We start from the raw sequence: 448,491 nt of genomic DNA, 5'->3' as shown, positions 1-448,491 counted from the left end.
GATCTTGCCGAACGTGCGGTTGGTTTCATCGACGAGGCGCTGCAGGTCGTCCTTCGAGGAGATATTGGCCGGGATGGCGATCGCGGTGCCGGCGCCGTGGCGCGCATTGATCGCGTCGGCCACTTCCTGGCACGCCTCGAGCTTGCGCGACGATATGACCACCTTGGCGCCCTGGACCGCCATCTGCTCCGCAATGGCGCGGCCGATGCCGCGCGATGAGCCCGTCACGATCGCGACCTTGCCCGACAAATCGAACAATGACATGGAGTCTCCTGATATCGGTGCGGCCCGTTCGGGGCCTGCCTGTGTTCTGTTGGACAGCGCCCCTTGGGGCCTGCCGGCACATTATGGTTGGGGCCTCTGGCCCAGTCCACAGGCAAGCGGCCGCCTGCGGGCCCATATCAGTATTCTTTCTGCGGGCAATGCGCGGCATGCATGAGCGCGTCCGCACAGCGCCGGGGTTCAGCCGTGCAGCAGCGTGGGCAGCACACGTTCGAGCCGGTCGCGCGAGTCGGCGTCGAGTTCCACCTGGAAGCGATTGACGAGCGCATCGATGACCTCGTCGGCCGAAGTCATCGTCTGTCGCCGCAGGTTGCCCCTGGCTCCGCGTTCGGCCAGTTCGCCATTGGCTAGGGTCAGGCGCAAGTCGCCGGCGGTGCGCGCCAGCATCAGCCGCTGTGTAAAGATGCTGTCCGGATGCGTGCTGATGTACCAGTTTCGCGGAATGAAATCGATCCACGGCTGCGGCGACAAGTCGAAGCGATAGACCTTGAGCCAGCCGTCCGTGCCGCGCACTTCCAGATCCTGGCAGTGGAACGCGCCGGGCATGGCGTCTTCCGGCGCCGCGACCAGGCGGTACGGGAACGACCTGAGGGCCGGCGCGGACAGGGGAAGCGCCTGGTAAGGCGTGGGGCCGCCAAAGCCTACATCGGCGAGATAGCTGCGATGCGCCACTTCCACGCGCAGCAGCATGTGCGAGGCCGGGGTTTGCACCGTGTCGGCCACGCCCCAGCGCACGCGTGCGGCCAGCGGCGTCACGGCGTAGCCCAGGGAAGTCAGTGCGGCGGCGAGCAGCGTGTTGAGCTCGAAGCAATAGCCGCCGCGCCGGCGCGTCACGAGCTTGTCGAATACGGCGTCGATATCGATTCGCACCGGGCTGCCCAGCAGCGGGTCGATGTTCTCGAACGGGATGTGCGCGAGCTGCGCGGCAATCAGCGCGTTGAGTCCTTCCAGTGTGGGCGAGGGCGGGGCGCCGATGCCCAGGCGGTCAAGGTAGGCATCGAGGCGGGTGGGGTCGAGCATGATCATTTCGCGTACCGGTTTCAGTTGAGCGCTTCGAGTGCCGCAAGGTCCAGCAAGTCGACGCTGCCGTACCGCAGGCGCAGCAGGCCGCGCGATTCCAGCTCGCGCAGCGCCTGGTTGACCGTCTGCCGCGACAGGCCGAGCATCTGCGCCAGCTGTTCTTGCGGAATCTTCACGGTCTGGGTGGCGGGTAGCGTAGTGGAGGCTGCGCCGTCCGCAGGGTGAGGCGGGTTGCCATAGCCGCGCGCAATGGCGGCCAGCCGGCGGGCGATGCGCGCGGCTGGCGGCAGCAACTGCATTTCCTCGACATAGTCGAACACCATGCGCGTCTTGGCGGCCAGCAACAAGCCGAACTCGCGCCACCAGGCTGGATGCTGCGCGAGCCGGCGCTCCAGGCTCGCGCGTGGGACATGCCACAGCAGCGCGGCGTGTACGGCGCGCGCGTCGTGGGTGCGCGGCAGACCGTCGAACAGGCAGATCTCGCCGAACCAGGCGCCCGATTCCAGCAGGCCAAGCAGCGCTGCCTTGCCGGATTCTCCGGCGGCATCGACCTGCATGGTGCCGCCGGCCACGCAATAGAGCCCGTCGAACGCGTCGCCGCGCGCAAACAGGGCTTCGCCCGCGGCCAGCCGGCGCCAGCTGCCATCGTCAAGAAGCGCTTGCCGCAACGCCTCCGGCAACTGGGCAAACCACGGGCTGGCGTGCAGCGCGGCAGCGGCGTCCGGGCGCGAAAGTGCCGCACTGCCTCCAGGTGTGGCGCGAGGGAGGCCTGACGGGCCGCGCGTGTCGCCGGGGGGCTGAGCCATGCCCATGTTGTCTCCTGTCTTGTTCTGTTCGGGTTGTCACGTACCGCGCGGCGCGTCCGACTGTCAAAAATCGGACAGACGCAGCCGGACCCGCCCACTACTATAAATCCGAACCCGCAACACAGCCGGGGCGCCGGGGTTGCCGCAGCCACCGGACCGGAGCAAAGGAGACCCTTCATGAAAACCCTGGTCGAACACCTGGCCAACTACGCCGCTTATCACCGCGACGCGCGCAACGTCGCCACGCATTTCATCGGTATCCCGATGATCGTGCTTGCCGTCACCACGTTGCTCGGGCGGCCCGCCATGCCGCTGGGGGAAGGTTCGGCCTATTTGACGCCCGCCATGGTTGTGTACGCGCTGTCATGCCTGTTTTACCTGCGCCTGTCGGCGGGCTTCGGCATCGCCATGACGATCGTTCTGGCGCTGTTCGTGTACGCCGGCGCGCATCTGGCGGCGCTGCCCACGGGGCCATGGCTTGCCGCCGGCGTGGGGTTGTTCGTCGCCGGCTGGATCATCCAGTTCATTGGTCACTACTATGAAGGCCGCAAGCCTGCCTTTGTCGATGACCTGGTCGGGCTGCTGGTCGGCCCATTGTTTCTGGTGGCGGAAACCGCGTTCGCGTGCGGTCTCGCGGCGGATACGCGCGATGCCATGCTGGCGCGCGCGTCCTGACGCGGCGGCTTGCAGCGGCGCCGGTCAGGCCATGCCGGCCGGCAGCCGCAGGCGCGCGGCCAGCCCGCCCAGTGTGCTGGTGCCGAGCTCCAGCGATCCTTCATACATGGCCGCTATCTCGGTGACGATGGCCAGGCCAAGCCCGCTGCCGGCGGCGCTTTCGTCCAGGCGCCCGAAGCGGGCCGCGGCCAATCCGCGCGCGTCGGGCGGCATGCCGGGGCCATCGTCCTCTACCAGGATTTCGAGGGCCGCCGCGCCGGTATCCTCACGCAGGCGGATGCGCACCTGCGAACGCGCCCACTGGCAGGCGTTGTCGAGCAGGTTCCCCAGCATCTCCACCAGATCCTGACGGTCGCCGGCGAAGTGTCCTTCGCCCTGCACGTCCATGTCGAGCTGGCGCGCATCATGCAGGCGCATCAGCGCGCGTGTCAGTTCGCGCACGGCGGGGCCTGCCTCGATGCGCTCGCCGCGTGCGGCCGCGGCGCCCGCCGCGCGCGCGCGGGCCAGGTGGTGATCGACTTGCCGACGCATGGCATCCACCTGGCGCGATATGGCCGCGGCGGCAGGGTCCGGCAGGCTGATGGCTTCGTTGGCAAGCACCGCCAGTGGCGTCTTGACGGCATGGGCCAGGTCTGCCGCCTGCCGCCGCGACCGTTCCAGCGCCTGCGTGTTGTCATCGAGCAGCGTGTTGATCTCGCTGACCAGCGGTTGCACCTCGGTTGGCCATTTGCCGCCCAGGCGGCGCTCGCGCCGCGCCTGCATGGCCGCGAGCGCTTGCCGCAGGCGCTTGAGCGGCGCCAGCCCGAAGCGCACCTGGGCAGCCACCGCCAGCATCAGCCCCATGCCGAGCGCGCCCAGCGACCAGGCCAGCATGGTGTTGAAGGCGCGCCGTGCCGCGCGCAACTCGGTGCGGTCCAGCGCAACGGATACGTCGACAGGCGTGTCGGACGAGGCCAGCACGATGCGGCGCGACACGACCAGCAGGGACTGCCGGTTTGGCCCGGCACGCACTTCCGCAGGGGTTCCGGCGACTTGGTGCGCGGCCTTTTCCGGCATCTCGGTATCCCACAGCGAGCGCGAACGCAGCAGCGCGCCGGATGCGCGTGCCTGCCAGTAGGCGCCGGAATAGGGGAGTTCATAGCGGGGATCGGCAGGCGCGCGCGTCAGTTGCAGCCGGCCATCGGGGCTCCAGTCGAGAGCGGCCGTCAGGCTGGTGAGCTGGTGCTCGAGCTGCCGGACATAGGTGTCGTTGACATGCCGCTCGAACAGCGTCGACAGCATCCACCAGCTGGCCCCGAGCGCTGCGGCCAGCCAGACGGCGGCCACGGCGAGCAGGCGTAGCGCCAGCGAGTTGCGCATCCTGTCCCTTACACGCCGCCGGCAGCGGGCGGGCGCAGCCGGTAGCCTTGCCCGCGCACGGTTTCGATCACGTCGACGCCGAGCTTGCGGCGCAGCCGGCCGATGAAGACTTCGATGGTGTTGCTGTCGCGGTCGAAGTCCTGCGCGTAGATGTGCTCGGTCAGCGTGGTCTTGCTGACGATCGAGCCCGGATGGTGCATCAGGTAGTCCAGCACCTTGAACTCGTGCGCGGTCAGCACCACGGCGGCGCCGTCCACGGTCACGGTGCCGGCGCGCGGATTGAGCAGGACAGGTCCGCAGCTGAGCTCCGGAGCCGGCATGCCGTGCGCGCGCCGGATCAGCGCGCGGATGCGGGCCTGCAGTTCTTCCATGCGGAAGGGCTTGGCCAGGTAGTCGTCGGCGCCGGCATCGATGCCCTCGACCCTCTCCGTCCAGCTGTCGCGCGCGGTGAGGATCAGCACGGGAACGTTGACCTGTTCCGCGCGCCAGCGGCGCAGCACGCTCAGGCCGTCCAGGCGCGGCAGGCCCAGGTCAAGGACCACCGCGTCGTAGGGCTCGTTCGCGCCCAGGTGCCAGGCGTCGACGCCGTCGGCCGCCATGTCGACGGCATAGCCGGCTGCGGCCAGGCTCGCCTGGACCTGGCCGGCGAGCGTCGGTTCGTCTTCCACCAGCAGGATGCGCATGATGTGGGGCTCCGGATGCGTCAGGGCTGCTTGCGCGCCTGCTCGAGGTTGCGGCCTTTCGCCTTGAGCAGCGCGCCGGTGCGCGCATCGTATTCCAGCTTGGCCACCGAGCCGCCCGGCAGCAGCAGCTTGACCTCGTACTGCCAGACGCCGTCGTCGCGATCGAGTTCGACGCCGATGACATCCCCGGCGTACTGCTGCGATACCGCCTCCAGAATGCGCGACAGCGGCAGGATTTCGCCGGACTGCACCGCTGCGCGGGCGCGGTCGGCATCCTTGTCGGCATGCGCGGGGCCGGCGATCCCGAGCACCAGCGCAACGGTGGCCGCGGCCAGCACGAACACAGGGCGGCGCGCGTGGCGGGAGCGGGCAGGGCGGGACGCGCGAATGCTGTTCATGGCCTGAAGTTTGCCTCAAAACGGCTGAACGCCGGCTGAACGGATGCCTCAGCCGGCGTTCAGGTGCCGCTCGCGACAATGCTCGCCAACCGTTCGAGGAGTCCACCCCATGTCGCGCCAACCGTTTTTCGCATCCCTGTCACCGTCGACACCAAAGCGCTCCGCGGACCGGCGCGTGGCACTTCTGGCGGCCGGCGCGCTGTTCTCGCTGCTCTGCGTTTCGAGCCTGTTCTGGATGCACGCCGACTTCGTGGCGATGCTGCGCGAGTGGTCGCGCGCCGATGCATGCTTGTCGCTGATCGCCCTCGGCACCATGGTTGCCGGCCCGCTGATTGCAGCGTGGCTTGGCGAATAGTCCCTGAAAAACAGGGGTAACGGGCGTTGCCGGGGATTGCTGACGCCGCAAATTTCTTGCCGCCGAAGACGCCTGACCGCGCGAAAGTGGGGGACGTAGTGCTCCGGCGCGTTCGCGCTGAGGTTAAGCCGCGACAAAACACCGGGTTTTCACGGGGTTTTTGGCGTTGCGCGCATGAAAACCCTTTGACACACGGATGTTTCCGCTATGATTCAGTGGCGCCGGCATGGGGTATTGGCAACGCGATGCGAAGCCGTCGAATGTCCGGCTCTGATCTGTTCAACTCTCGTAAATCGACATGGCGACCAAAGCGAAACCGACCGCGAAGACGACTGCAACCAAGCCCGCTGCCAAGAAGGCCGCGGCAACGAAGGCACCCGTGAAGGCTGCCGCCAAGAAGGCCGCGCCGGCCAAGAAGGCTGCTCCGGCTGCCGCGGTGACCCCGCGCCCGCTGAAGGACACCTTCAACAAGTCGAGCCTGGTCGCTCACCTGGTAGCCCAGACCGAGTTGGAACCCAAGACCGTGAAGACGGTGCTGGCCCATCTGGAAAACACCATCGTCAGCGCGCTGAACAAGAAGGGCGCAGGCGAATTCACGCTGCCGGGCCTGCTGAAGGTGACCGCGCAGCAAGTGCCGGCCAAGAAGAAGCGCTTCGGCAAGGATCCGTTCACCGGTGAAGAGCGTTGGTTCCCGGCCAAGCCGGCCAGCGTCAAGGTGAAGGTTCGCCCGCTGAAGAAGCTGAAGGACGCTGCCGCCTGATCGGCCAGTTGATCCGCATGAAAAAGGAGCCGCTCGCCGGCTCCTTTTTTTATTTTGCCGGATAGGCATCGCCCGGCACGGCCGGTCCGCCAGACTCGCTTCGACTTAACCCAGGTCAAACTGGCGGCGGGAGTGATTGACTAGAATCCAAAGCGTCATGGGTGCGGGGGCGCTCCCCATGGCAACTGGCTCCCGGTGTCTTCCCGGAAGCCCTGCCCGCTGCCAGCGATGGCCGCGGGCTTTCTTTTTTCTGCGCCGAGATCTGACCACGGCACGCGTCAGCCGCCCACGATCTGCTTGGCATAGCTGGCGCGTTCCATCTCGCAGACTTCGACGCTGATCTGCACGCTCTGTACTTCGGCGTTGGCGGGGCGCACCGCTTCGGCGATGACGTCGCAGACGGCCTGGCCCAGTGCGCGCCTGACCGCCAGTTCGCGGCCATCCAGGATGGACAGCCGTGCGTGCACGAATGCGCGCTCGGCGGCCTGCACGCCCTGGCGGAACGTGGACAGCGTGATGCAGCGTGACTTGATATCGGCCTCGCCGAATTCGCCGGACGCCAGCAGCGCGGCGTTGGCCTCGTCGAGCAGTTCTTCGGGCGAACAGTTGAGGCGCGTGTTTTCGGTGATTTCGATGACGAGATGAGGCATGGCAAGGTAGGGTAGGCGGTACAGGCCGGGCCGCTGGAGAACCCGGGGCGAGTTGCCATGATAAGGGCATTCGGCCGACATGCACGGTTGCCTGAGGTAAGCTTGCATCAGCGCCTGCGGCGTCGGATCGGACACAAGTACACCTATGGAAACCATCAGCTTCGAAATCTTTCTGCGCCTGTTCTTGGGGTTGCTCGCTGGCGCCGTGATCGGCCTGGACCGCAACCTGCGCGGCAAGGCCGCCGGCATGCGCACGCTGGGGCTGGTATCGCTGGGCGCGGCAACGGCGGTATGCCTGGTAACGCAGTCCGGACACCCGATGGACGCCGTCTCGCGTGTGCTGCAGGGCCTGCTGACCGGCATCGGCTTCCTGGGCGTGGGCGTGATTGCACGGCATGGCACGCACCAGCGCCCGCAGGGGCTGACCACTGCGGCGGCAATCTGGTTGTCTGCCATCCTTGGCGCGGCGTCGGGTGCGGGTTACTACGTGGTCGGTGGCCTGTCGCTCGTGCTCGGCATGGCGCTGCTATGGATGGGCGGACGCCTGGAAACGCGGCTGCATCGCGTGCTGGATCCGATCAATGGCGACCAGCATGGTGTTCGCGACAACGACGCGGGCAAGCAGCGCAGTACCGACGACCGCGGCGATCACGAAGACGATCTCTTTCCTTGAAGCATTGAGCGATCGGGAACCTTGCGCCGCGGCAAGTTGCCAGACCCGACAGGGACGGCGCTCTTCCCGGGGCACCGTTTCCGGTCAAACGACCACAGGAGCCCCATGAAGCCGATTACGCTGTTTGGCGCGCCGACGGATGTCGGCGCGAGCACCCGAGGCTGCACCATGGGTCCGGAGGCACTGCGCATCGCCGACATCGTCCCGGCCCTGGCCCGGATGGGGTTGGATGTGCGCGATGACGGCAATATTGCCGGTCCGGTCAATCCGCTGGCAGCGCCGGTGCAAGGCTTGCGCCACCTCGATGAAGTGGTGGCATGGAACCGCGGCGTCTTTGAAGCCAGCACGCGCGTACTCGAAACGGGCAGGGTGCCGGTGCTGCTGGGCGGGGACCACTGCCTGGCGGTGGGGTCGGTGAGCGCCGTGGCGCGCCACTGTCGCCAGGCGGGCCGCAAGCTCGTGGTGCTCTGGCTCGACGCGCACGCGGATGCCAACATCGGATCCAGCACGCCGACCGGCAATATGCACGGCATGCCGGTGGCCTGCCTGTGCGGCGACGGCCCTGCGCCGTTGACCATGCTTGGCGGCCACGCGCCGGCGGTCTTGCCGCAGGAAATCCGGCAAGTAGGCATCCGCAGCGTCGACGCGCAGGAAAAGCTGCGGCTGCATGGGCTCGGCCTGAAGGTGTTCGACATGCGCTATATCGACGAGTACGGCATGCGCCAGACCATGGAGCAGGCGCTGGCCGGCGTGGACGACGACACGCACCTCCATGTGAGTTTCGACGTGGATTTCATCGACTCCGCCATTGCGCCGGGCGTCGGCACGATGGTGCTGGGCGGGCCGACCTATCGCGAGACGCAGCTGTGCATGGAGATGATCGCCGATACGGGACGGTTGTCCTCGCTGGACGTGATGGAGCTCAACCCTGCCTGCGATGTGCGCAACGAGACGGCAAGGCTGGTGGTGGACTTCCTGGAAAGCCTGTTCGGCAAGTCAACGCTGCTGCGGGCACGCTGACGGCGCCTCGCGGCGATGCAACAAAAAGGGTGCCGCGGCACCCTTTTTTCATCAGGCGGTTGTTGCGCTCAGGCGTGCAGTGCCGCGGCGGCGGCCGGCTGCACAGGGGGATCGAAGCGGGCTGGTTCTTCGCGCGCCAGCCGCTGCAGCTGGGCCAGCTTGGCCCGCAGGCCTGCGTCGAGCCGCGGCGGCGGCATCAGCGTGGACGGGCAGGCCACGCCAAGAATATCCAGCGCCTGCCGGAAGTTCGCGACCGTGAGGCCCTGGGCCGGGTCGACGCTGACCAGATGCTCGCGCTGCGCTTCGGTCATCGATTCGGCCGGTGCGCAGGACACGATCGCATACGAAGACGGCAGCGCGCGGCGAGCAAAGTAGGCGTCGATCTCCGCGCCGTGACCGCCCGCCACCGGCGGCGTCATGCCTTCTACCTGCAGGTCCAGCTGTTGAAAGATGGCGGCCGGCGTGCCGCGTCGCCAGGCGTCCGACACCACCACGCGGGCCCCGGCCAGGCCGAAGAGCCGACGGATATAGCCCAGCGCGATGGGATCGAAGAAGTGGACATCGCGCAAGGTGCCCGAGTCGGGAACCCCGCCGAGCCGGGCCTGGGACCGGTCGGAATACAGTACGCCAGGTACGTCCAGCATGATGAGTCGTTCGGACATGATTTCCTTGGGGGGTTACCCATCGGGTTGGTGTGAGCAAAGATTACTCGGCAACCCGCGGCCTGCGCGTAACTCGGCCGGCCCCAAATGAAACATATCTGTAACTTCGTCGCGGAAGTCGTAAATGCCGGTTACCTCTCAATGTCAAATGTTTCCGGCTGACACATCTTTAGGTCTGCGGCGTCCACCCGGCTAAAAGCGGAAGCGCGCCACGTCCTGTTCCAACCCGGCTGCGAGGGCGTCCAGGCGTTCCGCCTGCGCGGCAACGGTATCTACCAGCTCTGCGTTCCGTTGCGCGGTTTGTTCGAGCTGGCTGACCGAGTGTCCGGCCGTGCGTACGCCGATTGCCTGTTCGTCGGCCAGTCCGCACAGTTGGCTGGCCAGTTCGTGGCTATGGCTCACGGCGGCGTCGATGCGCCCCATGGCGTTGACCACTTCCGCGGTCAGCTGCGTACCGCGCTCGATCTCGCGCGTGGCGTTGCCGACGATGCCGCCGATTTCGCGGGCCGAGCTGGCGCTGCGCTGCGCCAATGCCCGGACTTCCTGTGCCACCACCGCGAAGCCGCGCCCGGCCGGGCCGGCGCGGGCAGCTTCGACGGCAGCATTCAGCGCAAGGATGTTGGTCTGGAACGCAATGCTCTCGATCAGCGTGACAACCTCGGCGATTTGCCGTGAATGCACGTGCACGGCTTCCATGGCGCCGCTCATCTCGCGCACGACAGCCGAGCCGGAGTTCGCTGCTTCACGCGCTTGCTGCGCGACGCCGCTGGATTCAGTGGCCTGCGCATGGGCCTGTTCGACCAGTCCGGCCAGGCGGCGCACGCTCCCGGCCGCCTCAGCCAGCGCGGTGGCCTGCTGGTTGGTGCGTGCCGCGAGGTCGTGGTTGCCGGCGGCAATGCCGGCGCTCGCTGCGGTGATGTCCGCGGCGGAATCGCGGATGCGCGCCAGCACGCCGGCCAATTGGTCGCGCATGCGCGACAGCAGGCCCAGCACGCTGTGCGCGTCACCGTTGCGCAGACGGATGTCGCCGGTCAGGTCGCCGGCCGCAATGCGCGTGGCGGCCCCCGCCGCGTCCGCGGGTTCGCCGCCAAGCTCGGTGGTGAGGCTGCGCGCGGCAAACCATGCCAGACCGGCGGCAGCGAAGAGGCTCGCGGCCAGCAGGCCGATCATCAGCGCCTGCGCCGCGGCCTGGCGCGAGCCCACGCTGGCCATGGTGTCGGCAGCCTGCCGCTCCTGGCGCGCGCGCGCATCTTCCATCATGCCGCTGAGCTTTGTGAGTTGTTCGCCAACAAAATGGCCATCTACGGAAACCGCGCTGTCGAACTGCAACGGGTCCAGCGGTTGCTGCCGTACCAGTGCAACGTAGGCCTGCAGCAGCTTGCCCGCCTGAACGCGTTCGGGCTGCAAGCGCTCGGCCTGTGCCGGTGCGGCGTGCCGGATGCCGTCGAGCGCCGCATCGAGCCGGCCCAGCGCGGCATCGATGTCGGCGGCGGCTTCATCGCGCTCTGTGCCACTGGTCGCCATGGTTATCGACAACTGGGCGCGGCCGAGCCGGGCCAGTGCCGATTGCGCGCGCTCGGCGGAGATCGCGCCGTGCATGTCCTGTCGATACAGGGCGTCACTGCGCTGGCGCAAGTCAATGAGATTCACAATGCCGGTCACGCCGACCGCGGCGCCGAACAAGTACACCAGCGCGAACGCTGCGCACAGTCGCGCCAGCAATGGCAGGCGCGCAAATCGCGATGCCCGGTGGACACGGCCCGTCGGACGGAACAACTTGAGTGATTGCAACACGAATACGACTCCGGCGGGCATGGTGCCCGCATGACCTGTCCGTCGGATCGCGCAGGTGCTGCTGGCACTGCCGCTGACACCGGAATCCCGGACATTGCTGACCCAGGCCGGGCAATCGCGCTTATGGGAGGCGTGGAGTGCGCGAGCCTCGGCCGGCACGGATAGTCGGACAGGAATGTGACGCTGGCGTGACAGTCTGGCGGTGTGCCCCGATGTCATATTGCGGTCACATTACTGTCATGAAATACGCGCCGGGCGCTTGCCCAGTAATTTTTCCGGTCACTTTATGCCAGGCTCGCCTGCCGCCATGCCTTCCGATAGCCGCCCCGAGGCGGGCTGTTCCATGCCATTGCAGTGGCCGTCGCTGCCACCCTTGCACGCCGTATTTCAGCCCATCGTGCAGACTGAATCGGCGGAAATACTGGGCTACGAAGCACTGATCCGCGGGCCGGCCGGCTCCTCCTATGCCAGTCCGGAGGCACTGTTCAGGCTGGCGCAAAGCCCGGCGGGCACCATTGCGCTGGAGACGCAGGCCGCGCGGACAGCGCTGGCGGCCTGGAGCGTGCTCGATCTGCCGGGCAAGCTCTTTCTCAACTTCAGCCCGCTTACCCTGCGCCATTTGCTCGCGGGACGCGGCAGCGGCTTTTCCATGCTGATCGGTGCCGGTATCGCGCCGGCACGCATCGTGATCGAGGTCACGGAACAGACGCCGATCGGCGATGCGGCCAGCTTCGGGCAGGCCATGGCCGTGCTGCGCGAACTTGGCATGCAATACGCGCTGGATGACTTCGGCACCGGCCATGCAAACCTGGACCTGCTGGCCCACCTGTCTCCGCAGTTCGTGAAGATCGACAAGTCGCTGGTCCGCGGCGTCGCCTCCTGTTCGCGGCGGCTGGAGATCCTGCGCGGCGTATTGCGGATGATGGGGGCGTTTGGCGGCCGCGTGATCGCTGAAGGCATCGAGGACGAAGACGAACTGGCCGTGGTCCGCGACCTGGGCGTGGCGGGTGCGCAGGGCTACTACCTTGGCCGGCCGGAGGCCGAACCGCCCATCCACGTCGGCACGCAAGTCAGACGGGTGCTGACGTCGCGTCAGATCGCGGTGTTTCCCCAGATGGTCCGTTCCGGCTGGTCGGGCATCACGGCAGGTCGTCTGTTGCGCGCGGCCCCCGCGGTCTTGCCCGGGACGGCCAATGATGACGTGCTGCGCGTGTTCCAGTCGCAGCCGGAACTGCCGGCCGTGGCGATCGTCAGTGAAGACCAGAAGCCGCTGGCCATTATCAACCGGCAGAATTTCATGGATCGCTACGCGGCGCCATTCCATCGCGAGCTGTACGGTAAGAAGGCCTGCATTACGCTGGCGAATTGCGAGCCAGCCTGTTTCGACCTGCATGCGGGGCTGGAAACCATGACGCAGATACTGGCCGGCGAGAACCCGCGCTCGCTGGCCGACGGCTTTGTCATCACCAGCCAGGGACGCTATATGGGCCTGGGCACCGGGGCGGACCTGGTCCGTGCCATCACCGAGATCCGCATGGAGGCGGCGCGCTACGCCAACCCACTGACCTTCCTGCCAGGCAATATTCCGCTGAACCAGCATATCGATCGGCTGATCGAAGCCGGCAATGCGTTCTACGCTTGCTATGTCGACCTGAACCACTTCAAGTCCTACAACGACAAGTACGGTTACTGGGAAGGCGACGAGATGCTCAAGGGCGCCGCAGCCATCCTCACCGAGGCTTGCGACCCGGCACGCGATTTTCTGGGGCATGTCGGCGGCGACGATTTCCTGGTGCTTTACCAGAGTGCGGACTGGGCGGTGCGCGTGGGTGCGGCCATTCGCCGCTTCAATGATGCGGCGCGAGACATGTACACGCCGGCAGACCGCGCCGCCGGCGGGATCCACGCCCAGGATCGCAACGGTCAGCCGGTTTTCTTCCCGCCCGTATCGATGGCGGCCGGTGTTGTGCGCGTGCAAGCAGAGGCGGTGAGTGGATGCCAGCGCGTGGGCAGCCAGCAGATAGGCGCTGCTGCGGCGGCGGCCAAGCATGAGGCCAAGCGGGCGGCCAACGGCATTGCCGTACTCGACTTCAGGACGCTGGCAGACCGCCTGCCAGCATAGTCGTCAGGTCAGGGCCAGTTCGAGGGGCGGGTTGCCCGATTGCGGATTGGGGAGCCGCATGGAGCCGCCATCGTCATGGACGTCCAGGCGATAGCCATGCGCGTAGACCACCGTGATCGAAATGCCAGTCTCGGGACTGAGCCGCAAGGTCTTGCGCAGGCGCGACATCAGGCCGGCCAGTGCGCGCGACAAAGGCGGCAGTTCATGGTGCCAGATGGCCTGTTCGATGCGGCGGTTGGCCAGCACGCGCCCGGCGTTGGAGAACAGCAGCATGGCCAGGTCGAATTCCTTGGGCGTGAGGGTGATGCGTTCGCCGTTCAGCGTCGCGAAGCGGCCTACGCTGTTGAGCTGGTACGGGCCCGCGCGCACCACCAGACCCTGTCTCTGGCGGTCGCCTGTCGCGCGCCGGCGCAGCGCGGCCATGCGCGCCAGCAGCACGCGCGTGCTCAGCGGCCCACAAAGGTAGTCATCGGCGCCGGCGTCCAGGGCCTCGACCAGTGCCTCCTCGCTGCCGCTGCCGCCGCCACCCAGCATCATGATCGGCAGATCCCGCGAGCGTGCGCAGCGCACGGTGCGGATGACATCGATGGCAACGGTGTCCGGCAGTTCGTCGTGGATCAGCAGCATGTCGTAAGAAGCCAGGCTGACGCCCTGGATGAGCGCGCGCGGCGAGGCAAAAACATTGCATCGGAAGCCTGAGCGGGCCAGCAGGTCCGGCACGGATTTCAGCTGCGCTGACTGGCCGCTCAGCAGCGCGATGTTCATAAGGTCAGGCATACGGTGGAGGCAGGTGTCTGGAGGTCGGGATTGCCGAAAGGCACTGATTCGAAAGCGTATAAAGGCAAACGGCGCATAACAATCGGACAAATCCGATTCCAGCCGGAAAATTGAGGTAGCGCAGAAGCGGCGCCGGATTGCGTTGCGCGCTTTTCACGTGGGGGCGGGCACTCGGTGGGGGCGTCGGCGCCGCAGCCGGCACTTTGCTGTGCCAAAATAGGGCTTATCGTGATCCGGTTCCGCATGGTGAGAACCTGGGAAGCCTGCAGATGCTAAGCGCGAGCGTTGTCGCGACGGTCATCCTGATATTCCACATCATCGGCGTACTGGCCGCCTTGCACGCCGTCATGACGGTGCGTACGGCGCCGGGCGCGATCGCCTGGGCAGGGTCGCTGGTGATGATGCCGTATTTCGCGCTGGTGCCCTACCTGATCTTCGGCAGGAGCCGGTTCGCCGGCTACGTCAACGCGCGCCGGTTCAACGACGACCGGCTGCGGGAGATCCGCCATGGCATGACGCCCGCGGACCGCGAGGCGCGCAGCGCCTGCGTGGTGCATGCGCCGGAGCAGGTCTGCATGCGCGCGCTGCCGCGGCTGACCGGCATGCCTTGCCTGGCCAATAACGATGTGCGGCTGCTGGTCAATGGCACGGCTACGTTCGAAGCCATTTTCAAGGCGGTGGCGGCCGCCACGCAGGTGGTGATTGTCCAGTTCTTCATCGTCCACGACGACGTGCTTGGCCGGCGCCTCCAGGCGCTGCTGTGCGAGCGCGCGCAGGCGGGCGTCAAGGTCTACTTTCTCTATGACAGCATCGGATGCCACGCCCTGCCGCGCGGCTACGTGAAAACGTTGCTGGCCGCCGGCGTCGAGGCGCGTGCGTTCTCCACTCACCGTGGCTTTGTCAACCGCTTCCAGCTCAATTTCCGCAACCACCGCAAGCTTGTCATCGTCGATGGCGCGCAGGCGTTCGTCGGCGGGCACAACGTGGGCGTGGAATATCTTGGACTGCGCCCGCCGCTGGCGCCGTGGCGCGACACCCATATCAGCGTGCGTGGCAGTGCCGTGCTGGACCTGCAGATGGCGTTCGCCGAAGACTGGTACTGGGCCGCGCGCGAAGTGCCGTACCTGCTGATGCCGCCGCCGGACGAGGTCGGCCGCATGACCTGCCAGGTGGTGCCGACCGGTCCCGCCGATGCGCAGGAAACGTGCTCGCTGTTCTTTGTCGAGGCGATCCAGGCGGCGAAGCACAGGGTCTGGATCACGTCGCCGTACTTCGTCCCGGACGAGGCGGTCTTCGCCGTGCTGCGGCTGGCGGTTCTGCGCGGAGTGGATGTCCGCATCCTGATCCCGGCGCGGCCGGATCATCTCGTAGTCTTTGCCGCGTCCACACTTTACGCGCACCAGGCGGTGACCGCCGGCATCAAGCTGTACCGCTACCAGCCGGGCTTTCTCCACCAGAAAGTCATCCTGATCGACGACGAAGCCGCAGCAATTGGCACGGCGAACCTGGACAACCGCTCATTCCGGCTGAACTTCGAGCTGATGGTCATGACCGCCGATCGGTCGTTTGCCGGCCAGGTCGCCGAGATGCTGGAGGCAGATTTCGCCCAGGCGCGGCGGATCGGCGTCGAAGAGTTTCTCAGGGCCCCGGCGCCATTGCGCGTCGCGATGCATGTGGCGAAGCTGTTTGCGCCGATCCTCTAGCCACACCACCGGAACCGCGCCGTTGCACCTATTGTGTACACTGTTCACTATTGGCAGGGCAAGATAAGAACAGCATGTACTGGGGGAAATCATGAGCCGGATTGCTTCACCTACGCCGGCCCGCGCGACGTATCGCCACGGCGACCTGCGCCGCGCGCTGCTGGAGGCCGGCATCGCCCTGGCGCGCGAAGGGGGACCAGACGCCATCGTCCTGCGCGAAGCCACGCGTCGCGTCGGCGTGGTGCCCAACGCGGCCTACCGGCATTTTTCCAGCCGGCAGGATTTGTTGCAGGCCGTGCGCGCGGCGGCGCTATCCGCACTGGCCGTGGCCATGGAAGCCGAAATGGGCGATATCCGCCCCGGCAGCGGCTCGGCGGCGCTGGCTCGCGCCAAGCTGCGAGCGGTCGGCACCGGCTATCTGCGTTTTGCCCTTGCCGAACCCGGGTTGTTCCGAACAGCGTTTTCCGTACCGGACGATGTCGAGACCGATGCCGACCCGGCGAAAGCGGGCGACAGCGGGCTAAATCCCTTTGAATTGTTGTCGGCTGCGCTGGATCAGATGGTCGATGCCGGAGTCCTGCCTGCCCGGCGCCGTCCCGGCGCCGAATACCTGGCCTGGTCAGCGGTGCACGGCCTGTCCATGTTGTTGCTCGATGGGCCCTTGCGCGGGAGGGAGCCGGCGCAAGCCGAGGTGCTAGGGCAGCGTTTGATCGATATGGTGGAGCAGGGACTCCAGACGCCGGGCTGAGACCAACTGGCTCAAAAAAACTGCCACGACGGCGGGAACCATCGTGGCAGGGCAAGGAACCAGGAAGGGGGGCCCTGGCTCGTCGGGGCACCCGCGGGATGGGTGCCAGGCAAATCTATTCCGTTAGTTCTCATTCGAAAATCGGATAAGTCCTAAATTGGTTCAGGAATTGTGTCTTTGGACACCATGTCGGGGAATTCGCGGGCGGGAAGGAAGCTTGGGGGAATCGACCCGGGGCGCAGCCTGTCTAACAGGGACAAGCGGACAATCCGGCCCGCAAGCAGGCTTTGGATGGATCATGCGATACATGGTCAACAGGATTTTTACAGCAGCAACCGTGGCCGCGCTATTGGCGGGATGCGCGGTGTATCCGGACTATTACGACAGCACCTATCCCGCTTATCCGGCTTATGCGGCTGGCCCGGCGTACTACAGCGGATATCCCGTGACGCCTGGCTACCCTTATTACGGTCCGGGCTACGGTGGCTACTATGGCAGCTTTGCGTACATCTACGGCGGGGGGCGATGCTGCTGGTATGGCGGCCACGGCGGCGGCTGGCACGGTCACGGTGGAGGCTGGAATGGCGGCGGTGGCGGCGGCTGGCATGGCGGTGGCCGTGGGGGCGGCCGAGGCGGCGGCTCACACGGCGGACACGGGCGCTGAGCCCAACGCGGACCGCCGAAAAGTATGCTTACCCCGCCAGAAAAGGAGTGTTGCCATGAGCACACGTGTACCGGACAATGCGCCGAAGCCCGGCCGCGCGCATGGCAAGCGCGCGCCCGCGACGCCTGACGACCAGATCGAGCGTGACCTGGACGAGGCCCTCAAAGAAACCTTTCCGGCCAGTGATCCGGTTGCAGTGGATCCCGAGGTGTTGCGACAGCAGAAGAAGCCGTCGCGGAGCAAGGCCTAAGGCAACTGCCGCAACTGTCCGATGACGGACATCAAACGGCCATGCGCCACGATGACGCCGGATTCATCCTGCAGCGCCTCCTGATATCGCTTGCGGAACGCGCCATCCCCTTTTTCACTGAACAGCCTTTCGGCGGCACGCGCGACGGCGCGGCAGGTTTCATCGTGGTGTTCGGCTGACTCCAGTTCTTCGTCGATCTCGATGATCAGGCGCGACAGCGGGTCAAGCCAGCGAAAGAAACTGTCTTCTGTCACCCGCTGCACGAACAAGCCTGCGGGGATGGGGCCGTTCAGGCGCTCGTACTGGCCGCGGTCGTAGCCGATGACTTCCTTGTGGACCTGCAGCAGCGCCGCGCGCAGGGCCTGCAAGCCCGAGCGGCGTGTTTCCTGGGTCGCTAAAAATTGTTCGTTGGGCATGCCCTTCTCCATGTTCATGGCCCGTGGGCAGGCAAGCGGAGTGCATCCGAAGCGAAAGCCGCCGATGCCTGCAGAGAATTCAGAGCGCAGCGCGGACAGTTCCCTGTCGGTGCCCGGTTTGCCTGCCAGTATAGGCAGGCCGGTCAGCCCGCCGCGCTAGCGATATACCCGGATTGCAGTGCAAACAAAGCGGCCATCGCACGACCGCCGGCCTTGATCGCCGGCCGCCTTTGTACCTATTGCAGTGCGGATTCCGCCCCCCCGCCGGCGTTGTCAGCCAACAGCCGCCAGGCCAGGCGTGCGGCCACGCGGGCGCTCTGTTGGTCGCGGTCATACTGCGGGTTGTATTCCGCCAGGTCGGCCACGCGCAGCTTGCCGCTGCGGCGAGCGAGCAAGGCCACTTCCTCCACCACGGATAGCGGCACGCCATAGGGGGCCGGTGCCGACACGCCCGGCATCACGGCCGCCGGCAATGCGTCGAGGTCGATGGTCAGGTACACGTGGTCCGTGGCAAAGATGCGCGCTTCCAGCTGCGCCAGGCGCGATGGCAGGTGACGCTCCTGCATGTCGACGTCTTCCACATAGCAGACGCCCAATGCATCGGCGCGGCCGAAAAGCGCCGGCGTGTTGCTGAGGCGGCTGACGCCCAGGCAGACGTAGTCGAACGGCTGTGCGCGTTCTGCGCACGCGTTGGCGATCTGGTCGAACGGCGTGCCGGAGCTTGCAGGCCGGCTGGTGCGCAGGTCGAAGTGGGCGTCGATATTGATGATGAGCACACGCCCGTCGTCGTCCTGTGCGTCCAGATGCGCGCGCAGCCCTTGCCACGTGCCCCAGGCCACTTCGTGGCCACCGCCCAGCACCAGCGGAAGGCCGCCGCGCGCCAGCACGGCGCGCACGGTTTGCGCCAGCGCGAGCTGGGCCGATTCCAGGTCGCCGTCTTCACATCCGACATTGCCGGCGTCGTACAAGGCCGGCAGTCCGTGTGCCGGGACGTTGGCCAGCGCACGGCGGATGGCGTCCGGGCCTTGCGCGGCACCGGGGCGGCCCTGGTTGCGCAGCACGCCGGCGTCGCAACTGAAGCCCAGCAGCACCGGCGCGCCGCCCAGCGGTGTCGGGTCTGCCGTTTGCAATGCCTGCACGATGCGGAACAGGCGCGTGGTGTCGCCACGCTCGCCGCTATCGACGCGGCCCTGCCAGAGGTTCGGGGACAAAGCCATCCTCACGCCCGCGTCAGCACGGCCTGCAGGAAGCCGCGTGTGCGTTCCTGCGTCGGCGCCGAGAAGATGACCGATGGCGGGCCGGCCTCGATGATGCCGCCGCCATCCATGACCACCACCACATCGGCCACTTCGCGGGCAAAGCCCATTTCATGCGTGACCACCACCATGGTCATGCCTTCGGCGGCCAGCACCTTCATCACCTGCAGCACTTCGCCGACCAGTTCCGGGTCCAATGCCGAGGTCGGCTCGTCGAACAGCATCACGCGCGGTTCCATCGCCAGTGCGCGGGCAATGGCCACGCGCTGCTTCTGGCCGCCCGACAGGCTGGCTGGCATGGCGTGGGCCTTGTGCGCAAGGCCGACCTTCTCAAGCAGGCTCATGGCCTTGCGCTCGGATTCATCGCGCGAGACGCCGCGCAGCATGCGCGGCCCCACCGTGACGTTGTGCAGCACCGACAGGTGCGGGAACAAGTTGAACGACTGGAACACCATGCCCACTTCCGTGCGCAGCTGGTTCAGCTCGTGCTCGCCAATCAGCTGGCCTTCGGTCACGAGACGCTTGCCGACGATGTCGATGGTGCCGGCCTCGGGTTGTTCCAGGCCGTTGCAGCAACGCAGGAACGTGCTCTTGCCCGAGCCGCTGGGACCGATCACGACCACGACTTGCGATGGCTCCACATCGAAGTCGATGCCGCGCAAGACCGTATGGCCGCCGAACGATTTACCCAGGTTGCGGATCCGGATGATTGCGGAATCGCTCATTGCACCATGCCTCCCATGCGCAGCCGTTGTTCTGCGCGTTGCAGGATCAGCCCGGCCGCGCTTGTCAGGATCAGATAAACCAGTGCGATCGCAAGATAAACTTCCAGCGACCGGTACGACACGCTGATGATCTTCTGGCCTTCGTGCATCAGGTCGGCAATGGTCAGCAGCGACACCAGCGCCGAGTTCTTGATGAGCGCGATGAACTCGTTGCCCAGCGGCGGAATCATCCGCACGATGGCCTGCGGCAGGATCACCGCGCGCATGGCCTGGCCGGAAGACATGCCAATCGAGCGGGCCGCTTCCATCTGGCCCTTGTCCACGGACTGGATCGCGCCGCGCACGATTTCCGACACATAGGCGCCGGAATAGATGCCCAGCCCGATCACGCCGCACACAAAGGCCGGCAGCAGGATGTTGAACTGCGGCAGCCCGAAGAACAGCAGGAACAGCTGCACCAGCAGCGGCGTGCCGCGGATGAACGTCACATAGGCCGTACAGATGCCATAGATGAAGCGACGCTTCGGGTCGAGCCGGCCGATGCCGACCAGCAGGCCCATGATGCAGCCGAGCACGAGCGCGCACGCGGTCACCTCCACGGTGACGATGGCGCCGTGGAGGATGTCAGGCCAACCGGCGAAGACAGGAGAAAAATCCAGTTCCATGATGATGTTCCGCGCGGCTTACTTGGCGGCTGGGTTGGCGGTGTTGCCGAACCACTTCTGGGTCAGCTTCGCGTAGGTGCCATCGGCCTTCACCTTGGCCAGCGCGGCATTCAGGGCGCGGGTCAGTTCCGGGGTGTCCTTGCGCACGGCCATGCCGTATTCCTCGGTGGTCAGCGGCTGCTCGACCATGCGCAGGCCGCCGCGGGTCTTGACGTACTGCATCGCGGCCGGCTTGCCGGTCACGGCGGCGTCGGCACGGCCGATCTCGACCAGGTTGAACATTTCCTGGTTCTTCTCCACTTCCACGCGCTCCACCTTCGGATACGTGTCGCGCAGGAAGCTGACCGACTTGGTGCCCACCTGCACGCTGACTTTCTTGCCGTTCAGGTCGGCCGGGGTATGGATGGAGGTGTTGCTGCTCTTGACCAGCGCCACCAGGCCGCCGGTGTAGTAGGGCTCGGTAAAGTCCACCACCTTGCGGCGCTCGGGGGTGATGTAGATGCCGGACACGGCCATGTCGAAGCGGCGCGAGACCAGCCCCGGGACCAGGCCCTTGAAGTCGATGTCGGTCCACTCCACCTTCTTGCCCATGACCTTGGCCATGGCCTCGACGAGTTCCACGTCAAAGCCGGTGCGCTTGCCGTTCTCCACGAATTCCATCGGGGGGAAGGTGGCGTCGGTGGCAACGCGCAGCACGGCGCTGTCCTCGGCGTGGGCGGCGGTGCCGAACGTCAGGCTGATCAGGGCCGTCAGGCCGGCCATCAGGCATTTGCGACGAAGGTTCATGGAGGTCTCCTTTTTCTCGGGAACGAGGGGTCAGCCGTCGCAGGGGGGGTGTCGACGGCGGCGGTAATGGTCTGCTTGGTGTTCAGTAGGACTGCAGCCGGGCGGAAATCCGCATCGCTGCTGCCACGGTCATTTCGATCAGCTCTGTTTCGCGCCCTTGCCGGCGTGTCGCCGGCACCATTAGGGTGATGGAGCCTAGCGCATCGGCCTTGCCGCGCCGCGAGAAAAGCGGCGCGCTCACGCCCCACACGCCGGGGTCCACCGCGCCTTCGCTGACGGCGTAGCCGGTCTCGCGAATCGCGCTCAGTTCGGTCAACAGCCGTTGGGCTTCGTCCGGCTCGCACAGGGCGTGGACGAGCCGCTCGCGCGCCTCGTCGCGCATGAATGCCAGCAGCGACTTGGCTGATGCACCGGCGCGCAGCGGCACGCCGCGGCCCTTTTCGAACGAGCAGCGCAACGACTGGCGGCTTTCCACCATCTCCAGGCACACGGCGTGATCCTTGACGGCGACGATCAGCCCCACGCTTTCATCGGACTGCTGGGCCAGCAGCCGCATATCGGGCAGGGCTTCGCGGGCCAGGTGCGAGGCCATGTCGAAGCCGAGCGCAAGTTGCAGGCTGATCGGCCCCGGCGCGTATTCCCCGTCGGACTCCAGCACAAAGCCCCAGCGCTTGAGCATCAGCAACTGGCGGTAGAGCGTGCTCTTGGGCAGTCCGGTCTTGGCAACGAGCTCGCGCACCGAGATCGGCGCGCCATGTTGGGCCAGCGCCGCCAGCACGAACAGCACGCGATCGGCGCCGCCCGCGGGCTGGCCGGATTCGCCAGGGATGGAGGTCGGGGGCGTCGCGGCGCCCGGGTTGTCGACAGCATTCAGCATAGGGCCGAAGAATAGGACTTCATTCCCAAAAATCAAAACCATGAATCCCAAGGAATGGGAATGATGGGCTAGGGATAACCCTTAAATTCGCACATTGAATGCGCCAGGTGCGCGTGGCGCCATGCGGCGGCGCCAGCCAACGGAAGCGCTAGTCGACTCACTTGGGTGATGACAGTTCGGTCCGCCCGGCGGCATAGTTTTATCATTTCGCGGTTCCCCCTCAAGACGGTCGCCGGAACGGCGCAAGGGCAGGGGGCGAGCTACTACCACGCAGCATGCATGATGACAAGAGACGTTCGCCTGCGGGCTGCTTTGGCCAATGACCTGGCGATCATTGCGCATGTACTGACCCAATGCGGTCTGACGCTCGCCGAGGCAAGTGACATGCCCCGGCTGTTCCATGTGGCGGAACTCAATGGCCAGGTCATCGGCTGCGCGTACGGCGAACAATACGGCCGCACGCTGGCCGTGCATACCGTTGCGGTCCTGCCCGAATTTCGCGGACGACGGCTGGCCACGTATATCGTCAGCGCATTGCTGATGCGAGCGAGAGCCGGTGGCTGCCTCAATGCCGCCGTGCTGACGAACCAGCACCCGGGCTTCTTCGCGCGCCACGGCTTCACCCTGACCGCGGTCGACAGCCTGGTACGGGAAACGCAATTGCCGCTGGCCGTGCTGCGCAGCTTCGGAGAGCGAACCCATTACATGGCGCGGCAGCTGACCTGAGCCGGGTCGACGATGGCGGGTGGCTGGGCCGGTCGCCTGCTAGACTTGCCCCATCACCCCCGCCCCTGTATCCCACCGTGAACCCGTCCAATCTGGTACGCCAGCTGTCCTTTCTCCGCGAGATCGACAAGCTGAAGAGCGTCGTACGGTTGTCGCCGCTGATTGACCAGTCGCGCCGCGAGAACAGCGCCGAGCATTCCTGGCATCTCGCCATGTACGCCCTGGTCCTGTCGGAGCATGCGGCAGCGCCCGTCGATGTGTCTCGCGTCGTGAAGATGCTGCTTATCCACGACATCGTCGAGATCGATGCCGGCGATGTGCCGTTCCACGTCCCCTCGACCCATGCGGGCCAGGCCGAACGCGAGCAAGTGGCGGCCGAGCGTATCTTTGCCTTGTTGCCGCAAGCGCAGGCGGCGGAGTTTCGCGATCTCTGGTTCGAGTTCGAAGCCGGCGAAAGCGACGACGCAAAGTTCGCCAAGGCCTTGGACAGGTTTCAGCCGATGCTCCACAACGCGGCGACGGAAGGCGGTACCTGGGTCGAGTGCGAAGTCACCGAAGAACAGGTCATTGCGCGCTGCCAGCCGCCGATCGAACGCGGTGCGCCGGCGCTCTGGGAAGCCGCTGCCAGGCTTGTTCAGGAACACTTCCGCAAGCCCGACGCCGAAGGAGCCACCGACAGGCGGTAACGCGCGTTCCCCAGCCTTACCCGTTGAGCAGCCGAAGGATTTCCTCATGCACGCGGGCGTCGCCACAAGCGACCACGGCTCCGCCATGTTGCGGGTCGCCGCCGGTCCAGCTCGTCATGATCCCGCCGGCGCCTTCGATGATCGGGATCAGGGCCTGCACGTCATAAGGCTGCAGTCCCGCCTCGACCACGGCGTCGACCTGGCCCGCGGCAACCATGCAGTATCCGTAGCAATCCCCGCCGTATCGCTGCATCCTGGCTGCCCGCGCCACGCGCTGGAAAGCATCCCATTGCTCGCCGGCCTCGAACATGTCGGGCGTGGTGCAGAGCAGCTTGGCCTCCGACAACGACTGGCAGGGCCGCACCCGCAATGGCTTGCCATTCAGCCAGGCCTGGTTGCCGTTGCCCGAGAAGCGCTCGCGCGTGAACGGCTGGTCCATGATGCCAAGTACCGGATGCTGGCCATCATTGAGTGCGATCAGCGTTCCCCAGAGTGGCAGGCCGGTAATGAATGCGCGGGTCCCGTCGATCGGATCGAGTACCCACGTGAACGGCTCGGTCCCGGCGACTCGCTGTTCCTCTTCGCCAAGGATGCCGTGGTTGGGATAGGTACTTCGGATCAGGTCGCGCATGGCGCGCTCGGCTTCCCGGTCCGCGACGGTAACGGGATCGAAGCGTGCGGCGCCCTTGTCCACCACTTCCAGGGCTGCACGAAAATGGGCGAGCGTGACAGTGCTTGCTGCATCGGCCAGGCGGCCGGCGAAGGCGAGAAATTCGGCGTGCTGATTTGCGTGCATGGGGCGTGGCGAATTAAAGGTGCGGCATAGGGAAAACGTGCCTGCGATTGTAGTCGCTGGTGTCGTTTCGCTCTCTTCCGTTCCTGCCCTAACCTGGAGGATTAGAAGCCTTCTCTTCGTTGGTGGTAATGGCCGACTCGTGCCGGTTATGTCACACGAACGCCGTCGACCAGTCGTTTCATCGGAGTTCATAGTTGAAATTATGAAATCCGATGGTGAAATCGTCATCGCGCGTCGGCACCCCAATCCCAAATAAAAACAACGGTTTAGACATGCCGCACGGCGTTGGTGCGCTTCTTGCGATGTCGGCGTACAACTGGGGCGAAGGAAATCGCGCCCGCAATCTCGTATTGAAATCGCCATTGCAACGGCGACAAGCGTTTGAGGAGGAGTGCACGGTGACGTATTACGGAAAGATCGAAGCAGGCGGGGAGCGCGAGGCCGCCGCCGAGGGAAGCACGCTGCAAGGTCAGTCACGCGGCGAAGGCGGACATCGCGCCGAGGCGCTTCCGCGGCGTTCCCATTGGGCGTGGGCCGTCGCCAAGGGACACCACGACTGGATGGATTCGCACACGCCCTTTGCCCGTCACGAATAAAGCTCCCTTCGCCTTGGCGCGCCGACAGGTGGAGGCTGCGTCTTCCTAACCGCTTTCTATTCGCCCCATGAACTACACCCCAATCAAATCCCTGCTGATTGCCAACCGTTCCGAGATCGCGATCCGCGTGATGCGCGCCGCGGCCGAGATGAATATCCGCACCGTGGCGATCTATTCGAAGGAAGACCGCCTCGCGCTCCATCGCTTCAAGGCGGACGAAAGCTATCTGGTTGGCGAGGGCAAGAAGCCGCTGGCGGCCTACCTCGACATCGATGACATCCTGCGCATCGCCCGGCAGGCGAAGGTGGACGCCATCCACCCGGGCTATGGCTTCCTCTCGGAGAACCCGGATTTCGCGCAAGCGGTGATGGACGCCGGGATCCGCTGGATCGGCCCGTCGCCGGACGTCATGCGCAAGCTGGGGAACAAGGTGGCGGCCCGCAACGCGGCGATCGAGGCGGGCGTGCCGGTGATGCCGGCGACCGATCCGTTGCCGCATGACCTGGACGCGTGCAAGCGCCTGGCGGCCGGCATCGGCTACCCGCTGATGCTCAAGGCGAGCTGGGGCGGTGGCGGGCGCGGCATGCGCATGCTGGAAAACGAGCAGGACCTCGAAACCGCGCTGCCGGCCGCGCGGCGCGAGGCCTTGTCGGCGTTCGGCAATGACGAGGTCTATGTCGAGAAGCTGGTGCGCAACGCGCGCCACGTCGAAGTGCAGGCGCTGGGCGATACGCACGGCAACCTGGTGCACCTGTACGAGCGCGACTGCACCGTGCAGCGCCGCAACCAGAAGGTGGTGGAGCGCGCGCCGGCGCCGTACCTCGACGACGCCGGCCGGGCCGAACTGTGCGACGCGGCCATGCGGCTGATGCGCGCGGTTGGCTACACGCACGCGGGCACGATCGAATTCCTGATGGATGCCGACTCCGGCCAGTTCTATTTCATCGAAGTCAACCCGCGCATCCAGGTCGAGCACACGGTCACCGAGATGGTCACGGGGGTCGATATCGTCAAGGCGCAGATCCGCATTACCGAGGGCGGCCATATCGGCATGACCGAGAACACGCGCGATGCCGACGGCAAGATCGTCGTGCGCGCTGCCGGCGTGCCGGAACAGGCGGGCATCTCGCTGAACGGGCATGCCCTGCAATGCCGGATCACGACCGAAGACCCCGAAAACGGCTTCCTGCCGGACTATGGCCGGCTCTCCGCCTACCGCAGCGCGGCGGGCTTCGGCGTGCGCCTGGACGCCGGAACGGCCTATGGCGGTGCCGTGATCACGCCGTACTACGATTCGCTGCTGGTCAAGGTCACCACCTGGGCGCCGACGGCGCCCGAGTCGATCCGGCGCATGGACCGCGCGTTGCGCGAATTCCGTATCCGCGGCGTCGCGTGCAACCTGCAGTTCCTCGAGAACGTCATCAACCATCAGGCTTTCCGCTCGGGCGAGGTCACGACGCGCTTTATCGACAAGACGCCGGAACTGCTGGCCTTCGCCAAGCGGCAGGACCGTGCGACCAAGTTGCTGCGCTATCTGGGCGATGTGTGCGTCAACGGGCATCCGGAAATCAATGGCCGCACGCTACCTTCGCTGCCATTGCCCAGCCCGGTGCTGCCCAAGCTGGATACCGCTGGCGCCCTTCCGACCGGCACGCGCGACCTGCTGCGCGAGCTTGGCGCGGAGAAGTTCTCGCGCTGGATGCTTGAGCAAAAGCGTGTGCTGCTGACGGACACGACCATGCGCGACGCGCACCAGTCGCTGTTCGCCACGCGCATGCGCACCGCGGACATGCTCCCGATCGCGCCCTTCTACGCGCGAGAACTGCCGCAGCTGTTCTCGATGGAGTGCTGGGGCGGGGCCACCTTCGACGTGGCGCTGCGCTTCCTGAAGGAAGACCCGTGGCAGCGCCTCGAGCAACTGCGCGAGCGCGTGCCCAACATCCTGTTCCAGATGCTGCTGCGCGGCTCGAACGCCGTCGGCTACACCAACTACGCGGACAACGTGGTGAAGTTCTTCGTCCGCCAGGCCGCCAGCGCCGGCGTGGACGTGTTCCGCGTGTTCGACTCGTTGAACTGGGTGCGAAACATGCGCGTGGCCATCGACGCCGTGGGCGAGAGCGGGGCGCTGTGCGAAGGCGCAATCTGCTACACCGGTGACATTTTCGACGGCTCGCGCCCCAAGTACGACCTGAAGTACTACGTCGGCATCGCGCGCGAACTACAGGCGGCCGGCGTGCACGTGCTGGGCATCAAGGACATGGCAGGCATCTGCCGTCCGCAGGCTGCGGCAGCGCTGGTGAAGGCGCTCAAGGAAGAGACGGGCCTTCCCGTGCATTTCCACACGCACGATACGAGCGGTATTTCGGCTGCCTCGGCGCTTGCGGCCATCGACGCCGGCTGTGATGCAGTCGATGGCGCGCTCGATGCCATGAGCGGGCTCACCTCGCAACCGAACCTGTCGAGCATCGCCGCGGCGCTGGCCGGCAGCGAGCGCGACCCCGGACTCGACCTCGAGCGCCTGCACGAGGCATCGATGTACTGGGAGGGCGTGCGTCGTTACTACGCACCGTTCGAATCGGAGATCCGGGCCGGCACGGCTGATGTCTACCGCCACGAAATGCCAGGTGGCCAGTACACCAACCTGCGCGAGCAGGCCCGCTCGCTCGGCATCGAGCATCGCTGGACCGAGGTGTCGCGCGCGTATGCCGAGGTCAACCAGATGTTCGGCGACATCGTGAAGGTGACGCCGACGTCCAAGGTCGTGGGCGACATGGCGCTGATGATGGTGGCCAACGACATGAGCGCCGCCGATGTCTGCGATCCGGCCAAGGAGATTGCGTTCCCCGAGTCGGTGGTGTCGCTGTTCAAGGGCGAGCTGGGCTTCCCGCCCGACGGCTTCCCCGCGGAACTCTCGCGCAAAGTCCTGCGCGGCGAGCCGCCCGCGCCCTACCGGCCAGGCGACCAGATCCCGGCAGTGGACCTCGATGCCGCACGCGCCGAGGCGGAAGCGGCGTGCGAACAATCGATTGACGACCGGCAGCTTGCGTCTTACCTGATGTACCCCAAGCAGGCGGTCGCCTACCACGCGCACGTGCGGACCTTCAGCGATACGTCGGTCGTGCCGACACCGGCTTTCCTGTATGGACTGCAGCCCCAGGAAGAGGTCGCCATCGATATCGCGGCGGGCAAGACCTTGCTGGTCTCGCTGCAGGGAACGCATCCCGATGCCGAAGAGGGCAACATCAAGGTCCAGTTCGAGCTGAACGGACAGTCGCGCACGGCGCTGATCGAACAGCGCAGCGCCGCGCAAGCCGGTCCGGCGCGCCACAGCAAGAACGTTGCGGACCCCGACAATCCACTGCATATCGCCGCGCCGATGCCGGGCTCGATCGTGACGGTGGCGGTTCAGCCGGGGCAGAAGGTCGCGGCTGGCACGACGCTGCTGGCGCTGGAAGCGATGAAGATGGAAACCCACATTGCGGCCGATCGCGACTGCGAGATTGCCGCCGTGCACGTGAAGCAAGGCGATCGTGTGGCGGCGAAGGAGTTGCTGATCGAACTGAAAGGCACGGATTGAGGTTCGGTGATTGGCCGGCGTTCGCGCCGGTCGATCGTCATTGGCGTTGAGTGGAATGGGGCAATCTCGCGATTGCCCCATTTTCTTTTCCGGCCTGGCGTGCCCGGCCGCGAAGCGCACCACATGGACGTCTGCCGTCCGGCGCCGCCCCAATCAAGCAGCTCCTCCTGGCCTGCATTGCACTGGTGGAAACCCGGTATGTCGCTTTTTTCAGACGATATTTGGCATCGCTGGCTTCTGGGTTTGCCGGATAAGGACACCGACTTGCCAATTCGCGACTTCCGGGCCGCGGCCGCATCAAGCGGCGAGGGTGTTCCGTAGGATTGCCCCGTCGTAGCGAGGACTGCTGGACAAATCAAACAGATAAGGGCAGAGGAGACAAGGTAATGAGGAAGACGATTATTGGCCTGGCGGCGGCATGCACCTGCGGAGCGGTGCAGGCGCAATCCAGCGTGACGTTGTATGGCGTGGTCGACGTGAACGTCGAGTACGTCAACCACGTCGGAGCGATCCCGTCGGCGAGTAATAACTTTAACCCGGGCCAGGGCGGCAAGGTGATTCGCGAGGACGCCGGTGGCTACTCGGGTTCTCGCTGGGGCCTGCGTGGCACGGAAGACCTGGGGGGCGGGTTGAAGTCGATCTTCGTCCTGGAGAGTGGCTTCAATTCCGATACCGGCACCCTGCAGCAGGGCGGACGGCTGTTTGGTCGCCAGGCCTTCGTTGGCCTGACTGCCCCATATGGCCAGTTCACCTTTGGCCGGCAGTACCATTCCATGTTCTCCACGCTGGCCAACTTTGTGCCGGCGCGCTACGCCACGCAGTATGAGCCCGTTGGCGTGATCGCCGGCGGCAACTTCCGCGAGGACAACACCGCGAAGTACACGGGCACGTTCGGCGGTCTGACCGTCATGGCAAACTGGTCGTTCGGCGTCGGCACGGCACTGCCGCAAGTCATCGGGACGGTTCCAGGTGCGGGCGGCAATGGCGAGGTGCCGGGCCAGTTCCGTCGCGACTCGGCCTATGGCGCCGGGGTGAGCTACCTTTCGGGCCCCTTCGGCGTAGGTGTCGGCTATGACCAGTGGAATCCGACGATGGCGACCGGCAACGGTGCTTTCAAGAAGGCGGCGGTCATGGGCAGCTTTGCCTTCAATGACACGGCCAAGATCATGGGTGGCTACCGCTGGGGCCAGAACAAGAATCAAAACGGTACGCTGATTCTGCGCGACGACTTCTACTGGATCGGCGGTCAGTACCGCTTGTCTTCCACGCTGGACTTCACGCTCGAGTACGACTACCAGAACGTAAAGAACATCGGCGGCAACACCGGGATGGCCAATCCGTGGCAGATCGCCCTGATCGCCGACTATTCGTTCTCGAAGCGTACGGATGTCTACCTGACCACGGCCTACTCCAGGAACGGTGGCCTGGCCATGGAATCGGCCGCGAGCAACTATGCCACCAGCCTCACGCTGAACAGCTACGCCCTGCCGAATGGCAAGACGTCGATGTTCGGCGCTGCCGTGGGTATCCGCCACATCTTCTGAGCCTGCAGGGAGCCAAGCAGGGCTCCCGCATCACATACGAGCGCCAGCGCGCACTGCCGGGGTTATGAGGGCAGGGCGCGCTGGCGTTTTTTTCTTGGGCGTCCGCAAAAGCCAGGGGGTCGACATTTCCGTCCGGGGCGATGCCCAGCGCACGCGCCGGCGTGTCACAAAAGGAAAAGCTCGAGACGTCATCGGCAAAGCGAAAAGTCGCGCCAGGCCAGAAGATTGGTTGTCGCTTTGGCGCGCCTGAACGGCAAGCCGCGGGTGAACGATCAGATCAGATAAAGAACAGGAGACGACATGGCGAAAGCCGTGAAATTCTACGAAACAGGCGGCCCCGATGTCCTTCGCTTCGAGGACGTCAGCGTGGGCGAGCCGGGGCCGGGGGAAGTCCGCGTCCGTCATGTGGCCGTAGGGCTGAACTTTGCCGACACGTACTTTCGCAGCGGCACTTACCAGGTTCCGCTGCCCAGTGGGCTTGGCAACGAGGCCTCCGGCGTGATCGAAGCCGTTGGCGCCGGTGTCACGCACCTGGCGGTCGGCGACCGCGTGACCTATACGGGCTTTACCAACACGCTCGGTGCCTACAGCACGGAGCGGATTATCGCTGCGGCGCCGCTGATCAAGCTGCCGCAATCCATCAGCTGCGAAGTCGCGGCGGCCATGACCATGCGGGGCTTGTCGGCGGCGTACCTGATGCGCCGGATCTACCCGTTCAAGGCGGGCGACGCCATCCTGCTGCATGCCGCGGCAGGCGGCGCCGGGCTGATCATTTCGCAATGGGCCAAGCTCCAGGGACTGACGGTGATCGGCACGGTTTCCACCGACGCCAAGGCCGAAGTGGCGCGCGCCCATGGCTGCGACCACACCATCAACTACAGCCATGAGGACGTGGCGAAGCGCGTGCGCGAACTGACGGACGGCGTGGGCGTGAACGTGGTCTTCGACAGCGTGGGCAAGGACACCTTCATGTCCTCGCTGGACTCGCTCAAGCGCCGCGGCCTGCTGGTGTGCGTGGGGTTTGCCTCGGGCCCGGTCACGGGGTTCGATCCGGCCATCCTGGCCCGCAAGGGCTCGGCATTCCTGACGCGCCCGGGCCTGGCCGACTATATCGCCGACCCTGCCGAAAAGGCGGAACTGGTCGACGAGCTGTTCGGACATGTGGCGGCAGGCCGCATCCGCATCGGGATCAACCAGCGCTATGCGCTGGAGGACGCCGCGCAGGCACATCGCGATCTCGAGGCCCGCAAGACCACGGGCTCCTCCATCTTCGTCATCTGACAGCACGCTGTTGTCTGTCTCGACTTTTTTCGCCTTTGCATAGCAACCTGGATATCCATCACCATGAACTTCCTTGACGGCCACCTGTATCCCGAGAACCAGCAGCCCCTGATCATCACCGCCGCGCCCTATGCGCCGGGCTGGATTCCTTCCGACTTTCCGGAAGATATTCCCGTCACGATGGAAGACCAGATCCAGAAGGCGGTGGATTGCTACGAAGCCGGTGCGCGCGTGCTGCACCTGCATGTGCGCGAACCCGATGGCAAGGGCAGCAAGCGCCTGTCCACGTTCAACGAGCTGATCGCCGGCGTGCGCAAGGCCTGTCCGGAAATGGTCATCCAGGTGGGCGGCTCGATCAGCTTCGCTCCCGAAGAGGGCCAGGCCGCCAAGTGGCTGGACGATGACACGCGCCATATGCTGGCCGAACTCGATCCGAAACCCGACCAGGTGACGGTGACCGTCAACACGGCGCAGATGAACGTGACCGAGCACGCCGGCGTCGACGACTTCAAGGGGGTATCGCGTGGCTTCCCGCACCTCTACGACACCTACAAGGATATGGTCGTGCCCTCGAACCCCAGCTGGGCCGAGGAGCATATCCGGCGCCTGACCGCCGCCGGAATCCAGAGCGAATTCCAGTGCTACAACATCAACAGCTTTGAAACGATCGAGCGGATGATTCGCCGCGGCGTCTACAAGGGGCCGCTGGTGATGAACTGGGTAGCGATCAGCGGTGGCATGGACCAGGCGAACATCTACAACCTGGCCAACATGCTGCGTGCCGTGCCGGACGGCGCCGTGCTGACGGTGGAGAGTTCGGTGCTGAACGTGCTGCCCATCAATATGATCGGCATGGCCCTGGGCCTGCATGTACGGTGCGGCATCGAAGACGTGCTGTGGAACCAGACGCGCACGGGAAAGATGAGCACGGTCGAGCAGATCAAGCAACTGGTGCGCATCGCCGGCGAATTCGGCCGGCCCATCGCGACCGCGCAGCAGACGCGGGAAATCCTGAAGCTGGGGGTGTTCTACGACACCGTGGAAGAAACGCTTCAGGCCAACGGCTTCGCGCCCAATCGTAATGGTGGCCACCAGGGTTTCCTGCGCAAGCAGGAAAACATGGCGGCCTGAGGTTGGCCACGCCAGCCAAGCCGCGAGACTGACTTGCCCGCGTTTCATGCCATGCATGGCTAGTTCACGTCGCCCGATGCGCTGCGTCTTGCGCATCGGGCCGCGTGGCCGTTGTCGTCGGCTCTGCCGATTTGCCAGGCGACGAGCAGGGAACGCGCGCGGGCCAGGTCGATTGGCAACAGACCAGGTATATGGAGGATGACAATGGCATTTCGATTGAAGAAGCTGGTTGCGGCCACGCTGGGCACGGGTGTGTTGCTGGCGGTGTGCGCTTGCGCGCAGGCGCAGGGCGGCGCCTGGCCCTCGCGCCCGATTCAGATGATCGTCGCGTCGTCGGCAGGATCGGGGACCGATGCCCTCGCACGCGTGATGGCGCAACGCCTGTCGGTAGCACTGAAGCAGCCGGTCGTGGTGGACAACCGGCCTGGCGCCGGTGGCGTGATCGGCACCAGCGCGGTGATCAAGGCGCCGGCCGACGGATACACGATCCTCTACACCACGGCAACGAACATGGTCATCGCCCCGGCGGTACTGAAGACCATTCCTTATGATCCGAAGAAGAGCCTGGTACCCATTGCCGAGACGGCCGAGGGTGGCGTAATGCTGCTCGTCAACAGTGACCTGCCGGTCCACAGCCTGCCGGAACTCGTCAAGCTGCTGAAGGCGAATCCGGACAAGTACAGCTACGGTACCTGGTCGGCGGGATCTTCGGGACAGCTGATGATGGAGTGGCTCAAGAAGCAGACCGGCATGGAAACCGCACACGTTGCGTACCGGACTTCGAATCAGCTGTTGACCGACCTTTCCGCGGGCGTATTGACGATCGGCTGGACCGACCCCGGCGCGCCCGTCCCCTTCCTTCGCTCGGGGAAGGTCCGCGCCATCGCCATTGCAGGCAACTCGCGCGCACCGCAGTTCCCCGACGTCAAGACCATGACGGAACAGGGCTATAAATTCGATGCCGTGGGCTGGTTCGGCATGTTCGCGCCAGCGGGAACCGACCCGGCGATCGTGAAGAGGCTGGCCGATGAAGTCAACAAGGTTCAGAAATCCCCTGAGCTCGCCACCATGATGCACACCATGAACTTTGCGCCGCCGCCTGTGAAGACCACGGTGCAGTTCGGCGAGATCGTCGGCCGCGACCTGCAGGTCTGGTCGAAAATCGCGGCGGATACCGGAATCAGGCTCGATTGATCCGCCGTGCCGGGCCCGTGTGGACTCACCGGGCTGCAGGACGAGATGGGCGGACAAGTGTCCGCCCATGTTTGCGCTTGTCGCCCGCGTTGCCGTACCGCTATTCCGTATCGCACCGGACCACGACCGTGCCCAGCTTGGTGCCGGCTTCGACAGCCAGATGCGCTTTTGCGGTGTCGCGCAAGTCGAAGACGCTGTCGACAGCATGAACGGCATCGGGGACGTCTTTCATCCAGCGCCCTAATCCTTCCTGGGCAATCCGGCGCAACTCGTAGGGCAAGCCCGGCAGGTACAGGCCCTGCAGGCAGAGATTCTTGCGAATCAGCGTGACCAATGGAAGTTCGGGGAGCTGCGCGCCGCTGGCATACGAGATCCACTGCGCCTGATTGGCGGCGACCTCCAGGCAAAGCCTTGCATTGTCGACCGCATCGACATCGACGATGTGATCGACACCGTGTCCCTGTGTGGCTTCCAGAATCCGCTGCGCGGCGCCTGGCGCCGTGTAGTCGACCACGACATCGGCGCCACCGCGTGTGGCATGGGCCGCCTTGGGCCCGGAGCTGGTGGTGGCAATGACATGGGCACCGCCCCACCTGGCGAGCTGCACCGCATAGTGCCCGACAGCCCCGGCACCGCCAGTCACGAGGACGAACTTGCCCCGGATCGTGCCGCGCTGGAACAGGCTGATGTAGGCGGTCATTGCCGGAATGCCCAGGCAGGCACCCTGGATAAAGTCCAGATGCGCGGGCAGCGGTGACGTCAAGGCGTGCGGCACGCAGATGAATTCGGCAGCCGTGCCAAAGGCGCGCCCGCGCTGTCCGAAATGCAGCCAGACACGCGAGCCCAGCAGCTTGGGGTCGACACCATCTCCAACCGCGTCGATCACGCCCGCGCCATCGCTGTTCGGAATAATGAGCGGGAATTCCATGCCGCCATGCATGCGGCCGGCCCGCCGGTTCGCGTCGGCCGGGTTGACGCCCGACGCGTGGAGTTGCACGCGGACTTCGCCCGGCGCCGGTTGCGGCGTGGGCAGGTCGCCGTAGGTCAGTACCTCGGCCGCCGGCCCCTGTTTCTCATACCAGATCGCCTTCACGATGCGCCTGTCGCATGACGCAAGACGGCCGCCAGGCCGCGGCCCGCTTGCGAATCAGTAGGGAATATCGCCGATGATGCCGGCGCGCTCCAGCTTGCGCGGTGCCGGGAAGTAATCGTTGAGGGCATAGTGCTGCGTGCAGCGGTTGTCCCAGATCGCAACGTCGCCTTCCTGCCAGGACCAGCGCACCTGGTACTCGGGGATGGTGGCGCGGCTGTTCAGGTATTGCAGCAGCAGCGGGCCGCCGGGCGACTTGTCGATGCCGTAGCGCACGTTTTCCGGGGTGCTGTAGTTGGTGAAGTGCGTCGTGAACGAAGCGCCGACGAAGAGGATCTTCTCCCCGGTTTCCGGATGGGTGCGTACCACCGGATGCTCCACCGGCGGGTGATCCTTGGCCAGCTTGGCGCGGTTCTCCGGCGTCATGACGGCACCGAAGCTGTGCTCGATGCTGGCCCTGGCGCGCAGGCCGTCGATCTTCTTCTTGATGTCTTCCGGCAGTTCCTCGTACGCCTTCACCATGTTGACCCAGATGGTGTCGCCGCCGATCTCGGGGCATTCGATGCAGCGCAGCACGGCTCCCATGGCGGGGTTGGGACGCCACAGGCCGTCGCAGTGATAGCTGTTCTCGTAGCTGTGCGGGTTGTCGCTGCGGTAGACCTTCACCAGACCCGGGTGCTCGGGAACACTGCCGGCGACAGGGTGGTCTTCCAGTTCGCCGAAGCAGCGCGCGAACGCCACGTGTTCAGCGCGCGTGATTTCCTGCTTGCGTAAGAACAGGACCCGGTGTTTGAGCAGCGCCGCCTTGATCTCGGCGAAGAGCGCCGGATCGCGCGCCGCGTCGCCGAGGTTAACGCCAGAAATCTCGGCCCCGATGGCGGGGGTGATTTGCCTGATCTTCATTTCCAAGTCTCCTACGGTGCCGATGCATGCAAGGGAGGTTGCATCGCGCTCGACCGGTTCTTGATTTGCACTCCCGGATCATCCGTCGCGGCGACATTTTCCGCTTGGCCTTGCACGCCGCGAACTTGGCTTTCTACGACAGGGATGACGCCTGAAGCGCACGGGTTATTGTCAGTTGACAATACGTGACAGCCATTTATCATGAGCCGTCAACTTTCTGCGTGGTCCCCGATGTCGTTACTTGTCCGCGCCGCGGCCCTCACCAACTACAGCGAGGTGGCTCGTGCCGCCGGGTTGAATCCGGAGCGGATGATGATGGATGCAGGAATCAGTCCGAGCGTGCTGCACGAGCCGGACCTGATGATTCCGGTCGAGCGCTTCGGGCGGCTGCTCCAGGCGTCCGCGACCCTGTCGGGCAATGAGAGTTTCGGGCTGTGCATGGCCGAATCCCGCCTGTTGTCCAATCTCGGCGCAGTCGGCATGCTGGTCCGCGATCAGGCCACGCTGCGCGACGCGCTTGGCATGCTGATGCGCTACCAGCCGATGCTCAATGGGGCGCAGTCGCTCGGGGTCGAGGAATGTGGCGAACTGGTCATCATTCGCGAGGCGCTGATCGCCGGCAACCCTAATCAGCCGACCCGCCAGCGGGTGGAGCTGGCGCTTGGTGTCATGGTGCGGTTGATACGCCAGCTCATCCGTCCGGACTGGCAGCCGCAACGCGTGTGTTTCGAGCACGCCGCGCCGGCCGATCTCAGTGCCCATCAGCGGTTTTTCGGCCCTTACGTCCAGTTCGATTGTGACTTCAACGGCATCGTCTGCGCCAAGGCCGATCTGGACGCGCGCAACCCCTGGGCCGATCCGGCCATGGTGCGCTACGCGCAGCGGCTGATCGACGATTCCGGCGTGCCGCAACAGTCGACCATGCTGGAAGACGTACGCCGCACGATCCCGCTGCTATTGCCGAGCGGGCGCTGCAGCATCGAGCAGGTGGCCGAACACATGGGCGTGGTATGCCGCACGGTCCAGCGCCGGCTGGCGGAACAGGGCCAGAGTTTCTCGTCGATCGTCAACGACATCCGCATAGAGCTTGCGACGCGCCATGTTGTCGAGAGCGATCGACCGCTGACCGAGGTGGCGACGTTGCTCGGTTTTTCCGCACCTAGTGGGTTCTCGCGCTGGTATCACACGCAGTTCGGATGCAGCCCGAAGGAAAGCCGGGCCGCAAGCGGCGCGGCGCGCCGGCAGGCCGGGGTTTCGGGGGAGAGCGGGGCATAACCCCGGGTGGTACACCAACAATGCAAAGCCCCGGAAAGACATGGTCTTCCGGGGCTTTGCACGTCGGCGCTTCCGTTCAGCCGGCCGCCATTACTCGTTCACCGCCAGCCCGGCATCCGGCACCTCGACCACCGGCGCCTTCTTGCCACCGCGCGCGCGCCATGCGGACCACGTGACCGCGATCACCAGCAGCGCGGAGATCACCACGAACACGCAGCTGATCGGCCGTTCCACGAACACCGCCAGGTCGCCGCGCGACAGCAGCAACGCGCGGCGGAAATTCTCCTCGACCATCGGCCCGAGCACGAAGCCCAGCAGGATCGGCGCCACCGAGAAGTTCAGGACCATCAGCAACGCCCCAATCAGGCCGAAGGCCAGGACTTCCCAGATCTGGAACAGGCTGCTTTGCGTGCTGAACACGCCCACGGCGATAAAGAACATGGCCGACGGGAACAGATAGCGGTAGGGCACCTGCAGCAGCTTCACCCACACGCCGATCATCGGCACGTTGAGGATCATCAGGATGACGTTGCCGATCCAGAAGCTGGCAATCAGACCCCAGAAGATGTCCGGGTGGTCGCTGATCAGCTGCGGACCCGGTGCGATCCCCTGGATCATCAGCGCGCCCAGGATCAGCGCCATCACCGCATCGCCTGGAATGCCGAGGCTCATCGTCGGGATGAAGTCCACCTGCGTCTTCGAGTGCGACGATGCCTCCGGCGCAGCCACGCCGGCGATCATGCCGGTGCCGAATTTCTCGGGCGACTTCGAGATCTTGCGCTCCAGCGCATAGGCCACGAAGGTCGTGATCGTCGGGCCGGTGCCGGGCATGGCGCCGAACAGCGTACCCACGCCGGTGCCGCGCACCATCGGCCAGAACGCCTGCTTCAGCTCGGCCAGGCTCGGACGCATGTCGCGGATGCGCAGCTTGGCGTTGCTGGTCACCGTCTTCATGCGGTTGACGTTTAGGATGAAGTCCGCCACGCCGAACAGGCCCATGGCGATGGCCACCAGTTCGAGTCCGTCGCTCAGTTCAGGAATGCCCATCGCAAAGCGGAACGTGCCGGTATTGACGTCCGTCCCCACCACGCCGCAGAGCAAGCCAAACAGTGTCATCGCCACGCCCTTGAGCGGCGACCCGCGCGACATCGTCGATCCCGCCAGCAGCCCGAGCAGCATGATCGAGAAGATCTCCGCGGGGCCGAACTTGAATGCGATGGCGGTCAGCAATGGCGATGCGAAGATCATCACCAGGATGCCCACCGACGCGGCAAAAAACGAGCAGATCATGGTGATGCCCAGCGCCGTGCCGCCCTTGCCGGCACGCGTCATCGGATACCCGTCGAGGCACGTCACGGCGTGCGGTGGATGCGAGGGCAGGTTGAGCAGGATGGCGCCAATGGCGCCCCCATATTGCGAACCATAGAAGATGCCGGCCAGCATCAGGATGGCGGGCACGGGATGCATCGCGTAGGTCAGCGGCAACAGGATCGAAATGGCGGAGAGCGCGCCCATGCCGGGCAGCACGCCGATCAGGTTGCCGACCAGCACGCCAAAGAACGACCACATCAGGTTGCTGCCCTGGAACGCCACGCCGAAGCCGAACCAGAGGTCATGCAGTGCATTCGATACCATGGCTTCACCTTCCCCAGATAAACAGCGGCAGCTGGATCTGCAGCAGCCAAGAGAACACCACGGCCGCGATCACGCACATCGCCACCGCCAGGCCGGCAGCCTGCTTGATGTTGTTGGTGCGGTCGCCGAGCGCCGAGATGAAGACGATGGCAAACGTCGCCGGAATCATGCCGCCATAAACGCCGAACAGCAGGAACGCGAGCGTGCCCAGCACGATGCAGACCGTGCCGCGCAGGTCGGGCGCCGCATGGCTGTGCCCATGTCCCGACGCCTGTTCGGCTTGCGCCGATGGCGCCGGCTCATTGCGGGCGGACATGGCGATCAGCACGCCAACCAATGTCAGCAGCGTGCCAATGGCCACGGGGAAGAAGCCCGGACCCATATGGCTGAGCGTGCCCGTGCGGTACTGCAGACCGGCAAATACCGCTGCCAGCCCTGTCAGCACCATCAGGGCGCCGCCGTAATAGTCCTTCTTGAAGCTTGGGGCCCGGTTCATTGGTCGGCCCCCCGGCAGCCCTGCGGTGGGCGCTGCATAGTGTGATCGAACATCGTCTGTCTCCTTCGGTGCCCGCGCATGCGGGTCAGGCAAATCTACAAGCGATGTCTTGCAACGGGCTTTCAGGCGGCTTGCGGGAACCTTACGAAATACATCATGACGTGATGTATCTGGCGCGGGAGAGGGTGGCCTCGGTGTAATCCCCTGTATTGAATGTAAGGCGGCGATAGTTGTATTAAGGAGGGGACAGGCATGTCGCCTGATAGGGAGGCAGCACGTCTTTTGGGGATACCGTTGGCGCGCAAGTAGATGGGAAAAATGTGCTTCCGGAGGGGGCCGCCGATCGGAATGCTTAACCGTACCGTAATGATCGGGCGTTGCTCGTTGATTGATGCTGGCCCGCGCGGTTCCTAGAGTTGTCTGCAAATGACCGGCTCCGCGACATGCGGTGCCTAGAACGCCAACTGGAGACAACCATGATCATCTACGGCACCGCATTACTGGCCATCTGCCATCTCGTGGGCCTGTATCTCGGCGACCTGCTGGGCGCCGCCATCGGCGTCAAGTCCAACGTCGGCGGCGTGGGCATCGCCATGCTGCTGCTGATATTCCTGCGGCTCTACCTGCATGACCGGGGCCTGATGCCGAAAGAGACGGAGGCCGGTGTGGGCTTCTGGGGCGCGATGTATATCCCCGTGGTCGTGGCGATGGCCGCACAGCAGAATGTGGTGGCGGCGCTGCGTGGCGGTCCGGTCGCATTGCTGGCGGCCATCCTGTCGGTGGCGGCCTGCGCCTGCCTGATTGCGCTGCTCAGCCGCTCCGGCGACCACGAGCCGCTGCCGCCGCTGCCGGTCGAAGCCGTTTCCCGATAAGCCAGGAGATCGCCATGACTATCGCTTCCCCGGCCACGATGTTCGACAACGTCCTGCTTCACAACGGCCTGGTAACGGCATTCGCCACCGTAGGCATCGTGATGTGGGTGTCTTCCCAGATATCGAAGCGGCTGACGAAAGGGCGCCTGCATGCCTCGGCCATCGCCATCATGATCGGCCTGGCGCTGGCGTACTACGGCGGCGTGGTGACCGGCAAGGAAAAAGGGCTGGCCGATTTCGCGCTGTTCTCGGGCATCGGCCTGATGGGCGGTGCCATGCTGCGTGACTTTGCCATTGTCGCCACAGCCTTCGAGGTGCAGGTGCGCGAGGCCCGCAAGGCGGGCATGGTGGGTGCCGTGTCGCTGTTGCTGGGGACCGTGGTGCCGTTCATCGTCGGCGCGCTGGTGGCACGGGCATTCGGCTACAGCGATGCCGTCAGCATGACGACCATCGGCGCCGGCGCGGTGACCTATATCGTCGGCCCCGTGACCGGCGCGGCGCTGGGCGCCAGTTCCGACGTGATTGCGCTGTCGATTGCCACCGGGCTCATCAAGGCCATTATCGTGATGGTCGGCACGCCGTTTGCGGCCGGCTTCCTCGGACTGAACAACCCGCGCGCCGCGATGGTGTTCGGCGGGCTGGCCGGTACGGTCAGCGGCGTATCAGCCGGCCTGGCGGCCACCGATCGCCGGCTGGTGCCCTATGGCGCGCTGGTGGCCACGTTCCACACGGGGCTCGGGTGCCTGCTCGGGCCGTCGGTGCTGTACCTGGCCACCAAGGCGCTGGTGGGCGGTTGATCAGAAGTTTCACATCGTGCACTGCCTGCAGCCGTGGGTATGGTACTGGCCGCGAGCCTGAGGTGCCGGTCGCGGCCAGCGGACCTCATCCGGTGCACATCTCGCTCTGCCCTGGCCGCACTGGTCTGGTAGACAGGACCACCCGGTTCCATTGAACGGCCTGGCGGCCGGGCATACAGTCGGACTGCCCCTGAAGCAGACAAGACAGGGGTGGAGACTGATATGCCCCTGAGCAGAAGACAATTACTGGCCGGCGCTGCGCTGGCAACCCTCGCCACGATCGCACCCGCCGCGCAGGCCGCCGCGGACAAGCCGATCACGATCGTGGTCGGCAGCCCGGCGGGTGGTACCACCGATGCGCTGGCGCGTTTGATTGCCCGGTCGATGGGCGACACGCTGCATCGCAGCGTGGTGGTCGACAACAAGCCCGGCGCCGGTGGCAATATCGCCGCGCAGTACGTGGCGCGCAGTGCCCCGGACGGTTTCACGCTGCTGATGAGTTTCACCGGCCATACCATCAACGCGTCGCTGTACAAGAACCTGCCGTTCGACGCGGTCAGGGACTTCACGCCGATCTCGATGGTCGCGCGCGTGCCCAGCGTGCTGGTGGCGCGCAAGAGCGCGCCGTTCGACAATACCGCGGGCCTGATCGATTACGCGAAGCGCAATCCAGGTAAGCTCAGCTTTGCCATCGGCGCGCAAGGTTCGTCGCTGCATTTGGCCAGCGAGCAGTTCAAGCAGCAGACCGGCACGGATATTCTCAATATCCCGTACAAGGGCACCAATCCCGCGCTGACCGACCTGCTGGCCGGCACCGTGGACCTGATGTTCGCCAGCACCGTCAATGTGCTGCCGCACGTCAAATCCGGCACGCTAAAGATCCTGGGCGTCAGCAGCAAGCAGCCGCTGGCGCAGTTCCCGGGCGTGCCGGCAATTGGCGGCACCGTGAAGGGCTTCGAGTCATCGGCGTGGTTCGGACTGTTCGGGCCCGCCAAGCTGCCGCAGGCCACTACCGACCAGCTTTATCGCGCGGTCAAGATCGCGGTGGAAGATCCTGCCTACAAGCAGCGCATGGAGGCCGAGGCGGCCAGCGCCGTCAGCATGACGCCCCAGGCGTTCGCGCAGTTTGTGCGCAGCGATATCCAGCATTGGGCCAAGGTGATCCAGGCGTCGGGCACGCGGGTGGAATGATGGCGCAGGATTCAGTACAGGGCGCGCCGCAGACCCTGGCGCAGAAGCTGCTGGCGCGCGCGGCCGGCCGCACGCACGTCACGCCGGGAGAGATTGCCACCTGCCGCGTGGATCTGGCGATGATGCACGACTCGGGCGGTCCGCGCCGGGTGCAGCCGCTGCTGGAGAAGATCGGCGCCCGCGTCTGGGACCCGTCCAGGGTGGTGGTCGTCACCGATCACTACGTGCCGGCCCATGACCTCGACAGCCAGAGGATCGTGCAGATCGCGCGCGACTGGGTCAGGGAAACGGGCGTGGCGCGCTTCCATGACATGGAAGGCATCTGCCACGTGGTGGTGCCGCAGAAAGGCTATCTTCGCCCCGGCATGTTCGCGGTGGGCGGCGACAGCCATTCGTCGACTGGCGGCGCGTTCGGGGCCTATATGTTCGGCATCGGCGCCACCGAGATGCTTGGCGTGCTGGTGACCGGGGAGATCTGGGTGCGCGTGCCCGAGACCCTCCGCATGCAGTGGCACGGCAGGCTGGCCGCGGGCGTGTCGGCCAAGGACATGATGCTGCGCATGTGCACGCAGTTCGGCATGGACGGCGGCCAGTACCAGGCCGTGGAATACACGGGCGCTGCCGTGGCGGCGCTGTCCATGCAGGAGCGCATGACACTGTCCAACATGACCGCCGAGCTTGGCGGCCAGGTCGGCCTGGTCGCGCCGGACGCGGTCACGCGCGACTGGCTGTGCGCCGCCGGGGTCGAGGCCGAAGCCATCGACCTGGCGCGATGGACTTCCGATGCCGGCGCCGAATACCTGGCCACGCATGACTTCGACGCCGCCGCGCTCGCGCCGCAGGTGTCGCGGCCGCATACGCCGGCCGACGCCGGGGACGTCGACACCCTGGGCAATGTGGCCATCGACATCGCCTATATCGGCGCTTGCACCGGTGCCAAGCTCGACGACCTGCGCATGGCCGCGCAGGTGCTGCGGGGCCAGCGCGTGGCACGCGATACGCGGCTGCTGGTGGCGCCCGCCAGCGCCGCCGACCAGGCCCAGGCGGCGCGCGAAGGTACGCTTGCCGCGCTGGTCGGCGCAGGCGCCGAATTGCTGCCGAACGCCTGTGGCGCGTGCGCCGGCTACGGCGAGCACCGCTTTGGCGCAGACACCGTGGTGATCAGCGCCACGGCGCGTAATTTCAAGGGACGCATGGGGGCAGCCTCGTCGCAGGTCTATCTTGGTTCGCCTTACACGGTCGCCGCCTCGGCGATCGCCGGGCGCATTGCCGATCCACGGGAGATGCTGGCGTGAACCTGGCTACATCGCATGAAACGGGTCGCGCCTGGGTCTTCGGCGACGATATCAATACTGACCTGCTGGCACCTGGCGCCTACATGAAGTTCGGCATCGGGGAACTGGCACGCCATTGCATGGAGCATGTCGACCCGGCGTTCGCCGCCACGGTTCGCCCGGGCGACATCGTGTTCGGCGGGCGCAATTTCGGTGCGGGGTCCTCGCGCGAGCAGGCGGTCGAAGTGCTGCGCCACCTGGGCGTGGTCGCGGTGGTGGCGCAGTCGTTCGCGGGCCTGTTCTACCGCAACGGCTTCAACCTTGGGCTGCCCTTGTTCACTTGCCCGACGCTGCCGCGGATCGAGCCAGGACGGCGAGTGGCCTGCGATATCGACAACGCCCGGGTCGTCATCGAAGGGGCGCCGCCGGTGCAATGCGAGGCGATTCCGCCCCACCTGGTTGCCATGATCCGCGATGGCGGGCTGGTGCCGCACCTGGCGCGCAAGATCGCGGCGGGCCAACTTTCCCTGACCAGAACCACACCATGACCTTCAAGCAGCGCCTGCAACAGCCCCGCATCGTCACAGCCCCGGGCGTCTACGATGCCTTTTCCGCCTTGCTGGTGGAACAGGCCGGCTTCGAGGCGGCCTACCTGTCGGGCGCCAGCATCGCCTATACGCGCTTCGGCCGGCCGGACATCGGCTTGCTGTCGCTTGACGACGTTGCCTCGGTCACGCGCAATATCCGCGAACGCGTGGCGTTGCCGCTGATCGTCGATGCCGACACCGGCTTCGGCAACGCGCTCAATGTCGTGCAGACCGTGCGCACGCTGGAGCGTGCCGGGGCTTCTGCGATCCAGCTCGAGGACCAGGCGAGCCCCAAGCGCTGCGGCCACCTCGACGGCAAGACGGTGATTCCCGCAGCGGAGATGGCGGGCAAGATCCGCGCCGCCTGCGACGCACGCCGCGACGCCAATACGCTCATCATCGCGCGTACCGATGCGGTGGCGGTGGAGGGCATGGCAGCGGCGCTGGAACGCGCCGAGCGCTATGCCGAGGCCGGCGCGGACCTGTTGTTCGTGGAAGCGCTACGCGGCCGCGACGACATGTCGGCGGCGATCGCGCGGCTGGGGCCGCGCGCGCCGCTGCTTGCCAATATGGTCGAAGGCGGCAAGACGCCGGTGCTGCCCGCGCCGGAGCTGGAAGAGATCGGCTTCCGGGTCGTGATCTTTCCCGGCGGCACCGTGCGCGCGCTTGCCTTTGCGCTGCGCGACTACCTTCAGAGCCTGGGAGCGCACCATACCACCACGCCTTACCTGGACCGGATGCTGTCGTTCCAGGCGCTCAACGAACTGATCGGCACGCCCGAGATGCTGGCGCTGGGCAAGCGGTACGAGTAGGGCGCGGGGTCGGCTTGCCCTGGCGGTGCCACGGGCGTACCGTGGCGCCATGTTTTGCCACCGCAGTCTTCCATGCCGCTGATGACCTTCGACGCCAGTCCCGACCTGCCGCGCTTCCAGCAAGTCCGCCTGATCCTGCGCGACCGCATACGCGGCGGCTATTACGAGACCGGCATGCCGCTGCCAGGCGAGCGCCAGCTGGCCGAGGAATTCGGCGTGGCGCGCGTGACCGTGCGCTCCGCGCTGGCGCGGCTGCAGGAAGAGGGCATGGTCGCCCGGCTGCGCGGCAAGGGTACGGTGCCGACTTTCCGGCATGAGGCGCCGGCCGCCGCGGTGCAGGGCGGCCTGCTCGACAACATCGTCAGCGTCAGCATGCGCACGCGCGTGACCGTGTTGCAATGGAAGCGCATGCCGGCGCCGCCGGCGGTCAGCGCCGCGCTGGGCCTGCCGCCAGGCGCGCCCGTGCTGAAGGTCGTGCGTGTGCGCAAATTCAAGGCGCAGCCGATCGCCTACACCGAGGTCTTCGTTCCTGACGACCTTGCCGGTGCGCTCGATCGCCATACGCTGCAGGACACGCCGATGCTGGTGGCACTGGAACAGCATGGCGTGCATGTCGTGTCCGCCGACCAGACCCTGGGCGCCGCCGTGGCCGACCTGGATGTCGCGCGCATCCTGCGCATCACGCCCGGGGTGCCGCTGCTGCGCGTGGCGCGCATCGCCACGGACCGGCACGGCCGCCGCGTTCAGTACCTGGTCGGCCTATATCACCCGGAGCGGTACACCTACCAGATGCGGCTGTCGCGCGTGGGCGGCTCCACGCGCGTCTGGATCGACGCGGATGCATCCACGGCGGCGGAACAGGGCGGAGCGACGCCGGCGTTGCCATTGGAGTGAGAGGGCGTGACGCCGATGCCCCAAGATCGCGGCAGAGGATGCGGCAGATGAGGAGGTCCGCACGCGGACGGAATCAGCTCTCGCTTACGCCCGTATCGAGAATGCGCTTGTAGAAGCCGATTTCATTGATGATCGCCACGCCGGTGTTGGCCCTGAGCAAAGCCATCTGCTGTTGCGCCCGCGCTTTGTCTCCCCGCTTCGCCGCCACATAACCCAGCAGCATCCACGGATAATTCGCGCTCGGTTCGATCTGCGTGGACCAGGTTGGCGCATGCGCGTTCAAATAGGCATAACCAATGTCATACCGGCTTTGCGTTGCCGTGGAATCCGCGGATAGCGGAACGTCGTACAACTGCGGAAAGACCTGGGTGACTGTGCCGGGATAGAAGGCCGGACTGACGGTTTGTTCGACATCGGCGGCATAGAAGTTGGTTCCATTGGACAACTGTTGCATGCCAGCCGAGACCGACGCGGCCACTTGCCTGTAGTAACCGGCATCCGTTTCGCCAATCGAGTCGAGGGCGCCGGCAAAGTCGACCAGGCCACGGTAGTTCTCGGTATTGTCTTCGGTGTACGCAATATCCGATTGCCTGAAGACCGGACAATAGCTGGGATCCGTGGGCGGTGCGTAGTCTCGCCGAAATACCGGAATCAACCCGTTCGGCTTTTGCGTCGCGGCGAGGTTTGAGTAAGCAATGGATTTGAGGATTGGCAGGTTATCGCGGAACCATGCGACATCACCAGTGACCTTCAGGTATTCGGACGCCAGCGAAAGGAAGCTCGAGGCATACGAATCATTTGAGTCTGCCGGACATGCAACGGGTAAATTGGTGTCGCCGGCAAATTTTACGTCATTGATGGTGTAATTCGATTTGTCTACGTTCCGGATGTAGACGTTCATGTAATTCCGGACTTCACTGGGCCGTTCCCTGATGAACGGGAGTAATCCGAGATTTGCGAAATACCAGTTCAAGTAATTGCTGCCGATGCCGACCTGATAAGTGCCGGCGAATGGTCCGGTGGTAATCCTCAGTGCATCCAGGTGATCGAGGATTTTGAATCCTGTCGTCGAATTACTTTGCGGAGAAGTGATTTGAGAATTTTCAGTGCGCGCTGCCGGGGTCGAGCTTTCTCCGCCACCGCCACAAGCAGCCAATGCCAATGGAACGGCTGCCATCAATACCATATTTTTTAAATAAAACTGCTCACCGAAAAACTTTGTTTCTTTCACATCCATGCCAGATTTAATTTAATGATTTAAATTTAGAGCGATAATATCCCTTTCCGTCTGGAAGACAGATTATCAAATGCTGGGATTGACCAGATTGACGAACGGACGGACCACGGAAACGCGCGTTGCGCGTAGATAACAGGCGAGCGAAAGTCCGAAAACGCTATTTCGAGGCGAATTCGCCACAAAGTGCCCGATTCACCTCTAAACGACTCGACTGGTCGTAATTCGCGGAAGCGGAATGATAACCGATTGCGTCAGGGCGGCGGTCAAACGCAGATTACCGAGGCATGTCCATCTGGTTGACATCGAGACCATCGCGCCCGGCAGGATCTGCGCCTGAAAGGCCTCACCGCTATCGCCTATGCCAATATCGTGGAGGGCACGGTGGCGGCGTACTATCCGGAAGCGAACGTCCTGGTTCCGCTCGACTTCATCGACCAGGAAAGTGGCACGCCGTCGTACAAGTCGATCCTCGTGCGCGTGGTGCGTTCGGAGGTGATATGACTCGCTTCTTGCCACAAGGAGCGGCGCCCGGATAGGGCCCCCCTGGCTCGCGGGCAAGGCGCCGAGCCGCGGCAAGCGAGCCTCTGTGATTGGACCTTCGGCGGGCAAAGGTCCAAACCTGTATGCAGGTGGCTGGAGAACAATCATGATTGTGCGACCAAAGAAGAACTGGTTCAGCATGTTGTTCGTGTGGAACGGTTCAGTCCTGCAGGCGATCATTCCACAGCTTGTCTTCCTGGCACTTGTCAGTAGCTTCGCCGTGCTGACGCACGGGCGTATTCTGGGCGAGAAGATACCGCTCAATACCGCCCCGTTCACACTCTTTGGCATCGCGCTGACCATTTTCCTGGTCTTCCGGAACAACGCGAGCTATGAGCGCTTCAAGGAAGCGCGGCTGATGTGGGGCAACATGCTGATCTCCGCACGGTCGCTGACTTCGCAGTTGCTGAGTTACATCCCTGAAAACGGTAGCGTCGATCGTATCCAGCTGATCCGTAGCCTGATTGCCTTTGTGTATGCCTTGAAGCATGAGTTGCGAAAGACCGATCCGGGTTCGGATTTCACCAGACTCCTTGGGAAGGATGCCGCCGAGCGCTTGCGGCTGAAGCATTATCGACCGGTCGCGCTCCTCAATGACATCAGGTCGGAGATCGGCCGGCTCCGGTTTGCCGGAGTCGCTTCCGATGCAAGCCTGTGGCTGTTCGATACGCAGATCAATGAGCTCGAGAAGGCCGTGGGCGGTTGCGAACGGATCGCGTCGACGCCGATTCCTTTCGCGTACGGTGTCCTCTTGCACCGTACGGTATATGCATACTGCATCATGCTGCCGTTCGGGCTTGTCGATTCCACGGAATTGTTTACGCCAATCGTGTGTGTCTTTGTTGCCTATACATTGATTGCGCTGGAGGCCATCGCGGATGAAGTCTCCGAGCCATTCAGCACGGCTCCCAATGCGCTGGCGCTGGATGCCATCGCCTGCAACATCGAGCGCTCCGTGCTCGAGCTTTGTGGTGGCGAGGTTCCCGCGCCGAGGGCTCCGGATCGCCATTACCACCTGACCTGAGCGATGCTGCGCTGCCTGGCCGCACGCAGGAGCGCATCCGCTTCGCACATGGGAGCGAGAGCCTCTGCATCCCCTGACCGGCGTCTTATTTCATGTGCGCATCGCCGACCAGGTCGAGCAGCGCCCGGATTGCGCCACGGCTGTAGAGCGGGTCATCGCAATAAAGGCCGCGCGCGGCGTCGGCAGGCGCAACCTCGATGGCATCGCGCAAGGCCTGCTGCTTTTCCCCCGCAAACCGGGCAACCGGCTGTTCGCCTAGCCGCCCGTCGGTGGCGCATAGGCTGGCATCCGTTCGCTCATGGCCTTCAGTGGGACGAGCAGCGCGGCGTGCAGGTACCTGACCGCGGGCGAGAACTGGCGGCGATGCGGGCAGACCAGGTTCAGGGGTGCCAGCTCGCCTGGCTGGCCAGGCAGCAGCAGTTCCAGCCGGCCTTCTTCGACGTCATCGCAGACATCGAGCCAGGACTTGTAAGCGATGCCGCGTCCATCGAGCGCCCAGCGCCGCGCGATTTCCGCGTCGTCGCACATCAGCGCGCCCTTGATGGTGATCTGCCGCCGGGCGCCGGCGACGGGAAAGCTCCAACGGTCATGGACCCGGCCGCCCAGCACATATGGCAAGCACTGGTGCGCGAGCAAGTCATCGAGCGTCGCGGGCCGGCCGTGGCGCCGAAGATAGTCCGGAGACGCCACCAGCACGCGGCGATTGTCGGGCGCGAGGGGCAGGGCGACATAGGTAGCGCCTTCGTTCATGCCATACCGGAAGGCGACGTCCACCGGATCGCGGAAAACGTCGGAGACCTGGTCGGACAGCGACAGCCTGAGCACAAGCTTGGGGTGGGATTCCCGGAACGCGGTCAGCAGCGGCAGCAGGATATTGCGACCAAGGTCTGACGGAGCGGCGATCTTCAGCGCGCCTTGCAATGCGCGCTGCTCGCCGTGCAGGCGGTCCCGGCCTTCCTTAAGCTTGGCCAGCACCTCGTCCGCATACGGCAGGTACTGCTCGCCCTCGGCAGTGAGCCGCAGGCTGCGCGTGGACCGTGCAAACAGGCGGATGTCGAGTTCCTTCTCCAGGCGCTGGATGGCAGCGCTGACCTGTCCGGGCAGCAGGTCGGCCTCGCGCGCGGCGTTCGAGAAGCTGCCCAGCGCTGCGGTTCGCACAAAAAGCTGGAGATCGTCGAGTCTGATCATTTTCACTCTGATCGTGAAAGTCTTGGCGCATTTTCCCAGTTTTTCGACAATGCCGCAGCGACGAAAATGCCAAACATGTCGGGGCCACCCTGGCCAGACACGCAGTCGCAACGATTTCCCCGTATTTCCCGAACCACGAACTGGAGCAGAACATGAACTTCACTGACGCCGTCCTTTCCCGCCATACCGTCAAGGCTTACGAAGGCGGTCGGACCTTGCCCCAGGAACAGGTCGACATGCTGCTGGCGTGGCTGCACAACAGTCCGTCGTCGGTGAACTCGCAGCCGTGGCACTTTGTGGTGGCGTCGACGCCCGAGGGGCGCGAGACGATCGCCAGGGCGGCCACGGGGACGTTTTCCTACAACCACCCGAAGATCGTCGATGCCTCGCACGTGATCGCCCTGTGCATGCGTGCCGACCTGGACGAGGCGCATCTGCGCGCCATCCTGGCGCAGGAGGAAAGCGATGGCCGGTTCAAGACCGAAGGCGCTCGCGAAGGCCAGGACAGGAGCCGGCGTTCGTATGTGGACCTGCATCGCTACGCGCTGCGCGATGTGCCGCAATGGATGGAGAAGCAGGTCTACCTTGCCCTTGGCGGTCTGCTGCTGGGCGCTGGCATGCTGGGGATCGATGCGACGCCGATGGAGGGCTTCGACGCGTCGGCGCTGGATGCGGCACTGAACCTGCGCGAGCGTGGCCTGACCAGCGTCGTACTGGTGTCGCTGGGCCGCCGCAGCGAACAGGACTTCAATGCCGGACTGCCGAAGTCGCGCCTGCCGAAAGAGGCAGTGTTCACGAATATCTGAAGCGGATTCATCCATCGCTGCCGGGTTGGGACATGTGCCCGCGCCCGGTATCAAACTTCAGGTGTCAGGGTCCAATCACTCGCCATTGCCTTCTCAGCAAGTTCGCGAAGCGACGGCGACGGTGGTGGGTGACTCGGCAAGGGGCACAAAGCGCCGTGTCGCGCCGTCGAGTGCGTCGATGCTACCCGTCTCAATGTCGTAGACCCAGCCGTGCAAATTCATGCGTCCCTGTTCGAGCGCAAGTGCCACGGACGGATGTGTGCGCAGATTCGCCAGTTGTGCAATGACGTTCTCACGTACCAGGCCGTCAAGCTTGGCGCGAGGCGTATCGAATTGATGCGCGGAATTGATGGCTTTGGCCGCATCGGAATGACGCAACCAGTTTGCGACCGCCGGCATATGGTCAAGGCAAGTGCAACGCGAGATCGCGCCCATGGCGCCGCAGTCGGAGTGCCCGCAGATCACGATGTCATGCACGCCGAGGACTGCAACCGCATATTCGACGGTTGCCGATACGCCACCGGGTTCCGGCCCGTACGATGGGACGATGTTTCCCGCGTTTCGAATGACGAACAGTTCGCCGGGCTCACGCTGGGTGAGCAACTCGGGCACGACGCGGCTGTCCGAGCAGGTAACGAACAGGGCCTTGGGGTTTTGGCTGGTTGCAAGCTGTTTGAAGAGCTCGACACGTTGCGGATAGACCTCGCGCTGAAAGCGCAGGAAGCCGTCGATGATGTCACGCATGTGGTTCTCCGGATTCGAGTATCGGATGCTGGCATGTGATTCGAATGCCCGCGTCCGGTGCGGCAGTGATTATCGCTGAATATTGCGGCCGGGTACGCGGATGTTGCGGTGCTCAGGAATCCGAGGCACCAATAAGCATGCCGCGTGCTCTTATCGGCGTTCGTGAAGTGTAGTAAGAGTAGCACGGCGCAAGATTAATAAAATCAAGGGATTAGTCCCACGCGTACTAACATTGCGACGATTCTGCGAGTAGTAATGTTGATACTCCCGGTGGGCAAGTAGTAATGTTGGAACGATCGCTGGTCAGTCACATCGTTTCATCTTTAGTACTTTTCGCTCTGACTACGCGGCTTCGCTCTGGTTGATCAAAAGGAGGTGTTCGCGCGAAACACGCCTAAAATAGGGCTGCAATCACCGCCGAGAACCGAATACAAGGTGGCCTTGCCGCAGAGTGAGAGTAGTCGAGCAGGGGACACGATTTCTCCGAATCGCAGTAGTAAAGATGATACTTTCCGCGTGATTAAGCGCGCGGAGGAACATTTCTACGAATTGGTACCGGGATTACTACAGTTCACGTGAATTCAGATTTGCGTGCCCGACTGGTTGAGCAGGGCTACCTGCTGTCGCCCGGTACTCCAGAAGATTTCTCGCGTTTCGAGAACGAGGATATGGCGCGCTCCGCCAGGATCGTCTCGGACGCCAAGATTCACGTCGAATAGTTGTATCTAGCCAAAGAGTTTCCCGAACATTCCTGACCATGCTGCTTGCGGTCAGCCCGCCAGGCCTTCCAGTTCTTGCCGCGAGGGGGCGTATGCACCGGCATGGCCTGCAGCCACTGCCGCGGCGGCAGCGGCCATCCGCGCCTGGGCCGCAAGGTCCGCCCGGGGCTCGGCCAGCACCGCTGCTATCCACCCACCCATGGCGGCATCCCCGCAACCTACGGTGTCGGCAACGTTCACCCGGAACGCCGGTTGTTCCACCACGCTGTCGGACCAGAGCAGGGTCAGGCCCTCGGCCCCGCGCGTGAGCATGATGGTGGCGTCCGGTGCCATGGCCCGCACCTGCGCGAGCGCTGCGTCCAGGGCCAGCGCCGGAAACAGGCCCGTCAGGTCTTCATCCGAGATCTTGACGTAGGACGCCAGCCGAAGCATGTGTGCAAGCGCTTCGCCATAGCCCGGCGCGTTCATCAGCTTGCGGTAGTTCGGGTCGAAGGCAATGCGCTTGCCGGCGCCGGCTGCCTGCGTGGCTTCCTCGCACAGGCCTGCGGCAAGCGGCTGACGCGCCAGGCTGATAGAGCCAAAGTGAATGACTTCCGCCGCCTGACGCCAGCCATGCGGCAGCCGGGACGGATCGAAATGCAGGTCAGCACTGTCGTCCCCCACGAAGAAATACTGCGGAGGATGGCGCGAAGCAACAAAGGCCAGGAAGGGCGAGCGATCGACCCGTTGCAGGAAGCGCATGTCCAGGCCGGCCTGCTCGCTGGCCTGGGCCAGCTCGTCGCCGAACAGGTCCTGGCTGACGGCACCGGCAAAGGCCGTGTCGATGCCAAGGCGCGCGCCGACGCGAGCCACGTTCCAGCAGGAACCGCCTGGCAGGCCGAGCCAGCTTCCGTCGGCCTGTCGAACCATGTCGGTGAGGGCTTCGCCGAAGACGACATAGCGGGGCAAGGGCTTGGACATCGATGACTCCTGGATCTGTGCTTGCGCGAACTGTGCGGCTGGGTTGATATGGGGAAGGCTGAAGGCCGGGCTACGGCGTCCAGTAGACATCCACAGGAGTCCTTTGCTGATGCAGCAGGTAGCTGACCGGCAGCATTGGCGTGGGCTTGCGCGTTGCCGCATCGAATACCTGCTTCTTCCACGGCCCACTGAAGCCCAGCAAGACCCGGTCCGCGCCCAGCAGGGCACTCAGGTTGAGGCTGACGCGGCGATGTGGCGCGGCCCTGGGGCTCAGCCCCAGGTAGCCCGGCGGCTCGTTCAGGGACAGGCCCTCGGGCAGCTCTGGCGCATCGGGGAACAGCGACGCAGTATGGCCGTCGTCGCCCATGCCGAGGATGACGAGATCGGGCTGGCGATAGTTGCGGTTCAGTCCGGCTACGACCGCCGAGGTGTCGATCTCGTCGATCGCCGTGCAGAACGGCGGGACCGGCGGCTGGAACGATGCGCGCGACGCGGCTTGGCGCAGCAACCGGTCGCACACCAGGCGCGCATTGCTGTCGGTGTGGTCGAGGGGCACCATGCGCTCGTCGACGAGCACCACGCTCACGCGCTCCCAGGGCAGGGGGCGCTGCCGGAGGGCCTCGAACAGCGGCAGCGGCGAACGACCGCCGGAGACCGCCAGGCAAGCCTGGCCCTTTTCGGCCAAGGTACGCACCAGTTCGCCGGCCACGGCTCGTGCCATGGCTTCGACATGGGTGGTGGCATCATTGAGTTCGATCTGCCGCATGGCTCCCCCTGCAGGTCCCTGTCATCGCGCGATTCAGTGTTGCGCCGAGGTTCTGGCGTCGCACGCGCGGCGGATCAGCGCGGCTGTCGACGCGTCATGCGGCTGCGCCGGCGCACCTTCCAGTTCGCGCTCGATGGGGCCGGCCAGCTTCTTGCCAAGTTCCACGCCCCATTGATCGAAGGAGTTTATGTTCCAAAGTGCGCCCTGCACGAATGTGCGGTGCTCGCACATGGCGAGCAGGGCGCCCAGGTGGAAGGCATCCAGCTGCTGCAGCAGCAGGGTATTGCTGGGACGGTTCCCTTCGAACACCAGATGCGACACCAGCCTCTCGTCATGCTGCCCGTCGGCGCGTACCTCGTCGGCGGTGCGTCCCCGCAACAGTGCTTCGCCCTGTGCAAAGCAGTTGGCCAGCAGCTTGGTATGGTGGCCGGGGAGGTCGCTGTGAGGTCGCAGGCAGGCGATGAAGTCCACCGGTACCAGTTGCGAGCCCTGGTGCACCATCTGGAAATAGGCATGCTGGCCGTTGGTACCGGTGGTGCCCCATACCACCGCGGCCGAGCCGGTCTCCAGCGCCGCGCCGTCGTGCTGCACCGACTTGCCGTTGCTCTCCATCTCCAGTTGCTGGAGGAAGGCCGGGAGCAGTTCCATGGATTCGCAATAGGGTGCTACGCAGCGGCTGCCCGCGCCCAGGAAGCTGCGGTACCAGACATCGAGCAGGCCGAGAATCATCGGCAGGTTCTGTTCGGGCGGCGCACTGGCGAAATGCCGGTCCATGGCCCTTGCTCCGTCCAGCAGCAGACGGAACCTGTCGAAGCCGATTGCCACGGCGATCGACAGGCCGACGGCCGACCACAATGAGAAGCGCCCGCCGACCCAGTCCCAGAACGGGAACATGTTGACCGGGTCGATGCCGAATGCTTCCACGGCGTCGCGGTTGGTCGACACGGCCACGAAGTGGCGCGCCAGGTCCGCCTGCGTGGCCCCGTGGCACAGGAACCAGTCGCGCGCGGTGCGGGCGTTGGCCATGGTTTCCAGCGTGCTGAAAGTCTTGGAGCAGACGATCACCAGCGTGGTGGCGGCATCCAGGCGAGCCAGCTTGCGGGCCAGGTCACAGCCGTCCACGTTGGCGACAAAGTGCATGCGCGGCGCGGGTTCGGCATCTTGCACCAGGGCGCGGCATACCATGCGCGGCCCGAGGTCGGAACCGCCGATGCCGATGTTGACCACGTCCGTCATGGCACGGCCGTCAAAGCCTGTCCATGCGCCGCTGCGCACTTCATGCGCGAAGCGTTCCATCTGTGCGAGTACTGCCGACACATCGGGTTCTACCGGCACGCCGAGTGCCCGGTAGCCATCGCCGGGGCGGGCACGCAGCGCCATGTGGAGTGCGGCACGGCGCTCGGTGGTGTTGACCGGCTCGCCGGCAAACATGGCATCGCGATGCTCGCACACGCGCGCGTCGCGGGCCAGCTGGAAAAGCAGGGTCAGGGTTTCCTCGGTGACGCGGTTCTTCGCGTAGTCAAGGGTCAGGCCGCAGGCCTCGGCCGCCATGCGCTCGGAGCGGGCCTGGCCGTGCGGGCCCGCGAACCAGTCGCGCATATGGGCAGGACGAATCCTGGCAGCATGTTCACGCAAGGCCTGCCAGGCGGGGAGGGACGTCGACATGGGGCTGCTCCAATGGGGGATAGGCAAATGCGGGGCTCGGGAATTCCAACTACATCTCTTCATGCCAGGCCATGCCGTCGCGCGACAGCAGGGCGCTGGATGCGGCCGGCCCCCATGTGCCGGCGGTGTACAGCTTGGGCGCGGAGTTGGTGTTCTCCCAGGTCTTGAGAATGGGCGCGACCCAGCGCCAGGCCTGGGCCTGTTCATCTCTGCGCACGAACAAGCCCAGCCTGCCGCGGATGACATCCAGCAGCAGGCGCTCGTATGCGCCCATGCGGCGTACGCGCGGACCTGCCCCCGGGCGCTGCAGGTCCAGCGAAGCCGGCACCAGCGCTTGCGTGTCACCGGGCTGCTTGGCCAGGAAATAGAGCCGGATGCTCTCTTCCGGCTGCAGCGTGATGACCAGCCGGTTTCCCGCTGGCGTGCCCAGCGGGCGCGCGAACAGGGCGCAGGGCACGTCATGGAAGTGGATGACGATCTCCGCCACGCGCGATTGCATGCGCTTGCCCGTGCGCAGGTAGAAGGGCACGCCGGCCCAGCGCCAGTTGGCGATCTCCGCCTTGATGGCAACGAAGGTTTCGGTCCGGCTCTCGGACGGGATACCCGGCTCGCTGACATAGCCAGGCACCGGGTTGCCCCCGGCAGCACCGCGGCAGTACTGGCCACGCACGACCTTCTCGGCGACGTCCTCGGGCCGGATCGGCTTGAGCGCCTTGAGGATCTTCAGCTTCTCGTCGCGGATAGCGTCTTCGGACAGGCTGGCAGGCGGCTCCATGGCTACCATGCACAGCAACTGGAGCAGATGGTTCTGCACCATGTCACGCATCGCACCGATGCCGTCGTAGAAGTTGCCGCGCCGCTCCACGCCCAGTTCCTCGGCGATGGTGATCTGCACTTCCTTCACCCACTCGCGCCGCCATAGCGGCTCGAACAGGACGTTACCGAAGCGCACCGCCATCAGGTTCTGCACGGATTCCTTGCCCAGGTAGTGGTCGATGCGATAGATCTGGTCCTCGGCAAAGAACTTTGCCACCGCCGAATTGATCGCCTCGGACGACTCCAGGTCATGGCCCAGCGGTTTTTCCAGCACGATACGGCTGCGTTGGCCGGTGAGCCCGACCCGCGCCAGCTGCTCGCAGATCCTGACGAAGAGGTGTGGCGCGGTGGCCAGGTAGCACACCACCACCGGCGCGGCACGGGCATTCACCAGTTCGGCCAATGCATCGAAGCCTGGCTCCGTGTTGGCGTCGACCTGCAGGTAGACGATGCGTTCCAGGAAGCCCGGCCAGGATGAGGCCACGGTATTGCCCGCCAGTGCGGGCAATACCTCGTCGTTGAGCATGGCAAGGTAGGCCTCGTGGGCCAGCGGCTGGCTGCCCAGCGCGAGTATGCGCCCCTCCGGGTGCAGTGCACCTGCCGCATGCGCGTCGAACAGGGCCGGCAAGAGCTTGCGGCGGGCCAGGTCGCCGGTGGCGCCGAACAGTACGAAATCGAAATCCGGGGCCTGTGTGCCGGTCTTGGTGCTATCCATCATCAAGTCACCTGGAAAGGTCTGAAAGGTGTTCGGGTTTGGCCGGGCGCTATCTCGGCGCCGCCCAGCCCTTGTAGTCGCGGACATTGGCGCGCGTGACCAACGTGGATGGGAGCAGCACCACCGGCTTGGCGGGACGCTGGCCGTTCATCATGCCGACGCCCAGCCGCACCGCGGTGCGGGCAATGGCCCACGGGTCCTGGCTGGCCGAGGCCTGCACCAGCGTGTCGGCCTTCAGCGCCGCCTCGATGTCGGGCGCGCCGTCGACCGATGCGATCAGGATGCCGCGCCGGTTGAGTTGCCGGGCGGCCAGGTCGGCCCCGACCGCCTGCGGGTCATTGATGGCGAAGACTGCGTCCACCTTGGGAAAGCGCGTCAGGTAGAGCTGCATCACGTTGAGCCCGCCTTCGCGCGATCCCTTGGCGTCCTGGTCGTCGGACAGGATGCGGATGTCGGGGTGTTTCGCCAGCACCGCCTTGCAGCCCCTGACGCGGTCCAGCACGGCTGACACCGGCGGCCCGTTCTGGATGATGAGGTTGCCGCGGCCCTTGAGCCGTTCGGCAAGGAAGCCGCAGGCCAGCTCGCCGGCCTGGAGGTTGTCGGTCTGCACGGTGGCGTCGGCACCGGCTGCGGCCACATCCACCGCCACCACCACGATGCCCGCCTTCTTCGCCTTGCGCACGGCCGGCTCGATCGCACGCGCGTCGGCGGCGTTGATCAGGATCAGGTCCACGCCGGCGACGATGAAGCTGTCGATGTGCGAGAACTGCTTGTTGAGGTCATAGTCGGCCGACAGCACGGTGACCTTGGCCTGCGGGTTCACCTGCTTCGCCGCGGCTTCGGCGCCGCGGGCCAGCGCCACGAAGTAGGGGTTGCCGAGCGAGCCCAGCGTGACGCCCACCTTCTTCAACTGCCGTGGCGCGGCCGCCGTGGTGGGCTCAGAGGCCGGCGCTTGTGCCATGGCGCCGGCGATGCCGCATGCGCCAAGCGCGACTGCCATCAGGAATTGCTTGATCACTTCCGTCTCCTGCGCGTGTTCAGGTGCGTGCCGAGCCTTTCTGGCGATAGCGGTCCAGCGCGACCGCGCCGATGATCACCAGGCCCTTGATGATGTACTGCCAGATGTCCGACACCCCCAGCAACACCAGGCCGTTTGACAGCGCGGCAATGATCAGCGCGCCGATCAGCGTGCCGCCGATGGAGCCGACGCCGCCGACAAAGCTGGTGCCGCCGAGGATCACCGCGGCGATCGCATCCAGCTCATAGGATTGCCCGAGCTGCAGGCCGTTGGCCGCGTACAGGCGCGAGGCAGACATCACGCCGCCAAGCCCCGCCAGCAGGCCGGACACGGCATAGACGAACAGCAGCACCCCCCACACCTTGATGCCCGACAACCGGGCCGCCTCGGCGTTGCCGCCCACGGCATAGATCTGCAGCCCCAGCACGGTCCGGCGCAGCACGACCCAGGACACCGCGATCACGGCACAGGCGATGATCACCAGCCAGGGCACACCCAGCACGTCACCATTGCCGATGAAGGCAAAGCCGATGTCGGGGTTGTAGATGGTGCTGTCATGTCCGACCAGCCGCGCCAGCCCGCGCACCGCGGTCAGGCTGCCCAGCGTGACGATGAAGGGCGGCAGCTTCATGAAGGCGATCAGCGCGCCGTTCACCAGACCGAACAGCAGGCCGCACAGCAGGGCGGCGGGCACGCTGAGCGCGGACAGTTCCGGCGTCAGCGAGGTCAGCATCGCCGCCACGGCCGAGATCGAGAGGATGGAGCCGACCGACAGGTCGATCCCTCCCGTCAGGATGACGAAGGTCATGCCGGCCGCCAGCACCAGGTTGATCGACGCCTGCTGCGCGATGATCGACAGGTTCTGCAGGCTGGCGAAGTTGTCGGTCAGCAGCGTGAAGCCGGCGCACAGCAGCACCAGCACAGGCAGCATGCCCAGCGCACGCAGGCGCTCTTGCGTGGTGGCGCCGCGGCGGCTGGCAAGCGTGCGCGCCGCGCCGTGTGAAGAAACGGCGTGTGCTGTCGGTTGGATCGAATTACGCATGGTGTCTCCAGAATCTGTGTGGTGTGCTTGCCGCCGACCGTCTGCGCGGTCTCGGGGGGAGTTGTCGGTTCAGTGCAGCACGGTGGCCGGTGCCGGGTCGTCCGCACCGGTGGCGAGGGCGATGATGCGCTCCTGCGTGGCGGCGGCATCCGGGCAGGCGTGCACCTCGCCGACCAGCCGGCTTTCGCGCATCACCAGCACGCGGTCGCACAGACCTACCACCTCTGGCAGTTCGCTGGAGATCAGCAGGACCGCCACGCCGGAGCGGGCCAGCTCGTCGATAAGGCGGTAGATCTCGGCCTTGGCGCCGATATCCACGCCACGTGTGGGCTCGTCAAGGATCAGCACGCGCGGCTTCGTTTCCAGCAGGCGCGACAGCATCACCTTCTGCTGGTTGCCGCCCGACAGCGAGCCGACATTGACGCGCGGATGCGCCACGCGTATGCCCAGGGAGCTGACGGCGTCGGCCGTGCGCCGACGCGCGCTCGCACGATTGAGCCGACCGCCGCGCAGCGCATCGCGTGCGGCGACGATCAGGTTGATGTTCTCGTGCACGCTCTGGTCAAGGAACAGGCCCTGCAGCTTGCGGTCTTCGGTCAGGTAGGCAATGCCAGCGTCAATGGCCTGGCGGGGATGATTGACGGCCAGAGGCGAGCCGGCGAGGTACACCGCGCCGCTGGTGGGCGTATCGGCACCAAAGACCAGCCGCGCCAGTTCCGTGCGGCCTGCCCCGACCAGGCCGGCAAGGCCAAGGACCTCTCCGGCATGCAGGTCGAAGCTGCAATCCCGCACGCGCCGTCCGTCGGACATATTGCGCACCGACAGCACGATGTCGCCCCCGTGCGTCTCGCCGTGCGTCTTGGTGTAGAAGCCCGACAGGTCGCGGCCGACCATCATCTTGACCAGTGCCGCCTGGGTCAGCTCGGCCTTTTCCAGCGTGCCGACGTAGCAGCCGTCGCGCAGCACGGTAACGCGATCGGCCAGTTCGTCGATCTCGGCCATGCGGTGGCTGATGTAGATGATGGCCATGCCGTCGGCGCGCAGCTGCCGGATCAGCGCAAACAGGCGGTCGGTCTCGCGGGTAGACAGCGGTGTGGTGGGTTCATCCATCACCAGGATGCGGGTCTCGAAATGTACGGCGCGGGCAATTTCCACCAACTGGCGCTGGGCGATCGACAGGCGGTCGACCAGGGTCTGCGGCGTGAAGTCGGCACCGAGCCGGGCCAGCGTGGCCTCGCAAGCCCGCGCCATCGCGGCGCGATCCACCATGCCGTGGCGGTGCAGGTGGCGTCCCAGGTAGATGTTCTCGGCGACGCTCAGGTTGGGCGCCAGGCTCAGTTCCTGGTAGATCACCGCGACGCCGTGGGCGCGGGCGGCGAGCGGCCCGTCGATGACCACCGGATGGCTGGCGATGCGGCACTCGGCACCGTCATCGGCGATATAGGCGCCCGAGAGGATTTTCATCAGCGTCGACTTGCCTGCGCCGTTCTCGCCCATCAGCGCATGGACTTCGCCGGGATAGATCGTAAGCTGGACGTTGCTGAGCGCCTTGACGCCGGGGAAGGTCTTGGAGATGTTGCGCATCTCCAGCAGCGGCGCCGCAGCGGCGTGCCGGGGGGCGGTGATTGCGTCAGACGGTTGCATAGCTGGCCTCCGGAACGATGGCGGACGCGCCCTTGAGCAGTTCTGCGCGCGGCGAGAAGTTCATGAACATCGGCAGGGACGCAGCCCCGACCGCTCCGGCATTGGCGCCAAAGCAGCCGCGCACGATGCGCGCGGCGGGGCGTGCCTCTGGGGCGCTGTCGTCCAGCGCCTGCTGCAGGCGCTCGATCAGCGTGGCCACCAGGCCGCCGTCGATATCGGCATCAAAAATCACCAGCGGCACGTCCAGCACGGCCAGTGCCGATTGCAGCGCAGGCGCCAGCGCATCGACACAGTCATCCACCCATTCCGCCACGGCCGGGTGCTTCAGTTCCACCTGCTGCTGCAGGTCGGCATGGCCGTGCACGGTCACGCCGTGGTGGCGCAGGTGGCGCGTCAGCGCGTTGAGCGAGGCGCGCGAGATCAGGATGTCCCGCTGCCGGCCCGGCATTGCCGGGGCGGAGGCCAGCGTGCTGGGCGGCACCGGCATCATCGCGATGTCTCCGGCATTGCCGGAGACCCCGCGCACGCAGTCGCCGTTGAGCACCACGCCGCCGCCGATCGCCGGGCCAAGGAAGACATAGAGGAAATGCTGGGCGTGGTGCCGGCCGTAGAAGAGTTCGGCCACCGAGGCTGCGGTGCCGTCGTTCTCGCCGAACACCGGCAGTCCGGTGGCCGCCGCCAGCATGGCGGGGAAATCCGCCTGGTCCCAGGCGCGGAAGGTAGCCTGGAAGGCTTTGCCCTGCATGTCCAGTTCACGCAGCCACGCGCCCAGGTTGTAGGGTTGCGCGACACCGATGCCAAGCAGGCGCTTCTGCTCGGCCGGGGTGAGCAGGGCGCGCATGTCGTCGATGTCGCGGCGCACCAGCTCAAGCGCCTGGTCGGGGTGGGGCAGCACCATCTGGTGGGCGCGGCTGGCCAGGATATGCCCGGCAAAGTCGACCATGACGGCCTCGATGCTGCCGCGGTCAAGCCGCACGCCTATGCCAAAGGCCCCCTTGGGCTGCAGGCGGATCAGGCTGGCAGGCTGTCCGCGCTGGCCTTCCACGCGCCGCCCGGAAAGCTGGATCAGGCCTTCGTCGGTCAGGCTCTGCACGATGCTGCCGACCGCTGTATTGGTGAGTTGCGCCATGCGAGCCAGGTCTGCCTTGGATGCTTCCCCGGCCCGGCGCAGGGCCAGCAGCAAGGCACGCTCGTTGTAAAGGCGCAGGCTGGCAGAGTTCACGCCACGGCCTGCCTTGGATGCGGTCATCTTGTCTCCGTCCGATCGGCTCCAGCTGGGGAGCGCTATTAATTAATTCATGTTGAATTAAAGAACAGGGGCGGGAAGAACTCAAGCACGGGAAAACCCGCAAGGCAATTTGGCGACCGTGCTAAAACGGGGGGATTCTCGGAGTCCCTTGTGAGGCCGTGAGCTGCCTGGAATGCGCAATGGCAGCTGTATCGAGGTGTGGGCCTGTCGAGTGGGTGCAGCCAACACTTTCTGGATGTGTGTGTAGTGACTGTCTATGCACTCGCAACGCCCAATTACGCAGGTTGGTGCGCGAGCATGACCCCTTTGGGCTTGCCGGTCGTGCCGCTGGTATAGAACAGCCAGTCAAGGGTGTCTTCGGCGACATCGGTGATCGGCATGCCCGGCGCTGCGAAGAGGGCATGATAGTCAGTGGAGCCGACGACGATGGTCCGTATGCCAGGCTCTGCGTCGACGTCAGTGACGAGCAAAGGCAGGCTCCACTGTCCTGCAGAATCCCACAAGCGCTGAGGGGTGCTTGCTTGCTGGCAATTCCCGGTGCGGAGCAGGGAGTGCCTGCCCCGCCCCCACAGGATCGACGTACTCTTGCCTTGGCCGTTCGCTCCAGAACTGCCGTCCGATGACACTACGTTCGCCCAACTGCGGAAGAGCCCACAGAAAATAAAAGTCTGTCATTGGGGATACTCGGCGCACCGTTGCCAGCGACACACGGTCGACAAATGGCGCACGCCGGTTGCAGGTGCCTCACGCGGCGTCCGGCGCCCCCACCAAGGTCATCAGCGGCGCCATGCATGGACTGGCCGCCGCCAGCGCGCGCTGTTCGTCGAGGATGTCCTGCAGGATGGCATGGGTCGTATCCGGGTTGGCCAGCACCACGCGGAAAACGGCAATCGGGCGCCCACCCCACTGGGTCGACGTCAACTGCGTGCGCGATACGAACGAGCGGCCGGCGTCACGTTGCATTTCCTGGATGCTGATGGTCAGCGCATCCAGCGCGTCCAGGATCTTCTCGCGCCTGTCGGCCGAAGCCGTTGCCAGGGCGCGACCCACGGCCTCGGGCACATGGCGATAGGTCAGGATGCAAAGCTGCGGGTTGCTGTCGAGCTCGAAATCCGGCTGCTGCGCAATCAGCGACGCAAAGTAACGGGCGTTATCGATGCTGCGATCGATCAACTGCGCCAACCCCTTGCGACCCAGCAGATGAAGGTTCGCATAGAGCATGACTACCGCCGCGCCGCGCGATCCTTCGAGCGTATGGCGCCCCAGGTCCACCGAGCCCTTGCGCACGATGTAGTTCGCATGCTGGATGATTTCCTGCGTCCAAGCCGGGCTCCGGAACAGCACCATGCCGGCCCCGATGGGCACGTAGAACTGCTTGTGCGCATCGATGACGACGGAATCGGCACGCCCGATGCCCTTGAAGCGCCAGCGCTCGCGCTCCGACAGCAGCGTTGCGCCACCCCACGCGGCATCCACGTGGAAATGGCAGCCGGCCTCCTGAGCAACATCGGCAATCGCGTCGAGCGGATCGACCGCGCCCGTCTCCGTCGTCCCCGCTATGCCGACGATCGCCATCGGCCGGATGTTGCGCTGCTGCAGGTCACGCAGGGTGTCGCGCAGCAGGTCGATGCGCATGCGACCGTCTGCATCGACCCCGACCGGCACCAGATTGTCGCGTCCGATGCCAAGGACGTCGGCTGCCTTTCCCAACGAGTAGTGCCCGCGCTCCGAGACCACGATGGCAAGCCCGTCATAGCCGTAATGGCGTAGCGCGGCGCCCAGTCCGGCACGATGGATGCCGGAGAAGCCATCACGCGCGCGCAGCAGGTTGTTGCGGCTCGCCCATAGCGCGGTGAGGTTGGCAATCGTGCCGCCAGAGCAGATCGCGCCGAGCGCATGGTCGGCATCGTGCAGCCATGTCGCATAGAACGCGCTGTCCTGCGCAAACACCAGCTTGTGCAGCATACCGATGACCTGGCGCTCGAGCCCCGTCAGCGCGCCGGATGTCTCGATCTTCACGACGTTCTGGTTCAGCGCTGCCACCACCTTGGCCAGCGAGGGCATGAACGACGGCAGCGACGACGTCATGTGTCCGACGAAAGTGGGCGCCGCCACGGGCGTCACGTGCCGAAAAACGTCGTTGAGCAGGTGATCGGCATGCGCTTGCGGCGATGTCGGCGTCTCGGGCAGCTCAACCGACGCGAATACAGCCTCGCGTGTGGCGCACGCGCCAACGGGATCAAAACGCTCGCCCGCGAAGTAGTCCGCCGGATGCTCGGCGATCCATCGCTCCAGCGATTCGAAAGCGCCGCGATCGGCGTCGAACCAGCGCAAAGGGCAGTCGTCGCCCCCGTCCGTGCTTGGTGAGGTCTCTTCGCAAGAGATGTCCGGCTTCGTTTGCATTAGGAAGTTCAATTCCGGGGCACAATGGTTCACCGGGCATTATGCCGGATCGGACGGATACGGAGACAGGGTACCTCCCGGCGCGAACAGCTACTTTCCCAGTGCGGCAGCCGCATGCCAGTACATCGGTTCGGTATACTGAGAACTAAAGACCGCTCCCCCTCATACCCAATGGCACAGTCAGAGAAGAAGAGCATGGCCGGCGAAATCAAGGCCACGATTCAGCGAGAAATTGAGAATGGCGACATGCCGCCCGGCACGCCGCTGGACGAACGCATGCTGGCCGAGCGCTTCGGTGTCTCGCGCACGCCGGTGCGGGAGGCGCTGCAGCAGTTGTCGGTGCAGAATATGGTCCGCATCGTGCCGCGGGTGGGCGTGTTTGTGTCGCGCCTGTCGATCACGCAGTTGCGTGAAACCCTGGAGCTGCTTGGCGAGCTGGAGGCCGTAGCGGCGAAGCTTGCCGCGCGCCGCATGGACGACGATCAGCGCGTCAGCCTGAAGGCGGCCCGCGCCGAATGCGAGCAGGCGCATGCCGAAGACGATGGCAAGCGCTTTGCCAGGGCCAATGCGGAGTTCCATGACACGGTCTATGCGGGTAGCCACAACGAATACCTGGTGGCACAGATCCAGGGTATCCGCCGGCTGATGCAGCGCTACCGCCCGCGCATCTTCCAGACCCCGGCGCGCCGGCAGCGTGTGCTGGAAGACCACCAGCGGCTGGCCGAGGCCATCCTCAGCGGCGATGAAACCGCCGCGCACGAGGCCATGCTCGAACACGCGCCCGTGGGCACGACCGGATTCTCCGAATTCCTTTCCACCTTGCCGGCCAGCTACCTCGAGGGCGAGAGCGGCGGCGAGCCGACGGCCACCAGGAGCGCCGCACCCCGCGGCGGCGCCAGGCGTGGCCGCAAGCCCGCCGCCCCGCGGGCAGCCTGATCCGGCAGGCGGGCGGCCCGAATGCTCCCCCTTTCTCATGGGTTCTCATGGGAGGGGTGAGCCCTTCGCGGCGCCCGTTCAGGCGAAAACTCAGAACTTGTGCCGCATGCCCATCGCGATGCCAAACTGGCTCTTCTCGTTCGGCGCGATCTGGTAAGCGGCCGTAGCGCCATTCAGGCTTTCAAAGTTCAGCGATGCATTCTTGGTGTACGCCGTGCTGAGGTAGACATCAGTGCGCTTGGACAATGAGTAATCGGCGATGAAGGTGACCTGCCACGGGTTGCTCGGATTGGTCTGGCTGGTTGCGGTGTACTGCGCCTTGACATTGTCGTAGTAGAACGCACCTATGAGCTGCAATGCCCCGGTTGCCTGGTAGTTCAGCGCAAACCACCACAGGTCGTCGCGCGCAGCGGTGTTGGCCGCGCGCGTGCCGTTGTTGTTGTACCGGTACGCCGCCTGGGCCAGCAGCTCCGGCGTGATCTGGAAGCGCAGGCCCAGCGCTGCCTTCTGCGTGCGGGTGTAATCGGCGGTCTTGGCGCTGTTGATGCTGTCATAGGCACCGGCGACGCCGAACGAGCCGAAGCGGTAATCGAAACCGCCACCGAAGGCCGACGAACCCGTGACGGTTCCGGCCTGCTCGCCAAAGGCCCAGTGTGCTTCGGCCGTCAGCGGGCCCAGGTCGACATGGTATTTCACCATGTTGTCTTCGCGCAGGTTCGAGCCGGCAATGCCAACCACGGGTTCATACGTGGTCGCATACGCCGTGGGCGAGTAGTTGGCCATCATCAGGAACAGCGAAGTATATTGCCGGCCCAGCGTCACTTGCTGCGCGCCGCTGCGCAGGCCGACCCATGCCTGGCGGCCGAACAGGCGGCCGCCTTGCGTGGAAACGCCGTTATCCAGGGTGAAGCCGCTTTCCAGCGCGAAGAGTGCCTGCTTGCCGCCTCCCAGGTCTTCCGTGCCTCGCAGGCCCCAGCGGCTCGGGGACAGGCCGCCCGAATTCACGCCGACCCTGGAATGCCCGTCCGGGCCCGTTCCCAGATTGTTGTTGGTGTATTCGATGTTGGCATCGGCCACACCGTACAGCGTGACGCCCGATGTCTGCGCGGCCGCGGTGGCGCTGGCGACGACGCAGGCAAGGCCGACCAGGTTTCTTTTCATGCTGTTCTCCTCCAATGTCTTGGCTGTCATTTCCGGGATTCGGAAAGTGCCGGAACTATCGCTTATTGGTATGTGTATAACAAATAGTGGTATACGTTAGTGCGTATCAGGAATGCAACGAGAGTGGGGGGCACGTCGTGAAAATGAGGCTCGCGGCCTCACGCGCGGCCGCGCTGGTAGTCGGCGAAGGTCTTTCCTTCGCGCGCCAGCCGGGCCAGCAGCGGTGCCGGTTCCCACCAGAAGCCGTGCTGCGCGTGGAAGCGCTCGATGTCGGCGTACACCTCGCGCAGCCCGATGCGGTCGGCGTAGTACATCGGGCCGCCATGGCGCGCGGGAAAGCCGTAGCCGGTCAGGTAGACGGTGTCGATGTCGCTGGGCCGCAGCGCCACACCGGCTTCGAGCAGCTTCGCGCCCTCATTGACCATGCCGTAGACGCAGCGCCTGATGATTTCCTCGGCGCCGATGGGGCGCCGTGCGATGCCGAGTCGTGCGGATTCCTGTTCGATGAAGGCTTCGACCTCCGGATCGCGCAGCGGCTGGCGGCTCCCGGGTTCATAGCGGTACCAGCCTTTGCCGCTTTTCTGTCCCAGGCGCCCAAGTTCGGTCAGCTTGAGGATCAGGTCGTTCCAGCGCCGGTCCTGCGGCCGCGTCGCCATCTGCGCCTTGCGGGTCTGGTAGCCCACGTCATTGCCGGCCATGTCGTGCACGGCGAAGATGCCCATGGCATAGCCGAAGCCCGTGAGGGCCTGGTCGACCTCATGAGGGAGCGCGCCTTCCTCGACCAGGAAATGCGCTTCGCGCGTGTAGTTGCGGAACAGTGCATTGCCGATGAAGCCGGGGTAGACGCGTGCGAGCACCGCTGTCTTTCCCATGCGCCGTCCCAGATCCATCAGCGTGGCGATCACGTCCGGCGCGGTGTCGCGGGCTCGCACCACTTCGAGCAGGCGCATCACGTGCGCCGGGCTGAAGAAGTGGGCGCCGACAACGTCTTGGGGGCGGCGCGTGACCGCCGCGATGGCATCGACGTCCAGCCCGGAGGTATTGGTCGCCAGGATGGCGCCGGGCTTGCACCGCGCATCGAGTTCGCGGAACACCTGCTGCTTCAGCGACATGTCCTCGAAGACGGCTTCGATCACCATGTCGGCGGACCCGACGTCAGCCAGGCTCACGGAGCCTTTGATGAGCGACAGCCTCGCTTCCATCGCTGACGGTTCCAGCTTGCCGCGCGAGACACTGCCGGCGTAATTGTCGCGCACGCGGCGCAGGCCGGTATCCAGCCCTTGCTGGCTGCTGTCGATCAGCGTGACCGGAGTGCCGATATTGGCCAGCGCCATCGCAATGCCGCCGCCCATGGTGCCTGCGCCAATCACGGCAACATGGTTGACCGGGCGCAGCGGCAGGTCCTGCGGGAAGTCCGGGATATGGGCCGCTTCCGCCTGGGCGAAGCGGACGTAGTCTGCCGTGGCCTGTGCCGCGGCATCGGCGCTCGATGGAATCGTGGTGGTGGTCGTCATGGCGTTGCTCGGCTCATTCTGATTTCGCGCCGGGGGCGGCGAGGGGTTTGGCACGGCCTTCGACGAAATCGCGCAGGCGTTCGGCGGCCTCGGGAGGGCGCGGGATGTTCGAGGTCAGGTACTCGACGAACAGGCCATCGTCATGCGACAGGTCATTGATGCGTGGCAGTACATTGGTGATGCGCCAGTTCGTATCCGCGGTGTTACGGGCGATCAGCGCAGCGAGCTCGCGCGCCTTGCTCAGCGCCTGGCCTTGCGGCACCACATAGCGCACGATGTGTTCGCGCTCTCCTTCCTGGGCAGTAAGCAGGCGTCCGGTCAGCATCATGTCGGCCATCACGGTGTAGCCGACCACGCGCTGGATGCGCACCGTGCCGCCGCCACCGACAAAGATGCCGCGCTGTCCTTCGGGCAGGCCGAACAGCGCCGATTCATCTGCCACGCGGATGTGAGCGGCTGTGGCCAGTTCCAGCCCGCCGCCAACCACCGCGCCGTGCAGCGCCGCGACGAACGGAATGGGCCCGCGCGCGATGCCGTCGAACACCGTGTGCCACGAGTGGCGCGTACGCTTGCGTGGCCGCGGCTGCTCGCCGGAGGCGCGAGCCAGCGCTTCCTTCAGGTCCAGCCCCGCGCAGAAATTGCTGCCGTGGCCAAATAGCACGCCGACATCGGCTTCCTCGCCGGCACGCACGACGGCGTCGTGCAGGGCCCAGACCACCTCTTCGTTGATGGCATTACGCTTATCGGGCCGGTTCAGGCCGATCAGTGCTACGTTGCCGTCGAGTTCATACGTCACCAGTTCAGTGCTCATTTCATGCTCCTTGTTCATTGCGTGGTTCGACGGTGTGGCGGCTACAGGTCCAGCACCAGCTTGCGGGTCTTCGCGCCTGAGCAGCACACCATCATCCGGTTGTTGGCGGCACGTTCGGCGGCGTTTAGCACGAGGTCGCGGTGATCCGGTTCGCCGTCCAGCACGCGCACCTCGCACGTTCCGCACACGCCTTCCTGGCACGAGTACATGGGCTCCACGCCTTCGGCGATCAGGCATTCCAGGATGGTCTGGCCAGGCTGGATCTCGAGGCTGCGGCCGCTGCGCGCGAGCTCCACGGTGAAACCGCCATCGGTGGCGGCGGCCTCGCGCGCGGCAAAGTACTCGCGATGCACGCGCTCGGGCGGCAGCGATGCGGTGGCCTGCTCGAAGGCCTCCAGCATCGGCACCGGGCCGCAGCAATAGATATGCGCGCCTGCCGGCAGGCTCGCGGCAATGGCCGCGACATCGAGGCGATCGGCGCCGGCTTCGCGGTCGAACGTCAGCCGGACTTCGCCACCGGGCTCCGCGCCCATGGCCTCCAGCGTCTCGATGAACGCCGCCTGCTTGCGTGTGCGTGCGGCATAGTGCAGCCGCCACGGACGGCCCAGCTCGCGCAGCCGATGGATCATGCCTAGGATCGGCGTGATGCCGATGCCGCCGGCCACCAACACTGCGATCGATGCCGAATCGTCGAGCGGAAAATTGTTGCGCGGCGCGCCGATGGTCAGCACGTCGCCGGGCCGCAGCGTTTCGTGCAGGTAGCGCGAGCCGCCGCGGCTCTGCGTATCACGGTTGACGCCAATCACATAGCGATGCGGCTCGGACTGGGGGTTCAGCAGCGAGTAGCTGCGGATCAGGCCATTCGGCAGATGCAGGTCGATATGTGCGCCGGCGGTGAACGCGGGCAGGGTGCGCAGGGGCGGCTCCGGCCTCAGGTCGAACGCCAGGATGCCGTCGGCCTCCCAGCTGATGGATTTGACCCGGACTTGCAGGGTGTCGGTGATGCTCATGGATGTCTCCGGTCGAAGTGGGGGCGGACGCGCCAGAGCGGCCTAGGTGGACGCCAGGGCCGCAAAGGATCTGCCGTTCCCGCTTCTACAGTTCTGCGCGGAAGCCCGAGGCGCGGATGATGGGGTCCCAGGTTTCCAGTTCGGCGCGCTGGCGGCGCGCCATCTGTTCGCCGTCGAGGTAGTCGGGCACCACCGCGAGCTGGCTCATCAGCGTCCGGCGTGCCTGCGGTGCGGCCAGGATGGTCTTTAGCGCCGCCTGCACGCGGGCGATCTCGGTCTTCGGGGTTTGCACCGGTGCCCACATGGCCGTCCACGCGTCGCCGAGGCGCACCGGAATGCCCTGCTCTGCCATGGTCGGGATGTCCGGCGCCAGCGCCGAGCGCTTGTCGGCGAAGATGCCCAGCAGGCGTACCTTGCCGGCACGGTGGTGGCGCAGCAGGTCCTGCAGCAGCGTGACCGCCGACGGGATATGGCCGCCCAGCAGGTCGTTGATCATCGGCGGCGTGCCCTTGTAGGGCGTGACAGCCAGCGAAATGCCCGCCGCCTTGGCGAACTGCAGGCCCAGGAAGTGGTTCTGGCCGCCAAGCCCCGGCGTGCCAAAGCTGGCCTGCTGCGGATTGGCGCGTGCCCATCGCACGAACGATTCCGCGCTGGTGGCGCCGCTTGCCATGCCCGCGGCCATGCCGGTCGGGTAGGACACCAGTCCGGCCACGGGCGCGAAATCGCGCCACAGGTCCCACTTGAGCTGCTTGCCGAACACCAGCGTCTGGAACGTGGGCGTGGCATTGGGCGCAATCATGTAGGTCAGGCCATCCGGATCCGCGGACTTGAGCACGTCGGCGGCAAGGCGGCCACCGGCGCCCACGTGGTTCTCCACGATCACCGGCTGGCCCAGCAGCGCAGGCAGGGAATCGGAAAAGTACCGCGCGATGGCGTCGGTGCCGCCGCCGGGCGGCAGTCCCACCAGAATGCGGATGGCGGGTTTGCCGCGCAGCTGCGCGAACGAAACCGCTGGCGCGGCGAGGCCGGCGCACGCCGCCAGCATCAGCCGGCGGCGCGAGCGGAAGCGGGGGCTGGTCATCGTTGTCTCCGTCATCTTGTCAGTCGTGTGACGGTTGCCTCAGGCAGCCGTGGTCAGCGACCGCCAGTCTTCGCCGGCGGGCAGCACGCCGCCGACCGAGACGATCCGGCTGTAGTCGAGCTCGGGGTTGTCGGCAAGCGTCGGGGTCTTGCCGGCCTGGAACTCGCGCACCGACTTCAGCAGCGCCTGCCGCACGCGCAGCACCGCGCCATCGGCCGAGCACAACTGCTCGGTGGTGCGGTCTGCAATCGGGCCCTGGCCGATGAACATGGCGAAGTCTTCGGTGCCAAGGTGTTGCGGAAATCCGGTGGCATGGCCGCGGCGCATCAGGTCGCGGTTCTGGCCCCAGTTGTTGGCGGGCGTGCCCGGCGGCAGCGGCGGGAAGTCCCAGACGTCGGGCGTGGCCGACATGATGGTCATGCCGAGCGGGCGGTGCGGGTTGAAATGCACGAACCAGGCGCGGTGCGTGACGTCGTCCACCGGCGTGGAGAAGAACACCGTGCTCGGGCCCTTTTCATCGGGCGCGCAGATGATCCCGTACCACGGCATGACGAAGTTGTTCACGCGCGCATAGAGCTTGTCGTCCGGCAGCGGGCGCAGAGCCGCGTAGCGGTAGCCGTAAGGACGGTCCTCGAATTCCAGGCGCGGTGCCAGCGCCTGCGTCATGTGCATGCGCTGGTTGCCCGAGCCCGCGGTGATCTGCGTAGTCGATTCATGCAGCACGCCAACGTGCGACGAATCCATCGACGCTTCCACGCCCTGCACCCAGTTGGTCGGCACTTCCTGGCTGGTGACCGAGCGCTGGTCTTCGGGCAGCGACGTGAACGGCAGGTCGGGGAACTTCGGTGCCTGTTCGCCCTTGCCGAGCCACACCCACACAATGCCGCCACGTTCCTGCACGCCGTAGCGGTTCACGCGCACATGCTTGCAGAACTGGGCCTGGTCGCCGACATGGTTCGGGGCTTCGAGGACTTCGCCAGTAGTCCCGAGCTTCCAGCCGTGGAAGATGCAGCGCAGGCCGTTGTCCTCGTTGCGTGCCATCAGCAGCGAGGTCTTGCGGTGCGGGCACAGCTCGTCGAGCACGCCGACCTGGCCGTCGGTGCGGCGGAACGCCACGTAGTTGCTGCCAAGCAGCCGCACGCGCACGGGCGCGCCATCGGCCACCAGCTTCGCCGACGGCACCGCCGGGAGCCAGTAATGCTGGCGGATCATCTCCCCCATCGGCGCGCCGTTCTCGACGCGTGTGAGCAGGTCATTGTCTTCGCGGGTCAGCGGCATCTCAGCACTCCTCGTCGGTGCGGAAGGCGCGCGAGTACAGGCGCCTGCAGTTGCATTCGAAGATGTTCCTGCGCTGCTCGTCCGTCAGCCACGAGATGCCTTCGATGACCGGCTTCATGTCGTCGTAGTCGCGGTCGGTCAGCGGGTCGCGCGCGCTGCCGGTGCCGGGCTTCTCGGTGCCGAACAGCACGTTGTCGGTGCCAGCCACTTTCAGCAACAGGTCGATCGCCTCGGTCGAGTAGTTGCAGGTATCGAAGTAGAGCTTGCGCAGTTGCTCGTCGAATGTGACGGTCTCGCCCTTGCGCACCGACCACGAGCGGAAGCGGCCCATCTGGTAAGGAATTGCGCCGCCACCGTGCGCCACGACGATCTTCAGGTTCGGGAAGTCCTGGAACACCTTCGAGTTCAGCAGCGAGATCACGGCGATGCTTTCCTCATTGATGAACTTGAGCGTGTACGACTCGCGCGCGCTGCAGCTGCCGGCGGAGTGGATCAGGCCCGGCACGTCCAGGCGTGTCATGGCTTCGTACAGCGGATACCAGAACGCATCGCCCAGGCCCGGCGGCGTCGGGCCTTCGCTCTCGGTCGGGTCCGGGTTGATCAGGCATCCGACAAAGCCGAGTTCATTGACGCAGCGCTCCAGCTCGGGCACGGCGCGCTCGGCCGGGGATTCCAGCATGTGCTGCGGCAGGCCGGCCACGCCGCGGAAGCGGTCCGGGAACATGGTGACGAAGCGCGCGATGATGTCATTGCAGTGGCGCGACCACAGCTCGGTCACGCGGCCCGGCTTGACCGAATGCATCTGCAGGTAAGGGCGCGGCGAGATGAACTGCACGTCGGTGCCGACGGCGTCCATGCTGCGCACCAGCTCTTCCGCTGCCTTGCGCACCGAAGCGTCCGGAATCTTCGGCGTGGTGGACGGATTGGCGCGGCCGCCGATCAGTTCCGCCATGTAGCGGAAGCTCTCCGGGGGCATGACGACGTGGGCGTGGGAATCGATGATCATGGTTCAGCCTTGGTTGGCGCCGGCCAGGACGGCCAGGCATTCGAGTTGCAGGAGCATGCCGTGCTGCAGGTCATGCACGACGATGTGCCGCGCGGGGCGGTCTTCAGGGTTCGGGAAGCACTGCAGCCACTCGGCATTGATGGCGTCGCGCACGCTGTTGTCTTTCACATAGATGGTCAGCTTCACCACATCCGCTACGCTGGCGCCGCCAGCCCCGAGTACGCTCGCCAGATTGCGGAACGCGTGAGCAGCCTGTGCGTCGGCACCGGCCGGCAGTGCGCCGGTGGCTGCGTCCTTGCCCGAGATGGCGGAGGTGCAGATGACATTGCCTACGCGTGCGCCGGCGGGAATGGGGGCGTTGTGCGCAAGGCCGGGCACGTCGATCGAACGGAGAGGTCTGGTCATGGGATGCCTGAGGTAATGGGTTGCGGGGAGCGGGGTCAGGAGACGGCGGCATGGCCGCTGTCGAAGAAATGGGCCGGCACCGTCGCGAGAAATTCGGCGAAGCCCGTGGTGCCCGCGGGCACATGGAGCGTCATGGCCGCGGCGGCCAGCTGTTCGTCGCCGGCGCGGATGGCGTCGGCAATGCGCTGGTGTTCTGCCAGCGACTTCGCGATCTGCACGGCAGTCGCGAAGTCGCGCATGCGGTAGCGCTGCAGGCACCGCCGCGCGGCGCGGATATGGCCGGCGAGAATCTCGTTGCGGCAGCCCTGGTAGATCGCTTCGTGAAAGGCCGCGTTCGCGGCGGCGTAGCCTACGGCGCCCGGTGTCGCCGCGACCCGGCGGCCCAGAGACAGGCCTGCGTCGAGTGCGGCGTGCAACGCTTCGTCGCCGCGGCGTGCCGCCAGGCGCGCAGCCAGTGATTCCAGTTCCCCCACGTATTCGAGCATCGCCCGCACCTTGCCCACTGACAGGCGCGCGACCGCTGCGCCCTGGCGCGGGGCGATGCTGACCAGCCCATGCGCGGCCAGTTGCTGCAAGGCTTCCCGCACCGGTGTGCGCGATACGCCAAAGCGCTGCGCCAGCTCGCGCTCGTCGAGCGGTGCTCCGGGGCACAGTACGCCAGCCTCGATTTCGGCCTCCAGCGTGGCGCGAATGTCTTCGGCCCGGCTGTGGCGCCCGGCGGGACGTGGTGGGTTCAGGGTATGGTCGGTCGTTTGCATACGGTTCGACGCCAGCAAGCATCGCTTTGTTGATCGAAAATATACAACAAAAAAATAGTGGTATGCAAAGACGGCATTCTAAGATCGCGTTGGGCACGCTCGGGAATCCTGAGCGTTCGTCTTCTATTCTGAGAGAAAAGACGGCCCGGATTGACGAGGGAGTTTGCCCGCAAGCCCTTCATGCATATGGATTTCTGCCCTTCCAGGAGTCGCGCTCCGAAGTCCGGAGAATGCGGCGTTTCAGTGACCTGTTAGCCGCTTGCATGCCTTGCAGTCCAACGGGCAGCGCCGCGCAGCTAGGGAAATTCCCTACGAATTTTTCAATTATCCGTTTTCTGGTGTATTGAAACGATGGTTGTGGTATGCCAGAATTCGTCAAACACGAGACAACCACCGTTTCCTGGAAGAGACCCCCAACCCATGAAGACCTCTGACTTTCCCGGCGCGCAGGCCGGACAGCCCGAACCGGCGGCGGCAGCCGCGGTGGCTGACGTGACCTGCGTCCTCCGTCCGGCTTCCGTGGCGATCGTCGGCGCTTCGGCGGACCCGCGCTCGTTCGGCGGCTTCGTGCTGGCGAACCTGGAGCGCTTCGGCTACGCCGGTGCGATTCACCTGGTCAGCCGCAGCAGCACCGAGATCAATGGCCGCGCCTGTGTGAAGGCGGTGGACGAGCTGCCCGCCGGCATCGACCTGGCCGTGCTGGCGATTCCCGAGGCAGGCGTGCTCGATGCGGTGCGCAGCCTGGCCGCGAAGGGCACCCGTGCGGCGGTCCTGTTCGCATCCGGCTATGCAGAGACCGGCGAGGCCGGCCGCAAACGGCAGGACCAGCTCGCCGCAGCCGCGCGCGAGGCCGGCATGCTGCTGCTCGGACCGAACTGCATGGGTTTCACGAATTTCGAGGGCAACGTGCCCGTGACCTTCGAAGCGGTGCAGCCCTATCCGTGCGGTGGCCGCCCCGGTATCGGCGTGGTCGCGCAAAGCGGTGCGATGGCGGCGAACATGCGCGATGCCTTCGTCGGCCGTGGCCTGCCGCTGACGGCGGTCGTCTCCACGGGAAATGAGGCATCGCTCGGCGCGGAGGATTTCGTTGCCCACTACATCGACGACCCGCAGACCCGCGTGCTGGCCGTGTACGCCGAACAGGTGCGCCGTCCGCGCACGTTCCTGGCGCTGGCGCGCAAGGCGCGCGAGGCCGGCAAGCCGGTCGTGATGCTGATGCCGGGCCGCAGCGAGCGCGCCCGCGAAGCGGCCCAGTCCCACACCGGCGCACTGGCCGGCGATCACGCCACGGCCTGCGTGGCGCTGGCGCGCGAGGCCGTGGTGCTGGTCGATACCCCTGACGAGCTTGTCGACGCTGCAGCAATCCTGCTGCGTTTCCCGGTGCCGCCTGCTGGCGGCCCGGCTTTTATGACGGGGTCCGGCGCGATGAAGAACGTCGCGCTGGACTTCTGCGACGGGCTCGGGCTGGAACTGCCCCCGCTCGGCGCGCAGACAACGGCAAGTCTCAAAGCCATGCTGCCCGACTACGCCGTCGCCGAAAATCCACTCGACTACACCACGATCGGCGTACGGCAGCCGGGGCTGGTCGGCGAGGTTCTGCTGACCATGCTGTCCGATCCCGCCGTAGGAAGCATCGTCCTCAGCATTCCGGCGGGCCCCGAAGTGGCACAGCGCGACAAGGCCGAGCACATCGTCCCCGCGCTCGCCCGCGCCGGCAAGCCGGCGGTCCTCGTCGTGACCGGCGACAGCGGTCCGATCGAGCCGTTCTTCGTCGATGCGATCCGCGCGAGCGGTGTGCCGTTCTTCCGCTCGCCCGATCGTGCCCTGCGCGCGCTTGCCCGGGTTTCAGCCTACGGCGAGGCGCTGCAGCGCGCCGGCCGCGCGAGCCAGTCCGTACCGGCGGCGGTGCCGCTGCCGGGTGCAGTTCCGCCTTCAGGTGTGTTCGCGGAGTACCAGGGCAAGGCGTGGCTGGCGGCTGCCGGACTGGTCGTGCCGGAGGGCGCGTTGGCAGCCAGCGCGGATGAGGCGGCCGCCATTGCGGCGCGCATCGGCTACCCGGTAGTGATCAAGGCGCAGGCCAGCGAATTGCCGCACAAAAGCGATGTTGGTGGTGTGATGGTCGGCCTCGCCGATGAAGCCGCGTTGCGTGCCGGCTGGCATCGCCTGCAACAGAATATCGCTACGCATCGTCCAGGCCTCACGCTCGACGGCGTGCTGGTCGAGGCCATGGGGCCGCGCGGTCTGGAACTCGTGGTTGGCGCGAAGCGCGACGCCGGCTGGGGACCGGTTGTGCTGGTTGGCCTCGGTGGCGTGTGGATCGAGGCGCTCAAGGATGTGCGGCTGATCCCGGCGGATCTTTCCGAAGCCGATGTCGTGCAGGAACTGAGCCGGCTCAAGGCGGCATCGCTGCTGCGCGGCATCCGCGGTGCGGCTGCAGTCGACGTGGCGGCGATTGCGCGGGCCGTGACCCTGATCGGCGGCCAGATGCGCGCCAACCCTGCCATCACCGAGATCGACGTCAATCCGCTGGTGGCCTATCCCGACCGCGTGCTCGCGCTTGACGCACTGGTCGTCTGTGCACCGCAAGCCTGATCCCACGGCATACCAATCATGAAGCTGACTTTCTCTCCCGCCGACGAGGCGTTCCGCCAGGAGGTGCGCGCGTTCGTCAAGGCGAACCTCCCCGCCGATATCCGGCGCAAGGTCGAACTCGGCCTGCGCCTGGAGCATGCCGATTACGTGACGTGGTTCCGCATCCTTGAAGCGCGCGGCTGGCTCACGCCGGGCTGGCCCGTCGAACACGGCGGTCCGGGCTGGAACCACGTGCAGCGCTATATCTTCGACGAGGAAACCATGCTTGGCGGCGCGCCGCGCATCATCGCCAGCGGCATCCAGATGCTGGGGCCGGTGCTGATCGCGTTCGGCACGCCCGAGCAGAAGGCGAAGTACCTGCCCGACATCCGCCAGAGCAATACGTGGTGGGCGCAGGGCTTCTCCGAGCCGGGTGCTGGTTCGGACCTGGCCGCAGTGCGGACCACCGCGGTGCTGGAACCCGATGGCAAGCACTTCGTCGTCAATGGCCACAAGGTGTGGACTTCCTATGCGCACTGGTGCTCGATGATGTTCGCGCTGGTGCGCACCGACCCGGACGCGGCCAAGCCGCAGGAGGGTATCTCGTTCCTGCTCATCGACATGAACACGCCGGGCGTGCAGGTGCGGCCCATCCGTATGCTCGAAGGCGGCACCGACCTGAACGAGTGCTATCTCGACAACGTGCGGGTGCCGGTGGAAAACCTGGTCGGCGAGCTGCACAAGGGCTGGTCCTACGGCAAGTACCTGCTCGGCCATGAACGGACCGGCATCGCGGGCATCGGCTCATGCAAGCAGCAATTGCAGCGGGCCCGCGAACTGGCAGCCAGCCAGGGGCTGGACGGCGATCCGGTGCTGCAGTCGCGCCTGGCGCAGTTCGAAATCGAACTGCTGGCGCTCGAATTCACCGCGCTGCGCCTGCTCAGCGCCAACCAGCAGAGCCGGGTGCCGGCGGTGGAAGCGTCGATGCTCAAGGTGCGCGGCACCGAATTGCGCCAGGCCATCTACGAGTTGCTGGTGGAAATCGCGGGCCCGCATGCGGTGCCGTTCGAAGAAGCCGCGCTGCGCGGCGAACTGGGCGACCCTGCCAGCCCGCCGGAACTGTCGGCGCTGGCCGCCAACTACCTCGACGCGCGCAAGCTGTCGATCTACGGCGGCGTCAACGAAGTGCAGCGCAACCTGATCAGCAAGGCCTTCCTCGCGGCCTGACACCGTACCGAGACCATGGATTTTTCACTCAACGACGAACATATCGCGCTGCGCGATGCGGTGCGCCGCTTCTGCGATGGCGAATACCCTGCGCATCGCCGCGGCGATGCCGAGACCGACGACGAGGCCAGCGCGCGCTGGGCCGCCATGGCGAACCTCGGGCTGCTCGGCCTGCCGCTTGCGGCGGATGTGGGCGGCAGCGAGCAGGGCCCGACAGAAATGATGCTGGTGGCGCAGGAACTGGGCCGTGCGCTTGGCGGCGGTGCCTGGCTGTCGAGCGTCGTGCTGGCGGGGCAACTGCTCGATCAGGCCGGCACGCCCGCGCAACGGCAGCAGTGGCTGCCGGCATTGGCAGCGGGGCAGGCGCGGCTGGCGCTTGCCATCAACGAGGCCGACGCACGCTATGACCTGGCACGCGTGAGCACGCTGGCACGCGCCGAGGGCGACGGCTGGCTGCTCCACGGCGAAAAGACACTGGTACTCGATGGCGCCCGGGCCGATGCCTTTATCGTGGCTGCGCGTACCGCGGGAGACACCGTCGACGCGCAAGGCGTGACGCTGTTCGTGATTCCCGCCGGTGCGCCCGGGCTGTCCGTGCGTGAGTTCCGCACGCTGGATGGCCGCAGCGCCGCGCATCTCACGTTGCGTGAAGTCAGCGCGGATGCGGACGCGGTGCTGGGGGAGCCCGGCGCCGCATTGCCAGCGATCGTCGCCGCGACCGACCGGGCCAACGCGGCGCTGTGCGCGGAAGCCGTCGGCGCGCTGGAAGCACTGCTCGACCTGACCGCGGAACAACTGAAGACGCGCAAGCAGTTCGGCACGCCGCTGGCGAAGTTCCAGGTGCTGCAGCACCGCGTGGCGGACATGCTGATCGCGCTCGAGCAGTGCAAGTCGATGGCCTGCGTGGCCGCCATGGCGGTGGCCGACGGCGACCCGGTGCAGCGTCGCCGGCTGGTGTCCGCAGCCAAGACGGTGATCGGGCAGGCGGGGCGGCAGGTTGGCCAGTGGGCCATCCAGATGCACGGCGCCATGGGCATGACCGACGAATGCCGTGTCGGCCATTACGCCAAGCGCCTGATGGTCATCAACCAGTTGTTCGGCGATGCCGGACACCACCTGGCTTGTTTTGCCCGGCAGGCCTGAGCAACGGCTGGCTGGTTCACGCAAGAAATACACAGGAGACAAAAGACATGGCCCTCATCCGTATCCTCAGATCCGCTTGCGGCGTGCTGGCGCTGGGACTGGCATTTGCCTGCGGCGCGCAGGCGCAGGAAAAGCAGCCGATCAGGTTCCTGGTCGGCTTCCCGCCCGGCGGCTCGACCGACACTGTCGCGCGCGTGCTGGCCGAGAAGCTGCAAGGCGAACTCGGGCAGACCGTGATCGTCGACAACCGCCCCGGCGCGGGTGGCCGCTTGGCGACCGGCATGCTCAAGCACAGCGCGCCCGACGGACTGACCTACATGGTCGCGCCGAATGCCACCGCGATCTTCCCGACGCTGCTGTATCCGCCGGCCACGCTCAAGTACGACTTGCTGACGGACCTGACGCCGGTCGCGGTGGTGATCTCGTATCCGCTGGCGCTGGTGGTGAGTACCCAGACCGGCGTCACCGATGTAAAGGGCTTCGTGGAATGGGTGAAGGCGCATCCCGGCAAGGCCATGTTCGGCACGGCCGGGCTCGGCGGCCAGACCCACTTCACCGGCCTGCAGTTCGGCAAGTCTATCGGCGTACCGATGAGCGTCGTGCCATACAAGGGCAACGGCCCGCTTGTCACCGATCTGCTCGGCGGGCAGCTCGCTGCCGCCGTGATGACCGCCGGCGACATCCTGCCGCATGCCAGGAGCGGCAAGGTCCGCATCATCGCCGTGTTCGGCGCGGCGCGCTCGCCGCTGCTGCCGGGCGTGCCGACCGCGACCGAGCAGGGCGTGGCAGTTGACAGCGGCGAAGCGTGGGCCGGCATCTGGGCACCCGCGCGCACGCCGAAGGCGGAGCTCGATCGCATGCAGGCGGCACTGGGCAAGGTACTCGCCATGCCCGAGGTGCGCACCACGCTGCAGCAACGGGCCACGCTGAACCCCGACTTCCGGCCGGCCGCAGATTTGGATCGTTTGCAGCGCAAGGAACTTGCCTACTGGGGCCCCGTCATCAAGGCCAGCGGTTTTACGCCGGACCAGTGATGCCGCGCGTGACACCAGCCATCTCCACCTAGTCCCTGCTTTTCATCATGACCCTGAACGGATCCGCCTACATCGTGGGGGCCTACGAGCATCCCACACGCAAAGCCGATGACCTGTCGGTAGCGCGCCTGCATGCCGATGTGGCGCGCGGCGCGCTGGCCGACGCCGGCCTCACCGCCGCCGATGTCGACGGCTACTTCTGCGCCGGCGATGCGCCAGGCCTTGGCACTACCACGATCGTGGAATACCTTGGCCTGAAGCCGCGCCACGTGGATTCGACCGAGTGCGGCGGCTCCGCGCCGATCCTGCACGTGGCCCACGCCGCCGAGGCCATTGCCGCGGGGCGCTGCAACGTCGCGCTGATCACGCTGGCGGGGCGCCCCCGCGCGGCCGGTGCCGCGCTGGCGCTGCGGGCCCCGGACCCGGACGCGCCCGACGTTGCCTTCGAACTGCCGTTCGGCCCGGCCACGCAGAACCTCTACGGCATGGTGGCGAAGCGTCATATGTACGAGTTCGGCACCACCAGCGAGCAGCTCGCATGGATCAAGGTGGCCGCGTCGCATCACGCCCAGCACAACCCGCACGCCATGCTGCGCAACGTGGTGACGGTGGAGGACGTGGTCAATTCGCCGATGGTGGCCGATCCGCTGCACCGCCTGGACTGCTGCGTGATGAGCGACGGTGGCGGCGCGCTGATCGTGGCGCGCCCCGAGATCGCCCGCCAGCTCAAGCGTCCGCTGGTGAAAGTACGCGGCACCGGCGAAGCACCCAAGCACGCCATGGGCGGCAACATCGATCTGACGTGGTCGGCCGCCGCGTGGTCGGGCCCGGCGGCGTTTGCGGAAGCCGGTGTCACGCCCGCCGACATCAAGTACGCATCGCTGTACGACAGCTTCACCATCACCGTGCTGATGCAGCTCGAAGACCTGGGCTTCTGCAAGAAGGGCGAGGGCGGCAAGTTCGTCGCCGACGGCGGCCTGATTTCCGGCGTGGGACGCCTGCCGTTCAATACCGACGGCGGCGGCCTGTGCAACAACCATCCGGCCAACCGCGGCGGCGTCACCAAGGTGATCGAGGCCGTGCGCCAGCTGCGCGGCGAGGCGCATCCCGCGGTGCAGGTCCCCAACTGCGACCTGGCGCTGGCCAGCGGCATCGGCGGCGCGCTCGCTTCGCGCCATACCGCGGCGACGCTGATTCTTGAAAGGGAATGAACACCATGAGCATACCTGCTACTCCGGCTACCGCTGCCAACGCGGCCGCCAAGGCGCCGCCCGCCGGCCCGCGCAAGATTCCCGCGCCGCGCACGCTGCCGGAAAGCCAGCCGTTCTGGGAAGCCGCCAACGCCGGACGCCTGGTGATCAAGGCCTGTCTGGACTGCCGCGCACTGCACTACTACCCGCGCGACATCTGCCCGCATTGCCAGTCCGACCGCACCGAATGGCGCGATGCCAGCGGCTTCGGCACGGTCTACTCGTTCAGCACCATGGGCAAGGGCGAGGCCGCGTGGACGCTTGCCTACGTCCGGCTGGACGAAGGCGTGACGATGATGACCAACCTGGTGGACTGCGACCCGCGCGGGATCGAGATCGGCCAGCGCGTGAAGGTCGTGTTCAAGCCGAGCGATGGCGGCTACGCCGTGCCGATGTTCACCCCGGCGTAAAGACCTGAGGCAACGACCATGGCTGATACCCGACACAACCCACACGGCACCGGCGAGCGCAAGGGCCCGCTGTCCCGCTTCACCATTCTCGACGCCTCGCGCGTGCGCGCCGGTCCTACCGCGGTGCGGCTGTTCGCCGACATGGGCGCGCGCGTGATCAAGCTGGAGATCCCGCCGGGCGCACCGGGCGGCGACGACATGATCGGCGGACGCGACCACAACCGCGCGGACTACGAGAACCTGCACCGCAACAAGGAAAGCCTCACGCTCAACATGAAGGCGCCGGAAGGCGTGAAGATCCTGCATGAACTGGTCCGCCGCGCCGACGTCTTCATCGAGAACTACCGCCCCGATGTGAAGCACCGCCTCGGCATCGGGCCGGACGCGCTACGCGCTATCAATCCGCGGCTAATCTACGCGAGCATTTCCGGCTTCGGCCAGGACGGCCCCTACGCGGGCTGGCCCGGGTTCGATTCGATTGCGCAGGGCATGGGCGGGCTGATGAGCGTGACCGGCAAGCCGGGCGAAGGCCCGATGCGCGTCGGCATCCCGCTCGCGGACCTGTGCGCCGGCCACTTCTGCGCGATGGGCATCCTCACGGCGCTGCTGGAGCGCGAGGCGTCGGGCGAAGGGCAGTGGGTGCAGACCTCGCTGCTTGAAGCGCAGATCGCCATGCTGGACTTCCAGGCCGCGCAGTGGCTGGTCGACCGCAAGATTCCCGAACAGACCGGCAACGAACATCCGCTGACCGTGCCCACGGGCGTGTTCGCCACCAGCGACGGCTACCTGAACATCGCCGCGATCGGCCAAACCATGTGGAAGCGCCTGTGCGAGGCGCTGGAAGTGCCGCACCTCGTCGACGAGCCCGGCCTGGGTTCGGACCCGGAGCGCGTGCGCAACCGCGACAAGGTCAATGCCGCGATCGAGGCGGCGCTGCGCACGCGCACCACCGCCGAATGGACCGAGCGGCTGCTGAAGGCCGGCGTGCCGTGCGGACCGATCCACCGCGTGGATCAGGTATTCGCCGATCCGCAGGTGAAGCACCTTGGCGTGGCCTGGCCGATGCAGCACACCGAGCTTGGCGATGTGGCGCTGGTCGGTCAGCCGATGCGACTGTCGCGTTATCCGCGCGACCTGCCGCCGCAGCCCGCGCCGGAGCAGGGCGCCAATACCGACGACATCCTGCGCGAGCTTGGCTACAACGCGGCACAGGTCGGCGAGCTGCGCGCCGCCTACATCGTTTGAACGAAGGACACTTCCATGGCAAGACTCGTCGCCGCTTTCGGCTCCTCCCACAGCATCATGCTGGTTTGCCAGCGTGAAGACTGGCAACACGGCTTCCGCCAGGTCGATCCGAAGAACCCGCACTACTTCGACCGCGCCGGCAACCCGACAACCTATGAAGCGCTGCTCGCGATCGCCCCGGACGATGCCGAGTCCATGGTGACGCCCGAGCGCATGGGCGAGCGCTACGACCAGGCCGAAGCGGCCATGGACGAGTTGCGCGACCGCATCCGCGCCGCACGGCTCGACGTGCTGCTGGTGGTTGGCGATGACCAGACCGAGCTGTTCCGCACGACCAATAACCCTGCATTCGCGATCTACTACGGCGACACCATCCGCAATGCGAAGCGCGAGGAAAGCGCCTCCGACGGCTGGTACAAGAAGGCCCGCATGGCACGTCAGGAGCCCGACGCCGACCGCGACTATCCGGTCAACGCCGACATGGGCCGATGGATGATCCGCGAACTGTGCGACCGCGATTTCGACATCACTGCGATGGACGGCCTCGAACGCGGCCAGTTCGAAGGCCATGCATTCTCGTTCATCCACCGCCGCTACCTGCAGGGACTGGATCTGCCAGTGGTGCCGGTCATCGTCAATACTTTTGACCCGCCCAACCAGCCCACGCCGCGCCGCTGCATCCAGCTTGGCGCCGCGCTGCGCGAGCTGATTGCAGCCTATCCCGAAGACCTGCGCGTAGGCGTGCTGGCCTCGGGCGGCCTGAGCCACTTCGTGGTCGATGCCGAGCTCGACAACGCGATCATCGACGCCATCCGCCAGAAGGACACCGGCTTCCTCGCCTCGCTGGATCCGCGCCAGCTCCAGGCAGGCAGCTCCGAAATCCGCAACTGGCTGATCGCCGTCGAGGCCGTGCGCGACCTCGATCTTGAATGGGTTTCCTATGTCCCGGGTTACCGCACGCCTGCGCTGACCGGCACGGGCCTGTGCTTCGCCGCCTGGCAGACGCTGGATTGAATAACCGAACAAAAGCCATACCAATGACCATGAGTGAAACCGAATCCAACGTACAACGCCTGCGCCGACTCGATTGCTGCGCGGTATCCGACGCGCTCGACAAGCTGCAGCTGCCGGGCACCGTGACGGGCCTGCCGCAGCGCTCCGGCGCCGGGCGCATTGCCGGCCGGGCCATCACCGTCAAGCTCGGCACCGGCGCGCCGCCGCCCGGACCGACGCGCCATCTCGGCTGCACGGCGATCGAGCAGGCCGGCCCGGACAACATCATCGTCGTCGAGCAGCGCACCGGCGTGGAGGCCGGCAGCTGGGGCGGGCTGCTGTCGCTCGGAGCCAAGGTGCGCGGCGTCGCGGGCGTCGTGGCGGACGGCCCGGTGCGCGATATCGATGAAGCGCTCGATTTCGACTTCCCCGTGTTCAGCCGCGCACTGACCGCGTTCACCGCGCGCAGCCGCGTGGTGGAGCAGGGCACCAATGTCACGGTGCAGATCGGCACTGTGACGGTAGAAGCGGGCGACTACGTGGTCGCGGACCGCAGCGCCGTGATTTTCATCGCCGCGCGCGACATCGCCCGCGTGCTCGAGACGGCCGAAGCGATCGTGCGCAAGGAGTCCGTGATGGCGAAGGCCATCCTGGGTGGCACGCCCATCGGGGAAGTCATGGGCGGCAACTACGAACACATGCTGAAGGGTTGAGAGAGATGAGCGAACAACAGGACATCAACGTCGCGCGCGCCGCGAAGCTGGACACGGCCACGCTGAGCGACGCGCTGGACAAGCTCGGCATCGCGGGCCAGTGCTACCGCATCAAGGCCCGTGGCGAAGGCTTTTCCACGGCAGGGCGCGCCTACACGCTGCTGTACGGCCCGGCATCGAATCCGCCCGGCACCGTCGGCGACTACATCGACGACGTGCCGCCGGGCAGCATCCTCGTGCTCGACAACGGCGGCCGTGACAATGCCACGGTCTGGGGCGACATCCTGACCGAGATCGCGCACCGCCGCGGCATTGCCGGCACCGTGATCGACGGCGTGTGCCGTGACGTCGCGCTGTGCCGCCAGCTCGGCTACCCGGTGTTCAGCAAGGACCACTGGATGCGAACGGGCAAGGACCGAGTCCAGGTGGAAGCGACCAACGTGGTCGTCAATATCGGCGATGCGCGCGTGCAGCCCGGCGACATCCTGCGCGGTGACGCCGACGGCGTGTTGGTCATCCCGCGCGAGCACGAAGCGGCGGTGCTCGACACAGCCGAGCAGATCGAGCACGCCGAGAACGCCATCCGCGAAGCCGTGCGCGGCGGCATGCGCCTGGACGAGGCGCGCCGCCAGTTCCGTTACCACCAGCTGCAGACCAAGGGAGCCTGACCATGGCGGAACACGACGCAACGAGCACAACGATCCGCGAATTCGAGCGGGTCGGCGCCGATATCGTCAACGACGCGCGCGCTTTACCTACCGCCACGCTGCATGAAGCGGGCGGCAAGATCGGCGTGGTCTCGCCGGCCATCAAGCCTGTGGCACCGGAGTTCCGCATCTGCGGCCCGGCGCTGACGGTCCATTCGCCCGGCGGGGACAACCTGTGGCTGCATCGCGCCCTCGACATCGCGCAACCGGGCGACGTGCTCGTGGTGCATGTGAGCGGTGCCTACGAGCACGGCTACTGGGGCGAGATCATGACCACTGCCGCAAAGGCGAAGCATCTGGGCGGGCTGGTCATCGACGGCTACGTGCGCGATGGCGTGCTCCTCGAGGAGATCGGCTTCCCGGTGTTCGCGCGCGGGCTGTGCATCCGCGGTACCGGCAAGGACTACGGCGCGATCGGCTGGCTCAACGCGCCGGTGCTGATCGGCGGCACCCGTGTCGAAGCCGGTGACCTGGTCGCGGGCGACCGTGACGGCGTGGTGGTGGTGCCGCGCGGCCGCGCGGCGGAGGTCGTGGGCAAGGCACGGGACCGCGAGGCCACCGAAGCCGCCATTCTCAAGCGGGTGGAGGCAGGCGAGACCACCATGCGAATCTACGGCTTTCACTGAGCGAGGTCCGACGCCATGAGCGAGACCCCGCAAGGACGGTCACCACAACTGGCCATCGATGGCCATATCGCGGTCATCACGCTGTGCCGCCCCGACGTGGCGAACCGGCTGGAGCCGGAGGACCTCGACCTGTTGCGCGAGTACCTGGAGACCGTGAATGCGGACGGCCGGGTACGCGTGCTGCGCATTGAAGCACAGGGCCCCTACTTCTGCAGCGGGTTCAATATCGGCCGCCTCGGCGGTGCTGACGCCGGAGCGCGCTTCGAGGCGCTTGCCAATGCGCTGGAACAGGCGCGGCCAGTCACCGTTGCTGTGTTGCACGGCGGCGTGTACGGCGGCGCGACCGACCTGGCGCTTGCGTGCGACTTCCGCTTCGGCGCAACCGCTGCCGAGATGTCGGTACCGGCGGCGCGCCTCGGGCTGCTGTTCTACCGCGGCGGCATGGAGCGCTACGTCACGCGGCTGGGGCTGGCCACGGCCAAGCGCATCCTGCTGATGGCGGACAAGTTCGACGCGGCGGGGATGCTGGCGTGCGGCTACCTGGACCAGCTGGAAGACAGCCCGGAGGCGCTGCGCTCGCTGGCGGCACGATGGAGCGAAGAACTGGCCGGCATGGCGCCGCTGGCACTGCTTGGCATGAAGAAGCACCTGAACCGCATTGCCCGCGGCGAACTCGATATCACCGCGCTCGTACACGATATTGCCGTGGCCGATGCTTCCGACGATCTGCGCGAAGGCGCGCTTGCCTGGCGGGAAAAGCGCACGCCGCGCTTTGCCGGCCATTGACCGGGGACGTACACACGATGGCCGAAGCCAATCTTTTCACGCGTATGCTGAACGGCCAGGCCCCGTTGCCGGCTGTCGCCAGCCTGCTGGGCGGTGTCGTCCGCGGGGTCGACCTGGAGGCCGGTTCGCTGGAGTCCGACTACATGGCTACCGAAGCATTCCTCAATCCAGCGGGCCAGGTACAGGGTGGCATGCTGGGCGCCATGCTGGACGACGTGACCGCAATGCTCGTCACCGCGACGCTTGTCGATGGCGAGTTCTGTTCGACGCTGAACCTGAATCTCTCGTTCCTGCGTCCCGCGCAGGCCGGCCCGCTGCAAGGGCACGCGCGGCTGGAGCGGCGCGGCCGCAACGTCTGCAACGTGGCCGGCGAACTGCGCCAGGGCGGACAGGTAGTCGCCACCGCGACAGCCACCTGCATGCTGGTCCGGCCGGAGCATACGGCAAGGTCGTCTTGATGTCCCCCCCACGGCTTCCTCGGCGGCGGGGCGGCTTGTCGAGGCGCGGCCATGAAATCACGCGGTCGGGCGCCTGCGTCGTCGCTTCGGCCACGGCGTGCCATCTCGCCTAACTGAAACAGCCAGAATTGGGATACACCCTATGCGATTCATCAGCTTCACCCACCAAGGCCGAAACAGCTTCGGCGCCATCGCCGCTGACGGCGTGATCGACCTCGGCGCCAGGCTCGGGCAGAGCGACCTGGGCCAGGCGTTGCGACAGCGGCCAGTCGAGGCACTGATTGACGAGGCCGGCAGGCATGCCGCCGACTTGCCGGTTGCTGAAGCGCTCGATGCTTGCCGGCCGGTGGTGGCCGACCCGGAGAAGATTCTCTGCGCCGGCCTCAACTATGCCGAGCATGTCCGCGAAACGCAGAAGGAGCGCACCGAGCGGCCCACCATCTTCCTGCGCGTGGCCGAGTCGCAGGTGGGACACGGGCAGCCGATCCTGCTGCCGCCGGAATCGGCGCGGCTGGACTACGAGGGAGAGATTGCCGTGATCATCGGCAAGCGCGGCCGCCGCATTCCCGAAGACCGGGCCTTCTCCCATATCGCCGGCTTCGCCTGCTACAACGACGGCAGCATCCGCGACTGGCAGACGCATACCTCTCAATGGGGGCCGGGCAAGAACTTCCAGCATACGGGGGGCTTCGGTCCGGCACTGGTGACAAGCGACGAGATTGGCGAGAGCGAGATCCTCACGCTGGAAACGCGCCTGAACGGACAGGTCATGCAGCGAGCCACGACCGACATGCTGATCTTCTCCATCCCGGAGTTGATCGCATATTGCTCAAGCTTCGTCACGCTGTCTCCAGGCGATGTCATCGTCACCGGCACCCCCGGGGGAGTGGGCGCGCGGCGCCAGCCGCCCGTGTTCATGAAGGACGGCGACGTGGTGGAAATCGAGGTCAGCAAGCTAGGCGTGCTGCGTAACCCGGTGCGTTCCGAAAGCGGGGCAAACCGCTAATGCAGCATGCCTGTTCGCCATCGCAGGGGAATGATCTCGTGCGGCGAGGGCGACTGCAGGGCTCGCCCAGGTTCGTCAACAGGCGGAAGAATGTTGGTGATGGTGGTGGAGACGAAGGCCTTCCACGCTCGAAGCTTCTCGCGCCCTGTTCGTCGTCCTCACACAAATTGCGGAAGACCCATCTTTACTTATATGGTCGCCTCCCTTTTGCAAGGGATATTTGTCGATAGCCATTAGGGTGGTTGCGGACTTATATTCGGACTCGATCGCGGAACTAAGTCCGCCGGCCCCGATGGATTTTGCCGCAGAGGTCCTCATCTACGGTACGGACTCAAGGTCCAAGTAAAGTTGCAGGCTTGTCTCTGCGTACGATCTCAGGACTCAACCCCTCCTCGATGCTGACGCTGACGTCCCGGTCCGCCGGATCTGCAGGAAGGCAGCACTGCGCCTGCGTGACTCGGTTGCCTGCGCTGACGCTCGCACGCCGGGCACCTCCTGCTCGCAGCCTGCGGCGGCACGGCGTTAAGCCAACCTCCGTCCAACGCCAGCTTACAACCTAACTGACGCCGGAGTTCGAGCCAGCCAAGGTAAAGAATGAATTCATTCAGCCCGGATTTGGCTAGTTCCCAGGCGGGCGTTGCCGATGCGGGCGTGGATGCGTTGGATTCTGACCTTGCTCTTCTTCCAGTTATTGCTGAGCTTCATTTTTACGGCTCATCTCATCGCACGCGGCGCTAGCCGGGCTTCGTGCCGCTTGAAGTGTTGAGTAGGACGAGAAGGCCGCCGTCGCTCATTGTGGCGAAGCGGGGGAAGCCCATGTCGACCGGAACGCGTCCTTTGACTGGTTCTACGATGTCACGCCTGAGGCGGATTGCAGCGGGGGCATCGATCCAACATTCGCGGTGATTCTGTCATGCACCTCGGGAAAGCGAACTCCATTTCGAGCTGGTTCATTGTTCGGCAAGGTGAACAATGTTTCTATGAATCAAGGCATTGCTTACTCAAGCTGTCACACAAGCGCCTTAATATCCCCGATGCGTCAGGAGGGGCCGCTTGGTTCGGCGGCCGGCCTCAATGTGGACTGACGGTAGGAAACCAACTCGTCCAAACAAAATTCGAATTGACAATGAAGAAAGCTCTCCTTGCAGTGACAGCCGCAGCCAGCGCCATGTCCGGCGCGGCCTTTGCCCAGTCGTCCAACGTGACGCTCTATGGCATCGCCGATGCCGGCATCAGTTTCCAAAGCCACGTCAATGGTGGCACCAACGGCAGTGGCTCAGTCACTGGTGTGACATCGGGTGGCCTGTCCGGCTCGCGCTGGGGCCTGCGTGGGATCGAGGACCTCGGCAACAACCTGAAGGGCATCTTCGTACTGGAAAGCGGCTTCGACATCGACACCGGCAAGTCCGCCCAGGGCGGCCGGCTGTTTGGTCGCCAGGCCTATGTTGGCCTGCAGGGCGATTTCGGCGCCGTGACTCTGGGCCGACAGCAGAACTCGCTGTACGACCTGTTCGGGGCCTATGACCCGATGGCGCTTGGACCGAGCTACTCCCTGAATTCGGTCGACAACCAGTTCAACGGCCGCGCGGATAACGCTGTCAAGTACACCGGCAAGTTCGGTGGCCTGACGGCAACCGGCTTCTACAGCTTTGGCCGTGACGTGAACACTGGCCTTGGCGGTGAAGTGCCGGGCCACTTCAAGGTCGGCACCAACTTTGGCGGTGGTCTGGCCTACGCGAACGGTCCATTCTCGGTGGGCGCTGCCTATGACCAGTTTCAGGGCAGCACCCTGGCTTCAGCGGACCTGACTGCGAAGCGCGCCGCGATTGGCAGTTCGTATGCCTTCGGCGCTGCCAAGGTGTTCGCTGGTTACCGTTGGATGCGCGACGAGGTCACCACGGGTACGGCCCGTCACGATAACCTGTACTGGCTTGGCGCGAACTACAGGTTCACCCCGGCTTTCACGCTGACCGGCGCTGCCTACTATACGGACGCCCGCACTGACAGCAAGGATTCGTGGATGTTCGTGTTGAATGCCGACTACGCATTCTCCAAGCGCACCGACGCATACCTGCTGCTTGGCTATGTGAACAACAAAGGCAATGCAACCTACGGCGTAACCGGCACGGCCAATACGCTGCCGGGTCAAAACCAGACTGGCGCGATGGTTGGCGTTCGCCATCGTTTCTGATACAGCTTGAGCACGCGCATTATCGCGTGCCGATGATAGTTCATATCGACCTTGGCTTGTCACTGGGTTCAAGGACGTTGGCCGGCAGTAATGTCGGCTTTTTTTTATGCGCCAGGTAGGGCGCACGACTTCTTGCTTCTCTGGTCAGTGAGACATTACCCCCGCTTTTAGGGCGATTGTGAGGTGGAATCCGAAGGGCGAGGAGAAGTACCGGTTCGCAGTCTATGCGGGCTGTCCCGATGACGAATCGGTCTGCCAAAGGTGGGGGCACGGTCGAGCCTGCGTTATGGGGGCGAAGGTCTTCTCATTTACCCACCCCACCAAAGGGGATTACGGACGGCACGGTACCGAAGAACAGTTGGTGACCTTGGAATAGCGGAGCTATCACATGCCTACCTAAATATTTATCGCGCATCGCCACGCCGCCGTACCGCTGGAAGGCTCCATGAGCAAGCGATAGCTGCCCTAGTTATGGCAGTGCTCGTCGGTGCGAAGCGCGTTGGTGCACGATGCCATCAAATCAGTGAGACGGTGAAGGTGTTGGGCAAACTGGCGTTCAGTAGGTGACTCGTTGCTGGGCGAAATCGTGCATTCGACTGCGGCACAAAGCGCCGCCCCATTCTGCGTGATCGAGAGCCTTACACTGCGGCGGTCCGTGCTCGGTCGCTCCGCCTTGACTAAGCCTCGCTGACACAGTGCATGCAAGACCCGAGACATTGCACCGGTGTCATGGCCGATCTGCTCGGCGACACCAGTCAGCGTGTCGGAACCGTGCCGACGCAAATAACAAAGCATTAGCCACTGGGACGCGGTGAGATTCGCATCGCGCAACGGTGGAATTAGCCGGTTGTGCAAGGCGCGCTTGAGTTGAGCGGTCGCTGCAAGCAGTTCGGGCAACGACGCTTTACGCGATGGCAAGGTACCCGTACTCATTTGGACAGCTTCTGGAGAGGGCTAGGGGAAGCGGATCGACCTCAAAGGTAATCGGCTATTGAGCAGGCAATATGAGCTGATGGTTCCAGCCCAGATAGGTGACACGTGACTACGTTTCCTTGTATGCCGGCTACTTTCATTGGAACGGCGCTTGCTGATAAGACGTATCGATATGGATACTAACGATTCTTGCATGTGTATGGAACACTGAATCGTAGATGGATTGTCCGATGGGGTGGACAATACAAAACGAAAAACGTGGGCGTCAGAAATGTGTCAGGTTGGGTCCTTCCCCAGGAACAGTGCACTCTTGTGGCAATCTTCCCCAAGGCATTGTCTGGCAATCCGAACAGTCTGTCGGTCTCAAGAAGTTTTTCCTTTGCTCATACTCAGATAGACTGCGCCATCGTTACCAGGGTCCCCCGCCTTGTCCATTCGCTTCTCTCGCCAAGCGGCTTTTACCAATGACGCTTGCGCTGTCCAAGACATCAAAGTGCACGCACGGCTGTGTCATCGCCACACAGCCTGCCGCCAATGCAACGAATTTCCCTTGCAGAAGAGTCGAAGATCGACAAATTTGGGATCCATGTTTTCGTCACGAAACGACCACGCGAGAGCGACGGGCCGAGGGAGTCTGGTCGTGATCAAACAAGGTATATCGGTCGCAGTGGCGGTGGCTGTCTTATTACTGGGGAATCGGGGGGTGTGAGTAACATGGGTAGTTGGCCATCCGCACGAGACTGGATTTTTTCCTTCAAGGCCTTCGTCGCCGCAATGCTGGCATTGTGGATTGCGATGTACCTTGGCTTGCCGCGCCCGTACTGGGCGATGGGGTCCGTTTACATCGTGGCGCATCCGCTCACCGGTGCCACGCGCTCGAAGGCGCTGTACCGCGTGCTCGGCACGCTGCTGGGCGCGGCGGCTGGCGTGGCGATGGTGCCGCCGCTGGTCAGTTCCCCGCCGTTACTGATCGCGGCCGTAGCGATCTGGGTGGCCTGCCTGCTCTATGTGGCCTTGCTGCACCGTACGCCGCGCAGCTATTTGTTCATGCTGGCAGCCTACACCTTGCCGCTGGTGGCGTTGCCGTCTGTCGATAATCCTGTTGGCATCTTTGACCTCGCCGTGGCGCGTGCCGAAGAGATTTGTCTCGGAATTCTCTGCGCAAGCGTGGTGGGTGCAGTGATCATGCCGGCCAGCGTGGCTGGAGTGTTGCACAGCAAATCGCGGCAGTGGATGGCAGATGCCGCGCTGTGGGCCAGCGACATGCTCTCGCCAAGCCCCAGTGCACAGGTGACCCGTCATCACAGCCGACATCGCCTGGCCGCAGACATCCTGGCATTGGACCAGTTGATCAGCCAGCTGAGCTATGACTCCGAGAGCGCCGCGCACGTGCATGCCGCTCGTGAATTGCGCGGGCGGATGACGATGCTGCTTCCAGTGCTGTCGTCGCTTGCGTCGATCGTCGAAGCGATGCGGGTTGCCGGCGGTGTCCCAGCGCCGCTAGCCTTGCGGATGCGCGCGTTGAAGGACTGGATTGAGGGTGGCGGGGCCGATGCACTGCCTCTTGCTCACAGTCCGATGCTGCCTGAACCTGGCCGTGATGCCACGCTCGCCGCGGCCGCGGAAGACCGGCTGCAACAGCTGGCGGCGCTCTGGGATGACTGCGGGACGCTGTGCCGTCGCCTGGGCGCGAAGCATATCGCCATCCAATGGACGCCCAGGTTCGTGCGCTGGGAGGTGGGCCGTGCACGCCATTATGACCACGGCATGCTGCTGTTCTCGACCGTCACGGTGGCGCTTGCGATCTTCGCGATGGGCATGTTGTGGGTCCAGATGGGTTGGGCCGACGGGGCAGGCGCGGTGGCGCTTGGTGCGATCTCGTGCTGCTTCTTCGCTGCGCTCGATGAGCCAGCGCCGATGATCAGATCGTTCTTTCACTGGAACGTGGTTTGCCTCTTGATCTCGCTCGTGATGCTGTTCGCGGTGCTGCCGGTTGCGCATGACTTCGAGATGCTCGTGCTGATGTTCGCGGTGCCATACCTGATTATCGGGCTCCTCGTGGCCCAGCCGCGCCTGGCCATGATCGGCATGCCGCTGGCCGTTGTCACGGCCAACGACATCGGCATCCAGGGCGCCTACAGTGCCAACTTCCAGTCGTTCTTCAACAGCAACGTGGCTGGCATCGCGGGCATTGCGTTTGCGCTGGCATGGACGCTTGTCGTGCGTCCGTTCGGTACGCGTGCTGCCACGCGGCGCCTCGTGCGCGCCGGCTGGGGCGATATCGCCGAGAACGCCATGGGCACGCGGGGCGACTCCCATGCCAGATTGCGCGCGCGCATGCTGGACCGCCTGGCGCAACTGGTGCCACGACTAGCCGCAACGGAGAGCGAGGTATCGAACGACGGCTTCAGCGAAGTGCGTGTGGAACTGACCACGCTGGCGCTGCAGCGGGAGTTGGCAGACATGCGGCCAGACGAGCAGCATGCGGTAAGACGTGTGCTGCGCAGCATCTCCGCCTACTACAAGGCACGCCTTGACGGCACGCTGGATGCACCACCGCTGGCGTTGCGCAAGCGCCTGGCCAATGCGCAACAGAAGGTGCGCTCGCGCATCGCACTGGCCGCGCTTGTCGAAATGCAGGTGGCCCTGTTTCCTCCGGCGCTGCCGGAATCCGTTTCCGGAGAAGCTTGATGCCCGGTGAAATCAGCATCTATGGCGTATTCATTCCCAGCCTGCTGGTGTGGATGCTCGCCGCCTTCATCATCACGAGCGCCGCGCGTGCCGTACTGGCCCGGGTGGGCTTCTACAGGCACGTCTGGCATCGTTCCCTCTTCAATCTGGCGCTCTACGCAATCGTCCTCGGTGGGGTGGTTGGCATCGTGCCTTGGCTGCAGTCATGAAATTCAAACTCTCTTCTCTTTGGCCGGTCCTGCTTACACTGACCGTCACTGCCGTGGGCGTGGTCGTCGTCAAGCACCTTTGGGACTATTACACGGTGGCGCCATGGACCCGCGATGGGCATATCCGTGCCGACGTGGTGCAGGTGGCACCGGATGTTTCGGGGCTCGTCACCCGCATTGCGGTCAAGGACAACGAGCATGTGAAGGCGGGCGATGTTCTGTTCGAGATTGATCGCGAACGCTATGCACTGGCGCTGCGCCAGGCAGAGGCCACCGCGGCGGCGGTACGTGCAAATCTTGCGCAGGCACGGCGTGAGGCCTCGCGCAGCCAGACGCTCTCCGAGGTGGTGTCGAAGGAGATCGTCGAAGAAGGCCACGCCAAGGTGCAGCAGGGCGAAGCCCAGCTTGCGCAGGCAGAAGCCGCCGTCGACGTGGCAAAGCTCAACCTGTCGCGCACGCGCGTACTGAGTCCGGTGGAAGGCTACGTCAATGACCGGCTGCCCCGGCTGGGCGACTATGTCGTGACCGGCAAGCCGGTGCTGTCGATGGTCGATTCGAAATCCTTCCACGTGGAAGGCTATTTCGAGGAGACCAAGCTGCCAGGCATCCATGTCGGGAGCCCGGTCGATATCCGGATCATGGGCGAGCAGCGTGTGCTGCACGGCCATGTGCAGAGCATCGCGGCCGGCATTGAAGACCGGGACCGCACCAATGGGTCGAACCTGCTGCCAAATGTGAATCCGACGTTCAACTGGGTCCGCCTGGCCCAGCGCATCCCGGTACGGATCCAGTTTGACGAGACGCCCGAGGCTGTGCGGCTGGTGGCGGGACGAACTGCCACGGTGTCGGTGAAGGGCGACATCGGCAAGGCGGACGGCCGATCTGGCGCGGCCGCGGAGGCTGGCAAGGATCTCCCGCATGACCAGGTCGCGCGGGCCGGCAAGGAGACGTCGATCACCGGAGCCGTGCAGTGAACCGCTTTTCCCGCGCCACGCTGGTGGCGATGTTGCCGCTGGCGCTGGCTGCCTGCATGACTGTCGGCCCCGATCACAAGGTGCCCGACGATGCAGTCATAAAATCATCGGCTGCGAATGGCCCCTTCGCAGGCACGGACAATGCCGCGGTCTCGATCGGCGAGGTTCCGGCTAACTGGTGGCGTCTGTACGACGATCCGCAAATCGACGCGCTGGTGAAACAGGCGCTGGTCGCCAACACCGACCTGCGCGTGGCGGCGGCCAACCTGAAGCGTGCCATCGCCGTCTATCACGAGGTCGAAGCGGAAAACCTGCCGGAAGCCAGGTTCAAGGCGGGCGTGCAACGCGGGCAGATCGCCGGGGAGCCGCTGCTCCATGAAGAGAAGATTCCTGCGATGAACTTCGGCGACATCGGATTCGAGGTCTCGTACCTGCTCGATTTCTGGGGCAAGCTTGCGCGCGCCGACGAAGCCGCACTTGCCGCCGCACAGGCCAGCCACGCGGCGTTGGACCAGGCCCGCGTGGGCGTCGTGGCGGAAACGGTTCGAGCTTATGTGCAGGGTTGCACGGCCACGCATGAATTGCACGTCGCGGAACACCAGCTTGAGCTGCAGGAGCGCGGCGTCCAGCTGGCGCAGAAACTCGTGGATGCCGGCCGCGGCCAGCCGACAGACTTGCTTCGTGCACAGGCACAGGCCGATACGTTGCGATCGGCACTCCCGCGATATCGCGCCGAGCGCGAAGCTGCCGCATACAGGCTTGCCGTGATGCTGGGCAAGCCGCCTGGGGCGCTTGATCTCAGTAGCATGGCCTGCGAACGCGTGCCGGCGTTGCAGCAACCATTGCCCGTTGGCGATGGTGCCGCATTGCTCAAGCGCCGGCCCGATGTCCGCCAGGCTGAGCGAGAGCTGGCGTCGGCGACAGGGAAGATCGGCGTGGCTACGGCCGACCTGTATCCGCAGATTCGTATCGGCGCTTCGGCAGGCTTCACCGGTATCCTCGATCACCTCGGGCAGGCGCCCACTGCGCACTGGGGGTGGGGACCGCTGATATCGTGGACCATCCCGACCAGCGGCACGCGCGCGCGCATCCACGGCATGGAGGCTGGCGCCGAAGGCGCGCTCGCGCACTTCGACGGGGTGGTGCTGAAGGCGCTGCGCGAAACGCAGAGCGCGCTGTCGGCCTACACGCACGAGCTTGAACGCAATCAGTCCCTGCATGCGGCGCGTGACAAGGCCAACGAGGCAGCACGGCAGAACCGGCTGCTGTGGCAGGCGGGACGTTCGCCCTATCTGCAAAGCCTGGACGCGGATCGTACCCTGGCCAATACCGATGCCGCGCTGGCCGCATCGGATGCGCAGGTGGCGATGGACCAGATCAACCTGTTCCTCGCGCTCGGCGGCGGGTGGCAGGGTGCGCCAGCTATTGCAAGCCATCCTGTCGGAGACGAGGCGCATTGACGGGGGTGGAAAGCGGGACAGACCGACACGAATTCGTCAAAAATTTGTCACTCAGTCAGAGAAGTATCGGCGTGTCCCACTGATATGAGTTTATCCAATAAACATTTCGACTGCTGTGCGAACTTTAGTTCGTAATTTTGAAATTATTGTGCATGAATGATTATAAATTCTGACTTACTCCTGTCACATGACAGTAGCGCAAATAGCGGCAGTGTCGGTGGATGGTTTAGAGCAGGCCGCTGAAGTACCTCCAGCGGAAGTCAGCGCGACGACTGGCCGAAGCGTTGATTTTGGGCACTTCGCTGTCCGGGCGTCGGCGCCATCTTATGTGCACGTCAGTCGCGGGCGAGCTCGGCAATGACCGAGTCCATCACAGGCACCAGGGCCTTGGCTTGTCGCCTGCGACCGACGATTTCCAGCCAGCAGCACTGTCCCCCTGCGCGTCGCTGGCAGTGGGTCTCAGCGCTTTCAGTCCAGCCTCCCAACCAGCCAGACGATGGCAAGATAGGTCAGCACGTGCGCGTACTGGTCCAGGCCAAATGCCCACCAGAACTGCGGCAGATTCGGTGTCAACTTGGCGCGTCGGCCGAGGCGCACCTTCCAGCGATCGATCATGTAGTGAACGACAGCGTCGATGATCCCTAGCCAGAGCCAGTAGCTCATACCGAAGCCGACGAGCAGCACCGCGGTACACAGGCCATGCAAGCCCGCGTGGGCATAACCACCTGGGCTCCGGAAATCGCCCTTGCCGGCCAGCATCCAGCTCGGCTGCCACAGGTAGTCGCAGAGGAGATGCTTGGTGAACAGCGCGAACAGCAGCGGCAACGCCATGGCGAGCCCTCCACCCAAAGTCATGCCGGACCGTTCGCAGAACGACTGCACCCAACGCATAGGGTGGCGACGGACGCCCAGCTTGCCCATACTCAGCCGCAATGGCTAACGGGCTGTCAAGCGAGTTTTGTGCGCACATGGTGGGGGAGCCACCTGGCGGTCGCTTGTGTGCGAACCGATCAAGAGGCGGGGCTTGTCGCGCTTGCCGATGACTTCAGCTGCGCCGATCAAATCCCCCAGGGATTGGCCAGCATCACGCCGGTCCCTTCGAAGTCCTTGCCGTTGCACGTGGCCAAAGTGGCGGCGTGGTGCCGGAAAATGGCGGCAATTTGCGCATCGGCCATGCTGATCGGACGACCTGCTCGTTCACGCTGCACACGAGGGCGGCGTAGTGCACGGTGGCGTTCTCGTCGAATGGCAGCACCCGGTCAGCGAATTCCTCGTCGAGCGATTGGCTCGATCAACAGACCTCAGAGTCCCTGACCATTACTGCCGTGACCGTTGCTGAGTTGCTGTACGGCATTGCTCGTCTGCCTGACGGACGCCGAAAGTCCGGGCTACGGGACGCCGCGGTGCAGATGCGATGACGGCCGGCTGCTAGCACGCTTCGGGCGGAGGGCCAGATTGTCGTTCGCGGCGGAGGGCTGTGTATTTACTAGACATAAGCGCAGTTATGTCTAAAAAATGACATGGAAATTATGAAACACTACGTATTACGTAGTTATACATGTAACGGTTCGCCACTTGATAAAGGTGGCGCTTCACGAAGAGGCGCGGGCAGGTCGTCGGGAAAACAGGCAAAAAATGTTCCTGCGCAAAAGTATTGTTCGGCGTGTGGGTTGCCTGGCAAGAACCCCAGGCGCGTCTCGTTTGGCGCGTCCGGTCAACGAACGCGCTTCGGTGTGCTGGCTCACGGCTTGCCCGCAAACGGCTGCGGCTTGAGCGTCCCCAGGTAGGCGACCAACGCGTCCATGTCGGCATCGTTGATGTTCTTGTACCAGTCGAACGCCATTGGCGGCTTGTAGTGCACGCCGTCCTTGCCGGTCCCGCGGATGGCCCGCGCGATCTGCGCCTTGGTCCAGCCCTTGAGCCCGCTTTCATGCGGCGTCAGGTTGCGAGAGACGCTTTCTCCCCAGGGGCCCTTGAATACCTGGCCGCCGGCACCGAGGCGCGCGTGCACCAGCATGCCTTTTTCGTCGCGAGGCGTATGACAATCCATGCAGTGACCGATGTCGGCGAGGTATTGCCCGTACCTGATCGTCTGCTTGGGAGAGGGCGCCTGAAGGCTCTGTACGGCGGGGCCGTAATTCGGCGGTAACGGGATGTTGTAGCTGGACTTGGCAACGGCGTTCTTCACCGGCGGTTGGGCTCGCAGGTAGGCGATGATTGCGGCGAGGTCCGCATCCGACATGCGCCGGTAGAACTCGATGGGCATGGGCGGCCCGATGACGCTCCCGTCCGGCCGGATGCCTTCGCGGATCGCCTTGGCGAGTTGTGCATCGGTCCATTTGCCGATGCCGGTCTCAGGGTCGGGCGTGATATTGGCCGCGTAGGCCTTGAATGGCGGTTCGTCGAAGACCATGCCTCCGGACAGGCCTCGGGCGGCCAGCGGTTCGCCTTTCTCACCTCTGGCAGCGTGGCAATTGCCGCACGCCACCACACCCTCCATCAGGTACTTGCCGCGCGCGAAGAGTTGATCGTCCCGCGCGTCGGCCGCGCCGATGCGCACCGCGAGCAGCAGGCCCGCGGCCAACCGCAAATACGTCCCCATGACGCCTCCCTGTTATTGTCAAGTGGGCCATGTGCCCACGCATGTTTTGTTGGCCGGAGTATAGGTAGCTTCCGTCCGAACACAATCATCCGATCGGTTGATCCGGAAGACCGGGTGTCGGGTGTGGCAAGGGAGGCCGGAGTTGCCAGTGGACGAACTGGGAGGCTAATCGGCGGGAATGACAGCGGAGGGTTCCACTGATAATGCCTGCGGCTTTGGTGCGTGGAGCCGCATTATTACGCCCAGAACACCTGATGTGGGGAAGGGCGCCTTCAAGAAGCATTCAATGCCCCGGATTCGCCAGCACAGGCCGCCAACAGCATCTCGCAGAATTCCCCGACAATGGAGAAATCGACATCGTCTTGTGCCGGATGAGCCCGATGCGCCGGCGGATCTCGGGCTCGACGATCGGCATGGCCCGCACATGGGCGCCCGGCAGCGCGGAGAGCGCCAGCGATGGCACGATCGCACAGCCAGGCCAGCCTCGACCAGCGCCATCAGGCACGACACGTGCTCCACCTCTTAGGCGTGGGCATCCTTGGCGGCTACTTCGCGGCCTATGCCGACGCGCAGGCGCAGCGCTCGGTACAGCTGGCGGCAGCCGCGTTCCGTGACGTGCGCGACATTTCCTTCGACATTGCCACCGTCGACGCGGTGCGCCAGGCGCCTTATGCCGCGCCGCGCTTCGACACCCTTTCGATCCACGTGAACGGCCATGCGCTTGACCCGGCGAAGACGCTCGGCATGCTCACGCAGCCGATCTCGTTCGCGGGATAGCCGGTGGTCACGATGCCGGTGGCCGATGCGGCATCGCCGCTGCCGCGCGGCGTGAAGGTGATCGCCGCGCCGTGGCACGAGGACCACTGCTTCGCCGCCGCGCGACGCATCGTCGAACATCTCGCCCCACGCTGATTTGCCCTTCGCACAGGCCTGTGGCCAGGCCGGATCGTGCGGCCTTGGCGCCTTTGCCCTGGAACAGAGCGGGCGGGGGTATCGACTCGGGGGGAAGGCATTTCTCCCCGCTTCTTGAGCCGTGGCCGCCGGGGTGTCCCGGTTAGTTAAATCGATGTCCCTATATGTCAAATGACATGGCTCGTCTTCGCAAATAATGAGTGCGTGGGAGCCGGGTCGGTCCGGTTCCGAAATCTCCCTTCCCGGACTTGCCATGAACTTCCTTGACGGACACCTGTTCCCCGAAAACCAGCAACCCCTGATCATCACGGCCGCGCCCTATGCTCCGTCGTGGATGCCGTCGGACTTCCCCGGCGAGATCCCCGTCACCATGGAAGAGCAAATCCAGAAGGCGGTGGATTGCTACAACGCTGGCGCCACCGTGCTGCACCTGCATGTGCGCGAACTGGATGGCAAGGGCTCCAAGCGCCTGTCCAAGTTCAACGAGCTCATCGCCGGCGTTCGTGCGCGCGTTCCCGAGATGATCATCCAGGTCGGCGGTTCCATCAGCTTCGCTCCGGAAACCGAAGGCGCGGCTGCAAAGTGGCTCTCGGACGACACCCGCCACATGCTGGCCGAACTCGATCCGAAGCCGGACCAGGTGACGGTAACGGTCAATACGTCGCAGATGAACGTCCTTGAGCAGTTCGACCACCGCGACATCGCAGGCAGCTCGATGGAAGATCCCGCGGTCTTCAATGCCTACAAGGAAATGACGGTGCCGGCGCAGCCGGGCTGGGTCGAGGAACACGTCCGCCGCCTCACCGCCGCGGGGATCCAGAGCGCGTTCCAGTGCTACAACGTCAACAGCTTCGAGTCCGTGGAACGGCTGATGCGCCGCGGCATCTACAAGGGCCCGCTGGTCATGAACTGGGTGGCGATCGGCGGCGGCATGGACTCGCCGACGGTCTACAGCCTGGCCAACTTCATGCGCGGCGTGCCGGACGGGGCCGTGGTGACGGTGGAAAGCTCGGTGCTCAACGTGCTGCCGGTCAATACCATGGGCATTGCGATGGGGCTGCACGTTCGCTGTGGCACGGAAGACAATCTCTGGAACCAGACGCGTACGCAAAAGATTGGCACGGCGGCACAGGTCGAGCAACTGGTGCGCATCTCGCGTGAACTGAGCCGCCCGATCGCGACCGCCAAGGAAGCGCGCGAAATGTCCAAGATCGGCGTGTTCTATGACACGGTCGAGGAATCGCTGCAGGCCAACGGCTTCGCGCCCAACCGGAACGGTGGCCGTCAGGGCTATCTGCAGAAGGCCGCCTGATCGGGCGCGCATTCCCGCATGCCAGGGCTTGTCCGGGCCGGATCCCTTCTCCGGCCCGGACGGGCTTTAGCGGCCACACAACCGGGTAATGGAAACAATGAATAACGCTGAGCGTCTGCACCACGTCATGGCTGCCGAGCAAACCGTGACGCGCTTGTACTACACCCTCGACCGCAGTGACTATGCTGGTGCCTCCCGTTGCTTCGTGCGCGACGGCATCTGGGAGCGCAGTGGTAATGCGCTCCATGGACACGAGCAGATCCTCGCTTCCCTGAACAAGCGGCCCGCGACGCTGCTGACGCGACACTATGTCAGCAATTTCCTGGTCCTTGAACATAGCGGATCCCGCGCCAAGGTTGCCTTCAACCTGGCTGTCTATCGCTCCGACAAGGGCGAAGCGCCAGCGCTGCCCGTAGCCGGCACGGTACCGGCCATGCTGGCCGAGGTGGAATGCGAGTTGACCTGCAGCGAACAGGGCGACTGGCTGATCCAGCGCCTCGATCCCTTGATCACGTTCACGGCCTGAGGCCGCTTCGTCGCCGATACAGATGCTACGGGTTCCCGTAGCATCTGTCTTTGCATCGGGCCTGGGGCCCAGCCCCGCTGGTCATGTCACGTGCCGCGTTGTTCCACTGTCGTGCGCGAAGCCCGGATCATCGTACTCGCGCGAGATGTCCTTCCTGGTGTAGTCACGCAATTGCGAGGCGGCAAACACGCTGAGTCCCGCACACACCAGCACGTAGACGGCAATCGCATACCCGGTGTGGTAGCGCGCGAACAGGGCCGTCGCGATCAACGGGGCGGGGCCGCCTGCGATGACTGAAGCGAGCTGGTAGCCCATCGATGCACCGCTGTAACGCAATCGTCCGGTGAACGTCTCGGCGATCAATGCCGCCTGCGGGCCGTACATCATCGCGTGCGGGACCAGCGAGAGCACGATCGCGGCGAATACCCACATCGGATTGCGGGTGTCGACCATCGCGAAGAACACGAAGCCGAACACGCCCACCGCCAACGCGCCCGCAATATACATGCGGCGCCGTCCCCACACGTCCGACAGGTGCCCGAAGAACGGTATCGTGAAGAACTCCAGTACGGCCGCGGCCAGCACGGCGGTCAACAGCAGGTTGCGCGACATGCCCAGTGTCATGACGCCATAGGTGAACACAAAAGCGGTGAAAATATAGAAGGGCGCTTGCTCGGCCATGCGGACCAGGGCCGACAGGATGATGTCCTTCGGCTGGCGGCGAATCACTTCCAGCATCGGCGTCTTCTCGATCCGGTGCTCGGCCAGCAGGCGCGCGAAGACTGGTGTTTCGAGCACGGTGAGCCGGATATAGAGCCCGATCGCGACCAGCACGATGCTGAGCAGGAATGGTACGCGCCAGCCCCAGCTCAGGAACTGGTCACCGGCCAGCCAGCTCATCGCCAGCACCGCCAGGTTGGCCAGGAACAATCCCGCCGGCACGCCGAATTGCGGCCAGGAGGCGATCAGGCCGCGATGCGCATCGGAACGCGCCCATTCCATCGACATCAGGACCGAGCCACCCCATTCGCCGCCCACGCCTACGCCCTGGATAAAGCGCAACACCGTCAGCGCCACCGCGCCCCAGATACCGATCCGTGCATAGGAAGGCACGAACGCGACGGCAAACGTCGCCACCCCCATCAGCAGCAGCGTGGCCACCAGCGTGGCCTTGCGACCGATGCGGTCGCCGTAGTGGCCGAAGATGGCAGCGCCGATTGGCCGCGCGATAAAGCCGACGGCATAGATCAGGAACGCCTGCAGCGTCCCGACGAGCGGATCGGATTCTGGAAAGTACAGCTTGGCGAACACCAGGCCGGTGACTGTGCTGTACAGGAAGAAGTCATACCACTCGATCGTGGTGCCGACTGTGCTGGCGATCACGGCGCGACGCAACTGGCGCCGTGCCTCCGATTCAGTGAGGGGCATCGCCCCGGCTTGCGCGGGATCCATTTGCATATCCCCAATAGGCGATATACCGGTATGGACAGCCGGCGCCTGAAGGCGTTCCCGCCGGAGCTTTCTTGTCGAAAATGCCTTCAGCTTCGTACTCGCGAGCCAGATGCAGGGAACGCGTCACTGCATTTGTAACAGTAGACAGGACGGATTCCGCGCAGGCATCATGCGGCTCCTGATCGTCGGAGGACACGACGTTCTCCCGGGCAGCCTTCGCACCCAAGGCTGAGCGGCACCGCCGCGGCCATGGTCACGCTCTTGCGCCACACGAGCCAATCGATGCATCCGGTGGCCAATGCACCTGCCTGCTCCAGGTCCTATCTCACCCGCGGTCGCAGCGTCGGGTGCAACGCCGGTTCTTTACCTGGGCGTGGCATGCCGGAGCGTCCAGCACGATGCACGGCGTGTCCGGAATGACGCCATTCGGGCAGTGAAGCGCTGCCGAGCCCGCCCTATCCTAGAGGCAGATCTCAGCCCCATGACATGCAGGATGGCGGCCTGGCCGACGGCAGGCAGCTGGTGGACGCGATTGACCCCGTCGACACCATGACGGGGCCGAACGTCGAGGATCAGGGCGCCGGCTGGACCAACCAGTACGGCTCGCGCTCATAGTAGCGATGCACATCGATGGCCCATTGTTCATCGACCATGCTGGGCCAGTTGTCCTTGTGAAAGCCCGGTCCGTACTTGATGCGGTTGGCGCTAAGGCCCACGCGCAAGCATTTGGCGTCCGTGTCCATGACCAGCGCGCTCCACGGAATGGCATGCAGCGTCTCGCCCATGCCGAGGAAGCCGCCGGTCGCCAGGACCACATAGGCGACGCTGCCGTGTGGGACGTCGATCATGATCTCCTTGATATCGCCAACGTATTCGTTGTCGGTCGAGTAGACCCGGGTCGCGTCGAAGCTTGATGCCGCCATGACTTCCGGTCCGGGACCCTTGCCAACGCCGCTGCCCACGATCGCGGCGCCCAGGTCCGAGGTGAGATAGCGATTCATGACAGGTCTCCAAGCTGTTGCAGGTGCACTGGCGCAGCAATCTGCATGCCTGCTGGCCAACGACCCTGGCCCGCCCCGCGTCATGCGTGCCGGTCTACCCGCATGACCGCGCTGGCGGCGTCGACCACAGCCGCCAGCGCAAGCATGGCGATGATCACCGTGCAAGCCTGGGGCAGGCGGAACAGCGACAGCTCGAAATACAGCATCTGCCCGAGCCCGCCGGCGCCGACAAAGCCAAGGATCGCCGCCATGCGGATATTCGTTTCCCAGCGGTACAGGATGTAGGCCAGGAACTGGGGCCATACGCCGGGCAGCGTCCCATACACGAACACCAGCGCGGCCGGGGTGCCGCCTTCCTTCAGCGCACGCGCGGGCGCCGGCGGCGCATTCTCGAGCGCCTCGGCGAACAGGCGGCCGAGCACGCCCGCCGTGTGCATGGCGAGGGCGAGGGTGCCGGCAAACGGTCCAAGGCCGACTGCCAGCACGGCCAAGGCGGCCCATACCAGTTCCGGAATCGAGCGCAACAGGTTCAGCAGCAAGCGCGACAACGCGCGCAGCGCATCGCCGTAAAGGCCGCAAGCCGGCAGTGCCAGGCCAAAGCCCAGCACCGCCGCGCACAGCGTGCCTACGGCGGACACGGCGAGCGTTTCGAGCATGCTGACCGCGGTCTTTGCGAGGTAGGCGGACGACACGTCCGGCGGGAAGAACGTCAGGAGGAAGTGCGCCATCTCGGCCGCGGCGTCCGCCGAAAGGAGCTGGCCCAGATCGAGCGACAGGTACGCGAAGCTGCCCGACACCGCGGCGGCCACCGCGATCAGGGTGAGCAGGCAGCGCATGCAGAATTGGGCGGCCCGGGCCTTGTTCGCCATGATTCAGTCGAGCAGCTTGCGCAGCCGCGCGCTGAGCGCGTCCGCCAGCAGCACCAGCAGCAGGAACACCAGCAGGATGGTCGCGGCTTCGCCGCCGTTAAGCAGCTTCATGGCCTGGTCCATCAACTGCCCCAGCCCGCCGGCACCCACGAAGCCCATGACCACGGAAGCGCGGATGGCACATTCCCAGCGGTAGACGGTGTACGAGACCAGTTCTTGCGCGGCATGGGGAATCAGGCCGTAGAACAGGGCCGGCAGGCGCCCGCTCCCGCTGGCAAGCAAGGCATGCACGGCGTGCTTGTCGCTGGATTCCAGGATCTCGGCATAGACCTTTGCCAGCATGCCGCCATAGGTGATGGCCAGGGCGAGGACGCCCGCCGCCGCGCCCAGGCCGAGGGCGCGCACGAAGACCAACGCCCATACCAGTTCCGGCACGCCGCGCAGCAGCAGCACCAGGGCGCGCACGCCGGCGCGCACAGCCATGCGCGGTTTGTGTCCGGTTCCAGGGCCGATGCGCGACACGGAAAGGCTGCTCGTCAGTGCCACGGCAAGCGGTGTTGCCACGACAAAGGCGAGTGCAATCCCCGCGGTGGCAATCGCCAGTGTTTCCAGCGTGGCCCTGACCAAAAGACCGAGAAATTCGCCCGACACCTCGGGCGGCAGGAAATTGCGCACGAAAGCGCCTGCCACCTTGAGGTTGCCGGCGTCGAACAAGGTGGAAGGGCTGAACTGGGACAGCCGCAGCAATGGCCACAGCAGGAGCAGCGCGAGGACGAGTCCGCTGGCGCGCCGCAGCGCATGGGGATCGCGCGGGTGGGCGGTCATCGGCACGCCGGCCTGGATGGGGCGCCGTCGCCGCGCGCGCCTGTGGCGACGCTGAGCGGCGGCTGGCCGCCTTGCACCGGCGGCGTCGTGCTTTCGGAGGCATAGAGTTCGCGCAGCAGTGCATCGGTCACGCGTGCGGCCGGCAGGTCGAAGGCGATCTCGCCCGCCTTCAGGCCGACGATGCGGGGAAACCAGCGCAGCGCCAGGTCCACGGCATGCAGGCTGGCCACCAGCGCCACGGCGCGCGTATCCGCTTCCTTGCGCAGTTCGCCCAGCGTGAGGTTGGCCAGCACCGGGTCCATGGCCGAGACCGGCTCGTCCGCCAGGATCAGTTCGGGCCGCTGGTAAAGCACGCGGGCCACCCCCACGCGCTGCAACTGGCCACCCGAGAGCTGGTCGCACCGGTCGAACAGGCGATCAGCCAGCTCAAGGCGGGCCAGCTGTTCGGCGGCGCCATCGATGTCGGCCGGATAGACCAGCGACAACAACGATTTCCAGGCGGGCCAAAGGCCCAGGCGACCGGCCAGGATGGCGGTGATCACGCGCTGGCGCGGGGGCATCGGCGGGGCCTGGTGCACCATGCCGATGCGGCAGCGCAGTTGCCGCAGGCGCGCGGCGGACAGCGCCCAGGGGCTTTGCTCCAGCACCTCGACCCGGCCCTCGCCGGGTCGCAGCGACGTGGCCAGCAAGCGCAGCAAGGAAGTCTTGCCGGCGCCGGACGGACCGATGACCGCGATCGGCTCGCCGCGGCTGGCCGCCAGCGTAATCTGGCTCAGCGCACGTTGTCCGTTGGCGTAGCGGATGCTGGCGGCATCCAGGCGGAAACTCATCAGGGCCGCATTACTGGATGAGGCCGGCGGCGCGGGCTGCGGTCTCGATGCCGGCGTAGTTTTCCGCGCGGGTGGGGATGTACTTGACGGTCCGCTGCAAGGCCATGATCTCGCGCTGCTCGGGATTGGCGGGGTCAAGCCGCAGGAACGCGTCGGTCAGCTTCTTGCGCAGGGCCGGATCGAGCCCGCCGCGCACGGTCCAGTTGTAGTCGAAGTAGGGCGGCGTCACGGCAAAGACCCGGACCTTGGCCGGGTCCACCTTGTGCTGCTCCACCAGCTTGTCCCATACCGAGGCGTTGAGCACGCCCGCGTCGGCCTTGCCGGCCTGCACGAACGCCACCGTCGCGTCGTGGGCGCCCGAATAGGCGACGGTCTTGAAGTCCTTGTCCGGATTGATGCCGGCCTCCAGCAGGAAGTGCCGCGGCATCAGGTGGCCGGATGTCGAGGACGGCGCGCCGAAGGCGAAGGTGTGCCCCTTGAGGTCGGCCAGCGACTTGATCGCGCTGTTGGCGGTGATGAACTTGCTGGTGAACGCGGCATCTTCCTGGCGCTGGACGATGGGGATGGTGGCCCCCTTCGTCCGGATCTTGCTCTGGACGTAGGTGAAGCCACCCAGCCAGGCCATGTCGATCTTCCCGGTGGCCAGCGATTCGACCACCGCGGCGTAGTCCGTGACGGGCACGAACTGCACCTTCATGCCGGTTTCCTTCTCCAGGTAGTGGCCGAGCGGCGCGAACTTGCGCTGCAGTTCGGTCGGGGATTCGTCGGGGATGGCCGAGACCCGCAGAACCGACTGGGCACTGGCGAGACCGGCAAAGCCCAGCAGGGCGAGCGCGGCAAGGCGCTTAAGCAACGGCAACACGGGCATCTCCATGAGTCATCTCTCCGATCACTGCAGCGTCCGCGAAGCCTTCGCGGCGAAAGATTTCCAGGACCTCGTCCACGGCATCCGGTGCGCACGACACCAGCAAGCCGCCGCTGGTCTGGGGATCGGTCAGCAGCGCCTGATGGCTGGGCGTGACAGACGTGGACAAGTCCACCTCGCCGCCGTAGCTGGCCCAGTTGCGCCCCGAGGCGCCGGTCACCAGCCCCTCGGCGGCCATGCGTTCCACGCGCGGCAGCAAGGGAATGCGCGCCATGTCGAGCCGGGCGCCGATACCAGCGCCACGGCATAGCTCGAGCAAGTGGCCGAGCAGGCCGAAGCCCGTCACGTCGGTCAGCGCGTGGACGCCCCGGACTTCGGCCAGCAACCGGCCGGGCGTGTTGAGCCGGGTGGTGCAGGCAATCAGTTCCTGATAGCCGTCGGCATCGAGCTTGTCCTTCTTCACCGCGGCGGACAGCACGCCCACGCCCAATGGCTTGCCAAGGATCAGCTTGTCGCCCGAGCGGGCGCCGCTGTTCTTCTTGACCCGATCCGGATGCACCAGTCCCAGTACCACCAGCCCGTAGATCGGCTCAAGGGAATCGATGGTGTGGCCGCCCGCGACCGGGATGCCCGCCTGGGCGCAGACCGATTCGCCCCCTTCGAGGATCTTGCCAATGACCTCGGGCGGCAGTTTCTCGATGGGCATGCCGACCAGCGCCAGCGCCATGATCGGCGTCCCGCCCATGGCGTAGACGTCGGAGATGGCGTTGGTGGCGGCGATGCGCCCGAAGTCGTAAGGATCGTCCACCACCGGCATGAAGAAATCGGTGGTGGCGATCAGGGCCTGGCTGTCATTGAGCTTGTAGACCGCGGCGTCGTCGCTGGTTTCCTTGCCGACCAGCAGGGCTGCCGGCGCCGGGAAGCCAACCGAATTCCTGAGGATTTCAGAAAGCACGCCGGGCGCGATCTTGCATCCGCATCCGCCGCCGTGGGAGAAGGCGGTGAGCTTGATCTTGGTGTTGTCTGGCTGGGTCACTGCAGGGCTCCGGGTGATTCTGGTTTCAAGGCGTCGGCGACAAGTTTACTCACTTCCGCGCGTTCGCGGGCCGGCGCGAACAGCGGCGCCCGCTGTGCGCATTGCTGGCGCAGGCGGGTCAGGAACCCGGCATCGCGGCTGGCGCGCTCCAGCACCCGCGCCAGTTGCGCGGCGTCACCGACCGGAAAATAGCCTTCGTAGTCACGGCCGAGCATGCCGATATTGCCCGGAATACGGCTGGCCACCACCGGCACGCCGCTGGCGACGGCCTCGATGATCACGTTTGCGCCGCCTTCCATGACACTGGAGACCACCATGACGCGGGCTTGCCGGATGTGCTGGCGGGTTTGGTCATGGGGCAGGTTCCCGAGCCAGGCATAGCGACGCGGGCCGGGCCAGGCTCGGGTCTGCAGCGCCAGGGCGGCCTGCTCATACGCCTGGTCCAGCGCGCCACCGATCTGGACCAGGCGCACGCGCGAATCGTCGGGGAGCAGCGCCAGGGCGCGCATGGGCGTCAGGGGATCCTTTTCCGCCCGCATATGGCCGACCACCACGACATCGAAGTGATCCTCGCTGGGCGCGGTGGGTGTGCATGCCGGCGCGGATTGGTAGATCACCCGGCACTTGGTGCGCTGCGCGTCCGTTAACTCGGCCAACCCTTCTTGCTGCAGCACCACCAGGTGCGTGGCGAGTTCAAGCGAGCGCCGGGCACAGGCATCGGTGCGGATATCGCGGTACAGATCGGTGCCGGTCAGCACGACGATCCGCGGACGGTCGGGACAGGCCCCGGCGAAGCTGGCGATGGACTCGGCCGAGCGGCGCGCGTGCAGGGCGATCAGGCAGTCGGGCAAGGCGCCGCCGGAGCTGGCCGCCAACCATTCCGCGGCCAGTGTGACCGCATAGTCTTCCTGCAGGAACCGTGACCAGCGATGGGCGGTTTGCCAGTTGCCGTTGTTGGCTTTGCGCAGCGCCGGACTGATAATCGCGACGTTGGCCTTGGGAGGACGCATGACGACAGGTTCCGAGGGGGCGGTAGCAAGAAGGATAAACAAGTTCGGGCTCGATGCGGCGTTTGCCGGGGCGCACCGGCGCACCTGGGCCGTGCTTCAGGGCCTGTCGCCGTCGCAGTGGCAGGTTCCCTACGATGCGGGAATCAATCCGCCCTTGTGGGAATATGCCCATATCGCCTGGTTCACGGAGCGATGGGTGCTGCGCGAGCCGCGTGCAGGGCAGGACGGCCGCTGGATCGCCAGCCTCCCGTCCATGCTGCCGGACGCCGACCGCCTGTTCGATTCCATGCGGGTCGCCCACCAGGATCGATGGCATCTGGCGCTGCCCCCGCTCCCCGAGATTCGCGACTACGCTGCCGCCGTGCTGGCGCACGTTCGCGCCAGGCTGGCCGCATCGGACGATACCGACGCGGCGCTCTATTTTTACCGCCTCGCCTTGTTCCACGAAGACATGCATGCGGAGGCGCTGACCTATATGCGCCAGACGCTGGACTATCCGGTGCATGCCCCGCTGGCCATGCCTGCCATGGCGCCGGACTCGGGGCCGGTCGCCGCAGGCGGCGACGCGTTCCTGATGGGGACGCCCGATGGCGACGGCTTTGCCTTCGACAACGAGAAGTGGGCCCACCCGGTCCGCATTGCGCCTTTCCGTATCGATCGACATTGTGTGAGCAATGCCGCCTTTGCGGAATTCGTGGCCGCTGGCGGCTACCGCGACCCTCGGTGGTGGTCCGACGACGGACGCGCATGGCTGCGGCAGAGCGGCCTGACGCATCCGGTGCGCTGGCGCGAGACGGACGGCGGCACCCCGCGGCAATGGGCGCTGCGCTGGTTCGGGCAATGGGTGCCGCTGCCGCCGGAACAGCCGGTGTGTCACGTCAATGCCCACGAGGCGGAAGCCTATTGCCGCTGGGCCGGCAAGCGCTTGCCTACGGAGTCCGAATGGGAATATGCGGCCACGCATGACCTGATCCAGTGGGGCGGCGCCGTGTGGGAATGGATGGCGGATCCGTTCGCGCCCTATGCAGACTTCTCGCCCGACCCCTACCAGGAGTATTCCGCCCCCTGGTTCCACACGCATCGCTGCGTTCGTGGAGGATCGTTCGCCACGGATGCCCGCATGCAGCATCCTCGCTACCGGAATTTCTACCTGCCGCGCCGCAGCGATCTCTTTGTCGGATTCCGCTGCTGCGGTTGAGGGCGCAGGGCGGTAAGATCGTCTGAAACACGCGCCAAGGAGCATCGGATGCGGTTTCTCTGGCCACACATGCTCTGGCTGCTGGTCTCGCTTCCCCTACTGTCGGCGGCCTACCTGTACCTTATTTCGCGACGCAAGAAGTACGCGCTGGTGTACGCCAGCCTTGCGCTGCCGCGTGCCGCGCTGGGCCGCAGGCAACGGCTGCGGCGCCACATCCCGCCGCTGCTCCTGCTGGTCTCGCTGGGCGCAGCCCTGCTGGCTTGCGCCCGGCCCATGGCGGCCCTCACGCTGCCGTCCGACACCATCACGCTGGTACTGGCCATGGACGTCTCGCGCAGCATGGCGGCGACGGATGTCCCGCCCACGCGGATCGGCGCCGCCCAGCAAGCTGCCCGGGAGTTGATCGTCGGGCTGCCGGCCAGCGTGCGCCTGGGTATTGTCTCGTTTGCCGCGACGGCGATCGTCATCCTGCCGCCCACCGAGAACCGGCAGGACATGGTCGACGCGGTCGATCGCTTTCAACTGCAGCAGGGCACGGCCACAGGCAGCGGACTGATCCAGGCGCTGGCCGTGTTGTTACCCGACGATGGCATCGATCTGGAAGCGATTCTGTTCAGTGGCGAGTCGCTCGCGCCCGGCGCCGCGGGAAGATCGCTGACGGAGGCCGCCGCCGCGGATGCCGTCCGCAAGCGCGAACAGGAAGGGCGGACCACCCGGCCGGGCGCTTACCGGCACGGTGCGGTGATCCTGCTCAGCGATGGCCGCCGTACTACCGGCCCCGACCCGCTGGACGCCGCGCGCATGGCCGCCCAGCGCGGCGTGCGCGTCTTTACCGTGGGCTTCGGTGCGCCGCCGGATAGCCGTGAGGCGGCATCGGGCATGGACTTCACCATGCAGCCGGACGAAACCACCTTGCGCTCCGTCGCGATGCTCACGGAGGGCGAATACTTCGCGGCGGGGTCTGCCGCGGACCTGAAGCAGGTGTATCGCCAGTTGAGCGCGCGCTTTGTGCTGGAGCGCAAGGAAATCGAGATCAGTGCCTTGCTGGCGGCAGCTTCCGCCTTGCTGCTGGTGGTAGCGTGCGGTTTGTCGCTGCTGTGGTTCCGGCGGTGAACGGGCGGCCAGGCGCCGGGCTGCGAAAGGGGGCGGTCAATCGGCATTTACCCAATCCCGATAAATTATCGCTGCCAAATAAATGGCGATAAATGCTCCGGCCGCTATCGGTGTCGAAGACCACGCCGAGGCAAGTGACGCCCGGCAAACGCAACTGGCGGGCCGGAACGAAGGGCGCCTGAGGGAAAGGCGCAGGTAAATGTCCGGTGCCCGGCGCGCCTGCTCAGGGAACGGTTGTTGCTTGAGCATGGCCATTGCCCATTGTCAGTTTCGTCCGTTTGGCGAATGCCCGCGTGATTTTCCCTGGACACCTTTCACTTCGAGCCGCCGCGGAACTGATCCGTGACAGCGTCAATTCATGGATCGATGACTACGCGCCGAGCATGGGCGCAGCCCTCGCTTACTACACGGTGTTTTCGATTGCGCCCTTGCTGGTGATTGTCATCACCGTCGCCGGCGTCATATTTGGCGCGGATGCGGCACGTAATCAGGTGGTCGGTGAATTGACCGGCCTGATCGGCGATCAAGGGGCAGAGGCGATACAAGAGATGCTGGTGGCGGTCAGCAAGCCAGCCGCCAGTACGCTGACGGCCGTCCTCGGCGTACTGGCCCTGTTGGTTGGCGCGACGACCGTCTTTGCCGAGCTGCAGTCAGCGCTCGACCGCATCTGGCGGGTCCCGCAGCGACAGAAGACATCGGGACTGTTCTCGCTGATCCGCACGCGACTGCTTTCCTTCGGCATGATCCTGGGCATCGGGTTCCTGCTGGTGGTGTCGTTGCTGTTCAGCGCTGCCCTTTCTGCCCTGGGGAGGGAATGGGGGCCGCTGCTCGGCATCAACGAAGCGGTCGGACATGTCCTGGACAGCATCGTCAGCCTGGTTCTGCTCACCGTGGTGTTCGCGATGATCTACAAGATCATGCCGCGCACGAAGATACGATGGTTCGACGTGTGGCTCGGTGCGGCGGTGACCGCCGTGTTGTTTACGCTGGGAAAGTTTCTGATCGGCTTGTATATCGGGAAAACCGCCGTAGCCAGCGGTTATGGCGCGGCGGGGTCACTGGTGGTCCTGCTGGTGTGGGTGTATTACGCTGCGCAGATATTTCTTCTTGGGGCGGAATTTACATGGCACTTCGCGCGCCGATTCGGCTCTTTAAAGCACAGTGACCCGCGGTCGCAGGTGCCTGATCAGGATTCGGCACAGGAGGCGGGGCATGGCCTTCCCCATTAACCGGGCTGTCCGGAATGGAGCTGTTCTGGCCGTGATCCCTCGATATGCCGGATCTATGCTTATTACGACCATCGTTGGGAGGTCGCGGAAAGCAGTTCGGGCGCACATAAGAACCTGCTGCAGGGGCTCTTTTTTCCTCTTTCGCGGGCAGAGTCAGCCGACGCGGGTGACGGAACATAGCTTTTTTTAAGGCGAATACCGCTTCTCGACATAAAGAGGACGTCGTCACGGCAGAATCGCTGCTCGCCTTATGCAGACTCCACTACAGGCGCCTGAAACACCGCAAGGGCACTCGTTTGGGCATTCCAAGAGACGCATCCACGACCCCGCGGTCCACGGAAATCCCTGATCGCAATCCACTCATGCGTAATTTAATAAGGGACTATTTCTGAATACCTTTACATTCTTTTCCAGTCATTCATTAGTGGTTCTGCGAGAACATTGAAGTTTTAGTTTTGAAAAAAACACTAATATTTTTTACGTGTTTGTATATGTGGATAAGAGGTTGGTGAAGTATTTACATGCAGGATAGTCGGGTCGAATATGCGCGCACATGAAAGGCCGTATCAACTGTGATACGGAATCGACCGTCAAGCCATTCTTGACGAAAATGATTGGGACCCCGATGTTTGCACTCCGGCTGGAGACGGTTCATGGAACAAGCTCTTGCTCTTACATCAGAATCAAGAGCAAGTTGTCCTCTTTTCGTGTCGATCGGGGAACGCCTTCGCCAGTCCCGTCGTTTCATGGTCAATGTGGTGGTATTGGCCAGGAACATTTTGATGTTCCACGCGTGATACGGAACGAACCGGAAGTCGCCTATGAGCCAGGCATTCGAGAACTGGAATCGCCCGGTGGCACCCAGATTTCTGTGCATGGCACAAGCTTCGCTAACTGCCTCGGCATGCTGCCCTCCATTCTGGATATCCGCGGTTATGTAGGCGGCGCGAGTGCGGTGCATCGAAGGGCATTAAATGCATCCCATGCTCACGAACCGAAGATCAACATACCTCGGCGTAGTCGATGGAGGAGGAATCTTGTCATGCAGAAGGTTCTCGCAGTGTTTGGGACGCGTCCCGAAGCCATCAAGATGGCACCGCTCATTCACCGGCTGCAGCGTTCGCCTGACTTCGACTTGCGGGTATGCGTGACTGGCCAGCATCGGCAGCTGCTGGACCAGGTGCTTCAGCTCTTCAAGATCGTGCCGGACTTTGACCTCAACGTGATCTGCAAAAGCCAAAGCCTTTCCGACATCACCACACGCGTGCTGGCTGGCGTCCAAACGGTTCTTGAGGAATTCACGCCTGACACGATGCTGGTTCACGGAGATACCACCACGACATTGGCGGCGACGCTGGCGGCGTTCTATCGGAGCGTCCCGGTCGGCCATGTCGAGGCCGGATTGCGAACCGGCGACCTGACCGCGCCCTGGCCCGAGGAAATGAACCGGCGCGTGACGGACATCATCGCATCGTGGCATTTCGCGCCGACGCAGCAGGCGCATGACACGCTGTTGCGCGAGGGGGTCAACCCGATCCGCGTCCGGTTGACGGGCAATACAGGCATTGACGCCCTGCTCGAGGTCAAGCAGCAGATCGACGCCGATTCGCAAACGCGCGCGCGCCTGGCCGACAGCTTTCCGTTCCTGGATGAATCGCTACGGCTGGTGCTGGTGACAGGGCATCGGCGCGAAAACTTTGGCGCGCCGTTCGAGCGCTTCTGTACCGCGCTGCGCATGCTCGCCGATCGGAACAAGGACATCCAGGTCGTCTATCCGGTCCATCTGAATCCCCGGGTACGCGAGCCGGTCAATGCCATCCTGAGCCAGCATCCGCGGATTCACCTGATCGATCCGCAGGACTATCAGCCGTTCGTGTTCCTGATGTCGGCCGCTTACCTGATCGTGACGGACTCGGGCGGGATCCAGGAAGAGGCGCCGGCGCTGGGCAAGCCGGTTGTCGTGACGCGTGAGACCACGGAGCGCCCCGAAGCGGTGGTGGCCGGTACGGCGCGCCTGGTGGGAACGGATACCGACCGGATCGTCCTGGCTGTCGAATTGCTGCTGCGCGATCACGAGGTGTATTCCCGCATGTCGCGTGCCCACAATCCATTTGGAGACGGGCGTGCCAGCGAGCGAATTATCAGTGCCCTGCAACAACCCGTTAAGGCGATGTGTACCGCCGCCTTCTCTCGCTCGATGCACGCGGAGCCGGTAACGGACCCGCGCGTCATCCAGCTGGACGGCAACACCGCAACCTGGAGGAAAACATCATGAAATCTGCAGCGACCTTGGCGGCCATCCTTGTTGCTGGCGTGTGGGCCGCGGGGCCGGCGCACGCCCAATTGTCGCCGGAGGCGGCCGCGGTGATGTCCGGGCCGATTCTCTATCTTCCCGCAAGCCCGTCCGATCCGGGCGGGGTGAATGGCTACGACCACGACCGGCAGTTCGTCGGTGTCGAAGCAGACGACCATGGCACGAACCGGGCAAAGCGCGCCAGCCTGATCAAGAAGCCGCAGAAGGCGGTGGCGGGCCCGAAAGTCAACGCCGGCAATTACGCGCTGTCGATTGCCCCGGGGCAGTCCAAACGGTAATGGGCCTGTGGCGCCCGGCTTGGCACAGATGTTCGAGGACGTCCGCCGTGGCTGGATTCCGCCCTGGCATGTCCGGCCTCGGTTTCCCCTTCGCGCTTTGGAGACGAATCGTGTTCCATAAACTGCGTTTGATGTTGCTGCGACTCAGCACCGTGGTGTTCATGGTGCTGCTGGTGGCCGCCACGGGACCCGCCCGAGCCGCCACCAACCTGATTGCCATGGTGGTACCCGATAACTATTCGCCGACCGATCCGCGCATCACCGCGTGGCTCGACGCCGCACTGGAGGAGGGACTGCAGATCAAGCTGATCACCGACACGCAGGTGCTTCAGGGCGTCACGCCCGCCCAGTACCCGGGCATGATCCTGCCGGACCAGGTGCATCCCAATGCCAGCGATGCCATGGTGACGGCGATCGAGACGTATGCGAATCAAGGCGGCAATGTGATGCTCGTCTACGATTTCGGCGCGCTGACCACGACCGGCTTCTATGCGTCGCAACGCAGCCGCTTCAGCAACCTGGCTGGCGTGAACTACGTTCTCTACGACCAGTACGGCGGCAACATGATCGGTCTCGGCCCGATTACCGGGCTGAGCAGCACCTTGCGCGCCATCCAGGTTCCCCCCGGCAAGTCCATGGCCTGGACGACCACATCGTCCAGTGACCCGGTGGAAGGTGTCTCGGGCTATGTCTATGGCTTCCTGACCTATCCAAGCTACGTCACGCAGGGGGCTTACACGGGCAAGGCTTTCCTGACTTCGCCAAACTTCGGACTGGTTGCCGGGCTGCGTTCGTTCGGTTCCGGCCAGGTGCTTTTCGTCAATCTGCCGCTCACGTACCTGAAGGGACAGACCGACGGCATGCTGATGCACGGGTTCGTGCGCTACTTCGGCGAAACCATGATGGACATGCCACGGCTCTCGGCACAGCCAAAAGGCCTGGCCGGTCTGGTGCTGAACTGGCACTTCTGCGCGGGCGACCAGATCGCGCCAGCCTACCAGCTCAAGAACTGGGGCATCTTCAACAATGGCCCGTTCTCCATCGTGATCACCGCCGGACCGGACCAGATCAACTTCGGCGACGGCAAGGGGGTGAACCTTTCCAACAACACCTCGGCGAAACAACTGGTCGCTTACCTGATGAGCAAGGGGCACCATATTGGCGACCATGGCGGCTGGATCCACGACTATTACGGAGACAACGCCAGCGAGACCAACCAGTCGACGTTCCAGCAGTACCTGGTGCTAAACAAGCAGAGCGTTTCTGCCGTGACAGGGATGAATACCGTCGAGTATGCGGCGCCACAAGGCAACACGCCGCAGTGGTCGCTCAACTGGCTGGAACAGAACGGTGACACCGGCTACTACTTCGTCGGCCATACCGGTATGGCGCCCACGCGCAGCTACCGCAATGGCGCCTTGCTGAACCAGACCATTCGCGCGTTCCCGGTCGTGCCGTTCGGATCGAACGCGACGTTCGAGGAGTTCGAGGACTTCAACGTTCCGGCCTCCAGCATCAGCGCCTGGTACAGCCAGTTGACAGACTTCGTGGTGAAGAACCGCACCAGCCGGCTGATCTACATGCATCCACTCGGCGCGGTGGACTACCGGAGCGTGCTCAATGGCATCTTCTCCTATGCCAGCACCCTCAAGGGGCAGGGCGTGTTCAAGTGGTACACCATCAACGAACTCGCCGTCTTCGGGCAGCGGCGCCAGCAAACCACCTGGCAATCGACCGATATGGGCAATAGCTGGAACTTCCAGGCAAGCAACCCGGCCGGGTTGACCGACATCACCTGGGTGCTGCCGAAGATTGCCTACACGCAGCCGGTCGTGACCCAGGGTGCCGCGACCGTGACGTGGGACTCGACCAACTGGCTGGTTACGGCAGGTGCCGGCAATGCCGTGGCGTTCACCAGCGGCAAGCAATGACAGCTGGCCACGTCGCACCATCCGTTTGCCGGACGGCAATGTAACGCCGTCCGGCGATGACCCCGCACACAGTGGATCACTCATGCTTCGATCACTTGGCACTATCCTGCTGCTGGGCGCGGTGTTCTCCGCGATGGCCCATGCTTCGCCGAGCGCCGCCGAGCCGCGCGTTGCGCACGCGGTCGTCGCGAGAAGGGTGGCACCAGCCGACCTCTCGCAAAGCGACAGGGCCGAGGCAGGCCAGGTGAAGGACACAGCAGCGATGGTCGCTGTGCGACAGCCTGCGGGCAGCTACAAGGACGAGCCCGACGATACCCTCGAGCGGCCGCCTGCCCCGGTCTTTGAAGCGCCGGCGACCGGTACGAAAGCGGGTCACATCGCTGTCTCGACCATGACGGGGCTGCTGACCCTGATCATGACCCTCATCGTGCTTTACGCAGTCAGGCACTACATCTTCACGCTGAACCGGCTGTTCGGCAGGCAGCGGCATCCCTATCTCGATATCGATGTCGCGGAATGGCCGTCGTTGACCGTCATGATCGCCGCGCACAACGAGGAAGCGGTGATCGCCGGCTCCTTGCAGTGCCTGCTGCGGACGGACTATCCGGCGGACCGGCTGACGATCATGCCCGTCAATGACCGCTCGAACGACCGCACGCGCGAGATCATCGAAGAATTCGCGGCGCGGCATCCCGGCCGCATCCACCCGTTTCACCGGATCGCCGGGAAACCCGGCAAGGCTGCCGCGCTCAAGGATGCGAGCGAGACCGTCAAGACCGACATCATCGTCGTCTTCGATGCCGACTACCTGCCCCCGGTCGGCTTGCTCAAGCAACTGGTGGCCCCGTTCTTCGATCCCGAGGTCGGCGCTACCATGGGCCGGGTCGTGCCACTGAATCTCGGCAGCAACCTGCTGACGAGGTTGCTCGACATGGAGCGCTCCGGTGGTTACCAGGTGGACCAGCAGGCGCGCATGAACCTCTGGCTCGTGCCCCAGTACGGCGGTACGGTCGGCGGTGTCCGCGTGCGCGCGCTGCGCAGCGTGGGTGGCTGGCACGATGACGTGCTGGCCGAAGACACCGACCTGACGTACCGGCTGCTGCTGGGAAACTGGAAGACGATCTACCAGAACTGGGCCGAGTGCTACGAAGAAGTCCCCGAGGCGTGGCCGGTCCGCATCCGGCAGATCATGCGCTGGACCAAGGGCCATAACCAGTCGTTCTACCGTCACGTCCGCCGGGTGGCTGCATGTCCGGGGCACGGACTGCTGGAACGCCTGGATGGCGTGGCGCTGCTCGCCATCTACACCATGGCACCGGTCATGCTGCTGGGCTGGGCGCTGACGATCTTCCTGTTCTACACGAGCGGGTTCGCGCTGCATAGCACGCTCATCCTGCTCGCGCTGATGTCTTACGGCACGCTGGGCAACTTCGCGGCATTCTTCGAGATTGCAGCGGCCGTTCACCTCGACGGCGGCCGCGAACGCATCCGCTTGCTGCCATTCAACTATTTCGGATTCATCGTGAGTGCCTTCACGATCGCGAGAGCCATGTTCGACCAGGTGATCGTCGATGTCCTGTTTCAACGCAAGCTGTATTGGGACAAGACGAAACGCTACCGCCAGGGCGGCTGAAACGGAGCTGAAAAAATGTGGCCAATCCTGCTGGTCGTCCTGACCTTCCTGGCTTTCGGTCTGCCCCTGGCGCCGGCCTACGTGGAATGGCGGCGGCGCCGCGACATCTCGCCGCTGGCGATCGATGGTGAGCTGACGCTGGACGTGCGCGCCGTAGCGACCGAGTTCCGCGCCATGCTGGATGCCAATCCGGGCGATATGGCCAGGGCAGGGGCGTTGCGCGACGACGTGCTGGAAGTCGGCGTCGACTGGGTACCGACATCCTCGGAGATGGCGCGCAAGCGCTGCGATCGCGTGCTGCTGGCCCAGGGCGACCTGGAGTTGCCGGACAACTTCACCTTTACGCGCGACCTCTATGCGAAGCGCAATGTCCACAGCGGGGAATGGAACCGCCTGCGCGTGGTCGTGGCCGAAGGCGGCCTGGTCCTTCGCGAGGGCAGCGTGCTGGACCATTGGGCGCATGCGCGCTCGGCGCACGTCGCGGCGAACTGCAGCTTGATTGGTCCGTTGGCGGCCTTGCAGGGCGTTGTCGTGGAAGAGGGGTGCAAGTTCACCTCGCTGGCGGGAAGCACGATCCGTTTCGGCAATCCGGATCATCGCAAGGATGCCACCGTCAATGGCCAGCGCCGGCCTGTGCTGGAGCCCCGGGAGCGAACGGGCGCGGGACCATCCCCGCATCTCGGCCGCCGCATCATGGAGCATGACTATTATCTTCCGCCCGGCATCCGCTACGACGGAGACCTGATCGTCCACGGCAACCTGAAGATCGGAAGCGGGACGCGGATTGCGGGGAGTGTCAAGGCAACCGGTTCCATCCGGGTTGGGACGCGTGTCCGCATCGACGGCACGCTGGTGTGCGGTACCGCGCTTTATGTCGCGCCTTGCTGTGCCATCATGGGCCCCGTTGCCGCGGAAGAGTCGGCCAGCATTGCCGAGAACTGCCTGATAGGTCTCTTGTCCAGGCCCACCTCGCTGGCCGCCCCCGAGGTCTATGTCTGGAGTGGGACGACGGTGCATGGCGCGGTGAGCGCGATTGTCGGAGGAAGGGTAATGCCGGCCACCACGGCTTCGCCGAGCGACGAGCATGAATAGATTCTGCGGGCTCCTTCTCCTCTGCGCTTCCATGCTCTGCCTGGATGGCTCCGCTGCGGAACTGCGCCTGACCGGATACCAGCGGCCCGACGGCGCGATCACGACCTACTACGGTGGCGACTCGGTCGATCCGTACTTTGCCATGAAAGCGCTGCTGGTCGCGTCGGACATCGGCCTGGACGCCAACGCCGCCGCGCGCCGGTGGATCAACTGGCTGATGCCGCGACAGCTGAAGAGCGGACAGTTCGAGCGCTACTGCCTGACCCGCGGCCGCTTTGCGTCGTGCCGCCGGGCGGACGCGGACGATGCCCTGCTTGCCACCTGGATGGAGCTGCTGGTCCGGTTTTCACCGCCCGAGGGCATGCCTCCGGCGTGGAAACGGAGCTTTGACAAGGCGAGCCGCCATCTCGACAGTTTGCGAGATCCGCAACTCGGCGTTTTCCATATCGCCGCGGACCTGCCTGTTTCCCTCATGATGGACAACGTCGAGATCTACAGCGCATTCAGGGCCGTGGGCAAATACTGGGAAGACGCCGAGGACACCGAAGCTGCGCAGAAGTGGACGGTGAGGGCCGACCAGCTCGAGCAGAACATCCTGAAGGTGTTCTGGCGGCCGGGCTTTGGCTATCAGGTCAGCACCCAGGAGCGCGACAAGGTCGAATTCTATCCAGACACAGTTGCCCAGATATTTCCTATCCTTGCTGGGGTAGCGCCCGCTGACCAGCCGGCCAAGGTGCGCTACGCGGCCTGGATGGCGCAACACCGCTTTGCCTGGCTGCAGTTGCCGGAGACCGATTATCCCTGGGGCCTGGTGGCCCAGGTGGCCGACAAGATGGGGGACCAGGATGCCATCACCTGCTGGCGCGTACGCGCGACCCAGTTCCGGCACGGGACGCACTGGAACGTCCTGGAGGAGGCGCTATTCCAGGCTTTCGTAGCGCGATTGACCCCGGAGCAGGCCATCGCGCCGGTACCGGCCGGCTTGCGATGTCGGTAGCCCTCCCTTAAGACGGGCGGATTCGTAACGATCAAGCAGGGCTCCCCAGAGTTGCGCCGTAGGCATTGGGGCCATGACCACTGGAGGGTGATGACAATATGCGCCACGGAAAGCTGCGGGGAATCCATGCCGCCCACGGAAGCCGAAACTGGCTTCCCCTGCTGGGCATGCTGATGGCAGTGACTTCGACCAATGCCTTTGCCCAGGTGGAAGGCACCGGGCCGCGCACCTTCGCGCCGCTGCTGACCGGTTTTATCGAGGGGGGCCTCGGGCACGCCAATCTGACCGGCGATAACCCGAACTGGAACGACCAGTACCTCCGGGGCGGTGTAAACCTGACGCCCAACGATTACGTGACCGGCGAGATCAGCCATCAGAGTCACTTCGGCGATCAGGGTACGTTCTTTGGCCTGGGCTACACGCGGACGTTCAATGAGGACTGGTACGCCTTCCTCAGCGGCGGCACCAGTGCGGGTGGCTTCTTCCTGCCGGATTACCGGTTTGACGGGATGCTGTTTCGCAAGCTTCTGCCCAAGAAGAACCTGGTGGCGGGCCTGGGCTTTACTTACTACAAGGCCAAGGAAATCTATGACGACAAGACCTTGCTGGTGGGCCTGACCTACTACTTCGACCAGCCCTTCATCGTCCAGGTCCTCGGGCGGTTCAACCGCAGTGACCCTGGCAATGTCCGGTCCAATCGCGGTGTCATTGCGCTGACTTATGGCCGCGACAAGGATCAGTTCCTCACCTTCAAGTACGAAGGTGGCAATGAAGCGTATCAATTGACTGGCCAGCAAACCTTGCTGAATGATTTCAACAGCCAGGAGTTCACGTTAACGTGGCGCAAATGGATCACCAAGACGTGGGGGTTCAATTTGCGCGCGATCTACTATGAAAACCCGTCTTACAAGCGCAAGCAAGCGGAGGCGGGGATCTTCGTGGAGTTCTAGCCATGATGCATGCATCCACGCCACTTTCCGCCGCGCCCGACAAGGGGGAGTCCCTGGGCCGTACGGTGATCAGTGTCGCACGGCACCGATCGCTGGATCGCCTGAGTCTTTCGGCGCCGACTATAGCGGGTATCGTGCTGGTTCCATTGCTGTTCAACGCGATCGAATGGAGCCTGCACAACGATCTCAGTGCCATCTGGGCCGGCGTCTTCGCCTTCTGGCTCGATAAGCTCGAGATCCAGGGTGCCGTCACGGAGCGCCTGACCAGCGTGGCAGGGCTCGACTTGTCGCTGCCACACCTCGACGTGGTGGCCGGGCTGCCTGACGCGGTGACGTGGCGCATGTCGGCGGCGCTGACGGTCCTTGGCGGCCTGCTTGCCTTGCGCATGCCTGACCGGATGCTGCCGCTGCGCTATTTCCTGCTGTTCGGCATCCTGATCCAGTTCACGGCGCTCGCCTTCTTTGCCTTCATGCCAGAGAAGTTTCCCTACACCGTGGGCAGCTTTATCGACAACGGGATGAAGGCCGCGGTCGGCTTCCTGGTAGTCCTGCCCTGGGCGCATGCGCTGGTCTACTACATCTTCGATTATTCATGGGCGAAGAAGATTGCCCTGACCGTTATCACGCTGGTCTTTGTGGCTGTCGCGGTCCCATTGCAGCTGATGCTGCATGTCTACATCGTGCAGAAGTTCTCGATGTTGTGGCTGCCCGTGTTGTCGTTCCTGTTTGGTCCGACACTTGTCATCTTTTCCTGTATCGCGTTGTACGGGTGGGGGATGAGCTGGCAGCGACTAAGGGGACGATAGGGACAGGCAGTGGAAGCGGGGCAGGGTGCATGGCGGCGGGCACCCGCGGCATCGAAGTGCGTGTCTCGCGTCGCAGGGAGCACCCGTCATGTGTGGCATCGTCGGCGCGATCTCGTCGCGCAATATCGTCCCGGTCCTGGTGGAAGGCCTGCGCCGGCTGGAGTACCGCGGCTACGATTCTTGCGGCCTGGCCGTAGTGCTCGAAGGCGCGCTCCAGCGCGCCCGCACCGTATTGCGCGTGGCGGAGCTGGATGCGCAGAGTCAGGCCTCGGGGCTGGTCGGGCAAGTCGGCGTGGCGCATACCCGCTGGGCCACGCACGGCAAGCCTGACACCGTCAACGCCCACCCGCACATATCGTGCGGGACCATTGCGCTGGTGCACAACGGCATCATCGAGAACTACGAGTCCTTGCGCGAAGAGTTGCGCGCAGCGGGCTACGGATTTGAATCGCAGACCGACACGGAAGTGGTGGCGCACCTGGTCCACCAGGCCTACACGTGTCCGGACAACCCCACGCGCGGCGACCTGTTTGCATCGGTGCGCGCGATCACCCGGCGCCTGCACGGCGCCTACGCCATTGCGGTGGTCTCGAAGGACCAGCCTGACCGCCTGGTCGGCGCGCGGTCGGGCTCGCCACTGGTGGTGGCGCTCGGCGAGAACGAGGCCTTCCTCGCGTCAGATGCCATGGCAGTTGCCGGTACCGCCAACCGCGTGATCTACCTGGAAGAGGGCGATGTCATGGAACTCACGCTCGACGGCGTGAAGGTTCATGATGCGGCCGACCACGCCGTCGAGCGCGAAGTGCGCGAGGTGAGGGCGAGCGCCACGGCGGTGGAGCTTGGGGCATACCGCCATTTCATGCAGAAAGAGATCTTCGAGCAGCCACGCGCGCTCGGCGATACGATCCATGGCGTCGAGGCCATCCACCCGGAGCTGTTCGGTGACTGTGCGGCGCAGGCGTTCGCGCGGATCGACAGCGTGCTGGTGCTGGCCTGCGGCACGAGCTACTACTCGGGCTGCACCGCCAAGTACTGGCTGGAATCGATCGCCCGGATCCCGACCCAGGTGGAAGTGGCCAGCGAGTATCGCTATCGCCAGACCGTGCCCAATCCGAACGCCCTGGTAGTGGTGATCTCCCAATCCGGCGAGACCGCCGATACGCTGGCCGCATTGCGCCACGCCCGGGAGCTGGGGCACGCGCACACGCTTGCGGTCTGCAACGTGGCGACCAGCGCGATGGTGCGCGAGACCGCGATGCGCTTCCTGACGCGGGCCGGCGTCGAGATAGGCGTGGCTTCGACCAAGGCGTTCACGACGCAGCTCGCCGCACTGTACATCCTGACGCTGGCACTGGCGAAGGCGCGCGGGCTGCTCGACGAAGCAGCGGAAGCGTCCGCACTGGCCAACCTGCGCCGCCTGCCGGCCGCGCTGGGCGGCGTGCTGGCGCTGGAGCCTCAGATCATCGCCTGGGCCGAGGACTTTGCAAGGCGAGAGAACGCGCTGTTCCTGGGCCGGGGCCTGCACTATCCGATCGCCCTGGAAGGCGCGCTCAAGCTCAAGGAAATTTCGTATATCCATGCCGAGGCCTATCCGGCGGGAGAACTGAAGCATGGCCCGCTGGCGCTGGTCACCGAGGCGATGCCGGTGGTCACCGTAGCGCCGAACGACGCGCTGCTTGAAAAGCTCAAGTCGAACATGCAGGAAGTGCGCGCGCGCGGCGGCCGCCTCTATGTGTTTGCGGACAGCGACTCGGGGATCGGCTCGGGCGACGGTATCCACGTCATCCGGCTGCCCGAGCACGGTGGCGAGCTGTCACCGATCCTGCACGCGGTGCCGATGCAGCTGCTCGCCTACCACACCGCCTGCATCCGCGGCACCGATGTCGACAAGCCGCGTAACCTGGCGAAATCGGTGACGGTGGAGTGATTGGGGGTGGATAAAAGAGGGTTCGTTCTTCGGCGAATTGCAGGGTGTCGGTCTTGGCAGATGCCGCTGTTTCGCCGGCGTAGCCGGCGACCGCCACCGCTATCGCATCATCGCCTTCGGCTGCTGCGCGGCTCACAAGTCGGCAGGCGCGAGGACATCAACGGCGCAAATGCTGGTGCTTCCGTTTCTGACATCAACTTTGAACAAAAAAGGCGGACCGACGCCGGGGAAACGCCGGTCCGGGCTGGGTCGACAAGCAAAAGTCCGCACAATTGCCGTAACCCAGATTCAAGCGATTGTTTGGCCTTATTCGGCTTTCGCTAAATGTAATGCCCCGTGCCCGGCAAGCCATGCTTTGATGGACACAAAACGTTCGTCATCGAACAGAGCATGGCGGCTCCTCATCATTGCGCCGCCGGCGAATCAGCAGATCCGGGAGCAAGTCGGATAAGGCGGGCGAGTACACCTCAGCCTCAGCGGGGCCTGCATGTCGGCGGCGGCGCTGGCGATCGCCGGGGTCAAGCGAAAATGGCCCGCTTTATCGGCGCGTCTTGTATTGAGGGAGGCTTCCGGTGCCAGGGCCGAAAGAGCCTGCGTCGGTCCGGGGAGGAAGCGGGCACATCAACAGGGCGGATGGCCTGCGTCTAGCACTCGGGCATGCCTGAATAATATTCGCCTGGATTAGCGGGGCGTTCGTTCAGAACGTATTCATTCTGAACGCCGACCTCGCCCCACCGGCATAGCAGGCAGCACTAAGTGGTCTGGCCAGGCTGCTCGTCATCGATCGATGCCTCGAGCAAGTGCCCATATGCATCGATTTCCTTTTGCGTTCGCGCCTGGCTTTCCGCGATCTTCCCGGGCGTCACTTCGCCTTCGATAAATTCGACCGACACCCGTTTCACGCGCGGGTCCTTGTCGACGATCCCTTGCAAGACCTTGTCGAACAGCTTTTCTCCGGCACGCAGGCCCAGTGGCTGCGGCACCAGCACCTTGACCAGCAGGATCTCGTTGTCACCAGTTCCTTGCGCCGCCTCAGCGAGTGCGGATCTCAGGTAGCTTTTCAGTTTCAGGACACTCAGGTCACCGGGTATCCCGATATGCGATACCCGAATCGATTTCTTGGCCATGCCGGTTGCTAACGCGTATTGTCGAAGAGCGGAATATACCGCACGGCCGCGCAGTGCAGGTCCCTGCTTGAGCAGCTTGCCAAAGCGCCAAGGCAGCGCCGTGCCGGGTCCGCGCAATGTTCGGTAGGCCACATCGCGGGTCCCCGCGCGGTTCCGTCCTTCCCTATCCTCATTGCTGATGAGTCCGGCCCCTGTCCACCGTGTCGTCGAGGGTGAGCGCAGGCCATCGGGCCACGCCATCGGGAAGATGGGCTGATCGATGTCGCCATATTTCCCGGCAATGCCGGTATCTGTGCACTGGCTTGCCTGACACGTGCCGTCACGCAGACCGATCCCCGTCCACGCCATAACAAGACTCAATGCTCGAACAACCCGCGTCGACGCGAGACCAGGGTCCCGTGCCGCGCAAGGCTGGAGAGGAAAGGTGATGGCCGCACAGACGGATGGGCAGGCGTCGACAAATGCTCTGGGACTCGGTCCCCGCTTTGCACTGGAAAGGCCAGCACTATCGGTCCGGATCCTGGTGGTCGCCTATATACTCAGCGGCATCATCTACTTCATCTGGCGTAGCGGGACCTTCAACCCGGAAGCGATGGGGTTGTCGCTGGCCCTGTACGCCGCCGAGCTGTTCGGCTTCGTGAACGGCCTGTGCTACGTGATGATGACCTTCCGGATGAGCGACCGGGAGGCGCCGCCGGCGCTGAGCGGCGTCAGCGTCGATGTCTTCGTGCCGACCTACGACGAGTCCGCCGAGCTCGTGCGCAGGACGCTGCTGGCCGCCAAGAACATCCAGTACCCCCATGTGACGTGGCTGCTCGATGACGGCAATCGGGACGAAATGCGCAAGCTGGCGGCGCAACTCGACTGCAAGTATCTCTCGCGCGGCATGAATGCAAACGGCAAGGCCGGCAACCTCAATCACGCATTGCTGTACAGCGGCGGCGAATTTGTCGCTATCTTCGATACCGACCACGCCCCGCGCAAGGACTTCCTGTCCAAGACGCTCGGATACTTCTCCGATCCGGAGGTGGCGTTCGTGCAGACGCCGCAGGACTTCTACAACGTCGACGCCTTCAGCCATCGTGTTGCCGGCGAGGCGGTCTGGAGCGAGCAGTCGGTGTTCTACAAGGTGATCCAGCGCGGCAAGGACACCTGGAACGCCAGCTTCCTCTGCGGCAGCTGCGTGCTGCTGCGCAGGTCCGCGCTCGAAGCCGTCGGCGGCTTTGCGGTCGACACGGTGACCGAGGATATCCATACGTCGATCCGGCTCCACAAGAAGGGGTTCCGCTCGGTCTACCACGCCGAATCGCTCGCCTATGGCCTGGCGCCCCACAACATCGATACCTACCTGAGCCAGCGCATACGCTGGGGCACGGGCGCCATGCAGGTGCTGCGGCGCGAGGGCGTGGTCTTCAGCCGCGGCCTGAGCCTTGGGCAGCGGCTGAATTACCTGGCGTCCATGCTGATCTATTTCGAGGGCTGGCAGAAGCTGGTCTTCTTCCTGACGCCGCCGGCGGTGCTGGGCTTCGGCATGCTGCCGATCATCGGCTCGACGTGGACCTTCTTCGCGATCTTCTCGGTCTACTACCTGGCTTCCCTGCTGGTCTTCCTGGAGCTGGGCAGGGGCTATGTCTCCTTCCTGCTCAACGAGCAATACGGCATGGCGCGCTTTTTCGCGTTCATGCTGACGATCACGGGCCTGTTCCGCAGGCGGGTGTCGTTCGCCGTGACCTGCAAGGACTTCAACAAGCGCGGCAGGACCTGGCTGTGGCTGGCCCCGTCGCTCGGCGTCGGCGTGCTGAACGCCGCCTGCATTCCGGCTGGCATTGCCCGCATGGTGCAGGACGAGATTCCGCTGGGCGCGGGGATCATCTCGATTTTCTGGGCGAGCGTGACGGTCTGGACAGCGATCCTGCTGGCGCGCTTCAGTCTGCGGGTCGGCCGGCGGGCCGGCGGGGATTACCGCTTTCCGCTGCGCATTCCGCTGACGCTGACCATGCAGAACCAGTCGTTCTTCGGCCTGACCGTGGACCTGTCGGCAAGCAGCGCGCTCTACCGTGGCGAAGTCGTGCCGGCACTGCCGCGCGAGGCCAAGGTCGATGTGGAGGTGCACCTCCCCAATGCCGTGGTCCGCTGTGATGCGGCGGCCACCTTCACGTCCCGGCAAGGCGTCTCGGGTCAGGAGGATTGCCTGATCGAGCTGCACCTGCAGTGGGCGTCCCCCGAGGCGCGACGGATGCTTGACACGTTCCTGTTCGGCAGCGGCCTCCAGTTCGAAATGGGCCGGCTGCGCGAACGGCAGGCGCCGCCACTGGCGCGGCTGGCGAGCGCGCTGCGGCGCGATGCCAGCCTGCCGGCCAACGACGAGATCTGGGAGCCCGGCCTGCTGTCGCAGCAAGGCAGCAATGCCGCCTCGCCGATTGCCGTGGCCTACGCGAAGGGCGAGGCCGGGCATGCGCTGTCGATGATCGCGAGCAGCATGGCCTTCGACGTGCGCGCCGATACAGTGCTGCGCCAGCGCATCGCCGGGCGGCAGTCCGAGCAGCACATCAGCCTGAGTCCGGCGGGAATGCTGGAGACCCCGACCGGCGCGATCCATCTCTACAACGCCGCGCCCGCCACGCTGGCGCGGGAACCACAGCAACCACGGCAACAATAGGACCGTTCCAGGGGGGCTGGTGTGGTGCTTGCGCCGGCTTGCCAGGCAAGTTGTGTTGCCAGCGGCCGCGCGCCCCGCCAGAATCGTATCACCACATTCTGGCAACCTCACCGGGGAGGGCCGTGCATGAACCGCAGCCGGCGGCACTGGATCGCGAGCACCCTGGCATTTTCCGCGGGCATCGGGTGCCGCATACGATTCGCGCGGGCCATCTCCCAGCCCTCGTGGACGCTGTGGGATCGCTATGCCAGCGATGCCATCAGTTCGGACGGGCGCGTCATCGAGCACGCCCGCGAGGCCCGCACGACATCCGAGGGCCAGGCCTATGCCTTGTTCTTTGCCCTGGTCGCCAATGACAAGGCTCGCTTCGACCTGCTGCTGGACTGGACGCTGAGCCACCTCTGGACTGACCGCGCACAACCGCCGGCATGGCTGTGGGGGCAGCGCAAGGACGGCAGCTGGGGCACCCTCGACAGCAATACCGCGACCGATGCCGAACTCTGGATGGCTTACACCTTGCTGGAGGCGGCACGCGTTTGGGAGCGCCCGGCATGCCGGCAACTGGGCACGGAAATGCTTGCCGCCATCCGGTCCAGCGACATGGCGCGCCTGGCTGACGGCAGCTTTATCCTGATCCCCGGCAAAAGCGGATTTCGCCTGGCCGAGCGGACCTACCTGATGAATCCGAGCTACGCTCCGGTGCAGCTGTTGCGCCGTCTTGCCTCGCACCAGCCGGAGGGGCCCTGGCAGTCGGTCGCAGCGAATCAGGTCAAGCTGCTGGCCCAAAGCGCTCCTGCCGGCTACGCGCCGGACTGGTGCCGTTTCAGTGAGGGCGCCGGCTTTTCGATCGAGCCATCCAAAGGTCCGACCGGCGGCTATGACGCCATCAGGACGTACCTTTGGGCAGGCATGCTGAATCCGGCGGATCCGTCCGCCGCGCAACTGCTGAACGCGCTGGGCGGCATGGCGAAGACGTTTGCCGCGAGCGGCCGGGTGCCGCACTACGTGAACGTGCAGACGGGCGAGGTGTTCGGCGAGGGCCCCGCCGGATTCTCTGCCGCCGTCTATCCGTTCCTGGTTGCCGCGGGACAGGCGCCACTCGCCGACCGGGTGCGGCTGAAAATGGAAAGCGATATCGAGAGCCAGTGGCCGTCGCTTGGCTATTACGACAGGAATCTCCTGCTGTTTGCCTCGGGGTGGGCGCAGCAGCGATACCGGTTCGACGCGGACGGCTTCCTGCAGTCGGAAGCACATCCCGTCAGGGCGTCAACCTTCGGAGACCGATAGCAATTCTAAGGCCGGGCGGCCGCGTATGGCGTGCCGGCCAAGGTGGCCCGCTCGCGCCAGCATGGCGAGCGGTATCTCGGGTAATGGGGCCGGGCCTACTTCAACAGCTTGCTGAAGTCCAGGTCCAGCCGGGCCAGCGATGCGTCGATGGCGCCGCGCTTGGCCTGGATCCAGGCATCCTGCTGTGCAAGCCGCTGGTCTGCCTCCTTCAGCATGCGTGCCATCTCCGCAGGTTGCGGTCCGCCGCGCGTGACGCGGTGGTTGACGATCGCGACCGGATCCAGCGCCGCGCGAAATTCCGTCTCGCTCATCGGGAAGTCGGTATTGCTGCTGTAGTCGCGCACGGACTCGGCGTAGATGCGCCGTGCCTCGGCGTAGGGGAACGCGCTCGGCCGGATGTCATGCGCCTTTGCGTACTCGACGAGTTCCGAGGCGAAATGGTGGCCGATACGAAATGGCAGCTTGTACTTGCGCATGAGTTCGTCGGCCAGTTCCTGCGATGCGGTCCAGTCGCTGTCGAGTTCCTCCAGCGCGCGCTTCGGGTCGATGACGAGGGCCTGCATGATCCTGTCCCAGCCCTGCAATACGCGGATCGCGCTGTCGACCATTTCGCCGTTGACCACGGCGTCCTTGGCATCCGACATGCCCGGCGGCAGGTTGTGCGCGCGCATGACCGGCCCCATCGCCAGTGTCAGCGCGGTCGAGGCGCGCTCCCGCGTGGAATTCAGCAGCCCGGGATTCTGCTTCTGCGGCATCGCGCTCGACACATAGGTATTGCCGCCACCTTCGCGCAGGAGAATCCAGGGGCGCGGCTGGGCATACTGCGTCATGACGTCCTCGACGAAGCTGCCGGCGTGCAGCGCGATGCTGGTCACTATCGATGCCGCCTCGACCGGCAGGTCCACGGCGCTGATCTGCGATGCGTCATAGGCATTGTCGACCAGCGCGGAAAATCCGAGGTAGCTCGCCATCCTGGTTCGATTCAGCGGCCAGCCGGTGCCGTTCAGCACCGTGGTGCCCATCGGCGAGCGGTCGATGCGGCGATAGGCCTCGCGGATGCGCTCGGCATCGCGGTCCAGCCCCGCCGTCATACCCAGCAGGTAATGCCCGTAGCTGTTCGGCTGCGCCGCCACGCCATTGGTGTAGTTGGGCACGATGGTGCCGGCATGCTTCCTGGCCAGTCCGACGATGGTGGCGGAAGTCTTGTTCAGCTGGTCCGCCAGCGCCAGCATTTTCTCGCGGAGCATCGCCGCGCGCACCGTGGCAAGCATGTCCTGGCTGGAGCGTCCGGCGTGCAACAGCGTGACTTCCTGGCCGGCCGCCTGGATCATCAGCGGCTCGAACGTGATCACGGTGGACGGGCGCTTGCCGCCGGGCTTGTCGCCGTTGGCCAGCACGGTTGCAACCCCGCCGGCGACTTTCGGCGCCAGCGACTTGTCCAGCAGGCCTTCGTCGGCGTTGATGACGGCGGACGCCTTGTTGATCTCGCCAAGCCAGTAGAAGGCGTCATGGTGAACGTTGTCGGCGGCCAGTGCGGCATGGGGGAGTATCGACGCGGCAACAGCGATGAAGCCGGACGACTTCAGGATGCGGGAGGCGTTGTGCTTCCAACGTGCAAGGGGCATGGCTTGTCCTGGATGCTTGTGGGGTTGAAGGCCTCGACGTATCAGATCCCGGCCACGGTATTACGTAGCCTATTCTCGGGTAATAGTCGGTAGCGCGAGTATTGTCTCTTGCCACGGGCCCCGGGCGCCAGGCGCTTATCCCCTCATGGAGGCGCCCAACATGAGCAGGTCCTCCGGATCGAGCGACTCCACCACGTCGAGCGTTTTGACGTTTCGCAGCATCTGGAGCATGCCCTGCCGGAACAATGCAGTGTCGTCGATGACCACCGCCAGGCCGATATCGCGACACGGCCATGCTTGCGGTTCCGTCTGCTCGGCGAGTAGCGCGGGCGTGGCGGCACATGCCTTCGTCTTGTCCATGGTCTTTTCCTGTTTCGTTCTTAAAGCACTGCTGGCGCACAAGAGAAACAGCAACGGACGTGCCAGCCTGTCGAAGGAGCCGTTTGTGCTCCGAGGCAGGGGGATCTTCGCCGAACTTCCGCGAAAACGGCAACTGGTGCGAATGGCGGCACGCTGCCAGGGTGTTACGTGTAACGTAACACGTTCCCTGTTTTTCGCCCGGCTCCTTGGGGACGCGGCCGCCATTGCGCCAGCGTGTCGCGTTGTCCGCCGTCGAAAAAATTTGCACCGGGGGCGGGTGATGGAAATCCGGTTGCGGAGCGTGTGCGAGCCATTCGGAAATCCGTTATCCGTTAAAGCCGATTCAGGGTAGAGCGTTCGAGCGGTTATACTCCGCGCTCCACAACCAACGGGTATTAAATATGGTCGTAGCAACCAAAGCCGCCGCTCCGAAGGCCGCAGTCGCCAAGAGCAAGCCTGCCGCGAAGAAAATCGCCGCACCGAAGCAAAAGGCCAGCGTGCTGGCACGCGAAGCCGTGGCGGCAAAGAAGCGCCTGCTGAAGCTGCGCGCCGACACGAAGAAGGCGATTGAAGCGGCCAAGCGCGAAGTCGCCCAGGCTGCCGAAGCCGCCAAGTCGGCGCTGCGTTTCGAGAAGCAGGCCGCCAAGGACAAGCTCGCGGCGAAGAAGGCAAAGACCGCCGGCGCCGCCAAGGCAACGCGCAAGACCGCCGCCACCAAGGCTGCGCCGAAGAAGGCCGCGCCCGCCAAGGCTGCCGTGAAAGCCGCGCCGAAGAAGGCCGCTGCAAAGCCTGCTGCACCGAAGCGTGCCGCGGTGAAGAAGGCAGCGCCGAAGGCCGCCGCCGCGACGCCCCAGGCTTCGGCCTGATGCTTGCCTGGGCCGGCTAGTCATTCACCTGCCGGCCCATTGACGCCAGAAGGGCGCACGGTCACCGTCCAGGTCCCTGTGCCGCGGGACCGTGCATTGAACCCTCTGGCTCAATCTGCTTTACGCTGTATCGCCCAAACGCGTTTCCCACGCAGCCGGGCGATGCAAGACTGAAAAAATCTTTCCGCGTCCCGCGCGACAAGACGGATGCAAGATACCGACGACACGCTTCCCGAGGGCGAATCCTCCGCCATTCACGAGCCTCGACTCTGGCGAGACAAGGGTTGGACGGCCCGGGTGATCAAGAACGAGGATGGCGATGGCTGGGCGGTCGAGATGATCCGTGATGGCAGCGTCGAACCAGCCCTGGTCGGTCCGTGGACCATGGGACGCAACAAGGTCGATCCGAAGCCGCTCGATGCCACCGCCCACCAGACACTGGTGAAGACCGCGGCGGAAGTCATCCGCCGGCACGAGCAGCAGCTGCACGCGCAGCTCAACAAGCAGTGCCATATCGAAACTGAATCGGGGCCGCTGACGGTCAGGCTGGTTGTCACGCCTGACGAGTTCGAGCCTTACGGCACGCTCACGGCCGTCGACGCCTTTGGCGAGATGGTCGCCACCGTCAAGGTTGCGCCTGACTTCAGGCTGACACGCGAGCGCGCCGCCCGCTGGGCAGCGGATGGCTTCGGCCGGGTGGCCTGAGACCTTTCGCGATCCAGGAAGTCGATCCAGGCGGTGCTCTGACGGCCCACGCTTCGCTACCCCGGCAGATCTCTGCGCGGCCCCGCACACGTCCCATCGCATTGTGTGCGCGATGCCACACGCAATGGCCCCATGCTCGCCGGCCAGCCGTTATATAAAGAACCTGACGGGTCCAGATAATAAGAAACGCTGCTGCTCGCTGCGGCTATGCCGGGGAATTCTGACCCGATACGGCAATTTGCGAGGGGCGTCGTGAGCGAAAACGTCAAGACCAGCGTGCTGTCCTTCGCCCTGCTGGGGGCGATCTTCTATGGCCTGATCACCGTGTTGGGCTTTGAATCCACGATTTCCGACATCGGCAGCCGGCTCATGCAGGCCGCGAGCCAGCTGATGTACCGGCTATTGCTTTAAGCCGCGATCGCGGGACGGCTTTCTGCCGGATCAAAGTAGACACACGAGCAGGGCCAGGCCCGTTACAAACCTTCACAAGGCTTGCTGAACCTTCGATCGTCGTGGAATCCAACAAGGAGACGAGCAGCCAACCTCCGCTGCGCTCGCGCCATGTTGCGCGGCTTACGGAGTCTTACCATGCATTCAATCTCCCGGCATCCGATCGACGACGCCATCAGCAAGATTCCGGCAGTAACGCTCGGCTTCTGGGTCATCAAGATCGCCGCAACGACGCTCGGCGAAACCGGGGGCGACTGGCTGACGATGTCGCTCAAACTCGGCTATCTCATCGGTTCCCTGATCTTTCTTGCCGCCTTCGTGGTGTTGGTCTCGGCGCAGATCCGTGCGCGCCGGTTTTATCCGTGGTTGTTCTGGACCACGATCGTCGCCACGACGACGCTTGGGACGACGCTCGCGGATTTCTGCGATCGTTCGCTGGGCGTGGGTTATGCAGGCGGCGTGGCGATCGTCGCTGCGTGCCTGCTGGCCAGCCTTGCCAGCTGGTACCGCGTGGAGGGCACGGTTTCGATGGATAGCGTCGTGAGCGCGCGTGCCGAATGGTTCTACTGGATCACCATCCTGTTCTCGCAGACGCTCGGCACCGCGCTCGGCGACTGGGTGGCCGGCGAGGATAGGGGCGGCCTTGGGCTCGGCTATGAGGTCGGCGCGGCAATCTTCGGGGGCGGGCTCGTCATCGTGGCCGCGCTTTGGCTCTGGCCCCGTGTTTCGCGTACCGCGTTGTTCTGGGTCGCGTTCGTGCTCACGCGCCCGCTCGGCGCAACACTGGGCGACCTGCTCGACAAGCCCGTTGCGCAAGGCGGACTGCAGTTCAGCCGGTTCTACGCGTCTGGCGTGTTGATCGCCTTCATCGCGGGCTGCATCCTGCTGATCCCGCAACGTGCGGCGCGCCGGGCGGCTTCGCGATAGTGTCGATGCGGGCGCCCGGGGGGCCTAAGCGGATTCCGTCTCTTCCAGACGCTTCGCCGATGCCTGAAGGCCCTCGAAAATCCGGTCGGAAACGCGGGCCGGGAATCCGGCAGGGAGGCTTTCTGCCACGCTCGAAATCACCGAAGGAACTTTGGCAAGCATATCCCGAAGGATCGGCTCCGCGGTTTCGCCGGCATAACACCTGGCGGCCATGGCATTGAAATGGCGGCGCCGGATATCTTTCAGGTGGTAGTGGCGGTTCTTGCCATCCACTGCCATGGCCAGCTTGGCCTTGTGGTAGGAGATGTGATTCGGCCCGTCGCCGATAATCGGCCAGGCAGACAAGACATCGTAGAGTGGCGTGAGGGTGTAGCGCCCGCCTGGCAGCATATGGATGCTGAAGTTCTTGGCGTGTCCGTCGGTTGCGGCCAGCAACCAGAACAGGATTTGCGCGGACAGGAACGTTTCGAGATCCTGGTCAGGCGTCTGCGATTGCCGCAGGATTCCCGTGATGTCTACCATCCCGGGGCCGCCTTCTGCTTCGTATTTCAGATGCGCAGGCACGCCGAGCGCCTGGCAGAAGTCCTCCTGTGGCAATCGCATGATCCAGTCGCCGCTGCGATGTAGCTGCCGGTCGAACCGCTCTACGACCAGCACCTTTTGCTTGCCGAAAGACACTATCTCGCAATCGGGCACCGGAAGCCCGAACGCCCTGACCAGCTGCATGCAGAGCCATTCGTTCTCTACCGAAGTCGTCAAGTCCGCCTTGCGGTTGCCGACCAGGCCGAGCGGCAGCTTGACAATATGCGTGGTCGGCGTGGCGCCATGCGGAAGCAGCCACCGGCCCTCATGGCGGAGCAGGGCGGTTTTTTCCTGGGCGCCGGCAATGGAGATGCGGAAATCCTCGTCCTCCTTCAGCGTGCCGGGCCCCGTCGTCGTGACCGTGTTCTGTAGCAGTCTTTCGATGTCGTCATCGGAAAGCGGGGTGCCTTCGATCCGGTCGACATGCTGCGGCGCCTCATCTTCCTTGAGCAGCTGAACGGCGCCCACGCAATCGCGCCCGATCGCTTCCAACAAGTCGAAGGCATCGGTGGAGCCGGTCTGAAACCGGGTGGCCAGCCGCCTGCGGATGTTGTCGTTATCTGGCAGGAGGTTGTCAAAGTAGTTTCGGACCCGCTCCCCCTTCAAAGGCGAGTCATCAACGCCAAACGGTAGCGACAGGGACAAGGGACGGCCCGCGGCCGATTCCATCCAGTCTTTGTCGTACTGGAGCTCCATCGGACTGTGCGCCGGGATGCGCCAGGTGCCGACCCGAAGACCGTTGGCCCAGACTGACAGCGCCCGCGTGTGTGACTTTCTTCCCACTGCGCTTACCAGTCCGTCTTTTCGGATGCGGGGGCGGCGTCCTTGGACTGGATGATCAGTTCCAGCCCATAAAGGTTCACCAAAGCCAGCAGTTGTTCAGCTGAAATCGCTTTAGGTACCAGTTCCAGGGCGGACAGCCGGCTTTGGCTCAGCCCCAGCCTGGTTGCGGCCTGGCCTTGCGTGAGTTTCCTGGCCCGACGCGCCGAGCGCAAAATCTGGCCCAGTTGGGGAGTCGTTGAAAGCACTTGCGTCATAGGGTAATACCTGCAATACAGATAAATCTATCTTAGCTGCGTTTCAGGTAAAAGCAAGTTACCTGAATTGCGCGTATTCAAGATTTACCTGTATTGCAGGTACATGGCGATTGACGGCGATCCTATGCGGCGCGCAGCATGGGCAGGCCGACCCGTACGGGACGGGACGACCAGGATGCTTCAGTCCATATGCTGTCCGCCGTTCATGGCGAGATTGGCCCCGGTGAGATAGGCCGCATCGTCCGAGCACAGGAAAGCCACAAGTCCTGCCACCTCTTCGGGCTTGCCAAGGCGCCCAATTGGAATCTGCGGCAGGATCTTGCTGTCCATGACGTCTTTCGGCACGGCCATCACCATCTTGGTGGCCAGATAACCCGGAGACACCGTATTGACCGTCACGCCCTTCCTGGCGACTTCGAGGGCCAGTGCCTTGGTGAATCCGTGCATACCGGCCTTTGCGGCGGAATAGTTGGTCTGGCCGAAGGCGCCTTTGGAGCCGTTGACCGACGAGATGTTGATAATGCGACCCCAGCCGCGCTCGACCATGCCCTCGCAAAGTGGCTTGGTGACATTGAACACGGAATCGAGGTTGGTCCTCATCACCGCGTCCCAGTCGGGCTTGCCCATTTTCTTGAAGGCCATGTCGCGCGTGATGCCGGCATTGTTCACGAGGATGTCGACGTGGCCCATGTCACCGAGGATTTTCGCCATGCACGCCTGGCAGCTTTCGAAGTCGGCCACATCGACTTCGTATGCACTCATTTCGCGACCGTTCGCTGCCATGGTGGCGAGCCATTCCCGGACCTTGGTATTGCCCGGCGAATGCGTCACCACAACCTTATGGCCCGCGTCATGCAAGCGAATGGAAATTGCCTCTCCCAGGCCACCCATGCCGCCTGTAACGACTGCGATTTTCTTCGTCATGCTGATTTCTCCTCTGAGAGCTAAAAGACCCCGGGCCCGCGAAGCTCGCAGGCCGACGTGAATGGACCGACAACGGTGATACCCCTGCGCGGCGAGTGTGCTGGCCTCTACGTGGCCCGCGAGGCGGCCAAATAACGGCCCTGACGGTACCGCTGAGTGCTCTCTTGTAAAAATTTCCGGTGAGATCAAGGAGGTTGATCTTAGCGAGGGTTATGGACATTCAGGGTGTCCGGAATGCGCGCCTTGTGGCAGTGCGGCAAGGCGAGGCGACGCTAAGGGTGTCCGCGGCAAGCAGCGCGTGATTTTTTATTAACTTGGCGCATGAGAGCGAGATTCCCTTGTCACGTCGCCGGCGGTAAAATCGACGCGACCTTTATGCGCCGGCTGCGAGAATGCATACCCATTACGATAATCTGAAGATTTCTCGTGACGCCCCGCCCGAGGTTATTCGCGCGGCATACAAGGCATTAAGTCAAAAGCACCATCCGGACCGGAACCGGGATTCATCCGAATCCCATCGGGTCATGACGATTATCAACTCGGCTTACGAGGTCCTGATGGACCCCGCCAGGCGCGCCCAGCACGATGCCTGGATTCTGGCGCAGGAAAAGGCCGCCGCGTCGGCGTCCGTTCGTGCCGCGCAGCGCGCACGGCCGGCTTCCTCAGCCCCCGGGGCATCCAATGGGCCGGCGTCCAGGCCGGTTTCGGCGGCGCGCCAGGCCTCTGCCGCGACCCGGGCTTCGACAGCCGACCGGGCCTCCGGAAATTCCAAGGGCACGACCAGGCCGGCAGGGAACCGCACGTTTTCAAAGTCGCTGTTCGTACTGGTGGTGGCGGGGGTCGCGATCTACCTGATCATTCCGACCTCGCGCACGCCGGTGGAGAATTCCGGGCAGTCCGCGACGTGGACGCCATTGGCCGCGACGGTGCCGTTAACGCCTGCCGAGTCGCGCACGCTTTCCGCCACGCCGGGAAAGCCGCTAGAAGCGCTGCCTCGCTATGCACGCCAGCCCGCGGCGCCGAACGGCCAGTCGTGGCCGGCATGGTCCAGCTACGTTCCAGGCTATCCCATCCGCAAGACGGGTGGATTGTCGTCGCTGACGGTCGACAACTCGCGCAACCCGTCCGACGTCTTTCTGAAGGTGTTTTCACTGGAAGGGGGCAGCCCGGTCCCGGTGCGCTTCGCGCTGATCAAGGCGGGCGCGTCCTTCGAGTTTTCCAATATGGCTTCGGGGAACTTTGATGTTCGCTTCATGGACCTGGATACCGGAAAGCTCTCCAGGTCGGAGCCCTTCGAGCTGGAAGAAATCGCCGAAGGCAATGGCACGCGATACAGCCGGATGTCGCTCACCCTGAACACCGCGCGCAGCGGCAATGCGCGAACCCAGGCAATCGGCGAAAGCGAATTTTAGGCGGGGCGTCGAGTAGCGCAGGGGCGCTCGCCAAGGGGAGGGGATCCCTTGGCTGTTCTGACTGGCGGCCGCCCGAAGGGCAGCCGCGACCGGGCAGGCGAGCGCAGGGTAATCCGTATAGCCTTCTGCACCCGGGTGATAGAACGTCTCGGGGCGCGGCGCATTGAGCGATGCGTCGAGCTTGAGGCGGCGCGGCAGGTCCGGGTTGGCGATGAACAACTGACCGAATGCGACGGCATCGGCTTCGCCGGCGGCCAGCACGCGCTCGGCGGTCTGCTTGGTCATCTTTTCGTTGGCGATGTAGACGCCGCCGAACGCTGCCTTCAGCGCCGGACCGTGGCGATTGTCGCCCAGTGCCTCGCGCGAGCAGATAAACGCGATGCCACGCTTGCCGAGTTCGCGCGCGACGTAGCCGAACGTAGCGGCCAGGTCGGAATCGCCCATGGTGTGCACGTCGCCGCGCGGCGACAGGTGCACGCCGACCCGCTTGGCGCCCCACACCTCGATGCAGGCGTCGGTCACTTCCAGCAGCAGCCGCGCGCGGTTTTCGATCGGGCCGCCGTAGGCGTCGGTCCGCTTGTTGGTGGAATCCTGCAGGAACTGGTCGAGCAGGTAGCCGTTGGCGCCGTGGACTTCAACGCCGTCGAAGCCTGCTTTCTTGGCGTTTTCCGCACCGTGGCGGTAGGCGGCGACCACGCCCGCGATTTCTTCGGTTTCCAGCGCGCGCGGCGTGACGTAGGCGCGCTGCGGGCGCACCAGGCTCACATGGCCGCCCGCCGCGATGGCGCTTGGCGCCACCGGCAGTTCGCCGTCCAGGAAGATCGGGTCGGAGATCCGGCCGACGTGCCAGAGCTGCAGGAAGATGCGGCCGCCGGCGGCGTGGACGGCGTCGGTCACCTGCTTCCAGCCCGCGACCTGCGCATCGGTCCAGATGCCCGGCGTGTCGGCATAGCCCACGCCCTGCGGGGTCACCGCGGTGGCTTCGGAAATGATCAGGCCGGCCGAAGCGCGCTGCACGTAGTACTCGGTCATCAATGCGTTCGGCACGCGCTCGCCGCCAACGGCACGCGAGCGCGTCAGCGGCGCCATGATGACGCGGTTGGGAAGGTCGAGGTCGCCGATGCGGATAGGATCGAAGAGGGTAGGCATAAGGTCCTGGTTTTCGTCGGGAGGGAGGAGCGCACGGGTCTGTGCGATGGCAAGACGCGGGTAGCGTCGGGCCGGTACGAATCAGAGCGTCAGAGGTCCTGATGGATATGGTCGAGAAAGGCCTGGATCGTCTCTTCGTCACGCTTGAAGAAGACCCACTGGCCGATGCGCCGGCCACGGATCAGCCCGGCACGCTGCAGCGTCGCGAGGTGCGCCGAGACCGTCGATTGCGACAGCCCGCAGTGCGCGTCGATCAGCCCCGCGCAGACGCCCATGTCGAGCGGATGCTCCTGCGCGGCGAAGTAAGCTTCCGGCGTGCGCAGGCAGGCCAGGATGTTCCGCCGTACGGGATTGGCCAGGGCCTTGTGGATGGCATCCACATCGATCCCGGGCTTGCCAGGGGCGTTGTCCGGCGAGGGTTGTTTCGGTGATTCGCGAACCATATATCGGGAAGCGACAAACTGTATATCGAAACTATACGATATAAGTGGGCGGTCTGCATGACCCCATGAGCGGTGCGGGTTTGTTCAGCAGATTTTTCCCATGGCCCACGGACTTCTGTCATTCACGGCGCATCGGCACGCTTTTTTCTCAGACCGGTTGTGAAGAGGGCTGCCCAATTGCGCGGGCAGCCCTTGAAGTCCTTAGGCCGGTGACACCGCGGGCCGCGTCAGCCGGCGCGGAGCATATGCTTCTGGATCTTGCCGCTCGTCGTCTTGGGCAGCGCGTCCAGGAAATGGTAGCGGCGCGGCCGCTTGTAGGCGGCCAGCCGGTCCCCTTGCAGCAGGTACGCATCAAGCTGTTCGGCGCTGACCTGCGCGTCCGGGCGCTTGACGACATAGGCGCCGACCACCTGGCCCCACGTCGCATCCGATTCGCCGAGGACCGCAACCTCCAGCACGGCGGGGTGCTCGATCAGCGCGTCTTCCACTTCGCGCGGGTAAACGTTCTCGGCGCCCGAATTGATCATGTAGTCGATACGATCGCGGATCCAGAGGTAGCCGTCGCGGTCCAGGCTGGCCAGGTCGCCGGTGTGGTACCAGCCATGGGCCAGCGCCCGTGCGTTGGCATCGGGCCGGTTCAGGTAGCCGCGCATCATGCACGGACCGCGCACCAGGACTTCGCCCACCTCGCCGGGTTCGCATCGCAGGGATGGATCGGTCGGCTCGCCATCGTCGCGCAGTCGGGCCACCACCAGGTCGTGGCCCAGCGACGGCAGGCCTGCCGAGCCCGCGTGGCTCAGTTGCTCGTGCGGATAAAGCACGGACATGCAGGGGCCCATCTCGGTCGTGCCGTAGACCTGCACCAGGCCGGCGCCGATCTTCCGATCCCATTCGCGGATCAGGTGCGGGGCCATCGAGGCGCCGCCATACTCCACGAGCCGCAGCGAAGACAGGTCGCGCCGCTCCGCGTCGGGATGGTTCAGCAGCATGCCAACCATGGTCGGCGCCGCGAAGAAGTGCGTGACGCGCTCGGCCTCGACCAGCGCCCAGGCCTCGCCCGCATCAAAACGCCGCTGCAGCACCTGCGTGGCGCCGAGTTGCAGGCGAGGCAGGAAGCTCGTGTGCAGCTCGGCGGTGTGGTTGAGCGGGGCCACCGACAGGCCCACGTCCTCGCGCGTCAGGCCCATGGCCTGATGCATCATCGCGTTTTGGAACAGCTTGCTGCGATGGGTATGGACCACGCCCTTGGGCCGGCCCGTGGTGCCGCTGGTGTACATGAGGATGCATGGATCCTCCTCGTGCACGATGACCTCCGGTGCCGTGGCGGGCTGGCCGGCGGCCAGCGTGGACAGGTGGTGCGTGGCAAACGACGGCGCCTCGCCGTCGTCCGCAAAGATCCGCAGCGGCGTGCCGGTGGCCTGCGCCGCGGCCTTTTCCGCGACCGTCGCGACTTCGTGCTCGAACACCAGCGCCCGGGCCTTGCCGTCGTTGAGGATGTAGGCCAGTTCCTGTGCGGCCAGGCGATAGTTGACGGGGTTGAACACCGCGCCGATGCGGGCGCAGGCCAGCAGCGTGAAGACGAACGCCGGCGTGTTGTAGAGGAAGGCCGCTACGACGTCGCCCTTGCCAAGGCCGATCGAGAGCAGGGCATTGGCGTGGCGATTGACTTCGGCATCCAGCCCGGCATAGGTCCACGCGCGCCGCGCCGCACCGGTGCCGGCGACCAGCGCGGTCTTGCGCGGCAGGTAGCGCGCGGGCCAGGAAAGGGTGTCGCCAAGCGTCAGGCCGTCAGTCAAATTTGTGCTCCAGGGGCTCGGGCGAGCGTGCCCGTACGCCCGTTTCGTTCGCGAGAATCGCGAACTATAAGGCGGGGATTACCGGGATGTGAAATAACGATTTCCTCTTTCCTTATGCATGAAGCGGCACGCTGGCGACGGGCGTTGCTGAAATGCGCATCGGGGGCGCCGATCCCGCCATGCGCTGGGCGAGGAAGCTGGCCTGAAGGGCGGTGGCATGGCAAACTCCGCCGCCGGTACGGTAGTTGCTTCGCAGCAGGCAACCAGCCGCCTGCATAGAAGGACATAGCCCCGCTTCCGGAGGAGACGCTGCGATGCCAATGACCGACCAATACCTTTCCGACGCGCCCGCGCGTGCGGAGATCGATGCCCTGCCAGGTGCCACGGTGATTGAATTCGGCACCGACTGGTGCGGCTATTGCCAGCGTGCCCAGCCGGCGCTGGCCCAGGCCTTTGCCAGCTACCCCGGCCTGCGGCACATCAAGGTGGAAGACGGCAGCGGCCGCCCGCTCGGGCGCTCGTTCCGGGTCAAGCTGTGGCCCACGCTGGTGTTCCTGCGCGATGGCCGGGAGGTATCGCGCCTGGTCAGGCCCGCCGATGCCGCGCCCATTCTGGAGGCCATGGCGGCCATTGCCTGAGCCCGCCCGGCTTGCCGGGCAACCCCCGCAGGAAAGATAAGCCTGCTTGCAATCCCCGCTTCAGGAGGGAACAGGTTTCGCTCGTTCCGGCCGATTCTTCAATTGGCGAACCCTGCGGGGGGCAGCACTCCCCGTGGGCGCCTGGTCCCCGAATCCGGCACGTGGCTGCTTCGCAGATCAGCGACGTGGCCGGCCAATCCTAAGCCTTGAACATGAGCGCCGACAGCCCCGAGCAGCGACCCGCCGTCCTAATCGTCGACGACATTCCGGAGAACATTGCCGCCATGGTGGCAATGCTGCAGGACCAGTACCGCGTGCGCGTGGCCAACCGTGGCGCCAAGGCGCTGCAGCTGGCCGCGTCGTCGGCGCCGGACCTGATCCTGATGGACGTATCGATGCCGGAGATGGATGGCTATGAAACCTGCCGCCATCTCAAGTCCAACCCGGCCACCGCGCATGTCCCGGTGATCTTCCTGACCGCCCGCACGGACGAACGCGATGAAGCGCGCGGGTTCGAGGTCGGCGCGGTCGACTACATCATGAAGCCGGTCAGCCCGCCCGTGGCCCGCGCCCGCATTGCCAGCCAGCTCACGCTCAAGCAGGCGCACGATTTCCTGCGCGACCGATCGGCGTACCTGGAGGCCGAGGTTCAGCGGCGCACGCGTGAAATCACGCAGATCGAAGACGCCACCATCATTGCGCTGGCCGCGCTGGCCGAAACCCGCGACAACGAGACCGGCAACCATATCCGCCGGACCCAGCACTACGTCAGGGCCCTGGCCCGCGCGCTGCGCCACGATCCGCGCTTCAGCGCGCAACTGGACGACCGCACCATCGACCTGCTGTTCAAGTCCGCGCCGCTGCACGATATCGGCAAGGTCGGCATTCCGGATCGGATCCTGCTCAAGCCGGGCAAGCTGACCGCGGAAGAATTCGAGACCATGAAGTCCCACACGCTGCTGGGACGCGATGCTATTGCCGATGCCGAGGCCCAGTGCGGCACGGGCGATTCCTTCCTGCGCTATGCGCGCGAAATCGCCCAGTACCACCACGAGAAATGGGATGGCACGGGTTATCCGGAGGGACTTGCCGGCGATGCCATTCCCGTGTCGGCCCGCCTGATGGCGCTGGCCGATGTCTATGACGCGCTGATTTCACGGCGCGTCTACAAGCCGGCCTTCTCGCACCAGGAAGCCGTGCGCATCATCCTGGAAGGCCGCGGCCGGCATTTCGACCCCGGCATGGTCGACGCATTCGAGGGCATCGCCGGCGAATTCCACGCGATTGCACTGCGCTTTGCCGATCCCGCGCACGCGCCGCAGCGCCAGGCCGCGCCTGCCACCTGAACGATGTCCAGGCCCGATTCCCACGCAGGCTTCTGGCTGCGCGGCTCGCTGCCGGCCTACGGTGCGCTGCTGATCCTGGCGGTCTGGCTGGTGGCGTTCGCCGCCATGTCCATGGTGCGCCAGAACGAGCAGGCCAGCGTCGGTGCGCGCCTGGGTGCCACCGTGAAAACCACCGCGCGACAGCTTGAGACCTGGGCCGCCGACCAGCGTCGCCGCGCCGTCTCCATGAGCACGCTGGACGAGACAGTCCGGCTGGCGCGGCCGCTGCTGGCCAAGGGCGCGCAGCCCGGTCCCGAACAATTGCGCGACTTCGTCAACTGGATCACGCCGCTGTACCGCTCCAACGGTTATATCGGCTACGGCCTGATCACGATGGATAACCGCATACTGGTGTCCGACCTGGTCGAGCGCAACGGCAAGACGCTGCAGCCCGAAGCCGCCGCCACCGCGACGCGTGCGCGAGAGAACGGCGCGTCGGTGTCGGCGCCGTACCGCGGGCCGCTGCTCCAGGACGGACTGGGCGGGCCGGCGGGCCACAGTCCGTTCCAGATCGTGTGTTCGCGCCTGTGGGACCATGATCGCGTGGTCGGCGCGCTATGCCTGCGCATCGATCCGTATGCCGTGATGCTGCAGATCCTCAAGGCCGCGCGCTTCGGCAACTCGGGCGAGCTGTATGTGATCGACCGCGACGGCCGCCTCAGTTCGCCGAGCCGCTTCGACGAGACGCTGGCCGGACAGGGGCTGCTCCAGCCCGGCGATGCTTCCATGTTCAACCTGCGCGTGCGCGTGCCGACCGACCTGGGCAACGGCCGCTGGCGCACCGCGGACGATGCGCCGCTCACGAACCTGGCGCAGCAGGTGCTGCAGTCGGAAGCCCTGCAGCTGGCCTTTGGCTACCGCGGCTACCGCGGCTACCGCGGCCAGCGCGCGGCCGGGGCGGGGCTATGGATACCAGCACTGGGATGCGGGCTGATCCTGGAGCAGGACATGGAGGAGACGCTCAGCTCCTACCTGTCCACGCGCACCGTGGTGGCCAGCATGGCGGGCGTGATCATGCTGCTGATCGCCGTGGCGGCCTGGGCCCTGCGCAAGAGCCAGCACAAGCTGGCGCAGAGCGAAGAGCGGCTGCGCGCCTTGCTGGACCATTCGCCGGCCATCATGCACCTGAAGGACCGCAACCATGCCTTCCTGCAGCTCAATCCGTCCCTGGAGGCATTGCTCGGACAGGAGCGGGATGCGCTTCTGGGCAAGACCGACCGCGAGCTCGCGGTCATGCCCGGCGGCACGCAAGAGCGCTGGGAGATCGAAGAACGGGTGATGGCCACCGGCCAGGCCGAAGAGCAGATCTACGCGCTGGCCTCGCCGGAAGGCACCCGACAGCTGCGGATGATGCGTTTCCCGGTGCAGGACCCGACCAGCAAGGCCGTGGTGGGCGTGGGCGCGGTAGGCATCGATATTACCGAGCAGGAGCGTGCCAACCGCGAACTGAAGGAGTTGTCGCAGACGCTCGAGCACAAGGTGTGGGAGCGCACCCGCGAGCTGGCCGTGGCCAACGCGGAGCTGGCCAAGGCCAAGAACGAAGCCGAGTCCGCCGCCCAGGCCAAGGCCAGCTTCCTGGCCAATATGAGCCACGAGATCCGGACGCCGATGAACGCGGTGATCGGCATGGCGCACCTGGCGCTCAGCACCCATCTGGACCCACAGCAGCGCGACTACATCGAGAAGATCCAGCGTGCGGGCCAGCACTTGCTCGGCATCCTGAACGACATCCTGGACCTGTCGAAGATCGAGGCCGGCAAGCTGGAGATCGAGCAGGTCGATTTCTCGCTGGAGCGCCTGCTGCGCACGGTGGGCGACCTGGTCAGCGAACGCGCCGCCGCCAAGCAACTGGAACTGGTGGTCGATGTACAGCCGGACGTGCCCGATTCACTGCGCGGCGATCCGCTGCGCATCCGCCAGGTGCTGATCAACTTCACCACCAATGCGGTCAAGTTCACCGAGCGCGGCGAGATTGCCATCCGCGTCGCGCGCTGCGCCGGCGAACACGCCGAGACGCGGGTCCGGCTGCATTTCGAGGTGCGCGATACGGGCATCGGTATCGATGCCGATGCCATGCCGCGGCTGTTCCGCAGCTTCGAACAGGCCGACAGCTCCACCACGCGGCAATATGGCGGCAGCGGCCTGGGGCTGGCCATCAGCCAGCGCCTGGTCACGCTCATGGGCGGCGCGATCGGCGTGCAGAGCGAGGCAGGCAAGGGCAGCACGTTCTGGTTCGAGCTGTCGCTGCTGCCGGGCACCCGGCGGGCGCCGGCACTGCTGGTGCAACCTGAACTCGCGGGGCGCCGCCTGCTGGTGGTCGATGACCATGGCTACGCGCGCCAGGTGATCGCGTCCATGCTGCGCGGCTTTGGCTTCCGCGCGGACGAAGTCGAATCAGGCGAAAAGGCGCTGGCCGCCATCCAGCATGCGGATGCCGTGTCCGATCCCTACCATGCGGTCTACATCGACTGGCGCATGCCCGGGCTGGACGGCATCGAAACCGTGCGCCGGCTGGCCGCGATGTCCTTGCAGGGCCAGCGTCCGCGCCCGCTGATGATTACCGCCAACGGCCGCGAAGAGGTCGTGCGCGAAGGCCAGCGCAATGGCTTCGAGACCACGCTGCACAAGCCGGTCAGCCCGTCGGTCCTGTTCGACGCGACCATGCGCGTGCTGGCGTCGGAGCCGGGGCGCCTGCCAGACCGGGGTGCGCCGAGGTCCGTGACGGGGCCAAGCTGGACGCTGCCGCATGCGCGCGTGCTGCTGGTCGAAGACAACGAGATCAACCGCGAAGTCGCCACCCACCTGCTACAGCAGGCCGGCATCACCCCCGATACGGCGGCGAATGGTGCGATCGCACTCGAACTGCTGGCCGGCCAGGACTACGACCTGGTGCTGATGGACATGCAGATGCCGATCATGGACGGCTTCGAAGCCACGCGCCACATCCGCGCCAATCCGCGGCTGGCGTCGATGCCGGTGGTGGCGATGACGGCCAACGCATTGCCCGAAGACCGCAGCCGCTGCCTGGCCGCGGGCATGGACGACCATATTCCCAAGCCCATCAGTCCCGCCACCTTTTTCACGACCCTGCACCGCTGGCTGACCGGCACGCCGTCAAGGACTGGCGCCGGCAAGCAGGGAGCCGCAGGCTGGCGTGACGATCCGCTGGGCATGCAGGACGCCGTGGTGGCAGGCCCCGAACCTGACGCGCGGAATGCCGCGCCGGACTGGACCCTAGCATTGGCTGCCACGGGCCTGGTCGATGTCGATGGTGCCGTTGCCCGGGCAGGCGGGCGCGTCGACACGTTCCGCCAGTTGCTGGAACGCCTGCTTTCGGGCTATGCCCGCACACCGGAGCGGATCGCCGTGCTGCTGCGGGCCGGCGAGCGTACCGAGGCCGCGCGCCTGGCGCACACGCTGGCCGGACTGGCCGGCAACCTTGGCGCCAGGCACGTGGCCGGGGCCTCGGCATCGCTGGAGTGCGCGCTGATGGGAAGGTCGTCGGAAGATCCGTCCGCCTTGCTGCAAGCGCTGGAACAGGCGCATGCCAGCCTGTGCGAAGCCCTGTGCGAGCACCTGCCGCCAGATACACCGGAACCGGCCGCCCCGGTTTCCAGCCCATCCGTTGGGCTCGCGGACGTACTTGACCGTCTGCGCCGCCAGCTGGCCGATGGCGCCAGCGAGGCCAGCCTGACACTTGCGGCCCACCGCCAGCGGCTGGCGGAGGCGTTGGATGCCGATCGCTTGCGCCGCCTGTGCGAGGCGGTGGAGAACTATGACTTCGACGGGGCGGTGGAGATTCTGGCTGACGGAGAAGACTAGGGGCGCGCCTTGGTGGATCCGGGGCCAACGAGCCGCAATGGCGCAGTCCGGCGGGGTGACCGCAGCGGCATCAGTAGGGCCGTGCAGCCACCGCGCTGATCAACCGTGGTGCGGGGCACCAGGCATGCTCGCCGCCGTGGCACCGGTCGAACGCTGGTGGGTGTCGGTGCACGGGTGCGCCGCGCGCGCCGCCGCGCGGCCGCGCTCGATGACGGCCCAGTCGGGGCCGGCCATGGCGGGCCACGCCGCCGTGACAGCCGCGGCGCCAAGCAGCGCCAGCAGGATGGTCTTCATTGCGATCTCTGGAAGGAATTGTGCGCGCAGGCGTCGTGGCAGACGAGGCCTGCGCCAATGATGCGTTCTGCTTACGCGTTGGCGTTGGCGTCCGCGAGCGCTGCGCCATGTGCGGGCGGCGCCGACACGCCGGAGTGGTCCATGCCAGCGATGTTCAGGCTGGCACCGGCGCTGTGGCCGCCGTCGGTGAAGGCGTCGCGCTTGTCGGTGACGTGGCCGCCGTCGGTGAACGGGTCGCGCTTGCCGATGGCGTTGGCGCCGTCCGTGAACGGGTCGGGCTTGCCCTGGCGCATGACGTAGCCGTAGCGGTCACCGGAGATGCCACGGTCCTGCAGGCCTTGGGCGGCGGCCTGGCCGGCGATCGCGCTGGCACCAAGGGTGATGGCCGTAAGGAGGAGGGCGTTGAGAGTCTTGTTGTGCATGGTTGCTGCTTCTTCTGACTGATTTCAGGCGGCATTCCCCGTGGGGCTGGTGGGGGCGCGGGGCGGCGGATCTGCCGCCCTGCATGCCGTCCGGGTCGCCTTGTGAGCGGTGCCGTAGTGTTTTTTGTGCGGCACGGAAGCAAGTGTAGCCACGCGCAGCTATTCCGATGATGATTTAAATGGCGATATACAAGTCGTTTTTTTCATCGTCGATGTCTGGCCCGCTCCGCGCCATCAGGGTTACCCCGCTTCGTTGCCGGGCGTGCCGTTCGCTACAGTGCAGTGTTGCACCCGCGCGGAACCACGTGGCCCGAGCCACCGCGTGCCGGTACAGCGTTCCAGGCCGCCCCCATGAATCCTCCGTCGCTCACATCCCAGTCCTTGCCCGAAGCCGCTGCCGTGCGCGCCTTGCGCCACGTCGTGGCCGACGACGCGCACGCGGCCGCCGTCGAGCTGGACGGCTGGCAGCAGCGCTACCAGCAGCTCACGCCGGGCGCCTTTCGCGCCGAAATGTCGCAGGTGACCTATGGCGACGTCCATGTCTTCCGCGAGCAGACTTCACAGAGCCTGCTGGAAGAAGGCGAAGCCGCAAAGGGCTATGTCGCACTCGCCTTGCCCGATATGCAATGCCAGGGCGGCTGGTTTTCCGGCTACGCCATGGATGGGCAGACCTTGCTGTGGGGGCCGTCGATGGCCATGCGCACGCCGCAGCAACTGGACCTGGCCGGCCTGACCGTACCCTTGCCGGCACTCCAGCGCGCCGTGGCACAGGCCGGGGGCGAGCCGGAGCGGCTCGCTCGCATGCCGCCCGTGCGGCCGGTCTCGAAGCGCGCGGGCCGGGAGTTCCGGGCCGTGCTGCTGTCCGTCCTGGCCACCGCAGCGATGGATGCCGAGGTGTTCAGCAACCGCTTTGTCGAAAGCGCGATGCGCGATGCCTTGCTGCTCGCCGCAGCGGTGGTCCTGGTCGGGGAAGGGAATGCCGGGATCGACCGCTTGCCAACCGCTCCTGCGCGGCGCCGGCTGGTGGCCGACGCCTACCAGATGATCCGCAGCGCGCCGGAGCAGCCGTGGAGCATCCTGTCGCTGTGCGAACGGCTGGGCGTGTCGCGGCGGACGCTGCAATACAGCTTCAACGAGGTCACCGGCCTGTCGCCGCTCGATTTCGTGCGCGCGGTGCGGATGAATGGCGTGCGCCAGGTGCTTCGCGCCGGCGTGGCGGACTCGGTCGGCGCGGCCGCGGCAAGCTTCGGCTTCCAGCATCTGCCGCGATTTGCCGCGCAGTACCGCGCGTTCTTCGGCGAATTGCCGTCAGCCACGCTGGCGCGTCGCTGAACGGCGTCTCGCACGAGCGTCCTGCCGTTCAGGCGACGACCGCCCGTGGCAGATGGCGGCCCACCCAGTCCCGTTCCTGCTCGTAAGCCCGTGCCACACGCAGCACGCCGAGGTCGTCTCGCGGGCGGCCAATCAGCTGCATGCCCATCGGCAGGCCGTTCTGGCCGAAGCCGACCGGCACGCTGATCGCCGGGCAGCCTGACAGCGTCCAGGGAAACACGACTTCCATCCAGCGGTGGTAAGTGTCCATCTGGCGGCCCGCGATCTCTTTCGGCCACGGCTGGCGCACGTCGAACGGGAACACCTGCGCGGTGGGTACGGCGATGTAGTCGAAGCTTGCAAAGACATGCTCCAGTGCCTGGTACCACGCGCTGCGATCGGCGCTCGCGGCGTAGATGTCCTCGGCGCTGAGCCTCAGTGCGCCTTCGATTTCCCAGATGGCTTCCGGCTTGAGCATGGCGCGCCTGGCCGGGTCCTTGTAGAACGGCAGCATGCCGTTGCCGACCAGGAAGTGGCGGTGCACCAGCCACGTCTTCCACAGGCGCTCCGGCGAAAACGGCGGCTTGATCTTTTCGACACTGACGCCGAACGCCGCAAACGCCTGCAGTGCCTGCTCGCACAGCGGCAGAATGCCGCCTTCCATCGGCAGATAGCCGTCCCAGTCGCCAAGCCAGGCCACGCGCTTGCCCTTGAGGTCGGTCGACAGCGCCGCCATGACGTTCTCCGGCGTCAGCGTCGCAAGCACCGGGTCCGCCGCAAGCGCCTGTGGCGTGCGCGGATCGGGGCCGGCCTGCGTGGCCAGCAGCAGCGCCACGTCGGCCACGGTGCGGCCCATCGGACCTTCGTAGCCGAGTTGCTGGAGGAAGACCTCGGGCGTGGGGCCATAAGGAACGCGGCCCACGGACGGGCGGAAGCCATAGACATTGCAGAACCCGGCCGGATTGCGCAGCGAGCCGCCGAAATCGCTGCCGTCGGCCACCGGCAGCAGCCGCATGGCCAGCGCGGCCGCCGCGCCGCCGCTGCTGCCGCCGGCCGTGCGCGTGCTGTCATACGGATTGCGCGTGGCGCCATAGACCGGGTTGAAGGTCTGCGAGCCCAGGCCGAACTCCGGCGTATTGGTCTTGCCAAGCAGGATCGCGCCGGCCTTGCGCGCACGTTCGACGATGATGGCGTCCGTCGCCGGCACGTTGTCCTTGAAGATCGGCGAGCCGAACGTGGTGCGGATGCCCCGTGTGAGCGCGAGGTCCTTGGGCGCCTGCGGCATGCCGTGCATCCAGCCGGCCACCTTGCCGGCCGCGAGCGCTTCATCGGCGGCGGCGGCTTCCTGCATCAGCACGTCGCGCCCGCGCAGCGCCACGATGGCGTTGGTCACCGGGTTGACGTGGTCGATATGGGCCAGGTAGGCCGTCATGACCTGCCGGCAGGACAGGCGGCCGCCGCGGATCTCGCGCGAAAGCTGCCACGCCGGCATCAGCACGATGGGGTCGGGCGTGCCGCCTCCTGTGGTCGGGCCGGCCGTGGCAGGTGACGCCCCGTCGGGCGCTGCACTGGCCGTTCGGCTGGCCATGGCGGCCACGGCAACCGTGGAAACCGCGGCGCCGGCAAGGTGGCTCAGCCACTGGCGCCGGCCGGTCAGCGGGGAAGACGTGGCGGGGGCAGTATCGTTCATGGTGTGTGCTGGCATGGATCAGAACCGGTTGGCAGGCGCGCGGCGCTTACACCGCGATCATGACCGATTTGGTTTCGGTGTAGTGGTCGAATACGGCGCGGCCCATCTCGCGGCCCAGCCCCGATTGCTTGAAGCCGCCGAACGGCATGGCGTTGTCGAGCAGGTTGTGGCAATTGACCCAGACCGTGCCGGCCTTGATGCGCGGCACCAGCCGGTGCACGCGCGACAGGTCGTTGGACCAGACCGACGCGGCCAGCCCGAACGGCGTGCCGTTGGCGCGACCCACGACTTCGTCGATGTCGTCGTAGGGCAGTGCAACGACCACGGGACCGAAGATTTCCTCCTGCACCACGGACGAAGTCTCGGGGGCATGCGCCAGCACCGTAGGCTTGAAGAAGTGCCCGCGCGGCAGTTCTGCATTGCCGCCGCAAACCAGTTGGGCACCGGCATCGACGCCGGCCTGCACATAGCCCGCCACGCGTTTGCGCTGGCGGCGTGACACCAGCGGACCCATTCCGGTGTCGGGCTCCAGGCCCGGCCCCAGACGCAGGCTGTTGGCAATGTCGGCCAGTGCCTGCACCGTTGCATCGAACTTCGCGCGCGGCAGGTACAGGCGCGACCCGGCGGTGCAGACCTGGCCCTGGTTGAAGAAGATGGCCTGTGCGGCGCCCGCGGCGGCGGCTTCGGGCGACATATCGTCGAGCATGATGACGGGCGACTTGCCGCCAAGCTCCAGCGTCACGCGCGCCAGGCGCTGCATGGCTGCGCTGCCGACCAGCTTGCCGACTTCCGTCGAGCCGGTGAAGGCAATCTTGTCGACATCCGGATGACCGGCCAGCGCCGCGCCGCAGTGCGCGCCGTCGCCGGTGACGATATTGACCACGCCCGCCGGATAGCCGGCTTCGATGACCAGTTCGCCCAGGCGCAGCGCCGACAGCGGCGTTTCCTCGGCCGGCTTGAGCACCACGGTGCAGCCGCAGGCCAGCGCCGGCCCGAGCTTCCATGCGGCCATCAGCAAAGGGAAATTCCACGGAATGATGGCGGCGACCACGCCTACGGCTTCCTGCCGCGTGAACGCGACGAACTCGCGCTCGCGCACCAGCGGCACGGACACGTCCAGGCTTTCGCCATGCAGCTTGGTGGCCCAGCCGGCCATATAGCGCAGGAAGCCGGCCGCACCGGCCACGTCGATGGCGCGCGCCATGGTCGCGGGCTTGCCGTTGTCCAGCGCCTCGATCTGCGACAGTTCCTCGGCGTTGGACTCGACCAGGTCAGCCAGGCGCAGCAGCAGGCGTTCGCGGTCCGACGGGCGCATGGCGTGCCACGGACCTTGCTCGAAGGCCTTGCGCGCGGCCTGCACGGCGGCGTCGACATCGGCGGCACCTGCGGCGGGCACTTCGGCAAGCGCGGTCTCGGTAGCGGGGTCCTCTGTCGTAAAGACCGCGCCGTCGGCAGCGGCGCACCACTGGCCGTCAATCAGCATGCGCTTCGGGCGTTGCAGGAAATCGCGCGCGGCGGCGCAAGGCAGTTCGGTGCGGGTGTCCATGGGTCTCCTCTGGTGTCTTCGTTGGTGTCGGGTTTCAGCGGCTGGTGCCCAAGATGGCGGCACGGTGTGCGGCCACGTCGTCAAGCCGCTGGTTGCGGTCGCGGGCCACTTCATCGGTGGTGAACGGGGCGATGTCCTGGCGGCCGGTCAGTGCGGGCAGCATCCAGTTCATCAGTCCGGCAATTTCGGCATCCGTCAGCGACGAGCCGGAGGTGCCGGGCACCTGGATCAGGAACGCGCGCCCCGCGGCCGTGGCCAGCAGTTGCGGCACGGTGGCGCGCAGGTCCGGAATGCCGGCCGCGGGCTTGCCGGAGCCGTCCGGCAGGTGGCAGCCGGAGCAATGCAGCACATAGTCGGCGTGGCCGCGCTGCAACCGGCCTTCGGCGCGCGCGGCCCCAGCCATCAGCGCGGTGGCCACGCAGGCAAGGGCCAGGCGAAGGACGGCGTGCCGCATGTCAGTGCGCCGCGTCGCGCAGCTTGCGCACGGCGCCCGGTGTCTTGCGGGCCGTGCGCGCCTGGGTGAACGCGTCGGCGCCCACGGTGGCCGCGGCCAGGCCGTTCTGCGTGCCGAGCCAGGCGAGCACGGCGGCAAGCGAATCATCGGGCAACGTGCCGAACGACGGCATGACGCCGTTGAACGACTGGCCCTGCGATTCGATCGGGCCGGCCATGCCATGCACCAGCACGTTCGCCAGGTAAGCCTGGCCCGCAGGCGAGCCAAGGCGCTCGCGCAGCGCGTTGGCCAGCGGCGGCGCCACGCCCGGGATGCCGCTGGCATCGTTGTTGTGGCAGGCGGCGCAGTTGGCGGCAAACACGTCCTTGCCCTGCGCCGCCAGATCCGCGGCGCTTGCGGTGGCCGCCGCGCCGGCAAGCGCGAAGGCCACGCACAGGCGATGCAATGGGGACTTCATTCCTGAACTCCAAGGATGATCGAGGTGGTGCAATGGAACATGGTGCTGGCGTTGCTCATGCACCAGTTGACGTCGTTGTGCACGCCGAGCTTGTAGCCAGGGCGTTCGCGTTCGTTGGTGTTGCACTCGCAGCGGCCACACGTGGTTTTGCCGCAGCAGTCGTTGTAGCTGACCATGTAGTCCTTGCCGTCGGCCGGGTTGCGGCAGGTGCCGACCCATGACACGCGTGACGGCTCGGTGCCCGGCGGACACGTGGTCGAACTGCCGCCGCAGCACGAGCACAGGAAGCCATCCACGGCGCAGTACTTCCAGTAATCACAGGAGGTCTCGTCCGCGGCCTTGCCAGTCCTGGCGCCATGCGCCGCGGCGGCATGGGCGCTGCGGTCGAACGGCAGTACCGGCAGTGCCACCGTGCCCACCATGGCCTTGCCGAGCGTGGCCAGCACGCTGCGGCGCCCGGTGCGCTGCGCGGCCCGGCGGGTCTGGCGTTCGAAAAGCTTGTCAAACCACATCGTCGTGTCTCCTTGCCGCTCAGGCATGCGTTTCCAGGAACTGCTGGACGGACGCCACGTTCATGTCCATGGCCGTGAACAGGCTTTCGAGCTGTTCGCGGGAATTGACCAGCCCCTTGGCGCGCAGCGTTCCCTGCTGGTCCAGCAGCACCGCATAGGGCAGCTTGCCGATCTGCAGGTGCATGCCCAGCTCGCGCGACAGCACGTAGTCGAATTCGCCCAGTCCGGCCTGGCGCAGGAAGGCCAGGTGCTCGGGCTGCTCGCCGTCGGATGCCAGCACCACGCGCAGCCACCTGCCTTCGCTGGCGCGGATCGACTTCAGGACGGGAACCAGCTTCTTGCAGACGGGGCAGGTCGGCGACAGGAAGAACAGCAGCGTGCTGGCCGGCTGCGTGCCGCCCACGGTGACGGCCGTGCCGCGCACGTCCTGCAAGGCAAACGGCGACAGCGGCTGGCCCACGCGGGGACCGGCGTCGATCATCAGCGCGCCCATCGGGGCCACGCGTTCATACAGGATGCCGACCTGGCGCGCGAGCGCGTAGAGCCCGAACAGCAGCGCCAGCACGGCGATCCACAGCACGATATTGGCAATGACAAGTGCAGTCATGACAGTCTCACGAAGAATGAAGGGGAAAAGAATCAGGTGCGCACCGCACCACGGGCGCGGCCGGCGTTGACCAGGAGTTGCGTGGCGCCGAGCCACATGAGCAGCAGCGCCAGCGCGATAAAGCCAGCGGCGGCGAAGTCGAGCGCAGCCATGGAGCGGCCGTTGCCGGCGCTTGCCGACGCAGCGGCGATGACCAGTACCGCCAGCAGCGCGGCGTTGCGCCACAGCAAGCCGCCGGACAGCGGCATGTTGTCGTCCGTGCCGCCGCAGCCACAGCGGATATCGCGCCGGCCGCGCAGCAGGTTGATGACCACGGCGCCGGTTGCCACGCCGGACACTGCCATGGCGACCAGTGCCGAAGCTGCCTGCAGCGGCATCAGCGCCAGCAGCAGCACGGCTATGGCTTCGAGGCCGAGATAGGCGAATGCCACCGCGCGCGACCATGCGGCCGGCACAAGGCGGTATGCATCGACCGCGGCATGGAAGCGGTCCGGCTCGCGCAGCTTGGGCACCACCGAAAGCAGCAGCACGAGCGCGGCGGCCGCGCTGCAGGCCGCGGTGACGACCGGGTCGCCGATCAGGTCCTGGGCGGTCATTGGTGCGCCTCCAGTTGCACCGAGTTCTCGCTCACGTTGTCCATGCGCGCCACGGGCTTCAGGTTGCGCGCGGGATCCAGCGCGACCACGCCGGCCTTGGCGGCATCGAGCGCGTAGACGACCGGCTGGCTGCCTTGCGTGATGGTCATGGCCAGCGCGTTCTGCCCCGGCGCACGCGCCACGCGTTTCTGCCGGGCCAGGTCGATGGTCCAGATCTCGGTCGCCGGACTCTTGTGCGAGCCTTCGCGGCTGCGTGGGTGCATGCCGACATAGAGCCGCTGCGTGGCCGCGTGCAGGGTGAAGAGCTGGTAACCGCCCGGCTTCCAGCCACCCTTGGCATCGGCGTCGGACACGATTGGCCAAGGCTTGCCGAAGGCGGGTGCCTCGCCCGACAGGTCGGCCGTGTAGACGTTGCCGTTGAAGGAGACGAAGTACAGCGTGTCGCCGATGCGTTCGGCATGCAGGAAGACCGGGTCGGCATCGGGATCGAACATGCGTGCGCTGCGCTTCTGGCCGGTGGGCTGGCCTTGCGCGTCGTGCGAGACGGTCAGCATGCCGCCGTCGCTGCACAGCGTGCGGAAGCGCTGGCTCGATGCCGCCGTGGCGAAGATGCCCCAGCAGCCCGGCGTCTGCGTTTCCGCGACGAACTTGCCCGCCCGCAGGTCGACGATGCTGACCGAAGTGGCCGGCGTGGCATTCTGCACGTACAGGAAGTGCCCGTCGGCCGACACCGTGATAATGCCGCGGTAGTTCAGCGACTGCGCATGGCGCGGCGGAATGACGATCTCGCTGCGGTAGGCGAGCGTGTCGGCGTCATAGATGCTGACGACATCGGTGCGCTCGCCGCGCGTCAGGCGCGGGTAGTAGGTCGAGACGACGTAGAGGGAGCGCTTGTCGGGCGACAGCACGGACTGGCCGCCGAAGCCAGTGGGCAGCAGGCCGAGGTACTTCATCTTGCTGCCATCGACCACATGCAGCCGGCCGTCCACCATATGGCGGAAGGCCACGTCGGAGATATACAGCCGGTTCTCGTCGGCGGGCGGCAGCGGCGCCACCGTCAGGGTCTCGGGCGGGAGGTCTTCGGCCACCGCGGCGCCGGCGCCAAGCGTCGCGGCAAGCAAGAGGGGAATCAGGCACCGGGCCTTGCGCCCGGCTTCCCGCGGCGCACGCGCTGGCGTGCTGCTGGCGTCAATCACGACTGGCTCCTGTCTGGGCTGGAATGGAGCCAGTCTATGAACGGCGGCCGGTCAGGCGTTAGCCGGGATCGGCAATCGGCATACCGGGGGAATTACTGAGGCGGGCCGTGGGAGTGGCGCCGCGGAAAGGGGTTCCATGCGCCGGAAAGGCGCAGGATTCGCCTTCAGGCAGGGCTGGAGGAGTGACTGAGGGCATTGCTGCACCGTGCGCAGGCATGGCGGCGTCTGGCGGACTATCCGTTTTTGGCAACGGGTGCGAGGCGTCAGCCCGGCGCTGCCCCGCTGACGGCATGCGGATCGGGAAGACTTGCATGCTGCCACCCCCCGCCAAGCGCCAGGAACAGATCGATTTGCCGCATGGCCACTACGCTGTCCGATTCCGCCATGGCGGCCTCGGCATCGGCCAGCGTCCGTTCCGCATCCAGCCGTGCCAGATAAGGGGTACGGCCAGCCTCATGGCGCCGCCGTTCCTGGCGCGCCGCATCCGCAGCCAGGTCGCGCGCAAGGCGCAGCGCCTGCTGGCGCTCCAGCGCGCGCGTGTAGGCGCTGAGCGCGGTTTCCGTCTCCTGCAGGGCCCGCAGCACCACGCCATCAAAGTGCGCCAGCGCCGCATCCGCGCCGGCTTCCATGCGCGCAATGCGCGGCCGCACGCCATTGGTCGGGAAATTCCAGCTCAGCATCGGACCCAGGCTCCAGCGTGCCGTAGGCCCGCTGCCGAGGTCGCTCAGCAGCCCGGTCAGGCCAGCCGACGCCCCGATCCGGATGCTCGGATACAGGTCGGCCGTGGCTACGCCGATCCTTGCCGTGGCGGCGGCCAGTTCGCGTTCGGCCTGGCGGATGTCGGGCCGGCGCTTGAGCAGCGCGGCGCCGTCGCCTACTGGCAGCGGCTGCTTCAGTACCGGTTCCTCATGGCATGCGATGTCCTGTGGCGCCAGCGCCGCCGGCGCCTTGCCGAGCACCAGCGCCAGCTTGAACCTGGCTGCTTCGCGAGCGGCCTCCAGCGGGGGCAGGGCTGCGCGCAACGCATCGGCGCGTGCCCGGGCGCGGATAGCGTCGGTGGGCTCGGCCCGGCCGGCGGCCGCCAGCCTTCGCGTGGCGTCGGCCGCGCGCGCCTGCAGCGCGATCTGCTCGCGTGCAACTTCCAGTTCGTGGCTGGCCGCGCAACCCTGCACGTACGCCCGGACCGTCTGCGCGACCACGCCGACGCGGGCCAGGTCCAGGGCCGCCTCGCTGGCCTGCACGTTCGCATGCGCGGCTTCGTCGGCCCGCGCGAGCTTGCCGAAGAAATCGATCAGGTAGGACACGCCCGGGCCGATATCGCCCAGATTGAAGACCGGCGGCTTGGTGGTCTGCAGATAACTCTCCCCCGAGAGCTGGGCGCGCGCCATGCTCGCGCCGATGCCGCCCTGCGGCAGGTTCTCGGCCTCGACCTCATGGAACGCGGCCGTGGCCCGGCGCAGGTTGGCCGACGCCACGCGGAGGTCGGTATTGGCCGCCAGCGCTTCGCGCACCAGGCGGTCGAGGCGCGGGTCGTCGTAGAGCTGCCACCACGCGTCGGGAACGGGGCCGACCGATACTGACGGGCTGGATCCGCCCGTCAGGGGACCGTTGGCGTCGGCCGTGCGGACCACAGCATGGTCGGGGACGTGGTAGTCGGGTCCGACCGTGGTGCAGGCGAACAGCAGCGGGACCAGCGGCGCCAGCCAGGCGCAATGCCAGGTCTTCACGGCCGGCGCTCCACGGACGGTTGCTGCACGGACACTGTGGCCGTGCGTCCCGACACCAGGCGCACGTCGGCGGGGACCGCCTCCAGCGTGATGCGCACCGGCACGCGCTGCGCCAGCCTGACCCAGTTGAATGTCGGGTTCACGTTGGGCAGCAGGTTCGAACCGGCACTGCGGTCGCGGTCCTCGATACCGGCAGCAATGCTCTGCACATGCCCGCGCAGGTGGCGCGGCTCGCCCATGATGTGCACATCCACCGGGCTGCCGATGCGGATGCGGTGCAGCTTGGTTTCCTCGAAATAGCCTTCAACATGGAACGACGCCGCATCGACCATGGACAAGACCGGCCGTCCGGTCGAGACATAGTCGCCCAGACGCGGCAGGCGGTCATTGAGGTAGCCGTCGGCGGGGCTCAGCACGCGGGTGCGCTCCAGGTTCAGGCGGGCCAGGCGCACGGTGGCGTCGGCCTGGGCGAGCGCGGCTTCGGCCTGCTCGACGCGGGCGCGGCCCTGCTCGGCGACTTCGCCGGCGACCAGGCCATCGAGCGACCGGTTGCGCGCGGATTCGCGGCGCGCCTGCGCCAGCGTCGCGCGCAGGGCGGCGGCATTGGCCGTGGCCTGCTGCAGCGCCAGCGCGTAGCGGTCGCGGTCGATCTCGAACAGCACGTCGCCGCGCCGCACCGGCTGGTTGTCGCGTACCAGCACGCGCGTCACCAGTCCCGAGACATCGGGGGCGATCTGGACGATATCGGCGCGCACGTGGCCATCGCGCGTCCAGGGTGCGGCCGTGTAGTAGTCCCACAGGTGCCGCAGCACCAGGACAGCGGCTACGACGGCCACCAGCGTGGGCAGCAGCTTGAGGAGGGAGCGAGTTCTTGGTGTCATGTCGGCAGCTTGAGACCGAGGGCGACCACGCCGCCCAGGACGATCACATAGAGGCAGAGATTGAAGAGGGAGCGATGCCACACGTGCCGGTAGAAGCCCACGCGCGCCAGCAGCAGCCGCACGCAGGTCGTGAGCGCGAAGGCGGCGAGCATCACCACCAGCAGGGCCGGCACGAATACGCCGTACAGGTCGATCTCAGTGTTCAACGCCGACTCCTGAAGCGGTCGTGGCGGGGATGGCGGGCTCATGCAGCGTGACGCGCAGGACCACCAGCGCGGCAATGGCGTCGTCATGATTGCCGGGCAGCGCGCCGACCTGGGCCATGGCCGCATCGATGCTGCCCGGCAGCGCGGCGGACGTCGCTACGGCGTCCGCGTGGCGAAGGCGCGCGCGGTAGTGGCGCGCCACCAGTGCCAGCACGCGCCGCACCGGACGTCGCGCGGCCGACGGCATGGACGGCAGCCCGCGCCGCAGCGCCAGCGCGCAAAAGCCCACGTGCAGCTCGCTGAAGCCATCGGGGCCCGCGCGGCTGGCGCCGAGCCGCGGGACCAGTTGGCCGAGGCGGTCCAGCATGCGCGCGCCAAGCTTGGCGTCATGGTCCGCGCCGGGCCAGGCGGCGGCGCCGGCCAGGTCCTGCCAGCTGGCGCGGATCAGCCGGTGCGCGGCCACGCTGGCGCCGAACGGACGCGTCGCCAGGGCCCACAGCGGCGCGAACAGCATGGCCGCGGCATTGGCCAGGCTGCCGTTGAAGGTACCGAGGAAATTGGCGTCGTAGACGCTCTGGATATTGGCGAACGAAGCGGTGTTCACCGACAGCAGCATCGCGATCAGGTTGAAGCCCGGACGGGCGATCAACATACCGATGCCGAGGTAAGGCACGGCCAGCATCCCCGCCAGCGTCTCGAAGCTCTGCGCGTGCGGCACCACCAGGAACAGGTAGAACGAGGCCACCACCAGGCAGACGGCGCTCCAGCGCAGGAAGGAGCGCGCCACCGGCCGCGGCTCGTCGATGGTGGCGAAAAAGCAGCAGGCAATGGACGCCACCGCGACCGCGCCAGCGCCGTCGGTCCATCCGGAAAGGATCCAGAGCAACCCGGCACAGAACACGGCCAGGCCCGTGGAGACGGCACCGAACAACAGCATGCCGTGGTCATGATGGTGGGTGTTCCTGGCTGGCACGGCGTCGGCGGCCGCCATCGCGCTGAGCGTCGGGAACGGCCGGTCGGGCCGGTCGCCGATACCGTGCTGCAACGCTGCGCAGTCGCTGCATAGCGCGGCCAGCCGGGCGAGCTGGCTGTTTGCCGCCGTAAGCAGGCGTCCATGCCAGCCATCCGTGGCGGCATCAGCCAGTTCGGTTCGGTCGACCTGCGGTGCAGGCCCCGTCATCCCCGAGCGCAGCCACTGCGACAGCCCGGCCAGTACGCGCGAGAGCGAGTCCGGTACGCCGGCCGGATGCCTGCGCAGCGCTTGCAGCACCGCCGACAGTGCGGACAGCAGCGGCATCAGCGCGGTCATGCGCGTGCGCAGCGCACGGGCATGGCGCAGCGACGCGGCGCTCTCGGTGTCGTAGGAAAGCTGCGCGATCAACTGGTCCAGCGCCAGGATGTCGGCCGCGAGCCGGTGGCGGCCGGCATCGGCGCGCGGGTTCGCGCACAGGATGTCGTCCGCCCACGCGGCGGCGTCGGCCAGCCAGCTCGCCGCACGGGCGCGCAGGGCCGGCGCCACCTTGGCGGGCAGGAGGATCGACCCGACCAGCCCCGCGCACACAATACCGATCACGATCTCTTCGATGCGCGCCACGGCGACATCGAAGATCTGCGCGGGCTGGTCCACCGCCGGCAGCGCCACGATCGGCAGCGTATAGGCCGCCAGCAGGAACACATAGGCGCGCGGCGAGCGCTGCAGCGTGGACAGGTAGACCAGCGCGACGATCCACAGCGAGATGGCGGCCATCAGCACGATCGGCATATTGACCAGCAGCGGCACGGTGGCCACGGCCGCCGCCGCGCCCAGCACCGTCCCCGCCACGCGGTAGGCGGCCTTGGAACGCGTCGCGCCGGTCAGCGGATGCGAGACGAAATACACCGTCGCCATGGCCCAGTAGGGCCGCGGCAGGCCTAGGGCCAGCGCGATATAGAGCGCGAGCATGGCGGCCAGGAATGCCTTCAGCGAGAACAGCCACTGTCGGGCAATTGGCCGCATAGCCATGGGTGGGAATCGCACAGTTCGAGTTTTGGGGGCGCATCGCGTGCCGCCTGGCCGGTCTGGTTGCCGGCTGCAGGCACAAGCGAAGCGTGGAAGCGAAGTGTAGTCAAATGGCGCGCATTCCAATCATGATTTAAAATTCCAGACGTCATTCCATATTTTCATGGAAGTGCCGAATTCGCCATGCCCATCGATATCCGTGCCCTGCGCTACTTTGTGGAAACCGCGCGCCTGAGGAGCTTCACGCAAGCGGCGACCTCGCTGTTCGTGACGCAGTCGACCATCAGCAAGATGGTGCGGCAGCTCGAAGACGAAGTCGGGCAGCCCTTGCTGATCCGGGAAGGCAAGACGGTGCGGCTGACCGATGTGGGCCGCGTGGTATACGACCGTGGCCAGGAGGCGCTCGGTGTCGTGCACCGGTTGACACTGGAGGTAGCGGATCTGTCTTCGCTGGGCCGTGGCCAGTTGACCGTGGGCATCCCACCGATGGTCAACCTGTTCTTCTCGCCGGCGGTTAGCGCCTTCCGCAAGCGCTATCCGAACCTGGAGCTGAGCCTGGCCGAGCATGGCGGCCATCTGGTGGAACAGATGGTGGCCAGCGGGGCGCTGGAAGTGGGCGCCACGGTGCTACCGGTGGACAGTGGGCTGGAACTGGCCACGCAGACGTTCGCCAAGTACCCGATCTGGGCGGTGGGGCCGCGCAAGGCGCCGTGGGCGCGCGGGAAGACAGTGAGCCTGGCGGCGCTGAGTGACGAGCCGCTGGTGTTGCTGACCGAGGAATTTTCGCTGACGCACAAGTTGCGGCAGGCGTTCCTGGAGGCACGCATCGAGCCGCGCGTGGTGGCGCAGAGCGGCCACTGGGATTTCCTGGCTTCGATGGCGGCGGCGGGCCTGGGGACTACGTTCCTGCCGGAGCCGTTCCTGGCCCGGCTGCAGGACCGCGACAACCTGGCCGTGGCGCGGCTGACCGAGCCGGATATGGACTGGGCGCTGGCGCATGCATGGCTGCCGGGGCGGTATCTGTCGCATGCCGCCAGGGCCTGGCTGGCGGTGTGCAAGGAGGTGCTGGGCGGAAACGGGGTGTCGTACTGAGCATCTCCGCTTGCGTGTCTGGACGGTGCCAGTGCCGCGGTCTGTCTCGCGAGTCATGCAGGACGGAGGCTCACCACCGGAGCAGGCGCGGCGCCAGCAGTGCACCGGTTGCGGCAGGCACCAGCATGCCAAGGACGTACCAAACGCCCCAGAACGCCACGCCCATCTCCGGGCAGTGCAGGCAGTAAGCCAGCGTCGCTATCGCCCCTGACAGCAGGCCGCCCGCGGCACCTGCCAGCCGCAACCGCGTCGGCGCCAGTCCGCGCAAGGCCCAGAACACGGCAATGAATACCGGCACGGACAGCATGGCGATATTGAACGGGCAGACGCGCCAGGTTTCTCCAAGCACCGCCGCGGCGCGTTCGCCGGCCGGTGTCCGGGCCAGCACATAGAGTGCTGCCAGCCAGACGGCGGCGAAGGGCACGGTAACGCCCGGCCAGCAGGCGCCGGTTGCCATGCCGGGACGCGCCAGCCGCGTCGCCATCCACAAGGCGCCCAATGCCAGCGAGAGCGGCAGCGTCACCTTGGCCCAGAACAGCGGGGTGGCGGCAACCTCTGCCAGGTCGGCGCGAAAATGCAACGTGGTGGCCACCAGCACGGTCGCCAATGCCGCGCCCGCCGCCATGGCCAGGCCAAAGCGTCGTCCGACCGCGTGGCGGTCCACGGGGGCGACGCCCGTGGCCAGCATCGCAATCAAGTCGTCTGTCTTCATCGCGTTCCTCGAATCTTCGCCGCGAGCGCCTTCAGCCCGCGATGCACGCCTACCTTCACCGCTGATTCCGACATCCCGGTCATCTTCGCGGTCTCGCTGACGGACAATCCCTCCAGCTTGACGTGCACGATCGGCAGGCGCTGACGATCCGGTAGCTGCTCGAGCAGCAGGCTCAGGTCCCGCTTCGCCTGTGCGGGCTCCAGGTCAGGCGCTGCCAGCACGTCCTGCGCCGAATCCAGCGGATCGCTCAGTGCATCGTGTCGCGCATACGCGCGAAAATGGTCCGCGAGCTTGTACCGGGCGATGGCATGCACCCACGCCGTGAGCGGTTGTCCCGGCAGGTAGGTATGGCGCGCGTTATGCACGGCCAGCAGGACTTCCTGCGTCAGGTCCTCGACGTCGCCCGCTTGCTGCGGGAGCCGGTTGCGGAAGTAGCCCCGCAGCATGGTGGCCAGTTCGGTAAGACATTGCGCGTACGCCATCTGGTCGCCGGCCAAGCCGCCCGTAAACAGATCGAGCAGGCGAGCCTCCCGCCTTTTCAGCGCATCCTGTTCGACAGTTCGCTCCATCGATCGCTTTGGTTACACCTGGCCACATGGATGGCGCGAATTCTACGCCGCGGTGGCGGTTATGCGTGTTGCAAGGCGCACGGACGATGGGGTGGTTCCGCGCAGTGGCGGCACTGGCCGCACGCCCAAGAACCAAAAAATCTCCAACCGCTGTAACCGGACCCGCTCCTGCCGCGAATTTCCCATCAGACGCACACATACCGTGTGAATCTGGCACCCGCCGACACGGCGTGGCGCGATGTTCCATCCACCGGGACGCCCCGGTCCAACGCTAGGCAACGAGGAGTCAAGATGAACAAGATCGCTATCGCCGTGGTTTCCGCAGCGTTCCTGATTGGCGGCACCACCGCGTACGCCCAGACCGGCGGGTCGATGGCCAAGGATTCGATGTCGAAGGACAGCATGTCGAAGGACACGATGTCCAAGGACGCCATGTCGAAGGACAGCATGTCCAAGGACGCCATGTCGAAGGACAGCATGTCCAAGGACGGCATGCACAAGGACAAGACGGGCAAATCGAAGTCGCACGACAAGATGGGCAAGGAAGGCGATGCCATGTCCGGCGGCATGAACAAATAGCACTGGACCGGGCAAGCTTGGCCAGGCGCCGTGCGCGGCAACTTGTCGTGCACGGTGGCAGGATTCCTGAGGAGGCCGACATGGAACTCTCGCATGACGTTGTCGATGCCCGCGCGGCCCCGCGCAGGATCCAGCCCGGGTGGCTGCGACTCTCGCACTGGCTCAACGCGCTGGCCGCCGTGGTGATGATGCTTTCGGGCTGGCGCATCTACAACGCTTCACCCGTGTTCGCCGGGTTTCGCTTCCCGGCCGACATCACGCTGGGCGGATGGCTGGGTGGCGCGCTGCTCTGGCATTTCGCGGCCATGTGGCTGCTGTTTTTCAATGGGCTGTTCTACCTGGCGATGAACGTCGCCACGGGTCGGTTTGCCCGCAAGTTCTTTCCGCTGAGCCCGCGCGCCGTGCGCGACGATCTGGTTGCCGCGCTGCGGGGACGTCTTTCTCACGCGGACCTGAGCCACTACAACGCCGTGCAGAAACTCGCCTACCTGCTGGTGATGATCGTGCTGCTGGTACTGGTGCTATCCGGCATCGCTATCTGGAAGCCCGTGCAATTCCCGCTGCTGCGCGAACTGATGGGCGGCTACGACTTCGCGCGCGTGGTCCATTTCTGCGCCATGTCGTTGCTTGCCGCCTTTATCGTCGTGCATATCGTGATGGTGGCGCTCGTGCCGCGCAGCCTGCTGACAATGATTCGCGGACGCTGACATAACCGGAGCCTGAATCGTGAATCCGAGACCTTCCCGACGAACGGCCGTCGACCGCGCGTCGCTGATCATCGATGTGCGTCGGGAGCTCGACGCGCCGTCGCGCCGGCTGTTCGGCAAGCGCGTGCTCACGCTGGGCGGCCTGGCCATGCTCACCGGCTGCAGCCTGAGCGACGATGCCTCCGTGGAGACCTTCCTCTCCCGTGTGTCGCGCATCAACGACAAGGTGCAGGCCTGGCTGTTCGACCCGAACCGCCTCGCGCCGACCTATACCAAAGCGCAGATCACACGCCCGTTTCCGTTCAACGCGTTCTACGGCATCGATGAGGTCACCGTGGTCAACGGCGACGACTTCCGGCTCAAGGTCGGCGGGCTGGTGCGGGAAAAGAAGAGCTGGACCCTGACGGAACTCTACGCGCTTCCCCTGGCCGAGCAGATCACGCGGCACATCTGCGTGGAAGGCTGGAGTGCCATCGGACGGTGGGGCGGCACGCCTTTTGCCGGTTTCCTGAAGCGGATCGGCGCCGATACCACCGCGAAGTATGTGGCGTTCCGGTGTGCGGACGACTATTACGAGAGCATCGACATGGCGACGGCGCTGCATCCGCAGACCTTGCTGACGTTTACGTATGACGGCGAACGCCTGCCGCCCAAATATGGCTATCCGATGAAGCTTCGGATGCCGACCAAGCTCGGCTACAAGAATCCCAAGCACATCATGGAACTGTTCGTCACCAACACCTACCCCGGCGGCTACTGGGAGGACCAGGGCTACAACTGGTTCGGCGGATCCTGAAAAAGCGCCTGGAGGCCTTCAGGGGCCGACGCCTTCCGTACACCGGCCAGGCGGGACGTGCAGGGTCACCAGCGGCTCCTGGCCCGCCATGTAGCGGTAGTCCAGCGTCACGCCAAGCTTGCCGAGGACCGGCACATCCGGGTTCCGGCAGATGCCGCGTTCAAGGATGGGCCTGGCCGAGACCATGAAGTTCCGGGTGTCCTCGCGCCGCGGATCCACCCCCGTCACTTGCAGGTGAAACTCGACGACCTTGCCGGCCCGCACGGTGCAGCCGGCCAGGCGCGTGGAATCGTCGAGCACCATCGGTGCCATCCGTGCCAGTTCCGCGCAGGCCATGCCGAGTTGCCGCTCGGCGTCGCGGGCGGTCAGCCGGGTCACGCCCGACATGCCGCTTGGCTTGCCGCGTACGGTGCCCAGCAGCAGGCTGGCCAATCCGGACAGCGGCGGGGCGGCCATGCCAGGTGAAGATGCTGCGCCGATAAAGAGGGCCAGCAGGCTGATGGCCAGCGGCTTGACGACTGGGTGACCAGGGAAGGGCATGGGGCGCAATGCATTCGGAAGCATCCCGGAACGGGCGATGCCACTGTAGCGCGCGCCGTAGCCAATTGTTGTCAGGCTCTGTCCTACGCCGCAACAGCCTTCGCCGGCACAGCGGCCGGGCTATTGCGTCCAGTAGACATCCACCGGCGTGCTGTCCTGGTGGAGCAGGTAGCTGACCGGCAGCATCGGCGTGGGCTCCATGGTGGCGGCATCGAATACCTGCTTCTTCCACGGGCCACTGAAGCTCAGCAAGACGCGGCGTGCGCCCAGCAGGGCGCTCAGGTTCAGGCTGACGCGGCGGTGCGGCGCGGCGCGCGGGTTCAGCGCCAGATATCCCGCCGGCTCGGTCAGCGACAGGCCAACAGGCAGTTCCGGGGCATCCGCGAACAGCGAAGCCGTGTGCCCGTCGTCGCCCATGGCAAGGACGACCACATCGGGCTGGCGGTAATTGCGGTTCAGCTCGGAAACCACGGCTGACGGATCGATGTCGTCGATTTCCATGCAGAACGACGGCACCGGCGGATGGAAGGAGGCGCGCGACGCGTCTTCCCGCAACAGCGCGTCGCAGACCAGGCGCGCATTGCTGTCGTCGTGGTCAAGGGGCACCATGCGCTCGTCGACGAGCATCACGCTGATGCGATCCCACGGCAGCGCCCGTTGCTGCAGCGCCTTGAACAGCGGCAGCGGCAGGCGGTCGCCCGCGATGGCCAGGCAAGCCTGTTCCTGGCTGGCCAGCGTGCGCTCCAGCTCGCACGCCACGGCTCGCGCCATGGCATCGGCATGGGCGCAGGCATCGTTCAATTCGATCTGGCGCATGGCTTCCTCCCTGTTGGTGGCGAGCATGGCGGGACCCAACCTGCCATGGCCGCTGGCGGCCGGACAGCGCTGTCATGCAGCTGTACCGGCGCAATGGCCGGGTCGCGCCTTGGTCCGGATCGGCTGGCTGCCGGGTTCAACGCTTGGTGGTGGATTCGATTCTATGTGCCAAACGGTGCGGCGCACAATGAAGCGTGCGCCGACATGGCGCGCACGACGCTCATTGCAGCCGATTCGCGCTCAATTATGCGCAAAAATGCACAAAATTGCGACGCGTAGCGCGTATGAAGGCCGCACCGATGCCCGCCCGGCCCACTGCTGCGGCGCGAGAAAGCGGCTCAGGAAGCGCCGCGGCCAACCAGCACAACGGTGACGAGCAAGGACGTATTGGTGATCGCCGTGACATCGTGGGCGGCCGAAGCGCCAAGGTACAGCAAGTCGCCCGGATGCAGCCGGCGCTGGCTGCCGTCGATGCCGATTTCCGCTTCGCCTTCCAGGCACTGGATGGTCGACGGTCCGGCGACCGCATGCGTGCCGACATGCTTGCCCGCCGGCAGCACCATGCGCATCACTTCCAGCTGCGGTTCCTTGAACAGCGCGGCGCTTGGCGTCTGCGCGAGCTGCTTGCCCAGCGGCAGCACGCTGGCGACTTCACCGGAAGACAGGTGGGGCAGGGACATGGCGGGGCTCCTCGTGGCGGTGTGGCGTTTGTGAAAGGCCTCAGGTCATTGTAGGAGCCCGCGTCGCGCCGCCAGCTTTGGGCAACGCCGGCCCGCCAACATTGCGTGGGCCGGCCAGCGGCGTTCAGGACGACGGCCCCGGCGCGGCAGGTGGCGCCGCGTCGGCTGTGCTGCGGGTCTCGTCATGCCAGCCACCCCCGAGAGCCTTGTACAGGTTGACCTCGCCGGTCAGCTGCTCCTGCCGCGCGACGATCAGCAACTGCTGCGCGTTGTAGAGCGAGCGCTGGGCGTCAAGCACCGCCAGGTAGCTGTCCACGCCGGTGCGATAGCGGCGGTCGGCGAGGTTGTAGGCGTCCTGCGCCGCTTCGACAAAGCGCACCTGCGCTTCCAGCTGGCTCATGTACGTGCCGCGCGCGGCCAGGCCGTCTGCAACCTCGCGGAAGGCCGTCTGCACGGTGCGTTCGTACTGTGCGATGTTGATGTCCTTCTGGATGCTGGCGTAGTCCAGGCTGGCCTTGAGGCTGCCCGCCGTGAACAGCGGCAGGCTGATCTGTGGCTGGAACAGCCAGGTGCCCGAGCCGCCCGCGAACAGGCCCGACAGCTGGTTGCTCGCGGTGCCGGCCGAAGCCGTCAGCGCAATGCGCGGGAAGAACGCCGCGCGCGCCGCGCCGATATTGGCGTTGGCCGAGCGCAGGCGGTGCTCGGCAGCGAGCACGTCGGGCCGGTTCTGGAGCAGGTCGGACGGCAACCCGGGGGGGACATCGGCCGTGAGCTTCTCCTGCAGACCAAGCGGCGGCGGCAGGTCCGCCGGCATGCCGGTGCCCAGCAGCAGCACGATGGCATTCTCGTCCTGCGCCACCAGCCGGGTGTAGCGCGCCAGGCTCGCACGCGCATTCTCTACGGCGGTCTGGGACTGCCGCAGGTCCAGGCGCGAGGCAATGCCTTCCTCGTAGCTGCGCCGCGTCAGGCCATAGCTGCGCTCATAGTTGGCCAGGGTATCGCGCGTCAGCGCCAGCAGCGCCTCGTCGGCGCGCTGCGCCAGGTAGGCATTGGCCACGCTGGCCACCAGCGCGATCTGCGCGCTGCGGCGCGTCTCGTCGCTGGCGAAGTACTGTTCCAGCGCCGCTTCGCTGAGGCTGCGGATGCGGCCGAACAGGTCGAGTTCCCATGCGGTCGTGCCCAGCGATATCCCGTACTGGCTCGTGATCACGCGCCGGCCGGTGGTGGACAGGTCGGCGGGAATGCGCTGGCGCGTTTCCTGCGCGGCGACGCCGATGGCGGGGAACAGGTCGGCGCGTTCGATCCGGTATTGCGCGCGGTACGCTTCCACGTTCAGCGCGGCCACGCGCAGGTCGCGGTTGTTCTCCAGCGCGACCTCGATCAGGCGGCGCAGCCGCGCATCGGCAAAGAAGTCGTGCCAGCCGAGATCCACGGCGCGCACCTGCTGCGCCTGCGCCGTGGCGTCAGCCGCCGGATAGGCCATGCCTTGCGGATACGTTTGCGCGACCGGCAGGTCCGGTTGATGGTAGGCGGGGATCAGGCTGCAGCCGGCCAGCAGGGCGGCTGCAGCAGCGCAGGTCAGGGTCTTGTTCATGGCAGCGCGCCTTTCTCCGCCGGGCCATCGGGCCGGGTCGGCTTGCGCTTGCGTTCGACCAGCGCATTGACCAGCACAAAGAACAACGGCACCCAGAAGATCGCGAGCACCGTGGCGGTAATCATGCCGCCGATCACGCCGGTGCCGATGGCGTGCTGGCTGCCCGCGCCGGCCCCGGTCGAGACCGCCAGCGGGAACACGCCGAGCATGAAGGCCAGCGAGGTCATCACGATCGGGCGCAAACGCATGCGGCAGGCTTCGATCGCGGCATCCACCAGGCTCTTGCCGTGCTCGTGCAGGCTCTTGGCGAACTCCACGATCAGGATGGCGTTCTTGGCCGACAGGCCGATGGTGGTCAGCAGGCCGACCTGGAAGAACACGTCGTTGGACAAGCCGCGGCCCATGGTGGCGAGCAGCGCGCCGATCACGCCGAGCGGCACCACCAGCATCACCGAGAACGGGATCGTCCAGCTTTCATACAAGGCCGCGAGACACAGGAACACCACCAGCAGCGACAACCCATAGAGCGCCGGTGCCTGCGAGCCCGACAGCCGTTCTTCATAGGACAGCCCGGTCCAGGCGTAGCCCACGCCCGGTGGCATCTGCTTCATGATTTCCTCGATCGCCTTCATCGCCTCGCCCGAGCTTCGGCCAGCGGCCGGCTCGCCCAGCACTTCCACCGCCGGCACGCCGTTATAGCGCTGCAGCTTCGGCGACCCGTAATCCCACTTGCCTTCGGCAAACGCGGAGAACGGCACCATCTCGCCCTTGTCGTTGCGCACGAACCATTTGTCGACATCGTCGGGGTTCATGCGCGAATCCGGACGACCCTGCACGTAGACGCGCTTGACCCGGCCGCGGTCGATAAAGTCGTTCACATAGCTGGAGCCCCAGGCGATCGTCACCGTGCTGTTGATGTCGGCCAGCGAGAGCCCCAGCGCGCGCGCCTTTTCATCGTCGATGACGAGCTGGTACTGCGGCTGGTCATTGAGGCCGTTGGGACGCACGCGCTGCAGCATCGGGTCTTTCGCGGCCAGCCCGAGGAACTTGTCGCGCGCGTTCATCAGGGCCTGGTGGCCCAGGCCGGCCTGGTCCTGCAGGTACAGGTCGAAGCCGGTGGCATTGCCCAGCTCCTGCACGGCCGGCGGGGCGAACGCGAACGACATGGAGTCGCGGAAAGTTGCGAACTTGCGCTGCGCCCGCGCCGCCAGGTCGAAGACGCTGGTGTGGTCGCCACTGCGCTCCTCCCACGGCTTGAGCAGGATGAAGGCAAGGCCGGAGTTCTGGCCGCGGCCCGCGAAGTTGAAGCCGCTCACGGTGAAGAGCGAGTCCACCACGCCGCCTTCGTCCTTGAGCAGGTAGTCGCGCATTTCGTTGAGTACCTTCTGCGTGCGTTCGGCAGTGGCCCCCGGCGGCGTCTGCACCTGCGCGTAAAGCACGCCCTGGTCTTCATCGGGCAGGAACGACGTGGGAATGCGCGTGAAGAGGAAGGCCATTGCCGCGAGGATCGCCAGGTAGATCAGCACGAACGGCAGGCGGCGCTTCAGGATGGCCGATACCCCGCGCTCATACCCTTGCGTGGTCGCGATGAACTTGCGGTTGAACCAGCCATAGAAACCGCCCTTGTTCTCGCCATGGTCGCCTTTCTCGATCGGCTGCAGCATGGTGGCGCACAGCGCCGGCGTCAGCACCAGCGCGACCAGCACCGACAGCACCATGGACGAGACGATGGTGATGGAGAACTGCCGGTAGATCACGCCGGTCGAGCCGCCGAAGAACGCCATCGGCAGGAACACCGCCGACAGCACCATGGCAATGCCGACCAGCGCGCCCTGGATCTGTCCCATGGACCGCCGCGCCGCCTCCCTGGGTGGCAGGCCGTCCTCGGCCATCACCCGCTCGACGTTTTCCACGACCACGATCGCGTCGTCCACCAGCAGGCCGATCGCCAGCACCATGCCGAACATCGTCAAGGTGTTGATGGTGTACCCGAACGCGGCCAGTACGCCGAACGTGCCCAGCAGCACCACCGGCACGGCGATGGTCGGGATCAGCGTGGCACGGACGTTCTGCAGGAACAGGTACATCACCAGGAACACCAGCGCGATCGCTTCCATCAGCGTCTTCACCACCTCCTTGATCGAGCCGGAAATCACCGGCGAGGTGTCGTAGGGGTAGACCACCTTCATGCCGGCGGGGAAGAATGGCTCCAGGCCGTCGAGCGTCTTGCGGATGGCGCGTACCGTCTCAAGCGCGTTGGCGCCGGCGGCCAGCCGCACGGCAATGCCCGAGGCCGGCTGGCCGTTGTACTGCGCGTTGATGTTGTAGTCCTGGCCGCCCAGGCCGACATCGGCCACATCCTTCAGGCGCACCTGCGAGCCGTCCGGATTGACCTTGAGCAGGATGTTGCCGAACTGCTCGCTGGTCTGCAGGCGCGTCTTGCCGATCACGCTGGCGTTGAGCTGCTGGCCCTTGACCGCGGGCAGGCCGCCAAGCTGGCCCGAGGCGACCTGGACATTCTGCGCCTTGATGGCGTTGCTCACGTCCAGTGGCGTGAGCTGGTAGCTGTTGAGCCGGGCCGGGTCGATCCAGACCCGCATGGCGTACTGCGAGCCGAACACCTGGAAGTCGCCGACGCCATAGGTGCGCGACAGCGGGTCCTGGATATTCGAGACGATGTAGTTCGACAAGTCTTCCCGCGTGATCTTGGGATCGGTGGAGATCAGGCCGACGATCAGCAGGAAGTTGCGCACCGACTTCGTCACGCGGATGCCTTGCTGCTGCACTTCCTGCGGCAGCAGCGGCTGCGCGAGCGCAAGCTTGTTCTGCACCTGCACCTGGGCGATATCGGGGTTGGTGCCTTGCTCGAACGTGACCGTGATGGTCATGCTGCCGTCGGCGTTGCTTTCCGACGAGATGTAGCGCAGGCGGTCCAGGCCGTTGAGCTGCTGCTCGATCACCTGCACCACCGTGTCCTGCACGGTTTCGGCCGAGGCGCCCGGGTAGTTGACCGAGATGGCGATGGTCGGCGGCGCAATTGCCGGATACTGGCTGATCGGCAGCGAGCGGATCGACAGCACGCCGGCCAGCATGATGACCAGCGCGATCACCCACGCGAAGATGGGCCGATCGATAAAGAAATTGGACATGAATGCTCCCTCGCCCTGGTGGTGCCCTCAGGGCTTGGCCGCGACCGCAGCGGATGAGCCGGAGCCAGGCGACGCAGCCGACGCAGCGGCGGGCGGGTTGCCTGGCCCGCCGCCGGCCTGGACCACGCGGACCTTCGCGCCGGGCTTGACGAACTGCAGGCCCTCGACGATGACGCGGTCGCCGGCCTTGAGACCATCCGCGACCAGCCATTTGTCGCCGATCACACGGTCGGTGCGGATCTGGCGCAGCTCCACCTCGTCCTTGGCGTTGACCACCAGCGCCGTGGCCTGGCCCTTCATGTCGCGCGTCACGCCTTGTTGCGGCACGAGCAGGCCATCGGCCTTCACGCCGTCGCGCAGGCGCGCGTGGACGAACATGCCAGGCAGCAGTTCATGGCGCGGATTCGGGAACACGGCGCGCAGCGTGACCGAGCCCGTGCCCTGGTCAACCGCGACCTCCGAGAACTCCAGCCGGCCGACTTCCGGATATTTGGTGCCGTCCTCCAGCACCAGGTTGACCTGCGCCGCGTTGGCGCCGGCGCTTTGCAGAGTGCCGTTGGCGAGCTCGCGCCGCAGGCGCAGGAGCGATGCCGAGGGCTGGGTCACGTCGACGTAGATCGGGTCGATCTGCTGCACCACCGACAGGGCCCCCGCCTGGCCATTGGTCACCAGCGCGCCTTCGGTCACGTTGGAGCGTCCGATGCGCCCCGAAATCGGCGCCAGCACCCTGGTATAGCGCAGGTTGATCTGGGCGCGGTCCACGGTCGCCTGCGCCTGCAGCCAGGCGGCCCTGGCCTCGTCATACTGCTGCTTGCTGACGGCCTCGTCGCCCACCAGGCGCCCGTAGCGCTCGGCCAGCAGCTTCGCCGATTCCAGCGAGGCCTTGGCGCTCTTGTAGGTCGCGTCGTAGGTGGAAGGGTCGATCTGGTAGAGCTGCTGGCCCTGAGTCACGTCACTGCCTTCCTTGAACAGCCGGCGCAGGATGATGCCATCCACCTGTGGCCGGACTTCGGCAATGCGGAAGGCCGAGGTACGGCCCGGCAACTGCGTGTCCAGCGTAACTGGTTCGGTCTTGAGGGTGACCACGCTGACTTGCGGCGGGGGTGGGGCAGCGGCCTCCTTCTTGCCCCCGCATCCGGCGAGCGTCGAAAGGGCGATGGCCAGCGTAACCGGAACCCAGGCCTGGCAGCCGCGTGATCGTTGCATTGCGATTTCCTGCGAAAAAATCCTGCGAGTCATGGTGTCGGCGTGCCGGAGCCGGGCAGGGGGCGAGCGTCATGCGCGGGACCGTTTCCGGAACCGGCCGGGAAGGCCATCCGGATACAGCAGGCCCCGCCGCGGCCCTGCGTAGCCGAGAAGTCTATCCCGACTTGCGGAAACGTTCCGGCCGATTATCGGCTTTCCATATTTCAGATTCTTTCAAGGAATTTTTAGGGCATGGCCACGGAGGTGTTGCGCGGAAACGCTGCCCCCGCCCGAGATTGCCCCGACGCAGCCGAGGTTCGGCCGGCCAACGCCCCAATGGGACGCGTACCCGGCATCAGCCCCGGGAAGCGCTGCGTATGGCGCACTTTTATGCTTGTTTTTTTCCCGGAGCGCTGCGATCTGGTATCGAGGTATCACCCGTCCGGGGGGTGTCTTTGCGCACGGCGACTCGTGGGCATCCGGCACTGAGAGACTCCACTCAAGGCATCAAGCCCTTATGCCCGTGCTCTGCTCGGGCTTTTTCTTTGTCGTCGCCAACGTTCGAGGGGGAGGTAGAGGACCTGATTCCCTGGTTCGGCCGGACTGATTGCTACGCGAGCATCAGGTTCAGGTTCTGAATCGCGGCGCCCGACGCGCCCTTTCCAAGATTGTCGAACACCGCGGACAGAAGGATGTGGCCGTGCTCGCTGCCAGAAAAAACGCTCAGGCGCATCTCGTCCGTCCCGTTCAGCAGTTGCGGATCCAGATGCTTCATGGCGCATGATTCCGGCAGCGACGAGACGTGCACGTGGTCCGCTCCGGCATAGTGCTGCGCGAGGCAGGCGTGCAACGTGGCGCCATTCACGCCAGGTGCCAGCAGCCGCAACGCCAGCGGGACCGTCAGCACGATGCCCTGGCGGAACGCGCCGTATGCCGGGACGAAAATGGGAGGCTGCCCAAGCCCGGCGTGCTGCCGGATTTCCGGCGTGTGCTTGTGCGCGAGTTCCAGGCCATAGACCTGGTATGAAGGCGCGTCAGCGGCCCCGGGCCCCTCATATTCCTCCACGCCGGCTCGTCCGCGTCCCGAGTAGCCGGATACCGCATGAATGCTGATGGGGTAATCGCCCGGTATGAGCCCAGCCTGCACCAGCGGGCGCAGCAGGCCAATCGCACCGGTCGGATAGCAGCCGGGGTTGGTGACCCGACGTGCGTTCGCAATGCGCTCGGCCTGCTCCGGCGTCATCTCCGGAAATCCGTAAGTCCAGTCCGGATGCGTACGGTGGGCGGAGCTTGCGTCGATGACGCGCACCGCAGGATTGACAATAGCGGCCACAGCCTCCCGCGCGGCCGCATCCGGCAGGCAGAGGATGGCGATGTCGCAGGCGTTGAGGGCTTCCGTGCGACGCCGCAGATCTTTGCGCTCCGCGGCAGCCAGCGTCACCAGCCTGATGTCGGTCCGCTTACGCAGCCGTTCGTGGATCAGCAGCCCGGTGGTGCCTTGGTCGCCGTCGATGAAAACAACGGGAGAGCTCATGCGTGAAAGACTCCGATGATGTTGGGTTGCAGGAAGCAGAGCGAAGAACGAGTCCTATATTGGATGGCAGGCTACAATAGATAAAGTTGAATTTCATGACCTCTACATTCAGCTTTTCTGAATCAGGACGCCCCTATGCGAGAGATCAGCCTGGACCGCTTGCGTACCCTGGTCGCGATTGCGGACCGGGGCTCATTTGCCGAGGCGGCGCGTGCGTTGCATCTGGCCCCGCCAACGGTGAGCCTCCATATCGCCGATCTTGAAGACCGCATTGGTGCTCCGCTCCTGTCGCGCAAGCGCGGGCAGGTCAGGCCGTCGGCAATAGGAGAGGTGCTGGTGGAGCGCGCGCGTCGACTGCTGGCCGATGCGGAGCAGGCGTTGGACGATATTCAACGCCAGGTGCAGGGACTCGAGGGGCGCGTGCGGATCGGTGCGTCGACTGGCGCGATTGCGCACCTGTTGCCGCAAGCGCTCGAGGTGCTGCGCCAGCACCATCCCGCTATCGACATTCAGATTGCTGTGTTGACCTCCCAGGAAACGTTGTCCCGACTGGCGGATGGGACGCTGGACGTGGGGCTGGTCGCACTGCCTCAGCCGCCGGTGGCAGGACTCGTGATCAAGCCTTGGCGGCGAGACCCCGTGATGGCCTTTGTGCCGGCGCATTGGCGATGCCCGGCCCGCGTCACGCCTGAATGGCTCGCTGCTCAACCGCTCATTCTCAATGATGCGACCACGCGTCTTTCCCGTCTGACTGCGGAGTGGTTCGCGACCGGTGGGTATCATCCAGCGCCGCGTATCCAGCTCAACTACAACGACGCGATCAAGAGCCTGGTCGCGGCCGGTTACGGCGCCTCGCTGTTGCCGCATGAGGCGACGGCCCCATTACCCGACCCGCGCATTGTCATGCGTCCGCTGCGCCCGGCGTTGTGGCGTCGGCTCGGTGTTGCCCATCGCGCGGGGTATGTCGAGCGCGCTACGCAGCACGTATTGGATATGTTGCGGGATCTGCGATTGGTGTAGGCGTCGGGGGCATATTTCCTGCCAGAATCAAGCCTGGAGCGACGGTGAGAATCGTGATGAGCGGGGATAGGCGCCGTTGCAGATATCGATCAGTTGCCCGCAAGCCACCGGAACAAGAAAAATGAAGACTCTTATGCGCTTCTTTACGGTCGTCCATGGGCTGATGGCAGTGCTCTTCACGTGCGCGGCGCTGATGTTGATTGCGATTGCTGCTCGCATTGGATTGACCGTGTTTGCCGGTCAATGGGACCAGGCAAGCGCGCTATCCGTCATTGAAGCTCTGGGATTGCTGGCAGGCGCCGTTGTCGCATTGCAGATCGCCGAGACCATCGTTGAGGAAGAGGTCATCCGGGAGGCCGACGTGAGCGCGCCGACACGGGTACGGCGTTTCATGTCGCGATTCCTGGTGGTTGTCGTCGTCGCGCTTGCCATCGAAGGGCTGGTGGCGACCTTCAAGGCGCTGCACCACGATCCATCGCAGCTTCGCTATGCGGCTGGGCTGATTGCATCGACCGCCTTGCTGCTTGCGTCCTGGGGACTGTTCGTTCACCTGAACCGGTCCGCGGAGGAGCTGGAGCCGGAGGCCATGGCGGAGGCGAAACGCGAGGATAAGAAGGTGCAGTAGGGTGGCCACGAAATGTGGCGCTACAGTGCTTGCCCAGCGCCGGCCCTAACCCCCAGCCCCTCTCCCGCAAGCGGGAGAGGGGAGCAAACAGGCCGAAGCTTCAGTACTGCAGGGCCTGCACGATGCCACCCACATTGTTGAGGGTGTTCGTCATCGTCTTCAGATCGACATTGGTGCGTGTCGATGCATCGACCTGCGTAACCGGCGCGAAGATCGTATTCGGGCTGGCGAACGACACGCCGCTGCCACCAGTGATGGCGTTCACGCCGGAGTTCACGAAGATGCTGCCGCCGCGCACGGCGCCCATCTTGGCGTGGTCGAGGTCTTGTTCGAGCGAGAGGTTCTGGATGGTCAAGGACATGATGGTCTCCTGGGTAGGCTGAGATTGCGCTGATTGGGTGTGGATTAGTGCTGCAGGGCCGCGACCATGCCGCCCAGGTTGTTGATGGTGTTCGTCACGCTCTTCATATCGACGCTGGTGCGGCTCGATGCATCGACCTGCGTGACAGGTGCGAAGATCGTATTGGGGCTGGCGAACGACACGCCGCTGCCACCGGTGATGGCATTGACGCCGGAATTCACGAAGATGCTGCCGCCGCGCACGGCGCCCATCTTGGCGTGGTCAAGGTCTTGTTCGAGCGAGAGGTTCTGGATGGTCAAGGACATGATGGTCTCCTGGAGAAGGCTGGAATCGACGAGATGAGAGGGACTGGATTTAGTGCTGCGCGGCCTGCACGATGCCGCCGACGTTGTTGAGCAGGTTGCTGATGCTCGTGAGGTCGACGTTGGTGCGGGTCGAGGCATCGACCTGCGTGACCGGGGCCACGATGATGTTGGGGCTGGCGAAGGACACGCCGGCGCCGCCGAGGATCGCGTTGACGCCATTGTTCAGGAACAGGCTGCCGCCGCGCACGGCGCCCATCTCGGCATGGTCCAGGTCTTGTTCGAGGGGCAGGTTCTGGATGGTGAGGGACATGATGTAACTCCTTGGGTGGCTGGTCTGGCTTGGGTTAGAGAGCATCTGGTGTTGCGCTCGAGGTCATATACGCATAGGGTGTGCCAGCCCGCGGACCAGGCCTGAAAATCATCTTCAAGTCTTTGAAGATAAAGAAAAAAACAGAGAAGGCGCCTGCACGGTTGCCGCTCGCTTGCGCTGGTGCATGTCTGACCGCGGCAAACAGATCACGGGACCTCTGTCTGCCGGACACCGACACCCGCGGCGCGGCCGAGCCTTGCGGCGCTCTGGGAAAGCTAGAATGCGCCTTGGCTTCAGGAGCACGGACATGAAGAACCCCGAGGTGCAGGACGGCAAGTCTCCTTCCCAACTGATCGACGAGAGAATCCGTGAGCTGGACGACTGGCGCGGCGAAATGCTCGCCCGCATCCGCAAGCTCATCCGGGCCGCGGATCCGGACGTGGTCGAAGAGTGGAAGTGGCGGGGCGTTCCGGTGTGGTCGCACGCCGGTATCCTCTGTACCGGAGAGACTTACAAGAGCGTCGTGAAGATGACCTTCGCCAAAGGGGCGTCGCTGCCGGGCCCTTCGCAGCTTTTCAATTCGAGCCTGGAAGGGAATACCCGGCGCGCGATCGATCTGCACGAGGGCGAGGACATTGACGAGACGGCGCTGAAGGCACTGATCCAGGCCGCCGTGGCGCTGAACCAGTCGAAGCTCCGGCGCTGACCGCCGGCCCGACCGCAATTGCCGCGAGCTTGGCCCGTCAAGGCCGCCGCCAATGAATACTTGCCGGTGACGTATTTCCCGCGCAAGCCGAAGTGAAGGCGGAAACAGCCAGGGTTCGCCCGGACGTCACCTGGCAGGATCGCCGTCGGCGCTGCGCAGGATCTCGGCCAGCGCGTCGATATCGACCGGCTTGACGATGTGTCCGTGAAAGCCGGCCTGCGACGTTTCTTCCTTGATGCCAGGCTCGCAAAAACCCGTGAGGGCGTAGAAACGGGTGTGGTGCAGGTGCGCGTAGTCGCGCAGCTCGCGCATGAGTTCGAAGCCGTCCATATCGGGCATGGCAAGGTCAATCAGCGCCACGTCCGGCGTGAAGCCTTCCACGCTGCGCAGGGCGGTGACGCCGTCATAGGCTACCTTGATGGCATGGCCGGTCATCTGGAGCAGCAGCCCCATGCTATCGGCCGCATCGCGATTGTCGTCGACCACCAGGATGTTGAGCCCGGCACGGGGACGAGCGATGAGCGGCGCGGCAGATGCGTTCCGCTCGGTGACGATCGGCAGCCTGACGCTGAACGTGCTGCCCAGGCCGACGCCCGGGCTCGCCGCGGTAATCGAGCCTTCGTGCAGCTCGATGATCGAGCGGCACAACGACAATCCGATACCGAGTCCGCCAGTGCCGGTCTGGCCTGGCTCGCCGCCCTGCACGAACAGGTTGAACACTTTTGACAGGGCCTCCTGAGCGATGCCGCAACCCTGGTCGTTAATGGAAACCTGCCCGGTGCGCCCGTTGATCTGGGTGCGCAGCGTGATCGTGGTCCCTTCCGGCGAAAACTTGGACGCGTTGATCAGCAGGTTCTGCAGCACTTGCGCCAGCCGCGTGAGATCGCCGAAGACATGGAATTCCACGTTGTCCGGATCCATGACGATGCGCTGCGCCCTGGCGTCGAGTGCCGGCGCGCTTCCCTCGACGGCGGCCGCGATGACCTCGCGGATGGCAATCACCGAGCGGCGCAGTTCGAGCTTGCCGGCGGCGATGCGGCCAACGTCGAGCAGATCGTCCACGAGCCGGGTGAGGTGCCTGAGCTGGCGCGCAACGATGCCGAGATTGGCCCTGACCAGCGCTTCGTCCCCGGGCGCCCGTTCCATGACGGACGTGGCGCTGTACATCGGGGCCAGCGGGTTGCGCAGTTCGTGGGCCAGGGTGGCAAGGAATTCCTTCATGCGCTGCGCCGAGGCTTCAACCTCTTCGAGCTTCTTGCGCTCGCTCATGTCGCGGGTCACTTTCGCGAAGCCGCGCAGCTGGCGATGCTCGTCGTAGATGGCGGTCAGCGTGACATTGGCCCAGAGCAGCGAGCCGTCCTTGCGGACCCGCCAGCCTTCGTCCTGTACGCTGCCATCCTCGCGGGCTCGCTGGATCAGCCTTTCCGGCTTGCCGGCCGCGATATCCTCGGGCAGGTAGAACGCGGAAAAATGCCGGCCCACGATCTCGCTGCTCAGGTAGCCTTTGATCTGCGCCGCGCCGGCGTTCCAGCTGATGACATGGCCGTGCGGGTCGAGCATGAAGATCGCGTAGTCCTTGACGTTCAGCACCAGCAGCCGGAACGTCTCGTCGCTTTCCCGCAGCTTGGCCGCGCCTTTCATCTGCTCGGTCATGTCCCGCGTGACCTTGGCAAAGCCGATCACTTCACCGGCCTCGTTGTGCAAGGCGGTGATCAGGACATTGGCCCAGAAGCGGGTGCCGTCCTTGCGCACGCGCCAGCCTTCATCTTCCAGGCGGCCATGCCGCCGGGCCAGCTCCAGTTCCTTCTGCGGCCACCCACGGGCGATGGCGTCTTCGGTATAGAAGCGCGAGAAATGTGAGCCAATGATCTCCGCTGCCTCATACCCCTTGATGCGTTGCGCACCCCGGTTCCAGCTCATGACCGTGCCGTCCGTGTCGAGCAGGAAAATCGCGTAGTCGGAAATCGTTTCGACGAGCGTGCGGAAGATATCGCGCCGTTCAGGCGCGACGACGGGGCTCGCGGGGTGGCCGGATGGCGACATGGAGGGATAGGCGATAGGGCTCCCGCAATGGTGGCCTAAAGCCCGCCGGACTGCTGTCCGGTTCCATCCTACATGCCGCCTGTGGTTCGGCGCACATCGCCCAGAGGGGGCGGCCCGGATAATGCGCCAGGGTTCAGAACAGGTGCCGGATGCCGACGCGCGACAGGAACTGCTTGTCGGTCGAGGACGTTCCCGCCATGGCGATCGACCCCACCGTGCCCGCGGCGCCGCTGGCGCGCTGGGTGTGAAGGTCTAGGTACACGTCGGTCCGCTTCGAGAACCGGTAGTCGACTCCCGCGGAAAGCGTGATCCAGCGCGAGCTGTCGAGCCGGTCGAACGATACCTTGCCGGACAGCAGCACGTTGCCGTTGAGCTGGTACTCGCCGCCCATGTGGAGGACCTGGTCGCGCGAGTGGTGGCCGGCGAATGCGAGATCCGTATTGGTGTAGAGCGCCGACAGCTTCAGCGCCTGCAGTTGGTACGACGCACCCGTGGCAATAATGCGCTGCTTGTCGGCAAACAGCGTGGTGGCGGGCGTGATCGAACGGCCGAACATGGCGGGGGCGCCCGTCAGGCCCGCATAGACCGGTGCACCGTTGATATCGGTGTAGGCAACGCCAGCCGAAAACGCTGCCGCACTGTACTGGGCCAGCCCACTGATGGCGCGGCCCTTGTTGGTCGACGAATTGCCGGAGTCCGTGCCGAAGCTGTAGATGCCCCCGAAACGCAACCCACCGAATTCCTTGCTCAGGAACTGGATGGAATCGTTCAGGCGCTGTCCGGAGACGCGGTCCAGGTCGGCGTTCTCCACACTGTGGATGCCGCACTGCAGGCACGGCAGGTAGCGCAGCATCTGATAGGCAAAGTCGTACTGGCGACCCAGCGAGATATCGCCGATGTCCCGGTCGCCAAGGCCGATCAATGCCTGCTTGCCGAACAACAGGCCGCCTTGTCCGAGCGCACCCGTGTCGACCGAGAACCCGTTTTCCAGGCGGAAGAAGGCCAGCTTGCCGCCGCCCAGATCCTCCGAGCCCGTAAAGCCGAGGGCATTCGCCTTGTTGATGCCGTCCTGGGTGGCCACCAGGGAATGGCCGCGGACATTGCTGGTGTAGGCAATGCCCTCGTCGACGCTGCCGTAGAGGGTGACGCCTTGTTCGGCGTGCGCGGCGGTGCCGAGGCACGCCAGTGCCAGGCTGGTCATGGTAAAGCGCTTCACGGATTCTCCCTTGGTCTCTGCATATCGTCGTTGCGGGCGAGACGTTTCCCCGCGGCCCCGGCGGGGGCCGTGTTTTTCTGAGCGAACGGTGGGGCGGCGCGGGATCAACCGATCCCGCGCCGCATCAGATTTCTACATCGCGGGTTTCGGGCAGCATCCACATCGCCACCAGGCTGACGAGGCTGGTGATGGCCAGGTACCAGGCCGGCGACATCGGGTTGCCGGTCCAGGCCAGCAGCCCGGTCACCGCGAACTGCGTGGTGCCGCCGAAAAGCGTCGTGCCGATGGCGTACACGAGGGAAATGCCGGTGCTGCGGAACGACGCTGGCAGCAGTTCCGGAATGACGACCATGGCCGCCGCCGCGCTCATGGCGGTCAGCGCGGCGATCACCGCCGTCACGGTCAGGAAGCTGAATGCGCTGGGCGCCGCGATCAGCCACGAGAACATCGGCACGATCAGCAGCATCAGCAGCACCCGTGGCAGCACCAGCACGATCTTGCGGCCACGGCGATCGCACAGCCAGCCGCCCAGCAGCGCGAACACGAAGGTCAGCGCGCCACCTGCCAGCGCGCTGGTTTGCGCCAGCGTCGCGGGCAGGTGCAGGGTCTGGATGGCATAGGTGGTCATGTAGTTGCCGATCTGCGACGACACCGCGCCGGCCAGCGTCATGAGCACGCCAAGGACCAGGTAGCTGCGATAGCGGCGCACCACGCCGCCAAGGATCTCGCCGGTGCTGTGGGTGGTGCCGGCCTCGAAGGTCTCGGGCAGGCTGCGCCGGATCTTCACGGCCACGGGCACCAGCACGATGCTGATCAGGAACGGCACGCGCCATCCCCACGCCGCCAGTTGCTCGGCCGTCAGCAACAGCGATACCGCCACGCCCAGCAGGCCTCCCACGGCGACCGCGATGCCCTGGCTGGCCAGTTGCCAGCTCGCATACAGGGCGCGTTGGCCTGGCGGCGCGGCTTCGACCAGCAACGCGGTGGCGGGGCCGACTTCGCCGCCCAGCGCCAGGCCCTGCAGGAGCCGGCATGCCACCACGATCAGCGGGGCCGCGATGCCGATCGAGGCATAGCTCGGGGTTGCGGCCATGCCCAGCGTGCCGACGGTGATAAGCGCGACGGTCAGGATCATGGCCGGCTTGCGTCCGGCGCGGTCCGCGAGCGCGCCGATCAGGATCGCGCCGAGCGGCCGGGTAAAGAAGCCGACGCCGAAGGTGGCGGCCGACAGCAGCAGGCTGCCGAACTCGCCACCGACCGGAAAGAACGCGCGCCCGATATAGACAGCGAAGTAGGCATAGATGACGAAGTCGTAGAACTCCAGCGCGTTGCCGGCGACGGCGGCGGCAACGGCGGCGCGGCCGATCACCGGGCGCGCGGCGGCCGGCGCGGGTGGGTGTCCGGTATCGAGTAGGGTGGAAGCGGGCATGTTGTCTCCGTAATGCATTGCTGTCGTTGTTCTGCGCGGCGGCGCAGTCAGGCCACGCCGGCGGTGGTCTCGGCGAGCCCGCGCACGGTCTCCAGGAATACCTCGCATCCCTGTTCCCAGATGTCGCGCTGCCAGTCGTCGGCCTGCGGATAGAAGGCGTCCTTCAGGGTCTGGCGAATGGATGCGGCCTGCCTGGTATCCGCGCTGCGGCGGCGCTGCAGCCAGTGTTCGGCGCGCATGGCGCCGATGACCTGCTGCGTCGGATAGGTGCCGAACTCCAGGCAGACATTGGTCTGGACCGCCTGCGGGCATTCCTCGTACAAGGCGTACTGGATCGGCCCGGTCATCGGGATGCTGGTGGAGCTGCCGGTATTGACCGACGTCACTTGGTCGCCCCACCAGCGGCGGGCGCGCTCGAGCGCGCCGTCCGTGTCCACGCACGCAAAAATGCGCTCGCCCACGCCGTACGGGCCAAGGCCCGTGTGGATGTCGATGGAGCCGATCTGCCGGCACTGCGTGGCGTAGCGGCGCAGGATGCGGCGGAACGTAAGGTTGCTCCATGCCGGCTCCTGGCCACCGAAGTGCATGCCGTCGGCAAACGCGTACTGGCCCAGCGACACGGCGCGCTGGAAGCCACGTGGGCCAACCTTCTGGCGGTAGCTGTCGAGCACGCTCTCGTTGGCGTCGGCGGGCGGCCACGCGTCGGGCAGCAGCAGGTCATGGATTTCCGCGTAGGGCGCGTTGACCGGCAGCGGGGCCGAGAAGTCGACGAAGTTGCGATTGAGGTCGACATTCTCCTGCGTGGCGCGCCGCGAGTACGAGAACCCGTACGGGTTGACCGCATGGACATGCAGCACCGCGGTGTGCGCCGCATGGGTGGCGCCCAGCCCAAGCAAGCCGGTCTGGATGGCGGAGCCGCAATAGCCTTCCACCCCATGCACGCCGCTGATGACGATCAGCAGGTTGCGCGCGTCGGCCGGACCGTCGAGCACGACGTCGGTGGCCAGTGTCTCGCCATCGGCCCCACGCATCGGGAGTTCGAACGACTCCACGGCCAGGCCACGGCGCGCGGCGGCGCCGAGGAATTTTTCGCGCGCTTCGGCGTAGTTGCGGCTGAAGAGCGATCGGAGGTCGAGGATGTGCATGGGTGCTGCGCTTCTACAGTGGGGACGGGGACTCAATTGCAGGCCAGGGCCGGCGCGATGCCGGCGCGGGCACGCGCGCGCTGCGCGCACGCGTCGCCGAACGCGCCAAAGATGCGCTGCGCCAGGGCGCTGTCGCCCACGCGCATTTCCGGATGCCATTGCACAGCCAGCGTGAACTGCGGCGCTGCCGCGACCGACACAGCCTCCACCAGGCCGTCCGGGGCGGTGGCTTCGACACGCAGGCCGTCGCCGAGGCGCTCGATGCCCTGGTGGTGCAGGGAGTTGACCAGGCAGGAACTGTCCGGCGCGATCGCCGCCAGCCGGCCGCCCGGCACGACCTGGATCGCGTGGCGATCCTCGTACCACTGCATGATCGGCCGTTCGTGGTCGCCTTCCCGGTGGTCGAGCCGGCCCGGCTGGTCGTGCACGGCGCGCTCCAGCGTGCCGCCGTAGACCACGTTCAGTTCCTGGAATCCGCGGCAGATGCCAAGCAGCGGCACGCCTGCGGCGATCAGTCGGGGCAGCAGGGGCAACACGGTGGCGTCGCGGGCCAGGTCCTGCCTGGTGGCCGCCGGCAGCGGCGCGGCACCGTAGCGCTCCGCGGCCACGTTGGACGGGCTGCCGGTCAGCAGGATGCCGTCCACCGCTTCGATCAGCGTGTCGGCGTCCATGGCTTCCGGGCAGGCCGGCAGCAACAGCGGCAGCGCCCCTGCCGCCGATGCGACGGCACGCACGTAGCCATCGAGGGCCGAATAGGCGACGTGGTTATACAGTTCGATGCGGTCGGTGATGATGGCCACGACCGGTCGACGGGCGGGGGAAGAATGTGCGGCTGGCATGGCTCGGCGTGCAAGGGAAGACGAGCGCAGTGTAGGTAGGCCGATGACTTCTGTATATTGCAACTAAATTGATATCGGGTTGCAGACTCTGCAAGTCACCATGAACACACGGCAATTGCGCCACTTTCTGGCGGTGCTGGAGAGCGGCTCGCTGCTCGCGGCAGCGGAAACCGTCCACCTGAGCCTGCCCGCGCTGTCGCGCAGCATCCGCGCGCTGGAAGACGGGTTGGGCGTACCGTTGTTCGATCGCAGCGACCGGCGGCTGCAACCCACCGTGTACGCCCACGCCTACGCGTCCCGCGCGCGCCGGATGGTGCTGGACGAAAAAGAAGCGATCCGGACGCTCGACCTCATGCGCACCGGCGACCTCGGTACGGTGACGATGGGCATGGGTTCGTCGCTGGCGGAACCGATACTGCGGCCGATGCTGGCGGAGCTGCTCACGACCTCTCCCGGCTTGCGGCTGCGCAGCCTGATCGAAACGTCGGACCGCCTGCTCGACGCCCTGCTGGCCGAGCGGCTGGACTTCTTCGTTGGCGACATCCGCATGGCGCAGGGGCATCCGGAACTCTCTGTCGAGCCGTTGCATCGCAGCACCTTCGGCTGGTACGCCCGCACCGGCCATCCGCTGGCCCCGGAACGCGAAATCGACAGCAAGACGTTGCGCCGGTATCCATTGATCGCCACCGGTTATGTGGAACCGTCCATGCTGATGCAGCTGGGGCAACGCTATGACTTGCCGGCGCCGGTGCTCGACCAGTTTGCGTTGATTGCCGATGACCTGGGCACGGTGCGGGAGATCGTCGCATCCAGCGACGCGATCGTACCGGCGACCGACATTGCCATGCTCGCCGCCGTGCGCTCCGGCGTCCTGGTGCCGCTCGATGTCACGCCGCCGTTAGCGCTTGACATGACCCTCGGCATCGTCCGGCCGAGCCAGCGGACGCTGGCCCCCGCGACCGAAAAGGCCTTCGGACTGGTGCGCCGCCTGTTTGACGCCGCGGCAGGCGAAATTGCGGCGGCCAGGGCAAGCGCTGGCCGGGCAGGGTAGGCGGGCATGGCCCGCCGGCACTAGGGTGGCCTACCGGCGGCCGCCGCCGCGTCCCCCGCGTCCGCCGCCAAATCCGCCTCCCCGGCCCGCACCGGACCCCAGGCTGGAGCGGCCCCGGTTGAAGTCCCGCTGCACGGCACCGCCGCCAGCGCCCACGCCCTGGAAGCCATTGTCCCGGCCGCCGCCCGCGTCGCGTCCACGAAAGCCGCTGCGGCCGGATGCGCCGGCGGTGCTGCGCCCAAACTTCTCGCGCGTGGCATTGTCGCGGTAGGCAACGCCCTGGCGGTGCCGCGCGTCATGCTGCCAGCGGTCGCCCTGGAGCTTGCTCGCGTCGAAGTTGCGGTCGATGTTCCTGGCCTTGTGGTGCTCCACATGGACCCCGCCGTTGTTCCAGTCGCAGTTGCCGAAGATCGCGACGGCGGCGGCCAGGCCGATGCCAAAGGCGATGCCGCTGCCGATAGCGGCGCCGGGCGGGTAGTAGGCGCCATAGGGCGGCCAGTAGTAATACGGATAAGCCGGATAGCCCCAGCCGCCGTAGACGACGGCCGGATCGTAGACCGGCACATAGACCACGTCCGGGTTGGCGGGCTCGATGCGCACGATGGTCTGGGGCGCGCCAGCCGCGCCGGCCGTTTCGACAGTCACGGTCTGCTGCGGCCCCGACTCCAGGTGCCCAGCCTGCCGCGCGCGCGCGCGCAGGCGCTGCACGGCATCGAACACGTCCTTTTGCTGGGCCAGGAAGGCATCGCCGAGTTTCTGGGTCCAGTCGAGCTTGTCGCTCATCGGTTCCAGGATCTGCGGGAACGCCACCAGCGACTTCACGCTGACATCCCACGTTTCACCCTGTACCGCCTTGACCGCCCCGTCGCCCTTGAGGTTCGGGTGTGCCTTGACCCAGCGCGCGGCAAGCGTGACTTCCAGCGGGTAGGTCGAAGCCATCAGCACCTGCGCGAGCAGGGGATCCGGGTAGAGCGCGATCGGCGCGACCATGGCCTCGATCTCTTCGGCCTTGTAGGGCGCCGGCTCGCCCTGCGCCGCCTGGGCGGGCCCGCCGGGCAGCGCGGGCACAGGCCCCGTGGATGATGGCGGCGCAGCGGTCTGGCATGCGCCCAGCATCAGCACGGCGCAACATGCGGTGGTGAGGATGCGCGGCTTCATGGCGTCACCTTCTTCCAGCCGGGCGCCGGATCGAAGGACTTGGTCGCCGCGGCCTTGCCGGCGGTGCTGGGGCCAAGGTCACGCTGGTAGACCTGCCCGTTGTGGTTGACGATAAAGCTCATCACGCCCGTGTCGCCATAGCGGACCGGCCACGCCATGACCGCGAAGCCGCCGAACAGCCTGCCGTCGACCACGTAGTTCAACGCCCCGCCGTCGCCGTGCGGCCCTTGCGCGGTGAGCAGCTTGTACTGGTAGCCGTGGTAGCCCTCGGGGCTGGCATTGCGCGCGCCCGCGTCGCGGAAGGCGGGGCCGAGCGGGCTGGGCGCCTCCTGCGGGCCGGTCGGCCAGTAGAGACCATCATGCTTGCCGGGGGAACTCGACAGCATGCTGGCATAGACCAGCCGTTTCTCGTCGTCATGGGTGGTCTGCGCGTACTCGTCCTGCGCGTCGCAGATGGCCTGCAGGGTCTGGATCACGGCAAGTTCGTTCCGGCCGATGCGGCGCACACGCATTTCGCGGGCGCCGGCCTGGGTGTCGAACTGCCATCCCTTGCCCGACCGGACCAGCGGCACGGGGAGGGTCCAGCCGTCGTTGCCCACGGCGATCGTGGCGCGGTTGCCGGATTGCTGCACGCGGTGCGACACCGCCCAGGCACTGTCGAAGCGGCTGCGGACGCCGGCGCCGGCCGGTGGGATGATGTCGCGATAGTTGGCGCCCAGCATGCCCTGCATCGCGGCCTCGTCATTGTCGCGGATGGCCTTGCCGAAGGCGTTCATGGCGGCGTCCGGCGTGTCGAAATACTCGGCTGCCAGAGCATGCGCAGCTGCCAGGCCAAGCACGCAGGTACAGCCCAGTGCAGCCATGGACTTCCTCAGGTTTCCCGATGGTCTTTTCATAATCCCTAGTCTGTGGTCACGAAGCTCTGTCCGGCGCAGTGCCACGCCGGCGACGGTGCCGCCTCAAAGCAGCAGGGGCACACCGATCAATAGAAAGACGGCGATGTAGATGACGCCAAAGATCGCACCGAGCCGCCAGTAGTCGCCGGCCGGCAGGTAGCCGCTGCCGAAGTACACGGGGCTGGGGCCGGTCCCGTAGGGTGTGAGGATGCCCATGATGCCGAGCGTCAGCGCCAGCATCAGGGCAAAGGAAGGCATGTGCATGCCGGTGATGGTCGAGCCGACGCTGAGCATGACCGGAAGCATCGCGGTGGCGTGGGCGGTAACGCTGGCGAACAGGTAGTGCGTGAAAAAGAAGATCAGCACCAGGATCACCGCCGCCGTCAGCGGTGAAAACCCGCTCATATGGGTCGCCATGGTGTCGGCGAACCATTTGACGAAGCCGGTGCGGCTCAGGCCATCGGCCAGCGCGATCAGCGTGGCGAACCAGGCCAGCGTGTTCCAGGCCTGCTTGTTGGCGAGCATGTCGTCCCAGGTCACGACTCCGGCGATCAGCATGATGCTGATGACCAGCATCGCCGCCGTGGTCGCGTTGATATGCTTGTCGCCGAAGATCCATAGCGCCAGCGCGATCAGCACGAGCACGCCCAGCAGCCATTCGCGGCGGCTGGGTGGCCCCATCTTGCGCAGCTCTTCCGCGGCCCAGGCCGGCACCTCGTTGCCTTGCTTCACCTCCGGTGGATACAGCACGTAGGCGAGCAGCGGCACCGCCAGCAACAGCAGGATCCCGACCGGTGCGAACGCCATGAACCACTGCATCCAGCTCAGGTCGACCTGCACCGTCTTGCGGATCAGTTCGGCCGCCAGCAAGTTCGGCGCCAGCGCGGTCAGGAACATCGAACTCGTCACGCAGGTGCTGGCAATGGCGGTCCACATGATGTACGAGCCGATCCGCCGCGCCGACGGATCGTTCGGCTTCGAGTCATAGAGCGGCGGCAGGTTGCGGATAACGGGAAAGATAGTGCCGCCGCTGCGCGCCGTATTGGACGGCGTGAACGGGGCCAGCAAGGCGTCGGCCATCATCACCGCGTAGCCCAGCGTCAGCGTCTTGCGGCCCATGGCGCGCACCAGCAACAGGGCGATGCGCCTGCCCAGGCCAGTCTTCTCGTACCCCAGGGCAAACATGAAGGCCCCGAAAATCAGCCATACGGTGCTGTTGGCGAAGCCGGAAAGCGCCCAGGCCAGCGACGCGTTGCCTGGATTGAAACCCGGCTTGGCGAGTTGTTCGGGACTGAAGAACACCCATTCGTCGAGCACCGCGACCAGCGTCACGGCAATCAGCCCGATGGCCGCGCCCGGCAGGGGCTCCAGCATCAGGCCGACAATCACGCCGACGAAGATCGCGAAGTAATACCAGGCGTGCTGGGCAAGGCCGTCCGGCGCCGGAATGAGGGCAAGTACAATCGCCGCAAGCACGGGGGCAAGAGGTTTCCAGTAAGCACGCATGCGACGCTCCCTTTGCAAAAACCTCCGCTGTGCTAAGGTTTATATGACCTTTTCGGCGGAAACGCCAGTATGGCGCCGACGGCGCCTGCGACAGGGGCGAGACGATGGGACTGGTTCGTATGAGCATCGAAGGACGCCCGGTCGAGGCGCCCGCCAATTGCTCCATCCTGCAGGCGTTCATGCATGCCGGCGAAACGCTGGTCGAAGGCGTCGGCTGCATGGGCCAGGGAGTATGCGGGTCCTGCCGCGTCATGGTGCGGCGCACCGGCGAGCCCGACGTGAAGACCGCGCTGGCCTGCGAGACGCTGGTCGAGGACGGCATGCAGGTCGCCTTCCTGGACTACTTCACGGAGTCGGAGCGGCACGTCTACCGCATCGAGGAGATCGGCGACAGCTGGGACGCACTGAGCACGATCGCTGGCGTGTTCCCGGAGGCCGCGCATTGCCGCCATTGCAGCGGCTGCGATCGCGCCTGTCCGAAGGGCCTCGAAGTACAAGAGGGCGTGCGCAGCGCCGTGGAAGGCAGGCTGACCGCGGCGAGCCGCGTGTTCGACGAATGCGTCATGTGCAACCTCTGCACGCTGGCCTGCCCGGAACATATCCGCCCCAACCATCTCGGCCTGTTCGTGCGGCGCATGATCGCCGCGCAGACGCTGCGCCCGGCCAACCTGATGCTGCGGCTGCAGCAGATCGAGAGCGGCCAGATGGCCATCGATTTCGACGCGCCCGGCGCGCGGCCACCGGCCTGAGGGAGACCGATCATGCCAGCGGGTATTCCCTACGAAGACGCGCGCAGCCGCTACCGCCCCGGCGTGGCGACGACGATGCGGGGCGAAGAGATCGCCGTCGATGAACTCCTGAAGGGCTACCACCCCGATCACGGGCCCAATGCGCGCGTGGCGCTGGCGGTCGGCGTCAATCGCGGTGACCCATGCCAGCCCGATCTCGCGCGCAGCCTGCAGGCCAATGCGCTGATCGACGACGTCGACATGGCCGGCGCGCAGCTGGTCTCGACCGATGTCCTGGTCATCGGCGGAGGCGGTGGCGGCTGCGCCGCCGCGCTGACTGCGGCCGGGCAGGGCGCGAAGGTGATCCTGGCCACCAAGCTGCGCATGGGCGACAGCAATACCGTGATGGCGGAAGGCGGCATCCAGGCGGCCATTGGCGAGGACGACAGCCCGCAGCTCCATTTCGAGGACACGCTGCGCGCCGGGCATTTCCGCGGCGATCCCGAACTGGTCGCGCAGATGGTGATGGATGGCCCCGACGTGATCCGCTGGCTGATCCGGCTGGGCATGATGTTCGACCAGGACGAGGAGCGGCCCTTCGGCGGCAACCTGATGCGCAAGAAGCCCGGCGGCGCTTCCGCCGCGCGCATCCTTTCGTACCGGGACTACACGGGCCTGGAGATGATGCGCGTATTGCGCGAGGCGGTCGACATGGAGCCCGGCGTGGCGGTGTGGAACCGCTGCCCGGTGGTCGAGCTGCTGTCCGACGAGCGAGGCCGCTGCGCCGGGGCCGTGATCTACAACCTCGAATGGCGCACGTTCGTGCTAGTGCGCGCGCGTGCCGTGATCCTGGCCACGGGCGGGGCAGGGCGGCTGCATCTGAACGCGTTCCCGACCTCGAACCATTACGGCGCCACGGCCGACGGGCTGGTGCTCGCCTACCGGCTCGGGGCGCGCCTGCGCGAACTCGACTCGTTCCAGTACCACCCGACCGGCATTGCCTACCCGCCGCATCTTGCCGGCGGCCTGATCTCGGAAGCGGCGCGGTCGGCTGGCGCGAAGCTGCTCAACGGCGAGGGCGAGCGCTTCGTCGACGAACTGAAGCCGCGCGACGTGGTGGCGTCGGCCATCCTGCGCGAATGCGCGCAGGGGCGCGGTATCGTGCGCGGCGAACAGGTCGGGGTGTTCCTCGATACCCCGACGCTGGAAATGGAGAATCCCGGCATCCTCGCCAAGCGGCTCGTGACGCTGCGCCATTTGGCGCACAAGTGCGGGCAGGACGCCGCGCAGGAGCCGTTCCTGGTCTATCCGACCTTGCACTACCAGAATGGTGGCGTGGCCATCGACAAGACCGGTGCGACCAGCGTGCCAGGGCTGTACTGCGTCGGCGAGGTCACGGGCGGCATCCATGGCCGCAACCGGCTGATGGGCAATGCGCTGCTGGACATCCTGAGCATGGGCAGGCGTGCCGGCGCCGCCGCGGCGCAGGCCAGGGGAGGCCTGATGGCTGCGCGTGCAGGCATTGGCCATGTGCATGCGTGGCAGCGCGAACTGACGCTGGCCGGGCTGCCGCTGCACGTCAAGGCGCCCCAGCTCTTCCCGGGGTATGCGCATTTCGACCTGCGCGTTGATGCCGGGCTGAACGCCGGCGCGCGTGGCCGGGCAGTCGGCGGCACGCGGTGATCGGTCCACGGAGCGCACGATGGATAGCTTGAATCAGGTACTGCTCAACGAGGACATCCGGGTCGGCGCGGACCTGGAGGCGTGGCTTGCGCGCGGCGGCGGCGAAGGCCTGGCCGCAGCGCTGCGCGATCCGGGCGCCATCCTTGCCATCATCGAGCAGGCGGACCTGCGCGGCATGGGTGGCGCGGGCTTTGCCACGCATCGCAAATGGGCGCCGGTAGCCGCCGTGGCCGATGGCGACAAGTACATCATCTGCAATGGCAACGAGGACGAGCCGGGCACCTTCAAGGACCGGTTCCTGCTGGAGCACACCCCGCACCTGGTGATCGAGGGCGCGCTGATCGCCGCGGCCGCGACCCGCGCCAATCATGTGGTGCTGTACGTCAACCCGCATCAGCCGGTGTCGCTCGCGATGGCCCGCGAGGCGGTCAGGCAATGGCAAGCGCATCCGCTGTTCGCCGAACTTGCGCGGCTGGTCGGCGGGGCAGTATCGCTCGGCGTGGTGCCGAGTTCGGGTCTGTATATCGGCGGCGAGGAAACCGCGGTGATCGCCAGTGTCGAGGGTGGCTTCCCGTTCCCGCGCCGCAAGCCGCCTTTTCCCGCCCAGCATGGCGTGCATGGCGCGCCGACGGTCGTGAACAACACCGAGACGCTGGCCCATGTGCCGGGCATCCTGCGCCACGGGGCGCAGTGGTATCGGGACCTTGGGGTCGGCCATGCCGCGGGCACCAAGCTGTATTCGTTGTCGGGCGATGTGCTGCGGCCCGGCCTGTACGAGCTGCCGATGGGCACGAGCCTGGAGACCCTGGTGTTCCGGCACGGCGGAGGGATGTTGCAGGGCAAGGAGTTCAAGGCCGTTTTTACGGGGGGGCCGTCCAATACCTTGCTGACCAAACGCGATCTGGACGTGGCGCTGGACTTCGACTCGGTCCGCCAACGCCGTTCGCGGCTGGGCACCGGGGCCATGATCGTGGTCTCGGAAGGGACCAGCATCGTGCGCAAGGTGGCCGAGTACGTGAGCTTCTTCGCGCAGGGTTCCTGCGGCCAGTGCCCCCCGTGCAAGGGCGGGACCTTCCAGCTGATGCGGCTGCTCAACCGCATCGATACCGGCCGCGGCGTGCGCGCGGACCTGGACGCGCTGGAAAACCTGTGCCGCATCCTGCCCGGCAGCGGACGCTGCGGCCTGATCGACGGTGCCGTGACCGTTGTGGACAGTTCCCTCCATCAGTTCCGGGACGAATACGATGCGCTGCTGATGGCTTAGGGCAGGGGAGTCGCGTTCCGGCGCACCGTGGCTGCACCTTATCTATTGGCGCGCTGCAATAGCGTCTAGAATTCGCCCATCATCCGACACGAACGGGAAAGCGAATTATGGGTCTCCTCGTTGACGCCGTGCTATTCCTGGCCGCTGCCCTGATTGCAGTCCCGATATCGGTAAGACTGGGGTTCGGCTCCGTGCTGGGCTATCTGGTTGCCGGCGTGGCGATCGGGCCCTCGGTTCTCGGCATGGTCACGGAGGTGGACCCGGTTTTCCACGTGTCCGAACTCGGCATCGTGCTGATGATGTTCGTCATCGGCATCGAGATGGATGTCCGGAAGCTGTGGAAGATGCGGCAGTCCATTTTCGGCTACGGCGGGCTCCAGGTCGCGCTGTGCGCGGCACTATTGGCGATCGCTTTCATCAGCTTCGGCGTGAACTGGCGCGTTGGCATCGCCGCGGGATTTGCGCTGTCGCTGTCGTCCACGGCCATGGTCATTGCGATCCTGGAGCAACAGGGCCTGATGCATACGCGTCTTGGCCAGACCAGCTTCGGGATCCTGCTGTTCCAGGACATCGCCGCGATTCCGATGATCGCGCTGTTGCCGTTGCTGTCACCCGTGCCGGCCGCAAATACCTCGAATGACGGCTGGAGTGTCGCCCTCAAGGCCTTGGCGGTGCTCGCCGCGGTCATCGTGATCGGCAGCTTGCTATTGCGTTATGTGCTGCCTTTTATCCGGCGCAGCGGCACCCGGGACACGCTGACGGTTTTCGCGCTGCTCTGGGTGATCGGCATTGCGCTGCTGATGCACCATGTCCACCTGTCGATGTCGCTGGGCGCGTTCGTGGCCGGTGTGTTACTGGCCGGGTCTGATTGCCGCGAGGAAATCGAAACGGATATCGCGCCGTTCAAAGGCGTGCTGCTCGGCTTGTTCTTCATGGCCGTGGGCATGTCCATCGATTTTGACGTGCTGGCAAGGAACCCGCTGCTGGTCGCGGTACTGGTTGTCTTGCTGGTTGGCACCAAGCTGGGGGCCTTGCTGTATCTGGCAAAACGGTTCCAGGTGCCGCAGCGCGAGCGTTTGTATTTCGCGATCCTGATCTCGCAGGGCGGGGAATTTGCGTTTGTCGTCATGGCTGCTGCGGAGTCGTCGCGCCTGGTCAACGGCGAGCAGATGTCCATCGTCACTGCCGTGGTGGCGCTATCCATGGCCGCCACGCCGCTATTGATGATGGCCCAGCGCGGTATGGCCCGCCGCAAACAGGGCGATCCGTACCGGGTTGCGGAAAAGCCGGCTGGGGATGCGCACGATGCGGACGTGCGGTGATGCCTGGCTTTTGGGCTTGTGCCGGTGCGGATTGCTTGACGCGTTAGATGACGCCGATTCTGTAGCAACCCCTGAAAGATTCGATTTCAAACTTTTGGCTTCGTTACCGATGGCAGCCAAGTTGAAACTGCTGATCCCGTAGCGCCCGGTGGTTTTGCTTGAGCTGGTTCATTTGCTGCCAGGCGTTGATCTGGCGCTGCTGGATCTCGTTCGCGCGGACCTGTCCATCGATGGACTGGCACAGGTTGCGCTGGTTGTTGGCAGCCACGTAATCCTGTTGTTGCTGCTGCGCAAGCTGGGTCTGGTACTGCTCGCTCTCAGTTGCGCGCCTGGCCAGGAACTGTTGCTCCTGCTGCTGCACGTTGGCCGACTTGCCGACCGTGGACACCGATCCGCCCATGCCCGACGTGATATCGGTATAGCCCGGCGGGCAGTATTGATCCTGGGTGTAGAGGATTTTCCCTTGATTGCGACACTTGGCGGCGTGCGCTGTGCCGAAGAACGCAAGGGTGACCAAAAGCAGTGCGGCTGTGCGCATTCTTCTATTTGTTGATACTGGTGTCGTAACGATAACACGGTGCATTGCGGCCTCCGGTCTCGGACAGACGGGAAGCCGCCAGCATGCCAGCCCTGGCAAGGGGGTACGACATTTCTATTTGGCTCAAATGCGACATTACTATTTGGGGCCAACAAGTTTGTCACGCATAATACGTCTTATGTTAAATCAAAGATCCATGCAAATGAGTATGCATCCGAAAGCTTGCGCTGGGTGCCCGGACGCAGCCGCCCTGTAACGCACTGCTCCCGAGGGTTTATGCTGATTAGGCATAACGAGAAACGAGGCAGCACAAATCCATGAAATCTGCGCATTGGCTGTGGTGCCAGTGCGTCCGGATCCATAGACTGTCTTTCCCAGCATTGCCTCTACGCAAGGAGCGTAACCATGACGGCCGGACTCTTCAGAATCGAACATGATCTCCTGGGGGACCGCGAGGTTCCTGTCCAGGCCTACTACGGTGTACACACCCTGCGCGCGGTAGAAAATTTTCCGATCACAGGCACCCCGATTTCCATCTACCCCGAACTGATCAAGGCGCTGGCCGCAATCAAGCAGGCCGCCGCACTGGCTAACCATGAACTGGGCCTGCTCGACACGGCACGATGCGATGCCATCGTCGGTGCCTGCCAGGAACTGATTGGCGGAAAGCTGCATGACCAGTTCGTCGTCGATGTCATTCAGGGCGGCGCCGGCACCTCGACCAACATGAACGCCAACGAGGTCATCGCCAACCGCGCCCTCGAATTGCTCGGATACCAGCGTGGCGAGTACCAGCACCTGCACCCGAACGAACACGTCAACATCGGGCAGAGCACGAACGATGTCTACCCCAGCGCGCTCAAGGTCGCTACGTGGTTCGGCATCATCGGGCTCGTGGACGCCATGGCGGTGCTGCGGCGCGCTTTCGAAGCGAAGGCCGACGAGTTCGCCCACATCATCAAGATGGGACGCACCCAGCTGCAGGACGCCGTGCCGATGACGCTGGGGCAGGAATTCAGCACCTACGCCGTGATGCTCGGAGAGGACGAGGCCCGCCTGCGCGAAGCCGCCATGCTGATTTGCGAGATCAACCTGGGCGCGACGGCAATCGGAACCGGCATCACCGCACATCCTTCGTATGCCCCGGTGGTGCTGCGGCGCCTGCGCGAGATCACGGGCATCCCCCTGGAAACCGCGCCCAATCTCATTGAGGCGACACAGGACTGCGGCGCCTTCGTGCAGCTTTCCGGCGTGTTGAAGCGCGTTGCCGTGAAGCTTTCAAAGACGTGCAACGACCTGCGCCTGTTGTCGAGCGGGCCGCGCGCGGGGCTGGGCGAGATCAACCTGCCGCCGATGCAGGCCGGCTCCAGCATCATGCCCGGCAAGGTCAACCCCGTGATCCCCGAAGTCGTGAATCAAATCGCCTTCGAGGTCATCGGCAATGACATCACGGTCAGCTTTGCGGCAGAGGCCGGCCAGCTTCAGCTCAATGCGTTCGAGCCGATCATCGCGCACAGCCTGTTCAAAAGCATCAGCCATCTGCGCAACGGCTGCCTGACGCTTGCCGAGCGCTGCGTCAACGGCATCACCGCGAATGCCGACCGGCTGCGCGCCACGGTCGAGAACTCGATCGGCGTCGTGACGGCGCTCAACCCGTACATCGGCTATGCGAATGCGACGGCCGTTGCCCAGGAAGCCCATGCCACGGGCGGCAGCGTGTACGAGATCGTCTTGCGCAAGGGCTTGCTGTCGAAGGAAGAACTCGACCGGATCCTGCGGCCCGAGACGCTGACGCAACCGGTGCCGCTGGACTTGCACGGAAAATTGCATTGAGCACGATCGCCGCGGCAGCCGGAGCGTTTCCCGCGTAGACAACGCCGGTGGGCGTATGAGGCCCCTCTCCTCTGCTCCCGGCTTCTGCGCCCTCCCCGGATTCGCGTTAACATTCCGCAGTCCCCGCACCCGGCTTGACTTCCTCATGAGCAACCTCAACCAGCAATCGGTACTTACCGTTCACCACTGGACAGACACGCTGTTCAGCTTTACCTGCACCCGCGATCCCGGCTTTCGCTTCGAGAATGGCCAGTTCGCCATGGTCGGCCTGGAAGTCAATGGCCGCCCCTTGTTGCGCGCCTATAGTATTGCCAGCGCCAATTACGAAGAGACGCTGGAGTTCTTCAGCATCAAGGTTCCGGGCGGTCCGTTGACGTCTCGCTTGCAGCACCTGAAAGTCGGCGACCCGGTTTTCGTCGGCAAAAAGCCGACCGGCACCTTGCTGGTCGACAACCTGTTGCCAGGCAAGACGCTATGGCTGCTCGCCACCGGCACTGGCCTGGCTCCGTTTCTCTCGATCATCCGCGACCCGGAGGTGTACGAGCGCTACGACAAGATCGTGTTGACCCATACCTGCCGGTATGTGGAAGAGCTGGCCTATCAGGAACTGATTTCAGAGCACCTGCCGCAGCACGAATACCTCGGTGAACTGGTACGCGAGAAGCTGGTCTATTTCCCGACCGTCACCCGCGAGGATTTCCACACCCGCGGCCGGATCACCGAACTGATCGAGACCGGCGAGTTGTTCGACCGTCTGGAGGTCGGGCCCTTTTCGACCGAACGCGATCGCGTCATGCTGTGCGGCAGCCCGGACATGCTCAAGGAAATTCGCGGGCTGCTCGAAGCGCGCGGCTTCGTGGAAGGCAATATGAACCACCCGGGCCATTTCGTGCTGGAAAAGGCCTTTGTCGGGTAGGCTTCAGGCTTGTCGGTGTCGAAGGCATGCGGGATCGCCGGCGAGAATGACGTCCGGCGAAATCCCGTTCATTCTCTTTCGCCGGAAAACATCGTCATTCGCTGCGAGATATGGTCCAGCAGCGCCAGCGCCGCCGCCGGCAAAGGGCGACCGGCCTTGACCAGCAACCGCGCCTGCGTTCCCTGGAAAAGCGGATGGTCAAGCGGCACCACAGCGAGGGTGCCGGCCGCGATCTCCCGATACGCAGCAAACTCGCCGATCAACGTCATGAAGTTTTCGTAGGCGACGAACTGCTTGAGCGCAGTGAGGGAATTGCTCACCAGCGTCGGGCGAATCCGGATGTTCTCGGCAAATTCCAGCATCTGCAGTGCGTGCCCGACGCCGAACGACGGCGGCATCATCGCCAGCGGATAGGACTGCAGGTCCCCAATGCTCGCCGGGCCGCCCCGCAAGGCCAGCGGATGGTCGCGCCGGAGCAGCAGCACCACGGGCTGCGATGCGCTCGCCCGATACGCGATGCGCGGATGCGGAGGCGGATTGTAGGCCAGGCCGATGTGCGCGCGGCTTTCCGCGACTTCGTTCAGCACGTCATCGACCGGGAGGATATCCAGCCGGATGTCGAGCTCGGGGTATTGCGCGCAGAACGGCGCCAGGACTTCATTGACCAGCGGATCCACATAGCCCTCGCTCATCGCCAGGTGGACCTCGCCTTGCCGCAGCCCCTGCAGCGCGTGCAGCTCGTCTTCGAGTTTCTCCTGGTGCGATCGGTAGCCGCGCCAGAACTCGATCAGGTGCGCGGCCGCGGCCGTCGGACGCAGCCCGCGCGGCTCCCGCTCGAACAGCATCGCCCCTAGCTCTTCTTCCAATAGCCGGATCTGGCGCGTGATGACGGACGGCGAGGTGTTCAGGCTGTCAGCCGCCCCACGGATGGTCCCGTGCACCAGCACCTCCCGGAAATACCGCAAACGCTGCTGATTGATCTCACGCATTCTGGAATGTTCGCAGGACAGATGTGTCGGGGAAACGCCCACCTTACCCCAACCACGCGGCTTGTGCGCATCATGGCTTGCCGCCTTGCGCCGTATCAGTCACCTGCGTTGCTCAAAAGGCAACAACCCGTAAACACAGTTGCTGTTTGCCGGAACACTCCGCGCTGTCACGATCCGTTTCCAGAAGACGCCATCCACAGGCGATACCAAGGAGACAGGATGTTTGCAAACCCGACCGCAAGCGCCGTTGACAGCGCGACCGCGCTTTACAGCAAGATCAACTGGCGGCTGCTTCCCTTCCTGCTGATCTGCTACCTGTTCGCCTACCTTGACCGGGTCAACGTGGGCTTTGCCAAACTGCAGATGCAGAGCGACCTTGGCTTCTCCGATGCGGCGTACGGCATCGGCGCGGGCATCTTCTTCATCGGCTATGTGCTGTTCGAAATTCCGAGCAACCTGATGCTGCCTCGCATTGGCGCGCGCAAGACGTTCAGCCGCATCCTGGTGCTGTGGGGCATCACCTCCGCCTGCATGCTGTTCGTGCGCAATGTGCCGATGTTCTATGCCATGCGCTTCCTGCTGGGCATCTTCGAGGCGGGCTTCGCCCCGGGGATGATCTACTACCTGTCCTGCTGGTATGGTCCGCAACGCATGGCCCGGGCCATCGCCATTGTCTTCCTGGCGGGGCCGATCGGTGGCATTGTCGGCGGCCCGGCCTCGGCGTGGCTGATGACTACGCTCGCCGGGACCGCCGGCCTGGCGGGCTGGCAGTGGATGTTCCTGGTCGAGGGCCTGCCCTGCATCCTGCTCGGCATTCTGTCGCTCCGGTTCGTGCCAAACCGCCCGGCGGACGCCGCCTGGCTGACCACGCGGGAACAGCGCCTGCTCGAAGCCGAACTGGGGGCTCCTGTCGGCCACAAGCACGCCTTCAGGGCCGTGGCCCGAGACGCGCGCGTCTATGTGCTGGCACTGGCCTACTTCTGCCTGATTGCCGCGATCTATGCCATCAGCTTCTGGCTCCCGAGCCTGATCAAGGCGCTCGGCGTGTCCGACACGGTGCAGCTTGGCTGGTACTCGGCCATCCCCTACGTGGCCGCCGCGTTTGGCATGTACTTCATGGGGCGCAGGTCCGACCGGGTAGGCGAGCGACGCATCCACTGCGCGGTACCCGCCATGGCGGCCGGGCTGTTGCTTGGCGCATCGACTCTGGCCGGTGGCAGTCTCGCCGTCTCGCTGGTCTTGCTCACCCTTGCCACGATGTGCCTGTGGATGGCCTACACCGTGTTCTGGGCCATGCCCGCCGAGTACATCAAAGGTCCGGCGGCAGCCGGTGGCATCGCGCTGATCAACACGATCGGATTGTCGGGCGGCTTCTGGGGACCGGCCATCATCGGGTGGGCCAAGACGGCGACCGGCACCCTGCACGCCGGCTTGCTCGTGCTTGCCTTCCTGCCATTGGCCGCAGCGCTGATCATCCTGGCGAACAAGCTGCCGGCGAAGCGGTAATCAACCTCGAAGCAGCGCGCGCTGGCTGCCGTTCAACCGGAAAACCGGGTCGCCAGGGTGTGCTGCCATGTCAAACTGTCCGATTCTGTTGGGGCGGGCAAGGAAAGGAGTCACAACATGCTTTTACATCTGTCGACCTGGTCTGAAATCGAGCGGTTCCTGCAGCGTAGCCGCACCATCGTCATCCCGATCGGTTCCAACGAGCAGCATGGGCCCACCGGCCTGCTCGGGACTGACTGGCTGTGCCCGGAGATCATTGCGCGCCAAGCCGAGAAAGTCGCCGACATCCTGGTCGGGCCGACATTCAATATCGGCATGGCCCAGCATCACCTGGGTTTTCCGGGCACCATCAGCCTGCGCCCGTCCACCTTCATTGCCGCGATCGGTGACTGGACACGCTCGCTGGCAGGCCATGGCTTCGAGAAGATCCTGTTCCTCAACGGGCACGGCGGAAATATCGCCTCGATCGAAGCCGCGTTCTCCGAGATCTACGCCGAGGCAAGCTTTGGCCGGCGACGCGCGGGTTTCGCCCTGAAGCTCTGCAACTGGTGGGACCTGGATGGCGTGGGCGACCTGGCGCGCGAGCAGTTTCCGAGCGGCCATGGGTCGCACGCCACCCCCTCGGAAATCGCCATTACGCAATGGGCCTTCCCCGATGCCATCAAGCACGCCGACTACGTGCCACGAATCGCCCCGTCAGGCCCAATCCGCGACGCACTCGACTTCCGCGCGCGCTACCCGGACGGCCGCATCGGCTCCGATCCGGGACAGGCCACTCCGCAAAAGGGCGAGGCACTCGTCATGCTGGCCGCGCAAAGCCTGGCGCGCGAACTGGAATGCTTCGGCAGCGAGCCCATTCCGGCCTGATGGCGTCCGTGACGACTGCCGAGGGGGAGGAAATCCATTGGCTAGTAGATACGCAATGCCTCGCCCCCCTGCTCCCCTACTCCCCTACTCCGCCCGGATGTCCGCGCGCGCCGCCACGGCGCGCATTTCCGGCAATTCCTTCTCGACCCGCGCCTTGACCGCCGCGCCATTGCCATAAGCCGGTGTCAGCCCCAGTTCGACCATCCGCGCCCTGGTCGCCGGCGCATTGGCGACCTCCTCCAGCGCCTTTTCCAGCTTCTGCTGTACCGGCGCAGGCAGGCCAGCCGGCGCCATCAACGCGAACCAGGTGCCCATCTGGAACCCGGGATAGCCGCTTTCCGCCACCGTTGGCACTTGCGGCAACGCCGGCAGCCGCTGCGCCGACAGCACTGCCAGCGGCTTGATCTTGCCGCCCTTGATCAGCGGCAGGCTGGCCACCACGGTGTCCACCGCGACCTGCACCTGGCCGCCGGCTAGCGCGGTCAGGCTGGGTGCGCTGCCATTGAACGGGACATGGACCATGCGCGTGCCGGTGGCTGCCTTCAGCATCTCCCCGCCGAAATGGACCGAAGAACCCGCACCGAAAGAGCCATAGGAAAACTTGTCGGGACTCGCCTTCGCCTGGGTCACGAGATCCTTCAGCGAATTGACGGGGATCCCGGGGTTGGCCACCAGTACCAGGCTCATGTCCGCGACCAGTCCCAGCGGCGCAAAGCTCTTGACCGGGTCGTACGCCAGGTTGTGCCGGATCGCCGGGTTCAGTGTCAGCGTGGTGCTCGCGGCGAGCAGCAGCGTGTAACCGTCCGGCGTGGCCTTCGCGACTTGCGTGGCGCCGATCACCGTGCTGGCCCCTGGCTTGTTTTCCACCACCACCGATTGCCCTAGCTTCTCGCTCAGGCCGACCGCCAGCAAGCGGCCCAGCACGTCGGTCGCGCCGCCGGCCGCAAACGGCACCACCAGCCGGATCGGATGCTCGGGCCAGTGGGCCCCCTGCGCCGCGGCCGGCGTCGTGGCCAGCGCGGCGGCCAGGCCAGCGCATGCAAGGAACAGCTTCGTGGGCGTTGCGGTCATCGTTCAACTCCTGCCTGCAGTTTTTTAGGGGAAAGCGGGGAAAAAACGGGAGAAAGCGAAGCAATGCGGGTGGCGGCGGGCCACCCGCTCGACAAACCTGACGCCTTGAGGCCTACCCCAGCAACGGGCTGCGCAGGCGAGAGAAGCCGCTCGCCTGGTCGTAGGCATGGCCGAGTTGCAGCACCGCGGCGTCGGTCTGCGCAGGTCCGATGATCTGGATGCCGGCAGGCAGCCCCTGGCGGCTGAAACCCGCTGGCGCCGCCAGGGCCGGCAGTCCCGCCATGGTCGCCGGCACCACGGCCTGCATCCAGCGGTGATAGGTGTCCATGTCGCGGCCGCCGATGGCGTGCGGCCAGTCCAGCTCGGCGTCGAACGGGAAGACCTGCGCGGCCGGCATGACCAGGTAGTCGAAGCGCTCGAACAGCGCGCGCAATACCTGGTACCACGCGCTGCGCTCGCTCATGGCCTCATACACGCGCGGACCGGTCAGTGCCAGGCCGCGTTCGATTTCCCAGACGGCCTCCGGCTTGAGTTGGGCCCGCCTGGCGGGATCGCGGTAGAGCGCATGGTTGGCGCCCGCCACGGCAAAGCTGCGCAGGTCGATCCACGCGTGCCAGAGGCGCTCAAGGTCGAAGTCCGGCAGCGCAGCGTCGACCGTGCAGCCCAGCGCACGCAGGTGACTAAGCGCCATGACGCACGTGTCGAGCAAGCCGGCTTCGGTTGGCAAATGGCCGCCAAGGTCGCCGAGCCAGCCGACGCGCACGCCGGTCCAGTCTCTCTCCGGCGGCAGGACGAAGCTGCCCGGGGCCTCGGCGCGGCGCGTCAGCGGCAGGCGCGCGTCGAACCCCGCCTGCACCGACAGCAGCAGCGCCAGGTCCGGCACATTGCGCGCCATTGGCCCGGCCACGCTGAATTGCTGGAAGAAGACCTCGTCGGCCGGCCCGTGCGGCACGCAGCCGAACGAGGTGCGCAGGCCATAGACATGGTTGAACGCGGCCGGCGTGCGCAGCGATCCCATCATGTCGGAACCATCGGCCACCGGCAGCATGCGCAGCGCCACCGCGACGGCAGCCCCGCCGCTGCTGCCGCCGGCCGAGCGCGCCGGCTCCCACGCGTTGCGGGTGGTGCCATAGACAGGGTTGTACGTATGGCCGCCCAGCCCGAACTCGGGCGAATTGGTGCGGCCGACGAACAGCGCGCCGCCGGCGCGCATGCGCTCGAAAATAACGGCGTCGGTCTGGCTGACCTGGCCCGCGAAGATCGGCGACCCCTTGGTGGTGACCATGCCGGCGGCCGGCATGATGTCCTTGGGCGCCTGCGGGAAACCGTGCAACGGGCCGCGGCGGGCGCCCCGGGCGAGTTCGTCGTCGAGCCCCGCCGCCTGCTTGCGCAGCGTGTCCCGGTCCACCGGCGCGACGATGGCGTTGACGCGCGGATTGTGGCGGTCGATCTGCGCCAGGTACGCATCGAGCACCTCCACGCACGACACCTCGCGCGCCTGGATGGCCCGTGACAGGGCAACAGCGTCGAGTTCGACGATGGAATCGGTCGGGGTGCCGGGAATCGCGTTCATGGAAGCCAGTCTCCTCTGTCCTTGTGTCAGGAAAGAGCATAGGGGCGGCGTGGGTTTCCCACAATCAAGGATTTTTTCAAATACCCTTGCATAAAACGCAAACCTGGATCGCACCCTGGCCCAAACATCACCGATGCTCTCGCACCGCCTGCAGGACACCTCGCTGCGCTATTTCCTGGAAGTCGTCCGCACCGGTTCGCTGACCGACGCGGCGCACCGGCTCAACGTCACCGTGTCCGCGGTGAGCCGCCAGGTGGCGGCCATGGAAGCCTTGCTGGGCGTGCCGCTGTTCGAGCGCCGTCCGCGCGGCATGGTGGCCAGCGCCGCCGGCGAGTTGCTGGCCGCCTATGCGCTGCGCAATGCGCTGGAGGCCGATCGGGTAGTGACGGAGATCGCCGCGCTGCAGGGGTTGCGACGCGGGCGCGTGCGGGTGGCCAGTTCGGCGGGATTCGCCATCGAGTTCCTGCCGCGCGCCATTGCCGACTTCCGCGAGCGCTATCCGGGCTTGCACTTCCATGTGCGCGTGGCCCCGCCGGCGGAGGTCACGGGCATCGTGCTGCATGGCGACGCGGATATCGGCATTACGTACAGCCGGGCCGCCGAGCAAGGGATCCGGGTCGAACACCGCCAGGCGGCGCCGGTGATTGCCATCATGCGGCCCGATCATCCGCTGGCGCGGTTTCGAAGCCTCACGCTGGCGCAGATGCAGCCGTATCCGCTGGCGCTGCCGGAAGGCGACAACACCGTGCGCCAGCTCTTCGACATTGCCTGCGGCGAACGCGGCATCGCCTTCGAGCCGGTGCTGGTGAGCAACCAGTTCGAGACCCTGACCAGCTTCGTGCTGCACGGCGGCGGGCTGTCGATTTCGGGCGGGGTGACGGTGGGCGACCGACTGCGCCGCGGCGAACTGCACGCCGCGACGATCCGTGAACGCGGCATGAGAAGCCGTGCGATTGAACTGCAGTCCCTGGCCGGGCGGACCTTGCCCGATGGCGTGCGGGCCTTCCTCGGCTTCGTGCGTGACCGGCTGGTGGAGGAGGCCGCCCTCGCCGCCTGAGTGCGCCCCGCGCGGCCGGCTTACTTCGCGAACAGCGAGGACATGTCGGCAAACGCCTTCAGCTCCAGCGCGTTGCCCGACGGATCCAGGAAGAACATGGTGGCCTGCTCGCCGACCTCGCCCTTGAAGCGGATATGCGGCTCGATGACGAATTTCACGCCGGCCGCGGCAAGCCGGTCCGCCGCGGCTTGCCAGGCTTCCATCGACAGCACGGCGCCGAAATGGCGTACGGGCACGGCGTGGCCGTCCACGGCACTGGTGCCATGGTGGCCGCATTCCTCGGGCGACAGGTGCGCCACGATCTGGTGGCCATAGAAGTTGAAGTCGATCCACGCGTCCGAACTGCGGCCTTCGGGGCAGCCTAGCAAGGCGCCATAGAACTCGCGCGCGCTGGCAAGATCGTGGACCGGGAAGGCCAGGTGGAACGGGGGAATGACGGCAGTGGTGGCGCTCACGGTTCGGGGGCTCAAGGATGAAAACGTTGGAAGGCGGCTGGCCCAGGCCGGGCCGGCGCCCACAGAGCACAAGTCTATGCATGACGAATGATGATGAAAAGCGATATATTTTCACGCTGAGCCACATCAAAATCGATCAATCAGCATGCTGCGAGAACTACGCACCTTTATCGCGGTCGCCCGGCACGGCACCTTTGCCGGCGCTGGCGCACGGATCGGGCTGACCCAATCGGCGGTCAGCGCGCAGATCCACCGGCTGGAAGAGGAATTGGGTTTTCCGCTGTTCGATCGCACCGGGCGCTCCGCCCGGCTCAATGCCGCCGGCCGGGACACGCTCGGACTCGCCGAGGAACTGGTCGCGCTGTATGAACGGATCGGCCACCGGGGACCCGATGCGCAAGGCGGCATGGTGCGCATCGGCGCCATTGCGTCGGCGCAAGTGACTTTCCTGCCCGATGCCATCGCCCGCTTTCGTGCCGAACTGCCGGGGTGCCGCGTGCGCATGGTGCCGGGCGTCTCGCTGAGCCTGCTGGGCCAGGTCGATGCCGGCGACATCGATATCGCGGTGCTGATCCGGCCGCCCTATGCGCTGCCGGCAGAACTGGACTGGAGCCCGTTGCTGCGCGAGCCGTTCGAGCTGCTGGTGCCGCCGGCCATGGCCCACTGCGACTGGCGCGACGCCATCCAGTCGGCGCCGTTCATCCGCTACGACCGCGGCTCGTTCGGCGGCCGGCTGGTCGACCAGTTCCTGCGCCAGCAGCGCGTGGTGGTGCAGGAAGCGGTCGAACTCGACGAACTGGAAGGTATCGTGCAACTCGTGGCGCGCGGGCTGGGTGTGGGGCTGTCCCCGCGCACGTTTGCCGCGGCACCATGGCCGCCGGGCGTCGTGGCGCTGCCGCTGGGTGCGGACACGTTTTATCGGGAGGTCGGCCTGGTCGAGCGCGCGCCGCACAGCCGCCAGCCCGTCGCCAGCCGGCTCGCGGAGCGCATTGCCGAAGCCGCGCGGGCACTGACCTGATAGCGTTACTGTCCGGCTACCGCCAGAATAGAACCTCTGCGCAAGCCCGACCGGGGGAACGACCTGGCGCGTGCGGGCAACGCAACCGAATCAAAGGACCCAACCATGACCACACAATCCGAAATCGCCATCCTGGCAGGCGGCTGCTTCTGGGGCATGCAAGACCTGCTGCGGCGGTATCCGGGCATACTCGCGACGCGCGTGGGCTACACCGGCGGCGACGTGCCGAACGCCACCTACCGTCACCACGGCACCCACGCGGAAGCCATCGAGATCGTCTTCGATCCCATGCAGATCAGCTATCGCCAGATCCTGGAGTTCTTCTTCCAGATCCACGATCCGACCACGAAGAACCGCCAGGGCAATGACATCGGCACGAGCTATCGGTCTGCCATCTTCTATCGCGACGATGCGCAGAAACAGGTGGCGCAAGACACGATTGCCGATGTCGATGCGTCCGGACTGTGGCCCGGCAAGGTTGTGACCGAGGTCGTGCCCGCGGGCCCGTTCTGGGAAGCCGAGCCGGAACACCAGGACTATCTGGAGCGTTATCCCAACGGCTACACCTGCCATTTCATCCGGCCCGGCTGGAAGCTTCCCAAGCGCGGCTGACGGCACGGCAGTCCGGGGCGGCGCGCCTTCAGGGGGCCGCCGCTCCCGCTCAAAAGGCAATCACCACGCTCACCAGCAGTGAAGCCCACATCAGCGCGGTGGCGAGCCACGCGAGCGAATGCACCAGCACCGGCGTACGGAACTCTCCCACTACGGCCTTGTGTCGTGACATCAGCTGAAGCATCACCATGGCGGGCGCCGCGGCGACACCGTTCAGGACCGCACTCCACACCAGCATTTTCGCGGGCTCAATGGGCAACCAGCACAGCGTGGTGCCGATGAGCATCGTGATGGCGATCACCGCGTAGAAACTCCTGGCCGATAGCGGCTTCTCTTCCAGGCTGCGTCGCCAGCGCAGCGCCTCGGCGGCCGCATAGCCGACGGATCCGGCCAGGACGGGGACGGCGAGCAGGCCGGTTCCGATAATGCCCAGGCTGAACAGCAGCACCGCCCACTTTCCGGCTACCGGCTCCAGCGCCTTTGCCGCGGCTGCCGAACTGTCGATGTCCAGGACGCCGGCCTGATGCAAGGCATACGAAGCGGTGATCATGATGCAAAGCGCGATGGCCGCGGACACGACCATGCCCGCGATGGTGTCCACGTTGATGCGACGGAACTGCTCGCTGGCCTGCTCGGGCGCATCGTGAAGCGGCAACGCGGCACCATCCATCCCTATCTCCTCGACTTCGCTGGCGGCTTGCCAAACGAACAGATAGGGGCTGATGGTGGTGCCCAGCACGGCAACGACTATGGCCAAATAACTGCCGGAGAACTCGAAGCGCGGCCATACCGCTGCCAGGGCGGCTTCGCGCCAGTCGATGTGGAGCAGGAACATCGCTGCGACATACACCAGCAGCGAGAGACTGAGCCATCGGAGATAGTTCGCGTACTTCCGGTACGGGACGAACAGTTGCAGACCCAGGGACACCGCTGCGAAGACCACCGTGTAGAGCCAGCGCGAGCCGCCCGCCACAAGCGCCAGGGCGTCGCCCATGGCCGCCAGGTCCGCGCCGACATTGAGCGTGTTGGCAACGACCAGCAACACCACGAAGCCGTACGCGAGCGGTCGGGACTGATGGCGGCGAATATTGGCCACGACGCCCCGCCCGGAAATGCGGCCCAGCCTGGCGCAGACCAACTGTATGGCGATCATCAGCGGGAGCGTCAACAGCACGCTCCAGAGCAAGCCATTGCCGAACTGCGCGCCGGCCTGGGCGTAGGTAACGATGCCGCTGGGATCATCGTCAGCCGCGCCGGTCACCAGGCCCGGCCCCATGAGCTTGTACCAGGGTACGTTGCCGTCGGGTTTTGTTCCGGCTGCGGCCCCTGCTTCGGCAACCACGCCTGTGTCGGACTTATCCACGATCGGCTCCCCGGTTAGCAACGCTCGCCGTGCCACGGCGCTGGCCCGCACGACGCAGATACCGCGGCAGGAAGCGGCGCACGCCGTCATCGGGAAAGCGCACTTCCACCCACTCCGCCGACACGGCGACCACCGTGCCCGCACCGAAGCGCCGCGCGCGCACCTCGTCGCCCTCGGCGAACGGGGCCGGCGTCGTGCCGGTCGGCACCGCCTGACCGACGTTGATCTGATGCGCCGTGGCCTCTGCGAGGCGCCGGCAACTATCGCAGGTGCCGCAGCGCTCGGGCCCTTCGGTTTCGTCGTAGTACTCCAGCAGCAGCTTCCAGCGACAACGCCCGCTATGCGCATAGTCGAGCATGGCCTGCAGCGTCTCGCGGTCTTCGCGGCTGCGCGCGTCGTAGCGCGCGGCGATGTTCTCGATGTCCCCGGCCTGGCCGTCGCGCAACGAGAACCGACCGTCGCGGCCACGCTTCACGACGCCGAAGTCCGCCAGCATTCTCATGCCCGCCTGCAATCGGCGGGCGCCAATCTGCGGCAGCGCCGTCCGCATTGCCGGCAGGGCCATGGGAGTGCCCCGCAAGGCGGTGGCCATTTGCCGCAGGTCGGAGGCCGCCGGATAGCGGTTGGCCAGGAAGAAATGGTGGATGCGCTTGTCCTTCTCGTCGAAAACCAGCGTACAGCGCGCGGTCCCGCCGTCGCGCCCGGCTCTCCCGGACTCCTGGTAATAGGCATCGAGGCTACCCGGACACTGCGCATGGACGATGAAACGCACGTCGGGTTTGTCGATGCCCATGCCGAAGGCGTTAGTCGCGACCATCACGTCCGCGCGCCCCGCCATGAACGCCTGCTGTGCCTCGCGGCGCTGGGCGGCCGTGCGGCGGCCATGATAGAGCGCCACGCTTTTTCCTGCTTGCTGCAGGTCGCCGTAAAGCTGCTCCGCCAGCGCGACGGTGGCGGTGTAGACGATGCCCGCGCCCCGCCCCGCCGCTACCTGTCGCAGTACGGCCTCCAGCCGTTCGGACTCTCCGGACACATGCTCGACCGAATAGATCAGGTTTGGCCGGAACAGCGGCGCTCGCACGATGCGGGGCTTGCGCATGCGCAGGTGGGTGGCGATGTCCTTGACGACGGCGTCTGTCGCCGTGGCGGTAAGCGCCAGGATGGTCGGTCGCGACAATGCCATGGCGGCATCGCCCAGCCCAAGATAAGCCGTTCGAAAATCGTGTCCCCATTGCGAGATGCAGTGCGCTTCATCCACCACGAACAAGCGGACGTCGTTGCGGCGCACGGCTTCCATGACGGCCTTGTCCTCGAGTTGCTCCGGCGTCGTCAGCAAGATGCGCTCGCGCCCTCTTGCGAGGCTGTCCAGCGCGGCATCCCCTACGGCACTGTTGACCACCGCGGGCGGCAGATCCAGGCGATCCAGCTTGCCTGCCTGGTCCTGCATCAATGCAATGAGCGGTGAAACGACCACGGTGAGTCCTTGCTGCAACAGCGCAGGCAACTGGAAACACAGAGACTTACCGCTGCCGGTCGGCATGATGGCGATCGTATCGTGGCCCTGCAGCACACTGGCAAGGACGTCGGCCTGCCCGGGACGCAGGTGCGTCACGCCAAAGCGGTCGTGCAGGATCTGCATCAGGGCGCGCGGCAACGTCTGTGGCATGGGCGTCGGAGGAAAGCATCTCCCTGAGCCAGCAATATCCGTGCCGCTCGTGCATTGGCTTGCGTCCCTTGCAGGGATTCCGGCGGACCATGGTGCGCCCGTTGGAAAGGCACCCTTTTTGCGTCCGTTCTGTCCCGAACTTACATTTCCGCGCCAGCCGCGCCGTTCGGACTGTCTGCAATGCGCGGATTACGAACATCCCGCGACCATTTCAATTTGTGGGGAATTTCACTAGCCTGATTTCCCTGGGAGGCCTGCGCGAATCACTTTTCCACAGCACGGATACACGCGCACGCATCTCCGCACAACGAAAAAACTGGAGAAGAGATCGTGCGTTCAGTATTTCATCGAGCCAGTCCGGAAAAGGTCGCCGCGAAGGAACTGCAGCAGATGCGCCTCACCCTGTTCCAGTCGGAGCGCCGCCTGCTCAATGCGCAGATGCAGGCGGCTTACTACCGCGATATCGTCGCATTTATGGAGGATGTCGCCTCAAGCGGACTGGAAAGCGTCGTCGACAGGCGCGCTGCGCCGGCGCAACCTGCGCCTGATTTCCCTGACCCGTCCTCGCTCGAATCCGCCACGGTCCCCATTGCCCCCGTCGCGGCGTAATGAGCCTGGCCACGCCACTGCCCGGCCCGGCTACTCAATCGCGCGGAACTGCGCGCAGAGCCGGAACACGTCTTCAGTCAGCGCGATCTGCTTCGCCTTGACGTAGCGCGTCGCGAGTTTCATCAGTTCCTTGATGTCGCGTCCGCTCGCGTTTGGATAGGCAGCGGTCAGGGCCTCCACCAGTGCATCGGACGGAGCCGCGCCGCACTGCTCGGCCTGCAGGCGCCACAGGCGCGCAGCATCGTCCCGGCTCGGGGTCTCGTAGTGGATCGTGGCGATGCAGCGCGACAGGATGGCGTCGTCGACATCGCCGGTGCGGTTCGTGGTCATGAACAGCAGGCCGCTGAAATACTCCAGCGTGCGCAGGAATTCCGCGACGATGGCGTTGTGCTCCAGGTCATTGTCGCGCCGGCGGATATAGACATCGGCCTCGTCGAGCAGGAGCACCGCATTCCAGCGCATGGCACGGCGCAGGATTTCCATGAGCGATGCGCCCACCGAGGCCGCGGTCGTGCCGAGCTGCCCCGAATGCACGCGATACAGCGGCTTGCCTACGACTTCCGCATACACCTCCGCGGTCAGTGTCTTGCCAAGTCCGGGCGCTCCCTGGCAGAGGATGGTCGTACCGCCCGACTTGCCGGGCACGAAGTCCTGAACCAGCACGTCCATGTGCGAGGTCAGGATATCGATCAGGTCGCGATGGTGATCCGGCAGCACCAGCTTGTCGCGCAGTTCGGGCCGGTAGCGGTATTCGGTCAGGTGCTGGACATGCACCCAGACGTTCTGGTGCCACTCCAGGTGGAACAGGTGGACGTAGCCGTGCAGCGGCACTTTCTCGAAGCCGCTGGGGACGCCGGCCCTGCGCCAGAACTCGGCATCGCAGACCACTTCGAAACGGCGTTCGAGCCGTTCCTCGTCGTTGATGCAGCGTGCTGCCGCGCCGTCGCCAAGGCGCGCCAGCGCGACGTTGCCCTTGCCCTCGACGGTGAAGGCGGCTCCCGTCGCGATGAACTGCGCGCCAAAGCGGCGCTGGTAGCGCAAGAAGCGCTGGGCGTGCAACGCGTACTCCTGCCGGAACTCCGCGCACTCCTTGAAGAAGCCGAAGTCCGCGAGCAATTCGGGAATGGTGCGGTCGACGATCTCGTCGCGCGTGATGACGATCGAAGTCGTCATGCCCCCTCTCCGGAGGGTCGGATCGGTCAGGGCCGAGTTGGCGGACTGCATTGTGTTTGCCAGCAGGTCGATGGCGACATACGGCATGCCTTGCTCCGGCTCCACATGGCGGATGCGCAGGACCAGCCACGGCAGCAGCACGCCATCGCGGCCGCGCTGGTACAGCCACCCATCGATGGCATCGCGCGACAGATAGGCGACCAGCCCGGCCACCAGCATCTCCAGACCCGGTATGGTGCGCGCCTGCGGTGCGTTGTAGATGTTGTCGAGCGCCAGCATCTGGAACAGCAGTTCGCGCTCGTTCTGCGCCTTGCTCAGTGTATAGAGCGAACTCAGCGACTGTGCATCGAACAGGCGCGCCGACACCAGCATGTTGCCGTGGCAGAGGCCGTGCTCCCTGAGCTGCCGCGCTAGTGGCGATTCGGCCTCGATCATTGCGAGCAGCGGATGGATCAGGGACTGCGGGATTTCGAAGTTCATGGGTTGCGCTCCGTTAGCGTCGTACCCCCCCGGGCCGCGCAACGGTGCGCTATGCCAGGAAGAAGCGGATGGCCTCGCCGACCACGGCCGGCTGGATGGCATGCGGGCCGTCGAACTCGACATATTCGACCTCGTAGCCGGCCGCCTTCAGCCTGGTGGCATGGGTGCGTCCGCTGGTCTGCACGGGCAATTGCTCGTCGCCCGATCCATGCGCGATGAAGACCCTTGGCGTGCCCTCCTGCATGAACACGGACATGAAGCCGCCCGAAAAGGCGATCATGTGGCTGGCGATATCGCCATTGGTAATGCCGATCGAGAGCGCGTAGCTCGCTCCGTCAGAAAAACCGGCAAACGCGAGCCGGTCGCGACGGATCGGGTAACGCGCCCCGACCGCCGCCAGTGCGTGATGCAGTTGCTGCAGGTCGGGACCGTTGCCGCCAATCACGATGTCCCACGTGGGAAAGGTCGAATGCGGCGCGAGGATGAGGAACTTGTGCGCATCCGCATGGGGTTCGATAAATGGCAGCACCTTCTCCGGAAACCCGCCCGCACCGTGGAACATGATCCACAGCGGCACCGGCGCATCCACCTGGATGCCTTCGGGCACGTACAGGACGGCGTCGCGTTCGCCGGCGATGCCAAGGCGATGGCGCCCCGGCGGCAATGGCAGGTCCGACGGACTGGCGTGCGTAAAGGCCATCCGGCCGAGCAGCGAAGGATCGAACATGGCGCAAACCAAGCAAGGATTACATGGTGATATGTAATATATCACCATGTTGTGCGCAAGGCGACCTTTGGTGGCAGTTGCCGGGGGCGCCATCAATGCGTGAGATCTTGCTGATAAACGACGCGCTGGCCGTCGGCGTTGGCCGCGGCCACCGCTTCGATGGCCGCGCTTTCGGGCAAGGGCCCGGTCAGGCTCAGTTCGATCTGGTCACCGGGCATCGGTCGCGCCATCAGGAGCCGTTCGTGGTGGTGGCAATACAGCGCGAAGCTGACGCCACGGCGCACCGCATGCGTGGCCCCGGCGCAGAAGCGGCCGACGCAAATCGGGCAATTCCAGTGCCAGGCATCCGGCGCGGACTCCGGCGCATGGGCGTAGCACTGGATGAATTGTGATGATGTCGCCATGAAATCCCCGCAGTTTCTCGGGACGAGATGCTCACCAGCGTAGGACAAAGGCGCCGGGGTCGCGGCCCTTTTTCTGCAGGATTTGACCCGATACTATCCCGATGTCTGACCTTGGCGGCACATGCAAGCGAACAGCCCTGCCGCCATCATTGCGGTGTCCGGCCGAGCCGGCACGCACGATCCAGGAAATCGCTGGCATGGCCGGTGCTGCCCGATGCGCCGTCGACGGGCTGATCCACCACCAGGAAGCCGGACGGGCCATCGCGCCGCGGCACATACGTGACGAATACCCCGCGGTCCGCGATGCGTGCCGGCTCGCGAAGGCTCGACCGGACCGCCTCGAAGGCATTGAAGCGCAGCGTGTGGTCGGATGACGGGATCAGCATGGCACGCACCGGCTTGCCCTGGAAGCGGAACTCGCCCCAGCCTTCGCCGGCTTTAGCTGCGTTCTCGGCAACAAACGCGCGCGCGGCCTCGCTGATGCAGTCGAGATGGATGTGAAGCTGGTCCTGGCTGCGCGATGCGCGGGAGTTCACCGCCAGGCCGACCAGGTTGTCGGGTACGGGCTTGCCGATGGCCTGGCTGACGATGTTGCGCGCTTCCCAGCCGAACGCCCACTGGTTCTGGGCCTTGTCATCGTCCCACAGCTTCGGATCGTCCACGCCTGTCACCCTATGGTCCGGGATCACAAGGTAATGGCTGGGGCCGATGGCGTCCTTATAGAGCACCAGACCGCGTTCGCGGTCAACCACGGCGCAGTCGGCATGTCGATCTCGTTCCGGCATCAGGCAGCGTTCCTGCACGTGTTGCCACAGGCTGTCGCGCGTCATGCCCGGCAGCCACAGGTCTTCCTGGCGGCATTGCGCGGTCAGCGCAAGCGTGGAAAGCGCGATCAATGCGGCTCCGGCCATGCCGCGGCGCAGCCACGGACGACGGGAGTCGCGCTTCGGTTCGGGGGGCAATGCAGGCATGGCGGCAATCATCGCATGGCAACGGCATGCAGCCTGAATAGCACCATGCGGTGACGGCACCATGACCAGGCGGCGCCAGCAGGGCGCCTGCGCTAACGGCTAGTAGCGCCCGTATCGGCCGCCGTAGAAAGAGCCGCTGCGCGGATTGGAAATGATGAAGGCGCGGCTTCGCGCCCATGTTTGGGCAGCGAGGAAGACCTCAGGTTCGCGCTGGCTCCAGTCGCTCACCATCAGCGGGTCCGCGCCGTCTTCCGACGTCGGGTAAACCGCAGCCCTGTGCAGGGCTGCCTGTCCGGGAGTGCCCGGCACGGTAATCATACGAATCGTCACGCGCATCAGCGATTGCATCGAAGCCCGATTGAAGAGGATTCTGTAAAGCGATTATGACTGTTGCGTGATGAAATTCAACTACACGTTTTCTCTCCCTTTCCTTGCGGCAGCCCTGACATTCGTCATCGTTCTGTCATGGCTGGCAGCCAGAATGCGCACGTCATTCAAGCAAGGGAGTCAGATGATGCATGCCATCGAAGTGCGCGGCCTGACCAAGTCGTTCCGCGCCGACCGCAAGGCGCTTGACGATGTCACGCTGCATGTCGCGCCCGGCGAAATGGTCGCACTGCTGGGCGCTTCGGGCTCCGGCAAATCTACGCTGCTGCGCCACATCGCCGGCTTTGTTACCGGCGATGCGCGCTGCGGCGAGATCCTCGTGAACGGCCGCACCGTCCAGAGCCAGGGACGTCTCGCGCGCAACGTACGCAGCGTGCGCTCGGAAATCGGTTTTGTGTTTCAGCAGTTCAACCTGGTCGGGCGCTTGCCGGTCATGACCAATGTGCTGGTCGGCATGCTCTCGCGCCTGCCGAAGTGGCGCAGCCTGTTGCGCCTGTTCCGGGCCGACGAAATCCAGGCAGGCCTCGATGCGCTCGCCCAGGTTGGTATAGACGACTATGCGTTCCAGCGGGCCTCGACGCTTTCGGGTGGCCAGCAGCAGCGCGCCGCCATCGCCCGCACGCTGGTGCAGAACGCCCGCGTGATCCTGGCCGACGAGCCGATCGCCTCGCTGGACCCGGAATCGTCGCGCCGCGTGATGTCGTTGCTGTCGCAGATCAACCGCACGCGCCAGGTGGCCGTGGTGGTGTCGCTGCACCAGGTCGACGTGGCCATGCGCTATTGCCCGCGCGTGGTCGCGCTGCGCCATGGCAAGGTCGTCTACGACGGCCCGTCCGCCGCGCTCACGCCTGACATGCTGCGCGATCTGTACGGCACCGAGGCGGAAGAACTGCTGCACGACACCCTGGACCGCGAGCCGGAAAGCTTTCCCGTTGCGGCGCCCGTGCTGGCGCCCATGAATCTCGCGACGGCCTGACGGCGGTCGCGCGTCGCTCTTTTTCCAGACGTACCCAAGACGTTCTCCACATCGAATACCAACCGGAGTCATCCCATGCTTCGCAGAACTTTTCTCGCCGTGGTGGCATCGGGCGTGGTCGCCATGCCCGCTTTTGCGCAGGACGCCAAGACGCTGAACATCGGCTTTATCTCGACGGAGTCGTCGTCGAACCTGAAGTCGGCCTGGCAGCCGCTGATCGATGACCTCGGCAAGTCGCTGGGCGTCACCATCAAGCCGTTCTTTGCCTCGGACTACGCCGGCATCATCGAAGGCATGCGCTTCAACAAGGTGCAGATCGCATGGTTCGGCAACAAGTCCGCCATGGAGGCCGTGGACCGCGCCAACGGCGAAGTCTTCGCCTCGGTGATCGACAAGGACGGCAACCCGGGCTACTGGTCGCTGCTGATCGTCAACAAGGACAGCGACCTCAAGAGCGTGGAAGACGTCATCAAGCGCGGCAAGGAGCTGAGCTATGGTGCCGGCGACCCGAACTCGACCTCGGGCACGGCCGTGCCGGGTTACTACCTGTGGGCCGCCAACAAGGTCGAGCCGAAGACGCTGTTCAAGGCCGTGCGCATCAGCAACCACGAAACCAATCTGCTGTCGGTGCTGAACAAGCAGGTCGACGTGGCTGTCAACAACACCGAGAACTTCGAGCGCTACCGCATCAACACGGGGAAGAACGCGTATGACCAGGTGCGTGTGTTGTGGAAGTCCCCGCTGATCCCGGCGGATCCGCTGGTCTACCGCAAGGACCTGCCGGCCGACATGAAGAAGAAGATCCAGGCCTTCTTCGTCAACTACGGCAAGGGTACCGATGCCGCACGCGAGAAGCAGGTGCTGGCCACGCTGACCTACCAGGGCTTCCGTCCGTCCAGCGACGCGCAACTGGTGCCGATCCGCCAGATTGAACTGGCCAAGGAGAAGGCGCGCATCGAGACCGACACCACGCTGGCCGGCGCCGACAAGCAGAAGCAGCTTGCCGACGTATCGCGCCGCCTGGCCGAACTCGACAAGGCAGTCAGCACGCAGTAACCACCCTGGCGGCTGGCGCGCGCACGTGCCGCCAGCCGCCGCATCTTGTCTCGTCTTCTTGCCACATTGGATTGTCCCCATGACCGCCACCACCCAGCGCGCCCAGCCGCCCTCCCCGAACAGCCAGGCCCGGCCGCCGCGCACGCCGCTTTCCGTGATGCTGATCTGGGCGATCGTGCTGGCCATGCTGGTCCTGTCCTGGAACGGCGCCGACATGCGTCCGCTGGACCTGTTGCGCGATTCCGGCAACATGGCAAAGTTTGCCGCCGATTTCTTCCCGCCTGATTTCCGCGACTGGCGCCACTACCTGGACGAAATGCTCGTGACCGTGCAGATCGCCGTGTGGGGCACGGCCATCGCGGTCTTCATGGCCGTGCCGTTCGGCCTGCTGTGCTCGGCCAATATCGTGCCGGCATGGGTCTACCAGCCGGCGCGCCGCCTCATGGACGCGTGCCGAGCCATCAACGAGATGGTCTTCGCCATGCTGTTCATCGTGGCCGTTGGCCTGGGTCCTTTCGCCGGCGTGCTGGCGCTCTGGATCCACACCACCGGCGTACTGGCCAAGCTTTTCGCCGAGGCCGTCGAGGCCATTGATCCGCGCCCGGTCGAAGGCGTGCGCGCCACCGGTGCGGGGCCGCTCGAAGAGATCGTCTACGGCGTGATTCCGCAGGTGCTGCCGCTATGGCTGTCGTTCGCGCTGTACCGCTTCGAGTCGAACGTGCGTTCGGCTTCGGTGGTGGGCATCGTCGGCGCGGGCGGCATTGGCACCGTGCTGTGGGAAATCATCCGCAGCTTCCAGTACGGGCAGACGTGCGCCGTGATGGTCATTATCATTGTGTTCGTGATCGCGATCGACGTGGTCTCGGCGCAGATCCGCAAAGTGCTGGTCTGACCTCACGAACTCAAGTCCGACCTCTAGCAGAACTCCATGCTGACCCTGCCCCGCATTGAATCCCTGTTTGCCAGCCACGGCACCGCCTACTACGGCGGCGAGGCCATCAGCCAGACCGCGCACGCGCTGCAATGCGCGCAACTGGCCGAACAGGCCGGCGAACCGGAACCGCTGATCGTCGCCGCGCTGCTGCATGACGTCGGCCACCTCATGCTGGCCGAAAGCAGCACCACCGACATGCGGCACCAGGAAGCAGCCGCCGACGCGCTGGCCGGACTCTTTGACGCGTCCGTCACCGAGCCGATCCGCTTGCACGTCGCGGCCAAGCGCTACCTGTGCACGGTGGATGCGGGCTACTTCGGCACGCTGTCGCCGGCGTCGGTCCACAGCCTGGCCCTGCAGGGCGGCCCTTACGACGCGACCCAGGCCGCCACGTTCGCCGCGGGCCCGCATGCCGACGCAGCGGTGCGGCTGCGCCGCTACGACGACCTGGCCAAGGTGGTGGACTTGCCCACGCCTTCGCTCGCCCACTACCTCGAGATGGCCGCACGCTGCACGCGCGCCGCGGCATGAGCGATCCGGCGATGACGCTGCGCGAGGTGCAGGGCAGCGACGAAGAGCTTCAGCAGCTTGCCGCCCTGCTTGCGACCATGGACAACGAGCCGGAACTGCCGCTCGCCACCCTGCGCGAGCGCTTCGCGGCGATGCAGGCGTTCCCGTTCTACCGCTGCTACCTGATGGTCAGTGCGCAAGGCGTGCCGCTGGGCACCTTCAGCCTTCTGCTGTTTCCGGTCATGGTCCACGACGGGCGTCCGGAAGCCATCGTCGAAGGCGTGGTGGTCGCCCCCGCCATGCGCGGCACGGGCATTGGCAAGGCCATGATGCTTGAAGCCATGCGGCTGGCGCGTGAAGCCGGGGCGTGCAAGCTGGCCCTGTCCTCGAGCGCGCGGCGCCTGCGCGCCCATGCGTTCTATCGCGGCCTCGGGTTCACCGAGCACGGCATCAGCTTCAGTACCGCGCTATAAGCGCTCGCCGTTACGCAATCAGACGCCGACCAGGCGCGCGAAGGCTTCCGTCGAATCGGCCAGCGCGCCGCTGTTGTCAATCTCCACCAGCCGGCATTGCGCCGGCACGGCAAAGTCTTCCGTCGCGCGTGCCAGGCGCCGCGCGATCGCCTCTTCCGATTCCCGGCCGCGCTGACGCAGGCGTGCCGCCAGCACTTCCGGCTCGACGCGGACATGGACGGCGCATAGCGCCGGATAGCGCGCCACCGCATGCGGCAGGTACTCGCGCGAGCCGTTGACGATGACCCTCAGGCCCCGCGCCAGCCACGGCTCGATTTCCACGCCGATGCCGTAGTGCAGGCCATGGCTGCGCCAGTGCAACGCCAGGCAGCCCAGGCCGGCCCGGCGCTCGAACTCGCCAGTGGTCAGGGAGACGGAGGCCTCGTTGGCGTCCGCATCACGCGTGATGTAGCGATGGGCCACGACCACCCGGTCATCCGGCCCCAGCCGCGAATGCAGCGCGCGCAGCAGCGAATCCTTGCCGCTGCCTGAAGGTCCCATCACGTAGAACAGGCCGTTGCCGTCGATGCGCACGGGCGGGCTCATGGTTCTAGATAGGCGGCGCCAACGCCGTCCACTACGCCGCCGTCGAAGCGGTAGTGCCTGCCGACGACGAAGTCTTCGCCGGCTTTCGGCTGCACGAAGACGCTCACACCATCAACGTGCAACGGCGTTTGCAGCAGCGTGCGGCAATCGGCGGACAGCCTGGCAAGCGCGGCGCCGGCGTCCTCCGGCGTCAGCATGCCGGTCAGCGTGATATGGAATTTGAAGGTGTCGAAGACATAGGGGTAGCCCCATATCTCCAGCATCTGGCGCTGCGCGGGCGTGAGTTGGTCGGGCTTGCGGCGGGCCAGTTCCTCGGCAGTGGCCGGTGCGCGGAACGGCTCGAAGGCCTGTACGCAGGCATCGGCCAGTTCGTGTGTCGCACGGGCGCCGGCGGTGCTCTCGTCCAGGCACCAGGCCAGGAACCCGCGCAGCGAGCGCAAGACCAGCGGCGCATCGAACGCGGCGTGCTTCTGGGCAAAGGCGCGGGCCGCGGCGTCGAGCATCGGTGCCGACCTGCCCGCGGCCAGCCTGAACGGCGGCTTCAGGGTGGCGTGCAGGCCGTAGTGCGCCGGCGCGTCGATCCATGCCTGCGGCCGGTCCGGATCAGGCAGCGCGGTGCCGGTGTCGGCGTCGCGGCCGAGCCACTGGCTGCCGAAGGCGCGGTACGGTTCGCCGGGGGCGAGGTAGATGGCGTAGCGATGCGCTTGCATGATCAGGCCGCCTTGCTGTCGTTGCCGGCGAACCGGGCATCGGAGATATCGATGACGGGCAGCGGCATGGCGGCGTGCCTGACCTCGCCGCCAACGATCGTTGCGACGACGCGCGGCAGGCTGGGCTGGCGGTCATCGACCACGATCGCGTCGGCGCGCAGGCCCGGGGCCAGCGTGCCGCGATCGCGCAGGCCCGCGGCACGCGCCGGATTGCGCGAGACCAGCTTCCAGGCGGCGGGAAGATCCGCCACACCGAGCTGCACCAGCCGGAACGCGGCCTGCAGCGGCGCCGGATAGTAATAGTCGGACGCGAGCACCGTGCACAGGCCGGCCGATACCATTTCCGTGGCATTGGGCGCGCCGGTGTGGCTGGTGCCACGCACCACGTTGGGCGCGCCGAACACGACATCGTCGCCGAGCTGGCGCGCCAGGCGCGCGGTCTCGACCGTCAGTGGGAACTCGGCAATGTGGCACCCCTGCCGATGGTAGTGCTGCCGCGTGGCGAGGTCCGGGTCGTCATGCGATGCCACGGGCAGCCCAGCGCTGCGGGCTGCCGCAACCAGCCGGGACATCGCGGCCGGCACGTCCTGTGCGTGGCGGCTGGCCGTGCGCAGACGATTGCGGAACGTCTCCATGTCGCACTCCGCGCGCTCCGCGTACTGCAGGACCTTGCGCTCGTCGCCGATGCGGCGGGCCATGGTTGGCAGGTGGTCGTTGATCGCCAGCAGCCCGACGCGCCCCGCCTCCATCCAGGCCAGGGCCGTTTCGACGCCATCGAGGTGATAGGCCTCGAAACGCAGGTGCACCTTGTGCGAGGCACCGAGCACCGGCTCGAGTTGGGCCAGCGCTTCGAACATCCGCAGCGCGTAGGCCTCGCCGCGCAGGCCGCCTTCCCACGACAGCGTCACGCCGTGGAACTCGGTCGTGATGCCGTGCGCGAGCAACTGGCGATCGACGTCGAGCAGCGCGCCCGCATAGGGAAAGCTCACGCCGGGGCGCGGCATCACGGCACGCTCGAAGGCATCGCCATGGAGATCGACGATGCCGGGCAGCACGAGCAGGTCGCCTGCGTCGAGGCAAGTCCCCGCCTGCGGCACCTGTTGCGCCACGCAGCCGTCGCGGAACCCCAGCGTGGCCGGGACGATGCCGCCCGTGCCGAGTACGCGGCGGCTGGTGATCCCCGCAAGCGGGGACGTAGTGGATGGGCTAGTGATAGGCATGGTCGATACGTTAGCGCCGGCACGTGACAGCCAGATGTCTAGACCAATGCTTCAGATCGGGATCGTTCGTGGCCGTCATGAAGGTGCTGCCGATGCGCGTGGCTCGATGGGCTATTCGTTGTCGGAAACGGTGAGCTGCACCCAGTCACCGGCAAAACGGGTCATGCTGTACTGTAATGGCGCGCCGTCGATATCGACGTTCAGCGCTTCCACCTGCAGCACGGGGCGCGTCTTGGGCTGGTTGAGCAACCGCGCAACGGGCGCGGTGGGCATCGATGCGGTGATGCGCGACCATTTGCGCGTGTAGTCGGCAATGCCGAAATGCGCCAGCCCGCGCGAGATCGACAGCTTCTCGCGCACTTGCTCGGCCAGGCCGGGAAAGCGCTTGTTGTCGAAGTAATGGTCGGCGACGTCGATGGTGCGGTCTTCCGCCTTGCCGATCATCTGTACATGCAGGATATCCGCCGTGCGCGGCAGGCCAAGGTGCTTTGCCATGTCGGGCGCACGCATGACGCGGCTGTCCAGGATCTCGATATGGCCGCGCATGCCCTGCGCCGCAAGGTTCTGCGAAAAGCGCGTGCGGCGCCCGATCGCATAATCGATCGCGTGTTCCTGCACGAAGGTGCCGCGGCCCTGCTCGATCCGCACCAGGCCGTTCAGTTCCAGCTCGCCCATGGCGCGGCGGATGGTGTGGCGGTTGACCGCGAAGCGGCTGGCCAGCTCCGGCTCCGGCGGCAGTTGTTCACCGGGGCCATAGAGCTTGTTGCGGATGTCTTCCGCCAGCGCCTCGCCAATCTGGCGCCATACCGCAACGCCGGAACCCCGTTCGACTTCTCGATCAGACATTGTCTTGCCTTGCCCTTTGTCATCAAGCATTCACCGGAGCGGATTCCACTAGAGGGAGGCAAAGACTTCCCCGCACCGATCCGTTCCATCCCCGCAATTGTGCCTCAGCCCCGGCCCGCAACGTTCGGGTCCGAGCATTGGGCGGGTCCGTCACAAAAGCTTCATACCCGTGTGTTCTAGTGTCGCCGTGTTGAGACTGATAACATCTAAACGTATAGACGTATAGGGGTGACGATGAAACACGATACCACGGCGGATGACAACGCAGCCCGCGCTGCGTGGCTGCGCGTCCTGGCGCTGGCACCGCCGGATGTGCTCGATGCGGCCTACGCGCAACTTTCCGCGCAAGGAGCCCTGCCCGCATACCGGCTGCTGCGCAAGCCGGAAGCCGGCATGGCGATGGTGCGCGCCCGTGCCGGCGGTACCGGTGCGCAATTCAACCTGGGCGAAATCTCGGTGACGCGCTGCGCCGTCGTGCTCGAAGGCGGCGCCGACGGCGGCACGGCGGGCGTTGCCTACGTGCAAGGGCGCGGCACGCGCCATGCCGAGCAGGCAGCCGTGCTGGACGCCCTGCTCCAGCGCTCCGACTGGCACCGGCGCGTGCACGACGTGGTGCTCGCGCCGCTCGCCCGGGCTCACGCCGAGCGCGCGGCCAGGCGCGCGGGCGTTGCCGCACAGACGCGCGTGGAGTTTTTCACCATGGTTCGCGGAGAAGACTGACATGCAAACGCTTCAAACAACCTCCGCCGCTGCGAGCGCGGCATTGCTGCCCGGCTTCGGCACCCCGGTCGAAGACGCCCAGCAGGTGTTCCGCCGCGCGCTGGATGCCATGGCACGGCCCGGCACGGTGCAGACGTTGGCGGTGACCAGCGGCGTGCCGGAAGGCCTATCCCCGGCCCAGGCCGCGCTGCTCCTGACACTGGCGGACGCCGACACACCGGTCTGGCTGCCAGCGGGCGTGCCCGCCGCGGTGCGCGCCTTCCTGCGTTTCCACTGCGGCTGCCCGCTGGTTGGCGACGCGGGCGCCGCCACCTTTGTCTGCGTTCCCGCCGGCCACGCCCAGCCGCCGCTGTCCGCTTGCGCGCAGGGCGAGCCCGCCTATCCGGACCGGTCCGCCACGCTCATCGTGGAAGTCGCGTCGCTTGATGACGGTGAAGCGCTGTCGCTGCGCGGCCCTGGCATCGAGACCTCCCGAGCCCTTCGCGTGACGGGCCTGTCCGAGGACTTCCGCACGCAATGGGGCGCCAACCATGCTGCGTTCCCGCTGGGTGTCGACTTGCTGCTGACCAGCGGCGACCAATTCTGCGCGCTGGCCCGCACCACGCAACTGGAGGACTGACATGTACGTAGCCGTCAAAGGGGGCGAACGTGCCATCCTCAATTCCTACCAGATGCTCGATACCTACCGCCGTGGCGACACCGCGCTGCCCGAGCTGACGCTGGCGCAGATCCGCGAGCAGATGCCGCTGGCTGTGTCGCGCGTGATGGCCGAGGGTTCCCTGTACGATCCGCACCTGGCCGCGCTGGCGCTCAAGCAAGCCGCTGGGGATCAGATCGAAGCGATCTTCCTGCTGCGCGCCTACCGCACCACGCTGCCGCGCTTCGGCTACACGCAGGCGGTCGATACGGGCAAGATGCGCCTGGAACGCCGGATTTCGTCGACCTTCAAGGACGTTCCGGGCGGACAGGTACTCGGCCCGACCTACGACTACACGCAGCGCCTGCTGGACTTCTCGCTCGAAGCCGAACGCGATCCGGCGCCGCTGCCACCGTCGCCCCAACCGCTGGCCTCCGACATGCCGCGCGTGACCGCGCTGCTCGAAGCCGATGAACTGGTCGAGGCCGATGCCATCCCTGCCGGCGACCCGGCCCCGCCCGACCTGACCCGCGAACCGCTGACGCTGCCGGCGGGCCGCGCCGCGCGGCTGCAGAACCTGGCACGTGCGGATGAAGGCTTCCTGCTGTCAATGGGCTACTCCACGCAGCGCGGCTACGGCAACTCGCACCCGTTCGCGGCCGAGATCCGCTATGGCACGGCCGAAGTCGAGCTGTTCGTGGAAGAGCTTGGCTTTGCGGTGACGATCGGCGAAGTCGAGCTGACCGAATGCCAGATGGTCAGCCAGTTCACCGGCAACGCCAGCGAGGCCCCGCGCTTCACGCGCGGCTACGGCCTGGTGTTCGGCTACGGCGAACGCAAGGCAATGTCGATGGCGCTGGCCGACCGCGCCATGCGCGCCGGCGAGCTTGGCGAAGCCGCCGACGCGCCGGCCAATGACGTGGAATTCATGCTCTACCACAGCGACAACGTCGAGGCCTCCGGCTTCGTGCAGCACCTGAAGCTGCCCCACTACGTGGACTTCCAGGCCAACCTGGAACTGCTGCGCCGGCTGCGCGCGGAGCAGGAAGCGGCCCGGCCCGATGCGGTGCCTGCCGCAGCTACGTCCGATACCCAGCCTCAGGAGGAGACGCTGGCATGAGTCAGACCAACGCTACCGCAGCGCCGGCCACCCTGGCCCGCGACGACCACTACAACTTCGGCTACCTCGACGAGTCGACCAAGCGCATGCTGCGCCGCGCGCTGCTCAAGGCCGTCGCCATCCCTGGCTACCAGGTGCCGTTCGGCAGCCGCGAAATGCCGCTGCCGTATGGCTGGGGTACGGGAGGCATCCAGGTCACGGCCGCCATCATCGGCACGCAGGACGTGCTCAAGGTGATCGACCAGGGTTCGGACGACACCACCAACGCCATCAATATCCGCCGCTTCTTCGGCCGCGTGACGGGCGTGAAGACCACCGAGCGCACGGCCGAGGCCAGCATCATCCAGACCCGCCACCGTATTCCCGAGTCGCCGTTGCACGCGGGCCAGGTGATGGTGTTCCAGGTGCCGATTCCCGAGCCGCTGCGCTGGCTGGAACCGAGCGAGCGCGAGACCCGCACCATGCATGCGCTGGCCGAGTATGGCTCGATGCACGTCAAGCTGTACGAAGACATTGCCCATCATGGGCATATCGCCACGACCTACGACTATCCCGTAATCGTCAATCAGCGCTACATGATGCGGCCGTCGCCGATTCCCAAGTTCGACAACCCGAAGCTCGATCGCAGCCCCGCGCTGATGCTGTTCGGCGCCGGGCGCGAGAAGCGCGTCTATGCGGTACCGCCGTACACCTCGGTCAGGAGCCTCGATTTCGTCGACCACCCGTTCACGGTCGAGAAGTGGAGCCACTGCTGCGCCCAGTGCGGCGCGACCGACAGCTTCCTCGACGAGATCATTACCGATGACGCTGGCACGCGCATGTTCGTGTGCTCGGACACCGAGTATTGCGGCGACCGCGTCGCCGCGCAGCAGGCTGAAGGAGCCGCACAATGAGCGCCACGCCACTGCTTTCCGTCCGCGGCCTCACGCGCACCTGGGACGGCGTACATGGCTGCCACGACGTGAATTTCGATCTCTACCCCGGCGAAGTGCTGTGCGTGGTAGGCGAATCGGGCTCGGGCAAGAGCACGCTGCTGCAAGCCCTGTCGATGCAGGCGCCGCCGCAGCGCGGCACCGTCAGCTACGACATGCGCGAAAGCGGCCTGACCGACCTGGCCACGCTTTCCAGCGCGCGCATGCGCCTGCTGGCGCGGACCGACTGGGGCTTCGTGCGCCAGCATGCGCGAGACGGGCTGCGCATGCAGGTCAGCGCCGGCGCCAATATCGCTGAACGGCTGATGGCCGTCGGCGAACGCCACTATGGCGACCTGCGCGAGATCGCCGGTGCATGGCTGGAGAAGATGGAAATCGACCTGGCGCGCCTGGACGACGTACCGTCCACGTTCTCGGGCGGCATGCAGCAGCGCCTGCAGATCGCGCGCAACCTGGTCACGCATCCGCGGCTGGTGTTCATGGACGAGCCGACGGCGTCGCTCGATGTCTCGGTGCAGGCGCGCCTGCTGGACCTGCTGCGCCGCCTGGTGACCGATCTCGACCTGGCCGCCATCCTGGTCACGCACGACCTGGCCGTGGCCCGCCTGCTGGCGCATCGCACGCTGGTCATGCAAGGCGGCCGCGTGGTGGAACAAGGCCTGACCGACCAGATCCTCGACGACCCGCAGCATCCGTACACGCAGCTGCTGGTTTCGTCCATCCTGCAGGGCTGACCATGACACAAGCCGAACCCAAGCAAGCCATGATCGAGGTCCGCGGCCTCGGCAAGATGTTCACGCTGCACAACCAGGGCGGCATCCGCCTGCCCGTGCTGCGCGCCATTGATTTCGATGCGGCAGCCGGCGAATGCCTGGTTCTGTCCGGGCCGTCCGGCACCGGCAAGAGCACGCTGCTGCGCTGCCTGTATGGCAACTACCTGGCCACCGAAGGCACGATCCGCCTGCGCGATACCGCTGCGCCGGACGCGCCGTGGGTCATGCTCAGCCATGCGCCCGAACAGGTCATCCTGAAGCTGCGCCGCGACGTGATCGGCTATGTCAGCCAGTTCCTGCGCGCCATCCCGCGCGTGGCGGCGCTCGATGTCGTGGCCGACCCGCTGCAGCAGCGCGGCACCGGCCGCGACGAGGCCCGTGCCCGCGCCGCCGCGCTGCTGGAGCGGCTGAACCTGCCGCGCCGCTTGTGGGATCTGCCCCCGGCCACGTTCTCGGGCGGCGAACAGCAGCGCGTTAACATCGCGCGCGGGCTGATCGGCGGACACCCGATCCTGCTGCTCGACGAGCCGACGGCCTCGCTCGACGCCGACAACCGCGCCGTGGTGGTGGCCCTGATCCGCGAGGCCCTGGCTGAGGGCCGCTGCCTGATCGGCATCTTCCACGACGACGCCGTGCGCGAAGCCGTCGCGACGCGCCTGCTGCCGCTGCAGCCGGCCACGGCCATCGCCTGAATTGCCTGCCTACCGAAACAGGAACCCGAATTGGAACTGGAAATGTCTTCCACCTACCTGACGCACGCCACCCTGGTCTTGCCCGACCGCGTGTTGCATGACAGCGCGCTGCTGATCGAGCATGGCCGCATTGCCGCCATCGAGCCTGCACCGCATGCCGTGCCCGCCTCCGCACAGGTCGTCGACCTGCATGGCCACACCGTGATGCCCGGCCTGATCGACGTCCACTCCGATGCCATCGAGAAAGAAGCCGAGCCACGCGCTGGCGTGATGTTCCCGCTGGACTTTGCCGTGGCCCAGGTCGACCGCCGCAATGCAGCGGCCGGTATCACCACGCCGTACCACGCGCTGTCGTTCGCCAGCAACCAGTTCGGCGTGCGCAACAACGAGACCGCTTCCACGCTGGTGCGCGCCGTCGCTGCGTACCGCCGCCACAGCCTGGTCGACAACCGCATCCATTGCCGCTACGAGGTGACTGATGCCTCCGCCGTGCCAGTGCTTGAAGCGCTGATGGCGGAAGGCGTGGTTGACCTGCTCTCGGTCATGGACCATTCGCCCGGACAAGGCCAGTTCAAGACGCTGGACGCCTACCTGTCGTACATGATGGGCAACCACGGCATGAGCCGCGACGAAGCCGTCGACGCCGCGCAAAGGAAAGCCGCGCAGCTCGAAGGCGCCAATGAGCGCGTGCAGCGCCTGCTGGCGGGGGCGCAGGGCCTGCAGATCCCGACCGCCAGCCACGATGACGATTCACCGCAGCGCATTGCCGCCATGCATGCGCTGGGCGTGCGCATGAGCGAGTTCCCGATCAATGTCGAAACCGCGCAAGCAGCGGCAGATCGAGCGCTGCCGACGATCCTGGGGGCACCCAATGTGTTGCGCGGCCAGAGCCAGAGCGGTTCGATGCGCGCGATCGATGCCATCCATGCCGGCGTCGGCCATATCCTTTGTTCGGATTACCAGCCATCGACCCTGATCGCCGCGGCCTTCGCCGCGGCGCAACAGGCGGAACTGCCGCTGAACGAAGCGCTCGCGCTGGTCACGTCCAATCCGGCCGATGCCTGCCTGCTGAACGACCGCGGCCGGCTGCTGGCGGGCGGGCGCGCCGACGTCATCGCCGTGGCGGCCATCGCCGGCCAGCCGCTGGTGACGCATACCTGGTGCGCCGGCCGGCTGGTGTTTTCGGCTGGCTATCCGGCGGTGCAGCATGCGCGCGCGCACGCGCCGGTGGCGGTGCCACACACGGCCGAGCGCGAGATTGCCTGACGTGGCGCGGCTACAGCACCGCCCCCTGGAGCAGGTGTAGCCGGCGCTCGATCGATGGTGATGTGCTAGAAGCGCTCGGGCACACGCCGGTACGCGTGGCTCGGCTCCTTGTAGCCCTCCGGCTTCTGCCGGGCCGGCAGTTTCGGCTTCTTGCGCGGAATTGCTTCGTAGGGAATGCGGTCGAGGAGATGGCTGATGATGTTCAGCCGGGCGCGCCGCTTGTCGTCGGAGCGGGTCACGAACCACGGCGATTCGTCGGTGTCGGTGGCCGCGAACATGGCATCGCGCGCGCGGGAATAGTCATACCAGCGCGAGTACGACTTGAGGTCCATGTCGGTCAGCTTCCAGGTCTTGCGCTGGTCGGTGATGCGGTCCTCCAGCCTGCGTGTCTGCTCTTCCTCGCTGACTTCCAGCCAGTATTTGAGCAACACCACGCCCGACTGGATGATGGCCCGCTCGACCAGCGGTACACCTCGCAAGAAGTCGTCCACCTGCTCCTCGCTGCAGAATCCCATGACCCGTTCCACGCCGGCCCGGTTGTACCAGCTGCGGTCGAAGATCACGATCTCTCCGGCGGCGGGCAAGTGGGGGATATAGCGCTGCACGTACATCTGGCTCTTTTCGCGCTCGGTCGGCGCCGGCAGCGCCACCACGCGAAACACGCGCGGGCTCACGCGCTCGGTCATGGCCTTGATCACCCCGCCCTTGCCGGCGCCGTCGCGGCCCTCGAACAGGATGCAGACCTTGGCGCCGGTCGCCTTGACCCAGTCCTGCAGCTTGACCAGCTCGACATGCAGCCGGAACAGCTCCTCGTCATACTGCTTGCCGCTCATCTTCCCGCCGGCGGCGCCGGCATGGTTTGCATCGCGCTCGCCCTGCTTCTTCTTGCCCATACCCAGTCTCCCGTGGATGACCGGCCGTGCCGGCCCACTTGTTACTTTGGTGCCTCGGACGCCATAGGGCAAGTCTTCGTTGCGCTGCCGGGCGGCGCGCGCCCTGGCATCAGGCGTATGCGCACGCCGCAGGTAATCGGGACCGGGCCGTGTGCCGGGCCGATTCACGCAGACTCATTCGTGTCCGTCTTGCGCCGCCACCGCTTGGCGGGTCCCGGCCGTGATATCGCCCGCCAGCCAGATGCGCACGGTGGCTTCGCCGGCCCGCGTCAGCGTCATGCGGTAGTCATAGCAGGGCGGCCGGTACAGGCCGCGAAGCCATTGCACGGGATAAGCGTCGACACCCCGCACGACACGCACCGCGGACAGCAAGGCCGAGCCTACCGGCTCTTGCTGCAGCGGCGCGGAGAACGCATCGGCCGGGCAACTCGATACCGATTGCTCGGCGGCGCCAAGGCGTATGCCGCCCTCAGGTAGGTCGTGATCAGACGCGTCGCCCCGGCTTTACTTGCTGCCGTCGCGAGCATCGCCGCCCAGCGGGTCCACGATGATCATGGTGCGGTCCAGTACGCCCCGGTCATCGAAATAGGCGCTGAAGTGCGCCGGCTGGTAACCGGCGACGTAGAGACGGTACGACCACGCCTCGCGCTTCATCAATGGGTAATACTGCACCGGTTCACGCGGCGAGCCGAAGCGTTCGGCGACATCGCGCTTGGTCCAGACGCCGGGACGCGCGCTGTAGATCTCCTCCTCCGTCAGCATCTGGCGGAAATTCGTCAGCTTGCCGCCGGCATCGAAGTCGGCCGCGTACACGGCGAAGCCCAGCGGCTGCTTCGAGTAGATCCAGCGGCTGCGGCCGTCATTGAGCGGGAAGGTCTCCGTAGGCTGGCCAAAGGCATCGCGCACGCTGGCCTGCGTGCTGCCGATCATCTTCTGGCCGGTCTCGACCGGCTGCAGTGTCGCGCACGCGCCCAGCACGAGCGCGGCGGCTGCCAGCCAACTGCCATTTCGGAATTGCATGACCTTTCTCCAGTGTCGGCCAGCGCCGTGGCGCCGGTGGCCCACGACCTGAGCATAGTCCTCCGGCCGTGGCTTTGCCGGACGGCCCTACGGGTAAACACCTGCAGCGCCTAGAATATTCCGGTCAAGGCGGCGCGAACGCGAAAATTCCGTCCCGGCCACCGGAAGTGACCTGATTGTCACGCAATTTTCGCACCAAAATTGGGCAAATGGGCGATTCACGCGCAAGAAATGCGCTGGAAGTCAGCCGCCTGAAAGCAAAGTCAGGCAAAATTCTGTGTTTGCCGGGCGGCTGATTGGTCCAGCTACCGGCGCGTGGTTCTATTCTTTGACATCCCCCCGATCAAGAGGCAAGCAATGAGTACGCAGCAACCCACCATCATTTACACCCTGACTGACGAAGCCCCCCTGCTGGCGACCAGTGCTTTCCTACCCATCATCCGCACGTTCACCAAGCCGGCCGGCGTTGAAGTCACGACCAGCGACATCTCGGTGGCCGGCCGTATCCTGGGCGAGTTCCCCGAGTTCCTGTCCGAAGAGCAGCGCGTGCCGGACAACCTCGCCGAACTCGGCCGCCTGACCCAGCTGGACGACACCAACATCATCAAGCTGCCGAACATCAGCGCGTCGGTGTTCCAGCTGATGAGCGCCATCAAGGAACTGCAGGGCAAGGGTTACAAGATTCCGGATTACCCCGAAGACCCGAAGACCGAGGAAGAAAAGGCCATCCAGAAGCGCTACTCCAAGTGCCTGGGCAGCGCCGTGAACCCGGTCCTGCGCGAGGGCAACTCCGACCGCCGCGCCCCGGCCGCCGTCAAGAACTACGCGCGCAAGCACCCGCACAGCATGGGCGAATGGAGCATGGCCTCGCGCACGCACGTCGCCCACATGAAGCACGGCGACTTCTACCACGGCGAGAAGTCCATCACCCTGGACAAGGCGCGTGAAGTGCGCATGGAACTGCTGACCAAGAGCGGCAAGACCATCGTGCTCAAGCCGAAAGTTTCGCTGCTGGCCGGCGAGATCGTCGACAGCATGTTCATGAGCAAGAAGGCCCTGCTGGCCTTCTACGAAGACCAGATGGAAGACGCGCGCAAGACCGGCGTCATGCTGAGCCTGCACGTCAAGGCCACGATGATGAAGGTGTCGCACCCGATCGTGTTCGGCCACGCCGTCAAGGTCTTCTACAAGGACGCTTTCGCCAAGCACCAGAAGCTGTTCGACGAACTGGGCGTGAACGTCAATAACGGCCTGGTGGACCTGTACACCAAGATCGAGACGCTGCCGGAATCCAAGAAGGAAGAAGTCATCCGTGACATGCACGCGTGCCACGAACATCGTCCGGAACTGGCGATGGTGGACTCGGCCAAGGGCATTTCGAACCTGCACGCGCCGAACGACGTGATCGTCGACGCCTCGATGCCGGCCATGATCCGTATCGGCGGCAAGATGTGGGGCGCCGATGGCCGCACCAAGGACACCAAGTGCCTGATCCCGGAATCGACCTTCGCTCGCATCTATCAGGAAATCATCAACTTCTGCAAGACCAACGGCGCCTTTGATCCGGTCACGATGGGCACCGTGCCGAACGTGGGCCTGATGGCGCAGAAGGCCGAAGAGTACGGTTCGCACGACAAGACCTTCGAGATCGCCGAAGACGGCGAAGCCCGCATCGTCGACAACGCCACCGGTGAAGTGCTGGCGGCGCTGACGCAACAGGTCGAGCAGGGCGACATCTGGCGCATGTGCCAGGTCAAGGACGCCCCGATCCGCGACTGGGTCAAGCTGGCCGTCACGCGCGCCCGCAACTCGGGCATGCCGGCCGTGTTCTGGCTGGATGCGTACCGTCCGCACGAGGCCGAGCTGATCAAGAAGGTCGAAACCTACCTCAAGGACTACGACACCAAGGGTCTCGACATCCAGATCATGTCGCAGGTGCGCGCCATGCGTTACACGCTCGAGCGCGTGATCCGCGGCCTGGACACCATCTCGGTGACCGGCAACATCCTGCGCGACTACCTGACCGACCTGTTCCCGATCATGGAACTGGGCACCAGCGCCAAGATGCTGTCGATCGTCCCGCTGATGGCCGGTGGCGGCATGTACGAAACCGGCGCGGGCGGGTCGGCGCCGAAGCACGTGCAGCAACTCGTGGAAGAAAACCACCTGCGCTGGGACTCGCTCGGTGAATTCCTGGCGCTGGCCGTGTCGCTGGAAGAGCTGGGCATCAAGTCGGGCAACGACAAGGCCAAGGTCCTGGCCAAGACGCTGGACGCCGCTACCGGCAAGCTGCTGGACAACGCCAAGAGCCCGTCACCCAAGACCGGCCAGCTCGACAACCGCGGCAGCCAGTTCTACCTGGCCATGTACTGGGCCCAGGAACTCGCCGCGCAAACCGAAGACGCCGGCCTGGCCGCGACGTTCGCGCCGCTCGCCAAGCAGCTCACCGAAAATGAGAAGACCATTATTGGCGAACTGTCGGACGTACAAGGCAAGCCCGTGGACATCGGCGGCTACTACATGCCGGACGCGGAAAAGCTGTCCGCCGTCATGCGCCCGAGCAAGACGCTGAACGCAGCCCTGGCATCGGTCCAGGCCTGATCGGCACATCCGATCCCGCAGGCGCCGCCAGGTGCCTGCCTGAAGCCGGAGGTTGGCATCCCGATGCCGCCTCCGGCTCCTTCTTTCTGGCTACGACGCCACATTCAGCCTGAAAGCCCTGCCCCGCCCCCGGCCGGACTTGATCTCGGCCAAACCATGTAGCCGCCCGGCGCGCCATACTGATCGCAACATTTTCGTTGCACCGGCACAGCGTCCTGCCCACCGCATCATGGCAAAGAAATTCCCGATCCACCCGAGCCATCCCGAACGCATCTGCTGGGGTTGCGACAAGTATTGCCCGGTCGACGCCATGGGTTGTGGCAATGGGTCCAGCCGCACCCAACATCCCTCCGAACTGCTCGGCGATGACTGGCTGGAATTTGGCGATTGGGGCATCGATCCCGATCAACCCAAGGCAGTTGACTTGCGTTAGCGCGATCACAGCCTGCACGCCTGCTCAACGCCTGTAGCTTCCCTCCCTCCGTCCATCGGCGAGGCTATCCCGCATCCATGTTCCGCCGGGTGGCGCGATCCATGCATGAACCATCGCATCCAGGCAGTTCCGGGCCGGGCTTGCGCTAGCCATCCACAACTCCCGCACACCACAAAGCATTGCAAGCGTTACGCCAGGCCAGCCCTCCACCATGTCTGGCGGCGATTACAATGCCTGAATCGCGCCAACCCTTCCGGCAGTCTTTTCAATGGACGAACGACCATGCTGAAGCTCCAAGACCCCACCCTGCTGCGCCAGCAGTGCTATCTCGACGGACGCTGGACCGACGGCGAACGCCACATTGACGTCACCAACCCCGCCACCGGCGAACGCGTGGCACAGGTGCCGCAGCTCGGCGCCGCGGAAGCCCGCCAGGCTGTCGAGGCCGCCAACCGCGCACTGCCGGCCTGGCGCGCGCGCGTGGCCAAGGAGCGCTCGGCGCTGCTGCGAAAGTGGTTCGAGCTGATCCTGGCCAACCAGGATGACCTGGCCCGCATCATGACCGCCGAGCAAGGCAAGCCGTTTGCCGAGGCCAAGGGCGAGATCGCCTATGCGGCGTCGTTCATCGAATGGTTTGCCGAGGAAGGCAAGCGCGTCTATGGGGAAACGATTCCGGCGCCGGTCAGCACGCAGCGCATTGTCGTGACCAAGGAGCCGGTGGGCGTGTGCGCGGCGATCACGCCGTGGAATTTTCCGGCGGCCATGATCACCCGGAAGGCCGGCCCGGCATTGGCCGCCGGCTGCACCATGGTGGTCAAGCCGGCGTCGCAAACCCCGCTGACCGCGCTGGCGCTTGCCGTGCTGGCGGAACGCGCCGGCATCCCGGCCGGGGTGCTGTCGGTGGTGACCGGGTCGGCGAGTGCCATCGGCGGCGAACTGAGCAGCAACCCGCTGGTGCGCAAGCTGACCTTCACGGGCTCCACCGAGGTCGGCCGCGTGCTGATGGCGCAGACCGCATCGACCATCAAGAAGGTATCGATGGAACTTGGCGGCAATGCGCCCTTTATCGTGTTCGATGATGCCGACCTGGACGCCGCCGTTGAAGGCGCCATCATCTCCAAGTACCGGAACGCGGGCCAGACCTGCGTCTGCGCGAACCGGATCTACGTCCAGGACAAGGTCTACGATGCGTTTGCCGAGAAGCTGGTCGCGGCGGTCGCGAAGCTGAAAGTCGGCAATGGCATGGACGAAGGCGTGCGCATCGGGCCGCTGATCGACGACAAGGCCGTGGCCAAGGTCGAAGAGCATATCGCCGACGCCCTTGGCAAGGGCGCGCGCGTGCTGGAGGGCGGCCACCGGCACGCGCTCGGGCACACGTTCTTCGAGCCGACCATCCTGGCCGACGTCGCGCCCGGCATGCTGGTGGCGCGCGAGGAGACCTTTGGCCCACTGGCGCCGCTGTTTCGCTTCGAGACGGAGGACGATGTCGTGGCCATGGCCAACGACACGGAGTTCGGCCTGGCCAGCTATTTCTATGCGCGCGATCTCGGCCGCGTCTGGCGTGTCTCGGAACGGCTCGAGTACGGCATGGTCGGCGTGAACACCGGACTGATTTCGAATGAGGTCGCGCCGTTTGGTGGCGTGAAGCAGTCCGGCGTGGGCCGCGAGGGCTCGCACTACGGCATCGAGGACTATCTTGTGATCAAGTACACCTGCATGGCGGGCATCTGAGCGAAGCCCGCCTCCTCGCGTTCAGCGTTTGCCGTTGGCGCAGGCCATGTCGCGAGTCAGGTCGGCCCAGTCGCCGGTGCCCGGCATGCAGGTCTTGCGGAACCGTTCGAGTTGGTCGTGGAAGCGCCGCATCAACTCGAACTGGTAGGACGCTCTCTCGAAAGTGAAGCCGGTGCCAAACTCAGAGAGCGCACCTTCGGCAGCGTGCGACAGCCGCTCCAGCCGCTGGGCCAGGGCGCGCCCTTCTACGCTGCGATGCCGCCGTAGCCGCCAGCTCAGGGCCTCCTGGCCATCCTCCAGCAGGCTCTGGTCGAGATAGCCCAGGCGACCCGCCGCGGTGCGCGCCTCGTACATCGCGGACAGGTAGGCGCAGACCACCGACAAGCGCTGGTTCATCTCTCCCTCGCGCAGCAACAGGTCGTGCGCGCAGGCCCGCAAATGCTCGGCGGTGCCATGATCGCTCTGCGCTCCCGCCTGGCGCGCGTACTCCACCAGCGGACGGATGCCCAGGGACAGCCCCGGCGGCAGTACGCTCGTGATGCATTCGGCCAGTCGGGTCTGCAGCGCGCCGTCCAGTTCGCAGCAGGTTCCGCAGTCGGCGTCGAGATAGAAATCCAGGCTGATCCAGCGGCCCGGGCCCGTGGTGATCACGGTGCGGACCGGATTGTGGCCGGCGCTTTCCAGCACCTCCAGGCCAACCTGTACGCATCGTTCCCGCTCATCGTCGCCACCCAACGCGTTGACGATGTCCCGCGATCTCGTGGGCCCGAGGAACTCGGTGCGCGTGATCGGGTGCATCGTCGGTCCGAGCCGGTGCGATGCGCCGGCACGCGCCGGCAGCAGCAGTGTCTCGGGGTAGCTCGTTCCATTGACTGTCATTAGGCCTCCGGTGTCAGTGGGGCGGCCCGGACTTCCGGGCGTGTATCGAGTAGCAGCGATGCCGGGGGCAATCGCGATCGTACCGCTGCGCTCATAGGACGGGCACCATGCCGAATGCCGGTCCCACGACGGCGGGCAGGTTACCGAGGATGGACGAGGCGGGCTCCGCCATGCTGCCCGGGGCCGGGCGGCGCGCCCCGCGGCGCACCCGCGATGGGGGCTCGCACAGGCTGCAGATAAACGAGCCCTGCGGTTCATGGGCGTGCGTGACATAGCGTCCGCCGCAGCAACGACACGTGGACAACTGCAGCAACCCGCCTTCGCGAAAGCGCACCAGCGTCCAGAAGCGCGTGAAGCTGATCAGGCATGCCTCGTCGCTGGCGCGCATATGGCCCGCATAGACGCGGTAGCTGTTGAGCACCGCGCGTATGCCCGGCAACCCGGCCCGTTGCTGCATGAATTCATGGACGCTCAGCAGGTACGACGCGTGCGCGTTGGGCCGCCAGGTCACGAACCAGTCAGCCGAGAACGGCAGCATGCCTTTTGGCGGCGACCCCCCCGTCAGCTCCCGATACAGCCGGTACACGCGGCTGCGCGACAGCGCCACTTCCGCTTCCACGACCTGGGGCCGGGCCCCCAGGCCGATCAGCTCGATCGCAAGCTGGGTGTCGCTGGCATCCTGCAGTGCACTGCGTGCCGGTGCAGATTGCGCGGTGGTTTTCATCGCCCCTCCTCCAGGGCTTGCGCGGCCAACACGATGGCCGTGTGCATATTGCACAATTCGTGACGCGGCCGGATACCCGCCAGCGCTTCGAGCAACGAACAGTTGTCAAGGCGGAAGCGGCACAGCACCATGCTCGAGCGCGCAAGACCCAGCAATTGCGCCGGCGTCAACGCCAGCAGTGCTTGCGCAACCTCTTTGCGGATGCCGAGCCTCAACAGGGCCTCGGGCTCGTTCTGGCGCATCAGCCGCTGCACCAGCAGCAGATAGGCCAGATTGACGTCCTTGATCTCACCTACCAGGTCACTGCTGTCCATTGTCAGCCTCCCAAGCGAAAGGAATTATCTTCACACTGCACGCATGCCGGGCCCCGGCGGCGGATTGGGGCAAGGCCCGAGCCGCCCACGCCTGAGCGGACACCAACGCTCCCGCTCCCTGCGCCGCCACGCGCGGTTCGCCCGCACGCCGGCCAGTGGAAGCAGGCCCTACCGCAGAGATCGCCGGACGGGCGGCAATGGCGCGCAGCCCCGCCTTGTCGACCAGCGCCACGCTGCGGTGCTTGACCCGGATCAGGCCGCCTTCCGCAAGCCGGGAAAATTGACGGCTGACCGTCTCGAGCGTCAGGCCGATATAGCTGCCGATTTCTTCGCGACTCATGCGAAGGATGAACTCGCTCGATGAAAATCCGCGCGCCGACTGTCCTTCGGAGATCCACAGCAGGAACGTCACGAGGCGCTCTTCCGCTGTCATCAGCGCAAGCAGGGTCTGCAACGCGCGCGTCCGCTGCGCGTGGCGGTCCAGTGCCAGGAACACCCGGCTGGCGAAGATCGGCGTGCTCGCGGCCCGTGCGCGCAGGGTATCCATAGGGATCATGCAAACCTTGGTGTCTTCCAGCGCCGTCGCATAAGAGGCGTACTGGCGGCGGCCGATACTGTCCAGGCCGACCATTTCGCCTGGGAAATGGAATCCGACCACCTGTGTGCGTCCGTCTTCCGTGGCGACATGCGTCTTGATCGTACCCACGCGGATCGCGAACACGGCCGCCACCGCATCGCCGAGCAGATAGAGCGGCTCGCCCTTGCGCAAACGAACCACGCGCTGGGCGAGCATGTCGGCCAGTTCGATGCCGCCGGGCGCACGCTCGCCAACCAGGCAGAAGCGCGCCATGGAGCATCCGACACAGCACGGGATCGAATCAGGCGGTTGCGGGCTGGTTGTCAGGGTCATGGTGGGCGCCTCGGAAGAAGAAAATCTCAGGGAAAGGTTTCCGGCGACCGTTCGGAGGTGGTTCCTAGTCAATTGGATTGGCTGCGGAAATCAAATCACGAAAACCTTAAATTGAATTCTATTGACGTGTACCTGCAGAACAATCTGTAGTTTCTGAATATCCATTAGGAGTTTTCCTACTCTACTGCGGCAAAGTCCTCGACGGTCCTCGGAATCGGCCGGAAAGCCGCGCCGCGCCGGCATTGTTGGCGCGGATCAAGGACGTTGCCGAATGTCCTTCCTATCATCGCGGCGATTTCTTATTGATTCCTGCTGCCTCAGATTCGAAATTTATTTTCGCAGTGCCGTTAAAGGGCACCGTGAAATGCATTCCGCGCATTCGGCACATAAATCCGCATCAGGAAATTGCCGGCTTCCTTCTGGAATATTCCCATGCAAGTCCCGCTTCCCGCCTTGTCCGACCTGCCCATGCCCGGTCCTCGCGATGCCGAGGTGCTGCACTTCGGGCGCCAGGCCATCGTGAGTGCCGCCGGCGACCCGCAGGCCTATGAGTTGCTGTACCGCGAAGCCGGCCGAAACTGGGCGAACGTCCTCGACGACACCGCGGCAACCGCCCACGTGATCGCGCGGGCGCTGGGCGACACGGGCCTGGACTGGACCTTGCGCAAGCATGCGGGCTTCGTGAACCTTGGTCGCCAGCTGCTGCTCGACGATCTGCTGTTGCTGGTGCCGCCGGGGCACTTCGTGCTTGAAGTACTCGAAAGCGTGCCCATGGATGCCTGCGTGTTGCGCCGGCTGGCGTGGCTGCGAGAGGCCGGCTACCGCCTGGCCCTCGACGACGTCGCGGCGCTGAGCGACGACGTTCGCAAAGCGCTGCCTGCAGTCGACTTCGTCAAGGTCGATTTCCGGCTTGCCCGGCGCACCGGTCTTCCACGCCTGGCCGATGCGGTGCTGAGCGCGGACCGCCTGTTGATTGGCGAGAAGATCGAAACCGCCGACGACTTCGCACTGGCGCAACAGCTTGGATTTCACCTGTTCCAGGGCTTCCACTTCGCGCGCCCCGAACCCTTGACGGCGCCATGGCCACACCTGGATCACGGCACGCTGGCGCGGCTGCAGGCGCTGCTGATGCAAGGCGCGGACACCGATGCACTGCTTGCCGAACTGCAGGCCGCTCCCGGCATGGTGGCCCAGTTGCTGCGGCTTTCGGTCGCGACCGGCGTGCAGCCGGGCGTCGGCTTTGCCAGCGTGCGCGGGCTGCTGGCGGCGATTGGTCCCGACAGCCTGCAGCGCTGGGTGCGGCTGCTGCAGATCTCCGATGGATTCCGCCTGCCCGGCGAACCGAGCGTGCGCAGTCAGGCGGCACACCGGCGCGGGACCTTCATGGAACAGGCGGCGCGCCGGGTCCGCCCGCACGATACGGCGTTCGCCGAAGCTGCCTTCCTGACCGGCGTACTGTCGCTGGCCCCGCTGCCGCCCCACGGTACGCGGCGCGATATCCAGGACACATTTCCAGTGACCCGGACCATCCGGGATGCCGTTCTCCACGGGCATGGCGAGCTGGGCGCGCTGCTGAAGGCCGCCCAGGTTTACGAGTGCGGCGGCGATGCAATGTCCACGCTGGGCCCGCCCATCACGTAACGGCCTCACGCCGCGTGGCGGCGAAACTTCGCCACCACGCGGCCGCAAACCCCGCCTTCGCCAATTCGAAACCCGCATCCCCGCGTGCTGCGACACACTGCCGCTTTCCATCGCCACAACACGACAAGGGGAGACAGCGATGAAGAGCTGGTTCAAGCATGCAGCTGCAGGGCTGCTAGTTTCACTGGCAGCTGCCGGCAGCGCTTTCGCGGCGTACCCGGATAAGCCGGTGCGGCTGGTGGTGCCGTTCCCGCCCGGCGGCGCCACGGACCTCCTGGCGCGCGAGATCGGCAATGCGCTGTCGGTGCGGCTGGGACAACCGGTCGTGGTCGACAACCGCCCGGGCGCCGGCGGCAATCTCGCTGCGATTGCCGTGGCGCGTGCCCCGGCCGACGGCTATACGCTGTTGTTCGGCACCTTCGGCTCGCTGGCCGTCAACAAGAGCCTCTACGACAAGCCTGGCTACGATCCGCTCAAGGATTTCGCCCCGGTGGCCTCCGTCGCCTATCTGCCCAACGTGCTGGTCGTGCACCCGTCGGTGCCCGCGCGGACCGTGCCGGAGCTGCTGGCGCTGGCGCGCAAGGAGCCCGGCAAGCTGGCCTATGGCTCGTTCGGCAACGGTTCGTCGTCCCATCTGGCGGGTGAGCTGTTCACGCACATGGCAGGGGTCGAGATCACGCATATCCCGTACAAGGGCAGCGCCGCGTCCATGACGGACCTGATCGGGGGCCGCCTGACCATGATGTTCGACAGCGTATCGACCGCGTTGCCGTATATCCGCGACGGCCGCGTGCGCCCGCTGGCGGTCACCACGCAGAAACCGTCGGAACAGTTGCCCGGGGTGCCGACGATGGCGGCTGCCGGCGTACCGGGGTACGAACTGACGGCCTGGTTCGGCGTCGTGGCGCCGGCCGGCACGCCCAAGGCCGTAGTCGACCGCCTCAATGCCGAGATCGTGGCTTCACTGAAGCAGCCGGAAATGGCCAGCAAGCTGGCGAGCCAGGGCACGGTGCCGTTCCCGGCCACGCCCGCCCAGTTCGGCAGCTATATCCGGGCCCAGTACGAGAAATGGGATGGGCTGATCAAGTCAGCCCATATCCGCGTGGACCAATAAGCCGGTCCGCCGCCAAAACGTTCAGGCCGGCGACTGCATGGCGCCAAAGCGCCACGAAAGCCGGTGCGCCGCCTGGCGCACCAGTCCTGCGGTGGCACCTTGCGTGCCGCTGTCGAAACTGCCGGTCGAGCCCATCACCGCCACCACCAGGGCGAGGCTGCCCGTATGGTCGAACACCGGCGCCGCAAGCGTGTCGATGCCCGGCACGGGGCGGCTTAGCGCGTTGTCGACCTGCTCGCGGCGCACTCGCGCAAGCCGGCCGGCATAGTCCGAAGCAAGCTTCCCGTCATCGCCGAGCACCTCGGACGGCGCGGCGCCAGCCATGCGCAGGTCGTCGCGCGCAAGCAGGCCAGCCAGCACGTTCTCGGGCAAGTACGCCGCCATGGTGCGGCCGATCGCGGTATGGACCAGCGACAGGACCGTGCCGACGCGCAGGCTCACATGCTGCGGACGTGCCGATTCCTCCAGCCGCACCACGGTAGGCCCCATCGGCCCAAGCACCGCCATCGCCACGCTCAGGCCCGTGGCGCCTGCAAGTTCGATGATTTCCGGTTCGGCTTCGCGCGTGGGCGACAGACGCTGCAGGGCGATCAGCCCCAGTTCCAGGCTCAGCGGCCCGCACAGGAAGTTGCCGGCGGCATCGCGCGCGAGCAGCCCGGTCTTCTGCAGGCTGACCAGGTGCGGAAAGGCCTTGGCCGGCGCCATGCCGGCCGCCTGTGCCAGGTCGCGCAGCGACAGCGGCCGGCCCGCCTCCACCAGGGCCGCCAGCAGTTGTCCGGTACTGTCGAGCGACTGGATGCCGCGCTGGGGCTTGCCGGCATCGCCGGTCCGGTCATCGTTCGGGGCCGCTTGCGTGCTCATGCTTGTCCCAGGTGCGTGCCGATGGCGTGGGCAGTCGCCCGCAGCGCCGCCGCCACCGGTCCCTGCCAGTCCACATCGATGGTGCCGGTGGAGCCGACGATGGTCAGCACCAGCCTGAGCGTGCCGCCCGCATCGAGCACCGGCACGCTCAGGCTGCTGATGGCCGGGCTCGGGGCGTCGACGCTGCGTTCGATGCCGCGTGCGCGAATGGCTTCGAGCGTGGCATCGAATGCGGCGCGATCCGCGGCGCTCGCCTGCGGCTGTTGCTGCCGCCAGCTCGCGTCCCAATCCGCGCGCGGCCGGAACGCGCAATAGACGCGACCCGTTGCGGTGGCGGCCAGCGCCATCACGGTGCCGACGTGCAGGTTCACGTGCAGCGGCGCCGCGGCCGGCACATAGCGCACGATGGCGGGCCCCTGCGGGCCGGCAATGCTGATGGCCACGCTGAACCCCGTGGCCTCGGCCAGTTCGTCCACGCGCGGCACGGCGGCGCGGTAGGCCGGGTCGGAATCCAGGTGCATCATGCCGAGCTGCAGCGACAGCGGGCCTGGCTCGTAGCGGCCGGACAAATAGTCGCGCTTGATCAGCCCGAGCCGCGTCAGGCTGACCAGGTACGCATGGGCCTGCGCCGGCGCCAGTTCCGCGGCCTCCGCCAGTTCGGCGAGCATCATCGGCGCCCGCGCGGCCGCGAGCGCGCCCAGGAAGCGGCCGGCGACTTCCACGCTCTGGATGCCGCGCTGCACCTTCTCCTCGCGCTCTGCCTGCGCCGCCTTGCGCCCCGCTGTTGCCATCGTACTCTCCGGAAAGCCCAGATATTAATCGAACGTCACCGGGGTCAGCCCTCTCGATCGGTGTTTACCCGCGATTCGTCGCCTCAACCCTATAATTATCCATAGGCTAATCGCTTAGCTATTGATTAATTTTTAATGGTTTCCTAAGATGGCACTACCCCGTCGCGCAGCGCAACGTACGCGCTGCGACCCAACCGAGATCAACGAACGGGGCGAGACAGCCGCGCCATACCGCGCACTGGCATTGCGTGCCGCTGTCCCGCCCGCCCCCATGAAAAGGACTGACAGCATGAGCAAGGCATTCGCATCCCAGGCCGACCTGGAAGCCAAGCAGATCACCTTCACCCAGTTGTCCGAGAACGCCTATGCCTACACGGCCGAAGGCGACCCGAACTCCGGCGTGATCATCGGCGACGATGGCGTGATCATCATCGACACCACGGCCACCCCGGCCATGGCGCAGGACCTGATCGCCAGGATCCGCTCGGTCACCGACAAGCCGATCAAGTACGTCGTGCTCTCGCACTACCACGCGGTGCGTGTGCTGGGCGCGTCCGCGTATTTCGCCGAAGGCGCGCAGCAGATCATCGCCAGCCGCGGCACCTACGAAATGATCGTGGAGCGTGGCGAAGCCGACATGAAGTCGGAAATCGAACGCTTCCCGCGCCTGTTCGCCGGCGTCGAGACCGTGCCGGGCCTGACCTGGCCCACGCTGGTGTTCGAAAAGGAAATCACGCTGTTCCTGGGCAAGCTGGAGGTGCGCATTGCCCACCTCGGCTCGGGCCATACCAAGGGCGACACCGTGGTGTGGCTGCCGTCGCAGAAGGTGCTGTTCTCGGGCGACCTGGTCGAGTACGACGCGGCCTGCTACTGCGGCGACGCCCAGCTTGCCGAATGGCCGGCCACGCTCGACGCGCTGGCTGCGCTGCAGCCGGAGAAGCTGGTGCCCGGCCGCGGCCCGGCGCTGACCACGCCCGAAGACGTCAGCAAGGGCATTGCCTATACCAAGGACTTCGTCACCACGCTGTTCCAGGCCGGCAAGGAAGCCGTGGCCGACAAGCTCGACCTGAAGGCCGCCATGGCCCACACGCGCCGCGCGATGGACCCGAAGTTCGGCCAGGTGTTCATCTATGAACACTGCCTGCCGTTCGATGTGTCGCGCGCGTTCGACGAAGCCAGCGGCATCCGCCATCCGCGCATCTGGACCGCGCAGCGCGACAAGGACATGTGGGCGGCGCTGCAGGACTGAGGCGCGCACCTCACGATAAGACAGAAGACTGAACGAGAGTGGACGGAGACCTAGGCATGACCATCGATTACCAGCGCCTGTCATTCGAGTACCAGCCGTGCGCGGAACAACGCGACGGGCAAGCGGGCGGCACGGTCCATCCCGTTGTCGTGGTCGGTGCCGGGCCCATCGGCCTGGCTACCGCGATCGACCTGGCGCAACGCGGCGTGCGCGTGGTGCTGGTCGACGACGACTGCACGCTGTCGACCGGATCGCGCGCCATCTGCTTTGCCAAGCGGACGCTGGACATCTTTGACCGCCTGGGCTGCGGCCAGCGCATGGTCGACAGCGGCATCAGCTGGAACGTCGGCCGCGTATTCCTGCGCGACCAGCAGGTGTACAGCTTTGACCTGCTGCCCGAGGCGGGCCATCACCGCCCCGCCTTCATCAACCTCCAGCAGTATTACGTTGAAGGCTACCTGCTGGAACGCGCGCTGGAATTGCCCAACATCGAGATCCGCTGGCGCAACAAGGTCGTCGGGCTCGAACAACGCCAATCGGGCACGGCCGACGAAAATGTCGCGCTGACGATTGAAACGCCGGACGGCTGCTACGCGCTGGCAGCGCGCTACGTGGTGGCGGCCGACGGCTCGCGCAGCCCGGTGCGCAAGCTGCTCGGCCTGGATAGCAAGGGCCGCACCTTCAAGGACCGCTTCCTGATCGCCGATGTGAAGATGGAAGCGGACTTCCCGACCGAGCGCTGGTTCTGGTTCGACCCGCCCTTCCACCCGAACCAGTCGGTGCTGCTGCACCGCCAGCCCGACAATGTCTGGCGCATCGACTTCCAGCTCGGCTGGGATGCCGACCCCGTCCTGGAAAAAACGCCCGAGCGCGTGATCCCGCGCGTGCAGGCACTGTTGGGCCCGGACGCGAAATTCACGCTGGAATGGGTCAGTGTCTATACGTTCTCGTGCCTGCGCATGGACAGCTTCCGCCACGGCAGGGTGCTCTTCGCCGGCGATTCCGCGCACGGGGTCTCGCCGTTCGGCGCGCGTGGCGCCAACAGTGGCGTGCAGGACGCCGAGAACCTGGCCTGGAAGCTTGCCTACGTGCTGCAGGGCCGCGCGGCGGACAGCCTGCTCGACACCTACGCCAGCGAACGCGAGTACGCCGCCGACGAGAACCTGCTGAACTCCACCCGCGCGACGGATTTCATCACGCCCAAGAGCCCGGTGAGCCGGCTGTTCCGCGATGCCGTGCTCGGCCTGTCCCGTCGCCATGCCTTTGCACGCGGCCTGGTCAATAGCGGCCGACTGTCGGTGCCGGCGGTGCTGCACGGATCGCCGCTCAACACGCCCGACGCGGACGGCCTGGGCGGCACCATGGTGCCCGGCGCGGCCTGCGTGGACGCCCCGGTTTCCGATGCGCAGGGCGCGGGCTGGCTGCTCCAGCATCTTGGTGGAGAGTTCACCGGGATGGTGTTCGGCACGCCGGACAGCCTCGACAGCGACAGCCGCGCCGCACTCGCCCAACTGGAGCAGTCTGGCTTGCCGATTCGCCTCCTGTACCTCGGCACGCCGGTGCAGACCGCCTCGGGCAGCGCTGCTGTCCTGCGCGATGATGAAGGGCTTGCGGCGCAGCGCTACAGCGCCGCACCGGGCACGTTCTACCTGATCCGCCCGGACCAGCATGTCTGCGCACGCTGGCGCAAGATCGACGCGCAATGCATTGGCGATGCGCTGGCACGCGCCAGCGGGGCGCATCTGCCTGGCAGTGCGAAGCAACCGGCCGCCATGGCGGCATAAGCCGTCGGACACAACATTCGGAGACCACGCCATGCCAAGCCAAACCGAGGCACACGCGCTCAACACCCAACCCAACCTGGCCCGTCCGGACGACTTCTACGAAGCGCTGATCGACATGCACCGCGACCTGGACGACGCGCAGAGCCAGGCCGCCAACGCCCAGCTCATCCTCCTGCTCGCCAACCATATCGGCGATCACCAGGTGCTGCTCGCGGCCATGCAGGCCGCCCGCGAAGGCATCGCCGGCAACACCACCGCCACAACCTGACCTGCGGGCACGCGCACGCGTGCCCCACCCTTTCCCGCCGGACCCGTAGCGAAGGCCTGCCAAAAGGCTTGCGCGGGGTGGCGCTCACACCGGAGACAAAGCAATGAGCAATCTGGCCTCAGGGGCGATTGCGGCCCCCGCTTACGCCGCGCATGACGAAGACGCGCTATACCGCAAGATCTGGCTGCGTTTGATCCCGTTCCTGTTCGTGTGCTACGTGGTTTCATTCCTGGACCGCATCAACATCGGCTTTGCCCAGTTGCAGATGAAGCAGGACCTGGGCTTCAGCGACGCCATGTACGGCCTGGGCGCCGCGGTGTTCTACGTCGGCTACGTGCTGTGCGAGGTGCCCAGCAACATGCTGCTGGCACGCTTTGGCGCGCGCCGCACGTTCACGCGCATCATGGTGCTGTGGGGCGTGGCCTCGGTCGCGATGATGGCCGTGTCCTCGCCGGCGCAGTTCTATACGCTGCGCTTCCTGCTCGGCGTGTTCGAAGCGGGCTTCTTTCCCGGCATCGTGCTCTACCTGACCTACTGGTTCCCGGCCAAGCGGCGCGCCGCCGTGATGGCCATCTTCTTCGCGGGCGTCGCCGTTGCCGGTGTGCTGGGCGGGCTGGTCTCGGGCTGGATCATGCGCGACATGGCCGGCGTACTCGGCATGCAGGGCTGGAAGTGGATGTTCGCCCTCGAAGGCGCGCCGGCCATCGCGCTCGGCGTGCTCGCCGCCTTTGTCCTGGTCGATGAACCGCGCCAGGCAAGCTGGCTCACCGACAGTGAAAAAGCATTCCTGACACGGGCCCGCATCGAAGGCCATGACATCAAGGCGCATTCGCTGCAGGCGCTGCTGCAAGTCCTGCGCAACCCGCGCGTTTACCTGTTCGCGTTCATCTACTTTTCGCTGACCTGTGGCTCGCTGGCACTGAGCTTCTGGATGCCGCTCATGATCCGCGACTTCGGCGTCACCGATGTGGTCTCGATCAGCCTCTACTCCGTCGTGCCCAATGCGGTGGGCGCAATCGGCCTGATCCTGATCGCGCGGCATTCCGACCGCAGCGGCGAACGCCACCGGCATTTCCTGCTGTGCACGGCAGGCGGCGCACTGGCGCTGGCCGCGCTCACACTGCACCTGCATAGCCTGGCCGCGATGCTGGCCATCCTGTCCGTGGCCGCGGTCCTGATCTTTGCCGCGCTGCCGGTGTTCTGGTCGCTGCCGCCCAGCTATCTGCCCGCCAGCGGCGCAGCCGCCGGCATTGCCTTCATCAGCAGCGTGGGGATTACCAGCGGTATCATCAGCCCTTGGGTGATCGGGCAAATCAAGGTGCAGACCGGAAGCCTCGACAATGCGCTATACCTGCTGGCTGCGTTGCTGCTGGCGAGCGGCCTGTCGATGTGGCTTGGCGTGCCACGCCAGCCGGATCAATCCTGACGGCCAGTGGCCGCGCCTGGCCGTCTTCCTGCGGGTTGCGGACGGGGATTCCACTAATGCGGATGGCTGCAAGGAATCACGCCCGCGATCTCCTCGCGCATGACTTCCACCACGTCGTCGATCTCCAGCCCTTCCGCGGTGACCAGCACTTCCTTTCCACGGCTGATCGCATAGACCACGCCGCGCCAGCGCCCGGAGGCAACGACTTCGCTCAGGCGGATGTCGAACTCCGTGTCCTGGTCCTGGCTGTAGACCGTTACCAGGTCCCCGATCCGGGGCATCCAGCCGACTTCGCCGTCGGAAGCGCGGGCCACCACAGTCACTGGAGACTGTGTCAGTCCCCGCGCAAAACTTGCACGCATGGCTAGCTCCTTTACAGGCGATTTCCAGTCCAGCTTACAAGAGCAAGCCCAAATGACCAGATATTTTCGACCGCAAGTCGCCCTTGCTGCTCCTGGCTTGTCAGAGGGTGACCGATAGACAGCGGCGCCAATGAGGCCACAATGAAAGAGCCGACGCATTGCGCCGGCGCCTCAGGAGACAAAGATGGGCAGCAACCTACACGTCGTGCCTTACGGAAATGGGTGGGACGTCATTCACGAAGGCGCGCGTTACGCGGAATCCCACCACGCGACGCAGGAGGCCGCGATCCACGCCGCCACTTCGCTGGCGCGGCGCAAGAAGGTTGAACTGCTGATTCATGCGAAGGACGGCAGCGTGCGGGCGCGCAGCAGCTATGCGGGCCGCGACCTTAGCGCCATTGCCGGCTAGGCAGCCTCGCCACCGCGAGCCGGCCGCACCGGGTCATGCCGGGGCGGCCGGCTTTTTCTTCAGGACGGCCGTTTTCCCGGCTTGCCACGGCAGACGCGCAACCGATTGACCAGGTCGCGCACGCCAAAGACGTCGTCCACGATATCTTCGACACGGTACTTCTGCAGACGGTCTGGCACACTCCCTTCGAGCCTGACCACGCCGCTGTCCACGCGCACTTCGACGTCGCGTACATCGAGGCGGCCACTGCGCGTCAGGCGGTCACAGATGTCCTCCAGAATCCGCGCATCGCTGCGCTGGTAGCCGCGCGGCCCCACTGGCCGATAGCGCGGCGAAGCCCCCTGTCCGCTACGCGACGCGCGTTCATTGAACCCCGTGAACTGCTGATAGGCCTGCTCGGACCCGTAGCCCTCCGAAGGCTGTTGCTGCGGCGCCGGCCGCGCGCGTGGCCATTGGCGGCCTTCCTCGCGTAGCCCCGCGAACTCCGCGGGATCCACCGGCTGGTCGTAATCGAAGACGCCATACGCCCCAACGTAATGGCTGCGCCAGTCGGCATCTTCGGGCAGCGGTGGTTCACGCCACGGCGTGTCTGGTAAGGCGGGGCGGCTTCGGTCCATATCTGTCTCCGGCGGTCACTGCGGGAACACAGGTCCTGCCATGCAAGATGGACGCCACATTGTCCGGCGCGGGTACTGTCCTGCGCGCATGCCGGTGCGCGGCAGGAATTACAAGATCCATTGCGCCCTTGCACGTACATTCTTCTGCCCTGCGTGTCCATGCAGCAGCAGCGCGCGACGATGTGCCTGACACGGCTGGCACGGAAACTGCCGCCGCGTCGGTCATCGGCAACCAACGCAATGTGCAATGGATTCACTGACCAGCCTCATGCTTGCCCTGATGGGAGAAGGCGACCACCTCGCGTGGTGGCAGGGCGCGGTCCGCGCCTTCGTGGTCTTCCTGATCACCTGGCTGCTGCTGCGCGTGGCCGGGCGCCGCGCGTTTGCCCAGAAAACCGCGTTCGACCTGTGCGTGGTGCTGCTGCTGGGCGCGGTGCTATCGCGCGCCATCATCGGCGCGACCGCCCTGGCGACCGCGTTTGCGGCGTCCCTCACGCTGGTGCTGATGCATCGGGCGGTCGGATGGCTGTCGTCGCGCTACGCCGCGTTCGACCGCATTACGGGCGGCTACGCGATCGACTTGATCGACGACGGCCATGTCGACCGGACGCGCATCGCGCAGGCCATGGTCAGCGAGGAAGACCTGAAGGCCAACCTGCGCGCGACGCTGCAGAAGGAATCGCTGGAGGGCGTCACCCGCGTGGTGCTGGAGCGCGATGGCGCCCTGACCTTCGTGCGTGAAGCGAATAAACCATCGGCGACCGATGGCTGCGCGAAGCAGGCCCATGCCAGCGACCAAGACACGCCAGTCTCACGGCATACCGTTGAAAACGCCGATAAGGTCAATGGCACGTCGGTCTCCCGCTGCTCCGGACGATGAGTATGCCCCGAGGCCCGCACCTGCACCGACCTGCCTTCGCGCCGCCGTCCGCGCCCGGCCCAGTGCCTGGCAACGACGTGCGGCGCATCACCGTGCGCGAGGCCGCCGCCGATTGGGCGCTGGGGCGGCTGTGCCACTACTGCGAACTGGCCCGACGTGGCAACACCAGCCGTGGCTGCCAGAACACCAGCGCCGTACTTTCGTCGCCTGACGACAACCGGAGACCGACATGAAACGGACCCTCGCCACCACTGCACTGGTAATCGGCGCCGCGCTTTGCCTGCCAGCCTTTGGCCAGCAAGCCCCGGCATCCCCCAATGCGCCAAACCCGAGCGCCCCGCCAGCCCCAGAAGGCGCGGGCACCTCTCGCAACGCGCCCGCGATGGCAGCCCCTGGCTCGACCGACATGCAAAGCGGCACCGGCATGGCATCGGACCAGCCCAAGCACAAGGCCAAGAAGCACAGCAGCACGCAATCCGGCACCACCGCGCGCTACAAGAAGCCACGCGAGCAAGGCACGCCGCCCGCGCCGACAGCCGAGGCCCCGAGCGGCCCGAAGGGGGACTCGCCTGACCCGCTGCCGAAGCAGTAATCCGCGCGCAGCGTGAACAGCGGTGCGTCCCGTGCCGAATGGCGCGCGACGCACCGTTGCTCACCCGGACCGCCGAGCACCGGCACGAGCGGTGTCTTGCCAGGCCTTTGCGGCCTTGCGCATGCCGCGCACGTTCATGGCGACCAGCGCGACCTGCAGCACCATCAGCGCGTACGCGTCGCCCTGCCAGCCCCATGCGATCCACAGGACATTGCTGAACAGGAACACCCAGAACCCGGCACGCCTGCGCGCGTCCGAGCGCGACCCCACCAGCCACGTCCCCATCACGGTGGCCACCATGGCAGGCCATTGCATCGCTTCCAGCCAGTCCTGCATGGTTTCCCTCCGTGCCTGTCCGGCCCCGGACCGAGCATGAATCGTACCCATCCGCCCCGGCCGGATCGGCCACGCGCAATGCACGCGCGGTGCCGCGAAGGCAATTTTTGCAATGCCGGCCGAACTGCCTGAAGTTTTTACACGCCGCACACCGTTGTTGCGTCGCGGCCCGCCACCGCAAGCCCGGCGTTGTTGCCCTTGCCCACGCTCGGATATGACGGACCCGTTGCTGGCAGGCGCCGCGCTTGGCACGCGCTTCGCATGGCTCTGTCTAATTTCATCCCGCTGGGGATGTGGGCATGCGGGCCGGTATCGGTAGCGGCACCGGTATCTGAATCGGGAATGGCGCCGGATGTCGGCCTGCCCTTGTTGGCCAACAGCCAAGGGAATACTACGTGCGGATCTGCCTGCTCAATATCGACCGAATCACCGACCTCTCCGAATCCCAACACGACACGCTCCGGCGCGTCGCCGCGCTGGGATTCGACCATGTCCTGCTGTCCGGCCGCGCCGCTGTCCTGCCTGGAAACCCCGACACGCTGTCCGCGCTGGCGGCGCTCTGCGCGGACAGCGTGCGGCAAGGCCTCACCCCGCTGCTCGATATCTCGCTGGACCGCATTCCGGAGCATGGCAACGGTATCGATCCGACATGGATCGATCGCGCCGCGCCGGCCTTTACGCCGCACGATACCGACAACCACCTGCCCGGAGTGCGCCTGCGGTGGCAGTCGCCCGCGGTGGCCGCAGCGCTGGTGGAGTGGTGGGCCACGCAACTGCGCGCCGCACTCGCGGCCGGCGTTGCCGGCTTCTGTCTGCGTGCGCCGGCGCGGGTGCCCGGCCGATGCTGGACCACGCTGACCACCGCGCTGCGCGGCGATGGCCTCGCGCCGCAAGGCCCGCGCCCGATTTTCCTGGTCTGGACGCCGGGCCTGACGCCGGCACAACTCGACGACCTGATGCCGGAGCAGTTCGACGGCGCCTTCTGCTCGCTGCCATGGTGGGACTTCCGCAGCCCGTGGCTGACCGAGGAGATGGCGCGCCTGCGTCCGTTCGGGCGCGTGCTGGCGGCGCCATCGCAGTCGCCGGCCAGCCAGGACGCGTTGTCCGCCCGACGCGCCTTGTGGACCGCCGCCGCGATCGGCGATGGCCTGCTGGTGCCCGAGGGCTTCGAGACCGGCGGCACGAAAGCCCGTGATCCGCTGGCCGATGATGGCGGCGCCCGGGACGGCGCGCCGTACGACATCACGCATGAAGTGCTGCAGGCCAACGCCTGGCTGGCCACGCGCCCGTCCGCTCCGGCGGTGTCGGTCAGGCTGCTGAGCGGGCCCGACGCCGGGCTGACCGTGCTGGCGCGGCTGCAGGCGCCGGACAGCCGCGACGGCGACAGCGCCGCCCCGACGGAATCCACGCTGACGATCGTGGTCAACCCGGACACGCAGGAACCCGGCACGCTCGGCGTCGACCGCGTGCTGGCGACGCTGCCGGCTGCGTCGTCCCGACTGGCGTTGTCGGACGGCGGCCCCGGCGGCAGCGTGGACCCGGACGCCGCACTTGATGCGCTGGCCGACATGACGCTGGCCCCCGCCGACATCCGACTCTATCGCGCCGTCCCCGCGCACACCCGCAATGCCCCGCGCCTGCCGCAGCCCGGCGACGCCGTCAGCGCGAGCGGCCTGGGCAGCGTGGTGGCCGCGCTGGAGGCGCCGCGCATTGCGATCGAAGCGGTCGAGCCTGGGTGCGATAGCGGACGCTTCCCGGTGCGACGCGTGGTTGGCGAGCGCGTCGAGGTCAGTGCGGATATCTGGATGGATGGCCATGACAAGCTGGCCGCCGCCGTCCTGTGGCGCGCGCCGGGCGAGCAAACCTGGCAGGAAGCGCCAATGCGGCCGCTGGTCAATGACCGCTGGGTCGGCAGTTTCCCGCTGGTCGGGCTGGGCCGTCACACCTTCACGGTGGAAGCCTGGCGCGACACCTTTGCCAGCTGGCTCGACGAGATCGGCAAGAAGCGCGCGGCAGGCGTGGATATTTCGCTGGAGATCGAGGAAGGGGCACGGCTCGTAGCCGACGCCCTGATGCCCGCGCAGGGCGACACGCCGCCCGACAGCGAGTTGTCCGTGCTGGTCGATGAACTGACCGCCAGCGCCGGCGACGACAACGCGCGACTCGATATCCTGCTGTCGCCGCGTACCGCCGCGGCCATGCATGCCGCCATGCAGAAGCCCGAGGGACGTCCGTTCGCGAGCCGGCATCCGGTGCCGATGCCCGTGGAAGCGGAACGGCTGGCCAGCCGCTTTGCAAGCTGGTACGAACTGTTCCCGCGCTCCGCCAGCAACGACGAAAGCCGCCACGGCACCTTCGATGATGTGATCGCCCGACTGCCATCGATCCGCGCTATGGGCTTCGACGTGCTGTACTTCACGCCCATCCATCCGATCGGCAAGACCCATCGCAAGGGCCGCAACAACAGCCTGCGCGCGCAGCCCGGCGACCCGGGCAGCCCGTACGCCATCGGCGCCGACGATGGCGGCCACGATGCCCTGCACGCCCAGCTCGGCAGCTTCGAGGACTTCGAGCGCCTGCGCATTGCCGCTGCCGCGGCAGGGCTGGAACTGGCGCTCGACTTTGCGATCCAGTGCTCGCCGGACCATCCGTGGCTCAGGCAGCATCCGGAATGGTTCACGCGCCGTCCGGACGGTTCGCTGCGCTATGCCGAGAACCCGCCGAAGAAATACGAGGACATCGTCAACGTCGACTTCTACGCGGCGGCGCCCGCGGCCGCCGCGCTGTGGCAGGCGCTGCGCGACGTGGTGATGTTCTGGGTCGAGCGCGGCGTGCGCATTTTCCGCGTGGACAATCCGCACACCAAGCCGCTGCCGTTCTGGGAATGGATGATTGCCGACGTGCGCGCACGGCACCCCGACACTATCTTCCTGGCCGAAGCCTTCACGCGCCCCAAGATGATGGCGCGGCTGGCCAAGCTGGGCTTCAGCCAGTCCTATACGTACTTCACATGGCGCAATACGCGCGCCGAGCTGGCCGAGTACATGACCGAGCTGACGCAAGGCCCGCTGCGCGAGTTCTTCCGGCCGCATTTCTTCGTCAACACGCCCGATATCAACCCGTACTTCCTGCACCGCGGCGGCCGCCCGGCCTTCCTGATCCGCGCGGCGCTGGCCACGCTGCTGTCGGGGCTGTGGGGCATGTACAGCGGCTTCGAGCTGTGCGAGTCCGCGCCGCTCGTGCTCGACGGCAAGGAGCGCGAGGAATACCTGGACTCCGAGAAATACCAGCTGCGCGCGCGCAACTGGCACCAGCCGGGCAACATCGTGGCCGAGATCACGCGGCTGAACCACATCCGCCTGGGCCACCCCGCGCTGCAGAGCCACCTGGGGCTGCGCATCTATCCGGCCGGCAACGACGCGGTGCTGTACTTCGCGCGCTTCGTTCCCGGCACGGGCTCGACCTTCGGCGACGACGTGCTGCTGGCCGCGATCAGCATGGACCCGTTCGCCGCGCAGGAAGCCACCGTCGATATCCCGCTGTGGGAATGGGGCCTGCCCGACCACGGCAGCGTCGCCGTGCAGGACCTGATGGACGAGCACCGCTTCGCGTGGCACGGCAAGCGCCAGCGCATCCGGCTCGATCCGGCGCGGCTGCCGTTTGCGCTGTGGCACCTGACCCCGATCGGGCAGCCGGTACGGCGCGAAGCCATACCGTCGCCGGCTTACGATCCGCACGGCGCGTAGCGCGGCGACAGACACTGGCATACCTGGCAGAACCAAGGCACGGAGACACGGATGAAACGCCTGACCGAACCCGCCAACGCCCTGCTGCTCAATGCCGATCCGCTCTGGTACAAGGACGCCGTCATCTACCAGCTCCACATCAAGTCCTTCTACGATGCGAATGGCGATGGCGTCGGTGATTTCGCCGGCCTCCTGGCCAAGCTGGACTACCTGGTCGACCTTGGCGTCGACACCATCTGGCTGCTGCCGTTCTACCCGTCGCCGCGCCGCGACGACGGCTACGATATCGCCGACTACCGCAGCGTGCATCCCGACTACGGCACGCTGGCCGAAGCGCGCCGCTTCGTGGCGGCGGCCCATGCGCGCGGCATCCGCGTGATCACTGAACTGGTCATCAACCACACCTCGGACCAGCATCCGTGGTTCCAGCGCGCGCGCAAGGCCAAGCCAGGCTCCGCCGCGCGCCGCTACTACGTCTGGGCCGACAACGACCAAGCCTACGCCGGCACGCGCATCATCTTTTGCGACACGGAAAAGTCCAACTGGAGCTGGGACGCCGTGGCGGGCGCGTACTTCTGGCACCGCTTCTATTCGCACCAGCCGGACCTGAACTTCGACAACCCGCAGGTGATGAACGAAGTGCTGTCGGTCATGCGCTTCTGGCTGGACATCGGCGTGGACGGGCTGCGCCTGGACGCCGTGCCCTATCTGGTGGAGCGCGAGGGAACCAGCAACGAGAACCTGCCCGAGACCCACGCGGTCATCCGCCATGTGCGCGCCCACCTGGATTCGCATTACCACGGCCGCATATTGCTGGCCGAGGCCAATATGTGGCCCGAGGACGCCCAGCAATATTTCGGCCGCACGAACGCGGATTCCGGCACGGGCGATCGCGGCGACGAATGCCACATGGCCTTCCACTTCCCGCTGATGCCGCGCATGTACATGGCGATCGCGCGCGAGGACCGGTTCCCGATCACCGACATCATGCGCCAGACGCCGGAGCTGCCCACCGACTGCCAGTGGGCCATCTTCCTGCGCAACCACGACGAGCTGACGCTGGAGATGGTGACCAGCAGCGAGCGTGACTATCTCTGGGAGGTCTACGCCTCCGACCGGCGCGCGCGCATCAACCTTGGCATCCGGCGCAGGCTGGCCCCGCTGATGGAACGCGACCGTCGCCGCATCGAGCTGATGAACAGCCTGCTGTTTTCCATGCCCGGCACGCCGGTGATCTACTACGGCGACGAGATCGGCATGGGCGACAACATCCACCTGGGCGACCGCGACGGGGTGCGCACGCCGATGCAGTGGTCGCCGGACCGCAATGGCGGCTTCTCGCACGCCGACCCCGAACGGCTGGTGCTGCCGCCGCTGCAGGGGCCGCTCTATGGCTATGAGGCGGTCAATGTCGAAGCGCAGGCGCGCGATCCGCATTCGCTGCTCAACTGGATGCGCCGCATGCTGGCGCTGCGGCGCAAGCACCGCGCCTTCGGCCGCGGCACGCTGCGCTTCCTGTTCCCCGGCAACCGCAAGATCCTGGCCTACCTGCGCGAGTACGAGGACGAGCACATCCTGTGCGTGGCCAACCTGTCGCGCGCGCCGCAGGCCGTCGAACTCGACCTGGCCAACTTCAATGGCCGCGTGCCCGTGGAGATGATGGGGGCCACGCCGTTCCCGGCCATTGGCACGCTCACCTACCTGCTCACGCTGCCGCCGTATGGCTTCTACTGGTTCGTGCTCAGCGACGAGGCGCATCCGCCCGCGTGGCACGTGAGCGCGCCTGAACAATTGCCTGACCAGATCACGCTGGTCCTGCAGAACAAGGGGCGGCTCGAACTGACCGAGGCATCGCGCCAGATCCTGAACGCGGAAGTGCTGCCGCCCTATATCCGCCGCCGGCGCTGGTTCGGTGCCAAGGACGAGAGCATCCACAGCGCCTCGCTGGCGTACCTGGTGCCGTTTGCGCGGGGCGCCGCGGGCGAAGAGATCTATCTTGGCGAAGTCGAGGTCCGGCTATCCGGCGGGCGCACCGAGCGCTACCAGCTTCCGGTGGGGCTGCTGTGGGACCGCGAGAGCGCCGATGGCGTGTCCCAGCTTGCGCATGGGCTGTCGATGGCCCGCGTGCGCCAGGGCAGCCGCATCGGCCTGGCCACCGATGGCTTCGTGCTGGAGCCGTTCGCGCGCGAGGTGATCCAGGCCTTGCGCGCCGGCGTCGAGCTGCACGGCCCGCAGGAAACCATCCGCTTCCGTGCGGAGCCGGGCTTGTCGGCGCTCCAGCCAGAACAGGAAGAGATCCAGTGGATGTCGGCCGAGCAGTCCAACAGCTCGCTGTCCTACGACAGCACCGCCGTGCTCAAGCTGGTGCGGCGCCTGTCGGGTGGCATGCACCCGGAAGTCGAGATGACGCGCTACCTGACGGCGCAGGGCTATCCGCATTCGGCGCCGCTGCTCGGCGAAGTGTCGCGCACCGGCAGTGACGGCATTGCGCACACGCTGATGCTGGTGCAGGGCTATATCCTCAACCAGGGCAATGGCTGGGACTGGACGCTGGACTACCTGAGCCGCGTCATCGACGACGCGCTCCCCGCCGACGAAAGCCAGGACGAGTTCACCGAGGCCATGAACGGCTACGTCGCCATGGCCGGCACGCTCGGGCGCCGGCTGGCCGAGCTGCATGCCGTGCTGGCGCGGCCCACGGACGACCCGGCCTTCGCGCCGCAAGCCGCCACCGAGGCGGAAACGGCGCAATGGGCCGAACAGGCGATGGCGGCCCTGTCGCGCGCGCTTGCGCTGCTCGAAAAGCGTCCGCACGACGATCCGAAAGCCGCCAGCAAGCGTTTCGAGCTCGATGTCGACACGCTGATGAAGGCCCGCAAAGCCCTGCCCGAACTGGTGGCGCGGCTTGCGGCCGCCGCGCCCGGAAGCTTGCAGACCCGCATCCATGGCGACTTCCACCTGGGCCAGGTGCTGATCGCGCAGAACGACACCTACCTTGTCGACTTCGAGGGCGAGCCCGGGCTGCCGCTCGACTGGCGGCGCCGCAAGACTTCGCCGCTGCGCGACGTGGCCGGATTGCTGCGTTCGATCGATTACGCCGCGGCCACGGTCGGCACCGATCGGCAGGAGCGCACCCATGCCGAACTGCCTCCGGCGCTGGCCGAGCGGCGCGGCGGTCTGCTGGAGCAATTCCGCTCGACCGCCAGCGACGCGTTCCTGGCCTGCTACAGCCAGCACATGGAGGCCTCCGGTGCGCCCTGGGTGCAAGCGGAGCAACTCCAGCCGATGCTCGACCTGTTCCTGCTGGAGCGCGCCGCCTACGAAGTCGAATATGAAGCCGCCAACCGCGTGGCGTGGATCGACCTGCCCGCCAGCGGGCTTGCGCGCATGGTGCGCAAGCTGCTGGCCGGGAACCTGGAGGTCCAATGAGCCGCGTCGACATCCAGGCCGCCGAACGCCGGTCCGATACCCTCCCCGATGACGCGCTGAATGCGCTGCTGGCGGGCCGCCACGGCGACCCGTTCGCCGTGTTGGGGCCGCACCAGGACAACAATACGCTGGTGGTGCGCGCCTGCGTGCCGGGCGCGCAAGCCGTGACGCTGACCGATGCGCAGGGCACGCTGCTGGCGGAGATGACGGCCCTGCACGATGGCGGCGTGTTCAGCGGACGCATTGCCGCCGGCAACCCGGATTACCAGTTGCGGCTGCGCTGGCCCGACGGCCAGACCCAGCTCAGCCGCGACCCCTATGCCTTCGGCCTGCTGCTCGGCGAACTCGACCTGCACCTGATCGCCGAGGGGCGGCACTTCGAGCTGGGTTCCTGCCTGGGGGCGCAGTGGCGCCGGATCGACGGCGTCGAGGGCGTGCGCTTTGCCGTGTGGGCGCCCAATGCGCGGCGCGTATCGGTGATCGGTGACTTCAACGGCTGGCACCCTGCCCGTCACCCGATGCGCCTGCGCCAACCGAGCGGCGTCTGGGAGCTGTTCATCCCGGCGGCCATGGGCGCAAAGCCCGGCTGCCACTACAAGTTCGACCTGCTCGACCCGCACGGCGCCGAACTGCCCGACAAGGCGGACCCGCTCGCGCTGGCCACCGAGCCGCCCCCGGCCACTGCGTCGGTGGTGGCCGAGCCCGCGGTGTCCGCCCCGCCCTTCCCCTGGCAGGACGATGACTGGATGCGCCTGCGCAATGCCGTCGAGCCGTACGCGGCGCCGCTGTCGATCTATGAAGTCCATGCCGGGTCCTGGCTGCGAGCGGCCAATGATCCCGCGCACGGCTGGGACATCCTGGCCGAGCGGCTGATTCCCTATGTCTGCGAACTCGGCTTCACGCACATCGAGCTGTTGCCGGTGACCGAGCACCCGTTCGGCGGCTCATGGGGCTACCAGCCGCTGTCGCTCTACGCGCCCACGGCGCGCCTCGGGCCGCCGCAGGCGTTCGCGGCGTTCGTCGACCGTTGCCACCGAAGCGGCATCGGCATCATCCTGGACTGGGTGCCGGCGCATTTCCCGACCGATCCGCACGGGCTCGCGCATTTCGACGGCACCGCGCTCTACGAACACCAGGACCCGCGCGAGGGCTTCCACCAGGACTGGAACACGCTGATCTACAACCTGGGCCGCAACGAAGTGCGCGGTTTCCTGCTGGCCGGCGCGCTGCACTGGCTCGAGCACTTCCACATCGACGGGCTGCGCGTGGATGCGGTGGCATCCATGCTCTATCGCGACTACAGCCGTGCGGCCGGCCAGTGGGTGCCCAACCGCTTCGGCGGCCGCGAAAACCTGGAAGCCGTGGCGTTCCTGCGCGAACTCAACACGGTCGTGCATGAGCGCTGCCCTGGCGCGCTGACCATCGCCGAGGAGTCGACCGCGTGGCCCGGCGTCACGGCCAGCACCGCCAGCGGCGGACTCGGCTTCGACTTCAAGTGGAACATGGGCTGGATGCACGATACGCTGCGCTACCTGTCGCTGGACCCGATCCATCGCGCCTGGCACCACCAGGACATGACGTTCGGGACGGTCTACGCGTGGTCCGAGGCCTTCGTGCTGCCGCTGTCGCACGACGAGGTCGTGCACGGCAAGGGCTCGATGATCGGCAAGGCGCCTGGCGACAACTGGCAGCGCTTTGCCGGCCTGCGAGCGTACTACGGGTTCATGTGGGCGCACCCTGGCAAGAAGCTACTGTTCATGGGCGGCGAGCTGGCGCAGTGGCAGGAGTGGAACCACGACGCGGAACTCGACTGGGCGCTGCTCGAGCAGCCGATGCACCGCGGCGTCCACACGCTGGTGCGCGACCTCAATGCCCTGTACCGCGAACTGCCCGCGCTGCACGAACTCGACCATTCGCCCACGGGATTCCAGTGGGTGGTCGGCGACGATCACCAGAACAGCGTGTTCGCCTGGCTGCGCCGCCCGGCGCCCGGCAGCGGCGACGTGGTACTGGCCGTGGCCAACATGACGCCGGTGCCGCGCTACGGCTACCGCATCGGCGTGCCCTTTACCGGCTGCTGGCACGAACGCCTGAATACCGATGCGGCCTGCTATGGCGGCAGCAATGTCGGCAATGAAGGCGCGCTCCTGGCTGAACCCGTGCCGGCGCATGGGCAGGAGGCCTCCCTCTCGCTCACCCTGCCGCCGCTGGGCATGCTGGTGCTCCAGCATGCCGGCGCGCAGGCATGACCATGGCGATCCAGCCCGCGGACCGCCTGCTGGCCGGCAAGCCTTACCCGCTCGGCGCCCACTGGGACGGCCTCGGGGTGAACTTTGCCGTGTTCTCGGCCAATGCCTCGCGCATCGACCTGTGCCTGTTCTCCGGCAACGGGCGCAAGGAACTGTCGCGCATGCCGCTGCCCGAATGCACCGACGAGGTCTGGCACGGCTACCTGCCCAACGCCGCGCTGGGCACGCTGTACGGATACCGTGCCTTCGGGCCGTATGACCCCGTGCGCGGCCACCGCTTCAACGCGCACAAGCTGCTGCTCGATCCTTACGCGCGCCAGCTCAGCGGACCGGTGCGGTGGTCCGACGCATTGTTCGGCTACCGCCTGCACAGCGCGCGCGGCGACCTGACGCCCGACCGCCGCGACAGCGCCCCCACGATGCCCAAGGCCGTGGTGGTCGACGAGAGCTTCCACTGGGGCAACGACCGGCCGCCCGACGTGCCGTGGCGCGACACGGTCATCTACGAGGCGCATCTGCGTGGCGTGTCGATGCTGCGCGAAGATGTCCTGCCGCACCAGCGCGGCACCTTCGCCGCGCTGTGCGATCCTCGTTTCCTGGACCACCTGCTGAGCCTGGGCGTCACCGCCGTGGAGTTGCTGCCGGTGCACGCCATCCTGCAGGACCGCTTCCTGCTGGAGCGCGGCCTGCGCAACTACTGGGGCTACAACACGCTGGCGTACTTCGCGCCGGAGCCGTCCTACCTGGCCACGAGCCAGCTCCACGAACTCAAGGTCGCGGTGCGGCGGCTGCACGCGGCCGGCATCGAAGTCATCCTCGACGTCGTCTACAACCACACCTGCGAAGGCAATGAGTTCGGCCCGACGGTGTCGTGGCGCGGGCTGGACAACGCCAGCTACTACCACCTCGTGCCCGGCGACGAACGTCACTATCTCAACGACACCGGCTGCGGCAACATGCTCAACCTGCCCCATCCGCGCGTGCTGCAGATGGTGCTGGATTCGCTGCGCTACTGGGTCGAGTGCTACCACGTCGACGGCTTCCGCTTCGACCTGGGCACCACGCTGGGCCGCGAGCAGAACGGCTTCGACCCGGGCGCCACGTTCTTCGGTGCGGTGCTGCAGGACCCGGTGCTCAGCCGCGTCAAGCTGATCTCCGAGCCGTGGGACCTCGGCCCGGGCGGGTACCAGCTCGGCAACCAGCCGCCCGGCTTCGCCGAGTGGAACGACAAGTTCCGCGACACCGTGCGCCGCTTCTGGCGCGGCGACGCCGGCCAGCGCGGCGAACTGGCGGCGCGGCTGGCCGGCTCGGCCGACCTGTTCGACCGCCGCTACCGGCGGCCGTGGTCGAGCATCAACTTCATCACCGCGCATGACGGCTTCACGCTGGCCGACCTGGTCAGCTACAACGGGAAACACAACGAAGCCAACGGCGAAGACAACCGCGACGGCACCGACAACAACCACAGCGCCAACTGGAGCCCGGACGGCACCGTCGAAGGCCCCACGGACGATCCCGCTATCCTCGAACTGCGCGCGCGCGTGGCCCGGGCCATGATGGCCACGCTGTTGCTGGCCCAGGGCACGCCGATGCTGACCGCCGGCGACGAATGGGGCCGCAGCCAGGATGGCAACAACAATGCGTACTGCCAGGACAATGCGCTGTCCTGGCTGGACTGGAAGCAGGCGCAGACGCCCGAAGGCCAGACCCTGCAGGAGATGGTGCGCCGCCTGCTGTCGCTGCGGCGCCGGCTGTACGCCATCGGCGCCCACCGCTTCGCGCACGGCAACCATGAGCCGATGCCGGGCATCGGCGATATTGCGTGGTTCGACACGGAGGGGCAGCCGCCAAGCCCCGACGCCTGGGCCGACCCTGAAATCCGCACGCTCGCGCTGCGCCGGGCGGAACGCCCGGAGCCGGCCCGGCGCTCCGTGCGCAACGGCCAGGGAGGGCCGGTGCAGGTGACGCTGTTGCTGCTCAATGCCAGCGACACGGATGCGGTGTTCCGCCTGCCCGAGCCCGCGCTGGACTGGCAGTTGCTCTTTGACAGCAGCCAGCCGGAACTGCCCGAAGCCGGCCGGTCGGCGGCCGGCGTGACGTTGCAGGCCGTGCCCGCCCACGCCCTGGTCCTGCTCGCCGCCCAGACCGAGCCGCAGCGGCATGCGCGCCCGGCCGTCCCGCCACGCAGTCCCGCGCAGGAGCCCAACGCATGACCGCGCCGACCGCCTCGGCGTTGCACGCGCTGGCTCGGCGCGCCGGCCTGCAGCCGCACTGGCTCGATGCCTGGGGCCACCCGCAGCGGGTCGCGGATGCGACGCTGCGCCGCTTGCTGCAAGGCATGGCGCTGCCTTGCGACACGCCCGCGCAGTGCCGTGCCTCCGGGGCACGGATGGACGCCGAAGACGCCGCCCTTGGCCTGCCCCCGCTGATCACTGCGGACCAGGGGCGGCCCGTCGCGGTGCCCTGGCGCGATGCCGCCGAAGCGCGGCCGTACCGGATCGAGCTGGAAGACGGCGGCCAGCTCGACGGCACGGCGGAGCCCGCCGCGGACGGGGCGCTGTGCCTCGCGCCGGTCCTCGCATGCGGCTACCACGGTCTGCGCATTGGCGATGCGCAGACCGTGCTGGCCGTGGCCCCGCAACGCTGCTTTGGCGTGGACGATGCGCTGCGCGCAGCGGGCCGCCGCTCGACCTTGGCGGCAGGCGAACGCGCGTGGGGCCTGGCGGTGCAGCTCTATGGCCTGCGCCGCGGCGCGCCGACTGGCATGGGCGACCTGTCGGCCCTGGCGCAGTGCTGCCAGGCCGCCGCCGCCGAGCACGCCGACGCGGTGGCGATCAACCCGCTTCATGCGGGCTTTGCCGCGCTGCCGGAGCGCTACAGTCCTTATTCGCCGTCCAGCCGGCTGTTCCACAATCCGCTCTATGCGGACCCCGCCGCCGTCTTCGGGCAGGACGCTGTCGAGAGCGCCATCGCGGCACTGAACGCGCGCGCGGCCTTCGCGCAGCACGAGGCCCGCAGCGAGATCGACTGGCCGCACCTGTCGCGGCTGCGCCTGTCCGTGCTGCGCTGGTTGTGGGAACACCGCGAGCAGTTGCTACCGCCTTCGGCGCTGGACGCATGTGCGGCGTTCCGCGCGCGCGGCGGCACCGCGCTGCATGCGCACGCGTGCTATGAAGCGATTCAGGCCGCACGCCTGGCCGAAGCGGCCAACGGCATGAATGCCAACGGCGCTGCGGACTGGCGCTGCTGGCCGGTGACGCTGCGCTCCCCCGCTGGTGCGGCCGTGACCGCATTCGCGATGGCCCACCCGCAGGAAATCGACTACCACGCGTTCCTGCAATGGCTGGCCCACGACGGACGCGCGCGCGCGCAGCAGGCCGCGCGCGATGCAGGCATGGCGATCGGCGTGATTGCCGACCTGGCCGTGGGGGCGGACCCCGGCGGCAGCCAGGCATGGTCGCGCCAGCAGGACTTCCTGGACGGCTTCCACGCCGGCGCGCCACCCGATGTCTACAATCCGCACGGACAGGACTGGGGCGTCACGGTGTTTTCGCCGCAAAGCCTGCACCGGCACGGCTATGGCGCCTTCATCGAGATGCTGCGCGCCAACCTGGCCCATGCCGGCGGCTTGCGCATCGATCATGTGCTGGGCCTGGCGCGCATGTGGCTGGTGCCGGCGGGCGCGTCGGCGCGCCAGGGGGCGTATCTCGAATTTCCGCTGCAGATCCTGTTGCGGCTGGTGGCGCTGGAATCATGGCGGCACCGCGCCATCATCATCGGCGAGAACCTGGGCACGGTGCCGGCGCACCTGGACAGCGCGCTGGCCGCGCGCGGCGTGCTTGGCATCGACGTACTGTGGTTTGCTCGTGCCGAACCGGCAGTGAGGGAAGCAGACGGCACCGAACCCGATGCACCGGCCGAAGTGGCGTCGACGGATACGCCGCCGTTCCTGCGCGCCGAGGACTGGCCCAGGCATGCGGTCGCGACGACCTCGACCCACGACCTGCCGACGGTCGCGGGCTGGTGGCAAGGGCGAGACCTGGCATGGCGCGAACGTCTTGGCTTGCTCGCGGCGGACGAAACGCCCCAGGGCGTGCGTGACGCGCGTGTGCGCGAGCGCACCGCACTGTGGCAAGCGCTGCGCGACGCTGGGCTTGCCGGCGCGGACATGCCCGGCCCGGAACATCCGCCGCTTGATACCGTGCTGGCCTGGCTTGGCCGCACCCGCACGCCGCTACGCCTGTTGCCATTGGAGGATCTCCTTGGCGTAGCCGAACAAGCCAACCTGCCCGGCACCACGGCCGGCCATCCCAACTGGCAGCGCAGGCTCGATGCCGATGTGCGGCGCCTTTTCGAGACGCCGGCCCTGCGTGCACGGGCACGCGCGGTGCGCCAGGGCCGGCTGCCCGGCGCGGCGCGCGCGCGCTGAGCCGCCTTGATACGGAGGTCGCCCCATGACGGAAGCCAGCCGGTCCGAACATGCCGACGATACCCGCACCGCCCTGTCGAGTGCCACGATCCGCCGCGCCTTCCTGGACCATGTGTTCCATACCCAGGGCAAGCCGCCGGAGCATGCCAGCCAGAACGACCTCTACCAGGCGCTCGCGCATACGGTGCGCGACCGGCTCGTGCAGCGCTGGATCAGTACCGCCGAGGCCTACCTTGACCAGCCGTCGCGCACCGTCGCCTACCTGTCCGCCGAGTTCCTGATGGGCCCGCACCTCGGCAACAACCTGATCAACCTGGGCATCTACAGCGAGGTGGAGGCCGCGATGCAGGCGCTCGGGCTGAACCTGGAGCAGATCCTCGCGCAGGAGATCGAGCCCGGCCTCGGCAACGGCGGCCTGGGGCGGCTGGCCGCCTGCTTCATGGATTCGATGGCCACGCTGGAGATCCCGGCGCTGGGCTACGGTATCCGCTACGAATACGGCATCTTCCAGCAAGCCATCATCGACGGCATGCAGGTCGAGAAGACCGATAGCTGGCTGCGCCATGGCAACCCGTGGGAGATCCAGCGCTCGGAATGGGCGGTGCAGGTGCGCCTGGGAGGCCATACCGAGCACTACACCGACGACCGCGGGCACTATCGCGTACGCTGGGTGCCGGCCAAGACGGTGGTGGGCGTGCCGTTCGATTCGCCGATCCTGGGGTACCGCGTCAATACCGTGAACACGCTGCGGCTGTGGCGCGCCGATGCCACCGAGGCGTTCGACTTCCCGACCTTCAATCGCGGCGACTACCTTGGCGCGGTCAGCAAGAAAATCACCTCGGAAAACCTGACCAAGGTGCTTTATCCGAACGACGAGACCGAACAGGGCAAGGAACTGCGGCTGGAACAGCAGTACTTCTTCGTCGCGTGCTCGCTTCAGGACATGCTGCGCCTGTTGGCGGCCGACCGCATGCCGGTGTCGCGCTTCCACGATAAGTTCGCGGTACAGCTCAACGACACGCACCCGGCGGTCGGCATTGCCGAGCTGATGCGCCTGCTCGTGGACGAGCATGACCTGCCATGGGAAGAGGCCTGGGACGTCACGCGACGCGCCTTCGCGTATACGAACCACACGCTGTTGCCCGAAGCACTGGAGCAATGGCCGCTGCCATTGTTCGGCCGCGTGCTGCCGCGCCATCTCGAAATCATCTTCGAGATCAACACGCGCTTCCTGGAGGCGGTCCGCATCCGCTTTTATGGCGACGACTCGCGCCTGGCGCGCCTGTCGCTGATCAACGAGCACGGCGAGCGGCATGTGCGCATGGCGCACCTGGCATGCGTCGGCAGCCACGCCATCAATGGCGTGGCGGAACTGCACTCGCGCCTGATGCGCGAAGACGTGCTCAGGGACTTCCACGACATGTGGCCGGAGAAATTCACCAGCATCACCAACGGTGTCACGCCGCGTCGCTGGCTGGCATTGTCGAACCCGCGCCTGTCGCGGCTGGTGACCGATGCCATCGGCGAGGGCTGGGTCACCGACCTGGAGCGGCTGCGCGTGCTGGAGCCCTTCGCCGACGACGCCGGGTTCCGCGAGCAATGGCAGGCCGTGCGGCACGCCAACAAGATGACTCTCGCGGAACTGGTGCGCGACAGCACGGGCGTGGTCATCGATCCGTCGTCGATGTTCGACGTCATGGTCAAGCGCATCCACGAGTACAAGCGCCAGCACCTGGCCGTGCTGCACATCATCGCGCTCTATCACAGGATCAAATCCGCCCCGAACCTCGACCTGGCGCCACGCACGTTCCTGTTCGCCGGCAAGGCCGCGCCGGGCTACCAGTACGCCAAGCTGATGATCCGCTTCATCACCAGCGTAGCCGACGTCGTCAACCGCGACCCGCAGGTGCGTGACCGGCTCAAGGTGGTGTTCCTGCCCAACTTCAACGTCACCTACGGTCAACGCATCTACCCGGCCGCGGACCTGTCGGAGCAGATTTCGCTGGCCGGCAAGGAAGCGTCGGGCACCGGCAACATGAAGCTCGCCATGAACGGTGCGCTGACCATCGGCACCATGGACGGCGCCAATATCGAGTTGTGCAATGCCGTCGGCGCCGACAATTTCTTCGGCTTCGGGCTGACCGCCCCCGAGGTCTACGCCCTGCGCGCTGCGGGCTACGATCCGGCGCTTTACTACCACCACAACCCTGAACTGCGCGCGGTGATCGACCTGATCGAGCAAGGCTTCTTCTCGCATGGCGATCCCGCGGTCTTCCGTCCCCTGTTCGACGGGAATCCGCGGCATGACCCTTACCTGCTGCTGGCGGATTTCGACGCCTATATCGCCTGCCAGCAGCGCGTCTGCGAAACCTATTTGCAGCCGCAGCGCTGGCAGCGCATGTCGGTGCTGTCGTGTGCGCGCTCGGGGCACTTTTCGTCGGACCGTGCCATCCGCGAGTACTGCGAACGGATCTGGAAGGTCAGGCCCGTGCCGGTCCACTTGCTGCACCGCGCCAGCGGCACGCGGCCGCATACGGACAGCCGCGTGCATGCCGCGGACAAGGACCGTTAGCGCCATGCATGTTCTACAAGGCCGCGCGCAGATACGCCTCCCGACCATGCAACGGCAAGACCGCGGCGCGGCGTGCCGCGGCCCGTGGCCTGGCATGGACTTCGCAACGCCGAAACGATGCCCGGCGCCTGCCGCCTGCCACAAACTGTCCGCGCCCTTCCGGCCACCACTGTCTGGAGCTGATCTTGAACCCGCATTCGTTTTTCTTCGGAACCGGTGCCACCTCGGCAACGCCCCGGCTGTCGCCGCTGGACAGCTTTTCGGCTGGCGCGCCGCAGGTGCCCGCGGCCAACGACGATCCGCACGGCTATGCGTTTGGCCCGGTATGGCTGCCCGAGGGGCGCATCGGCTTCCGGCTGTGGGCGCCGGACGCTGCCCAGCGTGGCGAGTCGGTGCGGCTGGAGATCGCGGGCATGGGGCCGGTGCACATGACGCCGGGCGGTGACGGCTGGTTCAGCGCCGTCGTGCCGTGCGGCAATGGCACCCGCTACTGGTTCCGGCTCGATGACGGCACCGCTTTTCCCGATCCGGCTTCGCGATGGCAGCCCGGCGACGTGCATGGCCCCAGTGTCGCGTGCCAGCCCAAGGCCGACACCTATCCATGGACCTGCCCGGACTGGCGCGGGCGGCCGTGGCACGAGGCCGTGATTTACGAGCTTCACGTGGGCCTGTGCGGCGGCTACACGGGCGCCATGCAGCAACTGCAGCGGCTATCGGCACTCGGGTTCACCGCCGTGGAACTAATGCCGATCGCCGAGTTTCCCGGTGCACGCAACTGGGGCTATGACGGCGTGCTGCCGTTTGCGCCCGAATCCGGCTATGGCACGCCGGACCAGCTGCGCGCGCTGGTGGATCATGCGCACAGCCTTGGCATGATGGTGCTGCTCGACGTGGTCTATAACCACTTCGGACCTGAAGGCAACTACCTGCACCACTATGCGAGCGCCTTCTTCCGGGACGACCGGACGACGCCGTGGGGACCCGCGATCGATTTCCGACGTCCGGAAGTGCGCCGCTTCTTTACCGAGAACGCGCGCTACTGGCTGGAAGAATTCCGCTTTGACGGCCTGCGCCTGGACGCCGTGCATGCCATCGACGACGAAGGCTGGCTGACGACGCTGCCGTCAGACCTGCGCGCGTCGCCGGGCGTGGCCGGTCGCCATGTCCATCTGGTGCTGGAGAATGACCACAACGACGCGTCGCGCCTTTCGGCCGGGTTCGATGCCCAGTGGAATGATGACGCGCACCATGCACTGCATGTGCTGCTGACCGGCGAGCACGATGGCTACTATCGCGACTACGCGGCGGAGCCCGGCAGCGGCCGCGCGCCGGGCCTGTCTTCGCCGCTGCGGCACCTGGCCCGTGTACTGGCCGAAGGCTTCGCCTACCAGGGCGAAGTGTCGCCGTTCCGCTCGGCCGCCGGCGATTCGCGCGCGCCGGTCCGGCGCGGCCAGCCCAGCGGCCACCTGCCGCCCGCGGCCTTTGTCTCGTTCCTGCAGAACCACGACCAGATCGGCAACCGCGCCTTCGGCGAGCGGCTGGCCACGCTGGCCGACGCCGATGCGCTGCGCGCCGCGGTGGCGCTGCAGCTGCTCTGCCCGCAGGTGCCACTAGTGTTCATGGGCGAGGAAGGCGGGGCGCAGACGCCGTTCTACTACTTCACCAGCCATCCGCCGGCACTGGCCGAGGCCGTGCGCCAGGGGCGCAGGCGGGAGTTCGCCAGCGTGGCGGCGTTCGGCGACGAGGCGCGGGCGCAGGCGATCCCCGATCCCAACGACCCGGCAACGTTCGAAGCCTCGCGACCGCCGATGGACATCGAGAACGACTGGTCCCGCTACTACCGCCGGCTGCTTGCGATCCGCCAGGAATGGCTCATGCACCGGCTGCCGCGCGCCCGCAGCGCGGGCGTCGACGTGCTGGGACACGCCGCGCTGCGCGCACGCTGGCGCCTGGGCGACGGCGCATGCCTGTCGATCTGGCTGAACCTGGGCCGGCAGGCCGTGACCTGCCAGCCGCCGGCGCCCGGCTATGCCATGCTTCACGAAACCGCAGCCGGCCACGCCGACGCGCTGGCCAGCGGATCGCTGCCCGCGCTGAGCTGCGTCGCCGTGCTGTCCGGCCACGGCAAGCCAGGCCATGGCGTCGACGTCAGCGTCCGCTGACCGGACTGCGGAGCCAGGCGCGCCAGGTGCGCCGTTAGCGCCGCGCGCCACCGCGCGCCTGCAACTGCACCCTGGCTTCACGCTCGCGGACGCGGCGGGCGTGGTCGGCTACTACGCGGCGCTCGGCGTCAGCCATCTCTATCTTTCGCCGGTGTGCCAGGCGCGGCCCGGCTCCTCGCACGGCTATGACGTGACCGATTTCACGCGTGTGCGCGCCGAGCTTGGCGGCGAGACCGCGCTGCGCGCGCTGGCCCATCGCGCGCGGGCTGCCGGTCTCGGGCTGATCCTCGACATCGTGCCCAACCACATGGCCGCCGACGCGACGCACAACGCGTGGTGGCGCGACGTGCTGGCGTACGGGCAGGACAGTCCACACGCCGACTGCTTCGATATCGACTGGCAGCCGCCCGATCCGACGCTTCATGGCAAGGTACTGGTGCCCGTGCTGGGGCAGCCATACTGGGAAACGCTCTCGCGCGGCGAGCTGCGCGTGATCCCGTCTGGCGGGAGCGATACGCCAACGCTGCGCTACTTCGAGCACGATTTTCCGCTGGCCCCCGACGACGCCCTCAACAATGCCGCGAACCGTCCGGACTGGTTCGATGCCACGCACGATGCCGGCCGCGACCGCCTGCATGCCTTGCTGGAGCGCCAGCACTACCGCCTGGCCTGGTGGCGCACGGCGGCAACGGCGCTCAACCGGCGGCGTTTTTTCGAGATCAGCGACCTGGTCGGCATCCGGCAGGAAGACGAGGCCGTTTTCGCCGCTACGCATGCATTGGTCTTCCGCTTGCTGCGCGAAGGCCTGATCGATGGCGTACGGGTCGACCACGTCGACGGACTCGCCGATCCCGCGGCCTATTGCCGCCAGCTGCGTGCATGCCTGGATGCGCATGCGGCCCGTCGGCCCTCCGCGCCCGCCCGCGCGCGCCCATGGCTGGTGGTGGAGAAAATCCTGGCCCCGGGCGAGATCCTGCCCGCCGACTGGGAAGTCGACGGCACCACCGGCTATGACTTCATGGATCAGGTCAGCGGCGTGCTGCACACCGAGGCCGGCGCCGTCCCGCTTGCGGCTTTGTGGCAACGGGCCGGCGGCCGGCCCACAAGCTATCCGGCCGCCTTCGCCGATGCGCGCCGCCAGATCCTGCAGCATCACCTGGTCGCGGAGCTCGAAGGCGCCTGCGCGCGTCTGCGCGCTTGCGCGGCTGGCGAACCCTCCACGCGTGACCTGACCCGGCCGGCGCTGCGGCAGGCATTGGCCGGGCTGCTGGAACTCATCCCCGTCTATCGGACGTACCTCGACGGCGCACCTTCGTGCCGTGACGCTGCCGCCCTCCATGCCGAACAGGCCATGCTCGACGCGGCAACCCGTAGCGCCCGGGCCGCCCTCGCACCGGAACAGGCAGCGGCGCTCGACTTCATCCTGGCCTGCCTGCACACTGCGGAGCCAGGCGCGAGCGCGCCGGCGCAGGCGCGGCGCCGTGTGCAGCAACTGATGCCGGCGCTGGCCGCCAAGGCCGGCGAAGACACGGCGTTCTACCGCTACGGGCCGCTGCTGTCGCGCAACGAGGTCGGCAGCCATCCATCTGTGCTGGCCCTCTCGCCGGCAGACTTCCATGCCGCCATGGCCGTGCGGCGCCGGACGTTTCCGCATGCGATGCTGGCAACCGCGACCCATGATCACAAGCGTGGCGAAGACGCGCGCATGCGCCTGGCCGTGTTGAGCGAGCTGCCGCAAGAGTGGGCCGCAGTCGTGCACGGCTGCGAGGCCGATGGCGCGCGGCTGCTGGCGTCGCTGCCTCACGCTCCGGACCCCGCCGACCGGCTGATGCTGTACCAGACGCTGGTCGGCGCCTGGCCCATGCAGGCCGATGCCCTGGCGCGCCCTGAGGCGATGGCGGCTTTCCTGCAGCGCATCGGGCAGTGGCAGCGCAAAGCCATTCGCGAAGCCAAGCTGCATGGCAACTGGACCAAACCGGACCCCGGCTACGAAGACGCTTGCGACGCCTTCCTCCACGGGCTAGCCGCGGACTGGCCGCATGGCGGCCCGCTGGTGTCAATCGGCCGGTTCGCGGCACGCGCTGCCGCGGCCGGCGCCATGAACAGCCTTGCGCAGGCCTTGATCCAGCTCACGGCGCCGGGCGTGCCAGACCGCTACCAGGGTTGCGAAGACTGGGACCTGAGCCTGGTCGATCCGGACAACCGCCGGCCGCCCGACTATGGCCGCCTGCAGGCGCAACTGGACCACGGCGGCCCGGGATGGGACGCATGGCTGCCGCACTGGCGGGACGGGCGTGTGAAACAGCAGCTGTTGCGGCACGTGCTGGCTGCACGCCGAGCGCAGCCAGCGCTGTTCCTGCAGGGCGACTACCAGCCGCGCCTGGCGCATGGTCCCCTGGCGGACCATGTACTCGCCTTTGCGCGCAGGCTAGGCAGCCTCGAAGCATTGACCGTGGTGTCACGCCTTGGCGCCGCGGTCATCGGCAATGACCTGCCCCGCGTCCCGCCGGCCCGCTGGGGCCACACCACGCTCGACGTGGGCAAGCAGGAATCTGCAAGCTGGGTGGATGCCCTGACAGCGCGAACTTTCACCGCCGGGAAGGACGGCACGCTGCCGCTGCGCGAAGTGCTTGCCGGGCTGCCTGTCGCTCTGCTGCTGCAGGCTTAGCGCTGCCTGTCACAAGGAGCGCGCGATGCCAGCGGTGCGCTGGCGAGCGAGGGGCGTCAGCGGCGGTGGATCCGCCCGCGCCTCCGTGGGCGACGCACCCTGCTGCTGTGGCAGATACGGCCGGATCACCAGTGCCACGTAGTCGTCTTCCTTCGGCGTGACGACGATGTACGCCAGGCCCGACATCACCAGGCCGACCTCGCCGAGCTCGGTGGAAATGCGTGCGACGATGAAGCGTTGCAGCAAGCGCGGATCGATCGAGTTGTCGATCGCCAGGGCCGCCGTGCAGATGGTCAGGAAGCAGCGCTCCACTTCCTGGCAGACCACCACGACCTCGTCGAGCGCATAGCCGGACTGGCTCGCGCGCACCAGCACCGAGACACCGGTGCTTGGCGCGGCCCGGTGCCAACCCGGCTTGACCTTGAAGGAAGGAAGCGTCAGCCCCGAGCCAGTGTCGTGGGCGACGGTATTGAAGCGCTGCGAGAAGGCCGAAGGCGTCATGGCGAGCAGTTGCCGTTCGACGGGAGTCGACGACACCGCCACGGACGAGGCGAGAACCAGGGAAGACAGGACGGCGGCCAGATGCATAGCTTCCTCCCACTCGGTGAGCCGCTTTTTCCCCCGGGCCGGCTGCCTGGACGTCACCCCGCGAGCGTTCCAAGGCCGGCATCGTTCTTCACTATAGACGTGGCTGGACGCAATTGCCGCGCCACACACGTAGCCGCCACGCGGCGGCGCCACCACCTTCCCGCCGTGACCGCCTCCCATGCAGTTTCTTCAGCCACGGTAAAAAGTACTGCAGCGCTGCAGCGTTCGCGCCGCCCGGCCCAGCGCCTGCATATGTTGCTGGCGCAGGAATGAAGCTTGCAGAGATACAGGCAGGGCCGGCCAGGCTCCGGGCCATGCGGCCGTGGCCGCGGCTGTCGCTGCATATCGCCTGGAGCACGGCTGGCCGTCATCCGGAGGACTCGCCATGAACACATGCCTGCGCGCCAAGCTCGCCTTGACCACGCCAGCCGTGGCAGCCGCGCTGCTGTTCGCCGGCAGCGCTATCCATGCCGCGCCAACCGATCCGGTCGCGGCGCCATCATCGCCTGGCCGGACGGCCGAGCCGCGCGACACCCAGGCCAGCACTGACCGTGACATCACCACGGAAGTCCGGGCGCGCCTGGCGTCGAGCCGGGCCATCGACCCGGCCAATATCCGCGTCAGCACGACCGACGGCGTGGTGCGGCTCGAGGGCACGGTGCGCGACGACGCGCAACGCGCGCGGGTGATGGACATGGCTCGCGGCGTGCGCGGCGTCACCGCGGTATCCGATGAAATGAAAGCCCGCACCGACCACTTTTGAGGAGGCCAGCGACAATGCATACGCACCGTCAGCACGAGCACGACAACCAGCAGGACCTGAAGCGGACCACCCACAAGGGGCCCGATGTCGACCATGAGCGCGGCAAGCCCGGCCGCGAGCGCCGCCGCAGCGTGGAACGCGAGCACGACGTTCCCGACGAAAACGGCGAGCCGCCATCAGTGCGTCGCGGTGGCAATCCCGAAGCCAAGGAGCCGCCGGTCGAGAACACCTGAACATCTGAAATCTGAAAGCAACCGGAGAGCAGGATGAGCAAGACCGTACGAACCGGAGGACGCGCCGACAAGCGGGCGTCCGCGGCGTCACGCCCGCAACCCGGCAGCGCGCCCAGCGCCCCCGCCCGCCCGCGCAAGGAGGAACGCAAGCGCAGCGATGCGCGCAGTTCCCGGGAGGCGACTGGCGGCAATGTGCCCAGCACGCTCGACCCTGACCTGACCGAGCCGGCCGAGGATATCGACGCCGAACTGAAGCAGGTCGACCATGAGCGCCATGAGCCGCCCGACGAAGAAGCGCTTCCCGAGGAACTGATCAGCGAAGACGTCGAGCGCGCGGCGGAGCGCCTGCCCGCTGACGTACCGGTCGACAAGGCGGACCGCACCGATGAGCGCGAGGAGCGTCCGCCTTCCCCGCCGAAAATCGGCTAGATCCAGATCGATCCCATAAACACGAAGCGCCCCGGCATCGCCGTGGCGCTTCAGTGTTCAGTGATGACCTCGGTGATGACTTCGCCTACTCCGAGGCCAGCATGCCGTAGCGGTGCACGTGGATATGGTTTCGCACATCGCGTACGCCGAACACCGACTCCGCGACGTCTTCAATCTCGTACTTGCTGCGCCGGTCGTTCACCGTGCCCTCCATCGTCACCACGCCGTCGTGGACATGGACCGTTACTTCGCTCACATCGAGCCCGTGTTCATGCGCGAGCCGCGTGCACACATCGTCGTGGATGCGGTCATCGGCGCGCTGATAGTTGCGCGGGCCTTCGCCGCGGCGGTATCCGGGGTCCCCGCGCCCGTACTGGCGGCGTTGGCGCTCCCGCTCGCGTTGTTCATCGATCCCGCACTGGAGATAGCGGCCCGGCTCCTGGCGCGGACCAAGGCGGGCATCGTCGTACTCGTGGCGCATGGAAGCCCCGTACCGGGGTCTGTTCCACCCTTCGGCATATTCGCCGCCCCACCGCTCATCGGGCATCCTTTCCTGCCGCCCTCCCAGGCCACGCCCGGCTTCGCGCGGCAACCGCTCTTCAGGGTTGCCATGCTGTGCGGACAGCTGGCGCATGCGTTCGGTGCGCGCATGCGCCGGCAAATTGCTGTAGCCCTGGTCATTGCCGCCGTACTTGCGCTGGGCCGGCCTGCGCAGGTAATCGTCATCGCCGCGCGCGAAGTCGTCATCACGGCGGCGATCAGGATAATCGCTTCGTCTCATTGATTGATCTCCTTTGCCTGCGCCGGCGCCATGGCAATGATTTCAAGCAGCGGTAAGAACGACCACGTGAGGCGGCGACGCGTCAGCGGCCGCCCGGGACACTCAGGCGCCGTCCAGGAAGTTGCTCGGGCGTCCCATGGGCCGGCCAAGGTTGGGGCTGACCCACTGCGCGCCGTTGCCATACGGGTCAGGCATCCGCTGCTGCATGGTGCCCGGCATATTGACGTCTGGTTGCATCGGCATGGCGCCAGGCTGTGCCGGCATGGTGGAAGGCTGCGATTCGGGAGCCAGGTCCTGGCGCGTCGTCGCATTGGTGCCCTGCGTATAAGGATCGAACTTGTCGCCTACGCGTGCGCCCTGCGTATAGGGGTCGCGCGGCGTTGCGGGCGTCTGTGCCATGGCAGGAATCGCCGCCGCGGCGAGCACCGCGGCCAATAAGACGCGGCTCGGTCGTAAATGCTTCATGGTTGCCTCCGTTCGCGCGCAACAGTGCGCGCGTGTCGCCTTTCTCTAGCGAAAGGCATGCCCGGCGCGGAGGAGAAGTGGTGAAAGTGGCGCACCAAACCCGGAAGCAAAACCCGGAACTGCCTCGACAGGGCCGCCGGACGACCCTGTCGAGGCATCGGCATGCCGGCGTTCAGCCGACGCTGGCGCGTGCCGGCTCCTCGGTACGTGCCAGCACGGGCACCAGCGCCGCGCCGGTGTGGCTGGCGGGCAGGCGCGACAGCGACTCCGGATCGGTCGCGCCGACAATGGTGCCACCGCCTGCGCCACCTTCGGGGCCCAGGTCGATGATCCAGTCGGCCTCGGCGATCACGTCCAGGTCATGCTCGATCACCACCACGCTGTGACCACCGTCGGTGAGCCGGTGCAGCACGCGGATCAGGCGCGCCACGTCGGCCATGTGGAGGCCCACGGTCGGTTCGTCCAGTACGTACAGCGTGTGCGGCGCCTTCTGCCCGCGGCGCGTGATGTCATCGCGCACCTTGCTCAGCTCCGTGACCAGCTTGATGCGCTGCGCTTCGCCGCCGGACAGCGTGGGGGATGGCTGTCCGAGCGTCAGGTAGCCCAGGCCGACATCCTTCATGAGCTGCAGCGGATGGGCGATGTTCGACATCGCGGAGAAAAATTCCAACGCTTCGTCGATCTCCATCGTCAGCACTTCGCCGATGTTCTTGCCGCGCCAGGTCACGGCCAGGGTCTCGGGGTTGAAGCGCTGGCCGTGGCAGACATCGCATGGCACCTTGACGTCCGGCAGGAAGCTCATGCCGATGGTGCGCACGCCCTGCCCTTCGCAGGCCGGGCAGCGGCCGTCGCCCGTATTGAACGAGAAGCGCGACGCAGTGTAGCCACGCGCACGCGCTTCCAGCGTGTCGGCGAACAGGCGGCGAATGGTGTCCCACACACCGATATACGTGGCCGGACACGAGCGCGGCGTCTTGCCAATGGGGGTCTGGTCGACTTCCAGCACGCGGTCGATCGATTCCCAACCCGTGATCGCGTCGCAGCCGTGCCAGTTGTGCTCGACCTTCAGCGCCTTCTTCTCTGCCCGGGCGCCCTTGGCGCCGGCCGCCTGCTGCGCGGCATTGCGCGCGCGGCGCGTGGCCGGCGACGACATCACCGAACGGCCCACCGCATCGAGCAGGTTGGTCATCAGCACATCGCGCGCGAGGGTGGACTTGCCCGAACCGCTGACGCCCGTGATCGCCACCAGCCGCGCCAGCGGAATGCGCGCCGTGACATTGCGCAGGTTGTGCAGCGACGCCCCGTGGACGGTGAGCCATTCGGGCGGATCGGCAGGCTTGCCTGCTGCGCCAGGCCTGACCGTGCGCCGCGCCTGCAGCGGATGGACGATGGGCCGGGCCAGGAATTGCCCGGTGGTGGAACCTGCCGCGGCAGCCAGGTCCGCCACGCCGCCCTGCGCCACCAGCGTGCCGCCGCGCTTGCCCGCGCCAGGACCGATATCGATGATGTGGTCGGCCCGACGGATGGTGTCTTCGTCGTGCTCCACGACCACCAGCGTATTGCCCTTGTCGCCGAGCTTTCGCAGCGCATCGAGCAGGATCTTGTTGTCGCGCGGATGCAGGCCGATGGTCGGTTCGTCCAGCACATAGCACACGCCCTGAAGGTTGCTGCCGAGCTGCGCGGCCAGGCGGATGCGCTGTGCCTCGCCGCCGGACAGGCTCGGCGCGGCACGGTCCAGGCTCAGGTAGCCAAGCCCGACTTCCTCCAGGAACTGCAAGCGGCTGCCGATCTCGCTGATGACATCGCGCGCGATGTCGGCATCGCGTCCGGTCAGGTGCAGCCCGTCGACCCAGCGGCGGGTGTCCGAAACCGTCCACTGCGCCACGTCGACAATCGCGTTCTCGTCGAAGGTCACGGCGCGCGCGACCAGGTTCAGGCGCGTGCCATGGCAGTCCGGACACGGGGTATCGCCCACGCCTTCCGGCTCCTGCTCCTCGGACGGCAGGCTTTGCTCGCGGCCGCGGTCATCGCCGGCCAGCACGGTGTCGTCGAACACCGCGCGCTGCTCGCGCGTCAGCGTCAGGCCCGTGCCCACGCAGGTGGTGCACCAGCCATGCTTGCTGTTGTACGAGAACATGCGCGGGTCCAGCTCGGGGTAGCTGGTGCCGCAGACGGGGCAGGCGCGCTTGGTCGAAAATACTTTGACCTCGCCCACATGCGCGGTGCCGTCGCCGCCATGCATGGCGTCGTGCAGGCCGTCGAGCGGCGCCAGCAGGTGCATCACGCCCTTGCCGGCTTCGAGCGCTTGCGCGAGCAAGGCGCGCAACTGCCCTTCGTTGTCGGGTGAGATCACCAGGTCGCCCACGGGCAGCTCGATGGTGTGCTCGCGGAAGCGGTCCAGACGTGGCCATGGATCGACCGGCAGGAATTCGCCGTCCACGCGCAGGTGCGTATTGCCGCGCGCCTTGGCCCATTTGGCGAGATCCGTATAGACGCCCTTGCGGTTCACCACCAGCGGCGCGAGGAAGCCGACATGCTCGCCGCGATGGTCGCGCAGGAGCTGAGCCGCGATGGAGTCAGGACTTTGCGAGGTCACCGGCGCGCCGTCATGCACGCAGTGCTGGATGCCCAGCTTCACATACAGCAAGCGCAGGAAGTGCCAGACTTCCGACGTGGTCGCGACCGTGCTCTTGCGGCCGCCGCGCGACAGGCGCTGCTCGATCGCAACGGTCGGCGGAATGCCGTAGACCGCATCGACCTCCGGGCGGCCCGCCGGCTGCACGATCGAACGCGCATAGGCGTTGAGCGACTCCAGGTAGCGGCGCTGCCCTTCGTGGAACAGGATGTCGAATGCGAGCGTCGACTTGCCCGAACCCGACACCCCTGTCACCACGTTGAACTTGCCGTGCGGAATATCGACGTTGAGCGATTTCAGGTTATGTTCGTGCGCGTTGACGATGCGCACCACATCCTCGCCTTCGATCACGCGGCGTGCGCGCCGGGCCTGCAATGCGGCTTGCAACGGCACGCCGTCGCTTTCGGCGCGCTCGGCGGCCAGCGTCCCGGCCTCGCCCAGCGCGGCGTCGTAGTGGATCAGCGCCTGGCCGGTATGCGACTCCGCGCAGCCCTTCACATCGTCCGGGGTGCCCGTGCAGACCACCCGGCCGCCGGCATCGCCACCTTCCGGGCCGAGGTCGATCAGCCAGTCGGCGGCGCGGACTACGTCCAGGTTGTGCTCGATCACCACCAGCGAATGGCCGCCATCCAGCAGTTTGCCGAACGCGCGCATCAGCTTGGCGATATCGTCGAAATGGAGGCCCGTGGTGGGCTCGTCGAACATGAACAGGCGCTTGGGGGATGTGTCCGGGCGAATCACGCGGCCCTTGGGCTGCGCCGCCTGCGCGGCTTCGGCCAGGAAGCCTGCTAGCTTGAGGCGCTGCGCCTCGCCGCCCGACAGCGTCGGCACGGGCTGGCCCAGCTTCACGTACTCCAGGCCGACATCGACGATGGGTTGCAGCACGCGCAGCACCGCTGCGTCGCCGGCGAAATAGGTGACGGCCTCGGACACGGTCAGTTCGAGCACGTCGGCCACGCTCAGCGCGCGCGGCGGCCGCCCCGGCACGGTGCGCTCGATCTTCACCTCCAGCACTTCGGGACGGTAGCGGGTGCCGTCGCAATCCGGGCAGCGCAGGTAGACGTCGCTGAGGAACTGCATCTCGACGTGCTCGAAGCCCGAGCCGCCGCAGGTCGGGCAGCGCCCGTCGCCGGAGTTGAAGCTGAAGGTTCCTGCCGTATAGCTGCGCTGTATGGCCATCGGCGCCTTGGCGAAGATCTTTCGGATCTCGTCGAATGCGCCCACGTAGCTGGCCGGATTTGAACGCGCGGTCTTGCCGATCGGCGACTGGTCGACGAACACCACGTCATCGACGAGGTCCGCGCCACGCAGCGCGCGGTGCGCGCCCGGCGATTCCGTGGCCTTGCCGAAATGGCGCGCCATGGCGGGGTACAGCACGTCCTGCAGCAGCGTGGACTTGCCCGAGCCGGATACGCCCGTCACGCACACCAGCCGCTGCAGCGGGATTTCCACCGTCACGTCCTGCAGGTTGTGCTCGGTCGCGCCTTCCAGCACGATGCGCGGCCCGGTGTCATCCACCGGGCGACGCTGCCAGTGCGAAGCGTCGGCCACGCGCTTGCGTCCGCCCAGGTAGTCGCCGGTGAGCGTGCCCGCGGCGCGGATGTCCTTGGGCGTGCCGTCAAAGATGATGGTGCCGCCACGTTCGCCCGGGCCGGGGCCCATGTCGATCAGGCGGTCGGCGGCCAGCATCACCGACGGGTCGTGTTCGACCACCACGAGCGTGTTGCCGGCATCGCGCAAGCGGTGCATGGCCTCGACAATGCGATTCAGGTCGCGCGGGTGCAGGCCGATGCTCGGCTCGTCCAGCACGAACAGCGTGTTGACCAGCGAGGTGCCGAGTGCCGTGGTCAGGTTGATGCGCTGGACCTCGCCGCCCGACAGCGTGCGGCTCTGGCGATCCAGTGTCAGGTAGCCCAGGCCCACGTCGCACAGGTACTTGAGCCGTGTACGGACTTCCGCCAGCAGCAGCTTGAGCGCATCGTCGAGCATGCTGCCCGATAGCGTCAGGTCATCGAAGAAACGGCGGATGCGCGCGATCGGCATCAGCATCAGGTCATGCACGGTCAGGCCGGGCAATGCCTCGAGCTGGGTGCGGTCCCAGTCCACGCCGCGCGGCAGGAAGCGGCGTTCGGGCGGCAGCACGGTGTCGGCGTTGTCCTTCGAACCCAGGCGCCAGAGCAACGATTCCGTCTTCAGGCGCGCGCCGCCGCAGGTTTCGCACGGCGTATAGCTACGGTACTTGGACAGCAGCACGCGGATATGCATCTTGTACGCCTTGGACTCCAGGTAGCTGAAGAAGCGCATGACGCCGTACCACTGCTTGTTCCACTGGCCATTCCAGTCGGGCGAGCCATGCACGACCCAGTGGCGCTGGGCATCGGTCAACTCCGACCACGGCGTGTCGCGCGGGATGTCGGCCTTGATGGCGTAGCGCATCAGGTCGTCCTGGCATTCCTTCCACGCCGGCGTCTGCATCGGCTTGATGGCGCCCTGGCGCAGGCTTTTGCGCACGTCCGGAATGACCAGCCCGAGATCCACGCCGATCACGCGGCCAAACCCGCGGCAGGTCTCGCAGGCCCCATAGGCTGAGTTGAACGAGAACAGCGCCGGCTGCGGATCGGCATAGCGCAGGTCGCTGTCGGGGCTGTGCAGCCCAGTGGAAAAGCGCCAGATGGGGCCCTCGCCTTCCTCGGCCAGGACATAGATGTTGACCCGGCCGCCCCCGCGCCGCAGCGAGGCTTCGATCGCTTCCACCGCGCGCGCCTTTTCGACCGACCCGACGCGGAAGCGATCGGCCACCACGTCGAGCATCTTGCGCGACCCGGTCGGCGATTCGACCACGCGCTGCGCCTGAACGCGCGTATAGCCGCTGACCGACAGCCATTGCTGGACTTCCTCTTCGGTGGTCGACTCTGGCAGCTCGACCGGGAACGTCACGACCAGGCGCGCATCGTGGTGCGGCTGGCCTTCGGCGGTGCGGGAGACCAGTTCCGCATAGATCGTTTCGGGCGAATCGTGCCGCACGGGCTGTGCGGTCTGCCGGTCGAACAGTTCCGCGGCGCGCGCATAGAGCAGCTTCAGGTGGTCGTTCAGCTCGGTCATCGTCCCGACCGTCGAGCGCGAACTCCGCACCGGGTTGGTCTGGTCGATCGCGATGGCCGGCGGTACGCCATCCACGCGCTCCACCTGCGGACGATCCATGCGGTCGAGGAACTGGCGCGCGTAGGCACTGAACGTTTCCACGTAGCGCCGCTGGCCCTCCGCATAGAGTGTGTCGAACACCAGGCTGGACTTGCCCGACCCGGAGGGGCCGGTCACCACCGTCATCTCGCCGGGGCGGAGATCGAGGTCGACATCCTTGAGGTTGTGCTGGCGGGCGCCCCGAATACGGATCAGCTGCTTGCTCGACACGTTTTTCTCTTTTGGATCAAATAGTTAGTCGGCCAACGGGCGTGCCGGGCCGCGCGAGAAAAATACCTTAGCACAGCGGTGGGCGCGCGCATGCACGCCCTTTCGGGGGCGCTCCAAGCTCGCGGAACCCGCGCCGCCCAACTACTGTATATCCATACAGTTTAACACTCTGGAAAGGAACAAGACACGCTTCTTGCGGCATCGGCCGAAAGCACTATCGTGACGTCTTCGACAACTCAGTGTATTTCGTTTATTGCGAATTTCGTTTGTTTCGAATAGGGTGTGTGGGCTGCCGCTGAAACCTACGAGATTCCGAAAATGACCGCCAACCTGACTACCATGAGCCTTCCCGGAGAAAAGGAAGTCCAGGCGGCCGGACTGGGCCACCGCATGCTGGCTGCCTACCTTGCGACCGGCTTCGATATACAGAAGATCCAGATCTTCGACGAAAGGAATGAACCCCATCAGATCGAGTTGCCGACCACCGCGCTGCGGCTGCTGGTGGATATCCTGGCTCAACTGGCCGACGGCAACGCCGTGCAGGTCGTTCCGGTTCATGCGGAACTGACCACCCAGGAAGGGGCCGATCTGCTCAATGTCTCGCGGCCGTACCTGGTCAAACTGCTTGAAGACGGCGCGCTGCCCTTCCACAAGACCGGCAAGCACCGGCGAGTACGTTTTCACGACCTGATGGAGTACAAGCGAAAACGCGATCGGGTCAGTACCGATGCAATGACCGAGCTCGCGGCACAGGCACAAGCATTGGGAATGGGCTACGAGTGAGGCATTCCACATTTACGGTCTTGTACGATGCCTGCGTCCTCTACCCGGCGCCGTTGCGCGATTTGCTCGTCTGGCTGGCGCTTTCGGGGCGCTTCCGCGCGCGCTGGACCGCGCGCATCCATGAGGAATGGAAACGCAATCTGCTGAAGATCCGGCCGGATCTGTCGCGCAGCCAGCTCGATCGGACATCCGCACTGATGGACACCGCCGTACCGGATGCGGTGGTGTCGCGGCATTGGTCGGTGCTGTGCAAGACCACCGCCGCACGCTGCGAAATCCAGTGCTGAGTGCCGAGGCCTATCTGGAGACCCTGGTCAGGCAAGGCCTGCGAGGCACGGCGAAAGAACTGGAGTCCTACCGGCCGACCTTGTAGCCGGCCATAATGCTCAGTCCAGCAAATGTCCCATCCGTGACCGCTTGGTCGCCAGGTATTTTTCGTTTTCGGCGTTGGCAGGGACGATATGCCGCAGCTGTTCTTTCACGACGATGCCGGCCTTCTCGAGTGCATCGGCCTTGAGGGGGTTATTGCTCATCAGGCGCACGGACTTCACGCCCCACTGGTGCAGCAGGTCGGCGGCGAACGCATAGTTGCGTGCGTCGATGGCCTGGCCGAGTGCCAGGTTGGCGTCGACCGTATCGAGCCCGGTGTCTTGCAGCGCGTAGGCGCGGATCTTCTCGGCCAGGCCGATGCCACGGCCTTCGTGTCCACGCAGGTACAGCAGGATGCCGCGCCCTTCGGCGGCGATCTTTTCCATCGCCAGTTCCAGCTGAGGGCCGCAATCGCAGCGGCAGGATCCAAACACGTCACCGGTCAGGCACTCCGAATGCATGCGGATCAGCACATCTTCGCCCGTGATGTCTCCCACGCTGAGGGCAAGGTGCTCGGTGCCCGAATCTACGCCCTTGAAGGCGTGTGCGGTGAATTCGCCGAATCGGGTGGGCAGGCGCGCCGAATCGATCAGCGTAATTTCTGTGTCGTTCATACCGGTATTCAAGGAAATCAGGGGCCGGCCAGGCCGGCGCCGCTCGATATTATGAGCGGAATTGTATCTTGGCGCTTGTCGACAGCGCCCACGGGCGCTTTGAACGGCTTGTTCAGAAGCCTGCAATGGCCTCATGCAAACGGCTGGAATCGACCTATGGCGCGACGGAGGGCTCTCTTTTCAAGGTCCGCAGTATGAAGGTCGAGTGGCTGTGGCGCAGGCCCGGCAGCTTGTAGAGCTTGTGCCGCAGGAACTCCTCGTAGCCCTCGGTGCCGGCCACGGCTACCTTGATCAGGTAGTCATACTCGCCCGTCAGCAGATGGGCCTCCAGCACTTCCGGCAATTCGGCCAGCGCCTTGCCGAAACGGTCGAACATTTCGTCGTCATGGCGCTCCAGCGTGACCTCGATCAGGACCGTATCCGGCAGGCCCAGCGCCTTCTGGTTCAGCAGCGCCGCATAGCCTTCGATCACGCCGCTTTCTTCAAGTGCGCGCACGCGGTTCCAGCACGGCGTGGCGGACAGGCCAACCTGCTCCGCGAGCCTGGCATTCGACAACCGGCCATCGCGCCGCAATTCGCGCAGGATGCGGCGGTCGATTTCGTCGAGCTTGGGGACAGATGCCACGGGATATCTCCATAGAGAGGAATCATCTTTTTGATATTCTATTTCATGAAGATGATTCTTCTTCTGATAGCGCCATTCCGCAGGAATTTCAGAAGCTCATTTTCCCGGCCGGCTGGTAAATTTACCTGACCGATACACTTGCTTTCCACGTCACATGCTCGCCACCTCTCGCCCGACTTTGCAACTCGATTTCCGCCTGAGCGACGATGATCTGCTTGGCGCCATGGAATGGGTCCTGGCCAATGCACGCCGCACTGGCCTGTCCCTGCGGCAATTGCAATTTGATGCCTCCGCCCGGCATCGGGTAAATGCCACGCTGACCGCGGCCGATGCCGACTTGCTGCACCTCTTCGTCCGACGCCTAGGCAACGGCATGGACGTGGAGGTCTTGACGGCGGATTTCGGGAACGACGAACCGGGCGAGTACGCCGCCGTCCCGGCTACCTTCGCATCCGCCCTGGCCCTGCACGCCTGACTTGCCGGTTCAAGCCGGCAGCAATTCGATGCCGTCCAGTTGGGCGGCGCAGATATCCCGGACGATCGACACGAAGTCCGCCACATAGGGCCGCTGCGAGATGGCGGCCGGAACCGTGGCGTACAACTCGCTCCACAGCCCTTTCGTCCCAATGCGTTTGGCCAGCACGTAATCGTGGTCGACGTAGTTCTTCACGCCCCAGTTCGGCAACGCCGCCACGCCACGGCGACTGGCGACCAGTTGAAGCACGGCCACGGTCAGCTCGGCGGTACGCCGCTGCAGGTGGATTCCCGCCGGTTCCAGCACCTCGCGGATCAGGTCGATACGCGGCTCGGGCACCGGGTAGGTGATCAGCGTCTCGCCCTCCAGGTCGGCGGCCTCGATACGCCGCTTGTTGCGCAGGCGGTGCTCGTTGGCCAGCACGGCCAGGATCTCGAAGCGGAACAGCGGTGCGACTTCAAGACCGCGTCGCGTCGCCGGCATGGAGCCGATCACCATGTCTGCCCGCCCTTCGCCCAGCAAGGCGATCGGATCCGCGTGAAAGCCCGCCACGAGATCGACTTCCACCTCCGGCCAGCGCCGGCGGAACTCGTCCATCACCGGCATCAGCCAGTCGAAGCAGGTGTGGCACTCCAGCACTACCCGCAGTTCGCCTCGTGTATCGCCCTTGAGCCGCTCGATATCGCGATCGGCCGCGCTGACGGCGGCCAGCACCTCGCGCGCCAGCGCCAGCAGGCGTTCGCCCGCTGGCGTGAAGCGCAGCCCCTGGCGCGTGCGGTCGAACAGCGGCAGCCCGTAGTGCGCCTCGATCGCCTTGATCTGGTGGGACAACGCCGACTGGCTCACGTGCACGCGCTCGGCGGCTGTCGCCAGCTTGCCCGATTCCGCGATCGCCACCAGCGAGCGGAAATGCCTGACCTCGATCACCGCTGGCCCCTTGCGCCGGCAAGCTGCCGGCTCTTGATATGAAATTGATTCATACTTTGTTTAAAACATGTCGCTTGATTCATTTTACGGTGAAACCGACACTGTGCGCCAGACAAGACCTTTGGGAGCATCGTCATGGCACGCACACATATCCTCGGCTTTCCGCGCATTGGCGCGCGCCGTGAACTGAAATTCGCGCAGGAGTCGTTCTGGCGCGGCGAAAGCACGGAAGCGGACTTGCGCACGGTGGCGGCCACGCTGCGCCGCCGCCACTGGCAACTGCAAGCGGACAGCGGCCTGGACACGGTCGCCACAGGCGACTTCGCGTACTACGACCAGATGCTGAGCCTGACCACGCTGCTCGGCGCGCTGCCGCGCCGCTTCGGCTTTGATGCAGCCGGCCTGACGCTGGCCCGGTACTTTGAACTGGCCCGTGGCAACCGGGAGCAGCCGGCGCTGGAAATGACCAAGTGGTTCGATACGAACTATCACTACCTGGTGCCGGAACTGGACTCGGCCACGCGCTTCGACGGCGGCCCTGACTGGTTCTTCGAGGAGATCGAAGAAGCGCTGGCGCTTGGCCTGAAGGCGCGGCCGGCGCTGATCGGGCCGGTCACCTACTTGTGGCTGTCCAAGACGCATGAAGCGGGGTTCGACAAGCTGTCGCTGCTGCCGCAACTGGCGCAGGCCTACCAGCGCATTCTTGCCCGCCTGCAGGCCCGTGGCATCGAGTGGGTGCAGATCGACGAGCCGGTGCTGAGCCTGGACATCGACGACGGCTGGCTGAACGCCTTTGACCAGGCCTACGCCTTGCTGGCCCAATCCGGCGTGAAGCTGCTGCTGGCCACCTATTTCGACAGTGCGGCCGACCATGCCGCCCGCGCCGCCACGCTGCCCGTGCAAGGCTTCCACATCGACCTGGTGCGGGCACCCGCCCAGCTCGATGCCTGGCGCCAGGCGCTTCCCGCCGATGCCGTGCTGTCTGTCGGCGTGATCGACGGCCGCAATATCTGGCGTACCGACCTGCGCCGTGCGCTCGACACGCTGCGCCCATTGCACGCCGAACTCGGCGAGCGCCTGTGGGTCGCGCCGTCGTGCTCGCTGCTGCATGTGCCGGTATCGCTCGAACATGAAGTGCGCCTCGATGCCGAGCTGCAATCCTGGCTGGCCTTTGCCACGGAGAAGCTGGGCGAACTGCGCGTGCTGGCCACGGCGCTGAACCAGGGCGAGGCCAGCGTCGCCGCCCACCTCGATGCATCGGATGCCGTCCAGGCTTCGCGCCGCCAGTCGCGCCGCGTGGTCAATCCGCGTGTGCAGCAGCGCCTGGCCGCGGTCACGCCCGACATGGCCGAGCGCGCGAGCCCGTTCGACGCGCGCATCGAACGCCAGCGCCAGGCCCTGCAGCTGCCGCTGCTCCCCACCACCACCATCGGCTCGTTCCCGCAGACCGCCACCATCCGCCAGACCCGTGCGGCGTTCAAGCGCGGCGACATCGGCGCGCTGGAGTACCTGCAGCGCATCCGTGGCGACATCGAGCTGGCCGTGCGCAAGCAGGAAGCGCTGGGCCTGGACGTGCTGGTCCACGGCGAAGCCGAGCGCAACGACATGGTCGAATACTTCGGCGAGCAGCTGTGCGGCTACGCCTTCACGGAAAACGGCTGGGTGCAGAGCTACGGCTCGCGGTGCGTCAAGCCGCCCGTCATCTACGGCGACGTGTACCGCCCCGAGCCGATGACCGTGGACACGGCGCGCTATGCGCAGTCGCTGACCGACCGCCCGATGAAGGGCATGCTGACCGGACCGGTCACCATGCTGCAGTGGTCGTTCGTGCGCGACGATCAGCCGCGTGCCGATACCGCGCGTCAACTGGCACTGGCGATCCGCGACGAGGTCTGCGATTTGGAGCAGGCCGGCATCCGCGTGATCCAGATCGACGAGCCGGCGCTGCGCGAGGGCCTGCCGCTGCGCCGCGCCGACTGGGATGCCTACCTGGCGTGGGCGGTCAATGCCTTCCGGCTGTCGGCCGCGGGCGTGGCGGACCAGACCCAGATCCACACCCACATGTGCTATGCCGAGTTCAACGACATCCTCCCGTCGATCGCGGCCATGGACGCGGACGTGATCACGATCGAGACCTCGCGCTCGGCCATGGAACTGCTGGAAGGGTTCGGCGATTTCGATTACCCGAACGAGATCGGACCGGGCGTCTATGACATCCACTCGCCTCGCGTACCGTCGGTGGAGGCCATGGAAACGCTGCTCGACCGCGCCTGCGAAGTCGTGCCGCCGCAGCGCCTGTGGGTCAACCCGGACTGCGGATTGAAGACGCGCGGCTGGGAAGAGACCGAGGCCGCGCTGGCAAATATGGTGTCGGCGGCCCGCAAGCTGCGCAGCCGCCTGGCCGGCCACGACGCGCCGGCATGGCAGCGCGTGTCGCGCCAGCAGGCGGTACCGGCGGCACATCGCCACAGCGCGGACTGCGGCTGCAACGCGCGCGCGGCCTGAGCGCAGCCCGGCCCCGGACTGTGACCGCGGCGCCGCCTGTGCGGCGCTGTGTCACATAGCCGCAGCGACCCGCGCTCCGTATCCTTGCCGGCTGTCGAATTACACTCAGAGCACCGGCATCCGTTCCTGGCGGATGCCGATGTGCCGGCAAAGGGAAATCATGAGAAGAGCCAGACACTGGCGGCGTGCCGCGGCGCTGCCAGCCGCCGCACTGACCGGCGCTGCCATCGCGCAGTCCGTTCCTGTCACCGGAGCGGAGCCGGTCACGCTGCCCACGGTCACCGCTACGGCAAAGGCCGAAGGTTCGCTGACCGCGCCGGGCGTGGCGAAGCAGCGCGAATCGCTGTACCAGTCGGCCGGCTCGGTCGGCTTTGTCGATGCGGAAAGCTACGCCAACACATACGCCAGCAACCTGCGCGATGTGCTCAAGGACGCCCCCGGCGTCTATGTGCAGGAGCGCTATGGCCAGGAGCTGCGACTGTCCGTCCGCGGGTCTGGCATTGCGCGCGGCTTCCACACGCGCGGCCTGGAAATCCTGCAGGACGGCGTGCCGACCAACTTCGCCGATGGCAGCGGCGACTTCTACCAGATCGACCCGGTTGGCCTGAACGCGGCCGAGGTCTACAAGGGCGGCAACGGCCTGGCGTACGGCAGCTCCACGCTCGGGGGCGCCATCAACTTCACCACGCCCACGGCCTTCACTGCGGAGTCGCCCAACCAGATACGCGTCGACGGCGGCAGCTTCGGCACCGTTCGCGCGGCGGGCCAGGTCTCGCGCCAGATCGGCAACTTCGATTTCCTGGCCAACCTGAGCGTGGATCACTCGGAAGGCTACCGGGACCACGAGCGCGGCCAGTATGAACAGCTCAACGCCAATTTCGGCTATCGCTTCAGCCCGACGGTCGAGACGCGCTTCTATGTTGGCGCCTACGTCGTCGACCAGCTCCTGCCCGGCACGCTGTCGCTGCAGGATGCGCTGAACAACCCGACCAGGGCGTCCGCCAGCGCGCTGGCCGGCGACCAGGCGCGCAACACGCGCACCGAACGGCTGGCCAACGTCACCACGGTCAAGCTCGACAGCGGCCAGCTGGATTTTTCCACCTGGGTCATCCACAAGAGCCTGTACCACCCGATCTTCCAGGTTGTCGACCAGGACTACTGGACCTATGGCTTCGCGCCGCGCTATACCGGAACGCAGACTGTCGGTGGCATGCGCAACCAGGTCATCGCCGGGGCCAGGTTCTTTGGCGGCAACAATGACGCGCGCCAGTATGTCAACGTCTCGGGCAACCGCGGCGCCCAGACGCTCGATGCCCGGCAGGATGCCTACAACTACGAGGCCTACCTGGAAGACCGTCTCTACGTAGTGCCCACCGTTGCGCTGATGGCCGGTGCCAAGGCCTACTACAACGAGCGTCGTTACAAGGACTTCGGCGGCCTGCCCGCCAACCCCGTGCCCAAGGCCGACGACACCACCTACAGCGGCGTGAACCCCAAGTTCGGCGTGCTGTGGGAACCGGTCAAGGACGTGCAGGCCTTTGCCGACATCACGCGCAGCGCCGATGTGCCGGACTTCAGTGACCTGAACCAGACCATCAGCACCACCACGCAATTCGTCCCGCTCTCCGCCCAGCACGGCTGGACCCTGGAGTTGGGCACGCGCGGGCGCCGCGAACGGCTGGCCTGGGATCTCACGCTGTACCGCTCGCTGGTGCGCGACCAGTTGCTGCAGTACACGACCAACCCCAACGTGCCGGCCGCCACCTTCAATGCCAACCGCACCACGCTGCAGGGCGTGGAACTGGGCTTGAGCGCCGACCTGCTGCAGAACGTCGCCACCACGGCCGACAAGGTCACGCTGTCGCAACTGTGGAACTACAGCGATTTCCGCTTCGACAATGATCCGCAGTACGGCAACAACCGCATTGCCGGCGTGCCGGAGCACGTGCTGCGGACCACGCTGGCGTACAGCCAGGCGTCGGGGCTACGCATCGCCGGCACGATCGACTGGGTGCCGACCGGGGCCTTCGTCGACTACGCGAACACCCTCAAGGTGCCGTCGTACGTGCTGTTCGGCGTGCAGGCCAGCTATGACTTCAAGCAGGGCCTGACGGTCTTCCTGGATGCGCGCAACCTTGGCAACAAGCGCTACGTGAGCGACTTCAGCACGGTCACCGATGCGCGCACGGCCAATACGGCGGTGTTTTATCCGGGCTCGGGCCGCGCGCTGTATGCCGGCGTGCGATACAAGTTCTGACCGGATGGCTCTGACAAGGCCAAGCAGAAAGGCCGCGTTCCGGGGACGCGGCCTTTTCTTTTGCGGTCAGAAACGGCGTCAGTTTGCACGTTCCACCGGAGGCGGCATCCAGGTTCCGTCGAGCAGCGCCTGCTCCGGCCAGTAGGCGCGCAGGGTCATGTTGAGCGCATCGGGCGGGGCCGGCAGCCAGTTGGCCACCCTGCCGCGCTCCGGACGCTCATGCTGGATATAGATATCGAGCGAGCCGTCTCGGTTATAGCGCAGTCGGTCGCGGCTGCCGATGGCATAGCGGCCGATCGGATTCTCGACGAAGGCCTGGCGCTGGTTGTACAGCGACAACGACCAGAATGCCCTGGCGGGCGGCAGCTGGTCCTTGGCGAAGTGCAGGACGTAGCTGGTACTGCCCTGCAGCGCCTTGCCGGCGGCGTCGGTCCGGGTCGAGGCATAGATCGCGTCTTCGGGCAGGTTGGCGCCCAGCCCGACCATGGCCGTGACCGCACGGCGCCCGTAGTTGATACCGTAGTTGCCCAGGTCGCGGTGCATGACCCAGCCATTGCCGGCGTCGGCGTTGCCGCGGCGGGACATCTCGTAGATCCCCTGCAGCGCCGCGGTCGCGCCTTCCTGCACGGCACGCGCGGTGGCGGGTTCAAGCACCGTGGTCTTGAACGGCACGCCCGGCTCCAGCCCCATGCGGCGAATTTTCTCCACCATGACGGCGTCCGCCGGGGCGGGCGGATTCGCCGGCAACAGGCTTGCAAAGCGGCTGAAGAACGCCTGCGCGTCCATGGCCGCGACCTGCTCGACCGGCGGGGATTGCGTGTCCAGCGTCGGCGAAGGCGCTGCCGGCTTCACCGGCGCCGCGCGTACGCCCATCTGCCAAGCGGACAGCGGCGTCAGCCGGTACTGGTCCTGCAGGCGGTGCACGGCAGGGAAATCCTTCTTGCCGTTGGCCTGGGTGCGCCCGATCAGCCAGACCATGGCCGTGGGCGACTTGATCTGCTTCATGCCCTTGGGCAGCGGACCTTCCCAGCCCGGACCGGTGATGACGAAGTTGCCGCGCTGCGTGCCGGTGGTGCGCTTGCCGGGCGAGGCGAAGACGTTGGTCCACGCGTCCATCAGCGGCATCAGGTAGTAGCGGCCGCGGGTATCGGGCACCGACAGCACCACGGGCTCCTTGGACAGGTCCAGCCACGCCGACGAATACAGCGTATCGGCATTGGGGGTGACCACTTCGGTGAAGCTGGCGTCCGGGAAGGTGCGCTTGTGGCTGAAGGTATTGGGCGGCGTGCGCAGGCTCATCAGCTCGCGCGTCACGTCCATCAGCACCAGCGGGTAGGCGTAGGTGAAGACTTCGGCGGAGAGCGCCTTCATGGCCTGGTTCGACGGCGGCTGCTCGGCGGCAACCTTCGCGACAGGTTCATGCGTGGTGGAGCAGGCGCCGAGCAGTAGGGCGAGCGCCGCGACGCCCGCCATGTGGCGGATGGAAGGATTCATGACCCCGATTCCCTGATTTGTTCTTGGCGGCCTTCTTGCGGGGTCGACAATGGCTTGAGCCAAGTTACCCCCGAGGCGCATCTATTCCGACCGAATCATGTCCGCCCACCCTGTATGTGTCAATTCCTATCAGGCAGAGTTGCGAGGGGAAGCGAACCAAGCGGCGCCGGGAAGGCGCCCTTGTCCGTCAACTGTAGGCCTGCTGCAACAGATTGCAATACGATGCGCAGATCTTCGCGGAAGGTCTGCCGTGGGGACTTCAATAGCGCAGCTGCACGTCATCGACGCGGGCCGTGCGCCCGTTGTAGAGGCAGGTGAAGCGGAATCCGATCGAGGCCTGGCTGTTGTCCGGTTCGAACGTGCCTTCGCCCGTGACTGCGGCCATGCCCCCAGGGCGCGGGCTGACCTGTTCCCGGTCTTCCAGCAGGAAGAGGCTGCCGGGCTCGGGGTGTCCCCTTTTCACATTGCTGGTAACGGCCTGCTCGCAGGCGTCGGCCGCCACCTTCGGCACGATCCTGGGCTCCGGCGCCGGGTGCGATGCGGGCCGGGTCGCCTGCTGCGGCGGCGTCTCGCAAGCGGCCAGCAGCAACGCGAAGGCCAGGCACAGGTACGAGGCTCGGGACACAGCGGGCATCCTCCTGAAAGTGCAGTACTGCAATCAGATTAGGTCTTCCTGGCCGGAAATGCCAAATGCACAACTCTGCACCGGCGCGGCCATACGGAAATCCCCGGGGCGGAGCGAAGCGGCCATCGCCGCTAAACTATGGGGCTGCCACGAAACATCGCCCGACCCTGGCACCGGCGCCAGACCGTTCCTGCCACATCCAGCCGCGCGGGCCCGCCCGCGCGCCGACACAATGACAACGACAGAGACAACCCCGATCCAGTCCGCCAAGCCGTCCACCCTGTTGCGCGCCGCTGCCAGCCTGCTGGTGGTGCGCGATGGCGCGCAGGGCATGGAAATCCTGCTGGTCCGCCGCGTCGAGCGTGCCAACGACCGCAGCAGTGGCGCCTATGTATTTCCTGGCGGCACGCTCGATCCGCAAGACGAGGCCCTGCATCGCCATGCGGCCGGGCTCGACGATGCCGCTGCCAGCGAGCGCCTGAACCTGCCGGCCAAGGGGCTGGACTTCTACCTGGCGGCCGTGCGCGAATGCTTTGAAGAAGCCGGCTTGCTGCTGGCTTACCACCGCGACGGCGAGCTGCTGGCGCCGGGCCACCTCGATGCCGCCCAGCAGGATTTCCTGCGCCAGGCGGTGCAGCGCGGCGGCCCCGGCCTGGCGCATGCGTGCGCCGAACTGGGCCTGCGGCTGGCGCCGGACCGCCTGGCCTACCACAGCTACTGGCTCACGCCGCCCGGCCTGCCCAAGCGCTTCGACACACGATTCTTCGTCGCGATCGCGCCCGCCGGCCAGGTCGCGATCCACGACGGCATGGAGATCGTCGAGCACCGCTGGATCCGCCCCCGCGAAGCCGCGGACCCGGCCAGCGGCCTGCCGATGATGCATGTCACGCGCCGCACCCTGCAGTCCGTTGCCCACTTCGAGACGGCGCACGACTGCTTTGCCAGCACCGCGAAGTTGCGCGACATCGCCTGCATCATGCCGCGGCTGGCCACCGGCGCCGCCGGCGTGCGGCCGGTCATGCCCCACGAGTCGTGCTATGCGGAGATCGGGCGCATCGACCCGGAAGGCAGGGCCCACGCGCGGTACGAACTGGCCCCCGGCGAGCCCGTGCAGCTGTCGGAGCGGGTCTGGCGCGTCACGGCCAATAACGGCAGCGTCATGACAGGCCCCGGCACCAATACTTACCTTGTCGGCGGGGGCGCGCGCAATGAGTGGGCCGTGATCGATCCGGGCCCCGATGATGCCGCCCATGTCCAGGCCGTGCTGGCGGCCGCGCCGGGCCCGATTCGCTGGATCATGGTCACGCATACGCATCTGGACCATTCGCCCGCGGCCCCCGCGCTGCAGGCGGCCACCGGCGCCACGGTACTCGGCCGGGCCGCGCCGGCGACCCAATGGCAGGACACCGGCTTTGTCGCCGCGCGCGAGCTGCAGCATGGCGAACGCCTCGCCATTGGCGACGACTGCACGCTGCGCGTCATTCATACGCCGGGCCATGCGTCGAACCATCTTTGCTATATGCTCGAGGAAGAAAAGACCCTCTTCACCGGCGACCATGTCATGCAGGGTTCCACGGTCGTGATCGCCCCGCCCGATGGCGATATGCGCGCCTACATCGATTCGCTGGCCGCCCTGCAGGAAGAAGACCTGGAATGGCTGGCGCCGGGCCACGGCTTCCTGATCGCGCGCCCGCAGGAAGCCATCCGCCTGCTGATGCGGCACCGGCTGCATCGCGAGGCCAAGGTCGTCAACGCGCTGCGCGATCTCGGCCCGGCCCCGATCGAAGCCCTGCTGCCGCGCGTCTATGACGACGTGCCGGAGCGCATGCACCCGGTGGCCCAGCGTTCGCTGCTGGCGCACCTGCTCAAGCTGGTGGCGGACGGAAAGGCCATCGAAACAGCAGGCCGCTGGCAAATTGCCTGATCCGCGCCTGATCCGCCCGGACCGACCACCGCGCGGCTATCGCAGCGGCGCGGCGGGCGCGCCCGCCTGCCAGGCCCGGCGCAGCGCACGCAGGTCGTCGGCAGAGGCATCGGTAATGGCCAGGAACCGCATGCCGTCGGCGTCCCAGCTTTCGAGCTGGTAGCCCTGCCGCGATCCCGATACCTTCGGCGGCAGCCTTGCCGCGCCCTCCGGGAAGACGAACACATCGACGGGATGCTGGTTGCGCCGGTAGACCACCACGGCCACCGGACGGCCATCCAGGTAGTCGAGCCTTCCGCCGGCCAGCACGAACCCTTGCGCCGAGAGGTCCCGCACGACCGGCGCATAGTCCAGCCGGCCGTTGAACCATGGCTTGACCGTATGCTGGTCCAGCGACGCCACGTCGAGCGGCCGGCCCGAGAGCAGCGCCCTGACGTGGCTGGACACCATCTCGCGGGCCACCGCGTCCCCTTCGTACCGGTAGCGGGCCAGTTGCCCGATGCCGAGCGCTACGGCGAGCACCATGGCCAGCGCGACGCCTAGGCGCGCCGGGTTGCCCCAGGGCATCCACCCGCCCAGCTTGCCCCACGCAGTATGGGAACGTTCCCGCGGCGGCGCCGGCAGGCTTGCCATCAGCCGCGCCCGCAGTGCGCTGTCGGCGTGATGATAGGTGACGCCTTCGCGCACCGCGTCACGCAGAGCATGGATACGGGCCATCTCCCCGGCGCAGGCGGGACACGACGCCAGATGCGGGTCCAGCCGCGCCAGGTCGGCCGGGCCGAGTTCCCCGTCCGCGCCGGCATGCAGCAACCACCGAGCCTCATTGCAGTCCATTGCCCACCTCCCCGGCCGTTCCTGCCAGGCCATCCGGACGGGCCGCTTCCGTCGGCGGCACGCCGGCCCGCTCCACGCGCAGTGCCGATATCGCGGCGGCCAGCGCATGCCGTGCCCGGGCCAGCCGCGACATGACCGTGCCAAGCGGGATCGCGGCAACCTGCGCGATATCGCGGTAGCACAGGTCCTCCAGTTCGCGCAGGACGATCACCTCCCGCAGCGGCGCCGGCAGGCGCGCCAGCGCCTCGTGCACCAGGCGGACATCCTCGGCGCGCAGCAGGCAGCCCAGCGGCTCGCGCTCGCCGGCGTCCTGCCAGCCGGGCCACGCCTGGGCGACATCGATGCCGTCTTCATACGGCGCGGCGTCGCGGGCGGCCCGGTCGCGGTTCCAGGCGGAGAACCAGGTATTGCGCACGATGGCCAGCAGCCACGGCCGCGCGCGGTCGCCGTGATAGCTGCCGAAATAGGTGTAGGCGCGCAGCAGCGCCTCCTGCACCACGTCTTCCGCCTCGGCCGCGCCACCGCTCAGCCATCGCGCAAGGTTGTAGGCCGCATCCAGGTGCGGCAGGACCAGCTCGGCAAACCGGCGGCGCTCGTCAGCGGCGTTCACGGCACTCCTTAGTCCAGACCTGGCGGAGTCCGCGCGATGGCCTCCGTCCGCCGTGTTTACCGGCGTCGTTAGCAGTTTATTCCGTTGCCCCGGAGTGTTGGCGTGCCGACGATCCAGCGGGAATAGAAGCGGGCCCGGCGCGGTATGACAGGCATGCGGCCTTGTGCCGGACTTCCGAGGAGAACGCCATGCCTGCCAACCCCGTTCCGAACCGGCGCGATTTCCTGCGCCTTGCCGCCGCCGCGGGCGGCGCCGTCCTGGCGTCCGCCTTGCCTGGCTGGGCGGCAGCGCCGGGCAAGGACTTCTACTTCGTGCAGCTTTCGGACCTGCACTGGGGCTTCCAGGGGCCGCCGAACCCCGACGCGCGCGGCACGCTGCCCAAGGCCATCGCGGCCGTCAATGCACTGCCCGCCCCGCCCGATTTCATTGTCTTTACGGGCGACCTGACCCACACCACCGACGACCCCGACGAACGGCGCCGGCGCATGCGTGAAGTCAAGGCGCAGATCGACACGCTCCAGGTCAAGACCCGCTACCTGATGCCCGGCGAACACGATGCCAGCCTGGATCAAGGCAAGGCCTTCCAGGAGTTCTTTGGTCCCACGCACTACACCTTCGATCACCAGGGCGTCCACTTTATCGTGCTCGACAACGTCTCCGACCCGGCGGGGCGCGTCGGCGCGGCTCAGCTCGACTGGCTGGCCTCGGACCTGTCCCGCCAGCAGCGCGACGCCCCGATCGTCGTGTTCACGCACCGGCCGTTGTTCGACCTGTATCCGCAATGGGACTGGGCGACGCGCGACGGCGCCGACGTCCTGCAGCGCCTTGACCCATACCGCAACGTCACGGTCTTCTACGGCCACATCCACCAGGAACACCACCACCAGACCGGCCACATCACGCACCACGCCGCGCGCTCGCTGATCTACCCGCTACCGCCGCCGGCCTCGCAGCCGATGCGCCAGCCCGTGCCGTGGGATGCCGAGCACCCATACCGGGGATTGGGATGGCGCCAGGTCTCGACGCAACAGGCACCGTTGCGCCTGGCACTGGAAGAACGGCCCATCACCACCTGACCGCGGCTCGAAAAGGAGAATGACGATGATCGAGCAAACGCCCTTCCGCCCCGCACGCCGCCGCAGCCTGGCCTGGCTGGCGGCGCTGGCCGCATCGGTACCGTTCTGGACCGCCTCGGCCGCCGTGCCGCGGCGTATCCCCGTCACCGCGCGGCGCTTTGTGTTCACACCGAACCAGATTGCCCTGCGCAACAATGAATCCGTGATCCTCGAGCTGACCGCGCTCGATGTCATCATGGGCTTCAGCGTGCCGGACCTTGGCATCCGCGTGGACCTGCCTCCCGGCAAGAAGGTGGAAGTTCCCATCCACGCCAGCGCAGCCGGGTCGCACGTGTTCCTGTGCGACATCTTCTGCGGCTCGGGGCATGAATCGATGAACGGGCAAATCGAGATCCGTTGACCGTTGCGCCATGGCGGCCCCCGTTGTGGCTGCCAGCCGCCTAGCATGGAAGCAATCGGCCGGGCCAGCGCGGCCCGGCCCCACTGGGAGACAACCATGCCGCAGCGCGACAGCGACAAGTTCACGGGTGCCGTTCCCGACCTGTACGAGCGGTACCTCGTGCCGATGATTTTCGCCTCATACGCCGCGGACCTCGCCCGCCGGGCGGCCGCTCTGCAACCGGCCAGGGTGCTGGAAATGGCGGCCGGCACGGGCGCACTGACGCGCGAGCTGGCCCGGCAGCTGCCGCCACGGGCGTCCATCGTGGCAACGGACCTCAACCCGCCCATGCTGGAACGCGCGCGGGCCGCCGGCACCAGCCGCCCGGTCGACTGGCAGGTGGCCAATGCCATGCAGTTGCCGTTCGATGACGGCAGTTTCGATCTGGTTGCCTGCCAGTTCGGCGTCATGTTCTTTCCCGACAAGCCCGCCGCATTCGCCGAAGCGCGACGCGTGCTGGCCCCCGGCGGCACGCTCTTGTTCAACGTGTGGGACCGCATCGAGGACAACCACTTCACCGATATCGTCTGCAAGGCGCTCGGCACGCTGTTTCCGGACGATCCTCCGCAATTCATGACGCGTACGCCCCACGGCTATCACCGGCTGGCCGAGATCGCCGGGCACCTGAGGCAAGGCGGCTTTGCCGCGGCGCCTGCCATGGAAACGCTGCCACAGGCCAGCGTCGCCGAATCGGCGCGTATCGCTGCGGTGGCCTTATGCCAGGGGACGCCGCTGCGACCGGACCTGGAGTCGCGCGGGCCGGACGCATTGCAGCGCGCCACCGACCGTTGCGAGCAGGCGCTGGTGCAGGCCTTCGGTTCGGGCGTCATCGAAGGCCGCATGCAGGCGCATGTGGTCGCCGTCGTCGCCTGAGGGCGAGGCCGGCACGCCTTGTCCCCCTACCTTGGCAGGGGATCACCCAAACAGGTGATGTGGCCGTAGACACTGTTTTCCATAATCTCTGCACGACCGGCCATAGAGCCGGCGCCTCAAGGGGTCAGTCATGGAATACATCACCTTGCTGGGCGGCTATATGGTCGCCGTCCTTGTCGCATTGCTGGTCGCTGCGCACTGGAGGCTCAAGCATGACCCGGCGCTGCGCATGGATCCGCCGCCGGATTCCCCTGGCCAGCCGTCGTCTCCACCTGGCGACTGACACGGCGAGGGCCGCGCTCCGTATCATTGCGGTTTTGCGGGACCTACCCGCCCCTGGATTTCCCCTGATGTCCGTTCCTACCGCGCTGCTTGTCATCACCGCGGCCCTTAGCGCCATGATGCTCGCGATCGTCTGGTCCCTGCGCCGTTGCGGGGTACCGGGCGTCGCGGACTGGTGCCATGCCAACCTGATCGTCACCCTCGCCCTGGCGCTGTTCGCGCTGCGTGGCCAGATCAGCGACCTGCTGTCCATCGTGCTCGCCAATGCCGCGCTTTGCTGGGCGCTGGCGATGTTCTATGCGGGCTGCGTGCGCTTTACCGGCGGCCAGCCGCGCTGGGGCCGGCTGGCCGCGGGCACGCTGGCCACCATGGCCGTGGTGGTGGCCTGGCGCTATGTCTTCGACGTCTTCACCACGCGCGTGGTCGCGGTCTCTGCCTTTCATGCGGTGCTGTGCGCGCTGACCGGCATCACGCTGATCCGCTGGCGGCCGCGCGGCAGCGCCGGCAACTATCACCTGACTACCGCCGCCTTCGCGCTCTTCTTCGCCACCGGACATACTGCGCGCGGCCTGCTGTCGGCGTTTTCGCTGATGGGCGACCCGTACAGCCTGCAATCGCCGGGACTGAACACACTGTTCCTGACGCTTGGCGCGCTAGTGATGCCGGCACTGACCATGGGCGCGGTGCTGATGATCCACGACACCATGGTGCGCAAGCTCGAAGCCATCGCCAACACCGACGGGCTCACCGGCGTCATGTCGCGCAAGGCCTGGGAGGAAATGGCCAGCCGCGCGATCGCCAAAGGCGGCCACGGCAACGCAACGCTTGCCCTCGTCATTGTCGACATCGACCGCTTCAAGACCGTCAACGATACCTACGGCCATGCGGCCGGCGATGCCGTGCTGCGCGAATTCGCCGGGATGGCCGCGGCACAGGTGCGCGCCACCGACCGCGTGGGCCGGCTGGGCGGCGAGGAGTTCGCCGTGCTGTTGCCCGCCACGCGCCTGGCCGATGCGCTGCCCATTGCGGAGCGCATCCGCACTGGCGCGGAACAGCAACGCGTCCGGATCGGCGACCAGGGCGCCGCCGTGCGCTACACGATCAGCGGCGGTGTCGCCATCCTGCGCCGGGGCGAGTCGCTGGCGCAGCTCTGCGCGCGCGCGGATGCGGCGCTGTATCGGGCCAAGCTGGAAGGCCGCAACCGCATCGTCGCGCACGACGACCGGCAGACAGGTTCCGGGATGGCTACCCCGGTGCGCGAAGCACTGCCGGCCTGAGCGGGACGGCAGCGGACGGACTCAGCCCTCGCCTGCCGTGCCGCGATACGCACCGGGCCGCGAGCCGGTCCAGCGCCGGAATGCGCGATGAAAGGCGCCGGGCTCGGCAAAACCCAGTTCCGCTGCAATATCGGCCACAGGCTTGCTGGTGCGGCTGAGCGCGTCGATTGCCAGGTCGCGCCGGAGCTGGTCCTTCAGTTCCTGGTAGCTGGCGCCCTCGTCCATCAGGCGCCGGCGCAGCGATGACGCCGAAAGATTCAGGCTCAGTGCCAGCGCCTCGAAGGTCGGCCACAGCTCGGGGCGCTGGTTGCGCAACTGGCGCCGAACGCGGGCGGCCACGCTGCTGCGGTCGGAATATTTCACGACCACGTTATGCGGCGCATCGCGCAGGAACGACTTCAGGCTGCGCTCGTCCTGCCGCACGGGCTGTTCGAGCAGTCCGGCGTCGAACACCAATGCCGTCGCGGGCTGGCCGAATGCCGTCTGGCGCGAGTACATGATCCGGTATTCCGCGCCATACGGCGGCTCCGGATAGGCAAAGGACGCCAGCAGGATCGGCACGCGACGGTGCAGCAGCCAGCTCATCAGGCCCTGCAGCATGATCAGCATGGTTTCCTGCGCGAACACGCTCGGCAGCCGGCCCTGCGGCGCCGACGGCGCGGTGAGGACCAGCGCCGCGCGGTCTTCGTGCCGGTCCAGCCGCACGCCGAGGTCATCGAGCAGCAGACCGAAATAGCGCGCCACGCGTTCCAGGGCCTGGGCAAAGCTGCGGCTGCCCGCCACCGCGTGACACAGCATGGCAAAGCTGCCGCACTTCATGCTGCGCGAATCCTGGCCGAAGAATTCGTCGTCGAGCGTGGCGGCCACGGCCATCCACAGGTCGCTGTAGCTGGCCGTGGATACCCGCGCCTGCGGCACCGCCAGCAGCGCCGGCGCGATGCCGGCGCTGCGCAGCACCGGCTCGGGATCCAGCCCGCGGGCCTGCAGCCCCGAGATGGCGTGGTGGACAAAGCAAATCGCGACGCTGCCTTTTTCCATGGTGCGGCCACGCTCCGGATAGCCGATGGGCACCGGGCGGATGGCTTTCGAGTTCACAAAGAATGGCGGATTTTGGCATAGGAGCGCCGGCTTGCGGTTTCTACACTGCGCCTGTTCGATACGAAGACCGCCAAAGACCCCTCAATCGCGCCAGCCGCGCCCAGCCATGCACAGCGACTACACCGAAGAGCAAACCATGATCCGCGACAGCGCGCGCGCCTTTGCCAGCGAGCGGCTCGCCGCGGGCGCCGCCGAATGGGACCGCGCAGGAAAGCTGCCCGCCGACGTGGTCGCCGACATGGGCGCGCTCGGCCTGCTCGGCATGATCGTGCCGGAGGAATGGGGCGGCACCTATACCGACTACGTGGCCTATGCGCTGGCCATCGAGGAAATCGCCGCCGGCTGCGCCGCGTGCGCCACGCTGATGAGCGTGCACAACTCGGTCGGCTGCGGCCCGGTCCTGCACTACGGCACAGACGCGCAGAAACAACGCTACCTGCCGCGCCTGGCCAGCGGCGAAGTCATCGGCGCCTTCTGCCTGACCGAACCGCAGGCCGGCTCCGAAGCCCACAACCTGCGCACGCGCGCCCAGCCCACCGAACGAGGCTGGGTGCTGAACGGCAGCAAGCAGTTCGTCACCAACGGCCAGCGTGCCGGCGTGGCAGTGGTGTTTGCCTCCACCGAGCCGGAACGCGGCAAGAAGGGCATTTCGGCGTTCCTGGTGCCGACGGACACGCCGGGCTTTATCGTCCACGCACCCGAGAAGAAGCTGGGCATCCGCGCCTCGGATACCTGCGCGATCACGCTGGAAGATTGCGAAGTACCGCATGACGCGCTGCTCGGCGAGCCTGGCGAAGGCCTGCGCATCGCCCTGTCCAACCTGGAAGGCGGCCGCATCGGCATTGCCGCGCAGGCCATCGGCATCGCCCGTTCGGCGTTCGAGGCCGCGTGCCGCTATGCGTCGGAGCGCGTGCAGTTCGGACGGCCCCTGCGCGAGCACCCGCCGATCGCCAACATGCTGGCCGACATGGCCACCGAACTCAACGCTGCGCGCCTGCTCGTGCATCGCGCCGCGCGGATGCGCACGCAAGGGCTGCCTTGCCTGTCCGAAGCGTCGCAGGCCAAGCTCTATGCCTCCGAGCTGGCAGAACGCGTGTGCTCCAAGGCGCTGCAGATCCACGGCGGCTACGGCTACCTGGAGGACTACCCGGTCGAGCGCCACTACCGCGACGCGCGCATCACGCAGATCTACGAAGGCACCAGCGAGATCCAGCGCATGCTGATCGCGCGCAGCCTGTAGCACCGGCTTGACCCATCGAAACCGCCTGACTTGCATCCCCATCCAGAACCGACCGGAGACATCATGAGTGCACTGCCCCAGACCGCCAACGCCGTTCCGACCGTCCCGCTGCTGATCAACGGCGAGTGGGTGGCGTCATCCGCCACGGAATTCCGCAACGTGGTCAACCCAGCCACGCAAGAGGTCCTGGCCCGCGTGCCGCTGGCCACGGCCAGCGAAGTCGCCGCGGCGGTGGATTCGGCCCATCGCGCGTTTGCCACCTGGCGCCATACGCCGATCGGCGCGCGGCTGCGCATCATGCTGCGCTACCAGGCACTCATCCGCGAACACAGCAAGCGCATCGCCGCCATCCTCACGGCCGAACAGGGCAAGACACTGGCCGATGCGGAAGGCGACATCTTCCGCGGCCTGGAAGTGGTAGAGCATGCGTGCTCGATCGGCACGCTCCAGCAAGGCGGCTTTGCCGAGAACGTGGCGGCCACGGTCGATACCTATACGCTGCAGCAGCCAATCGGCGTGTGCGCTGGCATCACGCCCTTCAACTTCCCGGCCATGATCCCGCTGTGGATGTTCCCGATGGCCATCGTCTGCGGCAATACCTTCGTGCTCAAGCCGTCGGAGCAGGATCCGCTGTCGACGATGGAACTGGTCAAGCTGGCCGTGGAAGCCGGCGTGCCGCCGGGCGTGCTGAACGTGGTGCAAGGTGCCAAGGAGGTCGTCGACGCGCTGTGCACGCACCCCGATATCAAGGCCGTTTCGTTTGTCGGCTCGACCGCGGTCGGCACCCATGTCTACAACCTGGCTGGTGCGCATGGCAAGCGGGTGCAATCGATGATGGGCGCCAAGAACCATGCCGTGGTGCTGCCCGATGCGCACAAGGAGCAAACCCTGAACGCGCTGGCAGGCGCGGGCTTTGGCGCCGCCGGCCAGCGCTGCATGGCGACCTCGGTCATCGTACTGGTCGGCGCCGCGCGCGAATGGGTGCCGGAACTCGTGGCGAAGGCAAAGACGCTCAAGGTCGGCGCTGGCGCGGAGGCTGGCACCGATGTTGGCCCGGTCGTTTCGGTCGCGGCCAAGGAACGCATCCTCGGCCTGATCGCCTCCGGCGAGAAGGAAGGCGCAACGCTGGTGCTGGACGGGCGCAACGTCGAGGTACCGGGCTACCCGCAAGGCAATTTCATCGGCCCGACCATCTTCACCGATGTGACGACCGAGATGTCGGTCTACACCAACGAGATCTTCGGGCCGGTGCTGGTGGTCATCGGCGTGGAAACACTCGACGAAGCCATCGCGCTGGTCAACCGCAACCCGTTCGGCAACGGCACTGGCGTATTCACGCAGAGCGGCGCGGCGGCGCGCAAATTCCAGAGCGAGATCGATGTCGGCCAGGTCGGCATCAACATTCCCATTCCGGTGCCCGTGCCCTACTTCAGCTTCACCGGCTCGCGCGGTTCCAAGCTCGGCGACCTGGGCCCGTATGGCAAGCAGGTGGTGCAGTTCTACACCCAGACCAAGACCGTCACGGCGCGCTGGTTCGACGATGCCACGGTGAATGACGGCGTGAACACGACCATCAGCCTGAAGTAAGCGCGCCGCGCACCGACCGCCAGACAATATCCAGGAGACCCGACATGCATATCGCCTTCATCGGCCTCGGCAACATGGGCGCCCCCATGGCGCGCAACCTGCTCAAGGCCGGCCACACGCTGACCGTGTTCGACCTCAACACAGCTGCCGTGGCAGCGCTGTGCGCCGAAGGCGCGGCCTCGGCCGCTTCGGCACGCAAGGCGGTGGCCGAAGCCGACTTCGTCATCACCATGCTGCCCGCGGCCGCGCATGTCCGCACGGCCTATCTGGGTGAGGAAGGCGTGCTGGCGGGCGTGCGGCCCGGCGTGCCGCTGGTCGATTCCAGCACCATCGACCCGGCCACCGTGCGCGAACTGGCCGCTGCCGCCGACGCACATGGCAATGCGCTGGCCGACGCGCCGGTGTCCGGCGGCACCGGCGGCGCGCAGGCCGGTACGCTGACGTTCATGGTCGGCGCCACGCCGGAGTTGTTCGAGCGGGTCAAGCCGGTGCTCGCCAATATGGGCCGCAACCTGGTTCATTGCGGCGAGACCGGCACCGGTCAAGTCGCCAAGATCTGCAACAACCTGATCCTCGGGATCTCGATGATCGGCGTGTCGGAAGCCATGGCGCTCGGCGTGCGGCTGGGCATTGACGCCAACGTGCTGGCCGGCATCGTCAATACCTCGACGGGTCGTTGCTGGTCGTCGGACACCTACAACCCGTATCCCGGCGTGATCGAGACCGCCCCGTCGTCGCGCGGCTACACGGGCGGCTTCGGCGCCGACCTGATGCTCAAGGACCTTGGGCTGGCAGCCGATGCCGCACGCAGCGTGAAGCAGCCGCTGTTCCTTGGCGCGCTGGCGCAGCAACTCTATCAGGCCATGAGCCAGGCCGGCGACGGCCAGCTCGATTTCTCCGGGGTGATCCGGCAATACCAGCCCAAAGCCGGAGCCTGAGGGAAGCCAGCCATGATCGAATTCACCCTGGACGGGCACATTGCCCGCCTCACGCTCAGCCGCCCGCCCGCCAATGCCTTCACGGCCGAGGGGCTGCAGCAACTGCAGGATCTTGTCGCCAGGATTGACGCCGACCCGCAAGTCCGCGCCGTCGTCATCACCGGCAGCGGAGACCGCTTCTTCAGTGCCGGCGCGGACCTGAACGGCTTCTCCAACGGCGACCGCGCCCATGCACGCGTGATGGCGCAGCGCTTTGGCACGGCCTTCGAAGCGCTGCAGAACGCGCGCCCGCTCGTGATCGCCGCGATCAACGGCTACGCCATGGGCGGCGGGCTGGAATGCGCGCTCGCCTGCGATGTGCGCATTGCCGAAGAGCAGGCGCAGATGGCCTTGCCAGAGGCAGCCGTGGGCCTGTTGCCCTGCGGCTGCGGCACGCAAACCCTGCCCTGGCTGGTCGGCGAAGGCTGGGCCAAGCGCATGATCCTCACCAATGAGCGGGTGGATGCTCCAACGGCGCTGCGCATCGGGCTGGTGGAAGAAGTGGTGCCACGCGGCAAGTCGCTGGACGCCGCGCTGGCCATGGCCGAACGCGCATGCGCCGTGAGCCCGCGCGCGGCGGCCTACAGCAAGCAGCTCGTACATCTCGCGCGCCAGGGCGTGCCGCGCCAGGCCGCACTCGCGCTGGAACGCGAGCGCTTTGTCGACCTGTTCGACGGCGAGGACCAGCGCGAAGGCGTCAATGCCTTCCTGCAGAAACGTGCGCCCCAATGGCGCAACGGCTAGGAGCCGGCATGAGACTCACACCGGAAAGCACGCCCGCCACCCCGTCCGCCGGCGCCGAACCCGAAGTCCTGTTCGAGGTCATCAACCGCGTCGGCCTGGTCACGCTGAACCGGCCACGCCAGCTTAATGCGCTGTCGTACCCGATGATCACGATGCTGGCCGCGCAGCTCGATGCCTGGGCCGCGCAGGACGATATCGAAGCCGTAGTACTGCGCGGCGCCGGGCCAAAGGCGTTCTGCGCGGGCGGCGATATCCGCGCGCTGTATGACAGCCATCGCGACGGCACGTCGCTGCAGCGCCAGTTCTTCATCGACGAATACCAGCTCGACTACCGCCTGCACCGCTATCCCAAGCCGGTGGTGGCGCTGATGGATGGCATCGTCATGGGCGGCGGCATGGGGCTGTCGCAGGCGGCGCACCTGCGCATCGTCACCGAACGCTCGCGCGTGGCCATGCCGGAAACCGGCATCGGGCTCGTGCCTGATGTCGGCGCGAGCCATTTCCTGTCGAAGATGCCGGTCCAGCTCGCGCTCTATCTCGGGCTGACGGGCGTAACCATAGGCGCCGAAGATGCCTTGCTGTGCGGGCTCGCGGACGCCGCTATCAATAGCGTGACGCTGGCCGGCCTCGAAGAAACGTTGCGGACTGTTCGCTGGAGTGGCCAGCCACTGGACGACCTGCGCCGCACGCTGGTACGCGAGCCGATCTGCAGCGCGGCGGACGCGCCACTGCTTGACGTGCTGCCGGCCCTGATGCGGCATTTCCCGGCCGACGCGGCACTCCCCGAGATCATCGCCGGCCTGGCCTGCCAGGACGATCCCCGCTACGCCGAGTGGGCCGCGCGCACGTCGGACACGCTGCGCAAGCGCTCGCCACTGGCCACGTGTGCCACGCGCGAGCTTTTGCTGCGTGGCCGCCGCCTTGACCTGGCCGACTGCTTCCGCATGGAACTGGCCGTGGTGGTGCAGTCGTTCACCCGTGGGGATTTCATCGAGGGCGTGCGAGCGCTGATCGTAGACAAGGACAACGCGCCCAACTGGCGTGTGAGCAGCTACGACGCCGTGGACCGGAGTGCGGTGGAGGTGCTGTTCGCGCGCTGGTGGCAACCGGGTGATGATCCGCTGCACGAGCTGCACGAGCTGCACTGAGGCCCGTGCCCGATCCGGAAGGCCTGCGCCGTTACAACGCAGGCCTGCTTCCTCGCCTCAGGCCTTGTGCTTGCCGTGACCGTCCGCGGACTCGGCGACTGGCACCTTGATCAGCCCATCCGCACGGAACATCGCCTTGATGCCGCGCACGGCCTGCCGGATGCGCGCTTCGTTCTCGATCAGCGCGAAGCGCACGTATTCATCGCCATAGTCGCCGAAGCCAATGCCCGGCGAAACCGAGACTTTCGCCTTGGCCAGCAGCTGCTTGGCGAACTCCAGCGAACCCAGCGAACGGTATGGCTCCGGGATGCGCGCCCAGATATACATCGACGCCTTCGGGATATCGACCGGCCAGCCCGATTCGATCAGCCCTTTCGCCAGCACGTCGCGACGCGACTGGTAGTGCGCGGCAATCTCCTTCACGCATTCCTGGTCGCCCTCCAGCGCGGCAATGGCCGCCACCTGCACCGGCGTGAAGGTGCCGTAGTCGTGATAGCTCTTGATACGCGTGAGCGCGGCCACCAGGTCCGGGTTGCCCACCATGAAGCCGATACGCCAGCCCGCCATGTTGTAGCTCTTGGACAGCGTGAAGAACTCCACCGCGATGTCCTTGGCGCCGGGCACCTGCATGATCGACGGCGCCTTCCAGCCGTCGAAGACGATGTCGGCATAGGCCAGGTCGTGCACGACGAAGATGTCGTGCTTGCGCGCCAGCGCGATCACGCGCTCGAAGAAATCCAGCTCCACGCACTGCGCGGTCGGGTTCGACGGGAAGCCGAGCACGATCATCTTCGGCTTCGGATAGCTGCCGCGAATGGTGCGCTCGAGCTCCGCGAAGAAATCGACGCCCGGCACCAGCGGCACGGAACGGATATCGGCACCGGCAATCACCGCGCCATAGATATGGATCGGGTAGCTTGGGTCGGGCACCAGCACGGAGTCGCCGCGATCGAGCGTGGCCAGCATCAGGTGCGCCAGGCCTTCCTTGGAACCGATGGTGACGATGGCTTCGGTATCCGGATCGATCTCCACGTCATAGCGCTCGCGATACCAGTGCGAGATCGCGCGGCGCAGGCGCGGTATGCCCCTCGACGTGGAGTAGCCATGCGTGTCCGGCCGTTGCGCGGCCTCTACCAGCTTGGCGACGATATGCGGCGGCGTGGCCCCGTCCGGGTTGCCCATGCTCATGTCGATGATGTCCTCGCCACGGCGGCGGGCGGCCATCTTCAACTCGGCGGTGATATTGAAAACGTACGGGGGAAGGCGATCGATGCGCGCAAAGCGGCGCTTGCCAGAGCTGGCAGTCATGAAGGAGTCCTTTACGTAAGCGCCCGGAACCGTCCGAGCGACGTCGGCAACCGCTGTCTCGGCTGCCGGGGGACCATGTTAGCGGGGATGGGGGGATTGCACAACGGGGGAACGCGACGGCCCCACATAGGCCCTAAGCTGCTGTCCCTGGCCTACCAGACAGTCGTGACATGTTTATAGGCCCGAATCTTCTCATCCTTGGTGACCACCGGAGCCGCCAACTTGCGCGCCGTCGCGACGATCATCCGGTCCACGGGGTCCTTATGGAACTCCCCTGGCAGATGGATCGATTTGATCGAAACGTCGACATCGACCGGATAGAAACACACCGCGTCGATCTCCGCGACCGTGCTTAGCCAACTCTCGACATCCATCGTCAGCAAGAGTTTATCCCGCTCTACAAGCATGGCGATTTCCCACGCAGAGATCGCCGAAATGACAATCTGTCCATCGATGCATTCGTGCTCGATAGCAGCGCTTGCCCTGGCACTCAGTTCCTTGCTTCCACTCGCCCACCAGACCAGGGCATGCGTGTCCAGCACGATCACTGGCCCGCCTCCCATTCCACGTCGATGGGGTCCGTCGGGTTGTCATAGCGGACGACCGTGCCGGACAGGATTTCCTATCGGCCCGTGCGCGAGATGCCAGGCGGCTTACCGCCCTCTTACAGCAACTTGCCTCCCGGCGGACTGCTCGGCCGATCCGCCGGCAAGTGCTGGATGATGCAGTCCAGCGCCCGCGTGTCCGCCTTGCCAGCACCCAGCGTCCCGCCGACCGACGTGCGGTACTGCGCCGGACTGATCCGCCTGTAGTACAGGCGCGAGGTCTGGTCCAGCCAGTAGACGTAGTCGTCGTCCCCCGTGCTGCCGCTGTTGCGCAGCCACTCGCTGATGTTGTTGGTGCCGATGACCATATTGGGACAGGCCGTCTTCAGCGAATCCAGGTAGGCATTGAAACCCTTGGCCTCGATGTTGCGGACAGAGTCCGGTGCGCAGGCGGCCAGCGTCAGGGCAACGCCTGCCGCCGCGGCAAATTGAATCCTTATCCAGCCCGATGCGATGTTCGGCACAGCAGCCTCCTTGCGAGTTGCGTTGCCGTCATCTTAGGCCATCGGGGCGCAGCTCAGTCTTCGAGGGTCTCATGCACGGCCGCCGCGCCGCGTTTCCAGTAGCTCGACGCGCGGATTCGTGTTTTCGCAATGCCACGCTCGGCGACAAGATGCTGGCGAACTGCCTTGATTGCGGCAGACTCCCCGGCCGCCCAGACATAACCTTCGCCATGCGGCAGCCCGATCTTGCGCAGCGCCGGTTCGAGCAAGCTGCCCTCGGGCCCGTTGCCCCGGTGCAGCCAGTGGACCTCCAGCTTCGCGGCGCTCGGAAGGGGAATTTCGGCCGCTGCGTCGGGCACTTCCACGACCACCAGCGCGCGGGTATTCGCTCCCAGTTCCTCCAGCCGGCGCCCGATGGCTGGCAAAGCCGTTTCATCGCCAATCAGCAGGTGCCAGTCGAACTCCGTGGGGACCACGAAGGAGCCGCGCGGACCGCCTACGCCAAGGTACTGTCCCGGCTGCGCCTGGGCGGCCCATGTCGAGGCGGGCCCATCGCCATGCAAAACGAATTCGATATCCAGTTCCTGCGCAGCCGGATCGTGGCGGCGCGGCGTGTAGTCGCGCGCGGGCGGCCGTGGCTTGCCTTCGGCAAAGACCGGACCATTGGGCCCGACCTCCGGCATTGCCGGCTTGTCGGCGCCGCCTTGCGGGAAGAAGACCTTCACATGGTCGTCAAACGAGGCCGAGACGAAGTCGGCTAGATCAGCGCCGTGCAGGGTCACACGCAGCAATTGCGGAGAAACGAGCCGGGTACGGACGACCTGGAGCATCCGCATCTTCAGCGGATGGCGGACGCGCTGCACGGTGAGGTCGCGGATGGAGTGGGTGGCTTCAGTCTGTGTGGTCATGGAATTCCTCAAATGAAGGGCGCTCGCAGCGCCCAGGGCGGACGCAAAGGTCAACGCCACGACTCAGCGCTTGGGGCCGGCTTCGATTTCTGCCGTGGCCTGCGCGAGGATGGCGGCGATGCGCCGCTGCTCATCGGGCGAGGCATCGCCGCGCAGCGCCAGCGCGCGCTTGAGCGCCACGCGGGCCTGCACGAACTCGGGCGCCCAGCCGCCCTGCTCTGGCTCGATCTGCGGCTCGCCGGCCATGGCGCGGCGGATCCAGTCCATCTTGCGCGCGGCATGGCGCAGGCGTCCCAGCATCAGGTCGAGCCGGTCCTTGTTGGCCGTCAGATAGGCGCGGCCGGCATCGGCGAGGTGGTAGCGCTTCTTGTTGCCCTCGGTATCCACCGTGGCATAGCCGACCTCTTCCAGATAGGTCAGCGCGGGATACACCATGCCGGGGCTTGGCTTGTAGAAGCCGCTGGTGCGCGTCTCCAGGGCCTTGATCAGCTCATAGCCGTGGCTGGGCTTCTCCTCCAGCAAGGCGAGCAGCAGCAATTGCAGGTCCTCGGCGCTGAACTTGCGGCCGCGCCGCCAGCCTTCGCCGTCAAAGTCACCCGGACCGTCAAACCCGTCGCCATCCCCTTGCCCGCCCCATGGACCGCCGCCGCGCGGATGGCGCCCGATCGCATGGTGTAAAAAATGATGAGAAAGACGCATGCCGAGACGGTGACCCAGGCCCGGACGGTCGAATGAAGCAAATGGATGTCGCACGAGCGCCTCCGATATATCTTAAAACATATCTTAAGATATATATCGGAGACTGCGAAGTCAAGTTTTGTTGCTGCGCCCCACCGCCACGGGGGACGGTGCCGCCGTCACTTCATGCGGTACCAGTGGAAGCCATCCGACCCGGTTTCCCGAATCGCTTCGCCCAGGTGCATCAGGTAGTTCAGGTGCGCGATGCTCTCGCCTGTTGCCATGCCGAGCAGGCCCGGGCTGTCGATGGGCCGCGAAAACAGTTGCCCGAACACGTCGACAGCCCGCCGCGGCTCGGCCAGTGCCGCGCGCAGGCGATCAAGTGCCTGGTGCTGGCTGCGCGACAGGTAGTCGAGCCGGGCATGCAGGCCGCGGAACGGTTCGTTGTGCGCCGGCAGCACCAGCACGTCGTCCGGCACCTCGCGCCGGACCTTGTCGAGCGAGTCCAGCCAGTCACCCATCGGGTCGGCTTCGGGCTCGGTCGGGAACACCGAGACATTGGAAGAAATGCGCGGCAGGACCTGGTCGCCGGAGATCAGCAACTTCAGCGCCGGGCAGTACAGGCAGGCATGTTCGGGGGAATGCCCCTTGCCGACGACCACGCGCCATTCGTGCTCGCCGATGCGCAGCACGTCGCCATCCGTCAGGCGCTGGAAGCTCTCGGGCAGCGCGTGCACATACTTGCCGAAGCCGCCAAACCGGGCCCGGTACACTTCGATGTCGTCCTCGGTCCACCCTGCCTGCCGGTAGAATTCCACGCCTTCCTGCGGCGCGGCGCGGCCGGTATCGGCGGCCAGTACGCGGCACATCAGATATTCCATCGACGTCATCCAGAGCCGGCAGCCGAACTTGCGCGTGAGCCAGCCGGCCATGCCAATGTGGTCGGGGTGCATATGGGTGACGAACAGCCGCGTCAGGCCGCCGCCGGCCAGCGCGCCGCCATCGGTGAACAGCGTCCGCCACGCTGCCGCGGTCTCGGGCGTCTGCAGGCCGGAATCCACGGCCGCCCAGCCCGCGCCGTCGCGGATGGCCCAGAGGTTGATGTGGTTCAGGCCCAGCGGCATCGGCATGCGTAGCCAGCGCACGCCGGGCGCGACTTCACGCGCCTGGCCCGGCGCGGGCGCGTCGCCGCAGGGATAGTCGAGGGTGGGTTTTTCGAGAGGAGACTGCGTGGTAGGGGCGTTCTGGCTCATGCTTTCTCGGCCTTGTCGGTGTCGGGCTGTGCGCCCGGCTGACGGCCGCTGCGGCCTGCCCCCGGGTCTCTTGTCCAGCAGACACCTTAGCCGAGTTGGACCATTCGTGTCACGCCCCGATTCAGGGGGTTACTGGCCTTGCGCCGGCAGTACCTTGCCTGGATTGAGCAGGTTGCGCGGGTCCAGTGCCTGCTTCACCTGCCACATCAGTTCGATCTCCACGGTGGACTTGAACTGCGCGAGGTCATCGCGCTTGACCACGCCGATGCCGTGCTCGGCCGAGATCGAGCCGTTCTCGGCATGCGCCATGGCATCGACCAGGCCGGAGATGCGCGCATACCACTGGGCCAGGAATTCCTTCGCCGGCTGGTCCTTCGGACGCAGCGGATTGAAGTGGACGTTGCCGTCGCCCATATGTCCGTAGATCACCATGCGGGCCGACGGCTCCAGCGCCAGCACCTGCGCGGACGCCTCTTCGACAAACGCCGCGATGCGCGACAGCGGCACCGAGACATCGCACTTGATGCTGCCGCCCGTACGCGTCTGCGCGTCCGAAATCTCTTCGCGGATGCGCCAGAAGTTCTGCGCATCGGACAGGCTGGCCGCGACGGCGGCGTCCAGCACCAGCCCTTGCTCGAAGCCCGACTCCAGAATCTCCATCAACGTCGCGTTGAGGCTTTCCGCATTGGTGCCCGACGTCAGTTCAACCAGCACCATCCAGTCGTGCATCGCGGGCAGCGGCGAGGGGACGTTGCCCAGGTACTCGAGCACCAGTTCCAGCGCCGGGCGCGAGATCAGCTCGAACGCGGTCACGGCCTGCCCGGACAAGCGCTTGGCCTCGCCAAGCAACTGCACGGCCGCCGCGGGGCTCTGTACCGCAACGAATGCCACCGCCGCACTGCGCGGCTGCGGCATCAGCTTGAGCACCGCGCCGGTGATGATGCCGAGCGTACCTTCCGCACCGATGAACAGGTGCTTGAGGTCATAGCCGGTGTTGTCCTTGCGCAAGCCGCGCAGTTGCGAGTAGATGCGTCCGTCCGGCAGCACGGCCTCGATCCCGAGCACCAGGTCGCGCATGTTGCCGTAGCGCAGCACCGCGGTGCCGCCGGCATTGGTGGACAGGTTGCCGCCGATTTGGCACGAGCCTTCCGAGCCGATGCGCAGCGGGAACAGGCGCTGCTCCCCTTCCGCCGCGCTGCGCGCCGCGCTCAGCGTGACGCCCGCCTGCAACGTCATGGTGTCATTCACGGTGTCGATAGCCAGCACGCGGTTCATGCGCCGCAGGTTGATGACCACGGCCGCGCCCGTACCGTCCGGCACCGCGCCGCCCATCAGCGACGTGTTGCCGCCTTGCGGCACGACCGGCACGTGGTTGGCATGGCACCACTGCATGACCTGGCTGACTTCTTCCGTCGACGCAGGCAGCACCACCACCTGGGCCTTGCCATGGTAGATGCCGCGGTAGTCGGTGACGAAGGGTTGCATGTCGGCGTCGCCGCTCAGGCAGGCGTTTTCGCCAACAATGGCCTGCATCGCGCGCAGGGTGGCTTGCGGGTTCGTGGCTTGGGCTTCGACTGGCATGTTGCGATGGGAAATCGAGGGTCGTGTTCAATAAGCGGCGGAAGGCGCGGCAACCGTGCTGCCGGCCTGCTGCGGCTTGAATTCTGCCGCCAGGCGTCGCGCCGCGTTGGCGTACATCGTCACGTCGACGCCGGTTGCCACGAAGGTGCAGCCCAGCGCCAGGTAGCGGCGCGCCAGCGCCGGGTCGGAAGTCAGCGTGCCGGCGGCCTTGCCGGAGGCAATGATGGTCCGCATCGCGCCCTCGATCGCAGCCTGCACTTCCGGATGTCCCGGCTTGCCGCGATAGCCCATCGACGCCGCAAGGTCCGCGGGGCCGATGAACACACCATCCACGCCGTCCACAGTGCAGATTTCCTCAAGGTTCTTCAGCGCCGTCACGGTTTCCGCCTGCACGAGCAGGCAGACCTCGTCATCGGCCACGTCCAGGTAGTCCGTGCGGCTGCTCCAACGCGACGCGCGCCCCACCGCACTGCCCACGCCGCGGATGCCTTGTGGCGGATAGCGCGTTGCGCTGACCATCATGCGCGCCTGCTCGGCCGTATCGACCATCGGCACCAGCAGGGTCTTCGCGCCGATATCGAGCAGCTGCTTGATCAGCGCGACCTCGCCCGCCAGCGCGCGCACCACCGGCTGCGACGCATACGGTGCAACGACCTGCAGCGCCTGCAGGGTCGAGCGCAGGTCGTTCGGCGCGTGTTCGCCGTCGATCAGCAGCCAGTCGAAACCGGCGGTGGCCGACACTTCGGCCAGGTAGGGCGTAGCCATCGAAAGCCAGAGGCCGATCTGCGCCTGGCGGGCCGCCAGCGCGGCCTTGAACGGATTATGTGCGGGCATGATGCCTTGTATTCGGGGTACGGGAGTACCGGGTGTTGCCACTCAGCCGAGCTGGCCGTGGCAAAGGTACTTGGTATGCAGGTAGTCGTCCAGCCCGTGGCGCGAGCCTTCGCGCCCGTAGCCGGACTCTTTGACACCGCCGAACGGCGCGGCCTCTGCGGCGATTGCGCCTTCGTTGATGCCGACCATGCCGGTCTCCAGCGCCTGCGCGACGCGCCAGATGCGGCGCACGTCGTTCGAGTAGAAGTAGGCGGCCAGCCCGAACGGCGTGTCGTTCGCGTCGCGGATCACCTCGGCCTCGTCGCGGAACCGGAAGACCGGCGCCACCGGGCCGAAGGTCTCTTCGCGGGACAGCTCCATCTCGGGCGTGGCGTCGACCAGCACTGTCGGCGCGTAGTAGTGCGGGCCATCGGCCGTGCGCACACGCCGTCCGCCCGTCACCACGCGCGCGCCCCTGGCCACCGCGTCTTCAACGTGCCGCGCGATCTTGTCGACCGCGCGCGCATTGATCATCGGCCCGATCTGCGCGTTTTCGTCCGTGGCCGGCCCGACGTGAAGCGCGCCCACGCGGTGTGCCAGCCGTTCGACAAACTCGTCATGCACTGTGTCGTGCACGTAGACGCGGTTCGGGCATACGCAGGTCTGCCCGCCATTGCGGAACTTGGAGGCCATCAGGCCATCGACCGCGGCGTCGAGGTCGGCATCCTCGAACACAATGAACGGCGCATTGCCGCCGAGTTCCAGCGACAGCTTCTTGAGGGTGCCGGCCGATTCGCGGGCGAGATGCTTGCCCACCGGCGTGGAGCCCGTGAACGTGATCTTGCGCACGCGGCTGTCGGCCAGCCACGCATCGACCACGGCCGGCGTGCTTTCGCGCGACGCCGTGACGATATTGAGCACGCCTGCCGGCAGGCCGGCCTGCTCGGCAAGCCAGGCCAGCGCAAGCGCGGTCAGCGGCGTGTCCTCGGCGGGCTTGGCCACCACCGTGCAGCCCGCCGCCAGCGCCGGCGCGATCTTGCGGGCGATCATCGCCAGCGGGAAATTCCACGGCGTGATGGCCGCCACTACGCCTACCGGTTCCTTGAGCACCAGCAGCTTGCGGCCCGGCACGGCCTCCGCGACGATGTCGCCGCAGATGCGCGTGGCCTCTTCGGCAAACCACTCGACGTAAGACGCCCCGTACAGCACCTCGCCGAGCGCTTCCTTCAACGGCTTGCCCTGCTCGGTCGAGATGATGCGGGCCAGGTCTTCCTGGCTCGCCAGGATCAGCGCGTGCCAGCGCTTGATCAGTTGCGCGCGCTCGCGCGCCGGGCGGGCGCTCCAGGCGGGGAACGCTTCGGCGGCAGCGTCCGCCGCGCGGCCCGCGTCGTCGTCGCCGCTGTCAGGCACATGGGCGAACACCTCGCCCGTGGCCGGATTGGTGACCGCGAAGCGGGCGCCCTGCCCGGCATCGCGCCATTGCTGGTTGATGAAATTCTGGCTGCGCAGCAGCGCGGCATTGGCAAGCGTCAGGGACATGGAAGAAGCCTAAAAGGTGCAAAACAACGGCGGATACAGCGGTCAGCTGACGATGCCCATGTGCCAGGGCACGAACTCGTTGTCGCCCAGCCCCAGCAGTTCGCTCTTGGTCGGCTGCCCGGACGCGGCCTGCAGGATATGTTCGAAAATGCGCTGCCCCATTTGCTCGATCGTCAGCACGCCGTCGACTACCAGCCCGCAGTTGATATCCATGTCCTCCTGCAGGCGGGTGTACATCGGGGAATTCGACGCGAGCTTGACGGTGGGCGCCGGCTTGGAGCCGAACATCGAGCCACGGCCCGTGGTGAAGCAGATCAGATTGGCGCCACTCGCAATCTGGCCAGTCACGGCCACCGGATCGTAGCCCGGTGAATCCATGAAGACAAAGCCGGCCTTGTCGATCGGCTCGGCGTATTCGTACACCGCCTGCAAAGGCGTAGTGCCGCCCTTCATGGCCGACCCGAGCGACTTCTCGAAGATGTTCGCCAGGCCGCCCTGCTGGTTGCCGTGGCCGACCACGCCATTGAACTGGGCGTTGTGCCCGGCGGTGTAGCGCTCCCACCAGGCGAGGCGGTCGAGCAGCTTCTGGCCGACTTCCGGCGTCACCGCGCGGCGCGTCAGCATGAATTCGACACCGTGGATCTCCGGCGTCTCCGACAGGATCGCGGTGCCGCCGTGGCGCACCAGGATATCCATGGCCGCGCCCAGCGCCGGGTTCGCGCTGATGCCGGAAAAGCCATCCGAGCCGCCGCATTCCAGCCCGATCTTCAGGTGGCTGGCCGGCACGCGCTGGCGCACTGCCTGGTTCGCGGCCGGCAGCATCGATGCCACGGCGCGGATGCCGGCCTGGATGGTCTCGCGCGTGCCGCCGGCGTCCTGCATGACGAGCGTGTGCATGGCCGCGCCCGGTTCCAGCCCCTGTGATTCCACCAGCCCGGCCACCTGGTTGCGCTCGCAGCCCAGCCCAACGATCAGCACGCCAGCCAGGTTCGGATGCCGCGCATAGCCGGCCAGCGTCCGGCGCAGCACGTCGAAATGCTCGCTTGGCGACGACATGCCGCAGCCGCTGGTCTGCGCAAAGGCCACCACGCCATCGACGTTCGGATAGGCTGCCAGCCGCTGCGGCGTGAAATGCGCGGCGATCTGCCGGATCACCGTCGACGAGCAGTTCACCGACGACAGGATGCCGATGAAGTTGCGCGTGCCGACGCGGCCATCGGGGCGCACGAAGCCCATGAACGTGGCCCGCTCGGCTTCGGGCACGTAGTCGATTGCGCGGACGTCCTGACAAAAGCCAGGATCACGGTAGAAATCCACCAGCTTGAGGTTGTGCGAATGCACGTGCTCGCCCGCCGCGATGTCGCGCGCTGCAACGCCGATCACGGTGTCGTACTTGCGCACCGGCGTGCCGGCGGCAATGGCGCGGGCAGCGATCTTGTGGCCGGCCGGAACCTGCGCGCGCACGCGCAGTGCCGGGTCGGACAACTGCTGCCCCAGCGCCAGCTCGCTCCTGGCAATCAGGACGTTGTCGTTCGCATGCAGCCGGATGACGGGATTCGTTTTCACTTGGCAATCAACCTTGCTGCAGCAGTTCCTTGAGCCTCAGCTTCTGGATGAGCCGGGTTTCCTGGGCGTAGACCGTTGCCACGTACTTCTTGTAGTCGGGGCCATCGAGATACATCACGGGCGCGTCCAGGCGCGCCGCCACATTGTGGAACTCGGTGCTCGCGACCGCGGCACGGAAGGCGTCGCGCAGCTTCTTTTCCACGGCAGGCGGCAACCCCTTCGGCGCGCCGATACCGTTCGGCGCCTCCACCACCACGTCGTAGCCCAGTTCCTTCAGCGTCGGCGTGTCCTTGAAGCGCGTGGCGCGCTGCTCGCCCCAGGTGGACAGCAAGCGCAGCTTGCCGGCCTCGACATGCGGGGCCCACGAACTGGAATCGGCCAGCAGGTCGACCTGTCCGGCCAGCACATCCTGCAGCGCCGCGGCACCGCCCTTGTAGGCAATGGCGTTGAACTTCACGCCGGCCGCCAGCGCGAACTGCTCCATGCCCACATGCGTGGCGCCGCCGATGCCTGCATGGGCATAGGTGATCCGGCCCGGATTGGCCCTGGCCGCCGCCACCACGTCCTGCATGGTCTTGAAGCGCGAGTTGACCGGCACGGCAATGCCGAAGGTCTGCCCGGACGTCCGCGCCAGGTAGGTCAGCTCGGTGCGCGGATCGAGCTGCAGCATGCCGAGCTGCGAGAAGCGCGTGACCGAGATCGGAATCTGGCCGATGGTGTAGCCGTCAGGATTGGCCCGCGCCAGTGCCTTGGTGCCGATCATGCCGGACGCGCCCGCGCGGTTCTCGACCACGATCGACTGTTTCATGATGCCGGATGCCACCTGGCACAGGGCACGCATCGACTGGTCCGCGGTCCCGCCAACGGGCCACGGGCAGATGAACGTGATCGGACGCTCGGGATACTCCGCCGCGGCAGCCTGCGCCGCGCCGGGCAGCAGCATGCCGGCGGTACCCGCGGCAGCGGCCGCCGCACCGCCGACGAGCAGCTGACGACGCTTCGGATTGAAGGGGAGTCCTTGGGTCATGTGGGGTGTCTCGGTTGTTATGCGGCGGAGGGTCCGACCGCGCTGTGCCGTGCATTGTGTTCCCGACAAACATAACAATCCAATCACAAACTGGCATTGCTTCATAACATAATAGTTATGTAGAATCGGGCATGGCCAACATCGATCGCGCGCTGCGCTCCAACATCAAGTTACGCCACCTGCAACTGCTGGTGGCGCTCGACGAATTCCGGCACCTGGGCCGCACGGCGGAATTCCTGTCCGTCAGCCAGCCGGCCGTTTCGCGGGTGCTGACCGAGGTCGAGAAGATGCTAGGCATGGCACTGTTCACGCGCTCCACGCGGGGCACCGAACCGACCGCGGCCGGCGAATCGCTGGTGCGGTTTGCGCGCTCGGTGCTGGCGCAATACGAGCAGACGCGCGACGAAATCGCGGCCGTGGAAAGCGGTGCGTCGGGGCGCATCCGCATCGGCTCGATGGGGGCGGCGCTGCCGGCCTTGCTGGCGCGCGCGGTTGGCATGCTCAAGCAGCGCTCGCCGCGCGCCACCGTGCTGATCGAGGAAGGCGACCTGCCCCACCTGCTGCCCAAGCTGCGCCTGAGCGAACTGGACCTGATCGTGGGCCGGCTGGAACCTGGCTACGCCGCGCCCGACCTGCTGGCCGAAGCCTTGTATGCCGATCCCATGGTGGCCGTGGTCAGGCGCGGGCACCGGCTCACGCGCAAGGCCAGCGCGGGCTGGCGCGACCTGGCGGAGGTGCCGTGCGTGCTGCCGCCGCCGTGGGCCTCGCTACGGGTCAAGATCGAGCAAGCTTTCCACCAGCACGGTCTGCATCCGCCGCAGGACGTGATCGAATCGTCGTCCTACCTTGCGCTGGCCACCTTTGCCGTCGAACGCGATGCCGCGGGCTTCATGGCGCGTTCCGCCGCGCAGGCGCTCGAGGCCGAGGGCCGCGTGCGGATCCTCGCCATGGAGGTGCCGGTCGAACTGCCGCCGGTTGGCGTCATGACCTTGCGCGAACGCCCCCTGACCAGCAGCGCGGTGCAGATGATCGACTACCTGCGGCGCGCAGCGGCGGCGTTGAAGCCATCCGGCGGCGTGTCGTGAATCGTTGCGCCAGGTCAAATGCAGCGGGCAGCGCCCCGGTAAGCTGCTACGCCTTAGCCAATCAGCGAGGAATGACCATGAGCACGGCCCACACGCCCTTCCTGTTCGACGCCAGGGGCATTTCGAAGCGCTTCCGCCATGCCGCCATCTTCGGCGCGCTGGAATCCCTGGGCGACGGGGAAACCATGCGCTTCGTCAACGACCACGACCCGCAGCCACTGCTGGAACAACTGCGCCAGCGCTACCGCAACCAGATTCAGATCGAGTACGTCCAGCGCGATCAGGAGGCTGTGGTGATCGATTTTGTCGTCCACCCCTTCAAGGCCGAACAGGCAGCCGGGGGCTCCTGTGGCGGCGGCTGTGGCTGCAGCGGCGGCTGACACCAGCCGATTGACGCTTGCATGGCCCATGCCTTCCGGCAGACCGGCCACTAGGGCTACCATACCGCTTTGCCCCGATCATCGAGCGCACGCCATGCAAGATCCGCAGACCTCTACTCACAGCACGGCCGAGGGCTGGCCAAGGCCCTCGGACCGCACCAGCGTATCGGACGACGCCCGCGTCGACGATATCATCCCGTTGCCGCCGCCTGAACACCTGATCCGGTTCTTTCCCATCAACGGTACGCCGGTTGAATCGCTGGTCACCACCACGCGGCAACGCATTTCCCGCATCCTGCACGGCGAGGATGACCGCCTGCTCGTCATCATGGGGCCTTGCTCCATCCACGACCCGCGCGCCGCGCTCGACTACGCGCAGCGGTTGATGGCGCAGCGCGTTCGCCACGCCGCGACGCTGGAAATCGTGATGCGGGTGTACTTTGAAAAGCCCCGTACCACGGTCGGCTGGAAAGGCCTGATCAACGACCCGTATCTTGACGAAAGCTACCGCATCGACGAGGGACTCCGCATGGCACGCCATCTCCTGGTCGACATCAATCGACTCGGCCTGCCGGCGGCGGGCGAGTTCCTGGACGTGATCTCGCCTCAATACATCGGTGACCTGATCAGCTGGGGCGCCATCGGCGCGCGCACCACGGAAAGCCAGATCCACCGTGAACTGGCATCGGGCACCTCGGCGCCGATCGGCTTCAAGAATGGTACCGACGGCAATATCAAGATCGCGATCGACGCAATCCAGGCCGGCTCGCGTCCGCACCATTTCCTTGGGGTGCACAAGAACGGGCAGGTCGCGACGGTACACACGCGCGGCAATCCGGACTGCCACGTCATTCTGCGCGGGGGGAAAACCCCGAACTATGACGCCGATTCCGTGGAAGCCGCCTGCAGGGAACTCGAAGCGGCCGGCCTTGACCGGCGCCTGATGGTCGATTGCAGCCACGCCAACAGCAGCAAGCAGCACCAGCGCCAGGTCGACGTCGCGCGCGACGTGGCGCAACAGGTCAGCGGCGGCAGCCGCTCGGTCTTTGGCGTGATGGTCGAGAGCAACCTGGTCCCGGGCGCGCAAAAGTTCACGCCGGGTCAGCACAACCCGAGCGAACTGACCTACGGCCAGAGCATTACCGACGCCTGCATCGGATGGGAAGACTCCGTCGCAGTCCTCGACATGCTGGCCGATGCAGTCACGGCGCGGCAACAGAAGACAAAGTCCTGATCCTTGCCGCTCCGATGCGCGCAAGACCACGCGCATCAGGCCCAATCGACTCGATGCTGCACCGCACCATCGAGTTACACTTCTCCCTGTTCCCGGACGAGAGGTCGGTTATGCGTCGTTATCGCCGCTTTTTCGCCTGAACCCGGGACTCTATCTTGCACGCATTGCATCGGAAATCCGGAATCTCCATCCGAAGACGAAGAGACACAGAAACATGAGCGCTGACAACCAATTGCAGTTCACCGTGGAACGTCACCCCAATCCCACGCCGGCCGACAAGATCGCGGCCGCGCTGGTCGACCCCGCCTTCGGACGCGTATTCACCGACCACATGGTCACGATCCGCTGGACCGAAGGCCGTGGCTGGCATGACGCCAAGGTGGAAGCGCGCCGTCCGTTCCAGATCGACCCGGCCTGCGCCGTCCTGCACTACGCGCAGGAAATCTTCGAAGGCATGAAGGCTTACCGCGGCGCGGACGGCAAGATCTCGCTGTTCCGCCCGCAGGAAAACGCCAAGCGTTTTCGCGCCTCGGCCGCCCGCATGTCGATGGCCGACTTGCCGGAAGCCGATTTCCTGCGCGCCGTGGAGGCGCTAGTGGACATCGACCGCGACTGGATTCCCGGCGGCGACGGCAGCCTGTACCTGCGTCCGTTCATGTTCGCCAACGAGACCTTCCTGGGCGTGCGTGCCGCGGCCGAGTATGTGTTCTGCGTGATCGCGTGCCCGGTCGGCCCGTACTTCAAGGGCGGCAAGTCGGCCGTCACGGTGTGGGTATCGGACCAGTACACGCGTGCGGCGCCCGGCGGCACCGGCGCGGCGAAGTGCGGCGGCAACTATGCCGCCAGCCTGATCGCTCAGACCGAAGCCTCGCAGAAAGGCTGCGACCAAGTCGTTTTCCTGGACGCCGCGGAACACCGCTGGATCGAGGAACTCGGCGGCATGAACGTGTTCTTCGTCATGGACGACGGCTCGCTGCAGACCCCGCCGCTGTCCGGCACGATCCTGCCCGGCATCACGCGCGCGTCGATCATCGAACTGGCTCGCCGCGAAGGCCTCAAGGTTTCCGAAACCCCGTACGCGTTCGAAGCATGGCAGGCTGATGCCAAGAGCGGCCGCGTCAAGGAAACCTTCGCATGCGGCACCGCGGCCGTGGTCACCGCCATCGGCACCGTGCGCCATGCCGGTGGCGAATTCACGATCGGCGACGGCGGCGAAGGCGAAGTCACGCGCCGCATCCGTTCGCTGCTGACCGGCATCCAGCGCGGCAAGGAAGCCGACACCTTCGGCTGGGTCCACCACATCGCCTGAGAACGGTGCCCTGCCCCGGACTGACCGGGTCAGGGCCGGGCCAGCAGCAGCGTCAGCGAGGAGCCCAGCAGGACCACGCCTGACGCCGTCAGCAGTGTCAGCACGATCTTGCGGAATGCGGCCTCGCTGATGCCCAGGTACACCCGGGCGCCTAGCAGCGACGGAATCAGCATCGCCGGCGCCACCACCAGGAACATCGGCAGCATGTCGCGCGTGACGATGCCCTTGCCGACATAGGTGGCCATGGTCACCGCCAGCGTGGCCAGGTTGAAGTTCTGGATCACCGCGCGCTGCTCATCCTTGTCGAATCCGCGCAGGGTGCACCACAGCGTGGGAATTACGCCGGTAAAGCCGCCGATCCCTCCCATCACTCCACCCGCCGCTCCAGCCACGCCATCTGCCAGTCGCCCGCCGTGGGTAATTGCCGGCAAGCGCTGCGCCACCAGCATAACGGGGCACCACAGCGTCAGGAAGGCACCGAACACGGCCTTGAACAGCTGGGCATTCAACGCCGGCAAGATCGCCACGCCAAGAGGAATGCCGACCAACCCACCCGCCACGAACGGCCACAAGCGGCGCAGCGACAGGCCGCGCCGGACCGAAAACGCTGACAGAAGCTGCCCGGTCAGCGCGCCGAATACCGTCATGGCCGACGCCATGCGTGGCTCGATGGTCCAGGCCCAGAAGGACATGGCGACCATGCCGAAGGCGAACCCTGAAAGGCCCTGCACGAAGCCGGCAACGGCTGCGCCAAGGATGACAATGATCAGGGTGAAGTCCATGCGGGCAGCGATCGGCCGAAAGCGGAAAGTTGACGAATATGCCCTTTTTGTCGCGCGTTGTCACGGCCTGCATCTGATACGGTCTTTTTCGCATCCATTGCTTCTGTTTTCCGGGCGCACGCACGCTTAGCATCGAACCGTGCGGCAAAGGCGCGGAGCCGTCCTGCGACGATATGTCGCCCGGCGTCCGGCGCCCTTGCCGGCACATGGCGGCGCATGCGGCGTACACTACGCTCACCGCACGCGCCAACGGCCCGCGCCCCTGGCGCGCTGTCGGCCAATCGCCACGCCTGACGGGCATGACGGTGCAGCCGACGACGTGCAAAGGGCCAGCGCCACGGAGAACAAGACATGTTTGGCTTCACCGGGCTCGAACTCGCCCGTATCCAGTTCGGCTTCACCATTTCCTTCCACATCATCTTTCCGGCCATCACCATCGGCCTGGCCGCGTATCTCGCGGTGCTCGAGGGCTGCTGGCTGCGTACGCAGCGACCGGTCTACCGCGACCTGTACCACTTCTGGTCGAAGATCTTCGCGGTCAATTTCGGCATGGGCGTGGTGTCGGGACTCGTCATGGCGTACCAGTTCGGCACCAACTGGAGCTTTTTCTCCGAGTTCGCGGGCAGCATCACCGGCCCGTTGCTGACCTATGAAGTGCTGACCGCGTTCTTCCTCGAGGCCGGTTTCCTTGGCGTCATGCTTTTCGGCTGGAACCGCGTCGGGCCCGGGCTGCATTTCTTCGCGACCGTCATGGTCGCGCTGGGCACGCTGATCTCGGCGACCTGGATCCTGGCCTCCAACAGCTGGATGCAAACCCCGCAGGGCTACGAAATCATCAATGGCCGTGTCGTGCCGACCGACTGGTTCCAGGTCATCTTCAACCCGTCGTTCCCCTACCGCCTGGTGCATATGAGCGTGGCAGCCTTCCTCGCCACGGCACTGTTCGTCGGCGCATCAGGGGCGTGGCACCTGCTGCGTGGCCGCGACAACCCCGCCATCCGCAAGATGCTGTCGATGGCGATGTGGATGCTGCTGATCGTTGCGCCGATCCAGGCCGTGATCGGCGACATGCATGGCATCAACACGCTCAAGCACCAGCCGGCCAAGATTGCCGCGATGGAAGGCCATTGGGAAAGCCACGGCGAGCAGGGTTTCCCGCTGCTGCTGTTCGGCTGGCCCGACATGGAGCGTGAGGAAACCGGCTTTGCCGTGGGCATTCCGCGCCTGGGCAGCCTGATCCTCACGCACAGTCTCGACGGACAGATCAAGGGCCTGAAGGAATTCGCGCCGCAGGACCGGCCCAACTCCACCATCCTGTTCTGGTCATTCCGCGTGATGGTCGGGCTGGGCGTGCTGATGATCCTGCTGGGCCTGTGGAGCCTGTGGCTGAGACGCGGCAAGCGGCTGTTCCAGTCAAGGCCGTTCCTGCACGTGGCGCTGTGGATGGGGCCGGCGGGACTGGTCGCGATTCTGGCGGGCTGGTTCACCACCGAGATCGGGCGCCAGCCGTGGGTCGTCTACGGCCTGCAGCGCACCGCCGATGCCGTCACGCCGCACAACGTGCCTGAACTCGCGCTGACGCTGGGCCTGTTCGTGGTGTCCTACTTCTTCGTGTTCGGCGTAGGCATTGCCTACATGCTGCGACTGGTGCGCAAGGGCCCGGTGATCGACGAGGGCTCGCAGGAACGCCACGGCGGCCCGGGCCGCGAACATACCCCCGCACGCCCGCTTTCGGCCGTCGAGGACGACGATGTGATGGCGCCCAACCAACCCGCTCGCAGCAGGAGCTGACACCATGGGCATCGACCTTTCCCTTCTCTGGATCCTCATCATCTTCTTCGGCGTGATGATGTATGTCGTCATGGACGGCTTCGACCTGGGCATCGGCATGCTGTTTCCGTTCATGCCGGATCGTCATGACCGCGATGTCATGATGAACACCGTCGCCCCGGTCTGGGATGGCAACGAGACCTGGCTGGTCCTCGGTGGCGCGGCCCTGCTGGCAGCGTTCCCGCTGGCCTATGCCGTGGTGCTGAGCGCGCTCTACCTGCCGCTCATGCTGATGCTGCTGGGCCTGATCTTCCGCGGCGTGGCGTTCGAGTTCCGCTTCAAGGCCAATGACCGCGAGCGGCCGGTATGGGATGCGGCCTTCATCGGCGGCTCGCTCACCGCATCGTTCTTCCAGGGCGTGGCGCTGGGCGCGTATATCGACGGCATCCGCATGGAAGGCCACCGCTTTGCCGGTGGTCCGCTGGACTGGCTGGCGCCCTTCCCGCTGTTCTGTGGCGTGGGCGTGGTCGTGGCCTACACGGTGCTGGGCAGCACATGGCTGATCATGAAGACCGAAGGCGGCCTGCAGCAGCGCATGGTGCGGCTGGCCGGCACGCTGGGCTGGCTGCTGCTGGCCGTCATCGCGATCATCAGTGTGTGGACCCCGCTCACGCATCCCGGCATTGCCGAACGCTGGTTCCGCCTGCCGAACCTGGTGTGGTTCTCGCCGGTGCCGCTGCTGGTGGTGCTGTGCGTGTTGGGGCTGATGCGTTCGCTGCGCCAGTCGCACCATATCGCACCGTTTCTGTACGCGCTGGGCCTGGTGTTCCTGGGCTATACGGGCCTTGCCATCAGTGTCTGGCCGAACATCATCCCGCCCGGCATCTCGATCTGGGATGCCGCCGCGCCGCCGCAGAGCCAGGGCTTTGCGCTGGTGGGCGCGCTGTTCATCATCCCGTTCATCCTGATGTACACGGTGTGGGCTTACTACGTGTTCCGCGGCAAGGTACGTCACGGTGAGGGGTACCACTGATGGCCACGTACCTGGCCCGGATACCGCTCTGGCTCAGGCGCGTCGGCTGGCTGGTGCTGATCTGGGTCGCCAGCGTGGCCGCGCTCGGCGCCGCGGCCTGGCTGCTGCGGCTGCTTATGGCCGGGGCCGGCTTCCACCGCTGATCCGCTGCGCGGCTTTGTCTGCAATGCCTGCAAGAATCCGAATGCCGCCATCAGGATTCTTTGCCTCCCTGTCACTACGGTGACAACGCCTGCTTTTACTCTGCCTGCATCCCGCGGGGCATGCCCCGCGCATAACAAGCGATCAGACAGGGGAGTAGAGCATGGCATGGATTCTTGCTCGGCCGGGGCGTCGCAGGCAAGCCCTCAGCCTGGCCATGGCGTGCATTGCGGCCGCCACGCTGGCCGCATGCGGGGGCGACGGCACGCAAGCGCCGGCCGCCGAACCCGCCGATTCGGGCAACACGCCCAATCCGGCGGCGCCGGCAACCAGCAAGGTGCTGCTGATCGGCGTTGACGGCGCCACGTATGAACAGGTGCAAGGCGCCATCCTGCGCCGCGAGCTGCCCAACCTGGCGCAGCTGAACCTGGTCCCCGCCGCCACCGGCGGCATGCCGGGCACCATCACCGCGCAGCCGACGCTGGATGCGCCCAGCTGGGCCACGGTACTCACCGGCAGCTGGGCCAACCGCCACGGCGTGACGGACGACACCGGCACGGTTGCTCCCCAGGCGCCGAGCGTTTTCCGCTACTTCCGTACCGGCGCCAAGGCCGGCACGCAGCTTGGCGGCGCGATCAGCTCGGCCGTGGTGTCGCCCTTGCTGACTGGCGAACGCGATGCCGGCGCCATGGATACGCTGGTTGACTGCGCCGGCGCCGACAGGTGCGTGACGCAGAACAGCGTGAAGCTGGTGCAGTCCGGCTACGGGCTGGTGTTCGCGCAGTACAGCGCGCCAGCACTCGCGGCCGAGTCCGACGGCTTCGGCGCGGGCAGCTACGCCACGGCGCTGGCCGGCTTCGACCAGGCGCTGGGCCAGTTGCTCGCTGCCGTGGCAGAGCGCCGCAAGACGCAGCCGAACGAGGACTGGCTCGTGATGGTCACCACCAGCCACGGGCTCGACGCCACCGGCGCCACCACGTCGGTTCCGACCGTCGAGAACCGCACCGCCTTCATCGCGATGAACAAGCCGCTGAACCCGGCCCTGGCCAGTTCCGGCAGCGCGGCACCCGTCACGCCCGCCGACCTGTCGGCACTGCCGACCGAGGCCGACATTGCCCCGACGTTGCTTGGGCACGCCGGCATTGCCATCGATGCCAGCGCCAACCGCTTCGACGGCATGCCGCTGAACGGCACCGGCGCAGGCGTACGCGGTATCCGCATGGCGGTGGGCCGCTACAACGATTCGATCGAGCTGACCTGGCAGAACGCCTCGGCCTCAGCCGGTGAAACGCTCGTGCTGCGCGACGGCGTGCAGGTCGCCCGCCTGCCGGCCGGCGCCACGCAATACGTCGACAACGCCTTCGACCTGCCCACCGGCCTGTACCGCTTCAACTACACGCTGGTGCGCAACGGCGTGCCGGTGTCCTACCTGGCCCAGATCAATTACGTGAAGCCAGTACCGCTGGCCACCACGCTGCGCAACAACCTGGCCACCTACTTCAGCCTGGACAGCAAGCCTGCCGTCGACGCCAAGGCCAGCGCAACGCTCGGCCCGTGGGTACCGGGCACGGACGGCGGCTCGCTTGTCGACGACAACTTCGGCGCCAGGGGATTGCGTGTCGATTCCAACGTCGATGCCTACCAGCTCGTGCAGAACGGTGCAGACATCGCGCTCAGCCCGCACTTCACCATCGGCTTCTGGTTCCGCACCGATTGCACGCAGGGCAACGGCACCGGCGAGCCCATCCTCTCCAACAAGAACTACACCTCGGGCGCGAATGCCGGCATCGCCTTCGGCCTGTTCGGCAGTTGCGAGGTCCGCTTCAACATCGGCAGCGGCGGCAAGCGCGACGACATCAACGGCATGAAGGTGTCCGCCAACCAGTGGGCGTACCTCGCCCTATCCGTCGATACCGTGGCCAAGACGTTCAGCGGCTACATCATCGACCCCGTGCTGGGCCTGCAGAAGGTCCAGAACAAGGCCATCGCGTCGACCGACGTGACCAAGCTCAACGGCCTGGCCACCAAGACTTGGGGACTCAATGACGATGCCACTCACAACTATGTGGCAAACAACGCCGGATCGCTCAAGGGCGTGATGGCCTTCAACGACCTCGCAATGTGGACGCGGGTGCTGACCCTGGACGAACTGAAATCCATCACTGCGTCGCGCCAGCCGCTGTCCAGCCTCAACCCATGACCCGCTCCATCCACGGCCCAAGCATCCCGGAGAACCCCATCATGAACCGAATCCTGCGCGCAGCCACGCGTCCGCACTGGATGGCCGCCCTGCTGATGTGCGCGGCGCTGTCCGCCTGCGGCGGCAGCGATGACAACACCGCAAACGGCACGCAAACACCGACCGCTGGCTCGCAGACGCCGAGCGGCGGCGACAACGGCATCAACCAGCCGCCTGCCGTCAAGCCTGCCATCCGCTGCGCGCCTTGAGCGAACGCAAGCCCGCCGACCATCGTGAACCTATCCGGCTACAGAACGACATGACCGCCAACAGCAGAAGCAGACGCAGTTTCCTCAAGCTTGCCGGCACCAGCGCCGCGGCCACCGCCGCGCTGGCTGCCTTCCCGCCTGCGATCCGCCGTGCGCTGGCCATCCCGGCCAACAATGCCACGGGCACGATCCGCGACGTCGAGCACGTCGTGATCCTGATGCAGGAAAACCGCTCGTTCGACAACTACTTCGGCACGCTGCGCGGCGTGCGCGGCTTCGGTGACCGCTTCCCGATCCCGCTCGCGGGCGGTCTCAATGTCTGGCAGCAGACCTACGTCGGCAGCACCACGCGCACGGTCCTGCCGTATCACCTGGACAGCACGGCCGGCAACGCTCAGCGCGTCAGCGGCACCCCGCATACCTACCCCGATGCGCAGAACGCGTGGGACCTGGGCCGCATGAACAAGTGGCCGACCTACAAGAATACGCAGTCGATGGGCTATTACACCGAAGCCGAGCTGGACTTCCAGTTCGCGCTGGCCAATGCCTTCACTATCTGCGACGCCTACCACTGCGGCTTCCATGGCGGCACCAACCCCAACCGCCTGTTCCACTGGAGCGGCACCAACGACCCGAGCGGCACGCACGGCGGGCCGGTCATCGACAACAGCGGCGACTCGTTCACGGGCTCCAATACGCCCTACACCTGGACAACCTATCCGGAACGGCTGGAAGCTGCCGGCGTGAGCTGGAAGGTCTACCAGAACATGCCGGACAACTTCACCGACAACCCGCTGGCAGGCTTCAAGCAGTATCGCGATGCCAACCTCGCGCGCGGCAATGCGGCCAACGGCAGCCCCTACCCCGCCTATGCCAGCAGTGACGACGCCATCAATCCGCTGATCAAGGGCATCTCCAACACGATGCCCGACGGCGGCTTCCTGCAGGCCCTGCGCGACGATGTCGCGGCCGGCAAGCTGCCGCAGGTGACGTGGATCGTCGCCCCGGCCAACTACTCCGAGCATCCCGGGCCTTCCAGCCCGGTGCAAGGGGCCTGGTACACGCAGGAAGTCCTGAACGCGCTGACGGCGAACCCCGAGGTCTGGAGCAAGACGGTCCTGCTGATCAACTTCGACGAGAACGACGGCTTCTTCGACCATGTGCCGCCGCCATGCGCGCCGGCCTATGAGAACGGCGTGCTTGCCGGTGCCTCGACGGTTGCCACGGAGGGCGAATACCACGTCGACCAGAAACCCTACGGCCCCGGGCCGCGCGTGCCGATGTACGTGGTCTCGCCATGGAGCCGCGGCGGCTGGGTCAATTCGCAGGTGTTCGACCATACGTCGGTGCTGCACTTCCTGGAAGCCCGCTTCGGCGTCAGGGAAACCAACGTCACGGCCTACCGGCGTGCCGTGGCCGGCGACCTGACGTCTGCGTTCAACTTCGTCAGCCCCAACTCTGCCGCACTGCCGTCCTTGCCGAGCCGCGACAAGGCCGGCGCCGACGCCATCCGCAATGCCCAGGGCGCACTGGCGCAGGTGCCGCTGCCCTCCGCGACGGCGCAGCAGATGGCCGCGCAGGCAACAGGCACGCGCCCCTCGCGCGCCTTGCCGTATGAACTGCATGTCAGTGCCCGCGAGGATGCCGCCGGTCGGCTGGTGTGGCTGCTGTTCAGCAACACCGGCAAGCAGGCCGCGGTCTTTCATGTGTATGACCGCCTGCACCTGGACCGCGTGCCGCGCCGCTACCTGGTCGAGCCCGGCAAGGAGCTGGACGGCAGCTGGGATGCCTTTGCCAGCGACAGCGGCAAGTACGACCTGTGGGTGCTTGGCCCCAACGGCTTCCACCGTGCTTTCAGCGGCGATGTGAGCACCGTCTCGGCCCCGTATGCCAGCGCGCCGGAGATCCGGGTCTGCTACGACATCGCCAACGCCGCGGTCTACCTGACGCTGATCAACACCGGCAGCGGCCCCTGCACCTTCACCGTCCAGCCCAACGCCTACCGCACGGACGGCCCGTGGACTTACGAGATCCCCGCAGGCAAGCAGCTTGAGCAGCACTGGCCCGTGGGATTGCAGGGTAACTGGTACGACTTCACCGTGAGCACGGCCCAGGGCGGGTTCTCGCGGCGCTTCGCCGGACGCCTGGAAACCGGTGCCGACAGCGTGTCCGACCCGGCCATGGGGACCTGAACCCCGCCCTTCACCAGGGAAAGCGTAGCGGTACTGTCACATTGCGCCGCTAGACTGCGCGGTCGACCGGTGCCTGCGCGCCCGCTACCTTTCCCTGCCCTCTTATCCCATGCTCGGCGACCTTCTCACGACCTTCTTCGAAGTGGCACGCCAGGGCAGCATTACCACGGCTGCCAGGCAACTTGGCGTGAGCCAGCCCACGGTCACGGCGCGCATCCGCCAGCTGGAGGATGCCTATGGCGTGGAGCTGTTCTATCGCCGTGCGAGCCGGATCGACCTGAGCGACGTCGGTGTCGCGCTGATGCCGGTGGTGGAGCAGCTGATGCAACAGGAAAGCAATGCCGACTATCTGCTGCGCAACGCCGGGAACCTGCGTTTCGGCAACCTGCGCATTGGCGCAACCGGCCCCTACTACATCCTGCGCAGCGTGGCCGCGTTCCGGCAACGCTTCCCGGCGGTCGAGGTCAGCATCGGGATCGGCAATTCGCAGCAGATGATCGAGGCGCTGCTGGAGTACCGCATCGACGCCGCGGTCTCCTCGCACGCCGTCGAGGATGGCAGGCTGGCGCGTACCCGCCTGGCTTCCGATCCGATGGTGCTCGTGGTCCATGCGGACCACCCGTTCGCGCGGCTGCCGCATGTCGATATCGCCCGGCTCGCCGAATGCCACCTGCTCGTGCGCGAGCATGGTTCGATGACCCGCCAGGCCACCGAGGCGGCGCTGTCCGCCTGCGGCCAGGAGCTGCCGCGCCATATGGTCATCGGCAGCCGCGAGGCCATCTACGAGGCCATCCGGCAGAACCTCGGCGCGAGCGTCATGCCCGCCGGCGAGGTGCCGCGCGACCCGACGCTGCGCATCGTGCCGTTTGCGCAGCGCCCGCCCATCCTGCATGAATACCTTTACTGCCTGGAAAGCCGACGCCATACGCGCCTGGTGGGCGCCTTCCTGGAATGCGTGAAAGCCGTGGCGCCTGACCCGCAGGCACAGGCCGCCTGAGCGATGCGGGGCGCGCCCTGCCCGGCGGCCACGTGGCCGCCATGCCGCCCAGCGCCTATATTGGTGCCATGAGCGAGCACGCCGCTTTTGCCGAATATGAACAGCTGCTGGGCCTGCTGGATGCGGGCAGCCGCGTGCTGGACGCGCGCGCGGTTTGCGAAACCTCGGTGCGCGGCCATCGCTTCTCGGTCTATGCGGCCACCGTCGGCGCCACGGCACCCGACGCGCCGGCAATCGGCATCTTCGGCGGCATTCACGGGCTGGAGCGCATCGGCACGCAACTCGTGCTTGACTACCTGCGTTCGCTGCTCTGGCGCCTGGAGTGGGATGAGTTGCTGCACGAGGAACTGCAGTCGGTGCGGCTGGTCTTCATGCCCATCGTCAACCCGGGCGGCATGTGGGCCGCCACCCGCGCCAACCCCAACGGCGTCGACCTGATGCGCAATGCGCCGCAGGACGCCGACGCGCGCGTGCCGTTCCTGGCCGGCGGCCAGCGCATCGGCGCCTGGCTGCCATGGTTTCGCGGCCAGGCGGGTCGCCCGATGGAAGCGGAAAGCCAGGCCTTGCTGAGGGTGGTGCAAAGCGAGCTGCTGTCGCGGCCGCTCAGCTTCGCGGTGGATTGCCACTCGGGCTACGGCTGGCGCGACAGCATCTGGTTCCCGTATGCGCGCACGCACCGCCCCATGCCGCACCTGCCCGAGATGTACCTGCTCAAGACCATGTTCGAGCAGGCGCACCCGCACCATGGCTACGCTTTCGAGCCACAGAGCCACCAGTACCTGCTGCACGGCGACCTGTGGGACTACGCGTATGACCTCGCGCCACCGGAGAACCTCTTCCTGCCGATGACGCTGGAGCTGGGGTCGTGGCTGTGGATCAAGAAGAATCCGCGGCAGCTGTTCTCGCGCGATGGCATCTTCAACCCGATCAAGGCACACCGCACCGCGCGGGTGCTGCGCCGCCATGTGAGCCTGTTCGATTTCCTTGGCCGCATCGCCTTTGCACCGCAGCGCTGGCTGCCGACCGGCGAGCGCCGTATAGCCTTGCAGGAGCAGGCCCGAGCGCACTGGAACCGGCGGCCGAATCCATGACGGACTGGGTATTCCTGCGCGGCCTCACGCGCGAAAGTCGGCACTGGGGCACGCTGCCCCAGCGATGGCAGGCGGCCGGGCTCGGCACGCCGCTGACGCTGGACCTGCCCGGCAATGGCACGCTCTGCCATGAAATATCACCAGCGAGCGTCCGGGGACTCGTCGCGTCGGTCCGGGACAGCATGAGACAGGCAGGACAGCTGCGACACTGCCGGGTGCTGGCGATGTCGCTGGGTGCGATGGTGGCGGCGGAATGGGCGCGCCGGTTTCCCGACGAGGTGGCCGCGCTGGTCCTGATCAACACCAGCATGCGGCCCTTCAGCACCATGACGCAGCGCCTGCGTCCAGCCAACTGGCCTGACTTGCTGCGCATGGCCGCCGCCTGGGAGAACCGGGACTATTGTGAACCCGCCATCCACCGGCTGACCTGCGCACGCGGCGATGCGAAAGAGGCCGACATCCAGGCGTGGAGGCAAATTGCAACAAGCGCGCCAGTCAGCCGAAGTTCGGCGCTACGGCAACTGCTGGCGGCTGCGCGTTACCGCGCCGATCGACGGCCGCCCTGCCCGTCCATCCTGCTGATCGCTTCGGATGCGGACCGTCTGGTCGACCCGGTCTGCTCCGCCCATCTGGCGCGCACGTGGAAGGTGCCGCTGCTACGCCACCCATGGGCGGGTCATGACCTGCCGCATGATGATCCCGACTGGCTGTGCGACACGGTGGCGCGCCAGCTCGCGCTTACGGCATGACCCCGGCCAGCACGGCCGCGGCAGCCTCGAGACGCTCATGCGTGCCGAACAGCCGTGCGGCCATGAGCCCGTTCTGCAGCGAGCCGTAGACCACTTGGGCCAACTGCGCGGGCGGCACCGGATACGGCTTGTCGCGCAGTGGCTGGGCGCGTTCGAACAAGCCGGTCAGCCACGTCTCATGCATGTGAACGTACTCGCGCATCGTCGCGCGCACCGGCTCGGAGAGCGACAGCACATCGGCCGACAGCATGCCCACCAGGCAGGCCTGATCGGTGCCGAAGGCCGTGCGGACCGGCTCCAGGTATTGCCGGGCCTGTTCCGCGGGGGGCAGCCGGGTGTCGATCGCGCGGATGCGCTCCTGGACGCGGGCGCTGTATTCACGCACCGCCTCGAGCACGAGATCGTCCTTGGACGGGAAATAGTAGTGAATGCTCGAGGTCTTGACGCCCACCAGTTCGGCGAGGTCGCGATAGCTGAAGCCATTGAAGCCCTTGCGACGGATCAGCACCAGCGTGTGCTCGATCAGCTGTTCGCGAACGGATAGTGTTTTCATGGCTTCAGACCCCTTGCAATGGACTGCCGGTCAGGCCGGCAGCGTCTGCGCGAGTAGCGTGATGAGTGAACCGCTGAAGAGGCAGAGCCCCACCCATCCAACCAGTATCAGCGCGCTGTCACGCAAACTCATGATGTTCCCCTTGGGAGCGGGCGGCGTACCGGCCGCTGAGAATGTCAGTTGGCCGGCCACAGGCCGGCCGCTCTGGTCAGGCGAGTGCGCCGTCGGTGTACGGGTCGAACTTGCCGACCCTGGCGCCGTCCAGGTACGGGTCAGCGCTGCGTGCGGGCGATGCCGAGACACCACGCGTATCGAGACCGGCTACCGTGCGCGCGCCGTCGGTGTACGGGTCGGTCTTGCCGACCTTGGCACCGTCCAGGTACGGATCAACGCTGCGTGCCGGCGTAGCCGAGACACCACGCGTATCCAGCCCGGCTACCGTACGGGCACCGTCCGTGTACGGGTCGGTCTTGCCGATTTTGGCACCGTCGGTGTACGGGTCAGGCTTGCCGACGCGTGCGCCATCGGTGTACGGGTCGAACTTGCCAACCTTGGCGCCGTCGGTGAATGCATCGACCTTGCCGACGCGGTAGTTGTAGCCATAGGTGTCGCCGGCAGAACCGCTGCCGCTCGGTGTGGCGGCCTGCGCGAGGCCAGTGGCGAGTGCGGCGGCAAGGGTGGCTGCAGTGATAACGGTCTTGGCGAACTTGGCATTCATGATGGGCTCCTGGGCTGGCGACCTCCCGGTAGGCGTCGCCTGGTTTCGGTTCAATCTCGGGTCCTCTTTTGATCGCACATCTACTAGTAGATAGATAATCTGATTCAAAAAAAGACCGTCTTCACGGTATTGCGATGGTCCCGTTGCAGGGCCGGCTTTTTTTTTCCTTGCCGGTGCAGCAGCGCTTCCATGAGCTAAATACTATCTACTACTAGGTAGATAGTCAAGGAAAAAGATTCCTATCGCACCGATAGGCAACCCACGATGGCTCAAACCTCTTGTTAAATAACGATATGGACGCCCTCAAGCGCCAGCGGGGCGGCCTTGCATCGATGCCCATTCCCGCAAACAAAAACTGCCATGCAGCATTCGCCACATGGCAGCTTTACGCCGGGCTATCTGACGTAGGCGTTAACCGGCTACGGCAGCCAGCAGGGTATCCGCGGCAGATTCGACCCGGTCGGACGTACCGAACAGGCGCGCCGAAATCAATCCGCTTTGTAGCGAACCGAACACGACCTGTGCCAGGCGCGCAGGCGGCACCGGGAACGGCGTCGTCCGTTGCGGCTGGGCACGTTCCAGCAAGCCAGTCAGCCACCGCTCGTTCATCAGGAAGAAAGTCTGCAGCAATTCGTGGACGGACTCGGGCAGGCACAAGGTCTCGGCCGACAGCATGCCGCACAGGCAGATCTGGTCCGAACCGCAGCTGGCGCGGAAGGGGGCCAGGTAGATGGCGGCCTGCTCGGTCACGGGCAGCGTGGTATCGATCGACCGCAGGCGTTCGGACATGGCCGCGCTATATGTCTTGACGGCCTCCAGGACGAGATCGTCCTTGGTCGGAAAGTAATAGTGGATGCTCGACGTCTTGACGCCGACCAGTTCGGCCAGGTCCCGGTAGCTGAAGCCATTGAAGCCCCGGCGCCGAATCAGGACGAGCGTGTGCTCGAGCAGTTGCTCTCGTACGGTTTGCGTTTTCATGAGGCCAGTTTATCTACATGAAGATAGACGCTCAAGGAGAACGCCTGAAGGCGCGGGTAATCCCTTAGGACCGGTGCCGGGAGACCCGTGAACCTGGATTTGCCGATGCCCCGACGGACACAGCCCCGGCGTAACCGGGGCGTGCCATGGTAAATCGGTTCAATCAGGCGGCTTAACCTGGCAGGACCTGCGCGGCGAAGGTGATCATCGAGCCACTCGTCACGCAGACCAGCAACCATCCGCCGAGCAGAAGGATACTGTCACGCACATTCATGATGGACTCCATTGCGGCCAGCCAGGTCATGCATGGACCTGGCCTCCGTGGCGAAAAAAAGCCGCCGGCCTGCTAGGGCCGGCAGACGTTCAGGCGAGCGCGCCGTCGGTGTACGGGTCGAATTTGCCAACCTTGGCACCGTCCAGATACGGATCCGCGCTGCGGCCCGGCGTGGCCGATACGCCGCGTGTATCCAGACCCGCTACAGTGCGGGCACCGTCGGTGTACGGGTCGAACTTGCCAACCTTGGCGCCGTCCAGGTACGGATCAACGCTGCGCGCCGGCGTGGCCGACACACCGCGCGTATCCAGACCCGCTACAGTGCGGGCGCCGTCCGTGTACGGGTCGGTCTTGCCGACCTTGGCACCATCAGTGTATGGGTCGAACTTACCAACCTTGGCGCCGTCGGTGAACGGATCGGTCTTGCCGACGCGGAAGCTGTAGCCGTACTTGTCGCCGGCGAAGTGGCTGTCGCGCGGGCCCGAAGCCTGGGCGACACCGCTGGCGAGCGCGGCGGCAAGGGTTGCGGCAGTGATGATGGTCTTGGCGAACTTGGCATTCATGATGGGCTCCTTGGCTGGCGACCTTCCCCTGGGGCGTCGCGGAATCGGTTCTCTGCTGGGGTCTCTCTTCGATCTCGCATCTACTAGTAGATAGATGACCTGACCTAAAAAAAGACCGCTTTCACGGTATTGCGATGGTCCCGTTGCAGAACCGGCCTTTCTTTTCTTTGCCGGTGGAGCAGCGCTTCCATGACCCCAATGCTATCTACTACTAGGTAGATAGTCAAGGAAAAACTTTTCTATCGGCCCGATAGCTGATGTTCCGATGACGGGCGAGCCTGTGCAGGTCGATCGCCTCACACTTCTGGCTGTGCCAATTGCGCGACACCTGATAGCCTTGACGGGCATCCGAGCACACCGGCAACCATGCAGCCTCCTCGCCATTCTCCGCTTCCCCGCTGGCTGGCCAGTACGGCCGGCATTGCCGTATTGGCCGGGCTTGCACGCCACCTGCTGTTCCGCGCAGTCGAAGGCGAGGCGTTCGTCACGCCTAGCATTGCGCCCCCGGGGCCCGATCAACCCGATGCCACGCTGCGACACAGCACCTTTCGCAGCGGCGCCCGCCTGCTCCATGCCGCTTACGCGCCTGCGGAACACGGGCAGGCACCGGCGCTGATGGTGTGCCACGGCGACGACGAATGCCTGTCCGACTGGGCGCCCGTGCAAGCCATGCTGGCGCATTCTGGCATCAGCAGCTTCATATTCGATTACAGTGGCTACGGCGCGAGCAGCGGACGCCCCAGCGTCAGGCACCTGCGTGAAGACGCACGCGCGGCCTATCGAATGTTCCGGGCGGCAACGCCGGACGCAACGCGGCACTACGTTCTCGGCCACTCGCTGGGGTCCGGGGTGTTGCTGGATGTCGCGCGGGGGTTCACGCCGGCCCCTGACGCGATGATCATCGGCTCGGGTTTCAGTTCCGCGCGTGCCGCCGCCGTCCAGACCGGCCGTGTGCCCGCGCGGCTGGCGTGGCTGCTGCCGGATCCGTGGAACAACGCGGCGCGCCTGCGCCGGATCGGATTGCCGCTGATGCTCGTGCACAGCCGCGACGACCAGGTCCTTCCACTGGCCCATGCGGAACGTCTTGCGCAGGCGGCTGCGAATCTTCAGGAACTGGTCTTGTTTGATGGCATGCCGCATGACGCGGCTATCCTGGCCGAGCACATGGAGGCGTACTGGGCGCCCGTGATCGCATTCATGCTTGGCCGCAGGGACCGCCTCGATCGGGGCCCGACAATCTAACCGAGTCTGCGCATCGCGGCAATCATCCTTGTGGGCGAGGCGCTACGCATGGGCAGGCTGAGATTCTTTTCCCGATTTCTTGTCTATATTTGTTCTCATGGCAAAAGCATCGGTTCTTCGCTGTTGAACAGCATTGGAGGAAATGCCATGCGTTGGCTCGCAAACTGGTTCAGTCCGCCGACCCCGGAAAAGATTGCCGAAAGGGAACTGCAAGACATGAGGCTGACGTTGTTCCAGGCTGAGCGACGCCTGCTCGAGGCGCAAATGCAGGTCGCCTACTATCGCGACATGGTCGCGTTCCTGGAAGACGTGGCGACCAAGGGCGTCGAGGACGTGGTGGACAAGCGCCGCGCCGCCGCGCCGGCTGCCATCGAGACCTTCTCGGCACCGCGTGTCGCGCCAGGACTGACCACCGTCCCGATCGTGCCCTCGGCCGCCTAGCGCGGCAGCATGCGGGGCAAATTGCCTGACCCACGGCGGAGTCCCTCGTACTCCGCCGGTCATTGATAGCACCGCACGGCTCGCGGGAACGCGTGCCGACCTGTGCGATACTCGCGCTGCCCGCCGCGCAAGCCGGCTGGCGGACCGTCACACAGGAGCCCCCATGAACGAACTGCTGCCCGCGATCGAGATCGAGACCGCGCCCAATCCCGCTTTCACCGTGATCTGGATGCACGGCCTGGGCGCGGATGGCAATGACTTCGTGCCGGTGGTTTCCGAGCTTGGCCTGGGAGACATGCCAGGCGTGCGCTTCATCTTTCCCCATGCACCGGCCATTCCCGTCACCTGCAACGGCGGTTATCTCATGCCGGCCTGGTATGACATCTACTCGTTCGACGAAGCCGGACGGCGTGCCGATGAAACGGGCATCCGGGTGTCGTGCGAGCGGATCCGGGCGCTGATCGCGCGCGAGAATGCACGCGGTATCTCGACGGACCACATCGTGCTGGCCGGCTTTTCGCAGGGCGGCGCAATCGCCTACACCACCGCCATCACCCATCCGGACGCGCTCGCAGGCATCGTCGCCCTGTCCACGTATATCCCGGCTCCGGACACGCTGGCAGCGCAAGCGACCGCCGCCAACGCTGCCATCCCCGTCTTCGCCGCCCACGGCACGCAGGATGATGTCGTGCCGCTGCAGCTTGGCGAACAGGCCCGCGACTTCCTCCAGGCACGCCGGATTCCGGTGTCATGGCACACCTATGCCATGCCGCATTCGGTATGCATGGAAGAAATCGCCGCCATCGGCGCGTGGCTCCAGGCCACGTTCGCCCGCGTCACGCAGCCATCGGCGCAAGGCTGAGCCGCACCACGGTCATCACCATGAACATGAAAGCAGCGCCGCTTCTGAAGATCGATTTCAACACCCGCAAGGCTCTCGTGTTTGCGTTGACGGCCGAGCGGCTGTCCGCCTACTACGAACACGGCAAGTGGCTCACCGATGCGCAGGGCGCCACGCTGGCGGGGGAATGGCTGTCACGCTCGAAGCTGCAACTCGCCCTGTCGGAGCGCCGCTTGCTCTCGGAACTGAGCGACCAGTTCGCGCGCCAGCTGGCGCAGACGCTGTCGCGCGAAGCGGGGCTTTATGCCTCGCACGAAATGATGGAAGCGCTGGACCCGAACTACCAGTCCGCGTTCGCGCACGACATGCTCGACGAATGCGAGCGTCTGTTGCGCGAGAACGGCGTCAACGAGTAGCAACGAGCCATCGCCTCAAGCCCGCGGGAACGCCTTCACCACATGACGCAGCAGCCGGTCCGCCACCGGTGACAGCGGCCGCCCGGTCCGGGTAATCACATGGATGCGGCTGTTGTTCAAAATCGGATTGGCAAGCGGCAACGACACCAGATCATCGAACTGCGCGCCCTTCAACGGCACCGAGCGCGGCGTCATGATGTAGCCCAGCCCGAGCGCGGCGAATTCCCACAGCACCTTGAACGAGTTGGTGGTGAGCATATGGTTCAGCGTGATGTGCTCTTCGACCTCGGCCGCCTGGATATGCTTGCGCACGCCGAACGATTCCGTCAGGGATGCGCCCTGGTGCGGCGCCAGGTCGGCCAGCGTCAGCGCGCCCCGCTTGCGTGCCAGCGGATGGTCCTTGCGCACATGCACGCGGATCGGTGCCAGCCGTGAATAGTGCGAGCGAAGCCGCACGTCGTCCGGCGGCTGGAACACCAGGCCGATATGCGCCAGGTCTTCCAGGATGCAACGCACGGTCTCTTCCGTTCCCGCCACGCGGATGTTGTACGTGACATCCGGGTACTTGTGCTGGAACCCCCGCAGCACCGGCTCCAGCACCAGATCGATAAAGCCCTCGCCGAAAACGACTTCCACGTGGCCGCGCTGGGCGTTCTTGAGGTGATTGACCTCCGCCAGGAACGTGTCGCTCAGATCCTGCTGACGCCTGGCGAACAGCGCCAGCAGCCGCCCCGCATCCGTCGCCACTACGCCCCGGCCACGCCGCTCCAGCAGCGCCAGGCCGGTGTCCTGCTCCAGTTTTGCCACGGCGCGGCTCACCACTGACGGGTCCAGTTCCAGCACATCGGCCGCGCCGCGCACCGAGCCGGTCTCGATGATCTGTAGCAGGCACAGCGCACGCTTGCGGTCCAGGACATCATCCATCTTTCTCCCCTCCTCGTCTCGCGATCGTTGCAATATACACAACGTTTTACCGCAATCGTTGTCATGGATGCCGCGGGCCGGCGCAGCGAGAATACGAACACGATCCCATTCGCCGAACCCATGAACCCATCCAGCCTTGCAGACCTGCGGCAGTCCATCCAGGCCCTTTCGCCGGAATTTGTCGATATCCGCCGCAGGATTCACGCACATCCCGAACTGGCCTTCGAGGAGCGCCGCACCAGCGATCTCGTCGCCGAATGCCTCATGGCATGGGGCTACGAGCTTCATCGCGGCCTGGGCACCACCGGCCTTGTCGGCAAGCTGAAGAAGGGATCAGGGACCAAGGCGCTCGGCATTCGCGCCGACATGGACGCACTGCCGATCCAGGAGAAGACCGGCCTGGACTATGCGAGCACCCTCCCCGGCAAGATGCATGCATGCGGGCACGATGGCCATACGGCCATCCTGCTCTGCGCGGCCCGCTACCTGGCCGAGTCCGTCGATTTCAATGGCACGCTGAACCTCATCTTCCAGCCCGCGGAAGAAAACGAAGGCGGTGCGCTGCGCATGCTGGAGGATGGCTTGTTCGAGCGCTTCCCGTGCGACGAAATCTACGCGCTGCACAACTCCCCGGGGTTGCCTGTGGGCCAGATCGGCATCAGCACCGGCCCCGCGATGGCCTCGTTCGACCGCGCCACGGTGACGCTGCGCGGACGTGGCGCGCACGGCGCCATGCCGCATCACGGCATCGACCCCATGCAGTGCGCCGCCAGCATCGTGCTGGGGCTGCAATCCATCGTCAGCCGCGAAATCGATGCGCTCAAGTCCGCCGTGATCACAGTCGGCTCGATCCAGGCCGGCGCCACTTACAACGTCGTGCCGGAAAGCGCGCTGATCAAGATCGGCGTGCGCACGCTCGATCCGCGGGTACGCACGCTCGTCGAAGCGCGTATCCAGCAATTCGTGAGCGCGCAGGCCGAGAGCTTCGGCCTGCAGTCCGAGGTCGTCTACGAACGCAAGTATCCGGTGCTGGTCAACCATGCCGCGCAGACCGAACGCGCGCGCGAGGCCGCCATCCGGCTGGTGGGTGCGGCCAACGTCGTGGAGCGCCCGCCGGTCATGGGCAGCGAGGACTTCGCCTACATGCTCGAACATCGCCCCGGCGCTTACGTCAGGCTCGGCAACGGCCTGGGCGAGGATGGCGGCTGCATGGTCCACAACCCGCTCTATGACTTCAACGACAAGGCCTTGCCCGTGGGCGCCGCATTCTGGGCGCACCTGGCGCAGAGCTGCCTGGCCTGAACCAACCACCAGCCTGAAAACAAACCAAGAACGGGACAACCATGCATTCGCTCAACCGCCGCCGCTTTCTCCAATACGCAGGATTCGCCGCAGGCAGCACCGCGCTCGGCGGCCTGCCTGCGTTCGCGGCCGACAGCTTTCCGACCAAGCCGCTCTCGCTCGTGGTGCCCTACCCGGCCGGGGGCGCCAGCGACACGTCCGCACGCATCTTCGGTGAATCGATCAGCAAGAGCGTCAAGCAGCAGGTGCTGGTCGAGAACTACGGCGGCGGCACCGGACTGATCGGGGCCAACAAGGTACTGGCCGCGCCGGCCGATGGCTACACCTTCTTCCATGGCTCGATCAACGAGGTCTTCCTGGCCCCGCTGCTCAACCCGGCCGCACGCTACAAGCCGCAGGACTTCATGCTGGCCGCGCCGATCAGCGACGCCAACATCGTGCTGATGGTCCGCAACGGCATCCCCGCCGATACGCTCGACAAGTTCATCGACTACGCGAAGCAGAACAAGGGCAAGCCGCTGACCTACGCGACCGTCGGCATCGACTCCATCTACCACCTGATGGGCGATGCGCTGGGCGCGCGCCTGGGCCTGAGCTTCCTGCACGTGCCGTACAAGGGTGCCGCGCCGGCACTGCAAGGACTGGCAGGCGGCGAAGTGGACTTTGCGATCCTGCCCTACCAGTCGAGCTTCGACGCCATGCAGCAGCAAGGCCGCTTGAAGGTGCTGACCAGCTTCTCCAAGACGCTGCCCACATCGCTGAAGCACATTGCGCCGATTTCCCAAAGCCGGACGGTACCTGACTTCGAATACATGATCAGCGGCGGCTACTTCGTCAAGCAAGGCACGCCCGCCGATCGCGTGACGGTGCTGCGCAAGGCTATCGGCGAAGCGTTGAGCAAGCCTGAACTACGCGCCAAGCTGGAGGCGGAGGGACGCACCGTGGTCCAGCCCGTTCACACCCAGCAGCAGGCGAACCAGTTCTTCGACCAGTACCAGGCGCGTGTCACGCAGCTGATCCGCAACGTGGGACGCAAGACCAACGCGGCCTGATTGCGGCGCATTCATGGCGTGCGCGCGGCAGCGCGTGCCGCACGCCTTCCCTTGCCGAGTTCCGCCACATCGAGCCGCCGGAACACCAGCGCCGACAGCAGCGTGATCGTGCCCACCACGACAAAGGCCAACCGGAAGGCCGGACCGGCCTCCCCGAACTGCGCGCTGAACATCGTCACCAGTCCGCCGCCCACGGTCACGCCCAGGCCGATGGCCAGCATCTGCACCATCGAAAACAGGCTGTTGCCGCTTCCTGCATCCTCTACGCTCAGGCCCTTGAGCGTCACACTGTTCATCGCCGCGAACTGCATCGAGTTGGTCGCGCCGAACAGCGCGAGCTGAGCAATGGACAGCGCCAGCGGCCAACCCGGCGACATCGCCCCGAACGATGCGATCGACGCCCCCACCAGCGCCGTGTTTACCAGCAAGAACTTCTCATAGCCGAAGCGCGTCACCAGCGGCACGATCCAGCGCTTGGACAGCGTCCCCGCCAGCGCGGCCGGCAGCAGCATCAGGCCGGCGTGGAACGGCGAGTAGCCAAGCTGCATTTGCATCAGCAGCGGCAGCAGGAACGGCACCGCGCCGGAACCGATGCGGCAGACGAGATTGCCAGCCAGCCCCACGCTGAAATTCGGCTCGCGGAACAGCGCCAGCCGGAACAGTGGCGCGCGGCTGCGGCGCGCATGGGGGATATACAGCAGCGCGGCGGCCACGCTGAGCGCGGCAAGCCCCGCGTTCCAGCCAGCGTGGCTCGCCTGCGCATCCAGGGCGAGCGAGAACGCCACCATGCACAGCGACAGCAGTCCGCAGCCAATCCAGTCGAACGGCGGCGCGCCGGCCGTGTCGCCCCCGGGCAGGTAGCGGCGTACGGCCAGCAGGCCGACCACGCCGACCGGCACATTGATCAGGAAGATCCAGTGCCAGGAGACGTGCTGTACCAGCCAGCCACCCAGCACGGGCCCGAAGATCGGGCCCACCTGTCCGGCGATCGAGACGAAGGCCAGCGCGGCGATGTACTGCTCGCCCGATACATTGCGCAGCACGGCGAGCCGGCCGATTGGCAGCAGCATGGAGCCGCCGATGCCCTGCACCACGCGCGCGATCACCAGTTGCGGCAACGTCTGCGCGCCGGCGCAGAACAACGACCCCAGCACGAAGATCAGGATGGCGCTGAAGTAGACCCGCCGCGTGCCGAAGCGGTCCGCCAACCAGCCGGACGCCGGCGTGAGCATGGCCATGGTAAGCGTGTAGGCCACGACCACCGGTTGCAGGTCCAGCGGCTTGCGCCCGAGGCTGTGCGCCATCGACGGCAATGCGGTATTGACGATGGTGGTATCGAGCGTCTGCATGAAGAAACCCGCAGCGACGATCCACAACATGGCCTTGAGAGAGGGAGTAGTGGAAGCTTGGCTCATGGGGGGCGAGGCATGTGCTTGGCACGGCGTGCAGGCGGGAGACGATCCGCAAAGCCTTGGCAGCCGTGTCATGGAATCGATCATAGCTACCGCCAGCCAATCGGGAACCCTGCCAGATATACTGACTGCCATCGTATTCTCCGATGACAACATTCCCATGCTCAACCCTGTCTGGATCCAGACCTTCGCCACGGTGGCGGCCTCGCGCAGTTTCTCCGAGGCCGGCCGGCAGCTGGACCTGTCGCAGTCGAGCGTCAGCGACCATATCCGGCGGCTGGAGCAAAGCGTCGGGCGCCGCCTGTTTATCCGCGATACGCACTCGCTGTCGATGACGCCCGACGGCGAAGCCCTGCTCGGTCCGCAATACGCATCCCGACGTGGAGATGGAAATCACCATCGCCATGACCAGCAAGCTGTACGAACTGATGGATGCCGGCGCGCTCGATCTGATGCTCGGCAAGCGCCGCCAGGGCGACCGCCGCGGCGTACCGCTGTTTCGCGGCTCGCTGGAGTGGCTCGCACGCCCCGGGACCCTGGTGGACCTGTCCCAGCCATTGCCGCTGATCCTGGTGCACGAACCGAGCGTGACGCGCTCGGTCGTGCTCGATACCCTGGCCAAGGCCGGCTGCCAGTGGCAAGTGGTCTGCAGTAGCAGCAGCCATTCCGGGTGCCTTGCCGCTGCCCGCGGCGGCCTCGGGCTGACGGTACGCTCGCGCTATCTCTACGGCGAAGGCGTGGCGCCGCCGCTCAATTGGGAGCGCCTGCCGACGCTGCCCGAGGTGGAGTTCATTTCGTTGTCGGCACGCCGGCTGAGCCAGCCGGCCGAGACCTTGCTGCGGCTGCTGCAGAAGAGCGATTTGCGCGCCGCCAGCCACCGCATTGCCGGCTAGCGCTGCGCCAGTTCGTCCAGCGCCTCGTATGCCGTAGCGAGGTGGTACGGCGACGTGGACGGCATTTCGGCCCGCACCACTTCGCCGGACGGGGCCAGGCATTCGTGCCAGCCGCTCGCGTGCAGGAAACGGCTACGGTACTGGCGCAACTGGGCCTCCAGCGTCGCCAGGGATTCTGGTGTCCCATCCACGGCCAGTGCGCGAGCGAACTCCGTCTGCGCCCAGATGCGCTCGGTGCCATCGAGCAGGCTGCCATCGGCATTCAGCGCGGCGCTGACGCCCAGCGTGCCGGGGATTACGCCATGCGCCTGCGCGAAAACGAAGGCGCGCTGCAGCGAAGCGCCAAGCGGCGCGCCCTCGAACAGCGCAGGGTTGCCCGCGACCAGTGAAAACCACTCGAACTGATGGCCGGGCTCGATGCGATTGCCCGCCGTCTCCTGCGGCAGCTCGGCGATGCAACCGCTGGCCGGATCCACGAACCGGCCCTGCACGGCCGCGGCGATCTCGCGCAGACGCACGGCATACCACTGGTCGCCGGTAGCCTCCAGCGCCGCAAGGTAGGCCTCGGTCAAATGCATGATGGGGTTCTGCTGCACGCCCGCGCCCTTGTCCTTGTAAAACTCCGATAGCGCCGCGTGGTACAGCCCGAAACCGTCGGCAAAGCGTTGTTCGACCAGCTCGCGCGTTTCCTGCAGGATGGCCAACGCGTCCTCGTTGCCGCCGCAGGCGTAGTAGTGCGCGCACGCGAAGATCACGAAGGCATGCGTATAAAGGTCCCGCGTCGGGTCCAGCGGCATGCCTGCCGCATCGACGCTGTAGATCCAGCCGCCGTCGCCGGTGCTGAAGTAGGCCTGCAGCGAACCGAACAGCGTATCGGCGTGGTCGAGCTGGCCCGCGGCCGAAAACACATAGATCTGGCGCGCGCAGGCCATGGCCCGGTAACGCACCGGCGGCAGGGCATCGCCGCTGGCGCCATCCAGCGCTTCATAGGGCAGCAGCAGGTCGGCGTTCCAGCCTTTGCCGGTCCAGTGCGGCAGGATGGCGGTGTCATAGTGTGCGCGCAGCGACGCAACCAGTTCGGCAAGTTGAGGCGAGATGGGCATGCGGGTCCGGAGAAGCGGGCGCCACCCGGCGCCCCGGAGCAGACGATACTGGAAACCGCGCGGCGGCGGAAGATGCACGGCGCTGCACGAGGCCCCTCCAGGAAGCCCGTCCACGCTGGTATTGGGCGCGCGCAATTGCTAGCATCTAGGCGTCGCCGTCATCGGAGACCGTCATGTCGACCGCGCCCCTCACCCTCGCCGACAGCCACCGCACCCTCGTGCTCCATGTCCTGGAAGATCCGCCCGGCTTGTACACCTGGCGCATCGTGATGGAAGAGCACTGCGGCGCGGCGGATGCTGACTGCACCATCGAAGCCACTTCGGCTTACCACTCCGAAGCCGAAGCGGAAGCCGCCTGCTGGGCGGCAGGCAATTACATGCTCGACGGGCCACGCGCCGCCGGAGAAGTGCGGCCGTCGTGACCTGTGGCGTCCGGCAACTTTTCTCCGCCGGGCGCATCGCCTAATCTGAAATCGTTGGCAGTGGCAACGTGGAGGCATTTTTTCTCCACGTTCCTCCGGCCACCCCGATCCTGCGGGGCTCATGCCATTGCCCGAAATATTCCTGGCCTTTACTACCGCGTTTGCCGGCCCCCGTGCACCTAAGATGCGCCCGACGGCAGCGCCGCAGGAGTCCGCTATGGAAAAGCCGGTCGTCAGTCCGCAGCGCTTTGTCGAGTTGATGAACGAGCGCCTGTCCAGGCACCCTCTGTTCCGGGAGGGTATGCACGTCTACGCAATCCCGCAGCACACCGACCATCCGCGCAGCCTGGTCTGCGTGGGGCCCCGCGGCACCGCGGGCGTCTGCGCCACGATCGAGAATATCGTGCGCGGCGAATGCGAGGTGTTCCCCGATATCTCGCAGGAGTGGCACAGGCCTGGCGCCGTGCCGCAGCAGGCAGCGAGCTTGCGCTGAATTCCAGCAGCCATGCCGAGCGGATCACACGAGCATAGCGACAGCTATCGTGGCTACCGCATCCATATCGTAGCCTTGCGCTACGGGGGCCAGCACGATGGCTGGTGGACGCTGCGCGCGCGCATCTGGCAGCACGGCCACGCCCTGCCCTTCGTGGACCCGGACGCTGGCGTGCGCTTTGCCTGCGCCGCCGACGCCAGCCGCGCGGGGCTGGCGTGGGGCCGCGAGGTCATCGATCGGCTGATTGCCGGCCGGCAGGCCGCCGAAGAGGCCGCCTTCTCCTGACCGCCGTGTCAGACGTCGATCGCGGCATCCGACTTGACCTTGCGGCGCAATTCGAACTTCTGGATCTTGCCTGTCGAGGTCTTGGGCAGCGGACCGAAGTACACCGCCTTGGGCACCTTGAAGCCCGCCAGCAGCGTGCGGCAATGCGCCATCAGTTCGTCGGCGGTTGCGCTGGCGCCCTCCTTCAACTCCACGAACGCGCAAGGCGTCTCGCCCCACTTCGCATCGGGCTGCGCGACCACTGCCACGGCCAGCACGGCCGGATGACGATAGAGCGCATCTTCCACCTCGACGCTGGAAATGTTTTCCCCGCCCGAGATGATGATGTCCTTGCTGCGATCCTTGATCTTGATGTAGCCGTCCGGCATGCATACGCCGAGATCCCCGGTGTGGAACCAGCCGCCCGCGAACGCCTCGCGCGTGGCCTTCTCGTTCTTGAGGTAGCCCTTCATGCAAATGTTGCCGCGGAACATGATCTCGCCGATGGTCTCGCCATCGGCCGGCACCGGCTGCATCGAATCCGGATCGAGCACCGCCACGCCGGACTGCAGGTGGTAGCGCACGCCCTGCCGGGCCTTCTTCACGGCACGCTCTTCCTGCGACAGGCTGCTCCAGTCGTCCTGCTCCGCGCATACCGCGGCCGGGCCGTACACCTCGGTCAGGCCATACACATGGGTCAGCGCGAAGCCCATCGCTTCCATCTGCGCCAGCACCGCGGCAGGCGGCGGTGCGCCGGCCACCATGCCGCGCACGGGACCGCGCAGGCCTTCGCGCCACGACGGCGGCGCATTGACGAGTGCGGTGTGCACGATCGGCGCAGCGCAGTAGTGCGTCACGCCCTCCTCGCGCATCAGGTCGAATACCAGGCGCGGCTCGAACTTGCGCAGGCAGACGTTGACGCCCGCGCGCGCGGCCACGGTCCACGGGAAGCACCAGCCGTTGCAGTGGAACATCGGCAGCGTCCACAGGTAGACCGGGTGCTTGGGCAGGTCCCACTCGAGGATGTTCGAGATCGCGTTCATGGCCGCGCCGCGGTGGTGGTACACCACGCCCTTGGGGTCGCCGGTCGTGCCCGAGGTGTAGTTCAGCGCAATGGCGTCCCACTCGTCGGCCGGCATCGTCCATGCGTAATCCGGATCGCCGGAGGCGAGGAAGGACTCGTAATCGGTATCGCCAAAGCGCTCGGCCTGTGGCCCCAGCGCGTCTTCCACGGCGATGACCTTCAAACCCGGGATTTCCAGCGACACCTGCCGGGCCAGGTCGGCGAACTCCGTATCGGCCAGCAGGACGCGTGCCTCGCCATGGCGCAGCATGAACACCAGGTTGGCGGCGTCGAGGCGGATATTCAGGGCGTTCAGCACGGCACCCGCCATCGGTACGCCAAAGTGCGCTTCGACCATGGCCGGCGTATTGGGCAGCAGCGCCGCCACGGTATCGCCCTTGCCGACACCGGCGCGCGCCAGCGCACTGGCCAGGCGCCGCGCGCGTGCGTAGGTGTCGCGCCAGTTCTGGCGTACCGGGCCGTGCACGATGGCCAGCCTGTCGCCATACACCTCGGCCGCGCGGACCAGGAAATCGATCGGGGTAATCGGCACGAAATTGGCCGCGTTGCGGCCCAGGCCGCTGTCGAAATCTGTGGGCATTGCTTGTGTCTCCGCTGAACTCTTCTGTACCGGGGCGCTGTTACTTTTTCGTGCACAAGGCTATCATCGCACACGCCCGGGGTCTGTCATCCGGATGACAAATCGCCCGGAAACCCGCGCCAGGCAAGGCTTACAGGATTCTTACACGGCCCGGGCCATGGTCACGCAAGGCCTCCTTTCCTGACTGCCAAACCCGCCTTCGATGACCGCATCCGACTGTTCCCCGCCCACCTCGCCACTGGCGGGCCATGCCTGGTTCCATGCCCTTGCACCGGAGCATCAGGCCCTGGCCGCGCGCAGCACGATACTGCAGGAATTCGCCGCCGGCGCCCTGATCGCCCGGCGCGGGGAACCGTCGCGCGACTGGATCGGCGTCGACAGCGGGTTGATCAAGCTGGCCGTGTACACGCCGGACGGCCGTGGCTGCACGTTTTCCGGCGTGCCCGCGGGGGGCTGGTGCGGCGAAGGCAGCGTGATCAAGCGCGAGCTGCGCCGCTATGACGTGATCGCCATCCGCGATTCGCGCGTGCTGCTGGTGCCCGAGCCCGTGTTCAACACCTTGCTCGCCCAGAGCCTGCCATTCTCGAGTTTCGTGGTCACGCAGCTCAACGAGCGCATGGGGCAGTTCATTGCCACCGTGCAGAACGACCGCCTGCTCAGCGCCGATGCGCGCGTGGCCCAGGCCATCGCGCAGCTTTTCCATCCGTCCCTGTATCCGCGCACCAGTCCCGTGCTGGAACTGTCGCAGGAGGAAATCGGGCTGCTGACCGGCCTGTCGCGCCAGCGGGTCAACCAGGCGTTGCGGCGGCTGGCCAACGAGGGCCTGGTGCACCTGGCGTACCAGACCATTCGCGTGACCGACCTGCCACGGCTGCGTCACTTCGGGCTGTCCGAACTGTAAGCGGGCGATCGGGCGGCATGCGCCGACAGTTGCGCGGCCCGTCGAATGCTGCGACAGTAACCGGCTGCGCTCCAGCCACTGCCCGCATGCCCATTGTCAGCCGCAACCCCGTCCGCATTACCCGCCTGCGCTTTCCGTTCGCCGTGCGCGTGGAAACCCAGCAGGGCGCGGCGCGGCTGCGCGACGCCAATGCACGGCGCGACGTGCGGCCTGGCGATCCCTTTGTGGTACCTGCGTTTGCATATTTCGACTGCGAGTTGCAATCCCCCCCGGGCCAGGCATGCGCCATGACGTTCGAGGCCGTGCCCGATGCGGTCTGCCCGCGCATGAATGCGATCCATCATGACAAGCACTGGTCCCGCGCGCTTGCTCGGCTGGTATTCGAACAGCCGGCCGTCAACTGGAACGCCGCGCGGCTCGGCGAAGACTGGCAAGTCGCCCAGCGGCTGGTCCGTGCGCGCCTGTTTGCCGAAGGCGAAGCGCTGCATCCGCTAGTGCGCGAGCAGCGCGCGGCGCGGGCGTTCTACCTGCTGGCGCTGTCCGAGGCCCGGCCTGACCCCACGCCCGCCCGGCTCGATTTGCTTGCCACGCAGTCGGGTCTGCGCTCCGCCGCGGCATTCGCGAACGCGTGCGCCAATCTGTTTGGCGTGGAGCTGGCGCAATTGCTGCCCGGCAAGTCCGACCACCGGCGTCCCGACGCCTCCGCCTGGCCCGGCTGGCCGGTTCCCGCTGCGGCCTGGCTTCGCACAAACGGTTGAAGGGCCTTCGCCGTTGCGCAGGCGCGGTTATCGCCGCAGGCTGAGCACGATCACGCCGGCGGCGACCAGGCCGATGCCGAGCCATTCACGCGGGGCAGGCCGTTCGCCCAGGAACAGCACCGCGAACAGTGCCACCAGCACCAGGCTGAACTTGTCGACGGGGGCCACCTTGGAGGCATCGCCAATCTTCAGCGCACGGAAGTAGCAGACCCAGGAGGCGCCGGTCGCCAGGCCCGACAGCGTGAGGAAGATCCAGTTCCGGGCCGAGAACGTCGACGGGTCCATCCACTTGCCGGTAGCCGCCACGAACGCGGCCAGCACCACGAAGATGATGACCACGCGCACCAGCGTGGCCATGTCGGAATCGATGCCGGACAAGCCTACCTTGGCGAAGATCGCGGTCAGGGCCGCGAACACCGCGGACAGCGCGGCCCAGGCGAACCAGCTCGATGCGGCAGGCATCATCGTGAATTGCTCCGGAGATTAGCGGGCGCCACGGCCCGGCGGAGCCTGAAGTATATCGGCGCGGCGTCGGCGCCCGCGAGCCCTGGCATAGGGGCCGACGTCCGCGCGGCGCCTCTTCCAACACTATGCGTGCGCCGGATGCGCGGCCGCAGCCGCGGTCGCATGCTGCTGCAAGCCGGCCATCCGCAGCTTCGAGCGCTCCGGGTTGATCATGGCCGCACCGGCAAAGCCGCCCACGATCATCAGTACGCCGCACACCGCGAAGCCCGTCTCGTAGCCATGCGCGCCGGTGGCGTTCTGCACCAGGTAGCCCGTCACCAGCGGCGCCAGGATGCCGGCGATCGACGAGATCGAAGCGTCGATCGACAGCAGCGCGCCGCGCTGTGCCGGCGGGCAGACCTCGGCCAGCATCGCCGGGCCCAGCGAATAGATCGACGGCGCCAGCGCGCAGCTTGCCGCCAGCAGCGCCACGCGCTGCCAGGTGAGCAGGCCGGGCGACAACAGCGCGGCCAGGCAGACCCCGGCGCCCACGAGCATCAGCGCGGCCACGCGGCCTCTGGCGATGCGCGACGGTATGCCTCGGTGCAGCATGCGCTGCGACCACCATGCCACGCCGAGCGTCACCGGCATGTTCACCGCGATGATCACCGCGAACAACCGGCCCGAGGTGGCATGATCGAAGCCAAGTCCGCGCTGCAGGTAAGCGGCGAACCACGTCAGCGACAGCGCCAGGCTCCAGTACGCGACAAAGCGCAGCAGGAAGCAGCCCAGCACCGTGGCGTCGCCCAGCAAGGCGCGGTAAGGCGCGCGCGGATGGCCCGCGGTGTCGGCCGAAGGCTGGTCGACCTTGCCCTCGCCGCCGAACAATAGCCACAGCACGGTCCAGGCGGCGCCCAGCGCGGCCAGCACGTAGAAGTTGGCGCGCCAGCCCCAATGCGCCGTGATGTAAGGGATGGTGATGCCGGCCAGGATCAGGCCGGTGGCGCCGCCTTGCGTAAAGAAGGCCACGGGCAGCGTGCGGCGATCATCGGGAAACCACTTGTAGGCCGCGTGAATGGCAATGGCCGTGGACGGTCCCTCGGCAATGCCCAGCAGCACGCGCGCGGCGATCAGCACCGCCAGGCTCGACGACCACGCCAGTGGCAGCTGGAACACCGACCAGGCGATGGCCATCAGCAATAGCAGCACGGTGCAGGACACGCGGTTGGCCACAAAGCCGCCTGCCACGCCGGCCACGGCGAACAGCCAGAAGAAGCTGCTGGCGACCAACCCGAACTGGGTCGGCGTCAGGCCCAGTTCGTCCATCATCGGGCCGGCAAGGAGGCCGACGCTGATCTTGTCCAGGAAATTGACCACGACGAACAGGAACAGCAGCACGGTAACGACCCATGCCCGGCCCCGTTGATAGGTTGCACTCATTCGCTCTTGTCTCCGATTTCTTGTCCATGGACCCGGGCCAAAGCGCGGGTGTCGGAAAAATTCTGGACAGGGTCCGGTGAGGGTTACTCGTCGTATCCGACGATTTGCCGGGCGGATCGGGGAATGCCTGAGGGCGCGGAGAGCGAATTTGCTAGCGGGGGCGCGGTGGTTCTGGGTGAGGCAAGTGAATTATTGCGAAGCGTGCATGGGTGCGGGACTACGCGCTGATGGCGATTGTTCTGTGGGGTTCCCGCGATGATGGCTGGCAGCGCCGCCGTTGATGAAGTCAGCAGAAAGGCTCGTCGCATGGCGGCTGCCATCGACGAGGCGCTCCCTGATGCTGGGCGATCAGCGATCCATGCCGGCCGCCCACTGCGAACGCGCTGCGCGGACTTATCCCGCGGCGTGCATCGGCGATATGGAATACGCGAGGACCAGCACAGCGACGATGGCCGGGGATCCCAGCCGAAGCGCAGTGCTCCGTGTGAGTACGCCAAGATAGACGTACAAGCACACCAGCACCATCGCGGTCAGGTACAAGAGGCCGTCATAGACTTGCATGGATGTCTCCCGTAGGGTCTTGCCCCGGATGTTTTTATGGGTCTACATCGTGCTGCCGCCAGGCTGCTTCTTGTGGGACGCCCTGGCGCAATGCCTTGCTGTCTGTTGCGGTCCATGATTGCCACTTCAAAGCCGAGTGGCAATCATGGAAATCCCTGCGAAATAAGGTAAATCGTTGGTGCGATGCGCAAAATCACAGGAACGACTTGCCCTGCGAAAGTATCTTCTCGCATACCTGTTCGGTGGCCTTCGCCTTCAGGCCACTGCCGCTGATGTCCAGTGTCTTGCCGTGGCCGTCCTGGAGAATGCCTCTCGTGCCGTTGCCATAGCCGCTATCGGTCGAGGCCTTGGACGGCCCGCCAAGCTTGTCCATCAGCTTGTCCTTGACCGAATCCGCCCCGCCCGCGCCCAGGTAGTTGTTCTTGATGCAGAAGTCGAGCAGCCCGGTAACGTTGCCCAGACTACCCGAGGAAAGCGATTGCAGCGAAAGGCCGCTCCCCAGTCCGCCCAGTGCGCCGGCCGCGCTTTCCGCGCCGCCGCCACCCATGGGGTTCTTGAGCACGTCACCCAACTGCGCGTGCGAGGCCGGGGCCAGGCCGATAAGCACAGCCCCCGCCAGAGCCGCCTCGGCGAGTCGGCGCGCCCGCCCGAGCGATGTCTTGCCAGCCTTCATGGTGCCTTCCCTCCGTCTATGCCCCGCGTAGGATCCGCTACCACTATAGTGCGCGCACCGGTCTTGCGCCGTGCCCCGCACTTTCGCCCGCGATCAGTCTGCCGGCAGCATCTGCGGGTTCCACGCGATCTCCCAGAGATGGCCGTCCGGGTCCGCGAAATAGCCGGCGTAGCCGCCCCAGAAGGTCGGCTGCGCCGGCTTGACGATGGTGGCGCCGGCTGCTGCTGCCTGCAGCATCACCGCGTCGGCCTCGCCCTGGCTGCCAACGTTGTGCGCCAGGGAAGCGCCCGCCGCCGCTCGGACGGACAGCGGCAGGCCGGTGTCGTGGGCGAGGCTCGCGCGTGGCCAGATGGCCAGCTTGAGGCCGGGCTGCAGGTCGAAGAAAGCCACCGCGCTATGCTCGAACTGCGTGCCGATAATGCCCTCGGTCGGCAGGCCCAGCCCGTCGCGGTAGAAGCGCAGCGAGCGCTCCAGGTCATCGACGCCGAGCGTAATCAGAGTGACACGGGGTTTCATGGGGCCTCCTCTTCCTATTTCGGCTTCGAATGGAGATGGCTCAGCGCTGGCCGAAGCTTGCGTCCGAAAACAGGTCTTTCAGTTCACGTGGCTGCGAGCGCCAGTACTGCTTGGGCGCCGCCACGCTCGCGCCCAGCCTGGCGGCGGCATGCCACGGCCAGCGCGGGTCGTACAGCATCGCGCGGGCCAGCGACACCGCATCGGCCTCGTTGCCGTTGATGATGGCCTCGGCTTGCTCGGGTTCCGTGATCAGGCCCACGGCGATGGTGGGCAGGCCCACCTCGGCCTTCACGCGCTGGGCGTAGGGCACCTGGTAGCCCGGCCCCAGCTTGATCGCCTGCGCTGGCGACACGCCACCTGTGGTGACATGGATGGCCGCACAGCCGCGCGTCTTGAGCACCTTCGACAGCGCCACCGTACCGTCGATATCCCAGCCGCCCGGCACCCAGTCCGTGGCGGATATGCGCATCCACACGGGAACGTCCGCGGGCACGGCCGCACGCACGGCGTCAAAGACCTCGATCGGGAAACGCATGCGGTTTTCCAGGCTGCCGCCGTACGCGTCATCGCGATGATTGGCCAGCGGCGACAGGAACTGGTGCAAGAGGTAGCCGTGCGCCCCATGGATCTCGATGCCCTGGATGCCCAGCCGCACCGCACGCACCGCGGCCGCGACGAAATCATCGCGCACCTTGACCATGCCCGCGCGGTCCAGCGCGGTCGGCGGCACTTCGTCCTGCGCATGCGGCACGGACGACGGCGCCACGGTTTGCCACCCCTCCGGCGCGTCGGGCCGGACCTGCTTGCCGCCCTCCCACGGCCGCTGGCTCGACGCCTTGCGCCCGGCGTGCGCGAGCTGGATCGCCACGGCAATGGGCGAGTGCGCGCGCACGGCTCCCAGTACGCGCCCCAGCGCTGCCTCGTTGCCGTCATCGTAGAGGCCCAGGTCCCCCGCGGTGATACGGCCTTCCGGCGATACCGCCGTGGCTTCGAGGATCAGCATCCCCGCGCCGGACACGGCCAGTGAGCCGAGGTGAATCATGTGCCAGTCGCCGGCATTGCCGTCCTGCGCCGAGTACTGGCACATCGGCGCAATGATGATGCGGTTGGACAGGCTCAGCTTGCCGATATCGAGAGGATCGAACAGATGGCTCATGGGGATACCTTGTCTTGCGGATCTGCGCACGACGCGTGGTCGCGCCGCGTGAAGAGGATGCCTGCAGTGGAATGGGTGATTCTAGGCCGACGGCGACTTTGCCGCTTGCCGCCGCCGTTCAGGGCTTGCAGCTCAGCCAGTCAATGCTTGACCGCGGGCATCGCCAGCCGCAGGCCGCTGGCAATGGCCGCGACGCCTGCAAACCCGGCGCCCAGCGCCAGGGCGAGTCCCGGCCCATGGTCGCCCGCAAGGCCGAAGCTGAGCGCCACAAGCGCAGCGCCCGTGGACTGGCCCAGCAGCCGTGCGGTCGCGATCACGCCGCTGGCGCCACCGCTGCGCTCACGCGGGGCGCTGGCCATCAGTGCCTTGAGGTTCGGCGACTGGAAGAAGCCGAAGCCCGCGCCGCAGATGCACATGCGGAGGCCGATCTCCAGCGAACTCGGATTGGCCGGCATCAAGGCCAGCGACGCCATGCCCGCGCTCATCACGGCAAGCCCGACGGCGCCCAGCAGACCCGGCGGATAGCGATCGGAAAGCCGGCCGGCAATCGGGGCCATCAGCGCCACCACCACGGACCACGGCGTCAGCAGGAATCCGGTTTCCACCTGGCCGCGCCCGAGCACGTGCTGGAAATAGAACGGCAACGAAACAAAGGCCAGCCCCTGCGCCGCAAACGAACAGATCGCGGTCAGCGTCGACAGCGCGAACATCGGCCGGCGGAACAGGTCGACCGGCAGCATCGGTGCGGGGTGGCCGCGCTCGCGCCACAGCAGCAGGCCGAACGCCACGACAAAGATCGCCGCCGCGGCCAGCGACTCCGCCAGCGGCGCACGCTGGGCGCCCTCGCCCAGCGCGAAGATCAGCGCCGCGAATGCCACCACGTTCAGCAGCGCGGCCACGCGGTCGAACCCGTGCTGGCTGCGCGGCGTCTGCGGCAGCGCGCCACGCGCGATACCAAGCGCCAGCAGGCCGATCGGAAGATTGACGGCAAACAGCCACGGCCACGTGCCGAAGGACAGGATCACCGAAGCCACGGTCGGCCCGAGCGCGAATGACACCCCGACCACGAGCGCATTCAGCCCGACCCCTCGGCCCAGCCGCTGGATCGGGAAGATCGCGCTGATCAGCGCGGTATTGACGCTCATGATCGCGCTGGCCCCGATGCCCTGCAGCACACGCGCCGCCGCCAGCGATGGCAGCGACCAAGCCAGTGCGCAGACCACGGAGGCCGCAATGAACAGCGTCACGCCGCCGATATAGACGCGCCGGTGCCCGAGAATGCCGCCCAGCGCCGCGAACGGCAGCAGCGTGGCCACCATCGCGAGCTGGTAGGCGTTGATGACCCAGACCGACGCCGCGGGCGTCGCGTTCAGGTCCGCGGCAATGGAGGGCAGCGCGGTATTGGCAATCGCCGTGTCCAGCGTGGCCAGCGCCACGGCGATCATGATGGCCGCCATGCCGCGGCGCTCGCGAGCAGTCATGGCAGGCGAGCCCATGGCGGCTGGCGCCGGGGTTGAGGCAGTTTGGAGAGGAGCGGGACTGGACACGGCGCGAGTCGGGTTGCGGCCGGGCTCTGCCCGGCACGGATCAACCGAGACAATACGGGAAATCCCTTCAACGCGCTGAAGACGGCTTCATATGTATGCACATTTCGAGCCACTCACATCGACTTAAATTACCATCAACATTTATTGAACAAATTATGACCATCATCTAAACTGCGTCAAACATCAATTTTCGAGGGCCTTCAGATGGCGCGCGCATCACGGGAACAGGTCGACAAGAATCGGGAGGCCATTGAACAGGCGTCGGCGCGGCTGTTCCGCGAACGGGGGCTCAATGGGGTCAGCGTGGCCGAACTGATGGCGGGCGCGGGGCTGACGCATGGCGGCTTCTATGGGCATTTCGCATCGAAGGACGCCCTCGCGGCGCAAGCCTGCAAACGCGCGTTCGAGGAATCGGCCGCGCGCTGGGAACGCCGGATCGAGCGCGCCGCCGGCGACCCGCAAACCATCCTGGCCAGCCTGATCGAGCCGTACCTGACGCAGGCCCATTGCGCCGATCCCGGCCACGGCTGCGCGGCCGTGGCACTGGCCAGCGACGTGGCAAGGGAGCCGGCGGACAAGCCGGTACGGCGGGCTTACGTGGAGGGATTCCGCTCCCTGGTCAAGGACATGGAATCGACCGTGGCCAGCGACAACGCGGACACGCGCCGCCAGGAAGCGCTGATTCGCATGGCCATGCTGGTCGGTGCGGTCACGCTGGCGCGCGCCGTGGAAGGCGACACCCTGTCGGACAACATCCTGGATGCCGTCCGTCAACGGCTGCTCGGGCCGTCCTCCAGCTAACCGCCAGCCCTTCCGGAACGGCCCGAATCACCGTTCTCCGCGCCCCCGCCAGAACGCCGATGGGCCGAGGCACCCCGGGCGCCGGCAAGCGCCCCTGACAGAGAGAAACCCCATGTTCGCCCAGGCAATTTCCAGCCGGCTCGACCGGCGCGGCATCCACTATGCGTGGCTCATCGCCGCCGTCACCTTCCTTGTCATGTTGACCACGTCGGCCGCGCTTGGCTTGCCCGGTGCGTTCCTCAAGCCGCTGACGCGCGAAATGGGATGGAACACGGACCAGATTTCATCGATCCTGGCCTTCCGTTTCGCGCTGTTCGGATTGATGGCCCCATTCTCGGCGATCCTGATGGAGCGCTTTGGCGTGCGCAACGTAGTCTGCGCAGCGCTGGCGCTGATTGCCGGCGGCATGGCGCTGGCCACCGTCGTCACACAATTGTGGCAGTTGTTCCTGGCATGGGGCGTGATGCTCGGCATCGGCTCCGGCATGACCGCGCTGGTGCTGGCGGCCGTCGTTGCCAATCGCTGGTTCAGCGCGCGGCGCGGTCTGGTGATCGGCCTGCTCACGGCCAGCTCGGCAACCGGCCAGCTCGCGTTCCTGCCGGCCGCCGCCTGGCTGATCGAACACATGGGCTGGCGCGTGGCCGTGCTGCCGGTGCTGGTTGGCTGCGCGGTACTGGCCGTGCTGGTGTTCGCGCTCATGCGCAACCGCCCCGCCGACGTCGGTCTGGCCGCATTCGGGGAGGTGCCCGCCGCGGTCGCCGTTGCCCCTGCCGCACCGCCCGCCCCGCTCACGCTGCGCGGCCCCTTCGTCGTGCTGCGCGAGGCCATGCGCAACCAGGCGTTCTGGGTGCTGGCCGGCACCTTCTTCATCTGCGGCCTGTCCACCAACGGGTTGATCCAGACCCACTTCATCGCGCTCTGCGGAGACTTCGGCATGGGCCCCGTGCCGGCCGCCTCGGCGCTGGCCATGATGGGCGCGTTCGACTTTGTCGGCACCATCCTGTCGGGCTGGCTGTCGGACCGCTATGACAGCCGCAAGCTGCTGTTCTGGTACTACGGGCTGCGCGGCCTGTCACTGCTCTGGCTGCCGCATTCGACCTTCACGCTGTACGGCCTGTCGATCTTCGCGATGTTCTACGGACTGGACTGGATCGCCACCGTACCGCCCACGGTCAAGCTGGCCGCCACCGCTTTCGGCCGCGATCGTGCGCCGATGGTTTTCGGCTGGATCTTTGCCGCCCACCAGATCGGCGCGGCCACCGCGGCGTTCGGCGCGGGCCTGAGCCGTACCCTGCTGCTGACCTATACGCCGGCGCTGTATGCCGCGGGCGCAGCGTGCTTCGTCGCGGCGCTGCTGGCACTGTTCGCCAGGCGTGCCGCGACATCAGGCAATGCGGCCGCGCCGCAAGCCGCTAACGGCTGAGCGCGGCGCGCCACAGCGTCAGAACTTGGGGATCCTCAGGGTCTTGCTGACCATCAGCGACCCCGACAGCGCGAACAGCAGCACCAGCGGGTGCAAGTCCGCCGGGCCGATGGTCCATGAACCGCCGGGCAGCGCCACGTCGAGGCGTTGCTGCGCGGCGCACCAGGCCAGCACGCCGGTCAGCAGCACACTGGTGGGAATCGGCGTGCCTTCGAAATACTTGACCTTGTCGCTGCCGGCCGACAGCGTTTCCGCGGTGACGTTGAAACGCGCGAGCCGGCTGACGCCGCAGCAGACAAAGAAGATCAGCACCGCCAGGTCCCAGCCGCCGCGCATGCCGGCGGCAAACGCCAGCGTGGCCGGGCCGACGCCGAACGAGATGATGTCGGCCAGCGAATCCAGCTCGCGCCCGAGCGCCGAATGCTGGTGCCGCCAGCGCGCGATGCGCCCGTCCAGCACGTCGAAGATGAAGGCCAGCGGCGCCAGCGCGGCCGCCGTGAGGAAATGCGACGGCGTCGGCGTGGCCACGTAGAACATGGCGAAGAACACCGATGCCATCCCGCAGGCCGCATTGCCCAGCGTGAACACGTCCGCAAGCTGCAGCTCGCGCAGCATGGAGAAATGGCGGGGCCGCTCGTGAGGCGTGGGCATCGGGGGCCGGCTCAGAGAACCTTGGATACGTGGCCGACTTGCGGCGGCGCCGCGAAGCAGTCGCTGACGAGAGCGCGCCACTCCTGGAATTCAGGCGCTTCGCGGAAATGCACCATGTGGTTTTCGACCGTTTCCCATTCGACCACGAGCGTGTATTGCTGCGGCTGCTCGATCGAGCGGAACAACTGCACGCCATGGCAACCGCGCGAACGCAGGAACAGCGGCCTGGCCTTGCCCACGCCCTCCTCGAACTGGCTTTCGCTGCCAGGCTTGACGGTGATTTGCGCGATTTCCTTGATCATGATGTCCCTGTGTGTGGTTGGGGGGCTGCCGACGCGTGCCGGCGGGATGACACTACCTTAGCACGATCAAGCGCGCGGGTCGTGTGGCCGCAATCCTTTCGTTACTCGCGCACCGTAGCATCGCGGCTTACGTTGAATCCGTGAGGAACCGCCATGTCGATGAAACCGCTGAATGCCATGAAGGCCGGACTGTTTTTCGCCGGCCACGCCACCTTTGCCCTTGCTGCTGCCGCGCCATGCGGTGCGCCGTCCACCTTCATTGCCGACGTGCGGGCGGCATCGGCCACTTCCCCGCTGGCGGGCAAGCTGGTGGAGATCGAGGCGGTGGTCACGGCCGACTACAGCGGTCCCGATGGGTTCATGGGCTTCTTTGTCCAGCAGGCCGACGCGCAGCGACAGCATCGAGCGGGCGTATCCGAGGGCCTGTTCGTCTACGCGCCGCGCTACGCTGCGCGCGCCGGCGACCTGTTGCGGCTGGCCGGCACCGTGGAGGAGCGCTACGGACAGACCCAGTTGGCCTTGTCGGGCTTGCCATCGGTCTGCGCTTCCGGGCGCTCGGTCACGCCGGCCAGTCTCGCGCTGCCCTTCCCCAACGACATGTCACCGAGGGCGCTCGAGGGGATGCTGGTCACCGTGCCGCAAACGCTGACCGTCAACGACACGCATGACCTGGGCCGCTATGGCAGCCTGCTGCTCGGACACGGGCGCCTGCACATTCCCACCGCAGTCGCCGCGCCGCGTGAAGGTGCCGCGCAGGCTGCGGGAGACAATGCCTTGAACCGGCTGGTGCTCGACGATGGGTCCAGCCAGCAGAACCCCGCGACCGTTCCTTACCCCGCGCCGGCACTGAGCGCCGCAAACCCGGTGCGTGCCGGCGACACCGTCAACGGCCTGCGCGGCGTGCTGGAGAAACGCTACGGCAACTGGCGCGTGCAGCCTCTGCCCGGTGCGGCGCCGATCCGCTTCACTTCCGCCAATCCACGCCAGCCCGCCCCCACACGCGCCGCCGGCACCGACGTGCGCGTCGCCGCGTTCAACGTGCTCAACTACTTCAACGGCAATGGCCAGGGCGGCGGCTTCGATGCGCCCGACAACCGTGGCGCACGCAACGCGGCCGACTTCGCGCGACAGGAAGCCAAGCTGCTCGCGGCACTGCGCGCGCTCGACGCAGACGTGATCGGCCTGATGGAAGTGGAGAACAACGGCTTTGGTCCGCGTAGCGCCGTGCAGCGCCTTGCGTCCCAACTAGGCCCGGACTGGCGCGCCGTCGAACCCGGCACGCCAAGGCTTGGCCTGGATGCCATCTCGGTCGCGCTGCTCTATCACCGGCGCACCGTGATGCCGCTTGGCACGCCGGCGACCACAGTGCTGGAAGCACGCAGCCGGCAACCACTCGCGCAGACATTCGCGCCAGTCGGCAATCCCTCGCGGTCATTCACCGTCGCGGTCAACCACCTCAAGTCCAAGAGCTGCGCGGATGCCGAGGGACCCGAGCGCGACCAGGCCGACGGCCAGGGCTGCTGGAACGCGGCCCGCTCGCGCGCGGCCCGGACGCTGGCCGGCTGGCTCAAGACCGCGCCGACCGGCGTCGCTGCCGAAGGCACGCTGGTGATCGGCGACCTCAACAGCTACGCCCGGGAAGAGCCGATCCGACTGCTGGCAAGAGAGGGATACGAAGACATGGTGGCAAGGCTGGCCGGACGCGACGCCTACACCTATGTATTCGATGGACAGGCGGGCTACCTCGACTACGCGCTGGCCGACGGTGCCCTTGCCAGGCGCATCCGGAGCGTCAGCATCTGGCATATCAATGCCGACGAACCCGCGGCCTTTGCCTATGCGCAAGCATATCGCAGCGCTGCCCAGCAGCAGCGCTACTACGCGCCGGATGCCTGGCGTGCGTCCGACCATGACCCCGTGCTGGTGGACCTGTCCTGGCGCGAGTCCGCGCCCGACAACGCATCCGCCCAGGGCGGAGGCGCCAATGCCGTAGCCGAGCCCGAAGGCGGCGGCGGCAGTGTCGGCGCCGCCGCGCTGCTGGCCATCGTGCTCGCCGCCAGTACGGCGCTCGTCATACCGGCGCTGCGCCGCCGGTCCATGTGAGAGCCGATCGCCGAAATACCAAGAGAAAACCCCAATACAACTTCACAAAAATATAATCCAATAATCAATCGAACCACATCACAGCTTTATATTTCCATCCGCGCAATACGTGTCGCCGATTCGTGGTGGAGTCGGACACGCGCCTCAGCCCGCACGCCCAGCCTGCGGGCTTTTTTTTTTGCGCAGCGGTTCATTCCGGACACGCTTCAATCGCCTTTTCCATAACATCTCCTAATAAATACATTCATATAAACACATGGATGTCTCTTTTACCTTGACTTACATGATATATCACATACTGTGTATCCCAATGCCGGGCGCCAGGCGCTCCGGCACAAGGGAAACATGACAATTCTGTCATCTGGCGATAAGCAAGCAATTTTTCGGAGGTACGAACAGACATTGATCCAGCCACTTATCCGAAACCAGATCGGTCGATCTGAAAAATCCCTTTTTATCCATTTTCGGCAGCCGGAACATATACCGGAGAGCCAGGGTATTTTCACGTCCTGAAAATGCAGAAATACCCAAACCGATAAGCCGATGGAACAGGAGACATGAAAATGACAGCGACCCACGCCAGACCCCGGAATTCCGCCTGCCGATGCAGACCCGCGCCATTGAACCGCCTGAATCAACCTGAATCAACCGATGCCAGGAGCGCGCAATGAATAATCCCTCGGCAGCAGCCCTGCGCCCGCAGCAGGGTTCCGAACGTACGCGCTGGATGCAGCTGTTGGTCGGCGTCGTCTGCATGATCGCCACGGCGAACATCCAGTACGCGTGGACGCTGTTTGTCCCGGAGATCCAGGAGACCTATGGCTGGTCCCGCGCCAGCATCCAGATTGCCTTTACGGTGTTCGTGCTGGTCCAGACCTGGCTCGCGCCGATCGAGGGCTACTTCATCGACAAGTTCGGCCCGCGCATGATGGTCGCGTTCGGCGCGATCTTCATCGGCGCGGCGTGGATCATCAATTCACAGGCCACCACGTTGATGGGGTTCTACATCGGCGCGGCCGTCGGCGGTCTTGGCGTTGGCTCGATCTACGCGACCTGCATCAACAATGCGCTCAAGTGGTTCCCGGATCGTCGCGGCCTCGCCGTGGGCCTGACGGCAGGCGGCTATGGCGCGGGCTCCGCGGCAACGATTCTCCCGATCGCGGCAATGATCGAGTCGTCCGGCTTCCAGCCCACCTTCCTGTTCTTCGGCATCCTGCAAGGATCGCTCGCCTTTGTCGCGGCATGGTTCCTGCGCTCGCCCAAGGCCAATGAAGTCAGGGCGTCGCAGAAGCTGGTCCAGGCCACGCGCGACTACACGCTCAAGGAAGCCATGAGCACGAAGCTGTTCTGGCTGATGCTGGTGATGTTCGTGCTGGTTGTCACCGGCGGCATGATGGCCGTCGCGCAGCTCGGCGTCATCGCGAAGGACCTCGGCGTGAAGGAGTTCAAGGTCGACCTGCACTTCTTCGTAATGGCCGCACTGCCGCTCGCTCTGATGCTGGACCGCATCATGAACGGCATTTCGCGTCCGCTGTTCGGCTGGGTCTCCGACAATATCGGCCGCGAGAAGACTATGGTCATCGCGTTCACGCTGGAGGGCCTGGGCATCATCGCGCTCGGGTACTTCGGCAGCAATCCGTATGCGTTCCTGATCCTGTCCGGCGTAGTGTTCCTGGCCTGGGGCGAGGTGTATTCGCTGTTCTCGGCGCTGGCCGGCGATGCGTTCGGCACCAAGCACATCGGCAAGATCTACGGCGTGCTCTACACGGCCAAGGGCATCGGCGCGCTGTTCGTCCCGATCGGCAACCTCCTGATGGAGGCCACCGGCACGTGGTCAACCGTGCTTTACACGGTCGCCGCCATGGACCTCACCGCCGCGTGCCTGGCCATGATGGTCCTGCGCCCGGTACTGGCGGCGCACGTGGCCACGGCAAGGGGCCTCCATGCGAAGGAGACCGCCGCAACGGGTGCGCAGGTTCCGGCCTGACACGCGCGGCATCTCGGCGTCGCAATGAAAGAGCGGGCGTCTTCGGAAGCCCGCTCTTTGGCCTGGACCGGCTTGTTCCCCGGCCTTCGGCTGTCAGGATTGGACTTCGTGGCGCGCCAGTCCCTTGACGAGGTACAGCACAACCAGCAGGTTCGCCACAGCCAGGCCTGCATGTATCCAGGTCGGATGCACGAGCGCTTCGTAGAGTTCCAGGGGCAGGTAGATGCCGCCGGAAAACACGCCCAGCCAATTGCCCCAGGCCAGCCGGTGCCACAGTCCCCACGCTTCGGCAAAGCGCATCAGCGCGTACACCGCAGCCGAGCCGCCGATGGCCCACAGGCGCGCATCGCTCGGGTGCGAAAGCAAGGCCAGGAAAATCGTCGGGTAGCGGCTGGCCGGGTTGACGTGCAGCCGCATGATGATCGATTCGGCCAGCGCCTGCGCATCACGGTGGAGAAACGCTACCAGACCCAGGCCAGCCACGATCACCAGCGCGCCTTTGGCCGCTTCGAACAGCGCAATGGTCCTGAGGCCGAATATGTCCTGCTTCGCCATGACGTGGCTCCGGGGTGGGTTGTGATCCGAGGCCTGTATTGTGCAATACGGGCCGCCCCGGACACCACTGCCGTGGCCATGCGCGCGCGTCAGCGTGCGTACTCGCGCTCCTGCATCGGGCCATCCGCTTCAATGCCGCCGTTCGCTTCCAGCGGGCCATCGACGGAAATGGGCCCGTCGACATTGAGGTCGCCCTTGATCACGAGGTTGCCATGCACCGTCAGCGGTCCGTTGAAGACCTTGAGATAGCCCGCCGCATAGGGCAGCCCCCGCACCGTGGCGGGGCCGGAAAAAAAGGCGGCGGACAGCGGGCCGCGCGCATGCACCCGTCCCGCGACGATCAGCGTGCCGTGCACGGTCACCGGCCCGCGCACATGCGCTGATCCGCCCACGGTGATCGATCCGGTTTCCTGCGGCTGGGCCCGCAACGCCGTGGCTGCACACAAGGCCAGCGCCGCCGCCAGTGCCAGGCTCACAGCGCGTACCTGTACGGCATGCATCGGAAGATGGAGGGTTCTCATTTGGCGTTTTCGGGTCACCACGTCATCACGTCACGCCGCACCGCAGACCACCAGCCAGCCGCGCAACGGAGCCGGCAATGTGATCCCTGCGGACTGCGGCCGGCCGCGGCCGGCTAGGAGGGTAATTTCAACTTAGTGCGGATCCTGGCGCGGCGCAAGGCGCGTGGCGCCCGCTCAACGCGAGGCTTCGAGCTTTGCCTTGAGCCGCCTCACGGCTTCCGCCGATTCCGCCTCGATGCGCGGGCGCAGCATCAGGCGGTTGAGCAGGACGAACAGCAAGGTGGGCGACTGGTAGCTGAATTCCCGCTCGAAGCGCGTGCTTTCCTCGCTCGGCGTGAGCGAAGGCGTCAGGGCCGGGGTCAGCGTATAGGCAACCGTGCCGGCCTTGCGTCCAGCGATCTCGCCTTCGATCCGCCACGCCCGGGGCGGATCGCTCTTCGTCACGGTCCACACCACCACGCCGCTGCGTCCCGCCACCACGAAGGTCTCGGTCACGCGCTCGCCGGGTCGCAGCGAGTGATCGGTGGCACCCGCCACGCCCAGCGAAGACGGGTGCCACGCCGGCCAGTTGCCCGGCGTGGACACGTAGTCGAACACCGCCGCCGGCGGCCGCGCAATCACGACCTCATTGCGAATGCGCGTGGTGTCGGCCCACGGCAGTGGCACGAACAATGCCGCAGCGCCCGTGGCGGCTGCAATCAGGATCCAGAACAGCGTCTTGTGTCGTCGCATGGAGGCGTGAGGCCCACGCACGTTCGGTGGCGTGGCGCATTGCTTTCAGTGTAGTGAACCGATTGCATCGCGCCACCCCGCCGCCTCCGGGACGACCGCCGCTGTCAGCGCGCGGAAGCCACCGCTTCGGATGCCGGAACGGGCCCCCATCCTCCGCCCAGGCTGCGCACCAGCGCCACCGTGGCCGCGGCCCGCAATCCAGCCACGGCGTTGGCGTCGCGTTGCGATTGCAGCACCGTCCGGTCGGCGTCGATGACCGTCAGGTAGTCCACCGCACCCGCGTCATAACGGCTGCGCGAAATACGCTGGGCCCGCCTTGCGCCAGCCAGTGCGCCGTCGAGCGCCGTGGATTGCTGGCTGAGCCAGCGGACATCGGCCAGGCTGTCTTCGACTTCCCGGAACGCCACCAGCACGGTCTGCCGGTAGCGCGCGACGCTTTCCTCATGCCCGGCACGCGCGCCGGCCAGGTTGGCGCTGTTGCGGCCACCGTCAAACACCGTTTGCGCGATCGTCGAGCCCACGAGCGGTCCGAGCGCCCACGTGCGCGACGACCACTTGAACAGGTTCGACAGGTCCGCCGACTCGAAGCCGAACAGCGCCGTCAGCGAAATGCGCGGGAAGAACGCAGCCTTCGCGATGCCGATGCGGGCATTGGCCGCCGACATCTGCCGCTCCGCCGCCGCGATATCGGGACGGCGTTCGAGCAGTTCCGACGGCAGCCCCGCGGGCACGGCCACTGGTGCGGTGTCGAACGGCTTCGCGGCCAGGCCGAACTGCGACGGCGACACGCCGGTCAGCACGGCCAGCGCATGCTCCTGGTTGGCGCGGCGGCGCTCGACGCCGGCCAGGTCGGCGCGCGCCGTGCCGAGTTCGGCTTCGGCGCGGGCTGGGTCCAGGTCCGTCGTCTCGCCCGCCTGGTAGCGCTTGCGCAGCAACGACAGCGCATCTTCACGCAATTGGATCGTAGCGTTGAGCAGTTCGCGTTCGCTGTCGAGCGTACGCAGCGCGAAATACGCCTGCGCCGTATCGGCCTGCAGTGCGAGCTGCACCGAGCGATACAGGTCCTCGGCGCCCTGCTCTTCGGCGCGCGCCGCGTTGACGCTGCTGGCCACGCGGCCAAACAGGTCCAGCTCGTAGCTGGCGAATGCACGGGCCTTGAGCACGGTTTGCGGTGCGACACGGGTGCCGTCCGGCAGCCCCTGCGATGCCGCCGACGGTTGCGCGCGGGTCGGGTCCAGGCCCACGCTCAGTTGCGGATACAGGTCCGCTTCCGTGGCGCCGGTGAACGCGCGCGCCTGCTTGAGCCGCGCCGCCGCGGCGGCAAGATCCTGGTTGTAGGTGTTGGCCGCTTCAATCAGCCGGTCCAGTTCGGCATCGCCGAAGATCTTCCACCAGTCGCCGCGATGCTGGCCTTCGGCCGGCGCCGCGGTCTTCCACTGCGCGCCTTCGGTGGCCGCGGCATCGGCCTCCTTGAAGGTCGCGGCGGTGGGCGTCTCGGGCACCTTGTAGGTCGGCGCCAGCGAGCAGCCCGCCAGCACCAGCGCTGCGGCCAGTGTTGCCAACCTTGGCAGGTATTGCGTCATCACGTTATTCATATCGATCACCATCACTCTGCGGACGGCACGGCGTGCGAGGCCGATGCACTGTTTTCCAGGGCTTCGCGGCGCTGCTTGCGCGTGGCCAGCAGGCGCAGCGCGACATAGAACACCGGCGTCAGGAACAGCCCGAAGAAGGTCACGCCAAGCATGCCGGCGAACACGGCAACGCCCATCGCGTGGCGCATTTCGGAGCCGGCGCCGGTCGACACCACCAGCGGCACCACACCCATGATGAACGCGAACGAGGTCATCAGGATCGGGCGCAGGCGCAGCCGGCTGGCTTCGATCGCGGCCTGCACCACGGTGCGGCCGTGGTGCTCCAGCTCGCGGGCGAACTCCACGATCAGGATCGCGTTCTTCGCCGACAAGCCGACCAGCACGATGAAGCCGATCTGCGTGAAGATGTTGTTGTCCCCACGCGTGAGCCACACGCCCGTCATGGCGGCCAGCAAGCTCATCGGCACGATCAGGATCACCGCCAGCGGCAGCGTCAGGCTTTCATACTGGGCGGCCAGCACCAGGAACACCAGCAGCACGCACAGCGGGAAGATCCACACGCCCGCGTTGCCAGCCAGGATGTCCTGGTACGTCAGTTCGGTCCACTCGAAGCCGATGCCCTTCGGCAGCGTCTCGGCGGCAATCCGCTCCGCCGCGGCCTGCGCCTGGCCCGACGAGAAGCCCGGGGCCGGGCCGCCGTTCATGTCGGCCGCGGTAAAGCCGTTGTAGCGGCTCACGCTGTCCGGGCCGAAGCCCTGCTTCACCTTGACCAGCGACGACAGCGGCACCATCTCGCCACTCGTGCTGCGCGCCTTGAGCTGCAGGATGTCCTCGGCATGCTGGCGGAACTGCGCGTCCGCCTGCACCTTGACCTGGTACGTGCGGCCGAACTTGTTGAAGTCGTTCACGTAGGCCGAGCCGAGATAGGTCTGCAGCGTCTCGAACACGTCGGTGACCGGCACGCCAAGCTGCTTGGCCTTGGTGCGGTCGAGCTGGACGTCGAGCTGCGGCACATTGACCTGGTAGTTGCTGAAGATGCCGGCCAGTTCAGGCGTGGCGCGTGCCTTGCCCATGAAGGCATTGGTGGCCTCGAACAACGCGTCATAGCCCAGTGCGGCACGGTCCTCGATCATCATCTTGAAGCCGCCGATCGTGCCCAGCCCCTGCACCGGCGGCGGCGGGAACACGGCGATAAACGCGTCCTGGATCGAGCCGTACTGCTTGTTCAGGTCCGCGGCGATCGCGCCGCCAGACAGCGCCTTGCTCTTGCGCTTTTCGAACGGGTCCAGCGTGACAAAGACGATGCCGGCGCTGGGGCTGTTGGTGAAGCCATTGATCGACAGGCCCGGGAACGCCACCGCGGATTCCACGCCCGGATGCTTGAGCGCGATGTCCGACATGCGGCGGATCACATCCTCGGTCCGGTCCAGCGTGGCGCCATCCGGCAGCTTGGCGAAGCTGACCAGGTACTGCTTGTCCTGCGCCGGCACGAAGCCCTTCGGCACCATCTGGAACACGCCCCAGGTGGCCACCAGCATCACCGCATACACGCCGAAGACCGAGCCTTTGCGGCGGATCACGCCCTTCACGCCGCGGCCATAGCTGTCGGAGCTGCGGCCGAAGAAGCGGTTGAAGCGCGCGAAGAAGCCGCCGAACACCTTGTCCATGCCGCGCGTGAGCCAGTCCTTGGGCGCGTCGTGGCCCCGCAGCAGCAGCGCGGACAGTGCCGGCGACAGCGTCAGCGAGTTGAAGGCCGAGATGATCGTCGAGATCGAGATCGTCAGTGCGAACTGCTTGTAGAACTGGCCCGTCAGGCCGGTCATAAACGCCAGCGGCACGAACACGGCGATCAGCGTCAGCGCGATGGCGATGATCGGGCCGCTGACTTCACGCATGGCCTTGTACGTTGCCTCTTTCGGCGACAGCCCTTCCTCGATGTTACGCTCGACGTTCTCCACGACCACGATCGCGTCGTCGACCACGATGCCGATTGCCAGCACCAGCCCGAACAGGCTCAGCGCGTTGATCGAGAAGCCGAATGCATGCATCAGGCCGAACGTGCCGACGATTGACACCGGCACCGCCAGCAGCGGGATGATCGATGCGCGCCACGTCTGCAGGAACAGGATCACCACCAGCACCACGAGCAGGATGGCCTCGAACAGCGTATGGACCACGGCCTCGATGCTGTGGCGCACGAACTGCGTCGGGTCATAGACGATGCTGTAGTCCACGCCTTCCGGCATGTTTTGCTTCAGCTCCTCCATGGTCTTGCGCACATCGTTCGAGATCTGGATTGCGTTCGAGCCAGGGGCCTGGAAGATCGGGATCGCCACCGCGGACTTGTTGTCCAGCAGCGAACGCAGCGCGTATTCCGAGGCGCCGAGTTCGATGCGGGCGATGTCCTTCAGGTACGTCACCACGCCATCGGGCGAAGTCTTGACGATGATGTCGCCAAACTCCTCCACGGTCTGCAGGCGTCCCTGCGCGTTCACCGACAGTTGCAGGTCGGTGCCGGGCAGTGTCGGCGACTGGCCGATCACGCCCGCCGCCACCTGCACGTTCTGCTCGCGAATGGCCTTGACCACGTCCGACGCCGACAGGTTGCGCTCGGCGATCTTCTCCGGGTTCAGCCAGACGCGCATGGAATAGTCGCCCGAGCCGAACATCTGCACCTGGCCCACGCCCTGGATCCGCGCCAGGCGGTCCTTCACGTTGATCAGCGCGTAGTTGCGCAGGTAGGTCATGTCGTAGCGGTCGTTCGGCGAGACCAGGTGGACCACCATGGTCAGGTCCGGCGAACTCTTGACCGTGGTGATGCCCAGGCGGCGCACGTCTTCAGGCAGGCGCGGCTCGGCCTGCGACACGCGGTTCTGCACGAGCTGCTGCGCCTTGTCCGGGTCGGTGCCCAGCTTGAAGGTCACGGTCAGCGTGAGCGAGCCGTCGCTGTTGGCCTGCGAGTTCATATACAGCATGTCCTCGACGCCGTTGATCTGCTCTTCGAGCGGCGTGGCCACGGTCTCGGCGATCACCTTCGGGTTGGCGCCGGGGAACTGCGCGCGCACCACGACCGAGGGCGGCACCACTTCCGGGTACTCCGAAATCGGCAGCTTGAACATCGAGATGGCGCCGATCAGGAAGATCAGCACCGACAGCACGCCCGCGAAGATGGGGCGGTCGATAAAGAATTTCGAGAGATTCATCTTGGTTCTCGGCCTGTTTTTGGGCAAGAAGCCCCCCTGGCGGCCCGCCGTGGCGGGCGCCATTCACATCAGGGGAAGCGAATGCGAGGGACTGTTTGTAGCGGGGGACTTCCCGGCCTGCTTAGCTCACTGGCTTGCCTTCTGCCTCGGCGGACGCCTGCTTGCGGTCAGGCGCGGAAGCCCGCGGCTCCAGCTCGCTGCGGAACGCCATCGACACCGGCTTCGGCGCCACCGTATCGCCTGGGCGCACACGCTGCAGGCCGTTCACGACGACGCTCTCGCCCGGCTTCAGGCCCTTGCGGATCACGCGCAGCCCTTCATAGGTCGGCCCGAGGTCCACTTCGCGATACGCCAGCTTGTTGGCCTGGTCGAGCACCAGCACGAACTTCTTGCCCTGGTCGGTGCCGATGGCGCGGTCGTTGATCAGCACGGCATCGTGCGGGGCGCCGCCACCCAGCTTGACCTTCGCATACAGTCCCGGCAGCAGGCGGCCGTCCTCGTTGTCGAACACGGCACGCACGCGGATGGTGCCGCTGCGGGTATCGAGCCGGTTGTCGACCGAATGGATCTTGCCCTCATGCGGATTGCCGTCCTCGTTGGCCAGCCCCAGGAATACCGGCAGGCCATTCTTTCCGCCGCCGGCGCCGGGCGCGGTGTAGCGCAGGTAGCTTTGCTCGTCCACTTCGAAGCTGGCGTATACCGGCGACACCGATACCACCGTGGTCAACGGCGGCGACGCGGTGCCGGCCGCAACGAGGTTGCCAACCGTGATTTCCGCGCGCGATACCTTGCCCGTGACCGGCGCCACGATGCGCGTATAGCTCAGGTTCAGCCTCGCCACTTCCAGCGCCGCTTGCGCGCCGCGCACGTCGGCCGAGGTCTCGCTGGCCGCGTTGATGCGCTCGTCGAACTCGCGCCGCGAGATCGCATTGTCGTCGAGCAGGCGCTGGGCCCGGGCCTTTTCCGTCTGCGCGTGCGCAGCGCGCACCTGGGCCGCGGCGACCGCGGCTTCGGCCTTGGCCACTTCGGCGGCATAAGGACGCGGGTCGATGGTGAACAGCGGGTCGCCCTTCTTCACGATCGAACCTTCGCGGAAATGCACGGTTTCGATCGTGCCCGAGACGCGCGGACGAATCTCCACGCGGTCAACCGCTTCGATGCGTCCGGAGAACTCGTCCCATTCGGTAATGGTCTTGCCGACCACGCTCGCCACTTCGATGGTCGGGGCCGGCGGCGGCGTATTGGCATGCGCCTCGCCGCCATGCCACGGCCGCAGCATGGAGGTGGCGACGCCGGCGCCGAGGACGATCACGATCGCCATCGCGATCCACGTGCGTCGATTCTGGATACTCATTTTTCTTCACTCCTGTTGCGGGTTTTCTTCAACTGGGAAAGCAAAAGCGCGAACGCCGCCCACCGGGCCGCAAATTGCGGTCCGGAACTTGTCGGACAGATCAGCAAGTCTGTTTGCCGGATGCCGCGCAGTTCTTCCTGGCGGCATCGGTACCGGCTGGCGGTGTTACCCGGAAGGCCTCAGCCGGCAGGCTCGTTCCGGGTCCGGCTTTCGCGCCGGGATGAGGTGTCGTCGGCCGCGGCCAGACATCGCCGCAGGAACCGCGCACCTTCGTCGACCCACGACTGACAATCCTCGTGGGACTCTTCTACCCCGTCGCCACAGGCGCCGGGCATGATCATGGCCTCGGCCGGCACGCCGGCCTTGGCAAGGCGCCCCGCGAAGGCTTCGCCTTCGGCACGCAGCGCGTCCACTTCGGCTACCTGCACCAGTGTGCGCGGCAGCCCTGCCAGGCGCGAGGCCAGCGCCGGCGCGGCATACGGATGCACGCTGGCGGCCGGCGTCGGCAGGTATTCTCGATAATTGCAGGCCAGCCGCTGCAGGGTTTCCAGCGGCACCTGCCCGCCAGCCGTGCACGACGCGTGCTGCAGGCACGGGTCCGTCACGGGGCGGATCAACCATTGCCCCCGCGGCTGCGCGGCGCAGCGGTCGCGCAACATTTGCGACAGCGCGATCGCCAGGTTGCCGCCGGCTTCCTCCCCGACCAGCGCGAAGCGGGTCTTGTCCACCTTCAGCCGGCGCGCGTAGCGCAGCACCCATTCCACGGTGCTGAACGCGTCTTCGGGCGCGGCCGGGAACGGATGATCGGGCGCCAGAGAATACGCCGGCGTCACCACCACCGCGGGCACCGACGCCGCCAGCGACTGCACCAGCTGCCGGGTCTTCTCCAGGCCACCGTCCACAAACCCGCCGGCGTGCAGGTACACCAGCCACGGCAGCAACGCGCTGCCTTCGGCGGCCAGCCCTGGATAGCCCGGCGGGTAGCAGACACACACCGAGATCTCGCGCTCGCCACTGGCGATCCTGTGTTCCACGACGCGCGCCGACCCGTTGCCTTGAGCCGGCGGGGCGGCGGGTGAACGTTGGCTGGGCGACTGGGACATGGGCACCTTGGCGGGCGTGCCGAAATCCATTGGCACGCCTATCATGTGTTGCGATGGAACGGATTATGGTGATTGACGCCGATGGGATAAAGCGAGGGATTGCCAACGCACTGTTCCGTGTTTGGAATAATCGGCCCGCCGAGACCCCACGGATGACAAGGTCTTGGAAAATGTGATTCACTCCCGCTCTCGCGGTTGCGCCTCCCTGTCGGGCGCAGCCGGCCAGCGCCCCAGTCGCAGGCGCCGGGCAGCCAGTCACACCGCCCGACGCGCCTATCCCCGGCGGCCAGCCCGCATAGCGTCAGTCAGGTCGCCCCGTTCGGCGAGCCCTCAGGAAACATTGGTCGGAAGCACATCATGGATCGTCTCGTCTCAATGCAGGCCTTCACCCGGGTGGTCGACATGGGCAGCTTCGCGCGTGCCGCCGATTCGCTCGACCTGCCCAAGGCCACCCTCACCCGCCTGATCCAGAACCTGGAGACCCACCTGGGGGTCAAGCTGTTGCACCGGACCACGCGGCGCATCAGCGTGACCAGCGACGGCGCGGCGTACTACGAGCGCTGCGTGCGCATCCTGGCCGATGTGGAAGAGGCCGAGCAGTCGCTGACGCGCCATAACAAATCGCCCAAGGGCACGCTGTCGGTCGACACCACCGCCGCGCTGGCCCGGCTCGCACTGATCCCGAACCTGCAGGAGTTCTTCACGAGCTATCCGGAACTGAAGCTGGACCTGACCATCAACGGCAAGCCGATCGACCTGCTGCAGGAAGGCGTCGACGTGGTGCTGCGCGTGGGCGCGGTGGACGAATCGATGGTCGCGCGCCGTGTCGGCCAGCTCAAGCTGGCGTTCTACGCGTCGCCGATCTACCTGAACCGCTTCGGCACCCCGCACGAACTTGCCGACCTGGCCCAGCACAAGGCCGTGAACCACCTGTCCAACCGCACCGGGCGCGAATGGCCATGGCAACTCACGCGCGGCCGGGAAAGCACCGAGATACTGCTGCCCTCCGCGATCTCGACCAATGATGGCGAAATCTATGTCGAGTGCGCGGTGGCCGGGCATGGGCTGGCCTGCCTGTCGCGCGTCATGGCGGAACCCTACGTGGCCAGCGGCCGCCTGGTGGAGGTCTTGACCGACTGGCAGACCGAAGAGCTGCCGATCTCCGCGATGTACCCGCAGAACCGCCACCTGTCGGCCAAGGTCCGGGTCTTTGTCAACTGGGTCGCGGACATCTTCGCGCGGCATCCGCATTTTGGTGCCGCGCCGCAGCAAAGCCCCGTCTCGCAGCTAGCCGCATAAGACCGTCCGACCGTCCGATAAGCCGCTCAACGAGCGCCCGTGCGCAGGCGTCGCATCCTATACTGTTTCTTCCGCAATAACGTCAAAGGGAGAGTTCCGATGAAACGCGCACTTTTCGGCCTGGCGGCCACCGCAGCGGTAGCGATGACGCTGGCGGGCTGCGCCGGTACGGGGATGACGGCCAGTGGTGGCGGCGGTGCCAAGGCCACCGCGGCGCTCACGCCGAAGAGCGGCACCAGCACCGGCGGCACGGTCACCTTCACCCAGCAGTCTGGTGGCGTGATGATGGTGGCGTCGGTCACCGGCCTGCCGCCCAACACCACGCATGGCTTCCATGTGCATGAAAAGGGCGACTGCTCGGCGCCCGACGCGATGAGCGCCGGTGGGCATTTCAATCCGGCTGGCAAGCAGCACGGGCAGATGAGCATGCCGGACCACCATGCCGGCGACATGAACAACCTGACGGCCGACGCGAGCGGCAATGCGCGCGCGAGTTTCCTGCTGCCTGACCTGACCGTCGGCGCCGGCCCGAACAGCGTCATCGGCCGCGCCGTGGTCGTGCACAAGGACCCGGACGACTACAAGACGCAGCCGACCGGAAATGCGGGGGGACGCATTGCTTGTGGGGTAGTGGCGGCGTCCTGAGCCTGGACGACCCGCTGCATGGGCCGGCGCATCGCTGATTCCGCCATCGCGCCGGCCGGGCGTTTTGGCCTTACCATAGCGGGCCATTGCCGATTCCCTGTCATGCCCCGCCCGCTCCGCCAACTCCTGCTTTGCCTCACTGCCTGCAGCCTCGCGCTTGCCGGCAATGCGTACGCCACGGACATCGACTGCGATCCCGCTGCAGCCCCGGCAAGCCAGATGCCATCGCACCGCCTGATCTGTGAATCCGCGCTGTTTTCCATGGGGTATCAACGCATTTATGCCGATCAGCAGCGGATGCTCAAGGCGGGGCAACTGAGCGAAACGGATATCACCGCATTCCGTGCGAAGCGCGATGGCTGCAAGTCGGCCGCGTGCCTGGACACGGTGTTCCGGGAATGGAAGGCAAACGCCGCCAACGCGAGTCGCAAACCCTGACGTATGCTCAGGCCTCGCTGAAGGCGCGAGCCGGCATGGCGGCCTGCGCCTCGGCATCGCGCTCGAAGCGCAGCCGCGGCAGGTGTTCGGGGAACTCGCGCTGCATGAAGTCGATCAGCGCTTCGCGGATGCGGCAGCGCAGGTCCCACGCCAGCCCCGACGAAGCCGCGGTGCACAGCACGCGTAGCTGCATGGTGCGCTCGGTGGCGTCGGTGACGACCAGGTTGAAGAAGCGCTGGTCCCACTCCGGCGCGGCGTGCACGACGCGCTCCAGTTCCTGGCGCAGCGGTGCCAGCGGCATGCCGTAGTCGACGTGCAAAAAGACCGAGCCCATGATCTGCGCGCTGTTGCGCGTCCAGTTCTGGAATGGCTTCTCGATGAAGTACTGCAGCGGGACGATGAGCCGGCGCTCGTCCCACAGCCGCATGACGACGTATGTCCCCGTGATTTCCTCGACGCGGCCCCACTCGCCTTCGACGATCAGCACGTCATCGAGCCGGATCGGCTGCGTCAGCGCGAGTTGCAGCCCCGCGATCATATTGCTGAACACGGGCTTGGCCGCGAAGCCCGCGATCAGCCCGACCACACCGGCTGAAGCAAGCAGACTGGCCCCGACCTGTCTCGCCCCAGGGAAGGTCATCAGCAGCATGGCCGCACCCATGACGATGGCGAGTGTCATGGCAATGCGCGACAACACGCGCGTCTGCGTGTGGATGCGCCGCGCGCCCATGTTGTCCACGACATCGACCGGGTGCCGGTCCATCACGCCCTGCGCGAAGCCGGCGATGATGCGGACCACCAGCCATGTCGTCGCCGCGATCATCAACAGGCCATTGAGATGGCGCACCGTGTCGATCCAGCGCAACTCGTCCGGCGCCGCCTGCCACACGGTCTGCAACGCCAGCAACGGCAGCACGACGATCGACGGCGCGCGCGCTTTCCTGACGATCGCATGCAGCACCGGCGCCGGCCGGGTCAGGCGCAACAGCAGCAGTCCGCCCAGGCGATGCACGATCAGCGCAACGAACACAGCGGCCACGGCGGCTGCCCATGTGCCAAACCAGGGGTGTGCGAGGAGGAATCCAATATCCATCGGTCATCCTTGAACAGGCTGGGAAATGCGCGGAGAAATGCGCGCGGAGAAATGCGCGGAGAAGCGTCCGGAACGGTGTTCGGAAAGGCTGGCGGCGCTCAGCCTGGCGCTAGGAGCGAATACCGAACAAGCCCTGCCAGAACGACTCGAACGCGCCCGGTTGACGATCGCTTCGCCTGGCGTCTTCCGCCTGTGTCGCTGCGGCAGCCGGTTCCTCCGGAGCCATCTCCGGCTCGTCAGCGTCAGCGGCCTGCGCATGCGCTTTGCGCGACTCCTGCAAGGCCCATACGCTGTCCGCGATACGCGCGGCAAGCTCGGCCTCGCAATCCTGCCCAAGCAGCACGCCGAAGAGGACATCGCGATTGTGGCCATTACCGGCAAAGCGCATTGCCATCGCGACCATCTTCTCGTAATGCTCCTGCGCGATACGCTGGGCTTCGCGCTGCGCCGCCTGCTCCTGCGCTTCCTGCTCCGCGTGCTCGGCCTGCCAGCGGCGCATCTCCTGCGCGAATACATCGTCGTAGACGCGCCGTTGCTCGGCGTCGGAAAGAATGGCGTAGGCGTCGCGGAGTTCCTGGAAGGCCGCATGCGCCTCGGCCTCGCGGCCAGGATTGCGGTCAGGGTGCCACTTCATGGCGCCACGGCGGTAGGCGCGCTTGATCTCGTCCAGGGTAGCGTCCGATTCGACGCCGAGGGTTGCGTACAGGGTGGTCATTGGCCGAGGGGGGCGGCGGCTGCGGAAGGGTTCATCCTAGCATGCGATATCGAGGATACCCCGCGCCACAAGGGCGCATTCACCCCCAAGCAGTCCCTGAACTGCCTCAGGCGCTACTTCGCGTGGTGGCAACGCATCCGAAGTGACTCAATTCCACCAATCTTGACGGTTATTCCAATAATAGACATACTGTTTAAATCCAATCTGCGCAACGCCACATGGCCACTCGCTCAATCCCCGCTACCCGCTGAACGGAACCTCCCATGACCACACCGGATCTCCCCACCTACGCCGACGTCGAGGCCGCGGCCAAACGGCTGGACGGCGTCGCGCATCGCACGCCGGTCAATACCTCGCGCACGCTCGATGACAGGCTCGGCGCCCAAGTGTTCATCAAATGCGAGAACTTCCAGCGCATGGGCGCCTTCAAGTTCCGCGGCGCCTACAACGCCCTGTCGAAATTCAGCCCCGAGCAGCGCCGCGCGGGCGTGGTCGCGTTTTCGTCGGGCAACCATGCGCAGGGCATCGCGCTTTCTGCCCGCTTGCTGGGCATTCCCGCGACGATCGTGATGCCGCACGATGCGCCCGCGGCCAAGGTGGCGGCCACCCGGGGCTACGGCGCCAACGTCGTGAGCTACGACCGCTACACCGAAGACCGCGAGGCCATTGGGCGGCGCCTGGCCGGCGAACATGGATTCACGCTGATTCCGCCCTATGACCATCCGGACGTCCTGGCCGGACAAGGCACCGCGGCACGCGAACTGTTCGAGGAAGTCGGCGCGCTGGACGCGCTGTTCTGCCCGCTGGGCGGCGGCGGGCTGCTGTCCGGCACGGCGCTGGCGACGCGCGCGCTGGCGCCGCAATGCAAGCTCTATGGCGTGGAGCCCGAAGCGGGCAATGACGGCCAGCAATCGTTCCGCAGTGGTTCGATCGTGCATATCGACACGCCGAAGACGATTGCCGATGGCGCGCAGACCCAGCACCTGGGCGAGTACACCTTCGCCATCATCAAGCGCGATGTCGACGATATCCTGACCGCGACCGATGCCCAGCTGGCAGAGGTGATGAAGTTCTATGCGTCGCGCATGAAGATGATCGTCGAGCCCACGGGCTGCCTGGGCCTGGCAGCGGCCCTGCAGCAGACGGATGCGCTCAGGGGCAAGCGGGTGGGCATCCTGATCAGCGGCGGCAATATCGACCTCGAGCGCTTCTGCGAACTGGTCTCCGCGTGAACGCTGCAGGCCGGTGCGATCCGGCCTGGCGTCATCGACTGGCGAGCGCCAGTCCGGTTGCCTGGGGTCAGGCCTTGTCGGAGGCGCCCCGGTTTGCCGCGGCGGCAAGATTGTTGCGCGCCACGTCGGTCATCTGCTTCGAGATGGCCTGGGCCGAACGATAGGTGTTGCCGGCGGCGTCAACCGTCGACTGCAGCAGCGCGGAGATCGCTTCCGATCCTGCCGGTGCGTTCTTCACGAAGGTGTCGACGAAGGCCTGCAGGTTGCGGTGATTCTGTTCGTATTGCTCTTCCACCGCGCGGGCCAGTTCGGCCTGCGCCTGCGTGGCGATCTCGCAAACCTGGCGCGCATAGGTGATGGCCTTCTCGGCCGCTGGCTGGGCCACGCCGCTCTGCACCGCAAGCACATCCCTCAGGTCTTTGCCGGCCAGCACGGCCTTCAGGTTCTCCTGGCCTTCGGTCAGCGCCGTTCTGGCGGTCTGCAGGTTCAGTTCAGTGAGTTTCTGGAAGCCGTCGATGGTCGACCTGGACATCATGGCCAGATTGGCCAGGTTGGACTTGTGGAGTGCCGCAAACTGATCGGACGTGAAGGCGGACATGCGTGGTTCTCCTTGAGAGCGACCGGCCAGAAAGGCGCCATGTGCCGCCATGGCGTTCTGACCGAAGTTGAATTTCCTCGACCACGGCGCGTCGGTCAGAGGCGCGCCGCATCGAGGAGGGAGAGATTAGAGGAATCTCTCTAAGTTCATCCCTAGGTAGTTACCCAGTACCGGTCGGTTTTGAAGATGTTTTGTGCCTTATACGTCATGTATCAAACATTTTCTTACGGAAATTTGTGCAATGCGAGACACCGGCGTCGCTCAGTCACCACAGGGGAAAACCCTCTGATCCTGCATTGACCTGCTGCAACTGCGTAACGGCGCCTTAACACGGCCGCCCTGGCCGCAGACGACGACGCCGGTGGCTGGCAGAACGGCAGAGAGCCGTCGCGCTGCTGCGCCGGACTTCAGATCTGGTCGAGCAGGCTGCGCACGACATCGGCGAGCCGGCCGGCCCGCTGACGGCCGTTGGCGTCAAGGTCCATCGCGCAACCACCGGCCAGCGCCTTGAGTCCGAACAGCGCGTCGCCGACATCGCGCCAGCCGGGATAGTCGGCATGCACGCGCTCCAGCGCGGCGGCGCCGGAAGCCACCCTGGCCGGCACCGGTTGCCTCCCCGCGGCGAGTTCGTCGAGGGAGTCGGCGGCATCCTGCAAGCCCTTGCGGTTCATCTGCGTCCCCAGAAAAAGGTGTGTCGTAGCCGCTGCGGTGGCGGCTGCCGCGGTCGTGGCCGCAGCAGCGACTGTAGCAGGCCGCGCGTGGCCGCGAGCATCGGTACGGCGAGCCCTGCGACTTGGACAATGCACAATCGGCGCTGCTATATTAAGGCGACGATTTCGACCCTGATTCCATGGCACGCTCGCTTGCGCTTCTGGCGCTGGCCGCATCGCTTTATGGTTGCGCCGGTGCACCGTCATTCGGATTGTTCGGCGCCTACTTCCCGCTCTGGCTGCTGAGCGCGCTGGCCGGCATCGCGGGCGCGGTCGTGTCCTACCGGATCTTCGTCGCGACAGGCTGGGCAGAGATCGTCCGCGCCCAGCTCCTGGTCAATACCGCGATCGGCCTCATCCTTGCGGAACTCGTCTGGTTACTAGGCACGGGACACTTGCTATGAAAATGGCCGGCGTACAGGGCAGTCCGAAGCGCGGCAAGCTGATTGCGCTGGCCATTGTCCTGGTGGCCGTCCTGCTCTCCGTCTACGCGTACCAGCGCACCAGCCGCTATCCGTCTTCCGACGATGCTTCGCTCGATGCCGACATGGTGCATGTGGCATCGCCGGTCGGCGGTCGTATCGCCAGGATCCACGTCACCGAGAACCAGCTCGTGGCCAAGGGGGACGTGCTGTTCGAAATCGATCCCGTGCCCTACCAACTGGTGGTGGCGCAGGCGCGGGCGGACCTTGAGCTCGCACAGGCCGCGCTGGGTACGCGCCGCCGCACGCTTTCCACCGAACGCGCCACGGCGTCGATCGCATCGGAGCAGACGCGGCGTGCCGAGCAGAACTACGCGCTGACCGCACGCACCGTCGAACGGCTGCGGCCGCTGGTGGCTGACGGCTATGTGCCCGCGCAGCAGCTCGACCAGGCCCAGGTGGCGCAGCGCGACGCCAGCGTGTCGCTGCGGCAGGCCAATACGCAGCGCGCCGCCACGGCGCAGGCCATCGGCAATGAGGACGACGCCGCCGCCACCGTGCATGCGCGCGAGGCCGCACTGGCGATCGCGCAGCGCGCGCTCGATGACACCATCGTCCGCGCCCCGCATGCCGGGCGCGTCAGCGGCCTGACCGTGCTGTCGGGCGAAGTCGTGCTGCCCAACCAGTCCCTGTTCCTGCTGGTGCATACGGGCGAATGGTTCGCGGTAGGCAATTTCCGCGAGACCTCGCTGGCCGGCATCCACGTCGGCGACTGCGCTACGGTCTACTCGATGATCGATCGCGGCCACGCCCTGCGCGGCAAGGTGGAAGGCATCGGCATCGGCATTACCGACACCGACCGCCTGAACCTGCCGCGCTCGCTACCCTACGTCCAGCCCTCAGTGAACTGGGTGCGCGTGGCCAGGCGCTTCCCGGTCCGGATCCGCCTGGAAGACCCGCCCGAGACGCTGGCCCGGGTAGCCGCGAGCGCAACCGTCGAGATCCGGCATGGCGCAGCCTGCCGCTGACAAGCTGCGCCTGGGCCTTGCCGATATCGGCGCCCTACTGGCGCCGTTCCCCGGCCGCACCGCGGCCACGACGCGCATCACCGTCGGTTGCACGCTGACCGTCCTCGTCACCAGCCTGTACGGCACGCCCGAAGCCGCCATCTCGGCCTACGTCATCTTCTTCATCAACCGGGCCGACCGCACCACGAGCATCCTCATGAGCGCGGCGGCGCTGGTTCTGGTCAGCCTGATCATCGCACTGGTAATGGGGCTCGCCGATTTCAGCATCGACGATCCGATGCGCCGCGTGGCGTGCATGGCCGTGTTGTCCGCGGCCCTGCTGTTCCTGACATCGGCCAGCAAATTGCGGCCGGTCGGCGCTATCGTCGCCATGATCATCGGCTTCGCACTCGATGAACTGGGGCTCGTGCCCGGCGGGGAGATCGCCACGCGCGCGCTGCTCTATGCCTGGCTGATGGTAGCGATCCCGATTGGCGTGAACATCGTCGTCAATTTGCTGATGGGCCCGTCGCCGCGCCGGCTGGCTACAGAACGGCTCGGCCATTGCCTGCGCGTGGCGGCAAGCGCCCTGCGCGGCAACGCGGACGCCTTGCATGCGGCCCTCCATGACGGCGTCCAGCCCGTCGCCGGATGGCTCAGGCTGGCAAAGGCCGAGGGCACGGTGAACCCGCAGGACCTGCGCGCGCTGCAACAAGCCATGGCGTCGACCATGGCAATCCTGCTGGCCGTGGACGTGGCGCGTCGGCAGCCCGGCGCGCATTTGCCGGCGGCCACCGCCGCGCCTATCGCCGACACCCTCGATGAGATGGCCCGCATGCTCGACGCCGGCGGCTATCCCGTTGACATCGGCCTGCCGCCAACGCCGCTGGACAACCTGTCGCCGGTGCAGCAGGCCGTCGTGCAAGAGCTGGTCGCCGCGACCGAAGGCTATGCCGAAGCCGGTGCGGCAGCGCCGCCGGCACCAGCCGCAGAAGCCGCGCACGGCGGCTTCCTGAGCGCCGACGCCTTCACCAACCCCGACCATGTCCGCTACGCGCTCAAGACCACCGGGGCCGCGATGTTCTGCTACCTGCTCTACCAGCAGCTCAACTGGCCCGGCATCCATACGTGCTTCATCACCTGCTATCTCGTATCGCTCGGGACCATGGCGGAGACCGTGGAAAGGCTCACGCTGCGGCTGACCGGCTGCGTGATCGGCGCGGTGATCGGCACGGCGGCGATCGTGTATGTCGTTCCCGGCCTGTCATCCGTCGGCGGCCTGCTGCTGCTCGTGTTCGCCGGGACATGGATCTCCGCATGGGTGGCGCAAGGCTCGCAGCGCATCGCCTACGCGGGCTTCCAGATCGCCTTCGCGTTCTACCTGTGCGTGGTGCAGGGCGCCGCGCCCGGCTTCGACCTGACCATCGCGCGCGACCGCGTGATCGGCGTGGTGCTGGGCAATCTCGCGGTCTATCTTGTCTTCACGCAGGTCTGGCCAGTCAGCATAGCCGGCCGCATCGAAGCCGCTCTGGCGGCACTGGTAGCGCAATGGCATGCGCTCGTCCATGCGCCGCAGCCCGCGGCTAGGCGGCAGCACGCCGCGGCCGCGCTGGCCTTGCATGATGCGATCACGCAGGACCTGATCCTCGCCCATTACGAACCGGCATCCGTCGGACAGGCACCGGAGCGGGCAGATATCCATCGTGATCGGCTGGCCACGCTCGACGCGATCTCGGGCCCCGTGTTCCTGCTAGCCGAACGACTCCCCGGCGACCCGGCGCTTGCGCAACGCCTGAACCGGCTGCAGCCAGGCGGCCCGCCTTTGGCAGCCGCTCAGCCCGGCGCAGCCATGCCCGCCGATTCTCACGATGACCTCGCCCGCCAGGCGCTGTTCGCCATCATCGACCGACGACTCGATGCCTCCCATGCCGACGCGCCAGCCTCGGCTGCCCCCAACCCGATCCATGCGCAAACCTGATTCCCTGCCCGCGCTGACCCTGTGCACGCTGGCGCTGGCGGGATGCGCCACCGCCTCGCTCGACCTGGCGCCGCCGCAGCCGGATCGTCCCTGGCAGCCGCTCACCACGGCATCTGGCGAGATCGTGCCGGGCGACGCCGGCCAGACGGCGGCCATGGCATCGGACTACACGCTGCCGGCAAACCCCGCGCTCGCTGCGGTTTCCCCACCCGCAGCGCTGGATCCGGCCCATGCCTACACGCTGCCCGAACTGATCGACCTGGCCGAGTCCACCAACCCGCTGACCCGCATCGCCTGGAACGACGCGCGCAACGCGGCACTGGCGGCCGGCATCGCCAGGGCCAGCTACCTGCCCTACATCTCGGCCGCTGCCATGGGCGGCTACCAGAACGGGCACAGCTCCACCGCGACCGCGCTGGGGCCGCTTGGCGCGGATGCGTCCAATCACGGCGCCATCTCGGTGCTGTCGCTGCAATGGCTGCTGTTCGATTTCGGCGAGCGCTCCGGCATGGTCGATGCCGCGGAGCAGCTTTCGGTGGCGGCCAACATCGCGTTCACGGCCGTGCACCAGAAGATCATCCACGACGTCAGCGTGGCGTTCTATCGCTACCAGGCCGCGCGCACGCGTGCCGGCACGGTGCAGCAGGCCGTGGACAATGCCGACGCGGTGCAAGCCGCGGCCAGGGCGCGATTCCAGCGTGGCATCGGCACCGTGGTCGAGGTCGCCCAGGCCACGCAGAACCGGGCGCAGACCAACCTGGCCATGGTGCAAGCAAAGGGCGCCGAGACCGACGCCTACCTGGCACTGGTCAATGCCGTCGGCATTTCCCCGCTGTCCCGTCCGCGCATTGCCGGGATGCCGCTGCGTCCGCTGTCGCCGGCGCTGCGCAGTTCGGTCGGGCAGATCGTCGACACCGCGATCGCGCGGCGACCCGACGTGCTGGGCGCCTATGCGGCGCAACGCGCGAGCCAGGCCAGGGTACAGGCGGCGGAGGCCGGCTTCATGCCGAAGGTCTTTCTGTCGGCATTTACGTCCTATGCCTCGGGCGGCTCGGCAATTACGGCGATACCCCCGATCGGCCAGCAACCGCCCACGGTCAACCTGAACGGCTACCGCTATGGCGCGAGCGTGTTTCTTGGCGTCACGGTCCCGATCTACGACGGCGGGCTGCGCTCCGCCGTCCTGGCTCAGGCACGCAACGATGCCGACAGCGCCTCGACCCGGCTGAGCCGCGCGAAGGATGAATCCGTGCGGCAGGTGGTGGTCAGCCAGAGCGCGCTGGAATCGAGCCTGGCCGCCTATGACGCGGCCACGGCACTGGCCGATGCGGCCCGGGTCACGTACGACGCGGCGTTCGCGGCTTACCGCAAGGGCGTGGGTTCGGTGACGGAGGCAAACCTGGCGCAGAACCAGCTGCTGCTTGCGCAGAACGCGTCGGCCGACGCCTACAGTGGTGCGCTCGCCGCCGCGGCGGCGCTGGCGCTGGCTACGGGCTCGATCGGCTCGATTCGCGATGGAGGCGCGTGGTCAGCGCGGTAGGCTCGTTAAGCGCCGACCCACCGTCGTCCCGCTTACCAATACCCCAGGATCTTCCACCAGACGCCACCCACCACGGTAAAGATGATCAGTTCGAGCACGCACATCACCGCGCCGACCCGCCACCACTGCCCCAATGTCGCATAACCGCTGCCGAAGATGATCGGCGAAGTGCCGGTGGCGTAGTGGGTCAACGTCATCATGATCGCGGAGCCCGCGGCCATCATCAGCATGAACGGCGGGACATACGGCGGTGGGATCAGGTGCGCACCGACGGTAAGGAAGGCCAGCATCATCGCGCTGATGTGGGCGGTCGTACTCGCGAACAGGTAGTGCGAAAACACGAACGCCAGCACCAGCACCGCGGCAGTCGGCAGCCAGCCCACGCCACTGGCGACGATGGCATCGCGCATGTTGTTCGAGAACCATGCAATGACGCCAAGCTTGTTGAGCTGCTCGGCAAGCATCACCAGGGCGCCAAACCAGATCAGGGTGTCCCAGGCGCTCTTTTCCGACAGCACGTCGTCCCAGTCGAGCGTGCCGGTGATGATCAACGCGAACAGGCCCAGAAAGGCGACCACGGTCGGATCGAGCGTGAAGGCTGGGCCAAAGATCATCGCCGGCACATTGGCCCACAGCACCAGCATCACGGCGAAGACCCCCATCATGACCCGCTCTTTGCCGCTTAGCGGACCCATGCGGGCGAGTTCGCCCCTGGCATAGGCGATGGCATTGGGAGTTGCCTTCAGCTCCGGCGGGCAGAGCAGGAAAATGACCAGCGGCATCAGGAACAGGCAGAGCAGGCCGGGCACCAGCATGCACAGCGCCCAGGTGGTCCAGCTCAGGTGCAGCGACTGTCCGGTGGCCTTGGCCACGTAGTCGACGACGAGCGGGTTCGGCGCGGTGGCGGTCACGAACATGGCCGAAGTGATCGGGTTGGCGTGGTAGTTGACCAGAGCCAGATAGGTGCCGACCTTGCCCTGCGTCCCCTTGGCGGGATCGGAGTCGAACGCGCCGGCGATCGAGCGCATGATGGGGTGCACGATGCCGCCGCCGCGCGCGGTGTTGCTTGGCGTGAAGGGCGCCAGCACCAGCTCGCAGATCGCCAGGCCATAGCCGATGCCGATGGTGCGCTTGCCCAGCAGCTCGATGAACATCAGGCCGATGCGGTTGCCCAGGCCCGTTTTCTTCAGCCCGCGCGAGATCAGGATCGCCACGACGATCAGCCAGATCAGCGGATTCGAGAAGCTGCTGAGCGCATCGGCGATGGCCCCCTTGGACGAGCCCGAGGTCACCTGCGCGAGCGACACGATCACGATGGCCATCATCGCCATGACGCCGATCGGCATCACCTTGAGAATGATGGCGACAATGGTGGTCAGGAAGATGGCTACCAGATCCCAGGCGTTGGCCTTCAGGCCCGCGGGCGGCGGTATCAGCAGCAGCGTGATCAGCACGATCGTACTGATGATGGCCGGCGTCAGCCGGAATGGCACCACCGACATGAAGTAGCGGTACGTCGCCACGATCTTTGCGAGCATCTGAATTTCCTCGAACAGGGCGCGCGGAGTCCATTCAGCCGAAGTCCCGCGCCAATCGACGCGCATCGCGCGCGCCTCCGCGCGCATTGCATGGTGCCCAAGCAGGGGAATCGTGACCGATGTGATTTGTCAGCAGAAGTGAATCTTTTCGATCGGAAGATGAAAAGATTGCGAGCGGCATTCGCCGGTGACGCCTGCGTCGGGCCGGTGCCCGAGCTTCAGTGCGAGTACGCCCTACCGCAGGCCAAGCGTGAATGGCAACAGCACGGCATTCACCAGGAGCAGCCCATACGTGATCTTCATAACCGGGGGCATCCGCGCGCGCGTCGCTTCGCTGCCAGCCTGAGGCGCGGCCCGCCTGCGCTTCCATACCAGGCCGGCTCCCAGGCCAAGGACAGCAAGGCCGGAGACCAGGCTTTCCACCACCAGGGGCGGCGGCCGGCGCGGGCTGCGCGGCGGGGGCGTCACCAGGGAAACCGGCACCGCGGCGACGTTGGCGTCGGGGAAGATCTCCAGCGTGGTTACCGCGGAGGCCTTGTGCGCTGTCGATATGGGATGGGTGACAGACGCCCTGCGTGCCAACGGCGCATCGGGAGCGATGGAGGCCTCGGCAACGGAGGGTTCCACCACAGCCGCGGGCGCGGAGGCCGGTGTCTCGCGCGATGCCACCTTCGCTGGCGCGGGGGGCGGCCGCGAAGCCGGCTCATGTCTTGCACTGCCCTGCGTTTGCGCGGCACCCTGCCGGGCCATGGCCGGCTTGCCCGCCGCCTGCGGCATGGCGTCGCGCTGGCGCCAGAACTGATGGAAGACACCATCCAGGCATCGCACCGAATCGCATGCATCGCGCCGGGCGCGCCATGCCGCAAGATCGGCTGGCTGGAGCTTGCCCTTCTGCAGCATCCTCTGCTGTTCCGCATAGATGCGCTCGTAGCGCTGCGACAGCATGGTGTATTCGCAGATCAGGTGGCCCTTGCGAACGCCCTGGGCGGGATGCGTTTCGCATCCCACGCCTGCGCCGTAGGGTTCCTCGCAACGCGCCCCCGGCCCGCCGACCGGGGCGTTGCACGGGATATCGGACGCACGCGCGCCCTGCACTGCCAACAAGCCCAGCAGCCCCGCCAGAATCTGGACCAGGCGCCCATTGCGTCTCACCATCGTCAGCCCTCAAAGCAGCGATGCGGACTTTTAACCGTAGTCGATGGTTTGTGGGCGCTCCAAGCTCCCATTGCCGCTTGCGTGCGGTAGGCCACTTTTCGTGACAATTGGCATCGCCTCGCTCAAGGACTACAACCGTGGCGCCGTAATCGGCCAGCACCTGAGGGCAGACCGGACCCATGATGACCGAGGTCAGGTCCAGCACGAGCGCACACGCACGCTTGCGGCGATGCGGGGCGGCGCGGGCGCCAGGTGTTACGAGCCCGCCTTGTAGTTCGTCTCCTTCATGAGCTTCTTCCAGCGCGCGGTATCGTCGGCAATGGTCCTGGCGAACTGTTCCGGCGTGCTGCCAACGGCCTCGTAGTCGATGGCGGCCAGCTTTTCCCGGATGTCGGGTTGCGCAACGATCCGGGTCACTTCCTTGCCCAGCCGCGCGACGATGTCCTTCGGCGTCCCCGCCGGGGCTAGCAGGCCTGCCCATGAACCGAAGGCCATGCCGCTGTAGCCGGCCTCCTGCATCGTCGGCACATCAGGCAGCGCGGGCGAACGCTTGTCCGCCAGCACGGCCAGCGGGCGCAGCTTGCCGGCCTTGATCATGGCCATCGAATTGAACGGATCGATGGTCATGTCCACTTCTCCGGCGACCACGGCCTGCATCTGCGGGCCGGTGCCGCGATAAGACACGCTCACCACATCCGGCGTACCGGCGGTCGCCTTGAAGCTCGCACCGATCAGCTCGATCATGCTGCTGCCCGCCGACAGGCTCAGCGGCCGGGTCTTGGACTTGGCCAGCGCGACGAATTCCTGCACGGACTTGGCCGGCACCGATGGATGCACCACCATCACAAAGCCGATATTGGAGATCAGCGAAATCGGCTCGAAGCTCTTCAGCGGGTCATAGCTGGCCTTGTAGATCAGCGGGCTGAGCGTCTGCGCGCCAGCCGTGTTGAGCAGCAAGGTATAGCCGTCCGGCGCGGCGCGCGCGACGACGTCGGTGCCGATAATGCCGTTCGCCCCGGGCCGGTTCTCCACCACCACCGATTGCCTGAGCGCCTCGCCGAGCTTCTGCGAGATCAGGCGCGCGACCACGTCTGTCGCGCCGCCCGGGGCAAACGGCACGACCATCCGGATCGGCTTGTTCGGATACGTATCGCTCCAGGCCAGTGCGGGCATTGCGCCCAGCACGGCAGCGCAGAGCATCAGGCGGCGACGGAAATTCGGCTTCATAAAGTTGTCTCCAGTGCGGCGTTGACCTGGTCGGCCACCTTGGCCAATACCAGGCGATATTCATATTTATGAATTTATTTTTACGCAGCTGAAAAGCACCGTCAATGTGGGTATCCACGGACCCTCGCCGACCGATATGTCGTCGGGGCGCAAACAGAGAGGGGAGATGTGTTGGGGATTGGCGTACAGCCACTGGCGTGGAGACCGGCATGGCCACGCGGCCATCGGCGCAATTTCTTATTTAAATTCAACCGGTTAGCTACGCATTTCGCCGCTGCGACAGCAGCTGGCACACCCCATGCGTATATGACCTCGAGCGCAACACCAGATGCTCTCTAACCCAAGCCAGACCAGCCACCCAAGGAGTTACATCATGTCCCTCACCATCCAGAACCTGCCCCTCGAACAAGACCTGGACCACGCCAAGATGGGCGCCGTGCGCGGCGGCAGCCTGTTCCTGAACAATGGCGTCAACGCGATCCTCGGCGGCGCCGGCGTGTCCTTCGCCAGCCCCAACATCATCGTGGCCCCGGTCACGCAGGTCGATGCCTCGACCCGCACCAACGTCGACCTCACCAGCATCAGCAACCTGCTCAACAACGTCGGCGGCATCGTGCAGGCCGCGCAGCACTAAATCCAGTCCCTCTCATCTCGTCGATTCCAGCCTTCTCCAGGAGACCATCATGTCCTTGACCATCCAGAACCTCTCGCTCGAACAAGACCTTGACCACGCCAAGATGGGCGCCGTGCGCGGCGGCAGCATCTTCGTGAATTCCGGCGTCAATGCCATCACCGGTGGCAGCGGCGTGTCGTTCGCCAGCCCCAATACGATCTTCGCACCTGTCACGCAGGTCGATGCATCGAGCCGCACCAGCGTCGATATGAAGAGCGTGACGAACACCATCAACAACCTGGGCGGCATGGTCGCGGCCCTGCAGCACTAATCCACACCCAGTCAGCGCAATCTCAGCCTACCCAGGAGACCATCATGTCCTTGACCATCCAGAACCTCTCGCTCGAACAAGACCTCGACCACGCCAAGATGGGCGCCGTGCGCGGCGGCAGCATCTTCGTGAACTCCGGCGTGAACGCCATCACTGGTGGCAGCGGCGTGTCGTTCGCCAGCCCGAACACGATCTTCGCGCCGGTTACCCAGGTCGATGCATCGACTCGCACCAACGTCGACATGAAGAGCGTGACGAACACCATCAACAACCTGGGCGGCATGGTCGCGGCCCTGCAGCACTGAGCGGCGACGGGCGGCAGAGCGAGCGGGGCCGCCCCGCCCGTTCTGCCGCCACTACCCGCGCTCCCGCGTGGCTTCCGGACGCCCTCCCCCTTTTCCGGCCAGTAGCAGACGTGCCCGAATCAGCGACAGAGGCGTGCCGCATGATCGCCGTGGCCGACGTCCGAGGGTGCCTCAGACCTACTGGTGGCTCTGGACAATGCGCTCGCCGGCCGATGGCTCCCATCCGGGAGATGGCTTCTGACGTTACGGCTCCCAGCCGTATTTCTGCATAGCAATCTCCCTCAGGCGCACAAAGCGATTGGAGTCCGGTAGACGACTTCTGGCATTCGCCGCGGTGGCGCGGCGCAGCCAAAACTCGACGCTCGCGTGGATGATCGGGGCGTAAGGATCCCCGTCATACTCGTCCAGCATCTCCGTGAGGTAAAGCATCGCCAGGGCTTGCGGCGTAAATTTCCCTCCACCTCCAACAATGAGGCACATCAACCGCTGGCGAATCTCGTCGGTCATTAGGAGACCGTAGTACTTCCAGAGGAGATCGGCTGCCTGCGCGCAACGTCGCGAGGTGACATACGCGCGAAGACAGTTACCCAGGCTGCCCATGACATTGCCAGCCCGTACTGTGAGCGACTGCTGGACAATTGGGTAACGCTTCCAGGTGTGCTCTCCTGAATCGGGAGGGCTATGTGTAACTACGTCCTTCATCGCAACGCTCCCTCAGCGCGATATGATGTTTTCAATAAAGCTTAACGAGAGGCGGGAGGCTTGATCCACTACAAGCAAGAAACCGATAGCTGCACGCATCGATTCTGGAGAGGCAATGCATGTTCGACAGGGCACCTCAGCGCACGAGGACTCAAAATACCGGTTTGAAATCATTCCTATCCAGCGGCCGACTGGGCAGGAATAAACAGCATGGACTCCAGAGTTGCGCAGCCGCAAAGCCGCTCCGATCGCGGCATCAAACTGATCCTTGGTCACCTCGGGAACAAGGTTTCGTTCCAGGAATGCCTGCCCGATGCCATGCAGGCGCTGGTGCACCACCAATTCCGCAGCGATCAGCAGAGGCACCGCCACGAGAAAGCGAAGGTGAACCTCCATGTCCATCAGGAATGGCACTCCCCCGTCCTTGCCCAGGAGGCTTCCATCCACGGCACAAAGCAATAGAAGCGGAAGCCAGGCAAAGAGGGAGATGACGAGGACGCGTTGGCGCACGTGGAGCAATGCATCGTCCGATAAGTGTGCTTGACGCAAAAGCTGATAAAGAGGCCCACCCAGAACCCCGGGCGCTGCTCATGTCGGTTCCCCAATCATTTCGACTCAGCCTCGGAGCGCTGCGAAGCACCCGCTATCCCGTCATGGGCGTGCGCCGAGCAGGTACATAGCTGTATCCCTGCCGACCCGAGCATGCCGTATGAATATATTGATATCAATGCTCCGACGGTGCCTCTTGATAAGGAGCAACTCCCCAAGCAATTGCGTTATGACATGCTGAGACTTGAAGGTACCCGAAGGGCGGAGTGTTGCAGCGGGAGCATCACTACGCATAACCGATGACCATCTTGGGCGCAACAACGTTGGAGTCAATCTGGTTGCGGCAGCGCAATAAAGCCGCTCTCAGGAGCGCGGTTGAATGGGGCTTTCCGAAGGGGAAATGAGGTCTCCAGAACATGATCGAGCACATTCGGGAAGCACCCCTTTCGGCCTCAGCCATAATCATGTGTAGGATCAATGGGAAAGAAGGCATGGTCATGCCAGCACTTTGGCTTACCTTTACCTCGTGGTTCTGGCTCGCTCCCTGGGCTCTGACGGTCGCCCACGCGCAGGAGTTGGAACCTCGCGCTTATTCCGCCTTGCCTGTTGGCGCCAACTTTCTCGCAGCCAACTATTCGTTGCTGACTGGCGATGTGCTGACCGACCCGTCCCTGCCTATCTCGGATGTGCGAGCCCGAATATCCATCTATGGGACCGGCTACGTGCACGCGTTTGACCTCTTTGGGCGAACGGCATCGATTGGCGTTTTCATGCCGTTTGCGAACGCCGATGTCAGTGGAAACGTGTTCGACGCACCGAACTCGGTCCATCGAGCGGGAATTGGCGACGCCCGCATGCGACTGGCCGTGAATTTCTTGGGCGGCTCCGCGCTGAAGCCGGCCGATTTCCTGAAAAGGACACCCGCTACCACGCTCGGTGGAAGCGTGACAGTCATTGCACCAACCGGGAAATTCAATGCGAACCGCCTAATCAACATCGGTGCCAATCGTTGGGCCGTCAAGCCGGAGATCGGGTTGTCGCAGCCCTTGCGCAACTGGTTTGCAGAGGTTTCCGCGGGCGCGTGGCTCTTCAGCGACAACCCAGATTTCCTCGGCAGCAACCGCCGTTCACAATCGCCCCTCTGGGTATTCCAGTTGCACGGCGGCTATCAGTTTCGGCCCGCGTTCTGGATTGCGAGCGATGTTGGCTTCTACACCGGCGGCAACACCTCGGTGAATGGCATCGCCAACGCCGACCGACAGCAGAACGCACGTTATGGCATCACGCTGTCGGTGCCAATGGCGGCGGGCTGGTCGGCCAAGCTTGGCGCGTCAAAGGGATTCATGACCCGGGCGGGGGGCGACTACAAGGCGCTCACGCTGACGCTCCAATACCAGTGGTTAGATCCAATACCCGCGTGTGCTCAGCCAGGCTCTGGCGGCAGGTGATACAAGTGGTTGGGCACGGACTTGTACCGTTCCGCCTCGATGCGCTCGGCCAGTCGTTTGCGCGCCGCCGCACGCTCCCAGTCATAGGCTGCATGCGCGTACAGGTGGCGCTTTGCCGCGCGTAGCGCTCCCGGTGAGGCGTTGGTTACGATGCCGTTTGCAAGCGCAACAATGGATGGCGTGAGTTCGCCGAGTTGGTAGACGGGCATGTTTTCGATGGGACGGATCATTCGACCTTCACATTGGCCTTCTTCACGAGGCCAGCGTAACGGTTTGCTTCGGCACGGAAGTACTGGGCCGCGGCCTCGGGCGACCCGGGCTTGACGACGGTTGCCTGCTTCTTCAGAGCGTCCACCACCTCGGGGCTGGAAAACGCTGTGGCAAACGCATCGTGTACGCGTTTCACGTCAGCGGGCTTCATGCCGGCGGGACCGATGACCGCGAACCAGCCTTCGACGCGGTAGCCGGGCAGCCCCTGCTCGGCGATGGTGGGCACGTCTGGCGCCACCGGCGAGCGCGCTTCCCCACACAGGCCAATGGCACGCAAGGTGCCAGCCTTCAGGTAGGGCAACGCCGCATTGAGCGCGACAACCCCCATGTCCACCTGGCCGCCCAGGAGATCGGTCACCATCGGGCCGGTGCCCTTGTAGGGGATGTGATTAGCCTTGACGCCCGCTTCGCTGAGGAACATCTCGCCGGCAAGATGGATGATGGTGCCGTTACCGGACGATGCATAATTGTAGGCATCCGGCTTTGCCTTGAGCAGCGCGACCAGTTCCTTGACGTTCTTCGCAGGGACCTTCGGATTGACCACCAGCACGAGCTGCGTGGCGCCAAGCACGCTGATGGGAGTCACGTCCTTGATCGGGTCAAAGGGCATCGACTTGTACACGCTGGGATTGATCACGTGATTGTTCGAGACCAGTCCCAGCGTCGTCCCGTCAGGCTGTGCCTTGACCACAGCGGCGGCGCCGGTAATGCCACCCGCGCCAGGCAGGTTCTCGATCACCACGGGTTGGCCCATGGCCTTGCCCAGAGCCGGGCCTGCGGTGCGAGCGATGGCATCGACGCCGGAGCCCGCGCTGATCGGCAGGATCAGCCGCACCGGCTTGCCGCTTTGGGCCAGCGCAGGTAGCGCGCTACAGAGGAGGAAGGCAGTGGCCGCAGCCACGGCCCTCCAGCGGGGGCGTGCATTCATGGTTGTCTCCGTCATGCATTGTTATAGGAACTACTGTGAGGGGACCAGACCGACGCGTTCAGGCTGGCCATGCGAGGCGTCCGAGCACTTCCTCGTTGTGCTCGCCGGGCTTGGGCAACGGATGCCTGACGCCAGGGCGCCTGCCGCCCATCAGCAGCGGCAGCAAGACCGTGGGAGCGATCGAGCCATCGTCGACCTGCATTGGCACCAGGCCGCCGCTTTCCATCAGGTGCGGATCGTCGAGCAACTGGTCCGGGCGCACGATCGGCGCATAGGGAATGCCGGCGGCTTCGAGCTGGGGCATCAACGCTCCTGCGCGATGGTGTTGAAGGATTGTTCCCAGTTCTTCCAGCAATTGCGGCCGTACGGCCACGCGCGAGGCGTTGTCGCGATATTCGGGTCGCTCGGTCAACTGCGGGTGGCCCAGCACTTGGCAAAGCGTGACGAATTGCTTGTCGCTGACCGCGCCAATAAAGAGCTGCTCGCCGTCAGCAAGCGTGAACACGTCGTAGACGCTCCAGGCCGATATGCGCGACGGCATCGGCGGCGGCGCCTCGCCCGTCATCGCGAACTGCTGCATGTGCTGTGACGCCAGGAACACGCAGTTCTCGAACAACGCGCTCTGGATTTCCTGTCCACGGCCCGTACGGTCGCGCTCTCGCAGGGCCGCCAGGACGCCGATGGCCCCGAACATGCCGCCCATGATGTCGTTGACCGAGGAGCCCGCACGCAGCGGCCGGCCCTTCGGCCCGGTCATGTATGACAAGCCGCCCATCATCTGCACCACTTCGTCCAGCGCCAGGCGCTTTTCGTACGGGCCGGGCAGGAAGCCCTTGTGCGAGACATAGATCAGGTGCGGGTACTTCGCGGACAGCGTCGCGAAGTCGAGGCCGAGCTTTTCCATCAGCCCGGGACGGAAGTTCTCCACCAGCACGTCGCACTGGCCGGCGAGTTCGGCGGCTGCGACGGCCCCCTCCCGGGTCGTGATGTCCAGCACCACGCTCTTCTTGTTGCGGTTGAACGCGCGGAAGAAGCCAATGCCCAGGCCGGGAAGATTGCGGGTCTTGTCGCCGCCCGGCGGCTCGACCTTTATGACCTCGGCGCCGAGGTCGGCCAGGATCATGCCGCAAGTGGGTCCCATCACCATATGGGTGAATTCGACGACGCGAATGCCGGCCAGTGGCAGCGATGTGTTCTCTTGTTGCATGGTTTGGTCCATGGTGTCGATCAGGCCGCCGCGAGGCGGGTGCTGGCAGCGAACGTTCGGGGCAATCCGGCGCGCCATAGGGTGCCGTGCAGTATTTCCCCGGCCAGCCAGCCTTGGACCTGCTGGCGCAGCGCGAGCAGCGCGCCGATATCGATGCCGGTCTCGATGCCCATGCTGGCCAGCATGTAGGCCAGGTCTTCGGTCGTGACGTTGCCGCTGGCGCCGGGAGCGTGCGGGCAGCCGCCAATGCCGGCCAGGCAGGCGTCAAAGCGCGTGACGCCCGTTTCCATCGCCGCCAGCACGTTGGCCAGACCCAGGCCGCGCGTGTCATGGAAGTGGCCGCACCAGAAGCGGTCGCCGGCCAGCACGATGGCGCGCTCGAACAGTTCGCGCACCATGCGAGGATCGGCATAACCCACCGTGTCGGCAAGGCTCACGCGATCGGCACCAGCATCGAGTAACGCCTGCATCAACCGCAGCACTTCATCAGGTTCCACGCGACCTTGAAGCGTGCAGCCGAAGGCCGTGCCCACTCCGCCTTCGATCAGCGTCCTGGCGCCGGCGGCATCGCGCGCCGCACGGATGCGCGCCACCTCGGCCACCACGTCGTCGGGCGTCTTGCGCAAATTGGCCAGGCTATGCGCGTGGCTGGCGGACAGCGGCACGATCATCAGGTCGGCGCCGCTGGCAATGGCCCTCTGCGCCCCGCGCAAGTTGGGCACCAGCACCGAGACAAAGAGCCCCGGCAGCGTCCGGGCATACGCCACCAGCTCGGTGGTATCGGCCAGTTGCGGCAGCAGCTTTGCCGGCACGAACGAGCCAACCTCGATTTCGCGCTGGCCAGCGGCGTGCGCGGCACGTATCCACGCCTTCTTCTGTTCAGTGGGGATGATGGTCCGGATGCTCTGCAGCCCGTCGCGCAGCCCGACTTCACGGATTACGGCACGCGCGGGACAGATGGCCGGATGGGGAACGTCAGGGAAAGCGGTCATAGCTTGTGATAGCGGCATGGCGCCAGAAGGGTCAGGCAATACCGGAAACTCTATTTCGTTCCGAAAACGATATGAAGCGATCTTTTACCACCCTTGTCGTTCCATATCGGAATGTCTCATCTTACAATCCGAGCATGAGAGATCTCGACCTGACTACCCTTCGGCTGTTTGTCGCCGTGTGCGAAACCCAGAACATCGCGCGCGCCGGCGAACAACAGCACATCGTGGCGTCGGCCATCAGCAAACGGCTGGCGCAACTGGAAGAGACCGTGGGCGCAAGCCTTCTGGACCGCCGCCGTCGCGGCGTGGTGCCCACCGCCGCCGGCGAAATTGTGCTGACTCACGCACGCGCCATGCTAGCTGCGGCGGATCGCGTCGCACGCGACATGGCCGACTTCGGCTCCGGCATTCGAGGCCAGGTGCGATTGCTCGCTACCGTGTCGTCGATGGCCGAGTCGTTGCCGGACGACATCGCGGCGTTTCTGCAGATCGCCGGTCATGAGGATGTCGGCGTGACGATCGAGGAAAGCCTGAGTATTGACGTCGTCAGGTCGCTGCGCGAAGGCTCGGCGCTAATTGCCGTTTGCTGGGATGCAGCCGACCTGGAGGGGTTTCAGACGCGCCCATATCGATCTGACCATCTGGCGGCAATCGTGCATGGTTCACATCCCCTGGCACAGTTCGACGACTGCGAGTTCGCGCAGACGCTGGACTTCAAGCATATCGGCATGCCGGCGCAGACTGCCGTGCAGACCATGCTGAACCGGCACGCCGCCATTCTCGGTCGCCGCATCGACTACCGGGCAGTTGTATCGACGTTCGACGCTGCGTTGCGCTGCGTGCGCGCGGACCTTGGGCTAGCCATCCTCCCCCGGGAGATCGCGGCGCCGGTTGCGCAGGCGCTGGGCATTCGCGCCATCCCCCTACGCGACGACTGGGCACGACGCCGCTTCACGATCTGCTCGCGCGACTTCGATGCGCTGTCGCCGGTCGGCAAGTTACTGGTCGATTTTCTGCAAGTCCGTGCCGCGCCCCGCACAAGCGAGAAACAGCCTGCGCTTTCCTAAAGCACCTTTGGTATGGATGGCGCCATCGCTCCGACTCTAGTACAACCCCGACCAGCCGTCCGGTCCGACGGCCGATTTTTCTCAAGAAGGATTGAGAGCCGCCGAACTCCAATGCCTGCCCCTGGCCTGGAAAGGTGAGCCAACGTCGGGGTTCGGCCAGGAAACCCTCGTCGATAGTTCATCGAGACATTCACATGTCAGCTCCAGTCTGAAAGCCGACGCCTGCTGAGCCGCCCCGGCAGTTTGGCTTGTCATACAATCAAAACATGGCATGCTTGCCTGCTCCACTTGGCTGAGCCACGGAAGATATAAAGCACAGACCCAATACTGATGCACTACCAGTCCGCGCTCCCTTCACAATGACAAATCAGACACGTCGTCGCTTCCTGGCTCGCGCCGGCGCGTTAGGCACCCTCGCCATAGTTGGTTCCAAGCCTTCAGCAAGCTCGGGAGGTCCGCCAACTTCGACACCGCGCGCACGGCCTTGGCCACTTTATCTGCAGTTCCTGGAGCGCTTCGTGCAAGCGGATGGCCGTGTCATCGATTTTTCTACGCCCGCCCACCAAAGCACGTCGGAGGGACAGTCGTACGGCATGGTGTTTGCCTTGATCGCCGGCGACCGCAATACGTTTGACCGACTGTGGCAATGGAGCGTGACCAACCTTGGAGATGGCAGGTTGGACGACAAGCTTCCCGCGTGGCAGTGGGGACACCGCGACGACGGCACGTGGGGAGTAATGGATCGCAATCCGGCGGCGGATGCCGACTTGTGGTTCGCTTTTGCGCTTGTTGAAGCGGCGCGTGTGTGGAATGTTCCTGCCTATGCCTGCGCAGCGCGCGCTTTGCTGCGCCAGGTTGCAGCGCAGGAAATCGTCTCCCTGCCCGGCTTCGGACCCATGCTGCTCCCTGGCCCACAAGGATTTATCACGAACGGCCCAGGTCTATGCCGTCAATGGCGGGTCAATCCGAGCTATCTGCCCGTGCCGCTTCTGCGGCGACTGGCCATATTCGACCCTGAAGGCCCGTGGGGGGCGTTGGCGGGACAGGCGGCTAAGCTGGTCCGCGCGTTGTGCCGCGCAGGCGTCGTACCGGATTGGGCCGCCTACCGCGCCGGGGACTGTGGACACGGATTCCTGCGCGATCCAGTAAAGGGAGACATCAGCAGCTACGACGCTGTGCGAGTTTATTTGTGGGCTGGCATGACACCAGATCAGGACCACACGCGTCGCACGCTGCTCCAGGCATTGCTGCCCAATGCTGCGCGCATGGAAGGCCGTCCCGCTCCGCCCGGGAGAATGCACACGGAGACCGGGAAGGTTGAAGGCGCCGGACCCCCGGGCTTCTCCGCAGCGTTGCTGCCATTCCTTAAGGCCGTGGAGTCGGCAGCTCTGACGACTCAATGGGTTCGTGCGCAGCAAATCGTGGGAGCGCCGTCAGGGGCTAGCGGCCCGTCCTACTACGACACGGTATTGGGCCTGTTCGGTCTGGGCTTTGTCGAGCGGCGTTACCGGTTCTCTGTCTCGGGGCAACTCGACTTGCTCCAGCACTGAGAGGCGCTCGACTTCCGTCACCTCGGCACTGGGCACGACTCCCTAAAGTCGCTTACGCCACATTTCCAGTTGCACGGCATCAGGCGATTCGGCTGAAGGAAGTCTAGGGTGAGGCACTCATTCGCAGGAAACCGACACTCGGGTATCCTGACATGCGCATCGCGCGGCACAATGGAGCCGATGTCGACGCCATCTTGGCGGTTTGCAGATATCATGCGGACCGCTTCCAAAGGCGTAACAGAATGTATCAGTGGAAGGCTCACGTGGGCATGGGCTCGCCTGCGTCCTTGTCCGTTTATCCCCCGACAATGCAAGCCGAAGAATGAACGTGAGTATGAAAACGGAACAGCCGAACCGCGCCATCAAGCTCCTTGTCGCCGTCTATATCTTGGTGGGACTGGTGTACATGGGGTGGCGTCTGGGCACAGTCAATCTGTCGGCCCCCCTCTTCTCGATCCCGCTTTACGCGGCCGAGGTCTACGGCTACGTCAGCGGCCTGCTCTTCATCCTGATGACGTACCGGCTCACTGTCCGGGAAGCGCCACAGCCGGAGCCAGGCCTGACTGTCGATGTCTACGTACCGACCTATAACGAGTCCGTCGAACTGATACGGCGGACGCTGCTGGCAGTCATGCGTATGGACTATCCGCATGTCACATGGCTGCTTGACGACGGCCGCCGGGAATCGATGCGCGCGTTGGCCGAGGAACTCGGCTGCCGCTATCTGGCGCGCGACGACAATGCGCATGCCAAAGCCGGGAACCTCAATAATGCGCTAAAACACAGCACTGGCGACTTCATCGCGATCTTCGACGCCGACCACGCGCCGCGCAAGGATTTCCTGATGAAGACTCTCGGGTACTTCCGCGATGAGCGCGTTGCATTCGTTCAGACGCCGCAAGACTTCTTCAACATCGATTCCTTCAACCATCGCCAGGGCAAGAAGCGCGTCTGGGATGAACAAGCACTGTTTTTCAAGGTGATCCAGCGCGGCAAGGACGCGCTCAACGCGGCGTTCTTCTGTGGCAGTTGCGCCGCGATCCGCCGGTCGGCCGTCGTGCGAATCGGCGGCTTTGCCACTGAAACCGTCACCGAAGACGTGCACACCGCTATTCGGATGCACAAGCTTGGCTATCAGTCGGTCTACCACGCGGAATCATTGGCGTTCGGACTGGCACCGCACAGCATCGATACGTACCTGAAGCAACGGATGCGCTGGGGAATGGGAGCCATGCAGGTCTTCCGCCGCGAGAACATTCTGTTTGGACGAGGACTGACGCTGGGCCAGCGCCTGAACTACCTCGCATCGGCACTGTTCTTCTTCGAAGGCTGGCAGAAGCTGGTCTTCTTTCTGATGCCCCCTGCCGTGTTCCTCACTGGTGCACTGCCGATCGTCGCCCCGTTGAACACGTTCCTCCTTCTGTTCTGCCTTTACTACTTGCTTTCAATACTGGTCCACCTGGAACTTGGACGAGGATACAACTCTCTGTTCCTGAGCGAGCAGTACGCCATGGCACGGTTCTTTGCGTTCATGTCCACCAGCATCGGATTGTTTCGCAAGAACATCCCTTTCGCTGTCACTGACAAGCAGATGTCGCAAACAGGAAAGATGTGGCTATGGCTTTCGCCGCTTCTCGTCATCTGCGGCGTGGCGGCGGCCAGTGTTCCTGTCGGCATCTACCGGATCTACAACGGTACGATCCCGCTCGGCGCAGGCTTGGTAACGATGTTCTGGACGCTGATGACGCTGGGCTCGGCCGTGGCGGTTGCCATGTACGCGCGCAAGCATTCGCTCAATCGCCGGACAGAGTATCGCTTTCCGTTGCATGTCCCGATCACGGTGACGCACAACGACAAGACCTATCTTGGCCTTACCTCGGACCTGTCTCCGAATGGCGCTTTGTATGTCGGTGAAACGTTGCCCACTCTTTCGCTAGGCGACGAAGTGGCCGTCGCAGTGCACCTGCCTAATCTCATCGTTCGTGATACGGCAACCACAAGCTTCGTCAAAACGACGCAGACTGGATCGGTCAGCGAAATATCGATCGGATTGCGCTTCAAATGGTCGATACATGGCAATACCGGCGCGCTTGAAACGTTTCTGTTCGGCAGCCGGCTCCAACTCGAGATGGGCGGCCTGCGTGAAACAGAGACGCCTCCGCTAACCCGTCTGGCCGAAATCATCAGGCGAGGCGAGAGTCAGTCTTCCGTCCCGGCCAATTGGGCTGCGGGGTTGTTAATGCAGCCGCTGCGCACAGGTATGCTGCCGGTGGCAATCGCCACCATTGAAGGCGGAGCACCGTTGCTATTCAGCAGCATCGAGTTGGACCATAGCGCGAGCGCAACGTTGCGCCAGCGCTATACCGGGCAGAAGGGACACCAGCGCGACCAGGCCATCCGTCTCACCCCCACGGGTCGTGTAACATCCCCCACCGGTGACTTCCATCTCTATAACATTGCCGTGCACGGCGCGGCCTAACACAGAGTGACTTTATGACGCAGTTCACGCGCCATGGCGCCGCACGCCGGCTGCTCGCCGCAATGCTTCTCGGAGGAGCCTCGCTGCTGGCTTCGATGCCGGCAACAGCAGGTCCATTCGTGTTCGGGGGCGCAAGCTTTGCGGGTGGCGGCGAGCGCGGCGAGTACGTAGGTGTTAGCGACAATCTCCTGCCGGTATCATTCCTGACCCAGAAGTTCGTGGTCAGCGATTACCACTACAAGTACGATTCCAACGGGACCACCGTCTCCGTGAACGGACAGTCCGCGGAAGCTGCGATCGGCGTGAAGAACGGCTGGCAAACCGGGTGGGCAGAGGCCACGGTCGGGGCGCGGTATCGCTACAACCGGGTATCTCCCGAGGGCGCTGACAATCGTAATGACGGCGGCGAATGGGGACTGGCGCTGACCGTGCTGGGTCAGCAGGAGTTCGCGCAAAACTGGGCGGTCAATGGCATCGGGAGCTACAACTTTGGACCGAAGGCTTACTGGGCGCGAGGGCGCCTGCTCTACAAGGTTTTCGGCAAGGCCTGGGCCGGCGTGGAGTTGATCAAGCACGGCGATCCTTTTTACCATGCCACGCAGGGCGGACTTGTGCTGACGGGCATCTCCGTCGGCAAGGATCTGAATCTCGGGTTTTTTGGCGGCGCGAAGAAAACAGCAGGAATCCCGCGTGCCTTTTATGGTGGGCTTGAGCTGTCCAAGGCGTTTTAATGCGAAAAGGCGGAGTTCGCGAGCTGGCCTTTTCCGAAAGACGATCAAGGTTTGGCGGTCGGCATGAAGAGCGTGACGAACACCATCAACAACCTGGCCGGCATGGTCGCGGCCCTGCAGCATTGAGCGGCGGCGGTAGGCAGAGCTAGCGAGGTCGCCCACCACTCTGCCGCCACTACCCGCACGCTCCGCGCGGCTCCAATTGCTGCAAAGATCGCCCCTTGATGGGCGATTTTCTTTGTCCATCACCGATTTCCGGAGACAACCGATGAGCCGATGGCCGCGCTGACGACTGGCCGCCAACCGGTTTAGTCAAGCTCCTGCGTGATGAAGAGACCCAGTCGAAGACCGGCACGCTCGTGTTCACGCTGATTAACGTGAAGAGGGACGCGCAGGCCGTGGCATAAGCCACCGACGCGCCGTATCCCCACCACCGCGCGGCGCTTCGGCGTCGCGCGGTTCAGTATCAGGCAGACCCCAGCAATGCTCGGCTGCGGGCAAATCGTTCCGCGAATCGGCTCGCGATTCGACGGACGCCACGCAGGTGTCGGCCTGCCGCGAACACGCTCGCACTCCAGTGTCGGTGCCGGGCAAACAGCGGGACCGGCCATGCCGTCCCCTTCGCGCACGGAGATTGGCGGTTTATCTTTTTATTTCAATGACTTGATAGCGCGATGCCGTTGCCGGCGACGCCCTGGCATACCCCATGCGTATATCCCTCCGAGCGCAACATCTGATGCTCACCACCGAAAGCCAGACCGGACCATCAAGGAGCTACATCATGTCCCTCACCATCCAGAACCTGCCCCTCGAACAAGACCTCGACCACGCCAAAATGGGCGCCGTGCGCGGCGGCAGCGTCTTCGTCAATTCCGCCATCAATGCCATCACCGGCGGCTCGGGCGTCTCGTTCGCCAGCCCGAACACGATCGTGGCGCCGGTCACGCAAGTCGATGCGTCGACCCGCACCAGCGTCGACATGAAGACCGTCAACAACATGCTCAACAACGTCGGCGGCATCGTCCAGGCGCTGCAGCACTGATCCCGCACCCATTTCGCACCACCTTCCCAGGAGACCATCATGTCCTTGACCATCCAGAACCTGCCGCTCGAACAAGACCTTGACCACGCCAAGATGGGCGCCGTACGCGGTGGCAGCGTCTTCGTGAACTCCGGCATCAATGCCATCACCAACGGCGCGGGCGTTTCGTTTGCCAGCCCCAACACGATCTTCGCACCGGTCACGCAGGCCGACGCCTCGACCCGCACCAGCGTCGACATGAAGACCGTGACCAACACGATCAACAACGTGGGGGGCATGGTAGCGGCCTTGCAGCACTGAGCCGCGCCGCAGGGACGGAGCCGCCTCGCGCCACCGTCCCTGCCCCGATATCCCCGATGCCAGGCGGATCACTCCAGCGATACGCCCAGCTTGCGGATCAGCTCGCCCCAGCGCTTGCTGCCCGCAGCCAGCCACTGCGCGCCCTGGGTGCCGTCCGTCGCCTGGGGCCGCACGCCCTGGGACAGCAGCGTCTGCTGGAAGTCGCCATCGGCAAACACTGCCTTGAGTTCCTGCTCCCAGCGCACGCGGATCGGCGACGGCGTCGCGGCCGGCACCAGCATCACGAAAGCGAATTCGGCTTCGAAGCCGGACACCCCGGTTTCCGCCACCGTGGGCGCATCGGGCCGCAGCGGATCGCGCTTGAGCCCTGACACGGCCAGCGGCGCCAGCTTGCCGCTGCGGATGTACTGCACCGCCGTGGGCGTGGCGAGGAAGCCCGCCGGCACCTGCCCCGCCAGCACGTCGCTGAGCGCCGGAGCATTGCCCTTGTAGGGGACGTGGGTGCCCTGGATCTGCGTGCGCGCCTTGAGCATCTCGAAGGCGATATGCCCTGGCGAGGTTGCCGGTCTTCTTGCCGGGATGGGTCACCAACACCTGGTCGAAGGTGCCGGCCAGCCCGACTGGCAGCAAGTCACGCGCCGGGTTGATCGACATCGTGCGGTAGCCAAACGAATTGGCCCGTTACCATGGTAACGGTGCCCCTCAACCAATTGAGCCAACGCGCGCGGCGGGTTACAGTCTGATCCGCCCCAGGGTCCCCGACCCCGGGAGAATCAGTCCGGACAGGACCGCGGCCAGGGGGCCGGCGGCATGATCCCGGGCGCGGGAGACCAAGGCATGAACGCGTGGATAGCAAGGACGTTGGGCAAGATTGGCTTCGCGGCCGCCATGGCAGTCGGCATGTCAACGCTGGCGGTCGCGGCCGGCCCCGGTACGCTGACCATTACGTCAGGCACACAGCAACGAAGCTGGACGGTCGAGCAACTGTTGCATGATCGCCGCCTCGCCGATATCAGCGTCGACGACGAGAACCTGAAGCTGCGCGTGACCCTCAAGGCTATCCCGTTCGCAGCCCTGCTCGTCGGCCTGCCGGTGACGGCCGATGGCAGCGCCACCACGGCAGCCTCTGACGGCTACGTGTCGCACCTGCCGATGGCCATGCTGCTGGCCGAGGGCAAGGCGCAGCCGCGTGCGTGGCTGGCGGTCGAGAATCCCGCAGCGCCGTGGCCAAAGCTCAAGGGCCAGGGCATCGGACCGTTCCGGCTGGTCTGGACCGGTCCGGCCGGACGCGCCGGAAAGGTCACCGAGAGCTACTGGACCTACAACATCGAGCGCATCGACATTGCCGCTTCACCCGCCGCGCGCTATCCGGCCATCCGTCCGGCCGCGGGGCTGCCCGCCGATGGCCCGGTCATGCGCGGCTTTGCGGCGTTCCAGCGCGTCTGCCTGTCCTGCCATTCGCTGAACCGCGAGGGCGATTCCCACCTCGGCCCGGACCTGAACCTGCCATACAGCCCGGTCGAATATCTGGGCGACGACAAGCTCGCGGGGCTGATCCGCAATCCGCAGTCGCTGCGCTGGTGGCCCGAGGCCCGCATGCCGTCGATCGACCCGCAGACGCTGCCCGATGCCGAACTCCGGGACCTGCTCGCTTATTTCCATCACATGGCGACCCACCGCAAACCCGAAGCCACCGCCGCCGGGCCCCGGCAGTAACGCTCCTGTCCCCCTTGCGCGGTCCGCGGGCCGCGCAAGGGGCCGGGGCTCGTCCGGGATCGGATAAGATACGCCCCGTTTTACCAACCAACGGAGTGCTTCAGTGATCCAGCCCACCCCTGTATTCAAGGACAACCTCGCCCAGATGCCCGCGATCGACGCCGTCGCGCGCATCGACCTGATCGACGGCAACGGCGCGGTGGTGGCCAGCATCGAAAACCAGCCGGGCAAGCAGGGCTCGCTGGCCGTGTATCACTACCTGCAACAGGCCTTCGGCACGCTCGATGCCAAGGCTGCGGAATATGGCCTGGGGCTGTTCGCCGAACACACCCTCGACGCCCGCAATCGCCCCGGCGCCCATCCGAACGTCGACCGCCTGCTGGCGATCGTCGCAGGCGCGCAGGCGCTGCGCATCGACGTGGTAGCCAAGGCCTGAGGCCGTCCGGATATCAAGTGACCGCATCAAAGCGCCGTAAGACTCTACAGATTCCGCCCGGAGGATTGCCCGAATGAAGAAGGTTTTCCTGTTCGCCGCCGCGTTTTCGGCGTCCATCGCCTGTGCCGAAACGCCGGGCAACCTGGCCGCACCGCTCGGCCTGGAACTCGGCAAGACGCACTGCGCCCGGCTGACACCCGGCCCGAACCGCGTGACGACCGGCAAGGCGCCATGGGCCGGCGGAGACGCCATCGAACTCCGCAATCTCGACCGGTTCAACCTGCCGGGCCTGAGCCGCGCGATCGTCAACTGCGATGCCCAGGACACCGTAGCCCTGATCAGCCTGACCTTCGAGCGCTCGGCACTGCAAGAGGTGACCGGCAAGCTCGACGCGCGCTACGAGTCCAAACGCAGGACCGAAGCCAATGCCGAGAACGCCTATGCCGAATGGGCGGCGGCCAACGGCAGCCTTGAGCTGCTGTCTGCGCGCGATGGCAAGCATTTCACCGTCGCGTACTGGGCCAAGGGCGCCAAAGCGAAGTACTTCGCGTACAGCGGGACCAGTGAGAAGAAGCCGGCCGCGCCGGCAGCACCCGCGACGACGCCCGCACCGTTGTAACGGCGCCCTGCCCGCTCCAGTCATCTCGGTAAGGCCGGACTTGATTGAGTTGCGATCCGCAACTATATTGATTGCGGATCGCAACTCATTGGAATCAGTCCATGGATCTCGTCGACATCCCGGCCAAATCCCGTGAAGCGACAATTCTGGAGCTTCGCGAATTCTCCCGAAGGCTCGTTCGCGAACTGGGTTTCATGCGAACCACCCTGGCCGATAGTGACCTTGCGCCGTCCGCGGTTCACGCGATCATAGAAATCGGGACGACCCCTGGCATCAGCGCAAAGGCGCTGGGCAATATCCTGCGCCTGGATAAATCAAACACGAGCCGACAGCTCGCGAGGCTGGAGCGTAGCGGGCTGGTCATGCGCAAGACCGCAATCGATGATGGCCGGTCGTCCGAGCTCTATTTGACCGGCGCAGGACAGACGCTCCGCAAGAAAATCGACCGCTTCGCAACCGACCAGGTTTCCAGCGCGCTGCGACGGATGGTTCCCGCCGACCAGCAGGCCCTGGTTCGTTCTCTCGCGCTGTACGCCGACGCGCTCACGCAAGACAATGCGGTCAAGACTGCCGGCGGAGACGCCGACATCGCACCGGTTCTGGAGGGCTACCGCCCCGGCTGCATTGGCGATATCGCAAGCTTGCACGCACGGTTTTATTCGGCGCATTGGGGCTTCGGCGCGTTCTTCGAGCAGAAGGTGGCGACAGAGCTTGCGGAGTTTGCCGGCACGCTGCCCGCGGCTGGCAAGGCTCTGTGGCTGTACGCCGAACATGGCCGCTCTCTCGCCTCGGTTGCCATCGATGGAGACAACGAAACGGGCATCGCCCATTTGCGCTGGTTCATCGTCGACGATTCACTGCGTGGCACGGGTATCGGACGGCAGTTGATGTCGCACGCGATGAAATTTGCCGACGAGCGCTTCCGCGAGACATACCTCTGGACGTTCAAAGGGCTGGATGCGGCCCGCCATCTTTACGAGTCATTCGGTTTTCAATTGACCGATGAATTCGTGGGATCGCAATGGGGAACCCAAGTCATCGAGCAACGGTTCAGGCGCTGGCAGCCTCAACCTCTCGCATAAAACCAGAACGGACCGTGGGGCAACGCCGGTCCCGGCGCCGCCCCACGAACACCGCGATCCAGCGGACCGCCGCTCAGTTTCGCAGCGCGATATGGTTGACGACGTTCTCCACGCCATGCACATACCAGGCGTCGCGCTCGATCTGCTTGCGCGCATAGTCGGTCGCCGCATAGCCTTCGAGCGTCACGACATGGTTCTCGGTGCGAGCGGTGATGCGGCCCGCATCGACGAACGGATCGGTTTCCAGCACGAGCATCAGCGCTTCGGTGATCTCGTCATCGCGATCGGTCTCGGCCGGTGCCACCACCAGTTCATTGACGACGCAGCGGCAACCGCGCGACCACCACGCCAGCACGCCGGCCAGGCGCATATGCGACAGGCTGATGACTTGCCCGCTCAGCGTGACCACGCCGTTGCTGGCGGCCACCTCGATCCAGCCGCTGCGCTCGCCCACGGCCTCGCGCATGGGCTCGAGCTGTCCCTTCACCTTTGCGCAGATCTTGCAATTGCGGAAATCGATAGCGTTCAGCAAGCGCTCGCAGACCGCATCGCGCAGCTCGCCGTCCCCTACCGGTGTGGCGCCGTCGGCCACGCGCAGGTGGTCGATTACGCTGGTCACCCCATCCACGCGCCGCACCAGGGCGGCCGCACGCGTCTTGTCGACAATGTCCGCCACCTCGCCTTCCAGGATCAGCGCGCCGTCGGACAGCCGCAAATGGATCTCGGGATGGAGGTGGTGACCCTGATAAGGCACATGTGCCAATGCTGCGCGCGCCTGCGTCAGCACCGCTTCGCTACTCTGCATGATGTCTGCCTCGCCTGATGGTCTGGAGCTGGGAAGGAGCGCGCCCCTGCCTGCCGGCACGCCTGGCGCGGCGCCGGCCTGCTGCCGATGACCCGTAGCAGGCCGGCGCCGCCTCCCCATTATAGGAAGCGGTATGGCGGCCTTCCTGACGCGTTGGCGGGCCGTTGGCGGCGTCAGGCCGCCGGGGCGCCGCCCTGCGCGTCGCGCACCTTGGCGACCTCCTGGTTGCGCAGGATAAAGCGCTGGACCTTGCCGCTAGGCGTCTTGGGCAGTTCCGCCAGGAACTCGATCTCGCGCGGGTAGGCGTGGGCCGCCAGGCGATTGCGCACATGCAGGCGCAATTCCTCGGCCAGTTCCGGCGTCGGCCGGTATTGCGGATCGAGCACGACGAAGGCCTTGATCAGTTCCGTGCGCTCCGGATCGGGCTTGCCGATCACGGCGGTTTCGACCACGGCCGGATGCTCGATCAGCGCGCTCTCCACGTCGAACGGCCCGACCCGGTAGCCCGAGGTGGTGATGACGTCGTCGGCACGGCCGATGAAGCTGATGCTGCCATCGTCGTTGAGTTCGGCGGAATCGCCCGTCAGGTAGTAGTTGCCGACAAAGGCGCGCGTGGCCGTGCCGTGGTAGCCGGGGAACCAGCACATCGGCGACTGCGTGAGATCCAGCGCCAGCGTGCCCGGCTGGCCCGCGGGGAGTTCGTGGTGCTCGTCGTCCAGCACCACCACGCGGTGGCCCGGGCTGGCAAAGCCGGCCGCGCCCATGCGTACCGTATGCGCCAGCGCGTGGTGATTGCACAGCACCATGCCGGTTTCGGTCTGGCCATAGTGGTCATGGATGGTCACGCCCAGCTCGTTGGCGAACCAGCGGATGACTTCCGGGTTGAGCGGCTCGCCGGCGCTGCTGACCACGCGCAACTGGCCCCGCAGCGGTCCCGACACCGCCTTGCCTGCCGCGATCAGCAATCGGTAGGCGGTCGGCGACCCGGCCAGGTTGGTGATGCCGTATTTCCGGATCACGCGGCATGTGCTTTCGATCGTGAACGGGCCGTCGTAGAACGTGGTCGGATGGCCCAGCGCGAGCGGTCCGGTCACCGCGTAGTACAGCCCATAGGCCCAGCCGGGATCGGCCAGGTTCCAGAAGGCGTCCTGCTCGCGCAGGTCGACCGCGTCGCGCATATAGCCCGCGAACGCCACGATAGCCTTCAGCGGCACCTGCAGCGGCTTGGCCGGGCCGGTGGTGCCCGAGGTGAACATCATCAGGAACGGATCGTCGCCGCGCCGCATGACGGGCTCGAACTGCGCGGGCTGGCGCTCCACTTCGGCCCAGAAACTGAAATCGCCGCGCACCAGGCCCCGGCCCTTCTCGCCGGCCACGGTGACGATGGGAGGACAGTCGGCGACATCGTCGAGCTTGCCGCGGTTGGCACCGTCGGTCACCACCAGCTTGGCGCCCGAGGTGTTCAGCCGGTGCTCGATGGCCTTGGGCCCGAACGCGGTGAACAGTGGCTGGTAGACCGCGCCGGCACGCCACACGCCGAGGATGGTGGCGAGCAGCTCCGGCGTGCGCGGCAGCAGGCCGGCCACGCGGTCGCCCGGTTGCACGCCCTGCGCCTTCAGGAAGCCCGCCACCTGCGCGGAGAGCGCCTGCAGTTGCGTGAACGTCCAGGTCTCGGAGGCCCCGTCCCGCCCTTCCCAGAACAGGGCGATGCGGCCCGGCAGCGCATGCCGGTCGCAACACTCCACGCAGGCATTGATGGCATCGAGATTGCCGTGCAGCTGGCGGCTGACGGAGTCCGGGTATGAGAATCCGGCAAAGGCTTCGGTGTAGTTGCGCATGGTGTCTCCAACCTTGTCATAGCTGTTCTGCGGCGCGGTGCAGCGAGGCACCCGCCTGTGCCGCACGAGTGTGTGCCAGCGGCCTGCACGCGGCAATAGCCGATTGCACCAGCACGGCTGACGGTTTTTGCCATGTGCGCGGCGTCCGGCACTTTCACCGGACCGCGAAGGTTGACGCACCCTGACTGCAGGGCTAGACTGCGCGCTGTTTTAAAGCCTTGGGGTTCCAATTGGACTCAGCCAGTTGTCCTGACGGACATCACCGGTAACCCTCGCCAGACCCGCATCCCTCCGCACTGCTGACGCTTGCGCCAGCACGGCATCGCAGGGCCACCGTCTGGCAGGAATTGCCTGACGGTGCGCATCGATCGCGGCATTCGCCGCGGACGTTTCTCCCGCACCACTCGAATTTGCATCGCATGTCCGGCACGCTCGCGCCGCGAGCCGCCGCGCATGCCCGCTTAGCCCGACCCGGTCTGTCGCCGGCACGCGCACGCATGCCGTCGGTGGCCACAGCCGTGCGCCTTGCGCGTGCCTTGCCGGCACGCGCGTCGGCCCATGCCGATCCACCCGAACCGGAGCTTTCCATGCCCGACGACCCTTGTAGTCCCTTACCAAAGCCGGCGCGCACCGGGCCCTGCCCGCGCGCCGTTCCCGCAAGCTCCCGCTTCCGGCCGCCGCAGTACTGAGCGTTGGCGCCGGATCGGGAATCCCATCGGAGACCTGCCATGAAGTTCTCGATCCTGCTGCCTGACTTCCGCCACCCTGACGTCGCCGCGCACGACGCCGACCGCCTGCGCGCCATGCGCGACCTGTCCAGCCCGGGACGCCTGCGGTGGCGTGCGCTGAAGCGTCTCGGTGCGATGCTGCGCGGCTGGCGCCTGCAACCGCGCTGACATCCCCGGGTGCCGGCGTCGCGACCGCGGATCGCGGCGGAGGCATTGGCACCCCCTTCATCGTTCCACTGGTAGAACTCTGATAACGGATTCTGGCGTCTACAACTCGCTTCGTCCCAGTTCTATGCTTTCTCCATCGACCCGGCACCGCTGGTCAGCGAAACAAAAAGGAGATGGCAATGAAGAGAATCCTCGGGGTCTACAGCGCTCCGCGTCCCCACTGGGTAGGCGATGGCTTCCCGGTCCGTTCGATGTTTTCCTACCAGAGCCACGGCAAGCAGCTCAGCCCGTTCCTGCTGCTGGACTACGCCGGCCCGGCCGACTTCACGCCGACCAGCCAGCCGCGTGGCGTGGGCGTGCATCCGCACCGCGGCTTCGAGACCGTGACCATCGTCTACAAGGGCGAAGTCGCGCACCGCGACTCGACCGGCCGGGGCGGCGTGATCGGCCCCGGCGACGTGCAGTGGATGACGGCTGGCGCGGGCATCCTGCATGAAGAGTTCCATTCAAAGGCGTTCTCCGAATCCGGCGGACCGCTCGAGATGGTGCAGTTGTGGGTGAACCTGCCGGCGCGCGACAAGATGGCGATGCCGGGTTACCAGGCCATCACCAGCGACGACATTCCCGCCGTGGCGCTCCCGGCCGGTGCGGGAACCGTGCGCGTGATCGCCGGTGGCTTCGACGGCCACGCCGGACCCGCGCACACCTTCACGCCGCTGCAGGTGTGGGACATGCGCCTGAACCAGGGCGGCATCAGCGAGCTGCCGGTGCCCGATGGCTGGAACGCCGCGCTGATCGTGCTGCGCGGCACCGTGCGCGTCAATGGCGACACCGTTGCCGGCGAAGCGCAGATGGTCCTGCTGGACCGCGCCGGCGAAGGCACCTGTGTCGAAGCCAGCACCGATGCCACGGTGATCCTGCTGGCCGGCGAGCCGATCGATGAACCGATCGTCGGCTATGGCCCGTTCGTGATGAACACCGAGCAGGAAATCCAGCAGGCGCTGGGCGACCTCAACAGCGGCCGCTTCGCCAGCATGGCTTGCCAGCCCGCCAACACCTAGTTTCCGTGGGCCTCGCTCACGCCCTATCGCCCGCCGCCGACCGGTGGCGGGCTTCAACGACAGCCTGTGCCCAGGCACCCAACGTTCAAGGAGATTCACCATGAGCAGCCCTGCCAACTTCAACGGCAAGCGCCCCGTCATTGACCCGGCCGATACCGCCATGCTGCTGATCGACCACCAGAGCGGCCTGTTCCAGACCGTAGGCGACATGCCGATGCCCGAACTGCGCCAGCGCGCCGCCGCGCTGGCCAAGATGGCGACGCTTAGCAAACTGCCCGTCATCACCACCGCCTCGGTGCCGCAAGGGCCGAACGGCCCGCTGATCCCCGAGATCCACGAAAACGCCCCGCACGCGAAATACGTCGCACGCAAGGGCGAGATCAACGCCTGGGACAACCCCGAATTCGTCGCTGCCATCGAAGCCACCGGCAAGAAGACGCTGATCATCGCCGGCACCATCACCAGCGTATGCATGGCCTTCCCGGCCATCAGCGCGGTGGCCGACGGCTACAAGGTCTTTGCGGTGGTCGACGCCTCGGGCACGTACTCGAAGATGGCGCAGGAGATCACGCTGGCGCGCGTGGTGCAGGCCGGCGTCGTACCGATGGACACGGCAGCCGTCGCCTCGGAACTGCAGCACACCTGGCATCGTGATGACGCGCAGCAATGGGCCGAGGTCTACACGAAGATCTTCCCGGCCTACCAGTTGCTGATCGAAAGCTATATGAAGGCGCAAGCCGTGCTGAAGGACGGCGAAGTCCTGGATTCGGCGCGCTGATCCGCGGGCGCGCCGCTTCGATCCGTCCCCGCGTTGTCCGCGCCCCTGTAGGACAGCACCCACTGAACATTCGCCAACCGCTCCATACAATGAAATGGTCCGGCGCACCGCCCGGTGCGCCGCTGGCCTGCACAAGGAGCGGAGCAATGCGAGCATCGGAAGGCTGCTGCGCCGAGGCCACCCTGGTGGGTGGCATGGACGAAGACGCCCGGGCCGCCTTGCGCGAAGCAGGCCTGCACTACGTCGACGACAGCATGCCGGGCATTACCCGGCGGCGCCGCGGCAGCGGCTTTGCTTATGTCGACGCGCACGGCAATCGCGTGCGCGACGCCGCCACGCTCGCCCGCATTGCCGCGCTGGCCATTCCTCCCGCCTATGAATCCGTCTGGATCTGCGCCGACGCCAACGGGCATCTGCAGGCCACGGGCCGCGATGCGCGCGGCCGCAAGCAGTACGTCTACCACGCCGACTGGGGCGCGCTGCGCGACACCGACAAATATGCGCGCCTGCCCGACTTTGGCAGGACCCTGCCGCGGCTGCGCGGGCGGGTCGAGCGCGACCTCGGCCGCAACGGCATGCCGCGCGAGAAGGTCATTGCCGCTGTCGTGCGCCTGCTCGACGCCACGCTGGTGCGCGTCGGCTCGCCGCGCTACGCGAAGCAGAACCGCACCTACGGCCTGACCACGCTGCGGCGGCGGCACGTCAGCGTGCATGGCAGCAAGCTGAGGCTGCAGTTCACCGGCAAGAGCGGCATCACGCACGACGTGTCGGTCAATGATCCACGCGTGGCCCGTGTCGTGCGCAGCTGCGCCGAGTTGCCGGGCCAGTGCCTGTTCAAGTATGTCGACAGCGAAGGCGACGTGCGCGAGATCGGCTCCGCCGACGTCAATGCCTACCTGCGCGATGTCACCGGCGGCGACTTCACGGCCAAGGATTTCCGTACCTGGGCCGGCAGCGTCCATGCCCTGGCACTCCTGCGCGAGGCAGCACGCGCACCCGCGGCAACCGAGGCCCAGCGCCGCAAGGCCGTGGCCGACGCCATCAAGACGGTGGCGCAGCGCCTGCGCAATACCGTCGCGGTCTGCCGCAAATGCTATGTCCATCCCGCGGTCATCGACGCCTTTCTCGCCGACGCTACGGAAGGCGCCGCGGGTCCCGCCCGGACACACCTTCGCGCGGACGAAGCACGGCTGCTCAGACTGCTGGAGAAGACGGGCACCGCGTGACGTTCCCATCCCAGGGGGCGAATGCCGTCGCGCCTGACTGACACCCATAAAAGTGCGGCTCTCGATCTGATCGTGTCACTGTACGAAAGGGGCGAAATACGGACAGTTTTCGGACACCTGCGCCGGCGTTTAATTCGCCAATATGACCGGAACATGAAGGGGAGACCACTATGCCCGACTTCCGAGACGCAGTCGTACTCAATCGCTACATTGGCGAAACCAGGGCAAAGGTGAAGGCGCAGGAGAGTCGGTTGAAAAAGCTCAAGGAAGCGGGTCAGGACCATCAGGAGGCCGACAGGTTGCTACAGGTACTGCGAGGCGCCCTTGCCGCCCTGGAGACGCGCGCCGCACAAGCGATGCAGACGATGAAGTGACCGCCCCGGCGGCAAGGTAGAAGTCCACGGCCCGCGGGCTGTGTAGCACCTTAGCGTCCGCCGCCTCCCGGACCAGCGCCTGCACCAGTGCCTGCGGCGCCACCAGTGCCCGTGCCGGGCGATCCGCCGCCCATTCCCGTGCCTGCACCGGTGCCCATGCCGGCGCCGCTGCCCATGCCGGCCCCGCTGCCCATGCCGGTTCCGCCTGGCGTACCGGTTCCAGGGGTCGTACCCGTCCCGCTGCGAGCCCCGGTGCTACCCCGCGTGCCGTTGGACCCTCTCATATCGCGCGAGCCATGCGCGCCGCCGGTGCCAGTGGCGCTGCTCGTGCCGTCCGTGCTGCCCCGAGTATCCGACGAACTGGCGCCACCACGCCTGGTGCCCGGCGTGGTGGCATAGCCGGTTCCGGGTTCGGTGGCGGTGCCGCCGCTCGTGGCGGAGGAACCCGTGCTGCCGGGGCCCGCGGTACCACCGGCGCCGCCTGGCGAGCCTGGCGTGGTCTGGGCAAGAACCGACCCGCTGAACAGCAGCACGGCCGCGGACGCGCAAAACATCCTGGACATTGACATCTCCGTCTCCTCATAACTGTCTGGTGACGCGGCGGTTGCCGCCCCCGTGCCGATGCAACGGGCATGCCACGGCGTGGCGCGCCTGCGACGGGCGGGCGAAAGCGCGGACCGTGTGAAAGCTGCACGGGCTCCATCCCCCGCTTGCAAGCCGGGCAATGCTGCAGGACCGTGGTCAACACAGCCGGCCGATATAGCCCGGCAGTGACCGGGCCTCTTCACTTTGGGCCAGGCGAAACGCGCGCACCAGCGCGGCCGCGAAGGACGGCTGCGAGTCCAGCGGGCCGTCGATGTGGCGCCGGAAGAAGTCCGCCCACCGGAAATCGGGATACGCCTCGCGGACCTTGCGGTAGCCGCCCGCCAGCTGCACGAACGCTTCAAGGCTGCGATACGGGTCGTCACGCATGTCGTGGATGGACGCCGGCAACTCGGTCAGCGGCCGGCGTTGCCCGTGCTCGTCATAGGGATGCACCATGTGCTTGGCCACCATCCATTGCCAGAACGCGTGCGCATCGAGCCGGCTCAGGTCCCGGCGGACGATCGCCGGTGCGTGCGTCAGGCCGAGGTCGTGCCACGCGCGCACCCAGTGGTGATGGTCGACCACGTAGGGCACCTGCTCCGGGCCGATGATCACATGCACGCGATGCCGGTCAAGGAACGCCGGCCTGCGCGCGGGCGCTATGCGGCGCGTCACGTGCACCTTCTGGGCAACGTGGTAGGCGCCTATCGTGATCTGCGTGGGATGCAAGGCGTCGAGCGGCATCATGAGCTTGCTGTCGTCGCGAAGGACACGGGGTTGGCGCATGCTGGCACGGCGTTGAGATGGCGCGGCGGGCAAGCCGCCGTGCCGTGTGGCTCAACTCTTGTTAAGCGTGCGGTTGGGCGGCGTGTCCGCGCCTTCCAGATGGCCCGCTACGGGACCCGCGCGTTCCGTCCCCTGGTTGCGCTGCACGCGCAGCCGGTTCTCGACCTCGTTCACGCCGAACACGGCCTCCGCGATTTCCTCGATCGCGTATTTTTCGCGCCGGGCCTGTACCGTGCCTTCGAGCATGACGACGCCATCGGAGACTTCCACCGAGACGTCGGAGACGTCGACGTTCGGGTTCATCGCCAGCCGTTCGCACACATCCTCGTGCACGCGTTCATCGGGACGCCGGTAGCCCTTGGGCCCGACCAGCCGCCGCGCGGAACTTGAGGCGCCGCCGCTGCGGGCGCGGTCGCCCGCATCGTCGCGATACAGGCGCTGGCCACCACTGTACGACTGGCCGCCGCTGCGCGAATCACCGAAATACCCGCCGCCATAGGCGGGCTGCCCGCCGCGCTGTGCGCGGTCGCGCGCCATGCCTTCGTCCCAGTGCATCGCGCGGCCACCGCGCCCGCTACTGCTGCCCGCGCCGGAATCGAAGCTGCCTTCATAGTTGCCCGAGTCGAAGCCGCCCTGCCCCCAGTGCTCGCGCTGCGAGCCTTGCGAGCCTTGCGAGCGCTGCGCGCCTTGCGAGCCCTGGGAGCCCTGTGAGCGCCGCTCGTGCTGCTGGTACCCGCCGTCACGCGCAGACGGCTGGTAGCCGCCATAGGTGTCGCTGTAGGGATTGCCGCGGCCGCCCATGTCGGCGGCGCCGTAGCCCTGTTCACCCCAGCTGCCGCGCGGCTGGCCTGCCGGCGTGTCCTGCTGGTGCCAGGCACTGCCGCGCGAAGATTCGCCGCGCCAGTCCTCGCCCCACTCCTGGCCCCAGTCCTCGGAGCCGCTGCCCTGGCCTTCGTCGTGCCCGGCACCGTGTCTTTGCTCACCCTTTCTTTGCTGCTCCTGCCGCCCGTAGTCGCCGCCTTCGCTGCCGCTGCCGCGGCCCTTGCGGAAGTTGAACATGTCTAGCCTCCTTGCAATCGTGGTCGGGCGGGCTGCCTCCCGCCGGACCGCATCGAGTACCAGCACACCGCAAGAACCGTGCCCCTGAGCATTCGCGGCGGCGTGGCGAGCATCACAACGGCAGTTCCTTCACACCGGCGTCGGGCTGCGGTAAGGATTTCCATGCAGGTGTAAGGCTTACGGCAGTCTGCCTCGCCAGCCGCACAGTGACGCAGTGCCGCGCCGAGGCATGGAACTTGCGCGAGGCCCGTCGAAACGCCGCTTTCAGGAGCACGCCATGTCGACGCCCAAAGACCTTCCTCCGCAACACCAGGACCGGCAGCCGGGCCTGCAAAGCCCCATGCACCCGCAGCCAGACAGCGGTGCCGATGACTATGTCGGCAGCGGCCGGCTCGCCGGCAAGATCGCGCTCGTCACCGGCGGCGACAGCGGCATTGGCCGCGCCATTGCCGTGGCTTTCGCGCGCGAGGGCGCCGATATCGCCATCGCGTACCTGAACGAGCATGCCGACGCGCGCGAGACCGTCAGGCTGGTCGAGCAAGCCGGACGCAAATGCGTGTCGCTGGCTGGCGATCTCGCCGACGGCAGCCATGCCGAGGCCGTCGCCGCGCTCGTGATCGACGCCTACGGCCGCCTCGACATCCTGGTCAACAACGCCGCCGAGCAGCATCCGAAGCCGTCGCTGGAAGACGTCGACGCAGAGCAGGTGGAAGCCACGTTCCGCACCAACGTCTTCGCGATGTTCCAGCTCACGCGGGTGCTGCTGCCGCATCTGAAGAAGGGCTCGGCCATCCTCAACACCACCTCGGTCACCGCGTACCGCGGCAGCGCGCACCTGCTCGACTACTCGGCCACCAAGGGCGCGATCGTGTCGTTCACGCGCTCGCTGGCGCTGCAGGTCGTCGGGCGCGGCATCCGGGTCAATGGCGTGGCCCCCGGCCCGATCTGGACGCCGCTGATCCCGTCCACGTTCAGCGCCGAAGAGGTCGAGGAATTCGGCAAGAAGACGCCCATGGGCCGCCCGGGCCAGCCGTTCGAGGTCGCCGCGGGCTTTGTGTTCCTGGCGTCCGACGCCGCCAGCTATATCACCGGGCAGATCCTGCATATCAACGGTGGCGAGGTGGTGAACGGATAGCAGCATCCGCTCCGCCGGGGCAGCCCTGGCGGCACAGATTTTCGATTGCAGCAGGAGAGCAGCCATGTCACCGATCGTATTCGGACGATTCGAGACCGTCGCCAGCGCCGAAGATGCCGCGCGCGCCCTGTACGCGCACGGTTTTTCCGTCTGGGATGTCTCGATCCTCTCTGCCGCGCCGGAGGCCCGGCACGCGGGCGTGACGCCGCGCGTGGTGCTCGCGGCGTGCGTGCGCCGGGCCAATCCGTCCGTCGCCGCCGACGTGCTGCGCGAAGCCGGCGCCATGGACCTGGACCGCACGCAAGGCAACTGGGACGGCGGCCGCTGGACCGATTTCGACCCCGCCGTGCACGGGCAGCGCCGCGATGCCGCCCAGCCGGTGGCGCGCGAAGCGGTGGACTCCGAAAGCACCGGCAACGAAGACCCGGGCAGCGAACTGGAGCAATACGTCGACCAGCAGCGCGCCGGCCATGACTAAACGGCGCAAGGCGATCGCCGAACTGGCCCGGCTGCGTCCGACCCAGCTCACGCTGGGGTACATCCATGTGCGCGACAAGATGACCGCGACGCGCCGGCACCAGGACCCTGGCGACCTCGCCGCGCTGCGCCGGTTTCTGCGCTGCCACCGCATCAAGACCGTGATGGGTCCGGGTGGCACGCTGTTCATCGCCGATCATCACCATTGGGCCCGGGCATGGATGGAACTCGGCTATCGCCGGGCGCCCGTGTGCATCCTGCATGACTTGAGCAAGCTTTCCCCATCGGCATTCTGGAAGCGCATGGATGCGCTCGGCTACGTGCACCCCTACGACGAACTCGGGCAGCGGCTGGGCGTCAAGGCGCTGCCTGCCAGCGTCATGGGCATGCGCGACGACGCGTACCGCAGCCTGGCGGCTTTCGCGCGCCAGGCCGGCGCCTATCGCAAGCCTCCCGATGCGGCCGGCGACTTCCGCTGGGCGGGCTTCCTGCGCGAACGCGTGGCGGAAGACTTGACTTCGATCGGCGGCTTCGCGCTGGCGTTGTCACAGTCCATCCGCCTGGCACGCAGCACCGCCGCGCGCCGGCTGCCCGGTTACTGCGGCGCCGTTTCGGCCTGAGCGTCCCGGCGCCCCGAATTGCCATGCCATGTCGCCGGCGGCACACCGGCCAGGCCCGCCAGTGGCATCAATGCCACAAAACGCACCGCATTCCGTTCCGATGACGCAAAAGTAGGAGCCCGGCGGACGGCAGCCGGGGGCCTTGCCATGTAGAACACAGGCATGGGTTCGCATCGGAGGTGTCTTATATGTCCAGCCAGAGTTGTTCCGTTAAGGTATTCCAGACCGAAGCCGGCCAGTGGTCAGTGCAATCGGATGCCCCCGGCGCCGACCTCGTCGACTACCCTTCGCAGGGCGATGCCATCACCGCGGGTGTGCGCATGGCCATGGCTGAAGGCGCCCTGCTCACGATCCACGCCGCCAACGACGCCAGCGGCAAGAGCAAGAGCGAGATCGACTTCGCCGGTTGCTGCGCGCCGCAGCTGGCCTGACGACGGCCGGCTCGCACGTTCCGCCTACTTCGGGCGTGGCGCAACCAGGTTGCCGCCTACGGCCGGCAACTTTCCTTCACGCCGCAACTTGACCGCCTCCGCCACGGCGGCGCCGGCGTTCTCCGCCTCGCGCTGCACGCCCGCGTCCTCGTCCAGCGCGCGGTGCGAGGTCGCATACGGCGTGTAATAGCCGATGTAGCGGTCGAGTTGCGCCAGCGGCCCGGCATCGATCAGCCCCATCCAGCCGAGCCAGTCGCCCAGCGCGCGCCGCACGCTTCCCACGCCGGCCACGTCCCCATGCACGATCAGTCCGTAGACACGGCCGGCCAGATGCTTCGGGTAATCCCACCCCTTCAGCTCCAGCGCCTTGGCCTCCGCCACGGTCTTGCCATGCGTGCTGCTCGGGTCGGGATTGCCGCCATCCGCGCACACCAGCCGGTCGATCATCAGCTTGAGCGGGCTGGCCGCCTGGTACCAGTAGGTCGGCGTCACGATCAATACGCCATGCGCCGCCACCCAGCGCGGGTAGAGCTCGTTCATCCAGTCGTTGACCTGGCCGAGCGCATGGTTCGGATAGCAGCTGCACGGCCAGTGGCACAACGGCATGGCGGTGGAAACGCAGCCCTTGCAAGGGTGGATATGGCGGTCCGGATCCGAAGCCAGCAGGCTCAGGTCCAGGGTATCGACCGTGATCCCCATGGCCTCCATGCGGGCACACGCAAGCCTGGCAAGGCGCCAGGACTTGGACACCTCGCCCGGGCAGGTGAAGTCGTTGCGCGACGCACCGATCACCAGCAGCACACGCGGGTCCGCGTTGGGATCGTCGTGGCGTCGCGCGGCGTCGCGCACGGCATCGCGGGCCTGGCGCCACTCGACGGAGAGGTCATAGTCCGGATCCGCCGCGCCAGCACCGGCTTTCTCGGTCACGGGCGCCTTGCGGCCCTGGCAATAGGCATCCCAGGCGATCGCCTCCAGCCGGTCGATCGATGCGTCTTCCTTGCGGAAGGCCGGGTCGAAATAGCGGGCACGAAAGCGCGCGCGGAATGCCTCGCGGGACATGAATTCGACGACCTGTCCCTTGCGTATGTCGCGCGCCGCATCGGCGCTGGCGTTTTCTTGCTTGGCCATGGCGGTAAGGGCGTCGGGTGTCGGACCGTGGTCCGGTGGGTTCATGTGGCGTCCTGCGAAGAGGTCGAAGCGCGCCCCACGCGAATCTGGTTGTCGACGTCCCGCACGCCAAACACCGTATCGACCACTTCCTCGATGCGGTACTTCTGCCCGCGTTCCCTGACCTTGCCGCTCAGTGTCACGATGCCGTCCGCGACGGCCACCTCGACCTCGCTCACATCGAACCAGCTATGGGCCAGCCGTTCGCACACCTCGTCCTGGATGCGCCCGTCCGGGCGGTGATAGCCCTTTGGCCCGCAAGCCTGGCGCTGGCCGGCGGCGTGCTCGGGGCGCCCGAAATCCATGGGCTCCCATTGCGCCGCGCCGGCGAATGGCATGTAACCGTGTTCGCCCTGCCCTGTGTCCCGGGGCGCACGGCCGGCGCCCCACTCCTCGCGCTGGGTGCGCAACAGCCGTTCCCGGTCGTCGCCGTAGCCGTTGCCGCCGCCCTGGTGCCAGTCCCGGCGCGAACGCCAGTTCGGATCGCGCGGCGCGGGCGGGGCACTGGCCTCAGGCGCTTCGGTGCGGGCGCCGCGACGCGGCGCGCCTGGCGAACGGGGCGATGTCGACCAGCCATTGGCCGGCTGCCGCGCGCCGGCCTGCCAGCGCGGATCGGCGCCGGCGCTGCGCTGCCGGCTAACCGCCTCATCGTCAAAGTTGTCTGGCGGGTCCTGGTCGGACGCGTCGTAGCGCCGGCGGTCACCATAATCGCCTCGGTTCATCGATAGCTCCGGTTATGAGTGGCATGGGCCCGGTGCCGGTCGCACCGGCCCCTGCGCCCAACGTCGCCGCAAGTTCCATACCGCCGCGCCACGCGCGCCACGGCGCCGCCAGCGCGCGGGCCGCGCCGTGTGATTTACATCGCTACCGGGAAAACTTGCATCTCAGCCAGCAGGGCGCCACGGTGTCATCCGGCCACGTCGCGGAACGCCGACTGCCAGTCAGCCACGAAGCGTCCAATGCCAAAGCGTTCGTGCGCCGTGCGCGCCGCCGCCTGTCCCCACCGCGCCGCAAGCACGGGCTCCTCGATCAGTGCCCGCATGACCTCCACCAGGCTCTCCGTGCGCGTATCGACATAGCCATTGGAGCCGTTGCGGATCACCGTCGACAACTCGGTGGTCGCCAGCCCGACGACGGGCATGCCGATCATCATCGCCTCCACCACGGCGAGCCCGAGGCTGGTGTAGCGGATCGGGTGGAAGAAAAACCGGTATCGCGCCATGAACCCCGCGAGCTGGTCGTTCGGGACCTCGCCCAGGCCACCGGACGCTTCGGCTTCCATGCCGACCAGATCTAGCGCCACCATGCGCCGGGCTTCGGCGAACACATCCGCCCCAAGCCGGCGCCCGCGCCGGCCCAGGTGGTTGACGACACTGATGCCGCGCGCGAGCGCGCCCGTGTACCGCACCGACGCGTCGACCACCACGCCATGCTCGATCACGCGCGTGGGCGTGACCCCGCTGTCCCACATCAACGCGTTGAACGGCGTCACATGCACGAGCAGCACATTGGGGTCCTGGACCGGGTGAAGCGTGTTGGTGGGGTGCTCCTGCGGGGGATCGTGCTCGAGATAGAGCGTCGGCAGGTTGCGCTGCACGGGCGTGAGCAGCGCTTCCCGGTCGTGCTCATAGTGGCTGCGATGCTGGTAGAGCACGCAGTCGAACTCCGTCGCGGCCACGCGCTCCCAGGGCACCTCGTGCACATTGCGTCCCCACGGCAGCGAGCCGCCCACGCCGGCATAGCCGGGCGGATACCCCTCCCGCGTCACCAGGTAGAACTCATGCGGTACCTGCGACAGGTAATACAGGTAATTACCGTGGACATGCCACGTGAGGATGCGCAGTCGCCTAGGCATGGTCATAGCTCTGCAACGCCAGCCCCAGCGCTGCGGCCGCGACCGCATCCGCCGTGATCGCCGTCGCGCATTCGTGGCGAATCGGGCATTTCTGCCAGCCACAGGGGCGGCACGGCGGATAGGAGGCAAGCACCTGATGCAAGGTGATGTCCAGGGGCGCCCAGCGCTGGCTGTCGCCGCCGCACGAGACCACCACGCTCGGCGTATCGAGCGCGGCGGCAAGGTGCGACGGACCGGTGTCGTTGCACAGCAGCAGCCGCGCATGCGCGATCAGCGCGGCCAGTTCGCCCAGCGGCGTGACGCCGGTCAGGTTCACCACGTCGCCGCCGACCAGCGAGCACAGCCGGTGCGTCAGCATGATTTCGTCGGGCGCGCCGGTGACCACCACCTTCCAGTGCGCGCGCAGCCGCAGCGCGACTTCGGCAAAGCGCTCGACCGGCCAGCGGCGCGACAGCATCCGCGCGCCCGGATGCACGCAGATGTACTCGCCCCCGACCAGCCCGTGCTGCTCGGCAAGCCGCTCCCAGCCGGCATGGTCCTGCGGCCGTAGCGGAAACGAAAGGTGCGTGTCGACGTCCGGATATCCCAGTGCGCGCGTCAGGCCCAGCAGGCGTTCGATCTCGTTGCCGTCGGGCCAGGGGATCAGCCGCTCCGTCTCGCCGGCCAGGCCCGCTTCCGCCGCGCTGGAGCAAAAACCGGCCATGGCCCGTGCGCCGAGCTGGCGCACCACATCGTTGCTGAGCGTTCCGCTGCCGTGGAGCTGGATGGCCAGGTCGAACCGGCGGGCGCGCGCCGCGGCATGGAACGCGGCCTGCGCCGCGCAGTCGACAGGCTGCTCGGGAAAGCCCGGCGCGCCTGGGAACACCAGCACCTCGTCGATCAGCTGCGCGAAGCGGCTGGCAAACTCGCGTGCCCAGGGCAGGCCGATCAGCGTGATCTGCGCATCGGGCTCGCCTTCGCGCAACGCGCGCAGGGCCGGCACGGCGCAGAGCATGTCGCCGAGCTGCAGCGCGCGAAACACCGCGATGCGACGACCGGCGCGGCCCGACGCCGGGCTGGCTGACGGCAATGGCAGCACCGCGGCCTCTCCCAGTCCCGCGCGATCGCCTCTTTCCATGTTCCTCAACAACAGCGGCGCATTCATAGGAACCTCGTCTGGAAAGCTAACGCGCCGCGCAGGCGCCAGTAAAGTGACAATGGCGGAATCAGGATCGATGTGACGACCATCTCCGCGACATGCGAAGGCGTCCGCGCCGCCCCTTGCAGGCGGCGCCGGCAGAACATGGCGGTCAGCACCAGCCAGAGCGCAGCGGCCATGCCCGCAGCGCGCCACGCACCGGCAGCGATGGCCACCCCCATTACGGCCATGGCCAGCCCGATCACGTAGTAGTGCCACGGCGGGACGCGGCGGATCCGCGCCCGGTAAAGCGCGGGGTGTTTCTTGTAGAGCAGCGCATCGAAATACACCTTGGCCTGCGCGGCCAGGCTGCTGCCCCACGGCGCGGGACGGACCGGATGCACGACGACGGCGGCAGGTGCCCGGCCCACCGGTCCGACCTGCTCTTCGAGCCGGAACTGCAGGTCCGAATCCTCGCGCCAGGCGCGCGTAAAGCGCTCGTCGAACCCGCCCACGCGCGCCAGCGCCTGACGCCGCACGAAGCAGTTGGCCGTCACGAACTCGGCAGTGGCCAGGCCGGCGGTGTCGCGCTCATGGTCGGTGGGCCGCGGCGGCGTCGGCACCACGGTGCGCCCGGACGCGGCGCTCCATGCGGGCCGGGATGCCAGCGTGCGGCGACCTTCGCGCACCCAGGCTGGCGCCGGGATCGTATCGTCGTCGGTGAAGGCAATGATGGCGCCACGCGCGAGCCGGGCGCCCGCATTGCGCGCACCGGCCGGGCCCTGCGTGTCTGGCACCGCGACGTAGCGCAGCGCAATGTGCGGATATGCGGCCGCCAGTTCCGCCACCTGCTGCGCGATGCGCGGCTCGCAGCCGTCGTCGCAGACAATGATTTCGAACGCGCCGGCTTCGATGTCCTGCCCGCACAGCGCGCGCAGGCACCGCTCCAGCAGGTCGGGCCGCCGGTAGGTGGGAATGACGACCGAGACGTCCGGATCAGGCGCCGGCATCGGCCATCTCCGCTGCCGTGGCCGGCGTCGTGGCGGCCGATGCCGCCGGCGCGGCCGGCTTTTCCAGCAGGAACGAGCCGATCACCAGCGCATCGAGCGGCGAAGTCCAGAAGCACTCGACCGCATCGCGTGGCGTACAGACGATCGGCTCGCCGCGCGTGTTGAACGAGGTGTTGACCAGGATCGGCACGCCGGTGCGGCGCGCGAACGCCGCCAGCACGTCGTAGTAGGCGGCATTCTGGTCGCGCCGGATGGTCTGGACGCGCGCGGTGCCGTCGACGTGCGTGACCGCGGGAATCCGCGCGGCCATGTCCGGCTTGACGTCATAGACGAACAACATGAACGGCGCGCTGCCGTCGCCGGGCTTGTCGGCGTGGAACCACTCGGCCATGCTTTCCTGCAGGACCACGGGCGCCACCGGCCGGAAATCCTCGCGGTCCTTGATCTGGTTCAGCCGCTGCTGCATGCCCGCGTCGATCGGCGAGGCCAGGATCGAGCGCGCGCCCAGCGCGCGCGGCCCGAACTCCATGCGGCCCTGGAACCAGCCGATGATCCGGTTCTGCGCGAGCAGCGCGGCGGTGGTCTCGGCCACGTTGTCCAGGCGCGTATACGGCAACTTGGCCCAGTCGAGGAAGGCCGCGATCTCGTCGTCGCCATAGGCGGGACCGAGGTAGGCGTGGTCCATCTGCCAGTGCCGCTGCGGCCGGCCGCGCTGCTCGAAGTCGACCCACAATGCCGCGCCGAGCGCCGTGCCCGCGTCACCGGCGGCCGGCTGCACCCATACCGCATCGAACGGGCTCTGGTCACGCACGCGCGCGTTCATCACGCAGTTCAGCGCCACGCCGCCCGCCATCGCCAGGCAACGTTCGCCGGAGGTCTGCGCAAGCCACGTCGCCATGCCGACCACGGTTTCCTCGAGCACCTGCTGCAATGACCGCGCGATATCGAAGTGGCGGCTGGACATGGCGCTGCCCCGCTCGCGCGCCGGACCGAGCACGGCGTCGAGATCGGCTTCGGCGACGCGGTAGCCGCCCGCGCCATCCGGCGTGACCATCTTGCGGAACGTTTCCAGATAAGCCGGCTTGCCATAGGAGGCAAGCGCCATGACCTTGTACTCGTCGGACGAGTGCAGGAAGCCGAGATGCCGCGTGATGCGCTCGTACAGCAAGCCAAGCGAATCGGGCAGGTCGATCTGCCGGATACGGCGATACGCGCTACCGTCGAACACGCCGTAGCTGGTGGTGGCGCGCTCGCCGCGGCCGTCCATGGTCAACACCGCGCAGCGCTGGAACGGCGCCGCCAGGAACGCGCTGGCTTCGTGCGCCATATGGTGTTCGACGAAGTGCCAGCGGAACGGGCCGTCATGCCGCACGCCGTGGAACCTGGCCTGCAGGTGATGTGGCGCGCCGGACGCGAGTTGCCGCGGCGCGTTGACGATATAGGACAGGAACAGCGGTTCCCACGGCGCCGCCGCCGCGCCGGCGCGGGACGGCTCCAGCGGCAGCGACAGGGCCTCGTCGTCGCGCCGCTCGCCAAGCAGCAGCGCGGGATCGTAGGAGTAGGCGATGTGGTCCACATCGGCCAGCGAGATGCCTGCCTGCGCCAGGCAGTAGTCGATGGCGTGGTATGGCAGTTCCCAGGTGCTGAACGGCACCGGCCGCTTGCCGTGCTTGATGTGGGTGAAGCGCTCGTCCTCGGCGGCGGCAATCACCTCGCCGTCGCGCACGAGGCAGGCGGCGGAATCGTGGTAGGCGGCGTTAATGCCAAGCGTATACATGCGTCCTCTCCTCGACGGTGGAAACCGGCTGGCTGTCCGGCACCGGGTCTTGCGGCCATGGCATCGGGCTTTCGGCGGGGCTGTCTCCGCCGAGCAGCGCCAGCGCCGCGGCAACCACCGCTTGCGGGCCGACGCCGCGCAGGCAGCGGTGATGGCCTTGCGGGCACGTGCTCTTGTAGCAGTAGCGGCACGGCACGTCCTGGAACAGCGTGCGGTGCGGCACCTGCCATGGGGTGTGCTGCGGGTTGGTCAGCGCGTACAGGTCCACCACGGGCGTGCCGAGCGCCGCCGCGATATGCACCGGGCCGCTGTTGTTCGACACCAGCAGCTCCGCCGATTCAAGCAGGGCCGCGAACTCGCCCAATGGCAGCACGCCGGCCAGCGGCACGACGCCGGTTGAACCCGCGTTGCGGCAGACGTCTTCGACCACCTCGCGCTCCGCTTCCGAGCCGGTCACGAAGACCGTGGCACCCGTCTCTCGCGCCAGTTGGCCGGCCACTGCCGCGAAGTGTTCCGCCGGCCATCGGCGCGACGGCGCGGTCGCGCCGGGGTGCACCACAATCCTGGCTTTGCCGGCAGCTTGCAGGCCCCGTGCCGAGAGTGCGGCACGGTCCGCGTCGCGCACGGCAAACCGCAGTCGCCTGTCCGACGTGTGCGCACCGGCCTGCGCGACCAGGTCGAGCTGGCGCTGGGCTTCGTGTCGTGGCTGCCCACCGGGGTCGGTCTCGGGCGCCCAGTCGCTGAGCAGCGCATAGGGGTTCTCGCGGCAGTGCGCGAGCCGCAGCGGAATCCCCGCCAGCACGCACAGCATGGCGGCGGGCAACGGACTCTGGCTGTAGACCGTGAAGATCACGGCCCCGTCGAAGCGCCCTGCGGCAAGTTGCGCGGCGCACGCGCGCAGTCGCCGCGCCGATTCTTCGGGTCCGGGCGACTCGGCATGCCGCACCCACGGCGCGTCCCAGCCGATCACGTCACTGACCATCGGCAGGTGCGGCGCGAGCCGGGCCGAGGCCGATGAAGTCAGCAAGGTCAGCCGGCGTCCCGGCACCGCTTCGGCCAGTGCCTGCATGGCGGGCGTCGTCATCAGGACGTCGCCCATATTGTCCAGCCGGACACACAGGAGCCGGCGTGCGCGCTCCCAGGTCGTCATGCCGGCCTCGCCACGAACGGCGCGGCCGGCACGTGCTCGCCGGCAACAATCCGCGCCGCATGCGCCAGCGTCGGCACCACGAAATCCGGCGTGCGCCACGCCCCGCCGACCCATTCGGTTTCACCGCCGCAGTCGATCAGGATCGTGTTGCAGCCCGCGCGCCGGCCCGCCTCGACGTCGTCGAGGATGTCCCCGATCATCCACGACGCCTCCAGGTCAAAGCCCAGCACCGACGCCGCCGCGCGCAACATGCCCGGCGAAGGCTTGCGGCAACTGCACGCCACGGCATACTGCGCCACCGCGCCTTCCGGATGGTGCGGACAGTAGAAGAAGCCCGAGAGCCTGGCGCCGTGCAGCCGGAACAACGCCGCAAGTTTGCGGTGGACGGCCTGCAGTGCCTGCTCTTCAAAGCCGCCGAGCGCCACGCCCGGCTGGTTGCTGACCACCACCAGCGGCACGCCCAGGTCGCCCAGCACGCGCAGCGCGTCGCCGGCGGTGTCCGCAAGGACCATCTCGTCGGGGTCCACGTTGTACGGCACGTTCCTGAGCAGGGTGCCGTCCTTGTCGAGCAGGACGGCACCCTTGCGCGTGCGGATCAGGGCCACGACGTCTCCTTCATCGGCAAGACCATGAGTTCCGGGATCACGGTCTCTTCCGGCTGCGTCAGCACGAAGCGCACGGCGCGCGCGACATTGGCCGGGTCCTGCAGCGTCGAGGTATCGATATCGGGAAAGCGGTCGAGCAGGAACGGCGTGCGCATGCCCCCGGCGACGATCGCGCAGACCTTGATGCCGTGCGGGCGCAGTTCGGCGTGCAGCGCGTGCGAGAACCCCAGCACGCCCCACTTGGTGGCGTGGTAGGCCGACGCATTGGGCCATGCCCGCTTGGACGCGGTCGACGCAATATTGACGATGTGCCCGCTGCCCTGCGCCTTCATCAGCGGCACGGCGGCATGCGCCAGCAGATACGGCCCGTAGAGGTTGACCATCAGCACGCGGCGCCACTGCTCGGTGTCCACTTCCTCGACCGGCAGCGTGATGTCGATGGCGGCGTTGTTGATGATGCCATCGAGGCGCCCGGCCAGCTTGCCGCCGGCGCGTCCGATCTCCGCGAACAGCCGGTCGACGGCGTCGGCGTCGGACACGTCCACGCCGATGGCCTCCGCGTCCGCGCCGGATTCCCGCAGCGAAGCCGCGCACGCGCTCGCGCGCGCCAGGTCGAGCTCGGCGATGATCACGCGCGCGCCGGCTTCGCCCAGTACGCGGCAGATCTCGCCACCGAGGCCGCGGCCGCCGCCGCTCACTAGGAATCGCTTGCCTTCCAGCAGTGGGTCTTTGCCCGCCATGTCATTTCTCCGGTGCGAGGGTCGAGGGTCTATACCAGGCAGCAGGCCGCTCCGGGCGGCCGGACTGCGTGAGCCGAGCGAAATGCATGCCAGTGCGCGGCTACGGCCGGTGCGCCGCGTGCGCGTGCCCGATCGCCGCCGCACGCAGCAACGCGGCGATGCAGCGCGCGAAGGCCTCGTCATACCAGCCGTTCGCGCCGCTGACCGCGACCACGATGCCGTCGAGCACGATGCCGCCCGCCAGGGCCATGTCGCCGGCGACGAGCAGGTGCGGGGATTGCGTGGCCACCACGCCGGAGTCCGCCTGGGTACGCCACGCGACACGCGCCTTCTCGCGCGCGTAGTACGCATAGTCGGCATCCCAGCTTTCCTGCGAGGGCAGCGAGTGTTCGTAGAGGATCGCCTCCTCGAACGTGCCCGTGCCAAAGGGAATGCAGGGATCCATCACGACGATATGCATGCAGCGGCTCTCGCCGACATCGCGGTCGGCAAGGCTCGCGTTGAGCATCGGCAAGGCAAGAGCGACCGCGCGGCGCGCGGTCTCGGCATCGGCAAAGCGGGAGGTCATGGCGCGCTCCTCAAAGACTGGGCCGCTATGACGCAACCTCCATGCCCGTCCCAGCAAACAGCGCCCGGCACGTGAGAGACGCTTCTACACAAGCCTGGTAGAAAGCGCGACCGGGAACTTCAAACGCCCGGCACGGGGCTTGCCCCGCAGCGCACGGGCTGGGGGTCGGGCCGAGAACCGCTATAACGCTGGTCATTCGGTTCCCTGGCATTGCGGCCTCAGGGCTCCCACGCGCACACAACACCTCTGGCATGCATGCTGCAGAGCCGGGCTACCGATCCCCCACCCGACCGGAGGCCGCCATGCAGCGCATCGCCATGATCAGTGAACATGCCTCGCCGCTGGCGAGCATCGGAAGCGTCGACAGCGGCGGACAGAACGTCTACGTCGCGCACCTGGCGCGGCAGCTCGGCAAGAGCGGCTATCTGGTCGATGTGTTCACGCGGCGCGACAAGGCCCTGCTGCCGGACATCGTGGCGTTCGCGCCCAATGTCCGTGTGGTCCATGTGCCGGCCGGGCCCGCGGTGTATGTGCCCAAGGAGCAATTGCTGCCGTACATGCCAGCCTTCGGCGACTTCATGGTGGGGTTCATGCGCGGCGATGCGATCGGCTACGACGTGCTGCACGCCAACTTCTTCATGTCGGGCGTGGCCGCCATGCGCGCGCGCCAGGTGCTCGATATCCCGCTGGTCATGACGTTCCACGCACTCGGCAAGGTGCGCAGGCTGCATCAGGGCAGCGCCGACGGCTTCCCGGACAACCGCTTCGATATCGAGGACGACCTCGTGCGCCATGCCGACCGCGTGGTGGCCGAATGTCCGCAGGACCTGGACGACCTGGTCACCCTGTACCACGGCGATCCCGAGCGCATCGACATCGTCCCCTGCGGGTTCGACGAAGAAGAGTTCGCCCCGATAGAGCGCGATGAAGCGCGCCGCGCGCTGGCGTGGGATGCCAATGCCTTCACCGTGCTGCAGCTCGGCCGCCTGGTGCCGCGCAAGGGCATCGACAACGTCATCCGCGCGATCGGGCACCTGCGCCATGGGCAAGGCATCGAGGCCCGGCTGTTTGTCGTGGGCGGCAACGCCGACCAGCCGAGCGAGGCGGCGACGCCGGAAATCGGCCGGCTCCAGGTCGTGGCCGAAGACGCGGGCGTGGCGGACTGCGTCACCTTCGTCGGACGGCGCCGGCGCTCGCAGCTGCGCGGCTTCTACAGCGCTGCCGACGTGTTCGTCACCACGCCGTGGTACGAGCCCTTCGGCATTACGCCGGTCGAGGCCATGGCCTGTGGCGTACCGGTCATCGGCGCCGACGTCGGCGGCATCCGCACGACGGTGGTCGACGGCGAAACCGGCTTCCTGGTGCCGCCGGATGCGCCCGAGGCGCTCGCGGAGCGGCTGGCGCGGCTGGCCTGCGACCGCGCGCTGGCGCGCCGCATGGGCGTGGCGGGCCGGCAGCGCGTGCAGGCGGAGTTCACGTGGATGCACGTCGCCCGCCAGATGGAGCAAGTCTATGCCCGCGTCGCGGGCGCCGAACGTCCGGCGCGCCGCGTGGCGGCTTGAGCGGAGACGACCATGCGGGAAGCCGATCGCAAGCGCGTCCTCGTCACCGGCGGTGCCGGGTTCCTCGGTTCGCACTTGTGCGAACGCCTGGTGGAACTCGGCCACGATGTACTTTGCGTTGATAACTTCTACACGGGCAGCAAGGAGAATATCGCCCACCTGCTCCCTCTCTACAATTTCGAGCTGCTGCGGCACGATGTGACGTTCCCGCTCTATGTCGAGGTCGACCAGATTTACAACCTCGCCTGCCCCGCGTCGCCGGTCCACTACCAGAGCGATCCGGTGCAGACCACCAAGACCAGCGTGCACGGCGCGATCAACATGCTGGGGCTGGCCAAGCGCGTCAAGGCGCGCATTCTCCAGGCCTCCACCAGCGAGGTCTACGGCGACCCCGACAACCACCCCCAGCAGGAAAGCTATTGGGGGCATGTCAACCCGGTCGGGCGGCGCGCCTGCTACGACGAAGGCAAGCGCTGCGCGGAAACGCTGTTCATGGACTATCACCGCCAGCACGGCGTGGACGTGCGCATCGCGCGCATCTTCAACACCTATGGCCCGCGCATGCACCCGGCCGACGGCCGCGTGGTGTCGAACTTCATCTCGCAGGCGCTGAACGGCGAGCCGCTCACGTTGTACGGCGACGGCTCGCAGACGCGCTCGTTCTGCTACGTCGACGACCTCGTCGACGGGCTGGTCCGATTAATGGAATCCGACGCCGCGGCCACGCCCGTGAACCTTGGCAACCCGTGCGAAAGCACGATGCGCGACATCGCGAGCGAGATCCTGCAGGCCACCGGTTCCGGCTCGCCCATCGAGAACCGCCCCTTGCCCGAAGACGATCCGCGGCAACGCTGCCCGGATATCACGCTCGCGCGCACGCTGCTGCAATGGAACCCGGCGACGCCGCTTTCCCAAGGCCTGCGGCTGACCGTTGCCTATTTCGTCTCGCGGCTGGCCGGGCGCGTCCGGCGGCAGAAGCTGGCCGGTCAGTCGTCAGCGCCATTGAAACCCGCCGAGCCGGCGCGGCGCCAACCCGCCTCGGATGTGTCCTGACGCGATGGCGAGCTTCCATGCCCCGGAGCGGATGACGATCCTCTCCCCCCACCTGGACGACGCCGTCTTCAGCTGCGGATGCCTGATCGCCGCCGGCAACAATCCCAGCGTGCTGACCGTGTTCGCCGGGCTGCCGTCCGCGCAGATGCCGCTGCCGGAATGGGACCGCGCGGCCGGCTTCGCCAGTGCGCGCGAAGCCGTGCTGTCGCGCCGCCATGAAGACGCGCGCGCGCTCGGCCAGCTCGGGGGCCACCCGCTCTGGCTGGACCTGCTCGACAGCCAGTACCGGCACGCCTATACGATCGAAGCCATCGCGGCCCGCATCGTCGAGTGCCAGGTGCTGCGCGAAAGCCGTACCGTGATCGCGCCGATGGGCCTCTTCCACAGCGACCATATCCTCACGCATGGCGCCAGCCTGCTGCTGTGCCGGCCGGCCCTGGTGACCGAGGGCGGCGATGACGAAGAGCGCGCCGCCGAGCCCCGGCGATGGCTGTTCTATGAGGACGCGATCTACCGGCGACTGCCCGGCCTGGTGCAGAACCAGCTCGCCGCGTGGCAGCGCGCGGGACTCCTTGCGACACCGGTGTCTTTCGCCACGGCACCGTTCCTGCCGCGCAAGATGGAGGCCGTCAAGGCCTACGCCAGCCAGCTTCCGCTGTTCAGCGAAGCGCAGATCGCCGATATCGGCGCGCCCGAGCGCTACTGGTCGCTGACCCTCGCGGAACGGAGCCCGTCATGACCGCCCCTTGCATCAGCGTGGTCGTGCTGACCCACAACCGCCGCGATACGCTCGCGCACACGCTGCGCCAGCTCACCGCGCTGCCTGAGCGGCCGCGCGTCGCGGTGGTGGACAACGGCTCGACCGACGGGACCTGCGCCATGCTGGCGCGGCAGTTTCCGGAGGTGGCCTGCCTGTCCTGCAGCACCAACCTGGGCGCCGCGGGCCGCAATCTGGGTGCGCGGTGGGCGTCCACGCCGTACGTGGCCTTCTGCGACGACGATTGCTGGTGGCAGCCCGGCGCGCTGGCCCGCGCCTGCGCCATCTTCGGCAACCACCCCGAAATCGGCGCGCTGACCGCACGCATCCTGGTCGGCGAGACCGAGCGTGAAGACCCGGCCAGTACTGCCATGTCGCACAGCCCCCTGCCCTCTACCGGCCTGCCCGGACGCATGATCCTGGGCGTGATGGCCGGGGCCACCGCCTTCCGTACCGGCGCCTTCCTGGAGGCCGGCGGCTACGATTCGCGCCTCTTCATCGGCGGCGAGGAAACGCTGCTATCGCTGCGGCTGGCCGCGCTGGGGTGGGCGCTGGTCTACGCGCCCGAACTGGTGGTGCACCACCATCCCAGCGCCGCGCGCGACGCGCAGCGGCGCCGCGCCATGCTGGCGCGCAATGCGGTGTGGTCCGCCTGGCTGTGCCTGCCCGCGCCAATGGCCGTGGCGGAAACGCTCGGTGTCTTCCCGCAGCTGGCCACGCAGCTGGAGGCCAGCGACTGGGGCGATCTCCTGCGCGGCATGCGCTGGGTGCTGCAGGAACGCGAGGTGGTGCCGCGCCACATCGCCGCCGCGCTGCGTCTGGTGCGCGCCGCAGCGCGCTGAGCTCGGCGTCGCCGCTATTCCTCGTTTACATCCGACCCGGGCGCCCTGTGCGCCTGGATCGCCGCGATCAGTTCGGCCATGCGGACCGGCTTGGGCAAGTGCACCTGGAATCCGGCCATCATTGCGCGGATGCGGTCCTGCGGCTGCGCATGCCCCGACAGCGCGATGGCGGTCAGCCGGTGCAGCAGCGGCACCTCGCGCCGGCTTTCGAGCCGCCGCACCGCGCGCAGGACGGTATAGCCGTCTTCTTCATCGAGCGCGATATCGCACAGCAGCACATTGGGCCAGTCGGCCGGCGACATGCCGGCGAGATCCTGCAGCAGGTCCCTGCCGTGCCCGTAGGCCAGCGCGCGCGCCCCAAGATCTTCGAGCGCTTCGACCAGGATGTCGCGCGTGGTCGCATCGTCGTCAAGGACCAGGATGCACAGGTCGCGCAGCGAATGCGGCCCGGGGGCCGGGAACTCGTCGGGCGCGGGCAAGGCTGGCGCGACCGCTTCGCGGACCGGCCGCATCGGCATACGGAAGCACCAGGTCTGCCGGGCCGCGTCGGCCGTGAGCCGCACGCCCGCGTCGGCAAGCCGCACCTGCAGCCGCTGCACGTCGGCCGGCGGCACGCGCCGCCCCTCGGCGGGCTGGGTCGCGGCGAGCGTCAGGCCGGCATCGCCGTCCAGCCGTTCGAGCCGGAGTTCGAGCCGTCCGCCTGGGACCATGGTATCGATCACGCTTCCGCACAGCTGCCAGATGGCCTGCTGCAGCACGCCGGGGTCGCCAGTCACGCGCAGTTCCGCGTCGTTCACGATCGTAAACAGGTGGATGTTGCGTTCCGCGATAATGTCGCGCAGGCCGTCCACCACCCCGGCCACCAGCGTATCGAGCCGGATCGGCTGCATCGCGAGCCGCTCTTCCGTGCGTTCCAGTTCGCGTTGCTGCTGCTGCAGGCGCCACATCTGCGCATAGACACCGCCGCGCGCGAGCAGCGCCTCGTGCGTGCCGGCTTCCACGACGCGGCCGTGTTCCATGACCAGGATGTGGTTTGCCTCGGCAATGGTCGACAGCCGGTGCGCAATGATGAAAGCGGTGCGGCCCCGGGCCACGGCGGTCAGTTCCTGCTGGATCGCCCGCTCGGTACGCGTGTCGAGCGCGGACGTCGCTTCGTCGAAGACGATGATCGGCGGCTTCTTCAGCATGGCGCGGGCAATCGCCACGCGCTGGCGCTCGCCGCCCGAGAGCCGCACGCCGCGTTCGCCGACCATGGTGTCGTAGCCATCGGGCAGGCGGTCGACCAGGGTGTCGAGCTGCGCGGCGCGCGCGGCGTCCACCACGTCGGCGCGGGTCGCGCCTTCCCGGCCGTAGGCAATGTTGTAGGCGATGGTGTCGTTGAACAGGATGGTGTCCTGCGGCACGATGCCGACCACCTCGCGCAGGCTGCGCTGCGTGACCAGCCTCAGGTCCTGCCCGTCGATCAGGATGCGGCCCGAATCGGGCTGGTAGAGCCGGAACAGCAGCCGCGCCAGCGTCGACTTGCCCGAACCGCTGCCGCCAACCACGGCCACGGTCTGGCCGGCTCGCACATGGAAGCTGACATCCCAAAGCGTATGCCGGCTCGGGTCATAGCTGAAATTGACGTTCTCGAACACGATCGTGCCCTGGCTGACCTGCAGTGCCGACGCGCCCGGCGCATCGGTGTCCTCGCCGGCGCGGCCCTTGGCGTCGAGCAGCGCGAACAGGCGCTCGACATTGGTCATGGCGTCGTTCGATTCGCGGAAGATGAAGCCGAGCGTATTGAGCGGCAGCACGACCTGGATGATGTACGCGTTGATCAGCACCAGGTCGCCAACGGTCAGCACGCCGTGCAGGACCTTGTCGACGCCCAGCAGCATGACGCCGGCCACGCCGACCGCGATGCACGCGCTCTGCGCGATATGCAGGGTGGACAGCGCATACTGGTTCTCCACGCTGATGTCGACCCAGCGGCCCAGCAGCCGTCCCAGCCGCTCGGATTCGAACGACTCGCGCGCGAAGTACTTGACCGTGTCGTAGTTCAGCAGGCTGTCCACCACCTTGCTGTTGGTCTGCGCCTCGACACTGTTGACATGGCGCTGCACACGCATGCGGCGGCGCGCGAGCAGCACCGTGCAACCCGCGTACAGCGCGAACACCACGACGATGATCCCCGCAAAGCTCGCCCCGTAGCCGGCCACCATGATGATCAGCACCGAGCCGATCTCCAGCAGCGTAGGGACGATGGTGAATACCGACACGCCCAGCAGAAAGCCGATCGCCGCCGTGCCCTTCTCCAGGTCGCGGATCACGCCGCCGGTCTCGCGCCGCGCGTGGAACCTGGCGCCGAGCTTGTGCAGGTGCGCGAAGGTGCGGGCCATGAAGCTGGCCACCGTGCTCTGCGCGACATTGGCGAAGACCACGTCGCGCAGTTCGTTGAAGGCGTTGCCAAGCAGGCGCAGCACGGCGTAGGCCAGCACCAGGTACGCCGGCATTGTCACCACAAGCCGTACCACGGATGCGGGCTCCGCGCCCGTGCCCGCGTGCGCAAGCGTGCGCACCGGCGACAGCTCGTCGACGATCAGCTTGAGGACCAGCGGGACCGCGACCGTTGCCGCCTTCGCCAGCAGCAACAGGGCGATGGCCACGACCACGCGCGCGCGGAACTTCCAGATCGCGCGCCACAGCTCGCCCGCGATCCGGCGGCGCGAGACGCGAGGCGTGTTCGGCATTCCCGCCTGCCGGGTAGCGCGCCGGGGCGGCTCAGCGATCGGGTTCGGACGGGTTGGAGACCTCGGTCAGCGTGTCGCCGGCCTTGGCGATGTCGCCGGACTTGGTCGCGATATCGCCGAGCGATACGATGCCCACCAGCCGGTCGTCCTTGTCGATCACCGGCACCCGGCGGATCTGCCGTTCGGCCATCTTCGCGCGCGCGTCGTCGACCGTGTCGTCATCGCGGCACCATAGCGGGCCTTCCGACATCGCCTCGGCGATCCGGGTCTGCGGATCCTTGCCCACGGCGATGCAGCGGCACGTGATATCGCGGTCAGTCACCATGCCGCGCAGATGACCGTCGACGCACACGGGCAGCGTGCCGACATTGAGGTCATCCATGATCCTGGCCGCCTCCTGGAGCGTGCAGTCGGGCGTTACGTACTGCGGATCGGCGGTCATCACGTCACGCAGCCGCAGTTGCGGCTGCAGCGGGGAGGCAGGCGTGGAGGCATGCTGCGTTCGGGTGGCCATCAGTTTCTCCATGTGGTCGGTTCGCGTTCTTTTTTCGTGGCGCAGGCAAGGGGTCGCAACGACCATGCCCGTCGCGCGCCGCCCACGGGCGGCGCGGGCGGCGCAAGTCGCGAGCGGATTTGCAGTCCGACATGGAAAGATTTACCGCCGGTGCGCAGCGCGGCACCCCGGATTACCCGCGTACGCGATGCGCTTTCCCTGACCTGCCTTCGCCGGCGAGGCGCACCGCCTGGCGCAGGCTGGCCACGATGCGCGCGAACGCGGCCTGGCGTCCTTCCTCGCTGCGCTGGCGCAGGACGAACGACGGGTGGTACGTGACGACGACCAGGTGGCCGTCCTTCTCGACCGGCGCATCGAGCAGTGCCGACAAGGCCACGCGCTTCTTGCCGAGCACGGCGCCGGTGGCGGTCGCGCCCAGCGCAACGATGACGGTGGGGCCCACCGCGTGGATCTCCTGCTCCAGCCACATGCCGCACGCTTCGATCTCGAGCTGCCCCGGGGTCTTGTGCAGACGGCGCTTGCCGCGCAGCTGGAACTTGAAGTGCTTGACGGCGTTGGTCAGGTAGACGTCTTCACGCTGCAGTCCGGCCTGCGCGAGCGCTTCGCCCAGCAGGCGGCCGGCTGGCCCCACGAAGGGCTCGCCCTGCAGGTCTTCCTCATTGCCGGGCTGTTCGCCGACTAGCATGAGCCGGGCGCTGACGGGGCCTGCTCCGGGCACGCCCTGCGTGGCGTCGTGCCAAAGCGGGCAGCGCCGGCAGGCATTGAGCTGCGGGCGTTCGGGAACGGAGTCGGTGGATTTTTCAGCGCTTCGGGGCATGAGTGCATACACTGGCGGCATGTAGTCAGGGACGATTCAAGATGCATGCCGGATCGCGGCACGCGCCGCTGGCACGACAGATGCAGGGTTCCGGGTGCTGATGCCGATTGACAGGTTCCGTTCGATCGCGGTTACTATCCTCGGCTTCACCGTTGCCCACGCCATCAGAACTTCCCAGGGGAAGATGCGGCCAGCCGCGCCGCGGTTCATTTCAGGGAGCCGATATGCAAGCACTGAAACCGCTGAAGCCGAAAGTCAGGGCCACCATCGTCTGCATCCGGCACGACAGCGTGCTGCTCGTTTCGAAGGACGGCGTGCGATGGGCACTGCCTGGCGGCCGCCCCGGCAAGCAGGAGTCGCCGGAGCAAACCGCACGGCGCGAGCTGCAGCAGGAAACGGCACTGAAGACCAAGGCGCTGGTGGGCGTTTTCCAGTTCATCGGCGCGACCACGGTGCATCACGTATTCACCGCCGACATTGAAGCATCGGCGCGGCCGAAGGCCGGTCATGAAATCAAGTCGCTGCAATGGCTGCCGCACGAGAAACTTGGCGAAGTCGAAACCAGTGCGACCACGCGGCAGATTGTGTCGCAGTTTTTCCAGACCGAAACACGGTAGCAATAGGCCGGGGTCGGTCACCCTATCGCGACGCATGCCTCACTTTGCGGCGAAACACCGTCGCAGGCGCGCGACAGTCGCTGGATTGACGCCGGTCCGGCCGGGGTTCGCGACTACACTCGTTGCTGGGGCGGGCAACGGGTACGCCCCAACCACTTCGAGCCCTCGACCACCCCGGCCGAGGGCTTTTTTATGGTTGTCCGGGGGATTGAGGGGGCGTGCCTGGGGCCTGAGGTTATGACGGGGTAGCGAAGACCCGGTCATAACCAGAGAACCCCCGGCTACATACACGGCGCGCAGCAGCAGGTTTTCGCCCTGTGAGGATTGAATCCAAGAAATCCCCGGCATTCACCCCGAATTTCGTCCAATTGATCGCAATTTTCGGGAACTGATTCGCACTTCGCCTGCCTTATCACTGCCGTCACGGCGCTGGGCTGTGACGGATCGCCCTTCTGCTTCGTGCCGGGGCCGCGGCTCCGCACGTCTCTTGCCACCGCTCGGTGGCGCCCAGAACACCAAAACAAGAAAGGAAAAACAGGGATGGCACTGACTTCCAACAAGCTGCCGGGGTGGACCGTGTGCGCCCCGCTTGCCGCGGCGGCGATCCTCGCCGCCGGACTTGCCCTGCCCGGACAGGGCTGGCTGATCCTGCTCATGGCACCGGCGCTCGCGGGCGCGGTGTTCGCGGCGGTCCACCACGCGGAGGTGGTCGCGCACCGCGTCGGCGAGCCGTTCGGCACGCTTGTCCTGGCCATCGCCGTGACGGTGATCGAAGTGGCGCTGATCGTCTCGGTGATGCTGTCGTCGGGACCCGAAAAAGCCGGACTGGCACGGGATACCGTGTTTGCCGCCGTCATGCTGATCTGCAACGGGATCGTCGGGCTATGCCTGTTCGTCGGCGGCCTGCACCATCGCGAGCAGGCGTTCCAGGCGCCGGGCGCCAATGCCGCCATGGCCGTGCTGGCGGCGCTGCTCGTGCTGACCATGGTGCTGCCCAACTACACCAGCAGTTCGCCGGGCCCGGTGCTGACGCCGGCACAACTCGGCTTTGCCGGTGTGATGTCGCTGTTGCTGTACGGCTCGTTCGTGTTCGTGCAGACCGTGCGCCACCGCGACTATTTCCTGGCTGACGACAGTTCGGACGAGGACGTCCATGCGCCGCCGCCGCCGGGCCGCGTCGCCGCCATCAGCGGCCTGCTGCTCGTGGTCTGCCTGGTGCTTGTCGTCGGCCTGGCCAAGCTGCTGTCGCCATCGGTGGAGGCGGCCGTGCTGCACGCGGGCGCACCGGCGGCGGTGGTCGGCATCATCATCGCGGCCACGGTGCTGTTGCCCGAGGGCCTGGCCGCACTGCGCGCGGCGCGCGCCGATCGCATCCAGACCAGCCTGAACCTTGCGCTCGGCTCGGCGCTGGCCAGCATCGGCCTGACCATTCCATCGGTCGCCGCGGTCTTTATCTGGATCGGACAGCCGCTTGAACTGGGACTTGGCCCGAAGGAAACCGTGCTGCTGGTGCTGACGCTGATCGTGTCGTCGCTCACGCTCGGCAGGGGCCGCACCACGATCCTGCAGGGTGTGGTGCACCTCGCCATCCTGGCCGCCTACCTGTTCCTGTCAGTGGTGCCCTGAGCGGGCCCTCAGGCGTGATCGCGCCGGTAGTGCGCGAGCTTGTCTTCATCGAGCGCAAGCCCCAGCCCCGGGCCTTCGGGCAAGTGCAGGCTGAAGTCGCGGTAAGCGGGCCGCTCGACCACGATGTCATCCTTGAGCAGCAGCGGGCCAAACAGCTCCGTGCCCCACGCCAGCTGCGGCAGCGTGCAGAAGCCATGCGCGGCGGCGATGGTGCCCACGCTGCCCTCCAGCATCGTGCCGCCATATAGCGCGATGCCAGCGGCATCGCCCACGGCAGCCGTGCGCAGCATGCCGAAGATGCCGCCCGACTTGGCGATCTTCAGCGCGAACACGTCGGCGCCGCCGATGCGCGCGAGTTCCATCGCATCCTCCGGACCGCACACGGCCTCGTCCGCCATGATCGGCACCACGAAGCGTGCCGCCAGCCGCGCCAGCGCCGTGCGCTGCTCGCGCGGCGTGGGCTGCTCGATCAGGTCGATGCCCGCGGCTTCGAGCATGGCGATGCCGCCGGCGGCATTGGCTTCGTTCCAGGCCTGGTTGATGTCCACGGTCACGCGGGCGCGGTCGCCGAGCGCGCGCTTGATCGCCGACACGTGCGCCACGTCGTCGCGCACGCTGCGCCGGCCGATCTTGAGCTTGAAGGTGTTGTGGCGGCGCTCGGCCAGCAGGCGCTCGGCCTCGTCGATGTCCTTCGCGGTATCGCCGCTGGCCAGCGTCCACAGCACCGGCAGCGTGGCGCGCACCGCGCCGCCCAGCAGCGTGGCCAGCGGCACGCCCAGGCGCTTGCCCTGCGCATCGAGCAGCGCGGTTTCCAGCGCCGACTTGGCGAAGCGGTTGCCGCGCGCGATCTTGTTCAGGCGAGCCATCGCGGCGTGGACGTTGGTGGCGTCCTCGCCGGCCAGCGCGGGCGCCAGGTAGGTGTCGATGGCCAGCTTGATGCCTTCGGGGCTCTCGTCGCCATACGACAGGCCACCGATGGTGGTGGCCTCGCCGATGCCCTCGATGCCGTCGCTGCAGCGCAGCCGCACGATCACCAGCGTCTGCTGCTGCATAGTGGCCATGGCCAGTTGATGGGCCCGGATGGTGGGCAGGTCGACCAGGATGGCTTCGACCGAGGTAATCGTGGCTGTCATAGTTTCTCGATACAGTGGATGTATGGGTTGGACAACGTCATGAGCTGCGCTGCTGGACGTTCGCAACGATGTTCCTGTCATCCGTTGTGGCCTGGACCGCCTTGCCTTCCATGATCGACGCCGAGCGCTGGTGGTCGATCATCAGGACAGCCAGCACGGCGATGACCGCGGGCACGGCCATGGCCGCGAAATTCTGCTGCAGCGGCAGGGACAGGCTGACCAGCACGCCGATGACAATCGGCGCGAGGATGGCGCCGCCGCGGCCGACACCGGAGGCCCAGCCAATTCCCGTGCCGCGCACGGTCGCCGGATAGAACTGCCCGGCATAGGCGTAGGTCACGATTTGCGTCCCGATGGTCGAGGCTCCGGCAAGCGCAACCACGAGGAACAAGGCCTCGGTCGGCATCCTGAAGCCAAGCAGCGTGATGGAGACCGCAGCCAGTGCGTACATGCCGACCAGGACGTATTTGATATTGAACCTGTCCGCAAGCCAGCCGCCGCCGATGGCGCCGGCCATCGCGCCAAAGTTCAACACCAGCACGAAGGTCAAGGCGGAGCCGAGGCTATAGCCCGCGCCAGCCATGAGCTTGGTGAGCCACGAGCTCAAGGCATAGACCATAAACAGGCACATGAAGAAGGCAATCCACAGCATCACGGTGCTGAAGCCGCGCCCGTCACGGAACAGCATGCTGATGGGAGCGCTGGCCCCTTTCCCGGCCTGCGGCAAGTCGAACCGGTCCGTGGCCTGTGCGCGGTAAGCGGGGGCCATCCTGACCAGCACGGCCTTCAACGTGTCCAGGCGATTCCGCTGGATCAGGAACGGCAATGACTCCGGCATCAGCTTCAGCACCGCGGGGATGATCAGTACGGGCGCGCTGGCGGCCAGGAACACAGATTGCCAGCCGTACGTCTCGATCAGCGACTTGCCCATCAGTGCGGCCAGCATCCCGCCCACGGAATACCCGCTGAACATGAGCGTGACCATGGTGCCGCGGATCTTGCGCGGCGAGAACTCGGTCATCTGGGCGACGACGTTGGGCATCACGCCGCCGATGCCGAGTCCGGCAAAGAAGCGTGTCACGCTGAACGAGACCGGGTCGTGCGTCATTCCCGCCGCGGCCGTAAAGACGCTGAACAGCGCAATGCAGATGGCAATGGCCTTTGGCCGGCCAATGCGGTCGGCGACGGTGCCCATGATTACCGCGCCGAACATCATGCCGAACAGGGCCGAACTGACCATGAAGCCTGCACGGGTCGCGTCGACGCCCATGTCCTTCATGATCGAGGGCAGCGCAATGCCCACCACGGCGAGATCGTAGCCGTCAAAGATGATGATGAGCGCGCACCAGAACAGCAGGCCTGCATGGAATCTGTTGAAGCGCGCGTCGTCCGCTAGCTTGTGGACGTCAATGTGTCGCATGTTTTGTCTCCGTTGTCGTTTTTTGGATGGCCGCGGCAGCCAGGCTGAATGCAGCCGGCCGCGCCTGCTTCTTTTATGAGCTTTAGCCGTTGTCGCCGCCAGCAACCGGCAGTACGGCGCCTGTGATGTACCCCGCCTCGTCCGACGCAAGAAAGAGAATCGGCGCGATCTGTTCGTCGAGCGTGCCGTAGCGTTTGAAGAAGGTCGACTCGGCAACCTGCGTCACCGCCTCGCGCATCCATGCCTTCTCTTGCTCGCTGTCTCCCGCTGCGTTGCGCGGCACGCGCCGCGGCGGCGCCTCGGTGCCCCCGGGCGCTGCGGCGACCACCCGGATGTTGTGCTCGCCATACTCCATGGCCAGCGACTGGGTCATCGCGTTGACGCCGCCTTTGGCCGCCGAGTACGGCACGCGTCGGATGCCGCGCGTGGCATTCGAGGAAATATTCACGATGGTTCCGCCTCCCTGCGCCAGCATGTGCGGAAGGACGGCGTGGCAGGCGTACAGCGTAGGCATGAGCGAGCGGCGGATTTCCGCGTCGATCTGCGCCGGCTCGAACTCGGCAAATGGCCGCATCCGGATGGCACCGCCCACGCCGTTGACCAGGACGTCGATGCGGCCAAATTTCTCCACCGCAAAGGCCATCGTGGCGGCCGCGCCTTCATAGGTCTCCATGTCGGCAATGAAGCCGGCGGTGTCGGCCCCGACCGCTTCAGCAGCGACCTCGCGGACGAAGTCGGCGCGATCGACGAACAGGACGCTGGCACCTTCCGCCGCGGCGCGCAGCGCAACGCCACGGCCGATACCCTGTGCCGCGCCGGTGACGACCATCACCTTGCCTTCGAATCGGCGGGCGTTCATGCGATCACCGGAACGGCGTTGGGCGTGAACTTCTCGTAGTGGAAGCTGTTGGGCTTCACGCCATTGTCATCGAAATGCTTGCGCACGGCGTCGACCATCGGCGGCGGACCGCACAGGTACACGTCGACATCCCCGTCGTTCAGGCATTCAGCCGGCATATGCTGCGTCACCCAGCCCTTGCGGGGATGGCTCGATTCCGCTTCGGCAACCACGGTGCTGAACGTGAAGTTCGGCAGCTTCGCGACGTACGCCTCGATCGCATCGACCTGGACCAGGTCGAGGTCGCGGGTCACGCCGTAGATAAGATGCACCTTCTGCTGCGAGTTCGCCCGCACCAGCACTTCCAGCATCGACAGGAACGGCGCCAGGCCCGTGCCGCCCGCCAGGAACAGCAGCGGACGCTCCACGGCCCGAAGGTAGAAGCTGCCCAGCGGGCCGGTCAGCTGCACCTTGTGTCCCGGCTGCGCCGATTCGAGCCAGGTGCTCATCACGCCGCCGGCAATCTTCTTGATCAGGAAGCTGATCTTCGAAGCACCCGGCGCGGACGAGAACGAATACGAGCGGTGCGCCCCGCTGCCGGGAACGTCGATGTTCACATACTGGCCGGCCAGAAAGACCGGCGGAATGCTGTCCACGTCCAGTTCCAGCACTACCGCCGCATCATTGTGCTGCTCGACCTTGGTGACCGTCGCGGAAAACTTGCTTTGTTCGGTCTTGCACACCGTTGACGACGCCGGCACGGCGATAACGCAATCGCTCTGCGGCACCATCTGGCACGTCAGCACGAGCCCGCTGGCTTTCTCGTCGTCGTTCAGCGCGTCCTCGATGTAGTCGTCGCCGAGATCGTAGCTACCGCTCTCGGCGCGGCACTTACAGGTGCCGCAGACGCCGTCGGAGCAATCCATCGGTAGGTTGATCTTGGCGCGAAACGCGGCGTCGAGGACCTTCTCGCCGGCCTTGCATTCGACAAAGCGGGTGACGCCGTCTTCAAAATTCAGTGCGATGTTGTAGCTGGACATGTTGCCTCCTGCGTCCGTTTCGTTCCAACCCGTGGCCTCAGACGTGGTAGACGTCGAGCACCTGGCGGATGTAGTCATTCTTGAGCACGATCTTCTTGCTCGAAATCAGCAAGCGGTCGCCCACCTTGCGGAAGGTGAGATAGACCGTTCCGAAGTACTGGTCTGTCACCCTGTAGCGATGGCTCAGCGTGTTGAAGTTGTAGCGAATGTCGACTTCGCCCTCGCGCTGCGCCAGCACTTCGACATTGGTGACGTTGTGGCCGGTGCGCGGCTCCGGCATCGACGCGCTGCTGCGCTCGGTCCGGATGCGGAACACCCGGTCTTCCAGGCCGCCGCGGTCCGGGTAGTACATCAGTGAGATCTGGCTTTGCGGGTCCTGTGTAAGCTGGTCATCGTCGTCCCATGCCGGCATCCAGTAGGTGACGTCTTCCGCGTAGCAGGCCAGCCATTCGTCCCATTGGCGGTCATCGAGAAAGCGCGCTTCCTGATAGAGCGCCTGGCAGATGGTTTGATAGTCGATGTTCATACCGCCGCCTCCGCCTGTTCCTTGCGCAGGGCTTCTCTCATCACCTGCCTCCAGTATTCGTGTTGCACCACGAAGAGCCCTTCATCTTCACTGCGCTCGCCCGATATCAGCGGGTTCAATCCCATGCCTTTGGCGTTTTCGTCCGGTCCGTGGACCCAAAGCGGTGCGCCACGCGACATGTCGTTCCACATCGTCGTGGTGTTGGCGTAGCCCGCCTGGCACGCGCGGAATTCCTCAAGGTCGTCGCTGGTGCCCATGCCGGTGACATTGAAGAAATCTTCGTACTGGCGAATGCGGAGGGCGCGGCTTTCGGCGCTTTCTCCCTTGGGCGCGAAGCAGAAGATATTGACTTCGGTCTTGTCGACACTGATCGGGCGGACCACGCGGATCTGGGTGCTGAACTGGTCCATCAGGAACACGTTCGGATACAGGCACAGGTTGCGTGTCTGGTTCACGATGTAGTTCGCCTTGTCTTCACCGACACGCGCTGCAATCTCGTCGCGATGCTGATAGACCGGACGCACTTCCGGATTCATCGTGTTGGTCCAGAGCAGGATGTGGCCATGCTCGAAGCCATACACCCCCGCGATCGACTTGCTCCAGCCGTTGGCATCGACGGCCTTGGTGCCTTCGACCTTGCGCCGGCCCATGGTGGCGGCGTAGTTCCAGTGCACGGTGCTGACGTGATAGCCGTCGCAGCCGTTTTCCATCTGCATCTTCCAGTTGCCGTCGTAGATGTAGGAAGAGTTGCCGCGCAGCACTTCGAGACCTTCCGGTGCTTGCGAGACGATCTGGTCGATGATGACCCTCGTTTCGCCGAGGTAGTCCTCGAGCGGCATCACGTCTTCGCTCAGGCTGCCGAACAGGAAGCCGCGGTAGTTCTGGAAGCGCGCCACCTTCTTCAGGTCGTGCGAGCCCTGCTTGTTGAACTGCACCGGATACTCGGTGGTTTTCTCGTCCTTGACCTTCAGCAGCTTGCCGGCATTCGAGAACGTCCAGCCGTGGAACGGACAGGTGAAGCTGCCCTTGTTGCCATGCTTGCGACGGCACAGCATGGCGCCTTTGTGGGCGCAGGCATTGATCACCGCATGCAGTTCGCCGGTCTTGTCACGCGTGATGACGATCGGCTGGCGACCGATCCACGTGGTGTAGTAATCGTTGTTGTTCGGAACCTGGCTTTCGTGTGCCAGGTAGACCCAGTTGCGCTCGAAGATGTGCTTCATCTCGAGTTCGTACAGATCGGCGTTCGTAAAGATGTCACGGCGGCAGCGGAAGACGCCATTTTCCTTGTCATCCTGAACGGCATTGCTCAGCAGATCGTCCAGTTGTTGTGCTTTGTCGAGTGTTGCGGACATGAGTCGTCTCCCTATGCAGGCTTCCCAGGGGAAGCCTGTGGCATCGGTTCAGATAGTTCGTGCGGAGAGTTGGGCGGCCTGCGAGAGAGGCCGCCGGGCGAGGCTTACAGCGGCTTACGCCGTGGCGGCGACGCGCGGGCGGTTCACAAGCTGGTTGTCCTTGCCCTGCACCAGCGGAGTCAATGCGATGTTGAACTCGATTTCCTTGTACGCGTCGGCCTTGAGGCCGAGCGCCGTGCCGCCGGTCTTTTCCACCACATGCGGCACGAGTTCTTCACGCGTTGCGTAGGCGAAGTCATCCCAGATCAGCGGGTCGCCTTCGATGTTGATCTGCGTCGTAAGCTTGCGGGTCTTGTCGCTCGTGACGAAGAAGTGCACGTGCGCCGGGCGGTTGCCGTGGCGGGCCATCGCGTCAAGCAGCTGTTGCGTGGCGCCCTCCGGCGGGCATCCGTAGCCGACGGGCATCAGCGTGCGGAATTCATACTTGCCGTCGGCCCCGGTCTTCACCGCGCCGCGCAGGTTGAAATCGTCTTGCGCGCCGGTCGGGTCAAAGTGCGAGTAGAAGCCCTTCGAATTGGCGTGCCAGCATTCGACCACCGCATCGGCGACGGGCTTGCCGTCCGGTCCGGTCACCGTGCCACGGATAACCAGCGGGCCTGCATCTTCGTCAGCATTGAGATCGATCCGGGAGACGCCGTCACGCACCGGGGCACCGGCCACATACAGCGGTCCTTCAATCGTGCGCGGCGTGCCGCCGTGGATATCGGCTTCGCGGTCCTGGGCATCCATGCGGATGTCGAGATACTTCTCCAGACCCAGTCCAGCGGCCAGCAAGGCCGCCTCGCCATCCTGGCCGAGCTTGTTGAAGTAATTCACGCCGACCCACACTTCGTCGGGGGTCATGTCCAGGTCCTCAATGGCCTTGAACAGGTCGCTCAGCAGACGATGCGTGATCTGCTTCGTACGAGCGTTGCCCTCGTTGCTGCCCAGATTGGCGGCGGCCTTCAGCAGGTCCTGCACTTCCTTCGCGTCGAATACCTTGGCACTCATGTCTGCTCCTAACTGTCTGTGTTTTTACTGGGGTTAACCCTCATCTCAGGTCGGTCTTAATCTACCCACAAGGTATAATTTGCCGCTGAAATCGAGCTTGAATGCAGAATAGAGTCGTAAAACGCGTCAGTCCAACACCGTTTTAGTATCAGGTTATATCCAGGAGGTATTGTATGGAGCTACGGCATCTCCGCTACTTCGTGGCCGTCGCGGAAGAGCGCAACTTCACGCGCGCCGCAAAACGGCTCCATATCGCCCAGCCGCCGCTCAGCCGGCAGATACAGCAGCTCGAAGAGGCACTCGGGGTACAGCTGTTCGAGCGGAACTCCCGTCCGCTCAAGCTCACCGAGACCGGCAAGTTCTTTTACTCGCACGCGGTCCACCTGCTCGCGCAGACCAGCGAGCTGGAATCGATGACGCGGCGCGTGGGCAACATCGAGCGGAGCCTGTCCGTCGGCTTCGTAGGTTCGACACTCTACGGCATGCTGCCAAAGATCATCCGGCGATTCCGGGACGAAAACAAAGCGGTAGAGCTCAGCCTGCACGAAATGTCGACCATGGACCAGATCCGCGCATTGAAGGACGGACGCATCGATGTCGGGTTCGGCCGCATCCGGCACGAGGACGCGAATATCCGCCGGGTCATCCTGCGCGAGGAGAAGATGATCGTGGCCCTCCCCGTTGGTCATCCGCTCTCGCTGTCCAAACCGCAGCTTTCGCTGCGGGACCTCATCTACGAAACGCTGATCGTGTTCCCGAAGGCGCCGCGGCCCAGCTTTGCGGACCAGGTCCTGTCGGCGTTCCAGGAACGAGCACTGACGCCCCGGCGCATTTATGACGTCCGCGAGTTGCAGATTGCATTGGGGCTGGTCGCGGCGGGAGAAGGGATCTCCGTCGTGCCGAGCAGTGTCTATGGGCTCAAGCGCGACGACGTGAGCTACATGGAACTCGATGACCCGACCC

425 protein-coding genes and 5 pseudogenes (2 of these 430 only partly in view) are annotated in these 448,491 nt (G+C 66.1%); 216 read left to right on the top strand and 214 right to left on the bottom strand.

Features of this window, described 5'->3' with window-relative positions; genetic code table 11:
* From ACIGJC_RS23085 to ACIGJC_RS23075, 3 genes are all read right to left on the bottom strand, one after another.
* Positions 1–264: the beginning of an SDR family oxidoreductase gene (locus tag ACIGJC_RS23085; RefSeq protein ID WP_483711737.1), read on the bottom strand. It extends 501 nt beyond the left edge of the window; the window shows 264 of its 765 coding nt (coding positions 1–264); the start codon lies at positions 262–264; its stop codon lies beyond the left edge, outside the window.
* 198 nt (positions 265–462) lie between these two features.
* Positions 463–1,308: an arylamine N-acetyltransferase family protein gene (locus ACIGJC_RS23080; protein WP_483711736.1), complete on the bottom strand. Its 846-nt coding sequence runs from the start codon at positions 1,306–1,308 to the stop codon at positions 463–465.
* Positions 1,309–1,322: 14 nt separating this feature from the next.
* Complete coding sequence (locus ACIGJC_RS23075) at positions 1,323–2,114, bottom strand: Crp/Fnr family transcriptional regulator (protein ID WP_483711735.1); 792 nt, start codon at positions 2,112–2,114, stop codon at positions 1,323–1,325.
* Positions 2,115–2,285: 171 nt separating this feature from the next.
* Between ACIGJC_RS23075 and ACIGJC_RS23070 the strand changes: the two genes are divergently transcribed.
* Positions 2,286–2,783, top strand: a complete 498-nt coding sequence (locus tag ACIGJC_RS23070; RefSeq protein ID WP_483711734.1) for an Mpo1 family 2-hydroxy fatty acid dioxygenase — start codon at positions 2,286–2,288, stop codon at positions 2,781–2,783.
* Positions 2,784–2,807: 24 nt separating this feature from the next.
* On the opposite strand, the gene ACIGJC_RS23065 is transcribed toward ACIGJC_RS23070, so the two are convergent.
* The 3 genes from ACIGJC_RS23065 to ACIGJC_RS23055 are packed head-to-tail and all read right to left on the bottom strand — an operon-like array spanning position 2,808 to position 5,223.
* A complete protein-coding gene (locus ACIGJC_RS23065; RefSeq protein ID WP_483711733.1) occupies positions 2,808–4,142 on the bottom strand; it encodes a sensor histidine kinase in 1,335 nt (444 codons plus the stop codon).
* A gap of 8 nt (positions 4,143–4,150) precedes the next feature.
* On the bottom strand, positions 4,151–4,825 hold the full coding sequence (locus tag ACIGJC_RS23060; RefSeq protein ID WP_483711732.1) for a response regulator transcription factor: 675 nt from the start codon (positions 4,823–4,825) through the stop codon (positions 4,151–4,153).
* Between the two features lie 20 nt (positions 4,826–4,845).
* On the bottom strand, positions 4,846–5,223 hold the full coding sequence (locus tag ACIGJC_RS23055) for a PepSY domain-containing protein (protein WP_483711731.1): 378 nt from the start codon (positions 5,221–5,223) through the stop codon (positions 4,846–4,848).
* A gap of 175 nt (positions 5,224–5,398) precedes the next feature.
* On the opposite strand from ACIGJC_RS23055, the gene ACIGJC_RS23050 reads away from it, so the two are divergent.
* On the top strand, positions 5,399–5,578 hold the full coding sequence (locus ACIGJC_RS23050; protein WP_483711730.1) for a hypothetical protein: 180 nt from the start codon (positions 5,399–5,401) through the stop codon (positions 5,576–5,578).
* 298 nt (positions 5,579–5,876) lie between these two features.
* Positions 5,877–6,338: an HU family DNA-binding protein gene (locus ACIGJC_RS23045; protein WP_483711729.1), complete on the top strand. Its 462-nt coding sequence runs from the start codon at positions 5,877–5,879 to the stop codon at positions 6,336–6,338.
* Positions 6,339–6,616: 278 nt separating this feature from the next.
* Here ACIGJC_RS23045 and ACIGJC_RS23040 read toward each other — a convergent pair whose 3' ends face one another.
* On the bottom strand, positions 6,617–6,988 hold the full coding sequence (locus ACIGJC_RS23040) for a 5-carboxymethyl-2-hydroxymuconate Delta-isomerase (protein WP_483711728.1): 372 nt from the start codon (positions 6,986–6,988) through the stop codon (positions 6,617–6,619).
* Between the two features lie 145 nt (positions 6,989–7,133).
* Between ACIGJC_RS23040 and ACIGJC_RS23035 the strand changes: the two genes are divergently transcribed.
* Entirely contained in the window at positions 7,134–7,661 is a 528-nt protein-coding gene (locus tag ACIGJC_RS23035; protein WP_483711727.1) for an MgtC/SapB family protein, read from the top strand.
* A 105-nt stretch (positions 7,662–7,766) separates the two neighbouring features.
* On the top strand, positions 7,767–8,681 hold the full coding sequence (gene rocF, locus ACIGJC_RS23030; RefSeq protein ID WP_483711726.1) for an arginase: 915 nt from the start codon (positions 7,767–7,769) through the stop codon (positions 8,679–8,681).
* 68 nt (positions 8,682–8,749) lie between these two features.
* Here rocF and ACIGJC_RS23025 read toward each other — a convergent pair whose 3' ends face one another.
* Positions 8,750–9,343, bottom strand: coding sequence for an HAD domain-containing protein (locus tag ACIGJC_RS23025; protein ID WP_483711725.1), 594 nt, complete (start codon positions 9,341–9,343; stop codon positions 8,750–8,752).
* Between the two features lie 192 nt (positions 9,344–9,535).
* Positions 9,536–11,137 (bottom strand): methyl-accepting chemotaxis protein, encoded by a 1,602-nt coding sequence (locus ACIGJC_RS23020; protein WP_483711724.1) that lies wholly within the window; start codon positions 11,135–11,137, stop codon positions 9,536–9,538.
* A 286-nt stretch (positions 11,138–11,423) separates the two neighbouring features.
* Between ACIGJC_RS23020 and ACIGJC_RS23015 the strand changes: the two genes are divergently transcribed.
* The gene (locus ACIGJC_RS23015; RefSeq protein WP_483711723.1) at positions 11,424–13,259 is read left to right on the top strand and encodes a phosphodiesterase; all 1,836 of its coding nucleotides are present in this window, start codon (positions 11,424–11,426) and stop codon (positions 13,257–13,259) included.
* A gap of 3 nt (positions 13,260–13,262) precedes the next feature.
* Here ACIGJC_RS23015 and ACIGJC_RS23010 read toward each other — a convergent pair whose 3' ends face one another.
* On the bottom strand, positions 13,263–14,036 hold the full coding sequence (locus tag ACIGJC_RS23010) for a response regulator transcription factor (RefSeq protein ID WP_483711722.1): 774 nt from the start codon (positions 14,034–14,036) through the stop codon (positions 13,263–13,265).
* 269 nt (positions 14,037–14,305) lie between these two features.
* Between ACIGJC_RS23010 and cls the strand changes: the two genes are divergently transcribed.
* The 4 genes from cls (at position 14,306) to ACIGJC_RS22990 (ending at position 17,401) form a co-directional block, all read left to right on the top strand.
* Positions 14,306–15,739, top strand: a complete 1,434-nt coding sequence (gene cls, locus ACIGJC_RS23005) for a cardiolipin synthase (protein ID WP_483711721.1) — start codon at positions 14,306–14,308, stop codon at positions 15,737–15,739.
* Between the two features lie 91 nt (positions 15,740–15,830).
* Positions 15,831–16,487 carry a TetR/AcrR family transcriptional regulator gene (locus ACIGJC_RS23000; protein WP_483711720.1) on the top strand — a complete coding sequence of 219 codons (657 nt, stop codon included), beginning with the start codon at positions 15,831–15,833 and terminating at the stop codon, positions 16,485–16,487.
* A gap of 307 nt (positions 16,488–16,794) precedes the next feature.
* Entirely contained in the window at positions 16,795–17,151 is a 357-nt protein-coding gene (locus ACIGJC_RS22995; protein ID WP_483711719.1) for a hypothetical protein, read from the top strand.
* 55 nt (positions 17,152–17,206) lie between these two features.
* On the top strand, positions 17,207–17,401 hold the full coding sequence (locus ACIGJC_RS22990; protein WP_483711718.1) for a hypothetical protein: 195 nt from the start codon (positions 17,207–17,209) through the stop codon (positions 17,399–17,401).
* Here ACIGJC_RS22990 and ACIGJC_RS22985 read toward each other — a convergent pair.
* From ACIGJC_RS22985 to ACIGJC_RS22960, 6 genes are all read right to left on the bottom strand, one after another.
* A complete protein-coding gene (locus tag ACIGJC_RS22985; protein WP_483714521.1) occupies positions 17,398–17,817 on the bottom strand; it encodes a hypothetical protein in 420 nt (139 codons plus the stop codon). The genes ACIGJC_RS22990 and ACIGJC_RS22985 overlap by 4 nt on opposite strands.
* A gap of 236 nt (positions 17,818–18,053) precedes the next feature.
* Positions 18,054–19,034 (bottom strand): formimidoylglutamase, encoded by a 981-nt coding sequence (hutG, locus tag ACIGJC_RS22980; protein WP_483711717.1) that lies wholly within the window; start codon positions 19,032–19,034, stop codon positions 18,054–18,056.
* Between the two features lie 2 nt (positions 19,035–19,036).
* On the bottom strand, positions 19,037–19,798 hold the full coding sequence (locus ACIGJC_RS22975) for an amino acid ABC transporter ATP-binding protein (protein ID WP_483711716.1): 762 nt from the start codon (positions 19,796–19,798) through the stop codon (positions 19,037–19,039).
* Positions 19,795–20,463, bottom strand: coding sequence for an amino acid ABC transporter permease (locus tag ACIGJC_RS22970; protein WP_483711715.1), 669 nt, complete (start codon positions 20,461–20,463; stop codon positions 19,795–19,797). Before ACIGJC_RS22970 ends, ACIGJC_RS22975 begins: the two co-directional genes overlap by 4 nt.
* 18 nt (positions 20,464–20,481) lie before the next feature.
* Positions 20,482–21,249 (bottom strand): glutamine ABC transporter substrate-binding protein, encoded by a 768-nt coding sequence (locus ACIGJC_RS22965; RefSeq protein ID WP_483711714.1) that lies wholly within the window; start codon positions 21,247–21,249, stop codon positions 20,482–20,484.
* 82 nt (positions 21,250–21,331) lie between these two features.
* On the bottom strand, positions 21,332–22,126 hold the full coding sequence (locus ACIGJC_RS22960) for an IclR family transcriptional regulator (protein WP_483711713.1): 795 nt from the start codon (positions 22,124–22,126) through the stop codon (positions 21,332–21,334).
* A 279-nt stretch (positions 22,127–22,405) separates the two neighbouring features.
* Between ACIGJC_RS22960 and ACIGJC_RS22955 the strand changes: the two genes are divergently transcribed.
* Positions 22,406–22,852 (top strand): GNAT family N-acetyltransferase, encoded by a 447-nt coding sequence (locus ACIGJC_RS22955; protein WP_483711712.1) that lies wholly within the window; start codon positions 22,406–22,408, stop codon positions 22,850–22,852.
* A gap of 77 nt (positions 22,853–22,929) precedes the next feature.
* Positions 22,930–23,538, top strand: coding sequence for an HD domain-containing protein (locus tag ACIGJC_RS22950; protein ID WP_483711711.1), 609 nt, complete (start codon positions 22,930–22,932; stop codon positions 23,536–23,538).
* A gap of 16 nt (positions 23,539–23,554) precedes the next feature.
* Here the strand turns inward: ACIGJC_RS22950 and hisN are convergent, their stop codons facing one another.
* Positions 23,555–24,334 (bottom strand): histidinol-phosphatase, encoded by a 780-nt coding sequence (hisN, locus tag ACIGJC_RS22945; RefSeq protein ID WP_483711710.1) that lies wholly within the window; start codon positions 24,332–24,334, stop codon positions 23,555–23,557.
* 212 nt (positions 24,335–24,546) lie between these two features.
* Here hisN and ACIGJC_RS22940 point away from each other — a divergent pair, with 212 nt between their 5' ends.
* The 6 genes from ACIGJC_RS22940 to ACIGJC_RS22915 all read left to right on the top strand — a co-directional run bounded on the left by ACIGJC_RS22940 (position 24,547) and on the right by ACIGJC_RS22915 (position 33,657).
* Positions 24,547–24,930 (top strand): hypothetical protein, encoded by a 384-nt coding sequence (locus tag ACIGJC_RS22940; RefSeq protein ID WP_483711709.1) that lies wholly within the window; start codon positions 24,547–24,549, stop codon positions 24,928–24,930.
* Positions 24,931–24,997: 67 nt separating this feature from the next.
* Positions 24,998–28,507 carry a pyruvate carboxylase gene (locus tag ACIGJC_RS22935; RefSeq protein ID WP_483711708.1) on the top strand — a complete coding sequence of 1,170 codons (3,510 nt, stop codon included), beginning with the start codon at positions 24,998–25,000 and terminating at the stop codon, positions 28,505–28,507.
* A gap of 386 nt (positions 28,508–28,893) precedes the next feature.
* Positions 28,894–30,051 (top strand): porin, encoded by a 1,158-nt coding sequence (locus tag ACIGJC_RS22930; protein ID WP_483711707.1) that lies wholly within the window; start codon positions 28,894–28,896, stop codon positions 30,049–30,051.
* Between the two features lie 300 nt (positions 30,052–30,351).
* On the top strand, positions 30,352–31,332 hold the full coding sequence (locus tag ACIGJC_RS22925; protein WP_483711706.1) for a quinone oxidoreductase family protein: 981 nt from the start codon (positions 30,352–30,354) through the stop codon (positions 31,330–31,332).
* A 63-nt stretch (positions 31,333–31,395) separates the two neighbouring features.
* Entirely contained in the window at positions 31,396–32,463 is a 1,068-nt protein-coding gene (locus tag ACIGJC_RS22920; protein WP_483711705.1) for a beta-keto acid cleavage family enzyme, read from the top strand.
* Positions 32,464–32,667: 204 nt separating this feature from the next.
* On the top strand, positions 32,668–33,657 hold the full coding sequence (locus ACIGJC_RS22915; protein WP_483711704.1) for a Bug family tripartite tricarboxylate transporter substrate binding protein: 990 nt from the start codon (positions 32,668–32,670) through the stop codon (positions 33,655–33,657).
* Positions 33,658–33,757: 100 nt separating this feature from the next.
* On the opposite strand, the gene ACIGJC_RS22910 is transcribed toward ACIGJC_RS22915, so the two are convergent.
* Both ACIGJC_RS22910 and ACIGJC_RS22905 read right to left on the bottom strand, forming a co-directional pair.
* On the bottom strand, positions 33,758–34,750 hold the full coding sequence (locus ACIGJC_RS22910) for an NADPH:quinone reductase (protein WP_483711703.1): 993 nt from the start codon (positions 34,748–34,750) through the stop codon (positions 33,758–33,760).
* Between the two features lie 54 nt (positions 34,751–34,804).
* Positions 34,805–35,650 carry a TauD/TfdA dioxygenase family protein gene (locus ACIGJC_RS22905; protein WP_483711702.1) on the bottom strand — a complete coding sequence of 282 codons (846 nt, stop codon included), beginning with the start codon at positions 35,648–35,650 and terminating at the stop codon, positions 34,805–34,807.
* 231 nt (positions 35,651–35,881) lie between these two features.
* On the opposite strand from ACIGJC_RS22905, the gene ACIGJC_RS22900 reads away from it, so the two are divergent.
* Positions 35,882–36,925 carry an AraC family transcriptional regulator gene (locus tag ACIGJC_RS22900; protein WP_483711701.1) on the top strand — a complete coding sequence of 348 codons (1,044 nt, stop codon included), beginning with the start codon at positions 35,882–35,884 and terminating at the stop codon, positions 36,923–36,925.
* Between the two features lie 90 nt (positions 36,926–37,015).
* Here the strand turns inward: ACIGJC_RS22900 and ACIGJC_RS22895 are convergent, their stop codons facing one another.
* Both ACIGJC_RS22895 and ACIGJC_RS22890 read right to left on the bottom strand, forming a co-directional pair.
* The gene (locus ACIGJC_RS22895) at positions 37,016–38,560 is read right to left on the bottom strand and encodes a tripartite tricarboxylate transporter permease (RefSeq protein ID WP_483711700.1); all 1,545 of its coding nucleotides are present in this window, start codon (positions 38,558–38,560) and stop codon (positions 37,016–37,018) included.
* A gap of 4 nt (positions 38,561–38,564) precedes the next feature.
* Positions 38,565–39,056 (bottom strand): tripartite tricarboxylate transporter TctB family protein, encoded by a 492-nt coding sequence (locus ACIGJC_RS22890; protein ID WP_483711699.1) that lies wholly within the window; start codon positions 39,054–39,056, stop codon positions 38,565–38,567.
* A gap of 476 nt (positions 39,057–39,532) precedes the next feature.
* Between ACIGJC_RS22890 and madL the strand changes: the two genes are divergently transcribed.
* From madL to ACIGJC_RS22855, 7 genes are all read left to right on the top strand, one after another.
* Positions 39,533–39,928 (top strand): malonate transporter subunit MadL, encoded by a 396-nt coding sequence (gene madL, locus ACIGJC_RS22885; RefSeq protein ID WP_483711698.1) that lies wholly within the window; start codon positions 39,533–39,535, stop codon positions 39,926–39,928.
* A gap of 14 nt (positions 39,929–39,942) precedes the next feature.
* On the top strand, positions 39,943–40,725 hold the full coding sequence (madM, locus tag ACIGJC_RS22880; RefSeq protein ID WP_483711697.1) for a malonate transporter subunit MadM: 783 nt from the start codon (positions 39,943–39,945) through the stop codon (positions 40,723–40,725).
* A 222-nt stretch (positions 40,726–40,947) separates the two neighbouring features.
* A complete protein-coding gene (locus tag ACIGJC_RS22875) occupies positions 40,948–41,916 on the top strand; it encodes a tripartite tricarboxylate transporter substrate binding protein (RefSeq protein WP_483711696.1) in 969 nt (322 codons plus the stop codon).
* Positions 41,916–43,211, top strand: a complete 1,296-nt coding sequence (locus tag ACIGJC_RS22870; protein ID WP_483714520.1) for a 3-isopropylmalate dehydratase large subunit — start codon at positions 41,916–41,918, stop codon at positions 43,209–43,211. The genes ACIGJC_RS22875 and ACIGJC_RS22870 overlap by 1 nt, the downstream gene beginning before the upstream one ends.
* Complete coding sequence (locus ACIGJC_RS22865; protein WP_483711695.1) at positions 43,208–43,738, top strand: LeuD/DmdB family oxidoreductase small subunit; 531 nt, start codon at positions 43,208–43,210, stop codon at positions 43,736–43,738. The genes ACIGJC_RS22870 and ACIGJC_RS22865 overlap by 4 nt, the downstream gene beginning before the upstream one ends.
* Positions 43,735–44,589 carry an isocitrate lyase/PEP mutase family protein gene (locus tag ACIGJC_RS22860; protein WP_483711694.1) on the top strand — a complete coding sequence of 285 codons (855 nt, stop codon included), beginning with the start codon at positions 43,735–43,737 and terminating at the stop codon, positions 44,587–44,589. The genes ACIGJC_RS22865 and ACIGJC_RS22860 overlap by 4 nt, the downstream gene beginning before the upstream one ends.
* 72 nt (positions 44,590–44,661) lie before the next feature.
* Positions 44,662–45,483, top strand: coding sequence for a GntR family transcriptional regulator (locus ACIGJC_RS22855; protein WP_483711693.1), 822 nt, complete (start codon positions 44,662–44,664; stop codon positions 45,481–45,483).
* A 73-nt stretch (positions 45,484–45,556) separates the two neighbouring features.
* Here the strand turns inward: ACIGJC_RS22855 and ACIGJC_RS22850 are convergent, their stop codons facing one another.
* Positions 45,557–46,720 (bottom strand): hypothetical protein, encoded by a 1,164-nt coding sequence (locus tag ACIGJC_RS22850; protein WP_483711692.1) that lies wholly within the window; start codon positions 46,718–46,720, stop codon positions 45,557–45,559.
* A gap of 283 nt (positions 46,721–47,003) precedes the next feature.
* Between ACIGJC_RS22850 and ACIGJC_RS22845 the strand changes: the two are divergent.
* Positions 47,004–47,221 (top strand): annotated as a pseudogene (locus ACIGJC_RS22845) (hypothetical protein); the annotation flags it as partial.
* A 145-nt stretch (positions 47,222–47,366) separates the two neighbouring features.
* Complete coding sequence (locus tag ACIGJC_RS22840; protein ID WP_483711691.1) at positions 47,367–48,284, top strand: bestrophin family protein; 918 nt, start codon at positions 47,367–47,369, stop codon at positions 48,282–48,284.
* An 85-nt stretch (positions 48,285–48,369) separates the two neighbouring features.
* Here the strand turns inward: ACIGJC_RS22840 and ACIGJC_RS22835 are convergent, their stop codons facing one another.
* Positions 48,370–48,495: a hypothetical protein gene (locus tag ACIGJC_RS22835; RefSeq protein WP_483711690.1), complete on the bottom strand. Its 126-nt coding sequence runs from the start codon at positions 48,493–48,495 to the stop codon at positions 48,370–48,372.
* Between the two features lie 44 nt (positions 48,496–48,539).
* Positions 48,540–49,472 carry a LysR family transcriptional regulator gene (locus ACIGJC_RS22830; protein WP_483711689.1) on the bottom strand — a complete coding sequence of 311 codons (933 nt, stop codon included), beginning with the start codon at positions 49,470–49,472 and terminating at the stop codon, positions 48,540–48,542.
* A 152-nt stretch (positions 49,473–49,624) separates the two neighbouring features.
* Here ACIGJC_RS22830 and nfsB point away from each other — a divergent pair, with 152 nt between their 5' ends.
* Positions 49,625–50,278, top strand: a complete 654-nt coding sequence (gene nfsB / locus ACIGJC_RS22825) for an oxygen-insensitive NAD(P)H nitroreductase (protein ID WP_483711688.1) — start codon at positions 49,625–49,627, stop codon at positions 50,276–50,278.
* Positions 50,279–50,371: 93 nt separating this feature from the next.
* Here the strand turns inward: nfsB and ACIGJC_RS22820 are convergent, their stop codons facing one another.
* Positions 50,372–51,022 (bottom strand): carbonic anhydrase, encoded by a 651-nt coding sequence (locus ACIGJC_RS22820; protein ID WP_483711687.1) that lies wholly within the window; start codon positions 51,020–51,022, stop codon positions 50,372–50,374.
* Positions 51,023–51,597: 575 nt separating this feature from the next.
* On the opposite strand from ACIGJC_RS22820, the gene ACIGJC_RS22815 reads away from it, so the two are divergent.
* Entirely contained in the window at positions 51,598–51,741 is a 144-nt protein-coding gene (locus tag ACIGJC_RS22815) for a hypothetical protein (protein ID WP_483711686.1), read from the top strand.
* A gap of 51 nt (positions 51,742–51,792) precedes the next feature.
* Here the strand turns inward: ACIGJC_RS22815 and ACIGJC_RS22810 are convergent, their stop codons facing one another.
* From ACIGJC_RS22810 to panP, 10 genes are all read right to left on the bottom strand, one after another.
* Positions 51,793–52,701: a carbohydrate kinase family protein gene (locus ACIGJC_RS22810; RefSeq protein ID WP_483711685.1), complete on the bottom strand. Its 909-nt coding sequence runs from the start codon at positions 52,699–52,701 to the stop codon at positions 51,793–51,795.
* 70 nt (positions 52,702–52,771) lie between these two features.
* On the bottom strand, positions 52,772–53,467 hold the full coding sequence (gene pgl / locus ACIGJC_RS22805) for a 6-phosphogluconolactonase (protein ID WP_483711684.1): 696 nt from the start codon (positions 53,465–53,467) through the stop codon (positions 52,772–52,774).
* Positions 53,468–53,500: 33 nt separating this feature from the next.
* The gene (gene pgi, locus ACIGJC_RS22800; protein ID WP_483711683.1) at positions 53,501–55,132 is read right to left on the bottom strand and encodes a glucose-6-phosphate isomerase; all 1,632 of its coding nucleotides are present in this window, start codon (positions 55,130–55,132) and stop codon (positions 53,501–53,503) included.
* 49 nt (positions 55,133–55,181) lie between these two features.
* The gene (gene zwf / locus ACIGJC_RS22795) at positions 55,182–56,663 is read right to left on the bottom strand and encodes a glucose-6-phosphate dehydrogenase (RefSeq protein ID WP_483714518.1); all 1,482 of its coding nucleotides are present in this window, start codon (positions 56,661–56,663) and stop codon (positions 55,182–55,184) included.
* A 49-nt stretch (positions 56,664–56,712) separates the two neighbouring features.
* Positions 56,713–57,663: an ABC transporter substrate-binding protein gene (locus tag ACIGJC_RS22790; RefSeq protein WP_483714517.1), complete on the bottom strand. Its 951-nt coding sequence runs from the start codon at positions 57,661–57,663 to the stop codon at positions 56,713–56,715.
* A gap of 37 nt (positions 57,664–57,700) precedes the next feature.
* Entirely contained in the window at positions 57,701–58,723 is a 1,023-nt protein-coding gene (locus ACIGJC_RS22785; RefSeq protein WP_483711682.1) for an ABC transporter permease subunit, read from the bottom strand.
* A gap of 69 nt (positions 58,724–58,792) precedes the next feature.
* Complete coding sequence (locus ACIGJC_RS22780; RefSeq protein WP_483711681.1) at positions 58,793–60,367, bottom strand: sugar ABC transporter ATP-binding protein; 1,575 nt, start codon at positions 60,365–60,367, stop codon at positions 58,793–58,795.
* A complete protein-coding gene (locus tag ACIGJC_RS22775) occupies positions 60,354–61,616 on the bottom strand; it encodes an ROK family protein (RefSeq protein WP_483711680.1) in 1,263 nt (420 codons plus the stop codon). Before ACIGJC_RS22775 ends, ACIGJC_RS22780 begins: the two co-directional genes overlap by 14 nt.
* Positions 61,617–61,891: 275 nt before the next feature.
* The gene (locus tag ACIGJC_RS22770; protein ID WP_483711679.1) at positions 61,892–62,086 is read right to left on the bottom strand and encodes an AMP-binding protein; all 195 of its coding nucleotides are present in this window, start codon (positions 62,084–62,086) and stop codon (positions 61,892–61,894) included.
* Between the two features lie 274 nt (positions 62,087–62,360).
* Entirely contained in the window at positions 62,361–63,950 is a 1,590-nt protein-coding gene (panP, locus tag ACIGJC_RS22765) for a pyridoxal-dependent aspartate 1-decarboxylase PanP (RefSeq protein WP_483711678.1), read from the bottom strand.
* Between the two features lie 264 nt (positions 63,951–64,214).
* Here panP and ACIGJC_RS22760 point away from each other — a divergent pair, with 264 nt between their 5' ends.
* Positions 64,215–64,955 carry a GntR family transcriptional regulator gene (locus ACIGJC_RS22760; protein WP_483711677.1) on the top strand — a complete coding sequence of 247 codons (741 nt, stop codon included), beginning with the start codon at positions 64,215–64,217 and terminating at the stop codon, positions 64,953–64,955.
* A gap of 90 nt (positions 64,956–65,045) precedes the next feature.
* On the opposite strand, the gene ACIGJC_RS22755 is transcribed toward ACIGJC_RS22760, so the two are convergent.
* From ACIGJC_RS22755 to ACIGJC_RS22715, 9 genes are all read right to left on the bottom strand, one after another.
* Positions 65,046–66,116, bottom strand: a complete 1,071-nt coding sequence (locus ACIGJC_RS22755; RefSeq protein ID WP_483711676.1) for a porin — start codon at positions 66,114–66,116, stop codon at positions 65,046–65,048.
* Between the two features lie 158 nt (positions 66,117–66,274).
* A complete protein-coding gene (locus tag ACIGJC_RS22750) occupies positions 66,275–67,630 on the bottom strand; it encodes a 3-hydroxyacyl-CoA dehydrogenase (protein WP_483711675.1) in 1,356 nt (451 codons plus the stop codon).
* Between the two features lie 13 nt (positions 67,631–67,643).
* Positions 67,644–68,441: a crotonase/enoyl-CoA hydratase family protein gene (locus tag ACIGJC_RS22745; RefSeq protein ID WP_483711674.1), complete on the bottom strand. Its 798-nt coding sequence runs from the start codon at positions 68,439–68,441 to the stop codon at positions 67,644–67,646.
* Between the two features lie 41 nt (positions 68,442–68,482).
* A complete protein-coding gene (locus ACIGJC_RS22740; RefSeq protein ID WP_483711673.1) occupies positions 68,483–69,451 on the bottom strand; it encodes a PDR/VanB family oxidoreductase in 969 nt (322 codons plus the stop codon).
* 85 nt (positions 69,452–69,536) lie between these two features.
* Positions 69,537–70,532 carry a tripartite tricarboxylate transporter substrate-binding protein gene (locus ACIGJC_RS22735; protein ID WP_483711672.1) on the bottom strand — a complete coding sequence of 332 codons (996 nt, stop codon included), beginning with the start codon at positions 70,530–70,532 and terminating at the stop codon, positions 69,537–69,539.
* 39 nt (positions 70,533–70,571) lie between these two features.
* Positions 70,572–71,810 carry a Rieske 2Fe-2S domain-containing protein gene (locus tag ACIGJC_RS22730; protein WP_483711671.1) on the bottom strand — a complete coding sequence of 413 codons (1,239 nt, stop codon included), beginning with the start codon at positions 71,808–71,810 and terminating at the stop codon, positions 70,572–70,574.
* A gap of 1 nt (position 71,811) precedes the next feature.
* Positions 71,812–72,816, bottom strand: a complete 1,005-nt coding sequence (locus ACIGJC_RS22725; protein ID WP_483711670.1) for an amidohydrolase family protein — start codon at positions 72,814–72,816, stop codon at positions 71,812–71,814.
* 3 nt (positions 72,817–72,819) lie between these two features.
* Positions 72,820–73,221 carry a RidA family protein gene (locus ACIGJC_RS22720; RefSeq protein WP_483711669.1) on the bottom strand — a complete coding sequence of 134 codons (402 nt, stop codon included), beginning with the start codon at positions 73,219–73,221 and terminating at the stop codon, positions 72,820–72,822.
* A gap of 35 nt (positions 73,222–73,256) precedes the next feature.
* Positions 73,257–73,979, bottom strand: coding sequence for a GntR family transcriptional regulator (locus tag ACIGJC_RS22715; protein WP_483711668.1), 723 nt, complete (start codon positions 73,977–73,979; stop codon positions 73,257–73,259).
* A 420-nt stretch (positions 73,980–74,399) separates the two neighbouring features.
* Between ACIGJC_RS22715 and ACIGJC_RS22710 the strand changes: the two genes are divergently transcribed.
* The 15 genes from ACIGJC_RS22710 to ACIGJC_RS22640 all read left to right on the top strand — a co-directional run bounded on the left by ACIGJC_RS22710 (position 74,400) and on the right by ACIGJC_RS22640 (position 90,339).
* Positions 74,400–76,571, top strand: a complete 2,172-nt coding sequence (locus tag ACIGJC_RS22710) for an acetate--CoA ligase family protein (RefSeq protein ID WP_483711667.1) — start codon at positions 74,400–74,402, stop codon at positions 76,569–76,571.
* Between the two features lie 18 nt (positions 76,572–76,589).
* A complete protein-coding gene (locus tag ACIGJC_RS22705; protein WP_483711666.1) occupies positions 76,590–77,777 on the top strand; it encodes an acyl-CoA dehydrogenase family protein in 1,188 nt (395 codons plus the stop codon).
* Positions 77,778–77,792: 15 nt separating this feature from the next.
* A complete protein-coding gene (locus ACIGJC_RS22700) occupies positions 77,793–78,920 on the top strand; it encodes an acyl-CoA dehydrogenase family protein (protein ID WP_483711665.1) in 1,128 nt (375 codons plus the stop codon).
* Positions 78,921–78,967: 47 nt separating this feature from the next.
* A complete protein-coding gene (locus ACIGJC_RS22695; RefSeq protein WP_483711664.1) occupies positions 78,968–79,954 on the top strand; it encodes a Bug family tripartite tricarboxylate transporter substrate binding protein in 987 nt (328 codons plus the stop codon).
* A gap of 47 nt (positions 79,955–80,001) precedes the next feature.
* On the top strand, positions 80,002–81,165 hold the full coding sequence (locus ACIGJC_RS22690) for a thiolase domain-containing protein (RefSeq protein ID WP_483711663.1): 1,164 nt from the start codon (positions 80,002–80,004) through the stop codon (positions 81,163–81,165).
* Between the two features lie 5 nt (positions 81,166–81,170).
* Positions 81,171–81,614 (top strand): Zn-ribbon domain-containing OB-fold protein, encoded by a 444-nt coding sequence (locus tag ACIGJC_RS22685; RefSeq protein ID WP_483711662.1) that lies wholly within the window; start codon positions 81,171–81,173, stop codon positions 81,612–81,614.
* Between the two features lie 18 nt (positions 81,615–81,632).
* A complete protein-coding gene (locus tag ACIGJC_RS22680; RefSeq protein ID WP_483711661.1) occupies positions 81,633–82,859 on the top strand; it encodes a CaiB/BaiF CoA transferase family protein in 1,227 nt (408 codons plus the stop codon).
* A gap of 15 nt (positions 82,860–82,874) precedes the next feature.
* Complete coding sequence (locus ACIGJC_RS22675) at positions 82,875–83,873, top strand: DODA-type extradiol aromatic ring-opening family dioxygenase (RefSeq protein ID WP_483711660.1); 999 nt, start codon at positions 82,875–82,877, stop codon at positions 83,871–83,873.
* A 29-nt stretch (positions 83,874–83,902) separates the two neighbouring features.
* The gene (locus ACIGJC_RS22670; RefSeq protein ID WP_483711659.1) at positions 83,903–84,565 is read left to right on the top strand and encodes an RraA family protein; all 663 of its coding nucleotides are present in this window, start codon (positions 83,903–83,905) and stop codon (positions 84,563–84,565) included.
* A 5-nt stretch (positions 84,566–84,570) separates the two neighbouring features.
* Complete coding sequence (locus ACIGJC_RS22665; protein WP_483711658.1) at positions 84,571–85,233, top strand: RraA family protein; 663 nt, start codon at positions 84,571–84,573, stop codon at positions 85,231–85,233.
* Between the two features lie 2 nt (positions 85,234–85,235).
* Positions 85,236–85,898 (top strand): 4-carboxy-4-hydroxy-2-oxoadipate aldolase/oxaloacetate decarboxylase, encoded by a 663-nt coding sequence (locus ACIGJC_RS22660; protein WP_483711657.1) that lies wholly within the window; start codon positions 85,236–85,238, stop codon positions 85,896–85,898.
* A gap of 15 nt (positions 85,899–85,913) precedes the next feature.
* On the top strand, positions 85,914–86,684 hold the full coding sequence (locus ACIGJC_RS22655; RefSeq protein WP_483711656.1) for an enoyl-CoA hydratase/isomerase family protein: 771 nt from the start codon (positions 85,914–85,916) through the stop codon (positions 86,682–86,684).
* Positions 86,685–86,701: 17 nt separating this feature from the next.
* Positions 86,702–87,142 (top strand): PaaI family thioesterase, encoded by a 441-nt coding sequence (locus tag ACIGJC_RS22650; protein ID WP_483711655.1) that lies wholly within the window; start codon positions 86,702–86,704, stop codon positions 87,140–87,142.
* Positions 87,143–87,284: 142 nt separating this feature from the next.
* A complete protein-coding gene (locus ACIGJC_RS22645; RefSeq protein WP_483711654.1) occupies positions 87,285–88,148 on the top strand; it encodes a fumarylacetoacetate hydrolase family protein in 864 nt (287 codons plus the stop codon).
* A gap of 1,126 nt (positions 88,149–89,274) precedes the next feature.
* Complete coding sequence (locus ACIGJC_RS22640) at positions 89,275–90,339, top strand: porin (protein ID WP_483714516.1); 1,065 nt, start codon at positions 89,275–89,277, stop codon at positions 90,337–90,339.
* Between the two features lie 465 nt (positions 90,340–90,804).
* On the opposite strand, the gene ACIGJC_RS22635 is transcribed toward ACIGJC_RS22640, so the two are convergent.
* Entirely contained in the window at positions 90,805–91,134 is a 330-nt protein-coding gene (locus ACIGJC_RS22635) for a MarR family winged helix-turn-helix transcriptional regulator (RefSeq protein WP_483714514.1), read from the bottom strand.
* Between the two features lie 852 nt (positions 91,135–91,986).
* Between ACIGJC_RS22635 and ACIGJC_RS22630 the strand changes: the two genes are divergently transcribed.
* The 4 genes from ACIGJC_RS22630 to ACIGJC_RS22615 are packed head-to-tail and all read left to right on the top strand — an operon-like array spanning position 91,987 to position 96,606.
* Complete coding sequence (locus ACIGJC_RS22630) at positions 91,987–93,963, top strand: FUSC family protein (protein WP_483711653.1); 1,977 nt, start codon at positions 91,987–91,989, stop codon at positions 93,961–93,963.
* Positions 93,963–94,172, top strand: a complete 210-nt coding sequence (locus ACIGJC_RS22625; protein WP_483711652.1) for a DUF1656 domain-containing protein — start codon at positions 93,963–93,965, stop codon at positions 94,170–94,172. The genes ACIGJC_RS22630 and ACIGJC_RS22625 overlap by 1 nt, the downstream gene beginning before the upstream one ends.
* The gene (locus tag ACIGJC_RS22620; RefSeq protein ID WP_483711651.1) at positions 94,169–95,146 is read left to right on the top strand and encodes an efflux RND transporter periplasmic adaptor subunit; all 978 of its coding nucleotides are present in this window, start codon (positions 94,169–94,171) and stop codon (positions 95,144–95,146) included. The genes ACIGJC_RS22625 and ACIGJC_RS22620 overlap by 4 nt, the downstream gene beginning before the upstream one ends.
* Positions 95,143–96,606 (top strand): efflux transporter outer membrane subunit, encoded by a 1,464-nt coding sequence (locus ACIGJC_RS22615; RefSeq protein WP_483711650.1) that lies wholly within the window; start codon positions 95,143–95,145, stop codon positions 96,604–96,606. The genes ACIGJC_RS22620 and ACIGJC_RS22615 overlap by 4 nt, the downstream gene beginning before the upstream one ends.
* A 468-nt stretch (positions 96,607–97,074) precedes the next feature.
* Here the strand turns inward: ACIGJC_RS22615 and ACIGJC_RS22610 are convergent, their stop codons facing one another.
* Together ACIGJC_RS22610 and ACIGJC_RS22605 are read right to left on the bottom strand one after the other, a co-directional pair.
* Positions 97,075–97,437, bottom strand: coding sequence for a DUF3307 domain-containing protein (locus ACIGJC_RS22610; RefSeq protein ID WP_483711649.1), 363 nt, complete (start codon positions 97,435–97,437; stop codon positions 97,075–97,077).
* Positions 97,438–98,347: 910 nt separating this feature from the next.
* Positions 98,348–99,190, bottom strand: coding sequence for a c-type cytochrome (locus tag ACIGJC_RS22605; RefSeq protein ID WP_483711648.1), 843 nt, complete (start codon positions 99,188–99,190; stop codon positions 98,348–98,350).
* 474 nt (positions 99,191–99,664) lie between these two features.
* Between ACIGJC_RS22605 and ACIGJC_RS22600 the strand changes: the two genes are divergently transcribed.
* The 4 genes from ACIGJC_RS22600 (at position 99,665) to ACIGJC_RS22585 (ending at position 101,958) form a co-directional block, all read left to right on the top strand.
* Positions 99,665–99,985, top strand: a complete 321-nt coding sequence (locus ACIGJC_RS22600; RefSeq protein ID WP_483711647.1) for a hypothetical protein — start codon at positions 99,665–99,667, stop codon at positions 99,983–99,985.
* 3 nt (positions 99,986–99,988) lie between these two features.
* Entirely contained in the window at positions 99,989–100,120 is a 132-nt protein-coding gene (locus ACIGJC_RS22595) for a hypothetical protein (protein ID WP_483711646.1), read from the top strand.
* A 253-nt stretch (positions 100,121–100,373) separates the two neighbouring features.
* Positions 100,374–101,432 (top strand): beta-keto acid cleavage family enzyme, encoded by a 1,059-nt coding sequence (locus ACIGJC_RS22590; protein ID WP_483711645.1) that lies wholly within the window; start codon positions 100,374–100,376, stop codon positions 101,430–101,432.
* 97 nt (positions 101,433–101,529) lie between these two features.
* On the top strand, positions 101,530–101,958 hold the full coding sequence (locus ACIGJC_RS22585) for a nuclear transport factor 2 family protein (RefSeq protein WP_483711644.1): 429 nt from the start codon (positions 101,530–101,532) through the stop codon (positions 101,956–101,958).
* An 81-nt stretch (positions 101,959–102,039) separates the two neighbouring features.
* On the opposite strand, the gene ACIGJC_RS22580 is transcribed toward ACIGJC_RS22585, so the two are convergent.
* The 8 genes from ACIGJC_RS22580 to senB all read right to left on the bottom strand — a co-directional run bounded on the left by ACIGJC_RS22580 (position 102,040) and on the right by senB (position 109,846).
* Positions 102,040–103,410 carry an MFS transporter gene (locus ACIGJC_RS22580; RefSeq protein WP_483711643.1) on the bottom strand — a complete coding sequence of 457 codons (1,371 nt, stop codon included), beginning with the start codon at positions 103,408–103,410 and terminating at the stop codon, positions 102,040–102,042.
* 572 nt (positions 103,411–103,982) lie between these two features.
* Complete coding sequence (locus ACIGJC_RS22575; RefSeq protein ID WP_483711642.1) at positions 103,983–104,411, bottom strand: PRC-barrel domain-containing protein; 429 nt, start codon at positions 104,409–104,411, stop codon at positions 103,983–103,985.
* Between the two features lie 80 nt (positions 104,412–104,491).
* Positions 104,492–105,280, bottom strand: coding sequence for a phosphonate ABC transporter, permease protein PhnE (gene phnE / locus ACIGJC_RS22570; RefSeq protein WP_483711641.1), 789 nt, complete (start codon positions 105,278–105,280; stop codon positions 104,492–104,494).
* 3 nt (positions 105,281–105,283) lie between these two features.
* Positions 105,284–106,105, bottom strand: coding sequence for a PhnE/PtxC family ABC transporter permease (locus tag ACIGJC_RS22565; RefSeq protein WP_483711640.1), 822 nt, complete (start codon positions 106,103–106,105; stop codon positions 105,284–105,286).
* Positions 106,102–106,935, bottom strand: a complete 834-nt coding sequence (locus tag ACIGJC_RS22560) for a phosphonate ABC transporter ATP-binding protein (protein ID WP_483711639.1) — start codon at positions 106,933–106,935, stop codon at positions 106,102–106,104. Before ACIGJC_RS22560 ends, ACIGJC_RS22565 begins: the two co-directional genes overlap by 4 nt.
* 10 nt (positions 106,936–106,945) lie before the next feature.
* Positions 106,946–107,809 (bottom strand): putative selenate ABC transporter substrate-binding protein, encoded by an 864-nt coding sequence (locus ACIGJC_RS22555; RefSeq protein WP_483711638.1) that lies wholly within the window; start codon positions 107,807–107,809, stop codon positions 106,946–106,948.
* A complete protein-coding gene (gene selD / locus ACIGJC_RS22550) occupies positions 107,781–108,836 on the bottom strand; it encodes a selenide, water dikinase SelD (RefSeq protein WP_483711637.1) in 1,056 nt (351 codons plus the stop codon). The genes ACIGJC_RS22555 and selD overlap by 29 nt, the downstream gene beginning before the upstream one ends.
* Positions 108,833–109,846 (bottom strand): selenoneine biosynthesis selenosugar synthase SenB, encoded by a 1,014-nt coding sequence (gene senB / locus ACIGJC_RS22545; protein WP_483711636.1) that lies wholly within the window; start codon positions 109,844–109,846, stop codon positions 108,833–108,835. The genes selD and senB overlap by 4 nt, the downstream gene beginning before the upstream one ends.
* Between senB and senA the strand changes: the two genes are divergently transcribed.
* From senA to glmS, 12 genes are all read left to right on the top strand, one after another.
* Positions 109,845–111,044, top strand: coding sequence for a selenoneine synthase SenA (senA, locus tag ACIGJC_RS22540; RefSeq protein ID WP_483711635.1), 1,200 nt, complete (start codon positions 109,845–109,847; stop codon positions 111,042–111,044). The two genes, senB and senA, sit on opposite strands and share 2 nt — an antisense overlap.
* Before the next feature lie 48 nt (positions 111,045–111,092).
* Positions 111,093–112,157: a VWA domain-containing protein gene (locus tag ACIGJC_RS22535; RefSeq protein ID WP_483711634.1), complete on the top strand. Its 1,065-nt coding sequence runs from the start codon at positions 111,093–111,095 to the stop codon at positions 112,155–112,157.
* A gap of 254 nt (positions 112,158–112,411) precedes the next feature.
* Complete coding sequence (locus ACIGJC_RS22530; RefSeq protein WP_483711633.1) at positions 112,412–113,386, top strand: YihY/virulence factor BrkB family protein; 975 nt, start codon at positions 112,412–112,414, stop codon at positions 113,384–113,386.
* Between the two features lie 1,042 nt (positions 113,387–114,428).
* A complete protein-coding gene (wecB, locus tag ACIGJC_RS22525; RefSeq protein WP_483714513.1) occupies positions 114,429–115,661 on the top strand; it encodes a non-hydrolyzing UDP-N-acetylglucosamine 2-epimerase in 1,233 nt (410 codons plus the stop codon).
* Positions 115,658–115,978: a hypothetical protein gene (locus ACIGJC_RS22520; RefSeq protein WP_483711632.1), complete on the top strand. Its 321-nt coding sequence runs from the start codon at positions 115,658–115,660 to the stop codon at positions 115,976–115,978. Before wecB ends, ACIGJC_RS22520 begins: the two co-directional genes overlap by 4 nt.
* A 161-nt stretch (positions 115,979–116,139) precedes the next feature.
* Positions 116,140–117,909, top strand: a complete 1,770-nt coding sequence (locus ACIGJC_RS22515; RefSeq protein ID WP_483714512.1) for a polysaccharide deacetylase family protein — start codon at positions 116,140–116,142, stop codon at positions 117,907–117,909.
* 82 nt (positions 117,910–117,991) lie between these two features.
* A complete protein-coding gene (locus ACIGJC_RS22510) occupies positions 117,992–119,542 on the top strand; it encodes a glycosyltransferase family 2 protein (protein WP_483711631.1) in 1,551 nt (516 codons plus the stop codon).
* Positions 119,543–119,557: 15 nt separating this feature from the next.
* Entirely contained in the window at positions 119,558–120,634 is a 1,077-nt protein-coding gene (locus ACIGJC_RS22505) for a bactofilin family protein (protein ID WP_483711630.1), read from the top strand.
* 31 nt (positions 120,635–120,665) lie between these two features.
* Positions 120,666–121,631 (top strand): hypothetical protein, encoded by a 966-nt coding sequence (locus ACIGJC_RS22500; protein WP_483711629.1) that lies wholly within the window; start codon positions 120,666–120,668, stop codon positions 121,629–121,631.
* 98 nt (positions 121,632–121,729) lie between these two features.
* Positions 121,730–122,581, top strand: coding sequence for a YaiO family outer membrane beta-barrel protein (locus ACIGJC_RS22495; RefSeq protein WP_483711628.1), 852 nt, complete (start codon positions 121,730–121,732; stop codon positions 122,579–122,581).
* Between the two features lie 2 nt (positions 122,582–122,583).
* Positions 122,584–123,387 (top strand): hypothetical protein, encoded by an 804-nt coding sequence (locus tag ACIGJC_RS22490; RefSeq protein ID WP_483711627.1) that lies wholly within the window; start codon positions 122,584–122,586, stop codon positions 123,385–123,387.
* An 88-nt stretch (positions 123,388–123,475) separates the two neighbouring features.
* Entirely contained in the window at positions 123,476–125,314 is a 1,839-nt protein-coding gene (gene glmS, locus ACIGJC_RS22485) for a glutamine--fructose-6-phosphate transaminase (isomerizing) (protein ID WP_483711626.1), read from the top strand.
* A 752-nt stretch (positions 125,315–126,066) separates the two neighbouring features.
* Here glmS and ACIGJC_RS22480 read toward each other — a convergent pair.
* Positions 126,067–126,789, bottom strand: a complete 723-nt coding sequence (locus ACIGJC_RS22480) for a hypothetical protein (RefSeq protein ID WP_483711625.1) — start codon at positions 126,787–126,789, stop codon at positions 126,067–126,069.
* A 79-nt stretch (positions 126,790–126,868) separates the two neighbouring features.
* Here ACIGJC_RS22480 and ACIGJC_RS22475 point away from each other — a divergent pair, with 79 nt between their 5' ends.
* A complete protein-coding gene (locus tag ACIGJC_RS22475) occupies positions 126,869–129,100 on the top strand; it encodes a glycosyltransferase (RefSeq protein ID WP_483711624.1) in 2,232 nt (743 codons plus the stop codon).
* A 126-nt stretch (positions 129,101–129,226) separates the two neighbouring features.
* Entirely contained in the window at positions 129,227–130,387 is a 1,161-nt protein-coding gene (bcsZ, locus tag ACIGJC_RS22470; RefSeq protein ID WP_483711623.1) for a cellulose synthase complex periplasmic endoglucanase BcsZ, read from the top strand.
* A 95-nt stretch (positions 130,388–130,482) separates the two neighbouring features.
* Here bcsZ (ACIGJC_RS22470) and ACIGJC_RS22465 read toward each other — a convergent pair whose 3' ends face one another.
* Both ACIGJC_RS22465 and ACIGJC_RS22460 read right to left on the bottom strand, forming a co-directional pair.
* Positions 130,483–132,012, bottom strand: coding sequence for an argininosuccinate lyase (locus ACIGJC_RS22465; RefSeq protein WP_483711622.1), 1,530 nt, complete (start codon positions 132,010–132,012; stop codon positions 130,483–130,485).
* A gap of 135 nt (positions 132,013–132,147) precedes the next feature.
* Positions 132,148–132,372, bottom strand: a complete 225-nt coding sequence (locus ACIGJC_RS22460; protein ID WP_483711621.1) for a hypothetical protein — start codon at positions 132,370–132,372, stop codon at positions 132,148–132,150.
* 401 nt (positions 132,373–132,773) lie between these two features.
* Between ACIGJC_RS22460 and ACIGJC_RS22455 the strand changes: the two genes are divergently transcribed.
* The 4 genes from ACIGJC_RS22455 to ACIGJC_RS22440 all read left to right on the top strand — a co-directional run bounded on the left by ACIGJC_RS22455 (position 132,774) and on the right by ACIGJC_RS22440 (position 135,320).
* Positions 132,774–133,238 carry a fumarate hydratase gene (locus tag ACIGJC_RS22455; RefSeq protein WP_483711620.1) on the top strand — a complete coding sequence of 155 codons (465 nt, stop codon included), beginning with the start codon at positions 132,774–132,776 and terminating at the stop codon, positions 133,236–133,238.
* Positions 133,239–133,445: 207 nt separating this feature from the next.
* Positions 133,446–133,943 (top strand): hypothetical protein, encoded by a 498-nt coding sequence (locus tag ACIGJC_RS22450; RefSeq protein WP_483711619.1) that lies wholly within the window; start codon positions 133,446–133,448, stop codon positions 133,941–133,943.
* Positions 133,944–134,195: 252 nt separating this feature from the next.
* Positions 134,196–134,354, top strand: coding sequence for a hypothetical protein (locus tag ACIGJC_RS22445; protein ID WP_483711618.1), 159 nt, complete (start codon positions 134,196–134,198; stop codon positions 134,352–134,354).
* 177 nt (positions 134,355–134,531) lie between these two features.
* Positions 134,532–135,320 carry a COG4705 family protein gene (locus ACIGJC_RS22440; protein ID WP_483711617.1) on the top strand — a complete coding sequence of 263 codons (789 nt, stop codon included), beginning with the start codon at positions 134,532–134,534 and terminating at the stop codon, positions 135,318–135,320.
* A 24-nt stretch (positions 135,321–135,344) separates the two neighbouring features.
* Here the strand turns inward: ACIGJC_RS22440 and ACIGJC_RS22435 are convergent, their stop codons facing one another.
* From ACIGJC_RS22435 to phbB, 3 genes are all read right to left on the bottom strand, one after another.
* Positions 135,345–136,685, bottom strand: a complete 1,341-nt coding sequence (locus ACIGJC_RS22435) for a type II toxin-antitoxin system HipA family toxin (RefSeq protein WP_483711616.1) — start codon at positions 136,683–136,685, stop codon at positions 135,345–135,347.
* Positions 136,686–136,690: 5 nt separating this feature from the next.
* Complete coding sequence (locus ACIGJC_RS22430; protein ID WP_483711615.1) at positions 136,691–136,939, bottom strand: helix-turn-helix domain-containing protein; 249 nt, start codon at positions 136,937–136,939, stop codon at positions 136,691–136,693.
* Between the two features lie 180 nt (positions 136,940–137,119).
* On the bottom strand, positions 137,120–137,863 hold the full coding sequence (gene phbB / locus ACIGJC_RS22425) for an acetoacetyl-CoA reductase (RefSeq protein WP_483714511.1): 744 nt from the start codon (positions 137,861–137,863) through the stop codon (positions 137,120–137,122).
* Between the two features lie 392 nt (positions 137,864–138,255).
* Here phbB and ACIGJC_RS22420 point away from each other — a divergent pair, with 392 nt between their 5' ends.
* Positions 138,256–139,275: a J domain-containing protein gene (locus tag ACIGJC_RS22420; protein WP_483711614.1), complete on the top strand. Its 1,020-nt coding sequence runs from the start codon at positions 138,256–138,258 to the stop codon at positions 139,273–139,275.
* 96 nt (positions 139,276–139,371) lie between these two features.
* Here the strand turns inward: ACIGJC_RS22420 and ACIGJC_RS22415 are convergent.
* From ACIGJC_RS22415 to ACIGJC_RS22405, 3 genes and pseudogenes are all read right to left on the bottom strand, one after another.
* A pseudogene (locus ACIGJC_RS22415) lies at positions 139,372–140,424 on the bottom strand (alkene reductase); the annotation flags it as partial.
* Positions 140,425–140,513: 89 nt separating this feature from the next.
* The gene (locus ACIGJC_RS22410) at positions 140,514–140,867 is read right to left on the bottom strand and encodes an ArsR/SmtB family transcription factor (RefSeq protein ID WP_483711613.1); all 354 of its coding nucleotides are present in this window, start codon (positions 140,865–140,867) and stop codon (positions 140,514–140,516) included.
* A 227-nt stretch (positions 140,868–141,094) separates the two neighbouring features.
* Positions 141,095–142,663 carry a fatty acid--CoA ligase gene (locus ACIGJC_RS22405; RefSeq protein ID WP_483711612.1) on the bottom strand — a complete coding sequence of 523 codons (1,569 nt, stop codon included), beginning with the start codon at positions 142,661–142,663 and terminating at the stop codon, positions 141,095–141,097.
* A 314-nt stretch (positions 142,664–142,977) separates the two neighbouring features.
* On the opposite strand from ACIGJC_RS22405, the gene ACIGJC_RS22400 reads away from it, so the two are divergent.
* From ACIGJC_RS22400 to ACIGJC_RS22390, 3 genes are all read left to right on the top strand, one after another.
* Entirely contained in the window at positions 142,978–143,301 is a 324-nt protein-coding gene (locus tag ACIGJC_RS22400) for a thioredoxin family protein (RefSeq protein WP_483711611.1), read from the top strand.
* Between the two features lie 212 nt (positions 143,302–143,513).
* Positions 143,514–144,647, top strand: a complete 1,134-nt coding sequence (locus tag ACIGJC_RS22395; RefSeq protein ID WP_483711610.1) for a response regulator — start codon at positions 143,514–143,516, stop codon at positions 144,645–144,647.
* 3 nt (positions 144,648–144,650) lie between these two features.
* The gene (locus ACIGJC_RS22390; RefSeq protein ID WP_483711609.1) at positions 144,651–148,508 is read left to right on the top strand and encodes a response regulator; all 3,858 of its coding nucleotides are present in this window, start codon (positions 144,651–144,653) and stop codon (positions 148,506–148,508) included.
* Between the two features lie 99 nt (positions 148,509–148,607).
* Here ACIGJC_RS22390 and ACIGJC_RS22385 read toward each other — a convergent pair whose 3' ends face one another.
* A complete protein-coding gene (locus ACIGJC_RS22385) occupies positions 148,608–148,802 on the bottom strand; it encodes a hypothetical protein (protein WP_483711608.1) in 195 nt (64 codons plus the stop codon).
* 71 nt (positions 148,803–148,873) lie between these two features.
* Entirely contained in the window at positions 148,874–149,224 is a 351-nt protein-coding gene (locus tag ACIGJC_RS22380) for a hypothetical protein (protein ID WP_483711607.1), read from the bottom strand.
* Between the two features lie 351 nt (positions 149,225–149,575).
* Between ACIGJC_RS22380 and ACIGJC_RS22375 the strand changes: the two genes are divergently transcribed.
* Positions 149,576–150,556 (top strand): helix-turn-helix domain-containing protein, encoded by a 981-nt coding sequence (locus tag ACIGJC_RS22375; protein ID WP_483711606.1) that lies wholly within the window; start codon positions 149,576–149,578, stop codon positions 150,554–150,556.
* Positions 150,557–150,584: 28 nt separating this feature from the next.
* On the opposite strand, the gene ACIGJC_RS22370 is transcribed toward ACIGJC_RS22375, so the two are convergent.
* From ACIGJC_RS22370 to ACIGJC_RS22315, 12 genes are all read right to left on the bottom strand, one after another.
* Entirely contained in the window at positions 150,585–152,027 is a 1,443-nt protein-coding gene (locus ACIGJC_RS22370; protein WP_483714509.1) for an amidase, read from the bottom strand.
* 244 nt (positions 152,028–152,271) lie between these two features.
* Positions 152,272–153,771, bottom strand: coding sequence for an aldehyde dehydrogenase family protein (locus ACIGJC_RS22365; protein ID WP_483711605.1), 1,500 nt, complete (start codon positions 153,769–153,771; stop codon positions 152,272–152,274).
* 34 nt (positions 153,772–153,805) lie between these two features.
* On the bottom strand, positions 153,806–154,225 hold the full coding sequence (locus tag ACIGJC_RS22360) for a c-type cytochrome (RefSeq protein ID WP_483711604.1): 420 nt from the start codon (positions 154,223–154,225) through the stop codon (positions 153,806–153,808).
* A gap of 1 nt (position 154,226) precedes the next feature.
* Positions 154,227–154,682, bottom strand: a complete 456-nt coding sequence (locus tag ACIGJC_RS22355; RefSeq protein WP_483711603.1) for a c-type cytochrome — start codon at positions 154,680–154,682, stop codon at positions 154,227–154,229.
* Positions 154,679–155,194, bottom strand: a complete 516-nt coding sequence (locus ACIGJC_RS22350) for a methylamine dehydrogenase light chain (protein ID WP_483711602.1) — start codon at positions 155,192–155,194, stop codon at positions 154,679–154,681. Before ACIGJC_RS22350 ends, ACIGJC_RS22355 begins: the two co-directional genes overlap by 4 nt.
* 19 nt (positions 155,195–155,213) lie before the next feature.
* Positions 155,214–155,801 carry a methylamine dehydrogenase accessory protein MauD gene (gene mauD, locus ACIGJC_RS22345; RefSeq protein WP_483711601.1) on the bottom strand — a complete coding sequence of 196 codons (588 nt, stop codon included), beginning with the start codon at positions 155,799–155,801 and terminating at the stop codon, positions 155,214–155,216.
* A gap of 32 nt (positions 155,802–155,833) precedes the next feature.
* A complete protein-coding gene (locus ACIGJC_RS22340; RefSeq protein WP_483711600.1) occupies positions 155,834–156,397 on the bottom strand; it encodes a MauE/DoxX family redox-associated membrane protein in 564 nt (187 codons plus the stop codon).
* Entirely contained in the window at positions 156,394–157,593 is a 1,200-nt protein-coding gene (locus tag ACIGJC_RS22335; RefSeq protein ID WP_483711599.1) for an amine dehydrogenase large subunit, read from the bottom strand. The genes ACIGJC_RS22340 and ACIGJC_RS22335 overlap by 4 nt, the downstream gene beginning before the upstream one ends.
* A 263-nt stretch (positions 157,594–157,856) precedes the next feature.
* The gene (locus tag ACIGJC_RS22330) at positions 157,857–159,320 is read right to left on the bottom strand and encodes an efflux transporter outer membrane subunit (RefSeq protein WP_483711598.1); all 1,464 of its coding nucleotides are present in this window, start codon (positions 159,318–159,320) and stop codon (positions 157,857–157,859) included.
* Positions 159,317–160,201 carry an efflux RND transporter periplasmic adaptor subunit gene (locus ACIGJC_RS22325; protein WP_483711597.1) on the bottom strand — a complete coding sequence of 295 codons (885 nt, stop codon included), beginning with the start codon at positions 160,199–160,201 and terminating at the stop codon, positions 159,317–159,319. The genes ACIGJC_RS22330 and ACIGJC_RS22325 overlap by 4 nt, the downstream gene beginning before the upstream one ends.
* Entirely contained in the window at positions 160,198–160,407 is a 210-nt protein-coding gene (locus ACIGJC_RS22320; protein WP_483711596.1) for a DUF1656 domain-containing protein, read from the bottom strand. The genes ACIGJC_RS22325 and ACIGJC_RS22320 overlap by 4 nt, the downstream gene beginning before the upstream one ends.
* Complete coding sequence (locus ACIGJC_RS22315; protein ID WP_483711595.1) at positions 160,397–162,409, bottom strand: FUSC family protein; 2,013 nt, start codon at positions 162,407–162,409, stop codon at positions 160,397–160,399. Before ACIGJC_RS22315 ends, ACIGJC_RS22320 begins: the two co-directional genes overlap by 11 nt.
* A 180-nt stretch (positions 162,410–162,589) precedes the next feature.
* Here ACIGJC_RS22315 and ACIGJC_RS22310 point away from each other — a divergent pair, with 180 nt between their 5' ends.
* Entirely contained in the window at positions 162,590–163,498 is a 909-nt protein-coding gene (locus ACIGJC_RS22310; RefSeq protein ID WP_483711594.1) for a LysR family transcriptional regulator, read from the top strand.
* Positions 163,499–163,568: 70 nt separating this feature from the next.
* Here the strand turns inward: ACIGJC_RS22310 and ACIGJC_RS22305 are convergent, their stop codons facing one another.
* Both ACIGJC_RS22305 and ACIGJC_RS22300 read right to left on the bottom strand, forming a co-directional pair.
* The gene (locus ACIGJC_RS22305) at positions 163,569–164,210 is read right to left on the bottom strand and encodes a DUF1109 domain-containing protein (protein ID WP_483711593.1); all 642 of its coding nucleotides are present in this window, start codon (positions 164,208–164,210) and stop codon (positions 163,569–163,571) included.
* Complete coding sequence (locus tag ACIGJC_RS22300; RefSeq protein WP_483711592.1) at positions 164,207–164,779, bottom strand: sigma-70 family RNA polymerase sigma factor; 573 nt, start codon at positions 164,777–164,779, stop codon at positions 164,207–164,209. The genes ACIGJC_RS22305 and ACIGJC_RS22300 overlap by 4 nt, the downstream gene beginning before the upstream one ends.
* Positions 164,780–165,070: 291 nt before the next feature.
* Between ACIGJC_RS22300 and ACIGJC_RS22295 the strand changes: the two genes are divergently transcribed.
* The 3 genes from ACIGJC_RS22295 to ACIGJC_RS22285 all read left to right on the top strand — a co-directional run bounded on the left by ACIGJC_RS22295 (position 165,071) and on the right by ACIGJC_RS22285 (position 166,861).
* Positions 165,071–165,358, top strand: coding sequence for a pentapeptide MXKDX repeat protein (locus ACIGJC_RS22295; protein WP_483711591.1), 288 nt, complete (start codon positions 165,071–165,073; stop codon positions 165,356–165,358).
* 80 nt (positions 165,359–165,438) lie between these two features.
* On the top strand, positions 165,439–166,065 hold the full coding sequence (locus ACIGJC_RS22290; protein WP_483711590.1) for a cytochrome b/b6 domain-containing protein: 627 nt from the start codon (positions 165,439–165,441) through the stop codon (positions 166,063–166,065).
* Between the two features lie 19 nt (positions 166,066–166,084).
* Positions 166,085–166,861 (top strand): molybdopterin-dependent oxidoreductase, encoded by a 777-nt coding sequence (locus tag ACIGJC_RS22285; protein ID WP_483711589.1) that lies wholly within the window; start codon positions 166,085–166,087, stop codon positions 166,859–166,861.
* 18 nt (positions 166,862–166,879) lie between these two features.
* Here the strand turns inward: ACIGJC_RS22285 and ACIGJC_RS22280 are convergent, their stop codons facing one another.
* From ACIGJC_RS22280 to argC, 7 genes are all read right to left on the bottom strand, one after another.
* Positions 166,880–167,401 (bottom strand): hypothetical protein, encoded by a 522-nt coding sequence (locus ACIGJC_RS22280; RefSeq protein ID WP_483711588.1) that lies wholly within the window; start codon positions 167,399–167,401, stop codon positions 166,880–166,882.
* Between the two features lie 120 nt (positions 167,402–167,521).
* Entirely contained in the window at positions 167,522–168,244 is a 723-nt protein-coding gene (gene pgl / locus ACIGJC_RS22275; RefSeq protein ID WP_483714359.1) for a 6-phosphogluconolactonase, read from the bottom strand.
* A gap of 311 nt (positions 168,245–168,555) precedes the next feature.
* Positions 168,556–168,897 carry a cupin domain-containing protein gene (locus tag ACIGJC_RS22270; RefSeq protein WP_483714358.1) on the bottom strand — a complete coding sequence of 114 codons (342 nt, stop codon included), beginning with the start codon at positions 168,895–168,897 and terminating at the stop codon, positions 168,556–168,558.
* Positions 168,898–169,021: 124 nt separating this feature from the next.
* Complete coding sequence (adeC, locus tag ACIGJC_RS22265) at positions 169,022–170,491, bottom strand: AdeC/AdeK/OprM family multidrug efflux complex outer membrane factor (protein WP_483714357.1); 1,470 nt, start codon at positions 170,489–170,491, stop codon at positions 169,022–169,024.
* Entirely contained in the window at positions 170,488–173,640 is a 3,153-nt protein-coding gene (locus ACIGJC_RS22260) for an efflux RND transporter permease subunit (RefSeq protein ID WP_483714356.1), read from the bottom strand. The genes adeC and ACIGJC_RS22260 overlap by 4 nt, the downstream gene beginning before the upstream one ends.
* Before the next feature lie 27 nt (positions 173,641–173,667).
* Positions 173,668–174,846: an efflux RND transporter periplasmic adaptor subunit gene (locus tag ACIGJC_RS22255; protein ID WP_483714354.1), complete on the bottom strand. Its 1,179-nt coding sequence runs from the start codon at positions 174,844–174,846 to the stop codon at positions 173,668–173,670.
* A 589-nt stretch (positions 174,847–175,435) separates the two neighbouring features.
* Positions 175,436–176,359: an N-acetyl-gamma-glutamyl-phosphate reductase gene (gene argC / locus ACIGJC_RS22250; protein WP_483714353.1), complete on the bottom strand. Its 924-nt coding sequence runs from the start codon at positions 176,357–176,359 to the stop codon at positions 175,436–175,438.
* Between the two features lie 135 nt (positions 176,360–176,494).
* On the opposite strand from argC, the gene ACIGJC_RS22245 reads away from it, so the two are divergent.
* Complete coding sequence (locus ACIGJC_RS22245; protein WP_483714352.1) at positions 176,495–177,379, top strand: LysR family transcriptional regulator; 885 nt, start codon at positions 176,495–176,497, stop codon at positions 177,377–177,379.
* 121 nt (positions 177,380–177,500) lie between these two features.
* Entirely contained in the window at positions 177,501–178,004 is a 504-nt protein-coding gene (locus ACIGJC_RS22240; protein ID WP_483714508.1) for a hypothetical protein, read from the top strand.
* A 100-nt stretch (positions 178,005–178,104) separates the two neighbouring features.
* Here the strand turns inward: ACIGJC_RS22240 and ACIGJC_RS22235 are convergent, their stop codons facing one another.
* Genes ACIGJC_RS22235 through ACIGJC_RS22225 form a run of 3 tightly spaced genes read right to left on the bottom strand, consistent with a single transcriptional unit; the run spans position 178,105 to position 178,980 of the window.
* On the bottom strand, positions 178,105–178,365 hold the full coding sequence (locus ACIGJC_RS22235; RefSeq protein ID WP_483714351.1) for a hypothetical protein: 261 nt from the start codon (positions 178,363–178,365) through the stop codon (positions 178,105–178,107).
* Positions 178,366–178,409: 44 nt separating this feature from the next.
* Complete coding sequence (locus tag ACIGJC_RS22230; RefSeq protein ID WP_483714141.1) at positions 178,410–178,670, bottom strand: hypothetical protein; 261 nt, start codon at positions 178,668–178,670, stop codon at positions 178,410–178,412.
* A 49-nt stretch (positions 178,671–178,719) separates the two neighbouring features.
* The gene (locus ACIGJC_RS22225; protein ID WP_483714349.1) at positions 178,720–178,980 is read right to left on the bottom strand and encodes a hypothetical protein; all 261 of its coding nucleotides are present in this window, start codon (positions 178,978–178,980) and stop codon (positions 178,720–178,722) included.
* Positions 178,981–179,287: 307 nt separating this feature from the next.
* Here ACIGJC_RS22225 and ACIGJC_RS22220 point away from each other — a divergent pair, with 307 nt between their 5' ends.
* A complete protein-coding gene (locus tag ACIGJC_RS22220; protein WP_483714348.1) occupies positions 179,288–179,686 on the top strand; it encodes a DUF1801 domain-containing protein in 399 nt (132 codons plus the stop codon).
* Between the two features lie 126 nt (positions 179,687–179,812).
* On the opposite strand, the gene ACIGJC_RS22215 is transcribed toward ACIGJC_RS22220, so the two are convergent.
* From ACIGJC_RS22215 to ACIGJC_RS22195, 5 genes are all read right to left on the bottom strand, one after another.
* A complete protein-coding gene (locus tag ACIGJC_RS22215; protein ID WP_483714347.1) occupies positions 179,813–181,729 on the bottom strand; it encodes a PAS domain-containing hybrid sensor histidine kinase/response regulator in 1,917 nt (638 codons plus the stop codon).
* Between the two features lie 133 nt (positions 181,730–181,862).
* On the bottom strand, positions 181,863–182,945 hold the full coding sequence (locus ACIGJC_RS22210; protein WP_483714346.1) for a porin: 1,083 nt from the start codon (positions 182,943–182,945) through the stop codon (positions 181,863–181,865).
* Between the two features lie 124 nt (positions 182,946–183,069).
* Positions 183,070–184,374: an MFS transporter gene (locus ACIGJC_RS22205; RefSeq protein ID WP_483714345.1), complete on the bottom strand. Its 1,305-nt coding sequence runs from the start codon at positions 184,372–184,374 to the stop codon at positions 183,070–183,072.
* Positions 184,375–184,421: 47 nt separating this feature from the next.
* Entirely contained in the window at positions 184,422–185,519 is a 1,098-nt protein-coding gene (locus ACIGJC_RS22200) for a M14 family metallopeptidase (RefSeq protein WP_483714344.1), read from the bottom strand.
* A gap of 32 nt (positions 185,520–185,551) precedes the next feature.
* Entirely contained in the window at positions 185,552–186,358 is an 807-nt protein-coding gene (locus ACIGJC_RS22195) for a gamma-glutamyl-gamma-aminobutyrate hydrolase family protein (RefSeq protein ID WP_483714343.1), read from the bottom strand.
* 100 nt (positions 186,359–186,458) lie between these two features.
* On the opposite strand from ACIGJC_RS22195, the gene ACIGJC_RS22190 reads away from it, so the two are divergent.
* Positions 186,459–187,409 (top strand): LysR family transcriptional regulator, encoded by a 951-nt coding sequence (locus ACIGJC_RS22190; protein WP_483714342.1) that lies wholly within the window; start codon positions 186,459–186,461, stop codon positions 187,407–187,409.
* Positions 187,410–187,439: 30 nt separating this feature from the next.
* Here ACIGJC_RS22190 and ACIGJC_RS22185 read toward each other — a convergent pair whose 3' ends face one another.
* The 3 genes from ACIGJC_RS22185 to ACIGJC_RS22175 all read right to left on the bottom strand — a co-directional run bounded on the left by ACIGJC_RS22185 (position 187,440) and on the right by ACIGJC_RS22175 (position 190,969).
* A complete protein-coding gene (locus ACIGJC_RS22185) occupies positions 187,440–188,567 on the bottom strand; it encodes a DUF3300 domain-containing protein (protein WP_483714341.1) in 1,128 nt (375 codons plus the stop codon).
* A complete protein-coding gene (locus ACIGJC_RS22180) occupies positions 188,564–189,430 on the bottom strand; it encodes a DUF2950 domain-containing protein (protein WP_483714339.1) in 867 nt (288 codons plus the stop codon). The genes ACIGJC_RS22185 and ACIGJC_RS22180 overlap by 4 nt, the downstream gene beginning before the upstream one ends.
* A gap of 96 nt (positions 189,431–189,526) precedes the next feature.
* Positions 189,527–190,969, bottom strand: coding sequence for an anion permease (locus ACIGJC_RS22175; RefSeq protein WP_483714338.1), 1,443 nt, complete (start codon positions 190,967–190,969; stop codon positions 189,527–189,529).
* Between the two features lie 110 nt (positions 190,970–191,079).
* Between ACIGJC_RS22175 and ACIGJC_RS22170 the strand changes: the two genes are divergently transcribed.
* From ACIGJC_RS22170 to ACIGJC_RS22155, 4 genes are all read left to right on the top strand, one after another.
* Entirely contained in the window at positions 191,080–191,718 is a 639-nt protein-coding gene (locus ACIGJC_RS22170) for a 2Fe-2S iron-sulfur cluster-binding protein (protein WP_483714506.1), read from the top strand.
* Positions 191,719–191,730: 12 nt separating this feature from the next.
* A complete protein-coding gene (locus ACIGJC_RS22165) occupies positions 191,731–193,380 on the top strand; it encodes an FAD-binding protein (RefSeq protein WP_483714337.1) in 1,650 nt (549 codons plus the stop codon).
* A 19-nt stretch (positions 193,381–193,399) separates the two neighbouring features.
* Positions 193,400–194,644: a complex I 51 kDa subunit family protein gene (locus ACIGJC_RS22160; RefSeq protein ID WP_483714336.1), complete on the top strand. Its 1,245-nt coding sequence runs from the start codon at positions 193,400–193,402 to the stop codon at positions 194,642–194,644.
* Positions 194,645–194,751: 107 nt separating this feature from the next.
* Positions 194,752–195,966, top strand: a complete 1,215-nt coding sequence (locus ACIGJC_RS22155; protein WP_483714335.1) for a monovalent cation:proton antiporter-2 (CPA2) family protein — start codon at positions 194,752–194,754, stop codon at positions 195,964–195,966.
* 103 nt (positions 195,967–196,069) lie between these two features.
* Here ACIGJC_RS22155 and ACIGJC_RS22150 read toward each other — a convergent pair whose 3' ends face one another.
* Positions 196,070–196,549, bottom strand: coding sequence for a hypothetical protein (locus ACIGJC_RS22150; RefSeq protein WP_483714334.1), 480 nt, complete (start codon positions 196,547–196,549; stop codon positions 196,070–196,072).
* 360 nt (positions 196,550–196,909) lie between these two features.
* Here ACIGJC_RS22150 and aspA point away from each other — a divergent pair, with 360 nt between their 5' ends.
* On the top strand, positions 196,910–198,337 hold the full coding sequence (gene aspA, locus ACIGJC_RS22145) for an aspartate ammonia-lyase (protein WP_483714333.1): 1,428 nt from the start codon (positions 196,910–196,912) through the stop codon (positions 198,335–198,337).
* A 145-nt stretch (positions 198,338–198,482) separates the two neighbouring features.
* A complete protein-coding gene (locus ACIGJC_RS22140) occupies positions 198,483–199,253 on the top strand; it encodes a ferredoxin--NADP reductase (RefSeq protein WP_483714504.1) in 771 nt (256 codons plus the stop codon).
* A 68-nt stretch (positions 199,254–199,321) separates the two neighbouring features.
* Here ACIGJC_RS22140 and ACIGJC_RS22135 read toward each other — a convergent pair whose 3' ends face one another.
* Positions 199,322–200,242, bottom strand: coding sequence for a LysR family transcriptional regulator (locus ACIGJC_RS22135; protein WP_483714332.1), 921 nt, complete (start codon positions 200,240–200,242; stop codon positions 199,322–199,324).
* A gap of 219 nt (positions 200,243–200,461) precedes the next feature.
* On the opposite strand from ACIGJC_RS22135, the gene ACIGJC_RS22130 reads away from it, so the two are divergent.
* Positions 200,462–201,748 carry an MFS transporter gene (locus ACIGJC_RS22130; RefSeq protein ID WP_483714331.1) on the top strand — a complete coding sequence of 429 codons (1,287 nt, stop codon included), beginning with the start codon at positions 200,462–200,464 and terminating at the stop codon, positions 201,746–201,748.
* Between the two features lie 117 nt (positions 201,749–201,865).
* Positions 201,866–202,615 carry a creatininase family protein gene (locus tag ACIGJC_RS22125; protein ID WP_483714330.1) on the top strand — a complete coding sequence of 250 codons (750 nt, stop codon included), beginning with the start codon at positions 201,866–201,868 and terminating at the stop codon, positions 202,613–202,615.
* Positions 202,616–202,699: 84 nt separating this feature from the next.
* Here the strand turns inward: ACIGJC_RS22125 and ACIGJC_RS22120 are convergent, their stop codons facing one another.
* Positions 202,700–203,686: a Bug family tripartite tricarboxylate transporter substrate binding protein gene (locus tag ACIGJC_RS22120; protein WP_483714329.1), complete on the bottom strand. Its 987-nt coding sequence runs from the start codon at positions 203,684–203,686 to the stop codon at positions 202,700–202,702.
* Between the two features lie 112 nt (positions 203,687–203,798).
* On the bottom strand, positions 203,799–205,259 hold the full coding sequence (locus ACIGJC_RS22115) for an amidase (RefSeq protein WP_483714328.1): 1,461 nt from the start codon (positions 205,257–205,259) through the stop codon (positions 203,799–203,801).
* A 133-nt stretch (positions 205,260–205,392) separates the two neighbouring features.
* Between ACIGJC_RS22115 and ACIGJC_RS22110 the strand changes: the two genes are divergently transcribed.
* Positions 205,393–206,316 carry a LysR family transcriptional regulator gene (locus tag ACIGJC_RS22110; protein WP_483714327.1) on the top strand — a complete coding sequence of 308 codons (924 nt, stop codon included), beginning with the start codon at positions 205,393–205,395 and terminating at the stop codon, positions 206,314–206,316.
* A 20-nt stretch (positions 206,317–206,336) separates the two neighbouring features.
* Here the strand turns inward: ACIGJC_RS22110 and ACIGJC_RS22105 are convergent, their stop codons facing one another.
* The gene (locus ACIGJC_RS22105) at positions 206,337–206,771 is read right to left on the bottom strand and encodes a VOC family protein (protein ID WP_483714326.1); all 435 of its coding nucleotides are present in this window, start codon (positions 206,769–206,771) and stop codon (positions 206,337–206,339) included.
* Positions 206,772–206,916: 145 nt separating this feature from the next.
* On the opposite strand from ACIGJC_RS22105, the gene ACIGJC_RS22100 reads away from it, so the two are divergent.
* Positions 206,917–207,789, top strand: coding sequence for a LysR family transcriptional regulator (locus tag ACIGJC_RS22100; protein ID WP_483714325.1), 873 nt, complete (start codon positions 206,917–206,919; stop codon positions 207,787–207,789).
* Positions 207,790–207,894: 105 nt separating this feature from the next.
* Positions 207,895–208,401 (top strand): peptide-methionine (S)-S-oxide reductase MsrA, encoded by a 507-nt coding sequence (gene msrA / locus ACIGJC_RS22095; RefSeq protein ID WP_483714324.1) that lies wholly within the window; start codon positions 207,895–207,897, stop codon positions 208,399–208,401.
* A gap of 49 nt (positions 208,402–208,450) precedes the next feature.
* On the opposite strand, the gene ACIGJC_RS22090 is transcribed toward msrA, so the two are convergent.
* The gene (locus ACIGJC_RS22090) at positions 208,451–209,764 is read right to left on the bottom strand and encodes an Nramp family divalent metal transporter (RefSeq protein WP_483714323.1); all 1,314 of its coding nucleotides are present in this window, start codon (positions 209,762–209,764) and stop codon (positions 208,451–208,453) included.
* A complete protein-coding gene (locus tag ACIGJC_RS22085; protein WP_483714322.1) occupies positions 209,757–211,430 on the bottom strand; it encodes a RecQ family ATP-dependent DNA helicase in 1,674 nt (557 codons plus the stop codon). The genes ACIGJC_RS22090 and ACIGJC_RS22085 overlap by 8 nt, the downstream gene beginning before the upstream one ends.
* Before the next feature lie 390 nt (positions 211,431–211,820).
* Between ACIGJC_RS22085 and ACIGJC_RS22080 the strand changes: the two genes are divergently transcribed.
* The gene (locus ACIGJC_RS22080) at positions 211,821–212,039 is read left to right on the top strand and encodes a hypothetical protein (protein WP_483714321.1); all 219 of its coding nucleotides are present in this window, start codon (positions 211,821–211,823) and stop codon (positions 212,037–212,039) included.
* A gap of 30 nt (positions 212,040–212,069) precedes the next feature.
* Here ACIGJC_RS22080 and ACIGJC_RS22075 read toward each other — a convergent pair whose 3' ends face one another.
* The 5 genes from ACIGJC_RS22075 to ACIGJC_RS22055 form a co-directional block, all read right to left on the bottom strand.
* Complete coding sequence (locus ACIGJC_RS22075; RefSeq protein WP_483714320.1) at positions 212,070–213,692, bottom strand: AAA family ATPase; 1,623 nt, start codon at positions 213,690–213,692, stop codon at positions 212,070–212,072.
* Positions 213,693–213,741: 49 nt separating this feature from the next.
* Positions 213,742–214,419 carry an alpha/beta hydrolase gene (locus tag ACIGJC_RS22070; protein WP_483714318.1) on the bottom strand — a complete coding sequence of 226 codons (678 nt, stop codon included), beginning with the start codon at positions 214,417–214,419 and terminating at the stop codon, positions 213,742–213,744.
* Between the two features lie 92 nt (positions 214,420–214,511).
* Positions 214,512–214,823, bottom strand: a complete 312-nt coding sequence (locus tag ACIGJC_RS22065) for a hypothetical protein (RefSeq protein ID WP_483714317.1) — start codon at positions 214,821–214,823, stop codon at positions 214,512–214,514.
* 146 nt (positions 214,824–214,969) lie between these two features.
* Entirely contained in the window at positions 214,970–215,794 is an 825-nt protein-coding gene (locus tag ACIGJC_RS22060; RefSeq protein ID WP_483714315.1) for a CDP-diacylglycerol diphosphatase, read from the bottom strand.
* A gap of 99 nt (positions 215,795–215,893) precedes the next feature.
* Entirely contained in the window at positions 215,894–216,142 is a 249-nt protein-coding gene (locus ACIGJC_RS22055) for a CDP-diacylglycerol pyrophosphatase (RefSeq protein ID WP_483714314.1), read from the bottom strand.
* Between the two features lie 163 nt (positions 216,143–216,305).
* Here ACIGJC_RS22055 and phnC point away from each other — a divergent pair, with 163 nt between their 5' ends.
* From phnC to ACIGJC_RS22030, 5 genes are all read left to right on the top strand, one after another.
* Positions 216,306–217,157 (top strand): phosphonate ABC transporter ATP-binding protein, encoded by an 852-nt coding sequence (gene phnC / locus ACIGJC_RS22050; protein ID WP_483714313.1) that lies wholly within the window; start codon positions 216,306–216,308, stop codon positions 217,155–217,157.
* 75 nt (positions 217,158–217,232) lie between these two features.
* Positions 217,233–218,213: a phosphonate ABC transporter substrate-binding protein gene (gene phnD, locus ACIGJC_RS22045; RefSeq protein ID WP_483714312.1), complete on the top strand. Its 981-nt coding sequence runs from the start codon at positions 217,233–217,235 to the stop codon at positions 218,211–218,213.
* A 79-nt stretch (positions 218,214–218,292) separates the two neighbouring features.
* Entirely contained in the window at positions 218,293–219,105 is an 813-nt protein-coding gene (gene phnE / locus ACIGJC_RS22040) for a phosphonate ABC transporter, permease protein PhnE (protein WP_483714311.1), read from the top strand.
* A 36-nt stretch (positions 219,106–219,141) separates the two neighbouring features.
* Positions 219,142–219,678 (top strand): phosphonate degradation HD-domain oxygenase, encoded by a 537-nt coding sequence (locus tag ACIGJC_RS22035; protein WP_483714310.1) that lies wholly within the window; start codon positions 219,142–219,144, stop codon positions 219,676–219,678.
* A complete protein-coding gene (locus ACIGJC_RS22030) occupies positions 219,675–220,130 on the top strand; it encodes a GNAT family N-acetyltransferase (RefSeq protein ID WP_483714309.1) in 456 nt (151 codons plus the stop codon). Before ACIGJC_RS22035 ends, ACIGJC_RS22030 begins: the two co-directional genes overlap by 4 nt.
* A gap of 18 nt (positions 220,131–220,148) precedes the next feature.
* Here ACIGJC_RS22030 and phnN read toward each other — a convergent pair whose 3' ends face one another.
* The 4 genes from phnN to phnF all read right to left on the bottom strand — a co-directional run bounded on the left by phnN (position 220,149) and on the right by phnF (position 223,491).
* Complete coding sequence (gene phnN / locus ACIGJC_RS22025; protein ID WP_483714308.1) at positions 220,149–220,715, bottom strand: phosphonate metabolism protein/1,5-bisphosphokinase (PRPP-forming) PhnN; 567 nt, start codon at positions 220,713–220,715, stop codon at positions 220,149–220,151.
* Positions 220,712–221,431, bottom strand: a complete 720-nt coding sequence (locus ACIGJC_RS22020; RefSeq protein ID WP_483714503.1) for a DUF1045 domain-containing protein — start codon at positions 221,429–221,431, stop codon at positions 220,712–220,714. Before ACIGJC_RS22020 ends, phnN begins: the two co-directional genes overlap by 4 nt.
* A complete protein-coding gene (locus ACIGJC_RS22015; RefSeq protein WP_483714307.1) occupies positions 221,428–222,645 on the bottom strand; it encodes an alpha-D-ribose 1-methylphosphonate 5-triphosphate diphosphatase in 1,218 nt (405 codons plus the stop codon). Before ACIGJC_RS22015 ends, ACIGJC_RS22020 begins: the two co-directional genes overlap by 4 nt.
* 111 nt (positions 222,646–222,756) lie before the next feature.
* Entirely contained in the window at positions 222,757–223,491 is a 735-nt protein-coding gene (gene phnF, locus ACIGJC_RS22010) for a phosphonate metabolism transcriptional regulator PhnF (RefSeq protein ID WP_483714306.1), read from the bottom strand.
* Positions 223,492–223,725: 234 nt separating this feature from the next.
* On the opposite strand from phnF, the gene phnG reads away from it, so the two are divergent.
* The 7 genes from phnG to ACIGJC_RS21975 are packed head-to-tail and all read left to right on the top strand — an operon-like array spanning position 223,726 to position 229,631.
* Positions 223,726–224,211 carry a phosphonate C-P lyase system protein PhnG gene (phnG, locus tag ACIGJC_RS22005; RefSeq protein WP_483714304.1) on the top strand — a complete coding sequence of 162 codons (486 nt, stop codon included), beginning with the start codon at positions 223,726–223,728 and terminating at the stop codon, positions 224,209–224,211.
* Between the two features lies 1 nt (position 224,212).
* Entirely contained in the window at positions 224,213–224,830 is a 618-nt protein-coding gene (gene phnH / locus ACIGJC_RS22000; protein WP_483714303.1) for a phosphonate C-P lyase system protein PhnH, read from the top strand.
* 1 nt (position 224,831) lies between these two features.
* A complete protein-coding gene (locus tag ACIGJC_RS21995; protein ID WP_483714301.1) occupies positions 224,832–225,968 on the top strand; it encodes a carbon-phosphorus lyase complex subunit in 1,137 nt (378 codons plus the stop codon).
* A complete protein-coding gene (locus ACIGJC_RS21990) occupies positions 225,965–226,861 on the top strand; it encodes an alpha-D-ribose 1-methylphosphonate 5-phosphate C-P-lyase PhnJ (RefSeq protein WP_483714300.1) in 897 nt (298 codons plus the stop codon). The genes ACIGJC_RS21995 and ACIGJC_RS21990 overlap by 4 nt, the downstream gene beginning before the upstream one ends.
* Positions 226,858–227,634, top strand: coding sequence for a phosphonate C-P lyase system protein PhnK (phnK, locus tag ACIGJC_RS21985; RefSeq protein ID WP_483714299.1), 777 nt, complete (start codon positions 226,858–226,860; stop codon positions 227,632–227,634). Before ACIGJC_RS21990 ends, phnK begins: the two co-directional genes overlap by 4 nt.
* A 2-nt stretch (positions 227,635–227,636) precedes the next feature.
* Complete coding sequence (gene phnL, locus ACIGJC_RS21980) at positions 227,637–228,365, top strand: phosphonate C-P lyase system protein PhnL (protein WP_483714298.1); 729 nt, start codon at positions 227,637–227,639, stop codon at positions 228,363–228,365.
* A gap of 42 nt (positions 228,366–228,407) precedes the next feature.
* Positions 228,408–229,631: an alpha-D-ribose 1-methylphosphonate 5-triphosphate diphosphatase gene (locus ACIGJC_RS21975; RefSeq protein WP_483714297.1), complete on the top strand. Its 1,224-nt coding sequence runs from the start codon at positions 228,408–228,410 to the stop codon at positions 229,629–229,631.
* Positions 229,632–229,696: 65 nt separating this feature from the next.
* Here the strand turns inward: ACIGJC_RS21975 and ppk2 are convergent, their stop codons facing one another.
* The 3 genes from ppk2 to ACIGJC_RS21960 all read right to left on the bottom strand — a co-directional run bounded on the left by ppk2 (position 229,697) and on the right by ACIGJC_RS21960 (position 231,544).
* Positions 229,697–230,524 carry a polyphosphate kinase 2 gene (gene ppk2, locus ACIGJC_RS21970; RefSeq protein WP_483714296.1) on the bottom strand — a complete coding sequence of 276 codons (828 nt, stop codon included), beginning with the start codon at positions 230,522–230,524 and terminating at the stop codon, positions 229,697–229,699.
* A 174-nt stretch (positions 230,525–230,698) separates the two neighbouring features.
* Positions 230,699–230,851 carry a hypothetical protein gene (locus ACIGJC_RS21965; RefSeq protein WP_483714295.1) on the bottom strand — a complete coding sequence of 51 codons (153 nt, stop codon included), beginning with the start codon at positions 230,849–230,851 and terminating at the stop codon, positions 230,699–230,701.
* A gap of 177 nt (positions 230,852–231,028) precedes the next feature.
* Positions 231,029–231,544, bottom strand: a complete 516-nt coding sequence (locus ACIGJC_RS21960) for a hypothetical protein (RefSeq protein ID WP_483714294.1) — start codon at positions 231,542–231,544, stop codon at positions 231,029–231,031.
* A 357-nt stretch (positions 231,545–231,901) separates the two neighbouring features.
* Between ACIGJC_RS21960 and ACIGJC_RS21955 the strand changes: the two genes are divergently transcribed.
* The 3 genes from ACIGJC_RS21955 to gabD all read left to right on the top strand — a co-directional run bounded on the left by ACIGJC_RS21955 (position 231,902) and on the right by gabD (position 236,309).
* A complete protein-coding gene (locus ACIGJC_RS21955; protein ID WP_483714292.1) occupies positions 231,902–234,145 on the top strand; it encodes an NADP-dependent isocitrate dehydrogenase in 2,244 nt (747 codons plus the stop codon).
* Positions 234,146–234,374: 229 nt separating this feature from the next.
* Entirely contained in the window at positions 234,375–234,578 is a 204-nt protein-coding gene (locus ACIGJC_RS21950; protein WP_483714291.1) for a DUF3079 domain-containing protein, read from the top strand.
* A 282-nt stretch (positions 234,579–234,860) separates the two neighbouring features.
* A complete protein-coding gene (gene gabD, locus ACIGJC_RS21945; RefSeq protein ID WP_483714290.1) occupies positions 234,861–236,309 on the top strand; it encodes an NADP-dependent succinate-semialdehyde dehydrogenase in 1,449 nt (482 codons plus the stop codon).
* A 21-nt stretch (positions 236,310–236,330) separates the two neighbouring features.
* Here the strand turns inward: gabD and ACIGJC_RS21940 are convergent, their stop codons facing one another.
* From ACIGJC_RS21940 to ACIGJC_RS21925, 4 genes are all read right to left on the bottom strand, one after another.
* On the bottom strand, positions 236,331–237,188 hold the full coding sequence (locus tag ACIGJC_RS21940; protein WP_483714289.1) for a hypothetical protein: 858 nt from the start codon (positions 237,186–237,188) through the stop codon (positions 236,331–236,333).
* A gap of 91 nt (positions 237,189–237,279) precedes the next feature.
* Positions 237,280–237,912 carry a flagellar transcriptional regulator FlhC gene (gene flhC, locus ACIGJC_RS21935; RefSeq protein WP_483714288.1) on the bottom strand — a complete coding sequence of 211 codons (633 nt, stop codon included), beginning with the start codon at positions 237,910–237,912 and terminating at the stop codon, positions 237,280–237,282.
* Positions 237,909–238,226: a flagellar transcriptional regulator FlhD gene (flhD, locus tag ACIGJC_RS21930; RefSeq protein ID WP_483714287.1), complete on the bottom strand. Its 318-nt coding sequence runs from the start codon at positions 238,224–238,226 to the stop codon at positions 237,909–237,911. Before flhD ends, flhC begins: the two co-directional genes overlap by 4 nt.
* A complete protein-coding gene (locus ACIGJC_RS21925) occupies positions 238,213–239,019 on the bottom strand; it encodes a helix-turn-helix domain-containing protein (protein ID WP_483714286.1) in 807 nt (268 codons plus the stop codon). Before ACIGJC_RS21925 ends, flhD begins: the two co-directional genes overlap by 14 nt.
* A 549-nt stretch (positions 239,020–239,568) precedes the next feature.
* Here ACIGJC_RS21925 and ACIGJC_RS21920 point away from each other — a divergent pair.
* Together ACIGJC_RS21920 and ACIGJC_RS21915 are read left to right on the top strand one after the other, a co-directional pair.
* Positions 239,569–240,777, top strand: a complete 1,209-nt coding sequence (locus ACIGJC_RS21920) for an EAL and HDOD domain-containing protein (protein WP_483714285.1) — start codon at positions 239,569–239,571, stop codon at positions 240,775–240,777.
* Positions 240,778–240,916: 139 nt separating this feature from the next.
* Complete coding sequence (locus ACIGJC_RS21915) at positions 240,917–241,891, top strand: Bug family tripartite tricarboxylate transporter substrate binding protein (protein WP_483714284.1); 975 nt, start codon at positions 240,917–240,919, stop codon at positions 241,889–241,891.
* 21 nt (positions 241,892–241,912) lie between these two features.
* Here ACIGJC_RS21915 and ACIGJC_RS21910 read toward each other — a convergent pair whose 3' ends face one another.
* Complete coding sequence (locus tag ACIGJC_RS21910; protein ID WP_483714283.1) at positions 241,913–242,752, bottom strand: IclR family transcriptional regulator; 840 nt, start codon at positions 242,750–242,752, stop codon at positions 241,913–241,915.
* On the bottom strand, positions 242,749–243,543 hold the full coding sequence (locus tag ACIGJC_RS21905; protein ID WP_483714282.1) for an IclR family transcriptional regulator: 795 nt from the start codon (positions 243,541–243,543) through the stop codon (positions 242,749–242,751). Before ACIGJC_RS21905 ends, ACIGJC_RS21910 begins: the two co-directional genes overlap by 4 nt.
* Positions 243,544–243,832: 289 nt before the next feature.
* Between ACIGJC_RS21905 and ACIGJC_RS21900 the strand changes: the two genes are divergently transcribed.
* From ACIGJC_RS21900 to ACIGJC_RS21885, 4 genes are all read left to right on the top strand, one after another.
* Positions 243,833–244,792: an MBL fold metallo-hydrolase gene (locus tag ACIGJC_RS21900; RefSeq protein WP_483714281.1), complete on the top strand. Its 960-nt coding sequence runs from the start codon at positions 243,833–243,835 to the stop codon at positions 244,790–244,792.
* 56 nt (positions 244,793–244,848) lie between these two features.
* Positions 244,849–246,576 (top strand): FAD-dependent oxidoreductase, encoded by a 1,728-nt coding sequence (locus ACIGJC_RS21895; protein WP_483714280.1) that lies wholly within the window; start codon positions 244,849–244,851, stop codon positions 246,574–246,576.
* Positions 246,577–246,607: 31 nt separating this feature from the next.
* A complete protein-coding gene (locus ACIGJC_RS21890; protein ID WP_483714278.1) occupies positions 246,608–246,844 on the top strand; it encodes a DUF2783 domain-containing protein in 237 nt (78 codons plus the stop codon).
* Positions 246,845–246,947: 103 nt separating this feature from the next.
* On the top strand, positions 246,948–248,270 hold the full coding sequence (locus ACIGJC_RS21885) for an MFS transporter (protein ID WP_483714277.1): 1,323 nt from the start codon (positions 246,948–246,950) through the stop codon (positions 248,268–248,270).
* Positions 248,271–248,323: 53 nt separating this feature from the next.
* On the opposite strand, the gene ACIGJC_RS21880 is transcribed toward ACIGJC_RS21885, so the two are convergent.
* The gene (locus ACIGJC_RS21880) at positions 248,324–248,632 is read right to left on the bottom strand and encodes a hypothetical protein (RefSeq protein WP_483714276.1); all 309 of its coding nucleotides are present in this window, start codon (positions 248,630–248,632) and stop codon (positions 248,324–248,326) included.
* 184 nt (positions 248,633–248,816) lie between these two features.
* Between ACIGJC_RS21880 and ACIGJC_RS21875 the strand changes: the two genes are divergently transcribed.
* Positions 248,817–249,041 (top strand): DUF2188 domain-containing protein, encoded by a 225-nt coding sequence (locus ACIGJC_RS21875; RefSeq protein WP_483714275.1) that lies wholly within the window; start codon positions 248,817–248,819, stop codon positions 249,039–249,041.
* Positions 249,042–249,100: 59 nt separating this feature from the next.
* On the opposite strand, the gene ACIGJC_RS21870 is transcribed toward ACIGJC_RS21875, so the two are convergent.
* Complete coding sequence (locus ACIGJC_RS21870; RefSeq protein ID WP_483714274.1) at positions 249,101–249,658, bottom strand: BON domain-containing protein; 558 nt, start codon at positions 249,656–249,658, stop codon at positions 249,101–249,103.
* A 247-nt stretch (positions 249,659–249,905) separates the two neighbouring features.
* On the opposite strand from ACIGJC_RS21870, the gene ACIGJC_RS21865 reads away from it, so the two are divergent.
* Positions 249,906–250,538: a DUF421 domain-containing protein gene (locus ACIGJC_RS21865; protein ID WP_483714273.1), complete on the top strand. Its 633-nt coding sequence runs from the start codon at positions 249,906–249,908 to the stop codon at positions 250,536–250,538.
* Between the two features lie 229 nt (positions 250,539–250,767).
* Positions 250,768–251,130 (top strand): hypothetical protein, encoded by a 363-nt coding sequence (locus ACIGJC_RS21860; RefSeq protein ID WP_483714272.1) that lies wholly within the window; start codon positions 250,768–250,770, stop codon positions 251,128–251,130.
* Between the two features lie 60 nt (positions 251,131–251,190).
* Here ACIGJC_RS21860 and ACIGJC_RS21855 read toward each other — a convergent pair whose 3' ends face one another.
* On the bottom strand, positions 251,191–251,466 hold the full coding sequence (locus tag ACIGJC_RS21855; protein WP_483714271.1) for a hypothetical protein: 276 nt from the start codon (positions 251,464–251,466) through the stop codon (positions 251,191–251,193).
* A gap of 395 nt (positions 251,467–251,861) precedes the next feature.
* Here ACIGJC_RS21855 and ACIGJC_RS21850 point away from each other — a divergent pair, with 395 nt between their 5' ends.
* The 8 genes from ACIGJC_RS21850 to treY all read left to right on the top strand — a co-directional run bounded on the left by ACIGJC_RS21850 (position 251,862) and on the right by treY (position 272,721).
* Entirely contained in the window at positions 251,862–255,212 is a 3,351-nt protein-coding gene (locus ACIGJC_RS21850) for an alpha-1,4-glucan--maltose-1-phosphate maltosyltransferase (RefSeq protein WP_483714270.1), read from the top strand.
* A 51-nt stretch (positions 255,213–255,263) separates the two neighbouring features.
* Positions 255,264–258,641: a maltose alpha-D-glucosyltransferase gene (gene treS, locus ACIGJC_RS21845; protein ID WP_483714268.1), complete on the top strand. Its 3,378-nt coding sequence runs from the start codon at positions 255,264–255,266 to the stop codon at positions 258,639–258,641.
* On the top strand, positions 258,638–260,890 hold the full coding sequence (gene glgB, locus ACIGJC_RS21840) for a 1,4-alpha-glucan branching protein GlgB (RefSeq protein WP_483714267.1): 2,253 nt from the start codon (positions 258,638–258,640) through the stop codon (positions 260,888–260,890). The genes treS and glgB overlap by 4 nt, the downstream gene beginning before the upstream one ends.
* Before the next feature lie 2 nt (positions 260,891–260,892).
* On the top strand, positions 260,893–263,103 hold the full coding sequence (glgX, locus tag ACIGJC_RS21835) for a glycogen debranching protein GlgX (protein WP_483714266.1): 2,211 nt from the start codon (positions 260,893–260,895) through the stop codon (positions 263,101–263,103).
* Positions 263,100–265,319 carry a 4-alpha-glucanotransferase gene (gene malQ, locus ACIGJC_RS21830; RefSeq protein WP_483714264.1) on the top strand — a complete coding sequence of 740 codons (2,220 nt, stop codon included), beginning with the start codon at positions 263,100–263,102 and terminating at the stop codon, positions 265,317–265,319. The genes glgX and malQ overlap by 4 nt, the downstream gene beginning before the upstream one ends.
* Positions 265,320–265,344: 25 nt before the next feature.
* Positions 265,345–267,891 (top strand): glycogen/starch/alpha-glucan phosphorylase, encoded by a 2,547-nt coding sequence (locus ACIGJC_RS21825; protein WP_483714263.1) that lies wholly within the window; start codon positions 265,345–265,347, stop codon positions 267,889–267,891.
* A gap of 185 nt (positions 267,892–268,076) precedes the next feature.
* Complete coding sequence (gene treZ, locus ACIGJC_RS21820; RefSeq protein WP_483714261.1) at positions 268,077–270,053, top strand: malto-oligosyltrehalose trehalohydrolase; 1,977 nt, start codon at positions 268,077–268,079, stop codon at positions 270,051–270,053.
* On the top strand, positions 270,028–272,721 hold the full coding sequence (treY, locus tag ACIGJC_RS21815) for a malto-oligosyltrehalose synthase (protein WP_483714260.1): 2,694 nt from the start codon (positions 270,028–270,030) through the stop codon (positions 272,719–272,721). The genes treZ and treY overlap by 26 nt, the downstream gene beginning before the upstream one ends.
* 9 nt (positions 272,722–272,730) lie before the next feature.
* On the opposite strand, the gene ACIGJC_RS21810 is transcribed toward treY, so the two are convergent.
* Complete coding sequence (locus ACIGJC_RS21810; protein WP_483714259.1) at positions 272,731–273,309, bottom strand: malto-oligosyltrehalose synthase; 579 nt, start codon at positions 273,307–273,309, stop codon at positions 272,731–272,733.
* A 385-nt stretch (positions 273,310–273,694) separates the two neighbouring features.
* On the opposite strand from ACIGJC_RS21810, the gene ACIGJC_RS21805 reads away from it, so the two are divergent.
* The 3 genes from ACIGJC_RS21805 to ACIGJC_RS21795 are packed head-to-tail and all read left to right on the top strand — an operon-like array spanning position 273,695 to position 274,734.
* Positions 273,695–274,072, top strand: a complete 378-nt coding sequence (locus ACIGJC_RS21805; protein ID WP_483714258.1) for a BON domain-containing protein — start codon at positions 273,695–273,697, stop codon at positions 274,070–274,072.
* 14 nt (positions 274,073–274,086) lie between these two features.
* The gene (locus ACIGJC_RS21800) at positions 274,087–274,305 is read left to right on the top strand and encodes a hypothetical protein (protein WP_483714257.1); all 219 of its coding nucleotides are present in this window, start codon (positions 274,087–274,089) and stop codon (positions 274,303–274,305) included.
* 33 nt (positions 274,306–274,338) lie between these two features.
* On the top strand, positions 274,339–274,734 hold the full coding sequence (locus ACIGJC_RS21795) for a hypothetical protein (RefSeq protein WP_483714256.1): 396 nt from the start codon (positions 274,339–274,341) through the stop codon (positions 274,732–274,734).
* 85 nt (positions 274,735–274,819) lie between these two features.
* Here the strand turns inward: ACIGJC_RS21795 and ACIGJC_RS21790 are convergent, their stop codons facing one another.
* From ACIGJC_RS21790 to uvrA, 3 genes are all read right to left on the bottom strand, one after another.
* Positions 274,820–275,515: a BON domain-containing protein gene (locus ACIGJC_RS21790; protein WP_483714255.1), complete on the bottom strand. Its 696-nt coding sequence runs from the start codon at positions 275,513–275,515 to the stop codon at positions 274,820–274,822.
* A gap of 102 nt (positions 275,516–275,617) precedes the next feature.
* The gene (locus ACIGJC_RS21785) at positions 275,618–275,980 is read right to left on the bottom strand and encodes an endonuclease (RefSeq protein ID WP_483714254.1); all 363 of its coding nucleotides are present in this window, start codon (positions 275,978–275,980) and stop codon (positions 275,618–275,620) included.
* Between the two features lie 172 nt (positions 275,981–276,152).
* Positions 276,153–282,026: an excinuclease ABC subunit UvrA gene (gene uvrA / locus ACIGJC_RS21780; protein WP_483714253.1), complete on the bottom strand. Its 5,874-nt coding sequence runs from the start codon at positions 282,024–282,026 to the stop codon at positions 276,153–276,155.
* A 318-nt stretch (positions 282,027–282,344) separates the two neighbouring features.
* Between uvrA and ACIGJC_RS21775 the strand changes: the two genes are divergently transcribed.
* From ACIGJC_RS21775 to ACIGJC_RS21765, 3 genes and pseudogenes are all read left to right on the top strand, one after another.
* Positions 282,345–282,809, top strand: a complete 465-nt coding sequence (locus ACIGJC_RS21775) for a helix-turn-helix domain-containing protein (protein ID WP_483714252.1) — start codon at positions 282,345–282,347, stop codon at positions 282,807–282,809.
* Positions 282,806–283,039, top strand: a pseudogene (locus ACIGJC_RS21770) (PIN domain-containing protein); the annotation flags it as partial. The gene ACIGJC_RS21775 and the pseudogene ACIGJC_RS21770, both read left to right, overlap by 4 nt.
* Positions 282,937–283,182, top strand: a complete 246-nt coding sequence (locus tag ACIGJC_RS21765) for a VapC50 family PIN domain-containing toxin (RefSeq protein WP_483714251.1) — start codon at positions 282,937–282,939, stop codon at positions 283,180–283,182. The pseudogene ACIGJC_RS21770 and the gene ACIGJC_RS21765, both read left to right, overlap by 103 nt.
* A 13-nt stretch (positions 283,183–283,195) precedes the next feature.
* On the opposite strand, the gene ribA is transcribed toward ACIGJC_RS21765, so the two are convergent.
* Together ribA and ACIGJC_RS21755 are read right to left on the bottom strand one after the other, a co-directional pair.
* Entirely contained in the window at positions 283,196–283,792 is a 597-nt protein-coding gene (ribA, locus tag ACIGJC_RS21760) for a GTP cyclohydrolase II (RefSeq protein WP_483714250.1), read from the bottom strand.
* A gap of 154 nt (positions 283,793–283,946) precedes the next feature.
* Positions 283,947–284,417 (bottom strand): Lrp/AsnC family transcriptional regulator, encoded by a 471-nt coding sequence (locus ACIGJC_RS21755; protein ID WP_483714249.1) that lies wholly within the window; start codon positions 284,415–284,417, stop codon positions 283,947–283,949.
* A gap of 154 nt (positions 284,418–284,571) precedes the next feature.
* On the opposite strand from ACIGJC_RS21755, the gene ACIGJC_RS21750 reads away from it, so the two are divergent.
* Positions 284,572–284,892: an AsnC family transcriptional regulator gene (locus tag ACIGJC_RS21750; protein ID WP_483714248.1), complete on the top strand. Its 321-nt coding sequence runs from the start codon at positions 284,572–284,574 to the stop codon at positions 284,890–284,892.
* A 9-nt stretch (positions 284,893–284,901) separates the two neighbouring features.
* Here ACIGJC_RS21750 and ACIGJC_RS21745 read toward each other — a convergent pair whose 3' ends face one another.
* Positions 284,902–285,819, bottom strand: a complete 918-nt coding sequence (locus ACIGJC_RS21745; protein WP_483714247.1) for a LysR family transcriptional regulator — start codon at positions 285,817–285,819, stop codon at positions 284,902–284,904.
* A gap of 135 nt (positions 285,820–285,954) precedes the next feature.
* Here ACIGJC_RS21745 and metE point away from each other — a divergent pair, with 135 nt between their 5' ends.
* Positions 285,955–288,324: a 5-methyltetrahydropteroyltriglutamate--homocysteine S-methyltransferase gene (gene metE, locus ACIGJC_RS21740; protein WP_483714246.1), complete on the top strand. Its 2,370-nt coding sequence runs from the start codon at positions 285,955–285,957 to the stop codon at positions 288,322–288,324.
* 160 nt (positions 288,325–288,484) lie between these two features.
* Positions 288,485–290,581, top strand: coding sequence for a TonB-dependent receptor family protein (locus ACIGJC_RS21735; RefSeq protein WP_483714244.1), 2,097 nt, complete (start codon positions 288,485–288,487; stop codon positions 290,579–290,581).
* Positions 290,582–290,659: 78 nt separating this feature from the next.
* On the opposite strand, the gene ACIGJC_RS21730 is transcribed toward ACIGJC_RS21735, so the two are convergent.
* Positions 290,660–292,075: a DUF1254 domain-containing protein gene (locus ACIGJC_RS21730; RefSeq protein ID WP_483714243.1), complete on the bottom strand. Its 1,416-nt coding sequence runs from the start codon at positions 292,073–292,075 to the stop codon at positions 290,660–290,662.
* Between the two features lie 259 nt (positions 292,076–292,334).
* Positions 292,335–292,709: a short-chain fatty acid transporter gene (locus ACIGJC_RS21725; protein ID WP_483714242.1), complete on the bottom strand. Its 375-nt coding sequence runs from the start codon at positions 292,707–292,709 to the stop codon at positions 292,335–292,337.
* Positions 292,710–292,932: 223 nt separating this feature from the next.
* Here ACIGJC_RS21725 and ACIGJC_RS21720 point away from each other — a divergent pair, with 223 nt between their 5' ends.
* Complete coding sequence (locus tag ACIGJC_RS21720; RefSeq protein WP_483714241.1) at positions 292,933–294,624, top strand: MBL fold metallo-hydrolase; 1,692 nt, start codon at positions 292,933–292,935, stop codon at positions 294,622–294,624.
* A 36-nt stretch (positions 294,625–294,660) separates the two neighbouring features.
* Here the strand turns inward: ACIGJC_RS21720 and ACIGJC_RS21715 are convergent, their stop codons facing one another.
* Both ACIGJC_RS21715 and ACIGJC_RS21710 read right to left on the bottom strand, forming a co-directional pair.
* On the bottom strand, positions 294,661–295,458 hold the full coding sequence (locus tag ACIGJC_RS21715; RefSeq protein WP_483714240.1) for an anti-sigma factor family protein: 798 nt from the start codon (positions 295,456–295,458) through the stop codon (positions 294,661–294,663).
* Entirely contained in the window at positions 295,445–296,068 is a 624-nt protein-coding gene (locus tag ACIGJC_RS21710) for an RNA polymerase sigma factor (RefSeq protein ID WP_483714238.1), read from the bottom strand. Before ACIGJC_RS21710 ends, ACIGJC_RS21715 begins: the two co-directional genes overlap by 14 nt.
* 188 nt (positions 296,069–296,256) lie before the next feature.
* Between ACIGJC_RS21710 and ACIGJC_RS21705 the strand changes: the two genes are divergently transcribed.
* From ACIGJC_RS21705 to ACIGJC_RS21685, 5 genes are all read left to right on the top strand, one after another.
* Positions 296,257–297,144, top strand: a complete 888-nt coding sequence (locus tag ACIGJC_RS21705; RefSeq protein WP_483714237.1) for a metallophosphoesterase family protein — start codon at positions 296,257–296,259, stop codon at positions 297,142–297,144.
* A gap of 25 nt (positions 297,145–297,169) precedes the next feature.
* Positions 297,170–297,544 (top strand): cupredoxin domain-containing protein, encoded by a 375-nt coding sequence (locus ACIGJC_RS21700; RefSeq protein WP_483714236.1) that lies wholly within the window; start codon positions 297,170–297,172, stop codon positions 297,542–297,544.
* A 96-nt stretch (positions 297,545–297,640) separates the two neighbouring features.
* On the top strand, positions 297,641–298,456 hold the full coding sequence (locus ACIGJC_RS21695; protein WP_483714235.1) for a class I SAM-dependent methyltransferase: 816 nt from the start codon (positions 297,641–297,643) through the stop codon (positions 298,454–298,456).
* Positions 298,457–298,586: 130 nt separating this feature from the next.
* On the top strand, positions 298,587–298,739 hold the full coding sequence (locus ACIGJC_RS21690; protein ID WP_483714234.1) for a hypothetical protein: 153 nt from the start codon (positions 298,587–298,589) through the stop codon (positions 298,737–298,739).
* A 67-nt stretch (positions 298,740–298,806) separates the two neighbouring features.
* Positions 298,807–300,015 (top strand): GGDEF domain-containing protein, encoded by a 1,209-nt coding sequence (locus ACIGJC_RS21685; RefSeq protein ID WP_483714233.1) that lies wholly within the window; start codon positions 298,807–298,809, stop codon positions 300,013–300,015.
* A gap of 21 nt (positions 300,016–300,036) precedes the next feature.
* On the opposite strand, the gene ACIGJC_RS21680 is transcribed toward ACIGJC_RS21685, so the two are convergent.
* Positions 300,037–301,053: an AraC family transcriptional regulator gene (locus ACIGJC_RS21680; protein WP_483714502.1), complete on the bottom strand. Its 1,017-nt coding sequence runs from the start codon at positions 301,051–301,053 to the stop codon at positions 300,037–300,039.
* Positions 301,054–301,219: 166 nt separating this feature from the next.
* Between ACIGJC_RS21680 and ACIGJC_RS21675 the strand changes: the two genes are divergently transcribed.
* From ACIGJC_RS21675 to ACIGJC_RS21655, 5 genes are all read left to right on the top strand, one after another.
* A complete protein-coding gene (locus ACIGJC_RS21675; RefSeq protein WP_483714232.1) occupies positions 301,220–302,353 on the top strand; it encodes an acyl-CoA dehydrogenase family protein in 1,134 nt (377 codons plus the stop codon).
* A gap of 63 nt (positions 302,354–302,416) precedes the next feature.
* Entirely contained in the window at positions 302,417–303,940 is a 1,524-nt protein-coding gene (locus ACIGJC_RS21670) for a CoA-acylating methylmalonate-semialdehyde dehydrogenase (RefSeq protein WP_483714231.1), read from the top strand.
* A 44-nt stretch (positions 303,941–303,984) separates the two neighbouring features.
* Entirely contained in the window at positions 303,985–304,878 is an 894-nt protein-coding gene (gene mmsB, locus ACIGJC_RS21665) for a 3-hydroxyisobutyrate dehydrogenase (RefSeq protein WP_483714230.1), read from the top strand.
* 12 nt (positions 304,879–304,890) lie between these two features.
* Positions 304,891–305,661 (top strand): enoyl-CoA hydratase, encoded by a 771-nt coding sequence (locus tag ACIGJC_RS21660; protein ID WP_483714229.1) that lies wholly within the window; start codon positions 304,891–304,893, stop codon positions 305,659–305,661.
* A gap of 8 nt (positions 305,662–305,669) precedes the next feature.
* Entirely contained in the window at positions 305,670–306,809 is a 1,140-nt protein-coding gene (locus ACIGJC_RS21655; RefSeq protein WP_483714228.1) for an enoyl-CoA hydratase/isomerase family protein, read from the top strand.
* Between the two features lie 57 nt (positions 306,810–306,866).
* Here ACIGJC_RS21655 and alaC read toward each other — a convergent pair whose 3' ends face one another.
* The 11 genes from alaC to ACIGJC_RS21600 all read right to left on the bottom strand — a co-directional run bounded on the left by alaC (position 306,867) and on the right by ACIGJC_RS21600 (position 318,530).
* A complete protein-coding gene (gene alaC, locus ACIGJC_RS21650; protein WP_483714227.1) occupies positions 306,867–308,117 on the bottom strand; it encodes an alanine transaminase in 1,251 nt (416 codons plus the stop codon).
* 152 nt (positions 308,118–308,269) lie between these two features.
* A complete protein-coding gene (locus tag ACIGJC_RS21645) occupies positions 308,270–308,665 on the bottom strand; it encodes a type II toxin-antitoxin system VapC family toxin (RefSeq protein WP_483714226.1) in 396 nt (131 codons plus the stop codon).
* A gap of 116 nt (positions 308,666–308,781) precedes the next feature.
* Positions 308,782–309,186, bottom strand: a complete 405-nt coding sequence (locus tag ACIGJC_RS21640) for a hypothetical protein (protein WP_483714225.1) — start codon at positions 309,184–309,186, stop codon at positions 308,782–308,784.
* Positions 309,187–309,239: 53 nt separating this feature from the next.
* A complete protein-coding gene (locus ACIGJC_RS21635; RefSeq protein ID WP_483714501.1) occupies positions 309,240–310,073 on the bottom strand; it encodes a siderophore-interacting protein in 834 nt (277 codons plus the stop codon).
* Between the two features lie 63 nt (positions 310,074–310,136).
* A complete protein-coding gene (locus ACIGJC_RS21630) occupies positions 310,137–310,772 on the bottom strand; it encodes a PadR family transcriptional regulator (RefSeq protein ID WP_483714499.1) in 636 nt (211 codons plus the stop codon).
* Between the two features lie 158 nt (positions 310,773–310,930).
* Entirely contained in the window at positions 310,931–312,004 is a 1,074-nt protein-coding gene (locus ACIGJC_RS21625; RefSeq protein ID WP_483714224.1) for an MBL fold metallo-hydrolase, read from the bottom strand.
* Positions 312,005–312,133: 129 nt separating this feature from the next.
* A complete protein-coding gene (locus tag ACIGJC_RS21620; RefSeq protein ID WP_483714498.1) occupies positions 312,134–313,537 on the bottom strand; it encodes an FAD-binding oxidoreductase in 1,404 nt (467 codons plus the stop codon).
* 75 nt (positions 313,538–313,612) lie between these two features.
* Positions 313,613–314,419 carry a 4-hydroxy-2-oxoheptanedioate aldolase gene (gene hpaI, locus ACIGJC_RS21615; RefSeq protein ID WP_483714223.1) on the bottom strand — a complete coding sequence of 269 codons (807 nt, stop codon included), beginning with the start codon at positions 314,417–314,419 and terminating at the stop codon, positions 313,613–313,615.
* A gap of 42 nt (positions 314,420–314,461) precedes the next feature.
* On the bottom strand, positions 314,462–315,937 hold the full coding sequence (locus tag ACIGJC_RS21610) for an NAD-dependent succinate-semialdehyde dehydrogenase (RefSeq protein ID WP_483714221.1): 1,476 nt from the start codon (positions 315,935–315,937) through the stop codon (positions 314,462–314,464).
* Between the two features lie 42 nt (positions 315,938–315,979).
* Positions 315,980–317,503 (bottom strand): UxaA family hydrolase, encoded by a 1,524-nt coding sequence (locus ACIGJC_RS21605; protein ID WP_483714220.1) that lies wholly within the window; start codon positions 317,501–317,503, stop codon positions 315,980–315,982.
* A 7-nt stretch (positions 317,504–317,510) separates the two neighbouring features.
* Positions 317,511–318,530, bottom strand: coding sequence for a tripartite tricarboxylate transporter substrate binding protein (locus ACIGJC_RS21600; RefSeq protein WP_483714219.1), 1,020 nt, complete (start codon positions 318,528–318,530; stop codon positions 317,511–317,513).
* A gap of 131 nt (positions 318,531–318,661) precedes the next feature.
* Here ACIGJC_RS21600 and ACIGJC_RS21595 point away from each other — a divergent pair, with 131 nt between their 5' ends.
* The 4 genes and pseudogenes from ACIGJC_RS21595 (at position 318,662) to ACIGJC_RS21580 (ending at position 322,538) form a co-directional block, all read left to right on the top strand.
* Complete coding sequence (locus tag ACIGJC_RS21595) at positions 318,662–319,615, top strand: LysR substrate-binding domain-containing protein (RefSeq protein ID WP_483714218.1); 954 nt, start codon at positions 318,662–318,664, stop codon at positions 319,613–319,615.
* A 77-nt stretch (positions 319,616–319,692) separates the two neighbouring features.
* Positions 319,693–319,926 (top strand): annotated as a pseudogene (locus tag ACIGJC_RS21590) (DUF2249 domain-containing protein); the annotation flags it as partial.
* Between the two features lie 163 nt (positions 319,927–320,089).
* Entirely contained in the window at positions 320,090–321,229 is a 1,140-nt protein-coding gene (locus tag ACIGJC_RS21585) for a 3-deoxy-7-phosphoheptulonate synthase (protein ID WP_483714216.1), read from the top strand.
* A gap of 214 nt (positions 321,230–321,443) precedes the next feature.
* Positions 321,444–322,538 carry a branched-chain amino acid aminotransferase gene (locus ACIGJC_RS21580; protein WP_483714215.1) on the top strand — a complete coding sequence of 365 codons (1,095 nt, stop codon included), beginning with the start codon at positions 321,444–321,446 and terminating at the stop codon, positions 322,536–322,538.
* 29 nt (positions 322,539–322,567) lie between these two features.
* Here the strand turns inward: ACIGJC_RS21580 and ACIGJC_RS21575 are convergent, their stop codons facing one another.
* The gene (locus ACIGJC_RS21575; protein ID WP_483714213.1) at positions 322,568–323,320 is read right to left on the bottom strand and encodes a sulfite exporter TauE/SafE family protein; all 753 of its coding nucleotides are present in this window, start codon (positions 323,318–323,320) and stop codon (positions 322,568–322,570) included.
* 351 nt (positions 323,321–323,671) lie between these two features.
* On the opposite strand from ACIGJC_RS21575, the gene ACIGJC_RS21570 reads away from it, so the two are divergent.
* The 9 genes from ACIGJC_RS21570 to ACIGJC_RS21530 all read left to right on the top strand — a co-directional run bounded on the left by ACIGJC_RS21570 (position 323,672) and on the right by ACIGJC_RS21530 (position 333,741).
* Positions 323,672–325,111 carry a cytochrome ubiquinol oxidase subunit I gene (locus tag ACIGJC_RS21570; protein WP_483714211.1) on the top strand — a complete coding sequence of 480 codons (1,440 nt, stop codon included), beginning with the start codon at positions 323,672–323,674 and terminating at the stop codon, positions 325,109–325,111.
* A gap of 4 nt (positions 325,112–325,115) precedes the next feature.
* On the top strand, positions 325,116–326,123 hold the full coding sequence (gene cydB / locus ACIGJC_RS21565; protein WP_483714210.1) for a cytochrome d ubiquinol oxidase subunit II: 1,008 nt from the start codon (positions 325,116–325,118) through the stop codon (positions 326,121–326,123).
* A complete protein-coding gene (locus ACIGJC_RS21560; RefSeq protein WP_483714209.1) occupies positions 326,123–326,266 on the top strand; it encodes a DUF2474 family protein in 144 nt (47 codons plus the stop codon). Before cydB ends, ACIGJC_RS21560 begins: the two co-directional genes overlap by 1 nt.
* A gap of 161 nt (positions 326,267–326,427) precedes the next feature.
* Positions 326,428–328,464, top strand: a complete 2,037-nt coding sequence (locus ACIGJC_RS21555) for an alkaline phosphatase family protein (RefSeq protein WP_483714208.1) — start codon at positions 326,428–326,430, stop codon at positions 328,462–328,464.
* A 41-nt stretch (positions 328,465–328,505) separates the two neighbouring features.
* The gene (locus tag ACIGJC_RS21550; RefSeq protein ID WP_483714207.1) at positions 328,506–328,712 is read left to right on the top strand and encodes a hypothetical protein; all 207 of its coding nucleotides are present in this window, start codon (positions 328,506–328,508) and stop codon (positions 328,710–328,712) included.
* Between the two features lie 50 nt (positions 328,713–328,762).
* Positions 328,763–330,904, top strand: a complete 2,142-nt coding sequence (locus ACIGJC_RS21545) for a phosphocholine-specific phospholipase C (protein WP_483714206.1) — start codon at positions 328,763–328,765, stop codon at positions 330,902–330,904.
* Positions 330,905–331,013: 109 nt separating this feature from the next.
* Positions 331,014–331,901, top strand: a complete 888-nt coding sequence (locus ACIGJC_RS21540) for a LysR substrate-binding domain-containing protein (protein ID WP_483714205.1) — start codon at positions 331,014–331,016, stop codon at positions 331,899–331,901.
* A 68-nt stretch (positions 331,902–331,969) separates the two neighbouring features.
* Complete coding sequence (locus ACIGJC_RS21535; protein WP_483714497.1) at positions 331,970–332,992, top strand: M14 family zinc carboxypeptidase; 1,023 nt, start codon at positions 331,970–331,972, stop codon at positions 332,990–332,992.
* A complete protein-coding gene (locus ACIGJC_RS21530) occupies positions 332,989–333,741 on the top strand; it encodes an alpha/beta fold hydrolase (protein ID WP_483714204.1) in 753 nt (250 codons plus the stop codon). The genes ACIGJC_RS21535 and ACIGJC_RS21530 overlap by 4 nt, the downstream gene beginning before the upstream one ends.
* On the opposite strand, the gene ACIGJC_RS21525 is transcribed toward ACIGJC_RS21530, so the two are convergent.
* From ACIGJC_RS21525 to ACIGJC_RS21505, 5 genes are all read right to left on the bottom strand, one after another.
* Positions 333,731–334,294, bottom strand: a complete 564-nt coding sequence (locus ACIGJC_RS21525; RefSeq protein ID WP_483714203.1) for a TetR/AcrR family transcriptional regulator — start codon at positions 334,292–334,294, stop codon at positions 333,731–333,733. The genes ACIGJC_RS21530 and ACIGJC_RS21525 overlap by 11 nt on opposite strands.
* A 208-nt stretch (positions 334,295–334,502) precedes the next feature.
* Positions 334,503–335,012 carry a copper resistance protein CopQ gene (locus ACIGJC_RS21520; RefSeq protein WP_483714202.1) on the bottom strand — a complete coding sequence of 170 codons (510 nt, stop codon included), beginning with the start codon at positions 335,010–335,012 and terminating at the stop codon, positions 334,503–334,505.
* A gap of 411 nt (positions 335,013–335,423) precedes the next feature.
* Complete coding sequence (locus tag ACIGJC_RS21515) at positions 335,424–335,990, bottom strand: TetR/AcrR family transcriptional regulator (protein ID WP_483714201.1); 567 nt, start codon at positions 335,988–335,990, stop codon at positions 335,424–335,426.
* Between the two features lie 172 nt (positions 335,991–336,162).
* Complete coding sequence (locus ACIGJC_RS21510; RefSeq protein WP_483714200.1) at positions 336,163–336,294, bottom strand: hypothetical protein; 132 nt, start codon at positions 336,292–336,294, stop codon at positions 336,163–336,165.
* Positions 336,295–336,353: 59 nt separating this feature from the next.
* Positions 336,354–336,827: a copper resistance protein CopQ gene (locus ACIGJC_RS21505; protein WP_483714199.1), complete on the bottom strand. Its 474-nt coding sequence runs from the start codon at positions 336,825–336,827 to the stop codon at positions 336,354–336,356.
* A 366-nt stretch (positions 336,828–337,193) separates the two neighbouring features.
* Between ACIGJC_RS21505 and ACIGJC_RS21500 the strand changes: the two genes are divergently transcribed.
* The 4 genes from ACIGJC_RS21500 (at position 337,194) to ACIGJC_RS21485 (ending at position 339,767) form a co-directional block, all read left to right on the top strand.
* Complete coding sequence (locus tag ACIGJC_RS21500; protein WP_483714198.1) at positions 337,194–338,069, top strand: alpha/beta hydrolase; 876 nt, start codon at positions 337,194–337,196, stop codon at positions 338,067–338,069.
* 147 nt (positions 338,070–338,216) lie between these two features.
* Entirely contained in the window at positions 338,217–338,510 is a 294-nt protein-coding gene (locus tag ACIGJC_RS21495; RefSeq protein ID WP_483714197.1) for a hypothetical protein, read from the top strand.
* 163 nt (positions 338,511–338,673) lie between these two features.
* On the top strand, positions 338,674–339,372 hold the full coding sequence (locus ACIGJC_RS21490) for an alpha/beta hydrolase (protein ID WP_483714196.1): 699 nt from the start codon (positions 338,674–338,676) through the stop codon (positions 339,370–339,372).
* A gap of 26 nt (positions 339,373–339,398) precedes the next feature.
* The gene (locus ACIGJC_RS21485) at positions 339,399–339,767 is read left to right on the top strand and encodes a hypothetical protein (protein WP_483714496.1); all 369 of its coding nucleotides are present in this window, start codon (positions 339,399–339,401) and stop codon (positions 339,765–339,767) included.
* Between the two features lie 15 nt (positions 339,768–339,782).
* Here ACIGJC_RS21485 and ACIGJC_RS21480 read toward each other — a convergent pair whose 3' ends face one another.
* Positions 339,783–340,691: a LysR family transcriptional regulator gene (locus ACIGJC_RS21480; protein ID WP_483714195.1), complete on the bottom strand. Its 909-nt coding sequence runs from the start codon at positions 340,689–340,691 to the stop codon at positions 339,783–339,785.
* A gap of 120 nt (positions 340,692–340,811) precedes the next feature.
* Here ACIGJC_RS21480 and ACIGJC_RS21475 point away from each other — a divergent pair, with 120 nt between their 5' ends.
* Together ACIGJC_RS21475 and ACIGJC_RS21470 are read left to right on the top strand one after the other, a co-directional pair.
* The gene (locus ACIGJC_RS21475) at positions 340,812–341,993 is read left to right on the top strand and encodes a M20 aminoacylase family protein (RefSeq protein WP_483714194.1); all 1,182 of its coding nucleotides are present in this window, start codon (positions 340,812–340,814) and stop codon (positions 341,991–341,993) included.
* A gap of 41 nt (positions 341,994–342,034) precedes the next feature.
* Positions 342,035–343,045, top strand: a complete 1,011-nt coding sequence (locus ACIGJC_RS21470; protein ID WP_483714193.1) for a Bug family tripartite tricarboxylate transporter substrate binding protein — start codon at positions 342,035–342,037, stop codon at positions 343,043–343,045.
* An 11-nt stretch (positions 343,046–343,056) separates the two neighbouring features.
* Here the strand turns inward: ACIGJC_RS21470 and mdtD are convergent, their stop codons facing one another.
* Positions 343,057–344,460: a multidrug transporter subunit MdtD gene (gene mdtD, locus ACIGJC_RS21465; RefSeq protein ID WP_483714192.1), complete on the bottom strand. Its 1,404-nt coding sequence runs from the start codon at positions 344,458–344,460 to the stop codon at positions 343,057–343,059.
* A gap of 157 nt (positions 344,461–344,617) precedes the next feature.
* On the opposite strand from mdtD, the pseudogene ACIGJC_RS21460 reads away from it, so the two are divergent.
* Positions 344,618–345,350, top strand: a pseudogene (locus ACIGJC_RS21460) (LysR family transcriptional regulator).
* Here ACIGJC_RS21460 and ACIGJC_RS21455 read toward each other — a convergent pair.
* Positions 345,347–346,453, bottom strand: a complete 1,107-nt coding sequence (locus ACIGJC_RS21455) for an AGE family epimerase/isomerase (protein WP_483714191.1) — start codon at positions 346,451–346,453, stop codon at positions 345,347–345,349. The pseudogene ACIGJC_RS21460 and the gene ACIGJC_RS21455 sit on opposite strands and share 4 nt — an antisense overlap.
* Positions 346,454–346,626: 173 nt before the next feature.
* On the opposite strand from ACIGJC_RS21455, the gene ACIGJC_RS21450 reads away from it, so the two are divergent.
* The 3 genes from ACIGJC_RS21450 (at position 346,627) to ACIGJC_RS21440 (ending at position 347,653) form a co-directional block, all read left to right on the top strand.
* The gene (locus tag ACIGJC_RS21450; protein WP_483714190.1) at positions 346,627–346,875 is read left to right on the top strand and encodes a hypothetical protein; all 249 of its coding nucleotides are present in this window, start codon (positions 346,627–346,629) and stop codon (positions 346,873–346,875) included.
* Positions 346,876–347,092: 217 nt separating this feature from the next.
* Complete coding sequence (locus ACIGJC_RS21445) at positions 347,093–347,368, top strand: hypothetical protein (protein WP_483714189.1); 276 nt, start codon at positions 347,093–347,095, stop codon at positions 347,366–347,368.
* Positions 347,369–347,380: 12 nt separating this feature from the next.
* Positions 347,381–347,653 (top strand): hypothetical protein, encoded by a 273-nt coding sequence (locus ACIGJC_RS21440; RefSeq protein ID WP_483714188.1) that lies wholly within the window; start codon positions 347,381–347,383, stop codon positions 347,651–347,653.
* A gap of 8 nt (positions 347,654–347,661) precedes the next feature.
* Here ACIGJC_RS21440 and ACIGJC_RS21435 read toward each other — a convergent pair whose 3' ends face one another.
* Complete coding sequence (locus ACIGJC_RS21435; RefSeq protein WP_483714187.1) at positions 347,662–349,296, bottom strand: acyl-CoA synthetase; 1,635 nt, start codon at positions 349,294–349,296, stop codon at positions 347,662–347,664.
* Positions 349,297–349,498: 202 nt separating this feature from the next.
* Between ACIGJC_RS21435 and ACIGJC_RS21430 the strand changes: the two genes are divergently transcribed.
* Entirely contained in the window at positions 349,499–350,197 is a 699-nt protein-coding gene (locus tag ACIGJC_RS21430; protein ID WP_483714186.1) for a Crp/Fnr family transcriptional regulator, read from the top strand.
* An 86-nt stretch (positions 350,198–350,283) separates the two neighbouring features.
* Positions 350,284–350,955: an AraC family transcriptional regulator gene (locus tag ACIGJC_RS21425; RefSeq protein WP_483714185.1), complete on the top strand. Its 672-nt coding sequence runs from the start codon at positions 350,284–350,286 to the stop codon at positions 350,953–350,955.
* A 27-nt stretch (positions 350,956–350,982) separates the two neighbouring features.
* Here ACIGJC_RS21425 and ACIGJC_RS21420 read toward each other — a convergent pair whose 3' ends face one another.
* The 7 genes from ACIGJC_RS21420 to ACIGJC_RS21390 all read right to left on the bottom strand — a co-directional run bounded on the left by ACIGJC_RS21420 (position 350,983) and on the right by ACIGJC_RS21390 (position 357,226).
* Positions 350,983–351,420: an EamA family transporter gene (locus ACIGJC_RS21420; protein ID WP_483714184.1), complete on the bottom strand. Its 438-nt coding sequence runs from the start codon at positions 351,418–351,420 to the stop codon at positions 350,983–350,985.
* Between the two features lie 123 nt (positions 351,421–351,543).
* Entirely contained in the window at positions 351,544–352,839 is a 1,296-nt protein-coding gene (locus ACIGJC_RS21415) for an MFS transporter (protein ID WP_483714182.1), read from the bottom strand.
* A 393-nt stretch (positions 352,840–353,232) separates the two neighbouring features.
* Complete coding sequence (locus ACIGJC_RS21410; protein WP_483714181.1) at positions 353,233–353,400, bottom strand: hypothetical protein; 168 nt, start codon at positions 353,398–353,400, stop codon at positions 353,233–353,235.
* A gap of 193 nt (positions 353,401–353,593) precedes the next feature.
* A complete protein-coding gene (locus tag ACIGJC_RS21405) occupies positions 353,594–354,073 on the bottom strand; it encodes a DUF2501 domain-containing protein (RefSeq protein WP_483714180.1) in 480 nt (159 codons plus the stop codon).
* Positions 354,074–354,166: 93 nt separating this feature from the next.
* Positions 354,167–354,589 carry a VOC family protein gene (locus ACIGJC_RS21400; RefSeq protein WP_483714179.1) on the bottom strand — a complete coding sequence of 141 codons (423 nt, stop codon included), beginning with the start codon at positions 354,587–354,589 and terminating at the stop codon, positions 354,167–354,169.
* Between the two features lie 40 nt (positions 354,590–354,629).
* Positions 354,630–355,745, bottom strand: coding sequence for an NADH:flavin oxidoreductase/NADH oxidase (locus ACIGJC_RS21395; RefSeq protein ID WP_483714178.1), 1,116 nt, complete (start codon positions 355,743–355,745; stop codon positions 354,630–354,632).
* Between the two features lie 140 nt (positions 355,746–355,885).
* Positions 355,886–357,226, bottom strand: a complete 1,341-nt coding sequence (locus ACIGJC_RS21390; RefSeq protein ID WP_483714177.1) for an MFS transporter — start codon at positions 357,224–357,226, stop codon at positions 355,886–355,888.
* Positions 357,227–357,496: 270 nt separating this feature from the next.
* Between ACIGJC_RS21390 and ACIGJC_RS21385 the strand changes: the two genes are divergently transcribed.
* A complete protein-coding gene (locus ACIGJC_RS21385; RefSeq protein ID WP_483714176.1) occupies positions 357,497–358,093 on the top strand; it encodes a TetR/AcrR family transcriptional regulator in 597 nt (198 codons plus the stop codon).
* A 112-nt stretch (positions 358,094–358,205) separates the two neighbouring features.
* Positions 358,206–359,516, top strand: a complete 1,311-nt coding sequence (locus ACIGJC_RS21380; RefSeq protein ID WP_483714175.1) for an MFS transporter — start codon at positions 358,206–358,208, stop codon at positions 359,514–359,516.
* Positions 359,517–359,534: 18 nt separating this feature from the next.
* Here the strand turns inward: ACIGJC_RS21380 and ACIGJC_RS21375 are convergent, their stop codons facing one another.
* Both ACIGJC_RS21375 and ACIGJC_RS21370 read right to left on the bottom strand, forming a co-directional pair.
* Positions 359,535–360,167, bottom strand: coding sequence for a CDP-alcohol phosphatidyltransferase family protein (locus ACIGJC_RS21375; RefSeq protein ID WP_483714174.1), 633 nt, complete (start codon positions 360,165–360,167; stop codon positions 359,535–359,537).
* Positions 360,168–360,178: 11 nt separating this feature from the next.
* Positions 360,179–360,469 (bottom strand): antibiotic biosynthesis monooxygenase family protein, encoded by a 291-nt coding sequence (locus ACIGJC_RS21370; RefSeq protein WP_483714173.1) that lies wholly within the window; start codon positions 360,467–360,469, stop codon positions 360,179–360,181.
* Between the two features lie 153 nt (positions 360,470–360,622).
* On the opposite strand from ACIGJC_RS21370, the gene ACIGJC_RS21365 reads away from it, so the two are divergent.
* The gene (locus ACIGJC_RS21365) at positions 360,623–362,572 is read left to right on the top strand and encodes an ExeM/NucH family extracellular endonuclease (protein ID WP_483714172.1); all 1,950 of its coding nucleotides are present in this window, start codon (positions 360,623–360,625) and stop codon (positions 362,570–362,572) included.
* 667 nt (positions 362,573–363,239) lie between these two features.
* Positions 363,240–364,559, top strand: a complete 1,320-nt coding sequence (oxlT, locus tag ACIGJC_RS21360; RefSeq protein ID WP_483714171.1) for an oxalate/formate MFS antiporter — start codon at positions 363,240–363,242, stop codon at positions 364,557–364,559.
* 93 nt (positions 364,560–364,652) lie between these two features.
* Here the strand turns inward: oxlT and ACIGJC_RS21355 are convergent, their stop codons facing one another.
* The 7 genes from ACIGJC_RS21355 to ACIGJC_RS21325 all read right to left on the bottom strand — a co-directional run bounded on the left by ACIGJC_RS21355 (position 364,653) and on the right by ACIGJC_RS21325 (position 373,622).
* On the bottom strand, positions 364,653–365,114 hold the full coding sequence (locus ACIGJC_RS21355; RefSeq protein ID WP_483714169.1) for a DUF2127 domain-containing protein: 462 nt from the start codon (positions 365,112–365,114) through the stop codon (positions 364,653–364,655).
* 89 nt (positions 365,115–365,203) lie between these two features.
* Positions 365,204–365,635 carry a hypothetical protein gene (locus ACIGJC_RS21350; protein WP_483714167.1) on the bottom strand — a complete coding sequence of 144 codons (432 nt, stop codon included), beginning with the start codon at positions 365,633–365,635 and terminating at the stop codon, positions 365,204–365,206.
* Positions 365,636–365,809: 174 nt separating this feature from the next.
* Entirely contained in the window at positions 365,810–366,367 is a 558-nt protein-coding gene (locus ACIGJC_RS21345) for an SRPBCC family protein (RefSeq protein WP_483714166.1), read from the bottom strand.
* Between the two features lie 104 nt (positions 366,368–366,471).
* The gene (locus ACIGJC_RS21340) at positions 366,472–367,962 is read right to left on the bottom strand and encodes an efflux transporter outer membrane subunit (protein ID WP_483714165.1); all 1,491 of its coding nucleotides are present in this window, start codon (positions 367,960–367,962) and stop codon (positions 366,472–366,474) included.
* Positions 367,963–367,973: 11 nt separating this feature from the next.
* Positions 367,974–371,165 carry an efflux RND transporter permease subunit gene (locus tag ACIGJC_RS21335; RefSeq protein ID WP_483714164.1) on the bottom strand — a complete coding sequence of 1,064 codons (3,192 nt, stop codon included), beginning with the start codon at positions 371,163–371,165 and terminating at the stop codon, positions 367,974–367,976.
* A 121-nt stretch (positions 371,166–371,286) separates the two neighbouring features.
* Entirely contained in the window at positions 371,287–372,519 is a 1,233-nt protein-coding gene (locus tag ACIGJC_RS21330; RefSeq protein WP_483714163.1) for an efflux RND transporter periplasmic adaptor subunit, read from the bottom strand.
* A gap of 179 nt (positions 372,520–372,698) precedes the next feature.
* Positions 372,699–373,622, bottom strand: coding sequence for an alpha/beta hydrolase (locus ACIGJC_RS21325; RefSeq protein ID WP_483714495.1), 924 nt, complete (start codon positions 373,620–373,622; stop codon positions 372,699–372,701).
* A gap of 357 nt (positions 373,623–373,979) precedes the next feature.
* On the opposite strand from ACIGJC_RS21325, the gene ACIGJC_RS21320 reads away from it, so the two are divergent.
* The 3 genes from ACIGJC_RS21320 to ACIGJC_RS21310 all read left to right on the top strand — a co-directional run bounded on the left by ACIGJC_RS21320 (position 373,980) and on the right by ACIGJC_RS21310 (position 376,004).
* Positions 373,980–374,921 carry a LysR family transcriptional regulator gene (locus ACIGJC_RS21320; protein WP_483714161.1) on the top strand — a complete coding sequence of 314 codons (942 nt, stop codon included), beginning with the start codon at positions 373,980–373,982 and terminating at the stop codon, positions 374,919–374,921.
* A gap of 99 nt (positions 374,922–375,020) precedes the next feature.
* Positions 375,021–375,566, top strand: a complete 546-nt coding sequence (locus ACIGJC_RS21315; protein ID WP_483714160.1) for a superoxide dismutase family protein — start codon at positions 375,021–375,023, stop codon at positions 375,564–375,566.
* Between the two features lie 18 nt (positions 375,567–375,584).
* The gene (locus tag ACIGJC_RS21310) at positions 375,585–376,004 is read left to right on the top strand and encodes a hypothetical protein (RefSeq protein ID WP_483714159.1); all 420 of its coding nucleotides are present in this window, start codon (positions 375,585–375,587) and stop codon (positions 376,002–376,004) included.
* 7 nt (positions 376,005–376,011) lie between these two features.
* Here the strand turns inward: ACIGJC_RS21310 and ACIGJC_RS21305 are convergent, their stop codons facing one another.
* Both ACIGJC_RS21305 and ACIGJC_RS21300 read right to left on the bottom strand, forming a co-directional pair.
* Positions 376,012–377,097: a mechanosensitive ion channel family protein gene (locus tag ACIGJC_RS21305; RefSeq protein WP_483714158.1), complete on the bottom strand. Its 1,086-nt coding sequence runs from the start codon at positions 377,095–377,097 to the stop codon at positions 376,012–376,014.
* Positions 377,098–377,206: 109 nt separating this feature from the next.
* Positions 377,207–377,812 carry a J domain-containing protein gene (locus ACIGJC_RS21300; RefSeq protein WP_483714157.1) on the bottom strand — a complete coding sequence of 202 codons (606 nt, stop codon included), beginning with the start codon at positions 377,810–377,812 and terminating at the stop codon, positions 377,207–377,209.
* A gap of 263 nt (positions 377,813–378,075) precedes the next feature.
* On the opposite strand from ACIGJC_RS21300, the gene ACIGJC_RS21295 reads away from it, so the two are divergent.
* Positions 378,076–379,044, top strand: a complete 969-nt coding sequence (locus ACIGJC_RS21295; protein ID WP_483714156.1) for a threo-3-hydroxy-L-aspartate ammonia-lyase — start codon at positions 378,076–378,078, stop codon at positions 379,042–379,044.
* A 67-nt stretch (positions 379,045–379,111) separates the two neighbouring features.
* Here ACIGJC_RS21295 and phaP read toward each other — a convergent pair whose 3' ends face one another.
* Together phaP and ACIGJC_RS21285 are read right to left on the bottom strand one after the other, a co-directional pair.
* Entirely contained in the window at positions 379,112–379,642 is a 531-nt protein-coding gene (gene phaP / locus ACIGJC_RS21290) for a TIGR01841 family phasin (RefSeq protein ID WP_483714154.1), read from the bottom strand.
* Between the two features lie 407 nt (positions 379,643–380,049).
* Complete coding sequence (locus ACIGJC_RS21285) at positions 380,050–380,313, bottom strand: hypothetical protein (protein ID WP_483714152.1); 264 nt, start codon at positions 380,311–380,313, stop codon at positions 380,050–380,052.
* A 179-nt stretch (positions 380,314–380,492) separates the two neighbouring features.
* Here ACIGJC_RS21285 and ACIGJC_RS21280 point away from each other — a divergent pair, with 179 nt between their 5' ends.
* The 4 genes from ACIGJC_RS21280 to ACIGJC_RS21265 are packed head-to-tail and all read left to right on the top strand — an operon-like array spanning position 380,493 to position 385,299.
* Entirely contained in the window at positions 380,493–380,756 is a 264-nt protein-coding gene (locus ACIGJC_RS21280; RefSeq protein WP_483714150.1) for a YtcA family lipoprotein, read from the top strand.
* Positions 380,753–381,802 carry a multidrug transporter subunit MdtN gene (mdtN, locus tag ACIGJC_RS21275; protein WP_483714148.1) on the top strand — a complete coding sequence of 350 codons (1,050 nt, stop codon included), beginning with the start codon at positions 380,753–380,755 and terminating at the stop codon, positions 381,800–381,802. The genes ACIGJC_RS21280 and mdtN overlap by 4 nt, the downstream gene beginning before the upstream one ends.
* Positions 381,783–383,759, top strand: coding sequence for an FUSC family protein (locus ACIGJC_RS21270; protein ID WP_483714146.1), 1,977 nt, complete (start codon positions 381,783–381,785; stop codon positions 383,757–383,759). The genes mdtN and ACIGJC_RS21270 overlap by 20 nt, the downstream gene beginning before the upstream one ends.
* Positions 383,746–385,299, top strand: coding sequence for a TolC family protein (locus ACIGJC_RS21265; RefSeq protein WP_483714145.1), 1,554 nt, complete (start codon positions 383,746–383,748; stop codon positions 385,297–385,299). The genes ACIGJC_RS21270 and ACIGJC_RS21265 overlap by 14 nt, the downstream gene beginning before the upstream one ends.
* A gap of 32 nt (positions 385,300–385,331) precedes the next feature.
* Here ACIGJC_RS21265 and ACIGJC_RS21260 read toward each other — a convergent pair whose 3' ends face one another.
* From ACIGJC_RS21260 to ACIGJC_RS21250, 3 genes are all read right to left on the bottom strand, one after another.
* Positions 385,332–386,837: a DASS family sodium-coupled anion symporter gene (locus tag ACIGJC_RS21260; RefSeq protein ID WP_483714144.1), complete on the bottom strand. Its 1,506-nt coding sequence runs from the start codon at positions 386,835–386,837 to the stop codon at positions 385,332–385,334.
* A gap of 234 nt (positions 386,838–387,071) precedes the next feature.
* Positions 387,072–387,992, bottom strand: coding sequence for a GntR family transcriptional regulator (locus ACIGJC_RS21255; RefSeq protein WP_483714527.1), 921 nt, complete (start codon positions 387,990–387,992; stop codon positions 387,072–387,074).
* A 255-nt stretch (positions 387,993–388,247) separates the two neighbouring features.
* Positions 388,248–389,219 (bottom strand): Bug family tripartite tricarboxylate transporter substrate binding protein, encoded by a 972-nt coding sequence (locus ACIGJC_RS21250; RefSeq protein WP_483714143.1) that lies wholly within the window; start codon positions 389,217–389,219, stop codon positions 388,248–388,250.
* A gap of 373 nt (positions 389,220–389,592) precedes the next feature.
* Between ACIGJC_RS21250 and ACIGJC_RS21245 the strand changes: the two genes are divergently transcribed.
* The 3 genes from ACIGJC_RS21245 to ACIGJC_RS21235 are packed head-to-tail and all read left to right on the top strand — an operon-like array spanning position 389,593 to position 390,468.
* On the top strand, positions 389,593–389,853 hold the full coding sequence (locus tag ACIGJC_RS21245; protein WP_483714142.1) for a hypothetical protein: 261 nt from the start codon (positions 389,593–389,595) through the stop codon (positions 389,851–389,853).
* Positions 389,854–389,902: 49 nt separating this feature from the next.
* Positions 389,903–390,163, top strand: coding sequence for a hypothetical protein (locus ACIGJC_RS21240; RefSeq protein ID WP_483714141.1), 261 nt, complete (start codon positions 389,903–389,905; stop codon positions 390,161–390,163).
* A 44-nt stretch (positions 390,164–390,207) separates the two neighbouring features.
* Entirely contained in the window at positions 390,208–390,468 is a 261-nt protein-coding gene (locus tag ACIGJC_RS21235) for a hypothetical protein (protein WP_483714139.1), read from the top strand.
* A 243-nt stretch (positions 390,469–390,711) separates the two neighbouring features.
* Here the strand turns inward: ACIGJC_RS21235 and ACIGJC_RS21230 are convergent, their stop codons facing one another.
* Together ACIGJC_RS21230 and ACIGJC_RS21225 are read right to left on the bottom strand one after the other, a co-directional pair.
* A complete protein-coding gene (locus ACIGJC_RS21230; protein WP_483714138.1) occupies positions 390,712–391,170 on the bottom strand; it encodes a hypothetical protein in 459 nt (152 codons plus the stop codon).
* A gap of 12 nt (positions 391,171–391,182) precedes the next feature.
* Positions 391,183–391,584 carry a hypothetical protein gene (locus ACIGJC_RS21225; RefSeq protein WP_483714137.1) on the bottom strand — a complete coding sequence of 134 codons (402 nt, stop codon included), beginning with the start codon at positions 391,582–391,584 and terminating at the stop codon, positions 391,183–391,185.
* A 551-nt stretch (positions 391,585–392,135) separates the two neighbouring features.
* Between ACIGJC_RS21225 and ACIGJC_RS21220 the strand changes: the two genes are divergently transcribed.
* The gene (locus tag ACIGJC_RS21220; RefSeq protein WP_483714136.1) at positions 392,136–393,167 is read left to right on the top strand and encodes a transporter; all 1,032 of its coding nucleotides are present in this window, start codon (positions 392,136–392,138) and stop codon (positions 393,165–393,167) included.
* Here ACIGJC_RS21220 and ACIGJC_RS21215 read toward each other — a convergent pair.
* From ACIGJC_RS21215 to ACIGJC_RS21200, 4 genes are read right to left on the bottom strand one after another with little or no spacing between them, the layout of a single operon-like run.
* Positions 393,143–393,397, bottom strand: a complete 255-nt coding sequence (locus ACIGJC_RS21215; protein WP_483714135.1) for a hypothetical protein — start codon at positions 393,395–393,397, stop codon at positions 393,143–393,145. The two genes, ACIGJC_RS21220 and ACIGJC_RS21215, sit on opposite strands and share 25 nt — an antisense overlap.
* A complete protein-coding gene (locus ACIGJC_RS21210) occupies positions 393,394–394,365 on the bottom strand; it encodes a Bug family tripartite tricarboxylate transporter substrate binding protein (RefSeq protein ID WP_483714134.1) in 972 nt (323 codons plus the stop codon). The genes ACIGJC_RS21215 and ACIGJC_RS21210 overlap by 4 nt, the downstream gene beginning before the upstream one ends.
* A 58-nt stretch (positions 394,366–394,423) precedes the next feature.
* The gene (locus ACIGJC_RS21205) at positions 394,424–395,572 is read right to left on the bottom strand and encodes a CaiB/BaiF CoA transferase family protein (RefSeq protein WP_483714132.1); all 1,149 of its coding nucleotides are present in this window, start codon (positions 395,570–395,572) and stop codon (positions 394,424–394,426) included.
* Positions 395,573–395,592: 20 nt separating this feature from the next.
* Positions 395,593–396,564: a hydroxymethylglutaryl-CoA lyase gene (locus ACIGJC_RS21200; RefSeq protein WP_483714131.1), complete on the bottom strand. Its 972-nt coding sequence runs from the start codon at positions 396,562–396,564 to the stop codon at positions 395,593–395,595.
* A gap of 134 nt (positions 396,565–396,698) precedes the next feature.
* Between ACIGJC_RS21200 and ACIGJC_RS21195 the strand changes: the two genes are divergently transcribed.
* From ACIGJC_RS21195 to ACIGJC_RS21170, 6 genes are all read left to right on the top strand, one after another.
* Entirely contained in the window at positions 396,699–397,631 is a 933-nt protein-coding gene (locus ACIGJC_RS21195; protein WP_483714494.1) for a LysR family transcriptional regulator, read from the top strand.
* Positions 397,632–398,149: 518 nt separating this feature from the next.
* Complete coding sequence (gene bcsZ / locus ACIGJC_RS21190) at positions 398,150–399,181, top strand: cellulose synthase complex periplasmic endoglucanase BcsZ (protein WP_483714129.1); 1,032 nt, start codon at positions 398,150–398,152, stop codon at positions 399,179–399,181.
* A gap of 334 nt (positions 399,182–399,515) precedes the next feature.
* On the top strand, positions 399,516–401,660 hold the full coding sequence (locus ACIGJC_RS21185) for a glycosyltransferase (RefSeq protein WP_483714128.1): 2,145 nt from the start codon (positions 399,516–399,518) through the stop codon (positions 401,658–401,660).
* A gap of 14 nt (positions 401,661–401,674) precedes the next feature.
* The gene (gene bcsS, locus ACIGJC_RS21180) at positions 401,675–402,391 is read left to right on the top strand and encodes a cellulose biosynthesis protein BcsS (protein WP_483714127.1); all 717 of its coding nucleotides are present in this window, start codon (positions 401,675–401,677) and stop codon (positions 402,389–402,391) included.
* A 781-nt stretch (positions 402,392–403,172) separates the two neighbouring features.
* A complete protein-coding gene (locus ACIGJC_RS21175) occupies positions 403,173–403,433 on the top strand; it encodes a hypothetical protein (RefSeq protein ID WP_483714125.1) in 261 nt (86 codons plus the stop codon).
* Between the two features lie 39 nt (positions 403,434–403,472).
* The gene (locus tag ACIGJC_RS21170) at positions 403,473–403,733 is read left to right on the top strand and encodes a hypothetical protein (protein WP_483714124.1); all 261 of its coding nucleotides are present in this window, start codon (positions 403,473–403,475) and stop codon (positions 403,731–403,733) included.
* A 68-nt stretch (positions 403,734–403,801) separates the two neighbouring features.
* Here the strand turns inward: ACIGJC_RS21170 and ACIGJC_RS21165 are convergent, their stop codons facing one another.
* Positions 403,802–404,266: a Bug family tripartite tricarboxylate transporter substrate binding protein gene (locus ACIGJC_RS21165; RefSeq protein ID WP_483714123.1), complete on the bottom strand. Its 465-nt coding sequence runs from the start codon at positions 404,264–404,266 to the stop codon at positions 403,802–403,804.
* A gap of 304 nt (positions 404,267–404,570) precedes the next feature.
* Here ACIGJC_RS21165 and ACIGJC_RS21160 point away from each other — a divergent pair, with 304 nt between their 5' ends.
* The 4 genes from ACIGJC_RS21160 to ACIGJC_RS21145 all read left to right on the top strand — a co-directional run bounded on the left by ACIGJC_RS21160 (position 404,571) and on the right by ACIGJC_RS21145 (position 407,586).
* Positions 404,571–405,449, top strand: a complete 879-nt coding sequence (locus ACIGJC_RS21160; protein ID WP_483714121.1) for a c-type cytochrome — start codon at positions 404,571–404,573, stop codon at positions 405,447–405,449.
* Positions 405,450–405,552: 103 nt separating this feature from the next.
* Positions 405,553–405,885 carry a DUF2322 family protein gene (locus ACIGJC_RS21155; protein WP_483714120.1) on the top strand — a complete coding sequence of 111 codons (333 nt, stop codon included), beginning with the start codon at positions 405,553–405,555 and terminating at the stop codon, positions 405,883–405,885.
* A gap of 73 nt (positions 405,886–405,958) precedes the next feature.
* Complete coding sequence (locus ACIGJC_RS21150; protein WP_483714119.1) at positions 405,959–406,504, top strand: hypothetical protein; 546 nt, start codon at positions 405,959–405,961, stop codon at positions 406,502–406,504.
* A 101-nt stretch (positions 406,505–406,605) separates the two neighbouring features.
* Entirely contained in the window at positions 406,606–407,586 is a 981-nt protein-coding gene (locus ACIGJC_RS21145) for a bifunctional helix-turn-helix transcriptional regulator/GNAT family N-acetyltransferase (RefSeq protein WP_483714118.1), read from the top strand.
* A 73-nt stretch (positions 407,587–407,659) separates the two neighbouring features.
* Here ACIGJC_RS21145 and ACIGJC_RS21140 read toward each other — a convergent pair whose 3' ends face one another.
* Together ACIGJC_RS21140 and ACIGJC_RS21135 are read right to left on the bottom strand one after the other, a co-directional pair.
* Positions 407,660–408,391 carry a BON domain-containing protein gene (locus ACIGJC_RS21140; protein ID WP_483714117.1) on the bottom strand — a complete coding sequence of 244 codons (732 nt, stop codon included), beginning with the start codon at positions 408,389–408,391 and terminating at the stop codon, positions 407,660–407,662.
* A gap of 173 nt (positions 408,392–408,564) precedes the next feature.
* The gene (locus ACIGJC_RS21135; RefSeq protein ID WP_483714116.1) at positions 408,565–410,229 is read right to left on the bottom strand and encodes an AMP-binding protein; all 1,665 of its coding nucleotides are present in this window, start codon (positions 410,227–410,229) and stop codon (positions 408,565–408,567) included.
* A gap of 728 nt (positions 410,230–410,957) precedes the next feature.
* On the opposite strand from ACIGJC_RS21135, the gene ACIGJC_RS21130 reads away from it, so the two are divergent.
* The 5 genes from ACIGJC_RS21130 to ACIGJC_RS21110 all read left to right on the top strand — a co-directional run bounded on the left by ACIGJC_RS21130 (position 410,958) and on the right by ACIGJC_RS21110 (position 414,564).
* Positions 410,958–411,125 carry a hypothetical protein gene (locus ACIGJC_RS21130; protein WP_483714115.1) on the top strand — a complete coding sequence of 56 codons (168 nt, stop codon included), beginning with the start codon at positions 410,958–410,960 and terminating at the stop codon, positions 411,123–411,125.
* Between the two features lie 179 nt (positions 411,126–411,304).
* Positions 411,305–412,186, top strand: a complete 882-nt coding sequence (locus ACIGJC_RS21125; protein WP_483714114.1) for a pirin family protein — start codon at positions 411,305–411,307, stop codon at positions 412,184–412,186.
* Between the two features lie 100 nt (positions 412,187–412,286).
* Positions 412,287–412,964: a hydrolase gene (locus tag ACIGJC_RS21120; protein ID WP_483714113.1), complete on the top strand. Its 678-nt coding sequence runs from the start codon at positions 412,287–412,289 to the stop codon at positions 412,962–412,964.
* 194 nt (positions 412,965–413,158) lie between these two features.
* Entirely contained in the window at positions 413,159–414,190 is a 1,032-nt protein-coding gene (locus tag ACIGJC_RS21115; RefSeq protein WP_483714493.1) for a DNA topoisomerase IB, read from the top strand.
* A gap of 170 nt (positions 414,191–414,360) precedes the next feature.
* Positions 414,361–414,564, top strand: coding sequence for a hypothetical protein (locus tag ACIGJC_RS21110; RefSeq protein ID WP_483714111.1), 204 nt, complete (start codon positions 414,361–414,363; stop codon positions 414,562–414,564).
* Between the two features lie 50 nt (positions 414,565–414,614).
* Here ACIGJC_RS21110 and ACIGJC_RS21105 read toward each other — a convergent pair whose 3' ends face one another.
* The 3 genes from ACIGJC_RS21105 to ACIGJC_RS21095 all read right to left on the bottom strand — a co-directional run bounded on the left by ACIGJC_RS21105 (position 414,615) and on the right by ACIGJC_RS21095 (position 416,994).
* Positions 414,615–415,127: a hypothetical protein gene (locus ACIGJC_RS21105; RefSeq protein ID WP_483714110.1), complete on the bottom strand. Its 513-nt coding sequence runs from the start codon at positions 415,125–415,127 to the stop codon at positions 414,615–414,617.
* 178 nt (positions 415,128–415,305) lie between these two features.
* Positions 415,306–415,935, bottom strand: coding sequence for a ParB-like protein (locus ACIGJC_RS21100; protein ID WP_483714108.1), 630 nt, complete (start codon positions 415,933–415,935; stop codon positions 415,306–415,308).
* Positions 415,936–415,986: 51 nt separating this feature from the next.
* Positions 415,987–416,994: a BON domain-containing protein gene (locus ACIGJC_RS21095; RefSeq protein ID WP_483714107.1), complete on the bottom strand. Its 1,008-nt coding sequence runs from the start codon at positions 416,992–416,994 to the stop codon at positions 415,987–415,989.
* Between the two features lie 277 nt (positions 416,995–417,271).
* Between ACIGJC_RS21095 and ACIGJC_RS21090 the strand changes: the two genes are divergently transcribed.
* The 4 genes from ACIGJC_RS21090 to ACIGJC_RS21075 all read left to right on the top strand — a co-directional run bounded on the left by ACIGJC_RS21090 (position 417,272) and on the right by ACIGJC_RS21075 (position 419,657).
* Positions 417,272–418,129, top strand: a complete 858-nt coding sequence (locus ACIGJC_RS21090) for an SDR family oxidoreductase (protein ID WP_483714106.1) — start codon at positions 417,272–417,274, stop codon at positions 418,127–418,129.
* Between the two features lie 64 nt (positions 418,130–418,193).
* Positions 418,194–418,607 (top strand): hypothetical protein, encoded by a 414-nt coding sequence (locus ACIGJC_RS21085; RefSeq protein ID WP_483714105.1) that lies wholly within the window; start codon positions 418,194–418,196, stop codon positions 418,605–418,607.
* On the top strand, positions 418,600–419,226 hold the full coding sequence (locus ACIGJC_RS21080) for a ParB-like protein (RefSeq protein ID WP_483714104.1): 627 nt from the start codon (positions 418,600–418,602) through the stop codon (positions 419,224–419,226). The genes ACIGJC_RS21085 and ACIGJC_RS21080 overlap by 8 nt, the downstream gene beginning before the upstream one ends.
* Before the next feature lie 188 nt (positions 419,227–419,414).
* On the top strand, positions 419,415–419,657 hold the full coding sequence (locus ACIGJC_RS21075; protein WP_483714103.1) for a DUF2188 domain-containing protein: 243 nt from the start codon (positions 419,415–419,417) through the stop codon (positions 419,655–419,657).
* Positions 419,658–419,681: 24 nt separating this feature from the next.
* Here the strand turns inward: ACIGJC_RS21075 and ACIGJC_RS21070 are convergent, their stop codons facing one another.
* The 10 genes from ACIGJC_RS21070 to ACIGJC_RS21025 all read right to left on the bottom strand — a co-directional run bounded on the left by ACIGJC_RS21070 (position 419,682) and on the right by ACIGJC_RS21025 (position 429,646).
* Positions 419,682–420,785 (bottom strand): flavodoxin family protein, encoded by a 1,104-nt coding sequence (locus tag ACIGJC_RS21070; protein WP_483714492.1) that lies wholly within the window; start codon positions 420,783–420,785, stop codon positions 419,682–419,684.
* A 41-nt stretch (positions 420,786–420,826) separates the two neighbouring features.
* Entirely contained in the window at positions 420,827–421,546 is a 720-nt protein-coding gene (locus ACIGJC_RS21065) for a BON domain-containing protein (RefSeq protein ID WP_483714102.1), read from the bottom strand.
* Positions 421,547–421,731: 185 nt separating this feature from the next.
* Positions 421,732–422,679, bottom strand: a complete 948-nt coding sequence (locus tag ACIGJC_RS21060) for a glycosyltransferase family 4 protein (protein WP_483714101.1) — start codon at positions 422,677–422,679, stop codon at positions 421,732–421,734.
* On the bottom strand, positions 422,672–423,796 hold the full coding sequence (locus ACIGJC_RS21055) for a glycosyltransferase family 9 protein (RefSeq protein ID WP_483714100.1): 1,125 nt from the start codon (positions 423,794–423,796) through the stop codon (positions 422,672–422,674). The genes ACIGJC_RS21060 and ACIGJC_RS21055 overlap by 8 nt, the downstream gene beginning before the upstream one ends.
* Positions 423,797–423,819: 23 nt before the next feature.
* On the bottom strand, positions 423,820–424,806 hold the full coding sequence (locus ACIGJC_RS21050) for a glycosyltransferase family 2 protein (protein WP_483714099.1): 987 nt from the start codon (positions 424,804–424,806) through the stop codon (positions 423,820–423,822).
* A complete protein-coding gene (locus ACIGJC_RS21045; RefSeq protein ID WP_483714098.1) occupies positions 424,793–426,583 on the bottom strand; it encodes a carbamoyltransferase family protein in 1,791 nt (596 codons plus the stop codon). The genes ACIGJC_RS21050 and ACIGJC_RS21045 overlap by 14 nt, the downstream gene beginning before the upstream one ends.
* Positions 426,564–427,733, bottom strand: coding sequence for a lipopolysaccharide heptosyltransferase II (gene waaF, locus ACIGJC_RS21040; protein WP_483714097.1), 1,170 nt, complete (start codon positions 427,731–427,733; stop codon positions 426,564–426,566). Before waaF ends, ACIGJC_RS21045 begins: the two co-directional genes overlap by 20 nt.
* On the bottom strand, positions 427,730–428,338 hold the full coding sequence (locus tag ACIGJC_RS21035; RefSeq protein WP_483714096.1) for a D-glycero-alpha-D-manno-heptose-1,7-bisphosphate 7-phosphatase: 609 nt from the start codon (positions 428,336–428,338) through the stop codon (positions 427,730–427,732). The genes waaF and ACIGJC_RS21035 overlap by 4 nt, the downstream gene beginning before the upstream one ends.
* On the bottom strand, positions 428,329–429,078 hold the full coding sequence (locus ACIGJC_RS21030) for an SDR family oxidoreductase (protein ID WP_483714095.1): 750 nt from the start codon (positions 429,076–429,078) through the stop codon (positions 428,329–428,331). Before ACIGJC_RS21030 ends, ACIGJC_RS21035 begins: the two co-directional genes overlap by 10 nt.
* 100 nt (positions 429,079–429,178) lie before the next feature.
* Complete coding sequence (locus ACIGJC_RS21025; RefSeq protein ID WP_483714094.1) at positions 429,179–429,646, bottom strand: hypothetical protein; 468 nt, start codon at positions 429,644–429,646, stop codon at positions 429,179–429,181.
* 302 nt (positions 429,647–429,948) lie between these two features.
* On the opposite strand from ACIGJC_RS21025, the gene ACIGJC_RS21020 reads away from it, so the two are divergent.
* Genes ACIGJC_RS21020 through ACIGJC_RS21005 form a run of 4 tightly spaced genes read left to right on the top strand, consistent with a single transcriptional unit; the run spans position 429,949 to position 433,860 of the window.
* Positions 429,949–431,208, top strand: coding sequence for a glycosyltransferase family 4 protein (locus ACIGJC_RS21020; RefSeq protein WP_483714093.1), 1,260 nt, complete (start codon positions 429,949–429,951; stop codon positions 431,206–431,208).
* A gap of 12 nt (positions 431,209–431,220) precedes the next feature.
* Positions 431,221–432,261, top strand: coding sequence for a UDP-glucuronic acid decarboxylase family protein (locus ACIGJC_RS21015; protein WP_483714092.1), 1,041 nt, complete (start codon positions 431,221–431,223; stop codon positions 432,259–432,261).
* Positions 432,262–432,292: 31 nt separating this feature from the next.
* On the top strand, positions 432,293–433,000 hold the full coding sequence (locus tag ACIGJC_RS21010; RefSeq protein ID WP_483714091.1) for a PIG-L deacetylase family protein: 708 nt from the start codon (positions 432,293–432,295) through the stop codon (positions 432,998–433,000).
* A complete protein-coding gene (locus ACIGJC_RS21005; protein WP_483714090.1) occupies positions 432,997–433,860 on the top strand; it encodes a glycosyltransferase family 2 protein in 864 nt (287 codons plus the stop codon). Before ACIGJC_RS21010 ends, ACIGJC_RS21005 begins: the two co-directional genes overlap by 4 nt.
* A 14-nt stretch (positions 433,861–433,874) precedes the next feature.
* On the opposite strand, the gene ACIGJC_RS21000 is transcribed toward ACIGJC_RS21005, so the two are convergent.
* The 3 genes from ACIGJC_RS21000 to ACIGJC_RS20990 all read right to left on the bottom strand — a co-directional run bounded on the left by ACIGJC_RS21000 (position 433,875) and on the right by ACIGJC_RS20990 (position 437,923).
* Positions 433,875–436,592, bottom strand: coding sequence for an ATP-binding cassette domain-containing protein (locus ACIGJC_RS21000; RefSeq protein WP_483714089.1), 2,718 nt, complete (start codon positions 436,590–436,592; stop codon positions 433,875–433,877).
* 31 nt (positions 436,593–436,623) lie between these two features.
* Positions 436,624–437,106, bottom strand: coding sequence for a CBS domain-containing protein (locus ACIGJC_RS20995; protein ID WP_483714088.1), 483 nt, complete (start codon positions 437,104–437,106; stop codon positions 436,624–436,626).
* Positions 437,107–437,278: 172 nt separating this feature from the next.
* Positions 437,279–437,923, bottom strand: coding sequence for a UdgX family uracil-DNA binding protein (locus tag ACIGJC_RS20990; protein WP_483714087.1), 645 nt, complete (start codon positions 437,921–437,923; stop codon positions 437,279–437,281).
* Positions 437,924–438,147: 224 nt separating this feature from the next.
* Between ACIGJC_RS20990 and ACIGJC_RS20985 the strand changes: the two genes are divergently transcribed.
* A complete protein-coding gene (locus tag ACIGJC_RS20985; RefSeq protein ID WP_483714086.1) occupies positions 438,148–438,540 on the top strand; it encodes an NUDIX hydrolase in 393 nt (130 codons plus the stop codon).
* A 540-nt stretch (positions 438,541–439,080) separates the two neighbouring features.
* Entirely contained in the window at positions 439,081–440,166 is a 1,086-nt protein-coding gene (locus ACIGJC_RS20980) for a calcium:cation antiporter (protein WP_483714085.1), read from the top strand.
* Between the two features lie 8 nt (positions 440,167–440,174).
* On the opposite strand, the gene ACIGJC_RS20975 is transcribed toward ACIGJC_RS20980, so the two are convergent.
* The 7 genes from ACIGJC_RS20975 to catA all read right to left on the bottom strand — a co-directional run bounded on the left by ACIGJC_RS20975 (position 440,175) and on the right by catA (position 447,528).
* Entirely contained in the window at positions 440,175–441,299 is a 1,125-nt protein-coding gene (locus ACIGJC_RS20975; RefSeq protein ID WP_483714084.1) for a muconate/chloromuconate family cycloisomerase, read from the bottom strand.
* A 37-nt stretch (positions 441,300–441,336) separates the two neighbouring features.
* On the bottom strand, positions 441,337–442,719 hold the full coding sequence (locus ACIGJC_RS20970; RefSeq protein WP_483714083.1) for an MFS transporter: 1,383 nt from the start codon (positions 442,717–442,719) through the stop codon (positions 441,337–441,339).
* A gap of 82 nt (positions 442,720–442,801) precedes the next feature.
* Positions 442,802–443,578: a benzoate diol dehydrogenase BenD gene (gene benD, locus ACIGJC_RS20965; RefSeq protein WP_483714081.1), complete on the bottom strand. Its 777-nt coding sequence runs from the start codon at positions 443,576–443,578 to the stop codon at positions 442,802–442,804.
* Positions 443,575–444,597 carry a benzoate 1,2-dioxygenase electron transfer component BenC gene (benC, locus tag ACIGJC_RS20960; protein WP_483714079.1) on the bottom strand — a complete coding sequence of 341 codons (1,023 nt, stop codon included), beginning with the start codon at positions 444,595–444,597 and terminating at the stop codon, positions 443,575–443,577. The genes benD and benC overlap by 4 nt, the downstream gene beginning before the upstream one ends.
* Before the next feature lie 37 nt (positions 444,598–444,634).
* Positions 444,635–445,123, bottom strand: a complete 489-nt coding sequence (gene benB / locus ACIGJC_RS20955; protein ID WP_483714078.1) for a benzoate 1,2-dioxygenase small subunit — start codon at positions 445,121–445,123, stop codon at positions 444,635–444,637.
* Positions 445,120–446,478: an SRPBCC family protein gene (locus tag ACIGJC_RS20950; RefSeq protein ID WP_483714077.1), complete on the bottom strand. Its 1,359-nt coding sequence runs from the start codon at positions 446,476–446,478 to the stop codon at positions 445,120–445,122. The genes benB and ACIGJC_RS20950 overlap by 4 nt, the downstream gene beginning before the upstream one ends.
* 114 nt (positions 446,479–446,592) lie before the next feature.
* Positions 446,593–447,528, bottom strand: a complete 936-nt coding sequence (gene catA / locus ACIGJC_RS20945; protein ID WP_483714076.1) for a catechol 1,2-dioxygenase — start codon at positions 447,526–447,528, stop codon at positions 446,593–446,595.
* A gap of 173 nt (positions 447,529–447,701) precedes the next feature.
* Between catA and ACIGJC_RS20940 the strand changes: the two genes are divergently transcribed.
* A protein-coding gene (locus ACIGJC_RS20940) for a LysR family transcriptional regulator (RefSeq protein WP_483714075.1) crosses the window boundary here: on the top strand, positions 447,702–448,491 show its 5' portion. Its footprint extends 131 nt past the window's final position; the window shows 790 of its 921 coding nt (coding positions 1–790); the start codon lies at positions 447,702–447,704; its stop codon lies off the right edge, out of view.

It is taken from the genome of Cupriavidus sp. C3SS-1 (assembly GCF_057073755.1).
Note: the sequence above shows the minus strand (reverse complement) of the source record. Positions and strands in the feature narration are given on the sequence as shown.

Excerpts from the sequence above, each read along its gene's own strand:
- ACIGJC_RS23080 (WP_483711736.1), bottom strand. The coding sequence starts at position 1,308 with ATGATCATGCTCGACCCCACCCGCCTCGATGCCTACCTTGACCGCCTG.
- ACIGJC_RS23075 (WP_483711735.1), bottom strand. The coding sequence starts at position 2,114 with ATGGGCATGGCTCAGCCCCCCGGCGACACGCGCGGCCCGTCAGGCCTC.
- ACIGJC_RS23070 (WP_483711734.1), top strand. The coding sequence starts at position 2,286 with ATGAAAACCCTGGTCGAACACCTGGCCAACTACGCCGCTTATCACCGC.
- ACIGJC_RS23065 (WP_483711733.1), bottom strand. The coding sequence starts at position 4,142 with ATGCGCAACTCGCTGGCGCTACGCCTGCTCGCCGTGGCCGCCGTCTGG.
- ACIGJC_RS23060 (WP_483711732.1), bottom strand. The coding sequence starts at position 4,825 with ATGCGCATCCTGCTGGTGGAAGACGAACCGACGCTCGCCGGCCAGGTC.
- ACIGJC_RS23055 (WP_483711731.1), bottom strand. The coding sequence starts at position 5,223 with ATGAACAGCATTCGCGCGTCCCGCCCTGCCCGCTCCCGCCACGCGCGC.
- ACIGJC_RS23045 (WP_483711729.1), top strand. The coding sequence starts at position 5,877 with ATGGCGACCAAAGCGAAACCGACCGCGAAGACGACTGCAACCAAGCCC.
- ACIGJC_RS23040 (WP_483711728.1), bottom strand. The coding sequence starts at position 6,988 with ATGCCTCATCTCGTCATCGAAATCACCGAAAACACGCGCCTCAACTGT.
- ACIGJC_RS23035 (WP_483711727.1), top strand. The coding sequence starts at position 7,134 with ATGGAAACCATCAGCTTCGAAATCTTTCTGCGCCTGTTCTTGGGGTTG.
- rocF (WP_483711726.1), top strand. The coding sequence starts at position 7,767 with ATGAAGCCGATTACGCTGTTTGGCGCGCCGACGGATGTCGGCGCGAGC.
- ACIGJC_RS23025 (WP_483711725.1), bottom strand. The coding sequence starts at position 9,343 with ATGTCCGAACGACTCATCATGCTGGACGTACCTGGCGTACTGTATTCC.
- ACIGJC_RS23015 (WP_483711723.1), top strand. The coding sequence starts at position 11,424 with ATGCCAGGCTCGCCTGCCGCCATGCCTTCCGATAGCCGCCCCGAGGCG.
- ACIGJC_RS23010 (WP_483711722.1), bottom strand. The coding sequence starts at position 14,036 with ATGCCTGACCTTATGAACATCGCGCTGCTGAGCGGCCAGTCAGCGCAG.
- cls (WP_483711721.1), top strand. The coding sequence starts at position 14,306 with ATGCTAAGCGCGAGCGTTGTCGCGACGGTCATCCTGATATTCCACATC.
- ACIGJC_RS23000 (WP_483711720.1), top strand. The coding sequence starts at position 15,831 with ATGAGCCGGATTGCTTCACCTACGCCGGCCCGCGCGACGTATCGCCAC.
- ACIGJC_RS22995 (WP_483711719.1), top strand. The coding sequence starts at position 16,795 with ATGGTCAACAGGATTTTTACAGCAGCAACCGTGGCCGCGCTATTGGCG.
- ACIGJC_RS22990 (WP_483711718.1), top strand. The coding sequence starts at position 17,207 with ATGAGCACACGTGTACCGGACAATGCGCCGAAGCCCGGCCGCGCGCAT.
- ACIGJC_RS22985 (WP_483714521.1), bottom strand. The coding sequence starts at position 17,817 with ATGCCCAACGAACAATTTTTAGCGACCCAGGAAACACGCCGCTCGGGC.
- hutG (WP_483711717.1), bottom strand. The coding sequence starts at position 19,034 with ATGGCTTTGTCCCCGAACCTCTGGCAGGGCCGCGTCGATAGCGGCGAG.
- ACIGJC_RS22975 (WP_483711716.1), bottom strand. The coding sequence starts at position 19,798 with ATGAGCGATTCCGCAATCATCCGGATCCGCAACCTGGGTAAATCGTTC.
- ACIGJC_RS22970 (WP_483711715.1), bottom strand. The coding sequence starts at position 20,463 with ATGGAACTGGATTTTTCTCCTGTCTTCGCCGGTTGGCCTGACATCCTC.
- ACIGJC_RS22965 (WP_483711714.1), bottom strand. The coding sequence starts at position 21,249 with ATGAACCTTCGTCGCAAATGCCTGATGGCCGGCCTGACGGCCCTGATC.
- ACIGJC_RS22960 (WP_483711713.1), bottom strand. The coding sequence starts at position 22,126 with ATGCTGAATGCTGTCGACAACCCGGGCGCCGCGACGCCCCCGACCTCC.
- ACIGJC_RS22955 (WP_483711712.1), top strand. The coding sequence starts at position 22,406 with ATGATGACAAGAGACGTTCGCCTGCGGGCTGCTTTGGCCAATGACCTG.
- hisN (WP_483711710.1), bottom strand. The coding sequence starts at position 24,334 with ATGCACGCAAATCAGCACGCCGAATTTCTCGCCTTCGCCGGCCGCCTG.
- ACIGJC_RS22940 (WP_483711709.1), top strand. The coding sequence starts at position 24,547 with ATGGTGAAATCGTCATCGCGCGTCGGCACCCCAATCCCAAATAAAAAC.
- ACIGJC_RS22935 (WP_483711708.1), top strand. The coding sequence starts at position 24,998 with ATGAACTACACCCCAATCAAATCCCTGCTGATTGCCAACCGTTCCGAG.
- ACIGJC_RS22930 (WP_483711707.1), top strand. The coding sequence starts at position 28,894 with ATGAGGAAGACGATTATTGGCCTGGCGGCGGCATGCACCTGCGGAGCG.
- ACIGJC_RS22925 (WP_483711706.1), top strand. The coding sequence starts at position 30,352 with ATGGCGAAAGCCGTGAAATTCTACGAAACAGGCGGCCCCGATGTCCTT.
- ACIGJC_RS22920 (WP_483711705.1), top strand. The coding sequence starts at position 31,396 with ATGAACTTCCTTGACGGCCACCTGTATCCCGAGAACCAGCAGCCCCTG.
- ACIGJC_RS22915 (WP_483711704.1), top strand. The coding sequence starts at position 32,668 with ATGGCATTTCGATTGAAGAAGCTGGTTGCGGCCACGCTGGGCACGGGT.
- ACIGJC_RS22905 (WP_483711702.1), bottom strand. The coding sequence starts at position 35,650 with ATGAAGATCAGGCAAATCACCCCCGCCATCGGGGCCGAGATTTCTGGC.
- ACIGJC_RS22900 (WP_483711701.1), top strand. The coding sequence starts at position 35,882 with ATGTCGTTACTTGTCCGCGCCGCGGCCCTCACCAACTACAGCGAGGTG.
- ACIGJC_RS22895 (WP_483711700.1), bottom strand. The coding sequence starts at position 38,560 with ATGGTATCGAATGCACTGCATGACCTCTGGTTCGGCTTCGGCGTGGCG.
- ACIGJC_RS22890 (WP_483711699.1), bottom strand. The coding sequence starts at position 39,056 with ATGAACCGGGCCCCAAGCTTCAAGAAGGACTATTACGGCGGCGCCCTG.
- madL (WP_483711698.1), top strand. The coding sequence starts at position 39,533 with ATGATCATCTACGGCACCGCATTACTGGCCATCTGCCATCTCGTGGGC.
- madM (WP_483711697.1), top strand. The coding sequence starts at position 39,943 with ATGACTATCGCTTCCCCGGCCACGATGTTCGACAACGTCCTGCTTCAC.
- ACIGJC_RS22875 (WP_483711696.1), top strand. The coding sequence starts at position 40,948 with ATGCCCCTGAGCAGAAGACAATTACTGGCCGGCGCTGCGCTGGCAACC.
- ACIGJC_RS22870 (WP_483714520.1), top strand. The coding sequence starts at position 41,916 with ATGGCGCAGGATTCAGTACAGGGCGCGCCGCAGACCCTGGCGCAGAAG.
- ACIGJC_RS22860 (WP_483711694.1), top strand. The coding sequence starts at position 43,735 with ATGACCTTCAAGCAGCGCCTGCAACAGCCCCGCATCGTCACAGCCCCG.
- ACIGJC_RS22855 (WP_483711693.1), top strand. The coding sequence starts at position 44,662 with ATGCCGCTGATGACCTTCGACGCCAGTCCCGACCTGCCGCGCTTCCAG.
- ACIGJC_RS22850 (WP_483711692.1), bottom strand. The coding sequence starts at position 46,720 with ATGGATGTGAAAGAAACAAAGTTTTTCGGTGAGCAGTTTTATTTAAAA.
- ACIGJC_RS22840 (WP_483711691.1), top strand. The coding sequence starts at position 47,367 with ATGATTGTGCGACCAAAGAAGAACTGGTTCAGCATGTTGTTCGTGTGG.
- ACIGJC_RS22830 (WP_483711689.1), bottom strand. The coding sequence starts at position 49,472 with ATGATCAGACTCGACGATCTCCAGCTTTTTGTGCGAACCGCAGCGCTG.
- nfsB (WP_483711688.1), top strand. The coding sequence starts at position 49,625 with ATGAACTTCACTGACGCCGTCCTTTCCCGCCATACCGTCAAGGCTTAC.
- ACIGJC_RS22820 (WP_483711687.1), bottom strand. The coding sequence starts at position 51,022 with ATGCGTGACATCATCGACGGCTTCCTGCGCTTTCAGCGCGAGGTCTAT.
- ACIGJC_RS22810 (WP_483711685.1), bottom strand. The coding sequence starts at position 52,701 with ATGTCCAAGCCCTTGCCCCGCTATGTCGTCTTCGGCGAAGCCCTCACC.
- pgl (WP_483711684.1), bottom strand. The coding sequence starts at position 53,467 with ATGCGGCAGATCGAACTCAATGATGCCACCACCCATGTCGAAGCCATG.
- pgi (WP_483711683.1), bottom strand. The coding sequence starts at position 55,132 with ATGTCGACGTCCCTCCCCGCCTGGCAGGCCTTGCGTGAACATGCTGCC.
- zwf (WP_483714518.1), bottom strand. The coding sequence starts at position 56,663 with ATGGATAGCACCAAGACCGGCACACAGGCCCCGGATTTCGATTTCGTA.
- ACIGJC_RS22790 (WP_483714517.1), bottom strand. The coding sequence starts at position 57,663 with ATGGCAGTCGCGCTTGGCGCATGCGGCATCGCCGGCGCCATGGCACAA.
- ACIGJC_RS22785 (WP_483711682.1), bottom strand. The coding sequence starts at position 58,723 with ATGCGTAATTCGATCCAACCGACAGCACACGCCGTTTCTTCACACGGC.
- ACIGJC_RS22780 (WP_483711681.1), bottom strand. The coding sequence starts at position 60,367 with ATGCAACCGTCTGACGCAATCACCGCCCCCCGGCACGCCGCTGCGGCG.
- ACIGJC_RS22775 (WP_483711680.1), bottom strand. The coding sequence starts at position 61,616 with ATGACCGCATCCAAGGCAGGCCGTGGCGTGAACTCTGCCAGCCTGCGC.
- ACIGJC_RS22760 (WP_483711677.1), top strand. The coding sequence starts at position 64,215 with ATGGCCGGCGAAATCAAGGCCACGATTCAGCGAGAAATTGAGAATGGC.
- ACIGJC_RS22755 (WP_483711676.1), bottom strand. The coding sequence starts at position 66,116 with ATGAAAAGAAACCTGGTCGGCCTTGCCTGCGTCGTCGCCAGCGCCACC.
- ACIGJC_RS22750 (WP_483711675.1), bottom strand. The coding sequence starts at position 67,630 with ATGACGACCACCACCACGATTCCATCGAGCGCCGATGCCGCGGCACAG.
- ACIGJC_RS22745 (WP_483711674.1), bottom strand. The coding sequence starts at position 68,441 with ATGAGCACTGAACTGGTGACGTATGAACTCGACGGCAACGTAGCACTG.
- ACIGJC_RS22740 (WP_483711673.1), bottom strand. The coding sequence starts at position 69,451 with ATGAGCATCACCGACACCCTGCAAGTCCGGGTCAAATCCATCAGCTGG.
- ACIGJC_RS22735 (WP_483711672.1), bottom strand. The coding sequence starts at position 70,532 with ATGACCAGCCCCCGCTTCCGCTCGCGCCGCCGGCTGATGCTGGCGGCG.
- ACIGJC_RS22730 (WP_483711671.1), bottom strand. The coding sequence starts at position 71,810 with ATGCCGCTGACCCGCGAAGACAATGACCTGCTCACACGCGTCGAGAAC.
- ACIGJC_RS22725 (WP_483711670.1), bottom strand. The coding sequence starts at position 72,816 with ATGATCATCGATTCCCACGCCCACGTCGTCATGCCCCCGGAGAGCTTC.
- ACIGJC_RS22720 (WP_483711669.1), bottom strand. The coding sequence starts at position 73,221 with ATGACCAGACCTCTCCGTTCGATCGACGTGCCCGGCCTTGCGCACAAC.
- ACIGJC_RS22715 (WP_483711668.1), bottom strand. The coding sequence starts at position 73,979 with ATGCAAACGACCGACCATACCCTGAACCCACCACGTCCCGCCGGGCGC.
- ACIGJC_RS22710 (WP_483711667.1), top strand. The coding sequence starts at position 74,400 with ATGAAGACCTCTGACTTTCCCGGCGCGCAGGCCGGACAGCCCGAACCG.
- ACIGJC_RS22705 (WP_483711666.1), top strand. The coding sequence starts at position 76,590 with ATGAAGCTGACTTTCTCTCCCGCCGACGAGGCGTTCCGCCAGGAGGTG.
- ACIGJC_RS22700 (WP_483711665.1), top strand. The coding sequence starts at position 77,793 with ATGGATTTTTCACTCAACGACGAACATATCGCGCTGCGCGATGCGGTG.
- ACIGJC_RS22695 (WP_483711664.1), top strand. The coding sequence starts at position 78,968 with ATGGCCCTCATCCGTATCCTCAGATCCGCTTGCGGCGTGCTGGCGCTG.
- ACIGJC_RS22690 (WP_483711663.1), top strand. The coding sequence starts at position 80,002 with ATGACCCTGAACGGATCCGCCTACATCGTGGGGGCCTACGAGCATCCC.
- ACIGJC_RS22685 (WP_483711662.1), top strand. The coding sequence starts at position 81,171 with ATGAGCATACCTGCTACTCCGGCTACCGCTGCCAACGCGGCCGCCAAG.
- ACIGJC_RS22680 (WP_483711661.1), top strand. The coding sequence starts at position 81,633 with ATGGCTGATACCCGACACAACCCACACGGCACCGGCGAGCGCAAGGGC.
- ACIGJC_RS22675 (WP_483711660.1), top strand. The coding sequence starts at position 82,875 with ATGGCAAGACTCGTCGCCGCTTTCGGCTCCTCCCACAGCATCATGCTG.
- ACIGJC_RS22670 (WP_483711659.1), top strand. The coding sequence starts at position 83,903 with ATGAGTGAAACCGAATCCAACGTACAACGCCTGCGCCGACTCGATTGC.
- ACIGJC_RS22665 (WP_483711658.1), top strand. The coding sequence starts at position 84,571 with ATGAGCGAACAACAGGACATCAACGTCGCGCGCGCCGCGAAGCTGGAC.
- ACIGJC_RS22660 (WP_483711657.1), top strand. The coding sequence starts at position 85,236 with ATGGCGGAACACGACGCAACGAGCACAACGATCCGCGAATTCGAGCGG.
- ACIGJC_RS22655 (WP_483711656.1), top strand. The coding sequence starts at position 85,914 with ATGAGCGAGACCCCGCAAGGACGGTCACCACAACTGGCCATCGATGGC.
- ACIGJC_RS22650 (WP_483711655.1), top strand. The coding sequence starts at position 86,702 with ATGGCCGAAGCCAATCTTTTCACGCGTATGCTGAACGGCCAGGCCCCG.
- ACIGJC_RS22645 (WP_483711654.1), top strand. The coding sequence starts at position 87,285 with ATGCGATTCATCAGCTTCACCCACCAAGGCCGAAACAGCTTCGGCGCC.
- ACIGJC_RS22640 (WP_483714516.1), top strand. The coding sequence starts at position 89,275 with ATGAAGAAAGCTCTCCTTGCAGTGACAGCCGCAGCCAGCGCCATGTCC.
- ACIGJC_RS22635 (WP_483714514.1), bottom strand. The coding sequence starts at position 91,134 with ATGCTTTGTTATTTGCGTCGGCACGGTTCCGACACGCTGACTGGTGTC.
- ACIGJC_RS22630 (WP_483711653.1), top strand. The coding sequence starts at position 91,987 with ATGGGTAGTTGGCCATCCGCACGAGACTGGATTTTTTCCTTCAAGGCC.
- ACIGJC_RS22625 (WP_483711652.1), top strand. The coding sequence starts at position 93,963 with ATGCCCGGTGAAATCAGCATCTATGGCGTATTCATTCCCAGCCTGCTG.
- ACIGJC_RS22620 (WP_483711651.1), top strand. The coding sequence starts at position 94,169 with ATGAAATTCAAACTCTCTTCTCTTTGGCCGGTCCTGCTTACACTGACC.
- ACIGJC_RS22610 (WP_483711649.1), bottom strand. The coding sequence starts at position 97,437 with ATGGCGTTGCCGCTGCTGTTCGCGCTGTTCACCAAGCATCTCCTCTGC.
- ACIGJC_RS22600 (WP_483711647.1), top strand. The coding sequence starts at position 99,665 with ATGGCACGATCGCACAGCCAGGCCAGCCTCGACCAGCGCCATCAGGCA.
- ACIGJC_RS22590 (WP_483711645.1), top strand. The coding sequence starts at position 100,374 with ATGAACTTCCTTGACGGACACCTGTTCCCCGAAAACCAGCAACCCCTG.
- ACIGJC_RS22585 (WP_483711644.1), top strand. The coding sequence starts at position 101,530 with ATGAATAACGCTGAGCGTCTGCACCACGTCATGGCTGCCGAGCAAACC.
- ACIGJC_RS22580 (WP_483711643.1), bottom strand. The coding sequence starts at position 103,410 with ATGGATCCCGCGCAAGCCGGGGCGATGCCCCTCACTGAATCGGAGGCA.
- ACIGJC_RS22575 (WP_483711642.1), bottom strand. The coding sequence starts at position 104,411 with ATGAATCGCTATCTCACCTCGGACCTGGGCGCCGCGATCGTGGGCAGC.
- phnE (WP_483711641.1), bottom strand. The coding sequence starts at position 105,280 with ATGGCGAACAAGGCCCGGGCCGCCCAATTCTGCATGCGCTGCCTGCTC.
- ACIGJC_RS22565 (WP_483711640.1), bottom strand. The coding sequence starts at position 106,105 with ATGACCGCCCACCCGCGCGATCCCCATGCGCTGCGGCGCGCCAGCGGA.
- ACIGJC_RS22560 (WP_483711639.1), bottom strand. The coding sequence starts at position 106,935 with ATGAGTTTCCGCCTGGATGCCGCCAGCATCCGCTACGCCAACGGACAA.
- ACIGJC_RS22555 (WP_483711638.1), bottom strand. The coding sequence starts at position 107,809 with ATGGAGATGCCCGTGTTGCCGTTGCTTAAGCGCCTTGCCGCGCTCGCC.
- senA (WP_483711635.1), top strand. The coding sequence starts at position 109,845 with ATGACGACAGGTTCCGAGGGGGCGGTAGCAAGAAGGATAAACAAGTTC.
- senB (WP_483711636.1), bottom strand. The coding sequence starts at position 109,846 with ATGCGTCCTCCCAAGGCCAACGTCGCGATTATCAGTCCGGCGCTGCGC.
- ACIGJC_RS22535 (WP_483711634.1), top strand. The coding sequence starts at position 111,093 with ATGCGGTTTCTCTGGCCACACATGCTCTGGCTGCTGGTCTCGCTTCCC.
- wecB (WP_483714513.1), top strand. The coding sequence starts at position 114,429 with ATGCAGAAGGTTCTCGCAGTGTTTGGGACGCGTCCCGAAGCCATCAAG.
- ACIGJC_RS22520 (WP_483711632.1), top strand. The coding sequence starts at position 115,658 with ATGAAATCTGCAGCGACCTTGGCGGCCATCCTTGTTGCTGGCGTGTGG.
- ACIGJC_RS22515 (WP_483714512.1), top strand. The coding sequence starts at position 116,140 with ATGGTGCTGCTGGTGGCCGCCACGGGACCCGCCCGAGCCGCCACCAAC.
- ACIGJC_RS22510 (WP_483711631.1), top strand. The coding sequence starts at position 117,992 with ATGCTTCGATCACTTGGCACTATCCTGCTGCTGGGCGCGGTGTTCTCC.
- ACIGJC_RS22505 (WP_483711630.1), top strand. The coding sequence starts at position 119,558 with ATGTGGCCAATCCTGCTGGTCGTCCTGACCTTCCTGGCTTTCGGTCTG.
- ACIGJC_RS22500 (WP_483711629.1), top strand. The coding sequence starts at position 120,666 with ATGCTCTGCCTGGATGGCTCCGCTGCGGAACTGCGCCTGACCGGATAC.
- ACIGJC_RS22495 (WP_483711628.1), top strand. The coding sequence starts at position 121,730 with ATGCGCCACGGAAAGCTGCGGGGAATCCATGCCGCCCACGGAAGCCGA.
- ACIGJC_RS22490 (WP_483711627.1), top strand. The coding sequence starts at position 122,584 with ATGATGCATGCATCCACGCCACTTTCCGCCGCGCCCGACAAGGGGGAG.
- glmS (WP_483711626.1), top strand. The coding sequence starts at position 123,476 with ATGTGTGGCATCGTCGGCGCGATCTCGTCGCGCAATATCGTCCCGGTC.
- ACIGJC_RS22480 (WP_483711625.1), bottom strand. The coding sequence starts at position 126,789 with ATGGCGTGGACGGGGATCGGTCTGCGTGACGGCACGTGTCAGGCAAGC.
- ACIGJC_RS22475 (WP_483711624.1), top strand. The coding sequence starts at position 126,869 with ATGGCCGCACAGACGGATGGGCAGGCGTCGACAAATGCTCTGGGACTC.
- bcsZ (WP_483711623.1), top strand. The coding sequence starts at position 129,227 with ATGAACCGCAGCCGGCGGCACTGGATCGCGAGCACCCTGGCATTTTCC.
- ACIGJC_RS22465 (WP_483711622.1), bottom strand. The coding sequence starts at position 132,012 with ATGCCCCTTGCACGTTGGAAGCACAACGCCTCCCGCATCCTGAAGTCG.
- ACIGJC_RS22460 (WP_483711621.1), bottom strand. The coding sequence starts at position 132,372 with ATGGACAAGACGAAGGCATGTGCCGCCACGCCCGCGCTACTCGCCGAG.
- ACIGJC_RS22455 (WP_483711620.1), top strand. The coding sequence starts at position 132,774 with ATGGTCGTAGCAACCAAAGCCGCCGCTCCGAAGGCCGCAGTCGCCAAG.
- ACIGJC_RS22450 (WP_483711619.1), top strand. The coding sequence starts at position 133,446 with ATGCAAGATACCGACGACACGCTTCCCGAGGGCGAATCCTCCGCCATT.
- ACIGJC_RS22440 (WP_483711617.1), top strand. The coding sequence starts at position 134,532 with ATGCATTCAATCTCCCGGCATCCGATCGACGACGCCATCAGCAAGATT.
- ACIGJC_RS22430 (WP_483711615.1), bottom strand. The coding sequence starts at position 136,939 with ATGACGCAAGTGCTTTCAACGACTCCCCAACTGGGCCAGATTTTGCGC.
- phbB (WP_483714511.1), bottom strand. The coding sequence starts at position 137,863 with ATGACGAAGAAAATCGCAGTCGTTACAGGCGGCATGGGTGGCCTGGGA.
- ACIGJC_RS22420 (WP_483711614.1), top strand. The coding sequence starts at position 138,256 with ATGCATACCCATTACGATAATCTGAAGATTTCTCGTGACGCCCCGCCC.
- ACIGJC_RS22410 (WP_483711613.1), bottom strand. The coding sequence starts at position 140,867 with ATGGTTCGCGAATCACCGAAACAACCCTCGCCGGACAACGCCCCTGGC.
- ACIGJC_RS22400 (WP_483711611.1), top strand. The coding sequence starts at position 142,978 with ATGCCAATGACCGACCAATACCTTTCCGACGCGCCCGCGCGTGCGGAG.
- ACIGJC_RS22395 (WP_483711610.1), top strand. The coding sequence starts at position 143,514 with ATGAGCGCCGACAGCCCCGAGCAGCGACCCGCCGTCCTAATCGTCGAC.
- ACIGJC_RS22390 (WP_483711609.1), top strand. The coding sequence starts at position 144,651 with ATGTCCAGGCCCGATTCCCACGCAGGCTTCTGGCTGCGCGGCTCGCTG.
- ACIGJC_RS22385 (WP_483711608.1), bottom strand. The coding sequence starts at position 148,802 with ATGAAGACCATCCTGCTGGCGCTGCTTGGCGCCGCGGCTGTCACGGCG.
- ACIGJC_RS22380 (WP_483711607.1), bottom strand. The coding sequence starts at position 149,224 with ATGCACAACAAGACTCTCAACGCCCTCCTCCTTACGGCCATCACCCTT.
- ACIGJC_RS22375 (WP_483711606.1), top strand. The coding sequence starts at position 149,576 with ATGAATCCTCCGTCGCTCACATCCCAGTCCTTGCCCGAAGCCGCTGCC.
- ACIGJC_RS22370 (WP_483714509.1), bottom strand. The coding sequence starts at position 152,027 with ATGCCGGCGTGGCAGCTTTCGCGCGAGATCCGCGGCGGCCGCCTGTCC.
- ACIGJC_RS22365 (WP_483711605.1), bottom strand. The coding sequence starts at position 153,771 with ATGGACACCCGCACCGAACTGCCTTGCGCCGCCGCGCGCGATTTCCTG.
- ACIGJC_RS22360 (WP_483711604.1), bottom strand. The coding sequence starts at position 154,225 with ATGCGGCACGCCGTCCTTCGCCTGGCCCTTGCCTGCGTGGCCACCGCG.
- ACIGJC_RS22355 (WP_483711603.1), bottom strand. The coding sequence starts at position 154,682 with ATGAAGTCCCCATTGCATCGCCTGTGCGTGGCCTTCGCGCTTGCCGGC.
- ACIGJC_RS22350 (WP_483711602.1), bottom strand. The coding sequence starts at position 155,194 with ATGTGGTTTGACAAGCTTTTCGAACGCCAGACCCGCCGGGCCGCGCAG.
- mauD (WP_483711601.1), bottom strand. The coding sequence starts at position 155,801 with ATGACTGCACTTGTCATTGCCAATATCGTGCTGTGGATCGCCGTGCTG.
- ACIGJC_RS22340 (WP_483711600.1), bottom strand. The coding sequence starts at position 156,397 with ATGACCGCCCAGGACCTGATCGGCGACCCGGTCGTCACCGCGGCCTGC.
- ACIGJC_RS22325 (WP_483711597.1), bottom strand. The coding sequence starts at position 160,201 with ATGACACCAAGAACTCGCTCCCTCCTCAAGCTGCTGCCCACGCTGGTG.
- ACIGJC_RS22315 (WP_483711595.1), bottom strand. The coding sequence starts at position 162,409 with ATGGCTATGCGGCCAATTGCCCGACAGTGGCTGTTCTCGCTGAAGGCA.
- ACIGJC_RS22310 (WP_483711594.1), top strand. The coding sequence starts at position 162,590 with ATGCCCATCGATATCCGTGCCCTGCGCTACTTTGTGGAAACCGCGCGC.
- ACIGJC_RS22305 (WP_483711593.1), bottom strand. The coding sequence starts at position 164,210 with ATGAAGACAGACGACTTGATTGCGATGCTGGCCACGGGCGTCGCCCCC.
- ACIGJC_RS22300 (WP_483711592.1), bottom strand. The coding sequence starts at position 164,779 with ATGGAGCGAACTGTCGAACAGGATGCGCTGAAAAGGCGGGAGGCTCGC.
- ACIGJC_RS22295 (WP_483711591.1), top strand. The coding sequence starts at position 165,071 with ATGAACAAGATCGCTATCGCCGTGGTTTCCGCAGCGTTCCTGATTGGC.
- ACIGJC_RS22290 (WP_483711590.1), top strand. The coding sequence starts at position 165,439 with ATGGAACTCTCGCATGACGTTGTCGATGCCCGCGCGGCCCCGCGCAGG.
- ACIGJC_RS22280 (WP_483711588.1), bottom strand. The coding sequence starts at position 167,401 with ATGCCCTTCCCTGGTCACCCAGTCGTCAAGCCGCTGGCCATCAGCCTG.
- pgl (WP_483714359.1), bottom strand. The coding sequence starts at position 168,244 with ATGCTCGCCACCAACAGGGAGGAAGCCATGCGCCAGATCGAATTGAAC.
- ACIGJC_RS22270 (WP_483714358.1), bottom strand. The coding sequence starts at position 168,897 with ATGTCCCTGCCCCACCTGTCTTCCGGTGAAGTCGCCAGCGTGCTGCCG.
- adeC (WP_483714357.1), bottom strand. The coding sequence starts at position 170,491 with ATGAACAAGACCCTGACCTGCGCTGCTGCAGCCGCCCTGCTGGCCGGC.
- ACIGJC_RS22260 (WP_483714356.1), bottom strand. The coding sequence starts at position 173,640 with ATGTCCAATTTCTTTATCGATCGGCCCATCTTCGCGTGGGTGATCGCG.
- ACIGJC_RS22255 (WP_483714354.1), bottom strand. The coding sequence starts at position 174,846 with ATGCAACGATCACGCGGCTGCCAGGCCTGGGTTCCGGTTACGCTGGCC.
- argC (WP_483714353.1), bottom strand. The coding sequence starts at position 176,359 with ATGAGCTCTCCCGTTGTTTTCATCGACGGCGACCAAGGCACCACCGGG.
- ACIGJC_RS22245 (WP_483714352.1), top strand. The coding sequence starts at position 176,495 with ATGCGAGAGATCAGCCTGGACCGCTTGCGTACCCTGGTCGCGATTGCG.
- ACIGJC_RS22240 (WP_483714508.1), top strand. The coding sequence starts at position 177,501 with ATGAAGACTCTTATGCGCTTCTTTACGGTCGTCCATGGGCTGATGGCA.
- ACIGJC_RS22235 (WP_483714351.1), bottom strand. The coding sequence starts at position 178,365 with ATGTCCTTGACCATCCAGAACCTCTCGCTCGAACAAGACCTCGACCAC.
- ACIGJC_RS22230 (WP_483714141.1), bottom strand. The coding sequence starts at position 178,670 with ATGTCCTTGACCATCCAGAACCTCTCGCTCGAACAAGACCTTGACCAC.
- ACIGJC_RS22225 (WP_483714349.1), bottom strand. The coding sequence starts at position 178,980 with ATGTCCCTCACCATCCAGAACCTGCCCCTCGAACAAGACCTGGACCAT.
- ACIGJC_RS22220 (WP_483714348.1), top strand. The coding sequence starts at position 179,288 with ATGAAGAACCCCGAGGTGCAGGACGGCAAGTCTCCTTCCCAACTGATC.
- ACIGJC_RS22215 (WP_483714347.1), bottom strand. The coding sequence starts at position 181,729 with ATGTCGCCATCCGGCCACCCCGCGAGCCCCGTCGTCGCGCCTGAACGG.
- ACIGJC_RS22205 (WP_483714345.1), bottom strand. The coding sequence starts at position 184,374 with ATGCCCGCTTCCACCCTACTCGATACCGGACACCCACCCGCGCCGGCC.
- ACIGJC_RS22200 (WP_483714344.1), bottom strand. The coding sequence starts at position 185,519 with ATGCACATCCTCGACCTCCGATCGCTCTTCAGCCGCAACTACGCCGAA.
- ACIGJC_RS22195 (WP_483714343.1), bottom strand. The coding sequence starts at position 186,358 with ATGCCAGCCGCACATTCTTCCCCCGCCCGTCGACCGGTCGTGGCCATC.
- ACIGJC_RS22190 (WP_483714342.1), top strand. The coding sequence starts at position 186,459 with ATGAACACACGGCAATTGCGCCACTTTCTGGCGGTGCTGGAGAGCGGC.
- ACIGJC_RS22185 (WP_483714341.1), bottom strand. The coding sequence starts at position 188,567 with ATGAAGCCGCGCATCCTCACCACCGCATGTTGCGCCGTGCTGATGCTG.
- ACIGJC_RS22180 (WP_483714339.1), bottom strand. The coding sequence starts at position 189,430 with ATGGCTGCACTGGGCTGTACCTGCGTGCTTGGCCTGGCAGCTGCGCAT.
- ACIGJC_RS22175 (WP_483714338.1), bottom strand. The coding sequence starts at position 190,969 with ATGCGTGCTTACTGGAAACCTCTTGCCCCCGTGCTTGCGGCGATTGTA.
- ACIGJC_RS22165 (WP_483714337.1), top strand. The coding sequence starts at position 191,731 with ATGCCAGCGGGTATTCCCTACGAAGACGCGCGCAGCCGCTACCGCCCC.
- ACIGJC_RS22160 (WP_483714336.1), top strand. The coding sequence starts at position 193,400 with ATGGATAGCTTGAATCAGGTACTGCTCAACGAGGACATCCGGGTCGGC.
- ACIGJC_RS22155 (WP_483714335.1), top strand. The coding sequence starts at position 194,752 with ATGGGTCTCCTCGTTGACGCCGTGCTATTCCTGGCCGCTGCCCTGATT.
- ACIGJC_RS22150 (WP_483714334.1), bottom strand. The coding sequence starts at position 196,549 with ATGCACCGTGTTATCGTTACGACACCAGTATCAACAAATAGAAGAATG.
- aspA (WP_483714333.1), top strand. The coding sequence starts at position 196,910 with ATGACGGCCGGACTCTTCAGAATCGAACATGATCTCCTGGGGGACCGC.
- ACIGJC_RS22140 (WP_483714504.1), top strand. The coding sequence starts at position 198,483 with ATGAGCAACCTCAACCAGCAATCGGTACTTACCGTTCACCACTGGACA.
- ACIGJC_RS22135 (WP_483714332.1), bottom strand. The coding sequence starts at position 200,242 with ATGCGTGAGATCAATCAGCAGCGTTTGCGGTATTTCCGGGAGGTGCTG.
- ACIGJC_RS22130 (WP_483714331.1), top strand. The coding sequence starts at position 200,462 with ATGTTTGCAAACCCGACCGCAAGCGCCGTTGACAGCGCGACCGCGCTT.
- ACIGJC_RS22125 (WP_483714330.1), top strand. The coding sequence starts at position 201,866 with ATGCTTTTACATCTGTCGACCTGGTCTGAAATCGAGCGGTTCCTGCAG.
- ACIGJC_RS22120 (WP_483714329.1), bottom strand. The coding sequence starts at position 203,686 with ATGACCGCAACGCCCACGAAGCTGTTCCTTGCATGCGCTGGCCTGGCC.
- ACIGJC_RS22115 (WP_483714328.1), bottom strand. The coding sequence starts at position 205,259 with ATGAACGCGATTCCCGGCACCCCGACCGATTCCATCGTCGAACTCGAC.
- ACIGJC_RS22110 (WP_483714327.1), top strand. The coding sequence starts at position 205,393 with ATGCTCTCGCACCGCCTGCAGGACACCTCGCTGCGCTATTTCCTGGAA.
- ACIGJC_RS22100 (WP_483714325.1), top strand. The coding sequence starts at position 206,917 with ATGCTGCGAGAACTACGCACCTTTATCGCGGTCGCCCGGCACGGCACC.
- msrA (WP_483714324.1), top strand. The coding sequence starts at position 207,895 with ATGACCACACAATCCGAAATCGCCATCCTGGCAGGCGGCTGCTTCTGG.
- ACIGJC_RS22085 (WP_483714322.1), bottom strand. The coding sequence starts at position 211,430 with ATGCCACAGACGTTGCCGCGCGCCCTGATGCAGATCCTGCACGACCGC.
- ACIGJC_RS22080 (WP_483714321.1), top strand. The coding sequence starts at position 211,821 with ATGCGCCTCACCCTGTTCCAGTCGGAGCGCCGCCTGCTCAATGCGCAG.
- ACIGJC_RS22075 (WP_483714320.1), bottom strand. The coding sequence starts at position 213,692 with ATGAACTTCGAAATCCCGCAGTCCCTGATCCATCCGCTGCTCGCAATG.
- ACIGJC_RS22070 (WP_483714318.1), bottom strand. The coding sequence starts at position 214,419 with ATGTTCGATCCTTCGCTGCTCGGCCGGATGGCCTTTACGCACGCCAGT.
- ACIGJC_RS22065 (WP_483714317.1), bottom strand. The coding sequence starts at position 214,823 with ATGGCGACATCATCACAATTCATCCAGTGCTACGCCCATGCGCCGGAG.
- ACIGJC_RS22060 (WP_483714315.1), bottom strand. The coding sequence starts at position 215,794 with ATGCCTGCATTGCCCCCCGAACCGAAGCGCGACTCCCGTCGTCCGTGG.
- ACIGJC_RS22055 (WP_483714314.1), bottom strand. The coding sequence starts at position 216,142 with ATGCAATCGCTGATGCGCGTGACGATTCGTATGATTACCGTGCCGGGC.
- phnC (WP_483714313.1), top strand. The coding sequence starts at position 216,306 with ATGATGCATGCCATCGAAGTGCGCGGCCTGACCAAGTCGTTCCGCGCC.
- phnD (WP_483714312.1), top strand. The coding sequence starts at position 217,233 with ATGCTTCGCAGAACTTTTCTCGCCGTGGTGGCATCGGGCGTGGTCGCC.
- phnE (WP_483714311.1), top strand. The coding sequence starts at position 218,293 with ATGACCGCCACCACCCAGCGCGCCCAGCCGCCCTCCCCGAACAGCCAG.
- ACIGJC_RS22035 (WP_483714310.1), top strand. The coding sequence starts at position 219,142 with ATGCTGACCCTGCCCCGCATTGAATCCCTGTTTGCCAGCCACGGCACC.
- ACIGJC_RS22030 (WP_483714309.1), top strand. The coding sequence starts at position 219,675 with ATGAGCGATCCGGCGATGACGCTGCGCGAGGTGCAGGGCAGCGACGAA.
- phnN (WP_483714308.1), bottom strand. The coding sequence starts at position 220,715 with ATGAGCCCGCCCGTGCGCATCGACGGCAACGGCCTGTTCTACGTGATG.
- ACIGJC_RS22015 (WP_483714307.1), bottom strand. The coding sequence starts at position 222,645 with ATGCCTATCACTAGCCCATCCACTACGTCCCCGCTTGCGGGGATCACC.
- phnF (WP_483714306.1), bottom strand. The coding sequence starts at position 223,491 with ATGTCTGATCGAGAAGTCGAACGGGGTTCCGGCGTTGCGGTATGGCGC.
- phnG (WP_483714304.1), top strand. The coding sequence starts at position 223,726 with ATGAAACACGATACCACGGCGGATGACAACGCAGCCCGCGCTGCGTGG.
- phnH (WP_483714303.1), top strand. The coding sequence starts at position 224,213 with ATGCAAACGCTTCAAACAACCTCCGCCGCTGCGAGCGCGGCATTGCTG.
- ACIGJC_RS21995 (WP_483714301.1), top strand. The coding sequence starts at position 224,832 with ATGTACGTAGCCGTCAAAGGGGGCGAACGTGCCATCCTCAATTCCTAC.
- ACIGJC_RS21990 (WP_483714300.1), top strand. The coding sequence starts at position 225,965 with ATGAGTCAGACCAACGCTACCGCAGCGCCGGCCACCCTGGCCCGCGAC.
- phnK (WP_483714299.1), top strand. The coding sequence starts at position 226,858 with ATGAGCGCCACGCCACTGCTTTCCGTCCGCGGCCTCACGCGCACCTGG.
- phnL (WP_483714298.1), top strand. The coding sequence starts at position 227,637 with ATGACACAAGCCGAACCCAAGCAAGCCATGATCGAGGTCCGCGGCCTC.
- ACIGJC_RS21975 (WP_483714297.1), top strand. The coding sequence starts at position 228,408 with ATGTCTTCCACCTACCTGACGCACGCCACCCTGGTCTTGCCCGACCGC.
- ppk2 (WP_483714296.1), bottom strand. The coding sequence starts at position 230,524 with ATGGGCAAGAAGAAGCAGGGCGAGCGCGATGCAAACCATGCCGGCGCC.
- ACIGJC_RS21960 (WP_483714294.1), bottom strand. The coding sequence starts at position 231,544 with ATGCAATTCCGAAATGGCAGTTGGCTGGCAGCCGCCGCGCTCGTGCTG.
- ACIGJC_RS21955 (WP_483714292.1), top strand. The coding sequence starts at position 231,902 with ATGAGTACGCAGCAACCCACCATCATTTACACCCTGACTGACGAAGCC.
- ACIGJC_RS21950 (WP_483714291.1), top strand. The coding sequence starts at position 234,375 with ATGGCAAAGAAATTCCCGATCCACCCGAGCCATCCCGAACGCATCTGC.
- gabD (WP_483714290.1), top strand. The coding sequence starts at position 234,861 with ATGCTGAAGCTCCAAGACCCCACCCTGCTGCGCCAGCAGTGCTATCTC.
- ACIGJC_RS21940 (WP_483714289.1), bottom strand. The coding sequence starts at position 237,188 with ATGACAGTCAATGGAACGAGCTACCCCGAGACACTGCTGCTGCCGGCG.
- flhC (WP_483714288.1), bottom strand. The coding sequence starts at position 237,912 with ATGAAAACCACCGCGCAATCTGCACCGGCACGCAGTGCACTGCAGGAT.
- flhD (WP_483714287.1), bottom strand. The coding sequence starts at position 238,226 with ATGGACAGCAGTGACCTGGTAGGTGAGATCAAGGACGTCAATCTGGCC.
- ACIGJC_RS21925 (WP_483714286.1), bottom strand. The coding sequence starts at position 239,019 with ATGCTCGCCCAGCGCGTGGTTCGTTTGCGCAAGGGCGAGCCGCTCTAT.
- ACIGJC_RS21920 (WP_483714285.1), top strand. The coding sequence starts at position 239,569 with ATGCAAGTCCCGCTTCCCGCCTTGTCCGACCTGCCCATGCCCGGTCCT.
- ACIGJC_RS21915 (WP_483714284.1), top strand. The coding sequence starts at position 240,917 with ATGAAGAGCTGGTTCAAGCATGCAGCTGCAGGGCTGCTAGTTTCACTG.
- ACIGJC_RS21910 (WP_483714283.1), bottom strand. The coding sequence starts at position 242,752 with ATGAGCACGCAAGCGGCCCCGAACGATGACCGGACCGGCGATGCCGGC.
- ACIGJC_RS21905 (WP_483714282.1), bottom strand. The coding sequence starts at position 243,543 with ATGGCAACAGCGGGGCGCAAGGCGGCGCAGGCAGAGCGCGAGGAGAAG.
- ACIGJC_RS21900 (WP_483714281.1), top strand. The coding sequence starts at position 243,833 with ATGAGCAAGGCATTCGCATCCCAGGCCGACCTGGAAGCCAAGCAGATC.
- ACIGJC_RS21895 (WP_483714280.1), top strand. The coding sequence starts at position 244,849 with ATGACCATCGATTACCAGCGCCTGTCATTCGAGTACCAGCCGTGCGCG.
- ACIGJC_RS21890 (WP_483714278.1), top strand. The coding sequence starts at position 246,608 with ATGCCAAGCCAAACCGAGGCACACGCGCTCAACACCCAACCCAACCTG.
- ACIGJC_RS21885 (WP_483714277.1), top strand. The coding sequence starts at position 246,948 with ATGAGCAATCTGGCCTCAGGGGCGATTGCGGCCCCCGCTTACGCCGCG.
- ACIGJC_RS21880 (WP_483714276.1), bottom strand. The coding sequence starts at position 248,632 with ATGCGTGCAAGTTTTGCGCGGGGACTGACACAGTCTCCAGTGACTGTG.
- ACIGJC_RS21875 (WP_483714275.1), top strand. The coding sequence starts at position 248,817 with ATGGGCAGCAACCTACACGTCGTGCCTTACGGAAATGGGTGGGACGTC.
- ACIGJC_RS21870 (WP_483714274.1), bottom strand. The coding sequence starts at position 249,658 with ATGGACCGAAGCCGCCCCGCCTTACCAGACACGCCGTGGCGTGAACCA.
- ACIGJC_RS21865 (WP_483714273.1), top strand. The coding sequence starts at position 249,906 with ATGGATTCACTGACCAGCCTCATGCTTGCCCTGATGGGAGAAGGCGAC.
- ACIGJC_RS21860 (WP_483714272.1), top strand. The coding sequence starts at position 250,768 with ATGAAACGGACCCTCGCCACCACTGCACTGGTAATCGGCGCCGCGCTT.
- ACIGJC_RS21855 (WP_483714271.1), bottom strand. The coding sequence starts at position 251,466 with ATGCAGGACTGGCTGGAAGCGATGCAATGGCCTGCCATGGTGGCCACC.
- treS (WP_483714268.1), top strand. The coding sequence starts at position 255,264 with ATGAAACGCCTGACCGAACCCGCCAACGCCCTGCTGCTCAATGCCGAT.
- glgB (WP_483714267.1), top strand. The coding sequence starts at position 258,638 with ATGAGCCGCGTCGACATCCAGGCCGCCGAACGCCGGTCCGATACCCTC.
- glgX (WP_483714266.1), top strand. The coding sequence starts at position 260,893 with ATGGCGATCCAGCCCGCGGACCGCCTGCTGGCCGGCAAGCCTTACCCG.
- malQ (WP_483714264.1), top strand. The coding sequence starts at position 263,100 with ATGACCGCGCCGACCGCCTCGGCGTTGCACGCGCTGGCTCGGCGCGCC.
- ACIGJC_RS21825 (WP_483714263.1), top strand. The coding sequence starts at position 265,345 with ATGACGGAAGCCAGCCGGTCCGAACATGCCGACGATACCCGCACCGCC.
- treY (WP_483714260.1), top strand. The coding sequence starts at position 270,028 with ATGGCGTCGACGTCAGCGTCCGCTGACCGGACTGCGGAGCCAGGCGCG.
- ACIGJC_RS21810 (WP_483714259.1), bottom strand. The coding sequence starts at position 273,309 with ATGCATCTGGCCGCCGTCCTGTCTTCCCTGGTTCTCGCCTCGTCCGTG.
- ACIGJC_RS21805 (WP_483714258.1), top strand. The coding sequence starts at position 273,695 with ATGAACACATGCCTGCGCGCCAAGCTCGCCTTGACCACGCCAGCCGTG.
- ACIGJC_RS21800 (WP_483714257.1), top strand. The coding sequence starts at position 274,087 with ATGCATACGCACCGTCAGCACGAGCACGACAACCAGCAGGACCTGAAG.
- ACIGJC_RS21795 (WP_483714256.1), top strand. The coding sequence starts at position 274,339 with ATGAGCAAGACCGTACGAACCGGAGGACGCGCCGACAAGCGGGCGTCC.
- ACIGJC_RS21790 (WP_483714255.1), bottom strand. The coding sequence starts at position 275,515 with ATGAGACGAAGCGATTATCCTGATCGCCGCCGTGATGACGACTTCGCG.
- ACIGJC_RS21785 (WP_483714254.1), bottom strand. The coding sequence starts at position 275,980 with ATGAAGCATTTACGACCGAGCCGCGTCTTATTGGCCGCGGTGCTCGCC.
- ACIGJC_RS21775 (WP_483714252.1), top strand. The coding sequence starts at position 282,345 with ATGACCGCCAACCTGACTACCATGAGCCTTCCCGGAGAAAAGGAAGTC.
- ACIGJC_RS21765 (WP_483714251.1), top strand. The coding sequence starts at position 282,937 with ATGGAAACGCAATCTGCTGAAGATCCGGCCGGATCTGTCGCGCAGCCA.
- ribA (WP_483714250.1), bottom strand. The coding sequence starts at position 283,792 with ATGAACGACACAGAAATTACGCTGATCGATTCGGCGCGCCTGCCCACC.
- ACIGJC_RS21750 (WP_483714248.1), top strand. The coding sequence starts at position 284,572 with ATGCTCGCCACCTCTCGCCCGACTTTGCAACTCGATTTCCGCCTGAGC.
- metE (WP_483714246.1), top strand. The coding sequence starts at position 285,955 with ATGGCACGCACACATATCCTCGGCTTTCCGCGCATTGGCGCGCGCCGT.
- ACIGJC_RS21735 (WP_483714244.1), top strand. The coding sequence starts at position 288,485 with ATGAGAAGAGCCAGACACTGGCGGCGTGCCGCGGCGCTGCCAGCCGCC.
- ACIGJC_RS21730 (WP_483714243.1), bottom strand. The coding sequence starts at position 292,075 with ATGAATCCTTCCATCCGCCACATGGCGGGCGTCGCGGCGCTCGCCCTA.
- ACIGJC_RS21725 (WP_483714242.1), bottom strand. The coding sequence starts at position 292,709 with ATGCCCGCTGTGTCCCGAGCCTCGTACCTGTGCCTGGCCTTCGCGTTG.
- ACIGJC_RS21720 (WP_483714241.1), top strand. The coding sequence starts at position 292,933 with ATGACAACGACAGAGACAACCCCGATCCAGTCCGCCAAGCCGTCCACC.
- ACIGJC_RS21715 (WP_483714240.1), bottom strand. The coding sequence starts at position 295,458 with ATGGACTGCAATGAGGCTCGGTGGTTGCTGCATGCCGGCGCGGACGGG.
- ACIGJC_RS21705 (WP_483714237.1), top strand. The coding sequence starts at position 296,257 with ATGCCTGCCAACCCCGTTCCGAACCGGCGCGATTTCCTGCGCCTTGCC.
- ACIGJC_RS21700 (WP_483714236.1), top strand. The coding sequence starts at position 297,170 with ATGATCGAGCAAACGCCCTTCCGCCCCGCACGCCGCCGCAGCCTGGCC.
- ACIGJC_RS21695 (WP_483714235.1), top strand. The coding sequence starts at position 297,641 with ATGCCGCAGCGCGACAGCGACAAGTTCACGGGTGCCGTTCCCGACCTG.
- ACIGJC_RS21690 (WP_483714234.1), top strand. The coding sequence starts at position 298,587 with ATGGAATACATCACCTTGCTGGGCGGCTATATGGTCGCCGTCCTTGTC.
- ACIGJC_RS21685 (WP_483714233.1), top strand. The coding sequence starts at position 298,807 with ATGTCCGTTCCTACCGCGCTGCTTGTCATCACCGCGGCCCTTAGCGCC.
- ACIGJC_RS21680 (WP_483714502.1), bottom strand. The coding sequence starts at position 301,053 with ATGGAAAAAGGCAGCGTCGCGATTTGCTTTGTCCACCACGCCATCTCG.
- ACIGJC_RS21675 (WP_483714232.1), top strand. The coding sequence starts at position 301,220 with ATGCACAGCGACTACACCGAAGAGCAAACCATGATCCGCGACAGCGCG.
- ACIGJC_RS21670 (WP_483714231.1), top strand. The coding sequence starts at position 302,417 with ATGAGTGCACTGCCCCAGACCGCCAACGCCGTTCCGACCGTCCCGCTG.
- mmsB (WP_483714230.1), top strand. The coding sequence starts at position 303,985 with ATGCATATCGCCTTCATCGGCCTCGGCAACATGGGCGCCCCCATGGCG.
- ACIGJC_RS21660 (WP_483714229.1), top strand. The coding sequence starts at position 304,891 with ATGATCGAATTCACCCTGGACGGGCACATTGCCCGCCTCACGCTCAGC.
- ACIGJC_RS21655 (WP_483714228.1), top strand. The coding sequence starts at position 305,670 with ATGAGACTCACACCGGAAAGCACGCCCGCCACCCCGTCCGCCGGCGCC.
- alaC (WP_483714227.1), bottom strand. The coding sequence starts at position 308,117 with ATGACTGCCAGCTCTGGCAAGCGCCGCTTTGCGCGCATCGATCGCCTT.
- ACIGJC_RS21635 (WP_483714501.1), bottom strand. The coding sequence starts at position 310,073 with ATGACCACACAGACTGAAGCCACCCACTCCATCCGCGACCTCACCGTG.
- ACIGJC_RS21630 (WP_483714499.1), bottom strand. The coding sequence starts at position 310,772 with ATGCGTCTTTCTCATCATTTTTTACACCATGCGATCGGGCGCCATCCG.
- ACIGJC_RS21625 (WP_483714224.1), bottom strand. The coding sequence starts at position 312,004 with ATGAGCCAGAACGCCCCTACCACGCAGTCTCCTCTCGAAAAACCCACC.
- ACIGJC_RS21620 (WP_483714498.1), bottom strand. The coding sequence starts at position 313,537 with ATGCAGGCCATTGTTGGCGAAAACGCCTGCCTGAGCGGCGACGCCGAC.
- hpaI (WP_483714223.1), bottom strand. The coding sequence starts at position 314,419 with ATGCCCGCACATAATCCGTTCAAGGCCGCGCTGGCGGCCCGCCAGGCG.
- ACIGJC_RS21610 (WP_483714221.1), bottom strand. The coding sequence starts at position 315,937 with ATGTCCCTGACGCTTGCCAATGCCGCGCTGCTGCGCAGCCAGAATTTC.
- ACIGJC_RS21600 (WP_483714219.1), bottom strand. The coding sequence starts at position 318,530 with ATGACCCAAGGACTCCCCTTCAATCCGAAGCGTCGTCAGCTGCTCGTC.
- ACIGJC_RS21595 (WP_483714218.1), top strand. The coding sequence starts at position 318,662 with ATGGCCAACATCGATCGCGCGCTGCGCTCCAACATCAAGTTACGCCAC.
- ACIGJC_RS21585 (WP_483714216.1), top strand. The coding sequence starts at position 320,090 with ATGCAAGATCCGCAGACCTCTACTCACAGCACGGCCGAGGGCTGGCCA.
- ACIGJC_RS21580 (WP_483714215.1), top strand. The coding sequence starts at position 321,444 with ATGAGCGCTGACAACCAATTGCAGTTCACCGTGGAACGTCACCCCAAT.
- ACIGJC_RS21575 (WP_483714213.1), bottom strand. The coding sequence starts at position 323,320 with ATGGACTTCACCCTGATCATTGTCATCCTTGGCGCAGCCGTTGCCGGC.
- ACIGJC_RS21570 (WP_483714211.1), top strand. The coding sequence starts at position 323,672 with ATGTTTGGCTTCACCGGGCTCGAACTCGCCCGTATCCAGTTCGGCTTC.
- cydB (WP_483714210.1), top strand. The coding sequence starts at position 325,116 with ATGGGCATCGACCTTTCCCTTCTCTGGATCCTCATCATCTTCTTCGGC.
- ACIGJC_RS21560 (WP_483714209.1), top strand. The coding sequence starts at position 326,123 with ATGGCCACGTACCTGGCCCGGATACCGCTCTGGCTCAGGCGCGTCGGC.
- ACIGJC_RS21555 (WP_483714208.1), top strand. The coding sequence starts at position 326,428 with ATGGCATGGATTCTTGCTCGGCCGGGGCGTCGCAGGCAAGCCCTCAGC.
- ACIGJC_RS21550 (WP_483714207.1), top strand. The coding sequence starts at position 328,506 with ATGAACCGAATCCTGCGCGCAGCCACGCGTCCGCACTGGATGGCCGCC.
- ACIGJC_RS21545 (WP_483714206.1), top strand. The coding sequence starts at position 328,763 with ATGACCGCCAACAGCAGAAGCAGACGCAGTTTCCTCAAGCTTGCCGGC.
- ACIGJC_RS21540 (WP_483714205.1), top strand. The coding sequence starts at position 331,014 with ATGCTCGGCGACCTTCTCACGACCTTCTTCGAAGTGGCACGCCAGGGC.
- ACIGJC_RS21535 (WP_483714497.1), top strand. The coding sequence starts at position 331,970 with ATGAGCGAGCACGCCGCTTTTGCCGAATATGAACAGCTGCTGGGCCTG.
- ACIGJC_RS21530 (WP_483714204.1), top strand. The coding sequence starts at position 332,989 with ATGACGGACTGGGTATTCCTGCGCGGCCTCACGCGCGAAAGTCGGCAC.
- ACIGJC_RS21525 (WP_483714203.1), bottom strand. The coding sequence starts at position 334,294 with ATGAAAACACTATCCGTTCGCGAACAGCTGATCGAGCACACGCTGGTG.
- ACIGJC_RS21520 (WP_483714202.1), bottom strand. The coding sequence starts at position 335,012 with ATGAATGCCAAGTTCGCCAAGACCGTTATCACTGCAGCCACCCTTGCC.
- ACIGJC_RS21515 (WP_483714201.1), bottom strand. The coding sequence starts at position 335,990 with ATGAAAACGCAAACCGTACGAGAGCAACTGCTCGAGCACACGCTCGTC.
- ACIGJC_RS21510 (WP_483714200.1), bottom strand. The coding sequence starts at position 336,294 with ATGACCTGGCTGGCCGCAATGGAGTCCATCATGAATGTGCGTGACAGT.
- ACIGJC_RS21505 (WP_483714199.1), bottom strand. The coding sequence starts at position 336,827 with ATGAATGCCAAGTTCGCCAAGACCATCATCACTGCCGCAACCCTTGCC.
- ACIGJC_RS21500 (WP_483714198.1), top strand. The coding sequence starts at position 337,194 with ATGCAGCCTCCTCGCCATTCTCCGCTTCCCCGCTGGCTGGCCAGTACG.
- ACIGJC_RS21495 (WP_483714197.1), top strand. The coding sequence starts at position 338,217 with ATGCGTTGGCTCGCAAACTGGTTCAGTCCGCCGACCCCGGAAAAGATT.
- ACIGJC_RS21490 (WP_483714196.1), top strand. The coding sequence starts at position 338,674 with ATGAACGAACTGCTGCCCGCGATCGAGATCGAGACCGCGCCCAATCCC.
- ACIGJC_RS21485 (WP_483714496.1), top strand. The coding sequence starts at position 339,399 with ATGAAAGCAGCGCCGCTTCTGAAGATCGATTTCAACACCCGCAAGGCT.
- ACIGJC_RS21480 (WP_483714195.1), bottom strand. The coding sequence starts at position 340,691 with ATGGATGATGTCCTGGACCGCAAGCGTGCGCTGTGCCTGCTACAGATC.
- ACIGJC_RS21475 (WP_483714194.1), top strand. The coding sequence starts at position 340,812 with ATGAACCCATCCAGCCTTGCAGACCTGCGGCAGTCCATCCAGGCCCTT.
- ACIGJC_RS21470 (WP_483714193.1), top strand. The coding sequence starts at position 342,035 with ATGCATTCGCTCAACCGCCGCCGCTTTCTCCAATACGCAGGATTCGCC.
- mdtD (WP_483714192.1), bottom strand. The coding sequence starts at position 344,460 with ATGAGCCAAGCTTCCACTACTCCCTCTCTCAAGGCCATGTTGTGGATC.
- ACIGJC_RS21455 (WP_483714191.1), bottom strand. The coding sequence starts at position 346,453 with ATGCCCATCTCGCCTCAACTTGCCGAACTGGTTGCGTCGCTGCGCGCA.
- ACIGJC_RS21450 (WP_483714190.1), top strand. The coding sequence starts at position 346,627 with ATGTCGACCGCGCCCCTCACCCTCGCCGACAGCCACCGCACCCTCGTG.
- ACIGJC_RS21445 (WP_483714189.1), top strand. The coding sequence starts at position 347,093 with ATGGAAAAGCCGGTCGTCAGTCCGCAGCGCTTTGTCGAGTTGATGAAC.
- ACIGJC_RS21440 (WP_483714188.1), top strand. The coding sequence starts at position 347,381 with ATGCCGAGCGGATCACACGAGCATAGCGACAGCTATCGTGGCTACCGC.
- ACIGJC_RS21435 (WP_483714187.1), bottom strand. The coding sequence starts at position 349,296 with ATGCCCACAGATTTCGACAGCGGCCTGGGCCGCAACGCGGCCAATTTC.
- ACIGJC_RS21430 (WP_483714186.1), top strand. The coding sequence starts at position 349,499 with ATGACCGCATCCGACTGTTCCCCGCCCACCTCGCCACTGGCGGGCCAT.
- ACIGJC_RS21425 (WP_483714185.1), top strand. The coding sequence starts at position 350,284 with ATGCCCATTGTCAGCCGCAACCCCGTCCGCATTACCCGCCTGCGCTTT.
- ACIGJC_RS21420 (WP_483714184.1), bottom strand. The coding sequence starts at position 351,420 with ATGATGCCTGCCGCATCGAGCTGGTTCGCCTGGGCCGCGCTGTCCGCG.
- ACIGJC_RS21415 (WP_483714182.1), bottom strand. The coding sequence starts at position 352,839 with ATGAGTGCAACCTATCAACGGGGCCGGGCATGGGTCGTTACCGTGCTG.
- ACIGJC_RS21410 (WP_483714181.1), bottom strand. The coding sequence starts at position 353,400 with ATGCAAGTCTATGACGGCCTCTTGTACCTGACCGCGATGGTGCTGGTG.
- ACIGJC_RS21405 (WP_483714180.1), bottom strand. The coding sequence starts at position 354,073 with ATGAAGGCTGGCAAGACATCGCTCGGGCGGGCGCGCCGACTCGCCGAG.
- ACIGJC_RS21400 (WP_483714179.1), bottom strand. The coding sequence starts at position 354,589 with ATGAAACCCCGTGTCACTCTGATTACGCTCGGCGTCGATGACCTGGAG.
- ACIGJC_RS21395 (WP_483714178.1), bottom strand. The coding sequence starts at position 355,745 with ATGAGCCATCTGTTCGATCCTCTCGATATCGGCAAGCTGAGCCTGTCC.
- ACIGJC_RS21390 (WP_483714177.1), bottom strand. The coding sequence starts at position 357,226 with ATGACTGCTCGCGAGCGCCGCGGCATGGCGGCCATCATGATCGCCGTG.
- ACIGJC_RS21385 (WP_483714176.1), top strand. The coding sequence starts at position 357,497 with ATGGCGCGCGCATCACGGGAACAGGTCGACAAGAATCGGGAGGCCATT.
- ACIGJC_RS21380 (WP_483714175.1), top strand. The coding sequence starts at position 358,206 with ATGTTCGCCCAGGCAATTTCCAGCCGGCTCGACCGGCGCGGCATCCAC.
- ACIGJC_RS21375 (WP_483714174.1), bottom strand. The coding sequence starts at position 360,167 with ATGCCCACGCCTCACGAGCGGCCCCGCCATTTCTCCATGCTGCGCGAG.
- ACIGJC_RS21370 (WP_483714173.1), bottom strand. The coding sequence starts at position 360,469 with ATGATCAAGGAAATCGCGCAAATCACCGTCAAGCCTGGCAGCGAAAGC.
- ACIGJC_RS21365 (WP_483714172.1), top strand. The coding sequence starts at position 360,623 with ATGTCGATGAAACCGCTGAATGCCATGAAGGCCGGACTGTTTTTCGCC.
- oxlT (WP_483714171.1), top strand. The coding sequence starts at position 363,240 with ATGAATAATCCCTCGGCAGCAGCCCTGCGCCCGCAGCAGGGTTCCGAA.
- ACIGJC_RS21355 (WP_483714169.1), bottom strand. The coding sequence starts at position 365,114 with ATGGCGAAGCAGGACATATTCGGCCTCAGGACCATTGCGCTGTTCGAA.
- ACIGJC_RS21350 (WP_483714167.1), bottom strand. The coding sequence starts at position 365,635 with ATGAGAACCCTCCATCTTCCGATGCATGCCGTACAGGTACGCGCTGTG.
- ACIGJC_RS21345 (WP_483714166.1), bottom strand. The coding sequence starts at position 366,367 with ATGCGACGACACAAGACGCTGTTCTGGATCCTGATTGCAGCCGCCACG.
- ACIGJC_RS21340 (WP_483714165.1), bottom strand. The coding sequence starts at position 367,962 with ATGAATAACGTGATGACGCAATACCTGCCAAGGTTGGCAACACTGGCC.
- ACIGJC_RS21335 (WP_483714164.1), bottom strand. The coding sequence starts at position 371,165 with ATGAATCTCTCGAAATTCTTTATCGACCGCCCCATCTTCGCGGGCGTG.
- ACIGJC_RS21330 (WP_483714163.1), bottom strand. The coding sequence starts at position 372,519 with ATGAGTATCCAGAATCGACGCACGTGGATCGCGATGGCGATCGTGATC.
- ACIGJC_RS21325 (WP_483714495.1), bottom strand. The coding sequence starts at position 373,622 with ATGTCCCAGTCGCCCAGCCAACGTTCACCCGCCGCCCCGCCGGCTCAA.
- ACIGJC_RS21320 (WP_483714161.1), top strand. The coding sequence starts at position 373,980 with ATGGATCGTCTCGTCTCAATGCAGGCCTTCACCCGGGTGGTCGACATG.
- ACIGJC_RS21315 (WP_483714160.1), top strand. The coding sequence starts at position 375,021 with ATGAAACGCGCACTTTTCGGCCTGGCGGCCACCGCAGCGGTAGCGATG.
- ACIGJC_RS21310 (WP_483714159.1), top strand. The coding sequence starts at position 375,585 with ATGGGCCGGCGCATCGCTGATTCCGCCATCGCGCCGGCCGGGCGTTTT.
- ACIGJC_RS21305 (WP_483714158.1), bottom strand. The coding sequence starts at position 377,097 with ATGGATATTGGATTCCTCCTCGCACACCCCTGGTTTGGCACATGGGCA.
- ACIGJC_RS21300 (WP_483714157.1), bottom strand. The coding sequence starts at position 377,812 with ATGACCACCCTGTACGCAACCCTCGGCGTCGAATCGGACGCTACCCTG.
- ACIGJC_RS21295 (WP_483714156.1), top strand. The coding sequence starts at position 378,076 with ATGACCACACCGGATCTCCCCACCTACGCCGACGTCGAGGCCGCGGCC.
- phaP (WP_483714154.1), bottom strand. The coding sequence starts at position 379,642 with ATGTCCGCCTTCACGTCCGATCAGTTTGCGGCACTCCACAAGTCCAAC.
- ACIGJC_RS21285 (WP_483714152.1), bottom strand. The coding sequence starts at position 380,313 with ATGAACCGCAAGGGCTTGCAGGATGCCGCCGACTCCCTCGACGAACTC.
- ACIGJC_RS21280 (WP_483714150.1), top strand. The coding sequence starts at position 380,493 with ATGGCACGCTCGCTTGCGCTTCTGGCGCTGGCCGCATCGCTTTATGGT.
- mdtN (WP_483714148.1), top strand. The coding sequence starts at position 380,753 with ATGAAAATGGCCGGCGTACAGGGCAGTCCGAAGCGCGGCAAGCTGATT.
- ACIGJC_RS21270 (WP_483714146.1), top strand. The coding sequence starts at position 381,783 with ATGGCGCAGCCTGCCGCTGACAAGCTGCGCCTGGGCCTTGCCGATATC.
- ACIGJC_RS21265 (WP_483714145.1), top strand. The coding sequence starts at position 383,746 with ATGCGCAAACCTGATTCCCTGCCCGCGCTGACCCTGTGCACGCTGGCG.
- ACIGJC_RS21260 (WP_483714144.1), bottom strand. The coding sequence starts at position 386,837 with ATGCTCGCAAAGATCGTGGCGACGTACCGCTACTTCATGTCGGTGGTG.
- ACIGJC_RS21255 (WP_483714527.1), bottom strand. The coding sequence starts at position 387,992 with ATGGTGAGACGCAATGGGCGCCTGGTCCAGATTCTGGCGGGGCTGCTG.
- ACIGJC_RS21250 (WP_483714143.1), bottom strand. The coding sequence starts at position 389,219 with ATGAAGCCGAATTTCCGTCGCCGCCTGATGCTCTGCGCTGCCGTGCTG.
- ACIGJC_RS21245 (WP_483714142.1), top strand. The coding sequence starts at position 389,593 with ATGTCCCTCACCATCCAGAACCTGCCCCTCGAACAAGACCTGGACCAC.
- ACIGJC_RS21240 (WP_483714141.1), top strand. The coding sequence starts at position 389,903 with ATGTCCTTGACCATCCAGAACCTCTCGCTCGAACAAGACCTTGACCAC.
- ACIGJC_RS21235 (WP_483714139.1), top strand. The coding sequence starts at position 390,208 with ATGTCCTTGACCATCCAGAACCTCTCGCTCGAACAAGACCTCGACCAC.
- ACIGJC_RS21230 (WP_483714138.1), bottom strand. The coding sequence starts at position 391,170 with ATGAAGGACGTAGTTACACATAGCCCTCCCGATTCAGGAGAGCACACC.
- ACIGJC_RS21220 (WP_483714136.1), top strand. The coding sequence starts at position 392,136 with ATGATCGAGCACATTCGGGAAGCACCCCTTTCGGCCTCAGCCATAATC.
- ACIGJC_RS21215 (WP_483714135.1), bottom strand. The coding sequence starts at position 393,397 with ATGATCCGTCCCATCGAAAACATGCCCGTCTACCAACTCGGCGAACTC.
- ACIGJC_RS21210 (WP_483714134.1), bottom strand. The coding sequence starts at position 394,365 with ATGAATGCACGCCCCCGCTGGAGGGCCGTGGCTGCGGCCACTGCCTTC.
- ACIGJC_RS21205 (WP_483714132.1), bottom strand. The coding sequence starts at position 395,572 with ATGCAACAAGAGAACACATCGCTGCCACTGGCCGGCATTCGCGTCGTC.
- ACIGJC_RS21200 (WP_483714131.1), bottom strand. The coding sequence starts at position 396,564 with ATGACCGCTTTCCCTGACGTTCCCCATCCGGCCATCTGTCCCGCGCGT.
- ACIGJC_RS21195 (WP_483714494.1), top strand. The coding sequence starts at position 396,699 with ATGAGAGATCTCGACCTGACTACCCTTCGGCTGTTTGTCGCCGTGTGC.
- ACIGJC_RS21185 (WP_483714128.1), top strand. The coding sequence starts at position 399,516 with ATGAAAACGGAACAGCCGAACCGCGCCATCAAGCTCCTTGTCGCCGTC.
- bcsS (WP_483714127.1), top strand. The coding sequence starts at position 401,675 with ATGACGCAGTTCACGCGCCATGGCGCCGCACGCCGGCTGCTCGCCGCA.
- ACIGJC_RS21175 (WP_483714125.1), top strand. The coding sequence starts at position 403,173 with ATGTCCCTCACCATCCAGAACCTGCCCCTCGAACAAGACCTCGACCAC.
- ACIGJC_RS21170 (WP_483714124.1), top strand. The coding sequence starts at position 403,473 with ATGTCCTTGACCATCCAGAACCTGCCGCTCGAACAAGACCTTGACCAC.
- ACIGJC_RS21165 (WP_483714123.1), bottom strand. The coding sequence starts at position 404,266 with ATGCTCAAGGCGCGCACGCAGATCCAGGGCACCCACGTCCCCTACAAG.
- ACIGJC_RS21160 (WP_483714121.1), top strand. The coding sequence starts at position 404,571 with ATGAACGCGTGGATAGCAAGGACGTTGGGCAAGATTGGCTTCGCGGCC.
- ACIGJC_RS21150 (WP_483714119.1), top strand. The coding sequence starts at position 405,959 with ATGAAGAAGGTTTTCCTGTTCGCCGCCGCGTTTTCGGCGTCCATCGCC.
- ACIGJC_RS21145 (WP_483714118.1), top strand. The coding sequence starts at position 406,606 with ATGGATCTCGTCGACATCCCGGCCAAATCCCGTGAAGCGACAATTCTG.
- ACIGJC_RS21140 (WP_483714117.1), bottom strand. The coding sequence starts at position 408,391 with ATGCAGAGTAGCGAAGCGGTGCTGACGCAGGCGCGCGCAGCATTGGCA.
- ACIGJC_RS21135 (WP_483714116.1), bottom strand. The coding sequence starts at position 410,229 with ATGCGCAACTACACCGAAGCCTTTGCCGGATTCTCATACCCGGACTCC.
- ACIGJC_RS21130 (WP_483714115.1), top strand. The coding sequence starts at position 410,958 with ATGAAGTTCTCGATCCTGCTGCCTGACTTCCGCCACCCTGACGTCGCC.
- ACIGJC_RS21125 (WP_483714114.1), top strand. The coding sequence starts at position 411,305 with ATGAAGAGAATCCTCGGGGTCTACAGCGCTCCGCGTCCCCACTGGGTA.
- ACIGJC_RS21120 (WP_483714113.1), top strand. The coding sequence starts at position 412,287 with ATGAGCAGCCCTGCCAACTTCAACGGCAAGCGCCCCGTCATTGACCCG.
- ACIGJC_RS21115 (WP_483714493.1), top strand. The coding sequence starts at position 413,159 with ATGGACGAAGACGCCCGGGCCGCCTTGCGCGAAGCAGGCCTGCACTAC.
- ACIGJC_RS21110 (WP_483714111.1), top strand. The coding sequence starts at position 414,361 with ATGCCCGACTTCCGAGACGCAGTCGTACTCAATCGCTACATTGGCGAA.
- ACIGJC_RS21105 (WP_483714110.1), bottom strand. The coding sequence starts at position 415,127 with ATGTCCAGGATGTTTTGCGCGTCCGCGGCCGTGCTGCTGTTCAGCGGG.
- ACIGJC_RS21100 (WP_483714108.1), bottom strand. The coding sequence starts at position 415,935 with ATGCGCCAACCCCGTGTCCTTCGCGACGACAGCAAGCTCATGATGCCG.
- ACIGJC_RS21095 (WP_483714107.1), bottom strand. The coding sequence starts at position 416,994 with ATGTTCAACTTCCGCAAGGGCCGCGGCAGCGGCAGCGAAGGCGGCGAC.
- ACIGJC_RS21090 (WP_483714106.1), top strand. The coding sequence starts at position 417,272 with ATGTCGACGCCCAAAGACCTTCCTCCGCAACACCAGGACCGGCAGCCG.
- ACIGJC_RS21085 (WP_483714105.1), top strand. The coding sequence starts at position 418,194 with ATGTCACCGATCGTATTCGGACGATTCGAGACCGTCGCCAGCGCCGAA.
- ACIGJC_RS21080 (WP_483714104.1), top strand. The coding sequence starts at position 418,600 with ATGACTAAACGGCGCAAGGCGATCGCCGAACTGGCCCGGCTGCGTCCG.
- ACIGJC_RS21075 (WP_483714103.1), top strand. The coding sequence starts at position 419,415 with ATGTCCAGCCAGAGTTGTTCCGTTAAGGTATTCCAGACCGAAGCCGGC.
- ACIGJC_RS21070 (WP_483714492.1), bottom strand. The coding sequence starts at position 420,785 with ATGGCCAAGCAAGAAAACGCCAGCGCCGATGCGGCGCGCGACATACGC.
- ACIGJC_RS21065 (WP_483714102.1), bottom strand. The coding sequence starts at position 421,546 with ATGAACCGAGGCGATTATGGTGACCGCCGGCGCTACGACGCGTCCGAC.
- ACIGJC_RS21060 (WP_483714101.1), bottom strand. The coding sequence starts at position 422,679 with ATGCCTAGGCGACTGCGCATCCTCACGTGGCATGTCCACGGTAATTAC.
- ACIGJC_RS21055 (WP_483714100.1), bottom strand. The coding sequence starts at position 423,796 with ATGGAAAGAGGCGATCGCGCGGGACTGGGAGAGGCCGCGGTGCTGCCA.
- ACIGJC_RS21050 (WP_483714099.1), bottom strand. The coding sequence starts at position 424,806 with ATGCCGGCGCCTGATCCGGACGTCTCGGTCGTCATTCCCACCTACCGG.
- ACIGJC_RS21045 (WP_483714098.1), bottom strand. The coding sequence starts at position 426,583 with ATGTATACGCTTGGCATTAACGCCGCCTACCACGATTCCGCCGCCTGC.
- waaF (WP_483714097.1), bottom strand. The coding sequence starts at position 427,733 with ATGACGACCTGGGAGCGCGCACGCCGGCTCCTGTGTGTCCGGCTGGAC.
- ACIGJC_RS21030 (WP_483714095.1), bottom strand. The coding sequence starts at position 429,078 with ATGGCGGGCAAAGACCCACTGCTGGAAGGCAAGCGATTCCTAGTGAGC.
- ACIGJC_RS21025 (WP_483714094.1), bottom strand. The coding sequence starts at position 429,646 with ATGACCTCCCGCTTTGCCGATGCCGAGACCGCGCGCCGCGCGGTCGCT.
- ACIGJC_RS21020 (WP_483714093.1), top strand. The coding sequence starts at position 429,949 with ATGCAGCGCATCGCCATGATCAGTGAACATGCCTCGCCGCTGGCGAGC.
- ACIGJC_RS21015 (WP_483714092.1), top strand. The coding sequence starts at position 431,221 with ATGCGGGAAGCCGATCGCAAGCGCGTCCTCGTCACCGGCGGTGCCGGG.
- ACIGJC_RS21010 (WP_483714091.1), top strand. The coding sequence starts at position 432,293 with ATGACGATCCTCTCCCCCCACCTGGACGACGCCGTCTTCAGCTGCGGA.
- ACIGJC_RS21005 (WP_483714090.1), top strand. The coding sequence starts at position 432,997 with ATGACCGCCCCTTGCATCAGCGTGGTCGTGCTGACCCACAACCGCCGC.
- ACIGJC_RS21000 (WP_483714089.1), bottom strand. The coding sequence starts at position 436,592 with ATGCCGAACACGCCTCGCGTCTCGCGCCGCCGGATCGCGGGCGAGCTG.
- ACIGJC_RS20995 (WP_483714088.1), bottom strand. The coding sequence starts at position 437,106 with ATGGCCACCCGAACGCAGCATGCCTCCACGCCTGCCTCCCCGCTGCAG.
- ACIGJC_RS20990 (WP_483714087.1), bottom strand. The coding sequence starts at position 437,923 with ATGCCCCGAAGCGCTGAAAAATCCACCGACTCCGTTCCCGAACGCCCG.
- ACIGJC_RS20985 (WP_483714086.1), top strand. The coding sequence starts at position 438,148 with ATGCAAGCACTGAAACCGCTGAAGCCGAAAGTCAGGGCCACCATCGTC.
- ACIGJC_RS20980 (WP_483714085.1), top strand. The coding sequence starts at position 439,081 with ATGGCACTGACTTCCAACAAGCTGCCGGGGTGGACCGTGTGCGCCCCG.
- ACIGJC_RS20975 (WP_483714084.1), bottom strand. The coding sequence starts at position 441,299 with ATGACAGCCACGATTACCTCGGTCGAAGCCATCCTGGTCGACCTGCCC.
- ACIGJC_RS20970 (WP_483714083.1), bottom strand. The coding sequence starts at position 442,719 with ATGCGACACATTGACGTCCACAAGCTAGCGGACGACGCGCGCTTCAAC.
- benD (WP_483714081.1), bottom strand. The coding sequence starts at position 443,578 with ATGAACGCCCGCCGATTCGAAGGCAAGGTGATGGTCGTCACCGGCGCG.
- benC (WP_483714079.1), bottom strand. The coding sequence starts at position 444,597 with ATGTCCAGCTACAACATCGCACTGAATTTTGAAGACGGCGTCACCCGC.
- benB (WP_483714078.1), bottom strand. The coding sequence starts at position 445,123 with ATGAACATCGACTATCAAACCATCTGCCAGGCGCTCTATCAGGAAGCG.
- ACIGJC_RS20950 (WP_483714077.1), bottom strand. The coding sequence starts at position 446,478 with ATGTCCGCAACACTCGACAAAGCACAACAACTGGACGATCTGCTGAGC.
- catA (WP_483714076.1), bottom strand. The coding sequence starts at position 447,528 with ATGAGTGCCAAGGTATTCGACGCGAAGGAAGTGCAGGACCTGCTGAAG.